The 461,373-nt window shown below is 47.0% G+C and carries 438 protein-coding genes, 17 tRNA genes, 3 rRNA genes, 8 pseudogenes and 3 riboswitches (1 of these 469 running past the window's edge); of the genes and pseudogenes, 150 read left to right on the top strand and 316 right to left on the bottom strand.

Features of this window, described 5'->3' with window-relative positions:
- A protein-coding gene (gene addB, locus J6600_RS05405; protein WP_209388076.1) for a helicase-exonuclease AddAB subunit AddB crosses the window boundary here: on the bottom strand, window positions 1-44 show its 5' end (the start). Its footprint begins 3,457 nt before the window's first position; 44 of the gene's 3,501 nt are visible here — the first part of the coding sequence; the start codon lies at window positions 42-44; its stop codon lies off the left edge, out of view.
- A 140-nt stretch (window positions 45-184) separates the two neighbouring features.
- Here addB and J6600_RS05400 point away from each other — a divergent pair, with 140 nt between their 5' ends.
- The 5 genes from J6600_RS05400 (at window position 185) to J6600_RS05380 (ending at window position 4,885) form a co-directional block, all read left to right on the top strand.
- Window positions 185-898, top strand: a complete 714-nt coding sequence (locus tag J6600_RS05400) for a DUF421 domain-containing protein (RefSeq protein ID WP_017417413.1) — start codon at window positions 185-187, stop codon at window positions 896-898.
- A 68-nt stretch (window positions 899-966) separates the two neighbouring features.
- On the top strand, window positions 967-1,476 hold the full coding sequence (locus tag J6600_RS05395) for a ferritin-like domain-containing protein (RefSeq protein WP_007610501.1): 510 nt from the start codon (window positions 967-969) through the stop codon (window positions 1,474-1,476).
- A 251-nt stretch (window positions 1,477-1,727) separates the two neighbouring features.
- A complete protein-coding gene (locus tag J6600_RS05390; RefSeq protein ID WP_209388075.1) occupies window positions 1,728-2,348 on the top strand; it encodes a TetR/AcrR family transcriptional regulator in 621 nt (206 codons plus the stop codon).
- A gap of 15 nt (window positions 2,349-2,363) precedes the next feature.
- Window positions 2,364-3,560, top strand: a complete 1,197-nt coding sequence (locus tag J6600_RS05385) for an MFS transporter (protein WP_014417364.1) — start codon at window positions 2,364-2,366, stop codon at window positions 3,558-3,560.
- Window positions 3,561-3,727: 167 nt separating this feature from the next.
- Complete coding sequence (locus J6600_RS05380; protein WP_022553582.1) at window positions 3,728-4,885, top strand: AbrB family transcriptional regulator; 1,158 nt, start codon at window positions 3,728-3,730, stop codon at window positions 4,883-4,885.
- A gap of 36 nt (window positions 4,886-4,921) precedes the next feature.
- Here the strand turns inward: J6600_RS05380 and J6600_RS05375 are convergent, their stop codons facing one another.
- The 4 genes from J6600_RS05375 to J6600_RS05360 all read right to left on the bottom strand — a co-directional run bounded on the left by J6600_RS05375 (window position 4,922) and on the right by J6600_RS05360 (window position 8,294).
- Window positions 4,922-5,443: a MarR family transcriptional regulator gene (locus J6600_RS05375; RefSeq protein ID WP_012117244.1), complete on the bottom strand. Its 522-nt coding sequence runs from the start codon at window positions 5,441-5,443 to the stop codon at window positions 4,922-4,924.
- 88 nt (window positions 5,444-5,531) lie between these two features.
- Window positions 5,532-7,010, bottom strand: a complete 1,479-nt coding sequence (locus J6600_RS05370; RefSeq protein ID WP_209388074.1) for a monooxygenase — start codon at window positions 7,008-7,010, stop codon at window positions 5,532-5,534.
- 145 nt (window positions 7,011-7,155) lie between these two features.
- Complete coding sequence (gene lepB, locus J6600_RS05365) at window positions 7,156-7,671, bottom strand: signal peptidase I (protein ID WP_003155158.1); 516 nt, start codon at window positions 7,669-7,671, stop codon at window positions 7,156-7,158.
- On the bottom strand, window positions 7,668-8,294 hold the full coding sequence (locus J6600_RS05360) for a TVP38/TMEM64 family protein (protein WP_209388073.1): 627 nt from the start codon (window positions 8,292-8,294) through the stop codon (window positions 7,668-7,670). The genes lepB and J6600_RS05360 overlap by 4 nt, the downstream gene beginning before the upstream one ends.
- 153 nt (window positions 8,295-8,447) lie before the next feature.
- Between J6600_RS05360 and J6600_RS05355 the strand changes: the two genes are divergently transcribed.
- The 4 genes from J6600_RS05355 to J6600_RS05340 all read left to right on the top strand — a co-directional run bounded on the left by J6600_RS05355 (window position 8,448) and on the right by J6600_RS05340 (window position 10,953).
- The gene (locus J6600_RS05355) at window positions 8,448-8,807 is read left to right on the top strand and encodes a YhjD family protein (protein WP_061862047.1); all 360 of its coding nucleotides are present in this window, start codon (window positions 8,448-8,450) and stop codon (window positions 8,805-8,807) included.
- A 120-nt stretch (window positions 8,808-8,927) separates the two neighbouring features.
- Window positions 8,928-9,128 carry a DUF3311 domain-containing protein gene (locus J6600_RS05350; protein WP_007409181.1) on the top strand — a complete coding sequence of 67 codons (201 nt, stop codon included), beginning with the start codon at window positions 8,928-8,930 and terminating at the stop codon, window positions 9,126-9,128.
- Entirely contained in the window at window positions 9,125-10,594 is a 1,470-nt protein-coding gene (locus J6600_RS05345) for a sodium:solute symporter family protein (protein WP_103527011.1), read from the top strand. Before J6600_RS05350 ends, J6600_RS05345 begins: the two co-directional genes overlap by 4 nt.
- Before the next feature lie 41 nt (window positions 10,595-10,635).
- Window positions 10,636-10,953, top strand: coding sequence for a YbjQ family protein (locus tag J6600_RS05340; protein WP_209388072.1), 318 nt, complete (start codon window positions 10,636-10,638; stop codon window positions 10,951-10,953).
- Between the two features lie 31 nt (window positions 10,954-10,984).
- Here the strand turns inward: J6600_RS05340 and J6600_RS05335 are convergent, their stop codons facing one another.
- Window positions 10,985-11,254, bottom strand: coding sequence for an excalibur calcium-binding domain-containing protein (locus tag J6600_RS05335; RefSeq protein ID WP_003155168.1), 270 nt, complete (start codon window positions 11,252-11,254; stop codon window positions 10,985-10,987).
- 195 nt (window positions 11,255-11,449) lie between these two features.
- Between J6600_RS05335 and J6600_RS05330 the strand changes: the two genes are divergently transcribed.
- The gene (locus tag J6600_RS05330) at window positions 11,450-12,160 is read left to right on the top strand and encodes a YrpD family protein (RefSeq protein WP_029973179.1); all 711 of its coding nucleotides are present in this window, start codon (window positions 11,450-11,452) and stop codon (window positions 12,158-12,160) included.
- A gap of 228 nt (window positions 12,161-12,388) precedes the next feature.
- On the opposite strand, the gene J6600_RS05325 is transcribed toward J6600_RS05330, so the two are convergent.
- The 4 genes from J6600_RS05325 to J6600_RS05310 all read right to left on the bottom strand — a co-directional run bounded on the left by J6600_RS05325 (window position 12,389) and on the right by J6600_RS05310 (window position 14,511).
- On the bottom strand, window positions 12,389-12,898 hold the full coding sequence (locus J6600_RS05325) for a MepB family protein (RefSeq protein ID WP_095273033.1): 510 nt from the start codon (window positions 12,896-12,898) through the stop codon (window positions 12,389-12,391).
- Between the two features lie 122 nt (window positions 12,899-13,020).
- On the bottom strand, window positions 13,021-13,392 hold the full coding sequence (locus J6600_RS05320) for an iron chaperone (RefSeq protein WP_209388071.1): 372 nt from the start codon (window positions 13,390-13,392) through the stop codon (window positions 13,021-13,023).
- A gap of 26 nt (window positions 13,393-13,418) precedes the next feature.
- On the bottom strand, window positions 13,419-13,787 hold the full coding sequence (locus tag J6600_RS05315) for an iron chaperone (RefSeq protein WP_012117235.1): 369 nt from the start codon (window positions 13,785-13,787) through the stop codon (window positions 13,419-13,421).
- Between the two features lie 145 nt (window positions 13,788-13,932).
- A complete protein-coding gene (locus J6600_RS05310; RefSeq protein WP_003155179.1) occupies window positions 13,933-14,511 on the bottom strand; it encodes a competence protein ComK in 579 nt (192 codons plus the stop codon).
- A 315-nt stretch (window positions 14,512-14,826) separates the two neighbouring features.
- Between J6600_RS05310 and J6600_RS05305 the strand changes: the two genes are divergently transcribed.
- Complete coding sequence (locus tag J6600_RS05305; protein ID WP_007610478.1) at window positions 14,827-15,060, top strand: IDEAL domain-containing protein; 234 nt, start codon at window positions 14,827-14,829, stop codon at window positions 15,058-15,060.
- A gap of 30 nt (window positions 15,061-15,090) precedes the next feature.
- Here the strand turns inward: J6600_RS05305 and J6600_RS05300 are convergent, their stop codons facing one another.
- Complete coding sequence (locus J6600_RS05300) at window positions 15,091-15,948, bottom strand: SDR family oxidoreductase (RefSeq protein ID WP_007610477.1); 858 nt, start codon at window positions 15,946-15,948, stop codon at window positions 15,091-15,093.
- Window positions 15,949-16,072: 124 nt separating this feature from the next.
- Here J6600_RS05300 and J6600_RS05295 point away from each other — a divergent pair, with 124 nt between their 5' ends.
- From J6600_RS05295 to J6600_RS05270, 7 genes and pseudogenes are all read left to right on the top strand, one after another.
- Window positions 16,073-17,596, top strand: a complete 1,524-nt coding sequence (locus J6600_RS05295; RefSeq protein ID WP_209388070.1) for an FAD-dependent oxidoreductase — start codon at window positions 16,073-16,075, stop codon at window positions 17,594-17,596.
- A pseudogene (locus J6600_RS19800) lies at window positions 17,593-18,252 on the top strand (protoglobin domain-containing protein); the annotation flags it as partial. The gene J6600_RS05295 and the pseudogene J6600_RS19800, both read left to right, overlap by 4 nt.
- 243 nt (window positions 18,253-18,495) lie before the next feature.
- The gene (locus J6600_RS19795; protein WP_369719112.1) at window positions 18,496-19,011 is read left to right on the top strand and encodes a methyl-accepting chemotaxis protein; all 516 of its coding nucleotides are present in this window, start codon (window positions 18,496-18,498) and stop codon (window positions 19,009-19,011) included.
- 130 nt (window positions 19,012-19,141) lie between these two features.
- The gene (locus J6600_RS05285; protein ID WP_014304743.1) at window positions 19,142-19,699 is read left to right on the top strand and encodes a biotin transporter BioY; all 558 of its coding nucleotides are present in this window, start codon (window positions 19,142-19,144) and stop codon (window positions 19,697-19,699) included.
- An 11-nt stretch (window positions 19,700-19,710) separates the two neighbouring features.
- A complete protein-coding gene (locus J6600_RS05280) occupies window positions 19,711-21,147 on the top strand; it encodes an acyl-CoA synthetase (protein WP_095273042.1) in 1,437 nt (478 codons plus the stop codon).
- On the top strand, window positions 21,135-22,226 hold the full coding sequence (locus tag J6600_RS05275; RefSeq protein WP_209388069.1) for an acetyl-CoA C-acyltransferase: 1,092 nt from the start codon (window positions 21,135-21,137) through the stop codon (window positions 22,224-22,226). The genes J6600_RS05280 and J6600_RS05275 overlap by 13 nt, the downstream gene beginning before the upstream one ends.
- A gap of 50 nt (window positions 22,227-22,276) precedes the next feature.
- Entirely contained in the window at window positions 22,277-22,852 is a 576-nt protein-coding gene (locus J6600_RS05270; RefSeq protein WP_017417397.1) for a histidine phosphatase family protein, read from the top strand.
- A 15-nt stretch (window positions 22,853-22,867) separates the two neighbouring features.
- Here the strand turns inward: J6600_RS05270 and J6600_RS05265 are convergent, their stop codons facing one another.
- Window positions 22,868-23,746, bottom strand: a complete 879-nt coding sequence (locus J6600_RS05265) for an ABC transporter substrate-binding protein (protein ID WP_209388068.1) — start codon at window positions 23,744-23,746, stop codon at window positions 22,868-22,870.
- A 489-nt stretch (window positions 23,747-24,235) separates the two neighbouring features.
- Here J6600_RS05265 and J6600_RS05260 point away from each other — a divergent pair, with 489 nt between their 5' ends.
- On the top strand, window positions 24,236-25,384 hold the full coding sequence (locus tag J6600_RS05260) for a S8 family peptidase (protein ID WP_014417349.1): 1,149 nt from the start codon (window positions 24,236-24,238) through the stop codon (window positions 25,382-25,384).
- A gap of 45 nt (window positions 25,385-25,429) precedes the next feature.
- Here J6600_RS05260 and J6600_RS05255 read toward each other — a convergent pair whose 3' ends face one another.
- On the bottom strand, window positions 25,430-26,680 hold the full coding sequence (locus J6600_RS05255) for a M48 family metallopeptidase (protein ID WP_003155197.1): 1,251 nt from the start codon (window positions 26,678-26,680) through the stop codon (window positions 25,430-25,432).
- A gap of 153 nt (window positions 26,681-26,833) precedes the next feature.
- On the opposite strand from J6600_RS05255, the gene J6600_RS05250 reads away from it, so the two are divergent.
- Window positions 26,834-27,229: a YhfM domain-containing protein gene (locus J6600_RS05250; RefSeq protein ID WP_007409201.1), complete on the top strand. Its 396-nt coding sequence runs from the start codon at window positions 26,834-26,836 to the stop codon at window positions 27,227-27,229.
- Window positions 27,230-27,276: 47 nt separating this feature from the next.
- Here the strand turns inward: J6600_RS05250 and J6600_RS05245 are convergent, their stop codons facing one another.
- The 4 genes from J6600_RS05245 to J6600_RS05230 form a co-directional block, all read right to left on the bottom strand.
- Window positions 27,277-28,818, bottom strand: a complete 1,542-nt coding sequence (locus J6600_RS05245) for a fatty acid--CoA ligase family protein (RefSeq protein WP_007409202.1) — start codon at window positions 28,816-28,818, stop codon at window positions 27,277-27,279.
- 131 nt (window positions 28,819-28,949) lie between these two features.
- The gene (locus J6600_RS05240) at window positions 28,950-29,594 is read right to left on the bottom strand and encodes an SDR family oxidoreductase (RefSeq protein WP_209388324.1); all 645 of its coding nucleotides are present in this window, start codon (window positions 29,592-29,594) and stop codon (window positions 28,950-28,952) included.
- 80 nt (window positions 29,595-29,674) lie between these two features.
- Entirely contained in the window at window positions 29,675-30,670 is a 996-nt protein-coding gene (lplA, locus tag J6600_RS05235) for a lipoate--protein ligase (RefSeq protein ID WP_003155205.1), read from the bottom strand.
- Window positions 30,671-30,682: 12 nt separating this feature from the next.
- Entirely contained in the window at window positions 30,683-31,417 is a 735-nt protein-coding gene (locus tag J6600_RS05230) for an MBL fold metallo-hydrolase (RefSeq protein WP_014417345.1), read from the bottom strand.
- 151 nt (window positions 31,418-31,568) lie between these two features.
- Here J6600_RS05230 and yhfH point away from each other — a divergent pair, with 151 nt between their 5' ends.
- Together yhfH and J6600_RS05220 are read left to right on the top strand one after the other, a co-directional pair.
- Window positions 31,569-31,709: a protein YhfH gene (gene yhfH / locus J6600_RS05225; protein WP_012117221.1), complete on the top strand. Its 141-nt coding sequence runs from the start codon at window positions 31,569-31,571 to the stop codon at window positions 31,707-31,709.
- Window positions 31,710-31,943: 234 nt separating this feature from the next.
- Window positions 31,944-33,233, top strand: coding sequence for a glutamate/proton symporter GltT (locus tag J6600_RS05220; RefSeq protein WP_003155211.1), 1,290 nt, complete (start codon window positions 31,944-31,946; stop codon window positions 33,231-33,233).
- A gap of 37 nt (window positions 33,234-33,270) precedes the next feature.
- On the opposite strand, the gene J6600_RS05215 is transcribed toward J6600_RS05220, so the two are convergent.
- Window positions 33,271-34,302 carry a M42 family metallopeptidase gene (locus J6600_RS05215; RefSeq protein WP_204283013.1) on the bottom strand — a complete coding sequence of 344 codons (1,032 nt, stop codon included), beginning with the start codon at window positions 34,300-34,302 and terminating at the stop codon, window positions 33,271-33,273.
- Window positions 34,303-34,433: 131 nt separating this feature from the next.
- Between J6600_RS05215 and J6600_RS05210 the strand changes: the two genes are divergently transcribed.
- Both J6600_RS05210 and fabHB read left to right on the top strand, forming a co-directional pair.
- Window positions 34,434-34,652, top strand: a complete 219-nt coding sequence (locus tag J6600_RS05210; protein WP_095273051.1) for a hypothetical protein — start codon at window positions 34,434-34,436, stop codon at window positions 34,650-34,652.
- A 137-nt stretch (window positions 34,653-34,789) separates the two neighbouring features.
- On the top strand, window positions 34,790-35,767 hold the full coding sequence (fabHB, locus tag J6600_RS05205) for a beta-ketoacyl-ACP synthase III FabHB (RefSeq protein WP_003155217.1): 978 nt from the start codon (window positions 34,790-34,792) through the stop codon (window positions 35,765-35,767).
- Between the two features lie 62 nt (window positions 35,768-35,829).
- Here the strand turns inward: fabHB and J6600_RS05200 are convergent, their stop codons facing one another.
- From J6600_RS05200 to J6600_RS05175, 6 genes are all read right to left on the bottom strand, one after another.
- Window positions 35,830-38,163 (bottom strand): YhgE/Pip domain-containing protein, encoded by a 2,334-nt coding sequence (locus tag J6600_RS05200; protein WP_021494936.1) that lies wholly within the window; start codon window positions 38,161-38,163, stop codon window positions 35,830-35,832.
- Window positions 38,164-38,237: 74 nt separating this feature from the next.
- Window positions 38,238-38,810 (bottom strand): TetR/AcrR family transcriptional regulator, encoded by a 573-nt coding sequence (locus J6600_RS05195; protein WP_003155219.1) that lies wholly within the window; start codon window positions 38,808-38,810, stop codon window positions 38,238-38,240.
- A 148-nt stretch (window positions 38,811-38,958) separates the two neighbouring features.
- Window positions 38,959-40,392: a protoporphyrinogen oxidase gene (gene hemY / locus J6600_RS05190; protein WP_014417341.1), complete on the bottom strand. Its 1,434-nt coding sequence runs from the start codon at window positions 40,390-40,392 to the stop codon at window positions 38,959-38,961.
- A 27-nt stretch (window positions 40,393-40,419) separates the two neighbouring features.
- Window positions 40,420-41,355 carry a ferrochelatase gene (gene hemH / locus J6600_RS05185; RefSeq protein ID WP_209388067.1) on the bottom strand — a complete coding sequence of 312 codons (936 nt, stop codon included), beginning with the start codon at window positions 41,353-41,355 and terminating at the stop codon, window positions 40,420-40,422.
- Window positions 41,356-41,430: 75 nt separating this feature from the next.
- Window positions 41,431-42,492 carry a uroporphyrinogen decarboxylase gene (gene hemE / locus J6600_RS05180; RefSeq protein WP_209388066.1) on the bottom strand — a complete coding sequence of 354 codons (1,062 nt, stop codon included), beginning with the start codon at window positions 42,490-42,492 and terminating at the stop codon, window positions 41,431-41,433.
- A gap of 123 nt (window positions 42,493-42,615) precedes the next feature.
- On the bottom strand, window positions 42,616-44,757 hold the full coding sequence (locus J6600_RS05175) for a transglycosylase domain-containing protein (RefSeq protein ID WP_021494934.1): 2,142 nt from the start codon (window positions 44,755-44,757) through the stop codon (window positions 42,616-42,618).
- 122 nt (window positions 44,758-44,879) lie between these two features.
- On the opposite strand from J6600_RS05175, the gene hmoB reads away from it, so the two are divergent.
- From hmoB to J6600_RS05160, 3 genes are all read left to right on the top strand, one after another.
- Window positions 44,880-45,380 (top strand): heme-degrading oxygenase HmoB, encoded by a 501-nt coding sequence (hmoB, locus tag J6600_RS05170; protein WP_017417382.1) that lies wholly within the window; start codon window positions 44,880-44,882, stop codon window positions 45,378-45,380.
- A 118-nt stretch (window positions 45,381-45,498) separates the two neighbouring features.
- A complete protein-coding gene (locus tag J6600_RS05165; protein WP_182072509.1) occupies window positions 45,499-46,884 on the top strand; it encodes a hypothetical protein in 1,386 nt (461 codons plus the stop codon).
- Window positions 46,885-46,953: 69 nt separating this feature from the next.
- Window positions 46,954-48,141 carry a M20 family metallopeptidase gene (locus J6600_RS05160; protein ID WP_209388065.1) on the top strand — a complete coding sequence of 396 codons (1,188 nt, stop codon included), beginning with the start codon at window positions 46,954-46,956 and terminating at the stop codon, window positions 48,139-48,141.
- 30 nt (window positions 48,142-48,171) lie between these two features.
- Here the strand turns inward: J6600_RS05160 and J6600_RS05155 are convergent, their stop codons facing one another.
- Genes J6600_RS05155 through ecsA form a run of 3 tightly spaced genes read right to left on the bottom strand, consistent with a single transcriptional unit; the run spans window position 48,172 to window position 50,881 of the window.
- Window positions 48,172-48,876: an EcsC family protein gene (locus tag J6600_RS05155; protein WP_209388064.1), complete on the bottom strand. Its 705-nt coding sequence runs from the start codon at window positions 48,874-48,876 to the stop codon at window positions 48,172-48,174.
- Window positions 48,877-48,918: 42 nt separating this feature from the next.
- Entirely contained in the window at window positions 48,919-50,145 is a 1,227-nt protein-coding gene (locus tag J6600_RS05150; RefSeq protein WP_209388063.1) for an ABC transporter permease, read from the bottom strand.
- On the bottom strand, window positions 50,138-50,881 hold the full coding sequence (ecsA, locus tag J6600_RS05145; RefSeq protein ID WP_003155231.1) for an ABC transporter ATP-binding protein EcsA: 744 nt from the start codon (window positions 50,879-50,881) through the stop codon (window positions 50,138-50,140). The genes J6600_RS05150 and ecsA overlap by 8 nt, the downstream gene beginning before the upstream one ends.
- Before the next feature lie 490 nt (window positions 50,882-51,371).
- Here ecsA and J6600_RS05140 point away from each other — a divergent pair, with 490 nt between their 5' ends.
- The 3 genes from J6600_RS05140 (at window position 51,372) to J6600_RS05130 (ending at window position 53,664) form a co-directional block, all read left to right on the top strand.
- Window positions 51,372-51,809 (top strand): HIT family protein, encoded by a 438-nt coding sequence (locus tag J6600_RS05140; RefSeq protein WP_021494930.1) that lies wholly within the window; start codon window positions 51,372-51,374, stop codon window positions 51,807-51,809.
- 136 nt (window positions 51,810-51,945) lie between these two features.
- On the top strand, window positions 51,946-53,025 hold the full coding sequence (gene serC, locus J6600_RS05135; RefSeq protein ID WP_088056541.1) for a 3-phosphoserine/phosphohydroxythreonine transaminase: 1,080 nt from the start codon (window positions 51,946-51,948) through the stop codon (window positions 53,023-53,025).
- Between the two features lie 120 nt (window positions 53,026-53,145).
- The gene (locus J6600_RS05130) at window positions 53,146-53,664 is read left to right on the top strand and encodes a tryptophan transporter (protein WP_003155234.1); all 519 of its coding nucleotides are present in this window, start codon (window positions 53,146-53,148) and stop codon (window positions 53,662-53,664) included.
- Between the two features lie 57 nt (window positions 53,665-53,721).
- Here J6600_RS05130 and yhzF read toward each other — a convergent pair whose 3' ends face one another.
- The gene (gene yhzF / locus J6600_RS05125) at window positions 53,722-53,913 is read right to left on the bottom strand and encodes a membrane protein YhzF (protein ID WP_007409223.1); all 192 of its coding nucleotides are present in this window, start codon (window positions 53,911-53,913) and stop codon (window positions 53,722-53,724) included.
- Window positions 53,914-54,030: 117 nt separating this feature from the next.
- On the opposite strand from yhzF, the gene J6600_RS05120 reads away from it, so the two are divergent.
- Window positions 54,031-54,387, top strand: a complete 357-nt coding sequence (locus J6600_RS05120) for a YtxH domain-containing protein (RefSeq protein WP_014417330.1) — start codon at window positions 54,031-54,033, stop codon at window positions 54,385-54,387.
- Between the two features lie 179 nt (window positions 54,388-54,566).
- Window positions 54,567-55,178 (top strand): HTH-type transcriptional regulator Hpr, encoded by a 612-nt coding sequence (locus J6600_RS05115; protein WP_014417329.1) that lies wholly within the window; start codon window positions 54,567-54,569, stop codon window positions 55,176-55,178.
- Here the strand turns inward: J6600_RS05115 and J6600_RS05110 are convergent.
- Window positions 55,175-55,516, bottom strand: a complete 342-nt coding sequence (locus J6600_RS05110) for a YhaI family protein (protein ID WP_003155243.1) — start codon at window positions 55,514-55,516, stop codon at window positions 55,175-55,177. The two genes, J6600_RS05115 and J6600_RS05110, sit on opposite strands and share 4 nt — an antisense overlap.
- Window positions 55,517-55,726: 210 nt before the next feature.
- Here J6600_RS05110 and J6600_RS05105 point away from each other — a divergent pair, with 210 nt between their 5' ends.
- Both J6600_RS05105 and J6600_RS05100 read left to right on the top strand, forming a co-directional pair.
- The gene (locus tag J6600_RS05105) at window positions 55,727-56,257 is read left to right on the top strand and encodes a DUF3267 domain-containing protein (protein ID WP_007409225.1); all 531 of its coding nucleotides are present in this window, start codon (window positions 55,727-55,729) and stop codon (window positions 56,255-56,257) included.
- 60 nt (window positions 56,258-56,317) lie between these two features.
- Window positions 56,318-56,536 carry a hypothetical protein gene (locus J6600_RS05100; protein ID WP_003155245.1) on the top strand — a complete coding sequence of 73 codons (219 nt, stop codon included), beginning with the start codon at window positions 56,318-56,320 and terminating at the stop codon, window positions 56,534-56,536.
- A 57-nt stretch (window positions 56,537-56,593) separates the two neighbouring features.
- Here J6600_RS05100 and yhzE2 read toward each other — a convergent pair whose 3' ends face one another.
- Window positions 56,594-56,680: a sporulation protein YhzE2 gene (yhzE2, locus tag J6600_RS05095; protein WP_003155248.1), complete on the bottom strand. Its 87-nt coding sequence runs from the start codon at window positions 56,678-56,680 to the stop codon at window positions 56,594-56,596.
- 124 nt (window positions 56,681-56,804) lie between these two features.
- Entirely contained in the window at window positions 56,805-56,891 is an 87-nt protein-coding gene (gene yhzE1, locus J6600_RS05090; protein WP_017417375.1) for a sporulation protein YhzE1, read from the bottom strand.
- A gap of 158 nt (window positions 56,892-57,049) precedes the next feature.
- Here yhzE1 and J6600_RS05085 point away from each other — a divergent pair, with 158 nt between their 5' ends.
- The gene (locus J6600_RS05085) at window positions 57,050-57,901 is read left to right on the top strand and encodes a peptidylprolyl isomerase (RefSeq protein WP_061862029.1); all 852 of its coding nucleotides are present in this window, start codon (window positions 57,050-57,052) and stop codon (window positions 57,899-57,901) included.
- 39 nt (window positions 57,902-57,940) lie between these two features.
- Here the strand turns inward: J6600_RS05085 and J6600_RS05080 are convergent, their stop codons facing one another.
- From J6600_RS05080 to J6600_RS05055, 6 genes are all read right to left on the bottom strand, one after another.
- Window positions 57,941-58,168: a sporulation YhaL family protein gene (locus J6600_RS05080; RefSeq protein WP_012117207.1), complete on the bottom strand. Its 228-nt coding sequence runs from the start codon at window positions 58,166-58,168 to the stop codon at window positions 57,941-57,943.
- Window positions 58,169-58,282: 114 nt separating this feature from the next.
- A complete protein-coding gene (gene yhaM / locus J6600_RS05075; protein ID WP_003155251.1) occupies window positions 58,283-59,227 on the bottom strand; it encodes a 3'-5' exoribonuclease YhaM in 945 nt (314 codons plus the stop codon).
- A 73-nt stretch (window positions 59,228-59,300) separates the two neighbouring features.
- On the bottom strand, window positions 59,301-62,183 hold the full coding sequence (locus J6600_RS05070) for an ATP-binding protein (RefSeq protein ID WP_209388062.1): 2,883 nt from the start codon (window positions 62,181-62,183) through the stop codon (window positions 59,301-59,303).
- Window positions 62,180-63,403, bottom strand: coding sequence for a metallophosphoesterase family protein (locus tag J6600_RS05065; RefSeq protein WP_159353970.1), 1,224 nt, complete (start codon window positions 63,401-63,403; stop codon window positions 62,180-62,182). Before J6600_RS05065 ends, J6600_RS05070 begins: the two co-directional genes overlap by 4 nt.
- A 110-nt stretch (window positions 63,404-63,513) precedes the next feature.
- Window positions 63,514-64,773 carry an ABC transporter permease gene (locus J6600_RS05060; RefSeq protein ID WP_209388061.1) on the bottom strand — a complete coding sequence of 420 codons (1,260 nt, stop codon included), beginning with the start codon at window positions 64,771-64,773 and terminating at the stop codon, window positions 63,514-63,516.
- Window positions 64,766-65,662, bottom strand: coding sequence for an ABC transporter ATP-binding protein (locus tag J6600_RS05055; RefSeq protein WP_007409231.1), 897 nt, complete (start codon window positions 65,660-65,662; stop codon window positions 64,766-64,768). Before J6600_RS05055 ends, J6600_RS05060 begins: the two co-directional genes overlap by 8 nt.
- Before the next feature lie 105 nt (window positions 65,663-65,767).
- Between J6600_RS05055 and J6600_RS05050 the strand changes: the two genes are divergently transcribed.
- The gene (locus J6600_RS05050) at window positions 65,768-65,953 is read left to right on the top strand and encodes a YhzD family protein (RefSeq protein ID WP_015239502.1); all 186 of its coding nucleotides are present in this window, start codon (window positions 65,768-65,770) and stop codon (window positions 65,951-65,953) included.
- A gap of 24 nt (window positions 65,954-65,977) precedes the next feature.
- Here J6600_RS05050 and J6600_RS05045 read toward each other — a convergent pair whose 3' ends face one another.
- Window positions 65,978-66,745 (bottom strand): enoyl-CoA hydratase, encoded by a 768-nt coding sequence (locus J6600_RS05045; protein ID WP_007409232.1) that lies wholly within the window; start codon window positions 66,743-66,745, stop codon window positions 65,978-65,980.
- Window positions 66,746-66,929: 184 nt separating this feature from the next.
- On the opposite strand from J6600_RS05045, the gene J6600_RS05040 reads away from it, so the two are divergent.
- Genes J6600_RS05040 through J6600_RS05030 form a run of 3 tightly spaced genes read left to right on the top strand, consistent with a single transcriptional unit; the run spans window position 66,930 to window position 69,030 of the window.
- Complete coding sequence (locus tag J6600_RS05040) at window positions 66,930-67,283, top strand: hypothetical protein (protein ID WP_014417322.1); 354 nt, start codon at window positions 66,930-66,932, stop codon at window positions 67,281-67,283.
- A 27-nt stretch (window positions 67,284-67,310) separates the two neighbouring features.
- Window positions 67,311-67,808 (top strand): cation:proton antiporter regulatory subunit, encoded by a 498-nt coding sequence (locus J6600_RS05035; protein WP_012117200.1) that lies wholly within the window; start codon window positions 67,311-67,313, stop codon window positions 67,806-67,808.
- Window positions 67,809-67,815: 7 nt separating this feature from the next.
- Window positions 67,816-69,030, top strand: coding sequence for a cation:proton antiporter (locus tag J6600_RS05030; protein ID WP_003155266.1), 1,215 nt, complete (start codon window positions 67,816-67,818; stop codon window positions 69,028-69,030).
- A gap of 25 nt (window positions 69,031-69,055) precedes the next feature.
- On the opposite strand, the gene J6600_RS05025 is transcribed toward J6600_RS05030, so the two are convergent.
- The 3 genes from J6600_RS05025 to J6600_RS05015 all read right to left on the bottom strand — a co-directional run bounded on the left by J6600_RS05025 (window position 69,056) and on the right by J6600_RS05015 (window position 72,927).
- Window positions 69,056-70,345, bottom strand: a complete 1,290-nt coding sequence (locus J6600_RS05025) for a lysine N(6)-hydroxylase/L-ornithine N(5)-oxygenase family protein (protein WP_209388060.1) — start codon at window positions 70,343-70,345, stop codon at window positions 69,056-69,058.
- A gap of 100 nt (window positions 70,346-70,445) precedes the next feature.
- Window positions 70,446-71,948 carry a coproporphyrinogen III oxidase gene (locus tag J6600_RS05020; RefSeq protein ID WP_209388059.1) on the bottom strand — a complete coding sequence of 501 codons (1,503 nt, stop codon included), beginning with the start codon at window positions 71,946-71,948 and terminating at the stop codon, window positions 70,446-70,448.
- Between the two features lie 112 nt (window positions 71,949-72,060).
- Window positions 72,061-72,927, bottom strand: coding sequence for a Cof-type HAD-IIB family hydrolase (locus J6600_RS05015; protein ID WP_007409237.1), 867 nt, complete (start codon window positions 72,925-72,927; stop codon window positions 72,061-72,063).
- Between the two features lie 448 nt (window positions 72,928-73,375).
- Between J6600_RS05015 and J6600_RS05010 the strand changes: the two genes are divergently transcribed.
- Window positions 73,376-74,449: a DNA alkylation repair protein gene (locus J6600_RS05010; RefSeq protein ID WP_209388058.1), complete on the top strand. Its 1,074-nt coding sequence runs from the start codon at window positions 73,376-73,378 to the stop codon at window positions 74,447-74,449.
- A 38-nt stretch (window positions 74,450-74,487) separates the two neighbouring features.
- On the opposite strand, the gene J6600_RS05005 is transcribed toward J6600_RS05010, so the two are convergent.
- Together J6600_RS05005 and J6600_RS05000 are read right to left on the bottom strand one after the other, a co-directional pair.
- The gene (locus J6600_RS05005) at window positions 74,488-74,838 is read right to left on the bottom strand and encodes a YlbF/YmcA family competence regulator (RefSeq protein WP_014720937.1); all 351 of its coding nucleotides are present in this window, start codon (window positions 74,836-74,838) and stop codon (window positions 74,488-74,490) included.
- An 85-nt stretch (window positions 74,839-74,923) separates the two neighbouring features.
- Window positions 74,924-76,057: a DUF445 domain-containing protein gene (locus J6600_RS05000; protein WP_014417318.1), complete on the bottom strand. Its 1,134-nt coding sequence runs from the start codon at window positions 76,055-76,057 to the stop codon at window positions 74,924-74,926.
- Window positions 76,058-76,294: 237 nt separating this feature from the next.
- On the opposite strand from J6600_RS05000, the gene J6600_RS04995 reads away from it, so the two are divergent.
- The 6 genes from J6600_RS04995 (at window position 76,295) to J6600_RS04975 (ending at window position 80,339) form a co-directional block, all read left to right on the top strand.
- A complete protein-coding gene (locus J6600_RS04995; protein ID WP_014417317.1) occupies window positions 76,295-77,386 on the top strand; it encodes a YheC/YheD family endospore coat-associated protein in 1,092 nt (363 codons plus the stop codon).
- The gene (locus J6600_RS04990) at window positions 77,376-78,734 is read left to right on the top strand and encodes a YheC/YheD family endospore coat-associated protein (protein WP_022553605.1); all 1,359 of its coding nucleotides are present in this window, start codon (window positions 77,376-77,378) and stop codon (window positions 78,732-78,734) included. Before J6600_RS04995 ends, J6600_RS04990 begins: the two co-directional genes overlap by 11 nt.
- 82 nt (window positions 78,735-78,816) lie before the next feature.
- Window positions 78,817-79,032: a YheE family protein gene (locus J6600_RS04985; RefSeq protein ID WP_012117190.1), complete on the top strand. Its 216-nt coding sequence runs from the start codon at window positions 78,817-78,819 to the stop codon at window positions 79,030-79,032.
- A 224-nt stretch (window positions 79,033-79,256) separates the two neighbouring features.
- Window positions 79,257-79,463 (top strand): alpha/beta-type small acid-soluble spore protein, encoded by a 207-nt coding sequence (locus J6600_RS04980; protein ID WP_007610368.1) that lies wholly within the window; start codon window positions 79,257-79,259, stop codon window positions 79,461-79,463.
- A 101-nt stretch (window positions 79,464-79,564) separates the two neighbouring features.
- Window positions 79,565-79,690: a hypothetical protein gene (locus tag J6600_RS19545; protein WP_007610363.1), complete on the top strand. Its 126-nt coding sequence runs from the start codon at window positions 79,565-79,567 to the stop codon at window positions 79,688-79,690.
- Between the two features lie 28 nt (window positions 79,691-79,718).
- Window positions 79,719-80,339: an NAD(P)-dependent oxidoreductase gene (locus J6600_RS04975; RefSeq protein ID WP_014417314.1), complete on the top strand. Its 621-nt coding sequence runs from the start codon at window positions 79,719-79,721 to the stop codon at window positions 80,337-80,339.
- Between the two features lie 39 nt (window positions 80,340-80,378).
- Here J6600_RS04975 and bmrD read toward each other — a convergent pair whose 3' ends face one another.
- The gene (bmrD, locus tag J6600_RS04970; RefSeq protein ID WP_106080393.1) at window positions 80,379-82,400 is read right to left on the bottom strand and encodes a multidrug resistance ABC transporter ATP-binding protein/permease BmrD; all 2,022 of its coding nucleotides are present in this window, start codon (window positions 82,398-82,400) and stop codon (window positions 80,379-80,381) included.
- Window positions 82,397-84,154, bottom strand: a complete 1,758-nt coding sequence (gene bmrC, locus J6600_RS04965) for a multidrug ABC transporter ATP-binding protein BmrC (protein WP_209388057.1) — start codon at window positions 84,152-84,154, stop codon at window positions 82,397-82,399. Before bmrC ends, bmrD begins: the two co-directional genes overlap by 4 nt.
- A gap of 421 nt (window positions 84,155-84,575) precedes the next feature.
- Between bmrC and J6600_RS04960 the strand changes: the two genes are divergently transcribed.
- Complete coding sequence (locus tag J6600_RS04960) at window positions 84,576-85,076, top strand: universal stress protein (RefSeq protein ID WP_003155289.1); 501 nt, start codon at window positions 84,576-84,578, stop codon at window positions 85,074-85,076.
- A 38-nt stretch (window positions 85,077-85,114) separates the two neighbouring features.
- Here the strand turns inward: J6600_RS04960 and J6600_RS04955 are convergent, their stop codons facing one another.
- Window positions 85,115-85,666, bottom strand: a complete 552-nt coding sequence (locus tag J6600_RS04955; RefSeq protein WP_014417310.1) for a hypothetical protein — start codon at window positions 85,664-85,666, stop codon at window positions 85,115-85,117.
- 108 nt (window positions 85,667-85,774) lie between these two features.
- Between J6600_RS04955 and J6600_RS04950 the strand changes: the two genes are divergently transcribed.
- A complete protein-coding gene (locus J6600_RS04950) occupies window positions 85,775-86,359 on the top strand; it encodes a TetR/AcrR family transcriptional regulator (RefSeq protein ID WP_014720932.1) in 585 nt (194 codons plus the stop codon).
- A 41-nt stretch (window positions 86,360-86,400) separates the two neighbouring features.
- Here J6600_RS04950 and dat read toward each other — a convergent pair whose 3' ends face one another.
- Window positions 86,401-87,252, bottom strand: coding sequence for a D-amino-acid transaminase (dat, locus tag J6600_RS04945; protein WP_014417308.1), 852 nt, complete (start codon window positions 87,250-87,252; stop codon window positions 86,401-86,403).
- Between the two features lie 256 nt (window positions 87,253-87,508).
- Here dat and J6600_RS04940 point away from each other — a divergent pair, with 256 nt between their 5' ends.
- Entirely contained in the window at window positions 87,509-88,357 is an 849-nt protein-coding gene (locus J6600_RS04940; RefSeq protein ID WP_014417307.1) for a polysaccharide deacetylase family protein, read from the top strand.
- 32 nt (window positions 88,358-88,389) lie between these two features.
- Here J6600_RS04940 and J6600_RS04935 read toward each other — a convergent pair whose 3' ends face one another.
- The 3 genes from J6600_RS04935 to J6600_RS04925 all read right to left on the bottom strand — a co-directional run bounded on the left by J6600_RS04935 (window position 88,390) and on the right by J6600_RS04925 (window position 90,565).
- A complete protein-coding gene (locus J6600_RS04935) occupies window positions 88,390-89,121 on the bottom strand; it encodes an NAD-dependent protein deacylase (RefSeq protein WP_481748177.1) in 732 nt (243 codons plus the stop codon).
- Window positions 89,122-89,184: 63 nt separating this feature from the next.
- Window positions 89,185-90,300: a mechanosensitive ion channel family protein gene (locus J6600_RS04930; RefSeq protein ID WP_209388055.1), complete on the bottom strand. Its 1,116-nt coding sequence runs from the start codon at window positions 90,298-90,300 to the stop codon at window positions 89,185-89,187.
- 160 nt (window positions 90,301-90,460) lie between these two features.
- Window positions 90,461-90,565: a YhdX family protein gene (locus J6600_RS04925; protein ID WP_003155299.1), complete on the bottom strand. Its 105-nt coding sequence runs from the start codon at window positions 90,563-90,565 to the stop codon at window positions 90,461-90,463.
- A 169-nt stretch (window positions 90,566-90,734) separates the two neighbouring features.
- On the opposite strand from J6600_RS04925, the gene J6600_RS04920 reads away from it, so the two are divergent.
- Genes J6600_RS04920 through crcB form a run of 3 tightly spaced genes read left to right on the top strand, consistent with a single transcriptional unit; the run spans window position 90,735 to window position 92,204 of the window.
- Window positions 90,735-91,451, top strand: a complete 717-nt coding sequence (locus tag J6600_RS04920) for a glycerophosphodiester phosphodiesterase (protein ID WP_014417304.1) — start codon at window positions 90,735-90,737, stop codon at window positions 91,449-91,451.
- 1 nt (window position 91,452) lies between these two features.
- On the top strand, window positions 91,453-91,848 hold the full coding sequence (locus J6600_RS04915; protein ID WP_014417303.1) for a fluoride efflux transporter FluC: 396 nt from the start codon (window positions 91,453-91,455) through the stop codon (window positions 91,846-91,848).
- The gene (gene crcB, locus J6600_RS04910) at window positions 91,845-92,204 is read left to right on the top strand and encodes a fluoride efflux transporter CrcB (RefSeq protein ID WP_061862020.1); all 360 of its coding nucleotides are present in this window, start codon (window positions 91,845-91,847) and stop codon (window positions 92,202-92,204) included. The genes J6600_RS04915 and crcB overlap by 4 nt, the downstream gene beginning before the upstream one ends.
- A gap of 13 nt (window positions 92,205-92,217) precedes the next feature.
- On the opposite strand, the gene J6600_RS04905 is transcribed toward crcB, so the two are convergent.
- The 3 genes from J6600_RS04905 to J6600_RS04895 form a co-directional block, all read right to left on the bottom strand.
- The gene (locus J6600_RS04905; RefSeq protein ID WP_209388054.1) at window positions 92,218-93,606 is read right to left on the bottom strand and encodes a hemolysin family protein; all 1,389 of its coding nucleotides are present in this window, start codon (window positions 93,604-93,606) and stop codon (window positions 92,218-92,220) included.
- Window positions 93,607-93,836: 230 nt separating this feature from the next.
- On the bottom strand, window positions 93,837-95,081 hold the full coding sequence (locus J6600_RS04900; RefSeq protein ID WP_209388053.1) for a beta-ketoacyl synthase N-terminal-like domain-containing protein: 1,245 nt from the start codon (window positions 95,079-95,081) through the stop codon (window positions 93,837-93,839).
- A gap of 32 nt (window positions 95,082-95,113) precedes the next feature.
- On the bottom strand, window positions 95,114-96,298 hold the full coding sequence (locus tag J6600_RS04895) for a pyridoxal phosphate-dependent aminotransferase (protein ID WP_209388052.1): 1,185 nt from the start codon (window positions 96,296-96,298) through the stop codon (window positions 95,114-95,116).
- 179 nt (window positions 96,299-96,477) lie between these two features.
- On the opposite strand from J6600_RS04895, the gene J6600_RS04890 reads away from it, so the two are divergent.
- Together J6600_RS04890 and J6600_RS04885 are read left to right on the top strand one after the other, a co-directional pair.
- Entirely contained in the window at window positions 96,478-96,903 is a 426-nt protein-coding gene (locus tag J6600_RS04890; RefSeq protein WP_007409263.1) for a Cu(I)-responsive transcriptional regulator, read from the top strand.
- Window positions 96,904-96,964: 61 nt separating this feature from the next.
- A complete protein-coding gene (locus J6600_RS04885; protein WP_007409264.1) occupies window positions 96,965-98,299 on the top strand; it encodes a hemolysin family protein in 1,335 nt (444 codons plus the stop codon).
- Between the two features lie 45 nt (window positions 98,300-98,344).
- Here the strand turns inward: J6600_RS04885 and J6600_RS04880 are convergent, their stop codons facing one another.
- On the bottom strand, window positions 98,345-98,944 hold the full coding sequence (locus tag J6600_RS04880; RefSeq protein WP_007409265.1) for a lysophospholipid acyltransferase family protein: 600 nt from the start codon (window positions 98,942-98,944) through the stop codon (window positions 98,345-98,347).
- 240 nt (window positions 98,945-99,184) lie between these two features.
- Here J6600_RS04880 and sigM point away from each other — a divergent pair, with 240 nt between their 5' ends.
- From sigM to J6600_RS04865, 3 genes are read left to right on the top strand one after another with little or no spacing between them, the layout of a single operon-like run.
- Entirely contained in the window at window positions 99,185-99,676 is a 492-nt protein-coding gene (sigM, locus tag J6600_RS04875) for an RNA polymerase sigma factor SigM (RefSeq protein ID WP_003155312.1), read from the top strand.
- Complete coding sequence (locus tag J6600_RS04870) at window positions 99,666-100,742, top strand: anti-sigma factor (protein WP_088005355.1); 1,077 nt, start codon at window positions 99,666-99,668, stop codon at window positions 100,740-100,742. Before sigM ends, J6600_RS04870 begins: the two co-directional genes overlap by 11 nt.
- The gene (locus J6600_RS04865; RefSeq protein ID WP_003155315.1) at window positions 100,730-101,020 is read left to right on the top strand and encodes an anti-sigma-M factor; all 291 of its coding nucleotides are present in this window, start codon (window positions 100,730-100,732) and stop codon (window positions 101,018-101,020) included. The genes J6600_RS04870 and J6600_RS04865 overlap by 13 nt, the downstream gene beginning before the upstream one ends.
- 35 nt (window positions 101,021-101,055) lie before the next feature.
- On the opposite strand, the gene J6600_RS04860 is transcribed toward J6600_RS04865, so the two are convergent.
- From J6600_RS04860 to J6600_RS04845, 4 genes are all read right to left on the bottom strand, one after another.
- Complete coding sequence (locus J6600_RS04860) at window positions 101,056-102,411, bottom strand: sodium-dependent transporter (RefSeq protein WP_209388051.1); 1,356 nt, start codon at window positions 102,409-102,411, stop codon at window positions 101,056-101,058.
- Between the two features lie 114 nt (window positions 102,412-102,525).
- Window positions 102,526-103,929, bottom strand: coding sequence for a branched-chain amino acid transporter BcaP (bcaP, locus tag J6600_RS04855; RefSeq protein WP_014417297.1), 1,404 nt, complete (start codon window positions 103,927-103,929; stop codon window positions 102,526-102,528).
- Window positions 103,930-104,263: 334 nt separating this feature from the next.
- Window positions 104,264-105,133 (bottom strand): SDR family oxidoreductase, encoded by an 870-nt coding sequence (locus J6600_RS04850; protein ID WP_014417296.1) that lies wholly within the window; start codon window positions 105,131-105,133, stop codon window positions 104,264-104,266.
- Window positions 105,134-105,212: 79 nt separating this feature from the next.
- Entirely contained in the window at window positions 105,213-106,316 is a 1,104-nt protein-coding gene (locus J6600_RS04845) for a citrate synthase/methylcitrate synthase (RefSeq protein ID WP_095273110.1), read from the bottom strand.
- A gap of 109 nt (window positions 106,317-106,425) precedes the next feature.
- On the opposite strand from J6600_RS04845, the gene J6600_RS04840 reads away from it, so the two are divergent.
- Window positions 106,426-107,301, top strand: coding sequence for a transcriptional regulator CitR (locus tag J6600_RS04840; protein ID WP_007409271.1), 876 nt, complete (start codon window positions 106,426-106,428; stop codon window positions 107,299-107,301).
- A 68-nt stretch (window positions 107,302-107,369) separates the two neighbouring features.
- Here the strand turns inward: J6600_RS04840 and J6600_RS04835 are convergent, their stop codons facing one another.
- Complete coding sequence (locus J6600_RS04835; protein ID WP_014417294.1) at window positions 107,370-108,194, bottom strand: C40 family peptidase; 825 nt, start codon at window positions 108,192-108,194, stop codon at window positions 107,370-107,372.
- Window positions 108,195-108,652: 458 nt separating this feature from the next.
- Between J6600_RS04835 and J6600_RS04830 the strand changes: the two genes are divergently transcribed.
- Window positions 108,653-110,032 (top strand): alkaline phosphatase PhoA, encoded by a 1,380-nt coding sequence (locus J6600_RS04830; protein ID WP_017417347.1) that lies wholly within the window; start codon window positions 108,653-108,655, stop codon window positions 110,030-110,032.
- Between the two features lie 38 nt (window positions 110,033-110,070).
- Here J6600_RS04830 and J6600_RS04825 read toward each other — a convergent pair whose 3' ends face one another.
- Window positions 110,071-111,477: a SpoVR family protein gene (locus tag J6600_RS04825; RefSeq protein WP_159353954.1), complete on the bottom strand. Its 1,407-nt coding sequence runs from the start codon at window positions 111,475-111,477 to the stop codon at window positions 110,071-110,073.
- 169 nt (window positions 111,478-111,646) lie between these two features.
- Between J6600_RS04825 and J6600_RS04820 the strand changes: the two genes are divergently transcribed.
- The 3 genes from J6600_RS04820 to lytF all read left to right on the top strand — a co-directional run bounded on the left by J6600_RS04820 (window position 111,647) and on the right by lytF (window position 115,361).
- The gene (locus tag J6600_RS04820) at window positions 111,647-113,161 is read left to right on the top strand and encodes a mechanosensitive ion channel (RefSeq protein ID WP_209388050.1); all 1,515 of its coding nucleotides are present in this window, start codon (window positions 111,647-111,649) and stop codon (window positions 113,159-113,161) included.
- Between the two features lie 132 nt (window positions 113,162-113,293).
- The gene (gene nsrR / locus J6600_RS04815; RefSeq protein WP_007610306.1) at window positions 113,294-113,728 is read left to right on the top strand and encodes a nitric oxide-sensing transcriptional repressor NsrR; all 435 of its coding nucleotides are present in this window, start codon (window positions 113,294-113,296) and stop codon (window positions 113,726-113,728) included.
- A 178-nt stretch (window positions 113,729-113,906) separates the two neighbouring features.
- The gene (gene lytF, locus J6600_RS04810) at window positions 113,907-115,361 is read left to right on the top strand and encodes a peptidoglycan endopeptidase LytF (RefSeq protein ID WP_014417290.1); all 1,455 of its coding nucleotides are present in this window, start codon (window positions 113,907-113,909) and stop codon (window positions 115,359-115,361) included.
- 44 nt (window positions 115,362-115,405) lie between these two features.
- Here lytF and J6600_RS04805 read toward each other — a convergent pair whose 3' ends face one another.
- Window positions 115,406-115,729, bottom strand: coding sequence for a DUF3889 domain-containing protein (locus J6600_RS04805; protein WP_003155332.1), 324 nt, complete (start codon window positions 115,727-115,729; stop codon window positions 115,406-115,408).
- A 191-nt stretch (window positions 115,730-115,920) separates the two neighbouring features.
- Between J6600_RS04805 and J6600_RS04800 the strand changes: the two genes are divergently transcribed.
- Window positions 115,921-116,163 carry a YhdB family protein gene (locus tag J6600_RS04800; protein WP_003155335.1) on the top strand — a complete coding sequence of 81 codons (243 nt, stop codon included), beginning with the start codon at window positions 115,921-115,923 and terminating at the stop codon, window positions 116,161-116,163.
- A 13-nt stretch (window positions 116,164-116,176) separates the two neighbouring features.
- Here the strand turns inward: J6600_RS04800 and J6600_RS04795 are convergent, their stop codons facing one another.
- The 13 genes from J6600_RS04795 to J6600_RS04735 all read right to left on the bottom strand — a co-directional run bounded on the left by J6600_RS04795 (window position 116,177) and on the right by J6600_RS04735 (window position 130,303).
- Window positions 116,177-116,701, bottom strand: a complete 525-nt coding sequence (locus tag J6600_RS04795) for an NADPH-dependent FMN reductase (protein WP_128496533.1) — start codon at window positions 116,699-116,701, stop codon at window positions 116,177-116,179.
- Window positions 116,698-117,345, bottom strand: a complete 648-nt coding sequence (locus J6600_RS04790; RefSeq protein WP_209388049.1) for a response regulator — start codon at window positions 117,343-117,345, stop codon at window positions 116,698-116,700. The genes J6600_RS04795 and J6600_RS04790 overlap by 4 nt, the downstream gene beginning before the upstream one ends.
- Window positions 117,345-118,481, bottom strand: coding sequence for a GAF domain-containing sensor histidine kinase (locus tag J6600_RS04785; protein WP_209388048.1), 1,137 nt, complete (start codon window positions 118,479-118,481; stop codon window positions 117,345-117,347). The genes J6600_RS04790 and J6600_RS04785 overlap by 1 nt, the downstream gene beginning before the upstream one ends.
- A 144-nt stretch (window positions 118,482-118,625) precedes the next feature.
- Entirely contained in the window at window positions 118,626-120,368 is a 1,743-nt protein-coding gene (locus tag J6600_RS04780) for a phospho-sugar mutase (protein WP_209388047.1), read from the bottom strand.
- Between the two features lie 139 nt (window positions 120,369-120,507).
- Window positions 120,508-122,175 (bottom strand): glycerol-3-phosphate dehydrogenase, encoded by a 1,668-nt coding sequence (gene glpD, locus J6600_RS04775; protein WP_014417285.1) that lies wholly within the window; start codon window positions 122,173-122,175, stop codon window positions 120,508-120,510.
- A 137-nt stretch (window positions 122,176-122,312) separates the two neighbouring features.
- On the bottom strand, window positions 122,313-123,803 hold the full coding sequence (gene glpK / locus J6600_RS04770) for a glycerol kinase GlpK (protein WP_007610291.1): 1,491 nt from the start codon (window positions 123,801-123,803) through the stop codon (window positions 122,313-122,315).
- Window positions 123,804-123,819: 16 nt separating this feature from the next.
- On the bottom strand, window positions 123,820-124,647 hold the full coding sequence (locus tag J6600_RS04765) for an MIP/aquaporin family protein (protein WP_021494903.1): 828 nt from the start codon (window positions 124,645-124,647) through the stop codon (window positions 123,820-123,822).
- A 172-nt stretch (window positions 124,648-124,819) separates the two neighbouring features.
- Window positions 124,820-125,395: a glycerol-3-phosphate responsive antiterminator gene (locus J6600_RS04760; RefSeq protein WP_007610287.1), complete on the bottom strand. Its 576-nt coding sequence runs from the start codon at window positions 125,393-125,395 to the stop codon at window positions 124,820-124,822.
- Window positions 125,396-125,411: 16 nt separating this feature from the next.
- The gene (locus J6600_RS04755) at window positions 125,412-126,764 is read right to left on the bottom strand and encodes an aspartate aminotransferase family protein (RefSeq protein WP_209388046.1); all 1,353 of its coding nucleotides are present in this window, start codon (window positions 126,762-126,764) and stop codon (window positions 125,412-125,414) included.
- 242 nt (window positions 126,765-127,006) lie between these two features.
- Entirely contained in the window at window positions 127,007-128,545 is a 1,539-nt protein-coding gene (locus J6600_RS04750) for a bifunctional GNAT family N-acetyltransferase/carbon-nitrogen hydrolase family protein (protein ID WP_003155346.1), read from the bottom strand.
- Window positions 128,538-129,227, bottom strand: coding sequence for an HAD family hydrolase (locus tag J6600_RS04745; protein WP_003155347.1), 690 nt, complete (start codon window positions 129,225-129,227; stop codon window positions 128,538-128,540). Before J6600_RS04745 ends, J6600_RS04750 begins: the two co-directional genes overlap by 8 nt.
- A gap of 127 nt (window positions 129,228-129,354) precedes the next feature.
- Window positions 129,355-129,777: a CBS domain-containing protein gene (locus J6600_RS04740; protein WP_007610283.1), complete on the bottom strand. Its 423-nt coding sequence runs from the start codon at window positions 129,775-129,777 to the stop codon at window positions 129,355-129,357.
- Window positions 129,778-129,907: 130 nt separating this feature from the next.
- Window positions 129,908-130,303 (bottom strand): DUF5365 family protein, encoded by a 396-nt coding sequence (locus tag J6600_RS04735; RefSeq protein WP_007408448.1) that lies wholly within the window; start codon window positions 130,301-130,303, stop codon window positions 129,908-129,910.
- 109 nt (window positions 130,304-130,412) lie between these two features.
- Here J6600_RS04735 and J6600_RS04730 point away from each other — a divergent pair, with 109 nt between their 5' ends.
- Window positions 130,413-131,321: an RluA family pseudouridine synthase gene (locus J6600_RS04730; RefSeq protein ID WP_209388045.1), complete on the top strand. Its 909-nt coding sequence runs from the start codon at window positions 130,413-130,415 to the stop codon at window positions 131,319-131,321.
- On the opposite strand, the gene J6600_RS04725 is transcribed toward J6600_RS04730, so the two are convergent.
- Both J6600_RS04725 and J6600_RS04720 read right to left on the bottom strand, forming a co-directional pair.
- Window positions 131,318-131,914 (bottom strand): class D sortase, encoded by a 597-nt coding sequence (locus tag J6600_RS04725; protein ID WP_032871062.1) that lies wholly within the window; start codon window positions 131,912-131,914, stop codon window positions 131,318-131,320. The two genes, J6600_RS04730 and J6600_RS04725, sit on opposite strands and share 4 nt — an antisense overlap.
- Window positions 131,911-133,965, bottom strand: a complete 2,055-nt coding sequence (locus tag J6600_RS04720) for a bifunctional metallophosphatase/5'-nucleotidase (RefSeq protein WP_209388044.1) — start codon at window positions 133,963-133,965, stop codon at window positions 131,911-131,913. The genes J6600_RS04725 and J6600_RS04720 overlap by 4 nt, the downstream gene beginning before the upstream one ends.
- Before the next feature lie 192 nt (window positions 133,966-134,157).
- On the opposite strand from J6600_RS04720, the gene J6600_RS04715 reads away from it, so the two are divergent.
- Window positions 134,158-134,823 carry a spore coat protein gene (locus J6600_RS04715; protein WP_209388043.1) on the top strand — a complete coding sequence of 222 codons (666 nt, stop codon included), beginning with the start codon at window positions 134,158-134,160 and terminating at the stop codon, window positions 134,821-134,823.
- Here the strand turns inward: J6600_RS04715 and J6600_RS04710 are convergent, their stop codons facing one another.
- Window positions 134,824-135,726, bottom strand: coding sequence for a hypothetical protein (locus J6600_RS04710; protein WP_014417278.1), 903 nt, complete (start codon window positions 135,724-135,726; stop codon window positions 134,824-134,826).
- Between the two features lie 120 nt (window positions 135,727-135,846).
- Complete coding sequence (locus J6600_RS04705; RefSeq protein WP_003155362.1) at window positions 135,847-136,386, bottom strand: YhcN/YlaJ family sporulation lipoprotein; 540 nt, start codon at window positions 136,384-136,386, stop codon at window positions 135,847-135,849.
- A gap of 144 nt (window positions 136,387-136,530) precedes the next feature.
- Between J6600_RS04705 and J6600_RS04700 the strand changes: the two genes are divergently transcribed.
- Window positions 136,531-137,103 carry a hypothetical protein gene (locus tag J6600_RS04700; RefSeq protein ID WP_104843205.1) on the top strand — a complete coding sequence of 191 codons (573 nt, stop codon included), beginning with the start codon at window positions 136,531-136,533 and terminating at the stop codon, window positions 137,101-137,103.
- Between the two features lie 98 nt (window positions 137,104-137,201).
- On the opposite strand, the gene J6600_RS04695 is transcribed toward J6600_RS04700, so the two are convergent.
- Window positions 137,202-138,593: an L-cystine transporter gene (locus J6600_RS04695; protein WP_014417276.1), complete on the bottom strand. Its 1,392-nt coding sequence runs from the start codon at window positions 138,591-138,593 to the stop codon at window positions 137,202-137,204.
- A gap of 151 nt (window positions 138,594-138,744) precedes the next feature.
- Between J6600_RS04695 and J6600_RS04690 the strand changes: the two genes are divergently transcribed.
- Window positions 138,745-139,824 carry a GGDEF domain-containing protein gene (locus J6600_RS04690; RefSeq protein WP_038461312.1) on the top strand — a complete coding sequence of 360 codons (1,080 nt, stop codon included), beginning with the start codon at window positions 138,745-138,747 and terminating at the stop codon, window positions 139,822-139,824.
- 16 nt (window positions 139,825-139,840) lie between these two features.
- Here the strand turns inward: J6600_RS04690 and J6600_RS04685 are convergent, their stop codons facing one another.
- Entirely contained in the window at window positions 139,841-140,671 is an 831-nt protein-coding gene (locus J6600_RS04685; protein ID WP_209388042.1) for a MetQ/NlpA family ABC transporter substrate-binding protein, read from the bottom strand.
- Between the two features lie 382 nt (window positions 140,672-141,053).
- Here J6600_RS04685 and cspB point away from each other — a divergent pair, with 382 nt between their 5' ends.
- A complete protein-coding gene (cspB, locus tag J6600_RS04680) occupies window positions 141,054-141,254 on the top strand; it encodes a cold shock-like protein CspB (protein ID WP_003155376.1) in 201 nt (66 codons plus the stop codon).
- Between the two features lie 90 nt (window positions 141,255-141,344).
- Here the strand turns inward: cspB and J6600_RS04675 are convergent, their stop codons facing one another.
- The 18 genes from J6600_RS04675 to queG all read right to left on the bottom strand — a co-directional run bounded on the left by J6600_RS04675 (window position 141,345) and on the right by queG (window position 157,593).
- Complete coding sequence (locus tag J6600_RS04675; protein WP_014417273.1) at window positions 141,345-142,292, bottom strand: ABC transporter permease; 948 nt, start codon at window positions 142,290-142,292, stop codon at window positions 141,345-141,347.
- Window positions 142,285-143,202 carry an ABC transporter ATP-binding protein gene (locus J6600_RS04670; RefSeq protein ID WP_012117151.1) on the bottom strand — a complete coding sequence of 306 codons (918 nt, stop codon included), beginning with the start codon at window positions 143,200-143,202 and terminating at the stop codon, window positions 142,285-142,287. Before J6600_RS04670 ends, J6600_RS04675 begins: the two co-directional genes overlap by 8 nt.
- Window positions 143,203-143,919, bottom strand: coding sequence for an ATP-binding cassette domain-containing protein (locus tag J6600_RS04665; protein ID WP_209388041.1), 717 nt, complete (start codon window positions 143,917-143,919; stop codon window positions 143,203-143,205). It lies immediately after the preceding gene.
- Window positions 143,909-144,286: a GntR family transcriptional regulator gene (locus J6600_RS04660; protein WP_025650314.1), complete on the bottom strand. Its 378-nt coding sequence runs from the start codon at window positions 144,284-144,286 to the stop codon at window positions 143,909-143,911. The genes J6600_RS04665 and J6600_RS04660 overlap by 11 nt, the downstream gene beginning before the upstream one ends.
- Window positions 144,287-144,288: 2 nt before the next feature.
- Window positions 144,289-145,056, bottom strand: coding sequence for a hypothetical protein (locus J6600_RS04655; protein WP_209388040.1), 768 nt, complete (start codon window positions 145,054-145,056; stop codon window positions 144,289-144,291).
- A gap of 118 nt (window positions 145,057-145,174) precedes the next feature.
- Window positions 145,175-145,546 (bottom strand): hypothetical protein, encoded by a 372-nt coding sequence (locus J6600_RS04650; protein WP_014417269.1) that lies wholly within the window; start codon window positions 145,544-145,546, stop codon window positions 145,175-145,177.
- Between the two features lie 12 nt (window positions 145,547-145,558).
- Entirely contained in the window at window positions 145,559-146,092 is a 534-nt protein-coding gene (locus J6600_RS04645) for an NAD(P)H-dependent oxidoreductase (protein WP_003155386.1), read from the bottom strand.
- A gap of 24 nt (window positions 146,093-146,116) precedes the next feature.
- Window positions 146,117-147,712, bottom strand: coding sequence for an MFS transporter (locus J6600_RS04640; protein WP_003155387.1), 1,596 nt, complete (start codon window positions 147,710-147,712; stop codon window positions 146,117-146,119).
- Between the two features lie 40 nt (window positions 147,713-147,752).
- Window positions 147,753-148,418 carry an HlyD family secretion protein gene (locus J6600_RS04635; protein WP_007610259.1) on the bottom strand — a complete coding sequence of 222 codons (666 nt, stop codon included), beginning with the start codon at window positions 148,416-148,418 and terminating at the stop codon, window positions 147,753-147,755.
- Between the two features lie 36 nt (window positions 148,419-148,454).
- Window positions 148,455-148,919 (bottom strand): MarR family transcriptional regulator, encoded by a 465-nt coding sequence (locus tag J6600_RS04630; protein ID WP_003155389.1) that lies wholly within the window; start codon window positions 148,917-148,919, stop codon window positions 148,455-148,457.
- 186 nt (window positions 148,920-149,105) lie between these two features.
- A complete protein-coding gene (yhbH, locus tag J6600_RS04625) occupies window positions 149,106-150,284 on the bottom strand; it encodes a sporulation protein YhbH (protein WP_017417325.1) in 1,179 nt (392 codons plus the stop codon).
- A 190-nt stretch (window positions 150,285-150,474) separates the two neighbouring features.
- Entirely contained in the window at window positions 150,475-152,370 is a 1,896-nt protein-coding gene (gene prkA / locus J6600_RS04620) for a serine/threonine protein kinase PrkA (RefSeq protein ID WP_003155391.1), read from the bottom strand.
- A 358-nt stretch (window positions 152,371-152,728) separates the two neighbouring features.
- On the bottom strand, window positions 152,729-153,439 hold the full coding sequence (locus tag J6600_RS04615) for a hypothetical protein (protein WP_031378424.1): 711 nt from the start codon (window positions 153,437-153,439) through the stop codon (window positions 152,729-152,731).
- An 11-nt stretch (window positions 153,440-153,450) separates the two neighbouring features.
- Entirely contained in the window at window positions 153,451-154,164 is a 714-nt protein-coding gene (locus tag J6600_RS04610) for a polymer-forming cytoskeletal protein (RefSeq protein ID WP_017417324.1), read from the bottom strand.
- Entirely contained in the window at window positions 154,155-154,787 is a 633-nt protein-coding gene (locus J6600_RS04605) for a YhbD family protein (protein ID WP_176464764.1), read from the bottom strand. The genes J6600_RS04610 and J6600_RS04605 overlap by 10 nt, the downstream gene beginning before the upstream one ends.
- A 138-nt stretch (window positions 154,788-154,925) precedes the next feature.
- Window positions 154,926-155,408 carry a tRNA (uridine(34)/cytosine(34)/5-carboxymethylaminomethyluridine(34)-2'-O)-methyltransferase TrmL gene (gene trmL, locus J6600_RS04600; protein WP_007610253.1) on the bottom strand — a complete coding sequence of 161 codons (483 nt, stop codon included), beginning with the start codon at window positions 155,406-155,408 and terminating at the stop codon, window positions 154,926-154,928.
- Between the two features lie 36 nt (window positions 155,409-155,444).
- Window positions 155,445-156,356, bottom strand: a complete 912-nt coding sequence (locus tag J6600_RS04595) for an amidase domain-containing protein (RefSeq protein WP_209388039.1) — start codon at window positions 156,354-156,356, stop codon at window positions 155,445-155,447.
- Window positions 156,357-156,432: 76 nt separating this feature from the next.
- Entirely contained in the window at window positions 156,433-157,593 is a 1,161-nt protein-coding gene (gene queG / locus J6600_RS04590; protein WP_209388038.1) for a tRNA epoxyqueuosine(34) reductase QueG, read from the bottom strand.
- Between the two features lie 84 nt (window positions 157,594-157,677).
- Between queG and J6600_RS04585 the strand changes: the two genes are divergently transcribed.
- Window positions 157,678-158,301, top strand: a complete 624-nt coding sequence (locus tag J6600_RS04585) for a hypothetical protein (protein ID WP_209388037.1) — start codon at window positions 157,678-157,680, stop codon at window positions 158,299-158,301.
- 90 nt (window positions 158,302-158,391) lie between these two features.
- Here J6600_RS04585 and J6600_RS04580 read toward each other — a convergent pair.
- Window positions 158,392-158,465 (bottom strand) — tRNA-Gly (locus J6600_RS04580).
- 190 nt (window positions 158,466-158,655) lie between these two features.
- Between J6600_RS04580 and J6600_RS04575 the strand changes: the two genes are divergently transcribed.
- Window positions 158,656-158,859, top strand: coding sequence for a helix-turn-helix transcriptional regulator (locus tag J6600_RS04575; RefSeq protein ID WP_003155407.1), 204 nt, complete (start codon window positions 158,656-158,658; stop codon window positions 158,857-158,859).
- On the top strand, window positions 158,856-159,323 hold the full coding sequence (locus J6600_RS04570; protein WP_017417317.1) for a hypothetical protein: 468 nt from the start codon (window positions 158,856-158,858) through the stop codon (window positions 159,321-159,323). The genes J6600_RS04575 and J6600_RS04570 overlap by 4 nt, the downstream gene beginning before the upstream one ends.
- Window positions 159,324-159,343: 20 nt before the next feature.
- Here J6600_RS04570 and rpsN read toward each other — a convergent pair whose 3' ends face one another.
- The 7 genes from rpsN to J6600_RS04535 form a co-directional block, all read right to left on the bottom strand.
- Window positions 159,344-159,613: a 30S ribosomal protein S14 gene (gene rpsN / locus J6600_RS04565; protein ID WP_209388036.1), complete on the bottom strand. Its 270-nt coding sequence runs from the start codon at window positions 159,611-159,613 to the stop codon at window positions 159,344-159,346.
- A gap of 91 nt (window positions 159,614-159,704) precedes the next feature.
- Entirely contained in the window at window positions 159,705-160,346 is a 642-nt protein-coding gene (locus J6600_RS04560; protein WP_209388035.1) for a sulfur oxidation protein, read from the bottom strand.
- A gap of 8 nt (window positions 160,347-160,354) precedes the next feature.
- A complete protein-coding gene (gene ssuD / locus J6600_RS04555) occupies window positions 160,355-161,491 on the bottom strand; it encodes an FMNH2-dependent alkanesulfonate monooxygenase (protein WP_209388034.1) in 1,137 nt (378 codons plus the stop codon).
- Window positions 161,492-161,515: 24 nt separating this feature from the next.
- Window positions 161,516-162,349, bottom strand: coding sequence for an ABC transporter permease (locus J6600_RS04550; protein WP_014417257.1), 834 nt, complete (start codon window positions 162,347-162,349; stop codon window positions 161,516-161,518).
- Window positions 162,349-163,338: an aliphatic sulfonate ABC transporter substrate-binding protein gene (locus J6600_RS04545; RefSeq protein ID WP_209388033.1), complete on the bottom strand. Its 990-nt coding sequence runs from the start codon at window positions 163,336-163,338 to the stop codon at window positions 162,349-162,351. The genes J6600_RS04550 and J6600_RS04545 overlap by 1 nt, the downstream gene beginning before the upstream one ends.
- Before the next feature lie 15 nt (window positions 163,339-163,353).
- Window positions 163,354-164,121, bottom strand: a complete 768-nt coding sequence (locus tag J6600_RS04540) for an ABC transporter ATP-binding protein (protein ID WP_014417255.1) — start codon at window positions 164,119-164,121, stop codon at window positions 163,354-163,356.
- Window positions 164,122-164,343: 222 nt separating this feature from the next.
- Window positions 164,344-165,279 (bottom strand): amidohydrolase family protein, encoded by a 936-nt coding sequence (locus J6600_RS04535; protein WP_209388032.1) that lies wholly within the window; start codon window positions 165,277-165,279, stop codon window positions 164,344-164,346.
- A gap of 256 nt (window positions 165,280-165,535) precedes the next feature.
- Here J6600_RS04535 and katA point away from each other — a divergent pair, with 256 nt between their 5' ends.
- Entirely contained in the window at window positions 165,536-166,981 is a 1,446-nt protein-coding gene (gene katA, locus J6600_RS04530) for a catalase KatA (RefSeq protein ID WP_209388031.1), read from the top strand.
- A 71-nt stretch (window positions 166,982-167,052) separates the two neighbouring features.
- On the opposite strand, the gene J6600_RS04525 is transcribed toward katA, so the two are convergent.
- From J6600_RS04525 to J6600_RS04500, 6 genes are all read right to left on the bottom strand, one after another.
- Window positions 167,053-168,018 carry an ABC transporter ATP-binding protein gene (locus J6600_RS04525; protein ID WP_021494882.1) on the bottom strand — a complete coding sequence of 322 codons (966 nt, stop codon included), beginning with the start codon at window positions 168,016-168,018 and terminating at the stop codon, window positions 167,053-167,055.
- Window positions 168,011-168,997, bottom strand: a complete 987-nt coding sequence (locus J6600_RS04520) for an ABC transporter ATP-binding protein (protein WP_021494881.1) — start codon at window positions 168,995-168,997, stop codon at window positions 168,011-168,013. The genes J6600_RS04525 and J6600_RS04520 overlap by 8 nt, the downstream gene beginning before the upstream one ends.
- On the bottom strand, window positions 168,994-169,899 hold the full coding sequence (gene opp4C / locus J6600_RS04515) for an oligopeptide ABC transporter permease (protein ID WP_014417251.1): 906 nt from the start codon (window positions 169,897-169,899) through the stop codon (window positions 168,994-168,996). Before opp4C ends, J6600_RS04520 begins: the two co-directional genes overlap by 4 nt.
- Before the next feature lie 12 nt (window positions 169,900-169,911).
- On the bottom strand, window positions 169,912-170,868 hold the full coding sequence (locus J6600_RS04510) for an ABC transporter permease (protein WP_014417250.1): 957 nt from the start codon (window positions 170,866-170,868) through the stop codon (window positions 169,912-169,914).
- A 68-nt stretch (window positions 170,869-170,936) separates the two neighbouring features.
- Window positions 170,937-172,658 (bottom strand): ABC transporter substrate-binding protein, encoded by a 1,722-nt coding sequence (locus J6600_RS04505; RefSeq protein ID WP_209388030.1) that lies wholly within the window; start codon window positions 172,656-172,658, stop codon window positions 170,937-170,939.
- A 2-nt stretch (window positions 172,659-172,660) separates the two neighbouring features.
- Window positions 172,661-172,840 (bottom strand): FbpB family small basic protein, encoded by a 180-nt coding sequence (locus J6600_RS04500; protein ID WP_003155431.1) that lies wholly within the window; start codon window positions 172,838-172,840, stop codon window positions 172,661-172,663.
- A 259-nt stretch (window positions 172,841-173,099) separates the two neighbouring features.
- Between J6600_RS04500 and J6600_RS04495 the strand changes: the two genes are divergently transcribed.
- Window positions 173,100-174,455 (top strand): FAD-binding oxidoreductase, encoded by a 1,356-nt coding sequence (locus J6600_RS04495; RefSeq protein ID WP_209388029.1) that lies wholly within the window; start codon window positions 173,100-173,102, stop codon window positions 174,453-174,455.
- 40 nt (window positions 174,456-174,495) lie between these two features.
- Here the strand turns inward: J6600_RS04495 and thiC are convergent, their stop codons facing one another.
- From thiC to J6600_RS04380, 23 genes are all read right to left on the bottom strand, one after another.
- Entirely contained in the window at window positions 174,496-176,268 is a 1,773-nt protein-coding gene (gene thiC, locus J6600_RS04490; RefSeq protein ID WP_209388028.1) for a phosphomethylpyrimidine synthase ThiC, read from the bottom strand.
- A gap of 121 nt (window positions 176,269-176,389) precedes the next feature.
- Window positions 176,390-176,500: riboswitch (TPP riboswitch) on the bottom strand.
- Between the two features lie 49 nt (window positions 176,501-176,549).
- The gene (locus tag J6600_RS04485) at window positions 176,550-177,260 is read right to left on the bottom strand and encodes a Type 1 glutamine amidotransferase-like domain-containing protein (RefSeq protein WP_209388027.1); all 711 of its coding nucleotides are present in this window, start codon (window positions 177,258-177,260) and stop codon (window positions 176,550-176,552) included.
- An 84-nt stretch (window positions 177,261-177,344) separates the two neighbouring features.
- A complete protein-coding gene (locus J6600_RS04480) occupies window positions 177,345-178,916 on the bottom strand; it encodes a Na+/H+ antiporter NhaC family protein (RefSeq protein ID WP_032863830.1) in 1,572 nt (523 codons plus the stop codon).
- Window positions 178,917-179,061: 145 nt separating this feature from the next.
- Window positions 179,062-179,143 (bottom strand) — tRNA-Leu (locus tag J6600_RS04475).
- A gap of 245 nt (window positions 179,144-179,388) precedes the next feature.
- Window positions 179,389-179,477 (bottom strand) — tRNA-Leu (locus tag J6600_RS04470).
- A gap of 7 nt (window positions 179,478-179,484) precedes the next feature.
- Window positions 179,485-179,555: transfer RNA gene (locus J6600_RS04465), tRNA-Cys, on the bottom strand.
- Between the two features lie 6 nt (window positions 179,556-179,561).
- A tRNA-Gly gene (locus J6600_RS04460) sits at window positions 179,562-179,636 on the bottom strand.
- A gap of 53 nt (window positions 179,637-179,689) precedes the next feature.
- A tRNA-Gln gene (locus J6600_RS04455) sits at window positions 179,690-179,761 on the bottom strand.
- Between the two features lie 9 nt (window positions 179,762-179,770).
- Window positions 179,771-179,846, bottom strand: a tRNA-His gene (locus J6600_RS04450).
- Between the two features lie 29 nt (window positions 179,847-179,875).
- Window positions 179,876-179,949, bottom strand: a tRNA-Trp gene (locus J6600_RS04445).
- 10 nt (window positions 179,950-179,959) lie between these two features.
- Window positions 179,960-180,044 (bottom strand) — tRNA-Tyr (locus J6600_RS04440).
- Window positions 180,045-180,055: 11 nt separating this feature from the next.
- A tRNA-Thr gene (locus tag J6600_RS04435) sits at window positions 180,056-180,128 on the bottom strand.
- Window positions 180,129-180,131: 3 nt separating this feature from the next.
- Window positions 180,132-180,207: transfer RNA gene (locus tag J6600_RS04430), tRNA-Phe, on the bottom strand.
- A gap of 10 nt (window positions 180,208-180,217) precedes the next feature.
- Window positions 180,218-180,294, bottom strand: a tRNA-Asp gene (locus J6600_RS04425).
- A gap of 10 nt (window positions 180,295-180,304) precedes the next feature.
- Window positions 180,305-180,381: transfer RNA gene (locus J6600_RS04420), tRNA-Met, on the bottom strand.
- Window positions 180,382-180,388: 7 nt separating this feature from the next.
- A tRNA-Val gene (locus J6600_RS04415) sits at window positions 180,389-180,464 on the bottom strand.
- A 10-nt stretch (window positions 180,465-180,474) separates the two neighbouring features.
- Window positions 180,475-180,546: transfer RNA gene (locus J6600_RS04410), tRNA-Glu, on the bottom strand.
- Between the two features lie 36 nt (window positions 180,547-180,582).
- A tRNA-Ser gene (locus J6600_RS04405) sits at window positions 180,583-180,673 on the bottom strand.
- 5 nt (window positions 180,674-180,678) lie between these two features.
- Window positions 180,679-180,753 (bottom strand) — tRNA-Asn (locus tag J6600_RS04400).
- Window positions 180,754-180,762: 9 nt separating this feature from the next.
- Window positions 180,763-180,878: ribosomal RNA gene (gene rrf, locus J6600_RS04395) — 5S ribosomal RNA — on the bottom strand.
- 103 nt (window positions 180,879-180,981) lie between these two features.
- Window positions 180,982-183,910 (bottom strand): 23S ribosomal RNA (locus tag J6600_RS04390).
- Window positions 183,911-184,156: 246 nt separating this feature from the next.
- A 16S ribosomal RNA gene (locus J6600_RS04385) occupies window positions 184,157-185,705 on the bottom strand.
- Together the 16S, 23S and 5S rRNA genes with 16 tRNA genes alongside form the textbook arrangement of a ribosomal RNA operon.
- Window positions 185,706-185,934: 229 nt before the next feature.
- A complete protein-coding gene (locus tag J6600_RS04380) occupies window positions 185,935-186,819 on the bottom strand; it encodes a nucleotidyltransferase-like protein (RefSeq protein WP_014417244.1) in 885 nt (294 codons plus the stop codon).
- Window positions 186,820-187,021: 202 nt separating this feature from the next.
- Between J6600_RS04380 and J6600_RS04375 the strand changes: the two genes are divergently transcribed.
- Window positions 187,022-187,375, top strand: a complete 354-nt coding sequence (locus J6600_RS04375; RefSeq protein ID WP_007408568.1) for a YgzB family protein — start codon at window positions 187,022-187,024, stop codon at window positions 187,373-187,375.
- Between the two features lie 34 nt (window positions 187,376-187,409).
- Here J6600_RS04375 and perR read toward each other — a convergent pair whose 3' ends face one another.
- Together perR and bcp are read right to left on the bottom strand one after the other, a co-directional pair.
- A complete protein-coding gene (gene perR, locus J6600_RS04370) occupies window positions 187,410-187,847 on the bottom strand; it encodes a peroxide-responsive transcriptional repressor PerR (RefSeq protein ID WP_003155465.1) in 438 nt (145 codons plus the stop codon).
- A gap of 124 nt (window positions 187,848-187,971) precedes the next feature.
- Window positions 187,972-188,445 carry a thioredoxin-dependent thiol peroxidase gene (bcp, locus tag J6600_RS04365; RefSeq protein ID WP_003155466.1) on the bottom strand — a complete coding sequence of 158 codons (474 nt, stop codon included), beginning with the start codon at window positions 188,443-188,445 and terminating at the stop codon, window positions 187,972-187,974.
- A 157-nt stretch (window positions 188,446-188,602) separates the two neighbouring features.
- On the opposite strand from bcp, the gene J6600_RS04360 reads away from it, so the two are divergent.
- Both J6600_RS04360 and J6600_RS04355 read left to right on the top strand, forming a co-directional pair.
- Window positions 188,603-189,892 carry a glutamate-1-semialdehyde 2,1-aminomutase gene (locus tag J6600_RS04360; protein WP_007408567.1) on the top strand — a complete coding sequence of 430 codons (1,290 nt, stop codon included), beginning with the start codon at window positions 188,603-188,605 and terminating at the stop codon, window positions 189,890-189,892.
- 209 nt (window positions 189,893-190,101) lie between these two features.
- Window positions 190,102-191,166 (top strand): aromatic acid exporter family protein, encoded by a 1,065-nt coding sequence (locus tag J6600_RS04355; protein WP_007610190.1) that lies wholly within the window; start codon window positions 190,102-190,104, stop codon window positions 191,164-191,166.
- Window positions 191,167-191,245: 79 nt separating this feature from the next.
- Here the strand turns inward: J6600_RS04355 and J6600_RS04350 are convergent, their stop codons facing one another.
- The 5 genes and pseudogenes from J6600_RS04350 to fabL all read right to left on the bottom strand — a co-directional run bounded on the left by J6600_RS04350 (window position 191,246) and on the right by fabL (window position 195,153).
- Window positions 191,246-192,988 carry an ABC transporter ATP-binding protein gene (locus J6600_RS04350; protein ID WP_014417243.1) on the bottom strand — a complete coding sequence of 581 codons (1,743 nt, stop codon included), beginning with the start codon at window positions 192,986-192,988 and terminating at the stop codon, window positions 191,246-191,248.
- Window positions 192,989-193,071: 83 nt separating this feature from the next.
- Complete coding sequence (gene ntdP, locus J6600_RS04345) at window positions 193,072-193,602, bottom strand: nucleoside tri-diphosphate phosphatase (RefSeq protein ID WP_003155475.1); 531 nt, start codon at window positions 193,600-193,602, stop codon at window positions 193,072-193,074.
- A 135-nt stretch (window positions 193,603-193,737) separates the two neighbouring features.
- A complete protein-coding gene (locus tag J6600_RS04340; RefSeq protein WP_003155476.1) occupies window positions 193,738-194,004 on the bottom strand; it encodes a YgaB family protein in 267 nt (88 codons plus the stop codon).
- Window positions 194,005-194,164: 160 nt separating this feature from the next.
- A pseudogene (locus J6600_RS04335) lies at window positions 194,165-194,317 on the bottom strand (gamma-type small acid-soluble spore protein); the annotation flags it as partial.
- An 83-nt stretch (window positions 194,318-194,400) separates the two neighbouring features.
- The gene (gene fabL, locus J6600_RS04330) at window positions 194,401-195,153 is read right to left on the bottom strand and encodes an enoyl-[acyl-carrier-protein] reductase FabL (RefSeq protein ID WP_003155478.1); all 753 of its coding nucleotides are present in this window, start codon (window positions 195,151-195,153) and stop codon (window positions 194,401-194,403) included.
- An 81-nt stretch (window positions 195,154-195,234) separates the two neighbouring features.
- Between fabL and J6600_RS04325 the strand changes: the two genes are divergently transcribed.
- A complete protein-coding gene (locus J6600_RS04325; RefSeq protein WP_017419157.1) occupies window positions 195,235-195,459 on the top strand; it encodes a hypothetical protein in 225 nt (74 codons plus the stop codon).
- A gap of 6 nt (window positions 195,460-195,465) precedes the next feature.
- On the opposite strand, the gene mutY is transcribed toward J6600_RS04325, so the two are convergent.
- Window positions 195,466-196,563, bottom strand: coding sequence for an A/G-specific adenine glycosylase (mutY, locus tag J6600_RS04320; RefSeq protein WP_022552792.1), 1,098 nt, complete (start codon window positions 196,561-196,563; stop codon window positions 195,466-195,468).
- 226 nt (window positions 196,564-196,789) lie between these two features.
- Here mutY and J6600_RS04315 point away from each other — a divergent pair, with 226 nt between their 5' ends.
- Window positions 196,790-197,773, top strand: a complete 984-nt coding sequence (locus J6600_RS04315; protein WP_209388025.1) for a metal-dependent hydrolase — start codon at window positions 196,790-196,792, stop codon at window positions 197,771-197,773.
- Here the strand turns inward: J6600_RS04315 and J6600_RS04310 are convergent.
- The 6 genes from J6600_RS04310 to J6600_RS04285 all read right to left on the bottom strand — a co-directional run bounded on the left by J6600_RS04310 (window position 197,770) and on the right by J6600_RS04285 (window position 203,785).
- On the bottom strand, window positions 197,770-200,355 hold the full coding sequence (locus J6600_RS04310; RefSeq protein WP_209388024.1) for a YfhO family protein: 2,586 nt from the start codon (window positions 200,353-200,355) through the stop codon (window positions 197,770-197,772). The genes J6600_RS04315 and J6600_RS04310 overlap by 4 nt on opposite strands.
- A gap of 36 nt (window positions 200,356-200,391) precedes the next feature.
- A complete protein-coding gene (locus J6600_RS04305) occupies window positions 200,392-201,372 on the bottom strand; it encodes a glycosyltransferase family 2 protein (protein ID WP_003155484.1) in 981 nt (326 codons plus the stop codon).
- Between the two features lie 210 nt (window positions 201,373-201,582).
- Window positions 201,583-202,443: an alpha/beta fold hydrolase gene (locus J6600_RS04300; RefSeq protein ID WP_022552789.1), complete on the bottom strand. Its 861-nt coding sequence runs from the start codon at window positions 202,441-202,443 to the stop codon at window positions 201,583-201,585.
- Window positions 202,436-202,771: an SdpI family protein gene (locus tag J6600_RS04295; protein WP_017419152.1), complete on the bottom strand. Its 336-nt coding sequence runs from the start codon at window positions 202,769-202,771 to the stop codon at window positions 202,436-202,438. The genes J6600_RS04300 and J6600_RS04295 overlap by 8 nt, the downstream gene beginning before the upstream one ends.
- A gap of 85 nt (window positions 202,772-202,856) precedes the next feature.
- A complete protein-coding gene (locus J6600_RS04290; RefSeq protein WP_015417063.1) occupies window positions 202,857-203,384 on the bottom strand; it encodes an SH3 domain-containing protein in 528 nt (175 codons plus the stop codon).
- A 131-nt stretch (window positions 203,385-203,515) separates the two neighbouring features.
- Window positions 203,516-203,785, bottom strand: a complete 270-nt coding sequence (locus J6600_RS04285) for a YfhJ family protein (RefSeq protein WP_095273206.1) — start codon at window positions 203,783-203,785, stop codon at window positions 203,516-203,518.
- Window positions 203,786-203,908: 123 nt separating this feature from the next.
- On the opposite strand from J6600_RS04285, the gene J6600_RS04280 reads away from it, so the two are divergent.
- The 3 genes from J6600_RS04280 (at window position 203,909) to J6600_RS04270 (ending at window position 205,469) form a co-directional block, all read left to right on the top strand.
- Entirely contained in the window at window positions 203,909-204,061 is a 153-nt protein-coding gene (locus J6600_RS04280) for a small, acid-soluble spore protein K (protein WP_003155495.1), read from the top strand.
- A 144-nt stretch (window positions 204,062-204,205) separates the two neighbouring features.
- Window positions 204,206-205,117 carry a trypsin-like serine peptidase gene (locus tag J6600_RS04275; RefSeq protein ID WP_029973980.1) on the top strand — a complete coding sequence of 304 codons (912 nt, stop codon included), beginning with the start codon at window positions 204,206-204,208 and terminating at the stop codon, window positions 205,115-205,117.
- Window positions 205,080-205,469 (top strand): DUF2606 family protein, encoded by a 390-nt coding sequence (locus J6600_RS04270; RefSeq protein ID WP_209388023.1) that lies wholly within the window; start codon window positions 205,080-205,082, stop codon window positions 205,467-205,469. The genes J6600_RS04275 and J6600_RS04270 overlap by 38 nt, the downstream gene beginning before the upstream one ends.
- 39 nt (window positions 205,470-205,508) lie before the next feature.
- Here J6600_RS04270 and J6600_RS04265 read toward each other — a convergent pair whose 3' ends face one another.
- The 3 genes from J6600_RS04265 to recX form a co-directional block, all read right to left on the bottom strand.
- Window positions 205,509-206,702 carry an MFS transporter gene (locus J6600_RS04265; RefSeq protein ID WP_209388323.1) on the bottom strand — a complete coding sequence of 398 codons (1,194 nt, stop codon included), beginning with the start codon at window positions 206,700-206,702 and terminating at the stop codon, window positions 205,509-205,511.
- Between the two features lie 145 nt (window positions 206,703-206,847).
- The gene (locus tag J6600_RS04260; protein ID WP_007408553.1) at window positions 206,848-207,162 is read right to left on the bottom strand and encodes a YfhH family protein; all 315 of its coding nucleotides are present in this window, start codon (window positions 207,160-207,162) and stop codon (window positions 206,848-206,850) included.
- A gap of 6 nt (window positions 207,163-207,168) precedes the next feature.
- Window positions 207,169-207,960, bottom strand: a complete 792-nt coding sequence (gene recX / locus J6600_RS04255; protein ID WP_003155502.1) for a recombination regulator RecX — start codon at window positions 207,958-207,960, stop codon at window positions 207,169-207,171.
- A gap of 91 nt (window positions 207,961-208,051) precedes the next feature.
- Between recX and J6600_RS04250 the strand changes: the two genes are divergently transcribed.
- From J6600_RS04250 to J6600_RS04240, 3 genes are all read left to right on the top strand, one after another.
- Complete coding sequence (locus tag J6600_RS04250; RefSeq protein ID WP_209388022.1) at window positions 208,052-208,951, top strand: TIGR01777 family oxidoreductase; 900 nt, start codon at window positions 208,052-208,054, stop codon at window positions 208,949-208,951.
- A 57-nt stretch (window positions 208,952-209,008) separates the two neighbouring features.
- The gene (locus J6600_RS04245; protein ID WP_003155504.1) at window positions 209,009-209,119 is read left to right on the top strand and encodes a YfhE family protein; all 111 of its coding nucleotides are present in this window, start codon (window positions 209,009-209,011) and stop codon (window positions 209,117-209,119) included.
- A 70-nt stretch (window positions 209,120-209,189) separates the two neighbouring features.
- Window positions 209,190-209,381 (top strand): YfhD family protein, encoded by a 192-nt coding sequence (locus J6600_RS04240; RefSeq protein WP_003155508.1) that lies wholly within the window; start codon window positions 209,190-209,192, stop codon window positions 209,379-209,381.
- A gap of 39 nt (window positions 209,382-209,420) precedes the next feature.
- Here J6600_RS04240 and J6600_RS04235 read toward each other — a convergent pair whose 3' ends face one another.
- From J6600_RS04235 to mprF, 3 genes are all read right to left on the bottom strand, one after another.
- Complete coding sequence (locus tag J6600_RS04235; protein ID WP_209388021.1) at window positions 209,421-210,005, bottom strand: nitroreductase family protein; 585 nt, start codon at window positions 210,003-210,005, stop codon at window positions 209,421-209,423.
- Window positions 210,006-210,081: 76 nt separating this feature from the next.
- The gene (locus J6600_RS04230) at window positions 210,082-210,966 is read right to left on the bottom strand and encodes a PhzF family phenazine biosynthesis isomerase (protein ID WP_022552781.1); all 885 of its coding nucleotides are present in this window, start codon (window positions 210,964-210,966) and stop codon (window positions 210,082-210,084) included.
- Between the two features lie 93 nt (window positions 210,967-211,059).
- Window positions 211,060-213,630 (bottom strand): bifunctional lysylphosphatidylglycerol flippase/synthetase MprF, encoded by a 2,571-nt coding sequence (gene mprF, locus J6600_RS04225; RefSeq protein WP_163094366.1) that lies wholly within the window; start codon window positions 213,628-213,630, stop codon window positions 211,060-211,062.
- Between the two features lie 168 nt (window positions 213,631-213,798).
- Here mprF and J6600_RS04220 point away from each other — a divergent pair, with 168 nt between their 5' ends.
- Together J6600_RS04220 and J6600_RS04215 are read left to right on the top strand one after the other, a co-directional pair.
- Window positions 213,799-214,281, top strand: a complete 483-nt coding sequence (locus J6600_RS04220; protein ID WP_014417231.1) for a MarR family transcriptional regulator — start codon at window positions 213,799-213,801, stop codon at window positions 214,279-214,281.
- 108 nt (window positions 214,282-214,389) lie between these two features.
- On the top strand, window positions 214,390-215,982 hold the full coding sequence (locus J6600_RS04215; protein WP_094296495.1) for an MFS transporter: 1,593 nt from the start codon (window positions 214,390-214,392) through the stop codon (window positions 215,980-215,982).
- Here the strand turns inward: J6600_RS04215 and bstA are convergent.
- The 5 genes from bstA to J6600_RS04190 all read right to left on the bottom strand — a co-directional run bounded on the left by bstA (window position 215,942) and on the right by J6600_RS04190 (window position 221,155).
- A complete protein-coding gene (gene bstA, locus J6600_RS04210) occupies window positions 215,942-216,484 on the bottom strand; it encodes a bacillithiol transferase BstA (protein WP_209388020.1) in 543 nt (180 codons plus the stop codon). The genes J6600_RS04215 and bstA overlap by 41 nt on opposite strands.
- A 25-nt stretch (window positions 216,485-216,509) precedes the next feature.
- Window positions 216,510-216,782 (bottom strand): ribonuclease inhibitor Barstar, encoded by a 273-nt coding sequence (locus J6600_RS04205; RefSeq protein ID WP_029973990.1) that lies wholly within the window; start codon window positions 216,780-216,782, stop codon window positions 216,510-216,512.
- A gap of 22 nt (window positions 216,783-216,804) precedes the next feature.
- Entirely contained in the window at window positions 216,805-219,216 is a 2,412-nt protein-coding gene (locus tag J6600_RS04200) for a PEP/pyruvate-binding domain-containing protein (RefSeq protein WP_209388019.1), read from the bottom strand.
- Window positions 219,217-219,473: 257 nt separating this feature from the next.
- Window positions 219,474-220,562, bottom strand: coding sequence for an acyltransferase family protein (locus tag J6600_RS04195; protein ID WP_063636903.1), 1,089 nt, complete (start codon window positions 220,560-220,562; stop codon window positions 219,474-219,476).
- Window positions 220,553-221,155, bottom strand: coding sequence for an NAD(P)H-dependent oxidoreductase (locus J6600_RS04190; RefSeq protein ID WP_007408540.1), 603 nt, complete (start codon window positions 221,153-221,155; stop codon window positions 220,553-220,555). The genes J6600_RS04195 and J6600_RS04190 overlap by 10 nt, the downstream gene beginning before the upstream one ends.
- Window positions 221,156-221,388: 233 nt before the next feature.
- Between J6600_RS04190 and J6600_RS04185 the strand changes: the two genes are divergently transcribed.
- Window positions 221,389-221,940 (top strand): PadR family transcriptional regulator, encoded by a 552-nt coding sequence (locus J6600_RS04185; protein ID WP_014304649.1) that lies wholly within the window; start codon window positions 221,389-221,391, stop codon window positions 221,938-221,940.
- A 37-nt stretch (window positions 221,941-221,977) separates the two neighbouring features.
- Here J6600_RS04185 and cyoE read toward each other — a convergent pair whose 3' ends face one another.
- From cyoE to J6600_RS04080, 21 genes are all read right to left on the bottom strand, one after another.
- On the bottom strand, window positions 221,978-222,925 hold the full coding sequence (gene cyoE, locus J6600_RS04180) for a heme o synthase (protein WP_209388018.1): 948 nt from the start codon (window positions 222,923-222,925) through the stop codon (window positions 221,978-221,980).
- 357 nt (window positions 222,926-223,282) lie between these two features.
- The gene (catE, locus tag J6600_RS04175; RefSeq protein WP_014417223.1) at window positions 223,283-224,140 is read right to left on the bottom strand and encodes a catechol 2,3-dioxygenase; all 858 of its coding nucleotides are present in this window, start codon (window positions 224,138-224,140) and stop codon (window positions 223,283-223,285) included.
- Between the two features lie 16 nt (window positions 224,141-224,156).
- Window positions 224,157-224,561, bottom strand: coding sequence for a DoxX family oxidoreductase CatD (locus tag J6600_RS04170; RefSeq protein ID WP_007408534.1), 405 nt, complete (start codon window positions 224,559-224,561; stop codon window positions 224,157-224,159).
- A gap of 167 nt (window positions 224,562-224,728) precedes the next feature.
- Entirely contained in the window at window positions 224,729-226,546 is a 1,818-nt protein-coding gene (locus tag J6600_RS04165; protein ID WP_129091739.1) for an ABC transporter ATP-binding protein, read from the bottom strand.
- Window positions 226,527-228,260 (bottom strand): ABC transporter ATP-binding protein, encoded by a 1,734-nt coding sequence (locus tag J6600_RS04160; RefSeq protein ID WP_209388017.1) that lies wholly within the window; start codon window positions 228,258-228,260, stop codon window positions 226,527-226,529. Before J6600_RS04160 ends, J6600_RS04165 begins: the two co-directional genes overlap by 20 nt.
- Window positions 228,261-228,552: 292 nt before the next feature.
- The gene (locus J6600_RS04155; protein WP_209388016.1) at window positions 228,553-230,877 is read right to left on the bottom strand and encodes a peptidase G2 autoproteolytic cleavage domain-containing protein; all 2,325 of its coding nucleotides are present in this window, start codon (window positions 230,875-230,877) and stop codon (window positions 228,553-228,555) included.
- Between the two features lie 171 nt (window positions 230,878-231,048).
- Window positions 231,049-232,635 (bottom strand): alpha-glucoside-specific PTS transporter subunit IIBC, encoded by a 1,587-nt coding sequence (locus J6600_RS04150; RefSeq protein ID WP_109566792.1) that lies wholly within the window; start codon window positions 232,633-232,635, stop codon window positions 231,049-231,051.
- 16 nt (window positions 232,636-232,651) lie between these two features.
- Window positions 232,652-233,413, bottom strand: a complete 762-nt coding sequence (locus J6600_RS04145) for a MurR/RpiR family transcriptional regulator (RefSeq protein WP_014417219.1) — start codon at window positions 233,411-233,413, stop codon at window positions 232,652-232,654.
- Window positions 233,414-233,481: 68 nt separating this feature from the next.
- Complete coding sequence (gene glvA, locus J6600_RS04140; protein WP_053285216.1) at window positions 233,482-234,831, bottom strand: maltose-6'-phosphate glucosidase; 1,350 nt, start codon at window positions 234,829-234,831, stop codon at window positions 233,482-233,484.
- A gap of 170 nt (window positions 234,832-235,001) precedes the next feature.
- Complete coding sequence (locus tag J6600_RS04135; protein ID WP_003155535.1) at window positions 235,002-235,184, bottom strand: H-type small acid-soluble spore protein; 183 nt, start codon at window positions 235,182-235,184, stop codon at window positions 235,002-235,004.
- 65 nt (window positions 235,185-235,249) lie between these two features.
- The gene (locus tag J6600_RS04130) at window positions 235,250-237,058 is read right to left on the bottom strand and encodes a sigma-54-dependent Fis family transcriptional regulator (protein WP_209388015.1); all 1,809 of its coding nucleotides are present in this window, start codon (window positions 237,056-237,058) and stop codon (window positions 235,250-235,252) included.
- 106 nt (window positions 237,059-237,164) lie between these two features.
- A complete protein-coding gene (gene lpdA, locus J6600_RS04125) occupies window positions 237,165-238,544 on the bottom strand; it encodes a dihydrolipoyl dehydrogenase (protein ID WP_209388014.1) in 1,380 nt (459 codons plus the stop codon).
- 14 nt (window positions 238,545-238,558) lie between these two features.
- The gene (locus J6600_RS04120) at window positions 238,559-239,752 is read right to left on the bottom strand and encodes a dihydrolipoamide acetyltransferase family protein (RefSeq protein WP_191389576.1); all 1,194 of its coding nucleotides are present in this window, start codon (window positions 239,750-239,752) and stop codon (window positions 238,559-238,561) included.
- Between the two features lie 14 nt (window positions 239,753-239,766).
- Entirely contained in the window at window positions 239,767-240,795 is a 1,029-nt protein-coding gene (gene acoB, locus J6600_RS04115) for an acetoin:2,6-dichlorophenolindophenol oxidoreductase subunit beta (RefSeq protein WP_209388013.1), read from the bottom strand.
- 1 nt (window position 240,796) lies between these two features.
- Window positions 240,797-241,798, bottom strand: coding sequence for an acetoin:2,6-dichlorophenolindophenol oxidoreductase subunit alpha (gene acoA, locus J6600_RS04110; RefSeq protein WP_003155540.1), 1,002 nt, complete (start codon window positions 241,796-241,798; stop codon window positions 240,797-240,799).
- A 276-nt stretch (window positions 241,799-242,074) separates the two neighbouring features.
- Window positions 242,075-242,554, bottom strand: a complete 480-nt coding sequence (locus tag J6600_RS04105) for a DUF6884 domain-containing protein (RefSeq protein WP_209388012.1) — start codon at window positions 242,552-242,554, stop codon at window positions 242,075-242,077.
- 157 nt (window positions 242,555-242,711) lie between these two features.
- Window positions 242,712-243,695 (bottom strand): tRNA dihydrouridine synthase, encoded by a 984-nt coding sequence (locus tag J6600_RS04100; RefSeq protein ID WP_115941307.1) that lies wholly within the window; start codon window positions 243,693-243,695, stop codon window positions 242,712-242,714.
- Window positions 243,696-244,573: 878 nt separating this feature from the next.
- Window positions 244,574-244,855, bottom strand: coding sequence for a YfzA family protein (locus J6600_RS04095; RefSeq protein WP_088056273.1), 282 nt, complete (start codon window positions 244,853-244,855; stop codon window positions 244,574-244,576).
- Between the two features lie 32 nt (window positions 244,856-244,887).
- Window positions 244,888-245,052 carry a class III lanthipeptide gene (locus J6600_RS19790; RefSeq protein WP_188322786.1) on the bottom strand — a complete coding sequence of 55 codons (165 nt, stop codon included), beginning with the start codon at window positions 245,050-245,052 and terminating at the stop codon, window positions 244,888-244,890.
- Window positions 245,053-245,498: 446 nt separating this feature from the next.
- Window positions 245,499-246,899, bottom strand: a complete 1,401-nt coding sequence (gene rlmD / locus J6600_RS04085) for a 23S rRNA (uracil(1939)-C(5))-methyltransferase RlmD (RefSeq protein WP_021493862.1) — start codon at window positions 246,897-246,899, stop codon at window positions 245,499-245,501.
- Between the two features lie 134 nt (window positions 246,900-247,033).
- Window positions 247,034-247,897 (bottom strand): DNA-3-methyladenine glycosylase family protein, encoded by an 864-nt coding sequence (locus tag J6600_RS04080; RefSeq protein ID WP_209388011.1) that lies wholly within the window; start codon window positions 247,895-247,897, stop codon window positions 247,034-247,036.
- A gap of 106 nt (window positions 247,898-248,003) precedes the next feature.
- Here J6600_RS04080 and corA point away from each other — a divergent pair, with 106 nt between their 5' ends.
- From corA to J6600_RS04065, 3 genes are all read left to right on the top strand, one after another.
- A complete protein-coding gene (gene corA, locus J6600_RS04075; protein ID WP_007408518.1) occupies window positions 248,004-248,963 on the top strand; it encodes a magnesium/cobalt transporter CorA in 960 nt (319 codons plus the stop codon).
- A gap of 63 nt (window positions 248,964-249,026) precedes the next feature.
- Entirely contained in the window at window positions 249,027-249,674 is a 648-nt protein-coding gene (locus tag J6600_RS04070; protein WP_209388010.1) for a hypothetical protein, read from the top strand.
- A 49-nt stretch (window positions 249,675-249,723) separates the two neighbouring features.
- The gene (locus J6600_RS04065) at window positions 249,724-250,584 is read left to right on the top strand and encodes an NAD(P)-dependent oxidoreductase (protein ID WP_209388009.1); all 861 of its coding nucleotides are present in this window, start codon (window positions 249,724-249,726) and stop codon (window positions 250,582-250,584) included.
- A 106-nt stretch (window positions 250,585-250,690) separates the two neighbouring features.
- On the opposite strand, the gene J6600_RS04060 is transcribed toward J6600_RS04065, so the two are convergent.
- The 7 genes from J6600_RS04060 to J6600_RS04030 all read right to left on the bottom strand — a co-directional run bounded on the left by J6600_RS04060 (window position 250,691) and on the right by J6600_RS04030 (window position 256,427).
- Entirely contained in the window at window positions 250,691-251,716 is a 1,026-nt protein-coding gene (locus J6600_RS04060; RefSeq protein WP_209388008.1) for a sensor histidine kinase, read from the bottom strand.
- On the bottom strand, window positions 251,706-252,419 hold the full coding sequence (locus tag J6600_RS04055) for a response regulator transcription factor (protein ID WP_014417206.1): 714 nt from the start codon (window positions 252,417-252,419) through the stop codon (window positions 251,706-251,708). The genes J6600_RS04060 and J6600_RS04055 overlap by 11 nt, the downstream gene beginning before the upstream one ends.
- A gap of 372 nt (window positions 252,420-252,791) precedes the next feature.
- Window positions 252,792-253,391 (bottom strand): undecaprenyl-diphosphatase, encoded by a 600-nt coding sequence (locus J6600_RS04050; protein ID WP_209388007.1) that lies wholly within the window; start codon window positions 253,389-253,391, stop codon window positions 252,792-252,794.
- A 97-nt stretch (window positions 253,392-253,488) separates the two neighbouring features.
- Window positions 253,489-254,226, bottom strand: coding sequence for an ABC transporter permease (locus tag J6600_RS04045; RefSeq protein ID WP_209388006.1), 738 nt, complete (start codon window positions 254,224-254,226; stop codon window positions 253,489-253,491).
- Window positions 254,219-255,139, bottom strand: a complete 921-nt coding sequence (locus tag J6600_RS04040) for an ABC transporter ATP-binding protein (RefSeq protein WP_209388005.1) — start codon at window positions 255,137-255,139, stop codon at window positions 254,219-254,221. The genes J6600_RS04045 and J6600_RS04040 overlap by 8 nt, the downstream gene beginning before the upstream one ends.
- Window positions 255,140-255,349: 210 nt before the next feature.
- Entirely contained in the window at window positions 255,350-256,141 is a 792-nt protein-coding gene (pdaA, locus tag J6600_RS04035; RefSeq protein ID WP_014417202.1) for a delta-lactam-biosynthetic de-N-acetylase, read from the bottom strand.
- Between the two features lie 100 nt (window positions 256,142-256,241).
- On the bottom strand, window positions 256,242-256,427 hold the full coding sequence (locus J6600_RS04030; protein WP_003155558.1) for an SE1561 family protein: 186 nt from the start codon (window positions 256,425-256,427) through the stop codon (window positions 256,242-256,244).
- A gap of 146 nt (window positions 256,428-256,573) precedes the next feature.
- On the opposite strand from J6600_RS04030, the gene yfkAB reads away from it, so the two are divergent.
- Both yfkAB and J6600_RS04020 read left to right on the top strand, forming a co-directional pair.
- Window positions 256,574-257,695 (top strand): radical SAM/CxCxxxxC motif protein YfkAB, encoded by a 1,122-nt coding sequence (gene yfkAB, locus J6600_RS04025; RefSeq protein WP_209388004.1) that lies wholly within the window; start codon window positions 256,574-256,576, stop codon window positions 257,693-257,695.
- A 6-nt stretch (window positions 257,696-257,701) separates the two neighbouring features.
- Complete coding sequence (locus J6600_RS04020; protein ID WP_209388003.1) at window positions 257,702-258,535, top strand: mechanosensitive ion channel family protein; 834 nt, start codon at window positions 257,702-257,704, stop codon at window positions 258,533-258,535.
- A gap of 28 nt (window positions 258,536-258,563) precedes the next feature.
- Here the strand turns inward: J6600_RS04020 and J6600_RS04015 are convergent, their stop codons facing one another.
- Both J6600_RS04015 and cax read right to left on the bottom strand, forming a co-directional pair.
- Entirely contained in the window at window positions 258,564-259,358 is a 795-nt protein-coding gene (locus J6600_RS04015; protein WP_094031586.1) for a YfkD famly protein, read from the bottom strand.
- 70 nt (window positions 259,359-259,428) lie between these two features.
- Window positions 259,429-260,484: a calcium/proton exchanger gene (gene cax / locus J6600_RS04010; RefSeq protein ID WP_007408511.1), complete on the bottom strand. Its 1,056-nt coding sequence runs from the start codon at window positions 260,482-260,484 to the stop codon at window positions 259,429-259,431.
- Window positions 260,485-260,642: 158 nt separating this feature from the next.
- Here cax and J6600_RS04005 point away from each other — a divergent pair, with 158 nt between their 5' ends.
- Window positions 260,643-261,821: an MFS transporter gene (locus J6600_RS04005; protein WP_209388002.1), complete on the top strand. Its 1,179-nt coding sequence runs from the start codon at window positions 260,643-260,645 to the stop codon at window positions 261,819-261,821.
- A gap of 185 nt (window positions 261,822-262,006) precedes the next feature.
- Here the strand turns inward: J6600_RS04005 and J6600_RS04000 are convergent, their stop codons facing one another.
- The 3 genes from J6600_RS04000 to J6600_RS03990 are packed head-to-tail and all read right to left on the bottom strand — an operon-like array spanning window position 262,007 to window position 263,671.
- Window positions 262,007-262,846, bottom strand: coding sequence for a YihY family inner membrane protein (locus J6600_RS04000; protein WP_007408509.1), 840 nt, complete (start codon window positions 262,844-262,846; stop codon window positions 262,007-262,009).
- An 11-nt stretch (window positions 262,847-262,857) separates the two neighbouring features.
- Window positions 262,858-263,184: a hypothetical protein gene (locus J6600_RS03995; RefSeq protein WP_100261651.1), complete on the bottom strand. Its 327-nt coding sequence runs from the start codon at window positions 263,182-263,184 to the stop codon at window positions 262,858-262,860.
- Between the two features lie 13 nt (window positions 263,185-263,197).
- Window positions 263,198-263,671 (bottom strand): low molecular weight protein-tyrosine-phosphatase, encoded by a 474-nt coding sequence (locus J6600_RS03990; RefSeq protein WP_012117078.1) that lies wholly within the window; start codon window positions 263,669-263,671, stop codon window positions 263,198-263,200.
- 155 nt (window positions 263,672-263,826) lie between these two features.
- On the opposite strand from J6600_RS03990, the gene J6600_RS03985 reads away from it, so the two are divergent.
- From J6600_RS03985 to J6600_RS03965, 5 genes are all read left to right on the top strand, one after another.
- Window positions 263,827-264,042 (top strand): DUF1128 domain-containing protein, encoded by a 216-nt coding sequence (locus J6600_RS03985; RefSeq protein WP_209388001.1) that lies wholly within the window; start codon window positions 263,827-263,829, stop codon window positions 264,040-264,042.
- A 330-nt stretch (window positions 264,043-264,372) separates the two neighbouring features.
- The gene (locus J6600_RS03980; protein WP_209388000.1) at window positions 264,373-265,566 is read left to right on the top strand and encodes an MFS transporter; all 1,194 of its coding nucleotides are present in this window, start codon (window positions 264,373-264,375) and stop codon (window positions 265,564-265,566) included.
- Window positions 265,567-265,592: 26 nt separating this feature from the next.
- Window positions 265,593-266,354 carry a type I 3-dehydroquinate dehydratase gene (gene aroD, locus J6600_RS03975; RefSeq protein WP_100261650.1) on the top strand — a complete coding sequence of 254 codons (762 nt, stop codon included), beginning with the start codon at window positions 265,593-265,595 and terminating at the stop codon, window positions 266,352-266,354.
- Between the two features lie 65 nt (window positions 266,355-266,419).
- On the top strand, window positions 266,420-267,304 hold the full coding sequence (locus J6600_RS03970; protein WP_014720860.1) for a shikimate dehydrogenase: 885 nt from the start codon (window positions 266,420-266,422) through the stop codon (window positions 267,302-267,304).
- 135 nt (window positions 267,305-267,439) lie between these two features.
- The gene (locus J6600_RS03965; RefSeq protein ID WP_017419112.1) at window positions 267,440-268,471 is read left to right on the top strand and encodes a LacI family DNA-binding transcriptional regulator; all 1,032 of its coding nucleotides are present in this window, start codon (window positions 267,440-267,442) and stop codon (window positions 268,469-268,471) included.
- Between the two features lie 20 nt (window positions 268,472-268,491).
- Here the strand turns inward: J6600_RS03965 and J6600_RS03960 are convergent, their stop codons facing one another.
- Window positions 268,492-269,007, bottom strand: coding sequence for a type 1 glutamine amidotransferase domain-containing protein (locus J6600_RS03960; protein WP_003155578.1), 516 nt, complete (start codon window positions 269,005-269,007; stop codon window positions 268,492-268,494).
- Between the two features lie 220 nt (window positions 269,008-269,227).
- On the opposite strand from J6600_RS03960, the gene J6600_RS03955 reads away from it, so the two are divergent.
- The 3 genes from J6600_RS03955 (at window position 269,228) to J6600_RS03945 (ending at window position 275,627) form a co-directional block, all read left to right on the top strand.
- Entirely contained in the window at window positions 269,228-273,520 is a 4,293-nt protein-coding gene (locus J6600_RS03955) for a multifunctional 2',3'-cyclic-nucleotide 2'-phosphodiesterase/3'-nucleotidase/5'-nucleotidase (RefSeq protein ID WP_209387999.1), read from the top strand.
- Between the two features lie 209 nt (window positions 273,521-273,729).
- Window positions 273,730-274,869, top strand: a complete 1,140-nt coding sequence (locus J6600_RS03950; RefSeq protein WP_209387998.1) for a YibE/F family protein — start codon at window positions 273,730-273,732, stop codon at window positions 274,867-274,869.
- On the top strand, window positions 274,866-275,627 hold the full coding sequence (locus J6600_RS03945; RefSeq protein ID WP_021493875.1) for a YibE/F family protein: 762 nt from the start codon (window positions 274,866-274,868) through the stop codon (window positions 275,625-275,627). Before J6600_RS03950 ends, J6600_RS03945 begins: the two co-directional genes overlap by 4 nt.
- 35 nt (window positions 275,628-275,662) lie before the next feature.
- On the opposite strand, the gene J6600_RS03940 is transcribed toward J6600_RS03945, so the two are convergent.
- From J6600_RS03940 to treP, 4 genes are all read right to left on the bottom strand, one after another.
- Window positions 275,663-276,328, bottom strand: a complete 666-nt coding sequence (locus J6600_RS03940) for an NAD(P)H-dependent oxidoreductase (RefSeq protein WP_003155588.1) — start codon at window positions 276,326-276,328, stop codon at window positions 275,663-275,665.
- A 132-nt stretch (window positions 276,329-276,460) separates the two neighbouring features.
- On the bottom strand, window positions 276,461-277,177 hold the full coding sequence (gene treR / locus J6600_RS03935) for a trehalose operon repressor (protein ID WP_209387997.1): 717 nt from the start codon (window positions 277,175-277,177) through the stop codon (window positions 276,461-276,463).
- A gap of 21 nt (window positions 277,178-277,198) precedes the next feature.
- On the bottom strand, window positions 277,199-278,884 hold the full coding sequence (gene treC / locus J6600_RS03930) for an alpha,alpha-phosphotrehalase (RefSeq protein WP_209387996.1): 1,686 nt from the start codon (window positions 278,882-278,884) through the stop codon (window positions 277,199-277,201).
- Window positions 278,885-278,959: 75 nt separating this feature from the next.
- Window positions 278,960-280,375, bottom strand: a complete 1,416-nt coding sequence (gene treP / locus J6600_RS03925; protein WP_021493878.1) for a PTS system trehalose-specific EIIBC component — start codon at window positions 280,373-280,375, stop codon at window positions 278,960-278,962.
- Window positions 280,376-280,645: 270 nt separating this feature from the next.
- Between treP and J6600_RS03920 the strand changes: the two genes are divergently transcribed.
- The 3 genes from J6600_RS03920 to J6600_RS03910 are packed head-to-tail and all read left to right on the top strand — an operon-like array spanning window position 280,646 to window position 281,610.
- Window positions 280,646-280,906 (top strand): spore germination protein, encoded by a 261-nt coding sequence (locus tag J6600_RS03920; RefSeq protein WP_007408496.1) that lies wholly within the window; start codon window positions 280,646-280,648, stop codon window positions 280,904-280,906.
- A 14-nt stretch (window positions 280,907-280,920) separates the two neighbouring features.
- Window positions 280,921-281,163, top strand: a complete 243-nt coding sequence (locus tag J6600_RS03915) for a spore germination protein (protein ID WP_003155595.1) — start codon at window positions 280,921-280,923, stop codon at window positions 281,161-281,163.
- 15 nt (window positions 281,164-281,178) lie between these two features.
- Entirely contained in the window at window positions 281,179-281,610 is a 432-nt protein-coding gene (locus tag J6600_RS03910) for an Hsp20/alpha crystallin family protein (protein WP_017419105.1), read from the top strand.
- Between the two features lie 9 nt (window positions 281,611-281,619).
- Here the strand turns inward: J6600_RS03910 and J6600_RS03905 are convergent, their stop codons facing one another.
- Window positions 281,620-281,997, bottom strand: coding sequence for a DnaJ family domain-containing protein (locus J6600_RS03905; RefSeq protein ID WP_021493879.1), 378 nt, complete (start codon window positions 281,995-281,997; stop codon window positions 281,620-281,622).
- 245 nt (window positions 281,998-282,242) lie between these two features.
- On the opposite strand from J6600_RS03905, the gene ltaS (J6600_RS03900) reads away from it, so the two are divergent.
- Window positions 282,243-284,180, top strand: a complete 1,938-nt coding sequence (ltaS, locus tag J6600_RS03900) for a lipoteichoic acid synthase (RefSeq protein ID WP_014417183.1) — start codon at window positions 282,243-282,245, stop codon at window positions 284,178-284,180.
- Between the two features lie 40 nt (window positions 284,181-284,220).
- Here ltaS (J6600_RS03900) and J6600_RS03895 read toward each other — a convergent pair whose 3' ends face one another.
- The gene (locus tag J6600_RS03895; RefSeq protein WP_061861961.1) at window positions 284,221-284,664 is read right to left on the bottom strand and encodes a YfmQ family protein; all 444 of its coding nucleotides are present in this window, start codon (window positions 284,662-284,664) and stop codon (window positions 284,221-284,223) included.
- A gap of 125 nt (window positions 284,665-284,789) precedes the next feature.
- Window positions 284,790-286,172, bottom strand: a complete 1,383-nt coding sequence (gene nagE / locus J6600_RS03890; RefSeq protein WP_017419100.1) for an N-acetylglucosamine-specific PTS transporter subunit IIBC — start codon at window positions 286,170-286,172, stop codon at window positions 284,790-284,792.
- Window positions 286,173-286,336: 164 nt separating this feature from the next.
- On the opposite strand from nagE, the gene map reads away from it, so the two are divergent.
- From map to J6600_RS03870, 4 genes are all read left to right on the top strand, one after another.
- Window positions 286,337-287,086: a type I methionyl aminopeptidase gene (gene map, locus J6600_RS03885; RefSeq protein WP_014417181.1), complete on the top strand. Its 750-nt coding sequence runs from the start codon at window positions 286,337-286,339 to the stop codon at window positions 287,084-287,086.
- A 56-nt stretch (window positions 287,087-287,142) separates the two neighbouring features.
- Window positions 287,143-287,454, top strand: coding sequence for a DUF3243 domain-containing protein (locus J6600_RS03880; RefSeq protein ID WP_209387995.1), 312 nt, complete (start codon window positions 287,143-287,145; stop codon window positions 287,452-287,454).
- Window positions 287,455-287,536: 82 nt separating this feature from the next.
- On the top strand, window positions 287,537-287,692 hold the full coding sequence (locus tag J6600_RS03875; RefSeq protein WP_003155608.1) for a hypothetical protein: 156 nt from the start codon (window positions 287,537-287,539) through the stop codon (window positions 287,690-287,692).
- 179 nt (window positions 287,693-287,871) lie between these two features.
- Window positions 287,872-288,006, top strand: coding sequence for a YflJ family protein (locus J6600_RS03870; RefSeq protein WP_003155609.1), 135 nt, complete (start codon window positions 287,872-287,874; stop codon window positions 288,004-288,006).
- 40 nt (window positions 288,007-288,046) lie between these two features.
- Here J6600_RS03870 and J6600_RS03865 read toward each other — a convergent pair whose 3' ends face one another.
- On the bottom strand, window positions 288,047-288,706 hold the full coding sequence (locus tag J6600_RS03865) for an MOSC domain-containing protein (RefSeq protein ID WP_061861959.1): 660 nt from the start codon (window positions 288,704-288,706) through the stop codon (window positions 288,047-288,049).
- Between the two features lie 67 nt (window positions 288,707-288,773).
- Here J6600_RS03865 and J6600_RS03860 point away from each other — a divergent pair, with 67 nt between their 5' ends.
- On the top strand, window positions 288,774-289,046 hold the full coding sequence (locus J6600_RS03860; protein WP_014417178.1) for an acylphosphatase: 273 nt from the start codon (window positions 288,774-288,776) through the stop codon (window positions 289,044-289,046).
- Here J6600_RS03860 and nosA read toward each other — a convergent pair.
- The 9 genes from nosA to J6600_RS03815 form a co-directional block, all read right to left on the bottom strand.
- Entirely contained in the window at window positions 289,040-290,131 is a 1,092-nt protein-coding gene (nosA, locus tag J6600_RS03855) for a nitric oxide synthase (protein WP_014417177.1), read from the bottom strand. The genes J6600_RS03860 and nosA overlap by 7 nt on opposite strands.
- Window positions 290,132-290,254: 123 nt before the next feature.
- A complete protein-coding gene (locus tag J6600_RS03850; protein ID WP_014417176.1) occupies window positions 290,255-291,049 on the bottom strand; it encodes an MBL fold metallo-hydrolase in 795 nt (264 codons plus the stop codon).
- A gap of 51 nt (window positions 291,050-291,100) precedes the next feature.
- The gene (gene citM / locus J6600_RS03845; protein WP_014417175.1) at window positions 291,101-292,399 is read right to left on the bottom strand and encodes an Mg(2+)/citrate complex secondary transporter CitM; all 1,299 of its coding nucleotides are present in this window, start codon (window positions 292,397-292,399) and stop codon (window positions 291,101-291,103) included.
- Between the two features lie 192 nt (window positions 292,400-292,591).
- On the bottom strand, window positions 292,592-293,554 hold the full coding sequence (locus tag J6600_RS03840; RefSeq protein WP_012117061.1) for a tripartite tricarboxylate transporter substrate binding protein: 963 nt from the start codon (window positions 293,552-293,554) through the stop codon (window positions 292,592-292,594).
- A 12-nt stretch (window positions 293,555-293,566) separates the two neighbouring features.
- Window positions 293,567-294,247, bottom strand: coding sequence for a response regulator (locus J6600_RS03835; protein WP_209387994.1), 681 nt, complete (start codon window positions 294,245-294,247; stop codon window positions 293,567-293,569).
- Window positions 294,244-295,848, bottom strand: a complete 1,605-nt coding sequence (locus J6600_RS03830; RefSeq protein ID WP_209387993.1) for a sensor histidine kinase — start codon at window positions 295,846-295,848, stop codon at window positions 294,244-294,246. The genes J6600_RS03835 and J6600_RS03830 overlap by 4 nt, the downstream gene beginning before the upstream one ends.
- A gap of 240 nt (window positions 295,849-296,088) precedes the next feature.
- Window positions 296,089-296,742 carry a class A sortase gene (locus tag J6600_RS03825; RefSeq protein WP_029974074.1) on the bottom strand — a complete coding sequence of 218 codons (654 nt, stop codon included), beginning with the start codon at window positions 296,740-296,742 and terminating at the stop codon, window positions 296,089-296,091.
- Window positions 296,743-296,848: 106 nt separating this feature from the next.
- Complete coding sequence (locus tag J6600_RS03820; protein ID WP_209387992.1) at window positions 296,849-302,758, bottom strand: SpaA isopeptide-forming pilin-related protein; 5,910 nt, start codon at window positions 302,756-302,758, stop codon at window positions 296,849-296,851.
- Between the two features lie 180 nt (window positions 302,759-302,938).
- Window positions 302,939-304,015, bottom strand: a complete 1,077-nt coding sequence (locus J6600_RS03815; protein ID WP_209387991.1) for a response regulator — start codon at window positions 304,013-304,015, stop codon at window positions 302,939-302,941.
- A gap of 232 nt (window positions 304,016-304,247) precedes the next feature.
- Between J6600_RS03815 and J6600_RS19535 the strand changes: the two are divergent.
- Together J6600_RS19535 and J6600_RS19530 are read left to right on the top strand one after the other, a co-directional pair.
- Window positions 304,248-306,131, top strand: a pseudogene (locus J6600_RS19535) (sensor histidine kinase); the annotation flags it as partial.
- Between the two features lie 72 nt (window positions 306,132-306,203).
- Complete coding sequence (locus J6600_RS19530) at window positions 306,204-307,283, top strand: response regulator (protein WP_280879556.1); 1,080 nt, start codon at window positions 306,204-306,206, stop codon at window positions 307,281-307,283.
- A gap of 154 nt (window positions 307,284-307,437) precedes the next feature.
- On the opposite strand, the gene J6600_RS03805 is transcribed toward J6600_RS19530, so the two are convergent.
- The 6 genes from J6600_RS03805 to J6600_RS03780 form a co-directional block, all read right to left on the bottom strand.
- Entirely contained in the window at window positions 307,438-309,672 is a 2,235-nt protein-coding gene (locus J6600_RS03805; protein ID WP_245207605.1) for an exosporium glycoprotein BclB-related protein, read from the bottom strand.
- A gap of 185 nt (window positions 309,673-309,857) precedes the next feature.
- Window positions 309,858-311,939 (bottom strand): NTTRR-F1 domain, encoded by a 2,082-nt coding sequence (locus tag J6600_RS19675; RefSeq protein WP_209387989.1) that lies wholly within the window; start codon window positions 311,937-311,939, stop codon window positions 309,858-309,860.
- Between the two features lie 113 nt (window positions 311,940-312,052).
- Window positions 312,053-312,751, bottom strand: coding sequence for a hypothetical protein (locus J6600_RS03795; RefSeq protein WP_209387988.1), 699 nt, complete (start codon window positions 312,749-312,751; stop codon window positions 312,053-312,055).
- 106 nt (window positions 312,752-312,857) lie between these two features.
- The gene (locus J6600_RS03790) at window positions 312,858-314,294 is read right to left on the bottom strand and encodes an anion permease (protein ID WP_007408966.1); all 1,437 of its coding nucleotides are present in this window, start codon (window positions 314,292-314,294) and stop codon (window positions 312,858-312,860) included.
- 124 nt (window positions 314,295-314,418) lie between these two features.
- Complete coding sequence (locus J6600_RS03785) at window positions 314,419-315,684, bottom strand: pectate lyase (RefSeq protein WP_094247166.1); 1,266 nt, start codon at window positions 315,682-315,684, stop codon at window positions 314,419-314,421.
- A 163-nt stretch (window positions 315,685-315,847) separates the two neighbouring features.
- The gene (locus tag J6600_RS03780; protein ID WP_003155650.1) at window positions 315,848-316,195 is read right to left on the bottom strand and encodes a YflT domain-containing protein; all 348 of its coding nucleotides are present in this window, start codon (window positions 316,193-316,195) and stop codon (window positions 315,848-315,850) included.
- Window positions 316,196-316,387: 192 nt separating this feature from the next.
- Here J6600_RS03780 and J6600_RS03775 point away from each other — a divergent pair, with 192 nt between their 5' ends.
- The gene (locus J6600_RS03775; protein ID WP_014720846.1) at window positions 316,388-316,738 is read left to right on the top strand and encodes a DUF3212 family protein; all 351 of its coding nucleotides are present in this window, start codon (window positions 316,388-316,390) and stop codon (window positions 316,736-316,738) included.
- 127 nt (window positions 316,739-316,865) lie between these two features.
- Complete coding sequence (locus tag J6600_RS03770) at window positions 316,866-317,885, top strand: NADP-dependent oxidoreductase (RefSeq protein ID WP_014417163.1); 1,020 nt, start codon at window positions 316,866-316,868, stop codon at window positions 317,883-317,885.
- Between the two features lie 54 nt (window positions 317,886-317,939).
- Here the strand turns inward: J6600_RS03770 and J6600_RS03765 are convergent.
- Both J6600_RS03765 and J6600_RS03760 read right to left on the bottom strand, forming a co-directional pair.
- A pseudogene (locus tag J6600_RS03765) lies at window positions 317,940-318,337 on the bottom strand (GNAT family N-acetyltransferase).
- A 71-nt stretch (window positions 318,338-318,408) separates the two neighbouring features.
- Window positions 318,409-319,539, bottom strand: coding sequence for a DEAD/DEAH box helicase (locus J6600_RS03760; protein ID WP_021495144.1), 1,131 nt, complete (start codon window positions 319,537-319,539; stop codon window positions 318,409-318,411).
- 171 nt (window positions 319,540-319,710) lie between these two features.
- On the opposite strand from J6600_RS03760, the gene J6600_RS03755 reads away from it, so the two are divergent.
- Window positions 319,711-321,267: an ABC-F family ATP-binding cassette domain-containing protein gene (locus tag J6600_RS03755; RefSeq protein ID WP_012117051.1), complete on the top strand. Its 1,557-nt coding sequence runs from the start codon at window positions 319,711-319,713 to the stop codon at window positions 321,265-321,267.
- A 43-nt stretch (window positions 321,268-321,310) separates the two neighbouring features.
- Here J6600_RS03755 and J6600_RS03750 read toward each other — a convergent pair whose 3' ends face one another.
- The 3 genes from J6600_RS03750 to J6600_RS03740 all read right to left on the bottom strand — a co-directional run bounded on the left by J6600_RS03750 (window position 321,311) and on the right by J6600_RS03740 (window position 325,061).
- Window positions 321,311-322,495, bottom strand: a complete 1,185-nt coding sequence (locus tag J6600_RS03750; protein ID WP_007408959.1) for an MFS transporter — start codon at window positions 322,493-322,495, stop codon at window positions 321,311-321,313.
- A 63-nt stretch (window positions 322,496-322,558) separates the two neighbouring features.
- Window positions 322,559-322,981, bottom strand: coding sequence for a MerR family transcriptional regulator (locus tag J6600_RS03745; RefSeq protein WP_003155658.1), 423 nt, complete (start codon window positions 322,979-322,981; stop codon window positions 322,559-322,561).
- Between the two features lie 190 nt (window positions 322,982-323,171).
- Window positions 323,172-325,061: an ABC-F family ATP-binding cassette domain-containing protein gene (locus J6600_RS03740; protein WP_031379284.1), complete on the bottom strand. Its 1,890-nt coding sequence runs from the start codon at window positions 325,059-325,061 to the stop codon at window positions 323,172-323,174.
- A gap of 158 nt (window positions 325,062-325,219) precedes the next feature.
- Here J6600_RS03740 and J6600_RS03735 point away from each other — a divergent pair, with 158 nt between their 5' ends.
- On the top strand, window positions 325,220-326,287 hold the full coding sequence (locus J6600_RS03735; protein ID WP_025649929.1) for a glycosyltransferase: 1,068 nt from the start codon (window positions 325,220-325,222) through the stop codon (window positions 326,285-326,287).
- Window positions 326,288-326,334: 47 nt separating this feature from the next.
- Here J6600_RS03735 and J6600_RS03730 read toward each other — a convergent pair whose 3' ends face one another.
- The 3 genes from J6600_RS03730 to yfmT form a co-directional block, all read right to left on the bottom strand.
- Entirely contained in the window at window positions 326,335-327,234 is a 900-nt protein-coding gene (locus J6600_RS03730) for an SDR family oxidoreductase (protein WP_209387987.1), read from the bottom strand.
- A 128-nt stretch (window positions 327,235-327,362) separates the two neighbouring features.
- The gene (locus J6600_RS19785) at window positions 327,363-327,767 is read right to left on the bottom strand and encodes a methyl-accepting chemotaxis protein (protein WP_370531149.1); all 405 of its coding nucleotides are present in this window, start codon (window positions 327,765-327,767) and stop codon (window positions 327,363-327,365) included.
- Between the two features lie 465 nt (window positions 327,768-328,232).
- Window positions 328,233-329,690, bottom strand: a complete 1,458-nt coding sequence (gene yfmT / locus J6600_RS03720) for a benzaldehyde dehydrogenase (RefSeq protein WP_209387986.1) — start codon at window positions 329,688-329,690, stop codon at window positions 328,233-328,235.
- Between the two features lie 244 nt (window positions 329,691-329,934).
- On the opposite strand from yfmT, the gene bcaP (J6600_RS03715) reads away from it, so the two are divergent.
- On the top strand, window positions 329,935-331,320 hold the full coding sequence (bcaP, locus tag J6600_RS03715) for a branched-chain amino acid transporter BcaP (RefSeq protein WP_181816441.1): 1,386 nt from the start codon (window positions 329,935-329,937) through the stop codon (window positions 331,318-331,320).
- A 117-nt stretch (window positions 331,321-331,437) separates the two neighbouring features.
- Window positions 331,438-332,667, top strand: a complete 1,230-nt coding sequence (locus J6600_RS03710) for an MFS transporter (protein WP_014417154.1) — start codon at window positions 331,438-331,440, stop codon at window positions 332,665-332,667.
- Window positions 332,668-332,695: 28 nt separating this feature from the next.
- Here the strand turns inward: J6600_RS03710 and J6600_RS03705 are convergent, their stop codons facing one another.
- The 7 genes from J6600_RS03705 to J6600_RS03675 all read right to left on the bottom strand — a co-directional run bounded on the left by J6600_RS03705 (window position 332,696) and on the right by J6600_RS03675 (window position 343,269).
- On the bottom strand, window positions 332,696-333,634 hold the full coding sequence (locus J6600_RS03705; protein ID WP_014417153.1) for a putative nucleotide-diphospho-sugar transferase: 939 nt from the start codon (window positions 333,632-333,634) through the stop codon (window positions 332,696-332,698).
- A 15-nt stretch (window positions 333,635-333,649) separates the two neighbouring features.
- A complete protein-coding gene (locus tag J6600_RS03700; protein ID WP_014417152.1) occupies window positions 333,650-334,810 on the bottom strand; it encodes a glycosyltransferase family 2 protein in 1,161 nt (386 codons plus the stop codon).
- A gap of 28 nt (window positions 334,811-334,838) precedes the next feature.
- Window positions 334,839-335,750: a putative nucleotide-diphospho-sugar transferase gene (locus J6600_RS03695; RefSeq protein WP_209387985.1), complete on the bottom strand. Its 912-nt coding sequence runs from the start codon at window positions 335,748-335,750 to the stop codon at window positions 334,839-334,841.
- A 24-nt stretch (window positions 335,751-335,774) separates the two neighbouring features.
- Complete coding sequence (locus J6600_RS03690; protein WP_012117042.1) at window positions 335,775-336,743, bottom strand: GDP-mannose 4,6-dehydratase; 969 nt, start codon at window positions 336,741-336,743, stop codon at window positions 335,775-335,777.
- Between the two features lie 6 nt (window positions 336,744-336,749).
- On the bottom strand, window positions 336,750-337,514 hold the full coding sequence (rfbF, locus tag J6600_RS03685) for a glucose-1-phosphate cytidylyltransferase (RefSeq protein ID WP_014417150.1): 765 nt from the start codon (window positions 337,512-337,514) through the stop codon (window positions 336,750-336,752).
- Window positions 337,515-337,730: 216 nt separating this feature from the next.
- Window positions 337,731-339,659 (bottom strand): lipoteichoic acid synthase, encoded by a 1,929-nt coding sequence (gene ltaS / locus J6600_RS03680; RefSeq protein ID WP_014417149.1) that lies wholly within the window; start codon window positions 339,657-339,659, stop codon window positions 337,731-337,733.
- A 427-nt stretch (window positions 339,660-340,086) separates the two neighbouring features.
- Entirely contained in the window at window positions 340,087-343,269 is a 3,183-nt protein-coding gene (locus J6600_RS03675; protein WP_209387984.1) for a bifunctional cytochrome P450/NADPH--P450 reductase, read from the bottom strand.
- A 164-nt stretch (window positions 343,270-343,433) separates the two neighbouring features.
- Between J6600_RS03675 and J6600_RS03670 the strand changes: the two genes are divergently transcribed.
- On the top strand, window positions 343,434-344,504 hold the full coding sequence (locus tag J6600_RS03670; protein WP_209387983.1) for a DUF3900 domain-containing protein: 1,071 nt from the start codon (window positions 343,434-343,436) through the stop codon (window positions 344,502-344,504).
- Between the two features lie 36 nt (window positions 344,505-344,540).
- Here J6600_RS03670 and J6600_RS03665 read toward each other — a convergent pair whose 3' ends face one another.
- Window positions 344,541-345,662: an FAD-dependent oxidoreductase gene (locus J6600_RS03665; protein ID WP_209387982.1), complete on the bottom strand. Its 1,122-nt coding sequence runs from the start codon at window positions 345,660-345,662 to the stop codon at window positions 344,541-344,543.
- Between the two features lie 150 nt (window positions 345,663-345,812).
- On the opposite strand from J6600_RS03665, the gene J6600_RS03660 reads away from it, so the two are divergent.
- Window positions 345,813-346,325, top strand: coding sequence for a MarR family winged helix-turn-helix transcriptional regulator (locus J6600_RS03660; protein ID WP_209387981.1), 513 nt, complete (start codon window positions 345,813-345,815; stop codon window positions 346,323-346,325).
- Window positions 346,326-346,363: 38 nt separating this feature from the next.
- On the opposite strand, the gene J6600_RS03655 is transcribed toward J6600_RS03660, so the two are convergent.
- From J6600_RS03655 to J6600_RS03620, 8 genes are all read right to left on the bottom strand, one after another.
- Window positions 346,364-347,008, bottom strand: coding sequence for a Bax inhibitor-1/YccA family protein (locus tag J6600_RS03655; RefSeq protein WP_012117028.1), 645 nt, complete (start codon window positions 347,006-347,008; stop codon window positions 346,364-346,366).
- A gap of 90 nt (window positions 347,009-347,098) precedes the next feature.
- Window positions 347,099-347,401, bottom strand: coding sequence for an FMN riboswitch-binding regulator RibR (ribR, locus tag J6600_RS03650; protein ID WP_015416995.1), 303 nt, complete (start codon window positions 347,399-347,401; stop codon window positions 347,099-347,101).
- A 29-nt stretch (window positions 347,402-347,430) separates the two neighbouring features.
- Entirely contained in the window at window positions 347,431-347,604 is a 174-nt protein-coding gene (locus J6600_RS03645; protein WP_209388321.1) for a YezD family protein, read from the bottom strand.
- Between the two features lie 118 nt (window positions 347,605-347,722).
- Window positions 347,723-348,793 (bottom strand): sulfate/molybdate ABC transporter ATP-binding protein, encoded by a 1,071-nt coding sequence (locus tag J6600_RS03640; RefSeq protein WP_209387980.1) that lies wholly within the window; start codon window positions 348,791-348,793, stop codon window positions 347,723-347,725.
- Between the two features lie 13 nt (window positions 348,794-348,806).
- A complete protein-coding gene (gene cysW / locus J6600_RS03635) occupies window positions 348,807-349,670 on the bottom strand; it encodes a sulfate ABC transporter permease subunit CysW (RefSeq protein WP_209387979.1) in 864 nt (287 codons plus the stop codon).
- A gap of 10 nt (window positions 349,671-349,680) precedes the next feature.
- Entirely contained in the window at window positions 349,681-350,517 is an 837-nt protein-coding gene (gene cysT / locus J6600_RS03630; RefSeq protein WP_209387978.1) for a sulfate ABC transporter permease subunit CysT, read from the bottom strand.
- 15 nt (window positions 350,518-350,532) lie between these two features.
- On the bottom strand, window positions 350,533-351,561 hold the full coding sequence (locus J6600_RS03625; protein WP_209387977.1) for a sulfate ABC transporter substrate-binding protein: 1,029 nt from the start codon (window positions 351,559-351,561) through the stop codon (window positions 350,533-350,535).
- Between the two features lie 281 nt (window positions 351,562-351,842).
- Entirely contained in the window at window positions 351,843-352,709 is an 867-nt protein-coding gene (locus tag J6600_RS03620; RefSeq protein WP_014417142.1) for an STAS domain-containing protein, read from the bottom strand.
- A gap of 160 nt (window positions 352,710-352,869) precedes the next feature.
- Between J6600_RS03620 and J6600_RS03615 the strand changes: the two genes are divergently transcribed.
- Both J6600_RS03615 and hmoA read left to right on the top strand, forming a co-directional pair.
- Complete coding sequence (locus J6600_RS03615; RefSeq protein ID WP_007408938.1) at window positions 352,870-353,232, top strand: VOC family protein; 363 nt, start codon at window positions 352,870-352,872, stop codon at window positions 353,230-353,232.
- A gap of 84 nt (window positions 353,233-353,316) precedes the next feature.
- Window positions 353,317-353,643 (top strand): heme-degrading oxygenase HmoA, encoded by a 327-nt coding sequence (gene hmoA, locus J6600_RS03610; RefSeq protein WP_003155696.1) that lies wholly within the window; start codon window positions 353,317-353,319, stop codon window positions 353,641-353,643.
- 32 nt (window positions 353,644-353,675) lie between these two features.
- Here the strand turns inward: hmoA and J6600_RS03605 are convergent, their stop codons facing one another.
- The 9 genes from J6600_RS03605 to J6600_RS03565 all read right to left on the bottom strand — a co-directional run bounded on the left by J6600_RS03605 (window position 353,676) and on the right by J6600_RS03565 (window position 358,891).
- Window positions 353,676-354,365: a YetF domain-containing protein gene (locus J6600_RS03605; protein ID WP_017419063.1), complete on the bottom strand. Its 690-nt coding sequence runs from the start codon at window positions 354,363-354,365 to the stop codon at window positions 353,676-353,678.
- Window positions 354,366-354,478: 113 nt separating this feature from the next.
- A complete protein-coding gene (locus J6600_RS03600; RefSeq protein ID WP_017419062.1) occupies window positions 354,479-354,757 on the bottom strand; it encodes a YesK-like family protein in 279 nt (92 codons plus the stop codon).
- A 30-nt stretch (window positions 354,758-354,787) separates the two neighbouring features.
- Window positions 354,788-355,321 carry a GNAT family N-acetyltransferase gene (locus J6600_RS03595; protein ID WP_095061184.1) on the bottom strand — a complete coding sequence of 178 codons (534 nt, stop codon included), beginning with the start codon at window positions 355,319-355,321 and terminating at the stop codon, window positions 354,788-354,790.
- A gap of 88 nt (window positions 355,322-355,409) precedes the next feature.
- A complete protein-coding gene (gene cotJC / locus J6600_RS03590) occupies window positions 355,410-355,979 on the bottom strand; it encodes a spore coat protein CotJC (RefSeq protein ID WP_003155700.1) in 570 nt (189 codons plus the stop codon).
- A gap of 14 nt (window positions 355,980-355,993) precedes the next feature.
- Window positions 355,994-356,257 (bottom strand): spore coat protein CotJB, encoded by a 264-nt coding sequence (cotJB, locus tag J6600_RS03585; protein ID WP_007408934.1) that lies wholly within the window; start codon window positions 356,255-356,257, stop codon window positions 355,994-355,996.
- Complete coding sequence (cotJA, locus tag J6600_RS03580; RefSeq protein ID WP_209387976.1) at window positions 356,241-356,489, bottom strand: spore coat-associated protein CotJA; 249 nt, start codon at window positions 356,487-356,489, stop codon at window positions 356,241-356,243. The genes cotJB and cotJA overlap by 17 nt, the downstream gene beginning before the upstream one ends.
- 133 nt (window positions 356,490-356,622) lie before the next feature.
- On the bottom strand, window positions 356,623-357,492 hold the full coding sequence (gene ant(6) / locus J6600_RS03575) for an aminoglycoside 6-adenylyltransferase (protein WP_209387975.1): 870 nt from the start codon (window positions 357,490-357,492) through the stop codon (window positions 356,623-356,625).
- Between the two features lie 197 nt (window positions 357,493-357,689).
- Window positions 357,690-357,992: a hypothetical protein gene (locus J6600_RS19780; RefSeq protein ID WP_209388371.1), complete on the bottom strand. Its 303-nt coding sequence runs from the start codon at window positions 357,990-357,992 to the stop codon at window positions 357,690-357,692.
- 179 nt (window positions 357,993-358,171) lie between these two features.
- Window positions 358,172-358,891, bottom strand: a complete 720-nt coding sequence (locus J6600_RS03565) for a YebC/PmpR family DNA-binding transcriptional regulator (RefSeq protein ID WP_003155709.1) — start codon at window positions 358,889-358,891, stop codon at window positions 358,172-358,174.
- Between the two features lie 298 nt (window positions 358,892-359,189).
- Between J6600_RS03565 and J6600_RS03560 the strand changes: the two genes are divergently transcribed.
- The 7 genes and pseudogenes from J6600_RS03560 to J6600_RS03530 form a co-directional block, all read left to right on the top strand.
- The gene (locus tag J6600_RS03560; protein WP_209387974.1) at window positions 359,190-361,196 is read left to right on the top strand and encodes a T7SS effector LXG polymorphic toxin; all 2,007 of its coding nucleotides are present in this window, start codon (window positions 359,190-359,192) and stop codon (window positions 361,194-361,196) included.
- 1 nt (window position 361,197) lies between these two features.
- On the top strand, window positions 361,198-361,674 hold the full coding sequence (locus tag J6600_RS03555; protein WP_032872498.1) for an antitoxin YezG family protein: 477 nt from the start codon (window positions 361,198-361,200) through the stop codon (window positions 361,672-361,674).
- An 84-nt stretch (window positions 361,675-361,758) separates the two neighbouring features.
- Window positions 361,759-362,247 (top strand): immunity protein YezG family protein, encoded by a 489-nt coding sequence (locus tag J6600_RS03550; protein ID WP_063637039.1) that lies wholly within the window; start codon window positions 361,759-361,761, stop codon window positions 362,245-362,247.
- A gap of 16 nt (window positions 362,248-362,263) precedes the next feature.
- Entirely contained in the window at window positions 362,264-362,725 is a 462-nt protein-coding gene (locus tag J6600_RS03545; protein ID WP_209388320.1) for an antitoxin YezG family protein, read from the top strand.
- Window positions 362,726-362,758: 33 nt separating this feature from the next.
- Window positions 362,759-363,230: pseudogene (locus J6600_RS03540) on the top strand (immunity protein YezG family protein).
- A 24-nt stretch (window positions 363,231-363,254) separates the two neighbouring features.
- Entirely contained in the window at window positions 363,255-363,725 is a 471-nt protein-coding gene (locus tag J6600_RS03535; protein WP_209387973.1) for an antitoxin YezG family protein, read from the top strand.
- A 76-nt stretch (window positions 363,726-363,801) separates the two neighbouring features.
- Window positions 363,802-364,080 (top strand): annotated as a pseudogene (locus J6600_RS03530) (TIGR01741 family protein); the annotation flags it as partial.
- A 67-nt stretch (window positions 364,081-364,147) separates the two neighbouring features.
- On the opposite strand, the gene J6600_RS03525 reads toward J6600_RS03530, so the two are convergent.
- Together J6600_RS03525 and J6600_RS03520 are read right to left on the bottom strand one after the other, a co-directional pair.
- Entirely contained in the window at window positions 364,148-365,023 is an 876-nt protein-coding gene (locus tag J6600_RS03525; RefSeq protein WP_007609910.1) for an ABC transporter permease, read from the bottom strand.
- Window positions 365,024-365,977, bottom strand: a complete 954-nt coding sequence (locus J6600_RS03520; RefSeq protein ID WP_129091706.1) for an ABC transporter ATP-binding protein — start codon at window positions 365,975-365,977, stop codon at window positions 365,024-365,026.
- A 352-nt stretch (window positions 365,978-366,329) separates the two neighbouring features.
- Here J6600_RS03520 and J6600_RS03515 point away from each other — a divergent pair, with 352 nt between their 5' ends.
- Complete coding sequence (locus J6600_RS03515) at window positions 366,330-366,770, top strand: hypothetical protein (protein ID WP_209387971.1); 441 nt, start codon at window positions 366,330-366,332, stop codon at window positions 366,768-366,770.
- A gap of 182 nt (window positions 366,771-366,952) precedes the next feature.
- Here the strand turns inward: J6600_RS03515 and rlmD (J6600_RS03510) are convergent, their stop codons facing one another.
- The 3 genes from rlmD (J6600_RS03510) to J6600_RS03500 all read right to left on the bottom strand — a co-directional run bounded on the left by rlmD (J6600_RS03510) (window position 366,953) and on the right by J6600_RS03500 (window position 372,693).
- On the bottom strand, window positions 366,953-368,338 hold the full coding sequence (gene rlmD / locus J6600_RS03510) for a 23S rRNA (uracil(1939)-C(5))-methyltransferase RlmD (protein WP_209387970.1): 1,386 nt from the start codon (window positions 368,336-368,338) through the stop codon (window positions 366,953-366,955).
- A 147-nt stretch (window positions 368,339-368,485) separates the two neighbouring features.
- Window positions 368,486-369,397, bottom strand: coding sequence for a diacylglycerol kinase (locus J6600_RS03505; protein ID WP_014417122.1), 912 nt, complete (start codon window positions 369,395-369,397; stop codon window positions 368,486-368,488).
- 152 nt (window positions 369,398-369,549) lie between these two features.
- Window positions 369,550-372,693 carry an efflux RND transporter permease subunit gene (locus tag J6600_RS03500; protein WP_209388319.1) on the bottom strand — a complete coding sequence of 1,048 codons (3,144 nt, stop codon included), beginning with the start codon at window positions 372,691-372,693 and terminating at the stop codon, window positions 369,550-369,552.
- 128 nt (window positions 372,694-372,821) lie between these two features.
- Here J6600_RS03500 and J6600_RS03495 point away from each other — a divergent pair, with 128 nt between their 5' ends.
- Entirely contained in the window at window positions 372,822-373,670 is an 849-nt protein-coding gene (locus J6600_RS03495; protein ID WP_209387969.1) for a TetR/AcrR family transcriptional regulator, read from the top strand.
- Window positions 373,671-373,732: 62 nt separating this feature from the next.
- Here the strand turns inward: J6600_RS03495 and gatB are convergent, their stop codons facing one another.
- Genes gatB through gatC form a run of 3 tightly spaced genes read right to left on the bottom strand, consistent with a single transcriptional unit; the run spans window position 373,733 to window position 376,939 of the window.
- Window positions 373,733-375,163 (bottom strand): Asp-tRNA(Asn)/Glu-tRNA(Gln) amidotransferase subunit GatB, encoded by a 1,431-nt coding sequence (gene gatB, locus J6600_RS03490; protein WP_003155730.1) that lies wholly within the window; start codon window positions 375,161-375,163, stop codon window positions 373,733-373,735.
- 13 nt (window positions 375,164-375,176) lie between these two features.
- Window positions 375,177-376,634 carry an Asp-tRNA(Asn)/Glu-tRNA(Gln) amidotransferase subunit GatA gene (gatA, locus tag J6600_RS03485; protein ID WP_014417119.1) on the bottom strand — a complete coding sequence of 486 codons (1,458 nt, stop codon included), beginning with the start codon at window positions 376,632-376,634 and terminating at the stop codon, window positions 375,177-375,179.
- A 14-nt stretch (window positions 376,635-376,648) separates the two neighbouring features.
- Window positions 376,649-376,939, bottom strand: coding sequence for an Asp-tRNA(Asn)/Glu-tRNA(Gln) amidotransferase subunit GatC (gatC, locus tag J6600_RS03480; RefSeq protein WP_003155732.1), 291 nt, complete (start codon window positions 376,937-376,939; stop codon window positions 376,649-376,651).
- 421 nt (window positions 376,940-377,360) lie between these two features.
- Between gatC and putP the strand changes: the two genes are divergently transcribed.
- Together putP and J6600_RS03470 are read left to right on the top strand one after the other, a co-directional pair.
- On the top strand, window positions 377,361-378,839 hold the full coding sequence (gene putP, locus J6600_RS03475) for a sodium/proline symporter PutP (protein WP_007408914.1): 1,479 nt from the start codon (window positions 377,361-377,363) through the stop codon (window positions 378,837-378,839).
- 120 nt (window positions 378,840-378,959) lie between these two features.
- Entirely contained in the window at window positions 378,960-379,652 is a 693-nt protein-coding gene (locus J6600_RS03470) for an MgtC/SapB family protein (RefSeq protein WP_014417117.1), read from the top strand.
- Window positions 379,653-379,689: 37 nt separating this feature from the next.
- Here the strand turns inward: J6600_RS03470 and J6600_RS03465 are convergent, their stop codons facing one another.
- From J6600_RS03465 to pcrB, 5 genes are all read right to left on the bottom strand, one after another.
- Window positions 379,690-380,685: a phosphotransferase enzyme family protein gene (locus tag J6600_RS03465; RefSeq protein ID WP_209387968.1), complete on the bottom strand. Its 996-nt coding sequence runs from the start codon at window positions 380,683-380,685 to the stop codon at window positions 379,690-379,692.
- A 236-nt stretch (window positions 380,686-380,921) separates the two neighbouring features.
- Window positions 380,922-382,118 carry a CamS family sex pheromone protein gene (locus J6600_RS03460; RefSeq protein WP_014417115.1) on the bottom strand — a complete coding sequence of 399 codons (1,197 nt, stop codon included), beginning with the start codon at window positions 382,116-382,118 and terminating at the stop codon, window positions 380,922-380,924.
- A 15-nt stretch (window positions 382,119-382,133) separates the two neighbouring features.
- Window positions 382,134-384,140, bottom strand: a complete 2,007-nt coding sequence (ligA, locus tag J6600_RS03455) for an NAD-dependent DNA ligase LigA (protein WP_209388318.1) — start codon at window positions 384,138-384,140, stop codon at window positions 382,134-382,136.
- A gap of 24 nt (window positions 384,141-384,164) precedes the next feature.
- A complete protein-coding gene (gene pcrA, locus J6600_RS03450; protein ID WP_209387967.1) occupies window positions 384,165-386,384 on the bottom strand; it encodes a DNA helicase PcrA in 2,220 nt (739 codons plus the stop codon).
- A gap of 57 nt (window positions 386,385-386,441) precedes the next feature.
- Window positions 386,442-387,131 (bottom strand): heptaprenylglyceryl phosphate synthase, encoded by a 690-nt coding sequence (gene pcrB / locus J6600_RS03445; protein ID WP_003155740.1) that lies wholly within the window; start codon window positions 387,129-387,131, stop codon window positions 386,442-386,444.
- A 195-nt stretch (window positions 387,132-387,326) separates the two neighbouring features.
- Here pcrB and J6600_RS03440 point away from each other — a divergent pair, with 195 nt between their 5' ends.
- Window positions 387,327-388,901 (top strand): FMN-binding glutamate synthase family protein, encoded by a 1,575-nt coding sequence (locus J6600_RS03440; protein ID WP_209387966.1) that lies wholly within the window; start codon window positions 387,327-387,329, stop codon window positions 388,899-388,901.
- Window positions 388,902-388,936: 35 nt separating this feature from the next.
- Here the strand turns inward: J6600_RS03440 and J6600_RS03435 are convergent, their stop codons facing one another.
- From J6600_RS03435 to J6600_RS03425, 3 genes are read right to left on the bottom strand one after another with little or no spacing between them, the layout of a single operon-like run.
- Window positions 388,937-389,248 carry a YerC/YecD family TrpR-related protein gene (locus J6600_RS03435; RefSeq protein ID WP_003155745.1) on the bottom strand — a complete coding sequence of 104 codons (312 nt, stop codon included), beginning with the start codon at window positions 389,246-389,248 and terminating at the stop codon, window positions 388,937-388,939.
- 2 nt (window positions 389,249-389,250) lie between these two features.
- The gene (locus J6600_RS03430) at window positions 389,251-390,246 is read right to left on the bottom strand and encodes a DUF3048 domain-containing protein (RefSeq protein WP_209387965.1); all 996 of its coding nucleotides are present in this window, start codon (window positions 390,244-390,246) and stop codon (window positions 389,251-389,253) included.
- A 24-nt stretch (window positions 390,247-390,270) separates the two neighbouring features.
- Window positions 390,271-392,013: an adenine deaminase gene (locus J6600_RS03425; RefSeq protein ID WP_053285247.1), complete on the bottom strand. Its 1,743-nt coding sequence runs from the start codon at window positions 392,011-392,013 to the stop codon at window positions 390,271-390,273.
- Window positions 392,014-392,134: 121 nt separating this feature from the next.
- On the opposite strand from J6600_RS03425, the gene J6600_RS03420 reads away from it, so the two are divergent.
- Window positions 392,135-392,365, top strand: coding sequence for a YgaP family membrane protein (locus J6600_RS03420; protein WP_017419030.1), 231 nt, complete (start codon window positions 392,135-392,137; stop codon window positions 392,363-392,365).
- A gap of 156 nt (window positions 392,366-392,521) precedes the next feature.
- On the opposite strand, the gene purD is transcribed toward J6600_RS03420, so the two are convergent.
- The 24 genes and pseudogenes from purD to J6600_RS03300 all read right to left on the bottom strand — a co-directional run bounded on the left by purD (window position 392,522) and on the right by J6600_RS03300 (window position 415,740).
- On the bottom strand, window positions 392,522-393,790 hold the full coding sequence (purD, locus tag J6600_RS03415; protein ID WP_094296461.1) for a phosphoribosylamine--glycine ligase: 1,269 nt from the start codon (window positions 393,788-393,790) through the stop codon (window positions 392,522-392,524).
- A gap of 15 nt (window positions 393,791-393,805) precedes the next feature.
- Window positions 393,806-395,344 carry a bifunctional phosphoribosylaminoimidazolecarboxamide formyltransferase/IMP cyclohydrolase gene (purH, locus tag J6600_RS03410; RefSeq protein ID WP_209387964.1) on the bottom strand — a complete coding sequence of 513 codons (1,539 nt, stop codon included), beginning with the start codon at window positions 395,342-395,344 and terminating at the stop codon, window positions 393,806-393,808.
- A complete protein-coding gene (purN, locus tag J6600_RS03405; protein ID WP_007408902.1) occupies window positions 395,341-395,928 on the bottom strand; it encodes a phosphoribosylglycinamide formyltransferase in 588 nt (195 codons plus the stop codon). Before purN ends, purH begins: the two co-directional genes overlap by 4 nt.
- Window positions 395,925-396,965 carry a phosphoribosylformylglycinamidine cyclo-ligase gene (gene purM / locus J6600_RS03400; protein WP_007609857.1) on the bottom strand — a complete coding sequence of 347 codons (1,041 nt, stop codon included), beginning with the start codon at window positions 396,963-396,965 and terminating at the stop codon, window positions 395,925-395,927. Before purM ends, purN begins: the two co-directional genes overlap by 4 nt.
- Before the next feature lie 91 nt (window positions 396,966-397,056).
- Complete coding sequence (gene purF / locus J6600_RS03395; RefSeq protein WP_209387963.1) at window positions 397,057-398,487, bottom strand: amidophosphoribosyltransferase; 1,431 nt, start codon at window positions 398,485-398,487, stop codon at window positions 397,057-397,059.
- Window positions 398,463-400,691: a phosphoribosylformylglycinamidine synthase subunit PurL gene (gene purL, locus J6600_RS03390; RefSeq protein ID WP_209387962.1), complete on the bottom strand. Its 2,229-nt coding sequence runs from the start codon at window positions 400,689-400,691 to the stop codon at window positions 398,463-398,465. The genes purF and purL overlap by 25 nt, the downstream gene beginning before the upstream one ends.
- The gene (purQ, locus tag J6600_RS03385) at window positions 400,675-401,358 is read right to left on the bottom strand and encodes a phosphoribosylformylglycinamidine synthase subunit PurQ (RefSeq protein WP_014417103.1); all 684 of its coding nucleotides are present in this window, start codon (window positions 401,356-401,358) and stop codon (window positions 400,675-400,677) included. The genes purL and purQ overlap by 17 nt, the downstream gene beginning before the upstream one ends.
- Window positions 401,355-401,609, bottom strand: coding sequence for a phosphoribosylformylglycinamidine synthase subunit PurS (gene purS, locus J6600_RS03380; protein ID WP_003155758.1), 255 nt, complete (start codon window positions 401,607-401,609; stop codon window positions 401,355-401,357). The genes purQ and purS overlap by 4 nt, the downstream gene beginning before the upstream one ends.
- A complete protein-coding gene (gene purC, locus J6600_RS03375; RefSeq protein WP_007609852.1) occupies window positions 401,609-402,328 on the bottom strand; it encodes a phosphoribosylaminoimidazolesuccinocarboxamide synthase in 720 nt (239 codons plus the stop codon). The genes purS and purC overlap by 1 nt, the downstream gene beginning before the upstream one ends.
- 75 nt (window positions 402,329-402,403) lie before the next feature.
- Window positions 402,404-403,696, bottom strand: a complete 1,293-nt coding sequence (gene purB, locus J6600_RS03370) for an adenylosuccinate lyase (RefSeq protein ID WP_014417100.1) — start codon at window positions 403,694-403,696, stop codon at window positions 402,404-402,406.
- The gene (purK, locus tag J6600_RS03365) at window positions 403,696-404,877 is read right to left on the bottom strand and encodes a 5-(carboxyamino)imidazole ribonucleotide synthase (protein WP_209387961.1); all 1,182 of its coding nucleotides are present in this window, start codon (window positions 404,875-404,877) and stop codon (window positions 403,696-403,698) included. The genes purB and purK overlap by 1 nt, the downstream gene beginning before the upstream one ends.
- Window positions 404,831-405,319, bottom strand: coding sequence for a 5-(carboxyamino)imidazole ribonucleotide mutase (gene purE, locus J6600_RS03360; protein WP_007609846.1), 489 nt, complete (start codon window positions 405,317-405,319; stop codon window positions 404,831-404,833). The genes purK and purE overlap by 47 nt, the downstream gene beginning before the upstream one ends.
- 132 nt (window positions 405,320-405,451) lie before the next feature.
- A riboswitch (purine riboswitch) is annotated at window positions 405,452-405,553 on the bottom strand.
- A gap of 78 nt (window positions 405,554-405,631) precedes the next feature.
- Window positions 405,632-405,829, bottom strand: a complete 198-nt coding sequence (locus J6600_RS03355) for an NETI motif-containing protein (RefSeq protein ID WP_007609843.1) — start codon at window positions 405,827-405,829, stop codon at window positions 405,632-405,634.
- Window positions 405,826-406,380 (bottom strand): DUF2179 domain-containing protein, encoded by a 555-nt coding sequence (locus J6600_RS03350; protein WP_014469850.1) that lies wholly within the window; start codon window positions 406,378-406,380, stop codon window positions 405,826-405,828. The genes J6600_RS03355 and J6600_RS03350 overlap by 4 nt, the downstream gene beginning before the upstream one ends.
- A gap of 123 nt (window positions 406,381-406,503) precedes the next feature.
- Window positions 406,504-406,677 carry a Fur-regulated basic protein FbpA gene (locus J6600_RS03345; protein ID WP_003155777.1) on the bottom strand — a complete coding sequence of 58 codons (174 nt, stop codon included), beginning with the start codon at window positions 406,675-406,677 and terminating at the stop codon, window positions 406,504-406,506.
- A gap of 138 nt (window positions 406,678-406,815) precedes the next feature.
- Complete coding sequence (locus J6600_RS03340; RefSeq protein ID WP_209387960.1) at window positions 406,816-407,598, bottom strand: hypothetical protein; 783 nt, start codon at window positions 407,596-407,598, stop codon at window positions 406,816-406,818.
- 197 nt (window positions 407,599-407,795) lie between these two features.
- Window positions 407,796-409,118 (bottom strand): NCS2 family permease, encoded by a 1,323-nt coding sequence (locus J6600_RS03335; RefSeq protein ID WP_007408891.1) that lies wholly within the window; start codon window positions 409,116-409,118, stop codon window positions 407,796-407,798.
- 131 nt (window positions 409,119-409,249) lie between these two features.
- A riboswitch (purine riboswitch) is annotated at window positions 409,250-409,351 on the bottom strand.
- Between the two features lie 123 nt (window positions 409,352-409,474).
- Window positions 409,475-410,917 carry a DUF4179 domain-containing protein gene (locus J6600_RS03330; RefSeq protein ID WP_209387959.1) on the bottom strand — a complete coding sequence of 481 codons (1,443 nt, stop codon included), beginning with the start codon at window positions 410,915-410,917 and terminating at the stop codon, window positions 409,475-409,477.
- Entirely contained in the window at window positions 410,899-411,432 is a 534-nt protein-coding gene (locus J6600_RS03325) for a sigma-70 family RNA polymerase sigma factor (RefSeq protein ID WP_007408889.1), read from the bottom strand. Before J6600_RS03325 ends, J6600_RS03330 begins: the two co-directional genes overlap by 19 nt.
- A 316-nt stretch (window positions 411,433-411,748) precedes the next feature.
- Window positions 411,749-412,980 (bottom strand): annotated as a pseudogene (locus J6600_RS19740) (MDR family MFS transporter).
- 45 nt (window positions 412,981-413,025) lie between these two features.
- Complete coding sequence (locus J6600_RS03315) at window positions 413,026-413,574, bottom strand: ATP-grasp domain-containing protein (protein WP_245207604.1); 549 nt, start codon at window positions 413,572-413,574, stop codon at window positions 413,026-413,028.
- A gap of 363 nt (window positions 413,575-413,937) precedes the next feature.
- Window positions 413,938-414,081, bottom strand: a pseudogene (locus tag J6600_RS03310) (GMP synthase (glutamine-hydrolyzing)); the annotation flags it as partial.
- Window positions 414,082-414,424: 343 nt separating this feature from the next.
- On the bottom strand, window positions 414,425-415,468 hold the full coding sequence (locus J6600_RS03305; protein ID WP_209387958.1) for a restriction endonuclease: 1,044 nt from the start codon (window positions 415,466-415,468) through the stop codon (window positions 414,425-414,427).
- 5 nt (window positions 415,469-415,473) lie between these two features.
- A complete protein-coding gene (locus tag J6600_RS03300) occupies window positions 415,474-415,740 on the bottom strand; it encodes a helix-turn-helix domain-containing protein (protein ID WP_209387957.1) in 267 nt (88 codons plus the stop codon).
- A gap of 160 nt (window positions 415,741-415,900) precedes the next feature.
- Between J6600_RS03300 and J6600_RS03295 the strand changes: the two genes are divergently transcribed.
- Together J6600_RS03295 and J6600_RS19510 are read left to right on the top strand one after the other, a co-directional pair.
- Window positions 415,901-417,637 (top strand): Eco57I restriction-modification methylase domain-containing protein, encoded by a 1,737-nt coding sequence (locus J6600_RS03295; protein WP_209387956.1) that lies wholly within the window; start codon window positions 415,901-415,903, stop codon window positions 417,635-417,637.
- A 409-nt stretch (window positions 417,638-418,046) separates the two neighbouring features.
- Entirely contained in the window at window positions 418,047-418,277 is a 231-nt protein-coding gene (locus tag J6600_RS19510) for a recombinase family protein (RefSeq protein ID WP_245207600.1), read from the top strand.
- Window positions 418,278-420,018: 1,741 nt separating this feature from the next.
- Here J6600_RS19510 and guaA read toward each other — a convergent pair.
- The 5 genes from guaA to J6600_RS03265 all read right to left on the bottom strand — a co-directional run bounded on the left by guaA (window position 420,019) and on the right by J6600_RS03265 (window position 427,106).
- Window positions 420,019-421,560 (bottom strand): glutamine-hydrolyzing GMP synthase, encoded by a 1,542-nt coding sequence (gene guaA / locus J6600_RS03285; RefSeq protein ID WP_014417088.1) that lies wholly within the window; start codon window positions 421,558-421,560, stop codon window positions 420,019-420,021.
- A 162-nt stretch (window positions 421,561-421,722) separates the two neighbouring features.
- Entirely contained in the window at window positions 421,723-423,930 is a 2,208-nt protein-coding gene (locus tag J6600_RS03280) for a DUF4129 domain-containing transglutaminase family protein (RefSeq protein ID WP_209387955.1), read from the bottom strand.
- Between the two features lie 18 nt (window positions 423,931-423,948).
- Window positions 423,949-425,133, bottom strand: coding sequence for a DUF58 domain-containing protein (locus tag J6600_RS03275; protein ID WP_209387954.1), 1,185 nt, complete (start codon window positions 425,131-425,133; stop codon window positions 423,949-423,951).
- Window positions 425,133-426,095, bottom strand: a complete 963-nt coding sequence (locus J6600_RS03270) for an AAA family ATPase (RefSeq protein ID WP_029973756.1) — start codon at window positions 426,093-426,095, stop codon at window positions 425,133-425,135. Before J6600_RS03270 ends, J6600_RS03275 begins: the two co-directional genes overlap by 1 nt.
- A gap of 138 nt (window positions 426,096-426,233) precedes the next feature.
- On the bottom strand, window positions 426,234-427,106 hold the full coding sequence (locus J6600_RS03265; RefSeq protein WP_014417084.1) for a cation diffusion facilitator family transporter: 873 nt from the start codon (window positions 427,104-427,106) through the stop codon (window positions 426,234-426,236).
- A 386-nt stretch (window positions 427,107-427,492) separates the two neighbouring features.
- On the opposite strand from J6600_RS03265, the gene gabP reads away from it, so the two are divergent.
- From gabP to J6600_RS03245, 4 genes are all read left to right on the top strand, one after another.
- Complete coding sequence (gabP, locus tag J6600_RS03260; RefSeq protein ID WP_014417083.1) at window positions 427,493-428,878, top strand: GABA permease; 1,386 nt, start codon at window positions 427,493-427,495, stop codon at window positions 428,876-428,878.
- 108 nt (window positions 428,879-428,986) lie between these two features.
- Window positions 428,987-430,525, top strand: coding sequence for an outer spore coat copper-dependent laccase CotA (gene cotA, locus J6600_RS03255; RefSeq protein WP_209387953.1), 1,539 nt, complete (start codon window positions 428,987-428,989; stop codon window positions 430,523-430,525).
- Window positions 430,526-430,730: 205 nt separating this feature from the next.
- Complete coding sequence (locus J6600_RS03250) at window positions 430,731-430,940, top strand: cold-shock protein (RefSeq protein ID WP_007408879.1); 210 nt, start codon at window positions 430,731-430,733, stop codon at window positions 430,938-430,940.
- 98 nt (window positions 430,941-431,038) lie between these two features.
- The gene (locus J6600_RS03245; protein WP_003155794.1) at window positions 431,039-431,197 is read left to right on the top strand and encodes a hypothetical protein; all 159 of its coding nucleotides are present in this window, start codon (window positions 431,039-431,041) and stop codon (window positions 431,195-431,197) included.
- A 30-nt stretch (window positions 431,198-431,227) separates the two neighbouring features.
- Here the strand turns inward: J6600_RS03245 and J6600_RS03240 are convergent, their stop codons facing one another.
- Entirely contained in the window at window positions 431,228-432,274 is a 1,047-nt protein-coding gene (locus tag J6600_RS03240) for a TolB family protein (protein ID WP_209387952.1), read from the bottom strand.
- Between the two features lie 65 nt (window positions 432,275-432,339).
- Window positions 432,340-432,708 (bottom strand): RlpA-like double-psi beta-barrel domain-containing protein, encoded by a 369-nt coding sequence (locus J6600_RS03235; RefSeq protein ID WP_007408877.1) that lies wholly within the window; start codon window positions 432,706-432,708, stop codon window positions 432,340-432,342.
- 363 nt (window positions 432,709-433,071) lie between these two features.
- Between J6600_RS03235 and J6600_RS03230 the strand changes: the two genes are divergently transcribed.
- The 4 genes from J6600_RS03230 (at window position 433,072) to J6600_RS03215 (ending at window position 437,861) form a co-directional block, all read left to right on the top strand.
- On the top strand, window positions 433,072-434,112 hold the full coding sequence (locus tag J6600_RS03230; RefSeq protein WP_007408876.1) for a 2,3-butanediol dehydrogenase: 1,041 nt from the start codon (window positions 433,072-433,074) through the stop codon (window positions 434,110-434,112).
- A gap of 188 nt (window positions 434,113-434,300) precedes the next feature.
- Complete coding sequence (locus J6600_RS03225; RefSeq protein WP_003155802.1) at window positions 434,301-434,798, top strand: RNA polymerase sigma factor SigV; 498 nt, start codon at window positions 434,301-434,303, stop codon at window positions 434,796-434,798.
- A complete protein-coding gene (gene rsiV / locus J6600_RS03220) occupies window positions 434,798-435,658 on the top strand; it encodes an anti-sigma-V factor RsiV (protein ID WP_014417080.1) in 861 nt (286 codons plus the stop codon). Before J6600_RS03225 ends, rsiV begins: the two co-directional genes overlap by 1 nt.
- A 271-nt stretch (window positions 435,659-435,929) precedes the next feature.
- Complete coding sequence (locus J6600_RS03215) at window positions 435,930-437,861, top strand: acyltransferase family protein (protein ID WP_209387951.1); 1,932 nt, start codon at window positions 435,930-435,932, stop codon at window positions 437,859-437,861.
- Between the two features lie 42 nt (window positions 437,862-437,903).
- On the opposite strand, the gene J6600_RS03210 is transcribed toward J6600_RS03215, so the two are convergent.
- The 8 genes from J6600_RS03210 to gutB all read right to left on the bottom strand — a co-directional run bounded on the left by J6600_RS03210 (window position 437,904) and on the right by gutB (window position 445,698).
- Window positions 437,904-438,908, bottom strand: a complete 1,005-nt coding sequence (locus J6600_RS03210; protein WP_029973761.1) for an SPFH domain-containing protein — start codon at window positions 438,906-438,908, stop codon at window positions 437,904-437,906.
- A gap of 26 nt (window positions 438,909-438,934) precedes the next feature.
- Window positions 438,935-439,696 carry a TPM domain-containing protein gene (locus tag J6600_RS03205; protein WP_014417077.1) on the bottom strand — a complete coding sequence of 254 codons (762 nt, stop codon included), beginning with the start codon at window positions 439,694-439,696 and terminating at the stop codon, window positions 438,935-438,937.
- Window positions 439,696-440,721: a TFIIB-type zinc ribbon-containing protein gene (locus J6600_RS03200; RefSeq protein ID WP_209387950.1), complete on the bottom strand. Its 1,026-nt coding sequence runs from the start codon at window positions 440,719-440,721 to the stop codon at window positions 439,696-439,698. The genes J6600_RS03205 and J6600_RS03200 overlap by 1 nt, the downstream gene beginning before the upstream one ends.
- Before the next feature lie 50 nt (window positions 440,722-440,771).
- A complete protein-coding gene (locus tag J6600_RS03195; RefSeq protein WP_021495204.1) occupies window positions 440,772-441,458 on the bottom strand; it encodes a PspA/IM30 family protein in 687 nt (228 codons plus the stop codon).
- Window positions 441,459-441,572: 114 nt separating this feature from the next.
- On the bottom strand, window positions 441,573-441,890 hold the full coding sequence (locus tag J6600_RS03190; RefSeq protein ID WP_014417074.1) for a YjdJ family protein: 318 nt from the start codon (window positions 441,888-441,890) through the stop codon (window positions 441,573-441,575).
- Window positions 441,891-442,122: 232 nt separating this feature from the next.
- A complete protein-coding gene (locus J6600_RS03185) occupies window positions 442,123-443,085 on the bottom strand; it encodes a carbohydrate kinase family protein (protein ID WP_209387949.1) in 963 nt (320 codons plus the stop codon).
- A gap of 101 nt (window positions 443,086-443,186) precedes the next feature.
- Window positions 443,187-444,563: an MFS transporter gene (locus J6600_RS03180; RefSeq protein WP_025284356.1), complete on the bottom strand. Its 1,377-nt coding sequence runs from the start codon at window positions 444,561-444,563 to the stop codon at window positions 443,187-443,189.
- A gap of 73 nt (window positions 444,564-444,636) precedes the next feature.
- Complete coding sequence (gene gutB, locus J6600_RS03175; protein ID WP_209387948.1) at window positions 444,637-445,698, bottom strand: sorbitol dehydrogenase; 1,062 nt, start codon at window positions 445,696-445,698, stop codon at window positions 444,637-444,639.
- A gap of 206 nt (window positions 445,699-445,904) precedes the next feature.
- On the opposite strand from gutB, the gene J6600_RS03170 reads away from it, so the two are divergent.
- Both J6600_RS03170 and J6600_RS03165 read left to right on the top strand, forming a co-directional pair.
- Complete coding sequence (locus tag J6600_RS03170) at window positions 445,905-448,406, top strand: tetratricopeptide repeat protein (protein ID WP_209387947.1); 2,502 nt, start codon at window positions 445,905-445,907, stop codon at window positions 448,404-448,406.
- A gap of 1,007 nt (window positions 448,407-449,413) precedes the next feature.
- Window positions 449,414-449,761, top strand: coding sequence for a DUF4064 domain-containing protein (locus J6600_RS03165; protein WP_014417068.1), 348 nt, complete (start codon window positions 449,414-449,416; stop codon window positions 449,759-449,761).
- Window positions 449,762-450,091: 330 nt separating this feature from the next.
- Here the strand turns inward: J6600_RS03165 and groL are convergent, their stop codons facing one another.
- Both groL and groES read right to left on the bottom strand, forming a co-directional pair.
- Window positions 450,092-451,726: a chaperonin GroEL gene (gene groL / locus J6600_RS03160; protein ID WP_003155941.1), complete on the bottom strand. Its 1,635-nt coding sequence runs from the start codon at window positions 451,724-451,726 to the stop codon at window positions 450,092-450,094.
- 41 nt (window positions 451,727-451,767) lie between these two features.
- The gene (gene groES / locus J6600_RS03155; protein WP_003155970.1) at window positions 451,768-452,052 is read right to left on the bottom strand and encodes a co-chaperone GroES; all 285 of its coding nucleotides are present in this window, start codon (window positions 452,050-452,052) and stop codon (window positions 451,768-451,770) included.
- Between the two features lie 236 nt (window positions 452,053-452,288).
- On the opposite strand from groES, the gene J6600_RS03150 reads away from it, so the two are divergent.
- Window positions 452,289-453,023, top strand: a complete 735-nt coding sequence (locus tag J6600_RS03150) for a CPBP family intramembrane glutamic endopeptidase (RefSeq protein ID WP_209387946.1) — start codon at window positions 452,289-452,291, stop codon at window positions 453,021-453,023.
- Window positions 453,020-453,211: a YdiK family protein gene (locus tag J6600_RS03145; RefSeq protein ID WP_003155975.1), complete on the top strand. Its 192-nt coding sequence runs from the start codon at window positions 453,020-453,022 to the stop codon at window positions 453,209-453,211. Before J6600_RS03150 ends, J6600_RS03145 begins: the two co-directional genes overlap by 4 nt.
- Window positions 453,212-453,249: 38 nt before the next feature.
- On the opposite strand, the gene tatC is transcribed toward J6600_RS03145, so the two are convergent.
- From tatC to moaC, 4 genes are read right to left on the bottom strand one after another with little or no spacing between them, the layout of a single operon-like run.
- The gene (tatC, locus tag J6600_RS03140; RefSeq protein ID WP_007609791.1) at window positions 453,250-454,008 is read right to left on the bottom strand and encodes a twin-arginine translocase subunit TatC; all 759 of its coding nucleotides are present in this window, start codon (window positions 454,006-454,008) and stop codon (window positions 453,250-453,252) included.
- Between the two features lie 6 nt (window positions 454,009-454,014).
- Entirely contained in the window at window positions 454,015-454,185 is a 171-nt protein-coding gene (locus tag J6600_RS03135) for a twin-arginine translocase TatA/TatE family subunit (RefSeq protein ID WP_003155981.1), read from the bottom strand.
- Between the two features lie 18 nt (window positions 454,186-454,203).
- Window positions 454,204-454,851: a redox-sensing transcriptional repressor Rex gene (locus J6600_RS03130; RefSeq protein ID WP_003155984.1), complete on the bottom strand. Its 648-nt coding sequence runs from the start codon at window positions 454,849-454,851 to the stop codon at window positions 454,204-454,206.
- Window positions 454,848-455,360 (bottom strand): cyclic pyranopterin monophosphate synthase MoaC, encoded by a 513-nt coding sequence (moaC, locus tag J6600_RS03125; RefSeq protein ID WP_003155986.1) that lies wholly within the window; start codon window positions 455,358-455,360, stop codon window positions 454,848-454,850. Before moaC ends, J6600_RS03130 begins: the two co-directional genes overlap by 4 nt.
- A 139-nt stretch (window positions 455,361-455,499) precedes the next feature.
- Between moaC and J6600_RS03120 the strand changes: the two genes are divergently transcribed.
- The gene (locus tag J6600_RS03120) at window positions 455,500-457,428 is read left to right on the top strand and encodes an ABC-F family ATP-binding cassette domain-containing protein (RefSeq protein WP_020953910.1); all 1,929 of its coding nucleotides are present in this window, start codon (window positions 455,500-455,502) and stop codon (window positions 457,426-457,428) included.
- Window positions 457,429-457,651: 223 nt separating this feature from the next.
- Here the strand turns inward: J6600_RS03120 and tsaD are convergent, their stop codons facing one another.
- From tsaD to thiL, 5 genes are read right to left on the bottom strand one after another with little or no spacing between them, the layout of a single operon-like run.
- A complete protein-coding gene (gene tsaD / locus J6600_RS03115) occupies window positions 457,652-458,692 on the bottom strand; it encodes a tRNA (adenosine(37)-N6)-threonylcarbamoyltransferase complex transferase subunit TsaD (RefSeq protein ID WP_206584050.1) in 1,041 nt (346 codons plus the stop codon).
- The gene (gene rimI / locus J6600_RS03110) at window positions 458,685-459,140 is read right to left on the bottom strand and encodes a ribosomal protein S18-alanine N-acetyltransferase (protein ID WP_209387945.1); all 456 of its coding nucleotides are present in this window, start codon (window positions 459,138-459,140) and stop codon (window positions 458,685-458,687) included. The genes tsaD and rimI overlap by 8 nt, the downstream gene beginning before the upstream one ends.
- Before the next feature lie 10 nt (window positions 459,141-459,150).
- A complete protein-coding gene (gene tsaB / locus J6600_RS03105) occupies window positions 459,151-459,840 on the bottom strand; it encodes a tRNA (adenosine(37)-N6)-threonylcarbamoyltransferase complex dimerization subunit type 1 TsaB (RefSeq protein ID WP_007408854.1) in 690 nt (229 codons plus the stop codon).
- Entirely contained in the window at window positions 459,821-460,297 is a 477-nt protein-coding gene (gene tsaE, locus J6600_RS03100) for a tRNA (adenosine(37)-N6)-threonylcarbamoyltransferase complex ATPase subunit type 1 TsaE (protein ID WP_014417064.1), read from the bottom strand. Before tsaE ends, tsaB begins: the two co-directional genes overlap by 20 nt.
- Window positions 460,298-460,312: 15 nt before the next feature.
- On the bottom strand, window positions 460,313-461,290 hold the full coding sequence (thiL, locus tag J6600_RS03095) for a thiamine-phosphate kinase (RefSeq protein ID WP_072177304.1): 978 nt from the start codon (window positions 461,288-461,290) through the stop codon (window positions 460,313-460,315).
- Between the last annotated feature and the right edge of the window lie 83 nt (window positions 461,291-461,373).

Genomic DNA, 461,373 nt, shown 5'->3' with positions numbered 1-461,373 from the left:
GTTTTCCCACTCCCCGATCTGCCTACTAAAAACTCAACACCCAAATTAGAAGACCCCTCTCTTTTTATCTTTCTACATTTTATCGAAAGTTGACGAAAATGACCAATCTCATCTGCTGGTAAAAACGGGATGACTATTTTAAAAAATATCGTTTTTGACCAAAATAAAGAAAAAAGGACTAATGATGATGTCAGAATATCCCGAAGTGATTGTACGGACGGCTCTGTCGTTCAGCATTCTGTTTATCGGCGCCCGGATACTCGGTAAACAAACCATTTCACAGATGACGCTTTTTGATTTCATTGCGGCCATCTCGCTCGGCGCCATCACGGCAAATCTGTCGTTTAATACAAAGCTGCCGATTCATTATAATGTCATTGCCTACATTATTTTCGTGGCAATCATTTACCTTGTCGCATATCTTTCTATGAAAAACAGGGCCCTTAGGGGTTTCTTTGCAGGCAAACCGACCATTATCATTCAAAACGGTAAAATACTTGAGCATAATATGAAAACGATGCGTTATACCATCGACTACTTGAACCAGCAGCTGCGTGTAAATGACGTATTTGACATTTCTCAGGTTCAGACTGCCATCATTGAAACAAACGGCAGCATGTCAGTGGAGGTCAAACCGGAATTTGCGCCCGTTACAAGACAGGATCTCGGCATCTTTGCCGGACATGAAAAGAACTTTGCCGTTGAGCTGATTATGGACGGCCGGCTGGTGATGAAGAATCTGGAAGAAAACCACGTATCGGAAAAATGGCTGAGAGAAGAATTGGACAAGAGAAACCTCAAACCGGAAGACGTCGTATACGCTGTGCGCGGAAGCAACGGCCGGCTTTTTGTCGACACATACGACGACCATATTACATCGCCGCTAGATCAAGAATAAAAATGACATCCGCACATGTCACGGGCTGCCGCCGTATAATACCCTATAAACATCCGGGGGTGAGTCCAATGCACGAGAATTTTTTTCATTATACAGCCATCTGCAGTGACGATTCTGTGCTTATCAAGGATCTGGTAAAATCCATAAACGGTGAATACAGCGCTGTGATTTGCTACTCAATATTAGCCGAAAAAGCGCCGACCGCAGAAATCAGAAGACGAATCGAACATATCAGAGAAGAAGAAGTGCGCCACCTGCACGCTTTCTCTTCACTGTATACGTCAATTACCGGAAAACAGTTGACGCCGAAACAGACGGAGCATTGTCCGCACACATACAGAGAAGGACTGAGGGCGGCGTTTTATGATGAGCAGAAAACGAATGATTTTTATTTGCAGGCATCCGATAGAGCGGTGCATCCGGAAGCGAAGCGGTTATTTGCCCGCACGGCATTTGACGAGCAGCGTCATGCCGTCTGGTTTTTATACGATATGGCCCACTCTCCTTTCCACCATACAGGGGGAACGGTATCAAACGCGCCGAACACAAGCTACACCGAGGTAAATACCGGAAAATAACGGTTCAGACAGATCACGCTCCCCCGCCGGGAGTCTTCAGACCGCAGACAAACCCCGTTCTTTCAACATGAGAGAATGGGGTTTACTTTTCGAACCGTTTTTATACTCCCTCTAAACAATGGATAACTTCTTCATTGTATAATCAGCAAAAACCCTTTATAATAAAATAAACCAACTGGTCGGTTTTAAACGAACCGAGTCCCGCTTTGCCGGGACAACGATATGAATGAGGCGGAAAGGATCTGTGTGAAGTGACAAATACAAAAGGCGGTGCCGGAAAGAGCGAAAAGACGAAGAACAGGCTCGTATCCGCTTCGCGTGACTTATTTGCAAAAAAAGGATATTCAGAAACATCGATTCGGGATATTTTAGAGGCGGCCGAAATCAGTAAAGGCAATCTATATCACCATTTTAAAGGAAAAGAGTTTCTGTTTCTTCATATTATGGAACAGGATCACCGCGTGATGATCGAGACGTGGAGGGAAATGGAAGCTGATCTGAAAGATGCTGCCGAAAAACTGGCGGGCTATGCGGAGCTGCTCAGCCGGATGAGCATCAATTACCCGCTTATGAGAGCAAGTGAAGAGTTTTATGCGAGTGCGTTTACGTCAGAGGAGGTCGTAAAGCGGCTCAACAAAATTGATATTGAATATGACGATGTGATGAGGGAGATCTTAGAAGAGGGAAATCAAGACGGCAGCTGGTCCATTCATCATGTCGAATCAAAAGTGAAAATCCTGCTATCCGTCTTCTACGGTTTAGATGTGTTATATAAAAACGATACCATTCAGCAAAGAATCGAATTGCAAAAAGAAGCCATCTCCGCGTTTATTCACGGGTCGATCAGCGCTGATAAACAGAATGACAGCTGACAAAGGAGAAACAACATGCAAAAACCGATCAGAGAACAAAAAGCTGTACTCATCATCTTATTAAGCAACATATTTATTGCTTTTTTAGGCATCGGATTGATCATTCCCGTTATGCCGCTGTTTATGAATGTGATGCACTTGACGGGCAGCACAATGGGATACCTTGTCGCTGCCTTCGCCGTCGCGCAATTAATTGCATCCCCCATTGCGGGGAGATGGGTTGACCGCTTCGGCAGAAAAATCATGATTCTCGCCGGACTGTTTTTGTTCGCACTATCCGAACTGACCTTCGGATTGGGCACACATGTCTCCATTTTATATTTCGCAAGGGTGCTGGGGGGCATCAGTGCCGCTTTTATCATGCCCGCTGTTACAGCGTATGTCGCAGATATTACGACGGTGCAGGAAAGATCGAAGGCGATGGGCTATGTATCTGCCGCCATCAGCACAGGGTTTATCATCGGGCCCGGCATAGGAGGATTTATTGCCGATCACGGCGTTCGAATGCCGTTTTTCTTTGCGGCGGGAATTGCATTTATCGCAGTGATTTCCTCTGTCTTTATGCTGAAAGAGCCGTTAACTAAAGAAGAACGCGCAAAGCAGATGGAAAGCGTCAAAGAATCAACCTTCTTAAAAGATTTGAAAAAGTCGATTCATCCAAGCTACTTGATCGCCTTCATCATCGTCTTTGTTTTGGCATTCGGACTGTCGGCGTACGAAACGGTATTCAGCTTATTTACAAACCATAAATTCGGCTTCACGCCAAAGGATATCGCCATTATTATTACGTTCAGCTCCATTGTGGCGGTCCTCATTCAAGTGCTCGCATTCGGCAGACTTGTCAACTTCCTCGGGGAGAAAAAAGTCATTCAGCTTTGTCTGATCATCGGCGCTGTGCTGGCTTTCGTTTCTACGGTGATGTCAGGATTTTTGCCCGTGCTCGCTGTCACCTGCATCATTTTCCTTGCGTTTGATTTACTGCGCCCGGCACTGACTACTTATTTATCGAAAATCGCAGGAAATCAGCAGGGGTTTGTTGCCGGTATGAACTCAACATACACGAGTTTGGGCACCATTTTCGGCCCGGCTCTGGGCGGTATTTTATTTGATATGAATATTCACTTCCCGTTTCTGTTCGCAGGTGTGGTTTTATTTCTCGGTCTGGGATTGACCTTTGTGTGGAAAGGAAAAGCGGGCGAGGTTTCGGAGTAGGGTGCACTCACCCATCTCCGGAGCTTTTTTTATGTTTGTGATAAGAAAAATGAATGGATTATGAGAAATAATTCATTATTTATTTATCTCAAAATCTATACTATAGTAATAGTAAGGTTAACGAGCTTAACAATTTAATATGAATGTTTCAGGAAGAAGGGTTTTCATTGAAGAAAGACAAACATCTCCTTACGGATATCTGGTTTATTCTCATCAGTGCGGCAGGGGGGTTTCTTCTTTCGCTTACAGGGATGTCGATCGCCTGGATGCTCGGAACGCTGGCAGCCGGCTGCATCCTCTCCATGACGAGGCCCCGCTGGCTGTTCATGGCGCCTGACAGAAGAGGGATTCACCGCAGATGGCTTGCGGCGGGACAAATGATCCTCGGCATCGAACTCGGCCAGAAACTGAACCTGTCCGTTCTGTCGGTTTTACGGGAGCATTGGCTTCCGGTAGGGTTCATGCTGATTTTCTCTATCGTGATGGCGCTTGTTTCCGGATATGTGCTCTTTCGGTTCAGCCGGACGGACATGATGACAAGCTTTGTAGGCACGGCGCCGGGCGGTTTATCCGCCATGCCCGGTATCGCCCAGGAAGTCGGCGCAAACACCGCGATTGTAAGCCTTATTCAGCTGACGCGCGTCCTTTTGGTCGTCATGACAATACCGTTTCTCGTCATTTTCTTATTTACCAAACAAAACGGTACGGCTCAGACATCAGCCGGAGCCGTTTCGGCAGGAGCTTCACATCCGGGCCTTATTCCCGTCTTGTTAACGGCCGGATTTATTTTGGCTGCCTGGCTTGCAAGCAAAGGCGCAAAACGGCTGAAATTTCCCGCCCCTTGGCTGCTCGGCAGCATGATCGGCGTTGCTGCTGCGGAAATCGGCGTGTCCGCCTTGGCAGGCAAAGACATGCTGGCCTGGTGGCCGCCGGAAGCGAACCAGCTGTCACAAATTTTTCTCGGCGCCACAATCGGATCAAAAATGTACAAAAGCATGTTCACCGGCGTGACGAGAGTGCTGACCGTCGGATTTATTTCTTCGGTCGGATTAATCGCCGCCATGATTCTGAGCGCGGTTGCGGTTTCTAAATTAACGGGCATCTCCATGATTACATCTGTTCTCGCCTTTTCTCCCGGCGGGATCGCCGAGATGGCGGCGACTTCGATCACCCTGCACGAAGACTCGACTTTCGTCGTCGCGGTTCAGGTCATCCGGATCGTTCTCGTCATCGCCATGCTTCCGCCCTTCTATCGGCTGCTGCACCACCTTTCTCAGCTGAAACGGGCACACGGCGAAAGAGGCCGGGCAGAAAGAGGAACATGATCCGAATAAAAAAACACGCATCCATATGCGTGTTTTTTATTTGAACAGCTCTCCGCCGCCATTTACAGACCGCCAGTTTGCTGAAAGATCACGGAACAGCCGTTCAGCAAATAACAGTTCTTCATCTGTATAGCGGTCTAAAAACGCCAAGAGCCGCTTTTTTATCAATTCATGATATTCATGATGAAGGGAATGCAGCTCTTTCCCGGCAGGAGTCAGCCGGAAATAGACTTCTTTTTTATTGTCGCTCAGCCGGGTTCTGCGCAGAAAGCCGGCTTCCAAAAACTTCGCGCAGCTTCTCGACACGGTCGGCTTTGTCGTCTTCATTTTTTCCGCTATTGACGTGACATTGATCGGTTCATGATCTCCGATACACGACAAAATGTGAATTTCCGTCAAGGTCAGCTGTAATTTTTTCCCGTTTTCTTCACGGAGTTCGTCCATCCGTCCGGCCAACGACGCCCTGATGTCCTCCTGACACCTCTCCTGCTCGTGAAAAATATCTGTCAGCCCTTCAAGAATCATGTGTTTTGCATGGTCTGGCTGTCTTCTGTCCAACTGCTGAGTCACCCTTCCGTATTGATTGTTTCTTTTACTATAACGTTTTGTTACACAAGAAACAATCACATAGGCGCATAAAAGGGTATCAGATGAATCCCCATCTCTCCAAACCGGCCAGAACGGCTTCTTCCGCTTCACGTCCCGAGCCGCCGGCTGCCCATGCCGCGTGGCCGTCCGGCCGGATTAAAACGGTGTGGACGTCATCCCAATCGGCACGTGTTTCAGCAAGCTCCGCCCTGACAGCTGCCACGCTGTCCGTATCAATACCGGCGGGAATGCTCCCTCTTAATGACAGAAGCACAAAGGCGCCCTTATGAAGAAAATCATACAGCCGGGCCGGCCGCCCGTCATGAAGGGTCAATTCGATATCCGGCAGGCGTTTTCCGTTCAGGGTATGCGGCGGCAGCTCCGCATCCGGTTCATAATGCAGATCAAGCGCGGATACTTTTCCCGCCAATAAACGGTTGGACTCCTGAAAATCCAGCAAAGCGGTCATCGTTTCTCTTAATGCCATACCCGACTCGGTAAAATCCATGAGCTTTATCTGGGTTTTTATATTGTGCAACACTTCTTTTCCTGTGCTGTGCCTTTCCTGATGATAGCTGTCCAGAAGATGAGGCGCCGCTTTTCCCTTCATTTGCGCCGCCAGCTTCCAGCCGAGGTTGAAGGCATCCTGAAGCCCCGTATTCAGGCCTTGGCCGCCTGCGGGAAAATGAATGTGCGCCGCATCCCCGGCCACAAAAATCCGGCCGGATCGGTACTGCTCAGCCTGACGCTCGGCATTGCCGAACCGCGACATCCATACCGGATCACTCAATCCGAAATCAGTGCCGCATATCCGCCGCAGGTCTTCTTTCAGCTCATTTTCGGTGACCGGCTCTTCCTTCCGCTTTTGCGGAGCGTGCGGAGAAACAATGAGGACGCGGAAAAGTCCGTCCGTAAGAGGGACAATCACAACCGATCCCTCCAGGCGGCACGTTGACAAAAAGGAAGATTCGGGCGGATGTTTCAAAGCGGCATCACAGAGGGTTCCTGTTAAGTCGGCATCAGTGCCCGAAAAAGCGATGCCCGCCTGTTTCCTGACAATGCTCCCCGCTCCGTCTGTACCCGCGGCATAAAAGCTGTGAAGAGTGCGGATACCGCTTTTGTCCCGGAACACCGTCTCCACTCCGTCATCCGTCTGGGTGACAGCCACCGCTTCCGCCCCGCGGATGATGTCTGCGCCGAGACTTGATGCATACTCCTCCAAAATCCGCTCCGTTTCTGCCTGAGGCAGCATTAACGAATAATTCTGCTTCGTATCCAGCCGAGAAAAATCCAGCCGTGTATCCAGCATGGAAAAATGGCCGGAAGACACCTTCGTCCCTTTTTCCAAAAAGCGTTCCAATATGCCTCTCATGGCAAAAAGCTCAAGTGTGCGCGGATGCATGATAAGCGCTTTGGAATATGGCACCGTCTTCTTCAATCGTTCAATGACAGTCGTTTTCACTCCGGCCAGCGCCAGTTCTGATGCAAGCATAAGCCCGACCGGACCTCCCCCGATAATGGCAGTCTGTGTTTTCATCTCATCAGTCCTCTTTCATATTTTTTGTTACACACGTAACAATATCACCAAAAATAAAACGCCTCTTTTTTGTTTCGTGCGTAACAATTTTCATTATAGTCTTTCCTCTGCTTTTTGACAATCATTTCCGAAAAAAAGACGCCGTTCACTTGGCGTCTGATTCACTGATGACTCCGACAATGTCTTTATCCTTAATCGGACCGAAATGACGGCTGTCGAGGCTGTATATGCGGTTGTCGCCAATAACAAAGTATTGTCCCTTCGGTATGCTTTTGCGCCCGGTCGTTTCCTTCAGCGTATAATCACCGGTCACATGGCTCCCGGCGGACAATGATGACTTTAACGGTTTTAAAAACGGTTCCGCCACCCGTTTTCCATTCACATACAACTGATCCTCCCTGTATGCGATTGACTCGCCGGGGAGCCCGATAACTCGTTTGATCAGCACTTTGCGGTGCGGGCCTTTAAACAGGACAATATCGAAACGGCGGATCGTTTTGTAACGATGGGAAAACTTGTTGACCATCAGCTCATTTCCTTGTTTAAAGGTCGGATTCATGCTGATTCCTTCGACTTTATAATCAATAAAAATGGCATTCTTTAATTGTATGGCCAAAACAACGATAAGCACGCCGGCTATAAACCAAAATCGTTTTTTCAAGATTCCTGTCTCCCTCCGTCTTTCTCATGCTGACTGATTCTCGTCTGTAAACGCCGTTCGATATGCTTTCCGGCATACCACAGCACCGCGATCACCGTTATGGCGCCCGCCATCCTGAAAGGCTGTGTCATGAGTGCGTGAAGATCATACCCGATAAAGCTGATCATAAAGATCATGACCATTTTCCCCATAGCGGCTGCTGATATAAACTGCAGCGCCCCCACCCGTGACAGACCGGCAACGATATGAACCGCAGCGGACGGCGTAAAGGGGAAGCAAAGTAAAATAAACAGCGGACCGAAACCGTGCCGCTCAACCCAGAGCATCATCCGCCTTATGGTCTGATGCCTGCGGATGATACCGAAAGCTCTTTTCTGTCCGAAACGGCGGACGGCATAAAACATTAGTATCGATCCTGCCGCAGACCCGAGCCACGACAGAAAAAAACCTTCCCACAAACCAAATGCATTCGTATTCGCCACCACAAACACAACGAGCGGCAAAAACGGAAGAAACGCTTCAATAAAAGGCAGTGCAGCCGCAGCCGCCGGGCCGAAAGCTCTATAGCTTTGGAACCATTCCGTCAGCTGTTCCTCAGTCAAATATGATAAAAAATGCTCCAACGTTTATACTCCTTAACGAGTTTGTCTATCCTTATTCTACACATTATCTCCAAAAAACGAAAATGTTTACGAGATTTTCCGACTTGAAATATCGTGTAAGCGAGTATAAAATAAGAACAAACGTTCTCTTTTTTTAAGAAAGAAGGAGTATTTATGCCTGACATCCGGAGCGGCACCCGCGATCTCATCGAAAAAGGGCTGTTTCTGCCCATGGCGGCTGCCATCCTGAACCGGGACCTCGAAGCGCTTGATTCGTGCCCGTTCAAATTAAAACAACCCTATAAACAGCTTATCGGCTGCTCTTTAAAATTAGCACAAAAGGATTTGAGTGATGTTCGAAAAGAGTTAAGAAAGCGTAAAATTAAAATATACGAAGCGGAAAGAGACGAAGCATTTACGCTTTATATATGCACCATTAACGGCTATGAAGAAAAACACCGTTATTTCAACCCGAGAATACGGGAACAGGTAACCGCCTTATTGGAATATTACCTGTCTATTGCGACCATTTAAAAAGCAGCCGGGACTGCTTTTCCTTTTCAGCTGATAAATTTCAGACTATTCACACTATACATTCGACATGATTTTCTTTATAATCGGGACACGCTGTTTTCAATGAAAAGGAGGAATGTTATGAAACTGATTCATGTTCTCGCCGCCCTGCCCTTTTTCGGAATTCTCGCCGGCATTCCATTTGCCAACCGGGTGACGCCTTATGTTTTCGGAATGCCTTTCATTCTTGCGTATGTCGTCATCTGGGCGGTGCTGACTTCCGTTCTGATGGCCGCCGTTTACAAATTGGACAAAGAAAACAAGGCGGGTGAGGCGGAATGAACGCAGCATTTCCCGTAATGGCCGCCGTGCTCCTGTTTTGTGTATATCTCGGAATCCGGGCCCGAAAAGGAAAAAATATGGACCTTGAACAATGGACGGTGGGCGGACGCGGCTTCGGCACGATGTTTGTCTTTTTATTAATGGCGGGAGAAATATACACGACCTTTACATTCCTCGGCGGAAGCGGATGGGCTTACGGAAAAGGAGGCCCCGCCTTTTATATTATCGCGTACGGCTGCCTTGCCTACATTTTGTCATATTGGCTTCTGCCAGCCGTGTGGACTTACGCAAAACAACACAAACTGATGTCGCAATCAGATTTTTTTATTTCAAAATACAACAGCCCGCTCCTCGGCATTCTCGTATCGCTCGTCGGCATCGCATCCCTCATCCCCTATCTCGTCCTGCAGCTGAAAGGGCTCGGATTAATTGTTTCAGCAACGTCATACGGACAGATTCCGCCCTCAGCCGCTGTCTGGATCGGCGCTGTCTCCATCACGATTTATGTGATGATATCAGGAATCCACGGTTCGGCGTGGATATCAGTCGTTAAAGATATCATGATTTTAGGCATCGTCCTGTATTTAGGCATTTATTTGCCCATTCATTACTATGGCGGGTTTACAGAGATGTTCAAACAAATTGACGCCGCAAAACCCGGTTTTCTCACGCTGCCGGAAACCGGACAGAGCGTTTCCTGGTTCAGCTCAACGGTTTTGCTGACCGCTCTCGGCTTTTATATGTGGCCCCATACATTTGCCGCTTCCTATTCGGCGGAGCATCCGCGGGTGTTTCGGAAAAACGCAATCATCATGCCTCTTTATCAGCTCGTCCTGCTGTTTGTCATCTTTACCGGATTTGCGGCGATTCTGCAGGTGCCCGGTTTAAAAGGGGCGGACACGGATCTCGCCTTATTAAAGCTGTCTGTGAAAACCTTTGATCCCTGGTTTGTCGGACTGATCGGATCGGCGGGCATTCTGACGGCGCTTGTACCCGGTTCAATGATATTAATGGCCTCAAGCACGCTGTTCGCCAAAAATGTGTACAAAGCCATTCTGCCCGGCACGACTGACGAAAAAGTCTCACGGCTCGCAAAATACGCCGTACCCGTCATCGCGCTGATATCCGTATATTTTACGCTGAAAGGCGGAAATACCATCGTCACCTTGCTTTTAATGGGCTACAGCCTTGTCACCCAGCTTTTCCCCGCCCTCTTATTCAGCCTGCCGAAGCGGCGTTTCATCACAAGCCACGGCGCTTTTGCCGGCATAACGGCCGGGGTCGGAACGGTGGCCTTCATTACGCTGACCGAATCAACCATCGGAACCCTCTTTCCGTTTCTTCCGCAGATCGTTAAGGATATGAATACAGGCATCATCGCACTGGTTCTGAACATTGCCGTCATGTTTGCAGTCAGCGCCGCAGTCAGAAAAAAACAAATCAGCGCAGCCGAAAAGGCGGCTTAAATGGTAAGATAGCGGTAAGATACACGAAAGGGGAAAAACGCATGATCATGACAACGACCGAAACCGTCGCCGGAAAACAGATTACGGAAGTGAAAGGCTTGGTGACAAGCAGTATCGTCCAGTCCAGACACATCGGCAAAGACTTGCTTGCAGGCTTAAAATCTGTCGTCGGCGGCGAATTGAAAAGCTGTACTGAAATGCTGGAAGACTCCAAAAAAGCGGTGAAAGAGCGGCTGATCAGAGAGGCGGAGCAGCTCGGAGCGAACACCATCGTCGGCCTGCGGTTCGAACTGACCGCAGGACAGAACACATCCGAATTAATCGGATACGGAACCGCCGTCACCGCCGAATCCATTTAAAAAACAAGCCTCTTTAAAGAGGCTTGTTTTTTTATTTCTCACATGCGATATAGTCTTTATCTCGGTCAAGTCTTTTATTTGCATTGTAAAGCGCTTTTGATACATACGGCTTGTACTTTGTTCTGCCGCCCTTGTTTTTCACTTTCGACGATTTGGCCACACCGCCCTTATACACCTTATTCAGCGCCTTGCAGTTTTGATACGTTTTTACCTTTGTTTTCGCTTCTGCCGTCTGCCCCGCTCCGTATGAACAACCGAACACCAGACCGAAAGACAAAAGCACAGCTGCCGTCTTTTTCATTTCTATCCTATCCCCTTTCCTGAATCATGCTGTATTGCTGAACATATCATAGTTCAAATAATCTCCATTTACAAGATAAATAGGAAAATAGTTTTAATTTACGTCCGCCCGTATATCTTTTATGGAATTTTTCCCAAAACCTTTTATAATATGAATTGATAGCGCTATCTGACTATGATGATAGGAGGAGAAATGATGATGAAAAAAGGGCTTCTTGCGGGTGTGCTCACTACAGCCGTTCTATTCGGCGCATGTACGGCGGATATCCCGGGGGTGATCAGTCCCAATACGGCGGAAGCAGCGTCCCAGCTCAGCAAAGGAATCGGCGGAAGGGCCTACCTGAACAGCACGGGCTCAGTTCTCGTCACGAAAATTCAGCTTCCAAGCTCGATTCAGGTGTCAAATGGGACAGCCTATATTTACTCAGGATTTACCGGAGGCACAGAGGCTGATATCGGGCTTCAGTACAGTGACACCTATCATGTATGGAAACCGATCATGAAAGTCGGTTCAAAGGGGCAAGGCCAGGTCCGGTATCTGGAAGGAGAAAGCCAATTCACCTATACGAAAGGCTTCCGGCCCGGCAGCACCGTACAGCTGACCATTTACAAAAATCTGAACGGCAATACCCGCGCCACATATTGGGGCACGAATAATGACGGATACACCGGCCGCATCATCTCAGAACTCGCCCAAACAAATGTAGGCTCTGTCTCAAAATGGAAAGCGCTCGCCACCGTCGCGGTCACATCAGAGGATCAGCGCCCTTACATCAAATCAAACTTCTCAACAGCCTTTACGAACATCACGATCGACAATAAAGCAGTCACCCCTGTGATTGATACACAGGATTTTGCCAAATTGACAGTGTCAGGCAGCAGCGTCAGCATGTCTGTCGTCAAATAAAGAATGTTGAACGCACGATTTCTGACATCGTGCGTTTCGTGTGGGTCTGCCGGATACGCAAATCCCTTATTTTTCGGATTACGTTTAATAAACAAACTCTGTTACATTCAAAATGTCGATTTCTATATAACAATTAGAGGAACCTCATTTGTTGAGGTTCCCCGTTATTCTCCAACTCACGCACCGGTTAACTTCACATACTGTCAGCCGGCTCAGGGCTGTCCAATTTTAGTTAGAATATAGCTTTAACAGGTCTTGTGCTGGAAAACGATCTGCATCGTTCGCCTCAACAAAATATGCCAACTGCCATTTTTGTGTTTCGATAGCTTGTTTGCTGGTGGGATTTTCCCATTTAGGGTAAACTCTAATTGCCATTTTTCCTTTTGCAGCGGCTGTTTTAAGGATATTTTGCTTTACAAGAACTTCTTTTGGAAAAACAAATTGTCCAAAATGATTATTACCGGCAAAAGTATTGATAACCAATAAATCAGCAGCTTTTTCATATGAAAAGGCTTGGTTTTTACCATCTCCATCTTTTTCCCAAAAAGCAACAAACTGTCCTATCTTGTTAGGCGTTATTTTTGCGACTCTGAATCGAACTGATTTTGAATGCAGTTGAAACATACCGGCCCCATACTCTGAATTTTGAGCTTCTTCTTGAATACCATGTATCGTTAAGTGATTTGGTTCATAAAAAATTTTATTTACATGTGTTAACGCCTTATAAAATTCATTCACTGCTTCGTACTCCTTATTTTTTATAGTACGTCATCCATTGCTTCTTGATTAAAATGGGCTGATCATGTGTTTCCAATAAAAAAACAGCCCTCCTCAGGGTTGTTTTTTTAACATTTCTTTCATTATTTCCGCCAAAATGCTGAGCAGTCCGCCTTATCCTGAATATTGAATTGAATCATGCGTTCAAGCAGCTCATAATGCACTGGTTCAGCCCATTGAATTCTGAACAAACGGGAAGTAGCGCTGTAGCCGGCACGGGCAATGTCGTCGGCAAAATGCGCAATTCCAGCTTCTTCGGGGGAAACACTTACATGATGCTTTGCTGCCGCAAAGCCGATAATAAAGGTGCCGTGATCCGTAAACATCGGCGTGTTCCACTTGATCTGCGCTTCTAAGTTCGGAAATCGGCCAGCCGTCCACGACAGGATTTCCTCCATTCGCAGACGATGATCAGGGCTGTCGATACTTGATAAATAGTCTTTGAAAACGTCCATGTCTTCCTCCTTCAACATCACGTCCGCTAGCGCCAAAACCCCGGATTTTCAGCTTTTTCCTTGATGTTAAATTCGATGATCTTCTTAAGCAGATCATAGTGCACCGGATCAGTCCATCGAATTCTGAACAGGCGCGAAGAAGCGCTGTACCCGGCCTGGGCGATGTCATCGGCAAAATGCTCCATCGTCTCTTTTTCAGGTAAAATGCTCAAATGATTTTTTGCCGCGGCAAACATAATGATATAGGTGCCGTGATCGGTAAATGTCGGTTTGTTCCACTTGATCTGCGCTTCTAAGTTCGGAAATTGGCCAGCCGTCCACGACAAAATTTCCTCTGCCTTGAGACGGTGATCCGGGTTATCGATTCCTGATACATATTTTGCGAACACATCCATGCCCATCTCTCCTAAAATGAAATATCCTTACTCTTTACATCATCATAGCCAACAGACGGACACGATACAACTCTATTCCGGCATGTAAATCGAAAAAAGCCCTCCCCAAAAGGAGAGGACCCGTCCCTTCACATCATAGCTTTCTCTAATATCTCTCCCCCAGCTCCCGCAAAATAAAGTCGTAGATCATTCTTGTCCGCTCTTCTTTCGGATACAGCATGAATTCCTGCCGCTTCGGGATATGACTGCCCATCCTGTCCTGAAAAGTGGTTCTGAGATAGGCGGTTCTGTAAACCTGATTTTCAAAAGAATGATAGGATACTTCCAGTTCCATCGTTTTGCCGTTTGAGAACGTGACCGCTGTGTCATCAAATGCCGTCGGTTGAAAATCTTTAACGTGCACATGCGATATCCAGCCGCATTGAGGCCTTGCAGAAGAAAGTGTAGGGAATAAAAAGATGTGATTTGAAGGGTCCACCATAATCGGCGGCTTGTGAGAAATTTTAATCGCTTCATATGTTCCCGCTTTTCTCCCGGCATAGCTGGAGCCAAAGTAGCGGCAGCTTCTGTCGATGATGTGAATCGGCTTCATGCTGACATACAGAATGCAGTCTTTTTCAATGACCTTCGACCCCATTTTACCGTCTATTTCCTCAGGCAAAACAGCGATGGTTGAACGATTTACTTCGTAGCTTTCTAAGGGTGCGTGTGTTTTCTGGCACATGATGTGCATCCTCCAATCCTTTTCTTGAAAATTTATACTAATAATCTATCATCTGTCATTGGAAAACGACAGGTTTTTTTCGAATATAGCTAAAAATCACCTTTTAAAGATGTAATTTAGTCTTAAATTACTATTTAAATATTATTTTTCTTTTTCGTTTCACCTCATTTATACAATGATCATTTACGTTTTTTCGTCAATTTGCAGGATATGTCGATATATTTCCAAGTATTAGTTGTCTAAAGATTATAAAAATTAATTGATTTTTCCGGCCGTTATCCATATACTATAAAAAAGGCATTGGGGGGATTCTTTATGAAAGAGAAAAAGTCGTACACTGAGCTCATGAAGTCCCGCAACACGCAAAAAGCAAACGAATTCGATGTGACAATGGCCGATATTTACATTCAAATGGTGCTTGATGAATCCTTGTATAAACGCCGGATCGCCATGCTGACAATGCAGATTAATAAGGCGCTTGATGATAAAAATAAAGAAGCGTTCCTCACGCTTTCAAAAGAATATGCCGCACTCAAACAGAGTGAATAAGCCAATCCATATGGATTGGCTTTTTTTACATTATCCGTTTACGATGGTGCCGCCGTTCACATGAATCGTCTGGCCCGTGACATATGAAGAATCATCGCTTGCTAGGTACAAATAGCTCGGCGCCACTTCAACAGGCTCTCCCGGGCGCTGCATAGGCACGTCTGATCCGAAGACTTCCACTTCCTTCGCCGAGAAGCTCGCCGGGATCAGCGGCGTCCAAATCGGCCCCGGCGCCACTGCGTTTACCCTGATGCCCTGAGTGACAAGAGATTGGGAAAGAGATCTTGTAAACGTGACGATCGCCCCTTTTGTCGCTGAATAGTCAATCAATGTTTTGTGGCCTTTATAGGCGGTAATGGAGGCCGTATTAATAATTGAACTTCCTTTTTTCAGGTGAGGGAGCGCGGCTTTCGTTAAGTAAAACATTGAAAAAATATTCGTCTGAAACGTTCTGATGAGCTGGTGGCTCGTGATTTTCTCAATCCCCGGCTGCACGTGCTGCTCCCCCGCGTTGTTGACCAGGATGTCAATGGAAGGAAAGGCTTGGCCCGCCTGGCGGATGACATCGTTGCAGAAGGCTTCGTCTCCGACATCCCCTGCGATCAGCAGACACTTCGCCCCCTCTTTTTCTACATATTGCTTCGTCTCTTCGGCATCCTGATGCTCATCAAAGTAAACGATGACCACATTAGCGCCTTCCTTCGCGAATAAAACGGATACGGCGCGGCCGATCCCGCTGTCTCCGCCCGTAATGATCGCCGTTTTCCCTTCAAGTTTTTTCGCCGCTTTCGGTTTGTCAAAAACGGGGCGCGGGTCCATTACATATTCAAAGCCCGGCTGCCGGTTTTGATGCTGCGGCGGCAAGGTTTTCTTCTTCTGATTAGCCATTTTGATCACTCCTTTACATTAATTACTATATTATGAGTAATTTGAGCAACTTATACGAATTTCATGTATGAACAGAGTCTTATTGGAAAAATTAAGAATATACAACAGAGGAGGTAAATCTGAATTGACTACTTTTTCAAACGAGGAACCGGCTTCCTATTGGAAAGCAACAGCTGACATTCCTTCCTTTCCCACCCTCACTGAAGATACGGAATGTGACGTTGCGGTTATCGGCGGAGGAATTACGGGCCTGACAACGGCATACGAACTGACGAAAAGAGGTTTCCGTGTCGCTGTCATTGAAGCAGACCGGATTTTAAACGGGACGACCGCGGGCACGACCGCAAAAATCACCGCCCAGCATGATTTCATCTATGCCGATCTTATTCAGCAGATCGGACAGACCAGCGCAAGGCTGTATTTCGAAGCCCATCTCCGCGCCATGGAAGACATGAAGCAGATCATCAAGGACCTTTCGATTGACTGCAGACTGATTGAACAAGACGCATATCTTTACACCAATACAGAATCAGGCGCCAAAAAAATCCGCAGTGAGCAGGAAGCTTATACCAAGCTCGGTATTGAACACGAACTTGTGAAAGAACTTCCCGTCCCCGTTGATTGCAGGCTCGGCCTCGCCATGAAGAATCAGGCGCAATTCCATCCGCTTTTATATGGCGCGGCGCTCGTCAAAGAGATCGTTAAAAACGGGGCGCGGATTTTTGAACAGACGGCTGCGATCGACATAAAAAAAGAACCGCAGCCGGAAGTGGTCACGAAAAACAGACACGGCATCAAGTGCAGCTACATTGTCTGCTCTTCCCACTTTCCTTTTTATGACGGAGGCGGGCTTTACGCCGCCAGAATGTATGCCAGCAGATCCTACGTACTCGCGGTAAAACCGAAACAAGCGTATCCGGACGGGATGTATCTCAGCATAGACAAGCCGTCCAGATCACTGCGATACACCGATTTGAACGGTGAAAAACTGGTTCTTGTCGGCGGCGAAAGCCACAAAACAGGCCAAGGAAAAGAAATGTCCGAACATTACGAAGCACTGAAACAATTTGCGGAAGACACAATCGGAGTTGAAAGCATCCCATATCATTGGTCTGCACAAGACCTTGTCACCATTGACAAAATTCCGTTCATCGGTCCCATCTCGGGCGATGAAGAACATATTTTGGCGGCGACCGGTTTTAAAAAATGGGGTATGACAAGCTCAGCGCTCGCCGCGAAGCTTTTGGCTGATCATATTCAAAACAAAAAGAACCCGTTTTCCGGCCTGTTTATTCCGTCACGCTTCCACGCAGATCCGGGACTGAAAAAACTGATTTCTTATAATGCCGACGTGGCCAAACACCTTATCTCGGGCAAACTTGAGAGGCCGGACGCTTCACCTGAGACTCTTCGGCCCGGGGAGGGAAAAATCGTAACGGTAAACGGCAAACGGGCCGGCGCCTATAAAGATGAAAAAGGCTGTCTGCATCTTGTCGATACGACATGCACCCATTTGGGCTGTGAGGTCGAATGGAATGACGGCGAACGGACGTGGGACTGTCCTTGTCACGGGTCCCGGTTCACACCTGACGGCGGGGTTGCCGAAGGTCCCGCCATCAAGCCGCTGAAGCGCCTCAGCCAAGATTGACTAAACCATTCTGTACGAATGGTTTTATTTTTTTCCGCATTAAAATATTTTTATCAGATTCCTTCATTCAAGTTCCTTCCATACCGATAAAAAGAAAAAGAGAATATCTGGGGGAACTTATATTGTTATTTAAAAAAGACCGCAAAAAAGAAACAGCTTATTTTTCAGAAGCCGATGGAAAAAAACGCATCGCGCTTTCAAATCAATATGCAGATGTCCAAAAACAGCTGAAAATGGTCAGGCTCGGAAACGAAGAACTTCATGTGCTTGAAGAGCTGCAGCCGTTAATTAAAGAACATATCTCAACAATCGTCGATTCCTTTTACCGAAACCTGGATCACGAAAAGTCATTAATGACGATCATTAACGACCACAGCACGGTGGAGCGCCTGAAAAAAACATTACGGCGTCATATCCATGAGATGTTCGCCGGCACGATTGATGATGAATTCATCGAAAAAAGACAGCGCATCGCTTCCATCCACTTGCGGATCGGCCTTGAACCGAAATGGTATATGGGAGCGTTTCAGGATCTGCTTCTGTCGATGATGAACATATATGAAGCAGCAATTCCGGATTTGCATGAGCTTTTAAAAGCGATCAAAGCGACGACGAAAATATTGAATCTTGAACAGCAGCTCGTCCTTGAAGCATTCCAGAGCGAATATAACTGCCAGCGTGACGAACAAGAGGAAAAGAAAGCCCGTCTTCATCAAAAAATCCAGGAAACATCCGGATCACTCGCTGATTTGTTTTCAGAAACGAGCAGAGCCGTGCAGGAGCTGGTCGATAAATCCGAGGGCATTTCCGAGGCGTCAAAAGCCGGCACCGTCACTTCCGTACATGTCGAAGAAAAATCAATCGGCGGGAAAAAAGAGCTTGAAAGCCAGCAGAAGCAGATGAATAAAATCGACGCCAGCCTTCTGCAGATTGAAGAAGAAATGGACAAGCTGAATGACATCGCCCAGCAGATCGAAAAAATCTTCGGCATCGTGACGGGGATCGCCGAGCAAACGAATCTCCTGTCACTCAACGCTTCAATAGAATCCGCGAGAGCCGGGGAGCACGGCAAAGGGTTCGCCGTTGTGGCGACGGAGGTAAGAAAGCTTTCAGAGGATACGAAAAAAACCGTTTCCACCGTATCAGAGCTCGTGAACAATACCAATACACAAATCAACATCGTGTCCAAACATATTAAAGATGTCAACGGACTTGTAAGTGAAACGAAAGAAAAAATGACGCAGATCAACCGTCTGTTTGATGACATTGTCCAAAGCATGAAAACGAGCAAAGACCAGACAGGCAAAATCGACGTTGATTTGCAGGCCTTTCTCGGCGGCCTTCAAGAAGTCAGCCGCGCCGTTTCCCACGTTGCATCATCCGTTGATTCACTTGTTATCCTTACAGAAGAATAAAGATAAACCGACCGGCCTTTTTCATAAAGGGCCGGTCTTTTTAATGTTAACTTAAAATATAATAGAGTTGACATATATAAAGACTCGCTTTATTGTATAAACATATTTTGATAAGCTGGAGGAATACATAATGAAATTGACAGAAATGATGCATATTGCCGTGTTTACCGCTATTATGGGACTTTTGGGGCTGCTCCCGCCGCTTTTCTTATCTTTTACGCCGGTTCCGATTACGCTCCAGACGATCGGTGTGCTCTTATCGGGAAGCATCCTAAAACCGAAAGCGGCGTTTTTAAGCCAATTGCTTTTTTTGCTGATTGTGGCATGCGGAGCGCCTCTCCTTTCAGGCGGCAGAGGCGGGTTCGGGGTTTTTTTCGGGCCGAGCGCCGGATATCTCATCGCATATCCGCTGGCGGCATTACTTCTGAGCCTCAGCATCCAAGGCCTTCGCTCAGCTGCTGTCCCCCATTTGTTTATCAGACAGTTCTTGTTCGGCGTGCTGTTTTTGTATGTCATCGGCATTCCCGTTCAGGCTTTTATAATGCACATTGATATCTTGACTGCCGTAAAGCTCAGCCTCATCTATGTGCCCGGAGATCTGCTTAAAGCGGCCGCAGCCTCATTCGCAGCCGTAAGAATCAGAAAAACTCTTCAAGCAAGCCGGCTTTTGCCGACGAAAGGAAGCTGATTTTAGTCATCATGATTACATCATCATATTCAGATACAGCCGGACAAGCGCCGGAACAGATCGCAATTCAGACAGAAACAGAACAGATCAACTATCAAACTTGGAACAGGCTGGTAAACCAAACCGCAAACTGGCTTGGCAGCCTTTCAGATAAGCCCGAAAACATTGCAATATTACTGCCGAACGGCATCCCATTTTTACAACTTTTCGCAGGGGCGGCGCATGCCGGCTGCACGGCGGTTCCGTTAGATCCCCGCTCGGCAGCGGCGGAACTCGCGGATCAGCTGCACATCAGCAAAACCGACCTCGTCATCTGTGACCGCCGGCTGAGCGGCAGACTGGACGGCGTCAAAACGCCTGTCATCCTGTGGGATGAATGCAGGCCTTTGATCGAGGCGGAAAAAACGGAAGGCGCTTTTATCGAAAACACCGGCCTGCCCTTTTATACCGGATTCACCTCGGGATCGACCGGTAAGCCGAAAGCCTTCACCCGCTCTCACCGTTCGTGGCTGGAGAGCTTTTCTTGTACGAAACGTGAATTCGGCATTTCCCCTGATGACAAAGTGCTGGTACCGGGCACGCTTCGCTCGTCACATTTTTTATACGGCGCCGTCAGCACTTTGTTTATCGGCGGAACCGTCATCCTTCAAAGAAAATTCAATCCGGCCGGAATGAAAGACCGGCTCAGACAAGCTGACGTTCTATATACCGTGCCGACAATGACGGACGCCCTGCTCTCACTAGAGGCGTTTCCGGATACACCGCTCAAGGTGATTTCTTCCGGTGCAGACTGGCCCGCTTCGTCAAAACAAGCGCTGTCAGAGCGCTATCCCCATTTGCGGTTGTACGATTTTTACGGAACGTCCGAGCTGAGTTTCGTGGCGTTCTTATCGCCTGAAGACAGCGCCCGAAAGCCTGACGCGGCGGGCCGCCCGTTTGAAAATGTTACAATCGAAATCCGCCGGTCCGGCGGAGAACGCTGCATGCCGGGCGAAACGGGGAAGATTTTTGTGAACAGCCCTATGAAATTTTCCGGATACATCAACGGCGCAAAATCTGATGATTCCGGCTGGATGACGGTTGATGACATGGGATATATCGATCGTGAAGGCTATCTTTATATCGAAGGACGTGAAAACGGGATGATCGTATCAGGCGGCCTGAATGTATTCCCTGAAGAGATAGAACGTGTGCTCAACCGCTGTCCGGGCGTCAGAAAAGCGGCAGTCATCGGCATTCCTGATGATTATTGGGGCAGCATCGCCGTTGCGGTGATCGACGGACATGCAAATGTAAAGGAACTGAAGAAACAGTGCCGCGAGCAGCTGGCGGCATATAAAATCCCGAAAAAATGGCTGTTTTCAGAAATACCGGAAACAGCCGGCGGAAAGATCGCCCGTGCCGCCGTACAAAAGCAGGCAAAGGACATGATGGAATGGAAGCTGTAATTACGGATGCGAAACGGACGATTTTCGCCCGGGAAAACGGCCTGTTAAAAGACTGTCTCCCAGAAGATTTGGCAGCTCCGCTGATTCGCCATTTGAGCCGGAACATGCCCGAAGACATTGATGAAGTCCTGATCGGAAACGCGACGGGCCGCGGCGGGAATCTCGCCCGGCTGTCAGCCTTGGCCGCCGGACTTCCTTTGAGCGTGTCCGGTACGACCATCGACAGACAGTGCGGCTCCGGACTGGACGCCGTGAGGGTCGCGTGCCACTTTGTTAAAGCCGGCGCGGGGAGCATGTACATCGCGGGAGGAGCGGAGAGCAGCAGCCGTTCCCCTTTCTCATCCCGGGCGCGCTTTTCTCCTGAACACATCGGCGATCCTGATATGGGCATAGCAGCCGAGTATACGGCACAGGCTTACGGCGTAACGAGAAAGATGCAGGACGAATATGCACTTCTCAGCTATGAACGGAGCGTCAAAGCGCACGAAGACGGCTTGTACCGCCGGGAAATTCTTCCCTGTCACGGATTCGCCGCTGACGAAAACATGCTGAAAAAGCGGAACATGGAGCCTCTCATCTCCCGTGCCAAACCCGTCTTTCAGTCCGGAGGCTCTGTCACCGCCGCCAACAGCTGCGGAATTTCTGACGGGGCGGCGGCAGTTTGTGTGATGGAAGAACAAAAAGCGCGGTCTCTCGGTTTAAAGCCGGGATTGCGTTTTATCAGAAGCGCGGTAAGCGGCGTCCATCCGCATTATCCGTCAGCAGCCCCGGTTTATGCCGTCAAAAAGCTTTTGAAGGAACGGAACCTGTCACCGGATGATATTGATATATACGAAATCAACGAGGCGTTTGCCGTCAAAATATGCGTTTTTTCACAGCAGCTTCAAGTGCCGTATTCTAAAATAAATGTCCGGGGCGGCGCTCTGGCCGTCGGGCATCCGTACGGGGCTTCCGGGGCGGCGCTTGTCACCCGTCTTTTTTATGAAGCAAAAAGACGCCCGGATGCCCGCTACGCAGCAGCAGCGATCGGCAGCGGAGGCGGAGTCGGACTGGCGCTTCTCTTTGAAGTGTTAACGTAACGGCAGTATAATAGATGATATCGATAAAAAATGATCGGAGTGGAGACTTTATGACTGCCGTTTGTTTAGTAAGACATGGAGAGACTGATTGGAATGCCCAAAAGAAGCTTCAAGGCAAATCGGATATTCCGTTAAATGCGACGGGAGAGCGTCAGGCGAAAGAAACAGGAGAGTACTTAAAGGGGTCCGAATGGGATGTCATCGTCTCAAGCCCGATGAAACGGGCCAGAAAAACAGCAGACATTATTAACGGGTTTTTGAATCTTCCCATTGTCGTCATGGAAGATTTCAGAGAACGGAGCTACGGTGATGCGGAAGGAATGTCTTTACCGGAACGGTCGAAGCGCTACCCGGATAAAAACTACCCGAACATGGAGACAGCAGAAGAGCTGACAGACAGAATGCTTGCCGGTTTAGTGAAAGTTCAGGAGCGGTTTCCTGAGCAAAAAGTACTGATCGTCGCTCACGGCGCAGCCATTCACGCCCTCTTGTCCGCCATTTCTGACGGTGATACCGACATACAAAACGCAAAGCTTGTCAATGCGTGCCTGAGCAATATCGAACGAATTGAAAATAAGTGGCGCGTCAAAGATTACAATATAAGCAGCCACCTATCAGAATCATAACAAAAAGGCCCGAATTCAGTTTTGGGCCTTTTTGGCGAGCATTTTTTTCTGAAGATCATGTAATATGGCGTCCGCACCGTCAATGCTCCGGCGCTCCGTCCATACCGCCCTGTCCGCGCGGTAAACGTGTCCGTTTTTTACGGCTGTCAGCTGTTTCCAAAGGTGATTTTTTTCGAGTTCTTTCTCACCGTCCAACAGTACGATGTAATCAGGATCGATATGCAAAAGCTGCCCGGGCGTCATTTTGATAGAGTCTGATTTCCCGCCGGAATCCGTCTGGACCGCATATGTAAACCCTGCAAGCGTCAAAAGCCGGGATGTGAAAAACCGGTCATCCTTTACGGAAATGCTGTCATTTGCAGCGTCAATTAATAAAATCGTGCCGCCTTCTGCATCCAGCTTTCTTTTGATGTCATTCAGCTTTTCTTCCTGGGCCGACAATTGTTTCTCTATGATGCCATCTTTACCGACCGCCTTTTCAATAGTAAGGGCAGCGTCAACCGCATCCTGATAATCCGCAGCTTCATTTTTTAAAGCGATTGTCGGAGCGATCTTTGTCAGCTCATGGTATATCCCCTTGTGAAGGCTTGAGTCTGCAATGATGAGATCGGGCTTTAACGAAGTGATCTTTTTCAAATCGGGATGTGACGGGAGCCCGACGGACGGACTGCCGTCGTTTCGCTCTTTCCGGTCATCCGCCGCGGCCGCCGGCTTTATGCCGAGATCATGGAGGGTATCAATAAAGCCATCATTCAATACGGCGACGCGATGTGGGTGCGCAGCCACATGCGCCGTCCCTAGATCATGCCTGACGGCGGTTTCATGTTCCTGTTCTGAGCATCCCGTTATGAAGAGAACGGATAAGATCATCAGCATACTGAAAATTGGTTTCATCTGTTCCCCCTCTTTCATTTTTCCGCAATTATATCATTGACAATATAAGTATCAATGATATTCATTATCATTATTTTTATAAAATGGTTTCACTGCTTTTCTCCGTCAAGAAAGCCGAAGACTGATTCATGCCGGCCGCTTTATTTCATTCCGCTTTCGTTTCCATCAGACTTCTGCATTCAACAAAAGGTGACATTTATCCTGTTTTTGCCGCAGCTTCCAAAAATGGAATCAAACCGTTCGACCCAGCAAACAAGAGAGCGATCGCGGCTGTGTACAAATACTCATGTCCTTCCATCGGTTTTTTCCATTAAAATTTAAATATTTCGGGTTCCTATTAAACGAAAGAGAGATGATATACCTAAATAGAAATAAAACAAACTGAAAAAAATTGGGTCTACTAAAATATTATTCCATGCTATACAATTAATCCACAGAATAATCTGTCTATTGGTTGTTCTGCAAATGAAAAAAAGGAGAGGATAAAGAGTGAGAGGCAAAAAGGTATGGATCAGTTTGCTGTTTGCTTTAGCGTTAATCTTTACGATGGCGTTCGGCAGCACGTCTCCTGCCCAGGCGGCAGGGAAATCAAACGGGGAAAAGAAATACATTGTCGGATTTAAACAGACAATGAGCACGATGAGCGCCGCTAAGAAAAAAGATGTCATTTCTGAAAAAGGCGGGAAAGTGCAAAAGCAATTCAAATATGTAGACGCAGCTTCAGCTACATTAAATGAAAAAGCCGTAAAAGAGCTGAAAAAAGACCCTAGCGTCGCTTACGTTGAAGAAGATCACGTTGCACAGGCGTACGCGCAGTCCGTGCCTTACGGCGTATCACAGATTAAAGCCCCTGCTCTGCACTCTCAAGGCTTCACCGGATCAAATGTTAAAGTAGCGGTTATCGACAGCGGTATCGATTCTTCTCATCCTGATTTAAAGGTAGCAGGCGGAGCCAGCATGGTTCCTTCTGAAACAAATCCTTTCCAAGACAACAACTCTCACGGAACTCACGTTGCCGGTACAGTTGCGGCTCTTAATAACTCAGTCGGTGTATTAGGCGTTGCGCCAAGCGCATCTCTTTACGCTGTAAAAGTTCTCGGCGCTGACGGTTCCGGCCAGTACAGCTGGATCATTAACGGAATTGAGTGGGCGATCGCAAACAATATGGACGTTATTAACATGAGCCTCGGCGGACCTTCTGGTTCTGCAGCGTTAAAAGCGGCAGTTGACAAAGCCGTTGCTTCCGGCATCGTAGTCGTTGCGGCAGCCGGTAACGAAGGCACTTCCGGCAGCTCAAGCACAGTGGGCTATCCTGGTAAATACCCTTCTGTCATTGCGGTAGGCGCTGTTAACAGCAGCAACCAACGAGCATCTTTCTCAAGCGTAGGTTCTGAGCTTGATGTCATGGCACCAGGCGTCTCTATCCAAAGCACGCTTCCTGGAAACAAATACGGCGCGTACAATGGTACGTCAATGGCATCTCCGCACGTTGCCGGAGCGGCTGCTTTGATTCTTTCTAAGCACCCGAACTGGACAAACACTCAAGTCCGCAGCAGTTTAGAAAACACCACTACAAAACTTGGTGATGCTTTCTACTACGGAAAAGGGCTGATCAACGTACAGGCGGCAGCTCAGTAAAACATAAAAAAACCGGCGTCGGCCATGGCCCCGCCGGTTTTTTTATTATTTTTCTTCCTCCGCATGTTCAATCCGCTCCATGATCGACGGGTGGCTCCCTCTGAAAATTTTGACGAGAAACGGCGGGTTGACCCGGCTCAGTCCCGTATCGGCCAAGTCCTGAAACGTCTCAATCGCCGCTTCCCGGTTTCCGGTCAGCTCGATGCCGTAGCGGTCGGCGGCGTTTTCCTGATACCGGGAGACGGCATTCGTAATCGGATCAGAAGCAAAACTGAGAACGGATATGAGCAGCAATAACAGCGGGAGGGCGGCCAGATCTTCAGGCCCCTTTATATGAAGCATTCGGCCGAAGAATTTGGACAGCCGCTTATAAAGCTTGTCAATGATATAGAACCCGGCTAATGACAGCAGGAGATACCCGGCCAGTCCGATGTACACGTGCTTCATCACATAGTGCCCCATCTCATGCCCCATAATGAACAAAATTTCCCGATCCTTCAGTTTGTTAAGCGTCGTATCCCACAAAACGATTCGCTTATTCGAACCGATCCCCGTCACATACGCATTCAGCGCATTCGTTTTCTCCGACATATTTACTTCATAAACATGGCTGGCCGGAATATCGGCCTTGTCGGCAAGCGACAAAATTTTGCTTTCCAGCTCCTTGTCTTTCAGCGGATAGAAATCATTGTATAAAGGATCAATCACGACCGGCTGCAGGAAAAACAAAAACAGGGTAAACGGCACAGTAAGACACCAAGCGTAAAACCACCATTTTTTTGTATGCTTTGTGATCAGCCAGTAAAACACAAGCACACACACGGCAAACAGCGGAAAGCTGATCCAGAAATCAATGACATGGTCTCTTATCCAGCTTGCTGCTGTCTGCGTCGAAATATGATACGCAAGCGAAACCCGATATCCGATCCACTCAAGCGGAAGCGAAGCCGCCGTAACGATGAGTGAAATCACAAATACGAAGCTTACGATTTGCAGCACCCGAAAGCGCACCGCTGCTTCCAGCCAATGCTTTATTTTTTTGGCAAGCCCCGTAATGAGCAGCAGAAAAAATAAAAACCAATCTAACGGCGCTCCGATGAAAAATAAAAAATCCTTTACATTTGAAAAGTTTTCAGCGGCTGCCAGGCGGCCCGGGTCCATAAACGAGGACGGATCGGCTTTCGTTCCCTTTACGGCCTCCGGGACGGCGGAGTCTCCTGTCATAAAGAAATACCAATAGAAAAAAAGGCCGTACAGCACATAGGCAAGCCCCGCTGCCGCTATCCATTTGCGCATGGAAGTCTCCCTCCTTAGCCTTATGACTTACTCCTATTGTAAGCATAAATGCAAATAAATAGAACCAAGCCTCCAAACGGATGTTAATCTTTTCACAACAGAAAAGAATGGAACAACAGGAAGCGGGAAAGACTAAAAGACGGAGTGATGAATATGAAAAAAATAATTGCGTTTATTGTAGTAATCGCCCTTTTGGTTATTGCTTTCTTCTATGTATACAGCCGGACCGGCGATGTGTTTCCATCAAGCAACGCAGATCTGATTATTCTGTCTGAGCACGGAAAAAAAGAAATCAAAATTAAAGACAGGCAGAATGTAAAAGATATGCTCGATATCTTGAACCAAGGAAAACAAGTCAAACTGACCAAAAGCGTGTCTCCCGATTACGACGGAACGGTCAAATATCATGAAGACCGTTTTGATTCATTCAGCATGTGGCTCGAAGGCGGCAATTATATGATGTACAAGTATAAAAACACGTATTACAAACTGACCCGGCATGATACGAAGCTTGTGCAAAGCATCATTAAGGAAGAATCGCAGAGCTGACCGGATCAGCATGTAAAAGCGAAGCCCCCGGCTTCGCTTTTCGTCCGTCATTTCGGAAGCATGTCCCGGACCGCCCGTCTCAGCAGCTTCCCGGTCGCATTCTTCGGAATCTCATCAAGAAAAACCACTTCCGCCGGCCGTTTATATTTTGCCAAATGTGTTTCACAGTAATCAAAAACCGCCTGCTCTGTCAGCTCACCGTCCCCAGGCACTATATAAGCATGCACCGCTTCCCCCGTTTTGGCGTCAGGAACGCCGATGACCACGGCTTCTTTAATGCCCTCATGGCTGTAGAGCACTTCTTCTACTTCGCGCGGATAGACGTTGTATCCGCCGACGAGAATCATATCTTTTTTTCTGTCGACGATATAAAAATAACCGTCTTCGTCGCGCTTCGCCAAATCACCCGTGTACAGCCAGCCGTCTTTCAGCGCGTGCTCCGTCTCCTCGGGCATCTTGTAATAGCCTTTCATCACATTCGGCCCTTTCACGATCAATTCTCCCACTTGATGGTCGGGCAATTCGCGTCCGAGTGTATCGACGACTTTATTTTCGACATGTAAAATATTCGTCCCGATCGAGCCGGGCTTTCTCCCCCGGTCAAACGGATTAAAACAAGTAACCGGAGACGCTTCAGAAAGTCCGTACCCCTCCAGAATGGTGACGTCAAAGGTTTGTTCAAACGTCTGCAACAGAGCGACCGGCATGGAGGCGCCGCCTGAAATGCACAGTCTGACGGACGCAAAATCCTCCGCCTTGCCGTGCTCGTATTGATACAGATAGTTATACATCGTCGGAACGCCGGCAAAAATGGTTGCCTGACGGCTTTTAATCAGTTTAAACACAGAAGCCGGGCTGAATTGCGGCTCGATTAAGACACACGCTCCGCTCATCAGAGGCGCATTCATACAAACGGTTAAACAAAAAACGTGAAACATCGGCAATGCCGCCACAATTTTGTCTTTCTCATTCATTCCTAAGTATCCGGCGACATCATTTGCATTGGAGAAAAGATTCTGATGGGTGAGCATGGCGCCTTTCGGTTTTCCGGTCGTCCCTGAGGTGTATAAAATGACGGCAGTATCATCTTTTGACAATGTCGGATAAGTTCTGCTGCGCTCCGCCGGGCGAAGCATTTTTGTAAACGTTGTCATTTTTAAGCGCAATTGAGGGTCTTCTGTCGATGGAGCGTTCTCTGCTGTCTGGCTGATAATGATATGCTCCAGCAGCGGCAGCGAGCCGTGCAGGCTTTCAAATACGGGAATTAATAGATCGATGCCGGCGATCGCTTTGACATCGCCGTTTTTCAGCATGTATGCGATTTCTGAAGGTGTATATGCCGGATTAACAGGTATGACGACAATTCCCGCTTTTAACGCGCCGAAAAACGCAATAACAAAGTCAGGCGTATTTCCGAGCAGCAGCGCGAGATGATCCCCTTTTTTCAGTCCCCTGTCCTCCAAGCCGTTTGCAAATGCTTTGATTTTACCTGCCAGCTCCTCATACGTCATGTACTGATCTTGAAACAGACAAGCTGGTTTTTCCGGTTTCTGCGATGCCGTTTCTTCCAATTTGGAAACCAGATTCATTTTCCCACCCCTTTAAAAATGTAATGAATGAATAGTCATTCATTTATCCGGAATAAACGTTCACTTTTATTATAGAAAAATATAGAAAAACACTCAAGGGCAAAAAGCCCCGAGTGCCGTAAAACCGGAAACTATAATTGTTTCAGCGCTTCACTGACCGGCGTGCCGCCCGCCGTCAGATCGAATGCTTTTTCATACGTATTCGGTTCATCAAGGGATGCGATAACGGTCTTGGCGACATCGTCTCTTGAAATGGAGCCTCTTTCTAAATCGGCCGCGGCTTTGATATTTCCCGTGCCGGGATCATTTAATAACCCGCCCGGCCGGATAATCGTATACGTCAGACCGCTCGCTTCAAGAATTTTATCCGCATAATGCTTTGCGGCGTAATACGGCTTCAGCGCTTCATTCCAATTGCCGCGGTTATGAGCCTGAAGGGCGCTTACCATAATGAACCGCTTGATGCCGGCTTTCTTTGCCGCTTCTATCGCTTTCGCGGCTCCGTCAAGATCAATCAAAAGCGTCTTATCGTATCCGGTGCTTCCTCCTGATCCGGCGGTAAACACAATCGCGTCACAGCCTTCGGCGGCTTTCGCGATGTCTTCCGGGCTTCCTTCCAAATCTGCAAGAACGGCTTCTGTTCCCACGGCTTGAAGCGCTTCTTTCTGCTCTTGTTTCCGGACCATCGCCCGCAGCGTATGCGTGCCGTCTTTTTGAAACAGCCCGGTCAGCCGCTGTCCGATCTGTCCGTTTGCTCCGATGAGAAATACTTTCATCATGATCCCTCCCCATTCATTATGGTTCTATCATTTCACAAAAACGGGCGCTGATTCAAATCATGCGTTCGGCAAATGTTCTAATAAATCAGCTCGAGGAAATCTTCCAGCTCTATTTTGCCGAAATACTGTTTCAGATCGATTCCGGCCAGCGCCTCCCTAATAGCGGTTCGGTCATACTGTTTTCCGGTCAGTGCCTGTTCGACTTCACTCACATCTTTCGCACCGAAGAAATCACCGAAAATTTTGCAGTCCTGAATGATTCCTTTTTTCACTTCAAGACGCAGATCAATCGATCCGACCGGATAACGTTTCGAATGCTGAAGATTAAATGCGGGCGACCTTCCGAAATTCCAGTCCCAGTTTTGATAGCGCTCTTCGGAAATCTTCCGGATCGCTTTCCAGTCTTCATCGGTCAGTTTATATTCCGGCACTTCGGAAAGATCATTTGTATTAAAAATATGGTGAAGCAGGTGCTTTTTGAATTCGTCCGCCGTCATTTTGTCATCAAGAAACTCGCTGATGTTGGCGACACGGCTTCTGATTGACTTAATGCCTTTTGATTCGATTTTGTCCTTTTTCACTTTCAAGGCTGATACAACATGATCAATGGCGGAATCCAGCATTAATGTTCCGTGGCTGAAAATACGCCCTTTCGTCGAAAATTGAGCGTTGCCGGAAATTTTTCTGCCGTCCGCGACGATGTCGTTTCGGCCGCTTAATTCAGCTTCCACACCGAGCTGGCGCAGCGCCTGAATAACGGGTTCGGTGAATTTTTTAAAATTGTGAAAGCTGTCCCCGTCATCCTTGGTGATAAAACTGAAATTCAGATTCCCGAGGTCATGGTAAACCGCACCGCCTCCTGACAGCCTGCGGACGACGATGATTCCGTTATCTTCTACGTATTTCGTATTGATTTCTTCTATTGTGTTTTGGTTCTTCCCGATGATAATCGACGGCTGATTGACATAAAACAGCAGGTATGTCTGTTCAGGGTCGAGATGCTTCACGCAATATTCCTCGATCGCGAGGTTGATCCTCGGGTCGGTTATGTTTTGATTGTCGATAAATAACATGGTGCTCCTCCTTTATTTCTCCCACTTCAATCCGGAAGCGGCGATTGTCACTTCGCCCCCGAACACGGATTCCGCTTCTTCTTTCAGCTTCCGGTGCTCGCCGAAATGAGGCAGATGCGTGAGAATCAGCTCCCCCGCTCCGGCCTCCTTCGCGATACGTCCGGCTTCCAAACTGTTCATATGGCCGGCTGACGTGCCGTCCTGGTCTGCGTAAAAATTGCACTCACAGATCAGCAGATCGGCATTTTCCGCAAACGGGATAAACGCGTCCTGGTAGCTTGAATCAGCCGTATACACAACAGAAGCTGAACCGTCAGTAATCCGCATCGCATAACAAGTGACCGGATGCACCGTTTTCAGAAAGGTAATGGTGAACGGCCCGGCAGAAAGCGGGCGGTCCGGCTGATAGGCCACTCCTTTTGTATGCGATTTATATGTAAGACGCTCAAACTGTTCTATATCAGCATCATGCCCGTAAATCGGCAGTGCATGCGTCCCTTTTCCGAGAAAGGAGCCGACCTGTTTGGCAAATTGAAGCGGCCCGATATCAGCGATGTGATCATGATGATAATGGGACAAAATGACGGCATCAAGCTCTTCTGCCGGAACATAGGCAAACAGCTTTGATAATACGGCGCTTCCGCAATCGACGAGCAGAGAATAGCCGCCGGACTGAAACAGATAGCCTGAAGTTGCTTCGTTTGCGGCCGGAAACCCGCCGCAGCATCCAATAACTGTAACTTTCATATAATCCTCCGAATGTTTATGATAAAAAGTTCCTTTCCTCCAATATACCTATTTTTCGTACAAATTGCATGTTTTAAACATTGTGCCAAAACAGCCGTTGATTTTCTCAAACTGTTATAATACAATGTAAAGACAAAACAATGAAAGAGGGATGGGTATGTTGGAAAAGATGTCGGATTTTTTCAGAAATTTACCCGGTAAGAAATGCGAAGAATGCGGAAATGAGATTGTTGAGCAGTATGAGTGTCACATTAATTTGTGTAATGACTGCTTGAAAATTAAGGATATGTGACAATAGGGCGCCGCACAATTCTAAGTTGTGCGGCGCCCGTTTTTTTCGTCCGTCATCATACTTTCTGAATAGGGCGTTATTCACCATTATTAGCAATTATCTGTACGTTTTAAAATATTCAGTATTTTCAATCTATATTTTTCTATAGACGGATTGTTTTCTTTTCTATTATAATTTGTTCTAATAGCTATCTTTTTAGATACTTATTGCACTTTTTTCTTCGGGAGGTAATCTATGAAAAAATTACGCTTTGGACTAGCGACGCAAATTTTCGTCGGACTCATACTAGGGGTTGTAGTCGGTGTCATCTGGTACGGCAATCCCGCCATTCCAACATATTTACAGCCTATCGGCGATTTGTTTTTACGCTTAATCAAAATGATAGTGATTCCAATTGTCGTCTCCAGCTTAATCATCGGCGTTGCCGGCGCGGGAAGCGGAAAACAAGTCGGAAAATTAGGCTTCAAAACGATTTTGTATTTTGAGATCATTACTACTTTTGCCATTATTCTCGGGCTGGCTTTGGCGAATCTGTTTCATCCGGGAACAGGCGTTAATATACATGAAGCTCAAAAGACAGATATCAGTCAATATGTTGAAACAGAAAAAGAACAAAATAACAAATCTATCGCAGACACATTCCTGCATATCGTACCGACAAACTTCTTCCAATCATTAGCCGAAGGAGATCTGCTTGCCATTATCTGCTTTACCGTGCTGTTTGCACTCGGCATCTCGGCAATCGGTGAAAAAGGAAAGCCTGTCTTGGCCTTCTTTGAAGGTGTTTCTCATGCGATGTTCCATGTTGTGAACCTGGTCATGAAAGTTGCGCCGTTTGGTGTTTTTGCGTTGATTGGTGTTACCGTTTCCAAATTTGGGCTCAGTTCCCTGCTTTCACTCGGTAAACTGGTCGGTTTAGTATATGTAGCTTTGGCTTTCTTTCTCATTGTTGTATTCGGAATCGTCGGAAAGCTTGCCGGAGTAAACATTTTCAAATTCCTCGCCTATATGAAGGATGAAATTTTATTAGCGTTCAGTACGTCAAGCTCCGAAACCGTACTCCCCCGCGTTATGGAAAAAATGGAGAAAATCGGCTGTCCGAAAGGTATTGTTTCCTTTGTTGTGCCGATCGGATATACCTTTAACTTAGACGGATCTGTGCTGTACCAATCTATCGCCGCTTTATTCCTCGCTCAGGTATACCACATTGACTTGTCCATTTGGCAGCAGATTACCCTTGTGCTTGTCTTGATGGTCACTTCCAAAGGAATGGCTGCCGTGCCCGGGACTTCTTTCGTCGTCCTGCTTGCGACATTAGGCGCATTCAACATTCCTGCAGAAGGCCTTGCATTCATCGCCGGGGTTGACCGGATTATGGACATGGCCCGTACGGTCGTCAATCTGACCGGAAACGCGCTGGCATCCGTTGTGATGTCAAAATGGGAAGGCCAGTATGATCCCGTTAAAGGCGCGAAGGTCATGAGCCTCGCCAAAACAGAACAAAACACAACCATCTCAGGTTAAAAAAACCCTGCACGGAATGATTTCCGCGCAGGGTTTTTTATGCCATCGGCGATAGAACGTACCGGTGCAAAAGCTTCGCCGTATTAAGAAGCGATAACTCATGCGTGCGTTCAAAAGCGTGTGAAGCGTCAATTCCCGGGCCGATCAGCCCGTGGACGATGTCATGGCCCGAACGGATGGCTGCTGAGGCATCAGAACCGTAATACGGATAAATATCAAGCTGATAATCAATGCCATAGCGCTCCGCAAGCCCGGCCAGATGTTTTCTGAGCTGATAATGGTACGGGCCGCTCGCATCCTTCACGCAAATGGAGACGGTATATTCATCCGTAGACTGGCCGTCGCCGATCGCTCCCATATCAACAGCCAAGTATTCGACGGTCTCAGGAGGAATGTTGGAATTGCCGCCGTAGCCGATTTCTTCATTATTAGAAATCAGAAAATGCGTCGTATACGGAAGTTCGATTTTCTCTTCCGTGATGCGGCGGATTAAATTCAAGAGCAGAGCCACGCTCGCTTTGTCATCAAGATGACGGGACTTAATAAAGCCGCTCGGCGTAATCTGCACACGCGGGTCAAATGAGATGAAATCGCCGACCCTGATGCCGAGATCGGACGTCTCTTCCTTCGTCCGGACAGGCTCATCAAGGCGGACTTCCATATTCTCCTGATTCCGCTCTGCCTTGCCGGCGTCCTTGTAGACGTGCACTGAAGTCTGATGCATTAAGATGGTGCCTGTATAGGTTTTGCCGGAAGAAGTTTGGATCTCGCAATATTCCCCTTCAATCGAGTTATATCGGAAGCCGCCGATCAAATCAATCTTCAGCCGGCCGTCCGCCTTTATCTCCTTTACCATCGCGCCGAGCGTATCGACATGCGCCGTCAGCAATCTGTGTTTCTTGTCATCACGGCCGGGAATTGTGACAAAAAGACCGCCTTTGCGGTTTCTGTAAGAGGAGACGCCCCATTCTTTTAAAAGACTTTCTGTATAGGCGATAACCTCGTATGTATTGCCCGTCGGACTCGGAATCGACACCAATTCTTTAATCAGTTCCATCGTATGTTTCATATTTTCCACAGGTCATTCCTCCTATCAATTTTATTCTTCTTAAAATATACTCTTTTGATCCATAACCCGTCCAATCTTTTCCTTCTCTTTTTTCATAGAATGAAGGGAGCATGAGCATAGGAGGGAAATGTATGATCAGCCGTAAACCGCACAAGCGGAAAAGATTTCATAATGATTGGTTTGAGGATTGGTTTGAGGATAATTGGTCTGGTGCAGCCTTCTGGGGCTGTAAAAAAGAAAAAGATCACTGTAAAAAGAAAAAAGAAGACCCTTGTAAAAAGAAGAAAGAAAAAAAGAAGAAAGATAAAAAGAAGCATCATCATTCATGTTGCCGCTGCCGTCATTGGTAATCGTTCACACAAGCCCGTTTTACAAATAGATTCTCATGCTCCCCAAACAGCGGATGCTGCTTGGGTTTTTTTTATTAAAATTAGTACCAAGTAATAATATCAGGTGTTATAATCTGATATAAAGGAGTGATTTTTTCATGTCAAAATCTAAAATTACAGCAATCGGTACATATGCTCCGGCACGCCGATTAACAAACGCGGATTTGGAGCGCATCGTCGATACATCTGATGAATGGATCGTCCAGCGCACCGGTATGAAGGAAAGACGCATTGCCGGCGAACATGAATTCACATCGGATTTGTGTGTGGAAGCGGTGAAAAATCTTGCAGAACGATACAGCGGAACTCTTGATGATGTCGATATGATCCTTGTCGCCACAACGACGGCGGACTATGCGTTTCCAAGCACCGCGGCACGCGTGCAGGCTTACTTCGGCTGGCCGCACACGGGGGCGCTTGATATTAATGCCACATGCGCCGGACTCACTTACGGCCTTCAGCTCGCAGACGCATTAATTACCGCCGGTTCCCATCAAAAAGTGATTGTCATTGCCGGTGAAACATTATCAAAGGTAACGGATTATACTGACCGGACGACCTGCGTTCTTTTCGGAGACGCTGCAGGCGCCCTATTGGTGGAACGCGATGAATCAGCGCCGGGCTTTTTGGCAGCCGTGCAAGGAACAGCGGGAGGAAGCGCGGACGTGCTGTATCGCACCGGACTGAGCGCAGAATTAAACGGCGAGCCGCTTAAAGGCGGAGGAAACATGGTGCAAAACGGGCGCGAAGTATATAAATGGGCGGCCAGAACCGTGCCTGAGGAATGCAATGCCCTTTTAGAAAAAGCCGGCTTTTCAAAAGACGATCTGGATTGGTTCGTTCCTCACAGCGCCAACATGCGGATGATCGAATCCATCTGTGAAAAACTGCCCTTCCCGCTTGAACGGACATTGACAAGCGTTGAATATTACGGCAACACTTCATCGGTTTCTATTATTCTCGCTTTGGATGAAGCTGTGAAAGCAAAAAAACTGTCGGAAGGCCAGACGCTGGTATTATTCGGGTTCGGCGGAGGATTGACGTATACCGGACTGTTGGTGAGATGGGGATTTTAATAGCACGACGATCGAAATCTAAAAAAAAGAGGCCCTGACCATCTGCTCAGAGCCTCTTTTTCTTATGCTGTTATTTCTTCTTCCGTTTTGTGTTCTTTTTTGCTTTGCACCGTAAAATACACGATGGTCAGCGCGATCATGACAACGGCGATGCCCAACAGAATGGATGCCTGCTGCCACATATAGCCGTAATCGCCATTTGAAATGACGGCGCGGAACCCGTTGATGCTGTAAGTCATCGGCAGTGCCCCGTGAATCACTTGATAGAATCCCGGCAGGAGTTCAAGCGGGAAGGTTCCTCCGCTTGCCCCGAGCTGGAGCACCAGAATGATGACAGCGATAAAACGTCCCGGATTCCCCATCGTTGTCGCCAATAATTGAATCATAGACAGGAACGCGATGCTGGTAATCATCGTAAAGAGATAGAATCTCCAAGTGCTCTCCACATCAAGCCCGATTCCTTTCAACAGAACCGTGGCGACAATAACGGATTGAATCAGTCCGACGAGCAGAATAACGCTGAATTTGCTGAGGAACCATTCAAAACCGTTTCTCGGACGCCCTGAAGCTTCACTCAGAGGGAACACGACCGTCAGCATCAATCCGCCGACATACAAGCCCATAGAGAGAATATAAGGCGTCAGTCCGGTACCGTAGTTAGGCACGGAATGAATCGCGTTATCGTCCGTTTTTACCGGATCGGCAAACATGCTGTACGTTTTGTCATCTGTCTTAATGTCCCCGGTTTGATCGGCCGCATCTTTCAGCTGGCTGGACAATTGTCCGGTGCCGTCTAAAAGCTTGCTTAAACCGGTGCCGAGAGACGCTTGACCCTGCTCAATTTTGGACGAGCCGTCATGGATTTTGTTTTGCGCGTCCAGCAGTTTCGTTAAGCCGCCTGATACTTGGCCGCTCCCTGACACTAACGCTTCTGATCCTGATTTGAGCTGTCCGAACTTGCTGTTGTATTCGCCGATGCCGGCCGTCAGTTTGTTTTGGCTTTCAAAGACGGTCTGCGCTCCGCTGTACAATTTATCAGTTCCCGCTGTCAGCTGGTTAATCGCGTCTTGTACCGCCGCTGCGCCGTTATACAGTTTCGATGTGGACTGAGGCAGTGCTTTCAGCTGATCAGCCTTCGCTTTTACATCTTTGAGCGCGCTTTTTATGACTGACATATCCGGAAGCTGAATATCTCCGCCGGACGGAAGCTGGCTGACGATATTGTCTAAATCCGGAAGGTCGGCCTTCGGAAGCTTCTCATTCAGTAGCTGAACAAGTTTCGCTTTTTGCTCATCCGTTAAGAAATCACTGTCCTTAATCACCTTTTTGACCGCGTCATCCCGGGCATCCAGGTTGTTTTTCAGATCAGAAAGCTTCTTCTTAAACTGCTGCAGGTCCTTTTCAGTCTGCTCGAGCTGCCCAACCGCGTTTTCAATGTCTGACAGGTTGACTGAATTGATCGCATCTTCAAATGCCGCCGCTTTTTGCGACACTTCCTGCGCCTTGCTGTTTAACGCGCTTAATCCATTCGTTAAATCCGGAAGCTTTTGCTGGAGCTGCTTTTGTGCGTCAAGGCTCGTTTTCAGCCCGCTGGCCACTTGGCCTCCTCCTGAAGCAATCTGTCCTGATTTATCTTGAATTTCGGCGCTTGCGCTCTGAAGTTTTGCGATAGAGCTGTCAAGCGTTTGAATTCCGCTTGTCACTTTCGCCGCTCCGTCTGCAAGCTGCTGTGTTTTATCGCTGATGGTGGCGGTGCTTTCAGTAAGCTTCGCTAAATTTTCCTTCAGCTTGGCGCTGCCGTCTTTCGCGTTTTTCGTGCCGTCGTCTATTTTCTTGGCTCCGCTGCTGGCTTTGCCGAGCCCTTTGGCAATATCTTTAAAGTTATCAAAAATGACTTTTGCGTATTGCTCTGTCACTTCTTTCGACACGGAGGCTTTCAGTTTGTCGATCGCCTTTTCCCCGATTGTCGCGCCGACATAGTTTGATCCGGCATTCGTATGATATTTCAGATCCAGCTTCTTCGGATTTTTATCCATTACCGTGCTGGCGTTTTTCGAAAAATCTTCAGGAATCTCGACCAATAAATAATATTTAGCATTTAATAAGTCCTTTAACGATTGATCAAGATCGCTTGAAAAATGCCAATCAAAATTATCATTTTTCTTTAACTCTTTCACAAGATCGTCACCGATCTGAAGATGTTTCCCTTCGTAGTCCGCCCCTTTATCCTGGTTGACAACGACAACCGGCAGCTGATCCACCGTGCCGTACGGGTCCCAGTACGCCTTCAAAAACACTCCGCTGTAGATCAGCGGAACGAATAATATGGCAATGATGGGGATTAACAGTTTCTTGTTCGTTACAATGTCTTTCCACTGGCTTTTTATTGTATTCAACCCTGTTGCCTCCTTCCGCAAACTGACTCATTTGACAAAACGGTCACGGCACCTAAAAAGTGAAGGATCATCTATTATTTAGATAATCCTTGACCAACATACATTTCCAGCAATTCGGCGATCGTCTCTTTTTCAAGAGGCGGATGGTTTTTTTCCCAGTCAAATATCAGGGCGATGTAGAGCTTGAGCATCACAAAAGCGGTCAGTTCCGGATCACACGGTTTAATGCTTCCGTTTTCAATGGCTGTTTCTATCTTTTCTTTAATGTATGACAGAATGGCCCGCTCCATTTTCGCAATGACATCCTGAACGGCTATTGTACCAATCTCGGCGTTCTCCTGAAAAATTTTAATAGTCAGCTGGTGTGTTTTTCTGAATTCCAAAATCGCGACAAGCGCCCGGTGGACATTTTCGTGAAATGAAAGCTCCGGTTTCATCGCTTCGTCTGCGTGTTCCTTCATTTCTCTTAAAATAGTGGTGAAAATATCATCAAACAGTTCTTCTTTGTTTTTGAAAAACGTGTAGATGGTTCCCTTCCCCACATTTGCAAGCTTTGCCACCAGATCCATTGTCGTTGCTTTGTAGCCGAATTGTGTAAAAGACTTCGTTGCCGCTTCCAGAATGAGCTTTTTCCGATCGACGGACATGTTTCCCACCTCGTTAAATTGACCGTTTGAACGTTTTAGTCATTTTGTACATAAGATAACTTATCACAGTCGCAAAGAAGATTCAAATGTTTTTTCTCTTTATTGGTGTTCCCTTTACAGAACGGGAACATGCAAAAAAACCTCCGTTTTACGATAACGGAGGCTGGTACGTTTCAAATAAATAAGCCAGTGAATCATATACGGCGGCTTTTCCCTGGTCGATACAGTCGGGGATGCCCACCCCTTCGAATGACGCGCCCGTCGCGTATACGCCCGGATAGGAAGCTTTCAGCGCATCTCTGAACTCTTTGATGCGCTCCTTATGGCCGACATGGTATTGCGGCATGCTTTCGTTCCAGCGGGTCACACAGGTCATTTCCGGTTCGCCATTCATTTTCATTACTTTTTTCAAATCTTCCATTACGATTTTAATGATCTCGTTATCTGAAAGATCTACGATGGATTCATCTCCGGCCTTTCCGACGTACGCCCTGAGAAGCGTTTTGCCCTCCGGCGCCGCGTGCGGCCATTTTTTATTCGTCCATGTGCAGGCCGTGATGGAGAAGTCGCTGTTTCTAGAGATAACGAAGCCCGTACCTTCATGCTCCATCTTGACGGCTCCCTCAGGAAAACCTAAGGCGACGTTGGCAACGGACGTAGAATGCATGTCTTTGAGACATGAAACCGCCGGCAGATCAGAAAGCATTTTCGCCGCGGCTTTATGCGGGGCTGTCACTATGCATCCTTCCGCATAGAGCACTTTGCCGTTATCAAGCGTCACGGAATATCCTTTCTCCTCGCGGCCGATATGGGTGACTTTCGTTCCTTTCATCACCTTTGTCAGCGTAAGCTGTTTTTCCAGCTCCTCCACCAACGTTTGAAGCCCTGTCGTCAGCGTTAAAAACTGGCCCTGCTTTTTGGCCGTCAGTTGCTGTCCCGAAGGCTGCGGACGTGATTTTTTCATGCCGAGAATCAGGCTTCTGTGCTTTTGCTCAGTCTGATAGAATTGCGGAAACGTGGACATGAGGCTCAGCTTATCAATATCTCCGGCATAAATCCCTGATAATAGCGGTTCTATTAAATTCTCAACGACTTCGTCACCGACGCGTCTGCGGAAAAATTCACCCAGAGACTGATCTTCCTTCGGTTTGCTCGCAGGCAGGACAAAGTCAAGCGCCGCCCGCGCTTTTCCGGGAACAGAAAATAAACCGGTGGAGATGAACGGAGCGATTTTGGTCGGAATGCCCATCACCGCGCCCTTCGGCATCGGATGAAGCGTCTCGTTGACGAGCACGTAAGACTGTCCGGTCGCATTGTTGACGAGCAGATGCTCAAGCCCCAAATCCTTGACGAGCTGCGGCGCGCTTTTTTTCCTTTCCAAAAAAGAATCCGGCCCCCGCTCAATGATGTAGCCGTCTTTATGCGCCGTCTGAATTTTGCCGCCGGCTCTCGGGCCCGCTTCGATCAGGGTGACCTCAAGCGGCAGCTGTTTTTCTTTGATTTCTTTTTCCATGTAGAAGGCGGCGGCTAATCCCGTTATGCCGCCGCCGATGATGACCAGATGTTTTTTATCGCCACTCATTTTTATCGCCTTCTTTACCGTTTAATTCTACTTGTCCAGCTCTTTCAGCACGACCGCTGCAAGCGCGTCGATAAATTCAGGCTGTGCGTTCGGCATGGCCGGACGATAGTAGCTTGTGCCGACTTCTTCAGTCACAGCTTTGCATTCATAATCATTATCGTAAAGCACCTCTAAATGATCGGCAACGAAGCCTGCGGGCACGTATACAAATGCTTTATAAGGATGCTTTTGATACAGCTCGCGCGTGAGATCCTGCACATCCGGCCCGAGCCACGGATCAGGGGTATTCCCTTCGCTTTGCCAGCCGACTGCGTATTCGGTAATTCCGGCGCCTTCGGCAATCAGTTTTGCGGATTCCTCCAGCTGGTCAGGATACGGATCGCCGTATTCTTTAATTTTTTCAGGAAGGCTGTGCGCTGAGACGATCAGCATCGCGTCATCCCGTTCTTCTTTCGGCATTGATTCATACGTTTTCTTCACCTGGCCGACCCAATAATCAACGAATTTCGGTTCATCATACCAGCTTTCAACGGACTTGATGGTCAAGCCGCCGAGCTTCTCCGCTTCTTCTTTCGCGCGTTTGTTGTATGACTGGACGCTGAATGTTGAAAAATGAGGGGCGAGCACAAGGCTGACAGCTTCTGTAATGCCGTCTTTATGCATGTCCGCCACCGCGTCTTCAATAAACGGTTCAATATGTTTTAATCCGATGTACACTTTGAATGTTACATCATCCTGGATTTCATTTAAACGCTGTGCGAGCTTCTCCGCCTGCTCCTGCGTAATTTTTGCCAGCGGCGAAATGCCTCCGATCGCTTCATATCTGTCTTTTAAATCTTGAAGCATATGAGGCTCCGGCTTTCTTCCGCGTCTGATATGCGTATAATAACGTTCTATGTCCTCTTCTTTGTAAGGCGTTCCGTAAGCCATGACAAGAAGCCCCATTTTCTTTTTGCTGCTCATTTTGTTAAACACCTCTTTTGATGGTCTGTCTACCTTGATTTTGACAGGAAAATCTACTTATAACCAACGATCTGCTCAGGAAGATTGTTCCGTTTTTTTGGCCGCGGAATATTCATGTACAAACGCCGTCAGCTTTTTCAGCGTTGCCGGAGTGACATCAGGGAATACGCCGTGCCCTAAATTGAAAATAAACCCGTCCGTTTTCATGCCTTGATCAAGTATCGCTTTCGCTTTTTTCTCGATGACTTCCCAAGGCGCAAGAAGAAGCGACGGATCAAGATTGCCCTGAACCGTTTTTGTAATGCCTTGTTTTCTGGCGTCATCTATGCCGAGTCTCCAATCAAGACCGACGACATCAAGAGGAAGGTCATGCCAATCCCCGGCCAGATGGCTTGCGCCTACGCCGAACATGATCAGCGGAACTTGTTCTGCAGAAAGCTCCCGGAAAATTCTGTCCATCACCGGTTTTATAAACTGCCGGTAATCTTCGCGGTTCAGCGCGCCGACCCATGAATCAAAAATCTGAATGGCTTTTGCGCCGGCGTTAATCTGCGCTTTCGCATAAACGATAATCATGTCCGCGAGCTTGTCCATCAGCATTTGCCACGCTTGCGGCATACTGTGCATAAACGCTTTTGTTTTGTTGTAATTTTTAGAAGGCCCGCCTTCAATCATATAACTGGCCAGCGTAAAAGGCGCTCCCGAAAAACCGATGAGCGGAACATTCAGCTGTTCGTTTACGAGTAATCGGATCGTTTCCAGCACGTAAGGAACATCCTGTTCGGGATTCAGTTCGCCGAGCTTTTCAATATCCGCAGCAGAGCGCACCGGCTGATCGATCACCGGGCCGATTCCGTTTTTAATTTCTACATCCACTCCGATATAAGGAAGCGGCGTCATAATGTCTTTATATAAAATGGCAGCGTCCACTCCGTACTGCTCGACCGGGAGCCTCGTCACATACGCGCACAGCTCGGGCTGATGCGTAATTTCGACTAAGCCGTACTTTTCCTTCAGCTTGCGGTATTCCGGCTGCGACCTCCCCGCCTGTCTCATGTACCAGACAGGGACGTGATTTGACTTTTCTCCCCGTGCCGCTTTTAAAAACGTATCATTAAACGCTTCTCGTTTACTCATCTGAATTTCCACCTTTCCTCCTGCAACCATACGTTCGTGTTCTTCGCCCATTACACTATACCTTGTTTTTTCAAAAGCGTATAGAATTGAGGCTTAATGTTCAAAAAATCGCCGAATTCATGATTAAGAAGAAAAAAGTTTCGGCTGAACGTATTCCGTTCCCTCTCCTTCTTGATCCGTCTGTGAATTATATGGAACGACTTTGTATGAAGCCCCTGAAAACAGATTGGCGTACGGTATGTCAAAGCTGCCTTTTCCTTTCACCGAATCCAGAAGCTTGTCTTTTCCGTCTTTCTTCTCATATATTCGGTAAACAACCCGATCATCCTTTTGAATATCCCATTTTAATTGAACCGTAATCAGTCCCATCGCCTTAAATGTATAACGGGCCGACAGGGACTTTACCGCCTCCAGCTCAATCGGGCTGCCCAGTTCCTTCACATTTTCAGGCTTTTTGAATGTCCGGCCGTTTTCCCCCGCTTTTGTAACGATATCTTTAAAGAGTCTGACCGGGTATTGGCTTCCGCCTTTCAGGTAATGGGTTTTATCCGTTTTGTCATAGCCCATCCAGACGGCTCCCGTCAGTCCGGGAGTGTATCCCGCAAACCAGGCGTCCTTTGTCGCGCCGGGGACGCCGGTAAATGTGGTCGTGCCGGTTTTCCCCGCCAGGTCACCTTGATAGCTGCCTTGTGAAGCGGTTCCTTCTTTTACGACCTGCTGAAGCATTCTCGTCATATTCCATGCCGTCTGTCCGCTGAAGACGCGCGTTTTGCCGTTTTTAGGCCCGGACAACGTTTCTCCGTCTTCGTCCGTGATTTTCTCTATAAAAAATGGCTTCGTATACATTCCGCTTGCCGCAAAGGTATGATAAGCTCCGGCAAGCTGAAGCGGGGTGACGCCTTCAGACAGACCGCCCAGCGCAATCGCGAGTCCGTTGTCAGAAATGTTCATACCGTTTTTCTCAAGATACGATTTTCCCGTATCTACGCCGATCTGCTTCAATGTCCAGACAGCGGGCGCATTTATGCTGTAAGTGATCGCATCCTGCATCGTCACTTCCCCCTTGTACTGTCCGTCATAATTTTTCGGTTCATACCCGTCGTAGGACGTGAGTTTGTCTTGGAGAAGCGAATACGGTTTGAACTTGTCTTCCTGCATGGCGGGCCCGTATACGGCAATCGGCTTAAACGTTGAGCCCGGCTGCCGCTTCGCCGTAACCCTGTTGTATCCTTTTGTCACGTAGTCGCGTCCGCCGACCGCCGCGCGCACGCCTCCGGTTTTATTATCAATAAAGACGGCGCTTCCCTCTGCCGCTTGATCCGTCCCCGGAAAATAGCCGCTTTCCTTCATGAGGGTGTATGCCGTTTTCTGCAGCTTGGAATCAAGTGACGTCCGGATCGTATAGCCGCCTTGAAGCAGCTGTTCACCCGACATCGAATAACGGGATTCCGCCTCCTTGATGACAAGATCGATATAACTGTCAAACCAAGGCGTTTCTGATGTTTTCTTGACATTAAGCCCCAATGTCCGGCCCTGGGCTCTGACGGCTTCCTTGGCGCTGATATAGCCTTGGTCGTTCATCATTGCAAGAATCGTATCGCGGCGTTCTTTATTTTTATCCGGATGCTGAATCGGCGAATAAAGAGATGGCGCCTTCGGAATCGCTGCCAGAACGGCTCCTTCCGCAACGGTTAAATCTTTTACTTCTTTATTAAAGTAGTAGTGGGACGCGGCTTGAATGCCGTAAACGCCATGGCCGAAATAAAGCTGGTTCAGGTACATTTCAAGCAGCTTGTCCTTGCTGTAATCACGCTCAAGATTGATGGCGATAATGACTTCCTTCGTCTTGCGCAAAAATGTTTTATCATGAGTCAGAAAAATGTTTTTCGCCAGCTGCTGGGTGATCGTGCTTCCGCCTTCCACCTTGCCGCCTGCTAAAACATCCCGGAACACCGCCCGGCCGACAGACTTCACATCAATGCCGTGATGTTCGTAAAACCGTTTATCTTCAACGGCGATAAAGGCATCTCTCACATCTTCCGGAACCTGCTGAATGGATACCGGCTCGCGATTTTCCGTATAGAGGCTCGCGATTTCATCACCGTTTTGATCGACGATTTTTGAAGATGCGTGCAGTATTAATTTCTTTTCATCGATGACATAATGGCCGAGAAATATAATGATAATGTATCCGATTAACGCGAGAAAAGCGGTTGCCGCCGCAATTACAGCCGGAATAAAGAATCTTTTTTTCTTTTTCAGCATAAGTCACCTCGCCTTTCTTAACTTGTAGTATGGGAAATATTGTTTCGAATTATGTCAGAATGAGTCGCCAATAGAAACTTATACCACTCTTTTGATATACTAGCAAGCAGGAGGTGGCTGATATGAAGGTTTATATTACATACGGGACAGCCGATTTTTTAAAGACGATTGCAAAGAAACACCCGAGTGAGAATATGGTGCTGATGCAAGGTGAGGATAATGCGGTTTTAATTCATGAAACAAATGGAGAAACCGTTTTTCAGGCGCCCCATTCCTATGAAAGCATCGACAGCGTCGGGGAAATCAAAAATCCGGGCTACGCCGTCCTCAACAACATCGCCGTTACCCAGGAAGGCCGTCCGTTGTTTGAAAACCGGTTTAAAAACCGCGCCGGCAAAGTGGAAAATGAACCCGGTTTTCAAGCCATCCGCGTATTAAGACCGCTCGAAGGCGATACGTATGTCATTTTGACCCTGTGGGAAGAGGAAAAAGCCTTTCAGGATTGGCAGCAGTCAAACTCTTATCAGGAAGCTCATAAAAAACGCGGAACATCTGCCGGCATCGACACGACGTCTATTTTTTCCCGTCCGTCTTATGTAACCGCTTATTACGCAATAGACTAAAAAACCGCCGGAGATTCTCCGGCTTTTTTAATGTCCCGATTTTACGCTTCGTTCTTTGCACCTTCCGCCCGCCTATGAATAACCTGTAGCAATCCTATTTATAAACGGAGTGGTTCAATTGGGGATCGGCGTCTACTCGGTACATCTGCTTTATGTTGCTTTTATCGCGGCCATTATCGTTTTTATGCTTCTCAGAAAAGATACAACCTTTATTTCACTTGCCGGCATTTTTGTGATTGCGCTATGGACGACGCATTCATTCTCCGCTTCGGTCAGCAGCCTGTTTCACAGCTTCACGTATGCCGCCGGAGAATTGCTGCCGACGATTTTTATCATTTGTTTTATCGTGGCGATGAGCGGCCTCTTGACCGAAACCGGTATTAATGAAGCGATGATTTCTCCGTTTGCAAAGCTGATGAAAGGGCCGGCTGTCGCGTATTGGGTTATCGGCTGTCTGATGTTTGCCATCTCTCTTTTTTTCTGGCCGTCACCCGGGGTGGCGCTGATCGGCGCTGTGCTGCTTCCCGCAGCGATCCGGGCGGGCCTTTCTCCGATCGCCGCGGCTATGGCGATGAACCTGTTCGGCCACGGATTCGCTTTATCTGGGGATTACGTCATTCAGGCGGCCCCGAAATTAACGGCCGATGCCGCGGGCATTCCCGTGAGCGATGTCATGCAGGCAAGTATTCCGCTCGTTTTGATCATGGGGTTAACGACGACAATCACCGCTTTCTTCCTCATCATGCGGGAACGAAAAAAAACGAAGGCCCCCCTCTCCTTGGACAGCTCCGGTTCTTTGGACACAAGTATGTATCTTCCAAAAAAACTCAGGGTGATCCTGGCGGTTTTCATTCCGCTTGTTTTTCTCGCCGATATTATCTGCATGATCGTATACCGTCTGCAGGGAAACGAGGCGACGGCACTCGTCGGAGGAACCGCGATCGGCATTCTCCTGATCATTCATTTCATTGTATATAAAGAGCGGCATTTAGAAAAGATCACCGAGTATTTTATCGGCGGTTTTCAATTCGGCTTTAAAGTATTCGGCCCCGTCATTCCGATCGCGGCCTTCTTTTATCTCGGTGACGCGGGGTTTAAAAGTATTTTGAACACCCCGCTGCCGAAAGGATCTGCGGGGATCGTCAATGACCTCGGATTGGCCCTGTCCCATTCTTTTCCGATGTCCGGAGAATTCGCCGGCATCGCCCTGGCCGCAGTCGGTGCGATTACCGGGCTCGACGGGTCAGGGTTTTCCGGTATATCTCTCGCAGGCTCGATGGCAAAGCTGTTTTCTGCCGCGCTTCATACGGACCCGGCCGTTTTAACGGCGCTGGGCCAGATTTCAGCGATCTGGGTCGGGGGCGGAACATTGGTCCCTTGGGCACTGATCCCCGCTGCGGCTATTTGTAAAGTTGATCCGTTTGAGCTTGCCAGGAAAAACTTTATCCCGGTTGCGGCCGGGCTAGTCGTCACAACGATCGCCGCCATCATCATTCTCCCGTAGCAAAAGGATTGAAATCTTCTGACATTTTCTATACAATCATGGGAAAAGCAGACGAGGGGGGCATCGCTTTTGACGTTAACGACACTTCAAAAAAGCTTAAACGCTCAGCTTGACGGGCTGTATGAGGAAATGGTTGAAATCAGGCGTCACCTTCACATGAATCCCGAGCCATCCTTTAAGGAGAAAAAAACACCGGCGTTCATCGCCTCATTTTATGAAAAGCTCGGCGTCCCCATCCGGACGAATGTCGGGGGCAACGGTGTCACAGCCTATATTGAAGGCGGTGAACCGGGACCGGCCGTGGCACTCAGAGCTGATTTTGACGCTTTGCCGATACAGGATGAAAAAGATGTGCCCTATGCTTCACAAATTCCCGGCGTCATGCACGCCTGCGGGCACGACGGCCATACGGCGGCTCTGCTTGCGGTCGGAAAAGTGCTGTACCGCAACCGGGAAAAACTGAAAGGGTCATTTGTGATGATCCACCAGCACGCTGAGGAATTATCTCCCGGCGGAGCACAAGCAATGATTGAGGATGGCTGCCTCGAACATGTCGATGCCATTTTCGGCACTCACCTTTGGGCGACTGAACCCGTCGGAACGGTCTTATGCCGCCCGGGCCCAGTGATGGCCGCCGCTGACGGCTTTACGATTAAAGTCATCGGCAAAGGCGGCCACGGCGCGATTCCTCACGATACGAAGGACGCCGTTTTAATCGGCTCACAAATCGTCACGGCTCTTCAGCATATCGTCAGCCGGCGGGTAAATCCGGTGCAGCCGGCCGTCATCTCAGCCGGCTCGTTCACCGCTGAAAATCCGTTTAATGCGATTGCCGATCAGGCAGTCATATCAGGCACCGTCCGCTCGTTTGACGAAAGTGTGCGCAGCCTGCTCGAAGCAGAAATAGAAGCCGTCGTAAAAGGAATCTGTTCCATGCACTCCGCTTCCTATGAATATCGTTTCAAGCGCGGTTATCCCGCCGTCGTTAATCATCCTGAGGAAGCGGCGCACGCGGCGGCAGCCGCAGCGGAAACAGACGGCGTCACGAAGGTCGTTGAAGGAGAGCCGCAGATGGCCGGAGAGGATTTTTCCTATTATCTGCAGCATACAAAAGGCGCTTTTTTCTTTACGGGCGCCGCTTTAGAAAATGCGGAAACCATTTATCCTCATCACCACCCGAAATTTGATTTTAATGAAAAAGCGATGCTGACGGCCGCCAAGGTGCTTATCGGCGCCGCGGTAAGCTACCCCCGCTGACATAAAAAACATAAAAAAACAGCCGGTACATTACGTACCGGCTGCTGTGATTCTTAAATGAAAAACGTGCCTTGCCGTCTCACCGAGCTGTGACAGCAGTTTATAATTGGCCGCTCCGCCCACGGCGGCTCCGACCACCGGCAAAAGCTGAAGCAATTTCACCACGTCCAGATAATCGCGGTATTCCTGCTGAAAAACTCTCCAATCGACATCATGCTTTTTCGAATCCCATTGTTCAATCATTGAGTATATGCGTTTCCGCTGTTCACCGCTTGAGAAAGCCAGCTGAAAAATAAACAGCAAAAACAATCGTTCATCCCTGTCTTTCACATCATAGCCGTAAATGGAGGCAAGATCGAACAGACATTTCATTTTAATGGATAGCAGCAAAGGAAAATCAGCCATCCCTAAAAAAATTCCGCCGGCCCCCGTACCGATACCTTCGGCTGCCGCGACCTTTTGGTACGATGCGATGGTTTGTCTGGCGAGGGCATCTTTTTCAGCAAGCGTCATACCGTTTGTATCCCGCTTGCTTTTCACCAGATTTGAACCAGCCATTGTTGCTTCGGTCATTTTTTTAATGCTTTCTGTGATGACGGCATGAATTTTATCGGGAATCCGCTCATTTATTTTCGCCTGCATTCCTTTAGAAAAGCGTTCAAGCATGGAATCTTTGCGCAAAAAACGCGCTTTCCATTGCAGTGCTTCCTGTATCAGCTGCTGATCGTCGGTCATCTGTGTCTCCTTCTTTCATTGAGGTTTCAAAAACCCGATTGATTACAGCTTGCCGTACTTTTTCAATCTTCCGCCCATATACGAAGGCATGATCACAAAAATCAGAACGGCTGAAGCAACAGCCGCATACAGCGCCCCGCTGACTCCCGCGGCATAAGCTGACGCTGCACAGAACAGCAGCGCCTGCACGGTTAACGCCGATTTCATCAGCGAAAAGAAACTTTGCAGCTTCGCTTTCTGGTTGACCGGGTAAAGCTCCTGTAACGACAGATGATGAAAATGCCCGAACAGCGGCAGAAGCTGTATCCCCGTAATAAAGACGGTAAATACGGTTAACGCCGCCGTTATCCACGGATTGGCGGAAACGAGCATAATAATCAGGATAAAAATAATCGTGAGCCTGACCTGAATGCCGAGATAATCATTTGAACGCAGAAAGGCCCGCGCATACATATAGGAGAACGTTTTCCGCTGTTCAAACGGAATCATTCTGAGCAAAAAGTCGAGATACGCCCGGCGTTTTGCCTGTTTCTTCAGGTGAGGCACATCGGTAAACAGATTGGCGATTCTGTAAAACCGCTGCTTCCTTCTTAATTCATATTCAATATGGGCTTCCCATTTTAATGATTTATGTTTTGCGGCCGATGTGAAATACACATAAAGGCCGGCCATCACAACATAGACGGCGGCAGCGTACACATAAAACGACTGTAAGACGAAGTATAAAAGCAGCATATTGCAGATAAAGCGTATAACCGCATCGATCATTTTCATGCTTCTGTCATTCATAAACGTCATCCGCCACTCCATGGCCTGATTCCACGCTTTTACCGCCAGCATCTGAATAAATACGGCGGCATACGACGCAAGCGACGCCCCCGGACTTACAGCGAAAAACAGAGGCATGCATACAAGCGACAGGGCAATAAGCGGAAACAGCTGTGACAGATAGCTGTACTTAAATGAATGCTTAAAGTATGTCCCCATTTTCGGTTCAAGCGGCAGCAGAAACACGAGGTCCGCTTCCTTTAACAGCGTCCGGACGTATGAACCGGTCAGCACAAATGAAAAGAGCACCGCCATCACCCAAAATGACGGAAAATGAACGGGAATGTCTTTGACCCACTTGCTGTACCAGCTTGCCGCGCCGGCAATAAAAAAGATCAGCACAATGACGAGATGATCATTGAGCATATATTTCATATACATTCTGGTTTCCTTTATATGCTCTTCAAGCCGGGACTGCCAAATAGTAGACATATTATTCATGGCCGGCGTCTTCCTTCGTCAGTTCGATATACAAGTCATCAAGAGCTGCGTCTTTCATGCCGAACTGCTCTCTCAGTTCTTCCAGTGTGCCGCTTGCCCGCACTTCGCCGTTATGTAAAATAATGAAAGCGTCACAGTAGCGCTCTGCCGTAGCCAGGATATGCGTTGACATCAGCACGCTTGATCCGGCTTTTTTCGCGGCGTCCATCCGCTCCAGCAATGCATTGATCGCAAGCGGGTCAAGGCCGAGAAACGGCTCGTCAATGATATAAAGCGAAGGCTCCGCGAGAAACGCGCACATGATCATGACCTTCTGCTTCATCCCTTTGGAAAAGTGAGCGGGAAACCATTTCAGCCTTTTTTCCATTCTGAATTCTTTCAGAAGCGGAGGAAGCCTTTTTTCAAGCGTTTCTTTGGAAAGGCCGTACGCCATGGCCGTCAGCTCCAGATGCTCTTTGAGCGTCAGTTCTTCATACAGCACCGGCGTTTCGGGGATGTACGTAAATTGCGAGCGGTAGCTTTCCTTATCCTCCGAAAACGTCTTGCCGTTCAGCTCGATCGAGCCTTTATGCGGGTCCATTAATCCGATAATATGCCGGATCGTCGTGCTTTTGCCCGCGCCGTTTAATCCGATGAGTCCGACAATCTGGTTCGGCTCAAGGGTGAATGAAACATTTTTTAAGACCGGGTTTCTCGTATAACCGCCGGTTAAGTCTTTTACCGATAGCAGAGACATAATTTCTCCCCTTCTGATTCGTTTTTCTTCATAGTACCAAAAATAAAGTCTGATTTGAAACGATTCCCTTTTTTTCTCACGTGAAAATCGTGCATAGTTATCGTTTTGGCGGACATCATAATGTATGTAGAAGGAAACAGCTTTAATCAACTGAAAATGAGGTGTTTATAAAAGACGTCTTAGAACAGTTGGATGAAAATCAACATGTCCTGTGCTTACAATTTCTTCACACACTGCTTTGATGATGTTCTTCATTCATGATGAAATAATCAAATGAGGTGTTTGTCCCAGGAATGATTAAGCAGACCCATAAGTCTTCATTTTAAAAACAAATGAGGTGCTTACAAAAGGCATATTCAATTTTCTGTGATAAAGCTCGTACTTCTGCATCAGGGTGAACGCGCAGCCGTTCATCCTGTTTTTTGTTTTGGCCGTTTTTGTGGTACGATGAGAATATACATATATTTCTTTTCAGGGAGGAAACCCATCTATGCACAAAGCGGACGATTGTATTTTCTGCAAAATCATTGCCGGTGACATTCCGTCTTCAAAAGTATACGAAAATGAACACGTCGCGGCGTTTCTTGATATCAGCCAGGTCACAAAAGGCCATACGCTCGTGATTCCGAAAACACATATCGAAAACGTGTACGAGTTTACGCCTGAGCTTTCTAAAGAATATTTTGAAGCGGTGCCGAAAATCGCACGCGCCATCCGCGATGAATTCGAGCCGATCGGGCTGAATATTCTCAATAACAACGGTGAAAAAGCGGGCCAATCGGTGTTCCATTTTCACATGCATATCATTCCGCGTTACGGAAAAGGCGACGGTTTCGGGGCTGTCTGGAAGCCCCACGCCGAAGACTATACGCCTGACGATCTTCAGGAGATCGCTTCAACCGTCAGAAAACGGCTTGCCTCATCTTAAAGATGAGGTTTTTTTGCGTCCGGAAACACAAAATACATAAAATTATATTTTTTCATATCAAAAAAATCAAAAAATTGTGATAGGATAATTGTATTATTTCTTACACTAAAGCGGAAAACAGGGAGAGATCGTAAACATGGAACGTACAACGAATTTCAATGCAGGACCCGCAGCCCTTCCACTGGATGTGCTGCAAAAAGCACAAAAAGAATTTGTCAACTTCAATGATACCGGCATGTCCGTCATGGAGCTGTCCCACCGGAGCACGGAATATGACGCGGTGCACCAAAAAGCCAAAAGCCTTCTGAAAGAACTGATGGATATTCCCGACGATTATGATATTTTATTTCTTCAAGGCGGCGCAAGCCTTCAATTCTCCATGCTGCCGATGAACTTTTTAACGCCGGAAAAAACGGCGCACTTCATCGTAACGGGCGCATGGTCTGAAAAAGCACTCGCCGAGGCGAAACTGTTCGGAAACACATCCGTCACGGCAACAAGCGCAGATTCAAACCACAACCGCATACCGGAAGCGGACCTCTCAGGAATCAAAGACGGCGCCTATCTGCATATTACGTCAAACAACACGATTTTCGGAACGCAGTGGAAAGAGTTCCCGAATTCACCGATCCCGCTCGTAGCCGACATGTCAAGCGACATCCTGAGCAGAAAAATTGATGTCAAAACGTTTGATGTCATCTATGGCGGAGCCCAGAAAAACCTCGGGCCGTCCGGCGTCACGGTCGTCATCATGAAAAAATCATGGCTTGAAAACGAAAACGCCAACGTCCCTAAAATTTTGAAATACTCCACTCACACAAAAGCCGATTCACTGTATAATACGCCGCCTACATTTGCGATTTATATGCTGAGCCTCGTCCTTGAATGGCTGGCTGAAAACGGCGGTGTCGAAGCGGCTGAACGGCGCAATCAGGAAAAGGCCGACGTCCTGTACGGCACAATCGACGCAAGCGGCGGGTTTTACGCGGGGCATGCCGCAAAAGACAGCCGTTCTCACATGAACGTCACGTTCACCCTCCGCGACAGCAGTCTCACGAAAAAATTCGTTGAAGAAGCGAAAGCGGCTAAAATGATCGGACTCGGAGGCCACCGCTCAGTCGGAGGCTGCAGGGCGTCTATCTACAACGCCGTCAGCCTGGCTGATTGTGAAAAACTGGCTCAGTTTATGAGAAAGTTCCAGCAGGAAAACGAATAAATTTCTTCTAACATAACGGTTCCTTTGATATACTGTTTGCATATCAATTTTTCCGGCCATCGCAATAAATGACGAGCATATTATTGGATGGCGAAAAAGCTTAGCAGAGGAGAGCTTAGTATGAAAACAAAAGAATTAGTCATTATGGCCCTGTTTGCGGCAATCGGAGCGGTGCTTCATTCCATTATGCCGCCGGTATTATTCGGAATGAAACCCGATATGATGCTTGTGATGATGTTTATGGGTATTCTGTTATTCCCCCGTGTGCAGAACGTACTGATGATCGGGATTGTAACGGGAATCATTTCCGCACTCACGACATCTTTTCCGGGCGGACAGCTTCCGAATATCATTGAAAAACCGGTAACGGCGTTTCTGTTTCTCGCGCTGGCGCTTTTGGTGAAAAAGAGCGTGAAAACAGCGGCCGCCGCCGTCATTACGATAGCCGGCACCTTCATCTCCGGTTTGCTCTTTTTGGCGCTGGCCCTTCTGATTGTCGGCCTGCCGGGCGGATTCACCGCATTGGTGCTCGCGGTCGTCCTTCCGGCGGCTGCGCTGAACGCGATCGCCATTATCATTATGCATCCGATTGTGCAAACGATCTTAAAACGGTCCAATATGATTGAAACGGTGAAATAACCGCATACCGAAACCTCTTCCGGCCGGAAGAGGTTTTTTAATGTGTTTCAGCATGTTTTATACGAGAAGTTTTGTGAAAAAGATAAGGAACAATGCGAGGGCGGTTCCTGCTGAGCAGACAATGGCCTTTTGGCGGACGACCCGCTTCGGCGGATAAGAAGCGGCCTGGCCGAGCAGTTTCAGGTAATAAACGGCGCCCGCCGCAAAGACAAGAGCCATACAAGATAAAACAATCATAAAGACAGACAACCTTCTCCCTCCTTTTCCCTTAAAAAATATGCTAAAATAAAGCAAGCTATGTATAGAAGTTTATTCTTCTGAACAAAAATGATAAAAGTTATGAGAAAAAAAACGGGGTGATTTCAAATGGCTGACGGACGTTCCCTTTTAACAGGCCTTTTCGTAGGCGGATTGATCGGAGGCGCAGCGGTGTTACTCTCGGCTCCTTCATCCGGAAAAGAGCTGCGGGGCAAAATCAAAGAGAATTGCAATTCAATTGAGGACACAATCAAACGGTTAAAAAAAGACGGAATGGCGCTTAAGGACCAGCTTGTCCAAACGGCGAAAGAAAGCGCAGAAGTCATTAAAGACGTAGGCGGAGAGCTTCAGACCAGCATTAAAAGGTGGCAGGAGGAAATCAAGCCGCACCAGCAGGATCTCCAAAAGGAAATCGCTGATATCGAAGAGAAAATCAGACAGCTGGAGAAAACCTTACAAAACTAATATCCTATACAACCAAAAAAAGTGCGGACCTATTGCGTTCCGCACTTTTTTTTTCGGTTTAAAGCCTTTCCCAGCAAAGGATTAAGAATTTATTATAAAATTCTTAAATTTTCATCTTTATTAATCTTTATTTTATTGGCATAATAGAGGAAAAGAAAATGTGAAGCAGGTGATCTGTATTGAATCGTGTTGAACCGCCTTACGATCTAAAAGAAGCTTTAATCTATACCCAAAAAATGGCGCAGCTGTCCAAAGCGCTCTGGAAATCTATCGAGAAAGACTGGCAGAATTGGCTGAAGCCGTACGACCTTAATATTAATGAGCATCATATATTATGGATTGCCTATCAGCTTAAAGGAGCTTCTATTTCAGAAATCGCCAAATTCGGCGTTATGCACGTATCAACTGCATTTAACTTTTCAAAAAAGCTTGAAGAACGGGGATATCTGAAATTTTCCAAGCGGCTGAATGATAAACGGAACACGTACATTCAGTTAACTGAAGAAGGGGAAAATGTATTCGAAAGCCTGCTTGAGGAGTTTGATCCGTCGAGGAACGCGGTGTTTAAAGGCTCACAGCCGATCTACCACTTATTCGGGAAGTTTCCTGAGGTTGAAGAATTAACCTGTGTCATCCGCCACATTTACGGCGAAGATTTTATGGAGATATTCGAGAAATCATTGACAAACATAAACAATGATTTTGAAAGTGAAGACGGAAGGCTGAAGAAAAAAACGGACGAATCGGCTGTCCATGAAACGGCTGAAGAGCTGGAACCGATCAACAGTTAATCAAAGTGCTTCATAATCTCAATAAACTCTTCCATCAGCGCTGTATAAAGCCCCTGCTCATACAGAGCAAAAATCGTTTCATGAACATCTAATTTTTCGTTCAGCTGTCCCGCAAAAAGCGCAAGGAGCTTGTCAAACGTCACAAAGCCTTGCGCTTTTTGCGACTCCAGCTCGTCCTCCAATTCGCGGCAGATCCGCCCGACCTCTTCTCCTTCTTCTTCGGTCAGCCCTTTTTCAATCATCATCGCATAAAAAGGGTACTTATCCATATCCACCGTTTTCACCAGCAATTGTATGTAATATTCTAAACGCCCGATACGCTGATCCATTGAATCCATCCGTTTCACTTCTTTCTATCTTTAATCTTATTTTAGCTGATAATGAATGGAGAAGAAAGGTTAAACCGTACATTTCCATGTTTCACCGAGCTCTTCTGTTCTTCTCTTTCCAGGTTTATTTTTTTCTTTAAAAAAGGATTGATTTTTTCTCCTGAAGAGAGTAAATTATTTTGAGATTGTATTCCATCTTTGTACGGAAGGATGACTCTGATGAATTGCTGGAAAACCATTAATCTGATCAAAGATTATGGTGCGGTTCGTTTATTATTGACTGCTGTAGGTTTTATGATCCTGTTTTTTATATGCAACTTCTTGGCATTCGGGCTGCTGCGTCCGAATATCAGTTTAAGTGACGGGCACGTGTTTGCTTTTTGTGTTCTGCTCGTTGTTACTTTATTTGTACATAAAGTCATACATGTCCTGCCGATGATCTGTAAAAAAAGAAAAAAGGAAATGAAAATGTACTTCTTGCGGATGCCGACATGGAAAGGCATACCGAAAACGACGATGCTGATTTCTACGATCAGCCCGTTTTTATTCATTACGCCGTTATTGTTTTATGCCGGACTGGCATTTCCGAGACACGCTCATTACTTTTATATGATTTCGAGCATTCATGCGGGGTATTGCCTGCCTGATCTTCTGTTTGCGCTCCATCTGGTCAAAGCGCCCAAATCATGTCTGATTGACCAGGAATCCGACGGTTTTGATATTTTAGTAAAAAAAGTGCCGGAGTCTTGATGTCCCGCTGATTTTTCAGGTTACATTCTATCTTTTTTAATAAATATTTGGTAATGTAATATGGGAGCAGTTCAGAGAGAGGGGGAATCTCCCATCATTTTATTCTATTTTATCGTGGCTGCCCTGTTTATTCTTTATTTCATAAACAGGCTCACAAATACATTATGCCTTGTCAGAGAGATTCCTGAAGACCGGCAGGATAAGGTATTCCGTTTTATTAATGTATCTATTTTAATTTTACTGATCTCTTCATTCGTCGAGATCTCCTTTACTGTGTAAACAGGCAAAAAAATATGGCTGACGGAGGTCTGACCCCCCGACAGCCATATTTTTTTCTTAATAAAGCCAAGAAGCGCCGATGATGATCAATAAGATGAACAGAACAACCAATAATGCAAAACCGCCTGCAAATACTTCACCCATCTCCAAAAGCACCTCCTACAAAACGTTTTATTTTTCCAATTACATCATATGCAATGTACTTCTGAAACGATTAGGCGCCCGGGTAAGAAAACGGACCGCTTTTAGAAAAAGCGATCCGTTTCGCTTAACAAATGTAAGCTGCACCTACGATGATAAGCAATATGAACAGTACTACGAGCAGTGCGAAACCGTTTGAATATCCTCCGCCCATGGTTCATTACCTCCTTTTCATGATCAATATATTTGTATGTATCAGGAAAAAGTTTGACTAGACGAATGCCCTTTATTTAAAATCTTTTTACAGAAAGCCACAATATGTTATGATACGCATATGCAATTTAATTTGGATGATTAGGAGTGTTTAAAGGAATGAAGAAAATCGCGATAGCAGCTATTACGGCAACGAGCGTCCTGGCTCTCAGCGCTTGCAGCAGCGGTGACAACGACGTGATCGCCAAGACGGATGCCGGAAATGTAACAAAAGGCGAGCTCTACACGAACATGAAAAAAACTGCGGGTGCAAGTGTGCTGACACAGCTCGTACAAGAAAAAGTATTAGCAAAAAAATACAAAGTAACGGATAAAGAAATCGATAACAAGCTGAAAGAGTACAAAACGCAGCTCGGCGATCAGTACAGCGCCCTTAAACAGCAGTACGGCGAAGATTACCTGAAAGATCAGGTGAAGTACGAACTGCTTGCACAAAAAGCGGCGAAAGACAACATCAAAGTGACTGACTCCGAAACGAAAGAATATTACGACGGCTTAAAAGGTAAAATCCGTGCGAGCCACATCCTTGTCGCTGACAAAAAGACAGCTGAAGAAGTGGAGAAAAAGCTGAAAAAAGGCGAGAAGTTTGAAACGCTTGCGAAAGAATATTCAACTGACAGCTCAAAAGACAGCGGCGGCGACCTTGGCTGGTTCGATAAAAAATCAATGGATGCAACATTCAGCAAAGCTGCATTCGGCCTGAAAGTCGGACAAGTCAGCGATCCGGTCAAAACAAAATTCGGTTATCATATCATCAAAAAGACGAAAGAACGCGGCAAATATGATGACATGAAAAAAGAACTGAAAGAAGAAGTTCTTAACCAGAAATTAAACGACAGCTCAGCTGTACAGGCGGCAATTCAAAAAGTCATGAAAAAAACTGACGTAAAAGTTGAAGACAAAGACTTAAAAGACACGTTTAACACTTCAACATCTTCTGAATCTAAATAAAAAAAACTGTGCGGGCTCTCGGCGAGCCGCACAGTTTTTTTATGCGATGGAATGATTGGAGTTTTCTTCCGCATCCCCGTTTTCACTTGCGGGCGCAGCCATACGGCGCTCGCGTTCTTGTTCCATCCGTTCAATATACACCCTTCCTTCTTTTTCAATAAACGACTGGTCAAGCTTTTCCTCTTCTTTAGCTGTTGTGAAAAGCTTATAAGCGCTGAAAATAATTCCGATAATGCAAAGGTATACCCACCAAGGAAAAAATAGCACGTCGGTTTCCTCCCTTTTTCACCCAGAGTCTTTATTCTAAGCTATGCTTGATAAAGACAAGTTATGAGAGCTGAACGTAAAAAAGACCGATCATAAAGAATCGGCCTTTTTATCTTATTGATGGAAAGTCGGTTTATAGAAAGAACGGTTTTCAAGCGCAAATACACGCTCTGTGTATTCGCCCGGCTTCACCCGTTCCAGCGCTCTGTCCATCATGATCATTTTTGCATCCAGATTATCAATGTAGTGCAGAATTTCCGCTTCTTTCACCATCGGCGGTTTCGGGCTTCCCCATTCCGCTTTTCCGTGATGGCTTAAAATCAAATGTTTCAGAATCAGCACTTCTTCAGCGTCAATCTGAAGCTCTTCGGCTGCTTTTGAAAGCTCTGTCACCATGATCGAAATGTGTCCGAGCAGATTCCCTTCCACGGTGTACGTTGTGGAGACGGGGCCTGAAAGCTCTTTTACTTTGCCGAGATCATGCAGAATGACTCCGGCATACAGTAAATCCCGGTCAAGAGACGGATACAGATCGGCAATCGCTTTTGCCAGGTTCAGCATGGACACTACATGATACGCGAGCCCGGAGACGAACTCATGGTGGTTTTTAGCCGCCGCCGGGTAATCCATAAACTCAGCCGCATATTTTTTGACCAGATGTCTTGTGATCCGCTGGATATTTGGATTTTTCATTTCAAAAATGTATTGAGTGACGGTTTCCATCATTTCATTTTTCGGAATCGGCGCCGTTTCCAGAAAATCATCAATGCTGACATTTTCGTTCTCGCCGGCCGGCCGGATGTTTCTCAGCTTAAGCTGGTTTCGTCCGCGATAGTGATGGACATCTCCGATCACCTTCACGATCGTCTGCGCCGCGTACGTTACTTCATCAGTCGGCTTGGCATCCCACAGCTTCGCTTCGATATCTCCCGATTGGTCCTGCAGCATTAACGTCAGGAATGGTTTTCCATTGCTTGCGATTCCTTTAGTCGAAGATTTAATCAGAAAGTATTGATCGACCTGCTCGCCGACCTCGTGCAGCATAATACCTTTTGCCATTCTATTAAAAGCTCCCTCCATATCTTACATAATACCAGTATAGCACATACCTCTTTTTTGAAAATAAACTCTTTTATGACAGGAGCCGCATGACTTGTCCGCTGTGAAAAGACCGGCTGACATGCTCATGGCAGGTGAAATAAAGTATCTGCCGCCCGCCTTCTGAAAGCTGATTCAGCACATCAAACAGCCGCTGCAGCCGCTGCCTGTCAAAATGGACAAAACTGTCATCAAGTAAAAACGGCAGTGATACCGCAGATTCCCTCTCTGACGCAAGGGCAAAACGAATCGCCGCATAAAGCTGCTCGCATGCCGCCTGTGAGAGTTCGCCTGCAGAAAACACCGTTCCGTCTTTCCGCATGACCATAATGGAATCATCAGCCTCGGAGAAATACAATTTGTGATAGCGTCCGTCCGTAAGCGGTCCGTATAATGCACCGGCGGTTTCTAACAGACGGGGAAGCGTCACTTTTTTATGCCGCTCCATTTTTTCCCTGATGATGTGTCTGACCGTCTGTAATGCGGCCCACTCTTTAGCGGTTTTTTTCACGCGCTCCTTCTGCATTTCTGTCTGCTGTTTTAAATCGGATACAAGCCCCGAGGACTCCAGCTGCTCTTGCTTCACCGTTAATAAAGCGGTTTGCTCACGGAGCTGGGCGCTTTTTTCCTCAAGCGTTTTTTTCTCTGTTTCCTTCTGAACGACTGTATGTTCAAGTTCGGACACTGTGCGGCTCATGTACGGCTCCAGCTGTTTTCCGCCTATGCCGGACAAGTGCGTTTTGATTTCGCGCAGCTGCCGCTCTGTTTCCCGGCGGCTTTCATTCAGCCTGGCGAGTTCACAAAAGTGTTCGCGGTTTTTTGCGCCTGCCGCCATGAAAAGCTGTTTGACCTGCTGTTCGTAGTAATGAACTTCTTCGTTTAATTCACGCATTTGCTCTTGTGCATGCAGCTGATCCGTTTCGAGCGCCTGTTTTCGTTTTGCTTCCTCACGGGCCCGTTCCGCCTGAGCCAGCAAAACGTGCAGTCTTTCTTTTACGGACAGCTCCCTTCCGTCTGAAGGACTCAGCTTTTTGACCCGGTCCTCAAATGCTCTTTGCAGCTTTTGCAGCCTGCCCGCTTCAATGGTCAGCTCATGCTTGTTAAGGATTTCTTTTTTGACATCTTTCATCACATGATATGCGTCCAGAAGATGGGAAGGACTTCCTGAAAACCCCAGTTCATTCATAAAAAGTTCCGCCTGTTTTTCAGACGGCGCCATTTCCGCCTCCCATTCTTCATATTGGCGGATGACCCTTTCATATGCCGATTCTTTCTGTTCAAGCACGGCTTGATCCGCAATCAGCTGCTGCCGGTGCCGGCCGTCACGCCAAAGCTCTTCCTGCAGAAGATCAGCCGCTTCTTTGGAGATCGCCGGCTTCTTTTTCTTGTGTCCGGGCCCTCCTCTTTCTGTCAGCAGCGGTTTTTGCATGCCGGACAGCATATACAGCAGCAGAGCACCGGTAAAAAGGGCGGCAGGCAGCCATTCCTTTAACATAGCGAAAATCGCAATGAACAGAATGCCCGCACCGAGAAAGAGCTTTTTTTGTTTGGCGCGCTGTTTTTCCAGATGCTGAACATGTGCCTGCCATTCGTTTCCTTCTGTATCAGCCGTTTGCTTATATGATTGTAAAGCGGCTTCTTTTTCTATCCTGACAGCGGGGTCCAAAATGTTTTCCGCCGTCACGGCATGTTTTCTTTCGGCTTCTTCCAGCTCCAGCCGCGCTTGTTCGAACATCGCATCAAGCTGTGCCTTTCTTTCTCTTGCCTGTCCGGCGCTCTGCACGGCTTCCTGCAGCCGCCATTCATATTCATAATCGGTGTTCAGTGAAAGAATGCCGTCTTCCTCATGTCTTCCGAGCTGCTGCAATCCTGACGAGACGCAGGCAGATGTCTGCCGGATCTGTGATTGGATGGCGGCAAGCTGTTCGCCGCGCGATTCGTACATATGCTGCTCGCCGGAAAGCTCCTGCAGCTGCCGCTCTTTTTGCAGCAAGTCCTCATTTGGAGCGAGCAGCTCAGCCTGCCGCCGGAGTTCATCCGCTTTTGCCCGAAGCCCCTCAAGACGGGCCGCTTTCGGATGGAGATGCGATTCGTATTTTTCAAGCTGATGCATTCCGTCCTTCGGGAATTGCTTCAATGCTTCCGGATAAGAAGAAAGTTCGCTTTCCAAGGCTGTTTTTTTGTCTGCGAGCGGCTTTGCTTCTATCGCTGATTTTACTGTTTTGATTTCTTCAGTTATGTCTTTCAATCGTGCTTCGGCATCCTGCAAACGGCCGCCGGCGCTTTTTTTCTCTTCCAGAAGGCTGTGATAACCCGCTTCCGCCGCTTCCGCCTGTTTCAGCTGGGCGCTGAGCCGCTTTAATGTATCCAACTCCTGATTTAAGCGGGGGTTCCGCCCGTTCGGCTTATACATCCTGTCAAGTTCTTTTGCCAGCCGCCCGTCAAGCTTTGCCGCCGCTTCCGACCCGAATAAGCTCGAATACAGGAGAAACTCGCCGATTTTGTCCCGGTTAAAAGCTTGAATCTCCTGCAGTCCGAATACATCGAACGAATAGATCGCTTCGTACAGCGCCCGGTCTGTATCGGAGAGAAGCTGTTTGAGCCATTCTCCGTCCTTGATTTCGCCTGAAGCCGTATACACTCTGACTTTTTCGGCAGCGCCTTTTGTCCGTTCGATTTTGACAGCGCCGTGATCGCCATGCTTCAATTCTACAGCGCCGCCGTAAACCCCGCCGTTTTTCGGTTCGTATTTTTTTGATTTCGGAAAACCGAACAGCACGCTTTTGATGAAGGACATCAATGTCGTTTTACCCGCTTCATTTAACCCGTAGATCACTTGCACGGGAGAATCTGACAGCTGAAAACTTCGGTCGGAAAATTTTCCATATTGGTAAATATGCATCGCCGTTATTTTCATCGCTGAAGCTCCTTCATCTGGCGTCTTAAAACGGCTTGAGCCTGCCGCTTAATATCCAGTATCTCTTCATCTGTAAATGAAGCCATCTGACGCCGGTATACGGGATGACGCTCAAGGGCTTCAAATACACCGCTCATGTCCGCGCATTGTTCTATGTCCTGAAGCAGCCCTTTAAAAAACGGATCGGGCGGCACGCTGTCTGTTTCGTCCGTCCGATCCTCAAGCGCAAGCGGCCAGATGAAACATTCCTCTTCGGCCTCTTCCTCCTGTAAAGCGGAAAGAAGCTCCTCCGCGATGCCTGCGGGCGCCTCCGTCCAAAAGCGGGGCGCCGCGCCGCGAAGCACCAGCCTGACACATGCCGGACGGCCCGCCGCGCGCAAGCCGGAGAATGTATCTGATGCGGCTTTCAGAAGTGAAGTCATATGTTCAGCTCCGGAGATATCCAGATCAATTTCCTCCCATAACACATCATGCGCTTCTTTGAATTCCCAAGACATCTCACCGTTTGCCGCCCGGACGAGATAATATCCCTTAGGCCCGGTTTCTTTTAAATGCCGGGCTTGAATATTCCCGGGGTAAATGGCGGCGGGATGCTGGGCGGACAGAACCTGCCGTTTATGAATGTGTCCGAGCGCCCAGTAATCCATGCCGCTTTTTTCAAGGTCTTCTTTCGTAAACGGGCAGTACGGGTCATGCCCTTCCGCTCCTGATAACATGCCGTGGAGCATGCCGATATGATAAGGCGCGCCGGTCATTTTCCGGTAACGGGCCGCCTGATTGACCGTTACGCTTCTTTCCTGATAGCTGCATCCGTATATGCTTGCCGCAAGCTCTCCGTTTTTAAAGAAAGATTTTTCCTCCGGTGTATCCGAGGTGAAGATATGTACATTTTCCGGCCATTCAATCGGCGTCCACTTACCGCCCAAATGATCATGGTTGCCGAATATGACGAACACTTGGATATCCGCTTCCTGTAATCTCGTAAACTGTTTTCTCAAAAACAGCTGGGCTTTTAAACTTCTGTTGGCTTCGTCAAACAGATCCCCCGAAAGCAGCACGAAATCTGCCTGCTCCCGGAGTGCCCCGTCCGTCAGTCGGCGGACGCTGTGAAATGTGCTTTCTTTAATACGCGCATATACCGGTTCAGGCAGATTCGAAATGCCGTAAAACGGGCTGTCCAGATGCAGGTCAGCGGCATGAATAAACGTCAGATCAGCCATCTCGCCCTCCCCTTTCTGCAAATTGAATTACCCTTATTTTAGCACCGTTTTTATACGAATGCACGTTCTGCAAAATAAAAAAACAGCCCGGCTGTTCCGGGCTGTTTCTCTTATTTTTTGGAGATGCGCAGCGCTTGTTTAATCGCTTTGAATCCGCTGGCGTTTCCGTAAATCAAAACCCCGCCTTTGTAAATTTTCGCGCCGACCGCTGCAAAGATCACGATAGTGAGCAGTGTCAGGGCGATTCCGGCCGCAGCCTGCCAAAACGGGATATCGAGCATCCCGACGCGTAAAAACATAATCATAGGCGTGAAAAACGGAATGTAAGATGTAACGGTAATAAAACCGGCGTCAGGATTGCCGAGGCCGAACATGGCGATCATAAAACCTGCCACGATTAAAAAAACCATCGGCTGAATCGTCTGCTGTACGTCCTCTATCCGGCTGACAACACTGCCGAGAAACGCGGCAAGCGTCGCGTAAAGAAAATAGCCGAGCAAATAGAAAATGACGGCATAGACTATCGTCGAGACGGGAACATCCGTAAAATTGAGAAATGCACTGATCGGCGACGACGCCTCATTATGAGGGTTCAGCTTCAGTGAGAGATAACCCGCCGCAATCAGCACCGCAAACTGTGTGATCCCCACGAGCGCGATACCGAACAGTTTGGCAAACATCTGCTGAATCGGCGGCATGCTTGAAATTAAAATTTCCATGACGCGGGACGATTTTTCCGTCGCCACTTCCATCGCAATCATGCTTGCGTACATGATAACTGAGAAGTAGATGACAAACAGCATGATGTATACAAGCCCCATTACCTGACCGAGCTCTTCCTCAGATTTCGCCCCTTTTTCCAGCGCGTCTTTGCTGACTTCCGGCGGAGTGTAGAGGCTGCTGACTTTTTCTGCCGAAATGCCGAGCTTGGCGGTTTCGACAGCGGTTTTTGTCTGGGTTAAAGCCTGCTTGAGCAGTTTATACGCTGATTCATCGGAAATGGTCAGTGCCTTGTATGCTCCTGTTATCGTTCCTTTTTGATCTTGTCTGATGATAAACAGTCCGTCCCATTCACCGTCTTTGACACGCTTTACGGCATCTTTTTCGGACTCCTTCGTCTCCATTGCCTGCAGATCATTGTCTGTATCCGCCGCTTTAAGCTGTTTTGCAAACGCCGGGTACAGCCCGCCCGTTTCATCAATCACCGCGATCTGCTGCTTGCCGTCATCCGATTGAAACACGGAAATAATCGATTGCAGGTTGGTCACCGCTAATACCAATAAAACGGTAATGGCAGTCGAAATAATGAATGACTTTGCCGCGATTTTGTTTTTGTATGTATGAAACAGCATAATCCAAAATTTATTCATAAACGGCCCCCACCTTTTCTATAAAAATATCATGCAGTGACGGCTCTTCCAATTCGAACTTCCGTATAAAACCTTTCCCTTGCAGCGCCCGGAAAATATCCTGAGAAACAGGTTCATTCGCGACCTGCAGTCTGATTCCGTCATTTGTTTCCTTCCATTTCACGACACCTTCATGCGTTTTTAAAAAGCTGAGGTCATCATCTGAATGAACGGTGACATTTTTTTTGCCGAAAGACCGCTTAATGTCTTTCAGATTGCCTTGAACGACGGGTTTTCCCTTCTGGAGAATGCACAAATTCTCACAAAGTTCTTCCACATGCTCCATTCGGTGGCTTGAAAAAACGATGGAAACGCCGCTGTTTTTCAAAGAAATGACCGCTTCTTTCAGCAGCTCGACATTCACCGGATCAAGACCGCTGAAAGGTTCATCGAGAATCAGCAGTTCAGGCTTATGCAGGACGGCCGAAATGAACTGGATTTTCTGCTGGTTTCCTTTCGACAGCTCTTCGACTTTCTTATTCTTGTAATCTGTAATGCCGAACCGCTCGAGCCATGTCATGAGCTCTTTTTCCGCCTCTTTTTTGCCCATTCCTTTTAATCTCGCCAGATAGACAAGCTGGTCACTCACCTTCACTTTCGGATACAGCCCCCGCTCTTCCGGGAGATAGCCGATTTTTTCACTGATGGAATAATTGACCGGCTGCCCTTTCCAGGTGATATGCCCGTCAGTCAGGCTTAAAAGACCTAAAATCATCCGAAAGGTCGTCGTTTTTCCCGCGCCGTTTGCGCCGAGCAGCCCGAACATTTCCCTTTCAGGTATTTGCAGGTTCAAATTGTCAACAGCGGTAAAGCTGCCGAATGTTTTCGTTACGTTTTCAATTGTAAGCACAAATCCAACTCCTTCCTTGACCCATTATATACTAATAATGGGTAAAAATTAATGGAGGATTTTAAATTCTTTATCAGAATATCATTCTATAAAGGGGGTGACATGATGGGACAATATGTATTGACCGCATTCCATGCGTCGGGAGAAACGCTGCTGAATGAACGGATCGAAGCGGATAATGAGGCGGAGGCGAAGGCCGCCGGAGAGGCTTTATTGAAGGAAAAAAAGCTTGAGAACAGTACTCATCGCTTGGTAAATGAAGCCGGAAAGCTGATTTTATTCCACAGATAACAGAAGCTTTCCGGCTTCTGTATTTTACCGGTTAAATTGCGGCGTCCGTTTTTCTAAAAAGGCGCGGATGCCCTCTTTATGATCATCCGTTTTTCTCATATTTTCCTGGGCCTTTCGTTCAAGAGACAAAACGTCTTTTAACCGGCTGATATGGAGGCTCTGATAAATAGCCTTCGTTTCAATCATCGCTGACAGCGGCGCATGCAGCAATCGGTCGATATACGGTTGTGCCCCCTCCGCAGGGCCGCCGCTGAACAGCCCGTCGGCAAGCTTGAGCCGCACCGCTTTTTCAGCAGGCAATTTTTCACCGCTCCAAATCAGTTTTTTCGCTTCGATCTCACCGACGCGTCTCATTAATAAATAATGGCCTCCTCCATCGGGAACCAATCCGATGCCGATGAAATTCATCGCGAGGCGGGCGTTTTCTTCGGCGAGCACCACATCGGCGCACAGCGCGAAACTCAGCCCGAGCCCCGCCGCGGCTCCGTGGATGGCGGCAATCACAATTTTTTTCATATCATAGAGGGTCAGCGTAATGGATTCGATCATTTTCATGAGCCGTTCATATTCTCCTGAATCATGATCAGACGTCATCATCTGAATATCACCGCCCGCGGAAAATCCCCGGCCTTCCCCCCGTAAAAGCACGATAAGCGCCTCACTGTCGGCTGCCATCACGCATGCATTTTCCAATTCCCGGAGCATTTGTTCATTCAGCGCATTGTAACTGTCAGGCCGGTTCAGCACAATCTCCGCGATCTTTCCCTTTTCTTCATAACGAATATACTGCATGTTTACATCCCCCTTGAATCCGCTTACATATTTTGTTCAAATGATATATTCCTTCCCCCGAAGCGAAACTCCTTTATTTTTCAAGGTCAACAGATACCGAAAAATGCATATCATTTGAAACTGAACATACATTTTTATATAGTGAAATTGATATACAAAACAAAAGGGGGGAAAAACGCCGATAATGAAATATGTGATACTCAGCTTGTTACTGAGCTTTTTTATGGTGCTGTTCCCCCCTTCGGATGTCGCTCTTCCTTCCCAATTGGTGACAGAAACAGACAGCCATGTACAAATTTCGGTTTACCCGCAGGAAACGGATTCGGCAAAGACGCCGGTTCAAACCAAAACCGCTCCGCAAGGCCTGTCAAAAGGATACGGTGCGTTATCCCGGATGATCTCCCTGTTATCTGTCAAACCTCTTGATCAATTCATTGATTCCACAATGGAAAGGACATGCGCCATTCCGATACAATACCAGTCAAATTACCTCCGGCATCAGACCATTTCTCATTGCCAATCTGTATTTACGGTGTAAAAACAGTATATTCCGGAGGGATTTTTTATGAATATTAAAGAAAACGATCTGCCCGGCATCGGGAAAAAATTCGAAATCGAAACGAGAAATCATGAAAAAATGACGATCATCATTCATGATGACGGCAGGCGGGAAATTTACAGATTTGATGACCGCGACCCTGATGAGCTTCTGGCAAGCATTTCACTTGATGATGCGGAAGCTAGACAAATTGCCGCGATTATCGGCGGGATGGTGTATAAACCGCAGGCGCTTGAATCGATTGAAATGGCGTTCAACGATCTGATTATCGAATGGTTTAAAGTTGAAAAAGGGGCAAAAGCGGCAGGGCGGACGCTCGGCGAACTGGATGTGCGGCAGAACTATGACGTGACGGTCATCGCCATCATTAAGCATAACCAGAAAAAGCTTTTAAACCCGGGCGCTGATTCGCTCCTTGAAGCAAACGATACACTCGTCCTCTCAGGTGAAAGAAAGCATCTGAAAAAGCTGATCCAAGACTTCCTCTCCAGAGACGGAGTGTGATCTGTTTATGGACCATCTCGTATTTGAAGTCGGTACGGCGTTAGTTCTTGTGGCCATTGCGAGTGTCATCGCCAATAAAATTAAATTCTCGATCATCCCCTTCCTGATCATTTTAGGAATGCTCGTCGGGCCGCACGCGCCCCAAGCGGGCATCATTGACCTGACGTTTATCGAAAGCCGGGAAGTGATTGAATTTTTCGGACGGATGGGCGTCCTGTTCCTCCTCTTTTACCTCGGGCTTGAATTCTCGGTCGGAAAATTAGTCAAATCCGGACGTTCAATCGCCGCCGGCGGAACGATTTATATTCTGATTAATTTCAGTTTAGGGCTGATCTACGGCTTTATCACGGGCTTTTCCTTTTTGGAAGTGCTTGTATTGGCGGGTGTCATCACGATATCATCAAGCGCCATTGTCGCAAAGGTGCTTGTCGACTTAAAACGCACGGCCAATCCGGAAACGGAACTGATTCTCGGCATCATTATGTTTGAGGATATCTTTCTGGCGGTTTACTTGTCCGTCGTCTCCGGGCTTGTTCTGGGAGACGCGACGTCTGTCGGAGGCGCGCTGATGTCAATCGTAATCGCTTTCGGATATATGCTGCTGTTTTTCATTGCCGCTCGAAAATTGCCGCCTCTGCTGAACAAGCTGCTTGATATCCGTTCAAACGAGGTATTTGTCATCGTTATTTTCGCAGCGCTCTTTTTCATTGCCGGCTTTTCCGAAACGATTCATGTCGCTGAAGCGATCGGCGCGCTCTTGCTCGGACTCGTGTTTTCGGAGACGGCCCATTCTGACAGGATTGAGCACCTTGTCGTGCCGTTCCGTGACTTTTTCGGGGCCATGTTTTTCTTCAGCTTCGGTCTCAGCATTGATCCGTTTTCACTCGGAGATGCGGTATGGCTTGCCCTCGGCGCCGTTCTGCTGACGATTGCCGGAAACTTTATCGCCGGCATGATCGCCGGACGCCGGGCGGGGCTTTCTCATAAAGCATCGTCCAATATCGGGCTGACCATTGTGTCACGCGGCGAATTCTCCATTATCGTCGCAAATCTCGGCATCGCCGGCGGCCTGTCCGCTTCACTTAAACCTTTCGCCGCCTTATATGTTTTGATACTGGCCATCTTCGGTCCTTTGCTCACGAAAGAATCGAAGCGGATATATCTCCTGTTGAACAGCGTGTTCAAATGGAAGACGCCTGAAAAGAAACCGCAGAAATCATAAAAAAAACTGACCTCTTCATAAGGGGTCAGTTTTTTTGAGCGGGAAGAAATTGCTGAAAAGCCGTTTTTTTATTAATGGAGAAATGCTCTTTCCCCAGAATGGTATTGATGATTTTTTGGTTTCTGTAAACAGACAGCTTCAAATTCGTAGCGCCTGTTCCGTGAGCATGATCAAGATTCGTTAATGTGAAAAAATGATGCCGCCTGTCGTCCTTAAAGATAAGACGGGAATCGGCCGTCACTTTAAACCGTTTCTCATCCTCCCATTCGATATCGGGGGCAATTGCCGTAAACCATTCCGGAATAAGAGGTTTAAAGCCGGTCGCCAATATCACTTTTTCTGAATCGGCCGTAAAGGTTTCATCCATCTGCCATTGATGAAAGCTCAGTACGCAGCGCCCGTTTTGCTTTTCAATTTTTTCAAGCTCCGCCATCGGCTGAATATACACGTCAGGCGAACCTCCGCTGATCGATCTGTGATACAGGGCATCGTAAATGGCGGCAAGTGTGTCAGAATCAATGCCGTGGCGCAGTCCGTCCAGCTCAGGGAGCGTGTTCAGCCGTTCTTTAAAAGGCAGGCGGTTAAAATATTCCACATAATCAGGTGTAAACATTTCCTGCCCGAGCTTGGCGGTTTCCAATTCTCGAAATCCGGCGGATCGTGTCACCCATTGCAGCCGGCTGCGGCGGTATTGTTCATCGTGCAATAAGTCAGAAAAGATCTCCGCGGCGCTCTGTCCGGAGCCGACCACCGTAATTGATTCGGCGCCGGCGAGCTCGTCTTTCCGAAACAAATATTCCGTGCTGACCATCGTGTCCTGACGCGCTTCGCCAGCAATCTCTGCGGGAATAAGCGGTTCAGACCCCGTCCCCATGACGAAATGCTTCGTTTGATAGACACTGATGCTTCCGTCCTCAATGTTCTTGACGCTGACGTCATAATGTCCGCCGGCATTTTTCACGCCGATTACCTCTGAGCCGAAACGGCATGATTTGATTTCTGAAGCCGCCCAGCTCAAATAGTCGTTAAATTCCCGTCTCGGAATATCAAATTCATTAAACGTATAAAACCGGTACAGCCGGTCATGTTCATGGAGAAAGTTTAAAAACGTGTAGCGGCTTTTCGGATCGGCGAGCGTGACCAGGTCCGCCAGAAACGCCACCTGTAAATCCGTCCCTTTAATTAATAGACCGGGATGCCACGCAAATTCTTTCTTTTTATCGAAAAAAAGAGCGTCTGTTCCGGGTATATCCTCTAATAATGCGGCAAGCCCTAAATTAAACGGCCCGATTCCCGCTCCAATGACATCATACATAATTACACCTCTTACGAATAACAGTCTGATGGTCTTTTCCCGTTTTTACAGACGGTTAAACATAAAAAAACGGCACGCTGATTCCGTGCCGTGTTTGATATTATAATGCAGATTTAACGAACATCTCATCTAAGTATTTGATTTTCTCTTCTGTATAATGCTCGAATCGGTCATTATATGATTTCGGATCTTTCGGATTGGCGAAGTGCGTGATTTTTCCGGTTTCCGGATGAATGAATTTGCTTGCCGCGCCGCAGCCGATACCGATAATCGTCTGCACTTCTTCCATAATCATAATGTTGTAGATGCTTTCCTGACCAGGGAAGGAGTAGCCGACATTTTCAAGGTTTCCGAGAATGTTTTTCTGCCGGTACAAGTAGTACGGCGTATACCCGTGCTCTTTTGTCCAGCGGACGGCGTCATCCATCATGCGGGACACTTCCTGTCTGTCGGCAACTTTATACTTATGCTTGTTTCTCGTCATTTCTGACGCCCGTTTAAAAGAAAGCGTATGAACGGTCAAAGATTCAGGCATCAGCTTTTCCGTTTCTTCAAGACTGTGTCTGAACTCAGCCGTCCCTTCTCCCGGCAGGCCGATGATCAGGTCCATGTTGATGTTATTCATGCCGTGTTTGCGGGAAAGATGGTATTTTTCGATGGTTTCTTCAACTGTATGATGTCTGCCGATGGCCTTAAGCGTTTCGTTTTCATAAGATTGCGGGTTGATGCTGATTCTGTCAATCTTATACTTATTTAAAACGGCCAGCTTCTCCTCCGTAATCGTGTCGGGTCGGCCCGCTTCAACGGTAATCTCCCTGATATTCGTGACATCCGGGAAAGAGCGGACCATCTCTTCATATAAAAGATCCATTTCTTCAGCGGTAATGCTTGTCGGCGTGCCGCCGCCGAAATAAATGGTCGTCACTTTGATATCATGCTGTTTCAGCCATTCTCCGATTTTCTGCATTTCATAGTGAAGCCCCCATAAAAAGGAGCCGACTCTTCCCGCCTGTCCTTGAATGGCATATGCCGGAAACGTGCAGTAGGCGCATTTCGTCGGGCAGAACGGGATGCCGATATATATGCTGACTTCATCTTTGACCCGGTACAGATCAGGAACCGCAGCGAGCTGGCGGTCGACAATCTCCTGCATCAGATTGATTTTTTCATCATGTATCAGATAATCTTTTTTCAGATCGGCGTGCGCCTCTTCTTTTGTCAGGCCGCTCTGCAGCTTTTTATGAAGAAGTTTAGTAGGCCTGATGCCGGTTAAGATTCCCCATTTTTGTGTCATGCCCGTATGCGATTGAAGAAGATTTAAGTAGACGTATGACAGCGTGTTTTTCACCTGTTTAAATACTTCTTTTTCGCTCCATCCGGCAAGAAGCGGTTTCGTATGATGTTCCTTTTCGCCGGTTCCTTTGATTTCTCCGGATACCGACACGCTGTCTGCATCTTGAGAAATGGCAAGTGAGATGACGAGATCAGAGGGTTCCTCCGTTTCGCCGTACGCAAGAACACACTCTTCAAAAAATAAATTCGCGATGTTTTGCAGCGGACGATGCAGCCTGTCATCCGTGATGCCGTCTATTTTTATTTGCAATGTGATCACCTTATTTTTCAGATTCAAAACTTTCTTTAGTGTACAGAAAGAACAGGCTAAAATCAATCCGCGAAAAAGCCGCAGACCGGCGTTTCGCGTCTGCGGCTCTTGATTACGGCCGTTTCATATGGAACTTATCGAGAAAGCCTTTGCGGTGCTGCATGCGGAAATATTCCTTAATCATATAGGCGACTCCCTGTTCATCATTTGACCTTGTCACCCAGTCCGCTTTTCTTTTTAATTCATTTGAAGCATTCCCCATCGCGACGCCGAGACCGGCCAGCTCGATCATCGGCAGATCATCTTCCTGATGGCCGATAGCCACAACCTCTTCCATTGAAAGCCCGAGATCAGCGGCGACCATCGAAAGTCCGCTTTCTTTTGAAACCCCTTTAGGCACGATGTTCAGTTTTTCTCCGTTGACGCGGATCACATCGACGGCCGGGAATGCTTTCATTATCGTATCCGTTATATCAGCCTGCAGACCATCTTCGGCATGCACTTCAATGACGGGCGCTGAAACCGGCTCATCAAGGAGCAGGTCACTTAATGATTCGACAAACTGCACCGGATAAAAAATCGGGTCAGACGGATGAATCATCGTTTTCCCGACCAGATTGGAGTTCACTTTCTTCTTGTTTCCGATCGAATATTTTTCGTGAAGAAGCCGGATATTGCATGGATAGCTTTCCAGCACCTGAACGATATTAAACGTGTGATCTTCTGATATTTTCTTTTCAAAAAACGGCTCATCTATTTTTTCAGAAATGTATGCGCCGCTGTGGGTAATCAATTTTGCATTCAGCTTTAATATTTTCGCCACTTTTTGAGCGGAGCGAAAATGGCGGTTTGTGACCAGTGTGACGTAAATTCCTTTTTTCTTGACGTATTCGATGGCATCCTTTGTCGTCTGATGAAGTTTGCCGTTGGAGCGAAGAAGCGCTCCGTCTATATTTAACGCCAGCATTTGTTTTGACACAGAGAAGTCCCCCTCCTTGATGACTGTACTTGTCATTAGGATATGACCCTGTCTCTTTGTTTAGAACAACCTTTTCTCCGCAGCAAAAAAGCCTGCCTCAAGCAGACTTTGAACTGTCGTTTTGTTGGGATACGATCGATTTGCTGCCTTCTCCCCAATGTGTATTTCTATTTACGAAATATATCAGGAACCCCTTATTTGACCGTTGATGCGCTCGTTTCACTTACTCTCTGTTGCTACCCCTTAACATACCAGGCAGTATAGGCGACCGTATCCTTAGATCATCTGTAAGTGTAGGCGCTTTCAGAGTTATTATCTCAATTATATTATTAAAAAACAAGGGTTTTTTTAACTAAAAAAATCAGAGGAAATATCTATGCTGAATGTATGATAAAGTTGAAAGGGAACATACATTCTCATATAATAAAAGAAAAAAGCGGTGACTGTCATGTCTCTATTAAAAGATATTTATAACGAAGAGTTTGCAGAAGCACTTCTGAACAGAATCAAATCGGCGTATCCGGCTTTTGAGCGGGATAAGTGCCGGGCGCTGATGTTTCAGGAAGATTGGCCCGGACTGACGTTAAAACAGCGGATGCGCCGGATCACAGACTCTTTATATGAAACACTGCCGAAGGATTACATACGGGCGCTTGACGTCTTATATGAGACAGCTCCCCGCTTCTCAGGGCTCGCCGGGATTATTTTTCCCGATTATGTCCAACAGTACGGAACGGAGCACTGGGACGAATCAATGAAGGCGCTTCAGTATTTCACTCGTTTTTCCACTTCCGAATTTGCGGTCCGCCCGTATATCAGGCTTGACCGGGAGCGGATGTTCAAAGAGTTCCTTTCCTGGACGGAGCATCCGGACGAACATGTCAGAAGGCTTGCCAGCGAAGGCTCAAGACCGCGCCTGCCATGGGGAATCTCCATTCCGGCTCTTCTTGACGATCCTTCCCCGATTCTCCCTGTTCTGGACCGCTTGATGCAGGATGACTCGTTATATGTCAGAAAAAGCGTGGCGAATAACCTGAATGACATCTCCAAAACACATCCGGATCTTCTGGTACAGATTGCAGCCGAGCGGTTCGGAAGCTGTCCGCACACGGACTGGATTTTGAAGCACGCCTGCAGGACACTGTTAAAAAGAGGAGACAAACAGGCGCTTGCGGTTTTCGGGTTTGAAGACGCCTCCCGGATTTCATTGGAACGTTTTACACTGAATTCGGAAACGGCCGCCATCGGAACATGCATACATTTTTCTTTTCAGATCCGCTCATCCGCCCGGCAAAAAGTCAGGGTTGAATACGCGATTGATTTTGTAAAGAAAAGGGGGCACCGCAGCCGCAAGGTGTTTAAGATGTCGGAGTCCGCCATGGACAACGGAGACGTAAAAGCCTTCAGCAAACATCATTCCCTTAAAGATTTAACCACCCGCAAGCATTATCGGGGAATTCACACTCTGTCTGTCATCATTAACGGAACGGTAAAAGGTTCGCTTGATTTTTCTGTTGAATAAAAAAACCCCTCCATTTCATAGATGGAGGGGTGTGGAGCTTATTCCGGGCTGCCGTAAAGCTCTTCAAGAGGTTTCATAATGATTTTGTTTAACTCGCCGATCAGCATGCTCATGCGCTGTTCCGCTTCCATCAGCTGAGAAATCAATTCATGCTGCTGTACGAGAGCAACCGTTTTTTGCGCCTGCTCTACCTCTTCCTGAGTGATTTCTTCACCTGACATCTGTTTCTGCTGCAGCTGCAGCTGTACATTGCGGAAGTTATCAAACATGCGTTTTGCCGATTCATCTGCGTTTACTTGATCATAAAGCCCTCTCAGACGGCTGTATTCATCACTGTTTCGCAAAGCTTTTTCAAGATCATATGCTGCATCATAAAAATGAACTGCCATAGTAACCGCTCCTTTCTTCCTTTCGGACATACCACTCCACTATAACAGACTGCGGAGCGACTTTCATCATCGGCGTATGTTTTCCTTAGAAAAGAATGACAAACAAAGCCTGAATTGCTCCGATTATCCCGCCGAGCAGACCGCCTAAATACGTTATCATCTTAAATTCTCTCTTGGAAATCGACAGCACCATTTCCTCCAGCCGTTCAACGGGAAACTGATCAACCTGCTCTTTGACCACTTCCTCAAGACGCAGCCGTTTCAGTACATCCTCCAAATGAGCGGCAATACTGCCGAGCGCCGCATCAAGCAGCTTCGGCGCGTACGTTCCCGTAATCTCCCCTTCATAACGGGAGATGATGTCACCGAGCCGGCATTCGAAAAAGGGCGCGGTTTGAAGTGCGGCCAAAGCCCGCTTTTTCATGCTGAACAGCAGATCTTTCGCATTCCACTTTTCATCGGCCTCATAAAGTGTATAAGATTTGAGCTTGCCCCATTCTTGAGAAAGCAGATCAGCCAGAAGCTTTTTCGTTTCCTCATTGCGCAAAAACTTTAACAGCTCAGGCAGCACACGGTCTGCCAAGCTTGAATTGCCGAGGAACATCTGCACCATGCTGCCGAGCATCCCCCGGGAGTTCAAAAAGTCGTCAATCATATTTCCGAGCCTGTCTTTCCCTTCTTCGCTCTCAAAATAATCAATGCTCCGCTTCAGGATATAATCTGCGGCCATCGGGACTTTTTCATCCAGCTTTTCCTGAAGCTCATCAGGAAGCCAGTCTTTTATGGCGCGGTGCTCATATTTCCGGTACAGTTCCGAAAGCTTTTCATCGGTAAAACGGTCAATCCAGGCATCCGTTTTTTCCTGCGGATTCCGGATGCCCGCGGCGGCCAAAGCTTCGTGCACCGTCATCTCGGAAGCGGCCATTTTTTGTGTGAATTGTTCGGCGAAAAGAAGCGCCTGGTTTTTAACGGTATCTGATAAAAGCCGTTTTTTTATTCCTTCCGGGGTTAAAAGGTGGTTCGTCACCATGAGCCCCATTTGTTTTGCCAATTCATCCCGCCTTTTCGGGATCAGCCCCGGCGTAAACGGAACCCGTTTTCCGAACAGGTAATACGGCCGGTACGGACGAAATAACATCTGAATGGCAAGATGATTCGTCACCGCGCCGATCGCGGCTCCGATCACAATCATAAATAGAAACGTTCCTGCTATGCCCATTCCTCTTCTTCTGCCTCCATCTAATGTTCTATTTTCTTGATGATATATCTATTCGTATTATAGAGGCTGGCGTGCATGCGGGCAAATGAAGAACCTGAATTGTTGTTTGTGAGGAATAAGGCAAGATGCTGTTTCGTACTCTTTACAGTAGATCATCTTTTATGATGCGCTTAGCATATTTATTGGATGGAAGGGCCGTTCCATCAGCGGCTTTTTGAATAAAGGGGGAGTAATAATATGACAACACTCGGTTTTATGTCTGTATCCCGCCGGCACGAAGAAGATTACGCCGGGGAATTGGCTGAAAGAGCGCCTCAATATAATGTGCGCTTAGCCCGCTTTACACCGTTTGATATATTTCCGGATTCTTTGCGCGTAAAAGCGCTCGTCTATCACCCGCAAAGCGGAAAGTGGAACGAAACGGAAATCGATATTCCCGAATATATTTACGACCGCTGTTTTTACGGAAAATCCGCTGAAGCGCAAAAAGCCAAACCGATCGTCGAATGGCTGAAAAAATATCGGAAAACGGAATTTATCGGCCGGGGGCTTCCTGATAAATGGACGGTCACGGATGCGCTCCAAAAGCATCATCTGATCAGTCCCTATATTCCTGAAACGGCCGAAGTCAGCCGCTATGAACAGGTGCAATCATACTTAGCCAAGGAAAAAGCATGTATACTTAAGCCCGCTTTCGGCGCGGGAGGCAGAGGCATCATCCTGCTTGAAACAGGCAAAAAATCAATTACGGCCACTTACTATATCGGAAAAAACAAACAAACAAAATCATTTTCCAATCACGTGTCTTTTAAGTCTTGGTGCAAAAAAGTGCTGCAGCACCGCTATTTGCTTCAATCCTACTTAAATATCCAGGATAAAGAGCGGCATCCGTGCGACATCCGCATTTTCATGCGCAAAACTGAGTCAGGCGTTTGGGAAACGGTCGGAAAAGCGGTCAGAAGGGGTTATCAGAACGGTCTTTTATCTCATTTCCCCGGAGGATCTGAACCGATTAAGTTTGACACATGGTTTGAGGAAATTCCGAGAAAGCAGCAGGCCGTTTTATTGGATGATGTCTTTTCGATCACCCAATCCGTCCCTTATTTCCTTGACGAACGGTTCGGGCCGCTGTTTGAGCTGGGGCTCGATATTTGTTATGCCAAAGACGGACGCATCTGGCTTTTGGATGTCAATTCAAAGCCGGGACGGAAAGCCATTTTAAGCGTGGCTCCGGAGGCGAAAGAGGATTTGTATACGAGTCCGCTGAGACGCTTCCGCGAACTTCAGTCACAGGAAAGCCGGAAAGGAGTATTACCGCGTGAATCATAAAGGGATGATTGTCGGCATCGATAAAAAAAGCAAAAATACGCTGTTTCTCCCCTCCTCCATGAAACGGGAAGGGCTTTTATCCGCTGCCTTCGGGACCAAGGTTGTCAAATGCCGTGTAGCCTTTTCTCAATCACTTGAAAAAAGCGCGCTCCTTTCTGAAGATTTGTTTGAGGAGCTGTTGATACCGCATAAAAGCCGGGCTGACTTTCTCATACACGGCCAGACGGTGCACATCGGTCCGCTGATCGGCGTTTTCACAGCCGGGTTCACATCATCGCCGACCCGCCCGTTAAGAGACCGCACAGACTTCTTTTCCAAGATGCTCTCTCTTCATGAACAGGCGAACGGATATTGTTTCGTTTTCGGTGCTCATCAAATCAACTGGGAAGAAGGCACCGTCCAAGCGCTGATTTATAAAGAAAACAGCTGGAAACGGACGGCCGTCCCGCTTCCGAATGTCGTATATGACAGGCTCCCGAGCCGAAAAACGGAAGAAGTTCCGCTTTTACAGCAGACAAAACAAAGGCTGATGAATGACTATCAGATTCCGTGGTTTAATCCGCAATTCTTTAATAAATGGGACATTCATAAGCTTCTGGAAAAAAACAGTCTCACCGCTTCACTTCTGCCAAAATCTGTCCTGCACCCGAATGCAGAAGCGTTAGAGACGTTATGCAGCACGTTTGACACCGTCTATATCAAACCTGCAGACGGCGCACTCGGAACGGGGATTTACAAGGTGGAAAAAACAGATGCCGGCTTATCTGTCAAACACACGAATGAGGAAAAAACGGTGGTGACGGCAGAGTATTCAGATGCGGCATCCTTCATGACATCATTTAAAGAAAACAATGACCCGTCCGCATTTTTAATTCAGCAAGGCATTGACCTGATCCGGCTGGATGGGCGCCCCGTCGATTTCAGGGTGCACACGAATAAAAACGCCGAGGGGAAGTGGACAGTGACGGCCATTGCGGCAAAAATTTCCGGTGAAAACAGCATCACGACGCATCTGGCAACCGGCGGAGAAGTCAGGACGTTAGCTGAATTATACGGCGATCCGCGCGAGAGAGTCGGCATGATGCGGAAACTTTCAAAAGCCGCCTTGGCGGTCAGCCGCGTGTTAAATGAGCACATTGAAGGTTTTATCGGCGAAATCGGTTTTGACCTCGGCGTCGATCATTCAGGGAAAGTTTGGATGTTTGAAGCCAATTCCCGCCCCGGGCGCAGCATTTTTTCCCATCCGAAGCTGAGATCGGTCGATTACCTGACAAAACGGAGAAATTTTGAATATGCGTCGTATTTATCAGAACGGTCCATCACCGCCCCGGAAAAACTTTGGCGGTGAGGCTGTCTTTTTTTTGGTTTACCCGGGACAGGCAATGAACGATGAGCTACAATGAACAAGATCAACATTTCCCATAAGGAGCGTGAACGTCATGATTTCGCACTTCAGCTGGAAACCGTTATTCAAAAAAGAGAAACTGCCCGGATGGCGGATTTCATTTTACTGGCAGGGTACGCATTACGAAGGGATTTACCATAAGTCCGGAGACATTGAATGGGGACACACACATCCGGGAAAAGAAGAGCCGGCTCTCGTAAAAGAGCTGCATGAATTAATGCTTTATCACATATATGACTGAAAGCTAAAAGCTCAGCCGCACCAGGCTGGGCTTTTCTTTTTCCTTCCGCTATTTACCACACCGTTTTCCGAATGAGATGCCGTTTGATTCACCATAATACGTAGTACAAAGCGGCAAACAGCATTGGGTGAAGCCGAGCTGGCAATGGTTTTCATTCCGAAAATCATCGGCTGGTGCAATTCCAGCAAACCCAACCATACTACTTTATAAAGGAGATCATACAAATGGCAAACAACAACTCTTCAAACCAACTAGTAGTACCCGGCGCTGCTCAAGCAATCGACCAAATGAAATACGAAATTGCTTCTGAGTTCGGCGTAAACCTTGGCGGAGAAACAACTTCTCGTGCAAACGGTTCTGTCGGAGGAGAAATCACGAAACGTTTAGTATCTTTCGCACAGCAGAACATGGGCGGCCAAGGCGTACAATAACTCAATAAATGGCTTACAGAAGGCGCGGGATACCGCGTCTTCTTTTATGCCGTCACCCTTTTTTCCTATTCCACATACCCTAGGAAAAAAGGAGGGAAAACATGTCATTCATTGCCTCAGTCAATTGGGAGCTGTTTCAGTTCGTAAGTGTTTCTTTGGTCAATGAATATGTTGCCCACCATTTCCCGTTTATTCACAGGTATTCTTTTCCCCGCTGCTTTGAATGATATAATGAGCGGCGAGGAGGTTTTTTACATGAACATCGCTTTACTCGGAGCAACGGGAAGAGTCGGACAGGCTTTTATAAAAGAAGCGCAGAAACATGGACACATGGAGATATTCGCTCTTGTCAGATCAGCCGGAACAGTCCTTCCCATTCCTGAAAAACATATCATAACAGGGAATGCGAGGCGGCGGGAAGATGTAAGCCGATTGATTTCCAAAGCGGACACAGTCGTGAGCTGTCTCGGCACGGACGGTGACGATACCCTTTCAGCCGCTATGACCCATATCATAGACGGCATGAAACGGCATCATGTTCAGCGTCTGATTACGATCGGCACCGCGGGTATCCTTCAATCACGGCTTATGCCTGATCAATACCGTTTTGAATCGGCAGAATCAAAACGAAAATCAACAAGAGCCGCAAAAGAACACGCCCGCGTATACGAGATGCTGCTGGCAGAGGATCTTGACTGGACGATCATCTGTCCCACCTACCTTCCTGACGGAGATGCTGCCGGAGTTTACCGGTTCGAACAGGATCGCCTTCCTGAAGACGGCGCTGAAATCACCGTCGGAGACACGGCGCATTTTCTGTACCGTGAGCTGATCAGCCCGCAGTTTGTCAGAAAACGGGTGGGACTGGCTTACTGAATGAAAAAAAGGGCGAATCTTTAGATTCACCCTTTCCGATTACACCGCGGACTTCGCCGTTCCTTTCTGCAATTCATACATTTGATGGTACTGCCCCTTTTGCGCCATTAATTCGTCATGGCTTCCCTTTTCAATGATGCGGCCCTTTTCCAGCACGAGAATCTGGTCCGCGTGTCTGATCGTGGAAAGCCGATGGGCGATAATAAATGTCGTGCGCCCTTCTTGAACGACTTGCAGCGCTTTTTGAATGACTGCTTCTGTTTCGGTGTCAATGTGCGCCGTCGCCTCATCCAAAATTAAAATGGCCGGATCAAACACAAGCGCTCTTGCAAAAGAAATCAGCTGACGCTGGCCTGAGGACAGTGTGCCGCCTTTTTCAGTGACGGGCTCTCTGATGCCCTTCGGCAGGGATTGCAGAAGACTTGCGGCGCCGACTTGGCGAAGCGCTTCTTCCGCCTGCTCCAAAGAAATACGCTGATCATCGAGTGTCACATTGGAGCCGATCGTGCCCGAGAAAAGATACGGGTCTTGCAGCACAATGCCCATATGCGACCTCAGCTCCTGCCTCGACATGCCGTATATGCTTTTATCGTCCAGCAGAATATCCCCTTTTTGAGCATCATAAAAACGGAACAGAAGATTCAGGATGGAGCTTTTGCCGGACCCCGTATGGCCGACGAGGGCGACCGTCTCCCCTTTTTCAGCTGTAAAGCTGATGTGTTTCAGCACCTCTTCCCCCTTTCGATATCCAAAAGAAACATCACGGAATTCCACTGTCCCTTCCGCCTTTCTGTCTGCGGGAGCGCCTTCTTCTTCCGTTTCCTCCTCCTGTAAAAGCTCGAATACCCTGGCGGCAGAGACACGGGCCAATTCAAGCTTCGAAAATTGGTTGACAATCCCCGTAACCGGCTGGAACAAACGGTTTAAATAATCAACAAATGCATATAAAACGCCGATCGAAACAATTCCGGCCGCACTCAGACTCGCGCCTCCGAAATACCATATCAGCCCGACAAACGCCAGATTGCGCAACACATTGACAAGACTGTGGGACATGAGGGAATTTAAGGACAGCATTTTGTTTTTGTAGCGGAAATGAGCTTCATTCAATTCTTCAAATTCCTTCATCGTTTCCTTCTCTCGGCGGAACGCCTGAATAATCGGCATCCCTTGAATGGACTCGTTCATTTTCGCATTGATGTCACTGTTAATGGAACGGATTTTTTGGTTGAAGACGGATGCGTATTTGCGATACACAACCGACCAGATCATTAAAATCGGGATAATCAGCAGGCAAACGGCGGCCAGCCTGACGTCAAGCATAAACAGCGCCGTAAAAATGCCGAGCATATAAACGCCGCTTGTGATAAATGTCGACAGCACCGTTACATATAAATCCCTCACCGCTTCTGTGTCATTCGTAATGCGGGCCACGACTTTTCCGGCAGGCAGATTATCAAAGTAGCGGATCGGCATTTTCTGAATGTGTGAAAATACATCCTGCCTCATGCGCTGTATGATCCGATTCGCTCCCATCTGCAGCAGATAATGCTGGCCGTAATGAAAACATACGGAAAACATGAGCAGTCCCGCGTAAATGGCGGTCAGCGTCAGCAATCCTTTTATTTCGGGACGGTAAAATTGAAAAATCTCCTGTCTTGATAACGTAATGGCGGGATATGACCTGCTTTCTTTACCGTTTGATATTGTCAGCCGGCCGTCAGACACCGAACGGTTTCCGTCAAAACTGACGGGACGGTCAACAAAATAGTAGCCCGCACCGACTTGATAAATGTGCGCCTCTCCGGTTTTGTCCGCCCCCGGTTTGAGCCGGTCCTCCCTGACATAATCATGCCCCCGGAACCTGACGGCGCCCGGATCGTCCGCAGAGGCTTTAACCCATGTTTTTTCAATGCCGAGAATGTGGTCGTCAATCATTTTTTTTCCGATAAACGGGCCGGTCAGCTCAGTGCCGACCGCAATAATGAGCAGGACGACCGCCCATATCAGCAGCTTCTTATATTGAAGCGCGTAATTCCATAATCTTCTCCCGGTCTTCATGCGCCCGTCCCCCCTTCTTCAAGAGAGGACAGCTGCTGCCTCTCATATTGTTTTCGATACCAGCCGTTCTGCGCCAATAGCTCCTGGTGCGTGCCTCTTTCAGATACCCGGCCTTCATCCATGACGAGAATGAGATCTGCGTGTTCAACTGCCGAGAGCCGGTGGGTGGTGATAATCGTTGTTTTATGCCGCCGTTTTTTACGGATGCTGTCAATGATGGCGGCTTCCGTTTTCGCGTCTACGGCAGAAAGCGAATCATCTAATATGAGAATGTCCGGATCGGTCAAAAGCGCTCTCGCAATTGAGATGCGCTGCTTTTGTCCGCCAGAGAGCGCTACGCCCTTCTCGCCGACAAGCGTCTCAAGCCCGTCGGAAAGCATGCCGATATCGTTTTCAAAATGCGCATCTTTCAGCGCGCTGCCGATTTCCTCTTCGTTTGCATCCTGCCGTCCGTAAAGCAGATTCTCTTTTACAGTCTTTGAAAATAAAATATGATCCTGCGGCACATAGCCGATCCACCCGCGGAGCTCCTCAAGCGGAATCTCCTGAATCGGAACGCCTGTAAACGTGATTGCTCCCTCACCGGGCGGATATTCACGCAACAGCTGCTTAATGATCGTCGTCTTTCCGCTTCCCGTCTTCCCGACGATGCCGAGTGTCTGCCCTTTCTCTACGGAAAAAGATACATCGGAAACCGCCGGTCCAGCTCCGATCGGATATGTGAAAGTCACATGTTCAAAAGCAAGACGCCCGGGCTCCTTGATTTGGGCGGGGTGCTTGGGTCCTGTCACGTCAGGCTCATAGGAAAGCGTCTCATTGACACGATCCAAGGAGGCATTTCCGCGCTGCATGATATTGATTAATTCTCCGATCGCAAACATCGGCCAGATCATCATTCCGAGGTACACGTTAAACGATACCAGCTCTCCCAGCGTCAGCCGGTTTTGAAAAACGAGATAAGCGCCGTAGCCGAGACCGATAAGATAGCTGAGGCCGACGAGAAGCTTCACAGTCGGTTCAAAAAGTGAATCGATAAACGCCACTTTCATATTTTTCTCATATACATCCGCCGTCATATCACCGAACCGGCTGACATCATTTTTTTCCTGCACGAATGCCCGGATGACCCGGACGCCGGATACTGACTCCAGCACCTTGTCATTTAATGATCCGAAAGCATCCTGCGCTTCCGTAAACCGCTCATGGATCTTTTTTCCGTACAGGCTGACCGCAGCCGCCATTATCGGCAGCGGAATAATCGCGGCAAATGTCAGCTTCCAGCTGATGAGAAGCCCCATTGTCAAAAATATCGTCAGCATATACATCGTCGAATCAACGAGCGTTAAGACCCCGAAGCCCGTCGTCATACTGACGGCCTGCAAGTCATTTGTCCCCCGCGCCATTAAATCGCCCGTTCTGTATTTCTCGTAAAACGGCGGTGACATTTGAAGAAGCCTTCCCATCAGCTTTGAACGGAGAATCTTCTCCATGACATTCGCCCCGCCGAAAAGCTGATACATCCAAAAATAAGACAGTAAATAGACGGCTGCCGTTAATGCGAGAAAAACACATATGTAAAACAGCATCCCGCTTTTTGTAAACACACCCGCCTTCATATCGTCTATCGCGTTACCGAGAAGTTTAGGCGGAAACATTTCAATGACATTCACAATCAATAACAGAACAATCGCTGTCGTATAACGCAGCCAATAGGCTTTAAAAAACCACGCGAGCTTTTTTAATACAGTAAACAAATACCGTCATCCCCTTTCATCAATCAGCCGCCCTCAAGCTTTTCCGGATTGTTTTTCATTGTTTTCGCTAATACCGCCACATGCATCACACCTGTCTTTCTTTCATTTTTTTGTATAAAAAAAGACATGAAGCCTCAGCTCCATGCCTCTTATTATTATAAATAAGGTACAGACCCGCCGTTTATGCGCGACTGCCCCGTTTTTAAGCAAATGTTCAGAAAACGGAAGCTGTATGGGAGTCACGCCGGTATTCAGCTGAAGATGAGTTGACAAGCTTTAGTTTTGACATGATCCATACCTCCTTTTTCCCTATATTGTTCCTTCATCATATAAACAAATCCTTTTTTTGTCAATGCAGGTTTTACATTTCTGCCATTCGGGTATTGTAAAACAAACCTTTTTTACTGAAAGGATGAGGCCGATGTTTCACGCGGACCGGTTGATAGCAGCTTTTGACGGAAGTGATGATAGTAAAAAAGCGCTCCAAAAAGCCATAGACCTTTCAAAAACGTTTCACGCGGATTTAACGGTCGTACATTCCCACAATGCAAAAGATACCCAGACGATTGTTGATCCCCCGAGGCCGGGAGCCGGGGCAACGTATATCGGCGGCGGGATTGCAAGCGTTCCTGACCCGCTCCAGGCGGAAAGAATCTCCCCTGATCCGATGATTTATGAAGACCGTACGGAAGAAATCGTTGCGGAAGCGAGAATGCTGATGAACGACAGCCAGATTGACGGGGATATCGACATTTTAGAAGGTGATCCCGCTGATGCCATTATCGAGCATGCCGACCGTATATCGGCGGATTTGATCGTCATGGGGAGCCGGGACCAGAACAGGCTGAAAAAACTTTTATTCGGAAGCGTCAGTGAAAAACTGTCATCGAAATCCGATATTCCCGTGCTGATCGTAAAATAATTCTTTCTGTAAAGCAGCTTAATCAAAAGCTGCTTTTTTTACAGCTCCCGGCTGTTTCTTCTTTTTTTCGGCATCACAAAAAAACTCGCCATGATCAAAAAATCGATGCACAATACGACAGACCAGCCCTTTAACAGTACGCTGAGCGCTTCGGTGCGGGAAGCGTCCTGAATGAGAAATACCGTTCCAGCTAAAAGAACGCCGCCGATGACAAACGCTAATACATGTCTCCCCCACCCTTTTGCATAATGTTTGGCATAATCCAGCCCGTACCGCTTGACCGGTTTTGCCCCTTCCTTGACCACATAATAGCGGAACCGCTCATCCGCCCATTGAATCATGCTTTTCCCGAAGGCGACAGACACTCCGATATAAATGGCCGCCACCGCATGCGCCATAGTCGCCGCCGCCCCTCTGTATAAATCAGCTGCGGCCGCCAGAAACAGTACGGCATCCAATAAAGGAATGAGAGCGAAAAAAAACATTCCGAGCTTTTGCCGCCTGAATATATAGCGCGCCGCCAATCCGAAGATGACAGCCGCCCAAAAAGCAGCCTCACAAATGACAATCAACCAAGCAATCGCGTTCAATCCGGTTCCCCCTTATCGTTTTCTAAAATGCATTGTATCACTGCTTTTTATTTAATACAACTGTATTACAAAATTGCAAGAAAAAATATTTCCTGTTACACTGGAACCATGCCTAAAATAATCGATCATGAAAAAAGAAGAAAACAAATAGCCGAAGCCACTTGGCGGACGATTTTGGAGCGGGGAATGGAAGGAGCGACAGTGAGAAACATCGCCCAGGAAGCGGGTCTTTCTTTAGGCGCGCTGAGGCACTATTTCACCACCCAGGATGAGCTTTTAGGGTATGCGATGACACTCGTAAAAGAAAAAGCGGCCGCCAGAATTAACGAAGTTGCCATGAAAGATCTGCCGCCGAAAGAAAAAGCGGTGCGTCTGATGCTTGAAATCATCCCGACAGATGAAGAAACGATGGCTGAAATGGAGGTATGGTTCGCTTTCACAGCTTATGCCAGACATAAGGGAGAAGAGTTTCATCCCCAGCAGGACGGGATCTTGGCATATATCCGCGGCCTGATTGACTGGCTGGATGAAAACAAGCTTCTGAAACCGAATCTTGATAAAGAGATCGAAGCGGAGAAAATGTACGCCATCGCCGACGGATTGGCGCTGCATGCCATGCTTGAACCTGATCGTCTTTCAAAAGAGAAGATCTCCCGTGTGCTCGTTCAGCATATCGAATCTCTTTTTATCTGACTGAAGCAAAAAGGCCGGATGTGTTCCGGCCTTTTTTCAGCTTATGACTGAACGCCGAGCTCCTGCTGAATGTGCGACTGAAAAGCCTCCTGAATCGTTTTGGCTACAGGTCCCGGCGCTCCGCTTCCGACCGGTTTTCCGTCAAGGGTTACGATCGGGATTAATTCAGCCGTCGTTGACGAGATGAAAATTTCATCCGCATCCCTGAGTTCGTCTTCGGTAAGGGCCTTCTCCCGCACCTCAATCCCGTTTTCTTTCATCAGCTCTAACAGTTTCATCCGCGTAATGCCGTTTAAAATCAGCTCATTTGCAGGATGCGTCCGGACAGTGCCGTTTATGACGGCGTATACATTGGAAGAGGTTCCTTCCGTGACCGCTCCGTCCCTTATCAGCACCGCTTCATAAGCGCCTGCTTCATAGGCTTTTTGTTTAATCATCACATTATACAGTAAATTCAGACTCTTAATGTCACACCTCAGCCAGCGTTTGTCTTCCGCCGTTATGGCCTGCGCTCCGGCTTTTTGTTCATTTTCCGGTTTTTTCACTGAAAAGGTGTATGCCGTCGTCTGCGGTTCCAATCCTTCGTCATACTGGTGCTTCCGCGGCGCCTTCCCTCTCGTCGTCTGTATATAGACCCCGCCGTCAATGAGTTTGTTTTCCTGTACGAGCTTTTGCAGATCCCATTCTATGTCCTCTGCGGAGAACGGCAGGGTGATGCCGATTTCTGCGGCGCTTCTGAAAAGACGGACGATATGCTCACGCAAACCGAATAAGGCGCCGTTATACACTCTGATGACCTCATACACACCGTCACCGAATTGATATCCGCGGTCCTCAATATCAACTGCCGCTTCTTCACGATCAATCAACTGGCCGTTTACTAATGTCTTCATGTAAACCCTCCTAATCGTTATCTGCCGTGATGTACATTCTCAGCTGTTATTGTCAACTATTCTATCATACTGAACGAGCCGGCTGCGGAGTTTATTTTTTTCTTAAAATCTTATTATTCGACATCTTTTCTATGTCTTTTCCAGTTTTGTTCCTGTATACTTGATTCGACATACATATGCTGTTAACTTATGGCACTTCGCAAGCCTCCGCTGTTATCGGCATTATGCAGAAACTTATGCTACTGGAGAGATTGTTATGCGCAACACAAAAGAAGGTGCTTCCCCTTCTCTGTTTTCATTGGCTTTTAAACTTACGAGTTTAGCAGTTTTGTGCGGACTGCTTCTGGTAATCGTCATAATGGGATATTCCGCTTCCGCCGCAAAAAACAAACAGGTCACCGTGACCGCAAACGGGCAGCTTCGGGATGAAGCAGAAAGCCTGCGGCTGAAAAATGATTCTCCCGACGTCTTAATGAAACATTTGCAGAAAGAGCGTGACCCAGGGAAAAAAACGGTATATTTAACCTTCGACGACGGGCCGTCTCCATATACTGAACAGCTGTTGAATGTATTGAAGGCAAATGGCGCAAAGGCCACTTTTTTTATGCTTGAACCGCGGATGAAAGCCTATAAGCATTCCGTGCAAAGAGCGAAGCAGGAAGGAATCGCGCTCGGCCTGCACGGCGTGACGCACGATAATCACCTGTTTTATCAAACACCGACATCACCGCTGAACGAAATGCAGCAGGGACGCGATACGCTCGAGGCAATCACCGGAGTAAAAACGGATCTTGTCCGCACGCCTTACGGCAGTAAACCGTCATTGACGGCTGCCCAGATTAAGAATCTCGAAAAAGGCGGATTCGTGTACTGGGACTGGACGATAGACAGTGAAGACTGGAAGTACAAAAACGCACGGTACGTGCCGGAAGTATTGAATCAGCTCGCATATTTGGAAAGCGTTCATACGAGCAGGCCGCATGTCATTTTAATGCACGATCTGCCTGCGACGGTGCACGCTTTGCCTAGCCTGATCCAAAAACTGAAAGCCCAGGGCTACTCCTTTGATGTTCTGACGGATCAAATGATTCCCGTCCATGAATAAGAAAAGCCGGATCTGTATATGATCCGGCTTTTTTATGTCGCGGCGCTGATCCGTTTTGCAAATTCACCGATCTTCTCATGGATGACAAGATCAAATAAATAGTCGCAATATGTCGGCTCAAGGTTAATGATCACCTGCTTCAAACCGGGAATGCGGCCCGCATCCTCAGGGACAAACCTTGCCGGCGCCACTTCAAGCGAAGTGCCGATCACAAGAAGAAGATCAGCTTTATCAAGCTTTTCATAAAGGGTTTCAAAATGCTGAACGAGATCGCCGAACAGCACGACATCCGTTTTTAATACGGTGCCGCATACCGCATGATCACCGATTTCCGCCGTACATTCCGGCACTTCGTCCTTCAGCAGATGAGAAAGCCCGTAGCGCGCTCCGCAGCGGGGGCATGCGGCGGTCTGAATTGAACCGTGAAGCTCATAGACACTGCTGCTTCCCGCTTTCTTATGCAGCCCGTCAATATTTTGCGTGAAAATGTCTACCTGCTTTCCCCGCTTTTCAAGATCCGCCAAATACGTATGGCCGGCATTCGGCTCATAGCTTCCGCTCATTTTCATCTGAAAGAGCTGTTTGAATTTAGGCCAGAATTCACGCGGACGGCGTTCAAAGTATTCCCTGCTCATCGCTTCCATTCTGGAGGTGTCTTCGGTCCATATACCGCCCGCCGAACGAAAATCAGGAATGCCGGATTCCGTGCTCATTCCCGCTCCCGTCAGCACCACGATACGTTCCGCCTGATTGATCAATGTCATAAACGCTTCCACTCTTCCACCGCCTTTTCTTTTTATCATATCATGAAAAAAGAACGGCGCCTGTTATGCCCGTTCTTTTTCTCCGGAATGATCCTTCACATGAACCGGATCATCGTGGCTCTTCTGTTTTACGAATACATTCTGGCCCGGATAGGCGAACTCCACGCCTTCCTCAGCAAAAATATCAATAATCCGGCGGTTGATATCCTGCCGCACGTCCAAGCTTTCCGCCCAGACGATGGTCTTTGTGTAAAAGTTGAAAAACAGATTATAATAGCTGTCCGCAAACACGTCAAAGTTAACCATAATCGTATCATCATGCACGCCTTCATGTTCACGAAGCATTTCTCTGAGCCTTGTGATGCACCGCTCTAAACGATCAATCGGCGTCGCATAAGAAACACGAACAGAAAACGTGACCTGGCGCTTCGTCATCCTCGTCCAGTTTGTGATGGCTTCCATGGACAGCGTTGAATTGGGCACGGTAACAAGCGCCCCCTGCGCCGTCCGGAACCTTGTGCTTCGGAATGTGATATCTTCAACGCCCCCCGTTACAGATGACGTCTCGACCCAGTCGCCGATCGTAAACGGCTTTTCCGTAATGATGATAATGCCGCCGAAAAAATTGCTGATCGTATCTTTAGCCGCAAGCGCGAAGGCCAATCCGCCAAGTCCGAGTCCGGCCACGAACCCGTTTACATCATAATTGAATTCCTGCGCGATCACACTGACGCTGAGCGCGAGAATGACAAAGCGCAGCACCTTGGATAAAAACGGCGCCAAAATGTCATCCATATCAAGCTCAAAACGCTGATTGACTTTATGAAATAAAAACGAAGACGCCGATGTCAGATTGCAAAGCCCCCAGGCGATCAGCGCAACGATCAGTGAGCGGTACAATTTTTTGACAATGTCCATCTGCCCGTCTAAAAACGGCGAATACTCAATCGCCAAAAACAGACCCAGCGCCACGAAAAACCATCTGGCCGGCTTGTCAAACGCTACGGCAATCTGTTTGAATATGTCGGTTTTCGGCTTGTTCGCCAATTTGTAAACGAGCTGAAAAAAGTATTTGACAAACAGTTTTCTCAAAACGAGAAAAGCCGCTAAAATTCCGATGCTGATACTGATCTGCGACATATGGTCAAGAGTAAAAAATCTCTGAAATTGTGTCATCATGGCATGCTCCTTTGTCTTGTCGAAAATCTATTATACTAAAACATTCGGACATCAGCTTCTTTTAATGTCTTTAGGCAGCCTGAAAAACCCCGGCATCAGAGTACAGCCGGGGTTTTCACACATTCGTTCATCTTTCAGCCAGATACAACAGGGTCAGGCACTATTTCTTCTTTGATTGTGTCTGTTTCAGGAGAGTCGCTTTTTGGATTTCAGCATCGGTTTCGGCCTTAATTCTTTCTTCCACTTTCAATCTCCCTTTTCCCATGATCTCGCCTCCTTTTTGCCATTATAAATCATCACTGCGGATTGTAAACCGAAAAAAGCACTATCTTTATTCCAAAAAAATACTGTTTCGCACATTCACCAGTTTGAATCGCTGTGCATATACGAATCTGATATAATAACAGAAATGCCCATGAGGGGAGCTGACAAGCTTGTATACCATCGCTCATCGCGGCGCATCCGGTTACGCGCCCGAAAATACATTTGCGGCATTTGATATCGCTGCCGAAATGAACGCTGATTTCATTGAGCTTGACGTCCAGCTCACAAAAGACGGCCAGATTGTCGTCATCCATGATGACAAAGTCGACCGGACGACGGACGGCTCCGGTTTTGTAAAAGATTTTACGCTGAAGAAGCTGCAGTCTCTGGACGCCGGCAGCTGGTATGGGGCTGAGTTTAAAGGAGAGCGGATTCCCCTGCTCGAAGAGGTCTTGAAGCGTTATCATTCTAAAATCGGATTTTTAATTGAACTGAAAGGGCACGTTTCTCAAGTCGGTCTTGAAAAAGCAGTCGGCCAGCTGTTAAGCAGGTTTTCCTTTTCCATCCACCCTATCGTTCAATCATTCAGCCTCAAGTCGATTCAGACCTTTCACGACATGTATCCGTCCGTTCCGACTGCAATTATTGCAAGACCCAGCTTTGGGATGTTTTCCAAAAGCCAGCTGGCCGCCTACAAATCAGCCGTACATTATGTCAATATTAAATATACCCGCCTGAATCGGTTCTTGATTTCCACCGCTCACAGACACGGCCTGAAAGTGTTTGCCTGGACGGTCAGAAATCAAAAGACGGCCCAAAAGCTGCAAATGATGGCAGTTGACGGCATTGTAACTGATTTTCCGGATTTTATTTCTAAGGATGGCTGATATGAAACAATACATCGCAATTTTTATCGGAGGCGCGCTTGGCGCTTTGCTTCGCTTTGAAATGAGCGCGCACATTCACAGCGGTTCTTTCCCGGCGGCCACTTTCCTCGAAAACGCGGCGGGAAGCCTTTTACTCGGTCTTATTACGGGTTATTTCATCATTCGGGCTAAACGCCCTCTTTTGACCGCCTTTTTAGGAACCGGTTTTTGCGGAGGTTTCACGACGATGTCAACCTTCGCAAAAGAAACCATTTTTCTGCTGCAATCGTCTCCCGCAGCGGCTTTTTGTTATGCTGCCGCGACATTAATCTCTGGCATTGCCCTTGCATACGCCGGCATTTTCTGGGGACGGCGGATTGCCCTTCACGCAGCGGGAAGGGGGCATGATACGCCATGACGATTGTCCTGATGCTTATCGCAGCGGGTATCGGAGCGGTATTACGGTCTCTGCTGGGTAAAGCAATTTCAGAAAGAACAAAAGGTTTTCCGATTCCGCTTGGAATGGCTGCGGTCAACCTGCTCGGCTCCTTCGGCCTCGGCATGTTCACCGGCCTGGGCCTGGATAATCCTTCTGCCGGCATCATCATCGCGACGGGCTTTTTCGGTGCGTTTACGACTTTTTCCACGTTCAGTATTGAAGCCGTGCAGCTGATGATGAACAACCGCATAAAGGAAAGCCTGCTCTACATCGCTGTTTCAGCAGCCGGAAGCCTTTTGGCGTTCTGGTGCGGCTTCATTATCATTTCCATTTAAAAAAACCTTGAGCTTATTTTTCGCTCAAGGTTGCGTTATGAAGCATGACCGTTTCAGGCACGGGCAGCTGGCGGTTTATTGTTCCCTGACCGCCCGGGCGGCCCTGTTCTTCTTTGAGTTCAAGCTGTTTAATAAACCGGCCGTCCATTTCTAATATGAGGGCAGTGTATCCCCCGATTTGTATCGACTCACCCGCACAGATGTCAATATTCCGTTTCAGCACAAGACCGCCGATCGTGTCGACTTCCTCTTCAATCCCTGCGCCGAGAAGATGATTCACCTGATCAATCCGAACCTTTCCGTCCAGCACATAATGGCGTTCGGACAGCTTTTGAATCTGCGGCTGTTCGTCTTCATCAAATTCGTCTCTGATATCGCCGACGATTTCTTCAAGGATGTCTTCGGTCGTCACAAGACCGGACGTTCCGCCGTATTCATCAGACAATATCGCCAAATGAATCCGTTCTCTCTGCATTTTTATCAGCAGGTCGTGTATCGGGATCGTCTCGATGACTTCAATCACCGGGCGGACGTAAGACGTGATGGATACTTCCGCTTTTTCATCTTCTGTCATAAACAGCAGATCTGAAAAGAGATGCTTCGTATTGATCATGCCGATGACACTGTCTTTGTCCCCGTCCGTTACGGGCCAGCGCGTATATTTGTCTTTCAGCATCATATCAAGCATTTCCGGCACGTCCATATCAGTGGAAACAGCCGCGATTTCTTTTCTCGGGATCATGATTTCCTTGGCGATCCGATTATCAAAATCAAAAATTTTATTCACAAATGTATATTCAGACGGATTGATTTCTCCGTTTTTTAAACTTTCTGACAGCAGGATCCGCAGCTCTTCTTCAGAGTGGGAGCCTTCGTGCTCAGATGCCGGCTTTAATCCGGCCAAACCGGTCAGAATTCTCGCAGAGCCGTTCAGCACCCAAATAAACGGGAACATGATCACGTAAAATAACCGAAGCGGTCCGGCAATCCATAACGTCAGCTTTTCCGCTTTTTGAATCGCAACCGTTTTAGGCGCAAGCTCACCGACGACGACATGTAAAAACGTAATCAGCCCGTACGCCGCAGCAAAAGCAATCACATGCTCAGCAGAATCCGGCAGCCCCATGCCCTGAAACACAGGATGAAGCATCCGTTCAAATGCAGGCTCTCCCAGTACGCCGAGCCCGATGGATGTGAGTGTAATGCCAAGCTGCGAGGCGGATAAATACTCATCAAGATCCGTAATGATACGCTTTGCGAGCACCGCCCGTCTGTTCCCTTCTGAGATGAGCTGATCGATTCTGGATCTTCTCACTCTGACGATCGCAAATTCACTCGCCACGAAAAATGCCGTTAACGCAATGAGCACACCGATTAAAATCAAACTGTCAATATCGTCCATTTCACCTTATCCCGAATTGAAGGATAAGGACGTCACCTCCTGATTTCATCGTTTTTTCTTAAGCGAGAGGAACGAAATGGGTGATTGACTACACAGAGGGCCCCATCCTGCCACCTCCTAAGTCAAAGCATGATTGTAATTTGTATAGTTTATTGTATCACAACTCCATTCTTTCATCATTTTCAGATTTTTTATCATATAAAAAACAGCCTTCAAAAAGAAGGCTGCCGTTATCTGCTTCGGAAATGATTTTCTAAACAAAGCGCCGTATTAATCCCCCCGAATCCCATGCTTAAGCTTAACGCATGGTGTACGGTATGGATGCTCGGCCCGTCGGTCACCCACTGAAAAGAATCATCAATCGGCTCCGTTAAGTTTCGGATCGGATGAAGCTTGTTTTCCCGCATTTGCAAGAGAGCAGCAATGATTTCCACCGTTCCGGCCGCACTCAGACCGTGTCCGGTAATCGATTTTGTCGCATTAATCCGCGCGTGCGACAGGCCGCTTTCAGAAAGCGCCCGGCATTCAGTCTTATCACCGATCGGCGAACCGGTGCCGTGCGGGTTGATGTAATCGATCTCTTTTGCTGAAAGACCGGCCCGCTCCAGCGCCTGGCGGATCACCGTCATTTCGCCCTCTGCTGAAGGATTCGGGTTGCGGTTCGCATCGGAAGCCATCCCCCAGCCCTTTAAGCCGGCCCACGATCGTGCGCCCCTCTCTTCGGCAGATTCAGCGCGTTCCAGCACAATCGCCCCGCACGCCTCTCCGAATATAAACCCGTCCGTATGCCGGTCAAACGGGCGGCAGGCGGCTTCAGGCCGTTCAGCGTATGTATCAGTGCCCATCGCTCCCAAAGAACGGAGAGCATGACACTCCATGTACGACAGATCGGCCAGCGCCCCGATCACGATGCACCGGTCAAACAGGCCTCCTTTGATTCCTTGAGCAGCCTGGATAACCGCCGCCTGGCCGCTTGCCGACGCGCCGCCGACCGTAAAGGCCGGCCCTTTTATCCCGAATTGCTCCGTACAAAGCCCCGACAAATCACTATCCATAAAAGAAAGCCCGTATGTCGGATTTACAAATTGCGGCGTTTCACCGTTTTTCTCAAAGGCCTGCAGCAATTCGCGCTGCGTCATATTCGAGCCGCCGATGATCAGACCGGTGCGGCTGTGGTCAGCGCCGTCTAATTGAGCGTCATGCCACGCTTCATATAAAGCGATAAGCGCCGTCTTTCCTGATAATGCGGCCCTTCGGTACAAGCGCTTGGACAGCGCGTCCGGCGGCGTTAATTCGCTAAGCTCCGCGCCGATAAACGAACTGCCTTTCTGCCGGCCGGGCCGTTTCATCACATCAAAGGCGTGCCGCCCCTCCATGAGCGCATCGAGAAACGCCTCCTTGCCTTGTCCGACCGCGGTTAAGACTCCGATTCCTGTAATGCTGATGTCTGACGTGCCATTATTTCTCCTCGACATTTGTCCGTTCTCCCATCTTTATGTATTGGAAGCTATGAAGAAAAATCTTGATACAGTGCTTTGAAAATATCGCGCGACTGTCTGATCTGTTCTGAAGGCACGCTGAAAGATAATCGGAAATAGCCGCTTTTTCCAAATCCGCTGCCGGGTACGATCAATAGTTTGTATTTCTGTGCGGCATGCATGCAGAACGCCACCTCGTCTTCAATCGGTGATTTCGGAAAGACGAAAAAGCCTCCTTTCGGCATTTCAAATTCGAAGCCGGCTTCTGTGAGGATGTCCACCATAAGGTCTCTCCGCTTTCTGTAAGGTTCAGCGTCAATCGAAAGATCATCCATTTTCGCCACGGCGCGCTGCATCATGACCGGAGCGTTCACAAAGCCGAGCGTCCGGTTGCAGAAAACGAACGCATCCGTCAGAAGATCGCCCTCAGGCATTTGGGCGTCTGCCGCGATATACCCGAGCCTTTCCCCCGCAATGCCGAGATCTTTACTGAACGAACTGACTAAAATCACGCGGTGATACGCCTTAAACGGATTCGCCTGCTCTTCTCCGTAGATCAGCTGGCTGTACGGTTCATCAAATAAAATAAATATGCTTTGGCCGTTCCGCTCTTCGGTTTCTTTTAATAAGGCGCCTAATTCGTTAAGGTTTTTCTGGCTGAGCACAGTCCCCGTCGGATTATGCGGCGTATTAACGATCAGTCCTTTCGTACGGGGGGTGATCGCACCTTTAACCGCTTCAATATCAATCTCAAATGAGTCAGTCAGCGGGCAGATGACGGGTCTGCCGCGGTAATTTTCAACATACGCTTTATATTCCGCAAAATAAGGCGAAAGAAGGATGACTTCTTCCTCCGGGTTTAAAATGCTCTTCAGCGCGACATTCAGCGCCCCGCCGGCTCCGACCGTCATGACTGTATGCCTGGCGGAAATTTCTGTCTGAAACCGCTCTGACAAAAAGCGCGCAACCTTTTCTCTCGCCTCGGGAAGCCCCTGGTTTTGTATGTATCCGTGCCGTCCTGTTTCAGCCGCTTCGCAAAGCGCCTTCTTAAATGTTTCAGGCGGCTCCGCAACCGGATTTCCTATTGAAAAGTCAAACACCTTATCGGCGCCGAACTCTTTTTTCAGCCGCGCGCCTTCATCAAACAGTTTGCGTATCCATGAACCTTTCTCCAGATTCTGTGTCACTTCCCTTGATAAACCGGCCACTGTCATCTGTCCCTTCTGTCTTTTTCTTCCGTTTCTATTTACAATGATTATGAAAGATTTACCTGGCGCAGTCAACGCTTTTTCAGACAGCCTGCCGCGCCGTTTCAGGAGAAAGACGGAAAACAATAAACTTGTGCAAACTCCCCTTCATATATTAAACTATTCTCATAACTATAACGTGATGGTTGGGGAGGGATTTAGATGGGGCTGAGACTTATCGCATCAGTGAATTAGCAGAGCTTGCCGGTGTAACGAAACGCACGGTGGATTACTACACAAACCTCGGGCTTTTAAAGCCTGACAGGTCTTGTTCGAACTATCGTTACTACGATACACTTGCACTTAATCGGTTAAAGTTTATAGTCGCTTGTAAAAAGCAGCGATTGGCCCTGTCTGATATAAAAGATCGACTGGAGAACCAGTTTCCCTCTTCAGCCCTGCCTGACGATATTGGAAATCTGGCATCGGAAATTGATCACATGAATCAAAACATCTCCGTGATCTTGAATCGGTTTGAAAAGCTTGAACCAGAGGAGCGCGCCCAGCTGAAAAAAAGGCTGGCTCCTGAAAAGCTTGCAGTGCTTCAATCATTTATGCTGCTGTTAAGTTAAACCATTATCTTACTAACAGGAGGTGTTACCTTCATCTTCCCAAAAGGAGTGAAGGTTCTAATTGGACATTGTGAATTTGATTTTAGTCGCGGTTTTAATCGCGCTGACGGCATTTTTCGTAGCATCTGAGTTTGCGATAATCAGAATCAGAGGCTCACGGGTTGACCAGCTTATAGCAGAAGGAAATAAAGCCGCAATCGGTGTCAAAAAAGTGACCACGCATTTAGATGAGTATTTATCGGCGTGCCAGCTCGGCATAACATTGACTTCCATCGGTCTTGGTGTCTTAGGCGAATCAACGATTGAACGCTTGCTTCATCCGCTTTTCACAAAGATAAACGTACCAAGCTCATTATCGCATATTATTTCATTTATTCTCGCCTATGCGATCATTACATTCTTACACGTGGTCGTGGGAGAATTGGCGCCGAAAACAGTCGCCATCCAGAAAGCGGAAGCCGTTTCAATGCTGTTTTCGAAACCGCTCATTTGGTTTTACCGCATCATGTTCCCGTTTATCTGGCTTCTGAACAACTCCGCCCGTCTTTTAACGAAGGCGTTCGGTCTGGAGACGGTGTCTGAAAATGAGCTTGCCCACTCTGAAGAAGAGCTGCGCATTATTTTATCGGAAAGCTATAAAAGCGGTGAAATCAACCAGTCTGAATTTAAATACGTGAACAAAATCTTTGAATTTGACGACAGACTTGCAAAAGAAATCATGATTCCGCGTACGGAAATCGTCAGTCTGCCGCATGATATCAAAATCTCTGAAATGATGGACATCATTCAGATTGAAAAATATACCCGGTACCCTGTCGAAGAGGGTGACAAAGATAATATTATCGGCGTTATTAACATTAAAGAAGTGCTGACCGCCTGCATAAGCGGCGAAGTATCAGTCGACTCGCCGATTACCGATTTTGTCAATCCAATCATCCATGTGATTGAGTCGGCACCGATTCACGATCTGCTTGTGAAAATGCAGAAGGAACGGGTTCATATGGCGATTCTGTCGGATGAATACGGCGGAACCGCGGGGCTTGTCACCGTTGAAGACATTATTGAAGAAATCGTCGGGGAAATCCGTGATGAATTTGATATCGATGAAATCAACGAAATCCGCAAACTCGGCGACGGCCATTACATGCTTGACGGCAAGGTCCTGATTGATCAAGTGAACGAACTCCTCGGCATCCATTTGGAAAATGACGAGGTCGACACCATCGGCGGCTGGTTCCTTACCCAGAAATACGACGTCGAACAATACGACTCGATTATCGAAGAAGGCTGTGAATTTATCATTAATGAAATTGACGGCCACCACGTCGCATATATCGAAGTGAAAAAACTGGCGTTTGATGAACTGCTGGAAACCGCCGAACAAAAAGAAGCATAACAAAAAAGCTTGCGCGTCTGATACAGACGGCAAGCTTTTTTTCATTTACAATTGTTCAAGTTTTTTCTCAAGCTCTTTAATTCTGGCATTCAGCTCTTCTGTCATGGCCGCAAGCCTCTCCTTCGGCGCAAGATCGGAAAAGTCCTCCAAAAAAATCGGCTCTCCGATGATAAGCCGCATTTTTCCCTTTTTAAACAGCGCTTTTCCCGTAGACGGCCCTTTATATGCGGCCGGAACGAGCGGCGCTTTTCCCATTTGGGCGATGGTCACGGCCCCTCTTTTCAGCGGGACGTCTTCTGATGTTCTCGTACCGCTCGGAAAAATCCCGACAATCTTTCCTTCCTTCAGAAGCTTAATCGGCGTTTTAATGCTGCTCGGGCCCGGATTTTCACGGTCAACCGGGAACGCGTGAATCTTCTTCAAAAAACGTCCGATCCACTTTTTCTGAAACAGCTCTTTTTTCGCCATATAATGAATCTGATGGGGCAATATCCCGACACCGAGCGTGAGGACGTCCACCCAGCCCGCATGCGTGCACGCGATAACGAATCCTTTATCAGACGGAAGATTCTCTTTATTGTACACTTTCACTCCTCCGCGCAGGGATAGAATGCATTTGATGGCATTTGCACAAAACTTATACATAACGCACTTCCTTTGTTGTAATGATCAAAAGTGTTCTCTCTCTCTATTATAACAATATTTTTTATTACCTGGTACTAATAATTATATTTTTCCTCCGCCGATCTCTATCTTTTATGACGGATTTTGGGTACTATAGAGAAATGGTGTTTGATGAGGTGAAAATGAATTTAAGCCGTTTGCATGGAACGTGCAACTTTAAACCTTTCTTATGCGTGTATAACATAGAGGGGAGAAAAGGCAGTGACGATCGATGAAATTTACCAAATGTATATGAATGATGTTTACCGGTTCCTGCTCTCCATGACAAAAGACAAGCATCTCGCTGAAGATTTGCTGCAGGAAACCTTTATGAGGGCATACATACACATTCACTCCTACGACCACAGCAAAGTAAAGCCATGGCTTTTTCAAGTGGCGAGAAATGCGTTTATAGATTATGTCAGAAAACATAAAAAGGAAGTGACCATTTCCGATGACTTAATTGGGAGCCTTTTTCAGACGGCTGTTCAAAGCCCGGCTCATCAGATTGAAATCAAGGAAGTGCTGACAGGGTATATGTCCGAACTTCCCGACAATTATCGGGAGGCCTTAACACTGTATTATTTAAAAGAACTGAATTACAAAGAAGCATCCCATATTATGAATATTTCAGAGGCTAATTTTAAAAGTGTTTTATTTCGTGCCAGACAGCGGCTGAAAGCACTTTATAATAGAGGTGTTAATGATGAATGAAGAATTTAAAAAGCGTTTTTACCAATACAAAAATGGAGAAATGAGCGACCGGGAAATGGCCGCCTTTGAAGAAGAGCTGGAAAAGCTGGAAGTCTATCAGGAGTTGATTGAAAGCGAAATGCAGGACGACCGGGAATGGGACGTCGGCATCAGCCCGGAAAAACAGAAGGCCATTTTATCATACGGAAAACGCAAATCGTATTTGCGGATTTCAGTTCTCGCCGTCATCTCCACTTTGATGATTTTGCCGCTTTGCACTTTGGGAAGCTACCTCTATTACGGTCTGGGAGGAAAGGAAAGCACAGGCAATCAATTAATGGAGACCGCGGCAGTGACGGTGGCGACCACGATGCCGAACGTCCTCGTCGATACCTCCGGACTGAAAAGCCAGGTGAAGCTGTTTGGAATGAATACGGAATTTCCGCTGCAAAAGCAGATCGGCACAAAAACGAAATCCGTCGGCGGAGAACGGATTGAAATGTTTTTAGATACGGTCAAGTCGCCTGCCGTTAACTACTATGATCTAGACGCGGCACAGGCAAAGCATTATTTCGCCCATCCTTCCGGCTTAAAGGAACGAACGATTGACAAAGCCGGACAGACATTAAAAAAATTGCCTGAAGGAAGCGTGGCGGAGGTCTATCTTTCTTATGACAGGGCCTACCCTTCTTCTCAAGTATATTCAACTTTTAAAAAATACGATGTGAAGTTTTTATGGAACGCGGTCGAAACGGAGAAAAATCTGAAAGACAGTCCTTATGCCGAGCCGTTAGGATTTCCCGGGAAAGATTCCAAGATGGTGTCCTCTTTCGAAACGCAAGGACAGACAGACCGTGAACAATTTATCAATGCCCTTGAATTTATGTCCCGCCATAAAAAATGGGCGCATGCAATATCGAAACGAAAAGACATGAATCTTGGCAGCCGAATCGACTATGTTGAACATCACGGAATGAACGTATACGGCTCTGTCGTGACGGGGCCGACAAAAGAAATCGAACGTCTGCTGAAAAACAAAACAGTAAAAGCAGCAAACATCGGTGAGGTGGAATTATGGAATTGGTAAGAATTTTTAAAGAGCATAATGTTTTCGGCTGGATATCAGTCGGTACCGCGATTTTGTCGCTGCTGCTTTTGAACGTGGCAATCATCAGCAATGTGACTTTCTATTCTTATCAGATGCTGCCGTTTGCGATGGCCGCCGTGCCGTTCGGCATCATTGAGCTGTTTATTAAAAAAGGACGGACGGGCCCGGGACTGCTCGGTGTCATTCTCAATCTGTTCGTCATTGTCTGTGTATATACGATCGTTGCGGTTGATACGAATCTGCAATTCGGTTTTTAAACATAAAAACAGGCCCTTTTACGGGGCCTGTTTTTTTAAAATGAAAGAACGCCGATTAAATGCAGCAATACGACGATGATAGCCAGCGGCACGAGATATTTCAGAAGGAAATACCACACCTGAAAGAAACGATAGCCGATGGCGGAACCGCTTTTCATCTCGGCAAACAGCTCCTGCTTCGGTATTTTCAGCGGGACGAAGATTGATATTAATAAAGCGCCGAGCGGAATCAGCACATTGCTGACGGTGAAATCCGCAAGATCAAAAAACGTTTTTCCGAACAAATGAACATCACCGAGAACACCGTATGATAAACAGGACGGAATTCCGACTAAGAAAATGAGCAGACCGCTTGTCCACGACAGCTTCTTTCTTTTCGTTTCATCACCTTTCCCCACAGTCGCCACGATAATTTCCACCATCGAAAAGGCCGAAGTCAGCGCGGCGAAGAAAAAGACCGCCAGAAAGCTGATAAAAAACAGCGAGCCGAACGGCAGCCGATCAAACACAGCCGGCAGCACGGTAAACAGCAGTGTAGGCCCTTCATCCGGTTTAAAGCCGAACGAAAAAACCGCCGGGAAAATGGCCAGTCCCGCAAACAGCGTAACGAGCACATTCATCATAACAATGGAACCCGCCGGACCCGGAAGATTTTGGGTTTTCGGCAGATACGAACTGTATGTCACCATGACCGAAACACCGAGCGTTAATGTAAAAAACGCCTGTCCTAAAGCATATAGGATGGATTCCGGCGTCAAATCCTCAAAGTGCGGAACCAATAAAAATTTAATCCCCTCAACGGCATGATCGAGCGTGACTGATCGCAGCACAAGCAATAGAAACAGCACGAATAAAATCGGCATCAGCACCGCACTGACACGTTCAATCCCTTTCTGCACGCCTTTTGCGACGACCGATACCGTCATGATCATAAATACAAGCTGCGCGGCGAGAGTCTGGATCGGATTTTCAATGACTGTCCCGAACACCGTGCCGTACTGCTCCTGAGTGAGCCCGGATAAAGAACCGGTAACGGCTTTTAACACATAAAGCAAAATCCACCCGCCGACAACACTGTAAAAAGACAAAACTAAAAAACAGGCCGCCACACCCACATAACCCGTAAGGTGCCATACCGACTTCGGCGCGGCTTGTTTGTAGGCATCAATCGCATTTGTCTGGCTCCGTCTTCCGAAAATAAATTCACCGAGCAAAAGCGGATAGCCTAAAAGCACGGTAAAGAGGACGAATACAAGAAAAAAAGCTCCTCCCCCGTTCGTACCCGCTACGTAAGGGAACTTCCAAATGGCTCCCAGGCCGATCGCCGAACCGGCAGCGGCCATAATAAATCCTATTTTTGAGGCCCATTGAACCCTTTTTTGGTCAGACACGACTTTCCACTTCCCTTCCGCCCTATATTATCCCTTATTCACTGCGATAACTTAAGCCCATTTCAATATGTTTCATTATTCCGAAAAATAAAAAGGAGCGGCGGGTGCCGCTCCTTACAAATCCCCGTTTAATTTCGAATGCTTTCTCGAATATAAGAAATAAATCACCAGACCGATGATCAGCCAGATAAAGAAACGGAATATGGTGGTAGCGCCGAGGTTAATAATCAAAAACACGCAGAACAGAATGGACAATATCGGAATAAAGGGAACCCCCGGACATTTAAAAGCCCTCGGCAGATCAGGCTGTTTCTTTCTCAATACGATAACCGCCACGGAAATCAGGACAAACGCGGCAAGCGTGCCGATGTTCACCAGCTTCGCCAGTTCATCAAGCGGGACGAGCGAGCCGAGTAATGCCGACAGGATGCCGAACACCCACGTCACCACGTGCGGCGTTTTATGCTTCGGATGGACTTTTGAAAGCGCCCCCGGCACCAAACCGTCACGGGACATGGCAAACATCACCCTCGTCTGGCCGTACAGCATGACGAGCATCACCGTTGTCATTCCCAACACTGCGCCGATATCAATAATCCCGGCCACCCAATTCTGTCCGGCCATCTGCAGGACGAGAGACACGGGATGGTCAACGCCTTCAAAGCGGGCAAACGGAACGACGCCCGTCATAATCGCCGATACGGTCACATACAGCACGGTGCAGACGATTAATGAAAAGATAATTCCTTTCGGCAGATCCTTCGCCGGATTTTTCGTTTCTTCAGCGGCGGAAGAGACGGCGTCAAAACCGATAAAAGAGAAGAAAACGAGCGCCGCGGCACTGAAAACACCGCCGAACCCCATCGGTATAAACGGCTGCCAGTTGTGAGGTTTGACATATACGGCCGCAACGGCGATAAACAATAGAACAACCAGAACCTTCAAAATGACCATAATATTATTGACCCGCTTCGATTCCCTAATGCCTAAGTAGAGGAGGAATGTAATCGCAAGCACGATAACAAATGCGGGGAGATTAAAGAATGTGACCGTGCCTTTTATTGACCCCGGCGCGGCCGTTAATGCGGTCGGAAGATGAATGCCGAAGCCCGCCAAGAATGATTGAAAATAGCCGGACCATCCGACCGAAACCGCGCTGACGGCGAGCATATATTCCAAGATTAAATCCCATCCGATAATAAACGCGAGAAGTTCACCCAGTGTCGCATAAGTAAACGTGTAGACGGAACCGGAAACCGGGACGCTTGAAGCAAATTCGGCATATGACAGAGCCGCAAATAAACACGCAAGAGCGGCGATGACAAATGAAACGGTCAGCCCCGGCCCCGCCGTGACAGCGCCTGTTCCGGTTAATACAAAAATCCCCGTTCCGATGATGGCCCCTATCCCCAGAAGGGTCAAATCAAAGGCCCCTAACTCTCTTTTTAGCGACTTTTCCCCGCCCGTTGCGGCAAGCAGGTCCTGAATGCTTTTCTTTCTGAATACGCTCCCCTTCATCTGCTTCACTCCTTGTAAACCAATATATGTTAGAATATTCAGATAACAATAGCAATAATGACTAAATTCTTATTTTTCGCATGAAATGTTTCAGCACATCATTCCTTTCTCCTACATCATATTATAGCGAAAAATATAAAAATGAAAATAACTTTTTTGAAAATTCTATATATTATTTTTAGTTTTCATGAAACAGAACTCAGCGGATTTTCCACTGTTAAATATTAACATTAGTGATTCAGCTAGCGACTTTTATTTTTTTTAAAATCGTATTCATATGTACGTTCAAATAAAAATCCCGCCCTTTTTAAAAGCGCGGGATAAGACTTGCGTATTATGTTGAAATAAATCTGCCGCCATTTACGTGAATGGTTTGCCCCGTCATATAGGAAGATTCGTCTGAAGCCAGAAGCACGTAAGCTCCGGCGTGTTCCGCAGGCTGTCCCGGTCTTCCCATCGGAGTGTCCAGACCATGCTTTTCCACCTTTTCTTCAGTAAACGTTGCCGGAATCAGGGCGGTCCAGATCGGGCCAGGGGCCACCGCATTTACTCTGATCCCCTGATCGGCCAATGACATCGCCATTGAACGAGTAAAGGAAACGATGCCGCCTTTCGTGCACGAATAGTCGATCAATGATGTGTCTCCCTGATAAGCGGTAATCGACGTTGTATTAATGATGGCGCTCCCTCTTTTGAGATGAGGCAGCACGGCTTTTGTCATATGAAACATAGAAAACATGTTTGTACGGAATGTCTTCTCCAGCTGTTCAGCTGTAATATCAAGAATCCCGTTTTGCGGATGCTGCTCAGCCGCATTATTAACGAGAATATCTATTTTTCCGTAGTGATCTAAGACTTGCCGGACCGCCTTCTGACAATGCGCCTCATCACCGACGTCTCCCGGAATTAACAGGCATTCGGCCTGGTATTCTTCCGCACGCTTTTTCGTTCTCTCAGCATCGGCATGTTCGTCTAGGTACAGGATGGCAAGATCCGCCCCTTCCTTCGCGTAAGCGATCGCCGCCGCTGCGCCGATGCCGCTGTCTCCGCCCGTGATGACGGCGACTTTTCCTTTTAATCTGCCCGACCCTTTTACATCCGGGTCCTCCAAGAGCGGCTTCGGCTCCATGTCTGACTCAATGCCGGGCTGGCGGTTTTGCACCTGCGGCTTTTGTCCTTCCGTCTGTCTGTCCATCGGATTCATATTCTCACACTCCTGCAATTGGTATTACTGAGACGATACCACGCAGTGCGGGGAGTTAAACGGACAAATATGCCGGTGATTAAAGCTGCTGAGCCGTTTCGGGAAAAGCGCCGGTGTATTTCGCAGACGGCCTGTAAATCATGTTGTCAGCGGACTGTTCAAGCACGTGTGCGCACCAGCCTGCCATTCTGCTTGCTGAAAAGGTCGGCGTAAACAAATCATTGTCGACATCAATGGCCTGCATCACAGCCGCTGCGTAAAACTCCACATTCGTATACAGCTTCCGTCCGGGCTTATATTGCTCTAACAAGCGGATGGCTTCCTTCTCCACATAAAGCGCCAAGTCAAGCGACGGATCATTTCCCGCCACTTCTTCAGCCTTTATGCGCAGCGCTTCCGCCCGCGGGTCTTTTGTTTTGTACACCCTGTGCCCGAAGCCCATCAGGCGTTCTCCCCTCATAAGCTTCGCTGCCAAATACGCTTCTGCATTTTCTTTTTCTCCGATGTCTTCAAGCATTTTCGTGACGCCTGAAGGCGCGCCTCCGTGCAGCGGCCCTTTCATCGTACCCAGTGCGGCAGTGACGGCAGACACTAAGTCCGATTCAGTCGAAACGGTGACTCTCGCTGAAAAAGTCGATGCATTCATCCCGTGCTCCATCGCCAGAATCATATACGTCTCAAGCGCTTTCTTTTGGGCTGCGGACGGCTGCCTGCCTGTCAGCATATACAAATAGTTTTCAACGTGTCCGTATCGCGCCTCAGGTGACAACGCTTCCTTCCCTTGTTTACGGCGGTATCTGTACGCAATAATCGTCGGTGTGACGGCAATCAGTTTAATCGCTTCTTCCGGCTTGGGCGGATATGTAAATGAATCTGTGCCCAAACCTGAAACAGCCGTTCTCAGCACCGCCATGTCGTCCATTTCATCCGGAAGCGTTTCCAGTAAGTCGATCAAATGTTTCGGAAGCCCGCGCTCGGCTGCAAGTTCTTCCTGAAACGCAAGCAATTGCCGCTCATCAGGAAGCGCCCCGTTCAAAATGAGATACGCCGCTTCTTCAAAACTGGATTGCAGTGCGATATCCTTCGCATCATAGCCGCGATATATTAAATGCCCCTTTTCTCCGTCAATGTGGCTGATCGCCGTTTCTGCACAAGTAATCCCTTTCAATCCACGATAAATCAATTTCATTCCCCCTTATCCTCTTTCTGTTATTATAGTAAATATAATATTTAAAAAATAATGAATATTTTTAAGGGAATTAATTAAAACTTTTAATCAGAGGAGTGCATCTATGGATTTTAAATGGCTTCACACCTTCGTCACCGCGGCAAAATATGAGAATTTCAGAAAAACGGCGGAAACGCTTTTTTTATCTCAGCCGACCGTCACCGTTCATATAAAATTATTAGAGAAAGAAATCAGCTGCAAGCTGTTTCAGCGAAGCGGCCGGAAAATACAATTGACGGAAGAAGGAAAAGCATACGTGCCGTTTGCCATGAGGCTTTTGGAAGACTATGAAAACAGCATGGCGGAGCTGCACAGGGTGCGCCAGGGCTACTCGCACACGCTGACACTCGCTGTTTCGCCGCTTATCGCCGACACCGTTCTCCCGTCTGTCATGAAGCGTTATACAGAGGACAATAAAGAAACCGAAATGACGGTCACCATTTTCGAATCGGAAGAAATCGCCTCTCAAATCAGAAATGGCTCAGCCGATATCGGACTGAGCTGCTTAAAGGTGCAATCATCTTCCCTCACTTGCCGCCCCCTGTACAATGACCCCGTGGTCCTCGTCGCGCCGCCCGGCCGAAAACCCGGAACAGGGAAGGCGGATGAAGTGAAAGACCTGTTCGGACAATATCTGCTTTTGACCCATAACCACCCTGACTATTGGGATGATTTGCTCCGCCAGGTCAGAATACAGTTCCCTTTCGTCAGGACAATGAAGGTGACACAGACGCATATTACGAAACGATTTATTAAAGAGGGGCTGGGTGTCTCATTTCTGCCGCTGTCAGCGGTACGGGCCGAACTCGCCGCAGGCAGCATGATTGAAATTCCGTGCGAATTCGCCCAGATGCCGAGCGCGGGCGCGTACGCCATCGCCCTCTATGAAAATGAAAAAAAGAAAACCTTTTTAGATTTTTTATCACATTTTCATTTTTAGGTGAAACAAATGGAGCTCTGTCCCGTCTAAATAAAAAACCCGTTCTGATGAACGGGTTTCTATCGCTGCTAGAATCTTTTCGCGCCAAGGTAGCGAGGTTTCCAGTAGCTGTTATTCAGATCACTTGTTGTGACGCCGTCAGAACCGGCATGGATGAACTTGTTGTTTCCGATGTACACACCCATGTGTGAAGGGCCGGCCTGATATGTTGTAAAGAAGACGAAGTCTCCTCTTGACGGGCTGGACACGCTCTTCATTGAGCTCCAGTATCCCGCAGTGCTTGTTCTGCCGACACTCGTCTGTTTGTTTAACAGGTACCAGATAAATCCGCTGCAGTCAAAGCCGGAAGTCGTTGTTCCGCCCCATACATACGGCGTGCCGATTAAAGATTGCGCATCAGAAATCAGCTTGTTTACATTCAGGCTCGTCTGTGCAGCATTATGGCTGGATGAAGGCTGCTTTGATGACGAAGACCCTGAAGACGTTGAACCGGAAGTTGATCCCTTTACTTTAAGAACTTGTCCGATGCGGATCAGGTCCGTTTTTAAACCGTTTAAACTTTTTAATTGGTTTACCGTCATTTTATATTTATTCGCAATTTTCCAAAGGCTGTCGCCTTTTACGACTTTATATGTAGACGATGATGACTTGCTGCCCGAATTTGAACCTGAAGATGATTTACCGTTGATCGAAAGCGTCTGGCCGATGTAAATGATATCCGATTTTAATTTGTTCTCAGATTTAATGGAATTAATTGACGTTCCGTACCGATTTGAAAGTCCCCATAATGTATCGCCTTTTTTTACCTTAATCGTTTGCGCAGATGCCGCGCCCGCAAACAAAGTCGTCCCCAAAACCACTGCCGTTGTTGCTGTAACAAGTTGCTTTTTCATGTTTTCCTCCCCGAATGATTCTATCTATTTTATGTGTCTCTTTTTTAAAGTTTTTATCTGTTTCCTATTATAAGGTTCAATTTCCACTAGAAATAGACTTGACTTCCCGTGACAAATTTCTTACTAATTCGTTTTTAAAAAAAGTTTTTAAGGGTATTAAATATTTCAATTTGATTTCAAACGTGACGAAAAATGAGTCAATTTGTCATGTTTTTTTCCTGTGATCCTCGTATTTTGGAAAAACAAAGCAGTTTATTTTCCAAATAACCCCTTGTTAAAAAAATCCTCGTCTTTTTCAAAAAAGTGAATGGTTTTCACTCTTTCTTGAAAACATAAGTTACACCGGAATTTACATTTCTAACAATGTTTCACCTGAAATTTACAGGAGGAACAGGCGCTCTTTACAAACATCCCCTACCATTAGACATGCAGACAAGATTAAAGGAGGACGAGTGAGAATGAGTCTATTTAAACAGGTTCGATCAAAACTTCTGCCGGCGGCAGCTGTATCCGTGCTGACAGCCGGTCTGATTGCGGGCGCGGGGCTTCAGCACTCCGAACAGGCTGCGGCAAAAAAACAGCCTGACAAAAACGAGATCAGAAACGTCATCTTCATGGTCGGCGACGGAATGGGCGCTCCCTATATGAACGCCTACCGTTCGGTCATTAACAAAGGAAAGCCTTCGGATGGCATGAAACTGACGGCATTCGACCCCAATCTCACCGGTATGATGATGACTTACCCTGACGATCCTGATTCCAATATTACCGATTCCGCGGCGGCAGGCACGGCAATGGCCACAGGCGTGAAAACGTATAACGCGGCGATCGGAGTCGATAAAAAAGGAAAGCGGGTAAAATCCGTCCTCGAAGAAGCGAAACAAAGAGGCAAATCCACCGGACTTGTCGCAACTTCGGAGATTGCCCACGCCACTCCTGCGGCATTCGGAGCCCATAACAAATCCAGAAAAAATATGGATGACATCGCAAGCAGCTACTTTGATGACCGCATCAACGGAAAACAGAAAGTCGATGTGCTCCTCGGAGGCGGCAAATCAAACTTTATCCGTAAAGACCGCAATGTAACAAAGGATTTCAAAAAAGCGGGATACAGCTACGTTACATCAAAACAGGAGCTCAAAAAGGATCGTAACAAGAAGATTCTCGGCCTGTTTGCCGATGGCGGACTCGACAAAGCAATCGACCGCTCAAACGCCGTCCCTTCATTAGAAGACATGACAACGGCAGCGATCGACAGGCTGAACAAGAATAAAAAAGGGTTTTTCTTAATGGTCGAAGGCAGCCAAATTGACTGGGCGGGACATGACAATGATATAGTCGGCGCAATGAGCGAAATGAAGGATTTTGAAAAAGCGTATAAAGCAGCGATCGCATTTGCCAAAAAGGACAAACATACGCTTGTCGTTGCCACGGCCGATCATACCACCGGCGGATTGACGATCGGCGCGAATGACGATAAAAACTGGCATGTTGAACCGATTCTTGCCGCCAAAAAAACCCCGGCATTTATGGCTGACCAAATCAAAGCGGGCAAATCCGTATCTTCCGTGCTTGCGCGTTATACAGACCTGAAATGGTCAAAAGCTGAAATCAAACAGATCGAAACGGCCGCAAAACAGGATGCTGACAAGAGCGTCTACAAAGCGATCATTAAGCTCTTTAATGCGAAAACCAACAGCGGCTGGACAACCGGCGATCATACGGGCGAAGAAGTTCCCGTTTACGCGTACGGTCCGGGAAGAGAGTCATTTACGGGGCTTTTAAACAACACGGACCAGGCCAAAAAGATCTTTCACATCCTGAAACACGGAAAATAAAAAAAGGATGCGGGGGTTTCCCCGCATCCTTTCTTCTTTTACAGATATCTCCGGTGCACTCCTTTGCCGTCATAAGAAAACATCACTTCTCTGTCTTCAAGAACAGATTCGATGTGCACGCTCCTGCCCCACAGCTGGTACAGATACGGCAGCACTTTCTCCAAATATTTCAGATCAAGCTCAATTCCCTCATACCAATGTTTAATATAAAGCTCATTATTCTTCAGGTAATCCCCGTCATTGACGGTCAGATAAGGAAATCCTCCGTTGACCCGCATGTTCACGAGCTGGTCGCGCACGGCCTTCCATTCTTTGTCGATCACTTTATAGTCCCTGCCCTGCTTTTGGAATAAATACAAATCCTCACGCATCACGAGATCTTTCGTCAAATAATTGCGGATAAATGATATATCCGATTCAATTTCCCTGACCTCAAACATTTTCTCGCGGCCGGAACCGGGCTTTACTCCTGTTTTTTTCATTTCATCTGTCGGGTTGTCATAACGCTCTTCGATGTCTTCAAAAATTTTCAGCCCTAAATAATACGGGTTGATTCCCGTTTTTGACGGCTGAACGACGCCTGCGTTCAGCTTCGCAAATTCGATGGCTTCATCTGAAGTCAGGTCAAGCTCGCGGATAATCCGCTGATGCCAATAGGATGCCCAGCCTTCGTTCATGATTTTCGTTTCCAGCTGCGGCCAGAAATACAGCATTTCTTCTCTCATCATGGTTAAAATGTCACGCTGCCACGGTTCAAGCTCCCGCGAATGTTCTTCGATAAACAGCAGAATATCTTTTTCCGGCCGGGGCGGAAACGGTTTTTTCCCTTTTTTCTTTTTCACCTGCTTCGGCTTATCCATTCCCCATAAATCATCGTAAGGCGATGGCGCGGTTTCTTCTTCGTCCTCCTCTTCGTCATCGACGCTCCACAGCAGCTTCGGCCTGACGAGCGACGGATCGATATGCTCCTGAATCGCCAGAATGGCATCTAAAAAGGACTCCACCTCTTTTATCCCGTGCATTCTTTCATAATGCTTAATCCGCTCCGCCGCAGCCGCCATACTCTCAACCATGTCCCGGTTCGTATTTTGAAAGCGGCAGTTATTTTTGAAAAAATCACAATGGGCAAGAACATGGGCTACAATTAATTTATTTTGGATCAGCGAATTGCTGTCCAGCAAAAAAGCGTAGCAAGGGTTGGAATTAATGACAAGTTCATAAATTTTGCTCAAACCGAGATCATAATGGAGTTTCATCTTATGAAATTGTTTACCGAAACTCCAGTGGCTGAATCTCGTCGGCATGCCGTACGCGCCGAATGTATAAATAATCTCAGCCGGACAAATTTCATATCTCATCGGGTAGAAATCAAGGCCGAAACCCTTGGCAATGTCGGTTATTTCCTCAATTGCCCGCTGTAAACCTTTTGTCTCCTCCGCGTTCAACCGAATCCCCCCTACTTGGACTTATTTATAATGTATGACCCCTCCTCTCAAAAGATGAAATAACAGACCGGTTTCCGGCTGAAAACTTTCGGCACATCCGCCCCGTTTGCTTTATATGTAAGTGGGTAAAACACACACCATACCCCAAAAAGAAAAGGAGCGATTCTACTTGAATACAGCAGACATGCTTACGACGTATCTCAGCAAACTCCCGAATCTGATCATTGCACTGCTCGTCCTGCTTATCGGCTGGGGCATTGCCAAAATCATTGAAAAAGCCGTATACAAAGGCCTGCAAAAAACAAAAATCGACGACAGGCTGTTCGCCGAAAAAAAGCCGGCGCGCTATTCCTCAGAAAAAGTCATCAGTAAAGTCATTTATTTTATCGCATTAATCATCGTTTTTATTCTATTCTTTAACATTCTGCATCTGACAACCGTGGCTTCGCCTTTTGTCAGCATGCTGTCAGCGATAACGGCGGCTGTGCCGAGCATTTTAAAAGCCGGCCTGATTCTGCTGTTGGGCTGGGCGGCCGCTTCGCTTTTCAGCTATCTCGTCAAAAAAGCGGGCATGAAACTTGCTGAAAACGGCCGGCTCAGAAAATGGACAATGGTGTCTGAAGAAGCGGAGATGGGCAGATCTGTTACGGCCGCTTCACGAATCGTTTTTTACTTCGTCTTGCTCTTGTTCCTGCCCGGCGTCTTGGCCGCTCTCCAAATCAGCGGAGTATCAGGGCCGTTTACAAATATGATCCAAAGCGTTTTGTCCTTTATACCGAAATTATTCGCCGCGGCGCTGATTGTTTTAATCGGCTGGCTTGTTGCCCGTCTCGTCCGTGATATCGTCACAAACTTTCTGGCGAGTATCGGCACGGAAAGGCTTGCCGCACGTATGGGGCTTTCTATTTATCTGAAGGATACAAGCCTGTCGGCAATCATCGGAACGATTGTCTACGTGCTGATTTTCATTCCGGTGATCATCTCTGCGCTTGACCGGCTTGATGTGGCGGGTATTTCTGAACCGGCGTCAGCCATGCTGCACACGATCTTCACAATGCTCCCTAGTATCATCATCGGTATTGTGCTGATCATCGCCGGCATCTGGATCGGAAAATGGGTCAACAGCATTGTATCCGGGCTCTTGCACCGGGGCGGTTTCGACTCTCTTCTCGGTAAAATGGGCTTTGAACAGGCGGGTACCCCGAAGCTGACGCTTTCTCAGACGGTCGGCATGATTGTTCAGATCATCATCGTCCTGCTCTTTACCGCAGAGGCGCTGCAGCTTGTCCATCTCGAATTTCTCGTCGTTATCGCAACCGGTATTATCGCTTACCTGCCTAATGTTCTGGCCGCTGTATTTATTCTCGGAATCGGGCTTTTGGCCGGACAGCTCGTCAGCAGGCTGCTTGCCGGCATGCTGAGCGGAAAGGAATTCAGATTCCTGGCGCCGCTTGCGAAATATACCATTATCACTCTCTCAATCTTTATGGCGCTTGATCAGCTCGGTGTCGCCGACACGATCGTAAATGCCGCGTTTATTCTGATTCTGGGCGGTTTCGCGCTTGCCTTCGGACTTTCATTCGGTCTTGGCGGAAAAGAATTCGCCTCCCGTTATCTCGCAAAATTGGATCGCAAAATTGAAAAACATCAATCGGCTGACGATCGTAATCCGCCGATGTCTTAACGAGAAAAACGTGTGCTCAGAAGGAGCGCACGTTTTTTTTTGAGTTAAAGGGGCAAATTCCTTTTTTTTCATTTTAAATTCATATATGATAGACTGTAACAGAAGCAAAATCTCTTTTTTCGAGGTCATTCTATGAAATTAACGAACTATACCGATTATTCTTTACGCGTTTTGATTTTTTTGGCTTCCAGACATTCCGACGAACTTTCCAACATAAAAGAAATCGCAGATACTTATTCCATCTCTAAAAACCACCTCATGAAAGTCATTTACCGCCTCGGACAGCTCGGATATGTCGAAACGATCCGGGGCCGGGGAGGCGGAATTCGATTAGGAATGACACCGGAAGACATAAACATTGGAGAAGTCGTTCGAAATACAGAAGACGACTTTAACATCGTAGAATGCTTTGACTCCAAAAAAAATCTCTGTATCATATCTCCCGCCTGCAACTTAAAGAACCTTCTGAATGAAGCCCTGCAAGCTTACCTGGCCGTTTTAGACAAATATACGTTAAGGGATCTGGTCAAAAACAAAGAGGAGATTATGAGACTGCTCAGAAGCTGAAGGAATGTCCGCATTCCTTCTTTTTTTATGCCGGCATAAGAAAAAAGGACTATTTCTATTAATATGATAAACGATTGCAGACAAGTGCCGATATAAAGATTATCATTACTGATATCCTCACCTTGCGGCTGCAACGAATGGGGATAGTAAAATCATCGCAGGAAAAGGGAGATTCACTATGAAAAAAAAGGTAGCGGTCGGTTTGACTGCATCTGCGATCGTCGGGTCTGCGTTAGCTGTAACACCGGCAGAAGCACAAACGATTAAGGTTAAAAGCGGAGATTCATTATGGAAGCTTGCCCAAAACTACAATACAAGCGTGGATGCCATTACATCAGCCAATCATCTAAAATCCACCGTTCTTTCTATCGGGCAGACGCTCAACATTCCTAACGGCAAATCAGATTCCGGCAGCAAAAAGCCATCTTCAAAGAACAGCGGCACGACTAAAAGCGTTTATACAGTGAAAAGCGGCGACTCGCTGTGGCTGATCGCATCTGATTTTAAAATGTCCGTACAGGAACTGAAAAAATTGAACGGTTTGACAAGCGACTTAATCCGCGCCGGACAGAAGCTGCAAGTGACGGGGAAAGTTTCCTCAAGCACCGATCAGAAAAAAACCGCTCCTGGCAGCAGCTCAAACAGCAGCAAAAATCAGTCATCATCTTCCGGGACGTATAAAGTAAAACTCGGCGATTCCCTATGGAAGATCGCAAACAGCGTCAATATGACCATTGCGGAACTCAAAGTATTAAACAACTTAAAAACGGATACGATCTACGTAAACCAAGTCCTGAAAACAAAAGGAACGTCTTCTTCGGGAAACACGCCGTCAAAAGACAATTCAAACCAAAATAAAAACCAGACGCAAACGTCCTCTTATACAGTAAAAAGCGGAGACTCACTCTGGAAAATCGCAAACGCATACAATATGACGGTTCAGCAAATCAGAAGCATCAACAAACTGACGTCAGACATGCTGCGGGTCGGACAAGTGCTTAAGCTGACCAAAACGTCATCTTCCGGCTCTTCGACTTCACCGTCAACTCCGAACCAGTCCGGAGATACAGGGAAAACCACTACATATACCGTGAAAAGCGGGGATTCTTTATGGGTGATCGCCCAAAAGTTCAATGTGACCGCCCAGCAGATCCGCGAGAAAAACAATCTGAAAACAGATGTTCTTCAAATCGGACAAAAGCTGACGATTACCGGGCAGCAGACAAACACGACACCGAATCAGTCCGGCAACACAGGCGGCACAGGTTCAACAAGCGCGAAGATTAATGTAATGATCGATGCCGCAAAAGCTCAGCTGGGCGTACCGTATGTATGGGGCGGGACAACGCCGAGAGGCTTTGACTGCAGCGGTTTCATTTATTACGTTCTCAATAAGGTCACTTCTGTATCCAGACTTTCAGCCGCAGGCTACTGGAATACGATGACATCAGTCAGCCAGCCGGCGGTCGGTGACTTTGTCTTTTTCTCAACTTATAAAGCCGGACCTTCCCACGTCGGTATTTATCTCGGGAACGGCCAGTTTATTAATGCCAACGATTCGGGTGTCGTTATTTCCAGCATGAACAATTCCTATTGGAAACAGCGCTACCTCGGCGCAAAACGCTTCTTCTGATATCTGACAAGCTGTACGGCCTCAATTAGGCTGTGCAGCTTTTTTTACAGTCTGAAAATATTAATGCTGATCACGTGTTTTGTTACGGGATGGAAATACACTTCAGCACGGGATGAAAACGTTTCTTTTGCTGTTTGCACCGTTACGCGAAACACATCTTTCGTTTGTTCCCGGTTCACTTTTGTACGGCCCATGTACGAATAATCGGTAAGCTCGGCCCCCTTGTATTCACGTTCAAGCTGGTTCCATGCGAGCTGCTCCCATTTTTCAACTGATGGATCAAGGTGTTCTGTATGCCCTTTTTCAGCGATCGAGGCAATGAGAATGCCGCAAAACAAGAGGGCAAGCGCAAATGGAAGAGATTTCATCTTTATGTTCTCCTGAGTCGTTTTTTGTCAATCTTAGCGTGTCCAAAGAAGAGACGGATATGCGGTTTTATTTTATGTCTCCCTCATATTGCTATGCCGCAGTGATAAGGACACCAACTTTTCCCCCGTTGCATCCGGGCTTCGACGGCATAAACTAACGGAGAACTTCTCATTGAAAGGAGAAGCGTAAGATGGATCATGCCGATTATGACAAAGCCTTGTATTACACACACCGGTCTCAATGGGACAATTTATTAATTTTGATGGTTCGTACAAAAGATGATTTATTATCAAAGCGTATTGAGCACTTTCTGCACGCGTATCATTTCGAATATGATCATGCGGTGCTTGAAAAAGAGCTGTATTCTCTTCTCGGGTATATTGATCATGCGACAGAGCTCGCTTATGAAGATCAATTAGCCATGCTGACATAAAACAATCCCGGCGTCAGACGCCGGGATTTCCTGTGTTTGTGAACATATTCAGCTCTTCAATCATGTCTTTCAGGCTGACCGCCATATCCTCAGATACGGTCCGGCGCTCCATGTCGATGTGAATCGGGTCTAAGACCAGCTGTTTCGGGATGACATTTGCATAGACGCCCCGCATGACCGTCCGCATATTCGCCAGCGCGTTCATGCCTCCTTTTCCTCCGCCCGCCGCGGCAATGATTGCCACCGGTTTGTATGCCCAGTGATCGCTGCTTAAAAAATCGATGGCGTTTTTTAAAGCGCCGCTCATGCCGCTGTGATACTCGGGAGATAATAAGACGACGGCCGCCGACTTTTTCACCTGCCGCCTTAACGCTTGCACTGAAGGCAGCTCGTTCTGTTCTTCTTCACCGTTATAAAGCGGCAGTTCACTTTCGCTCAAATCAATAAAATCGGTATGAAACCGATCTCTGATATAAGATGCGGCAATTCTAGTCCGCCCGTTTTTTCTCGGTGTTCCGCTGATCACTAATATGCTCATAATTTTACCGCCTTTCCAAAAACATTATATTTTACCGCATACAATGCCGCCTGCGTCCGATCGGAAAGATTCAGCTTTGACAGCAGGTTGGATACGTGGGTCTTCACTGTTTTTTCAGAAATACACAGTGCCGCCGCAATTTCCTTATTGCTTTTTCCTTTGGCTATTTCTTGAAGAACATCTTTTTCACGGGGGGTCAGCTGATAATATTTTTCCTTATCCTGATCATCCTGAACCATATGGGTCAGCACGTGAGGCACAATATCCGCCGACAGCCGGTAACGTCCGGAATACACTTCCCGGAGCGTTTTCACTATATCATCGGGCTGGGCGTCTTTCAGCTGATACGCTTTTGCGCCGGCTTTAAGAGCGGGAATGACATGCTCCTGATCAGAATAGCTCGTCAAAACGACGATACTGATGTCCGGAAATCGTTCAGCCGCAATTTTTGCCGCTTCTATGCCGTCCATATCAGGCATTGATAAATCCATCAGAATGATGTCCGGCTCCGTCTTTTCAGCTTGCTGAAGCGCTTCAGCACCGGTGGATGCCTCACCGACAACTTCAATGTCTTCCTGAGTGGCGAAGAAATAGCGCAGTCCTTTGCGGACAACGTGATGATCATCAGCAATCACAATTTTCATCAATCAGACCTCCTGTCCCGAAACGGAAGCCGAACGGAGACAATCGTTCCGGCGCCAAGCTCGGATTGCAGTGTAAAGCGGCCTCCGATCGCTTCAGCCCGCGCTTTCATGCCGGCCACGCCGAGCGATGGGAGCACAGCGTGCGCATCAGCGCTGAAGCCCGCTCCACGGTCGCTGATGTGAAGCTCAGCGCAATCCGGCTTTTTAACGGCGGAAATGATAACCCGGTCCGTTCCCGCATGCTTTTTACAGTTATTCAAGGCTTCCTGGGCGATCCGCCAAAGCGCGTGTTCCTGTTCATCCGTAAGCTCCAGATCATCCTCCATTTCACAAACGGCTTCCAGGCCGATGAGAGCGGCATAGCTTTTGATCGACGCATACAGCCCTTTCGTCAAACTTTCCGGCTTCAGCTGCCAAATAAGCGCCCTCATTTCTGTTAGCGCATCCTGAGACAGCTCTTGAATAAACGTAATCATCTGCCGGAGCCGATCATCATCTGTAAAGCTCTTTGCGGCTTTTGCCGTTAAGCTGACAGAAAACAGCATCTGATTGACGGAATCATGCAGCTCTTGCGCAAGTCTGCTTCGTTCCATCAACAGGGCGTTCTGCTGCTCAAATTCGGCCAATTTCATCCGCTGAATCGCCGTTCCGATTTGAAATGCAACCGCTTCAAGCAGATGCAGTTCTTCTTCGTTGAAAAATGTCTTTTCGCTTGCGGCGACGTTTAATAAACCGAACTTCCGGCCGCCGTCCTCAAGCGGTACGGTCGCATGATGGGTAATGCCCTCCGTATCGCGGCAGTTCGTCGTCTGTTCCGCAAATTCAATCCGTTTACAATTCATTATGTTTACGGCTTTTGTCAATCCGCCATTGCTGAATTTGGTCAGACAATAGCATTCCCCGCTGCACATGAGTGCATTTTCCCGCTGACCGAGAGCCGGCGGTAAATAAGCGGATGCGGCGAGCGTATAAGACCCGTCCGGCTCAATCAGAAAAATCCACCCTGTCTGCAGCCCGGTCAGGCTGAGCAGTTCGCGGAGCACTTTATCAAGCGCTTCCTTTAAATCGTGGCTTTGGTTTAAGGTTTCCGCAATCGCTTTTAACGTTTTTAACGTTTCTACCGTCGTTTTCGTCAATTTCCCTCACTCCGGCCAATCAGAATTATCCATATTATATCAATTCTTTTCTGTATATTCCTTTGTTTTCAGCATGAATTTTCCTCATACTTTCGGATGAGACGTAAAAAAAACCGCCGGATGTCGCTTCCGGCGGTTTGTTGTTTATTTCGTATTTTCCACTATGCCATCCACCGTTTTCATGACGGCTTCAGATAATGCGGCAAGACGCTGTTCGCTGTCTTGTAAAGAAGTTCCCTTCACGGCGAAATAGAACTTCACTTTCGGCTCCGTTCCCGATGGACGAAGGCAGAACCAAGAGCCGTCTTCAAGGAAATATTTCAGGACATTTGACTTCGGAAGATCAATATCTTCTTCACGATGATCGGCAAATACAGTCCGTTTTCCCGTTGAATAGTCTTCAGCCTGCGTGATTTGTTTTCCGGCCATCTGCTTCGGCGGATCGTTTCGGAAGGAAGTCAGGATAGCGGAAATCTGCTCTGCTCCCTGTTTTCCTTTTAACGTCAATGACTTCAAGCCTTCACGGTAATAACCGTATTCTTTAAAAATGGACAGCAGCGCGTCATAAAGCGACATGCCCTGCTTTTTATAAAAGGCGCATACCTCGACGGCTAACAGCGCAGCCTGGATCGCGTCTTTGTCACGCGCGAAATCGCCGATTAAGTAGCCGTAGCTTTCTTCATAGCCGAACTGGAACGTGTATTGGCCTGATTTTTCATATTCTTTGATCTTTTCACCGATAAATTTGAAGCCTGTCAGCGTGTCAATCGTATCTAACCCGAACGATGAAGCGACAGCGCGGCCCAATTCGCTCGTGACAATCGTTTTCATGACGACACCGTTTTCAGGAAGGGTGCCCTGTTTTTTCTTCTCGGAAAGCAGGTAATGCAATAAAAGCGCGCCTGTCTGATTTCCCGTCAGCACTGTGTACTTGCCTTCGCTGTTTTTTACGGCAATGCCGAGACGGTCGGCATCCGGGTCCGTAGCGACGAGAATATCGGCATTTTGTTCTTCTCCGAGTTTAATGGCATATTCGAATGCCGCGTGCTCTTCCGGATTCGGCGATTTGACGGTTGAAAAATCCGGGTCCGGCAGCTCTTGCTCCTTTACGACGGTGACGTTTTTGTAACCGAGTGCTTCAAGACCGCGGCGCACCGGTTTATTTGCCGTTCCGTGCAGCGGAGTGAACACGACGCTGACATCCACTTCATCCGAAAGCTCGGGATGTACGGAGATGGAAGTCAGTTTTTCAGTATACGGTTTATCAATTTCTTCACCGATTATTTTAATCAAACCTTTTTCTTTCAGCGACTGTTCATCTTCAACTTGAATCGTTAATTCATTTTCTATGGCATTCACTTCCGCAATGACGATGTCCGCTTCTTTCGGCGGCAGCTGTGCGCCGTCATCGCCATACACTTTATATCCGTTATATTCAGGCGGGTTATGGCTGGCCGTCACGACGATACCGGCATAAGCGTTCAGCTTTCTCACCGCAAAAGACAGCTCAGGCGTCGGGCGGAGCTCATCAAATACGTATGTTTGAATGCCTTGGGAAGCAAGGGTTTTTGCAGCTTCCATCGCAAACTCAGGAGATTTATGACGGGAGTCGTATGCGATCGCAACCCCTCTTTTTTTCGCGTCTTCTCCCTGTTTTTCGATATACGCCGCAAGTCCGGCGGATGCTTTGCGGACCGTGTAAATATTCATCCTGTTCGTACCCGGCCCGATTTCTCCTCTCATGCCTCCTGTTCCGAACTCAAGATTTTTGTAGAAAAAATCTTCCAGCAGCTGCTCGTTTCCTTCTGCGTCCGCCAATAATTTTTTCAATTCTGAATCTAATTGTTCGGCCTGATTCCAGCGTTCGTAGCTCTTACTCCAACTCATGTTCGTCCTCCTATAATTTCAGCTTATGACCATATTTTAATATGAATCGGCTGCCCGTGTCACTTGATAACCTAACCAAATGCTTTATGTAAGAAGATAAAAGAAGGGCTCATGCCTTTTCGGCACAGCCCTCCGGTTATTATTGTTCGAGCGGAACAACCGCGTCGTGCAGCAGCGTATTTAACCACTCAGTGTGTTTTTCTTTCGTTGCGTCATTCCATTGGAATCGGTCGCTCATGTAATCAATCACGGCCGTTTTATACGTTTGCACCCATTTGATGTCGAAGAACAGTCTTCCCGTTCTGCGGACGAAGAAATCGGCAGGTGTCGCAGCCATTTCTTCTTCGATGCTGTAAGCCGCTTCAGCCAGAATGTGAACCGGAATCTGGCGTTTTTCCGCTTCGTCTTTCAGACCTTCAATCCGGCTGAATACATTTTCAACGTTAGAGCCGTATCTGATGGCTAACTGCTTAGCGGTTTCCTGTGATAAACCGATTTTCAAGCCGTCTTTTGTCTTTGCTTCCACAAATGACTCGAAGTTTTTAGAGCCGCCGACATGTCCGCCGGAAATCGGCATCGTCTTCGTTTTGCAGCCGCCGAAGTCCTGGCCGCCCTCTTCTTTCAAGCGGTCGCGGACAAGATCGACAATGTGCTCAGCCATTTTACGGTAGCCCGTCAGTTTTCCTCCGGCGATCGTAATCAGGCCTGATTGAGATGTCCAGATTTCATCTTTACGGGAGATCTCAGACGGGTCTTTCCCTTCTTCGTGAATAAGCGGTCTGAGGCCGGCCCAGCTTGATTCAATATCGTCCGCCGTAATGTTCAGTTCCGGGAACATATAATTGATGGAGCTGACGACATAATCGCGATCCTGCACCGTCATGCGCGGATGCTCAAGTTTTTGTTTGTAAACCGTATCGGTCGTACCCACGTATGTTTTTCCTTCACGCGGAATGGCGAACACCATCCGGCCGTCCGGCGTATCAAAGTACACCGCCTGTTTAAGCGGGAATACGGATTGGTCGAATACAAGATGGACCCCTTTTGTGTGCTGAAGATGTTTTCCGCTTTTACTGTGGTCTTTTTCTCTCAGCTCGTCGACCCACGGACCTGTCGCATTGACGATTTTTTTGGCGTAAACTTTGTATTCCTTGCCTGACAGCAGATCTTCAATTAAAACGCCGACAACTTTTCCTTTTTCATAAAGCAGTTCTTTCACTTTAGAGTAGTTGACAGGCTCCGCACCGAATTTAACGGCTTCTTTCATGACTTCAATCGTCAGTCTCGCATCGTCCGTCCGGTACTCTACATAATAGCCTCCGCCTTTTAAGCCGTCTTTTTTGACGAGCGGCTCTTTTTGCAGCGTTTCTTTAGCAGACAGCATGCTTCTGCGCTCTGATTTTTTTACTCCCGCTAAATAGTCATACACACGCAGGCCGATGGAAGTAGAGAATGAACCGAACGTGCCGCCTTTATGAAACGGCAGCAGCATCCATTCCGGCGTCGTGACGTGCGGGCCGTTTTCGTACACGATGGCACGTTCCTTACCGACTTCTGCAACCATTTTGACTTCAAATTGCTTCAGATAACGCAAACCGCCGTGGACAAGCTTTGTGGATCGGCTTGATGTGCCGGCCGCGAAATCCTGCATTTCGCTCAAAGCGACTTTCATTCCCCTTGAAGCTGCGTCAAGCGCCGTACCGGCACCCGTAATACCTCCGCCTATAATAAACAGATCGTATGTTTTTTTAGTCATGTCTTCCAGCATATGATCCCGTTCCAAACTTGAAAATTGGTGATTCATCATTACGTTTCCTCCTTGTTGTCACGGTATAGAAAAAGAGACCACAACAGCCAAAGCGCAGTTATCACTTTGGTGCTGTGGTCTCTCCTCATCTCAGGACCGTTCCTATTAACTTGTTTTCAGTATACCACATTTTTATCTTATTTAAAAGCCATAGCTGCATTTACTGCTTTTTTCCATCCGCCGTACAATTCATCGCGTTTTTCATCTTCCATTTCCGGTTTGAATTGCTTATCAAGGTTCCACTGATCGGCGATTTCAGTGCTGTCCTTCCAGTAGCCGACAGCGATTCCGGCCAAATATGCGGCACCGAGCGCCGTCGTTTCATTAATTTCCGGACGTTCGACCGGCACATCAAGCAAGTCGCTTTGGAACTGCATGAGGAAGTTATTTTTTACCGCTCCGCCGTCTACACGCAATGTTTTTAAAGAGATGCCTGAATCAGCCTCCATGGCATCAAGTACATCTTTCGCCTGATAAGCGAGAGATTCAAGCGTAGCCCGGATAAAATGCTCCTTCGTCGTTCCGCGTGTCAGGCCGAAAACTGAGCCGCGCACGTCACTGTCCCAGTACGGTGTGCCTAATCCGACGAAAGCGGGCACGACATAAACACCGTCAGCGGAATCCACACGCTCTGCGTATGTCTCGCTTTCTTTTGAATCCTGGAACATCCGCATGCCGTCTCTCAGCCATTGGATGGCAGAACCTGCGACAAAGATGCTTCCTTCCAGTGCATACTCGACTTTTCCGTCTAATCCCCAGGCGATTGTCGTCAGAAGGCCGTGATCAGAAGTGATGGCTTTTTCTCCGGTATTCATCAGCATAAAGCAGCCTGTGCCGTATGTGTTTTTCCCCATGCCTTCTTCAAAGCACGCCTGGCCGAACAGCGCTGACTGCTGGTCTCCCGCCGCTCCCGCAATCGGAATGTTTTTACCGAAGAAATGATAATCAACCGTTTTCGCGTACACATGAGAAGACGGTTTCACTTCCGGCAGCATTGATTTCGGCACGCCTAAAATATCAAGCAGCTCGTCATCCCATTTTAATTCATGAATATTAAACATCAGCGTTCTTGAAGCGTTGGAATAATCCGTTACGTGCGCCGCCCCTCCGGACATTTTCCAGATGAGCCATGAATCAATCGTTCCGAACAGAAGATTTCCGTTTTCCGCTTTTTCCCGCGCGCCTTCTACATTGTCAAGAATCCATTTGACTTTCGTTCCTGAGAAATAAGGGTCGATCAAAAGTCCCGTTTTTTCTCTGAATGTATCATTATATCCTTTTTCACGAAGCTCTTCGCAAATGCCGGATGTTTGTCTCGATTGCCACACAATCGCATTGTATACCGGCTTTCCGGTATCTTTATCCCATACGACCGTCGTTTCCCTTTGATTCGTGATGCCGATGCCGGCAATTTGATCAGCGCTGATTCCGGACTCGGAGATCACAGTCGCGATAACGGCGAGCACCGATCCCCAGATTTCGTTCGCATTGTGCTCCACCCAGCCCGGCTGAGGGAAATGCTGTGTGAATTCCTTTTGAGCGGAATGCACGATTTTCCCTTCTTTATTAAAAAGAATCGCTCTTGAACTTGTTGTGCCTTGGTCAATTGATAAAATATAGGTCTCCATGATGCCGCTCTCCTTTTTAAATATATTCAGAATTTGATAATATTTTCCGTGATTGAGATTTCTTGGTATAAATATAGAGTATGAAAAGCACTACAACCATTATAACGCTTACAAACCAAAAGCTAGGTGTCACATTTCCTTTAAACGCGGCATTGTAAAATACGCCGCCGAACGCACCGCCCATGATCGGACCGACTACGGGAATCCAGGCATATTTCCAATTTGACGGCCCTTTTTTCGGAATCGGCAGAAAGGCGTGAGCGATTCTCGGCCCCAAATCCCGCGCAGGGTTGATCGCATATCCGGTCGTCCCTCCAAGAGAAATCCCGATGGCAACGATGAGGAATCCGACAATCAGCGGGTTCAGCCCTTTTGTAAATTCATTCGCTCCGATTGCCAAAATGCCGAGCACAAGCACAAACGTACCAATGACTTCACTTATCATATTCCCAAATGTATGAGGAATACTCGGGCCGGTCGAGAAAACGCCCAGTTTAGCGGCCGGATCATCCGTCGCCTTCCAATGCGGCAGATAATGAAGGTACACAACAACCGCACCGATCATTGCTCCGATCATCTGTCCCGCAATATAAACAGGGACCTCTTTCCAAGGAAAGCTGCCTTCAAGCGCAAGGCCTATCGTTAAAGCCGGATTCAAGTGGGCGCCGCTGATGCTGCCGACGGCATATGCCGCCATGGCTACTCCCAATCCCCAGCCGAATACAATAACAATCCATCCGGATTGGTATGAAAGCGATTTCTTTAAATTGACTCCCGCACAAACGCCGCCGCCGAAAATAACAAGCAGCATTGTACCGATTACTTCTCCCCAAAATGCTGTCATCATCATTCCTCCTAAATGACAAAATAGCAGGTTTGACAGAGTTATAGAGAATAAAAAACCCACAACAAACCGCTTTACGCTTTATTGCTTCCGTAAAGAGCTGTTGTGGGTCTCCGGGTCTCCATCACATAGTATTAACCTAGGTCTATTGTAACAATGGGTGTAAGCGGTGTCAATCTTTTTTTGTCATAGAATGTTCATATTTAGCCCATAGTTCGGTGTCTGAAGTCGTCACGGCCGTGGCTCCTGCCTGCAAGGCGTTTTCAACGTCCTGCTCCGTGCGGATGAAGCCGCCGGCAAAAATCGGAATCCCCGTCATTTCTTTAATTTCTCTGATTAAAGTCGGAACGATGCCCGGGAGAACCTCGATAAAGTCAGGCTTATGCTTTCCGACGAATTCCATGCTTTTCTCCATGGCGCTCGTATCCAAGAGAAACAGACGCTGGATCGCGTATATTTTCTTTTGTTTCGCTTTGACGATGACTGATGATCTCGTCGAAATGATACCCGCGGGCCGGATATCCTGACAAATAAACTCCGCACCGTATTCGTCATGCTTAATGCCGTGAATTAAATCGACGTGAACCATCAGAAGTTTTCCGTGTTTTTTCGCTTCATTCACGACACCTTTTAATTGACCGAGGTGGATATCTAAAATGACGCCGTATAAGAACGGACTTTCTAAAAATGCATCGAATTGCTTCATGTTCCGGATTGCCGGTAGAATCTGCTGGTTGTGAAAACTCATGTTTTACTCCTTTACATTAAAAATCAATGCTCAGCACGCTTTCCTTGACGGTCGAAATGATGAAAGAGAGCTCCTCGTCCGACAGGCAAAAAGGCGGAGACAGCTGAATGACATTATTATATCCCGCTACAGTATCGCCATTTTTCCCGACAAGCAGGCCTTTTTCTCTGCAGGCGGTGATGACGTGCTGCACAAGGGCGGCATCAGCGGGTTCCTTCGTGACTTTGTCCTTGACGAGCTCAATGCCGGCAAGAAGGCCCTTGCCCCGTACATCTCCGACCGCCGGATGTTCTCTGAGCGGCTCAAGCTCACGGAGCAGCCTTTCTCCAAGCTCCCGGGAGCGGGCGATCAGATTTTCGTCCTCCATCAATTGCAGGTTTTTCAAGGCCAGGGCGCAGGCTGCCGGATTGCCTCCGAATGTATTCACGTGCCGGAAGCGGCCGTACGGCTCACCGCCCGAATACGCCTCAAAAATCTCCCGTTTTACTGCCGTTGCCGACAGCGGCAGATAAGCGCTCGTAATGCCTTTTGCCATTGTGACGATGTCCGGTGAAACGCCGTAATGCTGAAATCCGAACGGCTCTCCCGTGCGGCCGAAACCGCAAATGACTTCATCACTGATCAGAAGCGCGCCGTGGCGGCGGCAAATGTCCTCTACCTTTGCCATATACCCGTCCGGAGGCATCAGTATCCCTCCGCCTGTAATAATCGGTTCCATAATAACGCCGGCAATCGTTTCGCTTAACTCCCACGTCATGATCCGGTCGATGTCATGCGCGCTTTCCAATGTGACGGCATCTCCGGGATTCCGATAAAGATCAGGCGGCGCCGCATGCAAAAATCCTTGTGAGAGCGGCTCATATTTATATTTTCTCTGCGCCTGGCCGGTAGCGGCGAGCGCCCCCATCGTATTGCCGTGATAGCCTCTGTACCGGGAGATGAATTTGAAGCGGCTGTGATCGCCGTTTTCAATGTGGTATTGGCGGGCAATTTTGAACGCGGTTTCATTTGCTTCCGATCCGCTGTTGGAAAAGAAGATTACATAATCGCCGCCGAGCCATTCATTCAGTTTTTCCGCAAGCTCAATCGCGGGTTGATGGCTTTGGGTCAGCGGATAATAAGGAAGCTCCTTCAATTGGCTGTAAGCCGCATCGGCAAGCTCCTTTCTCCCGTATCCGATATTGACGCACCACAGGCCTGACATGCCGTCCAAATACCGTCTGCCGTCAATATCCGTAACCCAGGCGCCTTCCCCTTTTTGAACGATTATGCTGTCATCCGGCTCCGCCCCTTTCATCGCGTGCCAAATCAGCTCTTTATCCTTTTGTTTGAGTGACTGATTTTTTTGTATATGTTCCACACCGCTCATCTCCCTTTCAATATCATTGCACTGTATCGAAAGCTGCCCGGCTTCTGACGCCGATTCTCTTGGTGAAGTTTTCCTCTTAATAAGAATATAAAGGCGCGGCATGGGCGAGTCAATAAAGCGGCGGCAATTAAAAAAACGCTTTCTCCCAGAAAGCGAAAGAGCTACAAGAGCATATCCCGAAACCGGGGCCGGCGCAAGTGTTTTTATAAAAAAACCCGCCCCTTAAGCGGAGCGGGCGTTTTTTATTTAAGATGCGTAATCCGGTAAATGTCTTTGCGCCGGTCTTTCAGCTGGCGCACGGTTCCGTTTTCACGCTGCCTTCTTAAGATTTCAAGGTCCACGTCCCCGATCACGACCATTTCGATATTCGGATTCGTTTCACCGACGATTCCGTCTCTGGCAAATTCAAAATCCGACGGAGCAAAAATGGCTGACTGCGCGTATTGAATATCCATATTTTCTGTTTGCGGCAGGTTTCCGACCGTACCTGAGATGACGGTGTAAATTTGGTTTTCAACCGCTCTCGCCTGAGAGCAGTACCTTACGCGCAAGTAGCCTTGGCGGTCTTCAGTGCAGAACGGCGTAAAGATAATTTTCGCTCCTTGATCCGCGGCAATTCTCGCAAGCTCCGGAAATTCGATATCGTAACAGATCTGAATGGCGATCTTTCCGCAGTCCGTATCAAATACGCGCACCCTGTCTCCGGCGCTGATGCCCCACCATTTCCGCTCATTCGGCGTAATGTGAAGCTTATATTGTTTTTCAATCGTGCCGTCACGTCTGAATAAGTAGGCGATGTTATAAATTTTCCCCTCTTCTTCAACGAAGTGGGAGCCGCCGATGATGTTGACATTATATTTCACCGCGAGATCTGTAAAGAGGCTGATATAGTCCTCGGTATATTCGGTAATCCTCTGAATGGCCAGACTCGGAGAACGCTCCTCGAGAAATGACATGAGCTGCGTCGTGAAAATCTCCGGGAACACCGCGAAATCAGATCTCGCATCGGAAGCCACATCGACATAATATTCAACCTGATTGGCAAATTCCTCGAAGGAGTAAATCTTTTTCATTTCATATTGAATGACGCAGATGCGCACCGGAAATGCCGATTTGTAATAGCGCTTCGACTGCGGCAGGTAATCGACATTGTTCCATTCCATTAATGTCGCATATTTAATGGACGCGGTGTCATCCGGGAGATAATTCGGATTGATCCGCATGAGCGTAAATCCGTTCATCAGCTGGAAAGAAAGCACCGGATCATAAATCTGATGGCGCGTCACCTGTTCGACATAGGCTCTCGCCGTCATTTCTTCCGCATACTTATGATAATTCGGAATCCGCCCGCCGATAATGATGCTTTTCAGATTCAATCGTCTCGCCAAGTCTTTTCTCGCCTCATACAGCCGGTGTCCGATTTTCATCCGTCTGTATTCCGGGTGAACCATTACCTCAATCCCGTACAGATTCAATCCGTCCGGGTTGTGGTTCGTGATATAACCGTCGTCTGTAATGTCCTGCCACGTGTGGCGGTCATCATATTCATCGAAATTGATGATCAGGCTTGAGCATGAACCGATAATTTCCCCTTCATACTCGGCGCAAAACTGACCTTCCGGAAAGTGCGCGAGATGGCTGATTAAATGCTCAGGCTCCCACGGCTCCATCCCCGGAAAACAATCCTTTTGCAGCTCAATAATTTTGTTGATATCTTTCTCTTCCATATTCCGTATGACCATTTTCTTTTCAAAACGGGTCAGATCAAGTTTCTCAGACAATGCTGCTTCCCCCTGCCGGTTCGTTTTGATCGTTCAATCGCTGTAAGAGTAATTCAAGTTCCATTTCCGCCATCGATTCCAGTCTGTGATCGTATTCTTCAAATAACAGGGCGCTTGTTACCTTATTCGGGACGATGACACATTTCATGCCGGCACGTTTGGCTGCGATTGAGCCGTTGACCGAATCCTCAAAAGCCAGACATTCAGATGGTTCAACGCCTAAATGTTCCGCAGCTTTCAGATAGAGCTCCGGATTCGGCTTCACTTCTTCTACGTCGTCAGCCGTCTGAATCACTTCAAATTCATCAAACAGGCCTAATTCCTTCAGATGGCCCGATACCCATTTAAAATCTGAGCTGGACGCGAGCCCCACTTTCAATCCTAATTCTTTTGCCGCGGCTAAATAAGCCTCCACCCCGGGGCGCGCCGTTTCCGTCTTCATCCGCTGTTCGAAGCGCCCGCGCCTGATCGCCGTCAGTTCATCATGATCGAGCTTTCTTCCCAGCTGCTCCTCTAAATATGCGAATGGCTTAAACCCCGCGGCCGTTCCGATCACCTTTCCCCAGACGGATAAAGGCAATGTTGAACCGTGTTCTTCAAACATTTCCTGCAGCACTTCATATTCATGGGTTTCTGTATCTAAAATTAACCCGTCAAAATCAAAGATTAATGCTTTTATCAATGGTTACAGCTCCTTTAGCTAAACGTACTGACCTATGTATACACTATACCGTGAATTTCTTTCGCGTTCAAAATGTAACATTCTGACGGAAAGAAGAGCCTGCATGAGTGCAAGCTCTCTTCATCCGTTACTGTGTGTTTTGACTGGAAATATTGGAAAGAGCTGCTCCCGCAGACTCATTTGAACGCTGATCGACCGCTAAGTCTCCAAGCGCAACGATCCCGACCAGATGATTTTGATCGACAATGGGAAGGCGGCGGATTTGGTGTTGGGCCATCAGATGTGACGCCTCTTCAAGACTCATTTCCGGGTTTCCGGATACAACTGTAGAAGACATCACGTGTGAAACAGGTGTTTGGCCGTCGCGGCCTTGAGCCGTTGTTCTCAATGCGATATCACGGTCTGTCAGCATTCCTTTTAATTCCCCTCCGTCAACGACGGGAATTGCTCCGACATTATGCTGGTGCATCAGCGCAGCCGCTTCCTGAATCGTTTGATTGGGAGAAACGGTAGCCACGTGGGTAGTCATTGATTGTTTGATTGAACTCATTGTAAAGCACCCCTTTCGACATTTATTATGCTCGGGGATTTGTCTCATTATAAAGGGAGTTAGAGGAAAGAAATTGTGGTATCATGTCAAGGAAGCAAAAAAGAGCCTGTTAAAAGGCTCTTTATACCCGTCAGATCAGCCTTCTGTGACCGCAGGCTTCTGATCCGGCCCCTGTCTCGAAATCATCATAGGTAAAGGGAAAATTCATTCCGCATTCATTCAGCAAAGCGCAATTTTTATCAAACAGCGCCCGCTCTTTGACGTCATATACCGGGTGCGGCTTTGACAGCATGATATGTACCGTTTGCAGACAAGCCATAATTTGAAACGCTTCTTTTAAAGTTCCTTGGTAACGTTGGTTTTGTAATGATAATACGCCCCTTTTTTTAAAGCGCTGAATTTCCAGTTCGGAGAAATAAAGAGGAAAGACATTTTGAAACAATTCAGAGGAAAGCTCTTGTATCGCGCTTTCTTGTCCGTCAGTCGCTGCGTTCACAATTCTCACATCAATCACCTTTCTTGCCATGTGAATATCCTTAATCTTTATCAAGAATAGCATAGAAAAAAACGCGAAAGCTAAGGTAAGTGTTTCCTATTGAAACAGCCGCTTTCCGCTTGAAAAGGAGCTTTATGATATGAAACAAAATGACCGCGGTCTGGAACTCCTGATTACGGAAAAGCACGCCGGACAATGGCTGTTTTCAGTCCTGAAATCTGAATTCCAGGCGTCAAAACCCGTAATTACGGAATGGATGAACCAAGAAAGCATTCAGGTGAATCGGACATCCCCGAAAAACAACATCATACTGAAAACCGGAGATCGCTTATTCATTGATCTTCAGGAAAAAACGGGTTCTTCGGTGACTCCGGAATACGGAGAGCCGGACATTTTATTTGAGGACAATCATATGCTGATTGCAAATAAGCCGGCGGGAATGCCGACTCATCCAAATGAAGAGGGTCAGACCGGCACCCTCAGCAACCTGATCGCTTACCATTTTCAAATCAACGGCGAGCAGGCGAAAGTGCGCCACGTTCACCGTCTTGACCGTGACACGTCAGGCGCGGTCGTTTTCGCGAAACACCGCCTGGCCCATGCAATCCTTGACCGTCAGCTCGAAACCAAAACATTAAAACGCACCTATATCGCCGCGGCGGAAGGAAAAATCACGTCGAAAAAAGGCACGGTTGACTCGCCGATCGGCCGCGACAGGTCACATTCCGTCAGACGGCGCGTCTCACCCGGCGGACAAGCCGCCGTCACCCATTACAAAGTGAAAGGCTATCATCCCGGTGCGCAGCTTACATTGGCAGAGCTTGAACTGGAAACCGGGAGAACACATCAAATCAGGGTGCATATGGCAAGCATCGGCCATCCGTTAGCGGGCGATGACCTGTACGGCGGAAGCAGGACGCTGTTTCACAGGCAGGCGCTTCACGCCAAAAAAGTCAGTGTCGTCCATCCGATCTCAGGAGAAGAAATCGTTGCCGAGGCGCCGATGCCGGCTGATCTGGCTCATTTTACCGAAACGTATTTTTCTTAAACCGGGTCGGCATATATAATATATCGTTTCGGCGCATTTCCAATGTAAGAAAACGGATAGCAAGTGGTCAGGATCAGTTCCTCCCGCTTGTGCTGAAGGGTGATGACAGATGTATCATCCCGGCTGACGATTTTTGTACGGCTGATTTTATAAGAAAACGTGCCGTAAGACAAAATCACGTTCAGTCTGTCTCCTTTTTTCAGTTCGCCGGTCCGGCGGAACACCGTGTCCCTGTGGCCGGATAACACAATTTGGCCGTGATCGCCCGGATAATAGCTGTCCTTATAATGTCCGACGCCTTTTGCTAAATCATCTGCGTCAGTCCCTTCGACGATCGGGAGCTCAGCGTCGATTTCAGGGATTTCTAAAATGCCGCTTGCCTCACCCGTTTCGGGGTGAAATTCTTTTTTGCGCTGTGCCAGCACGGCGCTTTTTGTTTCGTTCTTTTCCAAGACAGGTTCTGTTGCTTTTTTTGCTTCTTCAAGCGATTGGTTCGTTTTCATATGTGAATCAATGATCTTCCAGCTTCCGTAACATGTGATGATGATACCGGCGATGATGACGAGAAGCGGAATATGTTTCAGTTTGTTCATCGTGTGCGGGTTCCCCTTTTCTTTCTGAAAAGCCAATATACGCCGGCACCCGTGATCACCAGGCCGGCCAATGCCGTCTGATGGCTGCCCGCTGAAGTATCAGGCAATGGGCGGCCTTTTTGTGTGCCGCTTTCAGTCTGTTTTGTGCTTTGTTCCGAATTTGCGGCAGACGCCGGACGGGATTCGGGAATTGACTGCACTGTATCAGATGCTGTTTCTTTTACGACAGGACGTTTAGGTTTTTTGGTTTGATCAGGCTGTTCTGCTGCATCCGGTTTTTTAGCGGGTTTTTCCGCTTGAGGTTTTTCTCCTTTATCAGGCCTGGTGCCGCCCGGTGTTTCCCCGCTTCCCGGCTGATTGCCGGTGTCATCAGGTGTTTTGGCGGCTGATGCCGTGCGGATGCGGCCGTCGGTTTGATAAGAAATCGGTGCGGAAAAGCTTTTGACATAGTCTACTGTCGCTTCCAAATCCTCAGGCCCCGTCACCGGATTCTTGCCGAGTTTCCCGATCGGACCGTATTTTGCCCCCGCTGCCGTCGCCATAAATTGATTGACTGTTACTGTATATCCTTTTTCGGGCTGTATGTCTGTCCCGTCCGCCATTTTCATATCAACCGCTTGTCCGGTTTCCGGGTTCCATGTATAGGAAAATCCGCTGATGCTGTAATCCGGTCCGTACACCGGAGAAATTTGCGCATTAATAATCTCCCGCAAATCTTTTCCTTTGATTTCAAGCTTCGTCAGCACATTGCCGAACGGCTGTACATTATAAAGGTCTCCCCATGTGATCGGCCCTTTTTTTATGCCGTCCCGGATGCCTCCCCCATTCATAAGCGCAAAATCGGATTTCATCTTCGCTTTCATACCGTCGGCAATCAGATTTCCGAGCGCCGTGTCGCCGTCATTTGAATACCCGCCCGTTATATCATGGGCCGCTTCCCCGACCGTTTCGCTGATAATCGGTTTCACTTTCTCTTCATATTTGCTTAATATGCCTGCCGCAGCCGGGTCAGGCTTGATTTTACTTTGATCGATATATTGGATTTCCGCTGACTTTTTCACGATATCCTTCGACTCTTTATCAAGTTCAAGATCGGCGATTCCGATTGCTTTTCCGTATTCAAATGCTTGCACGATCAGCTTGCCGTTGATTTCTCCGTTTACGACTTTATGATTGTGCGCGGCGAAAATCACATCAATCTCTGAGTCTGTTCCGCTTGCAAGCTTTGCGGATTCTCCCGTGATGGCTGAGCCATTTTGTTCAGCAGACATATGGGCGAGTACGGCGATTGCTTTAATTCCTTTTTTCTTCAGGTCAGCGGCGGCGTCATTGACGGCCTTTACCTCATCCGTAAACGTAATATTTTTAATTCCGTCCGGGATGACCATGCCTGCCGCCGATCTGGTTACAACCCCGATAAATGCGACCGGAATTCCGGAAACGTATTTAATTTCATACGGCGGCAGAAAGGACTCCCCTGACTTCAGTTTACAGTTGGCGCAGACGAGCGGGAAATTTTGGCCGTCATAACCGCTTGTCCCCTTACCGTCCGGATGATCTCCTCCATTGATGATCCGTTTAAGCTCATCCGTTCCTTCATCGAATTCGTGATTGCCGACAGTTCCGACATCAAAACCGATGTCTTCCATCAATTCTACTGTCGGTTCATCCTGAAAAAGGGCTGACACGGGAGAGCTGCCCCCGATCATATCGCCCGCATGCACGACAAAGGCGTGTTCTTTCTCGGCTTTCGCCTTTTTAATGTACGCGGCGGCGTAGTCCATCCGCCCGAAAGTGCCATCCGGTTTACCGTCTCCGTTAAGGTCAAGCTCATATTGCTGATCAATTTTTCCGTGCAGATCATTCATGCTGATGATTCTGAGCGGGACACGGCCCGAGTCTTCAGTCTGCCGTTCTTTATACGCTTTATCCGTTCCGGCTTCATTCAGTGATCCTGCTTGTCCGATTGCTTCCGCATCTTTCACGCTGAACATCATAAAACAAACCGTCAGCAAACAGCACGAAAGACGCATACCCCTTTTTTTCTTCATTCATTTCCCCCCTGTCTTCTAAGAAATACGTTAGCTTATTTTCTTAAAAATCACATCACTTTTTTGTAAAGATTGTCTTCACTGGCGCAAAATAGTAAATAATCCCCACGTAACGAAATAGGGCTTGATGTATAACGGATCGGCTTTTTTCACATCTTAATGATGATTTGACATGAAGGAGGAAAACAACCAGTGGAACAGCAGCAGAATCAGCAGCAGCCGCCAGTAAATCAGGGGATCCCGGATTCACCGCAAGTGAATCACGGAGGACATGAGCTTTTCGATATGCATGAAGTGCTGGCCGGAACAGTCGGCGTTTTAGATCAATTTATGATGCTCAGACAGTTTATACAGGATCAGCAGCTGGCCGACATCCTTGACCGCCAGTATCAATTCATTCTCGGACTCTATAATCTGACGGCAGAATGCTTTAAGAACGGCCAAAAGCCTTCTCAGGAAACGTCGACATATATGATGAAGGAACAGAACCAGGCCGTCTACGGTATAAAACCGACTCAGCCGAAAAAACCGAATCAATCATTAAATGATGTCAAAGATCTCGGGATCAGCGGCCATATGCTCGGCCTGATTAAAGCTCAAGCTTCTCTCTTGACGATGAGCTCGCTTGAAATGACCAATCCCGTCACAAGAAGAGTGCTCTCCGCCCAAATTCAGCAATATGTCGAAATGGCGTTTGAAATCTTCTTATACCAAAACAAACACGGTTATTATCAGGTTCCTCAGCTCAATGCACAAGATATGCAGACCATGCTGAATTCATTTGCGCCGGCGCAGGGACAGCCGCAAATGCCTCCGATTAAAGGACAAATGGGACAGCAGCAGCAAAACCTCCATTGATTAAAAAACGGCGTTGGAAACCTGACTCTCCAATGCCGTTTTCTTTTTTTCATATGCTTTTATGAAATCATGTTCAAATTGTTTCAGGCTTTCTTTCGTAGCCGCTTCAAAGCCTTTTTCAAAATCCTGTGTTTCGGCGGTTTTGTTGATAATGGTTAAGATAATGCCTTCTCCGAATGTTTCGGTTAAGTCCTTTATCATATAGAAGCTTTGCAAATAGACATCTGTTTCATATTCCATACGCGATTTTTGCCATTTTCGGTCGGTCGTTAATTGATCAAACGGCACGACGGAAAATGCAATCGGATCAATGACTACATCATAATGCGCGACCCACTCGCTCAGCCCCTCATGAAACCAAAGCGGAAATACAGACGTATCCGTCCCCAATTGCCGCGTTTTTTGATGAAACGCGTAGTGTGTATATTCATGTATAATTAATTGCTTATACATGAAAACGGCCAGCTCATCTTTTTTCAAAAGCTGTTTTTTCTCTTCAGGCAAAAGCCCCATCATCTGCTCCTGTTCTGAATAAAAACCGACTACATTTTTCAATCCTGAATATTGCTCCATTTCAGCTTCATCCGAAAAGAAAATGAGTTCAAGCGGCGCTGCACCTTTATAGCCGACAATGATTTGATTGATACGCTTTGCGTGGTCCAGCGTAAGCTTGGTCAGATCCAAGAGCGGCTTTTCATCCGCCGTATAGTAAATCGCTGTATGTTTGTAAATTTCTTTATTCATGTGTTCAGTCACTTGTTCCTTCGTCGGAACAGAGCGGCTGTTTTGGCCTGACAGGACGTACATCATACTTACTGAAACGGCTGAACTGACAGCCAATATGACAAGGACTCCGCACAGGATCAGAGTGAATGCCGCCCGTTTCCCCATGCCGTCACGCAAACAAGCTCCCCTCCCCGATCCTTTAATTTTCATCTCATTCTTTACTTTATGCTCAGGAGCGCTGGGTCGTGACGGCAGATAAAATAAAAAAGCCGCAGCAAATGCGGCTTTTCCATTCATTTATTTATTGGGGTTTGGGAATACACGCTGCACCATTTGGCCGAATTCATCAAACAGACCGGATACAGGGTGTCCGTTTTGGATTCGTTTTCCGTAGCCTTGCATACGTTCAACGAAGTCCGGGTTCGCTGATACATATACAGTCCGGACATGTTTATCGGCTGATTTCACCTTATCGGTAATCTTATTTTTTAAATGGTTGGCGATGGCGCCTTTTTGCCCGTTTGTCAGAACAACGGCAACATATGCGCTGTTTCCGGCAACGATCACAGTCGCATTTTTAACTTCTTTTAAATCAGTCACCTTGTCAGCGGCTTTATCAGCCACTCTCAGGTTACGATTGTCATTGTGATCGGTGTTTTGGTTATGACGGTTCACTGTATTCATATTTGTCGCACCGTCGTTAGGCGTGTTGCGGTAATTTACATTCTGGGTGCGGTTGTCATTTCGTTTTCCTTCCCCCTGGTTCCCCATACTGCACCCTGCGGTAATCAGCATCGGCAGAAGAAGGGCAGAGATAACTGCTTGCTTTTTTATCATGTGAATTCCTCCTTTCTCACTTTACGTATAGGTTTTTCTATTCGGCGGGATTTATGCACGCCGTTTGCATTCTGAGCGGTTTGGATAAATATCAGAAGGAAAGGGAAAGGTAAGCGTAATCAATTGAATGAGGAGGGATTTAACTTGTTCAGAAAAAAAAGCGGCGTCAGCCCGACAGCGCTGCTGATCGGATCATCGATTCTGATTGCAGCTTTATCACCCGAAATCCGCCGGAAAATCTCCGGAATGGTTTCAGGCAGTATGCAGCATAAAGATGGCACACATTCCATGCAGCCTGCTGACCTGATTCAACAGGCGTTCGGCGGGGAATCCGGCGGACAGCAGCACACGGACAAAGCCCGGCATTCACAAAACGGCTCCACGCAGCCTGCCGAGCTGATCAAACAGGCGTTCGGCGGGGAATCCGGCGGACAGCAGCACACGGACAAAGCCCGGCATTCACAAAACGGCTCATTGCAGCCTGCCGAGCTGATCAAACAGGCATTCGGCGGGGATTCCGGCGGAAGGCAGCATGAGCAGACTTCCCGCAATCACTCCGGCTCATCCCATACGGACGGACAGGCAGACCGCAGTAAAGAAACTTCGCCGAAGCCTCACTATACCGAGCCGATTCACTTCGAAGAAAGCGCGGTAAATGTTTTAAATGACAGCACCGTGATGAATATGCTGGAAGAAATTGAACCCGGAAATCATTAGAAACGAAAAAATCCTTCATTCGTTCAACGATGAAGGATTTTTCGTTTTAGCGCTCTATCTATTATTTTTCTATAAGAGAATGAACTATCGATCTGCTGTTAAGCTTCTTCAGCTTCAATGACGATTGAGGAATCATTGTACACCGCGGTATCGGTTTCCTTCGTCATTTTACTTGTTAACAGCCCTGCGGTCATACTGCCGCTGACATTTAAGGCGGTGCGCCCCATGTCAATTAACGGCTCAATTGAAATGAGCAGCCCGGCAAGCGCGACAGGCATGTTCAAAGCGGATAGGACGAGCAGAGCCGCAAATGTCGCGCCGCCTCCCACGCCTGCTACACCGAATGAACTGATTGCCACGATGGCGATGACGGAAATGATAAATCCCGGTTCAAACGGGTTTTGCCCCACTGTCGGCGCAATCATCATCGCGAGCATCGCCGGGTAAATGCCGGCACAGCCGTTTTGACCGATCGATAAGCCGAATGAACCGGCGAAGTTCGCAATTCCTTCCGGGACGCCCATGCTTTTTTGCGTTTTAATATTAAGCGGCAAAGCCCCTGCGCTTGAACGGGACGTAAACGCAAACACCATGACAGGAAATGCTTTTTTCACGTATGTGATCGGATTTAAACCGCTGAACGTAATCAGCAGCAAGTGAATGATAAACATGACGATAAGCGCGGCGTATGAAGCGATCACAAACATCCCCAGTTTCGCAATGCTGTCGATGTCGCTTGTCGCGATCGTCTTTGTCATAATCGCCAATACCCCGTAAGGCGTCAGTCTTAAAATTAATGTCACGACGCGCATAATAATCGCGTATACCGCATCGACAATTCCGCTGAAAGTCGCAGCGTGCTCCGGCTGCTTCCGTTTCACGCCCAGAAAAGCGATGCCGAGGAAAGCGGCGAAAATAACGACTCCGATGGTGGAAGTCGGTCTGGCCCCCGTGAAATCAAGAAACGGATTTCCCGGCAGAAGCTCAACGATTTGCTGAGGCAGCGTTTTGGCCGTCATATCCTCAGATTTTTGCTGCAGCTCCTGGCCTCTTGATAACTCGGTGCTTCCCTGGTCGATATGAACGGCTTTCAGATCAAAGGAAAGCGCCGAAACAATTCCGACTGCCGCAGCAATTGCTGTTGTAGCGATCAAAATCCCGATGATCAGTCCGCTGATTTTCCCGATGTTATGGGTCAGTTTCAGCTTCGTAAATGCGCCGAGAATAGAAATAAAGACTAGCGGCATGACGATCATCTGAAGCAATTTGACATAACCGCCGCCGGCAATATTAAACCAATCGGCCGTTTGTGTCACGATATGTGAAGCCGGCCCGTAAATCAATTGCAGTGCAAAACCGAATACAATGCCTAGTCCGAGCGCGGTAAAGACACGTTTAGAAAAGGAAACGTGTTTTTTTTGCATGACAAACAGACCTGCTATAAGCAAAAGCATAATAAAAACATGTAAGACTATAAATAAATTCTCCAAAACAGGTAAACACTCCCTTGCTCATTATCCTTTAACACTATATTATATGAATTCCGATCGGTCAAGTAAGAATTGACAAAATATGTATTTTTATAGACTTTTCTCTTTTCTTTCCACCCTTTCTCTAGTAACTTATATAAGGGTGATTGTTATGCTGAAGGAACTGTTTCTTAATTTGACAATTTTAATTACATTTAATTATCTGTTCACCCTTCTTTTTAAAGAGTCGCTTTCGTATAAAGAAGACCGTCTGATGTTTCAATTACTGAAGGGGACGGTCTGCGGGCTTTTAGGGGTTTTTCTGATTGCTTTCGGCTTTTCTTACTCCGATTCCATCATTGATCTCAGAAATATCCCCATTATCATCGCCGCTCTTTACGGAGGCTGGGTGTCTACGGCAGCCGCCTTTGCGATTATCGTCGCAGGCCGTATCCTGATCAATTTCAATGCCAGCGCCATTTTTTCCATCGCCGCCGTCGGGGTTATTGCGATACTTTCTGCGGCCGTCCTCAGAGGAAAAAAGCCGGATCACAAAATGGCGTTCGTTATGCTGCTTTTTTCAAATGTTATTTTCACCCTGACGCTGCTGTTTCTTATGCCCGAACAGCCTGCCGGGGCCCTCGTTTATTATTGGCTCATTTCCGTCTTGGGCGGAATGCTGTCGCTGTATATTATTAAACACGAAGCCGATGCCCGCCTTTTGTTCAAGCAATACAAGTTTCAAGCGAATTATGATTTTCTGACGGGGATTTTTAATAAGAGAAAATTCGAGGAAGTCTCGCGCGTTCTGTACGATCGGGCGTCTCAATCCCCCTCGTCTCAGCTCGCGCTTATTTATTTGGATATTGATCACTTTAAGCAGATCAATGATCAATACGGCCATTATGAAGGGGATCAAGTGCTGAAGGAACTGGGGGCGCGCCTGAGGTTCTTACTCAGCAGTTCTGATCCGTCAGCCCGCATCGGCGGGGAAGAATTTGCCGTGCTTATGCCCAATTGCACGTATACGAAAGGGCTTCACCTCGCAGAGGAAATCAGGCACACGATTGACGCGAACCCGATTCTGCTTACGAGCGGAGATACAATTCCCGTGACCGTTTCCCTCGGCATCGCGCATTATCCGACAAATACATCGGATCCTCGGACATTGCCCCTGATCGCGGACCGGATGCTGTACAAAGCGAAAACATCAGGGCGCAATCAAGTGTGCAGCACTGAAAAAAAAGAATGATCGCCCGAAGCGGAAATCATTCTTTCTTTTCAGTGAGAAAGCCGCCCCTCAGGAAAACAGGAATCAGGCTGCCCTCATATTCTTTTTCAATAAACGCCGCGGTATCATCTGATTGATACAAAGACAGGAGTTTTTGCATCCGTTCATCATCTTTATCCTCAGCTCTGACGGCGATCAGATGAATATACGCTTCCTTCATTTGCGCCGATCGGATCAGCGCGTCCTTCTCCGCATGAAATCCTGCTCTTTTCGCCTCGCTTTGACTGAGAACTGCTGCGTCAGCATGTTCCGCCGCCTGATATGCGTTCTTTTTTGTTTCCGTTTTTAAGGTCAGATGATTCGGGTTGTCCTTGATCATATCAGTTGAACCCGTGCCGGTGAATCCCTTTTTCAATGTCATCAGTCCGGCCTCCTGCATGAGAAAAAGCGCCCTGCCGAAGGCCGCCGCTTCACCAGGCACGGCAATGACTGCTCCGTCCGGTATATCCTTCAGCCGTTTATGCTGCTTGGAATACACCCCAAGCGATACCGCATATGTCGTTCCTAAAGGAGCCAGCTTCTTTTTCACATAAGGCGGCAAAGATTGAAAATAAGAAACGGATTGAAACGCATTGGCGTCGAGATCCCCGCCGGCAAGTGCCAAATCGGCCTCGGCATAATCCGAAAACGTTACCAAAGAAAGCTGCAATCCTTCCTCACCGGCTTTTTTCGCGACAAACTCCCAGATCGATTGATCAGATTCATTGATTCCGATAGTAATTGTCCGGTTCCCGTCAGGATAATGGCATGAAGTAAGTAACATGATCAAAATGAAAAGAAACAGACTGTTTATAAGCCGCAGGTTCAAGTTGACCTACTCCCTATCTATTTTTATGTACAGAGGCTGCACCATGGTATTCGGGCTCATGATTACATACAATACCGATTAAAAAAAGGGTTGTCAATTGCTTCCTTAAGAGGCTGCAAAGCGGTTTTTATCAGCTGAAAATGGGCTGTTCTAGTCTCAAATCAGATTTCCGTATCAGAGCGTTCCCCTCTTAAAACATGTTATTTCGAAAAAAGTTACATTTAGCAGTTGTTTTTTCTTCGAATTACTGGTAGAGTAAAGGTAATTATTTTTGTTCGAACTATCTTTAAGAAGAAAGTTTTGTAAGAGTTTTCGTCTTGGAAGTTTGTTTTAGAGCAAGAATAGTGAATTTAAGCGTTATGTCGCTTTAGGAGGAAATTTCATGTTAGAAGGTAAAGTAAAATGGTTCAACTCTGAAAAAGGATTCGGATTCATCGAAGTAGAAGGTCAAGACGATGTATTCGTTCACTTCTCTGCTATTCAAGGCGAAGGCTTCAAAACTTTAGAAGAAGGCCAATCTGTTTCTTTCGAAATCGTTGAAGGAAACCGCGGACCACAAGCTGCTAACGTAACAAAAGCATAAATTGTTTAAAAAACCTGCCGGTGTACGCCGGCAGGTTTTTTTCATCTAAAACGAAAAGCTGTTTTGCAAAGGCAAAACAGCTTTTTTATATCAGGTGGCAATATCGCGTTTTAAGAAGACGCCGAATGCGAGCGCCAGAAAAATAACGAAGTAAATCACAAGCATCACAACCGAAAATGTCATCGTCATCCCCTCTACTAAAGGAGTCCCGTTCATATATTGCGACAAATCTGTGTTCGCAAATAAAATATATTTGGTCCATTCAAATTTCGCAGCAAGAAATACCGTCGCCGTGTTCCCCATAACCAATAGAAAAATAGAAAATCCGACCGCTAATGAGCTGTTCCGGAATACCGCAGACAGCATAAACGCCATCGTCGCAAGCATAAAAGCGGAGACAGATTCATAGACATATGTTTTAGCGAGGAAAGCGATGATATTTTGCTCAAAAACATGGCCGTCTTTGTATACGAGATGAACATCAGCCGCAGTATCTCCGCCTGTACCGAAAAAGACCAATCCCAACAGAGCGGAGCCGGCAAATAAAATCACAAGCATCAGCAGTCCGAACAGCAGCACCGTCATATATTTAGATAGCAAAATCTGAAAACGGCTGAGCGGACGGATAGCCAGCAGCTTGATCGTCCCCCAGTTGAACTCATTCGCCACGATGCCTGCGGCTATGATAATCGTAAACAGCCCGGTCAAAACAGTCATCATCGAAGAATCAGCTACGTATGACCACACTGTGTACCCTGTATCCTCGGGGATGTTATGATCCATACGGTATTGATTTATCGCGACATTCTGTTTCAGGTTATCAATGAGCGTCTGATTTCCGGTTTCCTTCATCTGCTGTTTCATTTCTTTGTTTTCAGCTTGGAGCTCCTGTTTCCAATTCGGATTGGCTTCGTTCGAGGTGAAATGGTTTGACAGAAGCGCAAAACCGATCATCGAAACGCCTAAAATTACAATCATAGCCCACGTGCCGACGCGGCTGAAAATTTTTATCCATTCATTATAGATCAGCTTAAACATATTGGACCTCCTCTTTCGTCCCGCCGGTAATCTCCAAGAAACGGTCTTCCAAAGATTTTGTCATGATTTTCACTTCATATAAGCGGATGTTTTCACGGACGAGCAGTGATATCACATCAGGCACTTCCTGTTTTGACAGCTTGATCTCAATACCGTTTGTCTTCTTCACACAGTCAAACTGACTCAGAACGGCAAGAGCCTCTTCTCTTTGTTCAATATGGAAGAAGTATGTATCTTTATCCTCTTTTCCTTCATCCCTTACTTTTTGAATATCGACAAGCTCCCCTTTTTGCAGAATGCCGATTCGGTCGCACATTAACTCCATTTCTGACAGCAGATGGCTAGAGACGATGACAGCCATTCCTTTTTCACGTGTCAGCTTTTTCAGATGGTCCCTGATTTCCCTGATGCCCGCGGGATCAAGGCCGTTTGTCGGTTCATCCAGAATCAGCACCTTAGGATTATGCAGCAGGCTTTGGGCGAGGCCGAGACGCTGTCTCATTCCGAGAGAGTAGGTTTTTACTTTGTCATGTATTCTGTCCTGCAACCCGACGAGCTCGATGACCTCATCTATTTTTTCTTTCGTAACGCCTTTTACCATCCTTGCGTACTGCTGTAAATTTTTATAACCGCTCAGGAATTTGTACAGCTCCGGGTTTTCCACGATGGCTCCGACGTGCCTGACCGCTTTTGCATAGTTTTTCGTAATGGATTCCCCGCAGATTACGATGTCTCCCTGAGACAGTTTCATTAATCCGACCATCATTCTGATCGTAGTGGTTTTCCCCGCTCCGTTCGGCCCTAAAAATCCAAACACTTCGCCCGCCCGGACGGAGAAGCTCAGATCATGAATAATCGTTCGTCCTTTTATCGTTTTCTTTACCTGTTGCAGTTCTAATACCGTTTCCAATTAGAATCCCCCTTCTATTTCGTGCGCCTGCATGACGCTTCTGTACCATTGCAGCACGGACATTCCTTCCTGTTCCCGGATTTCTTCGACCTCGCGCCGTTCAGCGATTTTCCCTTTTATGAAAACCATCACTTCGTCTAACAGCGTCTCAATCTCGCCGATCTCATGCGTGGCAATGACGACGATCTGGCTGTCAAAATCAATATAAGATACGAGACTGTTGACAATCGACTCTCTGACCGCCGGATCAAGACCTGAAAACGGCTCATCCAGCAGAATGACGGATGCTTTTCTCGACAGGGCCAAAACGATTTTCAGCCTGCCCCGGCTGCCTTTGGACAGCTCTTTTATCTTCTGCTTCGCTGAAAGATTCATTTCCGTTAATAGGTTATGTGCTTTTTCCAGCTGAAAATCCGGGAATTGCGTATGATAAAATGTGAGCATATCACCGACGGTCGTCCGGGCGGAAAACATATCATGTTCGGTTAAATAAGCCGTACGAAACAGCATGTTCCTGCTTACTGCGCAATCTCCCATCCGGACGGCGCCCGATGTCGGGAACGCAAGCCCGGCAAGCATTTTAAGCGTTGTTGATTTCCCGCTTCCGTTCGGCCCTAAAATTCCGTAGATTTTACCCGGAGACAATGAAAATGATACATCGCTGACCGCGAGCCTGCGGCCGTATTTTTTTGTTACGCGTTCAAAATCAAGATTCATCGTTTGCTTCCTCCGCATATTGTTTGATCCCGTCGAGCATTTCCTCAGGAGATAACCCCAGCTCCGCCATTTCCTGAATAAAGCGTTTGAAAACGTCTTTTGTCAGCCTGTCTTTCAGCTCTGCTTTCAGATCGGATCTTTCCGCTATAAAGGTTCCCTGTCCTCTTCTCGTCTCCACGATCCCCAGCCTTTCCATTTCACTGTACGTTCTTTGTATCGTGTTCGGATTCACTTTCATCTGTACGGCCATCTCCCTTACGGACGGCAGTTTGTCCCCCGGTGAAAGCTCACTTCGGATCAGCCGGTAATATACACGATCGGCAATCTGCAGATAAATCGGCTTGGATGACTGAAATTCATTCTCCATCATTACACCTCAACCTTTCGATTCAGCAGCATAGAGGCCAGCGCAAGACAGAGCGCCGTAAGCACGATCACTGCCAGGAAGCTGAAAAGCGAAATGTGGACGGTTTTCAGCTCCATCGTCCATCCGGTCAATTTTGTATAATGAAAATGAAAATTCGCATACACTTTTACCGGCCATAAATCATGTTGAGATGAAGTGAAAGGCGTAATGATTTTATCGTCAATATAGGTCCAGACAAACGCAAGCACGATGCAGATCACCCAACGGAGGACGGGAACATGTTTTAATGAGTGAAAAACAGTCCAAAATACGGCCACGATCACAGATAAGTACGCTGAACTGATCAGCAGGTAAGCATTCAGTCCAGTTAATGTGCCGGCCAGGGGAATGGTGTGTTCCAGCGCTCCTTTTGCAGAAAGCATCCGGTACATCCAAATGCCGTAACCGGTCAGCGCCAGCTGCCCGATCAACTGATACAGCAGTGAGGCCGTCAGCTTGGAAGCCAGCAGATAAAATCCTCCATTCGGATTGTAAAGCCACAGCTGGTTTTTTCCTTCTTTATGAAGGTGATAGTACATAAAAAGCGGCGCTACAAGAAATTGAAAAAACCCCATTGCCGCAAAAAAGCCGAAAATGACGAGCGGTTCTTTCTGACGGGCAGCGATGACGTGGGCTGCAAACGCCAAGCAAATCATGCCGAAAAGCCACACCGCGAGCCAAATCCATGAAACCTTCGCATCTTTTTTCAGCAAACCTAAAAACGATGTCATTCTTGCTCTCTCCATTCGGATCAAGTGTATGAGTAACATAGTACACTAGATCATCACGTATTACAATATCTTCAATAAAAAAAGACAAATCCGCTCTTACGCAGATTTGCCTTTTCAATTACTTCTTTTTGTTTTTTAAGGAGAGCAGCGCATCACGATAGCTGCTATCCTGCATTTTGCCGCCGCTATCAGGATCGTTTGTTTCCCGATCCGTCTCAGAAGTCTTAAACTTCTGAAGCGCCTGACGGTACACATCATCGCCCATTGTATTCTTTTTCTCACGGGGAGATTCAGATTTCACAACGACGGGAGCATGCTCGGCTGAGCGCTCCTCGGCCGGATCATGCTTTTCCGGCTGTTCGGCTGTAGTGCCGATCGCTTCTCTCTTTTCTTCTTTGACATCCTGTCCTGCAGAAGTGCTGCGGACATTGAATGTGATAAGAAGTGCAATCACAATGACAGCAGCAATAACCGCTATAATAATGGCCATATAACCCTCTCCTTACTGTCGTCCGGCAGTTAGATTACCTGTGACTTGGCTGACACGTCTGCCAAGCGCACGGCCTAATTGAAGGCCTTCTTCCGTCATCAGCACATCGCTGTCAACCGGGCATGTGACGCCTGCGCCGTAGTAAGAGCCGTACAGCGCGTTTTCAGGAACGTTGCCGGGAAGTCCGACAACAATCATGCCTTGGTGAAACATAGGAGTGATCAGATTGTGCATTGTCATTTCTAATCCGCCATGTGTTGTCGCCGTCGTACAGAATACGGCGCCGACTTTATCAATCAGCTCGCCTTCAGCCCACAGATAGCCGAGTCTGTCGATCCACGCTTTTAAGCCTGAACTGATGGTGCCAAAGTGTCCTGGGCATCCCCAGATAATGGCATCCATGTCTTTCAGCTTGCGGATGTCTGCTTGATCGACATGGTCGATCAGGACTTCAGCCTCAGCGTTTTCTCGTGCTCCTTCGGCAATGGCTTCAGCAAGGTGTTTTGTATGTTCGCCTTCACTATCGTACACTACGTAAATTTTCATTCAGGAAACCTCCCATTCAGATGATTAAGATTCCTTCACTTCTTTAGGGGCCGGAAGCAATGACAGCTCCTCTTTTTTCTTCGCCCGCTGTTTGTCTTTCCGTACGTCACGCAAGAACAGGCTCAGGACTACGCCGATAACCGCAAAGATCGTCGCCCACATAAACGCGTCATTAATCCCCATAACGTTGGAATTAAGTGAAGCTGTTTTGTAGAGATATGAATAAACGGTTTGTTTCGCCGCATCAAGCGACATGTTCATGTTGACCATTAAATTCGAAACCGCGCTTTGGAACGACTGCATGAAGCTTGGATCAGCCGTGCTCGTTTTATCCGCAATCTGCGAATAGTGCATTGTCGTACGGTTCGTATAAATCGTTGTGATCAAACTTGTTCCGATTGAACCGCTGATCTGGCGGAGCGTGTTGCTCATCGCCGTGCCGTGGCTGTTCAACCGTGCCGGAAGCTGGTTCATTCCGGCTGTCATAACAGGCATCATTAACAGTGACATACCGAATGCGCGGATGGCATAGACAAGCATAATGTGCGTGTAAGGTGTGTCAATTGTCAATTTTGTGTACTGGAATGTCGTTGCGACCGTGATGACCAGCCCGATAATCGCAAGCGGTCTCGGACCGATTTTGTCAAACAGAATACCGGAAATCGGCGACATGATCAGCATGACAATCGCGCCCGGCAATAGCAAGAGACCCGATTGCAGGGCCGTAAAGCCGACTAAGTTCTGCAGGTAAATCGGAAGCAGGAACATTCCTGTGTAAAGCGCAACGGTAATAATGATGTTAATCACACTGGAAAGTGAGAAAATATCATATTTAAATACCCGGAAGTCGAGCATCGGTTTTTCAGAGCGCAATTGCTGAATGACAAACGCGGCAATCGCGATGACACCGACAATGACGGTAGAAAGCACGATCGGATCTCCCCAGCCGTCGCTGCCCGCTTCACTGACTCCGTAAAGCAATGAGGCAAATCCGACAATGGATAGAATCGCACCCAAGCTGTCGAGTTTGATTTTTTGCGGTTCCACCAAGTTCTTAAAGAGGAAAAACGCTATGATAATAACGATTGCCCCGATCGGAACAAGGCCGTAGAACATAATGCGCCATGTGTAATGCTCGATGATCCAGCCGGAAAGAGTCGGTCCGACCGCCGGAGCAAACATCATCGCAAGACCGAAAATCCCCATTCCTTTCCCCCTGCTTTCAGGCGGGAAGATAAGCAGAATGGTTGTCATGACCAGCGGCTGCAGGATACCGCCGCCGACCGCCTGAATTAACCGGCCGATCAGCATGGTTGAGAAGTTAGGCGCGATTCCGCAGACTAACGTTCCCGCTGTAAAACAGAACATGGCTACGAGAAAGAGGCTTCTCTGTCCGAACCGGGTAATTAAGAACGCAGATAACGGAATCAAAACACCGTTGACCAGCATGTATCCGGTCGTAAGCCACTGAATCGTCGTCGCACTCACACCGAACTCGGTCATTAAGTGCGGCATCGCCACGTTAAGAAGCGTTTGGTTCAAGATCGCCAGGAATAACCCGGCCATAAGCACAATAAGCAATGTTTTAGGACTTTTTACTTGATTATCTGATTTAGCCACCTAAGACAACCTCCCTTCATGGTTTGATGACTGATCTGTATTATTCAGAGATTTTTACAGATGCGTTCATACCAGGAAGCACCTTGTCAGATGGGTTGCTGAGTGAAATTTTAACAGGAACTTTTTGCGTTACTTTTGTGTAGTTGCCGCTTGAGTTTGAAGAAGGCAGCATATCAAATGTTGAATTTGTCGCATAACCGATTTCTTCTACTGTTCCGTCAAATGTTGTATTAGGATCGCCGTCAACAATTACGTCTACTTTGTTTCCTACTTCAATGTCTCTGATGTCTGTTTCTTTAATATTTGCAGTGATGTAAAGGTGTTTCATGTCAATTTCCTGGGCAATTGTCGTACCGGCTTGCACCATTTGGCCGTTTTTCACTTCGTTTTTCACGATTGTTCCATCCATGATGGCTTTTACGTCAGCATTTTGCTGTCCTTTGATTTTTGCAACAACGTCGTTTTTGCTTACTTCTTTCCCCTCATCAAGGTTCCAGTCAGTTACTTTACCCGCAGCAGGAGCTGTGATAGCAGCCATGTCGCCGGCAACTTTTGCTTCATCGGTTTTTACATAGTGTGTGCTTTGATAATAGTAGTAAGCACCTCCGCCTATAATTGCAAGAACAACAATCAAACCGATAATGTTGGTCAGAATTAAACGTCCTCTGTTCATTTTGTTTTCTCCTTTCGTTTCTTCCTCTATCATTTTGTGGAATGATGATAAAAATATGTGGGGATTTTTTTATTTTCCGTTTTTCACTGCACAGCCGTTTGCAAGCTTCGTTAAACTTTCCGCAAGCTTGCGCAGGTACTGCAGTTCAGCGGTATTGAGCTGCCGGTATAAGACCGCCGCTTTTTCGGCATATTGAACAGCAGCTTTCTTTAGAAGTTCTTCCCCCTCTTCGGTTAACTGAATCATAACAACACGCCGGTCGTCGTGATAGTCGCTCCGAACCATTAGGCGGCGCTTATACAGAATATCGGTCATTCTCGTGACAGACGCCGGTTTCAGATCAAGCGACAAAGCCAGCCTTGAAAGCTGCGTGCTTTTGCTCTTATGTATTTTGAACATCAGCAGATACTGCAGTACTGTAATATCAAAAGGTTCAAGAACTGTCTCCAGAATCATTTTCTGCTTTTTGTAAATCGATCTGGAAGTATCAAACAGTTGTTCAAAACTGAGCAAAGCGAGCTCTGATTCAATCACCGTATTTTCACCTCATTCCCTTAATAATAGTTCACAAGATAAAATATTAATAAATGAAAGAAGGTTTGTAAAGAGAAAAGTTTCATTTTTTAAGGATTTTTTTTATGCCGTTTTTTCTCTTTATTTTTAATTTAAAAAAGCCGGGTGAAGAACCGCGGCCCCACGATTCTTCACTCGGCTTTATATTTAATACGATGCTTTGCTTACACCGGCTTCCTCATTTTTAAAAAAGCTTTTCAGCGCTTGAAATACGTCTGATTTCTGTTTCAGGATGTAGTATTTAAATTTATCATCTTTGACATTTTTATAGGCGGACATGAGGGTGGAATGCCTGTTATATTGATTGACCTCCCCGTAACAGAACAGATTCGATTTTTTCATGATGTCATTGACGAGCTTTACGCACCGGGCGTTATCCGAAGTCAGGTTATCTCCGTCTGAAAAATGAAACGGATAGATGTTGTAGCGGGCGGGGTCATATTTTTCATCAATTAATTCAAGAGACTTCCGATAAACGGAGGAACAGATGGTGCCCCCGCTCTCGCCTTTCGAGAAAAAATCTTCTTCCGACACAACCTTCGCTTCCGTATGGTGGGCGATAAATTCGATATCAACCGTTTCATACTTTGTCCGTAAAAATCGTGTCATCCAAAAAAAGAAGCTCCTCGCCATATACTTTTCCCATACGCCCATCGAACCGCTTGTATCCATCATGGCTAAAACGACAGCTTTCGATTCCGGCTTCGTCACATCATTCCATGTTTTGTATTTCAGATCTTCCGGATAAATAGGGTAAAACGACGGCTTGCCTGTCATGGCGTTTCGTTTATAGGCCGACAGCATCGTCCTTTTCTTATCGATATTCCCTGTCAGCCCGGTTTTCCGGATATCATTGAACTCGATATCGGTATGGACGATATTGTCCCTTTCCTTTTGCTGCAGATTCGGCAGTTCTAATTCCTGAAACAGCGCTTCTTCCAGATCCATCAATGAAACTTCCGCTTCATAATAATCCTCGCCTGCCTGATCGCCGGCTCCCTGGCCTTTTCCGGCACCCTGCTTTTTATCTGCGCCGTCTCTTGCGACGACATCGCCGACTTCGCTGTCGCCGTCGCCTTGGCCGACATGTTTATTTTTATCATAGTTATAACGGATTTTATATTCATCAAGCGAACGAATCGGGATTTTCACGACATCTTTTCCGTTGGACATAATAATGCTTTCCTCAGTGACAAGGTCCGGAAGGTTGTTTTTTATCGCTTCCTGTACTTTCTTTTGGTGGCGCTGCTGGTCGTCAAAGCCTTTGCGATGGAGGGACCAGTCTTCCTCTGAAATCAAAAAATTTCCGCTGTCATTACGGGACATGAATTCCCCTCCTTAACCGTTATGGTCGTTTTACATGTGTATTCCGGCTTGGTCTTGTTTATGAAACAAGTCCGGCGAAAAGATTTATTTTTATCTTATGCCGGCCGGACTCTCCAATTGACAAACAATTGCGAAAAACAGACAAAAGAACCCGTCCTTTTACAGACGGGCCTCTCAATGAAATCAAACATCAGCGGTTTAACAAGCTTCCGACATACTTCAGCAGTTCATTAGCGCTAGTCGAATTATAGCCGTGTTCATCTATTAACCTTGCCACTACCTCATTGACCTTTTTAAGCTGCTGCTCATCCGGCGTTTTGGTGGAGGTCGTAATTTTCACCACATCTTTTAAGTCTGCGAACAGCTTTTTCTGAATCGCTTCGCGGAGTCTTTCGTGCGAATTATAGTCAAAGCGTTTTCCTTTTCTTGCATATGCGGATATGCGGATTAAGATTTCTTCGCGGAACGCTTTTTTCGCGTTTTCTGAAATGCCGATCTGCTCTTCAATGGATCTCATCAGTTTTTCGTCAGGATTCATTTCTTCTCCCGTCAGCGGGTCGCGGAGCTTATTTTTATTGCAGTACGCTTCCACATTATCTAAATAATTGTCCATGAGAGTTTTCGCGGATTCTTCATATGAATAGACGAACGCCTTCTGCACTTCCTTTTTGGCGATGTCATCGTACTCTTTTCTGGCGGCGGAAATAAAATTCATATACCGCTCTTTGTCCTCGGCGGAGATGGACGGATGCTGGTCGAGTCCTTCTTTTAAGGAACGCAGCACATCAAGCGAATTGATCGATTCCATATTTTTTCTGATAATCGTTGAGGAAATGCGGTTGATGACATAACGCGGGTCAATTCCGCTCATTCCTTCATCATGGAATTCCTTCTTCATATCCTCAAGATCAACGGAATTGTAACCTTCAACGCTTTCTCCGTCATAGAGCCTCATTTTTTTGACGAGATCAATATCAGAGCGGTTCGGTTCCTTCAGCCTGGTCAAAATAGAAAACATCGCGGCCACTTTTAATGTATGGGGGGCGATGTGTACGTCAGAAACATCACTTTCAGAAATCATTTTTTCATAAATCCGTTCTTCCTCTGACACCTTTAAATTATAAGGAACAGGCATCACGATGATCCTGGAGTGAAGGGCTTCATTTTTCTTATTGGCAATAAACGAGCGGTACTCCGTTTCGTTCGTATGCGCAACAACCAATTCGTCGGCTGAGATGAGCGCAAACCGTCCGGCTTTGAAATTGCCTTCCTGCGTGAGTGACAGAAGGTGCCACAGAAATTTTTCATCGCATTTCAGCATTTCCTGAAACTCCATCATTCCGCGGTTCGCTTTATTTAATTCACCGTCAAACCGATAAGCGCGCGGATCTGATTCCGAGCCGTATTCGGCAATCGTTGAAAAATCAATACTCCCCGTCAAGTCGGCGATATCCTGTGATTTCGGGTCAGACGGGCTGAAGGTTCCGATTCCGGTACGTTTATCCTCCGAGAAGAATATACGTTCAACCTTTACATCCTCAATTCTGCCGCCGTATTCTTCTTCAAGCCGCATGACATTAAGCGGAGAAAGGCTGCCCTCAATTCTGATGCCGTATTCTCTGTAGAAGTCGTCGCGCAGATGATGGGGAATGAGATGGAGAGGATCTTCATGCATCGGGCAGCCTTTAATGGCGTAAACAGCGCCGTTGTCTGTCAATGAGTAGGCTTCAAGCCCTTTTTTCAGCATGGTGACAAGAGTTGACTTTCCGCCGCTGACGGGTCCCATCAATAGTAAAATCCGTTTTCTTACATCGAGCCGCTTGGCAGCCGGGTGAAAGTATTCCTCCACGAGCCGTTCCAGAGATTCCTCAAGGCCGAACAGCTCCCGCGAGAAAAAGCTGTATGTCTTTTTACCGTCATCCTCCTCGATTCCGCTGTCTTTTATCATATTAAAAACGCGAGAATGAGCAGACTGCGCGACCAATGGATTTTCTTTTATGATCTCCAAATAATCAGCGAACGTCCCTTCCCATTTGAGACGCTGCTCTTCCTCTCTGTACTTTTCAATTTTCTTTAATATATCCATAAGAACCTCCTCTATCATGGTTAATGCACTAGAAATAAGGTACTTTGTTACAATCTATGCGGTGACGTGATAATACATGCTTTTCGTTTCTTAAAAATAAAGACGTTATAAGGCCGTCATTGACAAGGGTCCGTTGCACCGTTCATAATGAAAGAAATACAGTTTCATCCAGACTCGGACATCAAATGGAAAAGCAAAGAGGAGGAGAAATGATGAAAACGATCATTTTACTTGGGGTCATTCTCACTTTTTTAGTATCCATTTTTACGGCGGGTTACGACAGCAAACCTGAAAACAAATAACGGCAAAAGGGTGCTCTTCATAAAGAGCACCCTTTCCTGTACAACATAACAATGTTTCATATTTGAATATGTTCTTGGACAGTCGATTTTTCATGAGATTTGCAGCTGGTTTGATACTCGATTTTTCCGATTTTGCAGCCCGGGCCGATTTCCACATGCTTTCCTCTGACGATGTCCGCTTCCGTGTATTCGAGGTAAATTGCGTCTCCTTCGATCAATTCAGCAGAAAGCGTGCCGGCTTTCCGTTTAAGAAAACCGGGTTTCCGTCTGACGGTGATCGATGTGCCGCCGATTTCTTTCACGCGGCTTCGGTCATAACGCAAATGAATGTTTACGTCCCCCGCGTTTAACAATCCCGCCACATTGATACATCCTGTTACATGAAGCAGCTCCGTCTCGCAATCGCCGCCGACTGTGAGGCTGCCTTTTATATGACACTGCTCTCCCGCGGCCCCGCCGCCAATTTCAGCAAGTCCTTTCAGCCTCATCGTGGCGAAACGCATGGAGCCGCCGACTTTCAATGTGCCCATCACATTTGCTGAACGTGCTGATAAATCTCCTGCAACTTCATGCTCTCCGAAAATTTTCAGCCTGTTGATCTCGGCATCTCCGAGAAAAAGTCCCGTACCGAATATCCGGCAGCGTTCGCTTTGAAGCCCTTCGCCGACAGTTCCTTCCCCTTTAATGCTTACATTTTGGTAGGAGCCGCCGGAGGCGTGTCCGGCTCCGTACATTTTTAAATGACTCAATTTTTTTGTCGTTTCCATCGCAGTTCCTCCTATCGTTTCACGACTTTGTTAACCAAAGCGGAAGGATCACATGTAAAATCGCCGCTGTATTCCACAGTCCCAATGGTGCAGCCTGCGCCGATCCGCACATGATTTCCGCGGACTGTCTTCGCGTTCGTGTCCGCCAATTCAATGATGTCGCCTTCAATCAGCTCCGCTGTCAGCACCGGGGCCGGCATCAGCTTAAAACGCGTAAGCACGCTCTTTCTGCTCATCACTTTCAAATGGCGGCAGCCGATCTCTTTCACATGGCTTTCTCCCGCCGCCAGCTTAATACTGACTTCATCGGCATTCAGCAGGCCGCCGATCTTGCATTTGCCTTCCGAACGGAACGTCTCTGTCTCGCAATCGCCTTCAATCCCGGCTTTCCCGGATATGAAAATATCATCAGCTTTCACACCGCCGCCGAAAGATGAAAATCCCGCGACGTTCAGCCGCTCCGTTTTGACATCACCTTTAATGACACCCGTTCCGTTGATACGGATGGATTCAGCTTCGGCACTGCCGGAAATTTTCCCCGAACCGCTGATCGTCAGCGTTTGCGTCTTGACATGTCCGTCTGTTTTTCCGCTGCCGTTAAACAAAAAGCTCGCGCACTCCACATCACCTGACACCGTGCCGCTTCCGTTGATCTCCACTGTATGAAAACGGCCTCCTTTTGAACTTCCTGAACCGTTGATGATTAATTTATCTGTTACTTCCATTGATGGTCCTCCTGCATCCATTTCGTTTTTAATTCTTCCGATGCCGCAGCAAGCGCCACCCGTTCAACCACTTTGACAGTCGGTTCAAATAAAATATGTTCCGCGTCTGCGATGAAGCACGTCGTTACGCCTAGCTTTCGGAGTATGACAAGCTCCGTATTCGCTTTCAGCTCGGAAGCCTCATACGTTTTCAGCACCCCTGCCGCCAATTTTCCTTCCTCAAGGCTGATATTGCCCGATCGCAAAAGCCCTTCAAGCACATATAAAGACAGCAGCGCGCGGGACGTGAATGTCACGCCGTCTTCGCCATAAACTTGCAGCGCGGCCTTTGAAATCAGCCCCTTTTGAAGCAGCTCCGCAGACGTTATATTGACATCAGTCATTTGCGGAGACAGCATTTCTCTCATTTCATCCAGAGACAGATTTTCTTTCATTTTCTGTATTTTTGAGATACGTTTTAATATTTCCGCTCTCGGAAAAAATGTTTCCTGGCCTGTAAATGTTGATTTTCGGATAAACCATTCTTCAGGAATTAAATTTTTCCGTTTCCAGCGGTACAGCTGCCCGTATGAAATTGATGTTTCTTCCAGCAATTCTTTTTTAGAAATCAGTTGTTCCTCCATGAATCCAGCTCCTTCGATGAATGTATTGTAACATAACACTGTTACGTTGTTAAGCCTGGAATTATAAAAATGCCGTGAACCGCTGCTGTCCGTCTTTTTTATTCAATAAAAAAACGCCCGGATGCGGGCGTTTTTTTCTCACGTCAAATCTCTGTAATTTTGCTGGCGCAGCGCTTCATATACAAGAATCGCGGCCGTGTTGGACAGGTTTAGCGATCTCACATGCTCGGTCATCGGCAGACGCAGGCAGCGGTCCATATTGTTTTCGATCAATTCTTTCGGAAGTCCGCTCGTTTCTCTGCCGAATACGAAGAAAAAGTCTTCCTCCGTATTTGAGTAATCAAATGATGTGTGCGGCTTTTGGCCGAATTTTGTAATGAAGAAAAACTTTCCGTTCTCATATGCCTCAAATAACTCTTCCAATGAATCATGATATACGACGTTGACGAACTCCCAATAATCGAGTCCGGCGCGCTTCAGCATTTTATCATCGGTTGAGAATCCGAGCGGGCGGATCAAATGAAGCGTTGTGTCTGTTGCCGCACAAGTACGTGCGATATTTCCCGTATTGGCCGGGATTTCGGGTTGATATAAAACGACATGTAATGCCACGATGTTCACCTCTGTTTTTTATTCCGCCCACCATTATATCATTAATTACTCTTTTGTCGTATCATCCGTAATATGAAAAAACGCATATCTGATGGAAGGAGTATACGCCGTTGAATCCTCATATGACCAATATCTCATTCTGCTGTCATACGTTTGGGCATTGACAAGCGGCATATTGCTTTTATCTTTCGCGACCACGATCGCCGTATGATTAAAACGGCCGTCTCCTTCAAAATCATAGCAAATAATATCTCCGGGCATCAGTTCGTCAGCTCTTGATACTTGCACCGCGCGAAGCCCTGCCTTGGATTGGGCCAGATACATCTTCATCGAATGCGCGACCGTCCAGCTGTAGCTCCACGAGCTTGCCTTCATCCACCAGCCTGAGCCTCTGTTCGGATGCCCCCGCATCGGTGCTTTTCCGGCATGTAAACATTGGGAAATAAAATTGGTGCAGTTGTCGCTGAAATTTTTATAAGCGGGATTTCGTTTATTCCAAAACTTCTCCGCGTACTGCACGGCAGCCAGACGGTCATATTGAAACGCCCGCCCGAAATCCTCCCGTTCACTCCGCTCATATTCAATTACGCTGTTTCCGTCAGAAAATCCCGCCGGTTTTTTCTTTACTTCCCGGTCTTTAATCAAAAGCTGATCATAGAGAAATGCAATCCGTTCCTCAATCTGCTCTTCTAAGTAAAGGTGTCCGTCATGCTCCTTGCACAAATATTCGAAATGAATCGTGTACATGACGCATAACGTGCCGTCGTCCTCAAGGCTGCTTTTGACAATGATTGCTTTTGCCTTCGCTTTCACGATGTCAACTTTCCGTTTTTCAAACAGTTCTTTTTTTCTCGTCAGGACCTCAAGATCGCCAGCCTGCCCATTCTGCCTCATCTCGGTTCCGTTGATTAAATAATGAAGCCGGGCCTCCGCTAAATCTTCAATAATATGCTTCAAGCGCTCCACCCACCATACTGTTTTATAAAGAAAAAACACTTGAACTCCGGCCAAGTGCTTTTTCTCTATACATATGTCAGGACCGGCCGGTTTTAGTCTTATCAGAAACCGATAACAGCTCCAGTCCCTTTTCAATTTCCCGTACGGCTTCCTCATCCTGCTCCTTTTGAAGCGCTTTTTCTAATTCCCCCGCATAATCAGGGTCACCGATTTTCCCGATGGCCCAGGCGGCCGTCCCTCTGATGACGGGGCGCGGATCTTGGTGCATCAAGGCCGTTAATTCCGGAAGAGACGAGGCATCTTTAAAATGAGCCAAAGCTAAAATCGCATTCCGCTGTATCGGCTTCTTGCCGCGCCATGATCCCGATACATGTCCGAATTTTTCTTTGAATTCGCGATTGCTTATGGTCAAAAGCGGCTTTAACAGCGGCTTTGCGATTTCCGGATCAGGCTCCATCTGCGGATGAAGATGAAAATCTTTCCCCTTATTAATCGGACAGACCGTCTGGCACGTGTCACAGCCATACAGACGGTTTCCGATTTTCGTGCGGAACTCATCCGGCAAAAATCCCTTTGTCTGGGTCAGGAACGAAATACAGCGCTGGGCGTTAAGCTGTCCGGGATTGACGAGCGCGCCAGTCGGACACGCGTCTAAACATTTTGTGCACGTACCGCACATATCTTCAATCGGCACATCCGGTTCAAAGGGCAGATTGGTGATCATTTCAGCCAGATAGACGTAAGAGCCGTATTCAGGCGTGGTGATCATGCAGTTTTTGGCGCTGAAGCCGATTCCCGCCCGTTCAGCCACGGCCCTGTCGGACAATTCCCCTGTATCCACCATTGACTTCGTGCGGATATCCTCATGTTTGCTTTGGAGAAAATTCTCCAGCAGATCAAGCTTTTCGCGCAGCACGTCATGATAATCCTTCCCCCAGGAAGCTCTGCAAAAAATGCCGCGCCGCCCGTCCCTCGTGCTCCTCGGCGCATCTTTCATTTTGGAAGGATAAGCAAGGGCGATGGCGACGATTGATTTGGCTTTCGGCAGAAGCAAAGACGGAGTGACCCGTTTTTCAATATCCGGCTCTTCAAAACCGGATAAATAGCCGAGTGATTCCTGAAGAATCAGCCGGTCCCGCAGACTGTCGAACGTATCAGCCGTCGTAAACCCGATTTTGTCAACTCCGATGCTTTTGGCGTATTCGATTAACTCCTCTTTCAGTTTATGAATATTCATTTTTTGCACAGCCTCCTTTCTTTGTGATCAGGCTCCCGCACAGGTATAATAGAGTTTTATCATCCCGAAATGGAGTGAACACACTTGAACATCAGTTTAGATCCACTTATTGCTGAACGGGTGCCGGGGATCAAAGCGGCAGCCGTCTTATATGAACAGATCGAAGTCGGGCCTGCTCCGCAAATGCTGAAAGGCCGCCTCCGTTTATTTCAAGAATCTCTTTACTTTGATTATGCTGACGGCGGTATAGAAGAGCAGCCTTTTGTACAAGAATGGGCGCGTTTGATGGAACAGCTCAGTCCCGCCTTTTCAGGACAAAAAACGCCGATGGAGCTTATGCTCGGCGATATTTCCCGGGAACGATTCATTGAAAGTGTGAATTCAGCCCATGATACCATACTTTTTTTCTCCTTGAAATATTCATTGCCCATCATGGCGTATGACGCCGCAGAAATAGATGAACCAATTTCAATTACGATCGGAGAAAAAGAAAGTGTACTGTCCTTTTCCGGCCCGGCCGGCGTTTTCGGCGACTTCACCGGACATATCAATACCCGACCGGTCACGCCCGGCACAAAGAAAATGCTGCAGCTGATCTTTTTCCCGCCTTCATTTCATGCCGACGCGGCGGATGAGCTGCTATCATCCTTAACCAAAATGTTTGAACAAATTCACGGAGGCACGCATACCGTCTCTTGGCTTTCATAAAAAGACACGCCTTTCGTGTCTTTTTTCACATAAAAAAACGCAATACTTCGTTTATCAGAGAAACGAAACACTGCGTTAATAACGTATGTATGGAGCGGGTGATGAGAATCGAACTCACGACATCAGCTTGGAAGGCTGAGGTTTTACCACTAAACTACACCCGCATCAAAATTCTTTTTTGTCAGTACCGCTTTGACGTTTCTAATATTACATGTTTATTTTTTTTTCGTCAAGGGAATGTTAAAAAATTTGTCGAAAAAAATTCTTTTTTTGTCCACATGTTAAGTTGGGTTTACATTTTGTTAAGAATCTCATACAATATGAAAAAGAAGAAAACTTGAGGTATGCGTGATGATGAAAAATAAAGTAAAAGAGCTGAGAGCCAGATTCGGCTATTCTCAGGAAACGCTCGGAAAAGAAGCCGGAGCCACCAGACAGACGATTGCAGCGATTGAAAAAGGAGATTATGTGCCTTCACTTTTATTGGCGCTTAACATCTGCCGGGCTTTCTCCCTGCCGATGGAGGAAGTTTTCTGGCTGGAGGAGGAGAAAAAATGAGTTTGAAAAGAAAAGCGTGTTTTCACCTTGCACTCTACGGATTGGCCTGCTGGACGCTTATTTCCTTTATGGAAGCGGCGCCGCGGATCGCTCAGTTTTTCCAGACGGAGGGGAGCGGTTCATTCGAGCTGAATATCACTCCGTTTCTGCTGTTTACCGTTTGTGCCGTATTGTATATCTATGCCGAAAAGAAAAAACGAAACGGCAAAAAGCACAGGCTTGTGCCCGATGAATTTGAGGAACAGGATGAAAGAGAACGAATGATGACGGCTAAAGCTTGCCGTTCCTCGTATATCGCCGTTTACTTCTCATTGCCGGCCGCAGCCGTTCTGCTTTTGTTTTATCCGCTGATTCAGCCGCATCTTCCCTTTTTTCCGATTCTTTTAATTTTCATTCTGATGATGATTCAGCATTTGGCTTATGTTTTCACTTTTCATAAGCACGGCAAAAACTCCGGTTCATGACAGATCCGGAGTTTTTTACATTACCAGCTCGCTTTTTTCACCCCGGGAATCCGGCCTTTATGGGCCAGCTCCCTGAATGCGATTCTGGACAGTTTAAATTTTCTCATATATCCGCGGGGCCGCCCCGTCACCGTACAGCGGTTATGAAGCCTGGCCGGAGCAGAATCACGCGGCAGTTTGCTCAGCACTTCCCAGTCTCCTTTTGCCTTTAATTCTTTTCGGATGTCCGCATATTGTTCAACAAGCTTCTGCCGCTTGAGCTCTTTGATCACTTTTGATTTTTTTGCCATTTCAGCACTCCTCACAAATCGTAATTGTTACGTTTTGTATCATATCATCCATATGAGTATCGTGCAAGCTAAGCGCTTAAAAAGGCGGGTATCACCCGCCCTGCTTGTTCACCTTCACATAATAGAGCAATGCGTCAGAATGGCTGATCAGCATCTTTTTATCCCGTGACATATTGACGGGCTCCCCTGAATTCTTCACACTCGCACCGATCAATACAGGTTTCCCATAAGTCACTGGCTCGGCAGAGGAGATAAACACGGACGCTCTGTCATCTCCCTGATACCGGGTAAAAACAGCGTCTGCCGAGACTTTCCCGCTGTCATCGACGATACCGAAACGAACCTTGACTTTTTCCTTTTTCCCTTTGTCTTCTCGGTCTGTGTAAAAGATGAATTGCAATGCTTTTGGTTTATTTACATCGCCGCCGTAATCTGATTCAAGCGGCCCTGCCTTATCCGCCAGTTTTCCGTTTTGATAATGCTCAATATACATCTGTGCGGCCGCCAAGTCTTTTGTGACACCGGTTACTACTGCCGCTCCGCTTTCTGAAGAGGCAATTTCCATTCTGTATTTCTCTGTCTTTGATAAATCAGCTTCTTTTATCTGTATGCCGTTGGAATGTCCGCATGCCGTTAATCCTGCCAGCAGACAGCATGCTGCCGTCCATTTGAATACCTTCAGAAAAAACAGCCCCTTTTTGATGATTGTATCATTATTGAAAAAAAGAGGCATTTATTTATTCAGACTGTCGCTTTATTTCCTCTTGCAAAATGGTCGTTGCCCATTGCTTCACCCAGTCTGCGCTCAAGCTTTTTAGTCCGTTCATTCTGAAACGGCAGAAGCGGAAACACGAGTTCAGCCAGATAATAAGCTTCTTCCAGATGCGGATAGCCTGAAAAGATAAACGACTCAATGCCGAGTGCCTGATACTCTAAAATTCGAGCAGCGACAGTCTGCGGATCACCGACAAGCGCCGTGCCCGCTCCGCCTCTGACCAGTCCGATGCCAGCCCAGAGATTCGGACTGATCTCAAGCTTCGAGCGGTCACCGTTATGGAGATCGGCCATCCGTTTTTGTCCCGAAGAATCAGCGCGCCGGAGCGCAGCCTGCGCTTTCGCAATCGTCTCTTCGTCTAAATGGCTGATTAATCGTTCAGCCGCTTCCCATGCCTCTTCCTCAGTCTCCCGGACAATCACGTGAAGTCTGATGCCAAAACGCATTGTCCTTCCTTCCTTGGCAGCCTGTTTTTTAACGGTTTCAATCTTTTCTTTTACCTGCTCCGGCGGCTCTCCCCATGTTAAATAGACATCTGTATGTTTCGCCGCAGCCTCAATTCCCGCCTGTGATGAACCGCCGAAATATAATGGCGGATGCGGAGACTGTTTTGGCGCAAACAGCAGATTGCTGTTTTCCACTTTGATATGGTCCCCTTCATATGTCACCGTTTCGCCCCGCATGAGTCCGCGCCAGACGGTTAAAAATTCTTCAGTCGCCTTATAACGTTCATCGTGGCTGATAAACATGCCGTCTCCCGCCAGTTCATAAGGATCTCCGCCCGCTACGACATTTACGAGCAAACGGCCGTCTGACAGCCGGTCCATTGTCGACGCCATTCTCGCGGCGACAGACGGCTGCATCAGTCCCGGACGGACCGCCACTAAAAATTTCAAGTCACTCGTTTCCCCCGCTAAAGCGGCTGCCGTCAGCCACGGGTCTTCACATGATCTCCCCGTCGGCAGCAGAACCCCCGTATACCCGAGTCTGTCCGCCGCCTGTGCCACTTGCTTAAAATAAAGATGATCCGCCGTTCTCCCTCCCGTTTGCGTCCCTAAATACCGGCCGTCACCATGCGTCGGAATAAACCAAAGAATCTCCATATGAATCTCTCCTTTTTTAATAGGTTACCCTTCATAACTGTTCCGCCATTTTAATAGTTTCCGTTCGAGCATTCTGACCAATGCATCTGTCAGCTTGCCGACAGCCGCAAAAATGATAATGCCGACAAACACCTTATTTGTCTGTGAAAATTGTCTGGCATCCATAATCATATAACCGACGCCTTCGCTCGAGCCCATCAGTTCCGCCACCACAAGACCGAGCCACGCAATGCCCAGAGAGAGCCTGATGCCGAGCAGGATATTCGGCAGAGATGCCGGAAGAATTAATTTCGCCATCTGCTGATACCAGCTAAATTCCAGCACCCGCGCGACGTCAAACAGCTTCGCGTCCACACTGCGGATTCCGAGAAACGTATTAATGTACACGGGGAAAAAAGCCCCCAATGCGATCAGCAGAATTTTTGATGTCTCATCAAATCCGAACCACAAAATGAACAGAGGAGTCACGGCCAAGTGCGGAACCGTTCTGAGCATTTGCAGAGACGGATCAAGATATGCTTCCGTCCGCTTTGAGAAACCGACCAGCAGCCCGAAAACAAGTCCAAGGCCCGCGCCAAGCAGAAATCCGGCAGCCGCCCGGTATAAGCTGATCTCTAAATGACCCCAAAGCTCACCTGAAAGAAGAAGTTCCTGAAACGTCTGCAAGATGACGACAGGCGACGGGAGCACCGTGGCCGAGACGATGCCCAGACTTGCGATAAACTGCCATACTGCGATGACCGCAGCCGGGAGTACAACCCCCTTCATCCATTGGTATGAATACTTCCGGGATCTTGCCAGAGCTTTCTTTTCTGATTGGCTTATTGCGCCGGCAGCCGTTGATGCTTCTGCTTTCATTACTTGCCATCCCCCGTTTCAAGCGCTTTTTTAATAAATGAATTGTCGACAACGTCTTTTACATGAATTTTCTTATGAATCGCTTTTGTTTGATATTGAAAATCAGCGGTTTCCTGCTGGGCTTTGACAATATCATCATTGATCGGTTCATTGAGAGGCTCAGTATTGTTAAGCACGTTTCTGACGACTTTCGGATCAAGATGTTTGATTTTTGCATATAAGGAGACAGCTTCATCTTTGTGTTCCTTTTGCCATGTAACTGCCTTATTGAACACTTTCAGAAAACGGACAACCTCATCCGGGTGTTCTTTGGAAAATCCCGTTCTGACTAACGTGAAACCGGGAGAATATAAATCTGTGCTTTCTCCGTTCGCCAATATTTCCGCCCCGTGCCGCAGCGTTTCAATCGACAAATACGGCTCCCAAATGGACCATGCGTCAACTGATTTGTTTTCAAAAGCGGAAACCGCCTCATCAGGCTGAAGCTGGATGATGGTGACGTCATCGGCGGAAAGCCCCGCTTTATCTAAAGCTTTATAGAGAAAATCAAAGCCGCTGCTGCCTTTGGCTACGGCGATTTTTTTACCTTTCAATTCTTTCAGGCGCTGAATGCCGCTGCCCTTGTTTACGAGAATGCCGTTTGCCTTTAACCCGTCCTGAGACAGCCCGATCTCTTTAAAATCAATTCCTGCCGCCTGACCGGAAATGACCGGTGAATTGCCGACCTGGGAAAAATCAAGCTTATCGGCGGCAAGACCTTCAAATTGCGGAGGACCGCTTTGGAATTCGACCCATTTTACTTTTATTCCGTCTTTTTTGAAGGCCTCTTCAAACCAGCCTTTTTCCTTGGCAATGAGAAGCGGGCTTAAACTCTGCTGGATGCCGATCCGGATTTCTTTCACCGTTTTCCCGCTCCCTCCTGTCCCGTCTGCACTGCATCCGGCTGACATCATGACTGCTGCGGCTAAAAGAATGATAATTTTTTTCACTTCGCTTCGTCCCTTCTATATCCCGGACCCATCCGCAAACCGGAGGTCTTCCGTTTTCTCAAACTCAGAAAGCACCTTCTGCCGGACGGCCTGAAAATCCGCTGACGTCCGATTGCGCGGATGCGGAAGCTGAATCGGCATCAGACTGTGCAGCCGGCCGGGCTTTGCCCTGAGGATCGCCAGCTTATCGCCTAAATAGACGGATTCATCAATATCATGCGTGACCAGAATCATCGTCGTTTTTTTCTCGCGCCATATATCAAGCAGCACATCCTGCAAATGTTTTCTCGTAAAAGCGTCAAGCGCCCCGAACGGTTCATCTAAAAGCAGCACCTCCGGCTCGCGCAAAAGGGCTCTGGCGATGGCAACCCGCTGCGACATGCCGCCGGATAATTCGCGCGGATAAGCGTTCTCCGCTCCCTGCAGCCTGACAACCTCAATCAGATCATCCACTTTTTTCCGAACGGCCGGGTCGTTCATATTGAGATCGGCAGCGATGTTTTGTTTTACCGTCAGCCAGGGAAACAGCCGGTGCTCCTGAAAGATAAATCCCTGCCGGATGCCCGGTCCCGACACATTGCGGCCGTTTATTGTGACAGAGCCTTTATAATCGGTATCAAGACCGGCAATCAATTTTAAAAGCGTGCTTTTGCCGCAGCCGCTCGGCCCGATGACAGTCAAAAATTCTCCCGATGCAATTGACAGCTCAATATCATTCAGCACCGGTGTTTTCCGGCCTTCATGCTCAAAAGCTTTTTCTTGTATGCTGATGGTTACAGCCATCTGTCTTCCCCTCTCTTTCTGCCGCGTGCGATCGAAAAACAAAAAGGCCCCCATCTCCGATTGCTTACAGAGATGGGAGCCTTCGGCGGTCCGATCGGCAACCCGTTTGTTTTTAAATTTGAATATCATGTTAATTCAAATTATTCCGACTTGTCAACTATTTTTTATAAGGATTAAAATACGCTCTCCGGCATAATCCTGCCAGAGAGCGCATCGGCTGTATCACGTGTTTACTTCCTTTTCTTGCCGGGCGATTTTCAATAATGTTCGCGCATTGTTGCCGAATATGTTTTCTATATCTTCTTCCCGCATATTGATTTCCCGGCAGGTCCTCACCTGCTCCTGAAGATATCTGTATACATATCCTCTCGGAAATCCGTTCGAATCCGTCCCGAAGATGATCCGTTCAGCACCGATTAATTCAGATGTCTTTCGAAACAGAATTTCCAAATCAAGCGGATACGGCATCCACCTCATCCACTGATTTGAGCCGGACGTGTCAATATACACATTCGGGCAGCTCCAGCACAGCTGCAGCAGTTCCTGATAATATCCGGCGCCGAAATGCGGAATGATGAACGGGATATCAGCATACTCTCTCGCGACGCGATAGATGGAGAGCGGGTTGATGTTGCGATGGCTGACAATACCCCCCGCTCTCCCTAAAAGCCCGAAGTGAATTAATACAGGCAGCTTTTTGTCAGCCAGATACGTCCACAGCTTTTTCAGCGACGGATCATGAAAATCGATGTCTGTCAGCGGTCCGAACAGTTTATATCCTTTCAGACCGAGCTCTTCTACCGCTCTTTTCAGCTCTTCATACGCATTCTCCCGCTCCAAAGGATGATATGCAAATCCGGTAAATCTCGCGGGATTTGCTTGAATAAACGCCGCCATCCGGTCATTGCTCTCTGCTGTTAAAAAATTCAGCACGTCAATGCCGTACTTATCTAATTCTTTCTCCCATCTTGTCATCAAAGCGATTTCGCCGTCATCGTCATCAACATCATGCGGATCAGGAAAATCCCAAGTCAGATTCATTCTTTCTGACCGCTCCCGGTTATAATCGGAAAATGTCTTATCGTTTTTGCCGAAATAAAGGCTGTACGGCAGATGACCGTGAATATCGACAGGTTTAAAATGCTGCCGGAAAAGCATACAATCGCCGCCTCCCTTACCGCCTGACAATAAAAAAAGGCCCTTATCCAGTGAAGAATAAGAGCCTCTTGTGTCCAAGTCAGCGGTTTCTATTTTTTCTCACCTTAAACCCATTATTCCCGTCAGTCAAGTAGGCTTTCAAACCCAAACCCTTTTTTCGATAATAAAAATAATTATTTTATAATCATTATAAAATAATATTGACTTTTTACTGATAGGTGATATTATGTTTTTATAAATCTAAAGAGGTGATCACATGAGTTCAAATAAATTGACAACCAGCTGGGGCGCTCCTGTCGGAGATAACCAAAACTCAATGACGGCCGGCGATCGCGGTCCTGCTTTAATACAAGACGTCCATCTGCTTGAGAAATTGGCGCACTTTAACAGAGAACGCGTTCCGGAGCGTGTCGTTCACGCAAAAGGCGCGGGCGCACACGGTTATTTTGAAGTCACAAATGACGTTACAAAATATACGAAAGCCGCATTTCTGTCAGAAGTCGGTAAACGCACGCCGCTCTTCATCCGTTTCTCAACCGTCGCGGGCGAACTTGGCTCTAGTGACACAGTGCGCGATCCGCGCGGATTTGCCGTTAAGTTTTATACAGAAGAAGGAAACTACGACATCGTCGGAAACAATACACCCGTGTTCTTCATCCGCGATGCCATCAAGTTCCCTGACTTTATTCATACACAAAAAAGAGATCCGAGAACACATCTGAAAAATCCGACGGCCGTTTGGGATTTCTGGTCTCTGTCACCGGAATCCCTGCACCAGGTAACCATTCTGATGTCAGACCGGGGCATTCCGGCGACTCTTCGCCATATGCACGGATTCGGAAGCCATACATTTAAATGGACAAATGATAAAGGCGAAGGCGTCTGGATCAAATATCACTTTAAAACAGAGCAAGGCGTGAAAAACCTTGATGTTAATACAGCCGCAAAAATCGCGGGCGAAAATCCCGATTACCATACGGAAGATTTGTTCAATGCGATTGAAAACGGCGATTTCCCCGCATGGAAATTATATGTTCAAATCATGCCGTTAGAAGACGCAAACACATATCGCTTTGATCCGTTTGATGTCACAAAAGTATGGTCTCAAAAAGACTATCCGCTCATTGAAGTCGGCCGCATGGTTCTGAACCGCAATCCGGAAAATTACTTTGCGGAAGTAGAACAGGCGACGTTCTCTCCCGGCACATTAGTCCCCGGCGTCGACGTCTCACCTGACAAAATGCTTCAAGGCCGGTTGTTCGCTTACCATGACGCGCACCGCTACCGTGTCGGCGCGAACCATCAGGCGCTGCCGATCAACCGTTCCCGCAATGAAGTGAAAAACTATCAGCGTGACGGACAAATGCGTTTTGATGATAACGGCGGCCGCTCCGTCTATTACGAGCCTAACAGCTTCGGCGGCCCGAAAGAGTCACCTGAAGATAAACAGGCGGCATATCCTGTATCAGGTTTCGCTGACAGTGTAAGCTATAACCATCATGATCATTACACACAAGCCGGCGACCTATACCGCCTGATGAGCGAGGAAGAGCGCGCGCGCCTTGTCGCCAATATCGTCAGTGCGATGAAACCTGTGGAAAAAGAAGAAATTAAGCTGCGCCAGATCGGCCACTTCTACAAGGCTGATCCTGAATACGGCAGACGCGTTGCCGAAGGACTCGGACTGCCATTACCAAAATAGCATCAAAAAACCTGCCGGTCTGCCCGGCAGGTTTTTCCTGTTTATTATCAATAAAATCGTTTTTTTCTCAATTACACGAAGTGGCATGCCGCAAAATGATGAAGCCCTTTTTCTGACAGCGCCGGACTTTTCTCAGCACATATCTTCTTGGCTGCCGGGCATCTCGTTCGGAATTTACAGCCTGAAGGCGGATCAGAGGGGCTCGGTATATCACCCTTTAAAATTATCCGCTCCCTTTTCGCTCCGGGATCAGGAACAGGCACGGCTGATAACAGCGCTTTCGTATAAGGGTGAAGCGGCCGTGAAAAGAGCTCCTCCTTTGACGCGTATTCCACAATCGTCCCTAAATACATAATGGCGACCTTCGTACATAAGTGCTCCACCACGCTTAAATCATGAGAAATGAACAAATATGACAGCCCGTGCTGTTTTTGAAGGCTGCTGAACAAATTGATCATCTGCGCCTGGATGGAGACATCTAACGCCGCCACGGGTTCATCCATAATGATAAATTGCGGCTTGAGCGCCATCGCTCTTGCAATCACGATCCGCTGCCGCTGCCCTCCGGAAAATTCATGCGGATATCGGTCGATAAAGTTTGCGGAAAGTCCGCAGGCTTCAAGAACCTCCGCCGCTTTATCACGCGCATTCCGCTTCACCGCCAATTGATGCTCGATCATCGCTTCACCGATGGCTTCTCCGATCCGGCGCCGGGGATTTAAAGAACTGAACGGATCTTGAAAGATGAGCTGCGCTTCTGATCTGAAAGTTTTGAGCTCGCGCCGGCTCATCCGAAACACATCACGCCCCTGAAAAAACACCTCTCCCCCTGTTTTCTCATGAAGCCTCAAAATGGTCTTGCCGATTGATGACTTTCCGCTGCCCGATTCTCCCGCTAAGCCGAACACTTCTCCCTTTTCTATCGTAAAACTGACACCGTCGACCGCTTTTACGGGATTTTTGCGGGTCTTTCTCATCCCCCCATGTTCCTCGTAATATTTTTTCAGCCCCTTGACCTCCAGCAACGCATCACTCATCTGCTTTCTCCTCTCTGTAAAGCCAGCACGCCGCCTGATGTCCCTTCCCGAATTCAGTAAAATGCGGGCTCGATCTCCGGCATATTTCCGTGCTGTGTTCACATCGCTCCGCAAAATAACAAGACGATCCCGACAGGTCCGCAAGCTCGGGGACCTGCCCCGGAATGGTGTACAGCATCTCCCTTCTTTGACCGATAACCGGCTTGGCCGCGAGCAGCCCTTTCGTATACGGATGCTTCGGATCAGAAAACAGCTTTGCAACCGGTCCTTCCTCCACAATTTTTCCCGCATACATGACAATCACATAATCAGCCATTTCAGCAACCACGCCAAGGTCATGTGTAATGAATAAAATAGACGTGCGAAATTGCTTTTTCATATCCCGCAATAAATCCAATATCTGCGCCTGAATGGTTACGTCAAGCGCTGTCGTCGGCTCGTCGGCAATGATCAATTTCGGTTCGCAGCTTAGCGCGACAGCCGTCATGATGCGCTGCAGCATGCCGCCGCTCAGCTCATGAGGATATCGGTGCATAACCTGCTCGGCATGCGGGATCTCCACTAACGTGATCAGTTCAACGGCCTTCCGCCATGCTTCTTTCTTACTTAGCAACAAATGTTCGCGAATCGGTTCGGTCAGCTGCTCACCGATTGTAAACACCGGATTCAAAGATGTCATCGGTTCCTGAAATATCATCCCGATTTCGCTGCCGCGGATTTTCTGCATGTCTTTTGGTTTCAATTCCAACAGGTTCCGTCCGGAAAAATGCACCGCTCCCCGTTCGATTCTCCCCGTCTCGGGAATAAGCTGCATAATGGACAATGACGCCATGCTTTTCCCGCAGCCGGACTCCCCTACAATACAAACCGTTTCCTCCTCATGTATCGTAAAGCTGACATCGTCCACGGCCTTTACCGCCCCCTCCTCTGTATAAAAAGCCGTTTCCAAATGCCTCACTTCTAAAAGCGGTTTTTTCATTTCATTTTCACCTGCCGTTTTACCTTAGGATCAAAAGCGTCTCTTAAACCGTCTCCAAGCAGATGAATCGCCACAACGGTCAGAAAAATGGCCGTTCCCGGCGGAATCCACAGCCACGGGCGGAGTGTAAAATCCATAAAATGATTCGCCGCTTCCATCATGTTTCCCCAAGAAGGTGTGGGCGGAGCAACGCCAAGTCCGAGAAAACTCAGCGCCGATTCACTCAGCATCGCTCCCGCCACATGCAAAGTAGCCGCTACCAGTAATAACGGCAATGTATTGGGAAGCAAATGATAGAGGATTTTCCGTTTATCACTAAGCCCCAAAACTTCCGCGGCCATCATAAACGGCTGCTCCTTCAGCGACAAAATCTGTCCGCGTACAAGCCGCGCCAAACCGGGCCATCCGATCAGGCTTAACATCATCATAATCAGGTACATTCTGTATTCAGAAGGCACTTTCCACTCCGACATCACCGCAGCCAAAATCAAAAGCAGCGGCAGTCCCGGGATAGACATGAGCATATCAGCAATTCGCATAATGATCATATCTGCGGCTCCCCGATAAAATCCGGCCGCAGCCCCGAGTAAAGAACCGATGACAAGCGACAGCACCATTGAAGCAAGCCCCACAGTCAGAGAAATCTGCCCCGCCAGCATCAGCCTCGTCAGCACATCTCTCCCGTACTGGTCGGTTCCCAGCCAATGATGGATTCCCGGCTGCTGATTGGCATTTGAAATATCCGTCCGATCTGTTATGTACGGAGAAAAAGACGGCCCGATAAAGCACAATAAAAACATAAAACATAAGAAAAGAAGACTGATGACCGTCAGCTTATGCTGCAGCAGGCGGCGGTACGTCTGCTTCCAAAGAGAAGGCGGCACCCCTTTTTGTTTTTTCATTCCGAACACCCCCTATTTCAGCCTGACCCGCGGATCAACCGCGGCATAAGCGATATCCGCCAAGAAGTTCCCCACAATCGTTAAACAAGACAAAAACAAGGTAAACGCCATCAAAACCGGATAATCACGATAATGCACAGATTCCAGCTGAATACGTCCGACACCCGGCCACCCGAAAATCTGTTCAATAATGATAGCTCCGGAAAACAGTCCCGGCAGTTCAAAAGCAAGCAGGGTGATGGCCGGAATGAGTGCGTTTTTCAACGCATGTTTCCAGATGACGGTGCGCTCTTTCAATCCCTTCGCTCTCGCCGTTCTGATATAATCCTGTCTGATCACGTCCAGCATGCCGGAGCGGAAATACCTTGTCAGCGAGCCGATGCCGAGCATAGATAAAATCACGACCGGAAGAATCATATGTCTGGCGGCTTCAAGCACGTACGAAAAACCTGTACTCGTGCTTCCGGTATCAATCATCCCGCCGACGGGCAATAATTTCAAATCCACCCCAAACCACTTAATAAACAGAAGGCTGATAAAAAAAGACGGGAACGCCATGGAAGCAAACACAAGAAACGTCACGATCCCGTCAAACCATGAGTATTTCCTGACAGCGGATATGACACCCGTTATCATCGCGGCTGACCATGTGACAAGCAACGCCAAAAACGCGACAAAAAACGAATTCCAGACATATTTCCGAAGCAGTGACAGGACGTTCTCCTGATATTTCAAAGAAAACCCAAAATCTCCGCTGAGCACATTACCGAGCCACGTCACATAGCGCTGCCAAATCGGCTGATCCAGCCCGTAAAGCGCTTTTAACTCCTTCGCTCTTTCAGGAGTCAGGTTTACATTGGAATCAATATAGTCGCCCGGCAGCATGGCGAATAAGAAAAAAATAATAAAGGACGTACCGAATAAGATCACAAGCATTTGAATGAATCGTTCTGCGGCATACCGTTTCACAAAAAGCCCCTCCTTTCCGCTGAAAGGGCAAAATCCCCAGGATGCACCGGGTATTTTGCCCAACCGTTCTATTGAATTGAGACATTTGAGAGACTTGAACTGATTCCAGAATAATTGTCAGGCTCAAGCCCTTTTATTTTTCCGCTGACCGCCCTTGCGCTCTGACGGTAATGAATCAGAATGTAAGGCGGGTTTTCCCCGAGCTCCCGGTACAGCTTGTGATAAATCTCTTTTCTTTTGCTGATATCAAGCGTGCCGGCTCCTTTCTCTATCAGCCGGTCCGCTTTCGGATTGGAATATCCCGTTACATTATTGGGATGGCCGGAAGCCAGCTTTTCCACCGTGTCATTCGGATCAAGAATCTGCGAGGTGGAAACGGCGGCAAGGTCGTATTGTTTGTCATTTATTTTCGCTACTTCTGTATTAAAATCCATGACTTCCGGTTTTAATGAGATTCCGATGTCCGCGTAATTTTCTTTCGCGATCGGGATGAAATCATCATCCGCTTTAGACGTGTAATAGCTGATTTCAAGCTTTTTGCCGTTTTTTTCACGTACACCGTCTTTGCCCGTTTTCCAGCCTGCATCATCGAGAAGCTTTTTGGCTTTTTCAGGGTTAAACGCGTACCGATTGACACCTTTGTCATCATAAGCCCACGAAACCGGAGACACCGGAACATTCGCGACCTCTCCGTAGCGTTTAAAGCGGACATCGACGATTTTTTGACGGTCAAGTCCGTAAATAAGCGCCTGGGACACTTTCTTATCTTGAAAAGGCGGACGCTTGTGATTGACGTACACAAGCCCGTAATCATTCACGACAGATACGCTTATATTGGCAAAACCGAGACTTTTTAAATGCTGAACCGTATCATCATCAGGTGAGAAAGAAGCGTAATCAAGGTCACCCGTTTCAAACAGCTGAAGAGAAGTTGACGGATCGATAATTTTATAAATCAGCTTTTCGGTTTTCGGTTTTCCGGCATAATAGTGTTCATTAGCCTGATAGCGTATTTCCTGTCCCGGAAGGTATTCTGTAAATTGATAAGGTCCCGCTCCGAGCGGTTTGGCATAAAGCTCTTTTAAATAGTCCAGTTTGCCGAATTGATATTTCTTCCCGTAGTAGGCTTCTGACAGCACCTGCCCGCCTAAAAGAAGCAGCGACTTCGCACTGACTTTCTCAGTCGTAATTTGAATGGTTCTGTCATCAAGGACGCGTATGCCCTCTATCGTCTTTGCCTTTCCTTCTTTGTAAGCCTTACCGCCTTTAATATAGGCCGTGGTGATATCTTCATAGCCCGCGTATGCAGGATCATGCAGCAGTGTTAAAGTGAATGCGGCATCCTTTGCGGTCAGCGGTGAACCGTCGCTGAAAACGAGATTTTTTCTTAAATGGAACGTGTATGTAAGCTGATCTTTGGAAATTTTCCAGCTTTCCGCAAGAGCCGGGGCAGGCTTCCCCGTTTTATCCAGTTTGACTAACGGTTCAAAAATAGGATCTGTCGCATTTCCGTCCCAGCCGTTTTCGTAAAAGTACGGCAGAAACACGCCGCCCGGCGCGGAAATCCCAGCAACAAAAGTGTCAGTTCTGGCTTTCGATTTAGCGGGAATCGCCGCCGGATGAGAAGCTTTAAATTCCTTTGTCTCGACATGGGCGATACGTGTTTCTTCCTTTTTATCAGCCGCAGATGACGGTTCTTCTCCGGCACTCCCTAACGCGCACCCTGATAACATGATGGATACCGACAGCGCGAGTACCGTTGTTTTTATCCTCCATTTTCTCTCCTTCATCTTTATCGAACCCCCGCATGCTTTTCATCTATCTTTATATAAATCTGCTCCATCTGTTCCTCATTTCTCATAATCTCCCGTTTGTTTTTCTCTACAAGCAGTTCGAAATTCAATGTGTGTTTTCTGTACTTTTTTCGTTTTTTGCTCTTTTTGCGCACATGTGATACCTTTTTTAACGCCACTTTTCATCCCTCCGCTTTTCATTTCATTCAATGACTTTCACGCAAAAAAGGCCCTTATCTGTTTAAAAGATAAGAGCCTTCGGTGATCCGATCAGCCATCATTTGGAAATATGTAATGATTATGTTAATTCATACAATCCCTACCTGTCAACTATAATTTAAAATATCGTTTCCTTCCGGGGGTTTTCCTCATACACTCTCTCATTTTTCCGCATATGCTAGAAAACATAGCAGAGTACAAGTGAAAGTGAGTGAGAATGTGGAAAAGACAACATTGACCGGTCGCATCGTCAAAAAAGATGACCCGGACTATAATGCTGCAAGAACCAATATCAATTTAAGCCTGCAAAGATATCCAGACATCATTGTGTTTTGTCAAAATAAACATGACGCCCTCAATGCGCTGAGATGGGCGCGTGAGAACAATGTGCCTTTCCGTATCAGAGGCGGAAGACACAGCTACGAAAATTTTTCCCTGTTAAATAACGGACTAGTCATTGATCTCAATGAAATGAAGAAAATAAGAGTAAATGAGGATACACGGCTGGTCTCGATTGAAGCGGGAGCCGAATTGGGAGAAGTCTACCGGACACTCTGGCGGTACGGCTTGACCCTTCCTGCGGGGACCATTGCGAATGTGGGAATCACGGGGCTGACGCTCGGGGGAGGAATCGGATATTTAACAAGGACTGCCGGACTTACTTGCGATCGTCTCCTCCAGCTCGAAATGATCATAGCGGACGAAAAAGCGGGTGCTGACTTGATCACAGCCAACCGCTCAAAGCACTCTGATCTATTTTGGGCGTCTCAGGGCGGAGGGGGAGGCAACTTCGGCATTGTCACATCCATGATGTTTAAAGCCGTGCCGATCTCGTGCGTGTCTGTTTTTTCTGTCACTTGGGGCTGGGATGATTTTGAGGAAGTATTTAACACGTGGCAGCGCTGGGCTCCATTTACAGACAACCGGCTTACCTCATCAATTCAGTTTTGGCCTAAGGAAGTAAACCGCATAGAAGCGCTCGGTCAATTTACCGGGACAAAGGATGAGCTGAAAGAACTGCTGGCTCCGTTAATGAAAGCGGGAAAACCGGCAAGCGGCATGGTCAAGACAGTGCCATTTATTAAAGCGGCAGCCTTTTTTAACAGCCCGGGAGGCAATCAGCCGCAAAAGATGAAGCGGTCAGGATCCTTTATTGAAAAACCATTATCTTCACGCGCGATTTCCACTTTAAAGCGCTATTTAGAGCACGCTCCGAACGAAAACGCCAGTGTCTGGCAGCAGTCTCTCGGCGGGGCGGCCGGACGGATCGCTCCGGACCAAACGGCATTCTACTATCGCAACGCAATCATTGCCCAAGAATATATTACAACTTGGACATCTGCTGAAGAAGAAAGACAAAATGTCCGCTGGATCGAAGGACTGAGAACGTCCCTATCAAGAGAAACGATGGGAGATTACGTGAATTGGCCTGATAGAGAAATCAGAAACTGGCTGCAAACATATTACGGAGAAAATGTTCACCGCCTCCGTCAAGTCAAAACGAAATACGATCCGGAAAATATATTCCGATTTGAACAGAGCATTCCGCCGCTTCGCCGTTCACCGTTTTTCTAAAAAAGATGAAGATGGGCAAACTCCATCTTCATCTTTTCTTTTATTGATATAAGCGGCTTCCCTTCTCCGCAAACTCTTTTGCTTTTTCTTTCAGCCCTTCATTGACGGCCTCGTCTTCAGTAAGTCCGTTTTCCTTCGCATAATCACGAATATCCTGAGAAATTCTCATGCTGCAGAACTTCGGACCGCACATCGAACAGAAGTGAGCCGTTTTTGCGCCTTCAGCCGGCAGCGTTTCATCATGATATTCGATTGCTCTTTCAGGATCAAGCGACAAATGAAATTGATCACGCCACCGGAATTCAAACCGCGCCTTAGACAGAGCATCGTCACGGATCTGTGCACCCGGATGCCCTTTAGCAAGGTCTGCGGCATGTGCTGCGATTTTGTACGTAATGACGCCTTCTCTTACATCATCACGATTCGGCAGCCCCAAATGCTCCTTCGGCGTGACATAGCAAAGCATCGCCGTCCCGTACCAGCCGATCATCGCCGCGCCGATTGCTGAAGTAATGTGGTCATAACCCGGAGCGATATCCGTCGTTAATGGCCCGAGCGTGTAAAAAGGCGCCTCTTTACAAATTTCCAGCTGCTTGTCCATGTTTTCCTTAATTTTATGCATCGGCACATGACCCGGTCCTTCGATCATCACTTGCACATCGTGCTTCCACGCGATCTCCGTCAATTCTCCGAGAGTCTCCAATTCCGCAAACTGCGCTTCATCATTGGCATCCGCAATCGAACCGGGGCGAAGCCCGTCACCAAGTGAAAAAGCGATATCATAGGTCTTCATGATTTCACAAATTTCTTCAAAATGCGTGTACAGAAAGCTTTCCTGATGATGAGCCAGGCACCATTGCGCCATAATCGCCCCGCCGCGGGATACGATTCCCGTCGTGCGTTTGGCCGTTAACGGGACGTAACGAAGCAGTACGCCGGCATGGATGGTGAAATAATCCACGCCCTGCTCCGCCTGCTCAATCAATGTGTCACGATAAATGTCCCACGTTAAATCCTCGGCAATGCCATTTACTTTTTCAAGCGCCTGATAAATCGGCACCGTCCCCACAGGCACGGGACAGTTGCGGATAATCCATTCACGCGTCGTATGAATGTCTTTTCCCGTGGATAAGTCCATCATCGTATCGGCGCCCCAGCGAATCGCCCACGTCATTTTTTCGACTTCTTCTTCGATAGAAGATGTAACAGCCGAGTTGCCGATATTTGCATTAATTTTCACATGAAAATTCCGGCCGATAATCATCGGCTCGCTTTCCGGGTGGTTGACGTTAGAAGGAATAATCGCCCGTCCGCTCGCCACCTCTTCCCTGACAAATTCGGGAGACACATGCTCGCGAATTGCGATAAACTCCATTTCCGGCGTAATGATGCCTTTTCTCGCATAATGCAATTGTGTTACATTTTTCCCCGGCTTGGCCCGAAGCGGTTTCCGCTGTAGGCCGGGGTATTCGGCGGCACGGCCCTCTTTTTTATAGCCGTTGTCTTCAGGTCTCACGGTCCGGCCGTTATATTCCTCTACATCTCCGCGCCCGGTAATCCACTTTGTGCGGAGCGCCCCCAGCCCTTCATGAATATCAATTTGTACATCCGGGTCTGTATACGGCCCGCTCGTATCATAAACACGGACCGGCGCATTCTCCTCTTCCCCGAATGCCCCCGTAGTCGCACTCAGGCTGATTTCCCGCATCGGCACTCGTATATCGGGCGAAGAACCTTCTGCATAAACCTTTTTACTGTCGGAAAAACTCGACATAATGGAAATGTTCGCTTGCTGTACTGATTGATTTTGCATACAAATCTCTCCTTTATCATTTGAATAACAGAACCAAGCTCAGCACCAGCACAAAAAAACCGGGTTCAAAGAAGAACCCGGTTTTGCAGTCAGAAAGAAACTATTATTGTTTTCTTCAACAATAATAAAACCTTTACTTCCCCACGCTGGTACGAACCAGATCAGGTCCAAAGGGTTAAGAAGCCGCCGCTTCTCTCTCAGCCCGCTCAGACGGGCACCCCCAGTAACTATTGATTTCGCTCTCATCGTAACATAAGTTGTGTACAAAAAAAAGCATATTATCAAAATTCAGATAACGGGACAGTCATAAGCTCTGCTTCCCGAACGCCTTCTTCGGTATTAAAAACCCGATAACCCTTTGCGGTTTCCCGGGAAGAGACAGCCCGGATCAGCTGACCGTCTTTATAATGAAGCGCAGCGCCGTCATCAGCGGCATAGCCCTCCCTGAGTTTCTTTTCTGAAATCAGACGGTGATACACCGGCCGGCGCCCCGCTTCTCCGTCATAGTGCGGACAAAAGCTGCCCGGCAAAAATCCTAAAGCTCTTAACTCTCTCAAATCTCCAGCTGAATCCGTCAATCCTTCTTCATACCAGCAAATCGCCCCGGCGCTGAGACCCGCCAACCGACCCGCCAACATGATGCCGTTTTCCCAAGCCTCACGAAGAATACGGTCAAGCCCCCATTCTTTCCATAAGACAAGCATATTGCGCGTATTTCCGCCGCCGACATATATAATATCTTTCTTCATGAGAAAGGATCTGAGATCAGAACCCGGCGGTTTAAACAGCGACAAGTGATCCGGCTCACACCGCAGCTTTTGAAAGGCCTGATAAAACCTGCCGATATAATTCTCCGAATCTCCGCTTGCCGTCGGCAAAAAACAAACTTTCGGCTTTGACCGCGCCGACTGCTCTAAAATATACTGATCCAGCACAAGATGATCCGGCTCCATGGAAAAGCCTCCGCCGCCCATTGCAATAATCTGCTTCACGTCATCACCTCTTTTTTTCTCTAGTATAACAGCTCATAAAAAGGCGTTATCCCATTTTCGGATAACGCCTTCAAAAAGTATTTGTTATCTGAAAAATGAAAACGCACCGTATAACACAACGGAGATCCCTGCGGCGATAAGCGCCGGAACAAGCTTCGAACGGGCATACTTCACAACATCGATCCCCAACACCGTACAGGTTGTCACCGTATTATCACTGAGAGGAGAAGCAAACGCTCCAAATGTTCCGCTCGCAAACACGGCCCCGATCGCTAATAATAAGCTGGTATGTGACTGAACCGCCAGCGTTACGCCGAGCGGCATTAATAGCCCCCAAGTCCCCCAGGATGACCCGATAAAATAGGATATAACAGCCCCCAGTATAAAAAGAGACGGCGCAATAAACATATGAGGGATCCATGACGTTAAATGAGAAGTAACATATTTCGAGAATCCCAGATCTTCAGATACTGCTGTTACGGCCCAAATCAGCGATAACATAATAATAACGTTGACCAATTCGTTTCCGCCCTTAATAAAATGGGTAACAAGCTCGCCTGCATGAAAACGCTGAAACATAAAAAGAGCAAATGCTGCAATAACCGCTGCCAATAATGCGGTTAACATGACGCCAAGCATATCACTTTTGATAAAAGCATTCAAAAACCCTTGTGCTTTTGAATGACCGTCCCACCAGCTGAGAAAGAGTGTTAATAGCAAAAACAGCCCGATCGGAATGATTAAATTCCAAGGCCGAATCGGTGTTTCCTTAATATAAGCACGGTGCGCCGAATCCAGCTCCTCCTGCTGGTCAGCATGCTCATCACTTTCGAACATTCCCGTATGTTCACCGTGAATATCTGAGATCGTCCCTGTTTCCATGTTGAATGAACCTGAGCCTTTTGAAAGCAACACACCGCTGTTCCGCGGAATCGGTTCCGTATTTTTGTTATGTTTGCGAGCAGAAGTTTGTCCGCTCTTTTCTGTTTTTTCTAAGCTTTCGTCCGCTTTTTGTTTCTTAAAAAAGCAGTAATAAATTCCGACTAATATAATCACAATGGAGAAAAAATTGAAAGGAATACTTTTCACATATACCGTGTAAGCCGGCTGATCTATTCCTGACGTTTTAAGGGCCTGTCCGATAATGGAAACCATGTAGCCGACAAATGCCGTTGCTATCGGAATCAAGGCAATGACAGGGTTTGCCGTAAACTCAATGGCATACGCAATTTTCTGTTTCGACAGGTCCAGACGCTTGCTTAACGCTTTCATGATCGGTGCAATTGTGACGATGCGAAAGTCCGGTTCACTGAACGTGCCAAATGTCGACAGCCATGCAAGCAGCATCGCACCTTTTTTGGTTTTAACTTTTTTACTGATCAAATGGACGAATCCTTTTATCCCGCCGGTCAGCTTTATAATCCCTACAAGGCCGGCAAATGAATATAGAAACACAATGATTCTAATATTATTGGTGACGACAATATTGCTGATTACATATTGAACCATATGTTCAATCCCGCCAAGCAAGCTGGGATGCAAAAGATAGCTTCCGACCAGCAAACCCACAAACAGACCGGACTGCACTTGCTTTGTAATGATTGAAATGGGAATGACCAGAATAAATGGGATAAGACAAGCCCAAGTCCCTTCCACTAAAAACACCTCTTTCAAAGAACTTCTTGTTAGTATCTTTGAAAAAAGCGGATTTATACAATCAGCAGGTATCATGTTTTCACAAGCCTTGGAGGATATTTTCATACAACAAAAAAGGCTTCTACATATTGTAGAAGCCTTTTTATACCGGTGGCCGGGGTCGAACCGGCACTCCAGAAGGAACACGATTTTGAGTCGTGCGCGTCTGCCAATTCCGCCACACCGGCATGTAATGCGTCGTGTTCAACCGACGTATATAAATATAACATGTATTTTATAAACCGTCAACGGTTTTAGCAAAGTTTTTTAAATGGTAATGCAGTATATCCGATACAAACAAGAAACTTATATTGATAGTCATTACGTTTTTATTATATAAAAAAAGTGATCTGCAATATGCAAATCACTCTCATATATGTTTTATAATGTGAAAACTGATGACCAATTTAACATAGTTCGTTCAAAGTTAAATTGGTGCCGAGGGCCGGACTTGAACCGGCACGGTAGTCACCTACCGCAGGATTTTAAGTCCTGTGTGTCTGCCAATTCCACCACCCCGGCAATAGAAAGGCGACACCCGGATTCGAACCGGGGATAAAGGTTTTGCAGACCTCTGCCTTACCACTTGGCTATGCCGCCGTAATTTGGAGCGGAAGACGGGATTCGAACCCGCGACCCCCACCTTGGCAAGGTGATGTTCTACCACTGAACTACTTCCGCAACATGTAAAAGAACTTAATACATCTTATGCTGTTGTTTTTTAAAAAATGCAACTGGGCTAGCTGGATTCGAACCAACGCATGACGGAGTCAAAGTCCGTTGCCTTACCGCTTGGCTATAGCCCAATGATAATATGGGGCGATTGATGGGAATCGAACCCACGAGTGCCAGAGCCACAATCTGGTGCGTTAACCACTTCGCCACAACCGCCATAATCTGAAGATGAATAAATAATATAATGGCAGGGGCAGTAGGAATCGAACCCACACCGGAGGTTTTGGAGACCTCTGTTCTACCGTTAAACTATGCCCCTATTTATAAAATGGTGGAGGGGGGCAGATTCGAACTGCCGAACCCTGAGGGAGCGGATTTACAGTCCGCCGCGTTTAGCCACTTCGCTACCCCTCCATCATTTAGAGTGCCGGCCAGAGGACTTGAACCCCCAACCTACTGATTACAAGTCAGTTGCTCTACCAATTGAGCTAGACCGGCAAATGGTGGCTCGGGACGGAATCGAACCGCCGACACACGGATTTTCAGTCCGTTGCTCTACCAACTGAGCTACCGAGCCTTTTTATAAATGGCGGTCCGGACGGGACTCGAACCCGCGACCTCCTGCGTGACAGGCAGGCATTCTAACCAACTGAACTACCGGACCATTTAATTTTTGGTTGCGGGGGCAGGATTTGAACCTGCGACCTTCGGGTTATGAGCCCGACGAGCTACCGAACTGCTCCACCCCGCGATAATAATGGTGGAGGATGACGGGCTCGAACCGCCGACCCTCTGCTTGTAAGGCAGATGCTCTCCCAGCTGAGCTAATCCTCCATCATATAAGTGACCCGTACGGGATTCGAACCCGTGTTACCGCCGTGAAAGGGCGGTGTCTTAACCGCTTGACCAACGGGCCCTGGTATTTTTTCGTTTGTTATGTATTAATAATTAGTGGCGGAGAGCAAGGGATTCGAACCCTTGAGACGGGGTTACCGCCTACACGATTTCCAATCGTGCTCCTTCGGCCACTCGGACAGCTCTCCATAAATGGCTCCGCAGGTAGGATTCGAACCTACGACCGATCGGTTAACAGCCGATAGCTCTACCACTGAGCTACTGCGGAATGAAGTCTGCCTGGCGATGTCCTACTCTCACAGGGGGAAACCCCCGACTACCATCGGCGCTGAAGAGCTTAACTTCCGTGTTCGGCATGGGAACGGGTGTGACCTCTTCGCCATCATCACCAGACGTTTTAGTGACATGTATTATTATACTATGTATTTCAGAAAAAGCAAGAGTTTTTTTGAAAAAAATTCTCTCAAAACTAGATAACAGTAAGCATACATTCAAATTGGTTAAGTCCTCGATCGATTAGTATCTGTCAGCTCCATGTGTCGCCACACTTCCACCTCAGACCTATCAACCTGATCATCTTTCAGGGATCTTACTTCCTTGCGGAATGGGAAATCTCATCTTGAGGGGGGCTTCATGCTTAGATGCTTTCAGCACTTATCCCGTCCGCACATAGCTACCCAGCGATGCCCTTGGCAGAACAACTGGTACACCAGCGGTGCGTCCATCCCGGTCCTCTCGTACTAAGGACAGCTCCTCTCAAATTTCCTGCGCCCGCGACGGATAGGGACCGAACTGTCTCACGACGTTCTGAACCCAGCTCGCGTACCGCTTTAATGGGCGAACAGCCCAACCCTTGGGACCGACTACAGCCCCAGGATGCGATGAGCCGACATCGAGGTGCCAAACCTCCCCGTCGATGTGGACTCTTGGGGGAGATAAGCCTGTTATCCCCGGGGTAGCTTTTATCCGTTGAGCGATGGCCCTTCCATGCGGAACCACCGGATCACTAAGCCCGACTTTCGTCCCTGCTCGACTTGTAGGTCTCGCAGTCAAGCTCCCTTGTGCCTTTACACTCTGCGAATGATTTCCAACCATTCTGAGGGAACCTTTGGGCGCCTCCGTTACCTTTTAGGAGGCGACCGCCCCAGTCAAACTGCCCACCTGACACTGTCTCCCCGCCCGATAAGGGCGGCGGGTTAGAAGGTCAATACAGCCAGGGTAGTATCCCACCGATGCCTCCACCGAAGCTGGCGCTCCGGTTTCCAAGGCTCCTACCTATCCTGTACAAGCTGTACCAACATTCAATATCAGGCTGCAGTAAAGCTCCACGGGGTCTTTCCGTCCTGTCGCGGGTAACCTGCATCTTCACAGGTACTATAATTTCACCGAGTCTCTCGTTGAGACAGTGCCCAGATCGTTGCGCCTTTCGTGCGGGTCGGAACTTACCCGACAAGGAATTTCGCTACCTTAGGACCGTTATAGTTACGGCCGCCGTTTACTGGGGCTTCAATTCGCACCTTCGCTTACGCTAAGCGCTCCTCTTAACCTTCCAGCACCGGGCAGGCGTCAGCCCCTATACTTCGCCTTACGGCTTCGCAGAGACCTGTGTTTTTGCTAAACAGTCGCCTGGGCCTATTCACTGCGGCTCTCTCGGGCTTGCACCCTAACAGAGCACCCCTTCTCCCGAAGTTACGGGGTCATTTTGCCGAGTTCCTTAACGAGAGTTCTCTCGATCACCTTAGGATTCTCTCCTCGCCTACCTGTGTCGGTTTGCGGTACGGGCACCTCTCACCTCGCTAGAGGCTTTTCTTGGCAGTGTGGAATCAGGAACTTCGCTACTATAATTCGCTCGCCATCACAGCTCAGCCTTCACGGGAAACGGATTTGCCTATTTCCCAGCCTAACTGCTTGGACGCGGATATCCAATACCGCGCTTACCCTATCCTCCTGCGTCCCCCCATTGCTCAAATGGTGAGGAGGTGGTACAGGAATATCAACCTGTTATCCATCGCCTACGCCTTTCGGCCTCGGCTTAGGTCCCGACTAACCCTGAGCGGACGAGCCTTCCTCAGGAAACCTTAGGCATTCGGTGGAGGGGATTCTCACCCCTCTTTCGCTACTCATACCGGCATTCTCACTTCTAAGCGCTCCACAAGTCCTTCCGGTCTTGCTTCACAGCCCTTAGAACGCTCTCCTACCACTGTTCGAAGAACAGTCCGCAGCTTCGGTGATACGTTTAGCCCCGGTACATTTTCGGCGCAGAGTCACTCGACCAGTGAGCTATTACGCACTCTTTAAATGGTGGCTGCTTCTAAGCCAACATCCTGGTTGTCTAAGCAACTCCACATCCTTTTCCACTTAACGTATACTTTGGGACCTTAGCTGGCGGTCTGGGCTGTTTCCCTTTCGACTACGGATCTTATCACTCGCAGTCTGACTCCCAAGGATAAGTCATCGGCATTCGGAGTTTGACTGAATTCGGTAACCCGGTAGGGGCCCCTAGTCCAATCAGTGCTCTACCTCCGAGACTCTTACCTTGAGGCTAGCCCTAAAGCTATTTCGGAGAGAACCAGCTATCTCCAGGTTCGATTGGCATTTCACCCCTACCCACACCTCATCCCCGCACTTTTCAACGTGCGTGGGTTCGGGCCTCCATTCAGTGTTACCTGAACTTCACCCTGGACATGGGTAGATCACCTGGTTTCGGGTCTACGACCACGTACTCAATTCGCCCTATTCAGACTCGCTTTCGCGCGGCTCCGCATCTTCTGCTTAACCTTGCACGGGATCGTAACTCGCCGGTTCATTCTACAAAAGGCACGCCATCACCCGTTAACGGGCTCTGACTACTTGTAGGCACACGGTTTCAGGATCTCTTTCACTCCCCTTCCGGGGTGCTTTTCACCTTTCCCTCACGGTACTGGTTCACTATCGGTCACTAGGGAGTATTTAGCCTTGGGAGATGGTCCTCCCGGATTCCGACGGAATTTCACGTGTTCCGCCGTACTCAGGATCCACTCAGGAGAGAACGAAGTTTTGACTACAGGGCTGTTACCTCCTATGGCGGGCCTTTCCAGACCTCTTCATCTACCTCGTTCCTTTGTAACTCCGTACAGAGTGTCCTACAACCCCAAGAGGCAAGCCTCTTGGTTTGGGCTGGTCCCGTTTCGCTCGCCGCTACTCAGGGAATCGCATTTGCTTTCTCTTCCTCCGGGTACTTAGATGTTTCAGTTCCCCGGGTCTGCCTTCTCATATCCTATGTATTCAGATATGGATACCACTCCATTACGAGTGGTGGGTTTCCCCATTCGGAAATCTCCGGATCAAAGCTTGCTTACAGCTCCCCGAAGCATATCGGTGTTCGTCCCGTCCTTCATCGGCTCCTAGTGCCAAGGCATCCACCGTGCGCCCTTTCTAACTTAACCGTTAAAAAGAATCACTACGTGATATCTTGACGTGATATCTTGCATTACTAATTGAATGTGAATTACTTCTGTTATCTAGTTTTCAAAGAACAACGCATAGGACATGCTAACACATGCGTTGCCACAGGAAGTGGCGCATTTAGCAGGTGTTCCTATGTTTTGAAGGAATGATCCTTCAAAACTAAACAAGACAGGGAACGTTCTGTTTATAAGACCCAAGGTCTTATATTCCGTTAAAATCCTTAGAAAGGAGGTGATCCAGCCGCACCTTCCGATACGGCTACCTTGTTACGACTTCACCCCAATCATCTGTCCCACCTTCGGCGGCTGGCTCCTAAAAGGTTACCTCACCGACTTCGGGTGTTACAAACTCTCGTGGTGTGACGGGCGGTGTGTACAAGGCCCGGGAACGTATTCACCGCGGCATGCTGATCCGCGATTACTAGCGATTCCAGCTTCACGCAGTCGAGTTGCAGACTGCGATCCGAACTGAGAACAGATTTGTGGGATTGGCTTAACCTCGCGGTTTCGCGCCCTTTGTTCTGTCCATTGTAGCACGTGTGTAGCCCAGGTCATAAGGGGCATGATGATTTGACGTCATCCCCACCTTCCTCCGGTTTGTCACCGGCAGTCACCTTAGAGTGCCCAACTGAATGCTGGCAACTAAGATCAAGGGTTGCGCTCGTTGCGGGACTTAACCCAACATCTCACGACACGAGCTGACGACAACCATGCACCACCTGTCACTCTGCCCCCGAAGGGGACGTCCTATCTCTAGGATTGTCAGAGGATGTCAAGACCTGGTAAGGTTCTTCGCGTTGCTTCGAATTAAACCACATGCTCCACCGCTTGTGCGGGCCCCCGTCAATTCCTTTGAGTTTCAGTCTTGCGACCGTACTCCCCAGGCGGAGTGCTTAATGCGTTAGTCTGCAGCACTAAGGGGCGGAAACCCCTAACACTTAGCACTCATCGTTTACGGCGTGGACTACCAGGGTATCTAATCCTGTTCGCTCCCCACGCTTTCGCTCCTCAGCGTCAGTTACAGACCAGAGAGTCGCCTTCGCCACTGGTGTTCCTCCACATCTCTACGCATTTCACCGCTACACGTGGAATTCCACTCTCCTCTTCTGCACTCAAGTTCCCCAGTTTCCAATGACCCTCCCCGGTTGAGCCGGGGGCTTTCACATCAGACTTAAGAAACCGCCTGCGAGCCCTTTACGCCCAATAATTCCGGACAACGCTTGCCACCTACGTATTACCGCGGCTGCTGGCACGTAGTTAGCCGTGGCTTTCTGGTTAGGTACCGTCAAGGTGCCGCCCTATTTGAACGGCACTTGTTCTTCCCTAACAACAGAGCTTTACGATCCGAAAACCTTCATCACTCACGCGGCGTTGCTCCGTCAGACTTTCGTCCATTGCGGAAGATTCCCTACTGCTGCCTCCCGTAGGAGTCTGGGCCGTGTCTCAGTCCCAGTGTGGCCGATCACCCTCTCAGGTCGGCTACGCATCGTCGCCTTGGTGAGCCGTTACCTCACCAACTAGCTAATGCGCCGCGGGTCCATCTGTAAGTGGTAGCCGAAGCCACCTTTTATGTCTGAACCATGCGGTTCAAACAACCATCCGGTATTAGCCCCGGTTTCCCGGAGTTATCCCAGTCTTACAGGCAGGTTACCCACGTGTTACTCACCCGTCCGCCGCTAACATCAGGGAGCAAGCTCCCATCTGTCCGCTCGACTTGCATGTATTAGGCACGCCGCCAGCGTTCGTCCTGAGCCAGGATCAAACTCTCCGATAAAGTAGTTTGACTGACTACGCACATCGCTGTGCGATTTATTTAAAACTTTGAATTAACAGGTACGTTTTGTCTTGTTTAGTTTTCAAAGATCATCTCAACCTCATCTTGAGGCGACTTTTTCAGTATAACATTTCAGCAAGTTGCTGTCAAATGTTTTTTTGTTTTTATTTCTCCGCCGCTGTGAGCTTTTTGTTGAAGCGCATCAGCGACGTTTAATAATATACCATGCCTATGATTCAGCGTCAACACTTTTTTTGAAAGAATATCCTCGATGATATACTTCCTGCCCTTTGGTCTCTATTTGAGATACTTCAACAAAGCCTTTTTCCGTCAGGTAATCAAGCATGACACCAAGATCTTGGGTGAAGTGCAGCAGTTCAGGGTGCTGAAGCAATTCTCCAAACTGCCACATTTCTTTTTCTTTCATCACTTGAAAAAGGTGCGCAGAACCGATTTCAGCTTTTGAATGGATGAGAAAATCATTTGCTAAGAATAATAATTCGAGCCTTTTCTCCAAACTTTCGTGACTCTCGACAAGTTCGGAATATAGCTTATATACCTGCGGCTCAATGTGACGGACCTGGTTCCAGACTGTCGTTTCGGGATAAAACCCCCGGTCAATCACTTCTATGCGGGCCAAGTGGTGAAGAGCATGCACTACCGCATAATATGCATCCAGAAAATGATCAGCTTCAAAAAACGCTTTTCCTTCTACAAATCTTCTGATCAGCTTGCCGTATTCCATTCCGATCTTTAATTTCCGCTCGGCGAAAGGAAAAGTGCTGAGCCGGTCATTGAGTTCAGATATATATTCATTGCGGTCAAACAGCACTTTGCCGTTGATGATCCAATCTATGACTCTTCTATTTGTCCCAAGCAGAATCCATTCCTGAAGCAGAGCATCCGTTACAATATGTAAAGAGGCGGTTTTTTGTTCGAATTCATAATGCTTTATAAAAAGAGGTTCATCAGCCTGTTTGACAATGACAAGCATGACCGCATCAAAGTTATCCGTGATGGATGATGCTTTACTCCTTCTCTCAATCATAAGGACGGCCAGCGTATCGGGATGACTTGCTCTTTCTTGGTAAATTGGACGGAGAAGATTGTCCATTACGATTCCTCCAATGCGATTGTTTCACTAGCTATTGTTTCTACATTTCTATGATAAAACATGAAAGTCCTTTTTTCTAAACACATTGCACTATTATAACAAATTTCCTTTCAGGTGCCATATTTATTCTTCCCTTTTCTTACGAAAACATGAAGAATATGCCATCTGTTTTGTGCTATAGTTAAACGAGAGGGGGATGGACATGGCGAAATACTCAAGCAAAATTAATAAGATCAGAACGTTTGCGTTAAGTTTGGTTTTCGTTGGGTTTATCATTATGTACATCGGGCTGTTCTTTAAGCAGTCTGTTTTGCTTGCCAGCTTGTTTATGATTCTCGGCCTGCTGTCGATCGGGCTCAGCACCGCCGTTTATTTTTGGATCGGCATGCTGTCCACAAAAGCGGTCCGGGTGATGTGCCCCGCTTGCGAGAAAGAAACGAAGATTCTGGGCAGAGTGGATATGTGCATGCATTGCAGAGAGCCGCTTACATTGGATAAAGGATTGGAAGGCAAAGCGTTCGATGAGTCTTATAACAGAAAAAACAGTGTAAAATAAACGAAGCTGACCGTATCAAAGCGGTCAGCTTCGTTTAGTGGTTTTCTTTTTTGGAACATTCTTGGCAGACGCCGTAAATCTCCAAACGGTGGTGGCTTACCTTAAACCCCGTGACGTGAGCCGCAAGCTGTTCCACTTCGTCAAGCCCGGGATAATGGAAGTCTACGATTTTTCCGCAGCTTTCACAAATGGCGTGATAATGGTCAGAGGTGACAAAATCAAATCTGCTGGACGCATCTCCGTACGTCAGTTCCTTTACAAGCCCCGCTTCCCGGAATACACGCAAATTGTTATACACTGTCGCAACACTCATATTAGGGAATTTCCCTTCCAAGGCTTTATATATATCGTCCGCTGTCGGATGTGCCATAGAATCCACGAGATATTCCAGAATGGCATGACGTTGAGGAGTAATCCGGACTCCCGTATCCTTCAACGTGTCTAAGGCTTCTTTTAATTCATGTGCAGCCATCCGTCATGCACCTCTCTTCTAAAAAAGATTCTTACTTTATAATGTTTATAATTAGTGTACATCTTTTTCCGGTCTCCTGTCAAATGTAATCTGAAGAAAACCCCGTGAGTTCAGCATTTGTCCATTAATTAGACGCAATTTGTTCCAATTCGCGAAGCGCCTCGGCAACGTGATCTTTCACTTTTACCTTTCTCCACTCCTTCACAAGACGGCCTTCTTTATCTAACAAAAAAGTAGATCGCTCGATACCCATATATTCTTTCCCAAAATTCTTCTTCAGCTTCCACACATCAAAAGCTTCCGCCAGTTTGTGCTCATCGTCAACGAGGAGCTGGAAAGGAAGATCGTGTTTTTGCTTAAATTTTTCATGTTTATCACGGCTGTCAGGGCTTACTCCGATGATAACCGCATCAAGTCCCGCGAAACTTTCGTGCTGATCACGGAAATCACATGCTTCCGTTGTGCATCCGGGTGTCATGTCTTTCGGATAAAAATAGAGAACGACGTACTTCCCTTTAAAATCCGTCAATGCTACTTCTTCCCCGCTGTCATTCACTAATTTCATATCCGGTGCTGTTTGTCCGATTTCAATCGTCATTTCTTATACCTCCGGGTTTTTTATTAAGCGTATCCAATTCACGTTAAGATTACAACCGTTATCCTCCCGCTCTTTTCTGGAAGCATGAACCGTTGTGCTTGCAATGAAGCATGCTACAATAGAACATGATGTAAGGAGATATTAGGAGGGTCATTTTTTGTATACAAAATCAGTTGAACTTCATAAGGAAGCGTTAGAGCATATCGTCGGAGGCGTGAACAGCCCGTCCAGATCCTATAAAGCGGTAGGCGGCGGTTCACCCGTTGCGATGGAAAAAGCGAACGGCGCTTATTTCTGGGATGTAGACGGGAATCAGTATATCGATTATTTAGCGGCTTACGGCCCGATTATTACCGGACATGCCCATCCGCATATTACTGAAGCGATTAAAACAGCGGCTGAAAACGGCGTGCTGTACGGGACGCCGACCAAACATGAGGTCACTTTCGCCAAAATGCTGAAGGAGGCCATTCCTTCACTTGATAAAGTACGATTCGTAAACTCAGGCACTGAAGCGGTGATGACAACGATCCGGGTTGCACGCGCTTATACAGGCCGGACAAAAATCATTAAATTCGCCGGCTGCTATCACGGCCACTCTGATCTCGTGCTTGTCGCTGCGGGTTCCGGCCCGTCTACGCTCGGCACCCCCGATTCCGCCGGCGTGCCGAAAAGCATCGCCAATGAGGTGATTACCGTTCCTTTCAATGACATTGAAAGCTACAAAGCCGCGCTGGATAAATGGGGTTCGGAAATTGCAGCGGTTCTCGTCGAGCCGATCGTCGGCAACTTCGGCATCGTTGAACCTGAAGAAGGATTTTTAGAACAGGTAAATGAATTGACCCATAAAGCGGGCGCGCTCGTCATTTATGATGAAGTGATCACGGCGTTCCGTTTTATGTACGGAGGCGCGCAGGATCTTCTTCAAGTGAAGCCTGATTTAACGGCGCTCGGTAAAATTATCGGGGGCGGCTTGCCGATCGGCGCTTACGGAGGCAAAAAAGAGATCATGGAGCAGGTTGCTCCGCTCGGCCCGGCATATCAAGCCGGTACGATGGCCGGAAACCCGGCATCTATCCTATCAGGCATCGCCTGCCTGGAAGTGCTGAAAGAAGAAGGCGTTTATGAGCGGCTTGATGAGCTCGGCGCCAGACTTGAGCAAGGCATTCTCGCCCATGCGGAGACACATGGCATTACCATCACCGTCAACCGTTTAAAAGGCGCGCTCACGGTTTACTTCACTGATGAAAAGATCGTCAATTACGAGCAGGCGGAAAATACGGACGGAGAAGCATTCGCCAAGTTCTTCAAGCTGATGCTTGAGCGCGGCATCAATCTCGCTCCATCGAAGTATGAAGCTTGGTTTATCACAACCGCACATACTGAAGAGGATATCGACGCCACTTTACAAGCCGTTGAAGATGCGTTCAGACATATGAAAAAATAACTGCTGAAACAAGCGGGAGCCCGGGGCTTCCGCTTGTTTCTTTTGTCCGATTTGTGAGATAATGGTTTTTTCAAAAAAAGACCTTGAATAATTGGTATGATCCCTGTATATTACTTTATTGTTTAGCAAATCAGCCGACAGGGAAATGTAAGTGTCAGCCGTTCGTTCGGCACATAATTTATTAGAGAAAGGAATGCACGCACAAACCAATGAAACTTGGTGCCCGCATTTTTAAAACAGGGATTGCGATTACGCTCGCGCTCTACTTAGCATCATGGATCGGACTTCCGTCGCCGATCTTTGCCGGGATTGCAGCTATATTTGCCATACAGCCCTCTATTTACAGGTCTTTTCTTATCATTATTGATCAGGTTCAGGCAAATATCATCGGCGCTGTCATCGCTACGGCATTCGGACTGATTTTCGGACCGAGTCCGATTATGATCGGATTGACCGCAGTGATTGTCATCACGATCATGTTAAAACTGAAAATTGAACACACCATTTCGATTGCGCTCGTGACGGTTATCGCGATTTTAGAAACACCGGGAAACAGCTTCCTGACGTTCGCTCTGATACGAACAAGCACCGTTATTTTAGGCGTGCTGTCTTCTTTTATTGTGAACCTTGTGTTTCTTCCGCCGAAATACGAAACGAAGCTGACTCATCATACGGTTGAATATACCGATGAGATCATGAAATGGATCAGGCTGACGATGCGCCAGTCCACGGAACACTCGATATTGAAAGAGGATATTGAGAAGCTGAAGGAAAAGATGATGAAGCTTGATCATACGTACCTTCTTTATAAAGAGGAGAGAAGCTACTTTAAGAAAACGACGTATGTAAAGTCGCGCAAACTTGTATTGTTCAGACAGGCGATTATTACGGCGAATCGGGCGCTTGATACGCTGAAAAAGCTGCACCGCTATGAAAACGAGATTTATCATATGCCGGAGGAATTTCAGGAGACGCTGACAGAAGAAATTGATTATCTGCTTCATTGGCACGAAAGGATTCTGATGCGGACGGTCGGCAAGATCAAACCGCATGATGACGATGCTGAAGAAAGCATAAGATATAAACAGCTTTTGACGAAGTCTTTCTTGAAAAATCAGCAGAACTGCGAGGATGAACTGCTTGATTACAATATGCTCAGCATTATGGCTGCGGTTGCGGAATACCGCGAGCAGCTGGAGCATCTCGATACATTAATTACGAGTTTTCAGACATACCACCCGAAAGACAGCGAATTAGAAACAGACGAAGAGTAACCCGGTGCTTCCGTAAAACCGGGTTTTTTTGCATTCAAAAAAACTTATGCCGCCCATTCGGACGGCATAAGTTTTTGTATCAGTTCAAATTCTGAATCGTAAATAAGTGTCTGTACTGGCCGCCTTGGGCCATTAATTCCTCGTGCGTGCCGGTTTCGACGACGGCGCCGTTTTCCATGACGACAATTTTATCCGCATGCGTAATCGTGGACAGCCTGTGGGCGACGATAAAAGTCGTCCGGTTTTTCGCAAGCTTTTCCATCGCTTCCTGAATGTAGTGTTCACTTTCAAGATCAAGAGCCGATGTCGCTTCATCCAAGATTAACAGCGGCGGATTTTTTAAGAATACACGCGCGATGGAAATCCGCTGTTTCTGCCCGCCTGACAATTTGACGCCCCGTTCGCCGACTTTGGTTTCGTAGCCTTCGGGGAAATTCATAATAAATTCATGGGCATTTGCCGCTTTCGCTGCCGCAACCACCTCATCCAGAGACGCTCCCGGTTTACCGATGGCGATATTTTCACGAATCGTCTCACTGAACAGAAACGTATCCTGAAGCACCATACCGACTTGATTGCGGAGGCTTCTCGCTTCATAATCGCGAATATCTGTGCCGTCAATCAGCAGGCTGCCGCCGGATACATCATAAAAACGCGGTATGAGGCTGACAAGCGTCGATTTTCCGCCGCCGCTCATCCCGACGAGCGCGACGGTTTCCCCTTTTGTCACCTTTAAGGAAACGTCCTGCAAAATCGTTTCTTTTCCTTCCTCATAACGGAACGAGACATTTCGGAATTCAACTTCGCCCTTAATGCCGTCAGCTTTTACTGCATTCGGTTTATCAGTCAGTTCATACGGCTCGTCGATAAATTCAAATATGCGGTCCATCGAAGCGATCGACTGGGTCAGCGTCGTCGATGAGTTGATCAATCTTCTGACCGGATTGTACATTCTGTCAATGTAGCCGACGAACGCAACCATCGTCCCTACCGTCAGGGGACCGTTTATGACAAAATAACCCGCAAACGCGATAACAAGCAGCGGCGCCAAATCCGTAATGGTATTCACGACTGCAAACGTTTTTGCGTTCCAATTCGTATGACGGATCGCTCTGTCCAGAAAATGTCCGTTTTTTTCATCAAAATTGGCTTGTTCATAATCTTCAATGGCAAAACTTCTGATGACGGGCATCCCCTGAACTCTTTCGTGCAAATGTCCCTGAACTTGGGCGAGTGCCTGAGAACGCTCACGTGTCAGTTTTCGGAGGCGGCCGTAAAAGTATTTCACTGAAATTCCGTATAACGGAAACAAAATGACAGATATCAATGTCAGCTTGACATCGAGTGTAAACATAATACAGATGACGATCAGCACCGTCATCATATCAAGCCAGATATTCATCAGTCCCGTTATGACAAAGTCTTTTGTCTGTTCGACATCATTTATCACCCGGGAAATGACTTCGCCCGTTCTCGTGTTGGCATAAAACCTCAGGCTCAATTTTTGAATATGATCAAACAATACCCCCCTGATATCGTAGAGCACCCGGCTGCCCGTCCATTGCGCGAAGTATTGCCGATAGTACTCTACCGGGGGGCGCAGAATTAAAAACAGCACGAACATGATGCCCATTATCGTGAATAGCGATGATGTTTTAGCGCTTGCCGTTCCGCTCCCTTGAATAATGTCATCGACCACGTATTTTAACAGAAGCGGGAGAGCCAGCGGGATGGAGAATTTTATAATGCCGATTAACACTGTGATAAAAATTTGTTTTTTATAAGGTTTTACAAATTGCATATAGCGTCTGATTACGCCCACACTTTATCCCCCTCTCTCTTTAAGGCGTGTGAGCCCATGTGAAAAACCTGTTGACACCCCAACAGGTTTTTTTATTGTATTCTTTATTTTGTATAGCGCAGATACCGTTCATACCACATATCAACAAATTCCGGAGCAAACGGTCCTTTCCGCTGATGAATCCAGTGCAGCAGCGTATTCAGATACTCCTTCAGAATGCTGTCGATCTCTTTAGGGTAATTCATTGATTTGCGGTGGTCATCGTATTCATCCTCGTCAAGAATGTTATACGTCATATCCGGAAACACCTTGACATCCAAATCGTAATCAATATATTTGATGGCCTCTCCGTCATAAGCGAACGGCGAGCTGATGTTGCAATAATAGTGTACCCCGTCATCTCTCAGCATTCCGATGACGTTAAACCACTGACGGGCATGAAAGTAGCAGATCGCCGGCTCTCTCGTCACCCACGTCCGTCCGTCGGATTCCGTCACCATTGTCCGGTCGTTGGCTCCGATGATACACAATTCCGTACTTTTTAAAATCGTCGTTTCATTCCAAATTCGATGAAGCAGCCCGTTATGCTTATAGCTGTGAATTTGAATGGTTTCTCCTTCCTTGGGATATCCCATATTTCTCCCCTACTTTCTGTAAAGCCCTGCAGTCAATGCAGCCGCAATTGCTTTCCGACAAGTCTTTTCACTATTATAACGTTACGAATTAAAAAATGAAAATAAAAGAACCACTCCGCTTCCGGAATGGCACATTCATTTCTGCACATAGGAAGACGGCTTTTCCGTGCTGCGATAAGACTGGATGACTTGCTCTGTCTGCCTTTGGAATAACTCCTGTATGCCGGCCAGGTCTTTTCGCTTTGTCGCAATTTCGTCCTGTACATTGTCCAGCTTTGCATCTCTTTCAAGACTGATGAGTTCCGCTTCCACCTGGCGGCAGCGGTCAAGTTCTGACTGCAGCTCGAGAAGCTGATCCATGATTTTCATCTGTTCACTTACAAGCTTTTCAAACTCTGACATCGGGTTCCTCCTTAGGCTTTTAGGTTGATACTCCTTACCATTTCGATTTTCCGCGGGAAAACCCTTTGACTCATTCTGTAGAGGAATCACAAGTTTTGTCGTTTCGGCAACAGAAAAAAGCACTTCCATCCGAAGATGAAGTGCTTTTTCGTTTCAGTGATTAGCTGTTTTGCTGTTTGTTTTGTTCAGCAGATTGGTTTTGCTTTCTAACCTGCTGCGCATCAGTTTCACTGCCGAATTCAGTGCCGAATTGACCCTGACCGGGAGCTGATTGCTGGTTTTGTCTTTTCACCTGCTGAACGTCTGTTTTGCTGAATTTTGAGTTTGCCATTGTTATCACCTCCACGCACTATAGAATGCGCAGGAGACGATAAGGCTATTCATCTTTTTTAAAACTTATACGAGCAGAGAGCGTCCGCCGTCAATTATGATGGTCTGGCCGCGGATCATGTCCGCTTTTGAAGAAACTAAAAACTCCACCGTATCAATCATATCTTTAATTTCGACCATTCTGCCGGCCGGCGTATTTTGGCGGGCATCTTCCAGCAGTTCATCTCTGTTAGGGAAATGCTTCAGCGCGTCCGTATCAATCGCTCCGCCTGACACCGCGTTTACGATGATATTTTTCGGAGACAGCTCAACCGCCAGATAACGGGTTAACGATTCTAAAGCGGCTTTTGAGACACCGACCGTCGTATAGTTTTCAAGATAGCGGATGCTGCCGAGCGAGCTGATGCTGACGATGTGGCCGCCTCCGTTTTTCTCCATCATCTTTGCCGCTTCCTGGGCGCAGAAAAGCAATGCTTTGGCATTGATATTCATCGTCCAGTCCCAGTGTGTTTCTTCGAGTTCCATAACCGGTCTCAGCACGCCTGAAGCCGCATTATTGACGAACACGTCCAGTCTGCCGAATGTTTCGTCAATCTGGCGGAACATGTCTTTGATTTTTGCCGGCTGGCCGACATTGGCTTTAATGACGAGCGTTTTAACGCCGAGTTTTTCAATTTCTTCGGCGGTTTCTAATGCCGCTTTTTTACTGCGGGCGTAATTGATGACGATGTTGTATCCTTTTTCCGCGAGTCTGATGGCGGCTGCTTTCCCGACGCCGCGGCTGCTTCCCGTGATCAGTGCGCATTTATTTTGTTCCATTTTTCCTCAGCTCCTTGCTGTGTATAGTTCTTTTCATTCAACAAACAATAAAAGCAATATGTGTTGAAAGGGGTCTTTTATATGTATGTCGGACGTGATATGGGCGAATTGGCCATGATGCCCAAAAAAGATTGGAGAGATTCAGAGCTCGCCTATTTCCATCATGCCTTCCAGCAAATTATGCCGTATTTAAACGAAGAAGGCCAGTCCAAATACCGGGAACTGATTCAGGAAATCGAATCCCGCGGCGGACTGAAACGGAATGAAGCGGATTACGGCCACGGCACTCGCGTCAGCTATGACTGACGCTTTTTACAGGCGGCCGCTTTCTTCCGCCATTTTCCATATCTTTTGATGGGAAACGGGAAATGCGTATTCCTCGAGCTCCTCTTTTGTGACCCGTATGAATTCCGTTGTATCCGACACTTGTTTTACTTTACCGAAAAAGACCGAAATATTCCAGACGAGATGGGTGAAAACATGCTCTACGATGCCTTCCAGCTCCCCGATTTCAGCGGTTGTTCCCATCTCTTTTTCTAAATAGGTTTCAAGCTGCTCTCTCTCGGTTTTGATTCCTTTCTGGGTTTCGGTATTCGGAAACTCCCACAAGTTGGCGAGCAAGCCTTTTGGCGGCCGTTTATGAATATAGACATCGCCTTGATCGTCTGTCAGCACAACGGCTGCCATTGTTTTTATTCCGGGCTTTTTCTTTTTGCTTTTAACGGGCAGCTCCCGCTCTGTCCCTTCCGCAAATGCCGAACAGTGCTTTTGTACGGGGCAAAGCAGGCAGGACGGCGATTTCGGGGTGCAGATGATCGCGCCGAGCTCCATTAAACCCTGATTGAATTCAGATGGTTTTTCATGAGAAATGAAAGCGGATACCGCCTGTTCGAAAATGGTTCTCGTTTTAGGTTTTGCGATATCGTCCCATATGGAAAGAATTCTCGACATGACACGCATCACATTGCCGTCTACGGCGGGAATCGGTTTGTTGTATGCGATGCTGAGCACGGCGCCTTTTGTATAAGGGCCGACGCCTTTCAGTCCGCCAAATTCCTTTTCCTCGGCAGGGACGACTCCCCCGTACCGCTCATGCACTTCTTTTACGGCACTTTGCAGATTTCTTACACGGGAGTAATAACCTAGCCCTTCCCAGGCTTTGAGCACTTTTTCCTCATCGGCTTCAGCGAGCGCCGAAACGGTCGGAAATTGCTCAACAAACCGCCGGAAATAAGGAATGACGGTTTCTACGCGCGTCTGCTGCAGCATCACCTCTGATACCCACACCCGATACGGGTCCTGATTTTCTCTCCACGGCAGAATTCTCTGTTCTCTTTCGAACCATGTAATTAAGTCCTCGCGAAATTTGTCTATATCTTTTTGTTTCATTTTTTCTTCAAGTGCGTTCATATCTTCTCCTCAGATGTTTCGGGTTCCGCTTTTCTTGACACCGTATTTTGGTGTAAACTTAGGGCACGTTACGATAATATGTTACATTAAATAGTGATAAAGAAAAAGCGGAAACATATGAGAACGGCGGATAAACGCCATGATTGGGCAAACAGAAAATGGGGAATATCTTATAATGCGAAATATGCGGGCGACTGATTTTTTAACGCCTGCTAGGAGGTCAACAATGGATACTGGCACTCACGTTGTCATGGGTATCGCGCTTGGCGGAATCGCAACTCTTGATCCTGCCGTCGGCATGCACACCCCCATGTCTCAGGCAGTTATGATCGCCGCTCTTGCCGGCTCTCAGGCACCTGATATTGATACCATATTGAAGCTGAAAAATAATGCCGTTTATATTCGAAATCATAGAGGATTCACGCACTCCATTCCCGCCGTTTTATTTTGGTCCGTTCTGATTCCGGGTATTTTGTATATGTTTTATCCGGAAGCGAACTTTTTGCACCTGTGGCTGTGGACGCTTCTGGCTGTCGTTTTGCATGTGTTTGTTGACATTTTTAACGCGTACGGCACGCAGGCCATCCGCCCGTTTTCGAAAAAATGGATCGCGCTCGGTTTAATCAATACCTTTGATCCGTTTATTTTCGTCAGCCATTTGGCCGCGATTGCCGTGTGGTATATCGGAGGTCACCCGGGCGTGACATTTCTGATGCTTTATATCATCCTCGCAGGATATTACGCCGTCCGGTTTTTGATGCAGCTGCGGATAAAGCGAAGGCTGCGCGAGATGATTGAAGAGGAGATTGAAACCATCATTATTTCGCCGACGATGAAATTCAGGCAGTGGCGTATCGCCGTGACGACGGCGCATGCCTTTTATGTCGGCAGAAGCCTTGACGGCCATGTCGTGATATTGGATACATTCAACCGCGTGCCCGTTCCGGAAACCGATGTGATGAAGGCCGCGAAACAGGACGAAAATATTGCAGCCTTTCTTTCATTTTCCCCCGTTTACAGGTGGGAGGTCGATACCTTTAAAGATCATTATGAGGTGCGCTTTATTGATTTGCGCTACCGGAGCAAAGGCCACTATCCTTTTGTCGCCATCGTCCACCTCAGTCATGATTTAGAGCTTCTCTCTTCTTACACGGGCTGGATTTTCAGCGAGGAAAAACTGCAGAAAAAATTAAAGCTCGGCTCTGTTTAAGAGCCGGGCTTTTTTTGTCTTCTCACATATATAGCGGCAAACACGATGCTGATCACCGATAGAGCGGCCGCGGGTTTAAAAAACGGCGGGTAATACGTTAATTGAATATCGTTTTTTCCTTTTTGCGCTTTAAATCCGATAAAGGAATAATCCGCTTTTTCAATCTGCTCTTTTCTGCCGTTTATCTTCAGCTCCCAGCCTTTTTCATATGGAATCGGAAGCATGATATACGGCGCGCGGGTTTTGTTATCATACGAGATATGAAGCGTATTTCCGCGCCAGCTGAGATCGGCCGGCGGTTCTTTTTCCGCTTTTCGGTATGCGCTTTTCAGCGTATCGTACCGTTCTTCATAAAGCGCCAGTCTGTCAAGCTGATACGATCCTTTCGGCAGACGGATTTGGATGTTTTTTGTTTTCGGCACTCTCACAGTAAGATCGTTGACACCTGTTTTGTAAATGGATTGATTCGATTTTCTCGTTGTCGTGTAATCGTTCACTTTTAATGTAAAGCCCTGGTCCTTCGCTTTATTCTTCAAATAAAAGCTGACGTAATAATCGCCGCCGTCCATCTTAGCGGCTTGCGGCTTAATGATCAGGCCGCCGCCGTCTTCGTTTACCGTCAGGATGCCGTTATGATAATCGCCATGTTCGGCCGCTACCTCTGCATGGCGGATTATATTTTTCGCCTCGGGCGCTTTTTTCGTGTTGGTTGTGCTTGATTCCGTGACGATCCCGTCAAGCATTGCCCGTTCCCTGGCAAGGGCGGGCGCTTTTTTCAGGCCGCCCTCGTTATATACGCGATCGGCTGTCCGTACGAACGGAAGCATATATTGATTTTGATAAACCGCATAATGGGATGATTCCATGATTTTTTTGAACCCGTACGGCACGCCGGCCTCGTTTGCTTTTTCCGTCATATAATATTTTCCGTAAAGCAGGCTGTATAAATTAGCCCTGTTTCCTAATGTCGCATAGCGGCTGACGCTTTCTCTGCCCATATCAATCCGGAGGTCGTTCCAGTAAAAGGACAGCAGATTGCGGTTCAGTATGCTTGAGTATACGCTGAATCCGTTGAACCCGTATATGATCGGGGTGTTATTGAAAACACCGTTCATCCAATCTAAACGGGCAAAAGGATCAGGGTCTTTTTCTTTCAGACGCTGAATGAGCTCTGATTGCTCTTTGCCTTTATAGTCAGCACCCGTCATAAATGTATGCGATACCGTATAAATCTTCCCGCCTTCTGATAAAGCATATTTTTCATATGTATTAGCCGTAAGCACCGCCGTAAGCAAAATGACGGCATAGACGGCGGGCACCGCGCCTTTCAGTCTTGTCTTTGCTGCGAAGAAAGCGGCTATGGTCAGCACCAGAAGAAGAATGACGGGCAGATTGGCGTGATCAGAAATATCCAGACTGTACCGCCTCACCTGGCTCCAATAGAGCAGAACGACGAGTACGGCGGACATCAGCATACTCTTCATGCTGATGCCTGAAAGCCTAGAAAGCCCGGCTGAAACCGTTCCGGCAATCGTGAAGCACAGGACGTATTCAAACCTGTTCTGCGGAGCTGAAAAGCCGTTAAAGGCACTTGCCGCGAACGGGCTGAAGTGAAACAGAATATACAGCAGACTGATTCCCGCAAACAGCCGGAACAAGCGGTTTTTGTATAAAGAAAATGTAAATAGAAAGAGCAAAAAAGCCGCCGGCAGGATGATAATCCGGCTTGAAAATAAAATGTTGTCGGAAAAATCAAGCCATGCAATATGCTCTGAATACGGCGGCCGCAGATTATGAAGGTATCCGTATACGACAGGAATAAAGGAAACTGCGCTTATGCCGAACCCGAGAAGGCCCGACAGAATAAATATCCTGCATTGAGTGAGCCTTTTCGCCTCATTGCCTTCAAGAGGAATCATCCACCTGAATAAGATATAAATGCCGATGAAAATCAGATTAATATACGCAAAATAAAAGTTGTTGATCAATGTCAGCGCACAGGCGAAGATAAACCACGCCGGCTTTTTTTCCCTGATGATTTTTTCCGCGCCCAACACGAGCAGCGGCAGCCACACCATACTGTCAGTGAAAAAGTCCCAATATACCTCATGCCGGAAGTAGATAATCGAGACCCCGTACAACACGGCGCCGGCAAAAGCAGGCACCGTCCGTTTGACGAAATAACGGAACACACACGCCGCCGTGAATATGATAAAACTCTGCTTGGCAATGCTGATAAAAACGGAGGCCTGCGCCCAGAACAGCGCATCAGCCTCGCCCGTCAGCTGAATAAGCTGCAAAAAGCGGACAGCGGCGGAGATAAACAGGAATAGAAAAGAAGTAGAGAAATAATAGCCGAGCTGACTGTACACTCCCCCGCCCAGTCCGAACGAATAGCTGTAAAACAGCCTGCCGTTCATATATTGATCAAACAGCAGCTTTTTGAAGACCGCCATTTGGGCGATCCCGTCTCCAGACCCCGTCATATAGCGGCCTGCCGACCACTCTTTTAAGAAAAAAATATGAGCGGCTGCCGCAGCCAGCACACAGACTGCCGGCAAGATCCATTTACTTTTTTTCATACAACGTCCCCAGACCCTGCGCACAGCGGCGATTGTTTAATGGTTCCACTTGCGCTTTTTTGTATAATTCGTTTCATTTTGTTCTCCATACGTTATATTCGCTTCTTTAATTAAATAGTGCGGGCGTTTTTTTGTTTCATAGTAAATCCGGCCGATGTATTCTCCGATGATGCCGAGACTCAAAAGCTGGATGCCCCCTAAAAACAGCACGGCGGAAATAATGGTGAAGTATCCGGGTACGGACACGCCGTGTGTCAGAATATGAACAAAGGTCGTTACAATATAAACCATCGACAGAAGCAATATCAGAATACCGGTGAAAAAGCATACCCTCAGGGGCTTGTTGTTGAAGGAGACGACCCCGTCCATTCCGTAGTTGAACAGATTGCTGAATGACCATTTGGACGTGCCGTTCTTCCTTTCGACATTTTCATAAAATACGATTTTCTGGTCAAACCCGATCCAGCAAAACAGCCCTTTCGAAAAACGGTTCCCTTCACTCAGCTTCAAAAGGGCATCAACGGCCTGCCGGCTCAGCAGGCGGAAATCTCCGACCCCGTCACGCAGGTCCACTTCGACGGCTTTGTTGATAAATTTATAATACAGGGAAGAAAGCACGGAACGCACGGGGCTGTCCCCTTTTCGGTTGCGCTGCGCGATGACTTGGTCATACCCTTCTTCATAGCCTTGAATGAAGTCTTTCAGCAGATGGGTCGGATGCTGCAGATCGGCGTCCATCACGATTACCGCTTCGCCCTGCACGTGTTCAAATCCTGCCAAAATGGCCGCTTCTTTCCCGAAGTTGCGGGAAAAAGATATGTATTTGACGCGATGGTTTCTGGCGGCCAGTTCTTTAATCTGCTGAAGGGTGTCATCCGCGCTTCCGTCATTGATGTAGAAAATTTCATAGTCATAATGAATCGTCTGAAACTCTTTTTTTAAAGATTCATGGATGAGCTTGACATTGTTCCCTTCATTGTAAGACGGAATAATAATTGAGATTAACCTTTGTTTCATGAAGGCACCTTCTTTGTATTATTCTTTTTTTAGGACGTCCTTAAAGGAATTGTCCGCAAAACTTCAGTAAGGCTTTTCCTTTTTTTAATGACGTTTAAACCCTTTTTTTGTTACAGGGAAAGAAATTTTTTTCTGCATATGGTTTATATTTTGTCATGTTTTTCGGCAGATATGAGAAAAAAAAGAAAAAGTCTGTACGCGGGACAGACTTTATTGCTGAAGGTATTCATGAATCAAATGGCTGACGATGCGCGGTTTTTCGTGAATGACCCAATGTGAGGCATCGTCTATAAAGATTAAGTCGCCGTTTGGAATCATCCGTTTTGTTTCCTTGGCAAGCTTTTTGCTCAGCGCGCGGTCATTGACGCCCCATATTAATCGGTACGGAACGGGCATTTTAAGCGGAACGGCAGGGCCTAAACCGCCGGCTCTGATCGCCCGGTACCAGTTCAGCATCGCCGTGAGCGCTCCTTTTCTGCCCCATGCTTCTTTGTAGCTGCCGATATCTTCCCGTGAAAAAAGCGCCGGGCGTTCGGATAAGCCGATCGCGTGATCCAATACGCGGTAATCGTCTTCAGACAATCTCCGTTCCGGTTTTTCCGGAAGCTGAAAGAACGCGATATAAGAGCTTTTCTTCCACTGCGGCGGGTAGAACGGTGTGACCTTCCGCATAACAGCCGGGTGCGGGATATTGACCGTAATCAATTTTTCAACGTATTGCGGCCGCGTGGATGCCAAATGCCAGGCCACGGCTCCTCCCCAATCGTGGCCGATGACGACGGCTTTGTCATCTGTAAAATGAGTGATCAGCCCGATAATGTCGTCTCTGAGCGTATCAATGGTATAGTTTTCAATGCCCTCCGGTTTGTCACTGAGATTATAGCCGCGCTGATCAGGCACGACAACATGGTATCCGGCATCCGCCAGCGGTTTGATCTGACTCTTCCAGCCGTACCAGAATTCCGGAAACCCGTGCAGCAGCACCGCCAAAGGACCGTCTTTCGGACCGGCTGAAGCCGTGTGCAGCGTCACTCCGTTTGTTTCGATCATGTGAAACGTAATGTCATTCATCGATTCTCCTCCCCGTTTGTTTCAATCTTCTTTCTGTTAAGACGATGATCAGTACGCTGATCGCAATCAACAATACGGCCTGAACGATCAGGGCGAACGGCTGAGTCAGCCGGATAAGCAGGCTGCCCGCAAATCCAGCTGCCGCCGAAATAAGGCCGAACAAAATCATGAGGAGCGCACTGAATCGATTTCCTTCTCTCCACTGCGACTCATCCGCCATAGAGCGCTTCGTCCGATATCCGTACAGGCTGTTGATCGACTTCGGCGGAAAAAATGTGACTAAAATGCCGGCCGCAGCCATCAGAAGGCCGCCGATCACCATTATCATATCCCTCACTCTCCTTTTCATCTTTTACGAAAGGAAAGGCGGAAAGTTTCAGAAAAAAAGCAGGCTCATTCGCCTGCCTGAATCTTTATTTTTGAGTTAAGTCGGCCGTTTTCACATAACCTGCTTTCCCGCCGTATGTGACGTACGCCCATTTACGGTCAAACCCTCCGTCATGGCTGAACCCCCAGCCGAGCACATTGACGGTTTCACCCGCTTTAACGGACCCTTTTTTGCCGGTTTCCAAAGTCGGCGTATAAAAAGCGGTTTGTTTCGCCGTCACCGCCTTCACCGGCTGCTTCATCAGAAAATGCGTGGAAATATAGGCTTTGTGACCTTTGTAGTCAATCTCAGCCCAATCTGCTCCTTGAAGCCGTTTAACCTTTACAGAATCCTCTGAACGAAGCGTGCCGATAATCGACCCTTGTTTATTTGGTTCTTTGCGGACGTTAAGTTCTCCTGCTTTCACGATATATGTATCTGCTGCGGTGTCTATTTTTGTCTGGTGAACTGCTGCGGCATTCGCTGCCGGATCGAAAAAAACGGTGCCTGCGGCTAAAAATAAGCAAAGTCCTGCGGCCGGAATAAATGCGGTTAACCCCTTTTTCATGTTCATTGTGGTTCCTCCCCGCTATTTTATAAGTTATTACACATTTCCACATTCCGCGGGTCGTCAAACATGATTTTCCCATTTCTTTTATAAAAAGAAAAAACCGCCGGACGATATCCGGCGGGCGCACTGCTATGTTAATGCAGGAGACCCCTGCTTTGATCCAAATAATGAGAAACGTCTTCCCGAACGTTCTGGAACATATGGAGCTTGCTGCCGTATGATTCGATCCATTCCTTGACAACGCGTTCCGTCATTTGCTCTCCTTGATACGGGCGGCCGGCTTTTGCGTAAGTCGCTTCGAAATCTCCCCATAAAAGCTCAACCCAAGTTCGCGCTTGCAAATAGCTGAGCATGTCATTTTTCTCGAGCAGCAAATTCGTCAGTTTGTCGATATATGTATTCATGTCTCTGTCTCCTTTCCTTGGGAAAACCTGCTGCTTTTACGCAGCTTGTCACAGGCATATACTAACTTTACGTCTTCAGTCCAGAAGGCGCAACCTTTTGATATTGGCCGAGGGGGAAAACAAATGGTCCGGAACAAGGCAAAAGGATTTCCTAATCAGAACAATAATAAGTTTGAAGGCGAACCGCGGGCAAAGGATGACTACGCTTCTAAACGGGCGGACGGTTCAATTAATTCGCACCCGCAAGAGCGCATGAGAGCTTCAGGCAGACGATAACACACACCGTAAGAGACCGGGAATGATCCGGTCTCTTTTTTGCGGAGAAAAACATTCTTTTGCGGTCATAACGCTAAATAAATTCCATAATATGTTAAATGTTCAACCGAAAGCCGGTAGACAAAAAAGGAGGGGTTTTATAAAATGAAGACAGTTTCCAAACGATTGCTGAGCCTTACCGCATTCTTACTGTCAGTTTCATTATTTGCTGTTTCAGCAGAAGCAGAGGGCAGCCCGCAGACATCTGTATCAAACAGCGGTGAGGAGTTTGACGCACATCTGAATCAGCCTGTACAAACAACACAGACATCCCCCGCTTATGAAGGAACGGGTCTCACCAAAAGACAGCTTGCACAAAACAGCAAAGCTGACATCAAGTCATTAAAGCCTTCCAGTATTATTGGGACAGACGAACGAATCAGAATTTCTCCTACAACATCATTTCCATATCGCGCGACAGCACAGCTGACCGTTACATACAGCGGCAGCACAAGCACTTACGGATGCACCGGTTTTTTTGTCAATGCCGACACGATCGTTACGGCGGGACATTGCGTGTATGATCAGAAAAACGGCTGGGCATCGAAAATTACGGCAGCTCCCGGCCGCAACGGATCATCGTACCCGTACGGCTCTTATTCAGGCAAGACATTCTACAGTGTCAAAGGGTGGACAGAAAACGGTGACACAAACTATGACTACGGCGCAATCAAAGTAAACGGGTCGCCCGGGAATACTGTCGGCTGGTACGGCTACCGGACGACCAACAGTTCCAGTCCGGCCGGGCTTTCCTCAACCGTGACAGGGTATCCGTGCGACAAAGTGTCCGGTTCCATGTGGTCGGACAGCAAGCCGATACGTTCTGCCGAGACATATAAACTCACTTACACGACAGATACGTTCGGCTGCCAGAGCGGATCGCCCGTTTACCGCAATTACAGCGACACCGGCCAGACCGCCATTGCCATTCATACAAACGGCGGGTCGTCTTACAATCTGGGAACAAGGGTGACAAACAGTGTATTCGACAACATTCAATATTGGTCAAATCAATAAAGCTTTTGTTTTCTTGCTCGCCGCGGCCGTTTTATGCGGATGCGGCAAAGCGGATGATTCCGCCGCCAAAAAAGCACTGCCCGTTACGCTCCATGTTGAGGATGCAGACGGTTCACCGGCGGCCGGTGTGACGGTCACCGTGATGAAAGCGGCGGAGTCAGATCATCAGCCGAATATAGACCGCGGAGAGATAATAGGCAAGACTGATCACCACGGCGAGATTGCATGGAAAAGCGGCGCGAAAGGAACCTATGCCGTGGTTTTTGAAAAAGACGGGGTACCGGAAACCCGGAATATTTCCTTAGCTGAGAGTGATAAACATACGGTGATCAGCATTACATTGAAACACTGAAAAAAGCTTGCAGGCGGAATATCCCCTGCAAGCTTTTTGTTATCCTTTATGCACTTGGTATTCATAGACATCTTTCTTCTCAGACAGATGAGCGAACGTGGAAAGCACAAGGCCGAGAGCCGTCATCAGCGCACCGCCGGCAAACAGCCATGAGTAAGATCCCGTTCCCCCGAGAATCAACCCGCCGATCCAGGCGCCGAGCGCGTTTGCCAGGTTAAAGGCGGAAACGCTCACCGCAGCGGCGATTGTCGTGCCGTTTTCAGAGGAAGAAATAACCTTGGTCTGCAAAAGCGGCGGCGTGCCGAACGCACATGCGCCGAATAAAAATGTCGCTGAAACGGCAGCGGCTGGAAAAACGGCGATATAAGGAAAAATCGCCAAGACGCCGATCAAGCCGATCATCACACCGATCATCGTGCGCGTCAGCAGTTTGAGCGGCACTTTCCCCGCGAAGAAATTCCCCGCCACTCCGCCGAGACCGTAGGCAAATAATGCGCCTGTAATGCCGACTGTGCCGAACCCCGCTGAATCTCTTAAAATCGGCTCAATAAACGTGTAAGCGATAAATACGCCTGAGTAGCCGAGAATGGTGATCGCAAAGGAAAAAATCACTTGTTTATGCTTAAAGACACTCCATTCATTCATCAGCATCGGAATCACTTTCGGTTTCCGGTTCGGTACGACCAGCATCAGTCCGACCAGCCCGCTCATGCCTAAAACGGAAATAATGAAAAAGACGGCCCTCCAGTTAAGGGCATCCCCTAAATAAGAGCCGAACGGGACACCGAGCATAAGCGCCACGGTTAATCCGCCGTTCATGGAAGCCGCGGCGGCGGAACGTTTTTCAGGCGGCACCATTTCACTCGCAAACACCATGGCGATCGCAAAAAAAGCTCCGTGGATGGATGCGGATAAAATTCTGGAAATCGCCAGCACGGCGAAGTTCGGCGCAAAGACGCTCATCAGGTTGGCAAGGACGAAGATGCCCATCAACCCTAGCAGAACCGGCTTTCTCGGCAGCTTAACCGCGATAATGGTTACGATCGGGCCCGTCAGGCAGACGCTTGCCGCGTACGCTGTAACAAGCATGCCCGCTGAAGATACATGTATATGAAAGTCATCGGCAATCGACGTCAGAATACCCATGACAGCATATTCCGTATACCCGATGGAAAATGTGCAAATCATTAAAACAAAAATCATTAATTTCACAGATGGCTGTTTCATTTTGATATTCAACGCAAATCGCCTCCTTTTTATTTAAAAAAACAACGAATTCCATCTTAAAAGATATCAAAAATGAATTCAATCATTTTTTACTGAAAGGTTGAAACGAATGTGCCCGAAAAGAAAAAGAGGCCGGAACCGGCCTCTTTTGTTATTTTTTTTCTTTTAAAACGGAAATCGGCAGCGCTTCTTCCCCGTCAGACGGGGAAGATCTGTGTCCCCAGGCGAATACGCCGTTGATGTAATCAATGCGGAAAGTGTCATCAGAACCTTCTATCTGATACACCCCGCCGGGCCGAAAGTCTTCCGGGTTGAGCATGTAAGCTTTGGCCATCGTAATTTTCCGTTCAAGCACGGCCAGTTCATTTACAATGCCCATCTGTTCCGCCTTTCGCGCTTTTTCCGTCAGTCCCGCAATTTCGGTCTGTAGTTCATGAGGCGTCATTTGACTGTATCGTTTGTCCATTTCAGTTTACTCCTCTTCCTGCAAGAATTGATCAATATCGTCAATCGAGAATCCTTTTCTGAATAAGTACTGTTTGACCTTCATTCCGCTTTCATAACTGCCGTCATAGCGGTATTTCCTGATCGCTTTTTCCGCATGAGCCTTCAGAGCTTCCATCTCGGCTTCATCATCATTTTCATACTCCGTCTGCTCCAGAGCGGCATTGATGACGTCGAAAGGGAAACCTTTTCGCTGAAGCTGCATCTGCGCCCGCTGTCTGATCTCTTTTGTGGACAGCTTTTTGTCTTTTTTGAGGATTTTGCCGATATGTTTCAGCGCTTCTTGTATTTGCTCATCAAATGTAAACGCACTGAGCGTCTCCTTGATGGTATCGTCGTCTATTCCTTTCGCTTTCAGCTCGCGGAACAGGACGTCAGGGCCTTTGCCGTTTGTTTTTTTATGGGTGCTCGCATAAGCTTCGGCAAATTCTTTGTCATTTAAGTAGCGGTAATCGTACAGTTTATGGATGACTTCAGAAATGACCATATCCGGTGTTTCTTTTTTCTTCAGATGATCCCGGACTTCTTTTTCAGAGCGCATCCGGTATGATAAAAATTCTACGGCGCGGTTAAAGGCTTTTTTCACGTCATCGCCGTGCTGGATTTCAAGAATGTCAAGCTCGTCCAGTTCTTTCCCTTTCTTCAGGTCAAAACGCACAAGCACGTCGGCGTCGACGCTGAATGCATATTTCTCATCAAGAAAGATGTTGAAGCGCTCGGTATTTTTCTTTTGGGTCGATATTTTTGTAATAAACGGCATCCCGGTCTCCTTTCCCGCCCCGATGTTCAGGCGTTTTTCTTTTTGGCAAATGAGGTACAGTATATATATCAACGTGTAAGGAGAGATGGATATGAATATCGCGATGACAGGCGGCACCGGTTTTCTGGGCCGGCATCTGACAGGTGTGTTTACCCGCCGGGGACATCATGTCTATATTTTATCAAGAAAACAGAGAGAAACCGAACAAAAAAATGTGACATATGTTCAATGGCTGGCCGAAAACGCGGCGCCTGAGCGCGAGCTTCCCCCTATTGATGTATGGGTCAACCTCGCCGGCAAATCCATCTTTGACCGCTGGACGGACACAACGAAAGAACAAATCATCTCAAGCAGAATAGAAGCGACGAGAGAAGTCAGACGGATTATGAAGCAGCAGCCGAAAAAACCCCGGGCTTTGATTCAGGCCAGCGCCGTCGGCATTTACGGCACAAGCACAGAGAAAACGTTCACCGAACAGTCAGATACGTCAAATGAAGATTTTCTCAGTCATACGGCTCATATGTGGGAACGTGAAGGCCAGAAAATTGAAGCGCTCGGCATCCGGACGGTATATGCCAGATTCGGGGTGATGCTCGGTGAAAAAGGCGCCCTGCCGCTCATGGTTCTCCCTTATAAGCTGTTAGCCGGCGGCACCATCGGCTCTGGACGGCAGTGGCTGTCATGGGTTCATGTGGATGACGCCGCGGAACTTATTGCTTTTGCGGCAGAGCATGATGACTTGTCCGGTCCCATGAATGTGACATCGCCGAACCCCGTAGAAATGAAGCAATTCGGAAAGACGATCGCAGGCGTCCTGCACCGCCCCCATTGGATTCCCGTACCGGAACTTTTTCTGGAGAAGGCCTTGGGAGAAATGAGCCTGCTGATCGTAAAAGGCCAGCGCGCCCTGCCTAAGCAGGCGCTGACATCCGGTTTTCAATTTACGTATGAAGAGCTTGATTTCGCTTTAAAGGATCTCTTATCTGCATAAAAACGGAAATAAAAGCCAATCCTATTGGTATTCTGTTTTGAAGGAGGGTCTTCTTTTATGGAAAAGAAGCGCGAAAAACATCAACAGGGAGCCAATCTGAAAAAAATGCAGGAAGTCCTTTATTCCGGTGAATTCAAAAAAGCGGAAAGAGCAGCCAAACGGAAATAAACTGAATAAAGATCGGGACCGGGCAGATACTATGTTTGTTTGATATCACTTTTTTCAGGGGGCGATTGATATGGGCAGAAATCATACTCACAAAAACCGTGATAAAAACAAACAAAAACTTCCTCAAGTTCCGGATGCTTTGAAACGCGAAACAGACGGCACATATGAGGAATATTCAAGCGAGCTTGCTGATTCCGCTGACCGTGAAGCGCAGGCGCGGATGAAAGCCGCTGACAACAGAGCTAAAAGCAAAACCCGCTAATACGAAATCCCCGCCTCTGTATAGAGACGGGGATTTTTTTTACAATTCGGTAAACAGGCTTTTTGCCGGCGTCCGTTCTTTCGCCTTAGGCTTTTCATCCGGATAGCCCGTTTGAATGATGGCGGCAAAGCGCTCATTGTCAGCAAGGCCGAAGTCTTGGTGCACCTGTTTGTCATACATAATGCGGCCGCTTTTCCAGACCATGCCGATGCCGTTTTCATGTGCGAGAAGCTGAAGGTTTTGAATCATGCCGCTCAGCGCCGCGAAATCATCGTTTCTCGTAAATTCATTTTCATCTTCTTTTAAGACGACCAGCAAAAATCCCGGAACGGCGCTGAGGTTTTTTCTCATGTTCCGCTCTTTTTCCTCGTTGAAATCATCTTTTATCTTTTTGAAAAATGAGACGTAGCTGTCCGCAAGCTTTGCTTTTCCCGCTTCGCTTGCTGCGTAGATAAAACGCCACGGCTCCGTCAGTCTGTGGTTCGGTGCGTAAACGGCCGTTTCAAGCATATCTAATATGACTTCAGAAGGTACGGTTTCCGGTTTAAACGACCGGATGGATCTTCTGTTTCTGATTGTATGTGCAAGACTTTCGTTTTGCTGTAATTGTTCGGTTTTCGGCATGCCGATTCACCTTCCTATCCAAATGAAAATGATTATCATTTATAATATAACGGATACGACCGGCTTTTGTAAACCGTTACGGAAGCTGAAAATTAATTGTTTCGGCATACACGGCCGTTCCCGTCATCTTGATGTTCATCTTTTCGTTATCTTCTGTAATCCTGATTTCCACTTTTCCGTCTTTCCCGATTTCCTGGCCTTGTTCAATCGTGAGGCATTCGGCTTCGGAGCCTCCGTATTGCCGCATATAGGCTGCCATGACGCCTGAAGCGGTTCCCGTGACGGGATCTTCGGTCGTACCGGAGAAAGGGGAAGAAAAATGGCGCCCGTGCAGATCACTTTCCGGATGAACGGTTTCCAGAGAAAACGGATGAACGCTCGCTTTCGGAAGATCGCGCAAAATAGCGGGGAATTGTGCGTTGTCCGGCACCATATTCCGTGATGCTTTAAGTGATCTCAGCGGAACAATCAGTGTCCAGATCCCCGTTGATCCGTAAACAATCGGCAGCCCGCTGTGAAAATCCTCAGCCGTAATCCCGAGCGAGGCCGCAAGCTTTTCTTTGTCGCCCGTAAACGGCAGAAATTGCGGGGGAGCCTGTTCGAGCGTGATGTATACCCGGCCGTTTCGTTCAGCGGCTTTTGCGGGAAGAATGCCGGCTTTTGTTTCAATTTGATATGTCTGATCAGCCTGAAGCCTTCCCTTTTCAATTAATGCGTAAAGAGAGGCGACGGTAGCATGTCCGCATAAATTCATTTCATGGCCGGGTGTAAAATAGCGGATGCGCAGATCGGCTTCTCCGCTTTTACAGAGAAATGAGGTTTCATTGTACCCTGCCATTTCGGCGATCATCTGCATCTCTTCATCTGAATAATCATCTCCGTTAAAGACGATTCCCGCGGGATTTCCCAAATCCGGAATATCGGAAAACGCTTCATATTTAAACACGGTTGCCTGTTTCATTCATCAGCCTTCCTTTCACCTTATGATCATGTTATTCAGTATAACAGAGTGAAATTAGAATTTTTAGTCAATTATTCAAAAAAAAAGACGCCTTTAACGGCGTCTTTTTTTGGTTTTTCCGATCAGGCGGGTGACGAGGATCATCGTGACGGACAGCGATCTGTTTTTGCGGTACGCCAAGTATTTCCCGCGCCACTCCGGTTTGTATTTTTCTTTAAAGGCCCGCAGCCCGCTGAAGCTGTACATATACCGGACGTTGTTGAAGATGACGGCCGCGATTCTTTCCGACCAGAAAGATGTAAAAGCCGTTCCTACGTTTGACAAAGGCGCCATGCCCATATTAAAGGTGGTATAGCCTTTTTCCTGCGCCCAGAGAAACAGACGGATGAAAAGCGCGTCCATAATACCGTTCGGCGCGCTTTTCCGATAACGCATCAAGTCGACGGATATCTCGCCTTCCTGATACATCGGCATCAGGTTGGCAAAAGCGATGATCTCCCCTTCCGCGTCTTTCACGTAAACAATCGGCGCCTGTTCCAGATAATCCCTGTCGAAGAAACCGAGGGAAAAACCTTTCTCTTTTTTCGGACCGAGCCATTCGTCCGAAATGCCTTTCAGCTTGGCGATAAACTCGGAGGAAAACGGCGGTTCCCCGACATGGAACGTGTAGCCTTCGCGGTCAAATTTGTTGTTAATCGCCCGCAGCCCCGCTTTTTTCTTACCTGACAGCGTAAATGCCTCCATATCCACGAACGCTTCTTCTCCAAGCTTGAAGAAGTTATAGCCGAAGTCATGGTACAGCGCCAGATCTTCACGTTCGATCTGATAAAACATGACACTCAGCCCCTGCTTATGCGCTTCATTCAGAAATTCCTCAATCACAAGCGGAAAAGAGTCTCTCTGTCCTGACGGATCACCGAGCACGACAAGCCTTCTGGAAATCTGGCTGAACAATAAAAGCGCTTTTCCGTCGCTTGAGAAATAAAACCGCTTATCCCCGAGAAAGCCGAGATGGCTGAGGGCATTTCCGCCTTCTTCCGCCAAAAAGGACTTCAGCCGTTCAGGATCGGCCTCTTCTCCGATCGGCTTCGATCTTTTATGATAAAAGAACGTAAACACAAGGAAAAACAGCGGCACAACAATAATGGCCGTCATCGTGGCATATGTAATGTGCGAATTGTTATGGACGAAATAGTCGTGGCGAAGGAGCCGATTCATTTTATCCCAAATAAAGCCGGCAATGAGATTGTAGTTAAACAAGGCGATAATAAACAGAGCGGCCGCAAAAATCATCTGGCCGAGCGTATACGATGCCTGCTCTCTGATAAACTGCCGCTTTAACAGCACAAGCAATACGATGACGACAGGCAGAATAAAGATCGCGCTGATATTCATTCCTTTTAAGAAACTGAACACAAAACCGCCGACCAGCGCGGCAACCGCCATTGAATAAGAACGTTTCGTCCGTTTGTATAATTCAATCGGCAAAATTAATAGAATCAAAGCCGCGCTTAGCGATAACCCGTTAAACGCAAGGAGCGCCGGGCGCGGAATGTGCGGAATGACCGTCTCCCTGTCGATCGGCAGGGCGACGGACGCAAGCACGACGACTCCCGACACGAAAACCAAAAGCGACAGCGAACCGTAAAGCACCCTGATCAAGATAGCGCGCTGGAATACGAGAAGCACGTTCGTCGTTTCCACGGCAGGCGCCATCTTCGGATTTGATTCCAGCCGTTTCAGCGTATTTTCCGTTAAGTCGCCGGCCGCAAAGAACAGCCCGAACACAAACGGAATAAATGAATACACAATCCGGTAGATGACGATGGATGTCACGACCGCCTCCTGCGGAAAGCCCATATTCTGCATGCCGAGCAGAAACAGAAGGTCAAACGAACCGAATCCTCCCGGCACAAGGCTGATGATTCCCCCGATAGCGGCAATGGCAAATACCCCGAATACATGGCGGACATCCGCGTGAATTCCCATGACATACAGAGAATAATACATGACGACAGCCGCCGCGAACCATTCGGCAAACGATGCCCCGATGTAAGAAAAAACCGGATGCCTCGGTTTTGCTTCACCGTCTTCTGCGCCAGCTTTTTTATTGTTGATCCCAGCGGCGATTAAGGCTGCCGGCACAATAAGCGCCACTCCCGCGATAACAGCCCACAACCACGGTTTCTCACCTGTAATCTCTCCAACCGGCAGAACCCGGGCGATGGTCAGAATACTGAAGACGGACAGCCCGAGCAGCGCTGAGGACGTAAGCCAGGCGATGCCTGCGACGAGGCGTTTTACGTCATTCGTATGTTCTTTGTAAAGCATCGTCCGCAGCCCGACGCCCGCCAGACCGCCGAATCCAAGGACATTGTTAAAGGAATTGGCGATAAAGGAGACCCTGAATACTTTCCAATTCGGAATGTTGAGGCGAAGCGTCCGTTTCAGCACAAAGTCATAAAAGGACATCGCGCTGACGGCAAGAAGGCCGAGCAGAACGAGAATAAATAAATCGTAACGCTCAATCCCGTTAATAATGTACAGCGTTCGTTTAAAAGAAAGGTCTGTCAATTCCTTTTTGGACTGATAAATGACTAAAAGCAAAACTGCAATAGGAAATAATACTTTTAATATCGATAAGGCATTCTTTTTAGTCAGCAATGTTCTCTCCAATCATCATAAAATAGCTTATTTATTATAATTCCCCCAATAATCTCCAACATATTATACACTACCACCTCACATTCAAACAAAACTCGCCTGCAACTTTCTTTCTCTGATTAAAATCAGTAATATGGTATGCAGGAGTATGAATGAGGAAGTGAGACGATGGATTATAATCTGCATGATACAACAGTATTAGGCGGCGATATTTTTTCTCCTGAGGAACGGGATATTTGGGTGCTGTACATGAAAGTGATGACATCGGCGGGACTCGGCGATGTGTCGGAGTGGATGAAGCTTGATATGAGCATGCCGCAAATGAAGGTGCTGATGCTTCTGAACAACCACGGGACGCTTAAGGTGAGTGACATAGCGGAGAAAATGGGCGCTTCCCTTTCAAATACGACGGGGCTGCTTGACCGTTTAGAAAAATCATGTTTCATTACACGCGCTCCGTCAGAAGAAGACCGCCGTTCAGTCGTCGTTCAATTAACGGAAAACGCGAAAGATATTTTCCGCAGCCTTTATCAAAAAGGACATGTAAAATTGAAGCGTTCATTGGAAACGCTGACCGCTGAAGAAAAACAAACGGTCAATCAAGGGCTTGCCATTTTGGCAAGAGCGCTTGATTCTTCCAAACAGGGATAGAGATGAAAAAGGCCTGCCGGTATCGGCGGCCTTTTTTTGTTTGACATTTAATTCACTCAAAGTGAATAATATATTTGAAGTGAATTAAAAACGGAAGGATTGATCAGTATGCCGGAGCCTTTGCAAACAGAAAAAAACCAGCGCCGGGCCATCACTCTCTTTACGATCGGTGTGTTCATGGCGGCGCTGGACAACGGAATTATTTCCGCTGCTCTGACGACGATTAACAGCTCTTTTGATGTTTCTCCTTCATGGGGATCGTGGGGAGTGACCCTTTACACATTGGGACTCAGTGTCAGTGTGCCGATTGTCGGCAAGCTGTCGGACCGATACGGGCGGAAAAAGCTGTTTATGATTGAAGTCGGGCTGTTCGGACTCGGCTCTTTGCTTGTCGCACTCAGTCAGAGCTTCCCGATGTTTTTGGCGGCACGGCTCATTCAGGCGCTTGGCGGCGGCGGAATTTTTATAATCGGGAGTTCGCATGTGCTGGCCGTGCTTCCGAAGGAGAAACAGGGGAAAGCTCTCGGGCTTTTAGGGGCGATGAACGGTATGGCGGCCGTCCTCGGACCGAATATCGGGAGCTTTTTGCTTGATGTAACCGGGTCGTGGCATTGGCTGTTCTTAATTAACCTGCCGATTGCCGCCGCTTTGGTTGTGTGCGGCGGTTTGTTTATCGCTGAAACGAAAGAGCCTGGGGCGAAACGGCTTGACCTCGCCGGCACAATGCTGCTGTCTCTTGCGATCTTATCTTGCATGATCGGTATTACGAATCTCAATGGGGCGAAGCTGTCAGAAAGCATAATGGACGTAAAGGTGTACGGGTATCTTTTGGGATCGGCACTTCTCTTTCTGGTGCTGCTTAAGGTCGAAAAGCGGGTTGAAAACCGAGGGGGCGATCCGATTCTCGCCTACTCGCTGCTGCAAAATAAAGTGTTTCAATGGACACTCGTCATCGGATTTTTATCGGGAGGGCTGCTCGCTGCGGTCATTTTTATTCCTTCTTATGCGGAGCAATATTTGCACGTATCGGCGGAGAAAGCGGGTTATTGGATGACGCCGCTCGCGTTGGCGTCAGGCATCGGAGCGTGGCTCGGCGGGGCGATCACGGATAAAAAAGGGCCGGTCTTTTCCGCGGTTGTATCAGGCGCCATCGCATTTGTCGGCTTCAGCCTGTTTCCGTTATGGGTGACGGATAAATGGGAATTTGTCATAGCGAGTGTCATTGCGGGGATCGGTTTCGGATTTCTGCTCGGGGCTCCGCTGAATGTGCTTGTATCAGAAACGGCGGGCCAAAACAAAGGAACAGCGCTCGGCACGCTGTCACTCGTAAGGCAGGTCGGGCTGACGCTCGCTCCGGCTTTATATGCCGGCTTCATTACAGCGGGCTTTGACCGGATCGGAGATGACATCAAAAACCGTTTAGCGAAAAGCGGCATTCCCGCTGATCAGGCGCAAACGCCCGATATCGGCGGCGGACTTTCTTCGTTGCAGGAGCAGGTAAGCCGAATCCCCGTTCCCGCCGTCAAAAAAGCGGTTTCTGATGCGATTGAAGCGGGCATTTCCAGCGGCTACCACCATCTTTATACGGCAGCCGCCGTCATTTCATTATGCACGATTGTGTCTGCGGCTGTTTTGGCGTTTTTCCGGAAGCCGGCATCCTCTAAGACAGATGCCAGCCCATCCGCCGGGAAAGCTCAGTAATATGGGCGATGTGATGTTCAGAGTGCCAGACATATAGTCCGAGCGCTTGTTCCAGCGTAACCGTCTCTTTAGATACAGGATGGAAGTATGTCCGTTTGAATTGGGCTTCCGTCATGGAGCGCAAAAGAGCGGCCCATCTTCTGTGCAGGATCGTTAACAGCTCAAGCGCATCCCCGCAAGCGGCGGTTTTGGAATCATGAAGATCGGCCCAGCCTTTTTCATCATAAGGGCGGATTTCCGGTTCATTCTCCGTTATGCTCAATTTAAACCGGCTATAGCCGTTCATGTGGCTGTCCGCCAGATGGTGAACCACTTGGCGGACAGTCCATCCCCCTTCGCGGTACGGCGTATCAAGCTGACTGTCCGACATCGCTCTGACAGCTTGTTTCAGTTTGGCCGGAGCGTGCTCCAGCGCATTGATCCATTCTTGTTTCTGCCGGGCCGAAATCGATTCAGCCGGCTGATATTCTCCAATCGGATAGTTGAGGGTTTGTTTTTCCATATCTGTCTCTCTCCCGCTGATCGTATTATGAAAGTATGATGGTGATGTCGCAGCCTTCCGCTTTCGCTTCACGAAAGACCTGAAGCACACTCTCGGCGCCATTTTCTGTAAGCTGCTTGCTTTGTTCAAACTGGCTCCATTCTAAAACGAGGGGGTATTCCACCCAGCCGGTCAGACAATCCCATAAAGCGTCAAGGTTTTCACCGTAGTATTCAGGAAGAGCAAGTTCCTTTTTCAATGTCTGATGCAGGTCGCTCATACTTCTGATTTGCTCCCCGTTAATAACTGCTTTATTCATGCGCGGCTCCTTTCCCATGATTTTATTCTATCAGTTTACCATTTTCCTCTTCAGAAGTGGCCGGAGTCTGCCGCGGTTCCAGCTGGACGATGCCTTGCCCGCCGTCAACGGCCACCCTGTCCCCCGTTTTCAGTTTTGACGTTGCATTTCCGCACCCTACAACGGCAGGAATCCCAAGTTCCCGGGCGACGATCGCCGCGTGGGACAAAGGGGCGCCGACGTCCGTTATGATGGCAGCCGCTCTTGGAAAAAGCGGGGTCCAGCCTACATTGGTTGTCGAAGTCACTAAAATTTCCCCCGCCGCAAAAGAATCCCCGTCTTCCGGAGCATCAAGGACACGGACAATGCCCTCCACTCTCCCGGCCGCTCCCGCGAAACCTTTTAAAGTATGCGCATCATCAGTTTCCGCAGGCATAAAAGCATCGTAATAATCCGCTCTTCTGTCAGGCTCCTCAGCCCATTTAAACGGATTGAATCTTCCGTTAATAACGGATGGGAACGGCGGCAGTTTTTTATAGGTTTCATAGTTTTGCTTTCTCGCTTGAATCGACGCAACCGCCGGCTCTTTCCCCGCGAGCAGATCGGTTATTTCATGCAGATACAAGAAGAAAATATCGTCCTTCATGCCGGTCATTTCCGCCGCTCTGAGCACGAATGCTCTGGCTGTCCGGTACACCCTGACAAATTCGGATCTGGTTGTTTCTCTAATATTCGCGTATTCTGACGCTTTTTCCATTTTGGCTTTGAGCCATTTGACCTTATGAGGAAACTTTTCTTCAAATCTTCGGAAGGCCTGTTCATGCGCCCGCTGCTGTTTCAAAAGCAGTTGTTCGGCATCAATACCCGACTCCTTGTGTTCTTTGATCTGCTTCGTCAGCCAATCCCGGTTTTCTCCCGGATGCGGTATGGAAAGTTCGTATTCATGCGGGCCTCGGTGGCCTTGGTTCCTGAGATATTCTTCCTCGCTCATACGGCCTTTTATGACTTGATCAATGCCGATAATCGGCTCCAGGCTGGCCAGTCCGCCTTTTCCCCTCAGATTGGAAAGCAGGAGATTCGCATCTTCTATTCCTGCGAGTTTTGTTAATTGAGAGGTTAACGACGAAGAGGATTGCGCAGAATCACGCCCGCCGTATATTAACGCAAACCACGCGTTGCATAAATACGGATAGATCTCATTGTTCCATATCGCTAATAATGCCCGCTCCGTTTCGGCACGTTTCAGCTTTTCCTCAATATTCCGGCACCACTCCGGCGATTCGTCCAAATAGGAGGACATGTTTTTTTTCGCGTGCTTCATTTTCGACAGATACGGTTTCAGTTTTTTCGAGATGATCTTCAAAAGTTCATACTTTGAGAACGGATATAAAGGAATCTTCATTTCCGCCGGGATTTCTCCCAATGTATCGCTCATCATTTTTCCTATTTTTCCGCCTTTCGGATTCAGACCGAAAGCGGCGAGAACGGAAAGAGGCTGGCTCATATTGTTATAGGCTCTGCCGCAAATATTGCCGGACCAGACATAATAGCCCGGAATGATGCCCGACTCTTCATCCAGATTCCGGAGGAGCGACCATGTCAGCGGCGTCATCACATCGGGAATCGCTTCTCCTATATTTGTGTTTGTCCATAAAAAATCACCGCTGAAAGAATCATTCCATTCATAGGTTTCCAGATTTCCGGCTTGTAAGGTCGTAATCGGGCGGGATTGAAGAATATACAATGTCCCGCCCGCGGCGGCCCATTCAATATCCTGCGGCCCTCCGAGATCTTTTTCCAGCTTTTTCGCCAGTTTATAGAGCGTTGACGCATATTTGCGAAATTCTGCGGGGCCGTCATATTTTTTCTTAGGCCGTGCCAGTTTAAAAGAATAGGCATCAGCTTCCCCGGAAACGAGCTGATCCCCGAGACCGTAGACGTAATTGCCTGTCATCTCCCGCCTGCTCCCCGTAATCGGATCTGCGGTAAACAGCACTCCGGATATCTCAGACGGTATCATCAGCTGGATGACGATTGCGATTTCATGCTCATCTTCCATTCCCTGAACGGCGCTGTACGCTTTTACCCTTTCTGACTGTACCGATCGGCGGACTTCATCAATCGCCCTGGACATGTCTTGATCTGTTTTGACATTCAACACCGTATCGAATTCTCCGGCAAAGGAAGCCTGAGCGGAATCCTCGCTCAGCGCGGATGAGCGTACGGCAAACAACGCAGATGCATGGCGGCTGCGGATGGAATTCACATATTGATCAATAGCCTCTCTCGCCTGATGACGGAGCTGTCCGTCCTGAAAGGCTGACGGCAAAATCACAAACCCTTCAGGCACAGGATACCCGCTTTGATACATTTTAGAGAGAATGCTTCCTTTTCCCCCCGCAAAGGAATAAAGTTCGGCCGGAAGTTCTCCGAATGTTTTGACACAGTCATTCATAATGTCCCCGCTCCTTTTTAGTCGTTCATCCAAGCTCACAGTTTTTCTCTTTTTCACTTTTTTTGAAAGTATTTCCTATAAGTATACATTATATCGGTCTTCACAAGGGAGAAAATCGATGGCGTTATTTTGTCATAAATGCATCCGTCAAAACGGCCGCAGGCGGGGGTCTGTGTTTGCAGGATGTACAACTATCCGTCCTCGTGCCTGATAAATCGGACCCGTATCAAAAAGGCGGCCGAAACGCCGCCTTTTTTTCAGACTGTGCGGCCTTGATGCGCCGCCGTATTTCTTTTGGTCTGCTTCGGCTGATACACTTTCCCGACAAACAGGTATCCGTATCTGAAATGGTTGCACACCCAAGATACGAAAATGGGACCGAGCGTGCAGATCAAAAATAAAAGAAGGATGGCAGCCGGCAAAGGCATTGACCGCAAATAGCCTTCCAGAAGATATCCGCTGATTAAAAAGTAGGAGTGCAGCAGATAGATTGAAAACGAATAGTTGCTGATCATCATCACAATCGCGGGCACTTTTTTGAGCTTTGAAAACAGATGAAAACACAGAAAGATCATACTGACCGCGTAAATCATAATATCCGGACGCTTAGAGGAAATGGAGCCGCCGCTGATATATGAAACGGCCACAATCAATATTGCCGATACGGCCGCACTGAAGTAAACCGCATAACGGTACTGATTGATGAGCGCTAAAAAACGCGGATATTCCTTTCCGCAATAAAATGCCAGACAGAAATAAAACACCCAGCCCGGAAACGGAACCCAAAAGAACGGAAAAATAGAATCAAGCCCCGATGATGCCGGCGGATGAAAGATGGAAAAGTAAGCCAGATAGACGGCGTTGATGATAAACGAAACAGACAGCACCCACACGGGAGATGTGTTGTTCAGCCAGCGGTGCAGCAGCATATGGAGAATGTAAAATTGAAAGATCACAAGAATGAAGTAGCCGATGAAGTTTCCTAAAAACACATTTTCTAAAAATTTACCGATCACTGAAACGAATCCGGCTCCTTCTTCCGCCACGCTTTTCATTAAAATGGCATCCACCGCGGCAATAAACAGAAACGGCACGAAAATGACTTTGCCCCTTTTCTTTAAAAAACCAGCGGGAACGCCTCCCGGGTATGACCTGGCAAGCAGAAATTCCGAAATAAAGATAAACGCCGGCGTGCTGAACATCAACAGGGTCCGAAAAGCATCAACCGTATGGGCGGCACTGGCTAAGGACTCTTCCTGAATCATCAGCACCATTGAAACAACGTGAAGCAGAACGACACTTAAACAGGACAGGCAGCGAATCACGAAAATTTCTTTTATCTGCATGCGGCCGCTCCTTTTTCACAAGCGCGCCGGACTTTGGCGTATGCTTGGCGCAGCCATTTTTCCCGCAGCTCGGGTGTGCTCGTTTTGACGACAGAAAAAAGGTTCCGCTCGGCTTTTTGAATGCCGCAAAATTGCAGAATGCCTTTTTTCAGCGTAATCCAGTCCGAGTTTTTCCGGAACCACTTTAAGTACCAGCCCGGGGAATCCGCCGTATAAAAGACCTGTGCCGTCTCTGCCCGGAGCAGTCCTTTTACGCGGCCGTTTTCATATGTGTAGGCTTCTCCGGCGACAAGCACTCTGTCAAAAAAGCCTTTCATAATCGCCGGAACGCCTCCCCACCACAGCGGGTAGATGAAAATGAGATGATCCGCTTCTTTCATCAGTTTCCGGTATTTCTTCGTTTCAGCGTCCCGGTTCATGTCAGAGCGCTTTTTTTCGCCGCCGTACTTCAGCACGGGATCAAATTGGTCGGCGTATAAGTCAATGACCGTATAGCTTTGGCCGCTGTCCTTTAAAGCCATGACGACGTATTTTACGAGAGCCGCATTGAAACTGTTCTCATCCGGGTTTGCATACACAATCACCGTCTTCATATGTCCCTCCCAATATTTATTAATTTTTACAATGATTATATCATGATGTCATATGAATGAGGCAAAGACATGAGAAAGGCTTTTTCCGGTACTGCTGCCGTTTCGATAACCCCTTTCTGCATATTTTCGCTGATTTTGCCGCCGCAGATTCAATGACAAGCATCCGGCACTTCTGCGTTTTTGAGCGGCGGTATGGTATACTAGCTGTCAAATGAATGGGCTTGGAGGACAACATGAGAATTTTAAAGTACGCGATTTTAGGGCTTTTGCGAAAAGGCGAATTGAGCGGATATGATATATCGAGCTATTTTAAGGAAGAGCTCGGCCAGTTTTGGAGCGCAAAGCACAGCCAGATTTATCCGGAATTAAAAAAACTGACGGCTGAGGGATTTATTACGTTTCGCACTGCGATTCAAGGAACGAAGCTTGAGAAAAAAATGTACACACTGACTGACAAGGGAGAGCTGGAGCTTGCTGCCTGGCTGACGAAAAAAGACCCGATTCCGGAAACGGTGAAGGATGAATTTATGCTGAAGGCTTATTTCATCTCAGCTTTGACGCAGGAAGAAGCGGATGAGCTATTCACCGACCAGCTCGTAAAGCGGCAGGAGAAATTGTCCGATCTGGAAAACAGTTATCAAGAACTGATGACATCGTCCGCGGAGGCGGATTCATTTTCTTCTCCTGATTTCGGCCATTATCTCGTGCTGACAAAAGCGCTTGAGCGGGAACGGAATTATATTTCCTGGCTTGAAGATATTTTGGCTCTCATCAAAAAAGCATAAACAAAACGGGGCGGCTCTGTATCTGCAGGCCGCCTGTTTACGTTCTGAGAACCGCATTGATAAACGAATCAGCCATTAAAATAAGAAAAAGCAGACTGAAATACACAATCGAATAAAAAAACATCCCCTTCGACCATTGCGTGTCATCCGCCGCCTGAAAGCCTTTGACGCTCCGGTACAGCCAGATGGCCCCGAGCAGGAGAGCGGACGCGGTATAAAACGGGCTGACGTCTATATAAAGAGGAACGAGCAGCGAAACCGCAGTCAGAACGGCGATATAGCGCAGCATTTTTATTTTTGTGACGCGATTGCCTTTTATGATCGGCAAAAGCGGAATGCCGGCGGCACGATACTCTTCCTTTCGCCTGATTCCGATCGCCCAGAAATGCGGCGGCTGCCACAAAAACATAATCGCGTATAACAAAATTGCGGGCATATCAATGTACCCGGTGAGCGCGCAATAACCGATTAAAGGCGGAGCCGCCCCCGGAAAGCTGCCGACAAATGTGCTCCAGACGGATTGTCTTTTAAACCAAAGCGTATAAACGACGGCATACAGCAAAAATGCAAGCAGCCCAAGAACGGCGGTCAGTACATTTAGCGAAGCAAGCATGATGAATCCGCATGCGCCGAGACATGTGCCGTACAGGATCATGGCCGGCGGCGGTATTCTCCCCGTGACGCTTGCGCGGGTGCGGGTTCGCGCCATTTTTGCGTCCATGCCGCGGTCAAAGAAGTTATTAAAAACAGTGCTTGATGCCATGACTAACGCCGTTCCGATCATAGCAACCGCCATGGCGGCAAATATACCGGACCCTCCGCCCGTCCTTTCCGACTGAAGCCACGCGATCCAAAATCCGCCCAATGCGGCGAGTGAATTTGAGATGATAATCCCCGGTTTGGCAAGAATGATAAAGTCCTTGACCGTCACCCGGTTTCCGTTATGCTTCATAGACTGTTCCGTCTGTGCTGCATTTGAGTTCATTTGTTCAGGTTCTCCTTTTTCGGCTTATCATATCAGGAAGAATCAGGAAGCGCAATTGTTTTGGACATTTTTCACACAATTGTAAATTGTGTGAAAAGCCGCATCTTGTGTCCGGATGCGGCTTTTCCCTTTTTCTATTCAAAGTCTGCCCATACAGCACCCCGATCTGCTGAACGGATACAGTTTTCAATCCAGCGGATGCCCTGAGCTCGAGCCGGCGATGGCGGGCTCTCCGCGTCATTTTTGCGCCTCACTGAGATGTTCGCTCTCTTCAGTCACAGACGTTCTTTCCCGAGCCTTTTCAAGAAAACTTCAGAAAAATAAAAACCCTTGCCGGTTAGACGGCAAGGGTGTTTCTTACAGTGTAAATGCGATATCCGCCCCTGATACAGGGTCTTTGACGAATACGCCCTCTTCTTTTTCTTCGATCTCAAAGCCGGCATCGGTCAGCGCTTTTGTCACACGTGACAGCTCTTTTTGATGCGGCAGCGCGATGGTGTAATAATCCAGCCCGCTTGCATTTCCCGGTTTCGGCGGCGCATGTTTTCCGGCCCATATATTCAGACCGATGTGATGGTGATACCCTCCCGCCGAAACAAACAGAGCGGACATGCCCGCGTAATTGCCGACAATGTCAAAACCGAGAATATCGGTGTAAAACGCTTTGGCTTCCTGTAAGTCCGTCACATGAAGATGGATGTGGCCGATAACAGTTCCTTCTGGGAGACGGCTTTTCCGTTCAGCTCCGGCTTCTTCCAAAAGCCCGTCCACATCGACGGGCGCCGTTTGCATGACATAATTGCCCTCTGCATCCCGGCGCCACGTGCTGCGGGGACGATCGGCGTATATTTCAATACCGTTGCCGTCCGGATCAGACAGGTAAAGAGCCTCACTGACCGCGTGATCCCCCTGACCGAGCGCGATGCCGTTTTCAATCAGCCTGGCCAATGCGATGCCGAGTTCTTTCCGGTCAGGCAGAAGGATCGCGAAATGGTACAGGCCGGTGACAGACCGCTCCGGCAGAACGACGGCGCTTGGATTTTCTTCAAGCACCAGCAGGACGCGTTTTCCGTCTGCTGACAGTCTTGCTGAACGATCTGTCTGCGAGATGACTTGAAAGCCGATTACATTCCGGTAAAAGTCGAGCGAGCGTTCCATATTTTTAATGGTCAATTTGACATAACCGATTGCCGTATCTTGATGAATGCCGGTCATTTGAACGCCTTCTTTCTTATGCTGAAAAAGTTTCTCCCTTTTTTGATTTGAAAAGGAGCTGATCCAATGAAAGCAGACGGCTTCCTGAAAGCGCTAAGTGAATTGACGCAACCAGTAAGATGAAATCAAATTCCGATCCGCCCATAAATGGTGAGGAAAGCTTCGCCGTGAAGATGGCGCCCACTAATGTGACGGCAAACAGAACGCCGATAATGCGCGTTGCCAAGCCGAAAAAGATCAGAACCCCGCCGACAAGCTCAATCGTCGCGATGACATAGACCATAAAGGCCGGAATCCCGATGCTCTGGAAAAATTGCGTAGTTCCTTCCAACCCTTGAAACTTGGATAAACCGTGAACAAAAAAGATAATACCTGTTACAACCCTTAAAAGCAGTGTTCCTGTTTCGAATGATTTATTCATAAAATCCTCCTTGAAAATTATTATCACTTACTTTATGTAAGCTAGTATATATACATAACTTATTTACGTCAAGTAATTTTGTTACATTTAACGAAAATAACTTAAAAGTACTATTTGCCTTCGCGAAAAAAAGACCTCCGCACTCTGTCGGAGGTCTTTTTCCCTATCTATGATTCCCGGAACTGGCTTTCATATAATTCTTGGTAAAACCCGTTCTGGCTGAGAAGTTCGGCATGGGTTCCTTTTTCAGCCATTTCGCCGTCTTTCAGTACAAGAATCTGATCGGCTTTTTGAATCGTGTTCAGCCTGTGAGCGATGATGACGCTTGTTCTGCCCGCCATTAAACGGCCGAGCGCTTCTTGTATTTTCACTTCCGTCACCGTATCAATGTTGCTCGTCGCTTCATCCAAAATGAGCAGCACCGGGTCCGCCAGCACAGCTCTCGCGATGGAAATAAGCTGTTTTTGTCCTTGGCTGATGCCCGCGCCGTTTTGGGTAAGGACGGTATCGTAGCCTTTCGGGAGCCGTTCGATGAATCCGTGGGCATTGGCGGCTTTTGCGGCTGCCTCCACCTCTTGATCAGATGCGTCCAGACGGCCGTAACGGATATTTTCCCTGATGGTGCCCTGAAAGAGAAAGGAATCCTGCAGGACAAACCCCATGTTTTTTCTCAGACTGGATCTCGTCAGTTTTTTGATGTCCGTTCCGTCAATGAGAATTTTCCCGTTATTCGGCTCGTAAAAACGGGCGATCAGACTCGTAACGGTTGTTTTACCCGCTCCGGTCGGTCCGACGAAGGCGATTGACTGTCCTTTCGGAACACTGAAGGACAGGTGTTTTAAGATCAGGCTGTCTTCCTGATAGCCGAAGGAGACACCTCGGAATTCAATTTCTCCCGTTTTGATCGGCTGGTACAGCGCATGCTCTTCATCTTCCCGCTCCTCTTTTTCATCCAGCACGTCAAACACCCGTTCAGCCCCGGCGATGGCCGATAACATCGTATTGAACTGATTGGCTAAATCATTTAAAGGGCGCGTGAACTGCCGCGAGTATTCGGCGAATACGACGATGGCACCGATCGAGATCCATCCCTTCAGCGCAAACAGCCCGCCGACCGCCGCTATAATCGTAAAGCTTAAATTGTTTAAAGAGTTCATGACTTTCGGAATGAATCCCGAAATTGTCTGCGCCCAAAAACCCGATGATTGTAACGCCGCGTTTTTTTCTAAAAATTGTTCCATGACGCGGTCTTCCCTCGAATAGGCTTTAATGACTTTCGCCCCTGATATCGACTCTTCAATAAAACCGTTCAGCTCGCCGAGGTTTTTCTGCTGCTGTTTAAACAGCAGTCCCGTCCGGTTGGTAATCCATTTAATGCTCAAAAGCATGATCGGAATAATCAAAAGCGTGATCAATGTTAAAAGCGGACTCATGTACAGCATGACGGCGATTGTGCCGACGAATGTAATGACGCTCGACAGTACTTGAATGACGGATGTATTTAAAGTGGAGCTGACATTTTCGATATCATTGGTGACCCGGCTCATCAAGTCCCCGAGCCGCTGTTTATCAAAAAACGGAATCGGCAGCTCATGCAGATGGGTAAACAGCTCGCTCCGCATTTTAAACACGGTGCTTTGCGAGATATTGATCATCCAATAGTTTTGAAACCATAAGGACAATGATTGCACGAGGTAAATCCCAAACAGGATGAACAGCACCCCCGCCAATCCGTCTGTCGTCTGTCCGACGATAAAATGATCAATCGCTTTCCCGATGACGAACGGTCCGAGCAGGCCGAATATGGCGCTTATGACTACCATGATGATCACAAGGGTTAAAAGCCCTTTTTTCTCGGCTACATAAGACCAGATTCTGCGCAGCGTGCCTTTTGTATCTTTTGCTTTCGCGCGTTTTCTGCCGCCTTCATTTGATTTGAGCGGTATTTTCGGATATCGGAAAGGTTTACGAATGTCTTTTTGCATTGTCAGCTCCCTCCTTTCCGAATTGTGATTCATAAATCTGCCGGTACAGATGAGACTGTGCCATCAGCTCTTTGTGCGTGCCTTTGGCCAGCAGTTCGCCGTCTTCAAGCAATAAGATGGTGTCAGCCTTCATCGCAGTCGTTATTTTCTGCGTAATAATCAGTGTCGTGCATTCATAGGATCTGATCGCTTGTAAAAGCTTCGCTTCCGTCTGAAGATCGAGCGCGCTCGTACTGTCATCTAACAGCAGGAGGGACGGCTTTCTGATAAAAGCGCGCGCGATGGAAATCCGCTGCTTCTGCCCGCCTGACAAATTGACGCCCCGCTGCCCCAGCACCGTGTCGTATCCGTTTGACAGCTTCATAATCGTTTCATGGATTTGCGCGTCTTTGGCCGCTTCCATTACTTCATCTAGTGAAGCATCCTCCCGCCCCCAGGCGATATTTTCACGGATTGTGCCCGAAAACAGAAGCACTTCCTGCGGAACATAGCCGATTTCCCTGCGCAGGCCGCAAGCGGAGAATTCACCGATCGGTTTGCCGTCTATGAAAATACTGCCCGAATCAGCCGTGTACAGGCGCGGAATCAGCTGAAAAAGCGTTGATTTCCCTGAACCTGTCGCGCCCATAATGGCAATCGTTTCTTTCGGGCTGGCAGAAAAGGACACGTGATGCAGCGCGTCTTTTTCCATGCCCGGATAGCGGAAGGACACTTCGCGAAACTCAATCGCGCCTGCAAGCGCCCGTGCCGGGTCCTGCCCCGTTCCCTCGCCGCCTTCTGTTTCCAGCACCTCGCCGATTCTTTCCCCGGAAGCCTTCGCCCGGGAAAATACCATGATGAGAAAAGGAAGGACGGACAGCGCGCCTGTAATCCGCGTCGCATAGTTAATGACGGAAACGACATCGCCGACCTGCGCTCCGCCCTGAGCAATGCTTTTGGCGCCGAACCATAAGATAAACAAAATGCAAATGTTCATCAGCAGCATTAAAATCGGCATCGCCGCTTCCACGAGACGAAAAGCGGAGACCGTTTTTTCCATCAGCTTCGTATTCGATTTCAAAAAACGTTTCACTTCGTGGTTTGCACGGAGGAGCGCTTTAATCAGTTTGATCGCCGTCAGGTTTTCCTGCATGATCGTGTTGACCTGATCAAGCCGCTTTTGCACAGACCGAAACAGCGCGCCGCCTCTTTTCAGCACCCACAGCAAAAACAAAAGCAAAATCGGCACCGTGATCAGCAGAAAAAACCCGAGTTTCGCATTGACGGTCAGCGAGAGAATAATGCCGCCCGCGATCATTAACGGCGCACGAAGCATAAACCGGAGACTCATGAAAAGCATATTTTGGACCTGTGTCACATCGTTTGTCAGCCGGGTGATAAACGATGTGGATGAGAATTGCGCAAACGTCGAATAAGAGAAGGATTGAATTTTTTGAAAAATCCCTTTTCGCGTATCATACGCATAGCTCTGGCTGATGTGGGCGGAGTAGAATGAATTTAAAATGCCCGATGCGAATGAAACAGCGGTCAGTCCGATCATCACGCCGCCCCACAGCCAAACCGTACCGAGATCCTGCTTTAAAATTCCTTCGTCAATGATTTTCCCGATCAGCAGGGGCTGTATCAGCTCTACCGCAAGCTCGATGAGCATGAAAAACAGAGCGATTCCCGCCAAAAGAGAATACGGTTTTACATATGATAAAGCCTTTGACATGTGTAAGCCTCCAAATCCTTTGTTCAATATGTATGTATATTTATTTTATTTGTTTGTCTTAAATGAATAAAGGATTAACCCTTGAAACCGCACTTTTATTATGTACTTTGTGTAAAAAAACGGAAATCATTGAGGATAAAAATTGAGGGAATGAGGGGTGCAGATATATGGAGGCTGTCTTACCTTTTCTTTTTACCAGCTCCTGAACCGGAGCCTTTTATTTTAAAATGACTAGCGGAGCCTTTAAAAGACGTCCGCTAGTCAGATGATCATTCATACCGTGTCATTTCATTTAACGAATAAAAACGAGAGCGACCCCGAATCCTTTATCAGCATCAAACTCATTGATCACTTTCATGACCTGCCAACGCTGTTTTGGAGCATCAGATTTTGTTGCAATCCCGTTATGAGCGTGAATAAAATCTCCCGCTTTCACAGTCTCATCGCATCTGACATATACCTGGCCGATGAGTCCGACAATGTTCCACTCGTCTCTCTCTTCTCTTGAAGCGTAGTCTTCTTCAGGCCGAAAGTCCGGATTTTCCTTTGGCGCCATGACCGTATGGCCGTTCGCATCTTTCTGTTCTTCATAAACATAGCCGCCAAATTCATTCTTTACGTATCGTCCCGACCAGTGAAAACTCGACTCACCAAGAATCACTCCGGCGGTCTCGGAAATGACCCCAAGCATGAGGTCACCTTTTTCAGCCTGCCTGATCTTATCACCTTCAAGTGTGACAAGTGTTCCCGTCGGAATCTTTTCCCCTCTCAGGCTTTCAAAATACTCGGCGTAGTCAGAGAATGTCGAGGAACCTGTTACGCCTCCCGCAGCCTTAATTGTTCCTTCTTTTGCGTGAAGCTCAATCTTTCTGTTGGCTGATGACGGAGTGCTGCCGGAACCCCAGCCCCATACAGTTGAGTTCGCATTTGGGTTAATCGTATTATATGAACCGATTACTCCAGATTGAGAACCTCCTGCAGCCTGTCCCCGGACAGAACCGACGACAAAGCCATTAGTTCCTGTAACATGGGAATCTTTAGATGCCATAACAGAAGATCCTTTATGTTTAAACAACTCATACGGTGTTTTTTTACCGCCTACATGAAATGTTGTTTCATATCCTTGAAAATCAATATTTGATATATTCAGATCCGGACCCGAAGAATAGAGTCCGACCGTTCCGCTGCCGGCTCCCAATCTATGCCCGTATACATTGCTCACTGTACAATTATCAACGCCTCCGCCAAAAGCAAGCCCCGTCGTGCCGCCGTCAACTAGAAAAACGCCGTCAATCATGCACTTTCCTACCGCATTTTCTCCGCCAAGAACATACAGATCATGAGCAGCGGAGCGGAACCCGCGGATCGTGATATTCTTCAGATTGACATACCGCCCTTTGTAATAAATCATAATGATCGTGTCATTGCTGTAATCGTATGAACGATCTTCACAAATAGCTTGGAAATTCACTATATTAACTGAATCATAGCCCGAAACAACCAACGCACTCGCTCCGACGCCTTTATATATAGAATTTTGTTTAGGATTTGTTGCCTGACAATTTACTAATTGAACATCATGGGCAGTTTTTGATGTCGGCTCAGCCGATAAATGATGGCCAATATGTCTAATGCAAAAACCGATCGCATTTTCGTAAGCACGGCAATTAGCCAGTTGAACTCGTTTAGCCGCCGGTGCATAGTCATGCGCCTTAATTTCAAAGCCGCGTGCACCGCCAATTGCAACACAGCTATCTACAAATACATCTTGAGAACCATCATCAATCTCAAAGCAATTTGAATTTGACGTGCCATTCCCATTTCCCATCGGGTGATAGGAAACACAGTGGCTGAAAGTAGTGTGGAATCCAAAATGACAAGTAAAGTTATCATCCCCGGACCCTGTTGCTTCACAATGTGAAAACGTTACAAAGTTACAGCCGTTGGGCTGATAATAAGTTGGATCATCTTTTTCTCCATGTCTGTTATAGTTCGGGCTCGTGGAATCAAAGCCGTGCAGGCCGGCGTTCTTCGCAAACACATGCTCGACAAAAGAATAGTCAACATTCGCAAAAAGCAAACAGCTTGAAGTGGGACCTTTCGGAATCTTCCAGCCGGCAGGACGCGTATCTTTGTTCCAGTCAAGCGTGAGATGGCCGACGTAAATATTTTCATTACCGTTCGTATAATCACTGTTGGTCAGAACAGAATGGCCGACCGGTGTTTCGTCTAATAATTTAATGACCGTTCTTTTCTTGCCTGCTCCGACAAGCATTGTATTTGACGGAACGAACAATCCCGATGTTCTGAATACACCCGCGGGAACTGTTACGACATAACCTCCGTCGGCCATGGCATCATGAAATGCCTGCGTATCATCTGTTACGCCGTCACCTTTAGCTCCAAAGTCCATAACGTTCCGCTCTGTAACATGTTCAAACCTGTTTTCATACATGTTAAGTCTTTCGTTTAAATTTTCATAAGTTGACGTGCCATCACTAAGGGCTGCACCGATTTTGCTGTCAATCGCTTCAAAGTTTTGAGCAATGCTTTCAACTTCAATCCCTTCAGCTTTATCGGGTTTGTAAAGTCCTAAGAAAGTCGTATAGTTTGTCATTGTCTTGCCTCCTATTTTTGAATTGCTATTTTAAATACCGCAGAAGTCATTTCGTTTTCACTCCTGCATGTACAGGTGGCAAAGGTATGACAAACTCAGACATTTTTTCAAAACAGAAAAAAGAGCGCTGGATAAACAAGCGCTCTGCACATAGTCTGCTGCTGCAGTATTTTAACCGTTCAATATTTTCTCGACACGCTCCCGCATTTGCGGAACGCCTAATCCGACAATGACCTGAAGCGCCCTGCCTTTTCTGACGACTCCGTGGGCTCCCAGCTCTCTGAAATCGGCGTCACTTTTGACCTTTGATTCATCAGCGACAGTGACACGGAGACGGGTGGCGCAATTGGTGACCTCCGTAATATTGTCCTTTCCGCCCAGCGCTTCAATATACAAAGCGGCTGTATCCCGCTGTGTTTCGTCTGCCGCCGCTGTTTCTTTTGAAGCCTGCTTCCGTTCTCTGTACTCCTTTTTCGAATAGAGCTTTGTTTCCTGCCCTTCCTCTTTTTCTCTGCCCGGTGTGGCGATGTTGAATTTGAGAATGAGGAAACGGAAGACGAAAAAGTAAATAGCGGTAAAACACAACCCGATGATGATCTGGTATACATACGTCAAGCCGTGGCTTGACGCCAGCGGGATCCAGTTCAAGGTCGCAGCTTCGATCAAACCGCCTCCCATATTTCCGACTACGCCGGCCATATACATGACGGTTGCCATGGAAGCGGCAAGCAAAGCATGAACTGCAAATAAAAACGGCGAGATAAAAAGGAATGTAAATTCAATCGGCTCTGTAATTCCCGCGACAATGGACGTTAAGGTGACCGGAATCAAAAGGCCGGCGACGATTTTTTTCTTTTCCTTTGAAGCCGTGACGTAAAAAGCGAGCGCGATTCCCGGAATGCCGAAGATTTTCGAGTTGCCGTGAAGCGCGAATCCCCCCTGCGGGAACAATTCTTTCAGCGGTTTGACGCTTTGAGAGTATTCCCCGAGATGCTGGGCCCAATAGGTAACGATACCGCCTTCAGCCACAGCCGGGCCGTAAACAAACGGTGAGTAAATAAAATGATGCAGGCCGGTCGGAATTAAAATCCGCTCCAGGAATGTGTAAATCCACACGCCGATCGCCCCGGAAGAAACGAGAAAACTTTGCAGCGATCCGATTCCGGACTGAACCATCGGCCATACGTATGCCACCGCAAGTGAAATCGGTATCATAATGAAGAAAGAAATGATAACGATGTATGAAGATCCTTGAAAAATCCCCAGAAAATCCGGCAGTTTTTTATCAAAATAACGATTGTGCAAATACACGACAATAGATGAAATAAAGATGGCGCCGATAATATTCGTATCAAGCGTTTTGATGCCGGCGATCATCGTCAGCCCGCTCGTTCCGCCGGCTTCCTGAGTCATATCGACATGAAAAGCCCCGCCCCAAACCGTCAGAATCGCATTGATAAAGTAATTGAATGTCAGATAAACTGTAAGCGCTTCCAAGCAGGCCCGTGCCTGCGCTTTTTTCGCTAAAGCGACAGGTATGCCGATCGCAAACAGGAGCGGCATTTGATTAAAGACGGTCCAGCCGCCCTGTTCAATGACGTACCAGCATTGATACCAAAGCCCGTCAGGATCAGCCAGCGGCCCCATCAGCGTTTTATTTTTAAACAGCGTACTCAGACCGACAATAATACCGGAAAATGCAAATAATAAAACAGGCACAAACATCGCGCTGCCGAAGCGCTGGACTTTTTGCATCATTTCACGTGACCTCCCGCTATTTATCAAAATTTTCGAGCTCTTTATAATCAACATATGCACGGAATAACGCTTCGCCCACCAGAAAAAACGGGGCAAATGCGACGATTTCCGTTTTATCGCTTAACGTCACCGGCTTGCTGGTCGCATAAAGATTATACGGCGTCGTTTGCGCCAGTACGTTGTTTTTCAGATTGGTGATTGAAATAAACGGAACTCCCTTTGCGGACAGGGTCCTTACCTGCGGAATTAATTCGGGTGTTTCACCGGATAAAGAAATAATGATGAATACGTCATCAACCTTAAAATCATCACACATGATATCAAACTCTATAATGTCCTGAATTAAAATCAGATACTTCCGCCGGGATACAAACATCCGCTGCAGCTCACGGGCGCACACCCTCTGAGCCGTCCCCGATCCGTAAACGAAAATCCGTTTTGCTTCATCTATCAGCCGGCACATCTCCGTCATATCTTTTGACTTCACGTATTTTACATTGGCTTCAATATCATCCAGCAGCTTTTCAAACGTCATATTCTCGCCCTCTTCAGGCTGATCCTCCCATTTCAGAAAAACCCGGAATTCACTATAGCCGCTGAAGCCCAGTTTTTGGGCGAGCCGCAGGATGGAAGACCGAGAAACATTGCAGGCTTTCGCCATGTCATTGATACCGAGATGGTAGCACGTATGTTTATGATTCAATATATATTTTAAAATATAAAAATCGTTGTCATTTAATTTCGCGTAATGCTGGTTAACCAGTTCTTCAAGACTCATCCCAAAAATCCCCCCGTTTTCTTTCTATTATATAGAATAACAGATAAAGAAAACGGGGACGATTGTCATCAAGAAATATGAGACGGACTTACATCAAGTTCAGGCCAGTAGTCCTTATTAGCCTCCATCAGGTCTTCAAGAATCAGTTTTGCCACACGGGCGTTCGGCACTGTTTTTGACAGAATCAGCGCCTGCCACAGCTTTTGAAATGACCGCTCTTCCCACGCTTCAGCCGTCAGTTTTTCGACAGACACCTGCTGTTCCATCAGGCCTTTTTGAAATTGCGGTATGTTCCCGATTGAGAGCGGTTCAGGTCCGTTTGAACCTACGAGACAAGGAATCTCAACCATGGCTGACGGATCAAAGTTTGCGATCGCGCCGTTATTTTCAACGATTAACAGCATTCTCTCCCCTGTGTTGTAAGCGATGGCCCGGGCAAGGTCGACGATATAGGAAGCATGATCATCAATTTTAATTTCACTGTTCTCCGATGATTGTTCACGCGTAATCATATCGCATTGGCTGAAAATGAAAGCTTCGCGCCCTTCCATGACTTCGTTGGCTCTCGTATGGTTCGGGTTTGATTTTTTCACCATATCATCCGGGAATAAGTAATATTGCAGATATGTGTTCGGAAGCGTATCCGGATCAGCCGCCTGAACGTCGCGCGCTTTTTTGAATGTGTCATTCCAGCTTGCTTCAGTCTGTTCGACCTCCGTCTTCGGAACGTAGCCGTATTCACGGACATGCTCTTTCAGCTTCGGCATTAAATCATTGCCATGCCGGTCTGTGATGGACGTCCACCAGCCAAAGTGGTTCAAACCGTAGTAACGGACGTTCATTTCTTTCCGTGAAGATAATCCGAGGATGTTCGCCATGCGATCCTCAATTCCGACCGGCATGTCGCAGATGTTCAATATTTTTGAATTCGGTCTGAGGCGCCGTGTAGCTTCGGCCACAATCGCCGCCGGATTGGAGTAATTCAGCATCCATGCGTCAGGCGAGTACGTTTCCATATAATCAAGAATCTCCAGAACACCGCCGATAGAGCGCATGCCGTATGCGATTCCGCCCGGCCCGCATGTTTCCTGGCCGACCACGCCGTACTTCAGCGGGATTTGTTCATCGAGCGCGCGCATCGCATATTTTCCGACGCGGATATGCGCCATGACGAAGTCAACATCCGTAAAAGCCGTCTCTGGGTCATCAGTCGCCAGAAATTCAATGTCCGGCGCTTTTTCTTTTATGAATACCTCACACGCACCCGCAATCCGCTCCTGCCTTTCTTTATCATTGTCATAAAGTTTCAGCTTTCTGATCGGAAACTCTTCCAGGTGATTCAAAAGCATTAATACAATTCCGGGGGTAAATGTGCTGCCGCCGCCTGCAATAACGATTGAGAATGATTTGTCTGTCATGTGAAGCCCTCCTCTGATAACGTTTACATTTTATTTATATCATGAGAAGGTCCGATCTGTACCGGGTTTGGAGGAGTTAGATCATTTAATCATTTTTAGTTATTTTTCTCAAAAAGCGGGAAAGTTCCCACAGGTACGAAAGAGGCCTGCTGTCATCAGCAGACCCATTCTCAAAAATGCTCTTGTAAATCAGAAAGCAGCACTTCCTGCTCAAATTGCGGATTTCCGATCGGAAAAATTCTGGCTGTTTCCTTGTCTTCGTTGACATGCTGAATATAAATCGGGACTCCTTCATATGTCACATACGCCATGGCGGCGGATTCCGAAATGTCTTTCGCACGCTGTGTATTCACGTTTCAAACCTCCTTTAGGCCTCACACATAACGTGTCCGGCAGCCAAGAGAAGTATGCTTGTTTCTTACAATTGTCCGGCGGTGAGTTTGAATTTTTTGAGGCGTTTGTAAAACGTGCTCCGCGGGATTCCGGCCATTTTGGCGGCCAGCGTGACATTCCCCTTCGCCGATTCAAGCGCGTTTACGATGATGTTTTTCTGAATGTGCTCCCGGATGGAGACGGGGGACGCTTCTTCCTGTTCATAAGACTCGGCCGCCTCTTTAAGACCTGACGCTTCAAGCAGGGCTGCGATGGGGCGCCCTGACAGCCGCCCGTCCGGGAACATGACGGAAAGACGTTCAAATACATTAAACAATTCCCTGATATTCCCCGGCCATTTCCGGCTCTTTAATAGGTCTAAAAAGTCATCAGGAAGCTCCCCCCGCCAGCCGCGATTTCGCTGAAATTCAAGGAAGAGTCCGGGAATGTCTTCGGTGCGTTCTCTTAATGGAGGGAGATGGATCGGACAGACGTGAAGCCGGTAAAATAAATCTTCTCTCAGCTTTTTGCATTCGACAAGCTGTCTCAGATCAGTGTGGGTGGCAGTGATGATTCTGATGTCGACGGGAATCTCTTTTGTCCCGCCGACCGGGGTGACTTTCCGTTCCTGCAGCACCCGTAACAGAGCGACCTGCATGGAGTGTGATATTTCTCCGATTTCATCGAGGAAAAGCGTGCCTTTATCGGCTTTTTGCAAAGCGCCGTTATGTCCTTTCCGTTTGGCCCCGGTGAAGGCGCCTTCCGAGTAGCCGAACAGTTCGCTTTCAATCAGCTTTTCGGGGACCGCTCCGCAATTGACGGCTATAAACGGGCCGTTTTTCCTGGAGCTGTTGTTATGAATCGCCCGGGCGGCAACCTCCTTTCCCGTCCCGGTTTCTCCCGTAAGACAAACGGTTGCGTCCGTTCGGGCGACAAGCTCCAGCTGCTGAAGCATATGTCGGGATGACGGGCTTTTGCCTGCCGCACCATGGAATATAAAAGACGGATTTTCTTCTCGTTTGGATAAGTAAATGCACGAGAAGCCGTTCTCCTCCCGCTTCGCCTGCTTGATGTGAAAGCCCTGTTCCTCAAGCTCGCGCAGCGTATGTCCGGTAAAATGCTGAACGGGACGGCTTGCGGCGATAACCCGGCTCATTTCATTGCAAAGCACGATCGGATCGTGAGACCGGGTAAGCCCGGCGAATTTGCTGATCATGTCAAGTTCTGTCATTTTGATCTTTAGGGCAAGCTCCCGTTCCGCCGTATAAGCGATGGAGGAGGCAATTCCGAGCATAAAAGGCTGAGCGCGGGCGGCGGGGCAGGAAATATCAATGACACCCGCCAGCCGTCCGTCTTCATAACGGATCGGCGCGGCGGAACAGCTCCATTGATGAGAAGCGAGCGAATAATGTTCAGAGCCGTGTATCATGACCGGCTCATTTGTATAAAGAGCCGTCCCGATCGCATTCGTGCCGACGGCCGTTTCCGTCCAGCGGGCGCCTTTTAAGAAATTGATGCGGTTCGCTTCATGAATGGTGCGCGGGTGGCCGTCAACTGAATGCACAACGCCGTCTGAATCAATCAGGAGAACCATCATTTCCATTTCCCGCATTGCCGTTTTCATTCTTTCTGCATACGGCGTTGAGGCCGCTAAAAATAACGCATGCTTTTCGGCCTGCCTTTCTAAATGATCTGCCGGCATTACATTCGGCCCCTTTTCGAGATAAGGATTGACGTCGGCTTTTTTGCAGCGGTGCCATGAGGCCGCCACCCGCTTCTGAATACGGGATTCATCAAGCACGCCTTCTTTCACAAAGCGCTTCCAGGTTTTAAAATCATTCCGAATGACATTCATTGTATTCGCTCCCCCCTGTTCAGACCATCTTTTCATATATTGTAGGGGAAAAATAAAGCGCTTTCAACGAAAAATACCCCTTCTCATCTGAGAAAGGGTATTCCGGTTATACAGAATGCACCGCAAGTCCGGTGACATTCAGCAGGGCTTCCTGAAGCGTTTCTGACAGAGTCGGATGCGCCGCGATAAAGTGCTCCGACATATCCGCCGTCATTTCACCGTTCATCATCATGACCGCCTGACCGATCAATTCCGTCACGTCCGGCCCGATCATTGACACGCCGACGATTTCTCCGAATTCCGGTTCGGCAATGATTTTCATTTTGCCGCCATGCTGATGTTTAATTAACGCTTTTCCGTTAGCAGAAAATGAACATTCTCCGATTTTCACATCTCCGTATGTTTCTCTCGCCTGTGTTTCCGTCAGCCCGACAGCGGCCATTTCCGGCGATGTATAAATACAGCGGGGCACCGCCCGCATATCGACTTTGCTGTCCTTTCCCGTGGCATGCGCGGCGGCTGTGATTCCTTCATGAATGGCGGCATGCGCGAGCTGCATTCCTCCGGCCGCATCGCCGCATGCGTATATATGAGGCACATTGGTCTGCATATGGTCATTGACTTCAATGCCGCGCGGAGAATACCGGATGCCGGCCTGCTCCAGATTCAGCTCTTGCAAACGCGGTTTTCTCCCGATTGCAACCAAAACGTGATCAGCCTGCGCCTCAATTTCTTTGCCGTCTTTTGTCCACACGGCGGTTTTCCTTTCTTTATCAATCCGTTGAAGGGCGGCTTTTGTCTGAATATCAGCCCCGCTGTCTCTTAAAGAGTCTTCGAAAACGGCGGCGATTTCCCCGTCTTCTGCCGGGAGCAGCCGGTCAGCCGATTCAATCACCGTCACTTTCGTTTTAAACCGGCTGAATAAAGAGGCAAATTCACAGCCGATCACACCTCCCCCGACAATAAGCAGAGAAGAAGGGATTTTCTGTAAAGAAAGCGCATCTTTGCTGTCGATCACCCAATCGCCGTCAAATGGGGCAAACGGCAGCTCCGCCGGTTCAGATCCGGATGCAATCAATATCCGATCCGCTTCCAGAATGTCTTTTGCGCCTCCTTCTCCTTCAACAAGCAATGTCTGCTCTGTGAGAAATGAAGCTGCCCCGCTGATGACTTTAATCTGATTTGCTTTCATTAAGTATTGAATTCCCTGCACGAGCCGGCTGACGATTTGCCGTTTGCGCCCCTGCATGCGGGCCCAATTGAGTGTAATGTTTTGCGGCAGTTCGATGCCGAATGTATTTGCATGCCTGATTTTATCGAGCACATTCGCGCTTTCCAAAAGCGACTTTGTCGGGATGCATCCCTCATTGAGACAAGTGCCTCCAAGCGGCCCTTTGTCGATCAGAACGACTTCTTCTCCCCTCCGCGCGGCAGTCACGGCAGCTGCATATCCGGCAGGCCCGCCGCCGATAATGGCTAGTGTCAATCTCTTCACCCTCTCTATAAAATCAATCCGGCCGGCTCTTCAAGCAGCGCTTTGACCGTTTTCAGGAAGTCCGCAGCCGGTGCGCCGTCACATACTCTGTGATCAAAGGTAAGGCTCAGCGGCAGCATGGTGCTTTTGACAAGCTCATCTCCTTTAAACGCCGGCGTTTCATAGCTTGCGCCCACTCCGAGAATACCGGCTTCAGGCGGATTAAGAATCGGGGTGAAATGCTCAATTCCGTAACCCCCGAGATTTGTAATAGAAAATGTCGATCCGCGCAGGTCATCTCCGGAAGCATTGCCTTCCCGCGCCCGTTGTGCCGATGTGCTGATGTGATCCGCAAGCTCAAGGAATGAAAGCTTTTCCGCATCCCGGATCACCGGCACGACGAGACCGTTTTCAAGAGAAACCGCCATCCCGAGGTGGACATATGGATAGGTGATGATCCGCTCCTCTTGATAAGAGCTGTTCAGCTCAGGATGCTGTTTCAGCGCAAGCACCGCGGCCCGGGATACGAAATGTGTGACCGTCAGTTTAACACCGCTCCGCTTTTTCGCGCTGTCGGCGAGCTGCCGCTGCCATTTTACAAGCTCCGTAATGTCCGCTTTCATAGTCAGCGTCAGCTGGGCGCTGTTTTGCAGGCTTTTGTGCATTCGGTCTGCAATCACTTTTCTCATCGCTGAAGCCGGTTTTCCCTCCGGCTGTGCCGTCTGAACCGAAGACTGCGGTTCAGATTCCGTCTTCATGGCCTTGATGACGTCAGCTTTTACGATTCTGCCTCCGGGCCCCGTCCCGTTCAGCGTATCAACTTTCAACCCGGCTTTCTCCGCCATTTTTCGGGCAACGGGAGATATTTTCACGCGGTGTTTACGCTTTTGCCCGGCTTTGGGAGCGGGCATATGTTCAGGTTCAGATTGCGGTTTCCCTGCATTTTCAGGAGCCGGCGCCTCCTTCTCCCGCACTTCTTCGCCGTTTTCCCCGATATAACAGATGGGCGTTCCCGGCGGGACTCCTTCTCCCTCTTTGACTTTAATATGAAGAAGCGTGCCGCTTTCAGGCGCTTCTATTTCCATTTCTATTTTTTCCGAGTTGATGCTGGCGATGCTTTCTCCCTTTTCAACCGGGTCGCCGACTTTTTTATTCCAGACGGATACTTCACCTTTCTTCATCGCCATTCCCAGCTTCGGCATTACTACTTTTACAGCCATTCTATATCCCTCCTTTAATTCATTGCCGGCTCGCCAAGCAATTCAAGCGTGACGCTGACAATTTGGTCTGGTGTCGGCAAATATTGATCTTCAAGCACCGGCGAAAACGGCACCGGTGTATGCGGCGCTGTAATCCGCTTAATCGGCGCATCAAGCAAATCAAAGCCCTTATCGGCGACAATCGCAGCAATATCCGCGGCGATGCTGCAGCGCGGATTGGCTTCGTCTATGATGATCAGCCGGTTTGTTTTTTCTAACGATGTGAAAATCGCTTCCTCATCTAAAGGAGACAGACTCCGGGGATCAAGCACCTCGGCGTCGATGCCTTTCTCAGAAAGCTGCGCAGCCGCTTCAAGCGCGGTATTGACCTGCTTGCCGACCGCAAACAGCGTGATGTCGCTGCCTTCGCGTTTGATATCCGCTTTTCCGAGCGGAATTGTATAATAATCTTCCGGCACCTCGCCCTTCATGTTGTAGGACGTTTTATCTTCAAAAAAGAATACCGGATCATTGTCTTCTATTGCCGAAAGCAGCAAACCTTTGGCGTCATATGGATTGGACGGCACAACCGTCTTCAGACCCGGGATGCTGGTGAACAGGCCATACAGCGCCTGCGAATGCTGAGCGGCTGCCCGGAACCCGGCTCCGTATGTGGTGCGGACGGTGATCGGCACTTGCGCTTTACCGCCGAACATATAGCGGAATTTCGCCCCTTGGTTGATCACTTGGTCAAAGCACGTCCCGATAAAATCGTTAAACATCAGTTCCGCAATCGGTCTCAGCCCCGTGGATGCCGCAGCCATGGCCGCACCCATGTAGCCCGCCTCAGAAATCGGTGTGTCCAGCACCCTGCTTCTGCCGAATTCCTGTACGAGCCCCTTTGTGACCCCCAGTACACCGCCCCATGCTTCATCATCTTGCAAATGATCGACCGCCGCTCCCCCGGCGACATCTTCACCGATTACAAGCACATTGTCGTCTTTTCTCATCGCAAGCTTCATTGCTTCATTGATCGCGTCCGACATGCTTATGACTCTCGCCATCTCACATTCCCCCTTTTTCATATGACACGTAGACGTCTGTCAACAGCTCTGACTCTTTCGGATATGGACTCTTTTCGCTGAACGAGACGGCTTTTTCAATCGATTCGCTGACACGCTGTTCGATGTCTGACAGTTTATTTGCATCTGTTTCTTTTAGAAGATAGTTTTTAAAGCCTTGAATGGCATCCTTTTCTTCAAGATGCTCAGTCTTTTCATCCTTTGTTTTATAAGTTTGGGCATCTCCTTCGAAATGTCCGTAGTTTCTGTAAGTCATACATTCAATCAAAGACGGGCCTCCGCCGTTTCTTGCTCTTTCTATCGCTTCCCCGGCTGCCTGATAAACCGCTAAAATATCTTTTCCGTCCACCGTGACCCCCGGCATGTTGTAGGCAGCCGCCCGATCGGCGATTGAATCACAGGCTGACGCGTACTCAAATGTCGTGGCTTCGCCGTAGCCGTTGTTTTCGGCGATGAACACGACAGGAAGGTTCCATACGGCCGCTAAGTTCAGCCCTTCATGGAAGGTCCCTTGGTTATTGGCTCCGTCCCCAAAAAAGCAAACGCTTACATTTTTAGTTTGTTTATATTTAGCCGTGAGCGCTGATCCGCATGCGAGCGTGAATCCGCCCCCGACGATTCCATTTGCGCCTAACATGCCTTTATCAAGATCCGCAATGTGCATAGAACCGCCTTTGCCTTTACACAGTCCGGTCGCTTTTCCGAATATTTCCGCCATCATGCCGTCCAGATCACAGCCTTTGGCGATACAGTGGCCATGTCCCCTGTGTGTGCTTGTAATGCTGTCGCCATCATCTAAATGAGCGCACACCCCCGCAGCTACCGCTTCTTCACCGGCATACAAATGGACGAATCCGGGAAGCACTCCTTGCGCGAAAAGTTCATGCACTTTGTCTTCAAAGCCCCTGATTTCCAGCATCTTTTGGTACATCCACAGCGCTTTCTCCTCAGTTAATGACAAGCCTTCTCGTTTTAACAATTCCATTTTGTGCGCCTCCTTCTATTTAGGGTTCACACTTATAAATGCAAGAAGCATGCCAGCCTTTGAAGCCCGTAAAATGAATGTTTTTATTTTTACAATGGAGACAGTTTGAGACAGGTGTCTCATTTTGTCTCGATCTGTTCCCTTTGTCTCGTTTTAAGGCATACAAAAAAGACCGGGCATCACCCTGTCTTTGACAATGATCGACGTATTTATTTCCTCGGAAATCTTTTAACTGCTTCATTCTTCTGCATACAGTCTAACGTGGCGTTTGAGTGGTTACACTCTTTTTTTCATATCCACTTGCTGCAGTTCATGCTTTTCTTCAACAGCCCGATTCAGCGCTTGAAGCATGTAGCCAATGCCTTTATACGATGACAAAGGCCAGGTGATATGCTGATGCTCTCCGATGACGGCGTTTAGGACGCTTCGGTATTTTTTCCCGCCAAGCATGACAAGCTCCTCGATGTCGGAGAAGCCTTTTTCATGAAATTGACGGCGCAGCTCGTCCGCTGCCATGATCTCCGGATGACCGGTTCCAAAAGTGACATCGTAATTTCCGGGAACAATATCATCCGGACGAAGGAATCCGTGCTTCGCCGACAAAATCACCCACTCATCGAAAAATGCTTTCGCATATCGCTCGCACGCCTGATGAAACGGGCTGAGATAAGCGTCTTCCGCCCTTACCGGACCTATATCTGAATGGACATCCCAAATTTTTTTCTTGCCGCAGGGGATGATGCACAGTCGTTTCATTTTTCTCTCCCCCTTTATGATGTATCTCCTATCAATGTACCATTATTCGTTTATTTCTGCATGACGAAACTGGCCATGGATCTGTCTGGGTAAAAACTGCACACAAAAAGACCCGGAATTCAAATCGAAATCCGGGCCGGATGAAGAGTTGTTTATGTCACTCTTGCTCCATCCCATCAAGATACTTTTTCTCAAAGTCATCGAGCAATGCACGCACTTCATCTGTTGACTTTGTATTCATGCATTGATTTCTTAATTCACTTGCTCCCCGGAATCCGCGGAGATATATCTTGAAAAAGCGGGGGAGCGGTTTATATGCTCGAGCTTCTGCTTTTGAATATTCATCATGAAGATCCAGATGCAATCTCAAAAGATCAAGCAATTCCTTACTGCTATGCTCTCTCGGCTCCTTTTCAAAGGCGAATGGATTGGTAAAAATGCCTCGTCCAATCATAATCCCGTCAACACCGTATTGTTCAGCGAGTTTCAAGCCGGTCTCACGGTCAGGAATATCCCCATTGATCGTCAAAAGGGTATCCGGCGCTATCTCATCACGAAGTTTCTTGATTTCCGGGATGAGCTCCCAATGCGCATCTACTTTACTCATTTCCGCTCTTGTACGCAGATGAATGGAAAGATTCGCAATGTCTTGTTTCAGTATGTGTGTCAGCCAGCCGCGCCATTCGTCTATATCCGTGTAGCCAAGTCTGGTCTTCACACTTACCGGCAGACCTCCTGCTTTCGCCGCCTGTATTAATTCGGCTGCAACTTCAGGACGGCAAATCAGGCCGCTTCCCTTTCCATTCCCCGCCACATTAGGTACAGGACAGCCCATATTGATATCCAGGCCCTTAAACCCTAATTCCGCCATCCCAATACTCATTTGGCGAAAGTTTTCAGGCTTATCTCCCCATATGTGGGCAACCATCGGCTGTTCATCCTCCGTGAAAGTCAAACGGCCGCGCACACTATCCTTCCCATCCGGGTGACAATAGCTTTCTGAGTTTGTAAACTCTGTGAAAAACACATCAGGTCTGCCTGCTTCACTCACAACATGGCGAAAAACGACATCCGTCACATCTTCCATGGGTGCCAGTACAAAAAAAGGCCGCGGTAATTCACGCCAGAAATTATCTGTCATAACAAATCCAAATCCTTTCATGATGGGATACAGCCAAACCTTTATCCCAAAATTAAAAACTGACCATGCTTCTTTTACACTTATAGCATGTGTCAGCACTTCTTATCAAACGATAGTAAATTTTGAACATTTCACTTTTTACTCGTTAAAAAGTGAAATGCAAACTGAAGTAGAACACCTTAATTGAGTTAACGTAATAGACTATCGCTATAGTTATCCCCATTTCTGATCAACTCAGTCAACTCCTTAACCTTTAATAGGTTCTGAGAGAGAAAAAAGTGTGATGATTATCTACACCTATTTTTTTTATATTGTGGTTTATTAGTAGTAGCGCTGACCTTCATCTTTCTTAGGGCCTTACTTTTGCTCTTTTTGGACAAAAAGGATTCCAACCTAAATAGAATATCATATGAGTTCTCCCTATTACCAATGCAAAATATTTGTCCTGTTATCGAAGATAAAATATTTAACGCTGCACCATATCCGTATCTCAATATCATTTGCGGAAAACGAATTTCAAGAAATAATATGATTAAGCAAAATGAGTTGGGGATGGTATGGAGTAAGAGGATGGGAAGAGAAAATAAACTCGAACTTAAAAGAATTCAAAACTTCAATCTGGACCATTTGAGATTTGCTCATGGTTAGAAATAACCAACGCAACAAGTGGCTTCTGGCTCTATACAGTATATGTACTAAGGGTCGATTGGCTTTCAAACCCTTATGTTAATATCTTTATCCAATCACCTATATATGTTTGTATAAGGTTACGATTCGGTAATCCTGATCCAGAACCAATAAAATAGACTGCTGACTAAGTGCCGCAGTCTTCATTCATAAGATTAATAAGAAAGTTTCTTTCATCATTAAATAAGGCATCAGAAGTTATTGCTTTCATTTCGAATATCCTTTGTTATACCTGTGATTATTTGTATAACAGTGAAAACCCCCAAGAAAACAGTGACAATATTAAACCATGGATTATCATAGAATGAAAGATATGTTTGAAAGAAATCCAGTTCAGCTATGTTTGCTGGGAATCCATTCATTTCTCTATAATTAGGACCCCATCCCGTTAATTCTGCAAAATTAAAATAAAGCTGTGAAACTAAAAATGCCAAAACCGTGAGAAACCAACTTTTTTTATATACTTTACCCATTTCATTATCCATTTCCTTTTCTGCAATACTTTTTAGCCAAGTGTCAATCTAACATCATTATATGATGAAGCATGATTGTCGCGATAATTACTTATTAAGGATATAACCATCGCAGGTATTACTGTAATAGTTGTTATCACTTGCGTTTCCGCCTCGGCGCTATTATTTAATTGTTGTAATGCTAATATGTTATACATTAAAGTAAGCCACCTTTGCCTTTTGCAGCTTCTACATCAGAACCTTCAAACAGTTGTTGAAGTTCCAATACATCTCTTATTCGATTCCACCTCCTTTTTATCATTTATTACAACTATTGCTAATAGTATTCTTTAAGAAAGGAGTTTACAAAATATTAACGGAAATTACAAGTATTCACGGAACTTGAACGACTTGTTATTGCTTCTGGTTCACAACAAGATCTTCATATTTTGTCTGTAATGCCGTTTCCAAACGGAAAAAAGAAAGTGTTAATAGAAAGCAGCCTGCTTGGCTGTTTTTCACTTGCTTTTCCATACGTTTTTTCAACTCTTTTTATCAGTTAAATAAAGACAAAAAACAGGTAGGACAAGGGCAAAACATGAAAAAAACCTGGAAATCGGAAATGTTTATACCGAAATCCAGGTCTGATTACGAATTGTTTATTTTAGTTAGACGATTTTAATACAAGCTTCGCCACGGCTTCCACATGAGCCGTCTGCGGAAACATATCAACAGGCTGAATATATTCGACGCGATAGTCCTTCGACAGCGTCTGCAAGTCTTTCGCCAGTGTGGAAGGATTGCAGGATACGTAGACGAAGCGTTTCGGTTTTACTTTTTTGATGGTATCTAAAAATGTTCTGTCACAGCCGGTTCTCGGCGGGTCGACGATGACCACGTCAGGGCGGAAGCCTTCTTTCGTCCATTTCGGGAGCCAGTGTTCGGCTGTTCCTGTGACATATGCCGCGTTTTTGATGCCGTGTTTTTTGGCGTTTTTCTTCGCATCGTCAATTGATTCTTTAATGACGTCCATGCCGCGGATCTCTTTTGCGCCGTTTGAAACCCACATGCCGATCGTACCGACGCCGCAATACGCGTCTACGACTTTTTCTTTTCCTGTCAGCTGAGCCGCTTGTTTCACTTCGTCATACAGCTTGACCGTCTGCTCAGGGTTGAGCTGGAAGAAGGCGCGGGCGCTCAGTTCAAAGGACACGTCACCGAGCACTTCTTGAATGGCATGGCTTCCGGCCAGCGCTTTTGTTTTGTCACCGAAAATGACGGATGTGCGCGCGCCGTTGACGTTTTGAATAATCGATTTCACTTCCGGCAGACGGTTCTGAATGGCTTTGACGATCTCGTCTTTATTCGGCAGTGTCTCTTTCGCGGTGACAAGCACGACCTGCACTTCGCCTGTTTCAAAACCGACTCTCGTCACGATGGTGCGGACATCGCCTTTTTTGGTCCGTTCGTTATAAACGGACACGTTGTGTTTTTCTAAAATACGGCGGACGATACCCGTTGTTTTGTTTGTTGCCGGATGCTGGACAATGCATTCCTTAATCGGGACGATTTTATGGGAATCAAGTCCGTATAAGCCGGCAATGATGCTGCCGCTTTGCGAGCGTCCGACTTGGAACTGGCTTTTGTTCCGGTAATTCCAAGGGTTGTCCATTCCGATCGTATCTTTAATGTTCATTTCTTCGACATTGAATCTCGTATGACGTTCCAGAGACTGAATGACGATGTCGCGTTTTTCGCGAAGCTGCTGGGTGTATGCCAGATGCTGAAGCTGACAGCCGCCGCACTGGTCGTAGACCGGGCATGGCGGCGTGACACGGTGTTCAGACGGCTTGCGGATTTTTTTGACGCGTGCTTCTGAAAATTTCGGCTGCACATTTGTCGCTTCGGCAACGACTTCTTCACCGGGCAGAGCGCCGGGAACGAAGACAACTTTTTTCTTAAAATAGCCGACGCCCTCTCCGTTAATGCCGAGACGTTTGATGGTCAGCGGAAATGTCTGTCCGATTTTCAATTCGGCAGGCGCCTTTTTTTGATGTTGATTCACGTTTTTTTCTCTCCGTTTCTATATAAAGCCTTTCTCATGGGAAAGCGGCTGATTTGAAATATCACATCTGTTCAGTATAACATGCAGCCGGCGGTTCCTTCATGTTTTTCACTGGAAGTTTCCAAAAATCCTCATCATTCAATGCTTCTCCACAAGTACAAGGACGCATAGCTTAAATACGGCGCCCATTCGCTGCTTACCTGAAGCATCAAGTCTTTTGACGGTTTATCCTCTAGGGCGAAGCGGCGTTTGACGGCGTTTTGCAGGCCGATGTCCGCCAAAGGAAACAGATTCGGGCGGCCGAGACCGAACATGAGGACGTTTTGGACGGTCCACGGGCCGATGCCTCTGATGGCGATCAGCTTTTTCATAATGTCTTCATCCGATAAATGGGTAAGTTCCGCCAGATTGAGCGCTCCTTCTGCAATCATCCGTGAAATGTCAATCGCATATTCCGCTTTTCTCATGCTGAACTGGAGCTCCCGCAAGTCCTGATACTCAAGCGCCGCGATCGTTTTCGGCTCGGGGTAGCACCAGACGCCGTTTTTTTGTTCACCGAAGGCATGGACGAACCGTTCCGTTAAGGTAAATGCGAAAGACAGGTTGAGCTGCTGGTGGATGATGCATTTCATGAGACAGTTGTAGACGTCATACTCCAAGACGAGCGGGGTTCCCGCATGCTCCTCAAAAAGCGCCGACAGATTTGTTTTTGAGAAATGATCAAGCACAGGCTGAAGCGGCTGCTCCCACTGAAAAATGTGTTTGATCCGTTCAATCATCTCCTCGCGGTCCGTTTCTCCGCTGACGAGGAAGACCGGGTCTGCGGCGGTGCCTTCCGCTTGAACCGTGATGACGGACAGTTTGCCGTCCCGTGTTCTGAGCGGCACTTTGATTGATCTTGCATGAAGATCGACCGCATTCAGCGGATCGAGCGACAGCCTTTCAAGGACTTTATCAAAATGATACGGCGGCGTGACCGAAACCGTTTCCTTCCACATATGCTCCACCCCTTTTTGTCCAAGTATATCATGAAGCGGCCGGGCGGCAATTCGTATACTTTTCTTCATAACGCCGCATGATATAATGGCAGGCGGAGGGTTGTTTATGATACATATAACCGCAATCACAACACATAATGAGATATTAGATAATATCCCCCTATCACGTACAGAACAACCGGACATCGCATGGTACTGGATTGATTTTTTCGGCGCCGAGATGCATGAAACCGAGCTGCTGCGGGATTATTTTCACTTTCATCCGCTTGCGATCGAGGATTGCTTTCAGCATATGCAGCGGCCGAAAATCGACCATTATGACGGCTACCGTTTTTATGTGCTCCACGCCTTGAACCCGGACACACTGGAAATGGAAGAGGTGGACATTTTTCAGTCCGACCGTTTCATCGTCAGCTTCCATTTGCACGAATCGCCCGGCGTCTCAAAGGTGAGAGAACGGTTTTTCGCTTCTCCGGGATTAGCCAAAAAAGGGCCCGGGCACATCACTTATATGATTATGGATCAGCTTGTCGATGAATATTTCCCCGTGCTGTACAAAATTGAAGACCGGCTGAATGAAATTGAAGACAGCAGAACCCATAAATCTTACGGCACTTTAATGAATGAAGTGTTTGAATTGCGGACTGATCTTTTGAACCTGAGACGGACGATCATTCCGATGCGCGATTTAATGTACCGGATTTTGAGCCTTGACCATGTAAAAGAAAGCCGTGAAACGAAAGCGTATTTCAGCGATATTTATGACCACCTGTTAAAACTGGCTGAGCTGATCGAGTCAAACCGTGATATGACGTCAGATTTGCGGGACAGCTATGTGACGCTGAATTCAAACCGGATGAACGCCATTATGATGACATTAACCATCGTCTCGACCATTTTTATCCCGCTGACGTTCATCGCGGGGGTTTACGGCATGAATTTCGATAACATGCCTGAGCTTCATTGGAAATACGGGTATTTTATCGTTTTGGGCGTAATGGCCGTCCTTGTGGCCGCCATGTTGTTTTGGTTCGCCCGCAAAGGCTGGTTTAATATTTTCAAGTAAGAACGGCTGCCGGCTGTTCTTTTTTTTGAGAAAACATGATAGTCTGGAAAAAAACGTAAAGAGGTGTGCGCCGTTACCATCTTTTCTCACAAAATCATTTCTTCTGTCCTTCTGGCTTTCAGTGTCATGTCCATTGCCCCGCTGTATAACGGCCGTACGGTGTCTGATTACATCTTTGAGTCGCTCGGCTATTCCTCTTGGCCGGAAGATGGAGCCCATATCTCCGTCATCCCCGGGGTCGTGCTTTACTTTGCGGCGTTAATCTGGTGTGCCGCCGCGTTCAGGCGGACGCTTCCCGCAGCGGGGCTGTTTCTGATCTTTCTCAGTATGGGGGCCGCTTCCGGTATCAGTCCCGCCACTGAATATGCCGCTTTTTCCTTAAAACAGTTCGCGCCCGAAAAAGGGGCTGTCGAATATTTGAAGCACCGCAGCGAATGCAGTCATCTGGTTGAGCGAAAAAGAGCGGGCATGAGCTGCACGCTTTATATCAATCATTACGGAAAAGGGGAACAAACCATTTCTGTCACCCCGGATTTATCAGAAAACATAAAGGACGTCACATTCAAATCAAAAACATTCACTGTAAAACCCCGTTCAAAAACAATCATTAAAACGCGGTTTACCGGATTTTATAAGGGGAAAGCCGCCTCAGACTCCGGATGGTCTTCCGAACCTGAACTGAAAGTGGCAATCCTGTACACAGCAGATTAACCATTTGCATGTATAATGGTGGAAAACTTTTCATTGGAGGGACTGTGAAATGAAGATCGCCATCGTCGGACTCGGCAATATGGGCCGCCCCATCGCCGAAAATATCATGAAAGCCGGATACAGTCTGACTGTATATAACCGGACGAAAGAAAAAGCGGCTGACCTGCTGGATAAAGGGGCCGAATATGCCGAAACGCCCCGCCAGGCAGCTGAACATGCGGATATCGTGCTGTCAATGCTGTCAGACGATGAAGCCGTAACAGACGTGACTTTCGGAGCTTGCGGCATTATTGCCGGGTTATCTGAAAACGGCATTCATATTTCAATGAGCACGATCAGTACGGCGCTGTCAGAACAGCTTTCCGCCGCACATTCGGGCAGAGGGCAGTCCTTTATTGCCGCTCCCGTCCTCGGCCGTCCCGATGCCGCTGAGAAGGCCGAACTCCGCATCATCACAGCCGGACCGGCAGAAGCGAAGAAAAAGGCCGAACCGCTGCTTAACATCCTGAGTCAGCAAGTATTTGACACTGGTGAAGAAACAAAAACGTCCAATGCCGCGAAAATCAGCGTCAATTTCTTGCTCGTGTCCATGCTGGAGGCGTTATCTGAATCATTCTTAATGATGGAGAAGTACGGGTTAGAACAAAAACAATTTTTAGAAATCGCCGGCGCGCTCTTTGGCTCTCCCGTCTATCAAAATTACGGCACGATCATGGCTGAGGAGAAATTTGAGCCGGCCGGTTTCAAAATGTCTTTAGGGCTGAAGGATACCAATCTGGCGCTCGCCGCCGCTGAACAGGTTTCCGCAAAACTCCCTCTTGCCGAGCTGGCCAAGAGCCATTTTGAAAGCGGGATCGCACAAGGCTTCGGGGATCTGGATTGGGCTGCACTGATTAAATGTATCAAATAAGCAGTGAAAACCTCTCCCGTTTAGAAAAAAATGAAACCAATGTGTTCTCTTACACATTGGTTTCTTGGCTATTATAAGCGTCTGTTTCTCTTTGTAATCATTCCATTCATGTCCGTATTAATTTTATTTTTCCAAATGCAATGCCGAATGTTGTTTTTATATAAGGGGTGCTGTCAACCCATATTTTCCCTTGATTCTTCTCAATTAATGCTTTGGCAATTGAGAGTCCTAAACCGCTTCCCGAGTATCCTGAGCTTCTGGACTGGTCTCCCCTGTACATCCTCTCAAATACCTTCTCTGATTCTGTTTTTGGTATCCCCGGCCCCCTATCCCAGATCAGTAGTTTACATTCTTTATCATTCTCTATAATTTCTATGCCAAGAACTTTTCCTTCTTTTCCGTAAAGGATGGCATTCTTCAATATATTACCAATGATTCTGATGATACTCAAGCGATCCGCCATAATAAGACACTTTCTTTCCGGGATATTTATTTTAAGCTCTAATTCATTTCTTTTTATCTCCGGCAAGTATTCAATCAATAACTCTCTGGTTATTTCAGAAAGGTCAATAATATCCGGCTGCATCGGCATTTCATCTGCATCCAGTTTAGCCATGTTAAATATTTCATCAATTAACTGCTTTAAATGATTCGACTTCTTTGAAACAATGTTTACGTATTCCTTCTTTTCTTCTTCCGAGGCTGCAATATCATCTTTCAACGCATCTAAATACCCTATAATCGATGTAAGCGGTGTACGAATATCGTGTGATATGCTTGATAACAGACTTTTTCTGGCTGCATGCGTTTGAATCGTTTCAACCTGTATTTTCTCTAACTTCTCGATCAATTCGTTTATTGAAAAAACCATTTCATTAAATATCGGAGCCCCATTAGCAAATATTCTTGTCGTTAAGTTCCCATTTAATGTCCGCTTAACCGCATGGATCATTTGAATGAGCTCATTGTTGAATTTACAGTAAATTGTAATAAGGATTACAGACAAACCGATCAGCAGACCATAGACAACCAATTTAACAGTGTTAAGCTCTTGGTGCTGCCAGTCATATAAACAATTGAGGCAAATCAGTGTAATCTGCAGAAACATAAGATATATGATTTTACGACTCATCTTTCTCACCTGCAAATTTGTATCCTATTCCCCAAACTGTTTGTATAAATTGAGGATTAGATGGGTCTTTTTCTATTTTTTTTCTCAGCTTTCTTATGTGAACCATCACGGTATTGTCATCTTCTAAGTAATGATTGCCCCAAACATTCCGAAACAACTGAGCCTTCGTAAATACCTGTTCCGGATTGGAAGCCATAAATTTCAGCAGCTCTAGCTCTTTTGCGGTTAATGATATTTCTTCACCTGCGACGCATACGATATATCTTTTCACATCAATTGATAAACCTTTATATTTCAGCAGCGGCTTCTCTTCTGTTCCGCTGCCGCTCCCTAAAATGAAAAACCTTCTCATCAGAGCCTTAATTCTGGCCACAACCTCGTTTACGCTAAAAGGTTTTGTAATATAATCATCTGCTCCTATACTCAACCCTACAATTTTGTCAGCTTCATGGTCCTTTGCAGTAAGCATAAGTATTGGCACATTGGTTTTTTCTCTTAGTTTTCTGCATACTTCAATCCCATCCATTTTTGGCATCATGAGATCCAATATTACGAGGTGATAAGTATTTTGTTCAAATAATGCCAAAGCTTCCTGTCCATCCTTTGCAACATCTGCTAAATAAAGTTCCCGTTCAATGTATTTTTTTAATAAATCTCTGATCACTTTTTCATCATCAGCGATAAGGACACGAATTTCTTTCACTTCATGACACCTGCCTTCATATTTTTTGTATTTATGTAAGTAACAGTGGGTATTCATTATTACATGATATGCAATCTATCATATAATCTTTTAGCCAATTTTCAGTATTTTATATAAACACAGGTGTATTCAAATTGTCGGCTTATGAAAATTGTAATGCTCAGCTTCCAAATATAACTTTGACACAAACGTCATGATATTTAAAGAGTAAGCCCTAATTCCAACAAGATCAGTATTTCGATTATGTTTTTATGTCGGGAATTTGTCCCCTATCCGCTAAATTATTGCCTGTTGATCAATCATCAATATGAGTTTTTTGTTTGTGCTCGAACGAACAAAAACACCTGGTTCATACAGGTGTTTCTCATCTGCCTAAAAATCTTTAGACCTCTCTTTTCGAGGTAAAATATACCCTTCGCCCTTTTCATAAATAGTTAGAACTTTTTTAGTCAATGCAAGCCTTGGTACAATCCAATACGATAACACAGCTGATATAATTCCAAAAAGAGCTCCTGCAGCAACATCGAAAGGATAGTGTACACCTACCCATATGCGTGAAACAGCTACACTAAGCGCAAGTATGATCCAGATCCAGCCTGTTTTTTTATATACAAGCCAAAAAGAAAATGAGATAGAAAAGAATAGGATGGTGTGATCGCTTGGAAATGAATTATCCACCGCATGATCTACCAGTTTGTTAACATTTGAAAGAACTGCAAATGGTTGATTATTGGAATAGAGTTGACCGGCAATTTTCCCGATCATCTCTGCTATAATGAATGCCACTCCCGCCTGTATGACCATCATCCTGTTTTTGTCATTTCGGGTAAACCAGAAAACAAGCATAACGAGTGCTAAAATAAACACTGCATATTCAGCAAGTATGATCATTGCCGGATTTAGAAATGGAAATTCTTTACCCAAATCGTTCACAGCACGAAAAGCGGCAATATTCTGCTCTGATAAAGACATTTATATCATCCTCCTATTTAAAAATCTCATTTATACATGTAAGTGATTTGTGCGAACCGCAAACAATCTGCTTTTCACTTGAAAGCATTTATAAAAATTAATGTATATCCACCTTGTTAAAATAGATTATTAAGGAAACAAATCCTACTATTGAGACTAAAGCAATTCCCAAATAGGAGTATTCCGGAGGATAAGTAGAGAGAAGCGTATTCATTGAAATATCTCCGGCCGCTGCCCATGGGAACAATCCTCTGTGTTCTGAGTTAGCTGTCATAATATTGATCAAAGTAATTAGGATTGTAAAAATAATGGTGGGTACGTAATTTTTTAGAACAACTGTGATCAGAACAATAGGTGTTGATAAAACAAATAGTAAAACTCCCCCAATTACAAAGTGCAAAAATGATTTGAGTATGAGTGATTGGCTGAGACCCAGGAATTGCAAGATCACACCCAGTAATAAAGTAAGCCCCCACGCGACTAAAGTTAAAAAGAATATCCAGATAAATAGCAGCAATAGTTTACTAAGTATTAGATTGATTCTGGAAACGGGTATGGTTAACAGATTTTTCAGCGTATCATCCATATATTCACGGTTAAAAATATAAGCGGCAACAACTCCATACAGCGGAACTCCTACTACCAAGACTGTATATAAATTAGCGTTACTGAAAAGTTCATGAAATTTTATGACAGGAGCGGGATTCTCAGTCTTTATCTGTACATAGGATGCAACGACAACCATAAATGGGACGACCGAAGCTCCTATCGTACTTATTAGAAGCATCGCAGACCTTCTGAGTTTTAGTAACTCTGCATATAACAGATTAACCAATGGTTCCACCCCCAACCAATTTTGTGAAATAATCCTCCAGACGGTCTTCACTCATCAAAATTTTAAACACCTCAATATCGTTCTGAACAAGTAATTTATTAATCGCTCCCTGTTGTCCAATATGCGAGAAAATGCGGATTATTCCGTCACCATGTACTTCGTAGTCAAAGATCTGAAAATGTTTCTCTAAAAGCATCGCAGCTATATTATCATTCGAAACTTGAAACTCAAGAAACTTTCGATTTCTCTTCCGGAGAGTATCAAATTCGGTTTCCTCTAACAGTTTTCCCTCGTGAATAATTCCCAAATGATCAACTAATTGTTCAATCTCAGACAGGATATGGCTCGATATCAGCAGAGTAATTTTTCTTTCTTCAGCTAATGTTTTAATGAGCCTTCTCATCTCTTTAATCCCAATCGGATCTAAACCATTCGTCGGTTCGTCTAATATTAGTAATTCCGGATAGTGAAGAAGAGATCGGGCGATGCCAAGTCTTTGCTTCATTCCTAAAGAGTATTTGCCTACAAGCTTTTTGGTTTCATTCTCTAATCCCACAATTTCTAATGCTTCTTCAATTGCATTTTTTTTGTGAATTCCAACGATCCTGGCATTTATTTCAAGGTTCTCTTTAGCCGTGAGGTTTCCATAGAATCCAGGTACTTCTACAATTGAACCAATTCTTTTTAGAATGTCTTTCTTATTCGTATGTAAATCCTCACCGAATATCTCAATCTTTCCATGAGTAGGCTTTATCAGCCCCAGCAGCATTCTTATAGTCGTTGTTTTACCTGCCCCATTTCTCCCAAGAAACCCGTAAATATCACCTTCATTAACTGTTATGTTGAGGTTATCCACTGACTTTTGTTTTCCGTACACTTTTGATAAATTCGTCGTTTTAATTATTTCCTGCATTGATCCAGACCTACTTTCCTAATGCTTATGTACAATAGTATAGGAATGCGTTTTTAACTGGGGATTAACTATTTCTTAACTATCTCTTAATTAGAGGGGCAAAAAAAACTGCCCCCTTTAACTGGGAGCAGGTTTCATCTCAGTGATGTTTATGGCGTAAGGGTTTTGACGCCTGCATCAAGATAAGACTATATGAAGAGGCGCTTCTCGTTACAAAGACGGCAGCTTCATTTCTTTCTCAAACATCAGGTCATCAATGCTTTTAAACGTGTAGCCTTCTTTTTTCAAATCGGTAATGGCATCGTCCAAAGCTTCTGAATTGTCCTTTGAAACGGTGTGAAGAAGGTAGATCGCGCCGGGATGCGCCTGCTTTATCATGTGATCATAGGCGTATTGTTTCCCTTTTTGCTCGTTAACCTTCCAGTCGACAAATGCGACGGACCAGAAAACGGTTTGGTAGCCGAGGCGCTTCGTTTCTTTGAGGACATATTCGCTGAACACGCCGCGCGGCGGACGGAGATACAGATTGTCCCGCTTTCCGGTAATGTTGTACACAGCTTCCGTGACGGAATCGAGTTCGTCTTGAATCTGATCGCCCGTTTTTGTCGTCAGATCAGGATGATGAAAAGAATGATTGCCGATGATATGGCCTTCCTTTGACATCCGTTTAATCAAATCAGGCTGCTCTTTCACAAAATGACCCGTGACAAAAAAAGTGCCCGTGACGTGATGTTTTTTTAACACATCAAGCACTTTCGGGGTGTACCCATTTTCATATCCGTTATCAAACGTTAAATAGATGGTCTTTTCTTTCGTATTGCCTAAATAAAAGGCATCATATTTTTTGACCAGATTGTCCAGCTGTCTGCCGGCATCCGGCGGCTGATGATTGACGCTGCGTTTAAAGCCCCAGTTTATCCGTTCATTCGGCACGGCCTCTGCGCTGTTGATGCCTCCCGCAAGTAAAACGGCCATGCAGCAAATTGAACAAAACCATTTCATGACCAGCACTCCTTCTGCATTTTTCCTTATTTTGCAGTAGGCCCTGCCCTTTTATACAGCCGCATTATGGAAAAAGAAAAACCCCGGCATCCGCCGGGGTTTATTCCCAATCCTTTTTAAAGCGTTCGTATTTTGCTTCCAGATCATCAAGCATGCCGATGAGCCGGTCTATATCTTCAACGTCCGTTGATTCAGGGTCTAATGAATCAATGACATTCATAAACATATCGAGTCTGTTCTTTAAGTAATCGAGCTGCTGATCTTTGCTGTTTACCGCATTCCCCATACTTCCACTCCATTCATTTTTTATAATGGTAGCGTATTTTTTGCCGTTTTTCAATGGTTCCGCTACTTGCGATCTTGGCAGATCAGGTCTAAAATTAACAGTTGGCAGACGTTAGTATGCCCCATTTATAAAGGAGTTAGATAGTCATGACACAAAACACAACACTGCGTCCGATCACACCGGAGTACGATCCTTGGGAAGCGTACATGGATGTCGACCAGTATGGAGATATGAAACTGACGAACGTTGAATTCACAACGACGACTTTGTGCAATATGAGATGCGAGCACTGCGCCGTCGGGTACACGCTCCAGCCGAAAGACCCGAATGCGCTGCCGATCGACCTTTTATTAAAGCGGCTTGATGAAATTCCTCTGTTACGCTCTATCAGCATTACGGGCGGCGAACCGATGCTTTCGCTGAAATCGGTAAAGGAATACGTCGTCCCGCTTTTAAAATATGCGCATGAACGCGGCGTGCGCACACAGATCAATTCAAACCTGACGCTTGATATCGGGCGCTACGAACGGATTATTCCTTATTTGGACGTTCTTCACATTTCTCACAACTGGGGAACGGTCGAGGACTTTGCCGACATCGGATTTGCGATGATGGAGAAGAAACCGACATTTGAACAGCGGGCGCGCTATTTTGACAAAATGATTGAAAACAGCCGCACGCTGGTCGAAGCAGGCGTAATGGTTTCAGCGGAAACGATGCTGAACAAACGGACGCTGCCGCATATTGAACATATTCACCGGCAGATTACGGAAGATATGAAATGCCAGCGGCACGAAGTCCATCCGATGTATCCGAGTGATTTCGCCAGCGCGCTTGAATCACTCAGCCTGACGGACATGAGACAGGCTATTCATCATCTGCTCGACATTCGCGATGAAGAGACATGGATGCTGTTCGGTACGCTTCCGTTTTACGCATGCAGCCCTGATGAAGAAGACCAGAAGCTCCTCCGCCGCCTGCGGGAAGCGAAAAACGTTACGGTGCGAAACGACCCTGATGGCCGCTCCCGCCTGAATGTCAACATTTTTGACGGAAATATCATTGTCACGGATTTCGGCGATACACCGCCGCTCGGCAATATTAAAACAGACAGCCTTCCCGAAGCATATGACAAGTGGAGACAGACGAAGCTGAGCAAAGAGCTGAACTGCCGCTGCACAAACGTCCGGTGCCTCGGCCCGAACGTCCTTGTCAAAAACAGTTATTATCAGGAGACAGATTTTTCATTACGAAAAGCCAGAGGTTAACAAAAGATGGAAACGACAATTACGGACATTTTGAAAAGCAAAGTGTTTGAGATCATCATCGTCGCTCTCGTGCTTTACGCCGGTGTATATCTGATCAACCGCTTTGTACAGGTGTTATTTAAACGCACAGATTTCTTAGAGGAACGGAAAGGGAAGACGATTGAGAGCCTCGTCCGGTCCATCACCCAGTATACGGCGACGATCGGTTTTATCTTTTACGTCATTTCTTTATTCGTTCATGATTTCGGCCGGATTTTAGCCGGGGCGGGTGTTGCCGGTATCGTCATCGGTTTCGGCGCCCAGTCGTTAATCAAGGACATATTGGCCGGTGTCTTTTTGATATATGAACGCCAGCTTCATAAAGGCGATTACGTGACGATTAACAATCTGTTCAACGGCACAGTCGAAGAAATCGGACTCCGTTCCCTCCAGATCCGTGAGTGGACCGGCAAGCTGCTTACCATATCTAACGGTGAGGTCAGACAGCTTCAAAACTATAACATTGATTTTATGCGGATTACCGAGTCCGTCGTGATCAGTTACAAGGAAGATCCCGAGCGGGTATATGCCGTCTTAGAAAAAGCCTGTGACATGCTCAATGATGAACTTCGCGATTCACTGAAGCGGGATGAATTTCTCAATGCGGCGGAGCCGTTTCAAGTGCATGGAATCATGAGTCTGAACAAATTGACGAGAGGCATAGAATTTACCGTTAAAGGCATGGTTCAAGACACAGAATACTTCTCGGCGAGCCTTGCGGTGAGACGCGTTCTTGCCCGGGAGCTGTACAACAACAATGTGCAATTGCTTGAGGAAATGTATCACACACAAAAAAGCTGATTCCCGAACCGGAATCAGCTTTTTTTATTTATCTCGGCTGCGCTGTCATTTGAAAACCGAATGTGACGTGATCCTGCACCGGAATCCAAGCCCCGATTCCTTGCGAAGTCACATTTTTGACGACAAGTTTCCGCTTGCTGCCTTTCAGCACCAAATACACTTCACCGTATGTTACTTTTCCTTTTTCATTAACGGCCGGTGCGTAGGCGTGCAGGTAGCCGAGCCGCTGCGGAGAAATTTTGTAGGTTTGATCCCGTTTTGTGCCTGCGCCGATAACCGTTTCAAACGCGAGCGGCAGTTTTGTTTTCTTCATCGCTTTTTGCATCATCATGCTTTTTACGTCTTCTGCGTTCGGCACCTTCGCTGTAAGCCCGCCTTTGATTTTGTATTGCTGTTCTTGGGCGTATGAGATAACCGCGGTTTGCTGTCCGCCCCGGTTATCCGCTCTGTTTGTGTTGATTTTTTTATATTCCCAGTTGGCGACCGTTTCGTTCGATTGATAGCCGAGCGCCCATTTCCCGAGAAATATTGTCGCCCGGTATCCGATGGCAAGCGGTGAACCCGAAACCGAGGATTCATTCAGCATCTTTATCAGATGCGGATTTTCGATATTGATCTCTGATGTATCTAACAATTCCTTTGCCAGTTTGCTCGGCTGAAGCATCGGCTGGTCCTGTGAGGCATTCGGATACGTATTTTCCTTTGAAATGCTTACGACAGAGTTGGGAACTTTAAACGGTTTTTTTGCACCGGCAGACGGCGTTGCGAAAAAACTAAAGGATAACAGCAGAATCAGTGTGGCATGAAACAGCTTTCTCATCATATCACTCTTTCTATAGCATTTTCCTTTAGTCTTTTCCTCCGCAATCGTTGTTATCCGCATTTTTTACAGGTTAAAGCAGGAAAAAACCGATCGCCATGATGACATAAGCGGCAAGGAGAGTAGCCCCCTCAAACCAGTTCGAATCACCGTCATTTGAAATCATCGTCATCAAAAGGACGGATGATATCATCGCGACAAGCTCGGGCAATGTGAATACAAGCGGCATATTGACCGGAAAAAAGATGGAACAGATCACAAGAACCGGGGCCACAAACATGGCGATCTGCAAAGTCGAGCCTACCGCGATTTCAACGGCGACATCCATTTTGTCTTTGTATGCCATAATAATCGCCGACGCATGCTCTGCGGCATTTCCGACGATTGCGACGATAATCACTCCGATAAACAGCTCGCTCCAGCCGAACTGTTCAGCCACCGCATGAAACGTATGGACAAGGTTTTCAGATATGTAGGCGACGATAATGGTTGAAATAAATAAGACGGCTGTCGCTCTTTTCCCCGACCACTCAGGCTGCTCCTCTTCTTCCTTTGCCTCCGGCTGATTCGGCTGATAAACACCGCGGTGGGTGACGAGCTTGAAATAAAGAGCTGCCACGTACAAAAGGATCATGATGATGCTGATGCCGACACTCAAATCAAGCTTGTTTTTTTCCCCCATATCCATGGAAAACACTTCGGGAATGACAAAAGCTACGATAATGGCAAAAATCAGCAGGCCAGAATTATGCCGGGCATCATGAATATTGAATTCCTGCCGCTTGTATTTCAAACCGCCGATAAAAAACGACAGTCCCGCGACGAGCAGAAGATTGCCGAGCACCGAACCGGTCAGTGAAGCAAGCACGATGCCCGTCAGCCCTTCTTTTAAGGCAAAAAGCGATATAATCAGCTCTACCGCATTGCCGAACGTGGCATTCAGCAGACCGCCGATCCGCGGTCCCGCGATAATAGCAAGAGATTCGGTCGCTCTCCCCATATAACTTGCAAGCGCAATAATCGTCAAGCAATAAATAATAAACAAAACCGCTGACGGCCAGTGCATCAGGCCGCCGATGACTGAAAGCGGCACTCCCGCCGCAGCCGTAAAGAAAAAAATCCGATTCATATCTGCCTGGCTCCTTTTTTCGAATGAGTCTTTTTATATCCTTCTCAAAAACTCCCTCAATTACACTTCCGCGGCAGCCCGAATTGGCATTTTCAGGTTGCCGGACGCAGCAAATCCGTGTACGATCAAGAAAGATACTGAAGAAGGAGAAATACGCGATGTCACGACTGTACTTCTTTATTTTGGTTCTGCTTGTTTCCATCTCCGGATTTTCCCAAGGCATGCTTCTGCCGGTGATCTCCGTCATTTTTGAAACGAACGGAGAATCAGCAGCCATAAACGGACTTCACGCAACCGGCCTTTATATCGGCGTGCTTCTGGCGTCACCGTTTATGGAGGCCCCGCTGCGCAAGCTCGGATTCAAACCTCTGATGGTCATGGGCGGATTTCTTGTTATCATCAGCTTATTCAGTTTTATTTGGCTTCAATCCATATGGTTATGGTTTTTTCTGCGGCTGCTTATCGGAATCGGGGATCATATGCTGCATTTTTCAACCCAAACGTGGGTGACGTCGAAGTCAACGCCCCGAAACAGAGGAAGAAACATTTCGCTGTACGGACTGTCCTTCGGGCTTGGATTCGCTGTCGGCCCGTTCATGGTCCCTCTTGTGAAAACAAGTCCTTCCCTTCCGTTTATCGTATCCGGCTGTATCAGTCTTGCCGCCTGGCTGTTTGTGTTTGTCTTACGTAACGAGTACCCGGCGCAAGGTCCGGATGAAACATCCGGGGATAACAGCGCAAAACGGTTTTACCGCGCTCTTCTTTTCGGCTGGGTCGCTTTTCTCCCGGCTTTCGGGTACGGTTTTTTAGAAACGGCGCTGAACGGAAGCTTTCCCGTGTACGCCCTGCGTTTAGGCATATCCGTTGATGCCGTCGCGCTGATATTGCCCGCTTTTGCTATCGGAAGTATTGTATTCCAGTTCCCTCTCGGTTTATTAAGCGATCGATTCGGGAGAAAACGTGTCCTGCTCGTCATCTTATTAACGGGTGCCCTTTGCTTTTTGACGGCCGGACTGTTTCCGTCGCCTTCTGTCATCGGCTGCTGCTTTTTCACGGCGGGAATGGCGGTCGGCAGTATGTTTTCCCTCGGCATCAGCTATATGAGCGACCTGCTGCCGTCCCATCTGCTGCCGGCGGGCAATCTGCTTTGCGGCATTTCCTTCAGCCTCGGCAGCATGATCGGCCCGGTGGCGGGCGGCTGGTATATGCAGCGGTTTGAAAGCGCCAACTTGTTTTTCTTTATTACGGTGATTCTGGTCTGTATTTGGCTTGCGCTCGTCTTCGGGAAAACAAAGCACAGTCCCGCATCCGAATCCCATTCTTTTCCGGCCTCATAAAAAAGCCGCCTGATCTGAGTCAGGCGGCTTCTTTCTAGTGGTATCCGTTCTGCCCGTTAGCGCTTCCGCTTGTTTTATTCTTCGGGCCGTTTTTGGAGTTTTGTTTATTATGGCTTCCGCCTTTTTTCGTATGCTTGGTCATAATTGATTCCCCTCCGTTTTTCAGCTTGAACGTCTCCGTTCCTCTATAGCTTGCTCCCGCGGTACGGATTTTCATCAGGAAGCTTTTTACGTTTATGTAAAAGCGCGTTGATTTCTCCTCCTAAAATCAGCAGTGTTCCCGTAAGATAAAACCAGATCATAAGGACGATAATTCCCCCGATGCTCCCGTATGTGGCGCTGTAGTTGGCAAAGGTGCCGACGTAAAATGAGAACAGCATACTGACGATAATCCAGCCGGCTGCCGCGAATACGGCTCCCGGCAGCACAAAACGGAGGGAAAGCCTTTTATTCGGCGCGAAAATGTAAAGCGCGGTAAACACGATTAAAAGGATAAGCGGACTGATACCCCAGCGGACAACCGACCATACCTGTAAAAACAGGCCGGAGGCGCCGATAAAATCTGCGGCCAGCATTCCGATTTCTCTGCCGAACACCGGCAGAAGCAATGCGATTAAAATCGTAACCACCATCGCGATGGTTAAAAAAATTGAGGTCAGGCGAATGATGATAAATGAGCGGTTTTCCTCGACTTCGTAGGCATGGTTAAATGCTCTGACAATCGCGTTCATACCATTCGAAGCCGACCAGATGACGGCTATAATCCCGAATGACAAAAGCCCGCCGCTGCGCTTGTTCAGCGTTTGCTCCGTAATGGATTTCACCATGGACATGGCGCTGTCGGGCGCGTATTGATCGACCGCCCCGAGCACGTCTTCTGCAGATATGGGAAGATAGGCGGTGAGCGTCAGCATGAAAATCATCAACGGAAACAATGACAGCAGGAAAAAATACGCCAGCTCCGCCGATTTACTTTGTCCTTCATGCAGAGAAAACCTTGCAAACAGCTCCTTTATAAAACTCATGACATCCCACCTCAATGATCGTTTTTCGAAAAATGCTCCTTCGTTTCTTTTAACAGGTCAATGACCTGCGGCGTCGTCTGCTTCAGCTTGGTGATCTGCCCGTTTAAAAAACTCAGATCTTCCGATACGTTATTGGCGATGATTTTCACTTGATCCAGTTTTGCAGAAGCCTGCTGTTTCAGGGCTTCAGGATGTTTTCGGTAAAATGCCGCACGCTGCCTGCACGCGTCCATGTTCCGGAAACATGCCTCTCTTGTCGGCTTATGTAATAAGGACAGTGCTCCGCCGGCGGCAGCGCCGATCAGAATCGCTTTTGCCATGATGCGTGCCTGCTTCATCGGTCAATCCCCCTTATAAATGATGGTCTTTCTTTATTGTCTCCAGCAAATGACGGCACCCGGATTCGACCAAAGCGTACACCTCGCTGAAATTCCCGGTATAATACGGATCGGGCACGTCCGCAAGGTCCGACTCCGGTACATAATCAAGCAGCCTTGCAATACGCGGCGCCGCTTTTTTATAACCGGCCATGCTGCGCAGATGACCGATATTTTCTGCATCCATCGCAATGACGTAATCAAAATCGGTCAGGTCAGACTCACGCACCTGCCTCGCCGTGATGCCGCTTGCGCTGATCCCTTTCTTCTTCAGGATCTCCTTTGTCCCTTCATGCGGCGGATTTCCCGCATGCCAGGCGCCGATTCCCGCTGAATCAATGTTAATCTGCCCGTTCAGCCCGTTTTTCTTCACCATATCAGAAAATACCGCCTCTGCCATAGGCGACCGGCAAATATTTCCCAGACAGACAAACAGAACATGTATCATATCGATAACCTCCCTATTCTTTCCCCGCATTTTGAGGATCAAAAACCTTATCATCATCTTAGCAACTTTTCTGCGGCTGTGGAAATAAGCTTTTATTCTAAATGAATTCTGTTAGAATAAAGGATACGAAAACGGTCATGAAAGGATGCATGAATTTGCCGAGCCAACAAACAGAAACGTTAAACAAAATGATTGAAGACATTTCGCAAAAGCTCAACATGCTCAATGTCGGCGTCATCAGAGCGGAAGATTTCAGTGATGAAAAAATAGAAGATCTTACATACCTTCATCAAATGGTCATGAAAAAAATATCATTCAGCCCGAGTGAAATGCAGGCCATTGCCGAGGAGCTCGCCTCTCTCAGAAAATAAACCCATGTCAGACCTGCCGAAAAACGGCAGGTCTTTTTTTGATTTAAAAAAGTAAAAAAAGTTCATCGGTTTGACACATATAAAAAGAAGGAGTATAGTAACTGTGAACTTGGTAGAACGATATACTAAATGAGCGGGCCGCTTATCTTTTTTTATTTAGTAGAACGATATACTCGTTGTGATATCAGCGTTATTCAAGTTTGTTTTGCAACCGTTTCATCAAACAGTTTTCAAAGAAAGGCAGTGGTTCAATAAAGGGGAATCGTGCTGTTCTTTTATCAATTTAAAAAATAATTTAATTCTTTATTAACCGCATTAGGGGATGTCATCATGAAAAACATATACACCAAAATGGCAGCGGGTCTTTATATTAACTATTTCCTGCTGGGCATGATCAATATTATTATCGCATCCAATATGGAGGCATTATCAAAACAGCTTCATACATCCGCAGCCGGGGTCAGCTATTTGGTCTCCGCCATCGGGATCGGGAAGCTGATTTCGCTTCTGTTTGCCGGGAAGCTTTCGGATACATTCGGGAGACGGCCGTTTATCGTATCGGGCGCCTTTCTGTATCTGATTTTCCTAATCGGAATTCCGCTTTCGACAAACTATACAGCCGCGTTTATCTTCGCCATTTTCGCCGGTATCGCCAATTCCTTTTTGGATTCCGGGACATATCCGGCGCTTATTGAAGGATTTCCGAAAAACGCAAGCTCTGCAACCGTGTTAATCAAAGCGTTTGTATCCATCGGCGCGACGGTGCTTCCGTTTTTTATCGCGTTTATTGCGGACAGGCATTTGTTTTACGGCTGGACGTTTTTCGTACCGGGCATTATTTTCTTCCTGAACGGCTTTTTCCTGTTAAAAGTTCCGTTTCCGAATCATAAGCAAAAAGAAGACGGCGGCCGGACGGAAGCCTCTCCGTCTGATGGCGCGTTCACATCACAGCCGTCGATATGGCGCGAAGGCCTTGCGATCATTCTGTTAGGCTTTTCATCTACGGCGCTGTTTATGCTCGTTCAAGTATGGCTTCCTAAGTTCGGGCAATCCGTTTTGGGCATGCCTGAGGTGCAGGCCGTCAAATTGTTGAGCTATTACAGCATCGGGGCGCTTGTATCCGTATTATTGCTGGCTGTGCTGTTAAACAGAGTGATTCAGCCGATTACGGTAATGGTGCTGTACCCTGTGATCGCGGCAATCGCGCTGCTTGCTCTGATTTTCATTCATCAGCCGGCCGTATCAGTCATCAGCTCCTTTGTCATCGGACTTTCAACTGCGGGCATTCTGCAATTGGCGATGACGGTTATGGCTGTTTTATTCCCTAAAAATAAAGGTACGATCACATCTTTTGTTAATATAGCATCAAGCTTATCTTTTATTGTCATTCCGCTTGTAACGGGAGCGATATCCAAAGCGGCCGGCCTGACGCCTGTTTTTCTGCTTGATATCGGAATTGCGGCCGTCAGCGCCCTTCTCGCATTGTTTATCGGAATCCGCTTTAAGCAAGTGATGAAAGCCTGACTATTTTTTAAGGGAGAGGATTTATCATGCAATCTATCACGATCAGAAACACGGTCATCGGCGAAGGGCTTCCGAAGATCATTGTGCCGCTGATGGCGGCCGGAGAGAAAGAACTGCTCGAAGAAATGGAAGCCGTCAACAGGCTTCGCCCGGATATCATTGAGTGGCGGGCGGATGTGTACGAGCATGTTGACAGCCTGGACGCCGTAAAAGGCATGCTTGAAAAGCTGCGGAAAGCCGCAGGCGCAACACCGCTGCTTTTCACATTCAGAACCCATAAAGAAGGCGGAAATAAAGTTATTGATGACCGCTTTTACATTGAATTGCTTAAAACCGCCATCGAAACAAAACACATTGACCTTGCAGACGTTGAGTTGTTTACGGGAGAAGCGGAAGTCAAATCAATTGTGAAAACCGCTGAAGACAACGGCGTATATGTCGTCATGTCCAATCACGATTTTCATCAGACACCGAAAAAAGAAGAAATCATTTCCCGGCTGCGGAACATGCAGGCGTACGGCGCGCACATTCCGAAAATCGCGGTGATGCCGCAAAGCACTGAAGATGTTTTCGTCTTATTGGATGCCACTCACACGATGAAAACACAATACGCAGACCGGCCGATCATCACGATGTCAATGGCGGGAACAGGCCTGATCAGCCGCCTGGCCGGCGAAGTCTTCGGCTCAGCGTGCACGTTCGGAGCGGGCAAAGAAGCATCAGCGCCCGGACAGATTCCCGTTGAAGAATTGCGCAGCGTACTCAGCATTTTAAATAAACATATGTAATCAGCGTTTTTCTGCCCTCAAAGCGGGATGAAAAACAAATGAATGGACTAACGGAGGAATACATCATGAAGAAAGATTTAGGACGGATTAACGGAAAAACTCAGCTTATCGGATTATTCGCGACACCGATCGGACACTCTTTATCTCCGGCGATGCACAACCTGGCGTTTAAAAAATTAGGATTGAACTACGCTTACCTCGCGTTTGAAGTCGGCAATGAACAGCTGGAAGATGTGGTAACGGGAATGCGCGCCTTAAACGTCAGAGGATTCAATGTCTCGATGCCGAACAAGATGAACATTCTCCCTTACCTCGATGAACTCGCGGATTCAGCGAAATTCACCGGCGCGGTGAATACAGTCGTTAATGAAAACGGCAGACTGATCGGACACTCGACTGACGGTATGGGATACGTCCGCAACTTAAAAGAACACGGCATCGATATCACAGGCAAAAAAATGACGCTGGTCGGTTCCGGCGGGGCCGCCACTCCGATAGCGATTCAATCCGCATTGGAAGGCCTCGGAGAAATCTCTATTTTCGCCCGTAATGACGCGTTTTTCGAAAAAGCGGAAGAAAACGTCCGCATCATCAATGAAGAAATGAAGGGATCTTCTTGCAAAGCGAAAGTTTTCCCGCTCGAAGATCAAGATGCGCTGCGTGCTGAAATCGCTTCAAGCGATATTTTCACAAACGGAACAGGTGTCGGCATGAAACCGCTTGAAGGCTTGAGCGTCATTGAAGATACATCCATGCTCCGTCCTGATTTGATTGTGACAGACGTCGTTTACAACCCCGTTACGTCGAAATTGCTTGAACAAGCTCAAGCGGCCGGCTGCAGCACCATTAACGGCCTCGGCATGATGCTTTGGCAGGGCGCCATGGCGTTTGAATATTGGACAGGCCGTGAAATGCCGGTTCAGTATATTAAAGAGCAAATGTTTGAATAACCTATTGTAATAGAAGCGCCGAAGGACACTCCGTCTTCCGGCGCTTTGTCATTTTCTCCCCTCTCTCTTTCTTCTCATGCGCCAAAACGCTTATAATGGATGTAACGAATAAAAACCAAGTGAGGAATGCGACGTATGAAACAGCAAAAAAAACGCCGGGTGACATTGCAGCAGGTCGCTGAGCATGCCGGCGTCTCAACATCCACCGCTTCATTAATCGTCCGCAACAATCCGCGAATTTCCGAAGCGACCCGTGAGAAAGTGCTGCAATCCATGCGGGAGCTGGGGTACGTATATGATCGGGTCGCCGCGAATTTACGATCACAGACGTCCACAACGGTAGGATTGATTATTACTGACATTTCCAATACGTTTTTCTCAGAGTTTCTGATCGGCGTTCAGAATACGCTTGAGGAAGTCGGATTAACGGTGCTGTTAGGCACGACATTTGATTCCGTCGCCAAGCAGGAACAGCTGATCTCGACCATGCTGGAACACAGGGTCGGCGGATTGATTTTGTGTCCGGTTTCAGGTACAGCTGAGGAAACCCTTTCCCGCCTTGAGCAGCTTGACATTCCGGTCGTGCTCGCCGTCAGGGAGATTGCCGATGCAGATTGTGATTTTGTCGGAGCCGATTATGAGGAAGGCACCTATAAGGCAGTGCGTCATTTCATTGAGAAAGGCCATCAGGAGATTGCTTTTCTGGGCGGCGTGAAGCACTCATCAACATGGACGAAGCGTATGAAAGGGTTTAAAAAAGCGCTCCGTGAAGCGGATCTGGAAGTGAAAAATGAATATGTCATTGACAGCGCGCCGACCCGCGAAGCAGGCTGTGAAGCCGTGACGGAGCTCCTCCGCCGGTCTGAGCGCCCGACCGCAATTTTCTGCTTCAGTGATTTGGTCGCGTTCGGCGTCATGCAAGGGATCAGAAAAGCCGGGCTCGTTCCGGGCGAAGATATTGACATTATCGGCTTTGATAACGTGCCGGAAGCTGAAATTTCTTATCCCCCGCTTACAACCGTTTCTTCCTTTCCGCGGCAGTCGGGAAAAGAAGCGGCTCAATTGCTGCATCATAAAATCACCAGTTCCCAGCACAAAAAACAACGCATTATTCTGGCGCCTGAGCTGGTCATCCGGGAATCTTCACAAAAAAAGCGGAACGCCTGATACGGCGCTCCGCTTTTATATTACGCAAGCAGTTTTAATGATTCGCGGTTGAATGCCGGAATGTCATCCGGTGTGCGGCTTGTAACCAGCTGGTTCTGGCAGACGACGACTTCTTCATCCACAACATTCGCGCCCGCGTTTTCCATGTCGATTCGGATTGAAGTAAACCCTGTCGCTTTGCGCCCGTCCAATGCTTTCGCGTTGATGAGAAGCTGAGGTCCGTGGCAGATGGCGAACACCGGTTTTTTATCATCCATGAACGCTTTGGCAAATTGGACGAAACGGTCATCCGCACGCAGCATGTCAGGAGAGAATCCGCCCGGGATCAGCAATGCGTCAAAGTCTTTCGGATTCACATCATCGATGGATGCGTCCACTTTCACTTCCGCTTCCCCTTGTTTGCCTTTGACTGTCTTTCCTTTTTCCTGTTCAATTACGGTTAATTCATGACCCGCATCTTTAAAAGCTTTCGCAGGTTCAGTATACTCGACATCCTCAAAATAATCCGTTAATACAACTGCAATTTTTTTACCCATAGTTACTACCTCCTGCTTGATGAAGTCTACATAAATCCATGTACCCCAGCCACACTAACATCAAACATAGGTAACGCGTTTGCCGCTCATCCGTTTTACATAGGTCATTATCCTCATTTTTCATCTTTTTACAAGAATCATCATGAAATCTATATGAACTTTCACAAAATATTCTTACAATGGTACTGCATGACAAAATTTGTTGAAAGGTGGAGAACAGGTGAGAATACAGAAAAGACGATGCAGCGTCAATATGACACTCCGTATTCTGCTGCCCCTAGTTATGATACTTAGTCTAATCCTCCCAACATCACCCATTAAAGCAGAAGAAAACAAATCCTCCAGTGTGAATCTCAGCATTTTAGCCACAACTGACGTTCACGCTAACATGATGGACTACGATTACTACAGCGACAAACCGACAACGGAATTCGGGCTGGCCAGAACGGCTCAGCTTATTGAGAAGCACAGGCGCGAAAACCCGAATACGCTGCTTGTCGATAACGGAGACCTGATTCAGGGGAATCCCCTCGGAGAATACGCCGTAAAATATGAGAAAAATGATATCATTTCAGGCGCAAAGACCCATCCGATCATTGAAGTGATGAACAGTCTGCATTATGACGCAGGAACACTCGGCAATCATGAATTTAATTACGGGCTTGAATTTCTGGACGGGACAATCAAAGGCGCTGATTATCCGATCGTTAACGCCAATGTGAAAACATTAAGCGGCGAAAACCGTTATACGCCTTATGTCATAAAAGACAAAACCGTCACGGATCAAAACGGCGGCAAGCATCAGATAAAAGTCGGCTACATCGGCTTTGTTCCTCCCCAAATCATGACGTGGGATAAGAAAAATCTCGAAGGCCGCGTTCAGGTCGAGGACATTGTGGAATCCGCAAAGAAAACCGTTCCGAAAATGAAAGCTGAAGGAGCCGATATCGTCATCGCCCTCGCCCACAGCGGCATCGAAAAAAAAGCGCAGTCTTCCGGAGCGGAAAACGCCGTTTTTGACCTGGCAACGAAAGTCGGCGGAATTGACGCGATCGTATCCGGCCATCAGCACGGGCTTTTCCCTGATGCCGAATACAAAGGCGCTGATCAATTCGACGTCGATAAAGGCACGATTAACGGCATCCCCGTTGTCATGTCAAGCAGCTGGGGCAAATATGCGGGCGTCATCGACCTCCGGCTTGAAAAAACAGACAGCGCGTGGCATGTGGAAGATGCAAAAGGCAGCATCGAGCCGATTGCCGGCAATGTGACGTCGGAAAACGAAACCGTCGTCAATACCGTCAAAAAAGCGCACGAAGGCACTTTGAAATACATCAGAGAACCCGTCGGCCAGACAAAAGCCGATATCAACAGTTTCTTCGCCCAAGTCAAAGATGATCCGTCCATTCAAATCGTAACGGATGCGCAAAAATGGTACGCCGAAAATAAGATGAAGGATACGGAATACAAAGATCTGCCTATCCTCTCGGCGGGCGCTCCGTTTAAAGCCGGCGGGCGGAACGGCTCAAATTACTATACAAACATTTCCGCTGGCAACCTCGCCATCAAAAACATCGGCGATTTGTACCTGTATGACAACACGGTTCAGATCGTCAAGCTGAACGGAAGCGAAGTGAAAGACTGGCTCGAAATGTCCGCGGGGCAATTTAATCAGATCGATCAGGCAAAAGGCGGCAGCCAAGCGCTTTTAAATGACGCCTACCGCTCATACAATTTTGATGTCATTGACGGTGTCACCTATCAGGTCGATGTCACAAAACCGGCGAAATACAACGAAAACGGAACAGTCATTCATCCCGATGCAAGCCGGATCGTCAACCTTTCTTATCAAGGAAAGCCCGTCAGCGCCAAGCAGGAATTTCTGATCGTCACAAATAATTACCGCGCTTCAGGCGGCGGAGGATTCCCTCACTTAAGCAATGATAAAATCGTATACTCTTCTGCCGATGAGAACAGGCAGGTCTTAATGGATTACATCATCCAGCAGAAAACGATTAATCCGCAGGCTGATCATAACTGGTCCATCCTTCCGGTCAAAGGGACAAACCTGACATTTGAATCTTCCTTGGCCGCAAAGCCGTTTGCCGACCGCGCAGATGACGTCGCCTATATCGGTGAATCACAAAACTCGGGCTACGGACAGTACAAGCTCCAATTCAAAGATGATGAACCGGGCACAGAGCCGCCGAAAGATGATGCATGGAAACTCACCGTTATGCATACAAACGACACGCACGCCCACCTTGATAACGCGGCGAGGCGGATGACGAAAATCAAAGAAATCAGAAGCGAAACCGACCGCAGCATTTTACTGGATGCGGGAGACGTTTTCTCAGGCGATCTCTATTTCACAAAGTGGCAGGGGCTGGCTGATTTAAAATTGATGAACAGCATGGGCTACGACGCAATGACCTTCGGAAATCATGAGTTTGATAAAGGTCCGGGTGCTCTCGCCAGCTTCCTGAGCGGTAACGGGAGCGCGGCTGATCCGTCCGGAAAATACAATTTTCAAGCGCCTGACTTTCCGCTCGTCAGCTCAAATGTCGATGTGTCCAAAGAGTCAAAACTCAGACCATTCATGAAAAAAGCAGGCACATTTACGGCAGGGAAAAAGAAAAAAGCAGGCATCTATCCATACATTCTGCTTGATGTAAACGGAGAAAAAGTCGCCGTATTCGGCTTAACGACAGAAGATACGTCCGTCACATCAAGCCCGGGAAAAAGCATTGTCTTTCATGATGCCTTCCAATCCGCACAAGATACAGTAAAAGAAATACAGAACAAGGAACATGTCAATAAAATTATCGCCCTGACCCATATCGGGCATCAGCGTGATCTCGATCTCGCAAAAAAGGTAAAAGGCATCGACTTGATCGTCGGCGGACATACGCATACGCTTGTAGATAAAATGGAAGTTGTCAAAAACGAAGAGCCGACCATCGTCGCCCAGGCAAAAGAATACGGCGAATATTTAGGCCGTGTCGATGTCGCATTTGACAAAAACGGCGTCGTTCTGCCGGAACAATCCTCTCTTCAGGCGCTGCCGGTGAACGAGCAGACGAAAGAAGACCCGGATCTGAAAAAAGAGCTTGATCCGTTTAAAAAAGAGCTCGTCTCAGTTAAAAATGAAAAAGTCGGTTCAACGAAGGTCGCACTTGACGGCCAGCGCGAGCATGTCCGCTCCAAAGAAACCAATCTCGGAAACTTCATCGCAGACGGCATGCTGCAAAAAGCGAAGGAAGCGGCCGGCGCCCAAATCGCGATCACAAACGGGGGCGGCATCCGCGCAGGCATTGATAAAGGAGACATCACACTCGGCGATGTGCTGAATGTGATGCCGTTCGGCAACACGCTTTACGTCGCGGATTTAACCGGAAAACAGATCAAACAAGCCTTGGAACAAGGGTTAAGCGGAATTGAGGCTCAAGGCGGCGCCTTCCCTCAAGTTGCCGGTTTAACATACACGTTTACACTGAATAAAAAGCCGGGACACCGCGTTCTTCAAGCTGCGGCCGTACAGGATGACGGCAGCGTAAAGCCGATTTCTGATAAGAAGACATACAGAGTCGCCACCAGTAACTTTGTCGGTGAAGGCGGAGACGGATATTCCGTCTTTAACGAAGCGTCCCATAAAGAAGACCTTGGCTTTGTCGACTATGAGGTCTTCACCGAGCAGCTTGAAAAAGCGGGAAAAGCGGTGGAACCGAAAGTTGACGGCCGCGCGCAGGAAGTGTACCTGCCGACGAAACAAAAAAACGGCTCGTGGACGCTTGAAGATGACAGCGCATTTGCCGTCTATGCCAAAAACGCCAATACGCCGATCGTGTATTACGATAAGAATGACGGCGCCAAAAAGCCGATTGATCTCAGCGTGACAAAAAAACAAATCGGCCTGTTAAAGGACAGAACATCGGATTCTTCCCTTACGATCCTGCATGACAAGTTCAGCATGAAAATGCCGATGGCAAACGCTGCTTCAGCTGATACACGATTCGGCGTGACGCCGAAAGGAAAAGTAAGCGGGGCGCTTTCAAATGTTTACGACTTTACAATGAAGCAGAAAAACAAAGACATCAAAACATTCAAAGCGCCGGTAAAGCTCACCCTGCGCATTGAGAATACGAAAAAGGCGAAACAGCCGGGCATTTACCATGTAGACCGGAAAAAGAACGTCTATACAAAAACAGACAACGGTTCGGTTTCACACGATCTCGTCACGGGCTATACAAATCATTTCAGTGAATACACCATATTAAACGCAAACACGAAGAGCGCGCCGCCGACAAGCGGAGATCACGGCTCCGGAAAGCAGCCAAGCGGACAAAAACCGTCATCCGGCCCTGCGCAGGACGGGGTATCGACGGGCGGCCTGCTTCCTGATACGGCCACGACGACGTATTCCATCCTTCTTGCCGGGTTACTCATCAGCGCGCTCGGAACGGCACTGTATCTGTATCAAAGAAGAAAAGCAAAAAAAGTGAACGAAGCATAAAAAGACCGCTTCCATCGGGCGGTTCATCCCAAGAGCTCTCCTGATCTGATTTCAGGGGAGCTTTTTCTCTCGGTCCCCCTCTGAGTCGACAGCCGTACGGCCGAGTGATAAAATATGAACGTTATTCGCGAAAGACTGCATCCGCATCGTTTAACACTTCACGGCAGGGCCTCTCTTTCACACGGCGCCGCCTGTTTGGAGGACTTTTTTTGAAGATAACAGGAAACAAACGAAACCGCATGTCTTACAAGAAAAAGCTGTTTTACGTGATAACAGCGCTCTGTTTTATCAGCTCGCTCATTTTCGTCACTCACAACGCTTCTTTTTATGAGCGCCCGATTGCCAAAGTGACGAAAACAACATTGGAACATCAGTCTGACGTACAAGACATGCATAAAAACAAAGATAAGATTTTCAATCAGACGATCACTGCCAGACTTGAAAACGGCAGTCAGAAAGGACAGCTCATTCATTTGTCCAATCAGTATTCATCATCCGGAGCGAACGATCAGAAATATTCGATTGGCGATGAAGTATTCGTTTCTATTGATAAAGGGAAACCATCAAACAAAGATATATCGGGAAGCATTATAGATAAAAAACGGGATAAACAGCTTTTGCTGATCGCTTGGGTTTTCATCTTCACCTTGCTTATCGTCGGCAAAAAACAAGGCTTCTTTTCGATCGTCAGCCTGATGTTCAACGCCGTTTTACTGTCGTTTGCATTAGATTTGTACAGGAAGCATCCTAATATAGGGTTAATTTTCATCTGCGGTATCTGTATTCTCATCTTTACTGTCATCTCATTGCTGCTTGTCAGCGGTTTTCACGCGAAAACATACGCCGCCATTGCCGCGACACTCGCAGGCACTTTCGTTTCCCTGCTGATTACGTATCTGGTAATGCTGGCAACCGGAGAGAAAGGTCTCAGATATGAGGAAATGCAGTATTTAACCCGCCCTTATCACACGGTGTTTATGGCCGGGGTATTTATCGGATCACTGGGAGCGGTCATGGATGTAGCCATTACCATGACGTCATCTGTCTTCGGATTATATGAAGAAAACAAGGATATCTCATTACAAGCTCTCAGACGTTCCGGGATGGAGATCGGAAAAGACATCATGGGGGCGATGACCAACATTCTGTTTTTTGCTTATATAAGCGGCTCTATTCCGATGATGCTGTTGTATTTGAAAAATGATTCCCCGATAGGATTCACTCTTTCTATGAACATTTCCTTGGAAATAGCCAGAGCATTGGCCGGAGGGATCGGAATCGTATTAGCCATACCCGCCAGTCTGTATGCTTCTATCTTTTTTATTAAACGAAAGAAGGCAAGCTCATGAATGTCATCGTAATTCTCGCGGCGATTTTATTTCTATTAATGGTCATCATCGGCGGAAAAAAAGGAGCGAGGTCTTTTATTGCGTTATTCTTAAATTTCGGTGTTCTCTTTCTCACCATTATTTTCATGACAGACCCGCATATCAATCCGATTGTTTTAACATTGCTCTCTTCCGCCGTGATTTGCAGCATTACTCTTTTTTATATTAATGGAGGAAACGTCAAAACCGTAACCGCCTTTATTTCTGCAATGCTGACGATTGCATTGCTGCTGTTTTTTATTATGTCTGTAACAAAACATACTTCGATTCAGGGATTCGGTGAAGAAGAATTGGGTGATATCGGCATATTCACACTGTTTGTCGGGGTGGATTTTGTGAAGGTTACCGCAGCCATGATCATCATGGGCACGATAGGGGCGATTACCGATGTCGCGATTTCCATTACTTCACCCATGCGGGAAATTTACAGTCATAATCCGTCCATGAGCAGAAAAGATCTGTACACATTCGGATTAAGCATCGGGAGAGATATTTTAGGAACGAATACGAATACGTTATTCTTTGCTTTTTTCGGCAGCTATTTGGCTTTAATTATCTGGTTTAAAGACTTATCATACTCAGCTGAAAAAATTGTGAACTCAAAAGTATTCAGTGCGGAAGCCGTCACCATTCTTTGTGCCGGAATCGGGATCGGCATCATCATTCCCGTTACATCCTGGATCACCGCCTGTTTTTTAGCAAAACCAAATAAACGTTAAAAGCTGCCGGGACACGCCCGGCAGCTTTTTTTATCTTATACCCACTTTACTACGTCTTTTGAGGCAGATCTTGTTTTCGGGCGCGGTTCTCTGACACGGTAGCCGAATGCGGCCATGACAGAGATGTCGAAACTTCCGTTTTCCAGAAGCCCTTCTTCTTCAAGAATCCGGTGAATTTCTTTGTAGTTGAAGCCTTCTACAGGGCAGGAGTCGATTCCGATCTGCGCAGCGGCTGTCATCATATTGCCGAGGGCGATGTAAGTCTGTTTGGATGCCCAGTCAAACAGCGCGCGATCTGATTCAAGCAGATTGAAATCATTTTTCTGGAAGTCTTCCGTTTTGCTGATATAGCCTTCATACATATCTTCCGGCATTTTTTTGACTTCCCGCAAGTGATTTTTGACATAGTCGGCGTCAAAACGGATATCCTTTGCCGTCCGGGCAAGCAGAAGTACGAAATGACTTGCGGTCGGCAGCTGCTTTTGCGCGCCCCATGTGAACTCGCGGAGTTTTTCACGAAGCTCCGGATTTTGAACGACGACAAATTTCCAAGGCTCCAAACCGAGTGAGCTTGGGGATAATCTTCCCGTTTCTAAAATAAATTCAAAATCGCTTTCTGAAATTTTTTTCTCAGGATCAAATTCCTTTGTGGCGTGTCTGAATTGATACGCTTCGATGATCTGCTGTTTTTTATCTGACATTCATGATCTCTCCTTTTCAATCGTTATGTACTATTGTAGCCATTATTTTTGAAAGTACCAGTACGCACATTTTTGTTGGATAGTATTCATTTTGATACTGACAAAAAAACGGGCTGCCGCGGCAGTCCGTTTTTATTTTTCTCTTCTCGCAAAGTCGACGAAACGGAATTTATCGAGCCTGTGCCGGCTTTCCGTGTACTGAAAGAGGCTGGTATCCTCCAAAAAGACGCGGTTTTTCACGACCGCCATATGGCTGAATCCGCCGAGATCTAAATACTTCCGATCCTCTTCCCCCGCCGGCTCCACGACAATTTCCTTTTGCGCGTAGCTGATGGACAAGCCGAGCTCTCCTTCGAGATACTCATAGATCGAATCTTCACAAATCGCCTTCGTCAATAGAGGCACGTGTTTTTTTACAAAGTAATCCTTGTCCAAAATAATATGTTCTCCGTCAATCCGTCTTGATCTGACGACTTCCCACACCTTTTCATCCGCTTCTGTACCAAGCTCTTTTGCGGCTTCTGAGGGAGGCAGGATCAGCCCGAGACGGTGAACCGCCGTTCTCGTCTCTTTTCCGAGCGTTTTCGAAAGCTCTTTGAAGCTGATCAGGCCTGAGACGGGAAAACGCATTTTTTCTCTGTCTAATATGACGGAGCCTTTGCCTTTGATTTTCTGGATGTAGCCGTTTTGCGCCAGCATATTGAGCGCTTTGCGGACGGTTTCTCGTGATGTGCCGTATTGATCGCACAAATCATTTTCAGACGGAAGAACGTCTTCAGCCTTCCGCTGGCCGCTTTCGATCTGCCGCACCATATCTTTATAGATTGTGATGTATTTATTCACTTTCATTTGACCACCCAGATTAGTGTATCACGCTTTTGTCAGATGATAAACGATCGATTCATACGGACGGAGCGTCAATCGTTCCGGCCGCCCTTCCCTCGGTTCATCATTCGTCAGCAGCACCGTAAACCGCCAGCCGTCCGTGTCTTTAAGCGGAACCGTAAAGTCCGCTTCTTTCCCGTAGAAATTGTTGATGCACAGCAGTTTTTCATCCTTGCCGTGTCTGACGTACGCCAGAACCGCCGGATCGTCTTCAGCAAGCAGCTCAAACGTTCCTTCAGTCACGATGTCATATTCCTTTCTGAGCTTGATGAGCTTCTGATAATGGTAGAAAATTGAATCCGGGTCCCGCAAAGCCGCTTCCGCGTTAATGTCCCAATAATCATCCGCCGCCGGAATCCAAGGCGTTCCCGTCGTGAAACCGCCGTGCGGCCCGCTGTTCCACTGAATGGGGGTTCTTGCATTGTCTCTTGATTTCTCTTTTAAAATGGCGATAATGTCATTTTCGGGCACGCCTTCTTCCTTCATCTTTGTGTAAATGTTCAATGATTCGACATCGCGGTATGAGCCGATGTCATCGAATTTCGGATTGCCCATGCCGATCTCCTCACCTTGATAAATGTAAGGCGTGCCCTGCATCATATGAATGGCCGACGCCAGCATTTTGGCTGATTTCGTCCGGTATACGCCGTCGTCTCCGTATCTGGATACGGCCCGCGGCTGGTCATGGTTGCACCAGAATAATGCATTCCAGCCTCCGCCTTTTTGCATCTCCGTCTGCCAAAACGCTAAAATCCGTTTCAGCTTCAGAAAATCAAACGGAGCGAGCGCCCATTTTTCACCATTCGGATAATCGACTTTTAAATGATGAAAGTTAAAGGTCATATCGAGTTCTTTATTCTCAGGGTTTGTGTACCGGATGCAGTGATCTGCCGTTGTCGAGGACATTTCACCGACCGTCATGCTGTCATATTTCGAAAACACTTCCCGGTTCATCTCATGGAGAAATTCGTGCACGCGCGGCCCGTCCGTATAATAAGGGCGCCCGTCACGCCCATCCTCGGCATCAGGAAACGATTGGTCTTTAGAAATGAGGTTGATCACATCCAGCCGGAAGCCGTCGATCCCTTTTCGGAACCAAAAATGCATCATGTCGTAAACCTGTTTTCTCATCTCTTCATTTTCCCAGTTCAAATCGGCCTGCGACACATCAAATAAATGCAGATAGTGCTGGCCTGACGCCGGGTCGAGCTCCCAAGCGGAACCGCCGAATTTTGATTCCCAGTTGTTCGGCGCCCGGCCGTCTTCCTTTCCGTCTTTCCAAATGTAAAAATCCCGATACGGACTGTCGGGTGACGAGACCGCTTCTTTGAACCACCGATGCTCGACTGATGTATGGTTTACGACAAGATCCATGACGACCTTGATTCCTCTTTTGTGCGCTTCATCGAGAAGCCGTTCAAAATCCTCCATCGTTCCGTATTCTTCATAAATGGTGCAATAATCGCGAATGTCATAACCGTTGTCATTCTGCGGCGAATCGTAAATCGGCGTAAGCCAAATGACATCAATCAAAAGCTTCTGCAAATAATCAAGCTTCTCGATAATACCGTTCAGATCACCGATCCCGTTTCCCGTCGTATCATTAAAGCTCTTCGGATAAATTTGATATACCGCTGCCTTTTTCCACCATGGTGTGCTGTCTGTTTTCATTTTTCTTCACCGCCTGTAATGTTTTGAATTGAAAGGGAAAAGGGACAGCCTGATAGAAGGCGCCCCGCAGGTTTTCTATTTTTGCCGTTTCAGCCGCGCATACCCGTATGTGCCCGCAAACGGGAGAATCAGCACGATCAGCATTCCGATCGCAAACGGACCCCAGTACTGACTCATAATGGAGAAGATCCCCGGCACGCCGCCGACTCCGACCGAGCTTGCAAGAACGCCTTTGACGGAGATGAACATCCCCGCGATTCCCGAACTGATCATGGCGATCACAAACGGAAATTTGTAACGCAGATTCACTCCGAAAATCGCCGGTTCGGTAATGCCCAAATATGCGGAAATGCCGGCCGTCAGTGAAAGCCCCCGCTGTTTTTTATCTTTTGTAATCAGCATCATGGCCAAAGCCGCCGATCCTTGAGCGATATTTGACAATGCGAGCATCGGCCATAAAAATGTGCCGCCGAGCTTTGAGCCGATTAATTGAAGATCGACCGCGAGAAACGTATGGTGCATCCCCGTGATCACAAGCGCCGAATACAGCCCTCCGTACAGCAGGCCTCCGATGGCGGAGAATTGGCCGAAAACGGCAATCAATCCCGCCGTCAGCGCGTTACCGATCGCAAAGGTGATCGGACCGATGATAACAAAGGATAGAAAACCGATGACCAAAAGCGTCACCGGCGCGACGACTAACAGCTGAATGCCCTCCGGCGTCCGTTTCGTCAAAAAGAGCTCAAGCCTGGCAAGTAAATAAGACGCCAGCAGAATCGGGAGCACCTGACCTTGATACCCGACTTTCTGCACCTCAAGGCCGAACAGGTTCCACACCGGAATATCGCCGCTCTGCTCGGCAGCCCCGTAGCCCCATGCGTTTAACAGATCAGGATGCACCAGCATCAGCCCGAGCACGATGCCCAAAAGGGGGCTTCCTCCGAACCGCTTCACTGCCGACCAGCCGATTAAAGCCGGCAGAAAAGCGAAAGCCGTCCCCGCGATCAGATTAATCATATTGGCGAGATCCGCCCATTGCGGATATACTTGGACAATCGATTTGGCGCTGTAGAAAATGCCTTCCGCCGTTAAAATGTTGTTCAGACCCATTAACAGCCCGGCCGTGACGATCGCCGGCAAGATCGGAATAAAGATGTCCGCAAGCGTTTTCACAGCACGCTGTAAAGGATTCATTTTTTGCGCTGCCGCCTTCTTCACGTCATCCTTGGACGCTTCACCCATCCCCGTTTCCTTCACTAATTCCGCATATACTTTGTTGACCGTCCCCTGCCCGATCACGACTTGAAACTGCCCGTTTACCGCAAAAGATCCTTTGACAATGTCTATTGCATCAAGCATTTTTTGGTTTACTTTGGTTTCATCTATTAACGCAAACCGCAAACGCGTCACACAATGAGTCGCCGCCTCAATATTTTCGATTCCGCCGACAGCTTCAGCGATCTGCCGCGCAGCCCGGTTAAACTCACCCATGCCAACCCCTCCGTAACCGTTTTCATTTTGTCTTGCAAACTTGTATATACATGTTTATGACTCTATTGTAATGATGTATATACATGTCGTCAATCTATTTTTATAGCGCTTTCATCACAAATATACTGCGAAAGACCCTGAAACAAAAAAAGCCCCGCCGGAACCGGGCCTTGACTTCTTGTTTTATCGGGAACATGTCCGGGCGGAATTCACAACAGGAGCACAAAAAGCATACAGTACTGTACAACTAAGTTAAAGAGGTGTGAAGAGATGCCATCCACTGTTATCAACCTGTACTATTTGAAGATTAACAGTATTTCTGGCAACGGATCTATTACGATTGGGGAAGCGGCATACAACAGTCCCACCACAAATAACAAATCACAAGGACTGAACTCTTCATTCGGCGATACGTCACCTATAGAATCGATGATGGAGAACTTGTTAAATGATCCTGATGTCAACGACCAGACAGCCATCGGAACCGCAGATACCGCAAATATTACGCCGGTGCCGCCCATTATAGATTAAAGGGGTTTTTATGAATGCCTTACCAAATTAACGTCGTCAATATAAAAGTAAACGGAGCAACGCAAAACGGAAACGTCGATATCGGTCAGACCGTACAAAACAGCCACACCGCCAACAGCAAATTTGTCGGCGCGAACTTTTCTTTAGGGGATTTTTCTCCGGCCGCCGGATGTTTGAATTCGGGCCATCTTGACCCTGACGTGAGCGATCAGGATCAGATCGCCAACCCGTCAATGCCGATCGCAAATCAAATATAGGGAGGTTCTGCCGAAGTGGATATCGAAAAAATGAGAAAGTGGCTTGAGATTACGAACGAGCACAAGCCCAGCGACTTTTGGACCAATGTCCTGAAACGGAAATCTCCCGAAGATTTTTTCTCCTTACAAAAAAACACCCTGACTTATGATATTTATCAGGATGAACAGCACACATTTGTCATTGTGGAAATGCCCGGCGTTTACGAAGAAGAATTGACATTGAGGCTGCTGTCAAGAACACGGCTGCATATAAGAGGAAACATCACACCCCTTTTTCCAAAGAACATGGGCGTCTGCCAAAACCGGTATTACGGAGAAATCGATGAGACGATTGAGCTTCCTGAACCGGCTGAGCCCCGCCTGTTACAGGCGCAGTGCGTAAACGGCCTGCTCCACATTTCCTACCCGCGCCTTATGGAGCACATTCCTTTTCAGAAAAAAATCTAAAGAGCCGGCTTACGGGCGGCCCAGCCGTCTGTACACTTTCTCCTTATAATGAGAAGATGCGGGTTTTGAGAACATGGCTTTCTCCTCCGTCAGTTTATCGAGTCTGACTTGTTTTTCCGTCCGTTTGTTCTGCAGGTGATCCCGCTCCTGTTCATTGCGGCACTTGGCGATCAAATAATCGAGCGTCATCAGCTCTTTCTTCAGCGCGCCCTCATCCTCGGCGATCCCGGCGTTTTTTAATATGCGGTAGCCCATTCTGAGCGATTCCGGAAGATGTGCGGCATCGTCTTTGGGCAGGGGCTTTCCCATTCCTTTGATGCCGGCGAACTCTCCATCCTTAATGGCGCGCTTGATTTTATCTTCAGCCACGATATGGGCAATATCCATCACTGTTCACCTCTTTTTTCAATAGAACCGGGTGTGATCATGCGGAAACACAAATCCCAGTTTGTGCCATTTGTGTTTTTTAAAGCTGTCATTCAACAGATCAACCCCCGTTGCGACAGCGTTTTTCGCCCTTTTTCCGATGAGCCTTTTCCACCTTTTCTATTTGCTGGTTTCATGGTATATTGATTACGTTCGTTTTTTCTATCGTTCCGTGTAAACCGTGATCGGAAAAAAGGAGTGTAACAATGAAAACATTTATAAAAGAAAGAGGACTTGCCTTCTTCTTGATAGCGGTCGTGTTATTGTGGGTGAAAACATATGTCGCTTATATTTTAAACTTTAACCTCGGCATAGACAACACGATCCAGAAAATATTGCTTTTTGTGAATCCGCTGAGCTCCAGCTTGTTCTTTCTTGGATTTGGGCTTCTTTTCAAGAAAAAATTACAGCAGACAGCCATTATTGTGATTCATTTTTTATTGTCTTTTTTGCTTTTTGCAAACATCGTCTATTATAGATTCTTTAATGATTTCATTACCATCCCGGTCATGATGCAGGCAAAGACAAACGGCGGCCAGCTCGGAGACAGCGCGTTCTCGTTAATGAGATGGACAGACGCCTTCTACTTCCTGGATACCGTCATTTTGATTATTTTGGCCCTTAAGATGAAAAAAACGGCTGAAAAACCGGCGAAGAAATCATTCAGAATCGTTTTGGCTTCCGCCGTGCTTGTGTTCCTGATCAACCTCGCCGTCGCGGAATCCGATCGTCCTGAGCTTTTGACACGCTCATTTGACCGAAACTATCTGGTGAAATACTTGGGCACGTACAACTTTACGATTTACGATGCCGTGCAGAATGTGAAATCAAACAGCCAGCGCGCGCTTGCCGATTCAAGCGATGTAACGGATGTGGAAAACTATATGAAGGCCAACTATGACGTGCCGAACAACGTCTACTTCGGAAAAGCCGAAGGAAAAAACGTCATCTACGTCTCATTAGAGTCTCTGCAATCCTTTATCATTGACTATAAAATTAACGGCAAGGAAGTGACGCCGTTTTTAAACAAACTGGCGCACGATAATCAAACATTCTACTTTGATAACTTTTTCCACCAAACGGGACAAGGTAAAACATCTGATGCGGAATTTATGATGGAGAACTCTCTGTACCCGCTTTCGCAAGGTTCGGTTTTCGTCAATAAAGCGCAAAACACGCTGCAGTCCGTTCCTGCGATCTTAAAAGGCAAAAAGTACACGTCTGCCGCTTTCCACGGAAATACGCAGACTTTCTGGAACCGTAACGAAATGTACAAAGCGGAAGGCATCGATAAGTTTTTCGATTCCGCTTATTATGACATGAGCGAAGAAAACACGAAAAACTACGGCATGAAAGACAAACCGTATTTCAAAGAATCCATGCCGCTCTTAAAGAGCCTGCCGCAGCCGTTCTATACGAAGTTCATTACGCTGTCCAACCACTTCCCGTTCGGAATGGATAAAGAAGACACGGACTTCCCGGCGGGAGACTTTGGCGATTCAGTCGTCAATAATTACTTCCAGTCCGCGAACTATCTGGATGAATCAATCGAACAGTTCTTTAATGACCTGAAAAAAGACGGCCTGTACGATAAGTCGATTATCGTGATGTACGGAGACCACTACGGCATCTCCGAAAACCATAATAAAGCGATGGCGAAAGTGCTCGGCAAAGATGAGATCACTGAATACGACAATGCCCAGCTTCAGCGGGTGCCGCTCTTTATCCACGCTCCCGGCGTGAAAGGCGGCCGCAATCATAAATTTGCCGGTGAAGTCGATGTTGCGCCGACCGTTCTTCATCTGCTCGGCGTCGATACGAAAGATTATCTCATGTCAGGTTCAGATATCTTATCGAAAGAGCACAGAGAAGTCATTCCGTTCCGTAACGGAGACTTCATCTCACCGAACTATACGAAAGTGTCCGGCAAGTATTACGATACGAAAACCGGAAGACTTTTAGATGATTCAGAAGTCGACAAAAAAGAAGACTCTCTCGTCAAGACTGAGCTTGAAATGTCTGATAAGATCATCAACGGCGATCTGCTTCGTTTCTATCAGCCGAAAGGCTTTAAGAAAGTGGACCCTTCACAATTCGATTATACGAAGCGTGAAGATTCCTCAGCAGATGATCAAAAAGAATAAACAAAAGCCAGATCATATCAATGATCTGGCTTTTTTATGTTCAGCTCCCGGCGGCGGCCATAGAGCGCTTTTGCAGGCTGTCGGAAAGAACTGAATAAGCGACGACTTTCTTTTTCTGCTGTTTGACGACATCTACATGATCTTCGTAGCTGTATACAAACACCGTCACATCTTTTTTTCCTTTTCTCGTCTTAATGACAAGCGGATCGGCTCCGTTTTGCGGATGAAGATAACGCTCTTCATCCCCTGGGTATATATAATGCCGTTCGATAAACACGGCTTCGTTAAAATCATCAATCACCCGGCGTTTGTCTTCGCCTTCCAGACGTTTTCCGCCGAGGGAAACGGCAGCGGACGCGTCACTGAGCTTTGAATGGGTTTCAAACTTGCGGAGAATCCATTCCACCGCTCCGGTAGGAAGGCATGTCAGCAAAATCTTAATCAGGCTTATGACAACAATTGAAACAACTGCAATCCATGTCACCTTACATCATCTCCATACTTGTTCTACATGAATCTTAACATAGAAGAAAACGTTGTTTTTTGTACATTATGTGAAACTTGTTATATGTTCAAAAAAATCCGGATCACATAGGTGATCCGGATTTTTCAAGTCTGCTTCTGGTCGTCACGGCTGACGGCTTCTCTCAGCTCTTCCGCGACAAATTCGACGTTCGGCCCGATAATGACCTGCGCCGTTTTATTCCCCGTTTTGATAACCCCTTTTGCTCCCGCTTTTTTAAGCGCCGCCTCATTAATGAGAGACGTATCCTGCACGGTCAGCCTGAGGCGGGTCGCACAGTGATCAATCGTTTCGAGGTTTTGCCTGCCGCCGAGCCCCTTGAGCATGGCATGTTCTTCGACGGAACCGGCCGTATCTTCACTAAGCACTTCTTCCTCTTCCTCATCATCTTCCCGTCCCGGCGTTTTCAAGTTTAACGTTTTGATGAGCATATAGAATACGACAAAATAGATCACCGCATAACAAAGCCCGACAACGAGCAGCAAAAGCGGTTTTTCGGCAATGCCGTAGCTGAGGAGATAATCGATCGCCCCCGCCGAGAATGAAAAACCTGACCTGATTCCGAGAACATTTACGATAAATAAAGAGAACCCGGTTAATATAGCATGAACCCCGTACAAAAGCGGTGATAAAAACATAAATGCAAATTCAATCGGCTCTGTAATTCCGGTAATAAATGCCGTCAGCGCGAGACCGATCATCATTCCGGCCGTCGCTTTGCGCTTACTTGGCTTAGCCGCGGCAATCATTGCCAGACATGCGGCCGGAAGCCCGAACATCATAATCGGGAAGAATCCCGTCATATAAGTTCCCGCCGTCGGATCCTTCGCAAAGAAGCGGGCCAGATCTCCCGTTTTTCCGTGAAAATCGCCAAACTGGAACCAAAAAATATTATTCAGCACATGATGAAGACCGAATGGAATCAAAAGCCGGTTAAAAATCCCGTAAATCCCGGCGCCGATCCCGCCAAGCCCGATCATCCATTCCCCGAAGGATGTAATCACCGACTGAATCGGCGGCCACACAAATCCGAAGATCCCCGCCAAAATAATGGTAATCAGCGCCGTTACAATCGGAACGAGCCTGCGCCCGCTGAAAAATCCGAGATATTCGGGCAGCTTCGTATCCTTAAAGCGATTATACGTGTATCCCGCAATTAACCCCGCGATAATCCCTCCGAAAACGGCCATATTATTTGTCGAATTGATTGATTTTACAGCCGCGTCCAGCATGATATAAGAAATTGCTCCCGACAGAGCGGCGGCCCCGTTGCTGTCTTTGGAAATCCCGATCGCGATTCCGATCGCGAAAATCAGCGGCAGATGATCAAATACCGCGGTCCCCGCCGCGTAAATGAACGGAATATTTAATAAGTCCTCTCTGCCGATGGCCAAAATAATACCAACGGCGGGCAGAACGGCAATCGGAAGCATAAATGATTTTCCGAGTTTTTGCAAAAATTGAAGCATTTTACCCATCCCCCTTCTTTTTTCTTAAATATACCACATAAGTTATCTAGTGATCTATACCAATTTTCCTTCATTTATTCACATAAGGCTTGTTGGTTTTCTATTTATAAACCAGTTGTGGTAAGCTTGAATCAGATGATTAAAAATAGAAAGCGGGAATGACAATGATTGTAACGAACGATCAAGAATTAGAAGGCCTTAAAAAAATCGGCAGAATCGTCGCGCTGGCGCGTGAAGAAATGAAGAAAAAAGCCGAGCCCGGCATGAGCACGAAAGATCTTGACCTGATCGGAAAGGCTGTGCTTGACGAGCACGGAGCCGCTTCCGCTCCGGAGAAGGAATACGATTTCCCGGGCGTGACATGCATCAGCGTAAATGACGAAGTCGCTCACGGCATTCCGAGCGCCTCTAAAATCTTAAAAGCCGGAGATCTTGTAAATATCGATATTTCGGCGGAGTTCGGCGGTTTTTATTCCGATACGGGCATTTCATTTGTGCTCGGAGAAGGCGATGAACGTCTGCAAAAGCTTTGTAACTGCGCAGCATCCGCATTTCAGAAAGGATTGGATCAGGCAAAAGCCGGCAAACGCCAAAACCAGATCGGCAGAGCCGTCTACCATGAAGCCCGCTCCAACGGATTTACCGTCATTAAAACGCTGACGGGCCACGGAATCGGCAGAAACCTCCATGAAGCGCCGAACCACATCATGAATTACTACGATCCGTTTGATAACGCGCTTCTTAAAAACGGAACCGTGATCGCGCTTGAGCCGTTTATTTCCACGAAAGCGGAAACGATTGTTGAAACGGGAGACGGCTGGACGTATAAAACGCCGGATAAAAGCCTTGTCGCCCAAGTGGAACACACCATCGTGATCACAAAAGACAAACCGATTATTTTAACTGCACTGTAATGTTTCATCTCCCTCCCAAACAGGTATACAACAACTAACCCGAAGGAGGGAGACGCATGAAAAAAGATAAAGAAAAAATCAAAATCGAAAACGAAATACACGCCATGCACGGCGTAACGAAACAGCAGATTTTAGAGGATTTCGAGGAATTTAAGGCGTACCTTCATCAGAAAATTTCCGCCGGAAAAAAACTGGGTCTGGATGACAGCAAAATCATCAAAAGCACCGCCATCCTCGGGGACTATCTCGCCAAACACGAGGAGCCCCGCAATGCGGAAGAAAAACTCTTACAAGAACTGTGGGACATTGCGGATGACAATGAAAAACAGCATTTGGCCCAGCTTCTCGTCAAACTTGCCGGACACTGATACAGTGCCCGGCTTTTTTATGCCCCGTTATAAGAGTTGTGCTACACTGGACTTATGTCTGTGAAAGGAGCCATTTTTCAACATGTGGTTTATTATCTTCGGGTTTATTTTCTTTATTGAAAGCATCATTCTCACCGTTTACGGAGTGAAGAAAAAGAAGGGGATGCTGATTTATTTCGGCGTCGTTTTCGGAATCATGACACTCGGAACGGTGCTGTTAAAATTAACCGGCCATTAAGCATGAAAAGACCGCCCTTTACATATATATGTAAGAAAGCTTTACATCTCTGAATCGAAAGTCTCAGTTTTTGTGTTATCCCTTTTCAGCGTCTTTTTATAGATGTTACAATGCCAAAAGTTTGGCAAAAACTGAAGAAACTCTCCCCAGCGGGAGAACGGAGAAAGGAGTTTTCTGACATGCATTATGGCAGTAAAGGCTGGTATGTAGAAGAGTTAAAGAAAAAAGGAATTACCCACTATGAAGGAAGAAAGCTTCAAAGCTTCAAAAAGTACTTCCTTGCCAATCTGCTGGAAACAAAGAAACAAGCATAACGTAAATCAGCCGTGCTGTCAGTGCAGCACGGCTTTTTTTCTATTCATTAGTGAGCCTGTCCCTTTTTTTAAGGAAGGACTCCCTCCAGCTTTCTGACAGCGCTTCTTCCCGCAGTATTTCTTCAATCGCTGACAGATTGCCGGAATCACGGTATTTCACTTCATTCGCATACCAGACGGAAATGCTTTCTTTGCCTCTCGACAGACGCTTGAGGACGGGACGCGGATCGACATATCCTTCTTCAAGCACCCTGAAATAAAAGCCGGTAAATCCCGTCTGCTGTACACGGAGCACCATATCTTTGATGCCATATTTGAGCGCGAGTTTGACGCAGGGCTGGCGCGGCTGGCTTACTTGAACGACGGCTTCCCCCAGCTGAAAGACGTCTCCGATCCATACGTCTTGTTCGGCCAGTCCTTTGACCGTTACATTCTCTCCGAACGCGGCGGCGGGAAGTTTTCTCGCGAGCGTTGTTTCCCAATATGAATAATGCTCGGCGGGATACACGCACACCGCTTTATCGGGGCCTCCGTGATTCTTCAGATCAGCCTGCCCGTCCCCGTCAAAATGGGTTTTATACAGCATGACGGGAGAATCTGCGGGCCGCTTTATGATGCCGGAATTGATTTGTCTGCCGGCAAATTCATGAATTGCGGGCTTTCCGAGATTGATAGATAAGACAGAATAGTCTTGCGTCACCTCGTTCACATCCTTTGCGAAATCTCATATCTTTCCTTTATCATAGTAAGAAAAAGGTGGTTTTTCCATGCTTCAATATCATATGATGGCAGACGGCCGGGTTCAGGGCGTAGGTTTTCGCTACTTCGTCCAGATGGAAGCCGACAGACATAAGATAGCCGGCTGGGTAAAAAACCGTGATGACGGCCGGGTGGAAATCCTTGCCGAAGGCCCTGAAGAGTCGTTAAAACAATTTGCCGAAGCAGTCAGAAAAGGCAGCCCCTTCTCAAATGTCACAGGCGTAACCATCGAAGAATCACACCGTCTGAAAGGATACCGCACTTTTTCCATCAGTTACTGATAAGGCTTGTCCTGATAATAATAATTCGGCTTCACAATCGTATTGTCATATGATTTATGGAAAATGTGGGTGGAAGCCGGCGAGATCGGCGGAATCAGCCAAGTCCAGTCGCCCGTCAGCTTTCTGCCCGCGTCTTGTTCCTGTTCTTCAAAGCGTTTAAATTGATTCGCCGCCGTATGGTGATCGACAATGCTGACACCGTGTTTTTTGTATGAATAGAGCACTGCCTTATTCAGTTCCACCAGCACCTGATCTTTCCACAGGTCGGTATTCAGGCTGGCGGAAATCCCCATGACCGCAGCGGCTTTTTTGAGCATATCATACCGTTTTTCGTCTGCAAGGTTCCTTGCGCCGATTTCGGTTCCCATATACCATCCGTTAAAAGGCGCCGCGTTGTACGACAGTCCGCCGATTTCAAGCCTCATATCGGCGATAATCGGAACCCCGTACCATCTGAGATTTAAATCGGCAAACTCTTCAATATCCGGATGGGTGATCGGCACTTCTTTCACGAGCGCCTGAGGCAGGTCATACCAGACCGGCTGCCCGTCCCCTTTCATCCGAAAAAGCAGCGGCAGAATATCAAAATCGGTCCGCTTCCCGCGCCAGCCGAGTTTTTCGCAGACAGCCGTCAGCTCATATGATGCCGGATCACCGACTCTTCCTTTTTCAGTCTCATATCCCGCATAGCGGATGAGCTGGTGATTCCAGATCTCCACTTGTTTCTCCCCATTCTGCTCAGGAGGGAAAATCGTAATTGTCGGTTTAATTTTTCCGCCGTTCGTGGCGATTTCAATATGTTCAAATAATGCGTCGCGCACCTCTTCTTTCGTGTTCACACCGCGCCGGTCAATGACGTTCAGCGATTGCCAGAACAGACGCCCGATACAGCGGTTGCTGTTGCGCCACGCCATTTTCGCCCCGTGTTCAAGCTCTTCCGCCGTATGGACGTAACTTCCCGTCCGCTCTATCTCATCTTTTATCGCGTGTAGTCGCGCGTTGATTTGCGATTCCATTCCGAGTTCCTGATAGCAGACATCAATAAAATCCTTCGCCTCATCCCAAAGTATTTCCGTATGTTTCAAAAAACTCTCTCCTTCAATTTACATCTGTTTCCCATTGTATCGTTTTTAGGAGTGAACACAATGGTTTTTTTGTATCATACTGGAAACTGCAAAGAAAAAACACCTGTGATTTTCGCAGGTGTTTTACAAAACGGAATGCAATTTTTCAGCCAGTGTAAGCAAATCCTCACGGTAGTTTTTTCCCGTCATAGGAATTCCGTGACCCGTCAAAAGCGCTTCCGGCTCCAGTTCGGCCAGTTTCTGAACGGATGCGGCCGCCGTCTGCGTATCCGCTGTAAAATAGGCGGGCGGCCCGTGAAGCTCTTGCTTTTGAATGACAACGTCCGCAAGCGATTCCTGTTCAACAGTGATCACGGCATCACCGGCAAGCAGAACGCGGTCTTTATCCCGGAATAATGAAATATGGCCGGGTGTGTGGCCGGGCGTATGCACCCATTTCCATTCTTCAAGAAACGGAACGGTACCGTCTGAAGGCAGTGCCTGAACGGACGGAATGCGGATCGTATGGCGCGGAAACAGCGGTGACAGCTTTGCGACAAGCCCTTTTTTCGCATCGGGCCTGGCAGGCGGATAATCCGCTTTCCCCGTGACGTACGGGAGCTCCTTTTCATGAATGTAAACCGGCACATTCCAAAGCTCAAGCAGCTCTTCAATCGCACCGACATGATCAAAATGGCCGTGTGTCAAAATGACCGCCTTCAGCTGATACCCCTCTTTGAATCGGCGTTTCATTTCTTCTGTTATCATCTCCGCCGATTGCGGCATTCCCGCGTCAACCAGAATGATTTCCCGCGGAGCTGAGGGATTTTCGATAAAATAAACATTCGCAATCTGCACGGTCAGTCCGTAAACGCCGTCCGCCGCTTTAAAACCGGCACCGCTTCTCACTGAAAAAAGCGGCATAAACGGATCACTCATCATGGCACCTCCTCTGATGCCTTTAGTGTGCGACGAACCGGGTGTTTCATGTTAAAAAATCGTGATTGCGCCGATGATGAGCGCAAAGGCCGTCATGACGATAACGGCAAGAACCGCCCATTTCATCGCAAATTTCTGGTGTTCATCAATGGTGACCCCGGCAAGCCCGACTAATAAATGCGTCGACGGCACGAGCGGGCTTAACATATGAATCGGCTGGCCGATAATCGAAGCGCGGGCGATTTCCACCTTATCTACACCGTACGCCACGGCGGTCTCGGATAAAATGGGCAGCACGCCGTAAAAATAGGCGTCATTAGGCATCAGAAACGTAAAGATACCGCTCGTTAAGGCAACAATCGCCGGAATAAATCCCCCCATCTGTTCCGGAATAAGCGATACGAGGGAAATGGCCATCTCATCGACCATCTTCGTCCCCGTTAGAATTCCGGTAAACACGCCTGCGGCAAAAATCATCGAACCGATCGCAAGCACATTGCTCGAATGGGCTGAAATACGCTCCCTTTGATCGTTAAGCTTCGGATAGTTGACAATCAGCGCGATACAAAACGCAATGATGAACAGCACGGTTAAATTCACTTTTCCTGACACTAAAAATCCCACTAAAGAAAGCGTTAACATTAAATTGAACCACCACAGTTTCGGCCGCTTCCATTCATCTTCCGCAGCCGCAGCCGTTTCATTTGTATGGGACGGCTGCTTTAATTCGATCACCCCGAGCCGTTTCCTTTCCATCCTTCCGAGTACATAAGCGACCACAATCATACACACCATTCCGCTCGCAATGACAGGCAGCATCGGCCCCGTCAGCTCTGCCGGGTCAACGCCGAGCGCACTCGCCGCACGCGGCGTCGCGCCGCCCCATGGTATCGTGTTCATGATACCCATGCCGACACCGGCGATTCCCGCTAAAATAATCGGACGGATTCCGAGCATGATATACAAAGGCAGCATTGCGCTTGTCGTAATCATATACGTCGTCGAGCCGTCTCCGTCCAGTGCGACAAGCATGGTCAAAACGGCTGTTCCGACTACAATTTTGAGCGGATCGCCTTTAACCAGCTTTAAAATACGCGACACCATCGGATCAAATAAACCGGTATCAATCATAATGCCGAAATAAAGAATCGCAAACATAATCATGACTGCGATCGGCGCCACCTGTTCAATACCGGAGATCATCATCTCGCCGACCCGGTTAAAAGAAAACCCGGCAAACAGCGCAAACACGATCGGCGTTAATACGAGCGCCGTTAACACTGAAAGCCGTTTTGTCATAATCAGCACCATAAAAACAAGCATCATAAGAAAGCCTAAGATTGCTAACACAGTATGTCCCCCTTATCATGAATACGCTTACATTTTAAAGGCCCGATCCCCTTTATCCGCCTTTTTGCTATCTTATGAGAATTGGATATTGAAGTAAATATTTTGGATTTTAAAGATTTTTAATTTTTTATAACCTTTTCGTTCATTTTGTTCATTTATAAATAAAAAGCCTCCCGCAAATATGCGGAAGGCTTATTTTTCGCTGCTCATCATCTCTTTATAAAACTCGGTCTGCTCTTCTAAAAAGCGTTTTGCGCCGCTGCTGTTTTTATAAAAGCTCTCCCAATCCCGTTTTTTCAGCATTTGCTTCCACTCCGCGGATGAGGTAATCTGTTTCAAAGCCTGATCCCAATAGGCGATCTCGCCTTCGGTCATGTCTTTCGGCCCCATGATGCCTCTCCAGTGCGCAAAGACAAACGGCACCCCCTGCTCTTTCCATGTCGGCACATCGCTGAAGCCGGAGAGCCTTTTGTCCGACGTAACGGCCGCCAATGTGATTTTCCCTTTCCGATAGGCGTCTCTCGCTTCTGAAATGGTCATTGAGGCGGCGTCTATCTCGTGGCTGATAAGAGCTTCAATGACTTCATTGCTGCTCCCGTATTGAAAAAAGCGGATATCAAACGGAGAAATTCCGGCCATTTCCGCCGCTCTCGCAAAGGAGAGCTGGTCATCATTTCCGAGGCCGGGCGCAAATCCGATTTTTATGCCGCCCGGATGTGCTTTAATATCGCCGAGCAGCCGCTTTCCGCTTTTTATCTTTGAATCCTTCGGAAGAGCGACGGTCTGCCACTCTTTTGCGATAATGGCCAAAGGCGTAAAATCAGCTGCCTTCAGCCGGCTTTGTCCCAAAATTTCATTGCTTAACAGCAGGCTTGAATTCATACTGATGACATCCGTTTTTCGTTCGTTTACATATTTCCAGCCGCTGTCTCCGCCTCCGCCGGGTTTATAGACGATCTTTACGGGCCGGCCTAATATTTGCTTCCGCTCTATTACCGATTGCAACGCTTTTGCCGTTACGTCCCAGCCCCCTTGAGGCGCCGCCGGGACGACAATTTCAACCGGCCCTTCAGCTGAACGGATGCCCGCCATCTGCCGTCCGTCAAAAGAAACCAGCGCCGCCAGCATGACAAGAAGCACTCCCAACCGCTTCATTTCTCCCATCCCTTATTCATGTGCTAAATAATATTTCCGTTCCGGCCTGCCGATAATGCCGTACTCTAATTCAGCGAGCGCTTCTTCCCGAGAAACGAGAAACTCGGCGTAGCGCCGCGCCGTTGTTCTGGAGGCGCCCATTTTTTCGCCCAGTTCTTCAGCCGTCATCCCTTTTTGAGCTGCCCTGAGCGCGTTTTTGATTTTTTGAAGTGTAATCGAATTAATCCCGGTCGGCAGATCATTGTGCTGTTTTTGTTCTTTCTGACCGCTTCCGAAAAACATGTCGATAACGGACTGGCTCAGCTCCGGCTGTGAGCGCAGCCATTCTCTTTTTTCACGGTACTGCAAAAGCACTTCTGTAAATTTATGTGCCGACACCGGCTTTATGACATAGTGAGAAACGCCTGATCTGAGCGCTTCCTGCAGCAGTCTTGTTTCGGCAGAAGCTGTAATAATGATGATATCAACGGAAGGAAAACGGCCGCGGATAAGGGGAAGCAGATCTGTCCCCAGCTCATCCGGCATATAAATATCCAAAAGCAGCAGATCAGGCTGCCGTTTCTCAAGCAGCGATATGGTGTCTTTGGCATTGATTGCTTTGCCGATGACATTGAATCCATCTAGATGTTCGATAAATTTTTCGTGAATTTGCGCTATTCGAAAGTCGTCCTCTGCAATCGCGATGTTAATCACACCGATTCCCCCTTTGACCTTTCTTTCGGTATAAACACCGTAAATACGGCACCGCCGCTCTTTTGCTGCGATATCTCTATCGATCCCTGCAATTCACTGACGGCTTCTTTCAGATTGGCTAAGCCGTATCCTCTCCTCGTCCCCTTTGAAGAGTAGCCCTTCTCAAATATGGTTTCTGTTTTTTCCTGAGGCACGCCGTCTCCTGAATCCGCCACTTCGATGACAATATCTCTGCCGATATCGGTCATAAAAAAGGCGACCTCTTTTTTCTCTTTTTCGGCGACAGCTTCGAAAGCGTTATCAATAAGATTTCCGATGATCGTAATGAGCTGGGATGAGCCCACATGCTCCGGCAGCGATTCTAAAAAGCTGTTTTCATCTATTGAAAGCTTCACTTTCTTCTCAGACGCCTTTCCCATTTTTCCTAATAGTATGGCCTGAACCCGCTGTGAATGAATGTTTTGAAAGAGGATTTCGTGCTGTTCATTCTGGATGGCGTACTCTTCTTTTATCAGTTCAATGGCTTCATTATATTCTCCCAGCTCTAACAGACCGAGGATCGCGTAAAGCTTATTCGAGAATTCATGCGTTTGCGCCCGAAGATCCTCCGAGTATTTTTTCATTTCAGTCAGCTTGTTAATGAGTTTCTTGAGCTCCGTTTTTTCGCGGAAGCTGATCACCGCTCCGTATACTTGTCCGGTCTGCTTCATTTCTTTCACGTTTAAGATAAACACTTTATCTCCGGCATGCACCTCCACGTTCGGCGGTAATTCTCCCCCTGCCAAAACCGGCATAAGATTTGCGCCCGGCATGATTTCTTTTATATGCCTTCCGATCATCGGTTCCGGAAGATTCAGCATATCAGCCGCAGATAAATTCATCATGGTTACCGCGCCTTCTTTGTTTACGGCGATAATCCCTTCTTTCATCGCAAGGAGCATCGCATTGCGCTCCCGGTACAGCGCTGCAATTTCATGCGGTTCAAGGCCGAGTGTATCTTTACGGATGCTTTTTGCGAGCGCCGCCGCTCCCCCGATGCCGATAAGAAACACCAAACATGCAAAATAGCCTAAATGCCGCAGATGCGCTTTCATATCTTTTTCTATCTCATCTTGTAAAAACTCGACTGTCACCGTTCCGACAACTTCGTTATGATTTTTTTCCTCCAGAATAACCGGGGCGCTTCCCCGGACGGCCGTCATTCCGTCGGAAACCGGAGACCCGCCGAACATGACGGTTTTGTTTTGCAGATTTTGATTTTCTTTCGGAATGCTGCTGCGGGCCGAATGAAATGCAACATGCCCTTTTTGATCAGTAATGTAGACGGCGTGCGCGCCTGCCTGTTCTTTCATTTGTTCAATGACGTCTAACTTTGTAAAAGCTTCTTGATCCGCAAGCCGGAATGCCTCTTTTACAGGAGGCATGTATGAAATGGTTTTTGCCGTTTGCACCGCCAGCTGTTCAGCCTGCTTCTGGCCTTCCTTTAATTGCTGAAAGGCAAATATAACAGTGAGCGTTCCGATGACAAGTATTAATAAAGCCGTGATTAATCCGGCGATTTTCATTTGCAGAGAGACATAAAACCGCTTCGCTTCCAACACAGCACCAGCCGTCCTTTCCTCCTAAAATCATACCACTTTTTAAATCTTTGTTTCTCATTTTTGAGAATTTTCGTGATCTTTTTCTCTTGTCATTTCTTTCAAAAAGTGCAGTCTGGTATAATTTTCCTCAAGAGAGATAAGAAGGATGAACTTTTTATAATCGCTGCGCAAAAAAGACTGACAGAAGCCAGTCTCGGGATGTTTAACAACGGACGTATATTCAGTTGACAAAGTGTTTCTCTATGATGGCCGAGATACATTTGAATGACCGGAAATATCAATCAATTTTCCTTTGACGGCCAGGCGCCCTTCGGTTCTTACCGCTTTGTCGCATGTGATTAATGTAATCTCTTTATCTTTTGTCTCCTGAATTGTGTTTGCTTCTATTTCTGAAATCATGGTTTTTGATGTTACAGAATAAATATAGTCTTTTCTAAAGTCGGTCATCACGATTTGCGCGCCTTTTTTTATGTGTAAAAGAGGGCCGAACAATAGGTTCTTCTGCTTCAGATGGTGGCCTGCCAACGGGTAGTTTCCCTCGCCCATTTTCTGATCCGGACGCATAGTTGCCGCGCCGATCAGCAGGTTTTCATTGGTTGTGCCTTTTAAAATCGGAAGGTCTAAATCGATGCTGCTGATGGTTATCCGTCCGATTATCGGTTTCGGTTTGCGATTAAAACTTGACTGAACTGTTTCACTGAAACCGGGCGGATGAATGGATTCAAAATCATAGTCCGCTTTTTTCATGTTATTTTTCCGCGCTTGTTCTGCGGTCAATTCCGTTTCAATTTGGCTTTTACTGAGGTACGCGATCAAACAGCCTTTCATGAGAGGAGAGGAAATGAGAAGCAGCCCGGACAAAATAAGAACGGCAATGATCATTTTTTTAACCATGAAGAAAATTCCTTTCTTGTACGCCATGCGGTGAGTATTTGGTGAGAAATGATCTCTTTTAAAAAAAGCACCTGATCGATTCTTACATGATCAGGTGCGATAACGTCTATCTATTCCTTGCTTTCTTCTTTCTTGATACAACAGCCGCGGCTCCGCCGGCTAATAGCAGCAGAATACCGGCCGTGACCGGCATCATACCGTCCGTATCACCGGTTTTCGGCAGGTTTTTGCCTGTATCCGAGTGATTGGTTTTACCATTGGTATCAGGGTGATGCCCGCCTTGATTCGTTTGATGATTCGGTGTATCTTTTCCAGGTGCGGGATTTTTTAATTTCTTATTAGAAACGACGACCTCAACGGCTTTTGACTGTCCTTTTTCAATTGTGAATTCAATTGGTTTTTCGTTCAGCTGATAACCGTCAGGCGCTTTTGTTTCGATAAATTGATACTGCCCGGGCGCTAATCCTTTCACCGTAAACCGGCCCTTTTGATCCGTCTTCCATACCGCCGGCCGTTCTTTGCTGCCGCCGGTGTTTACCGGATGTCCGGAAGAATCCGTGATCTTGAATTCAGCACCTTCCAGCACCTTATTTTTATCGTCATGATCCACTTTTGTCAGTGTGACATCACCAGGCGTCAGTGTATTCTCCGCACTGATTTCGACTGGTTTTATGTCGGTATTTGTGATCTTGAATGATATTGGCGTTTGATCCAAACTGTAAAGTTCAGGCGCTTTTGTTTCGATAAATTGATATTCGCCCGCTTTCAGTCCCCGTACAATAATTTGTCCGTGCTCATCTGTCGTCAGACCCTCTGTCAGTACTTTGCCGTTTGCATCTGTCAGATTAAACTTCGCACCTTGCAGGACTTTCCGTTTGTCACCTTGATCCAATTTTGTGAGAACAACGCTGTTCTTGATGTTAACTGCAGTCAGGGCAGCCTGATTCGGTTTTCCGCTGTTCTCAGCCTTAATCGTAAACGGCACAGGGGTTGTTGACAGCAGATAACCATCCGGCGCTATTGTTTCAACAAATTGATAGTTTCCGGGCGCCAAACCGCCGGCGTCAATTTTGCCGCCTTCTTTTGTCATCAGATCGTCTCTTACGGTTTTTCCATCACTGTCAATGATTTTAAATACTGCACCGTCTAAAACGTTTCCGTCTTGATCCTTCTTGATCAGCTGGACAGAGCCTTTATAGTTGACAAAGGTGCCGGCCTCAGACGGCTTCGGCTTTCCTTCCGCTGTTTCTGAGATGGTAAACTCTTTTTTCTCCGTATTTACCACATAACCGTCGGGCGCTTTTGTTTCGATGAAGGCGTAATGACCCGGTGCAAGGCCGGATGTTTCTACTTTTCCGTCCTTATCTGAAACCAGATCTTCTTTAACCGTTTTTCCATCACTGCCGACGATTTTGAAGACTGCACCTTCAAGTTTCTTGCCTTCCGCATCTTCCTTCGTCAGCCGGACAGAGCCTTTATAGTTGACGGCCGTTCCTGCGTCAGACGGATTCGGCTTTCCTTCCGCTGTTTCTGAGATGGTAAACTCTTTTTTCTCCGTATTTAACACATAGCCGTCGGGTGCTTTCGTCTCAATGAAGGCGTAATGACCCGGTGCAAGGCCGGATGTTTCTACTTTTCCGTCTTTATCTGAAACCAGATCTTCCTGAACCGTGTTTCCATCACTGTCGACGATTTTGAAAACTGCGCCTTCTAGGTTCCGGCCTTCCGCATCTTCCTTCGTCAGCTGGACAGAGCCTTTATAGTTAACGGCCGTTCCTGCGTCAGTTGACTCCGGCTTTCCTTCCGCCGATTCTGAGATGGTAAACTCTATTTTCTCCGTATTTACCACATAACCGTCAGGCGCTTTCGTTTCGATGAAGGCGTAATGACCGGGTGCAAGGCCGGATGTTTCTATTTTTCCGTCCTTATCTGAAATCAGATCTTCTTTAACCGTTTTTCCATCACTGTCGATGATTTTGAAAACTGCGCCTTCAAGATTCCGGCCGTCTGCATCTTTCTTCGTTAAAGCGGCTTTTCCTTTATAATTCACCATTGATCCCAATTCAACATCAGGTACTTGATTCTTTTCGTTCTTTGCGATTGAGAAGTGAATGGCTTTTGTGTTTACGATAAACCCTGACGGGGCTTTCGTCTCCATCAGCCGATAGTATCCGGCGGGCAAACCGTTGATCTCAACTTTCCCATTTTTATCGCTTTCAATATTATTTTTTATCAGAGTATAGGTGCCGTCGCTTGATTTTTTCTCAAGCTTAAATACAGCACCGGCCAAAGGCTTGTTGTTTTCGTCTTTTTTGATAAGCGTCACCTTATTTTTTTGATTTATGACTTTATAGAGTGCTCCTGCTGCGGAGGATTTGCCGTCAATCGTAACGGAGACCCCGTTTACATAAGCGTCGCTGATGGTGTAGCCGTCCGGAGCTTTTATTTCTTTCAGTACATAGGTTCCGTAACGGATATTCCCAAACGCAAGTTTACCGGCATCGTCTGTTGTGCCCGTACGCAGCAGCTGCTTGCCGTCTTTAGACCATAATTGAAAGCCGGCTCCTGAAAGAGATGTTCCGTCTGATCCTGTTTTAGATATCGTCAGGCTTCCCTTCTCTCCTGATCCTGAGCCGCCGCCGCTTGAAATGGCGACAAACACTGAGCTGTTGTTCTCTTGGGTCTGCTCCTCAACATTTGTCCCTGATATCGACACTTTGTTGCTGACCTGACCGCTGTTGCCAGAAATATTAATGAGAGAACGATATTGTATGACATACGCGCGGTCGATTTGTTTATAGCCGCCTGTAAAGGTGAGGACAAATGATTGTTCACCGGTGGCATTGTCAGTTTTTATATCTAGTTTATAGTCCTTATCTTTTTCAAGCTTCACATCACCCGGAATAAGATTTCCGCTGCTGTCTTTCATAACGCCGTTCTCATTATATTTTGCTTGATATACTTTAAAAGAATCCTCATCTATTATTTGATTCTCATCCGGGGTGTCTTTGACTTTTACGTCATCCAGTGTCGATTGGCTGGCATTGACATTAATGTTCCAATCGATATTGTTTCCGTTCTGCTTGCCGCCTTTAGAAATCAGGTTTCCTCCGTTTGCGATGGAAACTGAACCCGTCAGCGTTCGGTCTGCATGGTCATTATTAAAGTACTCTGCTTTGTTTGTGTATTGATTCTGTTTGATGGCCTGGCCTTTTAATGACGTTTTAAATTCAATCAGGTATGGTAAAGCGTCATCAGTTTTGAGACGTACGATTAACGTATTTTTGTTGCCGTCTGACGGCTCTTCTATTTCATATTTTGAAGAATCCAGCGACTCTCCTTCAGTGATGGAGCCGTTTTTGCTGATGGTATACGTTTTAACAGCAACCGACCCATGCAAATATTGCTGACCATCTGTGATCGTATCTTTTATATAAGGATTTTTTGAAGGTTCGCCATTGTAATTGATGCCGACTTTCCATGTGATTTCTTTTGAAACGGCATTGTATGAGCCGTTTTTGAATCCGTTATGGGACGTCTGATTGTTCGGTGTGAAGCCGCTCGATTCCTTATTTGTGCGTTTGCCGCCGTTTTTATCCGTCCATGTCGACTCCGCCGTATTCTTAATGGGTTCGTTTGAAAAGTCAGCGTTGAATTTTGTCGTATACGTGATCTTAAACTGACTGTTTGTTTCTGCGTAGTCCCCGATCAATGCTATTGTAAAGCCTTGATTTCCGGGTTTTTTTGTTAATGTATAGTCTGTTCCTTCTTTCAGCGTTTTGTTATCAGTCGTGTCTTGCATGTGAAATGAATCGTCAATGAGCGTCAGGCCTCCGCTGGTGAATTGATCATCCAGCGTCCAGTCTTTCATTGTGTAACCGTTTTTGTTAACTGTGATTGTCCAATCAACCGTCTTCTTCTCATAGTCTGCATTTGAATAATTTTTGATCAGATTCTGCTGAATGGCGGTTCCCGGAGTTTCCTTCGAGTCCCCCGTATCTGTCACTACTGTGTTGGTGTATTTGACAGGACTGTCAATAATGACCCCATCGTTGACTTGAGATTGATAAATGATCTTATATGCTCCTGTGACACTTTGCTTGAATTTTATGTCAAAACCGTTCCCGTTATCAGTCAGCGTATAATCCTCACCCTCTTTTAATGGGGCGCCCTCTTGTTCGCTGCCGTTCTGGCTGAATGTAATCGGAAGGACTTTCAATGAACCGGGAACAAGATGCAGATCGTCTGATCCGAACGTATCCTTGATGCCGGCTTTGGATTGATCAATCTTTTTCTCACCGTAGTTGTACATAACAGCCCAGCTGAACGTTTGGGATTCTCCTTTATAACCTGTCGAAGATTTTTCTATCATTTTTCCGTAACCCGCTGTTACGGAAGCTTCCGCAGAAATCGGCTCCGCATTGTCTCCGCTGAATGCCGCCTTGTTTGTCAGCGTGATCTTTCCGCCTTTACCCGGCTTTGCCGCATCTTTAATTTCCGTGTCATATATGAGCCGGCAGGCTGAATCGATCGTTCCGGCGAAGGTGACACTACCGTTTTCGCCAACGGTATAACCTGAAGTTATCTCATTTCCCTGACTCACCGAGCCGTCAATATTCACATCAAGTTCATACACTTTCACAGAGCGGAAAGTCAATTCGTCCGGAAGGCTTTCAGTCAATTTCGCATGTTTAACTTCTTCTTCCTTTTTATTAAGATCAACCGTCCACGTTACCTTTCCGGGATTAATACCTTTATCCAATGCCCCTGATTTCTCAATGGTTTTATTGACATTCGGTTTAAAATAAACCGTTACGTCCGGCGTATCAGAGTTAACCGGAAACTTAATCTTTTGTGTGGTTGATCCTTTTATTTCTTTCTGATTGAATTGGGTGTTTACATACAATGACCCCTTGACGTTAGAATCTTCTTTTACCTCGCCGTTAAACGTCATGATGACATGGCCGCTCGTATTAATGGAAAAAGTTCCGTACGTACTATCGCCGTCGGTCAATGGCTGGTTCGTAATGTCATTATGCATGATAAATTCTTTAGGCAGATCAAATTCATATCGATCACCGTCGTTTATTGTTTTTCCCAGCTCATTCGGAATCGCCCATTGAATGGTGATATTTGCCGGAGAGTTCGTATTCGCAGGGTTGTTTTTGTCATATGGTTTTCCTTTTTCATCCGTCAATTTCACATCAGTTAAAATATTTTGCGTAATCCGGCTTCCGCCTGATTGAAGGCTTTTAGCGGCAGATTTGCTTGTAATCACCATTTTTGATTGACTGCGTTTAGCAGAAGGTTTTGATTTCGTTGTCTGTTCTGCTTTCTCCCCGCCGTCCGCAGGTGCTGACTTTTTCTCTGTCTTTTCCTGAGGTTCAGCAGGTGTTGAAGAAGTGTTTTTTTCTGTATCAGAAACCGTTGTTTCGTCTTTCTTCACAGGGATTAACACCTGCTGGGTCTTGCCGGCATCCAGTTGAAAAAGAGCTTTTGCCATTTTCGTCTCATCTGTTATGTCGGGAGTAAACTTCGCCGACAGTGTAATGACGCCTTTGGCATTCCCGGCATCCGCTTCAGCATCGTTCACTTTCACTTCCAGCGTGCTGCTTTTTGCTTCAGCTTTATATATACCGATCACCCGATCAGCTGATGTCAGCTCACCTTCGGCATCGTTATCTAATGTAAAACTTTCCGGAATCTTTAAGGTGATATTCCGGTCACTTGCATCTTCCTTGTGTTTTAGTGACCATTCGTATGTCAGTGTCACTTTATCTCCCGGTGCTAAAGCCGGTTCACTGGCTTTTGACCCGTCAACAGTCTGCTGTCTGCCGTCTTTGACTGTAACTGAATCAAAGAACCCGCTCTCGCTTTGTTGTGATCCGGAAGCGGCTGCGATCGGAGTAAAGCTGACAACTTGGCTGAAGATGAAAAACAGCGTGAAGCATGAAATCAATGCCGCCCTCAGCCTTTTGCTTTTTTTCTGGCTGAACGAAAAGTTCCTCACTCCCAATGTCTTATTCCTCCCCTTTTATATAGACTTACGTTCGAACAAGCCGGTAAGCATGGGATTCTCCTTATCCGAACCAAACTACATTGTATGAAATCGGCCTATACAAATTCTGTACATGGGATCATTTCAGAAATAACGCACAAAAAAAGACCGGCATCAGCCGGTCCGGTCATTCAATCGTCAATTGATTTTATCCTTCAATTGTTTATAGCGTTCGTATTCCTTTATCGCCTCTTCTACCTTTCCCAGTTTATTAAATAACTGCAGTTTGTATTGTATAATTTTATCGTCACCGGGCTCTATTTTCTCAACCTGCAGGCAAATGTCCATCGCTTGATGATCATTCTTCTCTTGGATGAGAAAACCAATCAGTTCGTACGCTTTGCTGAGCCACAGATGGGCCAGACGCGCTTTTTCCGGCTCTGCCCACAGATAGCCATTCTCCATGAGATAATGGTTCTCATATGACATGACAATGTCCATATGCCGGGTTAGTGCAGCTGCGCTGAGCGGAGGAGCCTCTTTTAATGTTTTTTCCCATTCTACTGTATCAACCTTTACCCCGGAAAGCCGGAGAATGTATCCTATATCGGTATTTTCTATTGATTGGCTGAAGGGCAGCTGACCGATTAATTTCCGTATCTGATATATTGTCGAGTAGAGCTGGGTGCTTGCTTTTGATACATCATAAGCAGGCCAAAACATTTCCATCAGCATGTCTTTACTGACCGTGCGCCCTTGATTAAGAAGTAAAAATGCATACAGTTCACGGGCTTTGGATGTTCTCCACTTGACTGTTATGTATGTTTTGACACCATTTACCGATTGATAAAAGTCCAGGTTGCCAAAACATTGTATAACATAATCCGTCCCGGTATTCTCGTCTGCCGTCCTGAGTTTTTTATTCATTCGGATTCGCTCAACAGTTGTCAGCAGCCGGGCATTGTCAACCGGTTTTAAAAGATAATCGACAGCATTTAATTCAAACGCTTTGATCGCGAATTCATTATAAGCGGTGATAAAAATAACTTGAATATTTTCATTGAGCTCCTGAATCGATTCAGCAAGCTCAATACCGTTTATCCCGGGCATTTCAATGTCAAGAAACACCGCATCAGCTGCTGAAAGCTCCGAATGCTCCAGAACTTCCGCCGGATCTTGAAACGTTATAATAGATTGAAAGGCGGTTGTCCGCTCAAGCATACGATTAAAATGAAGCAATGCCAGTTCCTCATCATCCACAATTAACGCTTTCAAACCGCATCCCACCCGTCAATATAGATATCTGAAAATAATTTCAATTATACCATGTCCAACGCCCTATATAGTTGGATTCTTTTTCTTTCTCTTGTTGTATTATAAAGTTTGTGATTACAATATTTGTACATTAAATAGGATAATAGAATGCCCCTGAATGGGATAAAGGAGTAATGATGTGAAAGAAAAATTCATTTCGATTTCGATTATTTGCGGCTATGCTGCCTTCTTTATGATTTTTATGGCCATGGATCATTTTTCAGGATCATCCCTCCCTCAAGCGGAACAGGGAGTGATCAATCTGGAAAAGTGGGATTTTCAAAAGGATGGAAATGTCCAGCTGAACGGGAAATGGATTCTATATCCAAATCAGATGCTGTCACCGCAGGCGCTTCATTCAGCAAAAGGAAAAAATCCCGTACTCGTTGATGTCCCTGTCAATGTGAAGCTGTTCGGAAAAACGGCCGATGTGGATTATGGGACGTACAAACTGACAATCCGATCAAATGAAGACAATCAGGTTTTGGGGATCAGCACATCTTTTATCTACAGTTCAAACCGTCTTTACCTTAATGGAAAAGTAATCGGACAGAGCGGCAATCCTTCAGAAAAAGCTGATTTTAAGGCGCAGAACAAACCGTACAGCAGCTTTTTCACGCTTCGCAAGGGTGACAATGAACTTGTCCTGCATTTTTCGAATTTCGGAAAAGTTCCCGGCTGGGGGATCGCAAAACCGATAACGTTTGGGACTCAAGAACAAATTATACGCGAGAATCAAATTTCCTTTTTCAATGATTCCATTATGATTACGGCTTTTTTCATTACCGGTTTATATTTTCTCGGCTTTTTTCTCCAACGGACAAAGGATAAACATTTATTGTTCTTTTCCGTGATGTGTCTGCTTTTTTCAGCCATTATTCTTATGATCGGGAAAGAACGAATTATCTTTCTCCTCTTTCCGTCTATTTCATTTTCATTGCTGAATTCCTTGCGTATCATCTCAACCGTGCTTGTCAGCATGGCGGTTTTTCTTTATCTCTTTTATGCATACAGAGAAATTGTTTCAAAAACGACGATCACCTTTTTAACCGCTTTATCCGGGATTATCTTGATCACTGATTTTATGTCCGGAAGTTTCATTGACCACCTCTCATACATTTTACATTCTGTGCTTGCCGTTACGACCCTGTTTTATATTACATATATTTTTACGATTGCCGCCATAAGAAAAATAAAAGGAAGCACGTACCTTACACTCGCATCCGTTTCGATGAGCGCTTTTGTGATTCTTACGACCATTTCAGCTTACAGCGGCAAAACGGCTTTTTCTTTTAATTCGATCTATTCATTGCCGACAGTCATTGCTTTATTGGCGGTGGTTCTTCTGATGGCGCAGCAATTCGCCGGAGCTTTCCGGGACAATGAAGTCCTCTCACGGAAATTAGTCAAAATCGACCAACTGAAAGATGAATTTATCGCCAAAACTTCACACGAATTCAAGACGCCGCTGAACAGCATTATTAATATATGCCAAACCCTTGTAGCCGGCAGAAAAAAGAAGACGATAGAGGAAGAGAAAGAAAATATGCAGCTGATCATCCGTATGGGCTACAGACTTTCTGATCTCGTAAATGATATTCTTGATTTGGAAAAAATGAAGCAGGGTATGCTGCAGATTCGTCCGGTTCCCGTCGATGTGCATGCCGTCATATGCAGTGAGATGAACTTCTACCGGCTTTTATCCAAACATAAAAAACTTGCCATTCTTAATCATGTGCCGGACGATCTCCCTTTGGTGCTTGCAGATGAAAACCGTTTCCGGCAAATCTTAACCAATCTTGTTGAAAACGCAATCAAGTACACATCCGAGGGGAACATTATTCTTTCTGCTGAAAGCCTGAATGACAAAATGATTCAAATCACGGTGGCCGATACCGGCAGCGGCATTCCTGAGGCTGATCTTGAAACCATTTTTGATTCTTTTCAGCAAGCTGAAGGGACGGAAGAAGATGGAACGGGTTTAGGTTTAAGTATTGTGAAACAGCTCGTCAAGCTCCAAAACGGGGACATCTGGGCGGAGTCAGCGGCGGCGCAAGGATCAGCCTTTCATTTTACGTTACCCGCCGCTCAAATTGATTCTTTACCGGAAGCAAAGACCGAGCTTCCTAAATCACAGCCCGGACAGAGAATGCCGGATATTTCGCTGGTCACGCCTTATCACTCAGAAAAAATCGAGGCTCCGACGATTCTGATCGTCGACGATAACATCGAGAGTTTGAAAATTTTAACTGATATGCTGGAAGGTGTTCCTTATAACGTAATCGCAGTAAAAAGCGGAAAAGAGGCGCTTCAAGCTGTCTCTTCCTCGAAGCTTGACTTGGTCATATTAGACTTGATGATGCCCGACATGACGGGTTTTGAAGTCTGCACAAACATCCGCGAAAGATTCAGCATGGTCGATCTGCCGGTTCTTATCGTTACGGCAGCCATTATCAGCCATGACAAATACAAGGCGTTTCATGCCGGAGCAAACGACATTTTACAAAAGCCTTATCATTACTCTGAATTCACCGCGCGTATTAAAAATTTAATTTTGATGAAGCATACGGCTCACCAAGCCACAAATTTGGAAATGGCTTTTCTTCAGTCGCAAATTAAGCCTCATTTTCTTTACAATGTATTAAATACGATCATCGCGCTCAGCCATTTGGATATTGAAAAAGCACGGGAAACGACTGCTGCATTTACAAACTATTTAAGGATGAGTTTTGATTTTCAAAACACTTCGGACATCAGCTCATTCAGAAACGAACTTTCTATCATTACGTCATATCTTTCTATAGAAAAAACACGCTTCGGCAAACGGCTTGATATCCTTTTTGATATTGAACAGGACATTGACTTCCCCCTTCCGCCTTTAATGATACAGCCATTGGTGGAAAACGCCGTTCATCACGGGATCAGTAAGAAAAGAGGCGGCGGACGGATAAAGCTGACAGCGAAAAAACAAGGCGAAAACACGTATTTTATCAAAGTGGAGGATAATGGAACCGGCATCATGCCGGACATACAGAAAGATATTTTGTCTTCTGATGTTAATCGCCGTGTCGGCCTGAAAAATATCAATCGGCGGCTGAAGCATTTTTGCGGAAGCGAATTGACGATCACCAGCACCCCGGATGAGGGCACCGCTGTTTCGATGATGATTCACACTCCCGGCACAACGGATGACTCGAACTCACTAAAAACGTCTTCATTAAGATACTGATTAACTTCAGAAGGCTTGTAAATACTTCTGCCGGCTGTCGGGGAATTCCTGTCAGCCTTTATTTACCCAGAAAGACGTAAAAACAAAAAAGCTTGAAGAAAAAGTGATATCATCTCCAAGCTTAGATAATCCGCACCAGTCTGGCCGTTTTCACTTAAGAAATCGTAACTCCCGCGCTTGCATATCCCGCGACTGTATTAATAAGCGAAAGGCCGGTCGCAGTGGCGGAGAATACCATTAACAGCCGGGTTTGAGGAGTTACCGCAATGTTCAGCCCTGTCGTGATTCCGTTGCTGATGCTGCCGATTGACAATATGCCGGTGAGGGGAGGAGCTAAAGTGACGGATGCTCCGGGGATCGGCGTGAACGTATTGTTCGGCACTGTGGAACTGTATAATTGTGCGGTTATCGTAACCGTCGAGCCGACAAGCGACAATGCTGCGGTTGTACTGAAATAGGCGGCAATTGATGTAATGGTTCCGCTTCTCGGAACAGAAAAAGCAAAGTTCAGCAGAGTTCCTCCGGCCCCGGTAAGATCAATTGCGCCTCCCCCTCCGACATTGACGCCCGTCACAGAATTGCCGAAGCCGACAAGGCTCACCGTTCCGATTAATCCGCCGGCAATGGTCGTCACGGCAGTTGGAAGACCTGAAGCATAGGGAATGATCGCGCCTGCTCCGGTTGCTCCGGTTATCCCAGTTGCACCGGTTACTCCGGTTACTCCGGTTACCCCGGTTGTTCCAGTTGATCCCGTTACCCCGGTTGCTCCAGTGGCGCCGGTTACTCCGGTGGCTCCCGTTATCCCGGTTGCTCCTGTTATTCCTGTCGCTCCAGTATCCCCGGTTGCTCCAGTGGCTCCCGTTATTCCGGTGGCTCCCGTTATTCCGGTCGCTCCAGTATCTCCGGTTACTCCCGTTACCCCGGTTGCTCCAGTACCTCCGGTAGCACCTGTTACTCCGGTGGCGCCTGTTACTCCGGTGGCTCCCGTTGCCCCAGTCGCTCCAGTATCTCCGGTTACTCCCGTTACCCCGGTTGCTCCAGTTGATCCCGTTATTCCGGTCGCTCCAGTATCTCCGGTTACCCCGGTTGCTCCGGTTACTCCCGTTACTCCGGTCGCCCCAGTATCTCCGGTTACCCCGGTTGCTCCGGTTACTCCTGTTACTCCGGTCGCCCCAGTATCTCCGGTTACCCCGGTTGCTCCGGTTACTCCTGTTACTCCGGTCGCCCCAGTTGCTCCGGTTACTCCTGTTACTCCGGTCGCCCCAGTATCTCCGGTTACCCCGGTTGCTCCGGTTACTCCCGTTACTCCGGTCGCTCCAGTAGCTCCGGTTACCCCGGTTGCTCCGGTTACTCCTGTTACTCCGGTCGCCCCGGTTACACCGGTCGAGCCCGTTACTCCTGTTGCTCCCGTTACTCCTGTTGCTCCTGTTACCCCAGTTGCCCCCATTACCCCGGTGGCGCCGGTTAATCCAGTTGCTCCGGTTATCCCCGTGGCTCCCGTTACTCCGGTGACACCTGTTACTCCCGTTACTCCGGTGGCGCCGGTTTCTCCGGTCGAGCCTGTTACTCCGGTTGCGCCTGTTATTCCTGTCGCTCCTGTATCTCCGGTTACTCCCGTTACTCCGGTTTCTCCAGTGGCTCCGGTGGCCCCTGTTACTCCGGTGGCCCCTGTTACTCCGGTTACCCCGGTTACTCCAGTTGATCCCGTTACTCCGGTGGCTCCAGTAGCTCCGGTTACCCCGGTTGCTCCAGTAGCTCCGGTGGCTCCTGTTATTCCGGTCGCTCCAGTAGCTCCGGTTACTCCCGTTACCCCGGTTGCTCCAGTAGCTCCGGTTACCCCGGTTGATCCCGTTACCCCGGTGGCACCGGTTATTCCAGTCGCGCCGGGATCTCCAGTCGCGCCGGGATCTCCAGTGACGCCGGTTGCTCCGGTTAGTCCAGTAGCTCCGGTGGCTCCCGTTACTCCCGTGGCGCCTGTTACCCCAGTTGCCCCCGTTACCCCGGTGGCGCCTGTTACCCCAGTCGCTCCGGTATTCCCGGTCGAGCCCGTTGCTCCGGTGAATCCCGTTGCTCCGGTAAACCCCGTTGCTCCAGTGAACCCCGTTGCTCCAGTCAGCCCTGTTGCTCCGGTCAGCCCCGTTGCTCCGGTGCACCCCGTTGCTCCGGTGAATCCTCTTACATGAAAATGATTTGGATGACAGCATGGACACCATCTTTCATGACAGCAAGAGTTTTCGCAACAGAATCCTTCACAGCAATGTGCTCGATTTTGATAACTGCGCCTTTGATTTCTTCTTTTATGTTGAAAATGACAGCAACAATCATTGCAATTCCGGCAGTCGTAATCCCAAGAGTCGTATCTGTTATACCAAGTATCTCCTTTTCTCATTACACCACCTCTATTTGCATAATATTTCCACGAAGAAAAAAGGTGTGGCAAAACCCCGCTTCTATTGGGCAAATTTTCAAATGGTCTTTAAGGCTGCATCATGCACAGCTTTTTTCACAGAAAAAAAGACCTAACTGTGCATAAGTCAGGTCTTTCATCTTTAAAATATCAGTCTGCTGTTATCATTAGGTTGTCGGGAAACTTATGCTGTTAAAATCGATATTGAGAGCAGTTGCTGCCGTTAAATTATTAGCAGTTGTTAAAATAATCCTTAGCTGGTACGTGTTTGTTCCTGCGGTCGGCGCAGTATCCACTGTTGTGTCCGCAATCGAAAAACTTTCCGTAGCTGCGGTAGTATTAGTTCGCGACAGAGTTCTTGTATGAATTTGTACTGTTCCCCTATATAATCTCACCTCAAAAACAAAGTTTGAATTGGCTGCAGATGTTATCGCGACACTGAGGGCATAATCAAGCTTTACATTCTGCAAAGCATTAACTGGGATTGCCAGCGTAGCAACGGGAACTTCTGTATTTAACGGCGGATAAACAGTGAGCGGCCCGTTGGTTCTTGTGAATAGCAAGGCCGGTGTACTGCCTGTGGCGCCGGTTACTCCTGTTGATCCTGTTATTCCGGTCGCTCCTGTTACTCCCGTTGCCCCAGTTACTCCTGTTGACCCTGTTACTCCCGTTGCTCCAGTTACTCCTGTTGACCCTGTTACTCCCGTTGCCCCTGTTACTCCCGTTGCCCCTGTTACTCCTGTTACTCCCGTTGACCCTGTTACTCCTGTTGACCCTGTTACTCCCGTTGACCCTGTTACTCCTGTTGACCCTGTTACTCCCGTTGCTCCAGTTGCCCCAGTTGGGCCGGTTGTTCCCGTTACTCCAGTTGATCCTGTTATTCCCGTTACGCCGGTTACTCCTGTTGAGCCTGTTACACCAGTCGAGCCGGTTGTCCCCGTTACACCAGTCGCTCCTGTACCCCCGGTTGAGCCTGTTATTCCGGTTGAACCAGTTGGTCCTGTCGATCCCGTTGCGCCGATTTCTCCAGTTACCCCCGTTGCCCCTGTTGCGCCGGTTTCTCCAGTAGCTCCAGTAGCTCCGGTATCCCCGGTCGAGCCAGTTTCTCCGGTTGCGCCAGTAACTCCAGTTGCACCGGTTTCACCTGTTGAGCCAGTAATCCCTGTTGCACCGGTTTCTCCGGTTGAGCCAGTAATCCCTGTTGCACCGGTTGATCCTGTTACCCCAGTTGGGCCTGTTGAACCAGTCGAGCCGGTTGGGCCTGTTGCTCCTGTTATCCCCGTTGCCCCAGTCACTCCCATTGATCCCGTTGCTCCGGTTATTCCTGTTGGGCCTGTTGAACCGCTTGATCCGGTTGCACCAGTTGTTCCAGTTGCTCCAGTTATTCCAGTGGCGCCCGTTGCTCCGGTTGTTCCTGTTGACCCGGTTGCTCCTGTTGCTCCTGTTATCCCCGTGGCTCCGGTTATTCCTGTCGACCCGGTTACTCCGGTTGGGCCTGTTACTCCAGTAGCCCCGGTATCCCCGGTCGAACCAGTTTCTCCGGTTGAACCAGTTACACCAGTTGGGCCGGTTGGACCTGTCACTCCGATTGATCCTGTTACTCCCGTTGCCCCTGTTACACCGGTTGGGCCTGTTACTCCGGTCACTCCAGTTGAACCGATTGCTCCTGTCGACCCCGTCGCTCCTGTTGGGCCTGTTGCCCCGGTTGAACCTGTTGCTCCCGTTACACCAGTTGCTCCGGTCACTCCTGTGGGGCCCGTCACTCCTGTGGGACCTGTAATTCCTGTTACGCCAGGTTCACCCCCGGTTTGCGCCAATGAAACATCGTCTATTAAAACCGTGCCGGAAGAAACTTTACTTAATACAATGACGGCAGAGGCCGCGCCAGAAGGCACACTGCTTGTTTTATAGATTTCAGACCATGTGTGAAAGAGCACGTTCGGCAAATTTCCGGGTGTAATATTTTCTTGAATGGAACTGATTTGTTCACCTGCTGTGCTGATATAGATGATCTGGAGAGTTACTTGGGGACTTGGCTCATTTCCGAGCGTTGCGAGTGATACGAATAGAGTCAGTGACTTGGCTGAAATGGGAACGATTTGACTGAGGTAAGCATATGGCTGAGCTCCAATAAATTGCGCGGAATATCTCCCTGAATGTGCAAACAAACTGTTAATCTGGGTATTGGCCGAACTCCACCCCGCTAATGTGCCGGTTTCAAAGCTCCCGTTTATAATCGGATTATTCATTCAATCTTTTTCCCTCTCCTTCCCGTTGTTGACCGTCTTACCTATTAAGACAGCATATTAATACGGGCTGTGTTTTGACAACCTAAATAAAAAGGTGATTTCTATTCATCACCTTAGTCCGATCCTTGAATGGGGAATCCCGTCGCAATGAGGGAGCGGTTTGCCGCTGCAACTTGTGTTACGAGATTCGAAGAAAGGACGGATAAATAGAGCTGGTACGCGGCTGTTTCATCCGCCTTCATTTCGTCGATGTACGTAAAAGGAATTCCTATGATTTGTCCGCCTGAAGAAAAGAGGTTCCGCTCTTGTCTCTGTGTTTGTATCGATACGCCATTTCTTTGCAGATCGACAGCTAAGACCAATGAGAAATGAGACGCGAGCGGGTCTAATTCCACATTTACTTGTATGACGGCATCCGTTTTCACCAATTGATCTGTCGGCGCGGCTATCACTGTGCTTAACACGTTTATCGGTGTTCCTTCTAACGGAATCATCATCTGGTCTGCTGTATTTTGAAAAGCTACCGCAGGAACCGCTCCCGGCGGCCCCTCAGGCCCCGGGGGACCGGGCGGACCCGCCTCCCCTTGCGGACCGCGGGAGCCGGCGGGTCCTCTTTTGCCTTCGGGACCTCGCAGCCCGGGTACGCACAAGGCAGATCGATTTTCATCTGAAGATGGAAACCGTTTTTCCGTCCCTGTTTCCGGTCTTTCAAGTTCACATGGTAATTGTTCATACCGGCGTTTCATATGTCTGCTCATATATTTGTAAGGTTTCTGTTTCAATATCATGTATTGATCACGGCCGCTGCTCATATTATCACCCCGGCCATATTCTATTCGCACTGAAGTCATCATGTGCAGGCCCTTCCCATTCCCTACAGAAATAAAAAAAGGCAGACCTGAGTCTGCCTTTTTTCTTCTACCATAACCCTAATACTTTCCACCATAATCCGCCGATCACAAGCCATGTCACAATATGGACGATTGACAGGATAAAGCCGATGGACCACCATTTGCTTTGCGATATATAACCCGCTCCGAAAAAGACCGGAGCCGCTCCCGAGCCGTAATGCGTCGTAGAACCGAAAAGGTTGCTGAAAAACGCCAGGCTGAGCGCCGCCAACAGCGGCGGAGCGCCTGCCGCCACGATGACGGCGAGAAATGCCGCATACATGGCGCTGATATGCGCGGTTGCGCTCGCAAAGAAGTAATGCGTGTAATAATACACGACAATCAGAATCATAAATGCCACAATCCATGAAAAACCGGAAACAGAAGATTTCATCATATTGCTGAACCAAGACACCATACCGAGCTCATTCAGGAAATTCGCCAGCATCACAAGCGCCGCGAACCAAGTCAGCGTATCCCATGCACCTTGTTCTTTTTTGATGTCCTCCCATGTTAATACCTGTGACAAAAGCAAAACGGATAATCCGATCAGGGCCGTCGTCGTTGCGTCAATATTTAAGCTTCCTCCGAAAATCCACAGCGCAAGCACCAATAAAAAGACGATGACCATGGAGAGTTCGGATTTTTTAAACGGACCCATTTCTTTCAATTTTTCCGTTGCGATTTTAGCCGCATCCGGTGTTTCTTTAATTTCCGGCGGATACAGCTTATAAATGACGAGCGGCGTAATGATTAAGCTCGCCAATCCCGGTACAATGGCCGCGATTGCCCAGCTTGTCCATGTGATGTCCACCCCTGCGACATCGTGGGCCAGCTTGGCGATCAGCGGGTTCGCCGCCATTGCCGTCAAAAACATCGCAGACGTAATCAAGTTTCCTTGAAAACCGGTTTTTAATAAGAAAGCGCCGATTTTCCGCTCTGTTCCGTCTGCCGGCGTTGATCCGAAAGTTTCGGATAATGATCTGATAATAGGAAAAATAATGCCGCCCGCCCGTGCCGTGTTGCTCGGAATGGCAGGTGATAAAATTAAATCACTGAAAAGCAGTGAATAAGAAAGGCCGAGTGTTTTCTTCCCGAACCGTTGTACGAATACGTAAGAAATCCTGGCGCCGAGCCCGGTTTTGATAAATCCCCGGGAAATAAAAAAGGCGATGACAATCAGCCAGATTGTCTTGTTTCCAAATCCGCTTAACGTATTTTCAATAGATAGCGTTCCCGTTAACGCGGTGACTGCCAATGCAAAAATTGCAATTGCGCCCATTGGCAAGGGCTTGGAGATAAAGCCGATAATTGTTGCGACAAAAATAGCGAACAAATGCCATGCTTTAGGTTCAAGTCCGGACGGCGCGGGAATAAACCAAATGATTAATCCCACAGCAACAGTAATAAGCAAAGGAATGATTTTTACTGCCTGCTGTTTTTTTGCGTCTTTTTCTGAAGCCATTACAGGTCTCCTCCTATTTTGTTGTCTTCCATCCCCTATCCCATTTTACTACTTAACTAAGTTAATAAACGTTTTTGTTAATTAAAAAACACAAAGGAATATTTTCCTTTGTGTTTCTTGTTTCTTATTTTAATATGCCCGACCCGGCTTTAGATATAACATCTGATTTTACATTTGATGATGAGCCGATGGAACCGTGCAATGACGGTGTCCAGCCGACGGACTGACTTAATCCGTTGGCGGCTGACGCGTTAATGGAGGCGCCGTTTAAAAGAGTGCCGTCTTCATGAAGCGCTTTTCCGCCGCTGAAGACGCTGATGACTTTATCAGCAGCCAGTCCCGGCACTTCAAAGACATTATTCTGGGCATATATTTTTGACGCGTGGCCCGCGCCCCACGCATAGCTGAACGGGTATGCGGCGCTTTTCGAGCCTGCGTAAAAATTATTATAAATATGAACCTGCCCGTACCGGACCCGCGGTGCGCGCTGGACGATGTTCTGGTAATAGTTATGGTGAATGGTCACCTTCAGTTTTCCTTCATCCGACGTCTTGCTGTCGCTGTTTCCGATGACGGAGCCTTTGTCATGGTCATGATATTTATTATAGGACAATGTAATATAATTCGCCCCGTTGGCTATATCCGTCTGGCCGTCATGGTGCTGAAATTTTCTCCCGTAATAGTAGGGAAAACCGCTGTCGGGATTCGATCCGTCATTAAAGGTGCAATGATCGATCCAGATGTGCGTCGCGCCGTTAATGGTGATATTGTCATATTCCGAGTTCCAGTTGCCGCTGCTGCCGTCCGTCGGGTCCCATTGCGGAAAATAGTCGTAAGCGTCTTGAAATTCAATGTTGCGGATGATGACATTGTCGACGCCGTTCTTTATATTAAAACTTCCGCCTGTCACTTTGGCATTTGAACCCGAGCCGATGATCGTCGTATTTGAAGGAATGTCAACCACGACCCGTGCCTTCTGGTTTTTTTGCGATCGCTGTCTGGCGTCTTCCTGGGTGCCTGACGGCGCTTTTTTCCCCCATTTGTCCGGGTCGTACGCCTTCAGATAGGCGTTGAGATCATATGCCGGATCTTTATAATCATTAAAGCCGAGCGTTTTATTGCGGTCGTCCGTATTCATATTGATTGTGCCTTGTATGTAAATAATCTTCGGCGTGCTGTTGGCGCTTCCCCCTAATGCAGAAACGAGCTGCTGTCTGTTTGATACGGTGTATACATTCGATGAAGAGGCTTTCGCGCCGCCGGTTGTCCCGCCGGAAGCGGCTCCCCAGCCGTCATTTGTTCCTAACGTCTGCCGTCCCAGATCAGCGGCATAGACGTCCGCAGGGATCATACATAAACAAACCGCCAGCATAAGTAACATTTTTTTCATGAATTGTGCTCCTCCTGATTCCGTATTCCAATTTATTACAATTGAATTGTATCAAATCAGTTGAGAGACAGCACCGAAAATGTACAGAATGTGCCTTTCGGTTTTATTGCGGAAACCGCAAAAAAATCCCAAGGGACCGAAAACCCCTTGGGATCTGTTCAGCTTACGCCCATGATTTCACTTTTTCGTTATCCGTGACAAACAGAAGAACTTTTCCTTCATCTAAGCGCTTTTCAAATTGTGATGCTTCCTCTTCTGAAAAGCCGATTTCGTGAATTTTGTTGCGGAGCTCGTCGCCTTTTTTATTAAACATATTGCCGACTGCGTGTTTAATGCCCGTTTCTTTCGCTCCGATGGTATTGACATCAGTATTATCTGCCAGTCGGTCCGTTCTGTCGTCATCATGAGAAAGCACATATACATCTTCTTTTGCGACACCCAATTGCTGAAGCTCTTTTACGTCCTGCATCAGTTTTTGATCATTTGTATATTCTCTTACTACCGGTTTCATTGATAAGTCCTCCCTTTTGTTTTTGTATATTGGATGTTTACCCGCTCAACCAAAGGTCAAACAATAGAAAGAGAGTTCCGTGAGTAAAACGGGCAGATTGTCGGTGGATATTTTCTGGCGGGACATGTTACAGTAGGGAAAGCTACTTTTATCAGAAAAATAAAAATCTTCATGAGCCGATTAAGCAGGGAGGTGGTTCCTATTCATTACTTTTCACCGGAACAGCGATTTAACGCTTGGGTTGTCAGTGATTTAGTGAAGCAGGTATTCCGCCGGCATACCCGCTGCCCGGATGGAATAAAAGAGCTTACGGCCTTTGCTGAAGATACTTTTCATATTAATATCGATTTCGTTTTCTCTATCATTATCAATATCGGTGATATCGAATCCGTTCTGCCGACAGAAATTGAAAATAGGCTGGGTTCTTATCTGACCGCGCTTCAGCCCGTCGTTACCGCTGACATGCTTCATTCTTCAAAAACGAATGCCTATGAATATTTGGAACATGAGAAAAACACCGATGTGTACCGGTTATTCTATTAAATATGCATATAAGGAAAGAAGGGCCCTGGCCCTTCTTTTTTTATGACCGCTGACGGTTTGATTTTGTAATCGGGAAATGGTTCGTGTTACATTTGGAACAACCACTTATCTTGAAGGAGGATTCAGTATGCCGAATAATCAGCAGCAAATTCAATTGGCAAGACGCCCCAAAGGCGTTCCCGCCCATGACGATTTCCGCTTTGAAACGATTGCCGTACCCGAACCGAAAGACGGCGAAGTGCTTGTGAAAACGAGTTATGTGTCCGTTGATCCGTACATGCGCGGACGGATGCAGGATACAAAATCATATGTAGAGCCGTTCGCTTTAGATGAAGCCATAACAGGCGGAGTGATTGCCGAGGTTCTGACAGACGGCGACCAGCTGAAAAAAGGAGATGTTGTGATCGGAAATCTCGCGTGGCAGGAATATTCAGCCGTCAATGAGTCCGCCCTCCGCAAGTTGGATACGGATATCGCACCCGCCCAGGCGTATCTCGGCATTTTAGGGATGACCGGACTGACCGCTTACTTCGGGCTGCTCGATATCGGCCGTCCGAAAAAAGGCGAAACCGTCGTCGTTTCAGGCGCGGCGGGCGCCGTCGGCTCAACAGTCGGACAGATTGCCAAAATCAAAGGCGCGCGGGTTGTCGGCATCGCCGGATCTGATGAAAAAATCGCGTATTTGAAAGAGGAGCTTCAATTTGATGAAGCCATTAATTACAAAACGGCGGATGATATTCAAAAAGCGCTGGAACAGGCATGTCCTGACGGCGTCGATGTCTATTTTGACAATGTCGGCGGACCGATTTCAGATGCGGTGATAAACCTGCTGAATGAATTCGCCCGCATTCCGGTATGCGGAGCGATCTCATCGTACAATACCGAAAGTGAAGAAGAAGACATGGGCCCCCGCGTCCAGCCGAAGCTGATCAAAACAAAAGCGCTGATGCAGGGATTCATCGTCAGTGATTATGCTGACCGCTTTTCCGAAGGTGCGAAACAATTGGCCGAATGGCTTAAGGACGGAAAGCTTCATTATGAAGAAACGATTACGGAAGGATTCAGCAATATTCCTGACGCGTTCCTCGGCCTGTTTAAAGGAGAAAATAAAGGCAAACAGATCATCAAAGTCAGTGATCTAAGTTAACATGATGATGAAAAAAAGGAGGGCTTTGTCCCCTCCTTTTCTGTTTATTTGGGATCAGCCGCGAAGAATCAAAGTAAGAAAGCCGTCTTCATCCGGCTCCGTATCTTCCAAAGTGAATCCCGCTGCTTGAAAGCAGGCTAAACTGATTTGATTGTCTTTTTCGATGCTTGCCGCCCATTCCCGCACGCTGGTAAACCCAGGGTCAGTCAGCAGTTTTTGCAAGATCTGTTTTCCGTACCCTTGAAGCTGGTATAAAGGATTGACGATCAACCCGATATACGCCCGCTCATCCACAAACTCTATAGAGTCCATGCCTGCCGGACACTCCCCGTCATATGCCATAATGGCAGCATCGCATCCATTCTCCGTTTGATATTATCGTTCTTAAACCAGTGTTCAAGTATTTTCAGCTCGGGTTCCTTCAATATTTGACATCTGTCTATTGAAACCATCTTCCCGCCCCCGCCTGAACCTTTTCTATTATTTTACAACAAAAAAAGAAGGGCTTCCCGCCCTCCGTTTCTTATTTCTCAGATAGTTTTCCGCCTGAATAAACGGCCTCTTTCAGCTCAATTCCGAGTGATTTGGCCATTTTTTTCAGTTTGGATTCTTCCATCGGCGTGACAAGGCTGAGTACGGTTCCTTCTTTACCGGCCCGCCCCGTCCGGCCGGATCTGTGGATATATCCGTCTTCATTCGGTATGTCCGCGTGAATGACGTACGGAAGATCATCGATATCGAGTCCGCGCGCCGCTATGTCAGTCGCCAGAAGCAGCGGAAATTCTCCCCGTTCAAACGCTGATAATATCTTTGCCCGCTCCATTTTTTTCGCTTCTCCGTGCAGGATGCCGAGATCCACGTGGTGATAGGCGAGTTTTTCCGCATAGACGCTTAAATTTCCGATATCTCTGACGAACACGAGCGCCTGCATGCCGTTCAGCCGTGACAGCTTTTGCAATAGCTTTACTTTATCCCGCTGATCGCAGACGAGATATTGATGCGTGACCCGTGCTTTTTCCGCCGTATTCCGCTCCACTTTCAAAACGGCCGGTTCGTGTGCGATGGTATTCAGCACCTGTTCTGTTTCCGGCTGCAGCGTAGCGGAAAAGCTTAAAAGCTGTCGGTCTTTCAGCGTCGTTTTAATGATTTTTTTCATCGTTTCGCGGTGTTCCTGTGTCACGAGCTGATCCGCTTCATCAAGAACGATCGTCTTGACTTCATGCATTTTCAGCTTTTTCGCCTGAATCAATTCGAGCACCCTGCCCGGTGTGCCCGCAATGATATGCGGTTTATTTTTGAGCTTTTCCACCTGCTTTTTCACGTTTGCTCCGCCGATCAAAGACAAAGCGCGAAGATCAGAGCCTTTTTTCCACTCCTGAATCACTTGGAAAATCTGCATCACCAGCTCGCGGGACGGCGCTAAAATGATCACTTGCGGATGTTTCTGTTCCGGGTTGATCCGCTCCAGAACCGGAAGCGTGTACGCCAATGTTTTTCCCGTTCCCGTCGGGGATTCGGCGATGACGTCTTTCCCTTCCATGATCACCTGAGCGGCTTTTTCCTGAATGACGGTCGGCTCCTGAAAACCTGAGGCCTCCCAGTTTTCGGCGATAAATGGTTGTGTATGCTGTAAAAATGGCCATGTTTGGGTCATGTCGTTCTCCTCAATTCTTAAAATCTACTCCATAGTATCTCAAATGCACGCGCTAAACGCAATTTTCTTTTTCCTTCCAAGCCTTTTAACAAACGGTCTCCTCCTTTATAATCATAAATGAGAAAGACACATGATAAATAAAGCGTGTCTGATAACGATAGAGGTGTAATGATGAGTATTTTATCCGTAAAAGATTTAAGCCACGGCTTTGGTGACCGTGCGCTTTTTAACAATGTATCGTTCCGTCTTTTAAAAGGGGAACACGTCGGCTTAATCGGAGCAAACGGCGAAGGTAAATCAACGTTTATGAATATTATTACCGGAAAACTTGAGCCTGATGAGGGTAAGGTTGAATGGGCGAAAAATGTGCGCGTCGGCTACCTCGATCAGCATACCGTGCTTGAAAAAGGAAAAACGATCCGCGACGTGCTGAAAGATGCGTTCCATTACTTATTTGCAATGGAAGAGGAAATGAATGAGATTTACAACAAAATGGGCGAAGCGGACCCTGATGAGCTTGAGCAGCTGCTTGAAGATGTCGGTGTCATTCAAGACGCCCTGACAAACAATGATTTCTACGTGATTGACAGCAAAGTTGAAGAAATCGCCCGCGGCCTCGGCCTGCAGGATGTCGGCCTTGACCGCGACGTCACAGATTTAAGCGGCGGACAGCGGACGAAAGTGCTGCTCGCCAAACTGCTTTTGGAAAAACCGGAAATCCTCCTGTTGGACGAACCGACGAACTACCTTGATGAGCAGCATATTGAATGGCTGAAACGCTATTTGCAGGAATATGAAAATGCGTTCATCTTGATTTCTCACGACATTCCGTTTTTAAACAGCGTGATCAATTTGATTTATCATGTAGAAAATCAAGAGCTGACGCGTTATGTCGGTGATTATCATCAGTTCATGGAAGTATACGAGGTGAAAAAACAGCAGCTCGAAGCGGCCTATAAAAAGCAGCAGCAGGAAGTCGCAGAGCTGAAAGATTTCGTCGCCCGCAACAAAGCGCGGGTCAGCACGAGAAATATGGCGATGTCCCGCCAGAAAAAGCTTGATAAGATGGATATGATCGAACTGGCGGCTGAAAAACCGAAACCGGAATTCCATTTCAAGCCTGCGAGAACGTCAGGCAAGCTCATTTTTGAAACGAAGGACTTAGTCATCGGCTACGATACTCCGCTGTCACGCCCGCTCAATCTCAGAATGGAGCGCGGACAGAAAGTCGCCCTGTACGGCGCAAACGGCATCGGGAAAACGACGCTGTTAAAAAGCCTGCTCGGTGAAATCCAGCCGCTGGAAGGCACGGTGGAACGGGGCGAGCATCAATACACGGGCTATTTCGAGCAGGAAGTGAAAGAAACCAATAACAATACGTGCATCGAAGAAGTGTGGAGCGAATTTCCTTCCTTTACCCAGTACGAAATCCGCGCCGCCCTCGCCAAATGCGGCCTGACGACCAAACACATTGAAAGCCGCGTCTCCGTTCTCAGCGGAGGAGAAAAAGCGAAGGTCAGATTGTGCAAGCTGATCAATTCAGAAACAAACCTGCTCGTGCTTGACGAACCGACAAACCACCTGGATGTCGATGCGAAAGAAGAGCTGAAACGCGCGCTGAAAGAATACAAAGGCTCCATTCTGCTGATTTCCCACGAACCCGAGTTCTACATGGATATCGCGACGGAAACATGGAATTGTGAATCTTGGACGACGAAAGTGCTGTAAACACAAAAAGGAACTCCCGCCTGTGCGGAAGTTCCTTTTTTTCTTAATGTCCGGCTTTTATTCCGGCGAGATGTTTGCGTCCCATGAGAAGGACAAGCATGCCGACAAAAACGACGATCCCGCCTACTGTATATGGTGTGCTTGCGGTGAAGTGTTCTGACAGCATTCCCGCAATCCACGGAGCGAGCGCACCGCCGATAAAACGGACTGAGCTGTAGGCTGAAGACGCGATTGAACGTTCAACCGGTGCAGAACCCATTACAGCGGTTGTCATGATCGTATTCACCATACCGAGAACAGCACCGGCGACAACGATACACGTAATGATCAACGTCTGATGGTCAGTCCAGATCCCCATGACGATGAGAATGACCGCAAAGGCGATAAAGAGAACGACGAGCGAACCCACTGTTCCCAGCGCTTTGTGCACGAGCGGCGCCGTAAAGACTGACGTAATTGCCAGCAATAACCCCCAGCCGAAGAAGACGTATCCAAGGCCGTGTTCATCTAAATCCAGCACGAACGGAGAATAAGCAAGCAAAATAAAAAATCCAAAGTTGTATAAGAATGCAGATACTGCCATTGTCAAAAGGCCTTTATATTTGAGCGCCTTCATCGCATCAAACACACCGACGCGTTTCGCCGGTTTCGGCAGCTTCGGCAGCATGAGTGAAATCGCGCAAAGCGCTATGAACATGAGGACAGACACTCCGAAGAACGGAGCGCGCCATGAAATGCTGCCAAGCTCTCCGCCTGCAAGCGGCCCGACGGAAATCCCCAAGCCGAGTGCAGCCTCATACAGAATAATGGCTTTGGCGCTGCCGCCGACAGATACCCCGACAATGACGGCAAGCGCGGTTGAAATAAAGAGAGCATTCCCAAGCCCCCAGCCGCCGCGATAGCCGACAAGCTGAGCGATTGAACTTGAGCTTCCGCCGAGAGCGGCAAACACGATGATAAAAATAAGTCCGAGAAGCAGCGTCCATTTTGCGCCGATCCGGCTTGAAATCGCGCCGGAGAAAAACATCATAAAACCGGTAACGAGCAAATAACTTGTAAATAGCAGAGATACTTCACTAGGTGAAGCATGTAATTGTGCGGCGATCGCCGGAAGAATCGGATCGACAAGACCGATTCCCATAAAGGAAATCACACAGGCAAACGCAACCGCCCAAACGGCTTTCGGCTGGCTGAATAAGCCTGTTTTCTGTTGTGATGATGTATCCATTTGACCAAACCTCCTGTTTCATCCATTAAAAGAAACGCTATATCCATAGCGTTTACAGCAAAATCATTCGATTGATTGAATGGCGCGGTCAGCTTTTTCTTTCATTCCGTTAAGGCGCGTTTTAAAATGCTGAAATGTGCTGATCTTCTCATCAATCATCTCAAGCTGGTGGTTCAAAGCGTGCTGAATCTCTTCCAGCTTTTCTTTCCGTTCCTTCGGATCCAGTGACAACAAGTACCCCTCTTTGTTTAATTCCAGCTGACGGCTCATCTCCATAAACTGCTGAAGCTCCTGAAGGGAAAAACCGAGCACTTCTTTTGTGCTGGTGACTTTTTCGAGCTCCTCCATATCATCTTCAGAGTAAAGCCGGACGCCGCCTTCTGTCCGTTTAGGAGCAGGAATCAAACCAATCTCCTCGTAAAAACGAATGGTTCGTTTTGTCAATCCGCTTCGCTTGGCAACTTGATCAATCTTCATCCATTCCAAGGTGAATCCCCCTCTTGTCGTATCTGTTTCTATTATACACCATTTGAACCTTAACGTAAACGTAAACTTTTTTACGCCTGATAAACTTTGCTTGGACAAAACGTTTGTCTTTAAAGCGCCGGGAGACATCTGTGCAAGATAAAAAAAGCCGGTATGACCCGCCATCTTTCGGGGGCCGTACCGGCTTTTCTTAATTCTCAAGTTCTTCAATCATCAGTGACAATTCGGTCCAGCGCTCCATCGCCGCTTCAAGCTCTTCAGCCGTTTTTGCCTGTTCGGCCATCAATTCTTGGATCTTTCCGAAATCGCTTCCCGCTTCAGCGATTTCCGCTTCCAGACGCTGATGCTTTTCTTCAAGGCCGGCGATTTTGTCTTCGATGCCGTCCCATTCGATCTGATCCTTATATGAAAGCTTTTTGCGCTTTTTCTTCGGCTCTTCTTCCGCCTTTTTCTCTTCGGCCGGCTGTTTTACCGCCGTCTTCTTCGCTTTTGCGTGTTCCATGTATTCACTGTACGAACCTTGGAAACGGGAAATGACACCTTGTCCTTCAAATACGATCAGGCGGTCAATGACGCGGTCAAGGAAATAGCGGTCATGGGATACGGTGATGACGACGCCTGGGAACTGTTCGATATAATCTTCGAGCACGCTTAATGTTTCCGTGTCCAGATCATTGGTCGGCTCATCTAAAAACAGCACATTCGGTTCCTGCATCAGTACATTCAGCAAGTACAGACGGCGCTTTTCCCCGCCCGACAGCTTTCTGATATACGTCTGCTGCATCGGACGCGGGAACAGAAAACGCTCAAGCATTTGTTCCGCGGTGATGACATCGCCTTCCGCCGTTTTGACGATTTCAGCCGTCTCTTTTATATATTCAATGACTTTCATATCACCGTTCATTTCGCTGTGATCCTGGGTGTAGTAGCCGATCCGGACCGTCTGCCCGATGGTGATATTGCCGCTGTCAGGCTGAATTCTGCCGGCGAGGCTGTTTAAAAGTGTCGTTTTCCCGATTCCGTTCGGCCCGATGATGCCGATTCGTTCCCCCGGGATGACAAGCTCATTAAACTGGCTGATCAGCGCTTGGCCGTTATAGGTAACGGAGACGTTATCGGCTTCGATTACTTGTTTTCCGAGACGGTGGGAGCCGATCGCGAAATCGAGTGATCCGGATACTGCCGGCCCTTTTTGCTCTTTGAGCGCCTCCGCTCTGTCCACTCTCGCTTTTTGTTTCGTCGAGCGCGCTTTCGCCCCTCTTCTGAGCCACGCCAATTCGCGGCGCAGGAGGTTTTGACGTTTTGTTTCTTTCTGCTCCGCCAGCGCTTCCCGTTCGGCCCGTTTTTCCAGGAATACTTCATAGTTTCCTTTATACGTATAAAGGCTGCCTCTCTCAAGCTCGTAAATTCTGTTCGTTACCCTGTTCAGAAAATATCTGTCGTGCGTGACAAGCATAACGGCGCCCGGATATTGCGATAAGTAGCCTTCCAGCCATTCAATCGTTTCATTGTCCAAGTGGTTTGTCGGTTCATCCAAAATGAGCAGGTCAGCCGGCTGGATGACGTTTTTCGCAATCGCGACGCGCTTTCTCTGGCCGCCGGACAGCTCGCTGACATCCTTCATCAGATCGGTGACGCCAAGTTTGGTTAAAACCGTTTTGGCTAACGTATTCGCCTCCCACGCATCATTCGCGTCCATTCGGGCCTGCGCATCAAGCAGCTGTTTCTGGCGCTGGTCATTTTCCGGTTCTTCATTCAGCGCCTGAAGCGCTTTTTCGTATTCTCTCATCGTTCTCATGACGGCTGATCCGCCGGAATAAATATGCTCAAGTACGGTTTGTCCGGCCGGAAGCTCAGGGTCCTGATGCAAAAACTCAATATGCACGTTTCCTGAGGCCGTAATCTCGCCTTCCTCCGTTGATTCAAGGCCGGCAATGGTTTTCAGAAGCGTAGACTTCCCCGTTCCGTTCGGGCCGATTAAACCGATTCTTTCATTCTCTTCAATATGAAAGGAGATATGGTCGAATAATGTCTTATCTCCGTATGTTTTATAAAGGTTTTCCGCTTTTATGATGCTCATGGTCCCTATCAATCCTCACGTAAGTTCATGTGTTCATTTTAAATCAGGCGCTGGAATAAAACTAGTAAAAGGACAGACAATTTTCTTGGAAGAGATCATTTTGTCCGAAGAATGTTTCCGCCTCTCCTTTTATACACTGGAGGGGAAGAGGTGATGACATGATCAGCGTCAGTTTGTGCGTTATCGTGAAAAATGAAGAGGAAGTGCTTGCGGGCTGTCTTGATTCCGTCAAAGACATTGCGGATGAAATTGTGATTGCTGATACGGGCTCGACCGACCGGACGAAAGAAATCGCGGCCCGTTATACGGATAAGATTTATGATTTTGAATGGATCGATCACTTTGCGGCCGCCCGTAATTTTGTGTTTTCGAAAGCGGAAATGGATTATATTCTGTGGCTGGACGCCGACGATATGCTGACGGAGAAGGACCGTGAAAAGCTGATTGAACTGAAGGCGTCGCTTTCAAAAGAGGTGGACGCGGTATCCATGTATTATCACGTCGGCTTTGATGATCGGGGAGAGGTCAGCTTCAGATACCGCCGCAACCGACTCGTCAAGCGTGAAAAAGGGTTCCGCTGGATCGGAGCCGTGCATGAGTATCTTGAAGTATACGGAAACATCATAGAAACCGATATTGCCGTCACACACCGGAAATCCGAGAAAAAGCACTCGCCTCCCTCAGACCGCAACTTGAAGATTTATGAGAAAATGGCCGAAAACAGTGAAACGATGACACCGCGCGATTTGTTTTACTTCGCGAATGAATTAAAAGATCACGGCCAGTATCAGCGCGCCATCACGTATTATCACCATTTTCTTTCCACAAAACAGTGCTGGATCGAAGACGAGATCAGAACGTGCCAATATCTATCCGATTGCTACAGGGCGGTCGGCCATGAAGAGGCCGCCATGACATCTCTCTTAAAATCATTTCTGATCGATTGTCCGCGGCCGGAGTTCTGCTGCAGGCTCGGCGACTATTTTGCGGAGAAACGGCAATACCGGCAGGGCGTGTTTTGGTATGAGCTCGCCCTATCCGCCAAAAGCAGTGATGCAGGCTTTACCCAGCTCGAATATTCCACCTGGTATCCCCATCTGCAGCTCTGCGTCTGCCACTGGCAGCTCGGCGACAGAGAAAAAGCGAAGATTCATAACGATAAAGCCGCCTCCTATCATCCGTCACATCCGAGTGTCCTGTATAATCAAAACGTGCTCGGCACATAACATCGAAAAAAAGAGCTGCCCCCGTATGAAGGGCAGCTCCTTATTGATTACGCTGTCGGAATTCCTCCGCTTACACTGTAAATTTGGGATGTCACATAGCTCGATTCTTCTGAGGCCAAAAAGACATAAATCCCTGCTAGCTCCGCCGGCTGTCCGGCACGCTTTAATGGGACGGCCGGTGTTTCCTTGCCGAATTTCGGAATGTTTTCACCGGGCTGTCCTCCCGAAATCTGCAGCGGCGTCCAGATCGGCCCCGGCGCTACCGAGTTGACTCTGATTCCTTTATTCGCCAGCTGCTTTCCTAAGCCGACGGTAAAACCGATAATGGCATGTTTTGTCGCGGCATAATCCAACAGCATCGGGCTTGGATTATACCCTTCTACGGACGTTGTCGTGATAATAGACGCGCCTTCCGGCAGATACGGAAGCGCGGCTTTGACAAGCCAATACAGCGAGAATACGTTGACTTCAAATGTTTGATAGATTTGTTCTGTGGCAAGATCGCTGATATCATCCACTGCCTGCTGTTTGCCGGCGACAAGAGCGAGCGTGTCAAGACCGCCAAGCTCTTGATACGCTTTTTCCGCCAATTCTCCGCAAAACGCTTCATCGCTTAAATCTCCCGGCAGCAGAACGGCTTTTCTTCCCTCTTTTTCAATTAACGCTTTCACTTCTTCGGCATCCGGCTGTTCCTCAGGCAGATAGTTAATCGCCACATCCGCCCCTTCCCGGGCATAAGCAATCGCGGCGGCCCGGCCGATACCTGAATCGCCGCCGGTGACGAGGGCTTTTCTTCCCTTCAGCTTGCCGGCTCCTGTATAGCTTGTTTCACCGCAGTCCGGCACAGGCTTCATCTCTTTTTGCAAACCGGGCGGTTCTTGATATTGTTTTGGAAATTCATCATGATCATATTTCGTCAGCGGGTTGTGCAGATTTGCATCAGACATACAAGACTCTCCTTTATCATTGGTGATGTATTCGTATGTGTACCCCTGAGCATGACGGATCAAACGTGTAAGTGCAGTTTCCGATTGATAAAGGGAAAACAAAAAAGGAGCCCGTAAGCTCCCTTTTTTTATGACTCTCCGAGTACGTTTTCAGCCATTTTCGCTAAATGCTGGGCGCTTCCCGAAATTTCCTGCATCGTGGCAGAAATTTGTTCAACCGCCGCCGCTTGGCCGTCCGTGTTCTGGTTGATGGATTCAATTGAGTCCTCCAGCCCTTTCAGCAGGCTGTGGATTTTTTTCGTAATTTGGTCAATTTGGCCGACATTGTCTTTTGAATGAGTGGCAAGCTTGCGGATCTCATCCGCCACCACGGAAAAGCCCTTGCCGGATTCTCCTGCTCTCGCGGCTTCAATGGCCGCATTCAAACCGAGCAGATTGCTTTGATCCGAGATGCCCTTGACAGTGACGGAAATGTCGGCGATTTCTCCCGCGCTTTCACTGACTTGTTTCGCCTGAGTGGAAATCCCGTTCATCTGTGCTGAGAAACCGCTGATGGATTCTGAGATATCCGCGATGGCCGAAGCGGTCTGCTCCACGACGGCGGACAGGCTTTCAGCGACATCATGAAGCTTGGCTGATTTTTCAAGGCTGGTGCCGAGACCGACGCCGCCGATGACTTTTCCGTTTTCATCGTGAAGCGGAATCGCTCTGGCGATCAGCGGAAATCCGAACAGCTCTTTCGGCACCATGCTTGTCTTCTTCTGATTCATGCGGATCGCGTCTGTAATGATGTCCCCTTTTTGCAGCGGGTCCCCCGGCTTTACGTTAAGAGAAAACGTTTTAGCCGGAATATTCACGATTAATTTTTCTGTATCATAAATTCCGATGGTGATGTCATCTTGGATCAGGCTGTTTAAAAAAGGCGCAACTTTGACAAAAGCGTCAAGCAGGCTGTGCGTTTGCTGCTCCGTCTGTATACTCATTTCTTTCACTCCTTCTTAATATGGGAATTGCCGTTTTTCATGCTGAACCGAAATCCATTTCAGCGTGGTGAATTCTTCAAGGCTCCATTCGCCGTTCAGCCTGCCGAGACCTGATTGCTTCTCGCCGCCGAACGCGACGTTCGGTTCATCATTAATGGTCGTATCGTTGACGTGAATCATGCCTGTTTCAATCCGCTTAGCAAACTCAACGCCGCGCTCAACGTTTGCCGTATGCACGGCTCCGCTTAAACCGAACGGTGTCGCGTTTGCGATGCTTACCGCTTCATCCTCCGTTTCAAACGGCATGATGCAGACGGCCGGTCCGAACAGCTCCTCCTTCGCGATGCTCATCTCAGGTTTCACATCTTTTAAAATGACGGGCTCAGCGACCGGTCCGCTGAATCGGCCGGACAGTACCGGAACCGCTCCCTCTTCTATCGCTTTTTCGACAGACCGTCTCAGACCTTCCGCCTGTCTCTCATTGATTAAAGGACCGATAACCGTATCAGGGTCCATCGGATCGCCGACTTTCAGCGATGACACTTTCGCTTCGTAAAGCTCTGTAAATTTGTCATATACAGATGTGTGAACGAGCACGCGGTTCGCCGACATACAGATCTGGCCTTGATGCGTAAACCGGCTGAATACGGCCGCATTGACGGCGTATTCAAGATCAGCATCCTCAAGCACGATCAGCGCGCTGTTTCCGCCAAGCTCCAACAGCGGTTTTTTAAAGTGTTTGACCGCAAGCTGTCCGATATAGCTGCCCACTCCGGTTGAGCCTGTAAATGAGATAATCCGCGGCACGGGATGCTCAACAAAGCTGTCGCCGATCTCCCCGATATCCGTCACGATAACATTCAGCAGCCCGTCCGGTACGCCGGCCGCTTCAAAAATTTTCGCGATAAGCGTTCCGCCGCAGATCGGTGTTTCTTCATGAGGCTTCAGCACGACGCCGTTCCCCGCGCCGAGTGCCGGCGCAACAGATTTCATCGAAAGGAAAAACGGGAAATTAAACGGGCTGATCACCCCCACGACTCCGGCGGGCATTCTGTACAGCCTGTTTTCTTTTCCGTCAATCGTGGACGGGAGAATTTTTCCTTCCATCCGAACCGGAAATGTTGCGGCTTCTTTTATCATATTTTTGACAAGTCCGATTTCAAACTCAGCCTTCAGCCGTGTTCCGCCAAGCTCCTCCATGATTAAGTAAATAATCGCTTCTTCGTGCTCTTCGATGAAAGAAACGGCTTTATCCAAAATGGCCCGCTTTTTAAAAGGGTTTACTTTGTCCCATTCTTGTTTCGCAAGAGCCGCGGCACGATATGCCGCATCCACGTCATCAGACGTCGCTTTTTGGAATGAGGTGATGACTTTTTGAGTATAAGGATTTCTGTTTTCCAATACGTTCCGGCTGCTCCCATCCCTCCATCGGCCGCCGATAAACTGCTTATTTAGTTCTTCATATTGAAACATGTAAACATCTCCCTTTCACCGAAACTTGAAATTAGTTGATGAGTCATCTTTTGTATCGGTCTTAAGGTGAGAAAATTGAACTATTTCACAATAAAATTCCCGTTCCTTCCGTGCATCGACGCTTTTTAGCTTTGTCCTTTTAAAGTGGAAAATTCTTTAATTGACTGCGAGAAATTTCGACAATATAATACAAACGTCAGTGTATATAATGATGAGAATATTATGAATTTTCAGGAGGACCCATATGTCTTTACTATTTCGGAAAAAGCCGCTGGCCGACTTAAAGGCCCAGAGCAAACAGACCAGCCTGTCCCGCTCGTTAAGCGCTTTTGACTTGGTTTTGCTCGGAATCGGCTGTGTTGTCGGCACGGGGATTTTTGTGATTACCGGGACTGTGGCCGCGACAGGCGCAGGACCGGCTTTGATTCTGTCGTTTGTGCTCGCGGGTCTTGCCTGCGCGCTCGCCGCGTTTTGTTATGCGGAATTTTCTTCATCCATTCCGATTTCAGGCAGCGTATATACGTATTCATATGTCACTCTCGGGGAGTGTCTCGCGTTTTTAATCGGATGGGACTTAATGCTTGAATATGTCATCGCGCTCGCCGCCGTCGCAACCGGCTGGTCATCCTATTTCCAGTCGCTTCTTGCAGGCTTCGGGCTGCATCTTCCGGAGGCGCTGACCGCCGCACCCGGCAGCAAAACGGGTGCCGTGTTCAACCTGCCGGCCGTTATCATTATTTTGGTCATTACCGCGATTGTTTCAAGGGGCGTGAAAGAAAGCACCCGCTTTAACAATGTCATTGTATTGATGAAAATTGCGATCATTCTGCTGTTTATCATCGTCGGTTTCGGCTACGTGAAACCGGAAAACTGGTCGCCGTTTATGCCGTTCGGAATGAAAGGCGTCATCACGAGCGCCGCGACCGTTTTCTTCGCGTATCTCGGATTTGATGCCGTGTCTAACGCGTCGGAAGAAGTGAAAAACCCGCAGAAATCAATGCCGGTCGGAATCATCGGCGCGCTCGCCATCTGCACCATCCTTTATATTACGGTATCGCTCGTCCTGACGGGAATGCTTTCGTACACCAAGCTGAATGTCGGAGATCCGGTATCTTTCGCGCTTCAATTTGTCGGCCAGAACAAGATAGCAGGCATTATTTCTGTCGGCGCGATTATCGGGATTACAACGGTCATGCTCGCTCTGCTTTACGCTCAGGTGCGCCTTACATTTGCGATGAGCAGAGACGGCCTTTTGCCACGCATGTTTTCCAAGGTTCACCCGCGTTTTAAAACACCGTTTCAAAACACATGGGTGACGGGGATCGCTGCCGCCGGGATCGCGGGTTTTATTGATCTGGGAACCTTGGCGCATCTCGTCAATATGGGAACCTTGGCGGCCTTTACGGTCATTGCGATCGCCGTCATCGTTTTAAGAAAGAAACATCCGGAGATCAAATCTTCCTTCCGTGTTCCTTTCGTGCCTTTTGTGCCGATCATCAGCGCATGCTTATGCCTGTATCTCGCAAGCAGCCTGCCGGGCGTGACATGGATCGCCTTTGTCATCTGGATCGCCGCCGGGATCGTCGTTTATATGATGTATTCGAGAAAACACAGTTTGTTAAATAAATAAAAAGGGAGGCTCTTTTTTCTTTTTGAGAAAGAAGAGCCTTTTTTGCACTTGATAATTCATTCACCTTATGAATAATATGGTGTATGCTTCGTTTACATAAAAAGGAGGAGAATCACTTTGGCAATTGCCGCCCCGCTTAAAGAAAAACCTGTCCATCGTCCCGAGACAACCATGTATTCTATTTTGTTCATTATCGGGATTTGTCATCTGCTGAACGATTCACTGCAAGCGGTGATTCCGGCGATGTTTCCGATTTTGGAACGTTCCATGAATCTTACATTTACGCAGCTCGGAATGATCGCCTTTACGCTGAATATGGTGTCTTCCGTGATGCAGCCCGTCATCGGCTGGTATACGGATAAACGCCCGATGCCGTATGCTTTGCCGCTCGGACTCACCGCAAGCATGCTCGGCATTTTAGGTCTCGCGTTCGCCCCGTCTTTTCTGACGATTTTATGCTGTGTCTTTTTTATCGGCCTTGGCTCCGCCGTCTTTCATCCTGAAGGATCGCGTGTCGCCTACATGGCCGCCGGCGAAAAGCGCGGCTTGGCGCAATCGATTTACCAAGTCGGAGGGAATACCGGCCAGGCGATGGCGCCCTTGATTACCGCGCTGATTCTCGTTCCGCTCGGTCAATTCGGCTCTGTCTGGTTTACGCTTGTCGCCGCAATCGCTGTGCTGTTTCTCATTTATATCGCCAAATGGTATAAAGGCCGCCTTATTCATTTGCGCGCCGTAAGTAAAAAATCACCGGCCGCCGCTGTGCAGACCGTGATTACAAAACCGATTATTCTCGCCCTTATCATGATTATCTTCTTAATTTTCGCGCGCTCCTGGTATGTGAGCGCGATCGGCAACTTTTATACGTTCTATGCGATGAATGCCTATCATGTCAGCATTCAGCAGGCACAGAGCTACATCTTCGTCTTTTTATTTTTCGGAGCTGTCGGAACGTTTCTCGGCGGGCCGCTTGCAGACCGTTTCGGAAAGCGGAACGTCATCATCGTTTCGATGATAGCGTCGGCTCCATTGACGATTTTCCTTCCGTTTGCGGGGCCTGTCATCGCCTATGGCGTACTGGCACTGATCGGTGTTGTTTTGATGTCCAGCTTCTCCGTGACGGTTGTCTACGCGCAGGAGCTTGTTCCAGGCAAAATCGGAACGATGTCAGGGCTTACGGTCGGGCTCGCCTTCGGAATGGGCGCGATCGGAGCCGTTGCGCTCGGAGCTCTTATTGATTCAGCAGGATTGACGCCGACCATGACAGCCGTCGCCTTTCTGCCCGTTTTAGGTCTGCTCGCCTTTGTCCTGCCGAGCGACAAAACATTAAAAGAATGGCATTCATAAAAACATCCCTGCCGAAAAGGCAGGGATTTTATGTTTCAACCGTATAAAAATGAGTGTCAGGAACCGCATATTTCGGAATAAACCCGTCTCTGAAATCGGGAAATGCTTTTTGAATTTCATCAATCCATTTTTTCACGTTTTTGATGTACGGCACGTAAATCATATTGACTGTCGCCTCGTCATCAATGTGATAGTACCAGCACAGATTGAATTCGTTCTCCGTGACGAGCGTAAAGCCTGAAAAATGATAAAAAATCAGCGGGGTGTCATTGACATATACAGCCCCGTCGCGCAGGCTGACGTCATATTGCTCAATATTCCAAAGCGCCGCATTCGCGCCGATCGACTCCGTGACATGAACGTGTTCAAACTGCGCGGGCCACTTTTCAACATACCTTTGGTCACCGTATGTCTTTTTTTCTTCATTCATCTCCACCGTACAATAGGAGATGCAATCCTGTCTCCACTGCCAGACCGCCCGATACGCTTCCCCGGTATTCCGCGCGCCGACAAACCCGGTGTTGTACTGCCCTGTCAGCTTGTAATAAGACGCAAACCGTTCTGAATTGCGGTGATCCGTCAGAAAAAGGGAAGCATCCGGCTTTTCCGCAAACAGCTCGCCCGCATCTGAGAAGAAAAAAAGATCGGTGTCCAAGTGGGCAAAATATTCGGCTTCATCATACTCTGTCATCACATGGAACAGAAATGCCGGCTTCAGCGTCCAGCAATATTCATGAAACGTCCGGCCGCCCTTTGCTTCAAGCAGCTCCGGGTCCTCCATTTCATGGAGCTGAACCGCCGTGACATGTTCCCACGGCACCTGCTGAAGCAGTTCGTACGCTTTCTGGTCGACACACAGCACATACAGATGAAAATCCCGGCAATGCTCATGGAGAGAATGAATCATCGGCATCAGTTTAAAGATATGCGTTCTGGAAACAATGGTTGAAAAATGATATTTACTCACCATATCACATCCAATTTATTTAAGATCCACATGCAGTAAATCAGCAGCCAGCGCTTTGAACGCCCTTGCAAAGTGCGTGACGCCCAGCTTTTTTTCCGCTTTTGCCAAAAGCTTTCCGACCTCCGGCAGATTGAAGCTGTTCGCCGTGATCCGCGGGCTTTTCGTCTTCCAGTCCGGGTCGAGGTTGCGGTCTTTAACCGCGTGCAGCAGTTCGAGAAAAATGTGCAGCAGGCTTTCATATTTCTCATAATCAAGCAGCACTTCGATGTCTGCCATCATGCTGTTGGTTAACTCCGCGTCAAACGGGCCGTTAAACGCGAGGTGCACGTCAAGCGAATGAATGTCATTGTACTTGTCGCACATGTACGCGATGTTCGCCCTGATGTCATCAACGGAAGCGCAGTTGCTCGGATGCTCCTGATGGACGCTCATGATATCGCGCCGCAGCTGAAATCTCATTCCCGACTGATGAAGCCTGATGCCGAGATCATAATCTTCAAAGCCGTATCTGACAATGCCTTCATCAAACAGGCCGAGATCTGCCACGTGCTGTCTCTTGACTGACGAATTGTTCGTAATGAAAAAACGCCACGGCAGACGGTAGCCGTTCAAATCATCTCCGTATTTTTCCAAAATGCTTTTCAGCACACGGATAAAGTCGGTATCTAAATCAAAGCATTGGTCAAGAAAACTTCCGTCTCTGATGTCACCTTCTTCAAGGAGCGGCTCTTTATCGCCCGGCAGCTCTTCATACAGTTCGGCGAGTTTTTCCTTATGCTCTTTTTCAAAACGGTCATAATAAAAGCTGTAAATCCGCTTCCAGAACATACCGCATACGACAAGATCGTCCCGGTTCTCATGAGCCTTGATATGCTTCGCCACCAAATCCTTTTCGGCAAGCATGTCGCTGTCATGGAAGATCAAAATATCGCCTCTGGCATTGCGGACCGCCTGATTCCGGCCGTAAGCGATCCCTCTGTTTTCTTTAATTCTCACAAAAATCAGCGGGAAATTCGCGCTGAATGATTCAAGCATGGATAAGGTTCCGTCTTCCGAACCGTTGTCAGCCACAATCACTTCGAACGGCTCTGTGCATTCCTGTTCATTCAGGGACAGCAGGCTGTTATAAAGCCTCTCCTTGGAATTATATGCGGGAACAATGACGCTTGCCTTCACTTTTCGTTCACTTCCTGTATATGATCATTTATTTGTTATCATCCTCAGATGCAAAGCCGCTGAACTCCGGGCAGACGGCGCTGACCGTCCCGATCACCCGCTTCAGAATGTCCTGGTAAAGCTGATGGACAAACGGCAGGTCGGTCCGGTCCGTCTCATGAATCTGCCGAATGTCGCCGGCTGTAACGATCCGGTATCCGCTGAAATGATAGAAAATCAGCGGACTTCCGTCTTCGAGCACAAGACGCCCGTCCTTCCATGAAAACGTGTGGCGGCCGTAATTCCAATGGCCGATATTCACGCCGGGCGTGGTGATGTCACACACGTTCGGGAACAGGCCGGACATGTAATCCAAGTAGCCTTGATCTCCGAATTTTCCTTCGCCCGGCGCATTTTTGCATTCCTCAAGGCAGCGTTCTTTCCACCATCTGAGACAATCTGTGCCGGCACTGTCGGTTTTGAAGCTGAGAAAACCGGAATTATACCGGCCTAAAAGACGCTGCAGTATGTCGATTTCCTGTTTTTCAAATGAGGGAATGACGATATCGCCCCGTGACAGAAGCACCGAACAATCCGGCTGATTGTCAAAAATCGCGCGCGGATCAGCGAAGAAAAACAAATCGGCATCAATGTACGTGACACGCTCTAATTCCGGATGTCCGTCCAGCACGAATTCGAGAAATACCGGCTTCACCGTCCAGCAGTATTCGCTCTGATCCCTCGTCCGCTTCAGTTCAAGGAGCTCCTCATTTTCCAGTGCGGACACCTGAATCAAGGTGACATTATCCGGCCGCATTGCCTGAAGCACGTCATAGGTGTCTTGATCCATACACAAAGTAAAAATGGGGGCGTCCGCCTGAACCGCTTTCAATGAGCCGAACAAAGCGATGGCCTGATACAGCCTTCCTTTTGATAAAACTGTGCAATATGCGCTTGTCACGTCTTTCTCTCACCTCTGTTTCTGTTACTTTTGAAAAAAGGCTTTATACCATTCGATCGTTTTTTCCAATCCTTCATCAATGGTATGCGCGGGCGTCCAATTCAGAAGCTTCCTCGCCTTTTCCGCCGATAAATATTGGTGCTTGATTTCATGGCTTCCCTGGTTGAGCACTTTCGGCTTGAGGTCACTGTCCATGGCCTTAAGAATTTTTTCTACAAGCTCCAGCACCGTCAGCTGAATCTCATTGCTGAAGTTGAACGCTTCTCCCGCAAGATTGAGCTCCTCCATCTTTTCCGCCAGCAAAAGGTATGCCTCGACCGCATCCTCGATGTAAAAATAATCACGGATAAATGTGCCGTCGCTGCGGATTTCCGGCGCTTCACCGTTCAGCACGAGCTGAATCGTCTGCGGAATAATCCGGTTGAAGTTCAAATCCCCGCCGCCGTACAAGTTGCCGCAGCGCGTAATACAGACCGGAAGTCCGTACGTATTAAAATATGTGTGGCTTAACAAATCGGCACAGCTTTTTGATACGTCATACGGATGTTTGCCCTGAAGAGGCATGTTTTCATCGTACGGCAGTGTCGGCTGGTCGCCGTACGCTTTATCACTGGACGCGACGATCACCCGCTTGATGAGCGGATGCCTGCGGCACGCTTCAAGGATGTTCCATGTGCCGAGAATATTGGCTTCAAATGTGGAAATCGGATTGCGGTTTGCGACGCCGACGATCGCCTGAGCGGCTAAATGAAAGACCGTGTCAATTTCATATTCGCCCAGCGCCCGCTCAATCACATCCAGATCCTCAAGCGCGCCCTGCACGATATTCATTTGCTTCACTTGTTCTCCCTGATACAGGTTCGATTTAGGCACAGTGTCTCGGACAAGTCCCGTCACATTGGCCCCCTGATCGATCAGTTCCTTCACCAAGCAGCTTCCTAAAAGACCTGTACATCCCGTCACAAACACATTTTTATTTTTCCAGAAACTCAAACTTGATCACCATACCTTCCATACATGTTGTCCCCGGTCCCACATCTTGTTGATTTCCAGCAGGTTTTTATACGTATCGATCGCCGTCCAGAAACCGTAATGCCGGTATACCGCCAATTCGCCGTCCTTCGCCAGCTCCTTCAGCGGTTCTTCTTCAAACATGACGTCCCTGTCTTTCGGCAGATAATCAAATACCTTCGGGCTGAGCACGAAAAATCCGCCGTTGATGATGCCTTCACTTGAGGTTTTTTCAGAAAAGCTTTTCGCCATACCGTCTTCAACCGTCAGCGTTCCGAATTGCGAGGTCTTTTCTATACCGGTGACGGTTGCCGCAGCCCCTTTTGATTGATGATAGCTGATCAGATGAAACAGGTTGATGTTGGCCAGTCCGTCCCCGTACGTCATAAGAAAGGTTTCATCACCGATGATGTCCTTCGCCTGTAAAAGCCGCCCCGCTGTCTGCGTGTGTTCCCCCGTGTCTAAAAAAGTGATTTTCCACGGCTCGGATTTTCCCAATATCCGCACTTCTCCGGTAGAGCTGTCCAGCGTCATGCTGTGATTCTTCCAGTCATAATCTAAGAAATATTCCTTAATCATCTCTCCTTTGAAACCAAGAAGCAGGATAAATTCGTTCACGCCATAGTATTGATAGAGTTTCATAATATGCCATAGAATCGGTTTGCCGCCTATCATGGCGAGCGGTTTGGGACGTTCATTGGTGATTTCGCTCATTCTCGTTCCTTTTCCGCCGCAGAGAATGACTGCTTTCATCTCTACCCCTCTTCTCTGTGAATATTGGATTCGAAACCGCCCGTATAAGAGAAACCAACCCGATAATTTGTCCGATTCTCTATCACCGGTTTCAAAATCTACTGTAAGATATGAGAGATTGGCGCCCTTTGTGACCAAAAGCTCTCTCTTTTTTCAGATTGGTGAAGATACACACAAAAAAAGAGCCTCACGGAAATTTCCGTAAGGCTCTTTCTATTATTTATTATCCTGATTCAGCTTTTCTTTGCCGTAATGATATTTAGACGGATCAACCGGCGTAAAGTCGCTCAATTTGTGGAATCTGAGCAAGTCTTTGTACATCACGCTGTCAGACAGCTTCAGCTGCTCTGTGACTCTGGCTTTCAGGTTTTTCGTTTCCTGATTGCCTTTCAGTTCTTTTCCTGTCTTCGTATCGTATACGACATTGGAGATGGAAGTATATTTCGGCGTGACGTAATCTCCGTTACGGAACGCCACCGTATCATCATGGTCTTTCGAGAAGAGATCGGTGCCGAAATTAATATATTTCCTAGAATCGATGCCTTCCAAGTGAAGGATCGTCGGCACAACGTCCATTTCACCGCCGTACGTATGGTTCACCCCGCCTTTTTTGCCGGGGATGCGAATCATAAGCGGCACACGCTGATTCTGCGCGTTTTGATAAGGCGTAATTTCTTTGCCGAGAATTTCTTTCATCGCGCGGTTATGGTTTTCAGAGATTCCGTAGTGGTCTCCGTAAAGCATAATCACCGAGTTGTCATATAAACCGGATGACTTCAGATCTTTAAAGAACTGTTCAAGCGCCTCGTCGAGATAACGCGCCGTCTGGAAATAGTCATCCACAGTCGCGTCGCCCGTTTTCGCTTTTTCGATCGTTGCGTCTTTTTCATCAAGCGTAAACGGATAATGGTTCGTCAGCGTGAGCAAATGCGCATAGAACGGCTGTTTCAGCGATTGAAGCTTCGGAATGGATTCTTTGAAGAATGGTTTATCCTTCAGTCCCAAATTGACAAGGTTGTCATCAGACATATCGTATGTGCTGGCGTCAAAGAATTTATCGTAGCCGATATGTTTGTAAATCTGGTCACGGTTCCAGAATGATTTGTAGTCACCGTGTAAAACGGCGCTTGTATAGCCCTCACTTTGGTTAAGGATGGCAGGAAGCGATTGATACGTGTTTTCCCCTTTTGTCACGAAGGCTGACCCTTCAGGCAGTCCGAACAGGCTGTTATCCATCATCAGCTCGGCGTCAGATGTTTTACCTTGGCCTGTTTGGTGGAAAAAGTTATCAAAGTACGTCATGTCCTCTCCGCCGCGGGCGAGTTTATTCAGGAACGGCGTGACTTCTTTTCCGTCAAGTTTGTAGTTGATCAAAAACGTTTGGAAACTTTCCAAGTGAATCTTAATAATGTTTTTGCCTTTGGCCTTGCCGAAATACTCGGCGTTCGGCTTCGCATAATGCGAGGATGTGTAGTTTTCAACGCTCGTCAGGTCATCGCTGCTGGCATATGCCCGCTGTGATTCCGTCTGCGCCGTCTGTACGCCGTCATAAATCGTGTAATTATAAAGACCTAAGTATTTTACAATGTAATTGCGGTCAAACGTTCTTGTCAGCAGCTCCGGGCGGTCCTCTTCGGCAATCGCCAGGTTCACGAAGAACAAAACAATACCCGTCACGATAATTAATGACGTATACCGTTTTTTCAGCTTGAATTCCTTCAGCTCACGTCTCCACACCAGAAGCGCGATTAAAATAATAATATCAACAAAGTATAAAATATCATGGCCGGACATAATGCTGAAGATGCCGTCTCCCATATTTCCGACATTACCGGATTGCTTTAAGTTCGGGAATGTCAAGAAATCATCGAAGAATCGATAGAATAGGATATTTGCATACAAAATAAACGTCATGATGAAATCAATAATCACCATGATAATCGCTGATTTGCGGCCTTTCGCAAACAATGCCAGTCCTAAAAAGAAAATGGCGCTTGAGAACGGATTGATCACAAGCAGAAACTGCTGCGTCGGACCCTTCACCCCAAGGTTGAATTCAGCATGATAGGCTAAATACGTTTTGGCCCAAAACAAAATAATAGCCAGTACAAAAAAACTAAGTCTGTAAGAAAATAATTTCTTCATGGCAACCTCTACTTTCCTAAACACTTTAAATCTGTATTCTTACTTTTTGCTTCAATTCCTGCTTTCCGAGCAAAACGAAAGCATCACACAGCCCCATAAACACACCATTTTAAAAAACGATATATTTATCATTCGTGTCATGCCCATTGAACATCTTATCCCGCCAGCCATTAGACGCAGGATATCCGTTCTTCGTTTCACATTTTTTTCTGGCATTAAAAGGTACCGTATCAGACCCGGTCTGAAAAATAGGAGATACCAAATATAAGAATAACACAAACTTCTAAAAACGAAAAATGAATATCAAAGACAGCCGCCCAACAGGCGGGCTGAAGTTATTGTATGCAAAGGGGGAGAAAAACTTGAAGATTTTTTTGGCTGATGTAAAAAAAGGACTGGAGTCATCCAGTCCTTTTCATCAAATCGGTCAAATCCCCGCCCAAACATCTTTTGCGTAAATACCTTTTGTCTGGAGGTCCAAAAGCCATTCTTGCGCTTGCCGTTCGTCTGTTTCGTGGACCGACTGATACGCTTTTTGCAGCGTTGCCTCTACATCGGGAGCCATTTTGCTGCCGTCGCCGCATACGTAGAGGTGCCCTCCCCGGCCGAGGATGGAAATTAAAGCGCCGGCGTCTTTCGCCATTAAGTGCTGCACATACGTTTTCGGTACGCCTTCTTTGCGGGAGAAAGCCGTATGAAGCGTCACGATTCCGTCTTTTTCATAAGCTTCAAGCTCGTCACGGTAAATAAAATCATGATCGTTTCTGCATCCGAAATACAGATGAGCCTCCCCCAGCTCTTTTCCTTCTTTTTTTAACGCCGCCCGGGCCTGCAGAAATCCGCGGAACGGGGCGACTCCTGTGCCGGGACCGACCATAATAATCGGTTTTTCCGGATCTTCCGGCAGCCGGAATCGTGTTTCCGGAGTGCGGACAAACATCACGATACCATCCTCAGGGCCGCGATCCGCTAAATAATTCGAAGCGACTCCGCGATACTCACCCAAACCGCTCCGGGCGGGGCCGCGAACGACGCCGACGGTAATTGAGGCCTGCCCGGGATGTTTCCGAGGCGAACTTGAAATCGAATAATACCGCGGCTTCAGCGGGCGCAAAAGCTCCAGAAATCGCTCAAACGGAAGTTCACACGCTTCATATTTTTCAAGGAGATCGAGCATCGAGACGCGCAATGTTAAGATTTTCTCCTGATAGACGCCCTCCTCAAGAAAATCTTCCAATTCCCGTTTGTGCGGCGGGCAGACCGTATAAGCGGCCATTTCCCGGATTTGAGCCCTTGATGCCGCTTCCTGCAATTCGACACAGCTGCTCAGAAGATCATGCAGCCTGACCGGCCGATCGAGCGGGAGATGAGCCGCGCTCTGTCCGCTGGCCGTCAGCAGCACTTGATCATTCCCATTCAGATTGAACCGGCGGAGAACACGGCTGACCTGCTCTTTGCTGTTTACCGGCAGCACGCCGAGATGATCCCCTTCATGATAGGCAGCCTCTTTCGGCAGAGTGATTTCGATATGCCTTGTGCTCCGGCCGCTTTCCGGCGCCTGAAGTTCCCTGTTTTCCGCAACGGATACGTAAACCGCTTCATACGTCTGTGCCAAAGGAGACCCGCCAAGCCCGCTGACAAATTGAAGGCCCAGCGCACTCCGCTCTTTTTCAGCATTTTCATTCAGCTTGAGACCGAATGCCTTCATGGCGTCCGTCCACATGCTTTTTTTCCACTCATCAAGCTTTCCTTCAAAATCGCCGCTGACGTCCCCTTCGCCTCGGGAGGAAAAGCGTTCCGCCCCTTTTTCGGCAAGCTTCTCATCAATAAGCCTCGGCACGGCCTGATATGTCGCCGCCCAGTTATGATCACCGCAGCCGAAGACGGCATATCGGACGCCTTCCAGTTCCCCGGGTTTGACTTCTTCAAGCCATTGAACGAATTGTCCCGCGTTGCTCGGAGGCTTTCCGTTATAAGAGGACGTAATGATCAAGAGAGCTCCTTCTTTCGGCAGTTTTCCGATCCGGTCATTTAAAGGCGCCGTTTCAGTCCGGACGCCGTGCATCCCGGCAGTATCAGCAAGCTCCCGCGCCACGCCTTCTGCGGTTCCCGTATCTGAGCCGTACAGAATCAGAAGCGGTCGGTTATCAAGCCCGATAATGGATGCGCCTTTTGTTTCCCGTTTTTCTTTTTCGACGTCTTCCGCCGCTTTTTCAGCCGCCGGGAGGGCTGCCGCAACGGCTCCTTTGTTTCTCGGCCGCACCCGGATATGAAAGTCGCCGGGCTTGATCGTTAGTGTCTGTTTAATATCGAGCTCATAATCGGTGTGATCGATAAAGGTAAAATGCTGCAGAATCATCCCCAGAACAAGGGTTGCTTCATGCAGGGCGAACTGCATACCGATACACGCCCTCTGACCGTTTCCGAACGGCTTATACGCATGTTGAGGCACTTGATCAGGATGTTCAAACCGCTCCGGATAAAATTCCTCCGCATTGTCTCCCCACGCGTCTTTATCACGGTGAAGCTGGGGAATTAAGACGGAAATTCTGTCTTTCGGCGTGATCGGATATTTCCCGCCGATCACCGTATCCTCTTTCGCATAAAGGCTGAACGCAGGCGCGGTCGGCCATAAGCGCAATGACTCCTGCAAAATCATTCGGATATAAGTAAGATCCAACACTTGTTTATATGAAGGAACGGGATCGGTCAATACCCGATCGGCTTCCTCATAGGCTTTTTCCAAAACACGGGGATGTTTCAGCAGAAAATAGATGGCAAAGGAAAGCAGGCCGCTGGTCGTTTCGTGGCCGGCAATTAAAAACGTAATGATTTGAAACCGGATATTTTCATCATCAAGTTTTTCGCCCGTTTCCGGGTCTTCCACATTCAGCATTCTGGCCAGCAGATCCTTTTCATCCCGGCCGCCTGACCGGCGCTCTGCGATAATACTGTCTACTAACGAAAACATCGCCTGAATGTCATGATGAAATTGGCGCTTCGTCCTGATCATGAGCTTATCCTGAACATCAAGGCGCTGCATTTGGTGCATCGCTTCATCAAGGGCGCGCACCATGCTGTTGATAAACGGATGAGGCGTTTCCCTGTAATAGCTGTTAAACCGATAGTTAAAGCCGCAAAGCCCGATCGTATCGAGCGTCAGGCGGGTCATATCAGCAGGCACATCAACGGCCTCATCCGGGTTCAGCCTAGCCCATTTTTGAATCAGCTGCACCGCGATATCAGTCATCATCGAATGATAATCTTTCATCGCGCGCTGGCTGAAGGTCGGCATCAGAATATTATGCGCCTTTCGCCAGTTAGGCTCATGCGTCCAGCTTGTAAACAGCCCGTCACCGGAAAACGCCCGGACTTTCTCTAAAGCCCCTTCAATGCTTTTATCGAACCGCTCTTCATCACAAACCTCTTTCACCAGTTTATGGCCGGACACGACGATAATGGCGCCCGCCGGCGTATGCAGCTGAAAAATAGGCCCCTGCTCGTTTGCCAGTTTGATAAGCGACATTGTAGGCTTGTCTTTATCAAGCAAAGGAAGATTGCCGAGCGGGCCGAATGTCTTCGGCTGCGGAATCGGACCTGTTTCCTTCATGAATAACACCCTTTCTAACACGTTGATGCGTTCCTTCCAACTACATTGCCCTTTTCACCGGCCGATTATCCGCCGTCACGGATCAATCATCGGATTGACGATCGATAACGGTTTTTTCTATACTGGAGAGGCTTGTTAAATACAGAAATAAGGTGAGTTCACATATGGATTTTGAAATCAAGTTTTTATCGTTTTATGTCATTCAAGTGGAAGGAAAAGACGAACAGGCAAACAAACAGTTCAAACATTTCCAGACCCTTGACACGGAAGAATTTGAAGAAAGCGAGCTGAAGGATTTTCTTGACGGGGAATTGAAGAAAATCGTCAAACGGAAAGCCGAACGGCATCCGCAATCCGAGCAGGTCCCCACAAAAATCGGCCATTTTATCACGGAGCCGGGCCATGAGCTTGATTCAAATCCGAATTACAACCTTTTCAACCGCGCCAGACTTGCGGATACGAAGGAAGCATTTATCGAAGCAAGCGAGCAGTTCGTCCGCACTTACCTTGACACGAGCGCCGTGCGCGGCGGTGTTTTTATCGTGGCATCGGCCGTTCCACGCAAGTATTTTGAAGACAAATTCGTCTTTATGATGAAATGCGATTTCGAGCCGAAGGTCGCCCGCATCTCAGACGCCTCGTCTCTCATTAAAAAGGTCGAAATGGCCATCACGACAAAAAACATGAAAAGCATTCAATATCCGTATATGCCGGAAGAAGGCATGACGGAAGAGCATGAGCTGAAAATCCACCAGGCCTCGCACGCCCGTTATTTCGAAGATTTTCTCAAATTTGTCGAATACGGCGAATCGATGCCGGAAATCATGAAAAGCCAAGTCATGAACATGGTGCAGGAGCACGTGTATGAAACTTTTGAAGAAAACAGCGAAGAGCTTCAGCAGTTTGAGCACGACATTGAAATTTGGGAAGCGAGTGAAAAGCGGGAAATTCAGGAGCGCCTCGACACCCATCAAGTCATCGAGGCATCCGCGCAGATCATTGAACACACGCCGGAAGCCGAGCTGAAAATGAAAGTCGGAGAAACAGAGATTAAAGGATTACTGGCTGATTTCGGCGAATCCATCCATCTCGCAAAAGTGAACGGGCGCTATGTCGCGCTCATTGAGGCGGAGACGATCTCGTTTGAAAAAGGCAGTTCGCCGGTGGAGTTTCACAGGCCTGAGGGGCTGCATGAGGTGATTGAGCGGATACGGAATAAATCTGAACAAGACTGACAAAAGTCCAGACGCCATGTTCTGGACTTTCTTTATTTAATAAGGCTCTTTGAGCAATCGATAGCATTCACTGATGATGTCTTGGACGCCGGGCGTTCCCTTTATCTCGCGGCGGACGATTTCAGATGAGAGATTCTGCACCTGTAATGCCCGCTCCGCCCGTCTTTCGAAGTATGCTTGACATGCAGTTTCATGGTTTTCGTGTTTTTGCAGTTCTTCACTAAGCACAATCGCGTCTTCAATCGCCATCGCCGCTCCCTGCGCCAATGTCGGCGCTCCTGCATGGACGGCATCCCCGCCCAGAACGACGCGGCCTCTGTGCCACGGTTCTTTAACCGCCATCTGCTCAATCTTATGAAACAAAACGGGATATTCCTTTGACATATTCTCTGTCACAAACTTTACTCCCGGAAATCCGTGCAGCAAGTCTTTCACCCGTTCAAAACGCGTGTCCTCGTCATCCCTGAAGTCAGCGTCATACGGCCGGATGATAAATATGTATCCTGTTTTTTCAGAGAGCGGCACGACCCCGACCTGCGTCTGCCCCTTTTTATACATCAGTGTTGAATCATGAAAAACCGGTTCGGGAAAAGAAATGTAAAATCTGTGCGCTCCCATGCCGAGATACTCTGTTTTCACTTCTCTTTGCAGCATTTGATTGCGGACAGCGGAGCGGATGCCGTCAAAGCCGGCGAGGATGTCAGCCGTCATCGCGGTTCCGTCTGCACAATGCACCGTTATGTCATCTGCTGTTTCTTCGTAAGACACGACTTTTTTACCGAGAAGAATCGTGACCCCCGCCGCTTCAGCATGCTTTTTGAGGATATCGTTTAACGTTTGCCGCAATATATTATTCCGCCCCGGCAGTGAATCATCTAAAAACGCCTCACTCACTTTAAACTGCAGCGTTCCGTTTTCATCATGCTGCTTCAGCCATTCCGTTTGAAAGCCGTGTTGGCAGCATTCATCATACACACCGATTTCCCGCAGTACCCGCAGCGCATTTTGAGGCTGGAGAATGCCCGCTCCGCTTTTTCGCATGCCGGACGCCGCCTCGCAAAGGGTCACTTCAAAACCCGCTCTGCCGAGAGAAATCGCTGCGGACAGGCCGCCGATCCCTCCTCCCGCTATGATGATCTTTTTCACTTCATGGTTCATCCCGATACCGCCTTCTCTATTTATTTATCATTCATTAACTATTAGCCACCTTACTATATAGGCTGAAAAACTGTCAATCTTTATAGGTTGCCTTTTGAATCCGGCAAGCTTATACTTTGAATCACTAAAATGGTACGGAGGCTTACAAAAATGGAGTTGAGACATTTGCCGGATTACTCGCAGATTGCCGGACGCGCTGAGATTTACGCCGATATGGATGCTGAATCATTGAAAACATTTTTGACGTTATTTGATATGTCTAAAAAAATGAATCAGGTCATGGAGCATTATTTCTCAAGTCACGGATTGTCCGAAGGGAAATTCAAAATTTTAATGTTTCTGTTTGACGTACCCGGCCACAGCCTGAGTCCGACGGAGCTGGCGAAAAAATCCAATGTCACCAAAGCGACCATCACCGGTTTGATCGACGGACTCGCACGGGACGGCTTTGTAAACCGCAGCCGGCATACCGGCGACAGACGAAAAATCAGCATCGAACTCACAAAAGAAGGAAAAGAAAAGCTGATGCTGTTTCTTCCCGGCCACTTCTCCAATATTTCAGGAGTCATGGAAAGCTTCACCGCTGAACAAAAAGCGGAATTGACAAAAATGCTTGAAGTATTATTTGATAAGCTTCTGCTGTTTTCCGGCGGCAGAATATAAAAAGGCGCCCCTCTCAGCAGGGCGCCTTTTTCGTGCGGTTAATCATCACTGTTTAAAATCCCGAAAAACCGGAGCAGGTTGATAAACAGGTTAATAAAGTCGATATAAAGCGTCAATGCCATCAAAGGAATCAAATCAGCCGTGATGTCCCGGTGCTTGATCTGGTTCAGATCGTATAAGATGTACATTGAAAACACAATCGTTCCGATGACGGAATACGCCATCATGGCGGCGGAATTCAGCGGGCTGAAAATATTAAAGATCCCCACTGCGAGAAGCGCGATAACAGCGACAAGCAAGAAGGACCATAAAAACGACAAGTCCTTTTTCGTCTTAGCGCCAATCGTGCCGAGCACCGCAAAAATCACAAACGAAGAACCGAATGCCTCCAATACGACATAGGCCCCCGCTGCGGACGCATAATGGCTGATAATCGGAAACAGCGTCATTCCGGAAATGAAAGCGAATGAAAACACAAACACATATCCGACGGCTTTTTTTCGGCGCAGCCAAAACGCGGCGATGATCATGACGACCTCTAAGATCGACAGCGGCAGCATCAATGCCGGCGGAATGAACTGGCCCGTATACAGGCCGATTGTCGCAACTAACAGTGTAAACACAAATACCGTTATAATGCGCTGCATAATAGATTGTTTGCTCTCATAAGCAGCAGTTTGCATGTCAAAAGTCCTCCCAAAAAATGATCGTGATAGGTCTATTATAAATAAAATGGGAGAAATTTGCATGATTTTAAGAAGATTTTAAGGATATCAGGCCTGACGTTTTGCTGCGCACTCCTGCATATCCATGAAATCATGCAGTTTTTTCGTCAAGCCGCCGTGCCCGAATCGGATTTTCCCCTTCTGCCCCGGCGTTTTCGCGAAATCGAGGAATGCCAGCACATAAAGACGCCTGACGGGAATCGGAATGACGCCCGCATCATAAAACCAGCCGTCAATTGTATTGAGCACGCCTTTGTTAATGCCGTATTGCTTCGTGCACCAATGCAGAAAGCGCACTTCGGGCAGGTGCAGATACCGGCTCTCCCGGAAAGGAACAGTTGAATGCTTCATATGTACCGCCTCCTGTCATTGGCTGTTTTTTAAGATTGTTTTACTTCTTTGCTCTTCAGGGAAAATCGATATTTCTCCACCTTATCAATTTGTGTCACTTGGGAATTATGAACCGTAATCTGAACTGTCCCGAAATCGAGCGTTTCCAGCGCGCTGATAATCTTTTCGATCACAAGCGGATCTACGTTTCCTTTGGACGTCATCATGCTCCCCCTTTATGTCTGGCCGTTCGTCTTTTGACAATGAGCGTTTTAATTCATACTATTCTGATAAGAAATATATAATTATACTATTATGTTTTCATTCAGAAATCAATAACATTTACACAATTTTTGGATATGTTTTCTTTGCAAAAACTTTCACTTCCTTCGCTTTGACATAAACCGTGTCGCCGACGCCCGCCCCCAAGGCGTCATATTGCTCTTTTGAGAGCTCAATCTCCAAGTGCTGGCCTGTGTCGGTACGGACGGCTTCCAATCTGACGGACGGTCCGATGGCGCGAATATGAGCCGCCCTTGCTTCAAATGAATGCAGACCGGACGGTTTTTTTTCTACGGTAAAATGGTGTGGCCTCACATAAGCGATCCCCTTATCCTGATCAGCATGCCCGACAGGTATTGCCGCGTTTCCGGTGATCAGCTTTCCTTCCTCCACTCTTCCTTCAAATACGTTGACACTGCCGAGAAAGTCGTACACAAACGGATTTGCGGGGTGATCATACACCTCCTGCGACGTTCCGATCTGTTCAATCGCACCTTCATTCATAATGACGATGCGGTCGGCCACATCAAGCGCTTCTTCCTGATCGTGAGTGACGAAAATACTTGTCATGCCGAATTCATCATGAAGCCGTCTGAGCCATTGTCTTAACTCTTTTCTTACTTTGGCGTCAAGCGCGCCGAACGGTTCATCCAACAGCAGAATGTTCGGTTCTACGGCCAAGGCGCGTGCGAGGGCGGCTCTTTGTCTTTGTCCGCCTGACAGCTGCGAGGGATAGCGCTTTTCATAAGGTTCCAGTTTCACAAGCGCCAGGAGCTCTCTCACCTTTTCGGCAATTTCCTTTTTGGCGGGACGCTGCTTTCGCGGACGGACTTTTAATCCGTAGGCGACATTTTCAAAAATCGTCATCTTGCTGAATAACGCATAGTGCTGAAACACAAAACCGACATGTCTGCTTTTCACATGCGTATCCGTCACATCTTGTTTTCCGAACAGGACACGTCCCCCATCCGCCTGCTCAAGACCGGCAATGACTCTCAATAATGATGTTTTGCCTGAGCCTGACGGACCGAGAAGCGCAACCAGCTCGCCATTATTGACGTGAAGATTAATATCCCGCAATGCCTGATAGTTTCCGTAATGCTTAGAAATACTGTCGATCGTAATCTCCATAATGACTCCTTCCTCATCCGGCTTTGACAGAACGATAACCGGCTTTCCATTCAATGATGTTTTTCAAAAACAGTGTCGCAATCGCAAAAACCGACATGACGGAGGCCGCCGCAAAAGCGGCCGTAAACTGATATTCGTTGTACAAAATTTCGATATGAAGCGGGAGCGTGTTGGTAACACCCCTGATATGACCGGAAACGACTGATACGGCGCCGAATTCGCCGATTGTCCGGGCCGCGTTCAAAATCACCCCGTAGATCAGCCCCCATTTGATATTAGGAAGCGTGACATGCCAAAACGTTCTCCAGCCTCCCGCGCCTAGCGTGACGGAGGCTTCTTCTTCAGCATTTCCTAAGCTTTGCATAAGCGGTATTAATTCCCGGGCGATGAAAGGGAGCGTCACAAACAAGGATGCAAGCACGATTCCCGGGACGGCGAATACGATTTTTATCTGGTGATCAAGTAAAAATGGGCCAAGCCAGCCGTGAAGCCCGAACAAAAGGACAAAGATTAAGCCCGCGATTACCGGAGATACGGCAAACGGCAGATCAATCAGTGTCATAAACAGACTTTTGCCCCTGAATTCATATTTGGTCACAGCCCACGCCGCGGCGACGCCGAACAGCGTATTCAGCGGAACCGTGATGAAAACGACGAGGAGCGTTAATTTCATCGCGGCAAGGGAATCCGGATGCGTGACAAAGAGGATATATGCTTCCGCTCCCTTTTTAAAAGCTTCAATAAATATGAATGCAAGCGGCATGATTAAAAATATGGACAAAAAGAGCAGGACCGCTGAGATCAGCACCCATTTCACAACGGGTGATTCCCGCATCTCCCGCTTTGGCACGGCTGTTTTCGCTGTTTCCAGCTGCATGGCATATCCCCTACCTTCCTGCGTATTTTCTCGCGGTGAGCCATTGCAATCCATTGATGACGAATAAAATAAAGAATGTGATGACAAGCATGACTGCCGCAACAGCCGTTGCCCCGGCATAATCGTATTGCTCTAATTTCGTCATAATGATCAGCGGGGAAATCTCGGTTTTAAACGGCATATTGCCCGCGATAAAAACGACAGAACCATACTCCCCAAGGGCGCGGGCAAAAGATAATGCGAAACCCGATATAATAGAAGGAAAAAGCTCCGGCAGAATGACTTTTTGGAAGGTTTTCCATTTCGAAGCTCCAAGTGAAGCAGATGCTTCTTCCGTTTCCTTTTGGAGATTTTCTAAGACGGGCTGAACCATCCTGACGACAAAAGGCAGCCCGATAAATGTCAATGCGATGATAATGCCGATCGGCGTAAAGGAAATACGGAAAGGAAACAGCTGTCCGATCCAGCCGTCCGGTGAATACATTGCCGTTAATGTAATGCCTGCGACGGCGGTCGGCAGCGCAAACGGCAGATCAACCAGGCCGTCAGCCAGCCTTTTCCCCGGAAAGTCATATCTCGTCAGCACCCAGGCGATGACAACGCCGAAAACCGCATTGATCAAAGCGGCACAGCCCGCCGTCAAGAAGCTCAGCCGATAGGAAGCCGCGGCCCTCGGCTCAGAAATGATATGCCAGATGTCCCCTGGCTCCATTGACATCGTATGAAAAAACACCATGGACAGCGGCACGATAACCAAAACGGCCATATATAAAAATGTAAATCCCATCGTTAATCCGAAACCCGGAATCACGGACGGTTTTGTTTTTTTGAAAAGTAACGTTCTCATACTCGTTTCCTCTTTCTATTTCTCATAGATGCTGTCAAAGGTTCCGCCGTCATTGAAATGAGTTACCTGCGCTTTTTTCCAGCCGCCGAATTCCTTTTCGACCGTCACCGTTTTAATCTTCGGGAATTGTTTTTCATACGTTTTCAGAACCTCTTTATCGCGGGGCCGGTAAAAATTCTTCGCGGCGATCTCCTGCCCTTTTTTGCTGTAGAGATAGGATAAATATGCTTCAGCCGCTTTTTTTGTTCCTTTTTTATCCGCGGTTTTGTCGACGACAGAGACAGGAGGCTCAGCCAGGATACTGATTGAAGGATTGACAATCTCAAATTTCTCCTTGCCGAATTCCTTCAGTGTGAGATAGGCCTCATTTTCCCAGGCGATCAGCACATCCCCCATCCCTCTTTCTGTAAAACTGGTCGTGGCTCCGCGCGCCCCTGAATCAAGCACTTCCACATTGCCGTAGAGGTCTTTCATAAACTGTTTGATTTTCGTGTCGTCATGATGATACGTTTTATCCGCATATGCCCATGCTGCTAAATAGTTCCATCTGGCTCCGCCCGATGTTTTCGGATTGGGCGTAATGACCGAAACGTCCTTTTTCACCAAGTCAGCCCAATCAGTAATGTGTTTCGGATTCCCTTTTCTGACTAAGAATACGATGGTTGACGTGTAAGGAGTTGATTGATCCGGCAGACGTGACTGCCAGTTTTGATCAATGAGTCGCGCTTTTTCTGCTATCGAATCAATGTCATAACCTAAAGCAAGCGTTACGACATCAGCGTCAAGTCCGTCTATTACGGATCTGGCCTGCTTCCCCGAACCTCCGTGCGACTGCTGAACGGTTACATCTTGACCCGTTTTCTTTTTCCAATAGGAAGAAAAGGCCTGATTATACTCTTTATACAGCTCCCGTGTCGGATCATACGATACATTCAGCAGCTGAACGGTCTTTCCGTCTGCTGACGCGCTGCCGGACTCAGATTGACAGGCTGACAGCGCCCCCGCCAATAAGATCAATACTAAAAATGCCGCTGTTTTTTTCATGTGCCTGATTTCTCCTCTCTTTTTCCGCATAAAAAAAGGCATATTATCCCCTTTCAAAAAAGGGAAATAATATGCCTTCAGTTGACTGATGGGCAATTATACCGGTATCAGATTTGGGCAGAACGGCCAGCTTTCGTTTGTGTACGATCAGCTATTTGTGCCGGTTCGATGTGTATAAGAATAATTCAAACTATCCCTAGCTGTCAACTAAGTTTTAGACTATTTAAATTGTTTTCCGCTGACAAAAAAAGCGCCCCGCCTCTGGACGGAGCACCTTTTTTCTATGCTTTTGCTTCCTCGATCACACATGTGACACCCATGCTGGCGAGCGCCTGCTCCAGGGAGCCGTAAGTTTGATACTCTGAAAAATCAAGCCCTAATTGGATAGAAGTCTGTGCCACATCAGGCCGAATGCCGGAAAACACGGTTCTGATGCCGAGGAGAAATAACGTTTTCGACAGCATATACAATTGCTGCGCCACCATCGTATCGACAATGGGCACACCGGACAGATCAATCACAAGGTTTGTGATCCGTTTGGCGACACAGTTTTCCGGCACCGTCTCCAAAATCACGCGCGCCCGTCTCGTATCAATCGATCCGATGAGCGGCAGAGTGCCGATCGTATCCGCGATCAAAATAACCGGACAGCTCAATTCGGAAATAAGCTCCTGCTGAGATGACAGCCTTGCGATCATTAATGTCTGAAACTGTTCAGTAAAATCCGTCATCAGCTGATCAAACGAGCTGTTGACAAGGTGATTCCAGCGGCGGGCATCCTCGTTTGTTACGATGTCCTGATGCTCATCCATAAAACGGGTGACCGCCTCCCAAAAGACGGTTCTTGAATTGCCGATCGCCTCAACGACCTCATGAACCTCCGCGTCCTGCTCCACTCTGCTTTTCGCTACCTGTGCGGCCCATTTTTCTTTGTTATGCTGAAAAACGGCCGGGTCTTCCAAAAAAGCGCTTGCGATGACCGTGTTTGTAAAGGTATGCTGCTCGATCAGCAGCCGTTTCATTTCCTCACTTAATTGATCCGCAGAATAAAAACGCCCTCTCAGCTTCCGTCTCAGCTTGAGCCATTTTTCCGTCAGCTCTGCCGAATGTGTAATAATATAATCATGAAGTAACTGGTCTTTGTTCACTGCCGTCTCCTCTTTCAAGAATATGTACTTTTGTCTAAATTATAAATCGGAATCGCCGATCGCACTAGAGAAATTAAAAAAACCTGCACATTAAAGCTTTTGATTGCTTTTTTCGGCAGGAGGATACACTATAAAAGAAATGAAACAGGAGGTCAGTATGATGATCAAAAAAATCGCGACAGTCGCCGTATACACTGATGATCAGCAAAAAGCGAAAACATTCTGGACGGAAAAAGCGGGGTTTGAAACCGTCGCCGAGCATCCGATGGGCCCGGGCGCCTTCTGGCTTGAGGTAGCGCCCAAAGGAGCCGCCACTCATTTGGTTATTTATCCGAAATCGATGATGAAAGGCGCCGAGCATATGAAGGCTTCTATCGTATTTGAGTGTGAAGATGTCTTTGCCGCATACGAACAGATGAAAAAGAACGGCATCACCTTTTTAGATGAACCGAAACAAATGGAATGGGGCAGCTTCGTGCAATTTAAAGATGAGGATGGTCATGTCTTTCTCCTGAAATCGTAATCCGTCAGGCATCTTAATTGACTTTGAGAATCATTTTCATTTAAAATGTTGGATAAAGCGTAGAAATGATTGGAGAGATGCCAGATGTTCGTGCAAATCAGAAAAATGACCGTAAAAGAAGGACATGCCGACAAAGTAATCGAACGCTTCAGTTCAGAAGGCGTGATTGAAAAGCAGGAAGGTTTGATAGACGTAACGGTCCTGGAAAAAAAAGTCCGCCGCGGTGATGAAGAAGTCGTCGTATTAATCCGCTGGGAGTCAGAAGACCATTGGAAACAATGGGAAAAAAGCGAAGACCACATCGCGGCCCATAAAGCAAACCAAGGCAAGCCGAAACCTGATTATATGCTTGGGACGGATGTCGGTATGTATCATGTCAGAGCCGTTAAAACAGGCGTACACGAAAAATAATAAAGAGCATTTGCCCCAGGGCAATGCTCTTTTTATTTTTTCTCCTCATACGGCAGGACAAACAGCGGTTTATCGGGCTTCCATTCCGCATACAGCACGTCCTCCGTTTTTTTGATGTTCAGCTTTTTCAGCTCCTGATTCAGCTGCTTTTCTTCCAGCCCGGCTTCTTTCAGATTTTCATACAGCACTTCTCCGTCAATAATCAGCGTGACCGGCAAAGAGACCTGCTTCGGCTTTATTTGCATGTCGCCGTTTTTCGTCGTATCATATTGAAATTTCGGCAGGACGCTGACCATCCCGTTTGTTTCTAAAATCGCGTACTCCGCTTCCTGTATGGAAAAGCAATTCGCCTGTCTGAGAAGGCTTTGCAATTGATTAATGTCCAGCTTATTCTTTTTCAGCACATCATATTTCAGTTTTCCTTTATGTATGATAATACTCGGCTCGCCTTCCAACAGCTTTCTGGTGCTTTTTACTTTCTGCGTAATCAGTTCGATGAGATAAATTAAAACCCCCCATAACAGGGAAGCAAAAATGATTTCAATAATCCTGACGTTTTTATCATACACCGCATTTCCGACCAGTTCGCCGAGGATGAGCGCAGAAATAAAATCAAACGGCGTAATTTGCGAGAATTGAGTTTTTCCAAGCAATTTTAAAATCACAAATAAAATACCCAAACCGCATACTAACTCCCAAGCCACTGTAAGTAAATGTCCCATATTCGCACCTTCTTCTTAAAAGTCATTACCATTATGGACATTCGCCTGTTTTCTATACAGCTGCCGGCAACACACAAAAAAACGCAGCCGAGGCCGCGTTTTTTCACTTCTGCTTACTGTTTTTGATTCGATCTGACGACCCGTAAACACACCTCAGCGGCATAACCGGCGGCCGCTCCGGAACCCGCAAACATCGCGGCAAGCCCCAAGCCCATTCCTTCCCAGCCGCCGACACCGAAAATGCTGTAAACAACCGTACCGAAAGCAGTCAGGCCCAGCACCGCCAAAAGGCACTCAGGCCACATCTTTTTCGGCCATTTCTTACGGAGCACAGCCGATACGGCAAAGTTAAGACAAAATGCGGCCAGACAGATCAGATAAAAAAACCCCATGTCTTTTGCACCTCCGTCATGAGGAGCTTTTTATTTGCTCATCTTTTTTTCAAACAAATGATAACCCGGCGCGAGTCCTTTTGATTCGTACCCCATTCCGCTGTAAAACGACTGAAGCGCCTTGTTTTCGGACACGCAATCGAGCCGGATTTTCGTTTTTCCCGGACAAGACACACCCGTCTCCGCCCAAGTCATGATTGTCCGGCCGAGCCCCGCCCCTGCAAACTGCCTTTTAATCGCCAGCCGGTGGAGATATACGGACTCCTCATGTCCTTCATCGCCCCAAAGACGTCTGTCCCACCCGCTTGCTTCGGGAAGCAGCATGACGACGCCGGCCAGCTCTTCATTCTGCCTGAATAAAAAAACATACCCTTTGGCGATCGCCTCCCGCATATTGTGGGTATCTTCCCCTTGCAGAAGGCCGCTCCACTGGTTCGACCCTTTATCGCGAAGCCATTCTGCCGCTTGCACGAGCAGATCCATGACCTCTTTTTCATCATCCTTCCGGGCGGGGGTGACCCGGAATGCCCCCGCCTTCTCCTCCGTGATCGTAAATGGTGTCATAAAAGCCTCCTGTAATCAGAATATTCGACACCTTTATTATAGACCAAACGCTGAAAGGAAAAAAACAGCCGTCATGTTTGAGGGCCGTTTAAAAAATTTTCTTCTTATCACGTTCTTCTTTTAAAATCTCAACCGCTTCCCTGAAACGCATAGAGTGGACGATTTCACGCTCACGCAGAAAACGGAGTGAATCATTCAGGTCAGGGTCATCGGAAATATCAATAATCCATTGATACGTCGCTCTCGCCTTTTCTTCAGCCGCAATATCCTCATATAAATCAGCGATCGGATCTCCCTTCGCCTGTATGTAAGACGCTGTGAACGGAACTCCGGCCGCATTGTGATAAAACAGCGCGCTGTCATGGTTGACGTAATGATCACTGAGCCCTGCATCACGCAGCTGCTCCGGGGTCGCGTCTTTTGTCAGCTTATAAATCATCGTCGCAATCATTTCTAAATGCGCAAACTCCTCCGTGCCGATATCCGTCAGCAGGCCGATCACCTTGTCAGGAATCGTGTAGCGCTGGTTTAAGTACCGGAGCGCTGCGGCCAATTCGCCGTCCGCCCCGCCGTATTGTTCAATGAGAAACTTAGCCAGCATCGGGTTGCATGTACTCACTTTAACCGGATACTGCAGCTTTTTTTCATATACCCACATTTACAGATCCCTCCTTATACTTGCCATGGCCAAGGACCGCGGCCCCAGTCCCATTGAGCGCCGACCTGACTCACGCCGAATTGCAGAAGCGGTCCGTACTCAGGTTCAAACCGCTTTCTCAGCTGTCTTGAGTACCGGGAATATTCATGAAACTGCTGAAGCGCGAGACGGTCATGGGGATGCGTATCCAGATAAAGCGTCAGCTCCACCAAGACAAAGTCCGCCGCCTGGATTTGTTCCAGCAGCCGATAATATTCATCATCAATCTTTTTCGCCATATTCGATTCCCCCCCGATAAGGATTATCATAGAAATCGTAAAGATCCTTCCAAAGGGTCCCTTTTCTCAATGCCTCCATCGGAGAAAACTGCTCCAAGTGATACGGCTGAAACCGCATATAAAGATGCGGCGGCGTTCTGTAGTATTTTCTCCCGATCGGCGGGCAGGGATCAAACCGGCTGTGGAAGGGTTTATAGGATTTGACCGGTGTAAACGGATGATTTTCTTTCATTACGATCCTCCTTTCCTAAACACATGACCTTAATAGGTATGAATCCGTATCGGCATTTATGCCCTGTAAGAAAATAAAAAAGCCCGTTAAAAACGGACTCAATGTAACTCATCTGGAATTTGAAGTAAAAAAATCATAATGAAAAATCTGATTGAAAGCGCTGATAATGTTTCAATGTATATTCCGTAATTTGTTGATCATATTCAGGATATTCATATCTCAATAAAACAGCCACTGACTTTGAATATGCTCTGAAGAGACCCTGGCAGTCAAACAATGCCTTCCACACGCTTTCATAAGTATTGCCGACATAAGTATTCAGCAGGATTTCCCAATCTTTCGCATTCATGTAATGTTGAATATACTTATAATTCTTCCCTACACTTAATGAAAACTGATTCTCTATCCCGATATTCCACGCAATCATACGCAAAACATTAGGCCTTAGAATGTCATTCATATGATCCAGCGCAAACAGTATTTCTTTACGCATTAATCCTTTAATCACATAGGTTGAAACCATCCAAAATTCATTACAGCAATCATCAAACTCTCTGGGGGTCGGTTTCTTTATATGATATTGTTCATCACTCGCAATAATCTTACGGTTGATTCGGTCATCCTTGTCTAATACTATTTCCGCCAAACCATCACTCTGTGTAAAATAATCCTCTGTTTGACTCAGAGGGATCAAAGTTAAGTCGATTTTATGATGATCTTTAAATAGCATTAGATAGGAGAACCAGTCTCCGAGTTCCGGAGGGAAAAGTTCCATATCTTCAGGTTTTTGCATCATCATTCTTTCGCCAAACTGATCCAGCCAGCTGTCGTCAGATGTGAAGGAGTCCATATCGGTCACAAAATAAGAAATATCATAGTCTTGAAATTTGTCTCTCGGTACATTTTTATTGGTTCTTGATCCCTCTAAAGTGACAAGACGGATTCTCTCGTCCTTCATCGCAATATCAAGAATCAATTTCATCATTTCGTCTTCACTTCTCACATGTAAAACCTCCCGATAAAGAGATTTTTACAGATCATGCTTTTCAGTTTATAAACAACAGAAAGAAAAGGTTTGTGAGCTTGCTCATGATTTACAGAAAGCCTTATGTACTTGATGATTTTGCTCCAATCGTAACACAGCTGCAAGAACATGAGAAGAGCACTCCTGCTGTTCCAAGAGTGCTTTTTCCCGAATGGTCAGATATATTGGCTGTCCCGATGATGATGATGGAACGGGTAGCCGCCGTAGCCTCCGCCATAGCCGCCAAAACCGTACCCCGGATATCCCCCGAAGCCTCCGTAGCCGCCGTAGCCGCCAAAACCGCCGTAACCGCCAAAACCGTATCCCGGGTATCCTCCGAAGCCTCCGTGGCCGCCAAAACCGTATCCCGGATATCCACCGAAGCCTCCGTGGCCGCCAAAACCGTACCCCGGGTAGCCTCCGAAGCCTCCATAGCCGCCGCCAAAGCCTCCGCCGTAAATCGGTCTTCTTTCATTCATGATTTATCGCTCCTTCACATAGGTTACAGTCCAGTTTATGACATCCGGAAGGAAACGTATGGGCATCCGCCCAGTTTTGGCGAAATAATCAATAATTGCTTACGGAGATATACGATACAGGCCGACCGCATAAGCAAAATAAAAAGGCCGGAACTTATGCCGCCCCGGCCTGTTTGTCTTTATTCGCCTAAATCTACATTGTGATAAACCTGCTGTACGTCTTCCAGATCTTCCAGCACATCGATCAGCTTTTCAAATTGAGCTTTCGCATCTTCCGGAAGCTCGACTTCATTTTGCGCAAGCATCGTCAGCTCGGCAACCGTGAACTCTTCAACGCCGGCATTTTTGAATGCCTCCTGCACGGCATGGAATTGGTCAGGCTCGGCATACACGATAACACTGTCATCCTCTTCTAAAATATCGCGCACGTCCACATCAGCTTCCATCAGCAATTCCAGCGCTTCATCCGCCGTCTTGCCTTCAACGCCGATAACGGCGGTCGCATCGAACATGTAAGCGACAGACCCGCTCACACCCATATTTCCGCCGTTTTTCCCGAATGCGGCGCGCACTTCAGGCGCCGTGCGGTTTACATTATTCGTTAACGCATCAACGATGATCATTGAACCGTTCGGCCCGAAACCTTCGTAACGCAGCTCGTCAAAGTTCTCCTCCGCGCCGCCTTTCGCCTTTTCAATCGCACGCTCAATAATATTTTTCGGCACACTGTACGTCTTCGCGCGCTCAAGCACCACTTTTAACGCCTGGTTCGATTCCGGATCTGGCTCGCCCTGTTTTGCCGCCACATAAATCTCACGGCCGAACTTCGCGTAAATCCGGCTCGTATTTGCGTCCTTCGATGCTTTCTTTTCTTTAATATTGTTCCACTTACGGCCCATTTTGTTCCACTCTCTTTCACGAATTGAATCTGTATGATAAATACTCTGCTTCTATTATACCTCAGCGGTTGGGTTGTTTCGAGTGTAAGACATTAGAAAAAACAGGCACGCTTAAAATCACCGGAGCGCAGTAAGCCGAATTTGAGGGTTATTATACAAAACATAAAAAGCCTCCCTTCATACAGGAAGGAAGTCGCAAGCCAAAAGATTCATTTTATTCTTATTACCTATTTCCTACACTGTATATCCTGACTCACGTGGTAAAATTTTGATATCGAACAAAAGAAAGGATATGGTCATGAAAGTTTTCGAAGCAACCACCCTCCTCGCCGCTGCCAAACAGCGCGCGGGTGAATACAAAAAACTGCGCGGCCAGATGGTCAATCTGAAAAAAGCGTTTCAAGGTATGGCTGACCTTGGTGACAATGATTTCTCAGGCCGGGGCGCAAATAACATTAAAGCTTTTTTCAAGGACCACGCCGGCGTCACAGACAGCTGGCTTGATCTGATCGACATGAAAATCGCATTTCTCACAAGCCTTCCCGGTAAGGTCGAAGACGCCGGACTTTCCAATTCGCATGTGGAGGAATCATTTCTGGAGCACGAGCTCACCCATGCCCTCAGTAAATCAAAGGCGATTATGGAAGCGCAGAAAAAAGACATGCACTCCATCCTCGGTGAGATCGAAGACATCATCTCGCTCGAATTGTTTTCAACCGAAAGCACAGATCAAAAGCTTTCTTCAGCTGACAAAAAAAGAAGCGCAACAATACATAAGCTCGGCAAGCTTGACCACGATCTAACGAAAGAATACGCAGAAACCGAAGCAAACGAACAGTTCATCCAGGCCGACTTTCAGCAGCTCCAAAACGCCACAGGCAAAGGAAAAAGCGCCACGCCGCTTCACTACAACGCCAAAGCGTACCGTGAAAGCGACATCCATAAGAAGAAAGGCGAGATTGCAAGACATTCGGATGCTTATTTGACGATTAAAAAGGAAGAAGCGAAAGAACGAGAGATTGAAAAACTGAAAGAAAGACTGAAAAACTACGATTATGCGAATGCCGATGAATTCTACTCAATGGCCAAAACGATCGGCTATAAAAACCTGACAAAAGAACAGCAGCGCTACTTCACTCAAATTGAAAACACGCGTGAACTTACAGACGGTTTCAAAGGCGTTGCCGTCGGCCTTTATGATTCCGGAAAAGACGCGGTCACAGGCCTGTGGGATATGGTCACAGATCCGGGCGGAACGGTTGAAGCCATTACAGGAGCGGTGGCTCACCCGATCAAAACGTATGAAGCCATTTCAGCGGCAATCGAAGAATCGTACCAAAAAGACATGGTGAATGGCGACACCTACTCCAGAGCAAGATGGGTGTCATATGCAGTGGGCACCGTTGTGACATCAGTCGTCGGCACAAAAGGCGTCGGCGCCGTCTCAAAAACAGGCACAGCCGCCAAAGTGACAACCAAAGTCAAAACAGCAGCAAGCAAAACAGCAACAGCCCAAAAAGCCATAACGGTCTCAAAACAAACCGTTGATCACATCAAACAAAAAGTAAACACAAGCATGGAAGTATCAAAAAAACACGTCAAAACCAAGTTAAATCAAATCGGAGATCTCACACTTGCGGATATTCTCCCCTATCATCCCCGTCACGATTTAGTGCCGGCAGGCGTTCCTTACAACGCAGTCAACGGGGTCACACTTAAAGAGGGACTACAAAAATTCGCCAAGGTCATCCTTCCGAAACCATACGGAACGTCATCAAGCGGAAGACGAACTCCGGCACCGCATGTACCGCCGGTAACCGTCAAATACGGCGAGCACTACGCAAAATGGACCAGGAAGAAAGTATTGAAGCCGAATGTCATCTATAAAACAAAAGAAGGCTACACGTACACCACTGACAACTATGGTAGAATTACAAGTGTCAAAGCAGACTTACAGCTGGGAGAAGCAAAACGAAACCAATATGCACAATCAAAAGCAGGTAAACCAGACCGTCTGACAGATGACGACGGAGGCCACCTAATCGCCACTCAATTCAAAGGCTCAGGCCAATTCGACAACATCGTGCCGATGAATTCTCAGATTAATAGGAGCGGCGGGAAATGGTATAAAATGGAGCAGGATTGGGCAGCGGCTTTACAAGCAGACCCTCCTCAAAAAGTATCAGTTGAAATCAACGCATTGTATAAAGGAGATTCATTAAGACCCACTGCTTTTAGGGTGAAATATAAAATTGGTGATCAAGAACCTAAACTTATGAGAATTAAAAACCAGGTCGGAGGTTAATATGGAGACAAAAAAAATGGGTGATCTATATCAACAGATAGCAGAAGGCATTAACGAAATCATTCCTTCTGAATGGAAAAAAGTTATTCTTTATGCTGAAATTCTCGACGATTCATCTGAGGTTTTCTTTTATTTCAATACTCCACATAGTGAAGATTTTATCTATTCTCATAACATTCCTGAGCATTTCCATGTCAGTGAGGAGATTTATGAGGGGCTGTTATTTGACTTGCATGACTTATTCGAGGAATTACGAGATGAATTTAAAGAAAACAATCAAGATATATGGACTAATTTAACACTTAATCTGGCGATAAGCGGAGAATTCTCGATAGATTATAATTATGAAGACGTTATTCAATCTCCATATACCATCTCTCAAAGACAAACAATCTGGACTTATAAAAATGTAGGAATTTATCCTAAGAGTAAACCTTTAAAATCCTTTTTAGAACAGTATCTAAATTCTCAAAATTAAAATTCCCCCTCCTTTATTGGGGGGTTTTTTTGATACAAATGATCCTTACAAATTACCAATTATAATGCTGGAGGCTGATTCTTGTTGGAAAATGAATTAAATGCATTATATAGAAGCATAGCTGAAACCGTTAACGAAATGATACCAGAACCATGGGAGAAATTTTTGTTCTATGCTCAGGTTTCAGAGACAGGCGGAGGCACTTACTTTTTTTATAATTCTCAAAATGAACCTATTCATTTTAAGTACAGTCTTGAAATTCCTTTTGAATTTGATATTGACGAAAATGAATTCGATCAGAATGAGATGGAATTATTTAAACTAAGCGAAAAAATGAGAGATGTTTTCAAAGATCATGATCAAGAATTCTTTTACTCCTTCACTCTTAGCCTAGAACGATCAGGAAAATTAACTGTCAACTTTGATTATACAGATTGGTTTAAGACAGATTATAGTTTCAGTGATCAGCTTATCATCTGGAAATTTAAATATTTAGGGGAAGAACCTATGGATCCATCATTACAAAAATTAATAAAAAAATATTCAGAAGAATATCCTGAAAATCCAATTTAATAAAGTTGGGATAATGATGTTAGGAAAAGCTTATCTAAAAATAACTGATGCCATAGGAAAAATAATTCCTTCCGAATGGAGCAAAGTTGTTCTTTATGCAGAAATATTAGACGGCTCCAGAGAAGTGTATTTTTTCTTTCAAACACCAGAAAACGATGAATATATATACTCTCACGACATTCCAGAACAATTTCAGGTCAGTAAAAAAATTTATACAGAACTATTATTAGATCTTCAAGAGTTATTTAAACAGTTACACAATGAATTTAAAGAAAATAATCCCGAAGCATGGACAAATTTGACCCTGAAGCTTGAAAGCACTGGAACGTTCTCAATTAATTATGATTATGAAGATGTTATTGAATCTGATTTGGACGAATACGAAAGACAAATGATTTGGGAGTTCAATAACTTGGGGATTTTCCCTGAAGACGAAGAGGACAAAGAATTTGTTAAGGATTATCTAAATATTAAATAATGCCATCAACAATTCAAAGGTAGAGGATCATCAATGGAAACTCAAAAAATGGGTGAACTATATCAAAAGATTGCTGAACATCTAAATGAAATGATTCCATCTCAATTGGGAAAAGATCGTTTTATATGCTGAAATACTTGAGGACTCAGCGGATATATACTTTTATTTTACAACACCAAATAACAGTGATTATTCATTTTCTCATTATATACCTGAACACTTTGATGTGAGTGAAGAGATTTACGATCAACTGCTAATTGAACTTCAAGAGCTTTTTGAAGAACTAAAAGAAGAATTTAAACTAGGCAATCAAGATATTTGGACAAATCTCACTTTAAAATTAGAAAACACCGGAAAGTTTTCAATTGATTATAATTATGATGATGTTTTATCCTCTGAACTTGATGACCTTCAAAGACGAGATGTTTGGAAATATCAAAATCTCGGCATACTGCCAGCTGATGAGGAAGATAGAAAATTCATAGAAGAGTATCTAAACATATAAAAAATTAAAAAGGATTCTGATATTGTGGAAACTGAAAAGATGGGAGTACTATATCAAAAAATCGCTGAGCAAATAAATGATATTATCCCCTCTGAGTGGGAGAAGGTTGCTCTTTATGCCGAAATTTTAGATGATTCTTCAGAAGTTTACTTCTTCTTTACTACTCCACAAAATCAGGAATATATATATTCACACGATATTCCTGAACATTTTAATGTTGATGAAGATATATATGACGAACTTCTATATGAGTTGCATGATTACCTTGAAGAGTTACGGGATGAATTTAAAACAAACAATGAAGACTTATGGACAAACCTCACTTTACATCTCGAACGAAGCGGTAAATTCTCAATTGACTACGATTACACCGATGTCATCGCCTCAGACTTAAACGGAACACAACGGCAAGTGGTATGGGAATATCAAAACTTGGGGATTTTGCCTGAAGATGAGGACGACAAAGAATTTATAATAAACTACTTCGGTCTATAAATCAATAATGGCCCAGCCCTTCTTTGCTGGGCTATTTTTTATAACTAGGATTTCTCGACAATTGAAGGTGAAAAAGTTGGAAACTAAGCAAATGCAAGATTTGTACCACATTATTGGTGAAAAATTAAATGACATCATACCTTGTGAATGGACAAAAATATATCTTTATGCAGAAGTATTAGATGACTCTACCATGGTTCTCTTTCACTTCAAGACACCAGAAAAACATCAGCTGATTTATTCGCAAAATATACCAGTCCGATACAGTGTAAGTAAAGATATCTTCAACACTTTTTTAAGAGAAATCCGTGAACTTTTTGAGGAATTACGAGCTGAGCACAAAAAGAATAATGATAAACAAAACAGACAGCATCCAGTAAACGGATGCTGCCTGTTACATCGTTATGTATCGTCTGAAGAAGTCATTTATTTTGTTTTTTAAATATGAAAATAGATATGACGGTAAATATGATGGCTGTAATGACAATGATCCACAAGCTTGCTGCCGTACTGATAAAATGGCCGTTTAACTTGTAGACGATCCCGTAATGCTTTTCATATTCCTGTATTTGGTCCGCAGAGGCATGTTTAAATACTTTATCAACTGAGTCTGTCATAAACGCTTTTCTGAACAGAACGGCGGTATGGCTGATAGGGAAGTACATAATAATCTTCTGCACAAACACCGGTACGCCGCCGATCGGCACATATACTCCGCATAAAAAACCGATGGCTGTTCCGACAATCGTACTTAACGTCGAAAATGCATTTTGTGTGTGAATAAACAGCGTTAAAAATAAATTTATGGAACTTGAGAGTGCAACTGAAAGAATAATGATCCCCAATACTTCAAGTATATCTGTACCGCTTAAAAGCTTGCTGCCTGTTGAAACGAGAAAAATTTCACAGCCTAAAAAGGCGATGAAAGAAAAGATCAAGCCGATGACAAATGAATGAATGACATAGCTCAATTGGATGGTCGCCCTTGATAAAGGAGCTGTTAAAAAGTCATACGTTCTCTTGCTTTCTTTATCTTTCACCATAATTCCGAAAGCGCCTAAAGTCGTTGTCACAGCTGTAATGGACAGCAATCCCGCCACCATCCATTCGTTCACCATTGCTTTGGAATCATCTGTCGAACCGACCAGGGCCTTAATGGCGTCCAGCTGTGTCTGCTGTAAGAACACGGCATATAACAGAATGACGATAAATACTGACAGCAAAGAAAGAAGCAAAAGCGTTCGATCACGGAAGTATATTTTTATATTTCTGCTGATTAAACTGGATAAAGACTTCATTTATGCAATGCTCCCCTTTACTGGCAAACTGCTTCCTTGTTCTTCGATAATATGGATAAACACATCATCCATATTCCCTTTAATCACCTCGAAAGATTCGATTTTTCCTTCAAGACCTTTCAAAATGTCATACGCTTGGAGAGTGGACTCTACACGAAGGGAATAAATAGAGTTTTTAACCGTAAAATCCAGTTGTTTATTTTCAAACCATGCCGTCGGATCAACGCCTTGCTTAAACATCATATGCAGACTGTCAAACGCATATTGATCTTTCAGCTGACTCGGTGTACCCTCTGCGATCAGACGTCCTTCTTTGATGACCACAACGTTATCAGCCACAGCGGCCTCCTCCATGTAATGGGTCGTTAAAAAGATCGTCATGTTTGTTTCTTCCTGCAGCCTTTTAATCGCATTCCAAACAAATACTCTCGTTTGCGGATCAAGACCTGTAGTAGGCTCATCTAAAAATAATATAGTCGGTTTATGGATGATGGCACGGGCAATATCAGCTCTTCTTCTTTGTCCGCCTGACAAATCGCTGTATTTTTTCTCCTTAATATCATCCAATTTTAAATAGTCTGTTACAAACTGATAGTTCTCTTGCACTTGTGCCTTGCTTAAATGATAATATTGTCCGCGGTTCATGATATTTTCATAAACGGTCAATCGTTCATCCAAAATGCTCTCTTGGAAGACAACTCCGATCTTTTTGCGGATATGATTATTCTCTTTTCCTTCACCCAGCGTATAACCGTCTATTACCACTTTTCCGGATGTCTTTTTAATCAGCGTACAGAGAATATCGATAGTGGTCGATTTCCCTGCACCGTTCGTTCCCAGAAATGCAAACAGCTCGCCGCGTTTGACAGAAAAGGATACCCCTTTCACTGCTTCAAATGATCCATATTTTTTACGCAGATCCGTTACTGTTATAATGTCTTGTTCTTCTCCCATTCTGTTCACCTCGAAAAGTAAAATTCTATACCGTTGTTCACTAACTTTATATCGTCATTCCCGCCAGGATTTTCCTCATTTTTATCCAACTTTATTATCTTTTTAAAAATAATTATCTTGATTATAACGATATAATTTGTTATTTTCGCGTTTTGTTATTGGGTTTAGGATCGGTGGATTTTCTATAGATGGGGATCACTATTGATTTTGCATGAAATTTATACATGCTGTAATCAATAAACCCTTTATCATAAAAAGGGTTTTTATTGGTTAAGAATCTCTAATACTATTTAAAATTCCTGTTTGTAACCGAAATACATATTATCTTAGAACATTCAGAAAGGAGAACGTAATGGAAACATGCCCTTATTGTGCAACTTCAATTCAAAAGGATAATCAGTATTACTGTAGTTTTTGCTTAATGTACATACATAATGTTCAGAGAGATGGCAAACGTGAAATCATAGAATATCGTGAGCATACTTCTGAATTAGATTTGGATAAGTCTACACCAGAACTAATGACTCTGCCAACAATTGAATTATTTCATTTACTGCGGCTCTCAAGAAAAATACGCAAACAGAAGTATGATCAGCTATATAAATCTCGACTTGAATCAGAAAAAGGAAATGAATCAGAAAGTGTTCAAATCGCAACGGAGAATTACCAATATTACACAAAGAAAATGTATATCATAGAGAATATATTAAATAAACGTCTGGGTTACATTCCAGATAGGATAGATAATGTATTTCTTAAGAGTTATTTAGAAAAAGTAATGATTAGTAAGTAGAAAAAACAAGATATGAAAGTGTATTAAAAAAGCTGCCCCTCTAGAGTGAATATTAATAAAGAAATGTATAGAAAGCTATATTATAGGCGTTAACCAAACATCTTCTGGTACTCTTCTCATGTCAAGAGTTCGTCCTGAATGCAAAAAAGTTTGGATTAAAAAAAGGCAACCATCCCTAAGGGTTAGTTGCCTTCTCTTAATTCCAGCACAGCCACACACTCCACATGATTCGTATGCGGGAACATATCCACTGGCTGCACTTCCAGCGTCTGATACCCGCCATCCTCAAGCACCCGCAGGTCTCTTGCAAGCGTTCCTGGATTGCAGGATACGTACACCACCCGCTTCGGTTTCATGTCGATGATTGTCCGCAGGAGGGCTTCGTCACAGCCTTTTCTTGGCGGGTCGACGACGAGGGTGTCGGCCGTGATGCCTTCTTCATACCATTTCGGAATGACTGTTTCCGCTTCTCCGACTGCGAATTCCGCGTTTGTGATGCCGTTCAGCTCAGCGTTGCGTTTCGCATCCTCAATTGCTTCCGGCACGATTTCAACGCCGTACACTTTTTTCGCCTGCTTTGCCAGAAATAGAGAAATCGTTCCGATGCCGCAGTAGGCGTCGATGACGGTTTCTTCCCCTTGCAGCTCCGCGTACTCAAGCGCTTTGTCGTAGAGCACTTTTGTCTGTTCCGGGTTGACCTGATAGAACGATCTGGCGGAGATGGCGAATTTGACGTCTCCGATGAGGTCGTAGATGTATTCTTCGCCCCAGATGACGTTTGTTTCGTTCCCAAAGATGACGTTTGTTTTGTTTGGATTGATGTTCTGCACGATGGATTTCACGTGCGGGAATTGCGCCGTAATGTCTTCGATGATCTTCGCTTTGTGCGGGAAGTCGTTTGTTCTTGTGATGAAGACGATCATCATTTCGCCTGTGACGACGCCGTATCTGACCATAATGTGGCGGAGCCAGCCTTTATGGCGTTCTTCGTTATAGGCTTTGACACCGTATGCTGCGCAGATGTCTTTGACGGCTTGGACGGCTTCGTCATTTTTGGATTGCTGGATCAGGCAGGCGCTCATGTCGATGATGTCATGGCTTCTTTGCTGATAAAATCCGGCGACGAGTCCGCCTTCTCTTTCTCCTACCGGCACCTGCGCTTTGTTTCTGTAGTTCCACGGGTCTTCCATGCCGAGCGTCGGGTGCACGGTGACTTTTGAGAGGTCCAGCTTGCCGATTCGTTCTAAGACGTCTTTGACTTGTTTCTGTTTAAACAAAAGCTGGCCTTCATAGGTCATGTGCTGAAGCTGGCAGCCGCCGCATTGTTTGTAGATTGGGCACGGGGCATCCGTTCTGTGCGGGCTTTCTTCCTTCAGCTCGATTAAGCGGCCGAAAGCGAAGCCTTTTTTGACGCGTGTCACTTTGATTTGCGCTTTTTCCTCAGGCAGGGCGTTCGGCACGAAGATCGGGAAGCCCTGAACCTTTGCGACGCCCGCTCCTTCGTGCGTCAAATCCTCAAATGTCACATCATAGTATTCATTTTTTTCTATCGGGGGTTTCATTTTCATCTATAATCACCTCTAGTTTTACCAATAACCTTGTTTCAGCGTGCTGGCAAACCTTCAAATTCAATGTCAGCCTTCAAAGGTTTCCGATCACGCTGAAAAGATGACAAAATCCTAAAACGAATACTGTTTTAGGATTTTGTCCGCGTATTAATCATCCAGCTGTTCCGCTTTCTCCTTCGGCATGATAACGTGAATATGCCGGTACAGGTTCACGAATTCGCCCGGCAGCATGCCGCCGTACTCGCCGTCCAGGTTCAGCTGCATCTTTTCTGATACATTGACTTTCACACGGTTCGCTTTTGTGTAAATAATGTGCTGATCGTTAATATGATCGCCTCTGAGCGCCATGCTCGCGACTCTGATAAACTCCGCGAGATTGGCTTTTTTCAAAATAATCAAATCAAACATGCCGTCATTCAGGCTGGAATCAGGGGCCAGTTTCTCGAATCCGCCGACCGAGTTGGTCAGCGTCACTAAAAACAGCATAATTTCGCCTTGAAACAGCTTGCCGTCATATTCAATCTCGACTTCTGTCGGTCGAAGTGAAGGCAGCATTTCCATTCCCTTTAAATAATAAGCAAGCTGGCCGAGCATCGTTTTCAGTTTGCTCGGCACATCATACGTCAGCTCCGTCAGACGGCCTCCGCCGGCGATGTTGATAAAATACTGACCGTTCACCTGTCCGATGTCGATCGGGCGGGCCACGCCGTTAATGACGGTATCAGCGGCATTCAGTATATTCTCTCTCGGAATGCCCAGCGCTCTGGCGAAGTCATTTGTCGTGCCGACCGGAATGATGCCGAGTGTCGGGCGTGTGTCTAACGGCGCAAGGCCGTTGACGACTTCATTAATCGTTCCGTCTCCGCCGGCAGCGATAATCAGGTCAAACTCCCGCAAAGCGGCTTCTTTTGCAGCGTGGGTGGCATCCCCCGCGCATGTGGTGGCATGGGTGGAGGTTTCATAACCGGCTTGTTCAAATTTTTGCAGGACCTGGGCAAGATTTTTCTTAAAAAGCTCCCGTCCTGAAGTCGGATTGTATATTATGCGTGCACGTTTCATTATCTCATCATCCTACTTAAGAGTATCCGATCCATTATTAACACTAACAACCTTTAATTATACTATGACTTGAGAAAATCGCAACAATATGTACAGGAATTCCCAGAAGAAAAAAGGCCCCGGCTCCGTTTAAGGAGCCAAGGCCCGCTGTCTTACTCTTCTTCCGTTCCAGGTTTTTTCTTACGGAATTTCGCCAATACTTCATATACGATCGGCACAATCAGAAGGGTAAGCAGAGTCGAACTGATTAAACCGCCGATAACGGTGACACCGAGTCCTTTAGAAATGACCTGGCTTCCGCCTTCGAAGCCCAATGCCAATGGAAGCAGGGCGCCGATTGTCGCGATCGCCGTCATCAGAATCGGACGCAATCTCGTAGAGCCGGCTTCCAGGAGCGCTTCTCTCGTCGATAAGCCTTCCGCTTCTTTATGGATGACGCGGTCAATTAAGACAATCGCGTTTGTGACGACGATTCCGATCAGCATCAGCATACCGATCATGGCATTCAGACTGATCGTCTCTCCGGATACATACAGGCCGGCTAATGCGCCGATGACTGTAAACGGAAGCGAGAACAGAATCGCAAACGGCGCTAATGCTCCGCCGAACGTGATCACAAGAACGAGGTATACGATGGCGATTGCGGCAAGCATCGCTAACCCGAGTTTCGTAAAGGAATCAGCAATATCCGCTGATACACCGCCGGTATCAATGGATACATTGTCCGGCTTATCCAGTTTGTCAACTTTCTTTTGAACGGCTGATGACACCTTCGTGACGTTGTCAGAAGTGACGGTTGCCGTTACGTCAGCGTACACTTTGCCGTCGCGTTTGGAAATGGTATCGGATGTCGTGCCATTTTTCACTTTCGCCACATCGCCGATTTTTACTTCTTGGCCTGCAGGCGATGTGATGGTTTTATCCTCTAATTCTTTTACACTCTTATACTGGTCTTTTTCTGTTTTGATGTTGACGTCAAGCTCTTTGCCGTCCTTTTTCACCGTTGTCAAAGGAGACTGTGACGTTTGGGACATCAGGGCTTGGGAGATTTGCGAAGCCGTCAGGCCCTGCTTGCTGAGTTTCTCCTGGTCAGCGGTGAACGTGTACTCATCATATGTGCTGGAAAGGCCTGAGTTGACGTCTTTCAGATCCTTCTGCTTTTTCATGATGCTTTCGATGTCTTTGACCGTGCCTTTAATATCAGACTCTGAATCTCCGTACACATAGTACGTTAATTCGTTGTTGTTGCCTGACGAACTGAAATTTTGTGATTTCCATTCGCCGCGGCTGGATGTTTTTTTGATTTCTTTTAAGACATTGTCTTTTTCTTTGTCAAAATCAGGCGTGTCATCCTCGTATTTCACGTAGAACAATGCGCCGTTTGAGCTTCCGCCGAGCGGACTTTGCGAGCCTAATGAATACTGAACGGTATCGACATGTTTGCGTTTAAGCAGCATGTCTTCCGCTTTTTGCGCAGCTTTTTCAGCTTCGCTTTTCGTTTCGCCCGGTTCAGGAGTGTATGTGAGCTGTATCGTTTTGTCCGCTTGCTCAGGCAGGTAGCTCGCGCCGATCAGAGGTACGAGGAACAAACTGCCGACAAGCATCAGAACCGCGATGATAGATGTAATCCATTTATGTCTTAATGACCAATTCAGCACTTTTTTATAGAAATTGGCCAATCTGCCCGGCTTATGCTCTTTCGCTTTAACAGGCGCGCCTGTGAGCGATTTTTTGAATAAGCTGTGCGCAAGCATCGGCACCAGTGTGATCGAAATCACCAGCGATGCGGCAAGCGCGAAGACGATTGTTAATGCAAACGGCATAAACAGTTCGCCGATCTGTCCGCCGACCATGGCAAGCGGCAGGAATACGGCAATGGTTACGATCGTTGATGACATGATCGGTTTAAACATTTCTTTCGTCGCTTCACGGACCAATTGCTTCCCGCGTAAAGGTTCATCTTTCAGCCTCATGCGGCGGTAAATGTTTTCGATCACGACAATCGAGTCGTCGACTACCCGTCCGATAGCGACCGTCATCGCACCGAGCGTCATTATGTTTAATGTGACATCAAGCTGATTCAGCACAAGAAGCGCAATCAGCAGTGACAGCGGGATGGAAATGATAGAAATCATCGTTGATTTAATATCTCTTAAGAATAAGAGAATGATCACGACCGCAAAGATCGCGCCGAAAATCGCTTTGCTTAACATCGTATCCACCGACTCTGTAATCGGCTCTGCCATATCAAGAGTCGAGCTGTACTTGAACCCTTTGTGGTCTTTTTTGTATTGATTCAGTTCATCTTTAATCGCATCGGCCACTTCTACCGTGTTGGCGTCATTGGCTTTTACGATATTAATTCCGATGCTGTCCTTTCCGTTCGTGCGGGAAATGGATTCAGCTTTTTTCACATCTTTAATGTCGGCAATGTCAGAAAGCTTGACTGTCGGCACCCCTGCTGCCGCGCTTTGCTGTGCCTGCTGCATAGCCTGAGCGTCCGCCGCAGATGCCGCACTTGCTCCGCCCGCTTGACCTTGAGCGGCAGAAGAAGATGTAACCGGAATTCTCATATCTTTCAGATCTTTAATTGACGTAATATTTCCGTTAACCACAACTGATTTTTCTTTGTTGCCGAACGTGTACAATCCAAGCGGCGTATTGACGTCAGAGCCTTGGATCACTTTCTTGACGGTATCTTCATCAAGTCCGTACTCTTTCATTTTTTTGTCTTTGAAAGAAAATTCCACTTGCTCTTCCTGCTGTCCGGAAACTTGCACGGACGCAACGCCCTGGATGCCTTCAAGCTTAGGAACGAGATTGTTTTCCACATTTTTGGTCAGGTCTTCAAGCGAGCTTTTGCCGCTTGTCACACTGAGCGTCAAAATCGGGAAAGAGTTGAGGCTGTAACGGGAAATGTCAGGTTTTTTCGCGTCGTCAGGAAGACTGACACTGTCCAGCGCTTCAGAGACTTCGGTTTTCGCCTTGTCCATATCCTTGTTGTAATCATATTCAATCATAACCGATGAGACATTTTCAGAGGATGTGGACGTTACGACGTTCACTCCTTCTAAATTCTGCACCGCCTGCTCGATCGGTTTTGTCACGTCATCCGCAACTTGACTCGGAGCAGCTCCGGGATAAGTCGTATTTACTGAAAGGTAAGGCATGTTGACGTCCGGTATGGATTCCTGCTTCATATTCAGACCGGCATACAGCCCTGCTACAGTAACGATAATCGTCATCAGCCAAACTGCGAATTTGTTTTTCAGTACAAAGTTAATAATGTGGTTCATCATGTCCTCCGTTAATTTTTATTGACTGACTGGTCATTCTATATAATACTAAACGGTATAACTCAACATCGTCAACTAATAAAGCAGTAAATTTTTCTAAATTTTTCAGGATTAAGGGGAAGCACGTCATGAACGAAAAAAAAGAGAAAATCATAAAAACAGGCATCCATTTATTTGCCAAAAAAGGGTTTTCTTCAACAACCATTCAGGAAATCGCCGGTGAATGCGAAATTTCAAAAGGAGCCTTCTATCTCCATTTCAAATCAAAAGAAGACCTTTTGCTCTCAGCATGTGAGTATTACATCGGCATGTCTATGGAAGAAATAAAGAAAATCAAAACAGAACATCAGCATAAACCGCCTAAGGACGTATTCCGAAAACAAATCGCTTATCAATTCCAGGAATTTATGGAGCACAAAGACTTTATCATTCTCTTGCTGAGCGAAAAGGTCATTCCTGAAAATCAAAAGGTCAAACAGTATTTTCATGAGGCCAATATTCAAACTAACATGCTGTATCGGGATGCGTTGCTCTCCGTTTACGGAGATGCCGTCACACCGTTTTTAGCGGATGCGTCCATTATGGCGCAAGGAATTGTGAGCTCCTATATTCATTTCTTGATTTTTAATGAACATACGGCATTCCGGACGGAAAACGTGGCGGCCTTTCTGATTGCCAGAATAGATGATCTGATTACGGGACTGATAAAAGACAATCCCGATCCGCTGCTGCCTGAGGATATCTTCACTCAGCCCGCGGCGGACAGAGAAAGGCTGCTTGCGGATATTCAAAAGATAAAAGCACAGCAGGGGCTGCCTGAGGACGTCCTCGTATCGCTTGAAGTCATTGAAGAGGAATGTGCAAAGGAAGAGCCGCGGAAACCGATTATTAAAGGAATGCTGTCCAACCTGGCAGGCAGCGGAAATGAGCAGATTGAAACGCTGCGGGCTTCCATTGAAACCTATTTCAGCTTATAAAAAAAGAGACCGGCGCTTACCGGTCTCCGCGTCAGCAGCGCCCTTAGAGGCGGCTGCTTTTTTTATCGTTTTTTGATTTCTTCAAGTAAGATCTTGTTGACCATCGGCGGGTTGGCTTGTCCTTTTGAGGCTTTCATAATCTGCCCGACAAGGAAGCCGATCGCGCGGTCTTTTCCGTTTTTGAAGTCTTCAATTGACTGCGGGTTGCTGTCAAGCGCATCTGTAACCAGCTTCAGAAGCACGCTTTCGTCAGAAATCTGCACGAGGCCTTTTTCTTTGACGATTTTTTCTGCGTCGCCGCCTTTTTCAATTAATTCTTTAAAGACTTTCTTCGCGATTTTGGACGAGATGGTTCCTTTTTCAATCAGCTTAATCATGCCGGCAAGGCCTTCAGGAGTCAGTGCGACATCCTCAAGCTCTTTTTGTTCGGCGTTCAGGTAAGCTGAGACTTCACCCATCAGCCAGTTTGATGCCTGCTTGGCTTCTGCGCCTTTATTGACCGTTTCTTCGAAGAAATCAGCCATTTCTTTCGTCAGCGTCAGAACCATTGCGTCATAAGCAGGCAGACCGAGCTCTTCGATATAACGCTTGCGGCGCTCGTCCGGAAGCTCAGGAATGGTTGCTCTTACGCGTTCTTTCCATTCGTCATCAATGTAGAGCTCGACAAGGTCAGGCTCAGGGAAATAGCGATAGTCGTCTGAACCTTCTTTGACACGCATCAAAATGGTTTTTTTCGTCGCTTCATCGTAGCGGCGCGTCTCCTGCTGAATGACTCCGCCTGACAGAAGCACCTGCTCTTGGCGTTTTTCTTCATGCTCAAGTCCTTTTTGGACGAACGCGAAGGAGTTCAGGTTTTTCAGCTCCGTTTTTGTGCCGAATTTCTCCTGGCCGATCGGACGGAGGGAAATGTTGGCGTCACAACGCAGTGAACCTTCTTCCATTTTACAGTCGGAAACGCCTGTGTATTGGATAATTGATTTCAGCTTTTCGAGATATGCGTAAGCTTCCTCCGGTGTGCGGATATCCGGCTCAGATACAATCTCGACAAGCGGCGTGCCTTGGCGGTTGAAGTCAACGAGGGAATAGCCGTCGCCCGTATGCGTCAGTTTTCCCGCATCTTCTTCAAGGTGAAGACGGGTAATGCCGATTTTTTTCGTTTTTCCGCCGACTTCGATTTCGATCCAGCCGTTTTCGCCGATCGGCTTGTCAAATTGAGAAATTTGATATGCCTTCGGGTTGTCCGGATAGAAATAGTTTTTCCGGTCAAACTTCGTATCCGTTGCGATTTCGCAGTTCAAAGCCATTGCGGCTTTCATCGCGAATTCGACCGCTTCTTTGTTCAAAACGGGCAGCACGCCGGGATAGCCGAGGTCGATGACGCTCGTTTGGGTATTCGCTTCCGCGCCGAATGGCGTCGGTGAGCTTGAGAAAATTTTAGATTTTGTTTTTAATTCCACATGGACTTCAAGTCCGATTACCGTTTCAAAGTTCACTTCATTTCACCCCTTACAGTTCAGGTTTCGCTTTATGATGATCTGTTGCCTGCTCAAAAGCATGAGCGACGCGGTATACAGTGCCTTCATCGAAGTGTTTTCCGATGATTTGCAATCCGAGCGGCAGTCCGTCCGCAAATCCGCACGGCACGCTGATTCCCGGCACTCCCGCGAGGTTGACAGGAATCGTTAAAATATCGTTGGCGTACATTGTGAGCGGATCGCTGGTTTTTTCGCCGATTTTGAATGCCGGTGTCGGCGTTGTCGGTCCGACGATGACATCGTATTTCTCAAATACGTCTTCAAAATCTTTCTTAATAAGCGTGCGCACTTTTTGCGCTTTTTTGTAATATGCATCATAGTAGCCGGAGCTGAGCGCGAAGGTGCCGAGCATGATGCGGCGCTTCACTTCATTACCGAATCCTTCAGAGCGTGTCTGTTTATAAAGGTCGATCAGGTTGTCCGCATTGTCTGAGCGGTAGCCGTAGCGGATGCCGTCAAAGCGCGCAAGGTTTGCAGACGCTTCGGAAGAAGACAGCAGATAATACGTCGCAAGCGCGTATTTGCTGTGCGGCAGAGATACTTCTTCCCATGTCGCTCCGAGGTCTTCAAGCACTTTTAAAGCGGCTAAAACCGATTCTTTCGCTTCTTTGCCGACGCCTTCTCCGAGATATTCTTTCGGTACGGCGATTTTTAAGCCTTTAATATCGCCAGTTAATGAAGAAAGAAAATCCGGCACTTCGACATTGGCGCTCGTAGAGTCCATTTTGTCCGGGCCTGAAATCGCCTGAAGCAGGAATGCGTTATCTTCTACGGTTCTTGTGATCGGCCCGATCTGGTCCAGTGAAGACGCAAAAGCGACCAAACCGTAACGCGACACGCGTCCGTATGTAGGCTTTAATCCGACGACGCCGCAGAAAGAAGCCGGCTGGCGGATGGAGCCGCCCGTATCAGATCCGAGTGAAAACGGCACTTCGCCCGCGGCAACCGCAGCTGCGGAACCGCCGCTTGATCCGCCGGGAACCGTATTGAGATTCCAAGGGTTTTTCGTCGCTTTGTACGCGGAGTTTTCAGTAGAAGAACCCATTGCGAACTCGTCCATATTCAGCTTTCCGATCGTGACGGCTTCAGCGGCTTGAAGGCGCTCCACGACCGTCGCATCGTAAATCGGATCGAAGTTTTCGAGGATTTTGCTTGAGCATGTTGTGCGAAGCCCTTTGGTCACGATGTTGTCTTTGACGCCGATCGGCATTCCGAAGAGAAGACCGTGTTCAGACCGTCCGTCAACCGCTTCGTCAAGTTCTTTCGCGTAAGCGCGGGCTCTTTCTTCATCAAGCTGTAAAAACGCCTGCACCTTATCATCCACGGATGCGATCCGTTTGTAAGATTCATCAACAAGATCGGAAATCTTGATTTCTTTTTTATGTATCATTTGTTTCAGTTCTGTGATTTTGTGATCAAATAATGACATACTGTCTCCCTCCTTTAATCCAGAATAGATGGCACACGGACATAGCCGTCTTTATGATCGGGAGCATTTTTCATGACATCCTCGACCGGAAGGCCTTTACCCGCTTCATCTTCTCTCATTACGTTTTTCATTTTCAGCACGTGTGTTGTCGGTTCCACGTTATCCGTGTCCACTTCATTAAGCTCCTCGGCAAACGAGATGATGCTGTCAAGCTGTTCTGTGAACATTTCAGCTTCTTCATCCGTAATGGCGAGTCTCGCCAAATGAGCGACATGCTTTACTTCTTCTATAGAAATTCGTGACATAAGATCCACCTCCGCATAATTCTCCGTTTCGTCATATAATACTGATCATATCAAAAATGAGCCCTCTAAAGCAACAAAACGCCGCCTTCTGAGGCATGATGAAACCCTCTCTATTTTATCCTAAATCGGGGAGAAAGAGAAACGAATTATATGTCAGAAAATTTTTACTTTTATAATTTATTGGTAGCGTTTTCATCTCTAAGCTGTTCTATGTTGGCGGGGATTTTTTCCTTGAGCGGGCCAGGTTTCGAGAGTTGATTGATCGGGGATACTTTGTTAGGTTTAGTAACCATAGCCAGCACTAAATCATGCGATCCGCATGGAATGATGACTAAAGGCTGGATCGCCGGCGCATATTCCGGCACTACTAATCTACAGAGGTGATGCAACATTTACATGAAAGAAGAGAGGGTCCAAAAACGTGAGTATTGAATTAATTATATCTCTTGGCATTTACTTTGCTGCCATGCTGTTAATCGGCTGGTACGCATTCAGGAAGACAACGAATATTAATGATTACATGCTGGGCGGAAGAGGACTAGGCCCGTTCGTAACGGCGCTGTCCGCAGGTGCGGCCGATATGAGCGCATGGATGCTGATGGGAGTTCCCGGCGCAATGTTCGCAACGGGGTTATCGACCTTATGGCTGGCGCTCGGTTTGACGATCGGCGCGTATTCAAATTATCTGCTGCTTGCTCCGAGGCTGCGCGCTTACACGGAAGTTGCGGATGATGCGATTACGATTCCCGATTTTTTCGATAAACGGTTCCGCCACTCGTCATCATTGCTGAAAATTGTTTCCGCCGTGATTATTATGATCTTTTTCACACTGTACACATCGTCCGGGATGGTATCCGGAGGCAGGTTATTTGAATCGGCATTCGGCGCCGACTACAAATTCGGTTTGTTTTTAACGGCCGGTGTTGTTGTGCTTTACACGCTGTTTGGCGGTTTCCTCGCTGTCAGTCTGACTGACTTTGTACAGGGAGCGATCATGTTTGCGGCATTAGTGCTTGTGCCGATCGTTGCTTTTACCCAGCTCGGGAGCGTTTCAACGACGATTGATTCGATCAACGCCGTTAACCCGAAACTATTGGATATCTTTAAAGGCGCGAGCGTCATTAGCATTATTTCTTATTTGGCATGGGGACTCGGCTATTACGGCCAGCCTCATATCATCGTACGATTTATGGCGATTAAAGAAGTGAAAGATTTAAAACCCGCCCGCAGAATCGGGATGAGCTGGATGGTTATTTCAGTTGTCGGTTCATTGCTTACCGGGATTATCGGGGTTGCGTATTCTCATCACTTCGGGGTCTCCGTAAAAGATCCGGAAACGATTTTCATTATTTTTTCTAAAATCTTGTTCCATCCGCTGATTACGGGCTTCTTGCTGTCCGCAATTTTAGCGGCGATCATGAGTTCCATTTCCTCACAGCTTCTCGTAACGGCAAGCGCCATTACGGAAGATTTATACCGCGCCTTTTTCAGACGGGAAGCGAGCGATAAAGAATTGGTCATGACCGGACGCCTGTCGGTATTGATCGTGGCCGTTATCGCCATCCTGCTTTCCATGAATCCGAACAGCACCATTCTTGATCTGGTCGGATATGCGTGGGCAGGCTTCGGTTCGGCTATCGGCCCGGCGCTCTTGCTCAGTCTGTACTGGAAACGGATGAATGAATGGGGAGCGCTTGCGGCGATGATTACAGGGGCCGCGGCCGTTTTAATCTGGATCACGACAGGGCTTGCCGCTTCAACCGGCGTATACGAAATCATTCCGGGGTTCTTCCTCAGTCTGATTGCCGGTATTGCCGTCAGCCTGCTGACCAAAAAACCGGCCGATGCTTCTTATCAGCTGTTCAGCCGGATGGAAGCTCTTTTGAAAAACAAGAAATAGACAAAAAGCCGTCAGATTTTATCCCTGACGGCTTTTTTCTTCCGCACTTGTCCTGCTATAAATACTGTGAGAAAATCATATCAATTTATTATAAGAAAAATTGCGGAGGTGCTGTGCAAATTGAGCTGGCCTATCGAACCAGACATTTTATTAAAGCTGGGCATTGCCACGCTGATCGGCATGATCATCGGTCTTGAACGCGAGCTGAAAAACAAACCGCTCGGACTGAAAACCTGTATCGTCATCGCCGTCAGCTCCTGTATGCTGACGATCGTCAGCATTAATGCGGCATATCATTTCCCAAAATATTACCGTATCATGATGGATCCGCTCCGCCTTCCCGCCCAAATCATTTCCGGCGTCGGTTTTATCGGTGCGGGCGTGATCCTGCGCAAAAGCAATGACGTCATTTCCGGCCTGACGACATCGGCTATCATCTGGGGCGCAGCCGGGCTCGGTCTGGCTACAGGCGCCGGCTTTTATAAAGAGGCGTTCGCAAGCCTCTTGTTTATCCTGATCAGTGTCGAATTTCTTCCGTGGCTGATCAGAAAAATCGGTCCCAACCGCTTGAAGGAAAAGGATATCCGCGTGAGAATGTCTCTTTCCGATAAAGACAAAATGACCGAGATTTTAAAGGAAATGAAAAGCAAACAGCTCCGCATTCACTCCGTCCGGATTGATGATCTGCACGAAAAAGAATTTCCGATTATGGAAGTGAAAGTCAGTGTTCACAAAAACCGCTACACCACTGACGTCTATTATGATATTAAAGAAATTCAAGGTGTCGTCGGAGTGAAGTGTGATACGCTATAAAAAAACGCCGGGCTGGATTCAGCCGGCGTTTTTCTATTTATACGAATGCAGAAAAGTTATACTCCGTAATCGGGGTTTCGTTTTCGATATCGCGCCTGAAGGCTTTCAGCATCTCAAGTTCCTCGTCCCCGAGTGCATTGAGGTCAAACGCCTGATGCAATAATCCGTAGATCAGCATATGGCGCAGCCGGAGAAAATCCGGGATGTGTTCAAGCCAGGCGGGGTCAAGGTCATTTTCTTCCCTGTAGCCTTTCATAAAGTGAGTCATGAATTCACCCGTAAACGCGGCCTTGTCTTCATACGGGATGACCGGATACCACAACATGTTGTACAGCAGAATACTGATATCATTCACAAACCAATTGTAGCCGGTATCATCAAAATCAAATGCAGTGATTTTTCCGTTGTCCCAATTGAAATTGCCGTGGTGCAGATCGGCGTGCACAAGGCCGTAGTTTTCAGGGTTCTTCGGCAAACGGCGCAGTTTTTCCATTAGAGCATCCGCCCGCTCAAATACGAGATACTGATCTGCGGGCACGTATTTTCTCAGCTTCAGCTGCTCCTCTTCATCCCATTCCTGCCTTTTGTATGCCGGATCGCTCAGACGGTAGCTTTTCGTCAGCCGGTGCATGTTCCCCGTGTACTTCCCAAGCTCGTAAAACAGAGTCCCGTTCCAGTCTGATTGCTCCACTTTGCGTCCGGGCGCTTTTTCATAGACTCTTACTAAAAATGCTCCGCCTTTTCCATCCGGCACTTCTTCGACATCTTTGCCATTTAATGAAGGAATCGGTTTCGCTGCTGAAAGCCCGCCCTTTGCCAGATGATGAAGCCATTCCATTTCTCCGAGAATATATTCCGGTGTTCTTCTGATCGTATGCGTAATTTTTAAGATATAAGGTTCGTTATCTTTCACAATTTCATATACGTAGTTTTCTGCGTCCGCGATAAATTGAAACTTGGTAAAGCCGTATATTTCACCTGCTTCAGCGAGCACCTTATCTTCCTCAAAAATCGCTTTAATATCTTTATGCATGCTGATTCACCCTTTTCATAACGTTTGTAGGCGGTGTGTGTACTCAGCAAATGTCATTCATCAACATTCCTGCCCTTCTTTTCTCACAGCAGATTCGTAACATCCGCTTAGAATGAAATGTGTTTTCCTGTTAATTCCTAATTATACAAATATCTTAACATACCTCATTCCTCGCTCCAACGATATTCACAATAAAAAAACCCTTGCTCATACAGAAATGAACAAGGGCATCTTGATTAATCGTAAATATGGACGGTCGGTTCTTTGTCACCCGCATTGCGGACGATCAGCGCTTCCTGTCCGTCAGACGAGGTAATGTTAATTTCGACATCAACTGAGCTTTTTGAATAATAATCCATCAGCTCACCTGTTAAGTATTGGGTAAAGGCGATAACTTCGCTTTTCCCGTAAAATTGCATCGGGATTTCAATCTTCATTTTTCTCATTTCATCGTTTTCGTACATTGCCGTTCCGACGACTCCGGTGTAATTCGGGAAGTAGCTGTCGATGGCGTTTTTGAAGCGTTTAAACACTTCGGAATCATCAGGGTATTTCTTTGCCGTGTCTGTATCCGCCGGATAGAAGACGTACTTTTCTTTGACATCATCCCAGTTTGAAATGGTGGATGAGCCGGCCTTGACTTCTGTTTTCGCAATGTAATTCCCCGGTACGATTGATGTTTTCGGCGCTTGTTTATAAAGGGCGACGGTAATCGGCACATTTTTCAGGTTATCCATTTTCCGAAGGCGGTTAACGACTTCCTGGGCGATTTCTTCACCGTGGCTGCGGATCGTTTTGTCGCTGAGCTCAACTTCCTGCTGCGGATCACCTGTGTTTTCGCGGTAATAGTAAACAGAGTTGAGAGCGAGACCGATCATGACACCGCCAAGCTGGATGGAATTTTTATCTTTTCTTACTAAGTAATCCTGTTCAAGCATAGACGCTAAGTAAATCGGGCTGTTTTCATTTTTCTCTTTTGCCGATCCCGAGCTTGGCAGCACCGGGTTTAAGCCGAGATTCTGAAAATTGGCATCTGCCTTTTTCGCCTTTTTCAGATCACTGCCCTCTTTTTTGCGGTCAAGCCAGCTGAGTACCGTGTCCTCATCTAAATACTGGCCTTCCTGATACAAATAGTCATCCGTCGGGAACGTGTCTTGAGCGAGCCGCATCAGACCCGTCTCGAATTCATCGATGTCCAGCCTCGTGTTCAGCCGGTCCGCGGTCAGGCCGCGCGCTTTTCCGGCCTTAAACGGAAGCACCATTTTATAGTAGGAATCAGAGATATTATATTTCGGTATGATCGCTTTTTCAGAAGACTTTGCCGTTTTCTGCGTGATCTCTTCCTCTTTGTTCCCCCCGAAACTCGGCGAACAGGCCGACAGCATGAGTACTGCCGCCGTTGCCGTCGCCGCCAATGCCAACATCTTTTTCAATAGAAAACACTCCTCTTATTTCTTTAGCTCTCCCAATAGCTGTGCTTCATTCCATACTTCAATGTTTAATTCCTTCGCTTTTGTCAGCTTGCTTCCGGCCGCTTCTCCGGCAATCAGCAAGTCTGTTTTTTTGCTGACAGATCCCGTCAGCTTTCCGCCGAGCGCTTCAATCTGCGCCTTGGCTTCATTTCTGGACAGCTCTTCAAGCTTTCCGGTTAACACGATGGTTTTGCCGGCAAAATAAGAGTCGCTGTCCTCCGCTTTTACTTTTTTCGGGCCTTTGTAGAGTGTGTTCACACCGAGTTCCTCAAGTTCATTCAATAGCTCAAGCATTTCTTCTTTACAGAAATAGGTGACAACGGCATCGGCCATCTTTTCGCCGATTTCATCTACCGCAAGCAGCTCTTCTTCCGTGGCTTGTTTCAGATTTTCCAGGCTTTCAAAATGCATGGCGAGTGTTTTGGCCGCTTTTGAGCCGATAAAACGGATGCCGAGACCGAACAGCAGGCGTTCCAGCGAATTCTCTTTAGACTTTTGGATGGAGCTGATCAGATTGTCAGTTGATTTTTCCCCCATCCGCTCAAGCCGGATGACCTGCTCTTTCGTCAGCTTATACAAATCAGCGACATTACGGACGAGATGTTCACGGAAAAGCTGTGTGATGACACGTTCTCCGAGTCCGTCAATATTCATCGCGTTGCGTGAGACAAAGTGAATCAGGCCTTCTCTGATCTGCGCCGGACATTCCGGATTGATGCAGCGCAGCGCGACTTCTCCTTCGATGCGCACTAGCTCGCTTTCGCACTCAGGACAGCTGGTCGGCATATTGAATTCTTTTTCTTCCCCGGTCCGCTGTTCGATTAAGACATTGACGACCTCAGGGATGATGTCGCCCGCTTTTTTGACGACCACTTTATCGAGAATGCGGATATCCTTCTCTTTAATTAAATCTTCGTTATGAAGGGATGCTCTTGAGACCGTCGTTCCCGCGACTTTTACCGGTTCCAGAACGGCGGTCGGCGTAATGACGCCCGTTCTTCCGACATTCAGTTCGATATCGAGAAGTTTTGTTACGACCTCTTCCGCCGGGAATTTATAAGCAATCGCCCAGCGCGGGCTTTTTGCCGTATACCCGAGCTCTTCCTGCTGGTCGAGCGAATCGACTTTGATGACGATTCCGTCAATTTCATACGGGAGATCGGCCCGCTTCGCCTGCAGCTCTTCGATCATTTCAATGACTTCATCTATCGTGGCGCATTTTTTCCGTTCCTGGTTTGTTTTAAAACCGAGCTCATCCAGAAAATCCAGGCCCTGACTCTGTGTTTCCACACCCATTTCGTCAAGCTCCGCTATACTGTAGACGAAGATGTCAAGATTTCGTTTCGCTGCAATTTTCGGATCGAGCTGTCTGAGTGAGCCCGCAGCCGCGTTCCGGGGATTGGCGAACGGCTCCTCTTCATGTTTCAGCCTTTCTTCATTGAGGGCTTCAAATGACTGTTTCGGCATGTACGCCTCTCCGCGCACTTCTATGGAAAGATTCCGTTTCATTTTCAGCGGAATGTTGCGGATCGTTTTTAAGTTTTCCGTGATATCTTCGCCCGTCGTTCCGTCTCCTCTTGTCGCGCCTCTGACGAAATAGCCGTCTTCATAACGGAGAGAAACAGCAAGACCGTCTATTTTCAGCTCCACATTATAAGCGACGCCGTCACCGACAGCCTGACGGACGCGGCGGTCAAAATCGCGGAGATCATCATCGTTAAATGCGTTGCCGAGACTGAGCATCGGCGTGCCGTGCTGCACCTTTTGAAACGATTCAAGCACCGCTCCCCCGACCCGCTGTGTGGGCGAATCAGGCGTTCTGAGCTCCGGGTGCTCTTCCTCTATGGCAATCAGCTCCTGCATCAGTCTGTCGTACTCGGAATCCGGCACGCTCGGTTCATCTAAGGTGTAATATTCATAACTGTACTGATCGATGGTGCGGCGCAATTCTTCTGCCCGGTGTTTCGCTGTTTCTTTGTCCATCATGTTCTTCCTTTCCTCTTCAGGTTACTGCTTTTCAATCGGCGCAAAAGCGGCAAGCAGACGCTTCACGCCGACTGGGCTCGGGAATGCGATATCAAGCTCGGTGCTTTCGCCTTCTCCTTTTACGCTGACAACCGTTCCGGTGCCCCATTTTTTATGGCCCGCTTTATCGCCGACCGCCCAGCTGAGCGAGTCGCCGCCTGTTTTGTTCGCATAGGAAACGGGACGGGATACGGGCCCGCGTTTTGGCTGCACTTTTCTTCCCGGCTGCATGCGCGGGGTTTTCTTCTCATTTAGGTTCTCCAATAAATCGCCAGGTATTTCCCTGATAAAGCGGGATTCCGGATTCATATTGGTGCGGCCGAATAAGGTGCGCATTTTGGCATTTGTTAAATACAGTTCTTCTTCCGCCCTCGTAATGCCTACATATGCGAGCCTGCGTTCTTCTTCCATCTCGGCTTCTTCCATCAGGGAGCGGCTGTGCGGGAACACGCCTTCTTCCATGCCCATTAAGAACACGACAGGAAATTCAAGCCCCTTAGCGGCGTGCAGTGTCATTAAAGTGACAGCATCCTTTCCGCCTGATTCCTCTTCCTTCTCGTCGAGCTGGTCAATATCCGCGATCAGCGCCAGATCAGTCAGAAACGCGACGAGAGACTTGTCTTCGCTTTTTTGTTCGAAGTTTTTCGTCACGGAAAGAAACTCGTCGATATTTTCAAGGCGGCTTTGGGCTTCGATGGATTTTTCGGCCTTCAGCATTTCTCTGTATTCCGTTTTCTCGAGAATTTCTTCCGTGAGATCCGTAATGGACAGGTAATCCTGCATATTCGTCAGATTTTCAATCATCGCGCCAAAGCCGTCAAGCGCGTTTGCCGCTTTCGCGCTGACGCCGATGAAATCAACCTGTTTGATCGCTTGGAACATTGACATTCCGTTCATCGCCGCATATGAAGCGATTTTTTCTAGTGAAGTTGCGCCGACGCCCCGCTTCGGCACATTGACGATCCGCGTAAAACTGATGTCGTCGTCCGGGTTTGACACAAGTCGCAGGTATGCGAGAATGTCTTTAATTTCTTTCCTGTCGTAGAACTTGGTTCCGCCGACGATATTGTAGTTCAGACCGGATTTTAAAAGGGTTTCCTCAATGACGCGCGACTGGGCGTTTGTCCGGTATAAAATCGCGATATCGGAAAGCTTCCGCCGGCCCGAGCTGTGCAGCTCATAAATTTTGCCTGCGACGAATTGGCCTTCGCCGAATTCATTGTCTCCGCTGTAATAAGAAAGCTTGATGCCTTCGTCATTTTCCGTCCACAGGTTTTTCGGCTTGCGGTTTGAGTTGTTTTTGATCACTTCGTTAGCCGCTTGCAGAATACGCTTTGTTGAGCGGTAGTTTTGCTCGAGCAGAATCACGTTTGCGCTCGGGTAATCTTTTTCAAAGGAAAGGATATTCGCGATATCCGCCCCGCGCCATCTGTAAATGGACTGGTCGGAGTCACCGACGACGCAGATATTTTCAAGACGGGCCGCAAGCTGCTTCACAAGCAGGTATTGCGCCCTGTTCGTATCCTGATACTCGTCTACGTGAATGTACTGGAATTTGCGCTGATAAAACTCAAGCACTTCCGGCACACGCTCGAAAAGCTTAATCGTCGTCATGATTAAATCATCAAAATCGAGCGATTGGTTTTTCAGCAGTTTTTTCTGATAATCGGTATACACGTCACTCGTGACCTGATCGTAGTAGCCGCCGGCCGTTTTTGCGAATTCCTCAGGTTCGATCAGCTCGTTTTTTGCGCTGCTGATGGAGCCTAAAATACTTCTCGGATCAAACTTTTTCGGATCGATATTCCGCTCTTTCAGAATCCCTTTAATAACGGAAAGCTGATCAGCCGTATCAAGAATGGAGAAATTTCGGTTGATGCCGATTCTGTCAATATCCCTGCGCAGAATCCGCACGCACATGCTGTGGAAAGTGGATATCCAGATTTCATCCGCGCCGGGTCCGAGAATGCTCTCCACCCGCTCCTTCATTTCTCTGGCGGCTTTATTTGTAAATGTAATCGCCAGAATGTTCCATGGCGCCACGTGTTTTTCCGCCATTAAGTATGCGATTCTGTGCGTCAGCACACGTGTTTTTCCGCTTCCCGCGCCCGCCATCAGAAGCAGCGGACCGTCCGTCGTCTTGACCGCTTCCTGCTGAACGGGATTTAATCCGCTTAATAATTGATTGCTAATGTAATTCATATCCGTTCACCGCCTATCAAACATATGTTCTATCATAAATCAATTTCGTCCGCTTGGCTACTTTGTCTTTACAGCCGCCACTGTTTTAAGCGCCTGATCAAAATCTTCATATACGGCATTTCCGACAACGATGACATCGGCATGACGGCCGAACCGTTCCGCCGTTTCCGCGTCTTTAATGCCGCCTCCGTAAAACAGGACGGACTTGTCCAGCACAGCCTTCGTTTTCTCCACCGTTTCTATGTCCGCCAGCATCCCGCTGTATTCCAGATAAAAAATCGGGAGATGAAGCAAATGTTCCGCGACCCGCGCATAGGCGAGAATATCTTCTGTTTCTATATGTGTATCCGCCTCCGTCAAAGCGGCCGCCTTACAATCAGGGTTGACGATGCAGTAGCCCTCCGTCACGATTTCCTCCATTGACATGAGCTCTCCGTATTCTTTCATCGCCTGATGATGCATGCCGACAATCCAGTCCGCCTTTTTGCTGTTGAGCACACTCGGAATGAAATAAAGATCAAACCCGGGCACAATGGAATCAATCGTCGACACCTCAAGTACGCACGGCACTAAAAACCGCCGCACCTTTGACATCAGTCTCAGCACATTGTCCTCGGTGATATTGTCGCTTCCTCCGATCACAATGGCGTCAGTCCCTGATTCACAAAGCCGTTCCAGCTGTTCATCCGGTAAATCTTTATTCGGATCGAGTTTAAAAACATGCTTCCACTCGTTAACATCGTACATGCGTTTTCGTTCCTCCATTCGTTTCTTGCCATTTAAACATTATAACAAATTCGTTTGGCCCGGAAAAACGGAAAAAGACGTCATTCACCTGATTCACAAAAAAAGATTGCGCTCCGCCGGACGGGAAACGGCTATGTTTGAAAACAGACAATATGTGGAATGTCAAAGAGAAAAAAGACAAGGAGTCTGATCTCAATGGAACAAGCCATTATCGTACTGATTTGTATATTGATCTTTATTATTTTAGTTCCCGCCGCATTGTTTTTCTGGATATACATAAGAGACGAAAAGCAGGAAGAACATTCAGTGCTGCGCAATTATCCCGTAGCGGGAAAACTGCGCTATATATTTGAAAAAATCGGACCTGAGCTGCGGCAGTATTTATTCAGCAATGATAACGAAGAACAGCCGTTTTCCCGGAGAGAATATGAACAGACGGTCATGTCGGGAAAGTATAAAAGCAGAATGATGGGCTTCGGCTCAGAACGGGATTTCGATCAGCCGGGCTATTATATCCGTAACGCTCTCTTCCCGAAACAAAGGGAGGAGCTGCGCGCAGATCAGACGCCGAAGATCGACACGATGGTATACAAGATTGACAAAGACAACCTGCTGAAACGCAGCGAACACCGCGAAAAAGCAAAGGCGGACCCTTATTACCTGCATCCGGACGATGTGCAAGTGATCGGCCGCGATACATGCAAGAAGCCGTTTTATGTGAAAGGGTTAATCGGACAATCAGCGATGAGCTACGGCTCACTTGGCGACCGGGCAATTACCGCCCTGTCAAAAGGGCTGCACCAGGCCGGCGGCACATGGATGAATACAGGCGAAGGCGGCCTGTCTGAGTATCACCTGAAAGGCGGCGCGGATATTATCTGCCAAATCGGTCCCGGGCTGTTCGGCGTCCGCACCGAAGAAGGAGAATTTTCGTGGGAAGAATTTAAGAAAAAAAGCCGCCTCGAGCAGATTAAAGCCTTTGAATTAAAGCTTGCGCAAGGGGCGAAAGCAAGAGGCGGGCATATTGACGGTTCAAAGGTGACCGAAGAAATTGCCGCCATCAGAAATGTACAGCCCGGTCAATCCATTGACAGCCCAAACCGCTTCAACGAGTTCTCAAATGTTCCGGACATGCTTGATTTCATTGAGAAATTAAGGACTGTCGGTGAAAAACCGGTCGGCATCAAAATTGTCCCGGGCAGCCGCAAAGACCTTGAAGACCTTATTTCCTGTATGAGTTCATCAGGCAAACTTCCCGACTTTATTACGATTGACGGCAGTGAAGGGGGAACGGGAGCTTCTTTCCATGAGCTGGCGGATTCCGTCGGCCTGCCGATTCTGACCGGCCTTCCCCTTGTTGACGGCCTTTTGAAGACATACGGGATAAGAGATAAGCTGAAAATTTTCGCATCCGGAAAGCTGCTCACTCCGGATAAGATTGCCGTTGCCCTCGCGTTAGGCGCGGATTTTGTCAATATTGCCCGGGGAATGATGTTTTCAGTCGGCTGTATCCGCGCTCAAGTATGCCACACCAATCATTGTCCTGTCGGAGTGGCGACAACCGATCCAAAACTTCAGCGCGCGCTCAGTATCGAGGATAAACAGCACCGCGTCTGCAACTACGTGCTCTCGTTGCGTGAAGGGCTGTTTCACCTAGCCGCCGCGGCGGGCATCAGCTCGCCGGTTCATTTCTCAGCTGAACACATCGTATACCGGGAGGAAGACGGAAGCCTGAGGGAACTTCCCGGCCTTTTGAATCCGCACGCATAAAAAAAACCGCCTGCCGTCATCGGCAGAGCGGTTTTTTACGTAGCTGAGGAGGATTCTCCTTTGTTTACGCGGTCAAGCGCCATTTCATAGGCGTCGTTACCGTAATTTAAGCAGCGCTTCACCCGGGAAATCGTCGCTGTGGAAGCACCCGTTTCGCTTTCAATTTTGTGATACGTATTTCCTTCGCGGAGCATTCTCGCCACTTCCAAACGCTGCGCCAGCGATTGGATTTCATTAATCGTACAAAGATCGTCAAAGAAACGATAGCATTCCTCCAGATCTTTCAGCGATAAAATAGATAAAAATAACTGGTCCAGTTCTTTTCCGCGTAATTTATCGATTTGCATCGTCAAACACCTTCTCCTTTACTAATGGAAGCTGCATCGAGATCAGGCACGATATTAATCCATGTCTTTCCTGGCACAAACGGAAGAATCTCACCGCCTTTTACGGGCAGAATACGGCCGTCTTTATATTCCCAGTCTGACTCCATAACATCGCCGTGCTGAAGCAGGAGGCCCTTCCCCCCTGACTTAATATCGATGGCCCGCCTTCCATCTTTGTCTGTCATGCGATGGCCGGCTTCAACAATAAAAATGTTGTGCATGGCTAAAGGCTTTCCGGTCTCCCGGTCTGTCGCTTTCACACCATCAGAGCTTCTTGTATAAGCATCAGCTTTTTTATCATAATCGTATTCGACAAGATTTGTAATGTTTTGTGTTCCATAATCTATCCGAATATTGTAGGTTTCGTTTCCGGGTTTTGCATCTGATGTCTGAAATGGGAGCGGTTCTGTTTTTCCGTTCAGCTTGTATCCTTTTTGTTCCGCCGCCTTCCTGATATTGTCATACGACGTATAGGAATTGTGGGGCGGCTTGCTGAAATCGGCTCTCCAAAACAGGCTTCCGTCAAAATCCAAACCGTTTATATAATCGTAAGCTCCGGACTCCAGCTGCTTTTTTGCGCCGGGACTCCAGCCATGATGGACAAATATGCTGTTAAACCCGCTGCTGAGCGTGACAAAATATTCCCTCGCGCTCCGCACAGGCCCGACCGTTTCCGGCATCTCACTTTGAAAAATCGCGAGAAACCGCGTAATCCGGCCCTCCGCAAGCGCTTCGATGACAACATCCGCCTTTGACAGCCCGGATTGGGGCCTCGCCTTCGGATGATTGTTCACTGCGACTGCAATCGGACGGCGTTCTGCAAGCTTCTGCTCAGTTTTCAGCCCCGTTAAAGGAGCTTCCGCTTCTTTCGGCTGCACCTGATCGGCATTGTTCTGCCGGCAGGCGGCAAGCAGCAAAAACGCAAAACAAAGCATACAAACGGTTTTACATCTTTTCATATGTCGGCTCCCTGCTTTTATATTTTAACGCATTATCGATGGAAAGAGTACAGTTTTTTTCATCACGTCGAATATTCCTCTCGGCGTAATGCGGATATAAGGCAGGTGTGTGCTCTGCAAAAAGAGCAGCGTATAGATCGGATCGCAGAATCGGTAGCCCCGCTCCTCCAGCAGCGTCCTCAGTTTTTGCTCTTTCTCAAGCACTTCTTCATAATTCTCCGCAGATGCAGAACCGTTTAAGGCGAGGGGAATCTCGTGCAGAATCTTCCCGTTTTCGGCAAGCACGATTCCGCCGCCGATTTCTTTCATCCGTGAGAAAGCGAGCAGGATATCTTCCTTATTTTTTCCGGCAGCGATAATATCTCCTGTTGTCGTGTAGGAACTGACAAAGCCCTGCACCCGATCGGCAAAACCTTTCAGCATTGTATTAACCCGCCATTTTCCATGCTTATCGAGAAGCGTGAGATAGCATTCATCATGATCAAAAGAAAGCTGGTCAACAGAATTATCAATCGCAATCATATACGGCTCCATAATGACCGCGTTGCGCATGGACACACCCATCGGCATTGAAAACTGTAAATCATCCATCGTCATATCATATGAAAGCTCAAGAGGGACAAGACCGCCCTTTTTCCAATCCGTTTCTGTAAACGCATTCATATTTCGGCCGTCTTCCCTCACCAGGATACCTTTGGAGATCACCGTGACCGGGTCAGGATTCATCGGGTCATCGAGAATGTTCAATGAAGCAAGCCGGCCCGGACCGATCACACCGAGAAAGTCGTCCATCTGATAATACTTCGCGATATTAAAGGAGGCCATATTGTAGGCGTCAATCGCCGGAACTCCTTCCTCCAAAGCGATTTTGATTAATTCATTCGTCATGCCGCCTTTATAAAAATGCGGCGTCGCTCCATCCGTCGTGTAAAAGAAATGATCATAATGCCGGAAGCCTTTTTGATGGAGATCCTGCAAAATCGTTCTCAAATCAGGGCGGATGGATGAATGTCTGAGCGAAACATAGTAGCCCAATTCAAGCCGTCTCATCACCTCGCCGCCATTCATCGCCTCGTGGTCGGAATCAGCTCCGAACAGTTTCATCTTCGTCAGTGTTTTTTCAGAGGCTCCGGGAAAATGCCCTTCTATCCGCTTGCGCAGTTTCTTTGTCGCCTGCATGCAATGAAGCATCAGGTCATCGCCGTCCATGAGGCGCGGCCATCCGGTCAATTCTCCGCCTTGAATGACATCCGGGTGCTCAATCCATTGCTTTCGGACATCAAAAGAAAGAAGCTGATCCTCATTCAGCACTTCAGTCTGCAGATCATATCTGGACCACCAGAAATATTGCACCGGCTGTTTTTTCAGTTCTTCCAATATAGTAAGCGCTTTCTTTTTACCGCTGTGCAAAAGAAAAAACAAGTTATCATTAACAAACGTCGTTGTTCCGAATTGAGACACATATTCGGCGAGCGTTTGGGGATTATATATTTGAAAAGGATGTGTATGCGGTTCAATGTAACCTGGCACAATGTATTTTCCTTCACAATTTATGGTATGAATGTGCTCTGCTGCATCAGGAAGCTCATCACCAACATATACAATTCGGTCTCCGTAAATCCAGACGTTCTTTTTCAGCCATTGTTTTAAAAAAGGATTTAATACGAGAGCATCCCGTAAAAGTAGCGTTGGAAGCAGCTTTGAGTCTACAACATCCGCCTGTGATCTGATGTCTTTATTTTTCCAGTTAAAGGTACGTTCGGACATTCACATACTCTCCTTCGCTTATATTAGACCCATCGTATCACATCCGCACAATTATCGCACGGCTAAAACGTTACAAATTATTGAAGATGAATGAAAAACTTTTTCTAAGGGAGCTGAAATGATGAAACCGAATATCAGTTTATTAAATGCCGTTATGCGCATCACTTGCGGCCTCACCATTTTGTCTGCTGCTTCAGCGAAATACACGAGAAAACCTTGGTGCAAGATGCATCTCTTCTGTATGATGATGGGCGCGATGAAAGCGGCGTCCGGCATCCTCCGCTTCTGCCCGGTGACATATATGTTCCAAACCGGAATGAATCAGGATGACAGCCATCAGCAAGAAAAATAACAAGCCGTTTCGGCTTGTTATTTAATTTCTCCTGTCCCGCGAGTCTGAGAAGAATCCGTCTATACGCCTTCATCGATGACCGGCAGGCCGACAACCTAGGCCGTCCTCAGCTTACGTAAAAAACCCCGCAGCTCGGGTGCTGCGGGGTTCTGCTTTCTATCGTTGAGAAGCTTTCAGCGCACGGGCGCCGATGTCGCTTCTGTAAAACAGCCCGGGTTTTGTCAGCCCTGAAACGGCGCTGTACACTTTATCTCTCGCCGCTTCAAATGTCTCAGCAAATGCGGTGACATTGGCGACCCGGCCGCCGTTTGTGACAAATTGACCGCCTTCTTTTTTCGTTCCGGCATGAAAAACGGCGATCCCGTCTTCAGCGGATGCCAAACTGCCGATCGGCGTGCCTTTCGCATAGCCTTCCGGATAGCCCTCGGAAGCCAGTACGACGCTGACGGCGGCGGTATCCTTCCACCTTAGGTCAACATCCTTCTCATGCAGAAGATCTAAGAGCACCTGAATGAGGTCAGATTCCATTCTCGGCACGACAACCTGTGTTTCCGGATCTCCGAAGCGCGCGTTGAATTCAATGACTTTTGATCCGTTTTCCGTCAAAATCAGCCCCGCGTACAGCACGCCCGTGAAGGAGCGTCCCTCTTTCACCATTGCTTTTGCCGCCGGCTTCACAATCGTTTCGACTGCGCTTCTGACGATATCATCGGAAATGTGCGGCACCGGTGAGTAGGCGCCCATTCCGCCCGTATTCGGCCCTTTGTCTCCATCGAAGGCGCGTTTATGATCTTGAGCGATTACCATCGGATAGACGGTCTCCCCTTTTACAAACGCCATTAAAGAAAATTCTTCGCCGGCGAGGAACTCTTCAATGACAACAGATGCGCTCGCCTCGCCGAATTTCTCATCTTCAAGAAAATCGTGCAGGCATTCAATCGCTTCTTCTTCCGTCATCGCGACCGTGACACCTTTTCCGGCGGCAAGCCCGTCTGCTTTAATGACAATCGGCGCGCCTTTTTGCTGCACATATGCTTTCGCCTCTTCAAATGAAGTAAACGTCTCATATTCCGCCGTCGGAATGCCGTATTTTTTCATTAAATCCTTGGCAAACTGTTTGCTTCCTTCAATGATTGCCGCTTTTTCAGACGGTCCGAAAACAAGCAGTCCGGCTTTTTCAAACTCGTCCGCTATTCCTTCAATCAGAGGAACTTCAGGGCCGATAATCGTCAGCCCGACATGATGTTCTTTCGCAAACGCAATGAGTGCGGCATGATCGCTTTCTTCAATGTTGGCCAGCGTCGCGCAGTCTGCCATACCGTCATTTCCGGGCGCGGCGTACACCGTGTCAACAAGCGGGCTTTGCGCCGCTTTCCAAGCCAATGTATGCTCTCTGCCGCCTTTTCCGATAATCAATACATTCACGCTTCGTTCCCCCTCTTAATGTTTGAAATGTCTGATGCCGGTGAATACCATGGCGATCCCGTATTCATCCGCTTTTTTAATCGAATCTTCATCGCGGACCGATCCGCCTGGCTGGATAATCGCCGTGACACCGGCTTTTGCGGCTTCTTCGACTGTATCCGGCATCGGGAAAAACGCGTCTGATCCGAGCGCGCTGCCTTTTGCTTTTTCTCCGGCCTGCTCAATGGCGATTTTAGCTGAACCGACGCGATTCATCTGTCCTGCGCCCACACCGACCGTCATATGGTCTTTTGCAAGAACGATAGCGTTGGATTTCACGTGTTTGACGACTTTCCAGGCGAGCTTCAGATCTTCCCATTCCTGCTCGTTCGGCTCTCTTTTTGTCGGGATGCTGATGTTGGCGTCATCAAATCCATGGACGTCTAAATCTTGAATCAAAAGGCCGCCCTGTACGGATGTCAGCTGTTTTTCTTTCTTCCCTGATGCGGTCACGTCAAGCGTGAGCAGACGAAGGTTTTTCTTCGCCGTCAGCACGTTCAGCGCTTCTTCACTGAAAGAAGGGGCGATAATGATTTCTAAAAAGATGCCGTGAAGGGCTTCAGCCGTTGCCTGATCAACTTCACGGTTCAGCGCGATGATGCCGCCGAAAATGGAGGTTTTATCAGCTTCATACGCTTTATTGAATGCTTCCTCAATTGAAGCTCCCGTACCGACTCCGCACGGATTCATATGTTTAACGGCAACAGCTGCGGGTTCTGTAAACTCCCGGACGATTTGAACGGCCGCATCCGCGTCCTTAATATTGTTGTAAGAAAGCTCTTTGCCGTGAAGCTGTTTTGCCGCCGCGATGGAACCGGAGACAGGAAGTGCGCTTTGATAGAAAACAGCCTCTTGGTGAGGGTTTTCGCCGTAGCGGAGCGATTGTTTTTTCTCAAATGTAACGGTGAATTGCTCAGGGTCTTTCTCACCGGCCTCGCGTGTTAAGTAATCAGCGATTAATGCGTCGTATGCCGCGGTATGGCGGAATACTTTGGCCGCAAGCTCGCGTTTTCTTTTAAGCGAAACGCCGCCGTGTTCTTTAATCTCATTGAGCACAGAGCTGTAATCGGCCGGATCTGTGATGACCGTCACATCCTGATGGTTTTTCGATGCGGCGCGCAGCATGCCGGGGCCGCCGATATCAATGTTTTCTATCGCTTCATCGTATGTTACATCTTCTTTTGAAATCGTTTCTTTAAACGGATAAAGGTTGACAACCACAAGGTCAATCGGTGCAATGCCGTGCTCATTGATCTGCGCCATATGCTCTTCATTGTCTCTTACGGCAAGCAGGCCGCCGTGAATATTAGGATGGAGCGTTTTTAACCGTCCGTCCATAATTTCAGGAAATCCGGTGACTTCTGAAATGCCGATGACATCCACACCGTTTTCCTGGAGAAGTTTTTTTGTTCCTCCGGTCGAAATGACTTCGACGCCGAGCTCTGTCAGTTCCTTTACGAAAGGTACGAGATTTGTTTTATCAGAAACACTGATTAGTGCGCGTTTGATTGTCATGCCTTTTCACCTCTGTTATTTAGTCCCAGCAGCTGTTTCACAACGCTCGGATACCATTTGTGCTCAAGCTCGTGTATTGTATGCTCTATGTCTTCAAGCGTATCGTTTTCCTGTATTTCGAATGCTTTTTGCGCGATAATCGGTCCTGTGTCCATGCCTTCGTCGACGTAATGAACGGTAATGCCCGCCACTTTCACACCGGCCCGATACGCCTGTCCGACAGCGTCAATCCCGGGGAATGCCGGAAGAAGCGAGGGATGTATATTAATAATGCGGCCCCCGTATGCTTCAAGCAGCGTATCTCCAATCAGTCTCATATAGCCGGCGAGAACGATTAATTCCGCCCCGTGCAGGCGCAGCTGTTCAATAACGGCCCGTTCAAAGGCCGCTTTGTTTTCAAAAGATGACGGTTCAAAGGCAAATGACGGAATGTGTAAAGCCTCCGCCCTTTCCACCGCCTTTGCCTGAGGCTTATCCGTCACGAGAAGCGAGAGCTCCGCATCCCACTTCTCTTCTCTCATGCGTTTGGCAATGGCCTCGAAGTTCGATCCGTTTCCTGAAGCAAATACCGCAAACTTTTTCATGAAAGAGCCGCACCGCCGAAAGAAATGCCTTCGCCCCGCTTGACCCGGCCGATCAGATAAGCCTTCTCGCCCTGAGCTTCAAGCGTGTCGATGACGTCTGTCAGGTTTTCTTCTTTAACGGCAAGGACAAAACCGATGCCCATATTAAAAACATTGAACATTTCTTCTTCTTTCAGCTTGCCGTGCTCCTGCAGAAACGGAAAAATCGGCGGGATCGGCCATGATCCGTGATCAATTTCCGCACTCAATCCGTCCGGCAGCATCCGCGGGATGTTCTCGATGAATCCTCCGCCTGTCACATGCGCCATGCCGTCCACCTTACCGCTTTTCACCGCCTTGAGCACCGGCTTCACATATATTCTCGTCGGTTCCAGCAATTCTTCTCCGAGAGGACGCGCAAACGGTTCATAGACAGTATCCAAATCAAGTCCGCCGTCATCAAGAAGCACTTTTCTCACAAGGGAAAATCCGTTGCTGTGAAGGCCGCTTGAAGTAAGTCCGATTAAGAGATGCCCCTCTTCGATATGTTCACCGGTGACGATTTCGTCTTTTTCCGCGACGCCGACTGAAAAGCCCGCAATATCGTATTCATCAGCCGTATACAGCCCCGGCATTTCCGCCGTCTCACCGCCGATAAGCGCTGATCCTGACTGCTCGCATCCGTCCGCCACGCCCTGAACGATCTGCTCAATTTTTACCGGATCAGCCTTGCCGACCGCCAAATAATCAAGGAAAAACAGCGGCTCCGCTCCTTGGGCAAGCACATCATTTACACACATCGCGACCGCATCGACGCCGATCGTGTCATGTTTATCCATTGAAAATGCGAGTTTCAGCTTGGTGCCGACACCGTCTGTTCCGGAAATTAAAACAGGCTTTTGATACGGAAGCTCTGACAGATCAAACATTCCGCCAAAACCGCCCAGGCTTCCCATAACGCCGAGCCTTTTCGTGCGCTCCACGTGTTTTTTCATTCGTTTGACGGCTTCGTATCCGGCTTCGATGTCAACTCCGGCATTTTTATAAGCATCAGACATCCCTATCACTCCTTGTCAATTCGTTTCTCCTTAAAAGGCAGAAAGAGAAAGGCAGCCTGAATTCCCGCTGCCTTTATGTCATTTTCACATTTTATTTTGTCAGCACCGCTTCTTTTACGTGAGGAAGCACTGTATCCTGATAAATTTCCGTCGGATATTTGCCCGTAAAACAAGCGAGGCATTGTCCGCAGTTGGTGTCTTCAAATGTTCGGCCGACTCCTTTTAACAATCCGTCTACACTTAAGAAAGAAAGCGTGTCAGCACCGATGATCTGGCGGATTTCTTCCACGGAATGAGAAGAAGCGATCAGCTCCTCATGGGTTGATGTGTCGATGCCGTAGAAGCACGGATGAGCGATCGGCGGTGAACTGATCTTGACGTGCACCTCTGTCGCTCCCGCTTCTCTGAGCATTGTGACAATCCGGCGGCTTGTCGTCCCGCGCACGATGGAATCATCAACCATGACGACCCGTTTTCCTTCAACAACACCGCGGACGGCGGACAGCTTCATTCTGACGCCTTGCTCGCGCAGAGCCTGTGACGGCTGGATAAACGTTCTGCCGACATAACGGTTTTTAATGAGACCGAGTTCGTACGGAATGCCCGTTGCCTCGGCATAGCCGATAGCCGCAGAAATACTGGAATCAGGCACGCCTGTGACGACATCCGCTTCAATCGCGGACTCCTGGGCAAGCATTTTTCCGAGGTTTTTCCGGGCGCTGTGCACGTTAATGCCGTCGATATTGCTGTCAGGTCTTGAGAAATAAATGTACTCCATGCTGCAGATGGAACGGTTGATATTCATGGAGAAACGCTCTGATTTCATGCCTTCATCATTGATGATCAGCATTTCGCCCGGCTCTACCTCGCGAAGGTATGTCGCGCCGACCACATCGAATGCGCACGTTTCTGATGCCACGACGTAAGCATCGCCCATCATGCCGATTGACAGCGGTCTGAGTCCGTTCGGGTCAAGCGCTACGATCATTTCTGTTTCAGTCATGATTAAAAAGGCATAAGCGCCTTTCAGCATAGACAGCGAATTTTTGATCTGATCCTTCAGCGAAAAGTGTCCGCTGCGTTTAATCAGATGAGCCAGCACTTCCGTATCGGAGGAAGTCTGAAAGATGCTCCCTTGGTTTTCAAGCTGCTGCTTCAACTGTGTGGCGTTGACCAAGTTGCCGTTATGAGCAAGCGCGAGGCTGCCGTTGTTTTGCGAACGGAACAGGAGCGGCTGGACATTTTCATATCCGCCTCCGCCTGCCGTCGCATAACGGACGTGCCCGATCGCGCCTTTTCCCTTCACTTTGCTCAGTTCGCCGTTTTGAAAAACCTCGGTAATAAGCCCCTGTCCTTTATGCGCCGTCAGTTTTTCACCGTCAGTTGCGACAATTCCCGCGCCTTCCTGTCCTCTGTGCTGGAGGCTGTGCAGGCCGTAATATGTGATCTGCGAAGCTTCTTCATGTCCCCAGATGCCAAACACACCGCATTCTTCATTCAGGCCTTTGATTTCAGCAAGCATGGAATAGCTCCTTTCCACGCGCGCTCAAGTTCTTTCGTTTGCGCGTGAACCAATTGTTGTCCGTCCTGGTTTTGAATCGCCAGAAGTCCGTCAGCCGTTACCTCACCGATATGAACCGCATCAGCCGCAGCCGCTTCAAACGCCGCTTGGTGTTCTTTTTTCACCGAAACGACGAAGCGTGATTGAGATTCAGAGAATAATAATGCCGCTTCCCCTTCTACAGTCACGTTGGCGCCAAGGTTTTCCGTCGTCATGACGCTTTCTGCAACCGCCACGCCTAAGCCGCCTTCAGACACATCATGCGCTGATTGAACGAAGCCTTTTTTAATCGCGTCAAGCAATGTTTTTTGGCGTGACAGCTCTATATCAAGATCGATTTGCGGCGCTTTGCCGTAAATGCGGCCTTCTGTCATTTTTTGCAGTTCGCTTCCGGCAAACTCAGGTTTTGTTTCGCCGATCACGTATACAAGATCCCCCGCTTGTTTGAAATGCTGTGTCGTAATATGAGCGGTATCTTCAATTAAGCCGACCATGCCGATCACAGGCGTCGGGTAGATCGCCGTTCCGTTCGATTCATTATAAAGTGATACGTTACCGCCGATGACGGGAGTGCTGAGAACATTACACGCCTCGCTGATGCCGTCGGCCGCTTTTTCGATCTGCCAGAAAATTTCAGGTTTTTCCGGGTTTCCGAAATTCAGATTATCCGTGACCGCAAGCGGTTCGGCGCCTGAGCATACGATGTTGCGCGCCGCTTCGGCAACGGCGATTTTCCCGCCTTCTTCTGGATCAAGATATAAATAACGCGCGTTGCAATCCGTCGTCATCGCCAGCGCTTTTTTCGTGCCGCGAATTCTGAGCACACCGGCGTCAGAGCCCGGAGCGACCACCGTATTTGTGCGCACCATGTAGTCATATTGATCGTACACCCACTCTTTGCTGGCGATTGTCGGCTGCTGCAGCAGGGCAAAAAGCGTCTCTGTCGCATCTTTTACTTCAGGCGCGGGAACTTCCGTTTCCTGAAACTCGCGGTAGTACGCGGGTTCTGCTGACGGCTTGTGGTATACAGGCGCTTCTTCCGCCAGCGCGTCGACCGGAAGCTCGCAAACAACCTCTCCGTTATGGCGGAGGCGGAGCATTTTATCATCCGTAACATGACCTACGGAAACCGCTTCAAGATCATATTTATCAAAAATATCGACAATTTCCTGTTCACGTCCGCGTTCAATGACGAGAAGCATGCGTTCCTGAGACTCGGAAAGCATCATTTCGTAAGCGGTCATACCTGTTTCCCGCTGCGGAATGAGATCAAGGTTCATTTCAATGCCTGAGCCGGCTTTGCTTGCCATTTCAGCACTCGAACTTGTCAGACCGGCCGCCCCCATATCCTGAATGCCGACTAAGGCGTCGCATTGGATGACTTCAAGGCATGCTTCCAGGAGAAGTTTTTCCATGAAAGGATCGCCGACCTGCACCGCGGAACGTTTTTCTTCAGATGAATCTGACATTTCTTCTGATGCGAAAGTAGCGCCGTGTATGCCGTCGCGGCCCGTTTTAGCGCCGACGTACATGACCGTGTTGCCGACACCTTTCGCCTGGCCCTTTTTAATATCTTTATGATCAATTAAGCCGACGCACATTGCATTGACAAGCGGATTGCCCTCATAGCTTGCGTCAAACTGCACTTCTCCGCCGACCGTCGGAATGCCGATACAGTTTCCGTATCCCGCGATTCCCGCCACTACTTCTTCAAACAAGTACTTCACACGAGGTGAAGTGAGCTCACCAAATCGAAGAGAGTTTAATACAGCTATCGGACGGGCTCCCATTGAGAAAACATCACGGATGATGCCGCCCACTCCCGTCGCAGCACCTTGGTATGGCTCAATCGCTGACGGGTGGTTATGAGATTCAATTTTGAACACGACCGCCTGATTGTCACCGATGTCAACGATTCCCGCGCCTTCTCCGGGACCCTGCAGCACGCGTTCGCCGCTAGTCGGGAATTTGCGTAAAACCGGTTTTGAGTTTTTATAGCTGCAGTGCTCTGACCACATGACGGAAAAAATCCCGATTTCCGTGTAGTTCGGCAATCTTCCGATAATAGATTCAATGAGTGCGAACTCGTCATCACTGACACCCATTTGCTGATAGAGTTTCTCTTCTTTTATTTGTTCTTTACTTGGTTCAAGCAGTAGCGACATGAGTTTCCCTCCAATTTTTCACGATAGACCGGAACAATGTAAGACCGTCTGCGCTGCCGAGCAGTTCATCGACTGCGCGCTCAGGGTGAGGCATCATGCCTAATACGTTGCCTTTCTCATTCACGACGCCGGCAATGCCGCTGACGCTTCCGTTAATATCGCCGCCGTATGTGAAGGCGATTTGATCGTTTTCTTTTAATCTTTCAAGCGTTTCGTCATCACAGTAGAAATTGCCTTCGCCGTGGGCAACCGGAATCGTAATCGATTGTCCTTTTTCATAGGAAGATGTGAATAACGTGCCGCTGTTCTGCACGATTAATTCAACCGGGCGGCAGATGAACTTTAAATCTTTATTGCGTCTCATCGCGCCGGGCAGAAGTCCGAGCTCCTGCAGAATCTGGAATCCGTTGCAGACGCCAAGAACCGGTTTTCCTTCGGCAGCCGCTTTTTTCACGGCCGGCATGATGTTTGCGAATCTGGCGATGGCGCCGCATCTCAAGTAGTCGCCGTATGAAAACCCGCCGGGGATGAGCACGCCGTCAAATCCGTCAAGGCTTGTTTCCTCGTGCCAGACATACTCGACTTCTTCGCCGAGTTCATCCTTTACGGCGTGGAACATATCAATATCACAGTTGGAGCCGGGTAACACAATCACCGCAAATTTCACTGTGCGACAACCTCCTCAACTTCATATCGGTAGTCTTCAATGACTGTATTGGCAAGGAGCTTTTCACACATTTCTTTCACGAGCGCGTCAAGATCGCGGTCAGATTTTTCAATCGTCAGCTCCATGTATTTTCCGATGCGCACATCCTGCACTTCATTGTAGGTCATGCTGTGCAATGCATGCTGCACCGCGCTTCCTTGAGGATCGAGCACACTTTCTTTTAAGCTGACATAAACTTTCACTTTATACATTATGAAATGCCTCCCAGTCTTTTGAAAATCTCTTCATATGCGTCGGTTAAGCTTCCCAGGTTCCGTCTGAACAAATCTTTATCGAGCTTTTCGTTTGTGTCTTTGTCCCACAGACGGCACGTGTCAGGAGAGATTTCATCCGCTAAAAGCACCCGTCCCTCTGCGTCTAAGCCGAATTCCAGCTTAAAATCTATTAATCTGACGCCGCAGTCTTCAAAAATATGCTGCAGCTCTTGATTGACCTGTTTTGTAATCGATTTGATCGTTTTGACCTGCTCAGGAGCAGCTGCTTTTAAGAGCCAGATATGATCTTCTGTGATGAGCGGATCGCCCAGCGCGTCATCCTTGTAGTAAAATTCGATAATCGGCTGCGGAAGCTCTGTTCCTTCCGGGATGCCGAGACGTTTCGACATGCTTCCGGCGGCAATGTTTCTGACCACGACTTCAAGCGGAATGATGCTCACTTTTTTGATAAGCTGCTCTGATTCTGAAACACGCTCCACAAAGTGGTTGTCAATTCCTTTGGCGTGCAGATGTTTGAAAATCAGGCTTGAAATTTCATTGTTCAGACGGCCCTTTCCGCTGATCTCCGCTTTTTTCTCACCGTTAAAGGCTGTTGCGGAATCCTTGTAGACCACGCGGAGAATCTGTTCGTCTTCAGTTTGATAAATCCGTTTCGCTTTTCCTTCATAAAGAAGATTATTGTTCACAATATTCACGGAAGGCCTCCTAACCCGAATGTTGGGAATATTCAATCTATGGCGGCTGAAGAAGCCGCCTCCGGCTGGCTTCTTCTATAAACCTAAACGATCAAAGATCAAGTCGACGTTTTTCAGATGATAATTGTAGTCAAAGCAATCGGCAATCTGTTCCGGTGTGAGACGGGACGTGATTTTTTCCTCCGCTTCGACAAGCTGGCGGAACGGCACTTGTTTTTCCCACGCTTCCATCGCTTTCGGCTGAACCGTGTCATATGCTTCTTCACGAGGCAGACCCGTGTCGATTAAAGCGAGCAGCACGCGCTGAGAGTAGATTAAACCGAGTGTGCGGTCCATGTTGCGTTTCATATTTTCCGGGAATACCGTTAAGTTTTTGACGATATTGCTGAATCGGTTCAGCATGTAATTCAGCGCGATTGTCGCGTCAGGAAGAATGATGCGCTCAGCTGATGAATGAGAAATATCACGCTCATGCCATAACGGTACATTTTCGTATGCCGTCAGCATGTACCCGCGGATCACGCGCGCCATGCCCGTCATATTTTCCGACCCGATCGGATTCCGTTTATGAGGCATAGCCGATGAACCTTTTTGTCCTTTCGCAAAAAACTCTTCCACTTCACGTGTTTCACTCTTTTGCAGACCGCGGATTTCCACTGCGAATTTTTCAATGCTCGTCGCGATCAAAGCCAGTGCCGCCATGTAATCCGCATGACGGTCGCGCTGTAATGTCTGAGTGGAAATCGGCGCCGCTTTCAGGCCGAGTTTTTCACAGACATACTGCTCTACGAACGGATCAATATTTGCATATGTGCCGACCGCGCCGGAAAGCTTCCCGACTTCGATCCCTTCTTTTGCCTGCTTGAAACGTTCAAGGTTGCGTTTCATTTCTTCGTGCCAAAGCGCGAGTTTCAGGCCGAATGTCGTCGGTTCCGCGTGTACGCCGTGCGTGCGGCCCATCATGACCGTGTATTTATGTTCTTTCGCTTTTTCTTTTATAATGTCAACAAATCTCTCAATGTCCTTGAGCAAGATCTCATTCGCCTGTTTTAATAGATAGGAAAGAGCGGTATCCACGACATCTGTTGACGTCAGGCCGTAGTGAACCCATTTTCTTTCTTCGCCTAATGATTCTGAAACCGCGCGGGTGAATGCAACGACGTCATGGCGCGTATCCTGCTCGATTTCCAAAATGCGGTTGATGTCGAAAGACGCGTTTTCGCGCATGACCTTGACGTCTTCTTTCGGAATGACGCCAAGCTCAGCCCAGGCTTCACAGGCTAAAATCTCGACTTCCAGCCATGCCTGGTATCTGTTTTCGTCCGTCCAGATCGCGGACATTTCAGGTCTTGAATAACGTTCGATCATTATGCTCGTCCTCCGTCTCTATTCATCCATATGTTCGTGATGTCCTGAATCCATGTTTCATCAGGCTTCCGCAAAAATGTCATATGCCCCATTTTGCGGCCTTTTTTAATCTCATGTTTTCCGTACAGGTACAGTTTGGCTTCCTTTAAAAGCTCCGTATGCTCCTCCGCAAGCTTCACTTCATCACCGAGCAGATTCACCATCATTCCCGGTTTGAGAAGATCGGTTCTGCCGAGAGGAAGTCCGCAGACCGCTCTGATGTGCTGTTCGAATTGGCTCGTTTCACAAAGGTCGAGCGTATAATGCCCTGAATTGTGAGGACGCGGCGCCAGTTCATTAATCAAGAGGCCTCCGTCTTCCGTGACAAACATTTCCACCGCAAGCGGCCCGACAAGCTCCAATTTCTCCGCGAGCTGAACGGCAAGCGCCTCTGCCCGCTTCTGAACCGTTTCCTCCGCTCTCGCGGGCACGATGCTTTGGAACAGAATATTATTTTTGTGGATATTTTCAGCAGCCGGAAAGGTTGAAATCTCACCGTGCACCGATCTCGTCACGATAACGGAAAGCTCCATCCGGAACGATACCCAGCTTTCAAGTATGCACGTGCCGTTTTCTAACAGCGCACCCGCTTCATCTGTCTGTCCTTCTTCCTTAATGACAAATTGGCCTTTGCCGTCATATCCGCCGCGGCATGTTTTCAGCACCGCCGGGAGTCCCAGTGCCTGAACGGCTTCCTCAAGCTCCCGTCCGCTGTTTACGATCCGATAAGGAGCGACTTGACAGCCTGCTGACTGGATCGCCTTTTTTTCCGTTTCCCTGTTTTGGGTGATGAGCAGCAGCTCGCTTCCCTGTGGAAGATATGCATGTTCTTTGAGCCAGTTGAGCGCCTCGTAATCGATATTTTCAAATTCGTAGGTAATGATGTCACTGACTCCGGCCAATTTTTGAATCGCTTCACGGTCATTGTACTGGGCGGTAATTTCAATATCGGCGATCTGTCCGCATGGCGAGTCTTTCACGGGATCGACGACAGCGACTTTATAGCCCATCTGTTTTGCGGCGACAGCCATCATTTTTCCGAGCTGTCCGCCTCCGATAATGCCGATGACGGCGCCGGGAAAAATCGTTTTTTTATCAGACAAGCTGATCACTGCTTTCCAGCACCGTTTGTTTTGTCGCATTTCTTCTCGCCTCTAGTTTATCCGCAATGTCATCGTCAAATGCCGACAAAATTTGCGCGGCTAACAGACCCGCGTTCACTGCGCCCGCTTTCCCGATCGCCGTCGTCGCGACCGGCACGCCGCCGGGCATCTGTACGATAGACAGAAGAGAATCAAGCCCGTTAAGCGATTTCGTCTGAACCGGTACGCCGATCACCGGCAGCGTCGTTTTGGCCGCCGTCATTCCCGGCAGATGCGCCGCTCCCCCGGCTCCGGCAATAATGACTTTTAAGCCCCTGTCTCTTGCGCTTTCTGCATATTCAAACATCAAATCAGGCGTCCGGTGCGCGGATACCACCTGTTTTTCATAAGGAATGTGAAGTTCGTCAAGTATGTCGCATGCATGTTTCATTGTCTCCCAATCGGAGGTGCTTCCCATGATGATTCCTGCTAGCGGCTGCATTCTGTTCCCACCTTCTCATGCTTTGTTTTTCAGAAAAAAAAGCCCGGCTTATATTGCAACTATGAGGAAGCAATACAAACCGGGCATGGCGCGCGTATCGTCAGTCGTTCGCTTCTGCGATATCCATGTCAGCTGTTTATCACTTTCCTGCATAGTCCGGCCGTTTACGGCAGCCGGGTAGAAACTTATGGGCCATATTCCCAAGATTATATGAGGTCGTGTTTTGATTTCATGTTTATCTTAACAACGGACTTGGATAATGTCAACGACATTATCGAACGATATAAAAATTCTTTCTTTTAATGTTCGTGTTTAGATCAATTTCCCTTCAAATACGATTTTTTTCCCGCAAGGAACGACTTGAATTGATCCATTTTCTTTCTTTTCTGTAAAGATCGGCTCTTCCATCCGCCGGACGGGCATATAACCCTCTTCCTTCATTAAAGTGAGAATGGTGTCAATCGTTTCATCTTCCGTTACTTCAAACCGTTTCTTTTTTGGCTTTGTCATTCCTTAATTCTCCTCTTCTTCACTGCTTTCACCCAGAATCCGCCGTGGATCGTTTTCGGCTCAAAGGCGATAATAAACGCTTTTTCATCAAGCGTTTTAATCGTATCATAAAGCTGAAGCTCATATTTGCGCGGCGTCAGAATCTGCATGGCGGTCCGGTCTCCTTCAAGTCCGCCCGCAACCCAGCTTGTAACCCCGTATCCTTTTTCCCGGAGCTGTTTCGGCAGGTCCAGATCGAGCTCCTTCGTAATGACGTTGACTGTAATATAGCCGAGCGCCAGTTTTTCTTCAATTTTCATTCCCACTATGACGCCGAGGCCGTAGCCGAGCGCATAGGCAATGACGTTTTGAATTTGATTCAGATTGCCGAGCACGAGACTCAGGCCGGTCACATACACAAGGATTTCAATCGTACTGATGCCTGCGGCGAAATAGCGCTGTCCCTTTAATGTCAGAATCATCCTGATCGTAAAGAAAGAGACATATATAATGTTAATGATGAGAATAATGAGAACCATACCTATACTGTTGGATAAAATCGTCTGCATCACTGATTCCCCTCCTCTGATACTTTGAAAAGCATCAATCCTTCAATTAAGGATAGTTTACCCTCTTTTCATCATTTTCAAAAGAAAAAAAAGCCCGCCCCGCAAGGCAGACTGTTAAGCCTCTTATCAGTGAAGCTCGGCTTTTTTCAATCGTTTGACGGCTTCATATTCCTTCTCAAGTTCACTCAGCGTGTACCCGGACAGTTCCTGAACATGGTCTTGATAAAACCCTGAGCGGATCAGTTTTGTCCTCAGGTGCTGTTTTTTCCGATTAATGGCTTCTCGCAACAACGGGGCCATCTTCATCATCCCTTTCCGAATCATAAAGAGTAGTGCCGCTTTCGAATTGCTGTTGCTCTCATCATATCTCGGCCGGGTCCTCAAAACAATACGCTTTATTAGAAAAATTTGTAAACATTGTGAAAGACAAATTTCGACTTATAAAGGGATCAGCGAAGCAGTAAAGTACTCTGAAATGAGCGGCCATGTCACAGCCGTAAAAACGAGCATGATGATGACCGCCGCGGAAATACAGTACATCACGTCAGCCGCAGGCTTTTCAGCCGATTTGTATAGAATCTGCACAAACTGCACCATCGCCGAGGCGGCCATAAACAAGGTCAGCGCCGTAAACACCACGGTGACGACCGGCAGATTCAATATCGCGAAAATCATCCACACGATAGAGCAGGCGACAGCCGGAACCAAAAGCGATCCGACCCCCGCGGCCGCATCCCGCATCGTAATTTTCTGTTTCATCATATAACGTGATACAAGCCAGACCGCGCCGGCCGCAGCGGCAAAAAAGACGAGCGTATACACGAGAACGACAGTAAAGCCGTCAAAAAACGTATGATGCCGCTCCCCGTATCCGAGAGGCCTTTGCTGGCTTGCCCTCAGCTGAAACCAATTTCCGATTGAGAAAAAGATACTGAATACAAGCATTGAAATAAGAGCATATTTAAAGCGGGAAAAGCCGTCTTCCCCAACGACCTTCACCGGTGATGTCAAAATGCGCAGCGCGAAACGGCAATAACGTTTGACCGCGGCCCATGCAGAAGCGAGTTTTTCCGTAAAAGCCGGAGCCGGGCGCCGTTCCTTTACTTTTTTCTTTTGCTTTTGATAACGTCCCGCATTTCTGGACATTCTCGAGAGCGGTTCTTCATCAGTCCCCTGATGCTGTTTTTCTTCTTCCAACGTTTCTTTTCTTTCTTCCGTCATGTCAGCAACTCCTATCAAAAAAATACGGCGGAATTTGTTAAACAAGAAAATAAAACACTTATATAAGGTACCGAAGCGTCCTTAAACAGTCAAGCGGTTTTCTTCACCCGGACACCCACATGACGTTTTATAGTATGTATTGGTTTTACGGAATAGGACAAAAACAAAAAACCGGCTTAACTCAGCCGGTTTTTCCGTTATTTTAAGAAGATGAAATACAGGATAAAGATGACAAACAGCCCGTACATAATCGGGTGAACGCTTTTTCCTTTTCCTTTGCAGATCATTGTAATCGGGTAGAATATAAAACCGATCGCAATCCCCGTCGCAATGCTGTACGTCAGCGGCATCATAATCATCGTTAAGAATGCCGGCACAGCCACCTCGAATTTATCCCAGGCGATCTTACCGAGCGGCGCCACCATCAGCGCGCCGACAATAATTAAAGCCGGAGCCGTCACATTCGTGGTGACAACTGACAGAAGCGGCGAGAAAAACATCGCCAGCAAAAAGAGAATGCCCGTCACAACAGCCGCGAAGCCGGAGCGCGCCCCCGCCGCAACGCCTGAGCTGGATTCAACATAAGAAGTCGTTGTAGACGTACCGAGTACGGCTCCGATAACGATTGATGTTGAATCTGCCAGAAGCGCTCTTCCCGCACGCGGAAGTTTGTTTTCCTTCATCAGCCCGGCCTGTGTCGCTACAGCCACCAGCGTTCCGGCCGTATCGAAAAACCCGACGAACAAGAAAGTTAAAATGACAATCAGCATTTGGACGGAGAAGATATCCGGAAGATGCATCCACGCCTGTCCGAAAGTCGGCGCAAGACTCGGCACGCTGCCGACAATGTGCGTCGGAACCGGAATCAGTCCGCAGACCATGCCGGCAACCGCCGTCAGAAGCATTCCGATAAATACGCCGCCGTTTACGCGAAGCACCATCAGAATGACAGTCACAATAACACCGAAAACCGTCAGCAGCACAGGGCCGCTGTGAATATTGCCGATAGACACCAAAGTCGATGAGTTCGCTTCAATAATGCCCGAACCCTGCAAACCGACAAATGTGATAAACAAACCGATACCCGCGCCGACCGCCAATTTCAGCTCAGGCGGAATCGCATTAATGATTTTTTCCCGCAGTCCCGTCAGCGAAAGCGCCACGAAGATAATTCCGGAAATCAAGACGCCGGAAAGCGCAGCCTGCCATGAAATCCCCATGCCGAGGACGACAGAGAAAGCAAAAAACGCATTTAATCCCATACCCGGCGCAATCGCGATCGGATACTTTGCAATGAGCCCCATTAAAATACAGCCGGCCGCAGACGCCAAGGCTGTAGCGGTGAACACCGCGCCCTGATCAATTTTTAATGCTTCCGGAAATCCCTTCACACCGTTTAAAGACAATGTCAGCGGATTGACGAACAGAATGTACGCCATTGACAAAAAGGTCGTTAAACCGCCGATGATTTCATTACGATAGCTTGTCCCCAGCTCATCAAACTGAAAAAATTGCTTCAAGCCAATTGCCTCCTTCATTCTCTCCCATTTATTCTGCCCGTTATCCGCCAAATAAAAAACGCCCCAAATACATTTGGGACGCTTGACTACATACGTTCAGTCTGAATAAATAAGAATGGATTATTTATATCAAACGATTGAGATTGATCCGTAGTCAAGCCATTTACGGTAGCTTGGTAGAAACTTGCGGGCCATATCCCCGCCATTATACGATATCTGCATATTTGATTTCTGAGTCTATTGTATCAATTCAATTTTGAAAACTCAATAAAAAAAACGAACAATCCCGGTAAAAAAATTTGGTTTATTCGTTAATTGACCAAAAATGGAAGACGGCAAAAGCCGCCTTCCAGACATCAATTTCCGTCCGCAGGCCGAACCGGCACCGCGAATGTGATCCCCTTATCATCCGCCAGCAAGTTCATAACCGTTTGATTGACGTACAAAGCGTATGAATCGAATGAGAAATCGCGCAACGAATAGTCTTTATTGGATGAATCATCCAATTCAAAAACGGATTCCATTTCACCCGTTTTAAGGTTCGTGACTTTCGCCTTATTTCCTTTCAGATAATAGCCTTTTTCATACTCATTAAGCGATGGCCAGGTTTTCATTTTTTTCGTATTGCCGAGACCGATTGACTCACCGACATTGATCAGCTGATCTTCATCCGCCTTGCTGTAATTGATTCCGGTGAATTGATAATCGACGATTACCCGTCTGCCTTGCTGTTTGATCTTTTTGATGGTGATGCCGACATGATGATGTTTCGTTTTATAACTGACGGGCAGTTTTGTTTTCAGAGGCATGATTTCTCCCGGCTCTGGTTCTGTTTTTATATCGCCCGTTATGAAAAGTGTTTTCGCTTTCGGGTCTATCGGTTTGCTGAATTGAGTTTGGCCGCGTATTCTTTTCCCGCCGCCCGGAAGATTCTTTCTGCCGCCAAGTTCAATATTCGACGCCGTCATTTCATAATGGTTTCCGGCATCATCCGTTGCCTCGTAAATCGAGATGGCATCATTTTTGGCTGCATCATAGAAGTCGATAGAATACAGGAGAGCCGATCCCGTCGTTCCGTTTTCCGCCCGGATATCGAAAAAGCGGTATAATCCGTGATTTACATTCACAGCTTTCGTTCCTTCAAGAGAAACGGACTTTTGTTTTTTAATAGGGAGTGTAAAGCGCCAGTTTCCCGGGATGTCCTTGATTTTTGTAATGACAAGCGGAAGCTTATCACCGTCTTTCAGCTTTGAGCCGTCCGTGAACAGGCGAAGCTGCCCCGCGTACCGTCCGTCTTTCATTTTTTTCATATCACTGTTGTCATAATCCTCTGCTAACATATTCCATGGATCTTTATAATCAACTTGAAAAGAGATGCTCTCCTCATCTGATTTCAAATTGTCAACGGTAAAATTGTAAACGAGCTGTCCGCTGTCGTAATACACACTTTTCACTGTCACCGTGATTCCGCGTGATTCCGCTTTCTCATTCAGTTTTGTCACCAAATTGCTTTTAAACAGCGCAGAACCTGCCTTATCCTGAAACAGACTGTAAATTTGTCCGGCAACAGGAATGTTTCCCATAGCCGTATTAACGGAGGGCATGAATAAGCCTGAGGACAAATACAGAATAAACAAAGCAGCAGCAACCGCGAGTCCGTTTATCAGTTTTCTTCCCCATCTCCGTCTGACGGCGCCTTCTTTTCCGGCACGGACAGCGGCGCTGTGTATCACATTTTTCAATTCAGCTTTCGGCACGTCAATGTCCTGATACAATTGCTTCATTTGATGCTTTTCCATATATGTTTATCCTCCTTTTCCAGCTCCTGCTTCAATGCTTTTCTCGCCCTGTGCAGATGCGTTTTTACAGTGCCTTCCGCCATACCGGTCTGTTCAGCGATCATAGCAATCGAGAAATCTTGAAAATAATAAAGCTGAATGGTCAGCTGTATATGTTCGTCAAGCGTTTCCAGGGCATTCCGAAGATCTATGTATTCTTCAATGTTCTTATTCTCCGCGCGCGTATCATGTTGCGGCTCAAACGGGATGACGTCACCGTGCTTTTTCCTCATCGCAAAAATCGTATGAAGCAAAATCCGGATCAGCCACGTTTTAAAATATTTCGGCTCCTTCAGCTGCGCGATATGAAGAAAAGCCTTGTAAGCCGTTTCCTGAACAGCGTCCAGCGTATCTTCCTTGTGATGCAAATAGAGATAAGCTGTTTTATATAAAGTCTCCTGATGAGCTGTGATCAGTTTTTCAAAGGCTGCGGCATCACCTTTTTTCGCCTTTTTAATCAATCGTTCTTCCTTCACCTTATCCACCTCCTATGCTGTTAGATATGAATCAGGGCAAAACGGTTTCAAAAAGATGAAAAAAACGCCTCAAAGTCTAATTTCGGATAACAACGATCCGTTTTCAAACTTGAAGGTGTTTTTTATTTGTCTCATCTTATGGTGTCAGTCCCTTAGATTAATACCTTCTTTGTTCGCCGTTCACTCTGTATTCCTCTCCCCAAAAATATAAACACTCTTGTTTCCCATTCTGATGGGTCGCTGCTGAAAAGAAAAAAGCCTTTAAACCTTTGAGGTTCAAAGACTTTGCCATTAATTCTTCATTGTGTTAAAACATTTAACTCCTATGAGATTCTGTTACATCAACTTTTGAACGTCCGCTCTTATCAAGATGTTTTTTTGCCAAAAATAAAACCGGAATTCCCGAGGCTGTCGTTATAAAAATGATCAAAAACATATAGAAGGACCCGTTTACACCAAAAAAGGAAAGAAGAATCCCTCCCAGCCAAGGACCGATTACATTTCCTAAACGGTTAAAGCCTGCTGCTCCAAAGTATGTCCCTTTGAAGCCTGGTTTTGCAATTTCATCCACCAGCATATCAACCATCGAAAAAATCAAAACTTCCCCTATTGTGAAAAACACGACGATAGAGCCCCATATGAATGGGTTGGACGATAGCGAAAAAAATAATAAACTGAAACTAATTAAAGCATTTCCCAGAATGATTGAATGAATCGGCGGGAACTTTTTCATGATATTCACAATAGGGTATTGAACGATTAAGACGACAATTGCATTCAAAGCTAAAAGCCATGAAAATATGGTCACCCCGTCCTCTATTTTGGCGGCAAAATATTGGGGCAATGTTGTAGAAAAGTGCGCATATCCGGATATTGATAATATCACTCCAAGTAATGTGATAAGAAAAACCTTGTCTTTCCTTGTCACATTAAAAGCCGTAGCAATAGTCGTTTTATTTTCTTTTCGATTGTTCTCGTCTAATTTAAATTTTCGGAATGAAAATACGAGAGATAGACCATAAAGAAAATATGTAAAACCTGGAACAGAAATGGGAGAGCCGTCTTGGCAGCTCCCAATCTAAGGCCTAAAAGAGGACCGAAAACTACGCCGATATTGATCGCAGTATATCGCAAATTAAACATCTTCAAACGATTTTCTTCTTTGCTTATATCGGATAATAATGCTCTTGACGCCGGTTCAAAGATAGATTGACACAGCCCGTTAAGCGCATTGATGACAAAAAATGCGAGTACACTATCTGCAAACATAAAACTTACAAAAACAAGCGCCCAACAAAATACAGACGTTATCATCACAATTTTCCTGCCAAAAAGATCAGACAAATACCCTCCGTAAAAGCTCATTACAATCCCAGCCAGCGAACTTACTGACACAATGATGCCGGTTAAAGCAGGAGAAACACCTTTTACTTGTGTTAGGTAAATAGAAAGGAAGGGAATGCTCATCGAGACTGACATTCTGCTAAACAAGGTGCCTAAAATGATATTCCAGCCCACAGGGTGAATTCTTAATCGTATGCCTTTCAAAAAACCACCTGCCTAAACATTAGATGCAGATATAAAGAGGCTCGTTTAAGCTTTCAGCGCTCTGTTATACCTTAACTGCCAGTTGGCGCGATTTAAATCTTCAGGCTTTGATATTCGGAATACGCCTTTACTGGCAGAAGCACCCACAGGTTTAACGATCAATGGGTATTCCATATCAATGCTTGCATGATATAATTCGATCCAATTTGTAAATTTGAAATATTTTGGATGAGGAACTTGTGCGCGGTTCAAACATTGACGCATCTTCCATTTGTTTCGAGCCCGTTCTGCCGCTTCCACCGGACTGCCCTTTAAGTTAAGTTCCCGGGCAGTTACCGCCACCGGAACCACATCTCTATCCCAGAATGTAATGACTCCATCAAAAGGATTTTCTTTGGCAGTTTCCTTCAGAACAGCTATAGTCTCATCAATCTGATAAGTATTTGCGGAAATGTAATGGTCAACGAATGGCCGCGACCATTCAGGCAGTTCAGGGCCGACAACAGAAACCGTCAAGCCCAAATTTTTAGCAGTCTCCAAAGTAGAAATTTTTTTAATATAAGTAGCATTAAAAAATAAAATATGTTTTTCCATCCTTCCGAGCCTCTTTCAACATTTTTTTCTGCAAATTAGAAACCTTCTGCGTTTCTAAAGAACTGAATGCAGAAGATAAAAAAACCCCTTGGAAAACACAAACCATCATATGTTTTATTTGTATATATTCATAATAACATACATTATTTGTTATTAAATGAATATTTTATGAATTCAGTTTTATTAGAAAAATTGAAATTATAGGGAGAATATTAGGAATACAACTGATTAAAAAACTCGAATATATAAAAAACTGCTGCACATCTTCTCCGGTGTTAATGATAAAAGGCCCATTATTCCTAGAACCATGTAAATTAAAAAAGCCTCAAATCTTTATAAATAAAAGATTTGAGGCTTTTCTCATTATTCCCACTCAATAGTTGCAGGCGGCTTGCTCGTAATGTCATACACGACGCGGTTGATGTGTTTCACTTCATTGACGATCTGTGTCGAAATCACTTCAAGCACATCCCAAGGGATACGCGCCCAGTCAGATGTCATGCCGTCGTAGATAACAAAACAAAGCTATCACATCAAATGGTTATAATAAACAAAGTGGAGGTATTGATTAACCTTGCTTTTCCTTTTTTTGTACCTACTCAAAGTCCTCAGGACATGAAGCCTTGTGGCGTTCCTTGTCTATTGCCTCATTAGGTGGTCTATTGTCAAAGTGCTTTTTATACAGTTCACTTAATAGCTTTATACGTTCTCCATTCTCCATTTCTTCATGGTTTTTAATGCCTCTATTTCTGTCATATTTGTCATTGCAGTGACACGCCCAAAAAGTAACAGTTGATAGCTTGTAATTCCGTAAAAAAACACCACCAATTTAACTGGGGTTTTGTTGGTTTTATAAAAAATTTGCTGGTAAAGGAATCTGTAATTTTTTGTTTACTTTCATTCCACCGAATTGTGTAAAGTATGTAAAGAAATTCTTTCCTGTTACAAGATAAAATTTTGTTATGACTACTTCATCCTGTTCTACTTCTCCATAAAAAATGGCGTAACGAACATCACACATACGAACATTTTGGGCATCAATTTGTGGAATATCCAATACTCCCTCATTACTAGGTAAAAATAAACCTAAGTCGATTGTAGGTGATGTTTGTAATTTCACTTCTAATAACTGGTGCTTTACATCAGGAAACTTGCCATCATCTTTAAAGGAAGAATACCCTAATGCTTCACATACAAGTCCATGGAGAACACCGCCACGATTTCTTTCTTGTAAGGCACCCATATATAGGAAACTTCTTCCTACTAATGTTTGCAAACGTAGATAAATTTCATTTATAGGCATTAATTCTCCTAAAGCTGGGTATTCAGTAGGCCGGGTATGGCGGTCAAAACCTCTGTAAGTAGAGGTAATTCCCTGTAGTTCATACGTATCTGTTTCAGATAAAAGTTTAACATTATCAGGTATTCCCACTAATCTAGCCTGGTATTTCTGAGTTAGTTTCCTTGTTTTATCTAATTCTGATATTATATCACCTGTCACAACCTTAATTTTTGTTATAATATCTTCCTCAGATATTCTTATTAGTACATAGCGACGGGAAGGAGAAACTTCTTCATTCCATATTTGCAGATTATTAGATTTCTGAGTATAAACGTCAAAGTTTTGACACAAAAAGCGAGGCTGTGTTTTCTTGAATGATTTTGGTGGTATATATCCTAAGGCTTTACAAACCTCTTCTTTTACGATTTTAGAACGTGTTCGTAATGGTAGTCCTTCTAAGTTTAGTCCTACTAAATGATAACTTAATAATTCCTCTAATTCACTGGAAGGTATCCAATAATTCGTGTCGCCTATTGGAACTGCGTCATAAATGTTTAAGTCACTTGATAAAATATTGTCTTTAATTTTTTGGGCTAATGGTGATAAAAACATAAAAATCACTCCTTATTATTCGATTCTTCCACCAAAATATCGCTTACAGATACCTCTAATGCGTCAGCGATTTTTTTTAGATTTAAAACTGTAAGATTTCTTTCTCCCCTCTCTATTCCACCGATATAAGTACGGTCTAAATTAGATTTGAAGCCTAACCTTTCTTGTGACCAGTCTTTTTCAACTCGAAGCTGTTTGATTTTCCTTCCTAAAGCATTGAGAAATTGCTGTTCTTCTTTCTTGTCAATTGGAGAGAAATATTTTTTATCCATACCTTAATTATCCAACCTCCACTCCACAAAATCGACGGACTATACGTATCATTAGGATTATAATAAGTATCATCCTGGTGTTAATACGTATTATTTCTTTTATGGAGAAATTTTATGAGATAGTGTAAAATCAAATGTAGGTTTATTGGAGAGGTGTAAAATGACAAAAAGTTTAGCTGAAAGAAAAGAAACAGGTTCTCATTATACGTCCAGTGATTTATCAAAATATATGGCTAAAAAGCTTCTAAAATATGCTGAATTTGATGGTTCTGGAGAAAAGCAATCCATATTAGACCCTTCTTGCGGTGACGGTGAGTTACTTAAAGCAATATGTAATGAAATTGGCACTGAAAATTTAGATGTGATTGGAATGGATACCGATAATGAGGCTATTCATAAAGCAAGCAATTATTTAAGTGCCTCGAATAACAATAATATTCATCTTTTCAACAGTGATTATTTAGAACTGTTTGAAGGTAACATAGAGTTTGATTTATTCTCGGATATTAAAACGAGAGAGGGGTTCTGGTGTTCCGACGAGGAAGAGGACGGCTTAAAGAAAGTCGATATGATTATTGCAAACCCTCCTTATGTTAGGACACAGGTTTTAGGGGCAGACAAGGCACAAGGTTTAGGAAATAAGTTCAACCTAAAAGGAAGAGTTGATTTATACCATGTTTTCTTAGTGGCTATGACAAAACATTTAAAAGAAAATGGCTTAATCTGTGTCATTACATCTAATCGTTATTTAACCACCACTGGTGGAAAAGACATCAGAAAGTTTTTAGATGAAAATTATGAAATTCTTGAAGTAATTGATTTAGGAGATACAAAATTATTTGAAGCTGCGGTATTACCAGCAATCTTTATAGGTCGAAAAAAGGAAAAAGATAAAAAAAAGAATAATGAAAAAGTAAAGTTTTTCCGAATTTACGAAAACTCAACTATTGACACATCAGAAGAATGTAGTTCTATATTTGAAATACTATTAAAAGAAGGGTCTGGCTTTTTTCAAGTCGAAAAAAAGAAATATGAGGTTACAGTAGGATTTTTAAAGGTGCCTGAAGATCCTAAGGAACTTTGGGTAATGGCTTCTAAAGAAGATAACGAGTGGTCTGATAAGGTAAAATCCTATGCCAAATATTTTTTTGGTGATGTATTCCATGTAAGAGTTGGGATTAAAACAACAGCTGATAAGGTTTTCATTAAGAGGAATTGGGGAAATTTAGAGGATCCCATACAGCCAGAAAATGAAGTGCTAAAACCTTTAATATCCTCAGAAAATACAAGTAAGTGGAATTTGCCAAATGAAGTGGAAGATTTAAAGGTACTCTATACACATGAAGTGAAGAATGGCAAAAGACAAGCTATTGATATTGAAAAATACCCAAAAGCTAAAGCGTATTTAGAAAGTCATAAAGAAGTATTAGCTGGAAGGAATTATGTTATAAAGGCAAAGAGAAACTGGTATGAAATATGGGTTCCTCAAAATCCCGAAGCATGGTCAGCACCAAAAGTAGTATTTCCTGATATTAGTTCCGAACCTAAATTCGCTGTTGATACTAATGGATATTTAGTTAATGGGAATTGTTACTGGCTGTCCTTGAAGAATGAAACAAATACAGATTTATTATACTTAGCAGTGGCGATAGCCAATTCAAAATTCATGACAAGATTTCATGAAATCGAATTTCAGAACAAATTATATGCGGGGAGAAAAAGATATTTAACTCAGTATGTAAAAAATTATCCACTACCAGACCCAAATACAGATCACTCACAACGGTTAATAGAATTAGGAAAAATATTAAGCGCTAATGAATTAAGTGAAGAAGAAGTAAAGACATGTGAAATGCAGATTGAAAACGAGATTCAACAAGCTTTTGGGTTTTCATAGAAACATTCCTTTTCTAAAGGGGTGTTCTTTTTTGAGGATAAATACATCCACTATTAATACATTTAAGGAAAAGTCTCTTAAAAGAATAGTCTAAAAAGGTACACCATATTAGACGGTTATAAAGAAATCTAAACAACGTCTATTTATATAAAAAATAAACCTTTATAAAGTCTAAAAATAAATTTAGCTTTATGTACAATCACTGTATATTATGTCTATCGAGAAAATAACAAATAAAAGAACGCTGGTTTAAATAATGACAGGCACTTCATTCACTATGTACGTGTATCTTCTATAGAACAGAATTTGGATAGACATATGAAGCATTAAAAGGCTATATAACGGACGAGAAATATATTTACAGTGATAAAGCTAATGGTAAGGTATGAAACGTGAGGGGTTTCAGAACTTGCTTAAAGTTATGAGAAAAGACGACATTTCGTTTATCAAGTCTATTGACCGTTTAGGACGTAATAAGGAACTCATTAAACAATATTTGGAACATTTTAAAAGAGAAGGTATTAGAGTTAAAATAATTAACCTTCCCACCACTATACAAGACGTTCCTGAGTGTAACGAGTGTGTTATAGATATGATTAACAATATTATTATCAAGGTTTATACTTCATTCAATGGCTGATAAGGAACGTGTGGGTATTAAACAGCGACAAAAAGAGGGGATTGCTGTTGCTAAATCTAAAGGCAAGCATCTAGATAGACCAGTGCTAGAACTCCCTAAAAAGTGGAAGAAACTATATAAACAGCGGAAAGTTGACAAAATTACATATATGAAATTTTATGTAAACTATAATCATGAAAAAGGCAACCTTCTATCAAAAAATATGAGGCTACACTGTAACAGGTGTTAGCCCTTTTTATTTGTGCGAAAAAAATATTCCTAAGGCTGGTGTGTAAACAAGGAATACAAGCGTTATTTTGCACAGAATTGCACAACAAGAAAAAGACAAACAATTCCAAAAAAACCATTCATATCAAGGGTTCTAAGTTAGCTAAAATCATTTTCAAAAAGTCCCTGTAGTCGGTGGCTGATCTTATTCAGTTTATTTAGCGTGAAATCGAAGTTCGATTTACTTATTAGTACCTAATGAGAGTAGGTGGCTTTTTAATTTCATGATTTAATACTTAATTGAATGGAACAGATTTAACAATGCTAATGGCTAATCGCTCTCCTTCTTCAACTCTAAAGGTAACGGCTGAAAGTATTTCTGTATGGTCATTTTTTGCAATTAGTAATGAATCATCATTTTTATTTCTTGATGTTTTTGAATCTTTATATGCTTGTTTAGCATCATTACATTTAGAATAATGACTTTCTATGTTACAAATAAATCTTTGTCTTGCACATCAAAATTTCTATATTCTTTTTCCACTAGTACAACACCTCTTTAACTTTTTAATCATACAAGCACCTTAGTTCAAAGGTGATTCTATTCTTCCTGGTTCTAGAATTGTCTCTGTTAAAGACCTCTCAAATAATTAGAAGTGATTTGCGTATAATAATGCCCCACCAAACGACTTAAAATGTAGATGTTTAACCCATTCTTTAATTACCTTGTGGGCAAAATAGTGTCTATAATCATGTGGCGAACACCTTACTTCTTTTCCTACACCAGCATTTCTACACTGTTCTTTTAAAATCTTACTAATATAAGAACCTGAAATCTCAACTTATTTAAAGCTTCATATTTCGTCATATATCTTCATATTAACTTCGAAATATAGATTAATCGCTGCTTTGAACCTTTACCGTGAATAACAATATGACGTACTGAAACATCACACACCTTAATGCTGCAAAGTTCACTTACGCGTATGTCAGTATCAAAGAAAATTAAAATCAGTTTGTCCCTGACATTCGAATACGTTTCTTCTTGAACATTGCGGAAATCCTTTTTACTTCTCATCTGTAAACGTATGAATAATACGCTTCTCCCTTTTTAGGTATTTAATCCTTTCGCATTGGGTTCGCCATTTCACCTAACCAACCAACATCAACTAGTTCATTAAAAATAAAAGCAGTGTTGCGATAATTGCGTTAATTGTAATTGCTTTTTCAATACCTGCTTGCTGACAATGGCGAATATACTGTTTTAGTGTATTGGCCCTACTTGTTCTAGTTCTGTCGCTTGATATTCAGATTCCACGAACTTTCTCCAGCGTATATAAATCATCAATCATTTCAAATAATTTAGTCAAATAAAAAAACTCCCTTCTACTTAGTTTTTGAAACTAAATAAAAGAGAGTTTAAATTAACATATAGTTAGTTGCACGTTAGAAGTGATTTCACTATCTAAGAACACACAATAAACGTTGATACATCAACATTCAAAGCGTATCAGCAACCTTATTTTTCACAAGGTTATTCCCACTCAATCGTTGCAGGCGGCTTGCTCGTAATATCGTACACAACTCTGTTGATGTGTTTCACTTCATTGACGATCCGTGTCGAAATCACTTCAAGCACATCCCAAGGGATACGCGCCCAGTCAGATGTCATGCCGTCAATTGATGTTACGGCACGGATACCGATTGTGTAATCATACGTTCTCGCATCTCCCATGACGCCGACGCTGCGGATGTCAGGAAGAACCGTGAAGTACTGCCAGATGTCGCGCTCAAGACCGTGGTTCGCCACTTCTTCACGCAGAATCGCGTCTGATTCACGAACGATCTCAAGTTTTTCTTCCGTTACTTCGCCGAGTACGCGGATGCCAAGTCCAGGACCCGGGAACGGCTGACGCCATACGATATCATCCGGGATGCCGAGCTCTGTGCCGAGCGCGCGCACTTCATCTTTGAAAAGAGTGTTCAGCGGTTCGATCAGTTCAAATTGCATATCTTCAGGAAGTCCGCCGACATTGTGGTGCGATTTGATCGTTTGCGCAGTTGCCGTTCCGCTTTCAATAATGTCTGTGTAAAGCGTTCCTTGCGCAAGGTAGTCGATTCCTTTCAGCCTGTCCGCTTCATCATCAAATACGTAAATGAATTCGTTGCCGATGATTTTGCGTTTTTGCTCAGGATCAGAAACACCTTTCAGCTTGTTTAAGAATCTGTCTTTCGCATCAACTTTAATGACATTCATATTAAAGCCTTCGCTGAACGTTTTCATGACGCCTTCCGCTTCGCCTTTGCGGAGAAGGCCGTGATCTACGAAAATACAAGTCAGCTGGTCGCCGATCGCTTTATGAATCAAAACGGCTACGACAGAAGAATCGACTCCGCCGCTCAAAGCGCAAAGCACTTGTTTGTCTCCGACGGTTTCGCGGATTTTTTGCATTTCGATTTCGATAAAGTTTTCCATTGACCATTCGCCTTTACATTCACAAGGCCCGAAGACAAAGTTTTTCAGAAGGTCATTTCCGTATTCTGAATGACGGACTTCCGGATGGAACTGAACACCGTACCATTTTTTGTCTTTTTTGCTCATCGCCGAGTTCGGGCAGTGATGGCTTGTCGCGTCTACCGTAAACCCTTCCGGCACTTGTACGACTAAGTCGCCGTGGCTCATCCAGACAACTTGTTCTTCCGGAAGATCTTTGAACAAGTCAGGAGTTCCTTGAATCTGAATGTTCGCTTTTCCGTATTCGCGCTGGCTTGCCGCCTCGACTTTCCCTCCGAGGTAATGAGTCATCAGCTGCATGCCGTAGCAGATGCCCAATACAGGAATATCAAGTTCAAAGATTTTTTCATCACAGCGGAAAGACCCTTCATCATATACACTGTTTGGTCCGCCTGAAAGGATAATTCCTTTTGGATTCATTTCTTTGATTTCCTCAGCTGTCAACGTATGGGGATGCAGCTCGCTATATACGCCAAATTCACGGATCCGGCGGGTAATCAGCTGGTTATACTGACTGCCGAAATCAAGAACAAGAATCATTTCATTCACTAACTTCGTCATGGTTGTCACCTAATCTCCTCTAAGTTTTTGACACAGAAAAAACGGAGGACACACGTTCAGCCCTCTGTCGGCAAGACTTGTCCGGAAGCCCGGCTTTTTAACGCTCCCGGGCTCCCATTTAACATTCATTTATTCTAACAACAGGACGATATGCGGTCAAGACTATCTTCTTTTAATTATATTTTCCCACAACTGTCCCGATTCATTCCAAAGCTTTGCGGCATTATCGCTGCGGTATAACGCACGCTCATAGCGCAGCGTCAGCTCGGACATGTCGTTTGTATGGTGCGCCTCGTCAACCCTCGCGGCAAAATCACGGAGCGTTTCTCCGTCTCCCCTGCTGAACCCTTTTCGTTTCAGCTGTCGGAGCAGTGCGGCATATGCGTCGAAAAAGACGTCTTCATCCGTTCGCCGCTTCAATCTGGCTGCTGTAACGTGCGGAATCCAGCGCGCCCGGAGCAGCCAGGCGAGTGCCGCCGCGGCTGAAATCAAAATGACGATGGCTGCATACGGCCATAGCTGTGCCGCGGTTTTGTTGCGGATCACAGGCTGCGGTGCCGCGCTGTGATCCCGCTTTTTCGGCTTTTCCTCTTTTTCCGGCTTTGATTCCTGACGCTGCTTGTCAGACGGTTCATCCGAGTTCCCCGCTGAGCCTCCGCTGTCTTTTGCCGCGGTATGATTTTGCTCTGACGTAAACTCCGTCGGATTGGTGAAGCCTTTCGTCGGCTCAAACGTCACCCAGCCCTGATCCGGAAAATACACTTCTACCCACGAATGGGCGTTGTTGTTCGTGACTTCATAAATGTGGCCGTTATGGTCGCCTGCCCCTTTATACTCGCCGGATGTATAACCCTTCACCCAACGGGCGGGAATACCCGCAGATCGGAGCAGCACGGCCATTGCCGATGAAAAGTTATCACAATATCCTCTTTTCGTTTCAAACAGAAATTGATCGACATAATCCTGATTGTGCTCCGGAACCGCGACATCCTGTGTATGATACGAAAATGCGGAAGATCCGAGATAATCCTCGATCGCCTTCGCTTTATCGAACATATTATGATGATCCCGCGTCAGTCTGTCCGCAAGCTGTCTCACTCTTTTCGGAAGGCTGTCGGGGACCTGTAAATACCGGTCATTGAATTGATTCTGCTCACGGTATCGTTTTACTTTCACTTTTCTGAGATCATTCAGCTTAAAGACGGGCGCCTGAAAAGTCACCGTGTACCGTCCCATATTGCGGATGTTGCCCACTTGTTCACTGACCGGCGTAATTTGCTCGGTGTTTCCGTTCATTTCAAGCTGAATCGAGTGCTTCGGTTTAATATTGGAGACGCCGATCGGATACATGACGTGATTATAGAGATAATTCTCATCAATGGACACCTGTGCCGTATATCGTCTCGTCTGCACACTCCGGTCAAACCATATATCTTCCACGTTGCCGCCGTTCAGTTTATAGGACATGCCCTGATCGGTCTCCACCCAGCCTTTCCCCGTGTATGTATCCTTCGTTTCCACCCGGAAGTACGCCCGTTCTTTTCCCTTCCATGTGAAAACCGGCGTATCATCCTCCTGAAAAGGGCCGCCCAATGTTTCATCATGATTGCCGTAGCCGATTTTGCTTTCGGCGGCGGGCACTTCTTTGTGGTTTGTTATTTTTTTAAGAAACGGCACGGGGTCCGGCCAGTTCGGGTCTGATTTCGGAGCCGCCAGACCGAACACGACGGAAGCGCAGATAAACAGCATCAGCGGCAGAAACCATTTGAGTATCAATCTTTTTTTAAACGCTATGTGTTCCGTAAGCCGGATGCGCTCCATATACAAAAGCCCCATCATCAAAAAGCCGATAAAGACGATCCGGATGACGGCGTACGCGGCATCATAAGGAGTAAACGTATCAAGCACGGTGATATACGCCACCGTCATGATAAAAAAGAATAATATTTTCCGCTGATAGATCACCCAGTAATGCAGCAAATACACGAGCAGCCATAAAAGCACAAAAAACAGCAACGTGCGGAATGACGGATTCATTTCATTCCATCTTCCTGTCCCGATGTGGCGGGCATTTTGCATCACGTCCCGCAAAAAAGAAACGAGCCATTCCGGCTGAAAAACCGAACCTTTATAAAACAGGATGTGAATACTGATCAACGTAAACAGAATGCAGGACGGCACGGTTACGTACCACCTCATCCGGAAGAATGACAGCAGAAATGCCAAACCGATAAAAACGATGAAAAAACCGGTATGTTTTGTATCCGTAAAATTGTGCAGCGGCCTGAGCCATTCCCATAACAATAAAAAAGCGAGAAAATAAAACAGCAGCAGACTCAGCCTGCTTCCCTGGTTCTCGTCATGCGGCATGGCGCGCCACCTCTCTTTCTAAACAACATGGGACACCCGTTTGTCCCTGATCATTTGCACCTTAATATTTTTTTGAGCGAAGATGAGAGCGAGTTTCCGTTCTTTGTCCGAAAGCGCGGCATTCGTTTCTTTCGCCAAAAACACCGTCATGTCAGCACGGCCGGGCTCAGCCTGTTTGAGAAGGTCTTCTGTAAGACTGCCCGTCACGACGGCAATGGAAGCTTTGCGGACGCGCGGATCCGCCAGCTCTTTTCCTAAACGCCCGCCTGCATCGGCTTCTTCCGATTCTGAAGCTGATGCCAGGTAACGCAGCATCTTTCTGAAATGCCGGTCTCCCTCCCCGACGGGAAATACGGTCCGGTCGCTCCCCAATGAAATAAACCCCGCGGGAGAGCCCTTCATAAGCGCCGTGTAAAGCAGGGATGCCGAAGCTGACACCGCGGCTTCAAACGAAGGGGACGGCCTGCAGTCCAAAAGGAGAATCATATTCATACTCTGCAGCGGGTCAAATTCCTTCGTCATCAGCTCATTTCGCCGCGCCGATGTTTTCCAGTCAAGTGCGGAAAACCGGTCGCCCGGCTGATAATTTCTGACGCTCGCAGCCATTGCGGAACGGTGTACCTGAAACGGAGCGCCGGCACCCGCACCCTCTTCTCCGGATGCGGCCTGCGGCTTATAGTGAACAGACCCGTACGCCGGGAAAACCAGAACCGTATCCGTTACGGAAAACGACGCCGTCTTGTCCAAAAGCCCGAGAACATCTCCCGTCCGCACTCTTAGCGTATGTAAATGATGCTCTCCGCGCGGCACCTGCGGCAGCTCATATTGTAACGTCAGCTTCCTTTGAAACCACGGAAACACGAGCTGTTTCGCACTGCGCCTCTCGCCAAGCGTTTCCGGCATCACATCTTCAATGACCATATATGTCAACGGAAACGGCAGGCGCCTCGTCAGCCTGATGGTGACAGACAGCCTGTCGCCTGAGGTTAACTGGGCAGAGGACACGTCACGCGTCACCTGAAACGCCCGCAGCGGGTACACAGCGACCAGCCCGGCGTAAACGGTAAACGGCAAAAACGCATAAAATAAAAACCAGCTCACAAATCCGCCCTGAAACATGGCATAAGAAAAGACAGCCGCCGTCAGTACGGCCAACATAAGCAGCTTCCAGCCATATAGAAGCCAATGCATCTTCTTTCTCATTAGCGGACCGACATCCTTTGGACGGGCACTTTTTCCGTTTGCATGATGTCTTCTATAATCGCTTCCGGCGTCACATCGTTAAATTTCGCCTCGGCGGTCAGGATCATTCTGTGCGGCAGCGTATACGGAGCCAAATACTGGACGTCATCAGGAATGACGTAATCGCGGTCATGAAGCAGCGCGTACGCCTGCGCGGCTTTCATTAATGAGATTGAACCGCGCGGACTTACGCCCAGATGTACGGACGAATGCCGGCGGGTATGCTGAGTAATGCCGACGATATACGCTTTAATTCCCTCATCCACCCGCACCTGCTCCAGTTTTTGCTGAAGGCTGATAAACTGTTCTTTAGAAATGACGGGCTCGATTGTTTCAAGCGGATTGCGCCCTTCCTGCAAAGACAGAACTTGAAGCTCTTCCTCGGCAGTCGGGTAGCCCATGCGCAGCTTAAATAAAAACCGGTCAAGCTGGGCTTCGGGAAGCGGATACGTTCCTTCATATTCAACCGGGTTTTGTGTGGCCATGACGAAAAACGGCTCAGCCAGCCGCATTGTCTTTCCGTCAATCGTGACATTCCCTTCCTCCATCGCCTCAAGCAGGGAAGACTGCGTTTTCGGAGAGGTTCTGTTAATTTCATCAGCCAGCACGATATTCCCCATGATCGGTCCAGGGCGGTATTCAAATTCCATCGTTTTCGTATTATAAATAGAGACACCCGTCACGTCTGACGGCAGAAGATCCGGCGTGAACTGAATCCTCTTAAAGTCAGCTCCGATCAGCTTGGCCAAAGCGCGGACCATCATCGTTTTTCCGACTCCCGGCACGTCTTCCAGCAGCACATGCCCTTTTGCGAGAATGGCGGCCAGACTGAGTATGGCGATATCCCGTTTTCCTATGATGATGTTTTCAATATGCTCAACGGCTTTCTCCAGCAGCGGATGCAGCTCTTCTTTATAAGCCATTCTTCTCCTCCTAGTCATCTCTCAAATTTCAATTATCGTAACCTAACTTTACCACAAAATATAAACAGTATAAAAAAACGTTTCCAGCGAATTGTTTCCAGTCTGAAAAAGGAAAAAGCTCCCTTTAGAAAGGAAGCTTTATTTCAGTTGGAGAGGCTCCATATGAACGTGTGAATGGTCAATGGCATGTTCCTCTTTCATCTTGCGTTCTACCTCATTTGCGATCTCATGACTCTCTTTAATGTTCAGATCAGACGGCACTTCAATGACGACATCAATATGAACGGAGCTGCCCAGATATCTCGCTTTAATATCTTTTAAACGGCTGACGCCCGCAATCTGTTCAATCGTCTTTTTATAATCAGAAATATGTTTGACATCAAAACCGTCAGTCAGCGAATGAGAGGATTCCTTAAAAATATCCCACGCGGTTTTGCAGATGATCAATCCGATGATAAACGCGGTAACCGTATCCACCCAAGCCAAATGGAACTGTGAAGCAAAAATTCCGATAAACGTGCCGATACTGACGAGCGCATCTGATTTATTATCAGCGGCCGCAGCTGAAAGGGCCTGGCTGTTTACCTTTTTGGCAAGCCCTTTCGTATAGCGGTAGACCATCAGCATCACGACGGCGCTCCCCGCGGCCGTCCAGGCGGCTATCATATCTGGTGTTTCCTCTTTAACGGAAAAAATAGATTGCGCGGCGCTGAACAGCACTTGCATTCCGACAAGCATCATAATAATGGAAGCGATGAGTGACGCGACGGTCTCCGCCCGAAAATGGCCGTAAGGATGATCTTCGTCAGGAGGTTTCTGAGAGATGCGCAAACCGATGAAAACAGCCGCAGATGCCACGATATCAGTCGTATTATTTAAACCGTCGGCCTGAAGCGCTTCTGAGTGAAACAAATAACCGATCACAAGCTTCACAGCCGACAATGCCGCATATGCGCCAATACTGACAATCGCTCCGGTTTCGCCTTTTTTCAATTCATGATATCTCTCCACTGAAAATCCTCCTTCCCGTTCAATTTTTCCTTCATTATCATACAAAGCGAAGACACAGTGGGTCTATAGAAACATGATTCACTTTCCACAGAAAAATAGTAAGCATAGAACATTTATGCGCTCAGGAAACTTATTTTTATTCACGAAACCCCTCTCATCCCAATCGTATCAAGGATTCTCGCCACCCTATGTTCATGGAATTATTTTCAAACCCATTAAAACGCAAAAATAACAGAAAATTATTTCTTTTCCTTCCGGCACCTTCTGCTGTACGGACGAGAAAAAATGTCATATTTTCTTACATCACTTTCAACTGTCTGTGGCATTTATGATAGAATAATACTTGTCGGAATATTCAGCATAAACAAGCCAAAAGGAGGCAAAGAATGAATCAGCCTAACTCTTTATCAAAGGGATTAAAAACCCGGCATATGACTATGATTTCAATTGCCGGCGTGATCGGCGCCGGATTATTTGTCGGAAGCGGATCCGTCATTCATTCCACCGGACCCGGAGCGATTGTCTCCTACGCTTTAGCAGGATTATTAGTGATTTTTATTATGAGAATGCTGGGGGAAATGTCCTCCGTCAACCCGACAAGCGGTTCGTTTTCACAGTACGCGCATGACGCCATCGGTCCTTGGGCCGGTTTTACGATCGGATGGCTGTATTGGTTTTTCTGGGTCATCGTCATTGCCATTGAAGCCATTGCAGGCGCCGGAATCATACAGTACTGGTTCCCGGGCATTCCGTTATGGCTGACGAGTCTGCTTCTGACCGTGCTGTTAACACTGACGAATATTTATTCAGTTAAATCGTTCGGCGAATTTGAATACTGGCTTTCCTTAGTGAAGGTAGCGACGATCGTTGTCTTCTTAATCGCGGGATTTGCGTTCATTTTCGGAATCGTCCCCGGCAGCAAGCCGATCGGGCTGGAAAATCTGGCGGGCAGCGGCGGATTTTTCCCTAAAGGTCCAAGTTCCGTTCTGCTCGGCATCGTCGTTGTCATTTTTTCTTTCATGGGATCTGAAATTGTCGCAATCGCAGCGGGAGAAACGTCAAATCCGGTCGAATCCGTCACAAAGGCGACCCGCTCAGTCGTTTGGCGGATCATTATTTTTTACGTCGGCTCCATTGCGGTTGTGGTCACACTGCTGCCGTGGGATTCAGCCAATATTTTGGAAAGCCCCTTCGTTGCCGTTTTGAGCCATATCGGGGTTCCCGCAGCCGCTCAAATCATGAATTTCATCGTCCTGACAGCCGTTCTGTCCTGCCTGAACTCCGGGCTTTATACGACGTCACGGATGCTGTATTCACTGGCAGAGCGAAATGAAGCGCCGCGGCGTTTTATGAAACTGAGTAAAAGAGGCGTACCGGTTCAAGCCATTATCGCCGGCACCTTTTTCTCCTATATTGCCGTTGTTATGAACTACTTTTCACCCGACTCCGTATTCTTATTTCTGGTCAATTCATCAGGGGCGATCGCACTGCTCGTTTATCTCGTCATCGCCGTCTCACATCTGAGAATGAGAAAGAAAATCGAACGGACAAACCCTGAATCTCTTAAAATCAAAATGTGGTTCTATCCGTACTTAACCTACCTGACGATCATCGCCATTTGCGCCATCTTGTTATCTATGCTGTTTATCAGTTCAATGCGGTCTGAATTTCTGCTGACAGGATTTATTACTCTGCTGGTGCTTGCCTCATATGTATTCCGCAAAAAACAAAAACCGAAAGAGAGCGCTTCCGAAAGCCGGGTTGCGCAATAACCGCAAACACCCCCCTCAAAAAAGGGCGGGTGTTTTTTTAACCAACCTGTTCCAGGCAGCATTAACTGTAGTACAGGATTTCAATAAATGATAAGGACAGGATGAAAAATGGCACTAGAAAAATTTGCAGATGAACTGCCGATTATCGAAACACTCCAGCCGCAGAAGAAATCAGACGGCAGCACGTATTATGAAGTCACCATGAAGGAATGCTTTCACAAGCTGCACCGCGATCTCCCGCCGACCCGGCTGTGGGGGTATAACGGTTTATTTCCCGGCCCGACGATCGACGTGAACCAAGATGAGAACGTCTATATTAAATGGATGAATGACCTTCCGGATAAGCATTTTCTGCCCGTGGATCATACCATTCACCATTCAGAAAGCGGCCATCAGGAACCCGATGTCAAAACCGTCGTCCATTTACACGGAGGAGCAACCCCGCCGGACAGCGACGGCTACCCGGAAGCCTGGTTCACAAAGGATTTTAAGGAAACGGGTCCTTATTTTGAGAAAGAGGTATACCATTATCCAAACAAACAGCGCGGGGCTCTGTTATGGTATCACGATCACGCCATGGCGATTACGAGGCTCAATGTGTACGCGGGGCTTGCCGGGATGTATATCATCCGCGAGCGAAAAGAAAAGCAGCTGAAGCTTCCCTCCGGAGAGTACGACGTACCGCTTATGATTTTGGACCGCACGTTAAATGACGACGGTTCCTTGTCTTATCCGAGCGGACCTGCTAACCCTTCCGAAACGCTGCCCGACCCTTCCATCGTCCCGTTTTTTTGCGGAAATACCATTCTCGTCAATGGTAAAGCGTGGCCGTATATGGAAGTTGAACCGCGGACATATCGTTTCCGCATCCTTAATGCCTCCAATACAAGAACATTTTCTCTCTCGCTCAATAACGGCGGGAAGTTTATCCAAATCGGTTCTGACGGCGGACTGCTTCCCCGCTCTGTCAAAACACAATCTATCAGCTTAGCCCCGGCAGAGCGGTATGATGTGCTCATCGATTTCTCCGCCTTTGACGGAGAACATATCATTTTAACGAACGGCACCGGCTGCGGGGGCGACGCCGATCCGGATACAGACGCCAATGTGATGCAATTCCGCGTCACAAAACCGCTGAAGGGAGCAGACACAAGCCGGAAGCCTAAATATCTTTCAACAATGCCTAATGTGACATCAAAGAGAATACACAATATCAGGACGCTTAAACTCACAAGTACGCAAGACAGATACGGCCGGCCCGTTTTGACGCTGAATAACAAGCGATGGCATGATCCTGTGACAGAAGCGCCGAAGCTCGGCACAACGGAAATCTGGTCGATTATCAATCCGATGGGGGGAACCCATCCGATACACCTGCACCTTGTTTCCTTCCAAATCCTTGACCGGCGTCCTTTTGACTTAGAGCGTTATAACAAATTCGGCGACATTGTGTATACAGGCCCCGCCGTCCCGCCTCCTCCAAGTGAGAAAGGCTGGAAAGATACCGTGCAGGCGCACTCGGGAGAGGTCATCAGAATCGCGGCGACTTTCGCTCCTTACAGCGGACGCTACGTATGGCACTGTCATATTTTAGAGCACGAAGATTACGACATGATGAGACCGATGGACGTCACGGATAAGCAGTAAACAAACATCCCCCTTTTTTCTGAGAGGGGCTTTTTTATTTATCCAAAAAGAAAAAATAAGAAGACACTTATTTGCATATACTGTAATAACAGGAAGACGGTGCACCCTCATTGGAAATCTGGATAGAAAAAGGAATTAGGAGATTAGGGAAAAGTATGAGACAATGAAGGAGTGCACGAAAATTCATAAGGGAAGAAGTGACTTTATGTCTTACTACAACAAACGTAATCAGGAACCGCTGCCTAAAGAAGATGTCAGTACGTGGGAATGCACAAAAGAGGACTGTATCGGCTGGAGCAGAAAGAATTTTGCCGGCAGTGATACCCCGACTTGCCCCCTTTGCGGCAGTAAAATGATCGACGGCGTCCGTTCGTTGGTAAATCTCCAAAACAATAATCAAACGGCATCAAGTTAGACCTCCCTTTTACGAGTCTCAACATAGAGAAGGCCTCCATGTCTCATGAGAGGCCTTTGCGTTATCATGTCCTTTTATGATGCAAAGGAGTAATGAACATGAAAAACGATCGGCAGCAGAAAGATCTGAAGGAAATGGCAAAACGGCGGAAAATGAACCTTGCCGCACAGTCATTCATCGAAACGCTCCATTTTGCCGTTCCGATTCTCCGTTTTTTCAAATGGCTCGCCTCAGCCGCAGCCAGCTTTGTTCATTAAAAAACACCCAGCGGGCGCTGAGTGTTTTTTTCATGATTGGATGACGGAAAAACTGTTGATAATGCCGTTGTCATTTTCCCAGACTTTTTCGCATTTTTTCGTATCCAAATGATAAGCATAAATAGTCCGGACCTTCGCATTCCGCCCCGTTTCATCCTTCAGACGCTTAGCGCCTTTTGCTTCCGCCATGAAATAAATGATGCTGCCGTCTTTAGAAAACTGAGGCTGGGCATCAATCAGCGGAGCGAAGTCCTTCCCGTTTGAGATAATCGTTTCATCTTTTTTCGTTTTGACATTCATCAGACGGATGGACGCTTTTTGTTCCGTCCCTTTTTGTGTATAAGATGTAAAGACAAAGTTCTTTCCGTCCGGTGACACCGCCACGTCGCTGATAAACTGTTCAAGGTTTGTCAGATCCTGAAGGTGTTCGCCCGCTCCTGCTGCAAACCGGATATTCGTCGGTTCAGGGTCAATCCCCTTCTCATTTGCCTCATCCGTTTTTTGATAATCCTCTTTTACGGAATAATGCAGAAGCGCAAAATCGTTTTGGCTGCGATTATAAAAGAAGCTGCTCACACTGTCGTCTTTCTCATCGGCGGCGGGATACAGATTTTCATAACGTTTCGTTTTCAAATCAAAAGATGCGAGACGAAAAATATCTTCATCTGCTTTTCCGAGACGGAAATAAATGTGCGACAGATCCTTTGATAAAAACAGACTGTCAGCGCTTGCCGTTCCTTTATAAAGCACCGTCTTCTTTTTCGTCTTCAGATCAAGCTTATACAGACGCATCTCATTTTGGTCATTATTCCCGACAAAATAGAGCACCTGATGGGCGTCATCCAGCGCAAACGCCGGATATGCCGAAAGCTTTTCCTCGTACAGCACGCGGCCGTCCTCGTAATATTTCGTCATCAGATCTTTGTCTGTAATGGAAACAAGCAGCTTGTCATGACCGCCGGAGACAACGGCTTTTCCGCCGCCGTCGCTTTTTCCTTTAATCAGTAAAACGGCCGCGATGACCGCCGCCGCCAAAACGGCGGCCAGCAACATCCAGATCCATCGTTTCTTCTTCATTATCAATCTCTCCGTCAATCAGAAAAAGCAAGAATCAGTGTCCTTGCTTTTTAAGATGGTCTATTTTAATAGCTGTAGTGTCCGGATACTCTTCCTTTGCTTAATGGATATCCGAGCGCTTTGAACGCTTTCGGGCTGACATCCAATACGGCATTCGGCAGACGGCCTACATCATTTTTGTATACGGTGATAACCTTTTTCGGTTTTGCTTTCGCATAGGCTCTGATTTTCGTTCCGTTTCTCGGAACGTCAAATCCTAATTTTGTCGCGCAATCCCAGTGTCCCAGTTTTTTACCGGACGATCCTTTTTTACCGACTCCATTATACCATGTAATATTTCCGTTCACTTTTTTAGCACTTGCATCAGAAGAGTAACTGATCGCTCCCAGCGTGCTTCCTGCTAAAATCAATAAGGCTAAGAATAACTTCTTCAAGCTTTCGTCCTCCTGATTCTTTATTCTAGGCAAAATTATACACCAAGAAGACGATTATAATATTTCAATCACTTTACATGTTCATTACAACGTGATGAGACATGCACATAACGACGGCACAATTTCCTGTTCTATATAATTCCATGGTAAATTATACTACAAAATTTAATTCATTAGCGTTATAATATTCATAGAGTATTTCTGCATTCAATATGGACTTTTTATAAGGCCTATTGATAGTTGCATAATATGATATATTTTGAGAAATCAGGCTTTAGGAAGCAGGCACTTTATTCCTTTTAACCGTGGTTCATATTGATCATGTACCTATACTCGTTTCAATCAGACTAGGAGTGATAATCAATGAAAGCGGCAAGATGGCACAATCAAAAAGACATTCGAATCGAAAACATTGATGAACCTAAAGCAGAACCGGGTAAAGTCAAAATTAAAGTCAAATGGTGCGGGATTTGCGGAAGCGACCTTCATGAATATTTGGGAGGCCCGATCTTTATTCCGGTCGGCAAACCTCATCCGTTAACAAACGAAATGGCGCCCGTCACGATGGGTCACGAATTCTCAGGAGAAGTCGTTGAAGTGGGCGAAGGCGTCAAAAATTACAGCGTCGGCGACCGTGTCGTCGTGGAACCGATTTTTGCCACACACGGACATCAGGGAGCCTATAACCTTGATGAACAAATGGGATTCTTAGGCTTAGCCGGAGGCGGCGGCGGATTTTCTGAATATGTATCCGTTGACGAAGAATTGCTGTTTAAGCTTCCTGAAGAGCTTTCTTACGAACAGGGCGCGCTTGTTGAGCCGTCAGCGGTAGCGCTTTACGCCGTCCGTCAAAGCAAATTAAAAGCGGGCGACAAGGCGGCAGTTTTTGGCTGCGGACCGATCGGGCTGCTTGTGATTGAAGCCCTGAAAGCGGCCGGCGCCACAGATATTTACGCGGTTGAACTTTCACCGGAACGTCAGGAAAAAGCGAAAGAACTCGGCGCTATCATCATTGATCCGTCAAAAACGGACGATGTCGTTGAAGAAATCGCTAAACGCACAAACGGCGGCGTTGATGTTTCTTATGAAGTAACAGGCGTTCCTGTCGTTCTCCGCCAGGCGATCCAGTCAACAAACATTGCCGGTGAAACGGTTATCGTCAGCATCTGGGAAAAAGGAGCGGAAATTCATCCGAACGATATCGTCATCAAAGAACGGACCGTAAAAGGCATTATCGGATACCGTGACATCTTCCCTTCCGTTCTTGCACTGATGAAAGAGGGCTACTTCTCAGCAGATAAGCTCGTCACGAAAAAAATCGTGCTCGACGACCTGATTGAAGAAGGCTTCGGCGCTTTAATCAAAGAGAAAAACCAAGTGAAAATCTTAGTCAAACCGAACTAAACCGTTCAGCTGAATATCAGACACATCCGAAAAAGAGCCGTTCCGGCTCTTTTTTTCATCTCATCGTCTTTCCTTCCTTTTCCTTTTAAAAATGATCCCCTCTGCGCAAACTATTTTTTACCCTGTCCCGTCTATCCTTAGGCAGCAGCCTATGATACGTATTTTTAAAAAAGGAGCCCTTTGAAGCAATGAAGAACGAAACAGCCAAAGCGTCGCTTGTGACGTGCATAACTGAGCGCAAGGAAGACTTTTACCGGCTTGCGTACAGTTACGTAAAGAACAAGGATGACGCGTTAGATATTGTTCAGGAATCAATTCAAAAAGCGCTGACATCGGTCGAATCCGTCAAAAACCCCGATGTGATCAAAAGCTGGTTTTATAAAATTTTAGTGCGCACGGCCATTGATTTTCTCCGCAAACAGAAAAAACTGAAAGTGATGGACGATGAAACGATCGAGTTTTTAAGCCGCGGAAAGGAAGATCACTACAAAGACACAGACCTTCACGAAGCGCTCGATGACCTGCCGCATCAATATAAAACCATTATCATTCTGCGTTTCTTTGAAGACCTGAAATTAGAAGAAATCGCGGACATCACGGGGGAAAACATCAACACCGTCAAAACACGCCTTTACAGGGGGCTGAAGCTCATGCGCATTCAGCTGACGAAGGAGGATCTTTCTTAATGGAAAAGAGATTAGAACAATTAAGAGAAGAGTATAAAAGTGTGCCCATTCCTAAGGAACTGGACAGCATTGTCGAAAAAGCCCTTCGGCAGAAACCGAAGAAAAAACGAATCGTGATGTGGCCGACATCCGCGGCAGTCGCTGCGGCCGTCTTATTTACCGCCGTTGTCAATATCAATCCGGATGCCGCACAAGCCATGTCTAAAATCCCCGTCATCGGCAAAGTCGTCCAAGCCATCACATTCACGGAGATGAAGGAAGAAAAGAACCAATCAAGCATTGATGTGAAAACGCCCGCTCTGTCCGGACTTTCCGATCATAAACTCGAAGACAGCATCAACCGGCATTACATGAAAGAAAGCAAAAAGCTGTATCAGGAATTTATGAAGGCGACCTCAAAAAGCAAAAAAGGCCACCTCAGTATTTACAGCGATTATGAAACCGTTACTGACACAGCGGATCTGATCTCAATCCGACGTGATATCGAAAAAACGCAAGCTTCCTCTTATACACAAAGCCGTTACATCACGATCGATAAAAAGAATGAGGCCGTGCTTACGTTAAAGAGCTTATTTAAAGATGACCGTTATATTAAAGTCATCAGCCAAAATATTAAAGAACAAATGAAAAAACAGATGAAAGAAGATCCGAATAAAATATACTGGGTCGAAGATGATGATATGACGGAACCTTTTAAAGCCATCCGCGCCGACCAGAATTTTTATATTACAGATAAGCACAAACTTGTTATTTCATTTGACGAATATGAAGCGGCACCCGGATATATGGGCGTTACAGAGTTTACAATACCGACCTCCGTCATCTCCAAGCTGCTTGTCGGAGACCGCTACATCAGATAAAGAAAGAAAAAAATCCATGATATCCGCAGATCATGGATTTTTTCTTTCGTCCCGCAACAGCCAAGATGCACAAGGGACCCTTTTCATATAACAGACGCCGGACGGGGGCTGAAAAGTTTAAGAAAATCACAGCATTTCATTCATTTTTTCTGAAACAAAATCCCCTTCCGAATGCGTCTAATTAACGGAACAAATGGAAGACTGTACAGAAATCTGCCATAGCCATCCGCAAAACAGCGAGAATTTCCGCGCACATTATTGGAGGAATACCATGTCAGACAAGTCACTGCATCACCGCTATATTCCCGGACTGGATGGACTTCGCGCCTTTGCCGTCCTCGCAGTTATCGCATATCATCTGAATTTTAACTGGGCCGACGGCGGTTTCATCGGTGTTGATATCTTTTTTGTTTTATCGGGGTATTTAATTACATCTATTATATTGCCTGCCCAAGGCAATGCCATCACCCTTGATTTGCGTGATTTTTGGGTGCGCCGGATCAGGCGGCTTCTGCCGGCGGCTTATCTCATGATTATCACGACGGTCATTTGGGTCGTATTGTTTAACAGCGAGCTCCTGCATACCGTACGCGGAGATGCGGTCTCCTCACTTTTTTACATAAGCAATTGGTGGTTTATCTTTCATCAACTTTCTTATTTCGACAGCTTCGGCTCCCCTTCGCCATTAAAAAACCTTTGGTCGCTGGCGATTGAAGAACAGTTTTATATCATATGGCCCTTCCTGCTGCTTGCGGGGATGTACATATGTAAAACACGGGCCCGGCTTGCGGCCGCGGTCATGTTCCTCGCGTTATGTTCAGCAGTCGTGATGAGTATGATGTATGTGCCCGGCGGAGATCCGAGCCGCGTTTATTACGGGACGGATACCCGCTCATTTGAATTGCTGATCGGCTGCGCTTTAGCTTTAGTGTGGCCGATGAAACGATTATCTTCCAAACGGCTGCCGAGCAGCATGAAACACCTGCTTCACGGGACGGAGCTTGCCGCTTTTGCCGCGCTGCTGCTTTGCGTCTTTTACACGGATGAATATGAACCCTTCCTGTACAAGGGCGGCATGCTTTTGATCAGCATCACCGCAGCGGTTCTTGTCGCATGTTTATGCCATCCGAGCAGCTTTTTGGGACATGTTCTTTCATGGAAGCCGCTTCGCTGGATCGGAACGAGATCATACGGAATCTATCTTTGGCATTACCCGGTTATCGTACTGAGCACACCCGTACAGGAAATCGGAAATCCGGTTTATTGGCACTGCGCCGTCAGAATCGGCGCCACTTTCATTCTTGCCGAGCTATCTTACCATTTCATTGAACAGCCGATCCGCACTGCGGGCTTCCGGCCATTTTTACGCCGCGTGTTTCTGAACCGCTTTCTGGAATGGAAGACATCCTCTGTCATCAGCAGAATGTCGCTCGGCCTCATTCTTGCCGCCATTCTCGTATTTGCGGGCGGGCTGTCAGGGATAGCCGAAGAGAAAAAACAGCCGCAATGGACGTACGCGCAAAATGATCAGCAAGAAACCGCCGCCTCTTCGCACAAAACGGCCGATCACGATCAGCCTGCAAAAGAAGAAGACAGCAAGAAAAAACACGGCGGCGAAAAAACGGACACCGCGTCAGACACAAACAAGAAAGAACCAGCAGACAAATCAAATACAAAGAAAACCGACAAGAAAAAGGAACGGTCATCTCAAAAAACGGCTGATTCAAAACAAACACAGCCTCAGCAAGACGTGCTGGCCATCGGTGACTCGGTGATGCTGGACATTGCGTCATACCTGCGGCAGTCCCTCCCTCATGTCACCATCGACGGAAAGGTAGGAAGACAAGTCTCTCAAGCACTCCGGCTCACTTCGGAATATGCGTCATTTAATCAGCCGAACAAAGCGGTCATCATCGAGTTAGGGACGAATGGCTATTTCACAAACAGCCAAATTGAATCACTGATCAGCTCCTTTTCAAAAGCCGATATCTATCTTGTCAACACACGTGTGCCGCGGCAGTGGGAAAGCAAAGTAAACGAATCATTGCGCCGGCAGGCCGAGTCACGGAAAAATGTGACGCTTGTCGATTGGCACGCAAAAGCATTGCAGCACCCTGAATACTTCACACCGGACGGCGTCCATCTCATACCTAAGGGTTCTAAAGCTCTGACATCCCTCATCGTTCAAACAATGAAATCATGACAAAAAAAAGAGGCCCCAAAAAGGCCTCTTTTTCGTATATCGTCAGGCAAGCTTCTGTCCGCAATTCGGGCAAAAATTCGCGCCTTCCGTTTTCGTTCCGCAGTTCGGACAGAATTTCGGCTTAGCCGCTCCTTCCGAGCCGTTCGCCGGTGCCGTCCCCTGATTCTGCTGACTTTGATCTTGCTGCGGCTGGTTCTGCTGATTTTGATTCATTTGGTTCATCATTTGATTTGCCACATTCATTCCCATCATCATGCCCGCCATGTCGGAGGCGGCGCCGCTTCCGTTCATTTTGCCGGATGACATTCCGTCCGTCATGGAAATCTGCTGATAGCGGTTCACATCCCCCACCATTCCGTAAGAAGCGTTTTTCGTAATCATATCCTGAACTTCCTGCGGATAGTTAAAGCTCATAATATTGAAGCCCGTAATCGACATGCCGTCTCCGATCAGCTGCATATCAAGATCTTCTTGAATCCCTTTTCCGATTTCAAAGGAATTCGACTGCAGATTGAACATGTCTTTTCCTTCTCTGGTGATCCATTTCATCAAAAGCTGATCGAGAATAGACGTAATCCGGATTTTAATGTCCTCCACTAAATAGCTGTCTTTGACACCCGCAATCTTATCAATCAATCCGATGTAGTCAATGACCTTGAAGTTAAATGTGCCGTTTGCGCGGATCGGCATACCGCCCGGCATACCTGCCGCCGGAATGTTGATGGCGTTTTTTGTGCCCCACTTCACGGTGAACTCCTTCGTATTCACAAACAGCACTTCAGCCCGCATGCCGCTGTTAAAACCAAACTTAAACCCTTTTAGTGTAGATAGAAACGGAATGATTTCTGATTCGATATCATAATCGCCGTCATCACGGAAAATCCCTTCAATCTTCCCATTGTATAAAAAGATGGCATCCTGTCCCGGCCGGATGATCAGACGGCTGCCTTTTTTAATTTCACGGTTATTCCATTTATAGAAAACCATGTCGTCTCTGAATTCTTCCCATTCCACCACATTTGCTAACTGATTTCTGAAAAAACCCATGTATGCTCAAATCCTTTACATATAATTTAAAAACTTCCCTTGCTTCCGCTGTAACTCGTGCCGCCCCTCGTGACTCCGCCGTCATTGTCATTATCTTTATCAGGCTTTTTTTCTCTTGTAACGTCGGTTCGGATATATGTGTCGTGCTGGCTCAGCACTTCAGACGTATCGTGATCCATATACGTGCTGCCGGTGACGGTGACCTTGCCGCCGGAATTGTACACCATCACAGTGACGGCGATTCCGGCCGCGGCTGCGGCAATAATGAGCTGAAACCACCATGTGAGCAGCAGATTGTCAGACTTGTCGTCCGGGCTTTTCCCCATATCTTTATAAGCCATCTTGATGTAGGTCTGAAACGCCTTTTCATAATGGCCTGCGGAAATATCTGACGAGATCGTATTCCTGATCGTATTCAGCCGGCTGTTATTCAAATACGTCTCCGCCTTTTTATATCCCGAGATAAATACTTCCCGATTTTTCATATCAATGGTCAATATCGCCGTACTTCCGCTAAAATGACTGTCATAAAAATCACCGGCGTACTGCTCGATGTCCTTACCGCCCGTTCCGTTTGCGGTAAGAATGATAAAATCGGTATGGCGCTTTGCCCCCAGCTTCCCGGCCAATTCCTCAAGTTTCTTCGTTTCATCCTTCGTTAATAAATGAGCATTGTCGTAAACATATTGCTTCTGTTCCGCGGCAGACGCCGATGTATGTAAAGAAAAAGACAGCATCAGAAAAAGGACGAAGCAGAAGAGACACGCTTTTTTTATCGATACTTTCATCAAAAACCGCCTCCTATCATAAGTGAGACGAGTCTTAATGCTACAAACGCACCGGCGGTTATGCCGCCGAACCACGCGGCCACTTTTCCGGCACTGATCGGCGGTTTGCCGACAACCTTGCCCGTCTGCCCGTTCATCGCAAAAATGTGCTCAGCCCGCTCATAGTCGTAGCTGACCATCCAGACCGGAAGCAGTACGTAAAAGCTGCTGATTTTATCGGTCTGAATCTGCTCATCCGTAATGTCAGCCGTCGTATATCCGGAGAAGGTGGATCTGATATAAGAATCAATATAATGGCTGATTTTATCCTTCGCCCGAGGAAAGAGATCGTCATCGGTATAATTGTACTTTTCCGCTATATATCCCGCTAAATAGGCCGTATTAAACTCCTTCAGCTCACTGTATGAGTAAGGTTCCAATTTGTCCATTAATTCATCATTCATTTTTTCTGAAGCGTCGACCGGAATTTTGAGATAATCAAGATTGATATCGCGGTACGCGTTGTAATACTCGGTCTCCGTCACCCGGTATTCTCCATCATCATAGTGATGCACTCTCGTACAAACGGCATTGACCTGAACCTTGCTGTTTAAATCAAACATCCAAAACGGCACGTACATGCCGGTTATGCTCTTCACCCGATCGGCAGACATAAATCCTTTCGGTGTCAGACGGCCGTTTCGGCACCACTTTTTAAAAGCGCTCATGGCCTCTTCTTTACTGATCGTAAAAGGGATCACCATCGAAGGCGCGAGATTTCCCGATAATCGGTCGGCGAGAACGGCGGCTCCTCCGCAAAACCCGCACGTCGTGGCCGTCGTTTCCGCCTCAGTCATTAATACCGCGCCGCAATTCTCACAGCGGTACTCGTTCGCCTCATTTTCGGAAAATCTCGTCGTTATATACTCTTTTGGCAGGATCTCAATCTGATCCTGCCGCCCGCAGCTGTGACATGTCAGCATGCCGGATGAACTGTCAAAGACCATATCATCGCCGCAGTTCGGGCATTTATAAGAAATGATCATTCTGTTTCTCTCACTTTCTCTTTATATCGGACAAAGCTGCAGCCCGCTGTCTATTGATCTTTACTGAAAAGCATTTTCTGCTTGAGCGCCGCCAATTCATCATCGACACTGCTTTGATTGCTGTCATATTTAGCCGTCAGCTCGTCAATATCGTCTTTCGGAGACGCGTTCAGCTCAGCCATCGCATTGGCGTGATCAAGCGCTTGGTTGACCTTGTCTTCCATTCTGCCGAAAGCTGTCAGCGATTGGCCCGCATTTGACACAGAGGACCCCAATTTGTTCATTCTCTCCTGCGTTTTTGCCACAGACCACTTCGCTTTGATGGCATTTCGGCGCGACTCAAGCTCTCCGATATCAGCGACAAGCTTGTCATGCATTTTGCGCATTTGAGACGCGTTGGATGAAGCGAGCTGATAAGCCGTTTGCAGCTCGGTCAGTCTTGATTCAACAGCCGCTTTCCTTTCCAAAAATGTCCGCGCATCAGCTTCATTGCCGGCCTGCAACGCTTTCATCGCATAACTTTCCATCTTTTCGGCATCAGCCTGGCATTCAGTTAGCGCTCTTTTCGCCCGCTGTTCCTCAGCCATGACAGAAGCCGTCTCCGCTTTCACTTTTCCTAAATCACTGTTCAGATTCCGCAAATATTGATCAACCATTTTTTCAGGGTTTTCAGCTTTATCCAGCAACGCATTGATATTACTTGACATGATGTCTTTAAATCTTCCTAAAATACTCATTTTTCATTTTCCTCCCAAAATTAAATAGTAACAAGTTCACAGTTATATATACTGTTTTTTTCAAAAAAAGTTTCATTTTCTCTTGAATTTATGTATTTTTATATGAAAATAGTCTCATTCAGCCCATTTGTGCCGGCGGAAATTCTTTATGACCAGATACAGTGAGAACAAAAAATAAACAAACAGCCCGATCATTAACCCGCTCACTAACGGATAATGCTTCGCCGCATACACAAAGAAATCCAGCTGCGAAATCTGTTCCGGACTTGTAATCGTATCCGTCCCATTCAAAAGCTTTGAGAATTTAGCCGTATAATTCCAATCAAACGAATCAGAAACAAGCTCACTCCCCTGATACCAATTGACAGCGGCGAGACAAAGAAAACAAAAAACAGAAAACGCGCATTGCACAATAAGAAAAACATGTTTCATGAAAAACATTCCTCCGCGGTTCAATATCATAGGCCGTCATACTATACATGACGGCAGCAGCAGAAACTTGGTTTTACTTAGAACTGATAAAAACGTGATTGTATGTACTTCACAGCGGTTCAATTTACTGGATGCCTTTCTAAAGTATACCGTATATCGTAATGGGTTTCAGACCTAAATAAAGAGGATGCTTCCCGAAGTCCGATGACTTTCAAGAAACATCCTCCATACTTTACAGTGATACTTCAACCTCTTTTAAGCTCGGCAAAGCATCGATCGCACCGATTTTGGTGCACACGAGCGCCCCCACCTTATTGGCAAATGAGACAATATCACGCAGCTTCGCAAAATCATCGGCTGCCGTCTGAATCTCATCGGTGCGCGCCAGCTGATACAGCGCCGCGCCGACAAACGCATCTCCCGCTCCCGTTGAGTCTATTGATGTCACCGGAATGCTCGGAATGATGTCAATATCCTTCCCATTTGATAGAAGGGTTCCGCTTTTCCCGAGTGTCACCGCCACAATGCCGGCTCCGATCTCATGAAGAACCGCAACACCTTCTTTATGATCCTTCGCACCGCTGATGATCTCAAGCTCTTCGTCACTGACTTTCACAAAATCACTTACGGCAACGGCTTTTTTTGCGGTGTTTATAAACTCTGAAACTCTTCCTTTCCATAAATCCTCACGGTAGTTAGGATCGAAGGAAATAAACTGTCCATTGTCTTTCGCAATCGACATCAGCCGTAAATAGGCTGAGCAAAACGGATCAGATAACAATGCTGTCGCTGATCCGAAATGAAGGATTTTCGCATCGTTTACCTTTTCCAGATCAATATCATCCAGCGTAAACAAAGCGTCCGCTCCTCTGTTAAACACAAAGTCGCGCTCCCCATTTTGTTTTAATGAAACAAACGCAAGCGTTGTAGGCGCTTTCTCATCCATGACGAGCATAGAGGTATCGACGTGTACGGCGTCCAATGTCTGCTTCAGAAAATACCCGAACGGATCTTTGCCTGTTTTTCCGCTGAAAGCCGCGTCTCCGCCCAGCTTAGCAATGGCTGCCGACACATTCGCCGGTGCCCCGCCGGCACTTTTTAAGAAATTACGTCCTTCCGTCAAATCAACATCCACATCGGTACAAAAGAAATCAATTAACAATTCTCCAATACAAATAACAGATCGGCTTCCCACATTATCACACTCATTTATCAATTCTCGATTATAGTTTCAGTATAGTGCTTTCTGTCATAAATACAACCGTTTACATAGAATATTTTAAATTTTACGTATACTCATCTTGCAGCTCTTTGCTCCAGATCAGACATCATCTGCTGATATTTTTTTTCAGTTAAAGGATAAAAAGAAATAAGAATAATAGACAGCAGAATGAACAATCCCGGGATGAGCGCATTCATATTTTTAATCGCATTCAATGACGAGGCCGTCTGATCGGTATTCGCGGCATATCCGGCGATTCCGAGATAAACGGCCGAAAATGACCCGGCTAGCGCAACTCCGAGCTTATTGATGAAACTCATGCTCGAAATCACCACGCCATCAGCCCGGACTCCGGTTTTCCATTCTGCATAATCGACACAATCGGCAACCATTCCCCAAGCAAGCGTATTTAAAGGCGTCGTAAAAAATCCCGAAACGAAAAGCCAAAAGAAGATAAGCGGCAGCGAAGAATACGATGTAAACTGAAGGCCCGCATAAGAAATCAGCGATAGCGCCGCCGTGATGATCATAACCTGCTTCCGGCCCCGCTTCTCAGAAAAGAAAGGAATAAACAGATTGCTGATCAGCGCTGCGCCGAAAAACAACACGGTTCCTAAAAACACAAATTCCTTATGGCTGACGTTATACGTAAAATAGTACACCATCGTGCTGAGCTTAATGTTAAACCCAATCGCAAACGCCAAAAATGCAGAAACCAAAATGAGCAAAGGCTTGTTTCGGAACAAAACAGACAACGTCTTTTTCATTCCTTGTTTTTTTCTTTTTTCAGGCTGAATCCGTTCCCGCACAGTAAAGAAGCTGAACAGATTCAATGCGATGCTCACCGCCGCATAGATAAGCGCCGTCATCTGGAATCCAAACGCCTGATCTTTCCCGCCGATGGCGTCCGCAAGCGGTGTCGCACAGGAAATGGATAACAGAATACCGATATAAACCAAAATCATCCGGGTCGTCGTCAGAACCGTCCGTTCCTCCACGGAATTCGTCATCCGTCCCGTTAAGCTGTTGACCGGAATCGTCTGCATGCTGAAGGACATCCCAAGCAGAATATAAGTGATGTACGCATAAACCATGTTCCCCGTCTCGCCGAAATGAGGGGTCGTGAAGCATAAGAACGTAAATAGCGCAAAAGGAAACGCCACCCACAAAAGATACGGCCTTGCCTTTCCCCATCTTGTATTCGTCTTGTCTAAAATCACGCCCATAATCGGGTCAAAAATAGCGTCCAGCACCCTTACGATAAGAAACAAAGCTGCAATGACCGCAGGCTTAATGCCGCCGACGTCTGTATAGTAGAATAATAAGTATGCGTTTACAAACTGAAAGATAATATTGTACGACATATCGCCGAATCCGTAGCCGATCCGTTCCATCCAGGACAGGCCGCGATATTTCGTCTTTACTGCCGCTGCTTTTTCTGTTTCAATCATCATTTCCCACCCCAAGAATCCGTTTTCATTTTTGATAAGCAAGAGGGAGAATGCAAAGATCCTCCCCGTTCACTCAGCGATTTGGATACACCATCACTTTTAAGCATTCATTTTTGTATTGAAAGGCCCGTTCCACCGCCTCTTGCGTCTGCTCCAGCGGATATTGGTCCGTTATAAGGTGCTTCGTGTCCACTATGCCGGAAGCGAGAAATTCAATTCCCTTCGGATACGTATTCGCATAACGGAAGATTCCGTATATATCAATCTCGTTATCTGCAATAAACGGCACATTGAGCGGAATCTCGTTCTGAGAAGGCAAACCGACAATCGCCAGTTTTCCGCCCCGGCGCACGGAAGCCAGTGCGGATTGCAATGCCGCCGGATTCCCCGCTGTTTCCCAAGCAGCATCAACACCTCTGCCATTCGTGATCGTTGTGATTTCTTCACCGGCATCCTGTTCCCGGACATTGATGACATGCGTCGCTCCCATTTTTTTCGCAGCTTCTAACCGCAGCGGCTCCAAGTCGGTCACAATAATTGTGCCTGCCCCGTATGCTTTCGCTGCCGCAACGGCCATCAGCCCCACAGGGCCCATTCCCATGATCGCAACCGTTGAACCGGGCTGAAGCTTCGTTCTCGAGGCCGCATGAATGCCGACAGAAAACGGCTCGATCAAAGCCGCATCTTCATAGGATAGTGAATCCGGAATCGAAAAAACAAAGTCCTGGCGCATTTTGATATATTGGACAAACGCGCCGTCAACCGGCGGTGTCGCCAAAAACTGTACATGCGGGCAAAGGTTATAACGCCCCTCCTTACACGCCTCACAGCGTCCGCATGTGACACCGGGTTCGACAGCGACCCGGTCTCCTATTTTAAATTGATCGACAGACGATCCGATGGCGGCAATTTCTCCCGCGCATTCATGACCGAGGATAAATGGTTTTTCCACTACATAATTGCCTATTCTGCCATTTGTATAGTAATGCAGATCAGATCCGCAAATTCCGACAGCCATCACCTTAATCAACACTTCATCATGATTGATGTCAGGCACGGGCAATGTTTCGATTTTGATTTCTCTCGTGTTGTGCATAACCGCCGCTTTCATGTTTTGAGGCACTGTGTGAGTCATTTGGCAAAATCCTTTCTCTGCTCTGAAATGTAAGTGCATATGCATACATTTTTGTTTTCTCTATTACTGCCCCTATTTTATCTGCTTTTCCATACGTTCAACAGCCTTTCCTGCTGTATAAAAGGACAGCCGCACTGTACTTTTTATTTTTTCATATACAAAAAACACTGAATTGATAAAATAGTACTAATAGGAGGTGCAGGCTAATGGCTGAACTTGAAAACCGGACACAATTTGCAGAACTGCTGGCACCTGCCGTCAAATCGCTGAAACATCATCCTGATTACAAAATCAAAAGGACAAAGAATGTAAAAGCCGGACAGTCTTATATAGATCAAATCGCACTCCGATTAGGCGTTTCCTCTAACACGATCAAAAGCTGGATCGGACAGATGGGCGCAAACTACATTCCCGGACGAATTGACGACGGAAAGCTGTTCGGCATGATCTGGATCATTATAGAAAAGACTGACATGGATCCTGAATGGCTGACCGGCCTTCTGGAAACCACCACCATTCCCGTCATCAAACCCGCATTGCCCGTTTGGACGGCGTCTTGTCTAAAAAAAGCAAAAATACTCCGGAAAGACGGATCATTCGGAGCGCCGAGTGATGAAGATATTGAAAAAGCAGTAAAGCGGCTGTTTCATGACAGACCAAGCCACGAAACGAATGCGCTTACAAGAAAGTCCGTTACGCATAACTTACCGTCACGCCGGACCGGGAACTTTATCGGACGCGGCTTTGATATGGAAGCAATCCGGCAATGGATGCTGTCTCCGTCACCGGTCTGTTTAATCACGGGCTGGGCCGGCATGGGAAAAACAACAATCGCTCTTGAAGCAGCCTACCTTTGTGCCGGCAGTTCACCAGATTGGCCGGCATTCAACAGCATCATCTGGATCAGTGCGGATTGGAAAGGATTGAGCTTCAGCGATTTTTTAAACACGATCGCCTATCAGCTCGGACGCACAGAACAAATCGACAAATCAATCAACGAAAAACGGTTCGTCGTCCGCAATGCATTAGCCGCTCATTCAAACGAAAAACCAGTATTGCTGATCGTTGACAGCATTGATACAGCGGAACGTGACATTCACGAATTTATCATCGGCCTTCCGCAAGGCGTAAAAGTCCTCCTTACGGCACGGGAAAACGTAAAACAGACATACCGGGACGGCCTCGGGGAACTGGCGGCCATCCAGCTGAGCGGCCTTGAACAAACGGATGCCCTTGAATTTTTCCATCAAGAAGTGCACCGCTGTCTGCAAACATGCAACCTCCCGCATAAACGGGAAAAGCTGGAGCAGCTGCTGCGGCTATCGCCTGACCTTAAGAATGAATTCATCTCGGCAGCCGCCGGCAATCCGAAGGCGATGGCACTCAGCATCGCTTACATGTCAGACGACGACATCCCCGCTCCCCAGCTCATACAAGAGCTTAAACAAGCAGGTTACTCATTATTGGAATTGTTTGAGGTTCTCTTTGGCCGCACATGGGACAGATGTCATGATGACACACGAAAACTATGGCAGACGCTTTGCTTTTTCGCTAAGCCCCCTGATGAAAAAAGCTTGGCTCAAGCGGCCGGATTAGACGTCCGGCGGTTTCATTACGCGATTGAGCAAATGCGGTCATATGCTTTAATACAGCCGGAACGAGGCGAAGGAAGAATTCAATACGCTGCCCATCAAACCGTTGTCGCTTACGGAGAACAGCACTTATCCGAAAATCACGAATTTGAAAAAGAAGCCCGCAGCCGCTGGGCGCATTATTATATTGATTATGCGGAAACCCATATAAAGCGGGAACAGCCCAATTCTGTCTATTGGAGCTACTTGCTGGGACGGAATTTAGAGCAAATGAAAAAGGAATGGCCGAACATCCTAAAGGTCATCGAATGGTCGAGCGAAAACGGACAACATGACATCCTGATCAAACTCATCATCCGTATCAGCCACTTTCTAAGCAGAATCAACCTGCCCCTGCGAATCGAATACGGATTAAAAGCCGCCGATGCCGCCCATCAATCAGGCGAACACACGCGGGAAGCTTACTTTCGGATCGACACGGCAGGCTGGGCGCTGATGGAAGTCAACGATTCAGACGGAGCTCTCAGGCAAATAGAAGCCGGCCTGAAGATACTCGAACAATCAGGCGCGCCGGATCACGACGACTTGAAAGTATGGGGAACCGCCCTGCAATCGAGGCTGCTGTTAAAAACCGGAGAACCGGACAAAGCGGCAGCAATGCTGGACGGCATCAAAGATCAGCCCGTCTCGCCCATTATCCGGCACAGGGTTCTTCTGGTCCGCGGCGACCTGAGTTTCGCCCGCTCTCACTACGAAGAAGCCATCACATTATACGAAGCGGCAAACACAACCAGCGCCGCATACGGCGGCGAAAAAACAATAGAAGCCTATTTCAACCTGGGCATGGCTTACGTGAAGTGTGATCAGCTCAAAAAAGCGGAAAAAGCCTTTGAACAAATGCTCTATGACAAACACAACGCCAATCAAGTTGAACTGATCTACTATTATTACGGGATGGCGCAGCTGTTGTATCGTAAAGGAGAAAATAAGAAAGCGATGGAATCGAATCAGAAGGCAATTCGTCTGATTGATTCGTGGGAGCCTGGGATTGGGATTCGGGGTGAGGTTGAGCAGCTGAGAATGGTGCTTGAAGGAAATGGTGAAGTCACATTGTAGTTAGGAAAGTGTGAATTCCATCTAAGATAAACCCCTCACACCTTATTTATAAATAAATCAGGCCTTATCAGTTGAGTTAACTGATAAGGTCTTTTTTGCTAGAATGCATGAGCAATTCAGATGAAATCAAATATCCACCCTTGATATAACAAGGGTTTTTGCTGTTTATTTGCATTATTCCTCCTAACATCATGAAAAATTAGTTTTTAATAAATATTTTTGAATCAATGTTTAGCAGTGATGGGATACCAAATCTGTCAAAATGATAAAACCAGTACTAGGGCTACACTAGAACTTAATAGGATGTCAAACTGTATGTGGCCTTTAATGTTTAAAGCTAGCAGTAAGTTGAATGATTTCCAACTTTGATATTTCAAGTGATATTTTATAGCTTATTCTCTTCCGCTAAGAATTTTTTAGAAAAAGTGGTAATTTCCCCTTGAAATTTAATTGATTATAGTCGATTATATATAGGTATTATATTATATAAACTGGGGGTTTTAGGTGAAGAAGTAACTCTTTTTATTCATGTCTTTAGTACTATCATTAGTTTTTAGCGGCTTGTAGTAGCTCGACAAATGATGTCTCACAGGGATAGTGATTCAAAAAATAAAAAAGCTTGAAAGACTAAAGATGACTGTTCTAAAAAAGTCGTTGCAATATGCTGAAGCACTGGGCATGAGTTAATCTGGGCGATATAAAGATCATGAGAGACAAGATAAACGTCGTAATAAACATCAAAAATACAACTGACAAAAACCTGACCTTTTATTCTGACCAAAGAATGTCGTTATTGGCAATTAGCTGCAAACATGTTCTTAACTGATGGAGAAGTCCAAGGCGGAATAAAACAAAAAGGCGTATTTGAATTCTCTGCTCCAGATGAAAAAATAATGTTGATAAAGTCAAAGAAATGAAATTAAACCTTGGAGATGTTGTCACATAGACTTCATGAAAAATAAAGCTGTATCAATTACAGTACCAGTTAAGTAAGGGAGAGTTTAACAATGAAAAGAACAACTGAATTTGTTTTAGGATTATTGGGTGGAATTTTTGGTTTTATTGGGGCGATCATGGCATTGATTATTGGTGGACTTGATGCCTCTTTTAATTCAAGCGGTACAAGCGAAATCATTGGTTTAGGCTGGGGAGCTGTTGTCCTATCAATTTTGGGTATTGTCGCTTCAGTAGTAGTTAAGAAGAAACCTAAAGTCGGAGGAGTATTGCTTCTTATCTCAGGAATTGGCGGAGTAATTTGTATATCAATGTTCTATTTACTGCCTGCTGTTCTTCTTATTATTCCAGGGATCATGGGACTTGTCAGAAAAGATAAAACGACAACAACAGCAGCTTAAAGAAAGGCCCTTAGCAGGGCCTTTCTTTTTTAGCCAATAAAAAGTAAAAGTTCTCGATATGTTAAATTTATACACATTTTAAAAATCCACCATTGTCAGAATTATATAAGCAAATTGCAGATTTACTTGCCGTAATGTAAAAGCATAACAATACTAAAAGTTTATCCTTCAAAATGAAAGAGGATGCTTCGCAAAAGTCCATTAGACTTTCGGAAACATCCTCAATTTCAGAATTTCATGAAGAAATGTTATCAAAATGTTATTTTTTTGAGCATTTCAGATGATATCAACGGTCAAACCCTTGGTATATCAAAGGTTTTCTCCGTTTGATTACATCATTCCGCCCATACCGCCCATGCCGCCCATGTCAGGCATTCCTGCGCCGCCGGCGTTTTCTTCCGGTTTGTCAGCGACAACGGCTTCAGTTGTTAAGAGCATTGCTGCTACAGAAGCTGCGTTTTGCAGAGCAGAACGTGTAACTTTTGTCGGGTCAACGATACCTTTTTCGATCATGTTTACCCATTCGCCGGTTGCAGCGTTGAAGCCTACGCCGATTTTTTCGTTTTTCAGGCGCTCAACGATGACAGATCCTTCAAGACCTGCATTGTGCGCGATTTGACGGATCGGCTCTTCAAGCGCGCGAAGCACGATGTTGATACCTGTTTGCGCATCGCCTTCAGCTTCCACTGCAGCGACTTTGTTGTATACGTTGACAAGCGCTGTACCACCGCCGGATACGATGCCTTCTTCAACAGCTGCGCGAGTTGAGTTGAGGGCGTCTTCAATGCGAAGTTTACGCTCTTTCAGCTCAGTTTCAGTCGCAGCGCCGACTTTGATGACAGCTACGCCGCCGGCAAGTTTCGCAAGACGCTCTTGTAATTTTTCTCTGTCGAATTCAGAAGTTGTTTCTTCCACTTGAGCGCGGATTTGGTTGACGCGTGCAGCGATTTTTTCAGTATCGCCGGCGCCTTCTACGATTGTTGTGTTTTCTTTCGTTACCACAACTTTAGAAGCGCGTCCCAATTGTCCTATTTCAGTAGATTTCAGGTCAAGGCCTAAGTCTTCTGTGATTACTTCTCCGCCTGTAAGAACAGAGATGTCTTCAAGCATTGCTTTACGGCGGTCACCGAAGCCAGGAGCTTTAACGGCAACAGCGTTGAATGTGCCGCGAAGTTTGTTGACAACGAGTGTAGCAAGAGCTTCCCCTTCAACATCTTCAGCGATCAGAAGCAATGGTTTGCCTTGCTGTACAACTTGCTCAAGCACAGGAAGGATTTCTTGAATGTTTGTGATTTTTTTGTCTGTGATTAAGATGTAAGGATTGTCAAGAACCGCTTCCATCTTATCAGAGTCAGTCACCATGTAAGGAGACGCATATCCGCGGTCGAATTGCATACCTTCCACAACTTCAAGCTCAGTTGTGAAACCTTTAGACTCTTCGATTGTGATGACGCCGTCGTTTCCTACGCGTTCCATTGCTTCAGCGATAAGGCTTCCGACTTCCTCATCAGCAGCAGAGATCGCAGCAACCTGAGCAATAGACTCTTTGCCTTCGATCGGCTTAGAAATTTCTTTTAAGTTTTCGATTGCTACAGTCACGGCTTGTTCCATACCTTTACGCACGCCGACAGGGTTAGCCCCCGCAGTTACGTTTTTAAGGCCTTCGCGGATCATAGCCTGCGCAAGTACAGTCGCAGTCGTCGTACCGTCACCGGCAACGTCGTTTGTTTTGCTGGCTACTTCAGCTACAAGCTTCGCACCCATGTTTTCAAACGCATCTTCAAGTTCAATTTCTTTTGCGATTGTCACACCGTCATTTGTAATTAACGGAGAACCGAATTTTTTCTCCAGAACCACGTTGCGTCCTTTTGGCCCTAAAGTTACTTTTACAGCGTCAGCAAGCGCATCGACACCGCGAAGCATAGCGCGGCGTGCTTCTTCACTAAACTTAATATCTTTTGCCATGTTAACGAAACCTCCTCGAATTTTTAAAAATATTTATTTGCTTAGCCGATAACAGCTAAAATGTCGCTTTCACGTAAGATTAAGTATTCAGTACCTTCATATTTCACTTCAGTACCGGCGTATTTTGAGAAGATAATGCGGTCGCCCTCTTTTACTTCTAAAGCAACGCGCTCTCCGCTTTCCAACACGCGACCTGAACCGGCTGCCACGATTTTGCCTTCTTGCGGCTTTTCTTTTGCAGAATCCGGTAATACGATTCCGCTGGCAGTTTTTTCTTCAGATTCTACGAGTTCAATGACAACGCGATCACCTAATGGCTTTAACAATGTAATAACCTCCTCAATAGTATGAATATGTAATTTTAGCACTCAGCTCTAAAGAGTGCTAACACAGTTATTATAATAAAGAATCTCACTTCCAATTTCAAGTCATAAGAATAAAAAATTTTCACGCTTACATGATTCTCTCTCACACTGATTTTCTCCTTTTTTCACGTCAAGTTCACTTGTGTTACAATAAGAACAAATAAGTTGATTTTATAGGATAAAGGAGTACATATCATTTGAGAAAACAGTATTGGTATATCATTTTGACATATGTTATCATGCAGCTTTCCGTATTGGTCGGCATTCCTTTAATGTACAAATTCGGCTATGCGGGCGGGCACCCTACGAATGCGAATCTCACCATGGCTCAGGGGATTTATTCCGTCGTAAGCTTTTTTATCTGCCTGATTATCGTTCTCTTGATTTTGAGAACCGCGCCGAAGCAGACATTAAGAAATGGGAAGAAAGCATCCGCCGGCATGTCCGTTCTCTGGGCGGTCGCGGGAATATGGCTCGCTTTATTTTCTCAGGGAATCGCCGGGATGATTGAGCAGTATGTCTTTCATGTGGGCAGCGGTTCCGAAAACACGAAAGCCATTCTCAACATTATTAAAGCCATGCCGCTCATGATTATCGTTTCTTCTATCGTCGGGCCGATTCTTGAAGAAATCATTTTCCGGAAGATCATCTTCGGTGTATTATATGAAAAAACGAATTTCTTTATCGCCGGACTGATCAGTTCCGTCATTTTCGGCATTGTGCATCAAGACCTCACGCACCTGCTGCTGTATACGGCCATGGGCTTTACCTTTGCGTTCTTGTATGTGCAGACGAAACGGATTATTGTGCCGATATTCGCCCATGTCATGATGAATACCATTGTCGTGGTCATGCAGCTCGGCCCCGCCCAAAAATATATTGAACAGCATAGTGAGCAAATGCAATTAATTATTGGAGGATTGTTTGTATGAGGAACCCAATGACTTGGGGATTGATTTATTTCGCAGTCGGCTGTATCTTTACGTATTTGGCCGCAAGCTCTCCGGGAAGCATGTGGTCTTTTTATTCCATACTGCTGATGGTTTTCGCCGCTTATAATATCAGCATCTCGTTTAAAATGTTCGCCTTCTCATTTAAAGTGAAAAAAAATCAAAAATAAAAGAAAAGCCATTTCTCATCATGGAGAAATGGCTTTTTTTATGCTGATACGTCCTGGTCAGATTCACTGCCGGTCTGCCTTTTCCGGTACGCCGCTTTTGAGATCAGAATGCTGATCTCGTATAAAATGCAAAGCGGAATGGTAATCATCAAGTGAGACAGCAGCTCAGGCGGCGCAATCATCGCGGCGATCACAAGCAGCACAAAATACGCATACTTCCTGATCTTCGATAAAAACCTCGGCGTGATAACACCGAGTCTCGTTAAAAACATGATCAGCACCGGCATCTGAAACAGCAGTCCGAACGGAATCGTCAGCTGCAGCAGAAAATGAAAGTACTCGGTGATCCCGATCACCTGGTTGACATCCAGGTCATTCGAAACCCGCTTCATAAAATCAACGACCAGCGGAAATAGAATATAATAAGAAAACGACACACCGCCGACAAACAGCACGATCGAAATCGGAATATAGCTGAGTGTTACTTTGCGCTCCTTCTCATACAGACCCGGGCTGACAAACGCCCAAATCTGATAGAGAATAATCGGCGAAGTCAAAATGATGCCGATAATAAACGCGAACTGCAAAAAGATAAACAGCGGATCCGTCAGGTTAAAAGCATTAAGGGTGAGCTCTTTTACTTCATCGGCTTTTTGAAGATACACAATGATAGGTTTTGCCAGAAAAAAGCCGGCAATAAAGAAAACCGTAAAGGATAACGCCACAATCAGCAATCGTTTCCGAAGTTCGGCAATATGCTCCACAAGCGTCATTTGATTCACTCTCATACGCGTCATCCTATCTTACTGTTCTTCTTTCTTTTTTTCCTCTTCTTCACCGGCTAATCCCTTAGTAGCATTCTTAAATTCACGAAGCGTGTCTCCCGCCGCTTTTCCTAATTCGGGAAGCTTCTTCGGACCGAAAATAATCACCGCCACCACACCGATAACCGCCAGGCTTCCAGGACCGATCATGTGCAGCTCCTCCTTTCGCTATTCAATTTCTTCCAAAACAGAATAATGCTTTAAGAAATAAACCAATGATTGAAGTTCTACAGCTAAATCTATATGATGAATTCGAATGTGATCCGGCACATTCAAACGGGCCGGCGTAAAGTTAAGGATTCCCTTGATTCCGAGCGACACGAGCCGGTCGGTGATTGACTGCGCGGCAACCGCCGGAACGGTAAGAATCGCCACGGGTTCATCCTTAATGTGAAGCTCTAAATCATTAAGATCAAAGACAGGCACACCGCCTACCTCAGTTCCTATTTTACTCTGATTCACATCAAAAGCCATAGATATTTTGGTGTTATTATTTTTTGTGAAATTATAGTGAAGAAACGCCGTCCCTAAATTCCCGACACCGATCAAAATGACATTCGTCGTTTCATCCTGATCCAGTGTTTTTCTGAAAAATGACAGCAGGTAATCCACATTATAGCCGTATCCTTTTTTGCCGAGCGCCCCGAAATAGGAAAAATCCCGGCGGATCGTGGCCGAATCGACTTTTACCGCGTCGCTCAGTTCAGCTGATGAAACGCGCTGCTTTCCTGACGCGTGTAAATTCTTTAAAAAGCGATAATAAAGCGGCAGCCGTTTTGCCGTCGCCTGTGGAATTTTTGATTGATCCTTGTTCATGATTGGTCCTCCACTTTATACTCAGATGCATCTCTTTTAAAATCACCGTTTTTGCCTCCTGTTTTTTCCATGAGGCAGGTCGGGCCGATGACCATTCCTTTATCCAGCGCCTTGCACATGTCATAAACGGTCAAAGCGCAGACTGAAGCGGAAGTTAGCGCTTCCATTTCCACACCTGTACTCCCTTTCGTTTTTACGCTTGCCTGTATATGAAGAACGGCTTCTGAATCCTTTTCCTCCCAGCCGAATGAAATGTCGACGCTGCTTAAAGAAAGCGGGTGGCACATCGGGATAATCGCTGACGTCTGCTTTGCGGCCATAATTCCTGCCACCTGTGCGACAGCCAGCACGTCTCCTTTTCCGATCTCGCGGTTTTTGATTCTGCTGTACACGTCATGCTTCATGTGTACGCTGGATATCGCAGCGGCAGTACGAACTGTTGAAGATTTATCGCTTATATCCACCATGCGGGCACGGCCTTCTTCATTAAAATGAGAAAATCCATTCATATTTAAACTCTCCTTACTTCTGATCATACACTATTTTCTCCCTGATGTCTTATCCTATAATGTTCCAATTCTGATGTATTGTTTGCTGACAGCAGGTTGATAAGCTACACTTAACTTATTATAACAGAGGTGAAATAATATGATGATCTTACAAATTAATCAGCTATCCAAATCTTTTGGCGCTGATCCTATTTTAAACAATATAAAGCTTGAAGTCAGATCTCGGGATCGCATCGCCATAGTAGGCAGAAACGGAGCCGGCAAATCAACTCTCCTTAAAATTATCGCAGGTCACCTTTCATATGAAAAGGGTGAATTAATCAAACCGAAAGAATTAACGATGGGATATCTTGCCCAGCACACAGGCTTGGAATCCCAGCTTACCATAAAAGAAGAACTGCTGAGCGTTTTTGATTTCCTGAAAGCAATGGAAAAAGAGATGCGCTCTATTGAAGAAAAGATGGCCACGGCCGCCCCGGCGGAGCTTGAGACGCTGATGAAAACCTATGACAGGCTTCAGCAGGATTTCAAGGATAAAGGCGGCTATCAATATGAAGCGGACGTCCGCTCTATCCTTCACGGCCTCGGCTTCGGAAAATTTGACGATTCCGTGAAAGTGCAAAGCCTGAGCGGCGGTCAGAAAACAAGACTTGCGCTCGGAAAGCTGCTGCTGACCCAGCCTGATCTGCTTATTCTGGATGAACCGACGAACCATCTCGACATCGATACGCTTACATGGCTTGAGCATTATTTACAGGGATATTCAGGCGCCATTCTGATCGTTTCCCACGACAGATACTTTCTTGATAAAGTCGTCAGCCAAGTGTACGAGGTCTCACGGACAGAAAGCAAAAAATACCTCGGCAACTACAGCGCCTATTTAGAACAAAAAGCTGAGCAGTATGAGAAAGACCTGAAGCTGTATGAAAAACAGCAGGACGAAATCGCCAAGCTTCAAGATTTTGTCGACCGCAATCTGGCCAGAGCTTCTACAACGAAAAGAGCCCAAAGCAGACGAAAACAGCTTGAACGGATGGACGTCATGGCAAAGCCGCTCGGGGATGAAAAATCAGCCGCCTTCCGTTTTGACATTACAAAACAGAGCGGAAACGACGTCCTGCGCGTACAGGATGTTTCCATCAGCTATGACGGCCAGCCTCCGCTCTTGAAAAACCTGACCTTCGGCATTACAAGAGGCGAAAGCGCCGCCCTCGTCGGACCGAACGGAATCGGCAAATCAACTTTGCTGAAAACCATTATGAATACAATCAGTCCGGAATCCGGGTCGATCACGTACGGTTCCAACGTCACAATCGGCTATTATGATCAGGAGCAGGCTGAACTGACCTCGTCCAAACGCGTGCTGGACGAGCTGTGGGATGAATATCCGGACATGCCGGAAAAAGAGATCAGGACATGCCTCGGCAACTTTCTGTTCAGCGGAGACGATGTCCTGAAACCGGTCCGTTCGTTAAGCGGCGGGGAGAAAGCAAGAGTCGCGCTTGCCAAGCTGATGCTTCAAAAAGCAAACTTTCTCATCCTAGATGAACCGACAAACCACCTTGACCTGGACAGTAAAGAGGTGCTGGAAAACGCCCTGATCGACTACCCGGGAACACTGTTATTTGTCTCGCATGACCGTTACTTTATTAACAGAATCGCCACAAGAGTGCTGGAGCTGTCACCTGATCATGCAGAAGAATATTTGGGAGACTATGACTATTACACCGAGAAAAAAGCCCAGCAGCTGGAACTGGAAGAAATGAAGCGGCAGGAAAAGGAGCAGGCTCAGCCTGCCGGCAAGGTCAAACAGGATACGAAAAGAACTTACGAGGAAGAAAAAGAATGGAAGAAGAAAGAACGGCAGCGCCTGAGACGCATTGAAGAAATCGAAGCGGCCGTCTCATCCGCCGAAGAGAAAATCAGCGCCAATGAGGAGCTGCTGTGCGATCCTGACGTGTATCAGGATCATGAAAAGGTACAGACCATTCACGCGGAGAATGAAGCTCTGAATCAAGAGCTCGAAAACTTATTAGCAGAATGGGAGGAACTCTCCTCAGAAGAATAGAAAACGTCAAGCACCTCTTTAAGGGGTGCTTTTTTATCCACAGCTATCCTCCTTGTCAGCCATGTAAGTAAGCGTTTTATACACACTATCCACAAAATTTTCTGACTTTATCCACTTTACTAACAACTTACAGCCCCTTATCCAGCCTGGATTTCTGAATATATTCACAATCCTGTGGATATGTTAGAATTATCTGTTAATAAGTAAAAAAAAGCCTCACGTTTTACAACGTGAGACGATCAAAAGATGTTAATTCCAAACCGGGCTGTCCGTTCATATCATATGAACCCCGGATCCCCTTTTCAAAAGCAACGGTTCCGGCAGCCGCAATCATCGCTGCATTGTCCGTGCATAAAGAAAGCGGCGGGATGACAAGCTCGGGATCTCCCGAATGACTGAATTCCTGCTGCAGTGCGGCTCTCAGCCCTTTGTTAGCGGCTACGCCCCCTGCCAGCAGCACTTGTTTAACCCCGTATTGTTTCGCGGCCTTTGAGGTTTTTGCCGTCAGTACATCAATGACACTCTGCTGAAAGCTTGCGGCAAGATCCTCCGGAGGAATCACCTCATTTTTTTGCGAGGCGTTATGAAGCGTGTTAATCACGGCTGATTTTAGGCCGCTGAAGCTGAAATTGTAAGACCCTTCTTCCAGCCATGCACGCGGAAGCGGAATGGAATCCGTTCCCACGGCAGCCAGCTTATCAATCTGCGGCCCTCCCGGATAAGGAAGCCCCATCGTTCTTGCCACTTTGTCGTAAGCTTCGCCTGCGGCATCATCCAGCGTTTCACCGATAACCTCAAATGAACCGTGCTCTTTCATATAAACCAATTCCGTATGTCCGCCTGACACAACCAAAGCAAGCGCCGGGAACTGAAGCTCTCCTATCAGCCTGTTTGCATAAATATGACCCGCAATGTGATGGACACCGACTAGCGGTATTTGATGGGCAAAGCTTAACGCCTTTGCCGCATTGACTCCGATTAACAGGGCTCCGACAAGTCCGGGTCCTTCCGTTACGGCAATCGCATCAAGATCATCAAAGCCCATCTCCGCTTTTGAGAGAGCTTCCTCAATCACAAGGGTAATCTGCTCCACATGATGTCTGGACGCTATTTCAGGCACGACCCCGCCGAAACGTTTATGGCTTTCAATTTGAGAAGCGACGACGTTTGAAATAATTTCATTCCCGTTTTTTACGACTGAGGCCGCTGTCTCATCACAGCTTGTTTCGATTCCTAATACATAAATATCTTGTTTTTCACTCATGTAATGTCACCCACATTAATAACGCATCTTCCCCGTTATCTGTATAGTATTGTTTTCTGATTCCTCCGGCCTGAAGACCTAATTTTTTATATAAGGATTGGGCGGGATGATTTGAGACCCTGACTTCGAGAGAGAGCCTTCTTGCCTTTTTTTCTCTGCACAATTCTATCGCAGAGCGAAACAGCGCTTCTCCCAATGATTGGCCCCGATATTCCGGCTTAATGGCTATGTTCGTAATCTGCGCGTCATCTATAATAATCCAGATTCCGCAATACCCCGCCAGACAGCCGTCCTTTTCAATGACAAGGTAGTGGGCATACGGATTTTCCAAAAGCTCATGATAAAATGAATCCTTCGTCCACGGAGAAGTAAAGGATGCTGTTTCAATTTCATAAATTTGATCAATATCTTCCGGCCGCATGCTTCGAATCGCCGTTTTCGTTTTCATCCCTATCACCCTATTTTTGAGATTCCATCCATTTCGCTTCAGCCTCTGCCAGACGCAAATAATCCGGAACAAGGCTGTGTACATCCGCTTCTTCTTTTTCCAAGCCTAAAAACGCCAGCTCTGACGGCCGCGGATTATGCTGTGCAGCCGTTCCTATCACTGCTTGTGATGTCAGCTCATGCAGAATGGTTTCTTCATGAATGGCTGTATCGTGCCCTAAAAATAAAACCGGAGACGCTTTTTCTTTCAGCATGCCGAGCCAATCAGTCAAAAGGACATTCTGATCAGGAAGAACGGATTGTAATCGGCCGTCCTGATATTCATAAAGTCCCGTATATACCTGTCCGCGCCGGGCATCAAATAACGGGCAGATCAGTCCTTGAAAGTGCCGTCCGTTAGCCGCCAGCACCTCCAGACTCGAGACAGCGGAAACCGGAAGCTTCAGCGACCATGCCAATGTTTTTGCCAGCGTCACACCGATTCTGACACCTGTATACGATCCCGGTCCTTTTGCCACCGCTATTTTTGTAAGATCCTGCGGTGTTAGGCCGCAATCCTTCAGCAATGAATTGACAGCAGGCATGGCCCGCACGGAATGATTCTTTTTTAAATATGTAATATACTCCGCCATCACCGTTTTGTCACGAACGAGCGCGGCACCCAGCGTGTAATTTGACGTATCAATTGCCAGTATTGTCATGTTTATTTATCTCCTCACAAAGCGTTTCATACCGTGTTCCGCAAGCCGTAAAGGTAATGTCCCTTGCCTCATCACCGGCTCTCTTGATGACGATCTGCAGCCGTTCAGCAGGCAGCTGATCCTGAATTAAATGAGCCCATTCAATTAAACAGACGCCTTGTCCCTCAAAATATTCTTCAAGCCCTAAGTCTTCGCTTTCATCCTCCATACGATACACATCCATATGATATAGAGGAAGCGAACCGTCATGGTATTCTTTTATAATTGTAAAAGTCGGGCTGTTTACCACTCTCGTGATTCCCAGTCCTTCGGCAAAACCCTTTGTAAAAGTCGTTTTTCCCGCGCCTAAGTCGCCTTCCAGTGTCAAAATGTCTCCCGGCTTTGCCAAAGAAGCGGCAAGCTTGGCTACGGCTTTCGTTTCTTCGGGGTTTTTCGTTCTCCATTGTAATGTCTTCAAAGTGAGTCACCCGTCTTATTTAAAATGATTGTATCCTTTTTTCTCAAGGACGATTTGTCTCTGATCATTGGCTGTCAAAAGAACACATGCTTCCTTCCGTTCAGACACCGCTCCTATCTTCGCAATCGGAATGCCCGATTGAGTGCAGTAATCAAGCAAAGAAATCCACTCTTGCTGAGAAACCGTTCCAACCAATTCAAAATCTTCACCGCCGAATAACACCCATTTCTTCCACTCAGAATCTGCCTCAGGCAAATCCGGATGCACCGGCAGAAGTTGTTCTTCAATTTCTATCGTAACTGAACTTGCCGCAGCTATTTCATGCAGCTCACTGGCCAATCCGTCACTGATATCATTCAGAGCCGCGCGCTGAAGCTGAGAGCAGAAGCGGCCGACCTGAACTCTCGGAACGGGCCGTTTATGTTTGCGGATAAAATAATCACTCGTATGAAAAGCAGAAGGGAGTGTTTCTCCCAACAAAAGAGACAGTCCTGCTGCGGAAGAGCCGATATCCCCCGTAACAAACACAACATCCCCGGGTCTTGCCGAGCTTCGCAGACAAGCGCAATCCTTCTCAACTTCTCCGATGACAGTAACGGTAATTACGGCTTGACCGGAAGCGGAGACGGTATCTCCCCCGATCAAATCCATTTGATATAGTTTCGCCAGTTCCGCCATTCCTTCATACATTGCCTGGACGTCAGCTTTCTGCCAGCAAGAAGGAACCGCTAGAGACACCAAATAAAACTTCGGAATGCCTCCCATCGCCGCCACGTCACTAATGTTAACAGCAAGCGCCTTATAACCGATATCATGAGGAGAGGAATACTCTAATTTAAAATGGACATTCTCCACCATTGTATCAAGGCAGACAATTTGCTGCATATGGGGTGACGCTGTATAAACCGCACCATCATCACCGATCCCTACATCGACGGAAGGATGATAATGCGAATGCGGCGTAATACTGTGAATCAAATCAAACTCATCCATATATCTCCCGTCTCCCTTTCTGACGCTCTTGTGAAATACAGCTCTTTCTAGTGTATCGGATTATGTTTCAATATCCAAGACTT

It is taken from the genome of Bacillus sp. LJBV19 (genome assembly GCF_017797845.1).
Lineage (GTDB): Bacteria > Bacillota > Bacilli > Bacillales > Bacillaceae > Bacillus > Bacillus velezensis.
The sequence above is the reverse complement of the archived record's forward strand: the minus strand, read 5'-3'. Positions and strand labels throughout refer to the sequence as shown.

Bases quoted from the DNA above. Each gene is read 5' to 3' on its own strand.
- J6600_RS04735 (WP_007408448.1), bottom strand. From the start codon at position 130,303: ATGGCAAGAAAGGTGATTGATGTGAGAATTGTGAACGCAGCGACTGAC.
- J6600_RS03915 (WP_003155595.1), top strand. From the start codon at position 280,921: ATGCCTTACCAAATTAACGTCGTCAATATAAAAGTAAACGGAGCAACG.
- J6600_RS03225 (WP_003155802.1), top strand. From the start codon at position 434,301: ATGAAGAACGAAACAGCCAAAGCGTCGCTTGTGACGTGCATAACTGAG.
- J6600_RS04645 (WP_003155386.1), bottom strand. From the start codon at position 146,092: ATGAAAATTTACGTAGTGTACGATAGTGAAGGCGAACATACAAAACAC.
- J6600_RS04355 (WP_007610190.1), top strand. From the start codon at position 190,102: ATGAAACTTGGTGCCCGCATTTTTAAAACAGGGATTGCGATTACGCTC.
- J6600_RS05345 (WP_103527011.1), top strand. From the start codon at position 9,125: ATGAACGCAGCATTTCCCGTAATGGCCGCCGTGCTCCTGTTTTGTGTA.
- J6600_RS05275 (WP_209388069.1), top strand. From the start codon at position 21,135: ATGGAAGCTGTAATTACGGATGCGAAACGGACGATTTTCGCCCGGGAA.
- cysW (WP_209387979.1), bottom strand. From the start codon at position 349,670: ATGCAGCTGGAAACAGCGAAAACAGCCGTGCCAAAGCGGGAGATGCGG.
- treC (WP_209387996.1), bottom strand. From the start codon at position 278,884: ATGAAAACAGACAGCACACCATGGTGGAAAAAGGCAGCGGTATATCAA.
- ligA (WP_209388318.1), bottom strand. From the start codon at position 384,140: ATGGACAAAGAAACAGCGAAACACCGGGCAGAAGAATTGCGCCGCACC.
- J6600_RS04220 (WP_014417231.1), top strand. From the start codon at position 213,799: ATGGATTATAATCTGCATGATACAACAGTATTAGGCGGCGATATTTTT.
- cspB (WP_003155376.1), top strand. From the start codon at position 141,054: ATGTTAGAAGGTAAAGTAAAATGGTTCAACTCTGAAAAAGGATTCGGA.
- J6600_RS03245 (WP_003155794.1), top strand. From the start codon at position 431,039: ATGAAAAACGATCGGCAGCAGAAAGATCTGAAGGAAATGGCAAAACGG.
- J6600_RS04375 (WP_007408568.1), top strand. From the start codon at position 187,022: ATGGCGAAATACTCAAGCAAAATTAATAAGATCAGAACGTTTGCGTTA.
- J6600_RS05250 (WP_007409201.1), top strand. From the start codon at position 26,834: ATGAAAAAAATAATTGCGTTTATTGTAGTAATCGCCCTTTTGGTTATT.
- J6600_RS04525 (WP_021494882.1), bottom strand. From the start codon at position 168,018: ATGAGTGATGCGTTGCTGGAGGTCAAGGGGCTGAAAAAATATTACGAG.
- J6600_RS04905 (WP_209388054.1), bottom strand. From the start codon at position 93,606: ATGGACGATATTGACAGTTTGATTTTAATCGGTGTGCTCATTGCGTTA.
- J6600_RS04295 (WP_017419152.1), bottom strand. From the start codon at position 202,771: ATGATAATGGTGATCGGCGGCCTTCTGATGGCTGCGGCCGGCATTTTA.
- acoA (WP_003155540.1), bottom strand. From the start codon at position 241,798: ATGGAATTGTTAAAACGAGAAGGCTTGTCATTAACTGAGGAGAAAGCG.
- J6600_RS05230 (WP_014417345.1), bottom strand. From the start codon at position 31,417: ATGAAAGTTACAGTTATTGGATGCTGCGGCGGGTTTCCGGCCGCAAAC.
- J6600_RS05315 (WP_012117235.1), bottom strand. From the start codon at position 13,787: ATGGATGTGTTCGCAAAATATGTATCAGGAATCGATAACCCGGATCAC.
- J6600_RS03120 (WP_020953910.1), top strand. From the start codon at position 455,500: ATGATGATCTTACAAATTAATCAGCTATCCAAATCTTTTGGCGCTGAT.
- J6600_RS03660 (WP_209387981.1), top strand. From the start codon at position 345,813: ATGGAGTTGAGACATTTGCCGGATTACTCGCAGATTGCCGGACGCGCT.
- J6600_RS05335 (WP_003155168.1), bottom strand. From the start codon at position 11,254: ATGAAAAAGACGGCAGCTGTGCTTTTGTCTTTCGGTCTGGTGTTCGGT.
- J6600_RS04915 (WP_014417303.1), top strand. From the start codon at position 91,453: ATGAAACAATACATCGCAATTTTTATCGGAGGCGCGCTTGGCGCTTTG.
- hemH (WP_209388067.1), bottom strand. From the start codon at position 41,355: ATGAGCAGCAAAAAGAAAATGGGGCTTCTTGTCATGGCTTACGGAACG.
- yhfH (WP_012117221.1), top strand. From the start codon at position 31,569: ATGGGTATGTTGGAAAAGATGTCGGATTTTTTCAGAAATTTACCCGGT.
- J6600_RS04150 (WP_109566792.1), bottom strand. From the start codon at position 232,635: ATGATGCAAAAAGTCCAGCGCTTCGGCAGCGCGATGTTTGTGCCTGTT.
- J6600_RS04000 (WP_007408509.1), bottom strand. From the start codon at position 262,846: ATGAGTTTTATAAAGGAGCTGTTTGCAAGGTTTTCTCTGCATGAAGGA.
- J6600_RS05395 (WP_007610501.1), top strand. From the start codon at position 967: ATGCACGAGAATTTTTTTCATTATACAGCCATCTGCAGTGACGATTCT.
- J6600_RS04285 (WP_095273206.1), bottom strand. From the start codon at position 203,785: ATGAATACATATATCGACAAACTGACGAATTTGCTGCTCGAGAAAAAT.
- J6600_RS05085 (WP_061862029.1), top strand. From the start codon at position 57,050: ATGAAGAAAATCGCGATAGCAGCTATTACGGCAACGAGCGTCCTGGCT.
- J6600_RS04080 (WP_209388011.1), bottom strand. From the start codon at position 247,897: ATGTGGAAGGAAACGGTTTCGGTCACGCCGCCGTATCATTTTGATAAA.
- J6600_RS05025 (WP_209388060.1), bottom strand. From the start codon at position 70,345: ATGTATGATGTCATTGGAGCGGGAATCGGGCCGTTTAATTTAGGGCTT.
- J6600_RS05065 (WP_159353970.1), bottom strand. From the start codon at position 63,403: ATGGCTGATCTGACGTTTATTCATGCCGCTGACCTGCATCTGGACAGC.
- J6600_RS03315 (WP_245207604.1), bottom strand. From the start codon at position 413,574: ATGGAAAAACATATTTTATTTTTTAATGCTACTTATATTAAAAAAATT.
- J6600_RS03340 (WP_209387960.1), bottom strand. From the start codon at position 407,598: ATGACGGAAGAAAGAAAAGAAACGTTGGAAGAAGAAAAACAGCATCAG.
- J6600_RS03740 (WP_031379284.1), bottom strand. From the start codon at position 325,061: ATGAGCATCATAAAAGCGGAAAACCTTTATAAAACATACGGAGATAAG.
- J6600_RS04865 (WP_003155315.1), top strand. From the start codon at position 100,730: ATGGAATTGGTAAGAATTTTTAAAGAGCATAATGTTTTCGGCTGGATA.
- hmoA (WP_003155696.1), top strand. From the start codon at position 353,317: ATGTTCGTGCAAATCAGAAAAATGACCGTAAAAGAAGGACATGCCGAC.
- J6600_RS05280 (WP_095273042.1), top strand. From the start codon at position 19,711: ATGATTACATCATCATATTCAGATACAGCCGGACAAGCGCCGGAACAG.
- J6600_RS03355 (WP_007609843.1), bottom strand. From the start codon at position 405,829: ATGACAAAGCCAAAAAAGAAACGGTTTGAAGTAACGGAAGATGAAACG.
- queG (WP_209388038.1), bottom strand. From the start codon at position 157,593: ATGAATATTCATAAACTGAAAGAGGAGTTAATCGAATACGCCAAAAGC.
- J6600_RS19795 (WP_369719112.1), top strand. From the start codon at position 18,496: ATGAATAAAATCGACGCCAGCCTTCTGCAGATTGAAGAAGAAATGGAC.
- J6600_RS04380 (WP_014417244.1), bottom strand. From the start codon at position 186,819: ATGGACAATCTTCTCCGTCCAATTTACCAAGAAAGAGCAAGTCATCCC.
- J6600_RS03730 (WP_209387987.1), bottom strand. From the start codon at position 327,234: ATGTCTGATGCAAATCTGCACAACCCGCTGACGAAATATGATCATGAT.
- lplA (WP_003155205.1), bottom strand. From the start codon at position 30,670: ATGTTATTTATCGACAATCAAAACATAACCGACCCGAGGATCAACCTC.
- ltaS (WP_014417183.1), top strand. From the start codon at position 282,243: ATGAAAACATTTATAAAAGAAAGAGGACTTGCCTTCTTCTTGATAGCG.
- J6600_RS05300 (WP_007610477.1), bottom strand. From the start codon at position 15,948: ATGGCTAATCAGAAGAAGAAAACCTTGCCGCCGCAGCATCAAAACCGG.
- bcaP (WP_181816441.1), top strand. From the start codon at position 329,935: ATGTCTTTACTATTTCGGAAAAAGCCGCTGGCCGACTTAAAGGCCCAG.
- J6600_RS04145 (WP_014417219.1), bottom strand. From the start codon at position 233,413: ATGAGTCTTGAAGAACTGGTTAACCAGCATTACGCGAAATTAAATGAC.
- ltaS (WP_014417149.1), bottom strand. From the start codon at position 339,659: ATGAAGAAATTATTTTCTTACAGACTTAGTTTTTTTGTACTGGCTATT.
- J6600_RS03770 (WP_014417163.1), top strand. From the start codon at position 316,866: ATGCCGAATAATCAGCAGCAAATTCAATTGGCAAGACGCCCCAAAGGC.
- J6600_RS03180 (WP_025284356.1), bottom strand. From the start codon at position 444,563: ATGATTGAAACAGAAAAAGCAGCGGCAGTAAAGACGAAATATCGCGGC.
- J6600_RS04310 (WP_209388024.1), bottom strand. From the start codon at position 200,355: ATGAAAAAAAGTAAATGGATCTTGCCGGCAGTCTGTGTGCTGGCTGCG.
- map (WP_014417181.1), top strand. From the start codon at position 286,337: ATGATTGTAACGAACGATCAAGAATTAGAAGGCCTTAAAAAAATCGGC.
- glvA (WP_053285216.1), bottom strand. From the start codon at position 234,831: ATGACAGACAAATCATTCTCAATCGTTATTGCAGGCGGCGGCAGCACA.
- cotJB (WP_007408934.1), bottom strand. From the start codon at position 356,257: ATGGCGAAAAAGATTGATGATGAATATTATCGGCTGCTGGAACAAATC.
- guaA (WP_014417088.1), bottom strand. From the start codon at position 421,560: ATGACGAAGTTAGTGAATGAAATGATTCTTGTTCTTGATTTCGGCAGT.
- J6600_RS03295 (WP_209387956.1), top strand. From the start codon at position 415,901: ATGACAAAAAGTTTAGCTGAAAGAAAAGAAACAGGTTCTCATTATACG.
- J6600_RS05340 (WP_209388072.1), top strand. From the start codon at position 10,636: ATGATCATGACAACGACCGAAACCGTCGCCGGAAAACAGATTACGGAA.
- cyoE (WP_209388018.1), bottom strand. From the start codon at position 222,925: ATGAACTCAAATGCAGCACAGACGGAACAGTCTATGAAGCATAACGGA.
- J6600_RS04755 (WP_209388046.1), bottom strand. From the start codon at position 126,764: ATGAGCGGTGTGGAACATATACAAAAAAATCAGTCACTCAAACAAAAG.
- J6600_RS04635 (WP_007610259.1), bottom strand. From the start codon at position 148,418: ATGATAGAGGAAGAAACGAAAGGAGAAAACAAAATGAACAGAGGACGT.
- J6600_RS04105 (WP_209388012.1), bottom strand. From the start codon at position 242,554: ATGAAACGACTGTGCATCATCCCCTGCGGCAAGAAAAAAATTTGGGAT.
- J6600_RS04160 (WP_209388017.1), bottom strand. From the start codon at position 228,260: ATGTCAAAGGCTTTATCATATGTAAAACCGTATTCTCTTTTGGCGGGA.
- J6600_RS04705 (WP_003155362.1), bottom strand. From the start codon at position 136,386: ATGATAAAAAAGCAAGCAGTTATCTCTGCCCTTCTTCTGCCGATGCTG.
- J6600_RS05370 (WP_209388074.1), bottom strand. From the start codon at position 7,010: ATGAAAACACAGACTGCCATTATCGGGGGAGGTCCGGTCGGGCTTATG.
- J6600_RS03430 (WP_209387965.1), bottom strand. From the start codon at position 390,246: ATGAAAAGATGTAAAACCGTTTGTATGCTTTGTTTTGCGTTTTTGCTG.
- J6600_RS19780 (WP_209388371.1), bottom strand. From the start codon at position 357,992: ATGAATGAAAGAAGACCGATTTACGGCGGAGGCTTTGGCGGCGGCTAT.
- groL (WP_003155941.1), bottom strand. From the start codon at position 451,726: ATGGCAAAAGATATTAAGTTTAGTGAAGAAGCACGCCGCGCTATGCTT.
- J6600_RS04805 (WP_003155332.1), bottom strand. From the start codon at position 115,729: ATGAAATCTCTTCCATTTGCGCTTGCCCTCTTGTTTTGCGGCATTCTC.
- J6600_RS03190 (WP_014417074.1), bottom strand. From the start codon at position 441,890: ATGAAACATGTTTTTCTTATTGTGCAATGCGCGTTTTCTGTTTTTTGT.
- J6600_RS04040 (WP_209388005.1), bottom strand. From the start codon at position 255,139: ATGCAGGAAATAATTAAAACGACGAATTTATCAAAAGTGTACGGAAAA.
- J6600_RS04550 (WP_014417257.1), bottom strand. From the start codon at position 162,349: ATGAAAGCAGAAGCATCAACGGCTGCCGGCGCAATAAGCCAATCAGAA.
- J6600_RS03560 (WP_209387974.1), top strand. From the start codon at position 359,190: ATGAAAGTTTTCGAAGCAACCACCCTCCTCGCCGCTGCCAAACAGCGC.
- J6600_RS03170 (WP_209387947.1), top strand. From the start codon at position 445,905: ATGGCTGAACTTGAAAACCGGACACAATTTGCAGAACTGCTGGCACCT.
- J6600_RS04155 (WP_209388016.1), bottom strand. From the start codon at position 230,877: ATGACAAACTATACGACTTTCTTAGGACTTTACAAACCCGATAAAGCT.
- J6600_RS03760 (WP_021495144.1), bottom strand. From the start codon at position 319,539: ATGACCCAAACATGGCCATTTTTACAGCATACACAACCATTTATCGCC.
- J6600_RS05400 (WP_017417413.1), top strand. From the start codon at position 185: ATGATGTCAGAATATCCCGAAGTGATTGTACGGACGGCTCTGTCGTTC.
- J6600_RS04960 (WP_003155289.1), top strand. From the start codon at position 84,576: ATGTTTCACGCGGACCGGTTGATAGCAGCTTTTGACGGAAGTGATGAT.
- J6600_RS04280 (WP_003155495.1), top strand. From the start codon at position 203,909: ATGGTCCGGAACAAGGCAAAAGGATTTCCTAATCAGAACAATAATAAG.
- J6600_RS05005 (WP_014720937.1), bottom strand. From the start codon at position 74,838: ATGGCAGTTCATTTTTATGATGCAGCATATGATCTTGAAAAAGCTTTG.
- J6600_RS03195 (WP_021495204.1), bottom strand. From the start codon at position 441,458: ATGAGTATTTTAGGAAGATTTAAAGACATCATGTCAAGTAATATCAAT.
- J6600_RS04720 (WP_209388044.1), bottom strand. From the start codon at position 133,965: ATGAAGAAAAAAAGGGGTATGCGTCTTTCGTGCTGTTTGCTGACGGTT.
- glpK (WP_007610291.1), bottom strand. From the start codon at position 123,803: ATGGAGACCTATATTTTATCAATTGACCAAGGCACAACAAGTTCAAGA.
- J6600_RS04740 (WP_007610283.1), bottom strand. From the start codon at position 129,777: ATGAGTTCAATCAAACAATCAATGACTACCCACGTGGCTACCGTTTCT.
- pdaA (WP_014417202.1), bottom strand. From the start codon at position 256,141: ATGAAATGGTTTTGTTCAATTTGCTGCATGGCCGTTTTACTTGCGGGA.
- J6600_RS04615 (WP_031378424.1), bottom strand. From the start codon at position 153,439: ATGGAAACGACAAAAAAATTGAGTCATTTAAAAATGTACGGAGCCGGA.
- J6600_RS05100 (WP_003155245.1), top strand. From the start codon at position 56,318: ATGGGAGCAGTTCAGAGAGAGGGGGAATCTCCCATCATTTTATTCTAT.
- J6600_RS04060 (WP_209388008.1), bottom strand. From the start codon at position 251,716: ATGAGTCGTAAAATCATATATCTTATGTTTCTGCAGATTACACTGATT.
- J6600_RS19545 (WP_007610363.1), top strand. From the start codon at position 79,565: ATGTCATTCATTGCCTCAGTCAATTGGGAGCTGTTTCAGTTCGTAAGT.
- J6600_RS03795 (WP_209387988.1), bottom strand. From the start codon at position 312,751: ATGAGCAGCGGCCGTGATCAATACATGATATTGAAACAGAAACCTTAC.
- J6600_RS03500 (WP_209388319.1), bottom strand. From the start codon at position 372,693: ATGAACCACATTATTAACTTTGTACTGAAAAACAAATTCGCAGTTTGG.
- purM (WP_007609857.1), bottom strand. From the start codon at position 396,965: ATGTCTGATGCTTATAAAAATGCCGGAGTTGACATCGAAGCCGGATAC.
- J6600_RS03210 (WP_029973761.1), bottom strand. From the start codon at position 438,908: ATGGGTTTTTTCAGAAATCAGTTAGCAAATGTGGTGGAATGGGAAGAA.
- pcrA (WP_209387967.1), bottom strand. From the start codon at position 386,384: ATGAATTACATTAGCAATCAATTATTAAGCGGATTAAATCCCGTTCAG.
- cotJA (WP_209387976.1), bottom strand. From the start codon at position 356,489: ATGAAAGAAAATCATCCGTTTACACCGGTCAAATCCTATAAACCCTTC.
- J6600_RS05050 (WP_015239502.1), top strand. From the start codon at position 65,768: ATGGGACAATATGTATTGACCGCATTCCATGCGTCGGGAGAAACGCTG.
- J6600_RS04795 (WP_128496533.1), bottom strand. From the start codon at position 116,701: ATGAGCATATTAGTGATCAGCGGAACACCGAGAAAAAACGGGCGGACT.
- opp4C (WP_014417251.1), bottom strand. From the start codon at position 169,899: ATGAAAAAACAAAAAGGGGTGCCGCCTTCTCTTTGGAAGCAGACGTAC.
- J6600_RS03615 (WP_007408938.1), top strand. From the start codon at position 352,870: ATGATCAAAAAAATCGCGACAGTCGCCGTATACACTGATGATCAGCAA.
- J6600_RS03600 (WP_017419062.1), bottom strand. From the start codon at position 354,757: ATGGGGTTTTTTTATCTGATCTGTCTGGCCGCATTTTGTCTTAACTTT.
- J6600_RS03495 (WP_209387969.1), top strand. From the start codon at position 372,822: ATGAACGAAAAAAAAGAGAAAATCATAAAAACAGGCATCCATTTATTT.
- J6600_RS04725 (WP_032871062.1), bottom strand. From the start codon at position 131,914: ATGAACAAACTGAAACATATTCCGCTTCTCGTCATCATCGCCGGTATC.
- J6600_RS04690 (WP_038461312.1), top strand. From the start codon at position 138,745: ATGCTGAAGGAACTGTTTCTTAATTTGACAATTTTAATTACATTTAAT.
- corA (WP_007408518.1), top strand. From the start codon at position 248,004: ATGATACATATAACCGCAATCACAACACATAATGAGATATTAGATAAT.
- J6600_RS03785 (WP_094247166.1), bottom strand. From the start codon at position 315,684: ATGAAAAAAATGTTACTTATGCTGGCGGTTTGTTTATGTATGATCCCT.
- treR (WP_209387997.1), bottom strand. From the start codon at position 277,177: ATGAAAGTGAATAAATACATCACAATCTATAAAGATATGGTGCGGCAG.
- J6600_RS05385 (WP_014417364.1), top strand. From the start codon at position 2,364: ATGCAAAAACCGATCAGAGAACAAAAAGCTGTACTCATCATCTTATTA.
- lytF (WP_014417290.1), top strand. From the start codon at position 113,907: ATGAAAAAAAAGGTAGCGGTCGGTTTGACTGCATCTGCGATCGTCGGG.
- J6600_RS04975 (WP_014417314.1), top strand. From the start codon at position 79,719: ATGAACATCGCTTTACTCGGAGCAACGGGAAGAGTCGGACAGGCTTTT.
- J6600_RS05195 (WP_003155219.1), bottom strand. From the start codon at position 38,810: ATGTCCGTCGATCGGAAAAAGCTCATTCTGGAAGCGGCAACGAAGTCT.
- J6600_RS03860 (WP_014417178.1), top strand. From the start codon at position 288,774: ATGCTTCAATATCATATGATGGCAGACGGCCGGGTTCAGGGCGTAGGT.
- J6600_RS04050 (WP_209388007.1), bottom strand. From the start codon at position 253,391: ATGTCTTTATCAGAGCAGAATATTGCCGCTTTTCGTGCTGTGAACGAT.
- J6600_RS03425 (WP_053285247.1), bottom strand. From the start codon at position 392,013: ATGTCCGAACGTACCTTTAACTGGAAAAATAAAGACATCAGATCACAG.
- gutB (WP_209387948.1), bottom strand. From the start codon at position 445,698: ATGACTCACACAGTGCCTCAAAACATGAAAGCGGCGGTTATGCACAAC.
- J6600_RS03305 (WP_209387958.1), bottom strand. From the start codon at position 415,468: ATGTTTTTATCACCATTAGCCCAAAAAATTAAAGACAATATTTTATCA.
- J6600_RS04250 (WP_209388022.1), top strand. From the start codon at position 208,052: ATGAATATCGCGATGACAGGCGGCACCGGTTTTCTGGGCCGGCATCTG.
- J6600_RS04895 (WP_209388052.1), bottom strand. From the start codon at position 96,298: ATGACAGTGGCCGGTTTATCAAGGGAAGTGACACAGAATCTGGAGAAA.
- J6600_RS04870 (WP_088005355.1), top strand. From the start codon at position 99,666: ATGATGAATGAAGAATTTAAAAAGCGTTTTTACCAATACAAAAATGGA.
- J6600_RS03275 (WP_209387954.1), bottom strand. From the start codon at position 425,133: ATGAGAAAGAAGATGCATTGGCTTCTATATGGCTGGAAGCTGCTTATG.
- purF (WP_209387963.1), bottom strand. From the start codon at position 398,487: ATGCTTGCTGAAATCAAAGGCCTGAATGAAGAATGCGGTGTGTTTGGC.
- ssuD (WP_209388034.1), bottom strand. From the start codon at position 161,491: ATGGAGATTCTTTGGTTTATTCCGACGCATGGTGACGGCCGGTATTTA.
- J6600_RS05150 (WP_209388063.1), bottom strand. From the start codon at position 50,145: ATGAATAATATGTCTACTATTTGGCAGTCCCGGCTTGAAGAGCATATA.
- J6600_RS04765 (WP_021494903.1), bottom strand. From the start codon at position 124,647: ATGACAGCATTTTGGGGAGAAGTAATCGGTACAATGCTGCTTGTTATT.
- J6600_RS03145 (WP_003155975.1), top strand. From the start codon at position 453,020: ATGAGGAACCCAATGACTTGGGGATTGATTTATTTCGCAGTCGGCTGT.
- J6600_RS03330 (WP_209387959.1), bottom strand. From the start codon at position 410,917: ATGGAAAAGCATCAAATGAAGCAATTGTATCAGGACATTGACGTGCCG.
- J6600_RS03645 (WP_209388321.1), bottom strand. From the start codon at position 347,604: ATGACGTCCAAAGGAAACGTAGATCCGCTTGTGATCGAAAAGATTATC.
- yhzE1 (WP_017417375.1), bottom strand. From the start codon at position 56,891: ATGGGCGGAGGATATTCAAACGGTTTCGCACTGCTCGTAGTACTGTTC.
- J6600_RS03675 (WP_209387984.1), bottom strand. From the start codon at position 343,269: ATGAAGGAAACAGGTCCGATTCCGCAGCCGAAGACATTCGGCCCGCTC.
- J6600_RS03960 (WP_003155578.1), bottom strand. From the start codon at position 269,007: ATGGGTAAAAAAATTGCAGTTGTATTAACGGATTATTTTGAGGATGTC.
- J6600_RS03805 (WP_245207605.1), bottom strand. From the start codon at position 309,672: ATGAGAAAAGGAGATACTTGGTATAACAGATACGACTCTTGGGATTAC.
- hemY (WP_014417341.1), bottom strand. From the start codon at position 40,392: ATGAGTGGCGATAAAAAACATCTGGTCATCATCGGCGGCGGCATAACG.
- J6600_RS04245 (WP_003155504.1), top strand. From the start codon at position 209,009: ATGGAAAAGAAGCGCGAAAAACATCAACAGGGAGCCAATCTGAAAAAA.
- J6600_RS03995 (WP_100261651.1), bottom strand. From the start codon at position 263,184: ATGAAGCAGGCACGCATCATGGCAAAAGCGATTCTGATCGGCGCTGCC.
- ntdP (WP_003155475.1), bottom strand. From the start codon at position 193,602: ATGGGATATCCCAAGGAAGGAGAAACCATTCAAATTCACAGCTATAAG.
- J6600_RS03520 (WP_129091706.1), bottom strand. From the start codon at position 365,977: ATGGGAGAAGAACAAGACATTATAACAGTAACGGATCTGCGTAAAAAA.
- J6600_RS04065 (WP_209388009.1), top strand. From the start codon at position 249,724: ATGAAGATCGCCATCGTCGGACTCGGCAATATGGGCCGCCCCATCGCC.
- J6600_RS03880 (WP_209387995.1), top strand. From the start codon at position 287,143: ATGAAAAAAGATAAAGAAAAAATCAAAATCGAAAACGAAATACACGCC.
- aroD (WP_100261650.1), top strand. From the start codon at position 265,593: ATGCAATCTATCACGATCAGAAACACGGTCATCGGCGAAGGGCTTCCG.
- J6600_RS05255 (WP_003155197.1), bottom strand. From the start codon at position 26,680: ATGCGCAAATGGATAGCGGCAGCGGGGCTTGCCTATGTGCTGTACGGC.
- hemE (WP_209388066.1), bottom strand. From the start codon at position 42,492: ATGAGTAAACGAGAAGCGTTTAATGATACGTTTTTAAAAGCGGCACGG.
- J6600_RS05030 (WP_003155266.1), top strand. From the start codon at position 67,816: ATGGACCATCTCGTATTTGAAGTCGGTACGGCGTTAGTTCTTGTGGCC.
- J6600_RS04170 (WP_007408534.1), bottom strand. From the start codon at position 224,561: ATGAATAAATCATTCGAAACAGGAACACTGCTTTTAAGGGTTGTAACA.
- J6600_RS03870 (WP_003155609.1), top strand. From the start codon at position 287,872: ATGCATTATGGCAGTAAAGGCTGGTATGTAGAAGAGTTAAAGAAAAAA.
- thiL (WP_072177304.1), bottom strand. From the start codon at position 461,290: ATGGATGAGTTTGATTTGATTCACAGTATTACGCCGCATTCGCATTAT.
- J6600_RS03555 (WP_032872498.1), top strand. From the start codon at position 361,198: ATGGAGACAAAAAAAATGGGTGATCTATATCAACAGATAGCAGAAGGC.
- J6600_RS03780 (WP_003155650.1), bottom strand. From the start codon at position 316,195: ATGAAACCGGTAGTAAGAGAATATACAAATGATCAAAAACTGATGCAG.
- J6600_RS04935 (WP_481748177.1), bottom strand. From the start codon at position 89,121: ATGACATTGATCAATCAGGCGGAACGTATCGTGGTGCTGACGGGAGCG.
- ribR (WP_015416995.1), bottom strand. From the start codon at position 347,401: ATGAAGCATTCAACTGTTCCTTTCCGGGAGAGCCGGTATCTGCACCTG.
- J6600_RS05040 (WP_014417322.1), top strand. From the start codon at position 66,930: ATGAAATATGTGATACTCAGCTTGTTACTGAGCTTTTTTATGGTGCTG.
- purS (WP_003155758.1), bottom strand. From the start codon at position 401,609: ATGTATAAAGTGAAAGTTTATGTCAGCTTAAAAGAAAGTGTGCTCGAT.
- rpsN (WP_209388036.1), bottom strand. From the start codon at position 159,613: ATGGCAAAAAAATCAAAAGTGATCAAAGAGCTCAAGCGGCAGAAGCTT.
- glpD (WP_014417285.1), bottom strand. From the start codon at position 122,175: ATGATGAATCACCAATTTTCAAGTTTGGAACGGGATCATATGCTGGAA.
- katA (WP_209388031.1), top strand. From the start codon at position 165,536: ATGAGTTCAAATAAATTGACAACCAGCTGGGGCGCTCCTGTCGGAGAT.
- yhbH (WP_017417325.1), bottom strand. From the start codon at position 150,284: ATGTCCCGTAATGACAGCGGAAATTTTTTGATTTCAGAGGAAGACTGG.
- rsiV (WP_014417080.1), top strand. From the start codon at position 434,798: ATGGAAAAGAGATTAGAACAATTAAGAGAAGAGTATAAAAGTGTGCCC.
- J6600_RS05045 (WP_007409232.1), bottom strand. From the start codon at position 66,745: ATGCAGTATATTCGTTATGAAGAAAAGGGAAAGATCGCGGAGATTGTG.
- J6600_RS05355 (WP_061862047.1), top strand. From the start codon at position 8,448: ATGCCTGACATCCGGAGCGGCACCCGCGATCTCATCGAAAAAGGGCTG.
- J6600_RS03625 (WP_209387977.1), bottom strand. From the start codon at position 351,561: ATGAAAAAAACAGCGGCATTTTTAGTATTGATCTTATTGGCGGGGGCG.
- J6600_RS04015 (WP_094031586.1), bottom strand. From the start codon at position 259,358: ATGATGAGAAAGCTGTTTCATGCCACACTGATTCTGCTGTTATCCTTT.
- bcp (WP_003155466.1), bottom strand. From the start codon at position 188,445: ATGACGATTGAAATCGGACAAACAGCACCGGATATGAAATTAGTGAAT.
- J6600_RS04665 (WP_209388041.1), bottom strand. From the start codon at position 143,919: ATGAATCTTGATTTTGAACGCGTAACAAAAAAATACGGCCGCAGGCTC.
- J6600_RS19790 (WP_188322786.1), bottom strand. From the start codon at position 245,052: ATGTATAACATATTAGCATTACAACAATTAAATAATAGCGCCGAGGCG.
- hmoB (WP_017417382.1), top strand. From the start codon at position 44,880: ATGAAGGTTTATATTACATACGGGACAGCCGATTTTTTAAAGACGATT.
- J6600_RS04650 (WP_014417269.1), bottom strand. From the start codon at position 145,546: ATGGCCATTATTATAGCGGTTATTGCTGCTGTCATTGTGATTGCACTT.
- J6600_RS03135 (WP_003155981.1), bottom strand. From the start codon at position 454,185: ATGATCGGTCCTGGAAGCCTGGCGGTTATCGGTGTGGTGGCGGTGATT.
- purK (WP_209387961.1), bottom strand. From the start codon at position 404,877: ATGCGACAAAACAAACGGTGCTGGAAAGCAGTGATCAGCTTGTCTGAT.
- J6600_RS04240 (WP_003155508.1), top strand. From the start codon at position 209,190: ATGGGCAGAAATCATACTCACAAAAACCGTGATAAAAACAAACAAAAA.
- J6600_RS04800 (WP_003155335.1), top strand. From the start codon at position 115,921: ATGGATCATGCCGATTATGACAAAGCCTTGTATTACACACACCGGTCT.
- J6600_RS04880 (WP_007409265.1), bottom strand. From the start codon at position 98,944: ATGTATAAGTTTTGTGCAAATGCCATCAAATGCATTCTATCCCTGCGC.
- J6600_RS03670 (WP_209387983.1), top strand. From the start codon at position 343,434: ATGGATTTTGAAATCAAGTTTTTATCGTTTTATGTCATTCAAGTGGAA.
- J6600_RS03665 (WP_209387982.1), bottom strand. From the start codon at position 345,662: ATGAACCATGAAGTGAAAAAGATCATCATAGCGGGAGGAGGGATCGGC.
- prkA (WP_003155391.1), bottom strand. From the start codon at position 152,370: ATGGATATATTAAAGAAAATTGAAAAGTACAGAGAGGAAGAGCAGCGT.
- J6600_RS04575 (WP_003155407.1), top strand. From the start codon at position 158,656: ATGAAAAATAAAGTAAAAGAGCTGAGAGCCAGATTCGGCTATTCTCAG.
- J6600_RS05330 (WP_029973179.1), top strand. From the start codon at position 11,450: ATGATGAAAAAAGGGCTTCTTGCGGGTGTGCTCACTACAGCCGTTCTA.
- J6600_RS04980 (WP_007610368.1), top strand. From the start codon at position 79,257: ATGGCAAACAACAACTCTTCAAACCAACTAGTAGTACCCGGCGCTGCT.
- J6600_RS03270 (WP_029973756.1), bottom strand. From the start codon at position 426,095: ATGGCTTATAAAGAAGAGCTGCATCCGCTGCTGGAGAAAGCCGTTGAG.
- J6600_RS03465 (WP_209387968.1), bottom strand. From the start codon at position 380,685: ATGCATAAAGATATTAAAGCGATTTTTGAGGAAGATAAGGTGCTCGCT.
- J6600_RS05070 (WP_209388062.1), bottom strand. From the start codon at position 62,183: ATGAAAATAACGGCGATGCATATTTACCAATATGGAAAATTTTCCGAC.
- J6600_RS04100 (WP_115941307.1), bottom strand. From the start codon at position 243,695: ATGACAGATAATTTCTGGCGTGAATTACCGCGGCCTTTTTTTGTACTG.
- J6600_RS19675 (WP_209387989.1), bottom strand. From the start codon at position 311,939: ATGAATAATCCGATTATAAACGGGAGCTTTGAAACCGGCACATTAGCG.
- J6600_RS03655 (WP_012117028.1), bottom strand. From the start codon at position 347,008: ATGCAAACTGCTGCTTATGAGAGCAAACAATCTATTATGCAGCGCATT.
- J6600_RS03750 (WP_007408959.1), bottom strand. From the start codon at position 322,495: ATGGATACATCATCACAACAGAAAACAGGCTTATTCAGCCAGCCGAAA.
- J6600_RS03515 (WP_209387971.1), top strand. From the start codon at position 366,330: ATGGAAACATGCCCTTATTGTGCAACTTCAATTCAAAAGGATAATCAG.
- J6600_RS04570 (WP_017417317.1), top strand. From the start codon at position 158,856: ATGAGTTTGAAAAGAAAAGCGTGTTTTCACCTTGCACTCTACGGATTG.
- J6600_RS03300 (WP_209387957.1), bottom strand. From the start codon at position 415,740: ATGGATAAAAAATATTTCTCTCCAATTGACAAGAAAGAAGAACAGCAA.
- J6600_RS04190 (WP_007408540.1), bottom strand. From the start codon at position 221,155: ATGAAGACGGTGATTGTGTATGCAAACCCGGATGAGAACAGTTTCAAT.
- J6600_RS05110 (WP_003155243.1), bottom strand. From the start codon at position 55,516: ATGGATTCAATGGATCAGCGTATCGGGCGTTTAGAATATTACATACAA.
- J6600_RS03640 (WP_209387980.1), bottom strand. From the start codon at position 348,793: ATGGAGATTACGATCGACAGTATTTCTAAGCATTACGGAAACTATCAG.
- catE (WP_014417223.1), bottom strand. From the start codon at position 224,140: ATGACCGGCATTCATCAAGATACGGCAATCGGTTATGTCAAATTGACC.
- J6600_RS05010 (WP_209388058.1), top strand. From the start codon at position 73,376: ATGTCTCTATTAAAAGATATTTATAACGAAGAGTTTGCAGAAGCACTT.
- J6600_RS05220 (WP_003155211.1), top strand. From the start codon at position 31,944: ATGAAAAAATTACGCTTTGGACTAGCGACGCAAATTTTCGTCGGACTC.
- J6600_RS04120 (WP_191389576.1), bottom strand. From the start codon at position 239,752: ATGGCTGTAAAAGTAGTAATGCCGAAGCTGGGAATGGCGATGAAGAAA.
- J6600_RS05155 (WP_209388064.1), bottom strand. From the start codon at position 48,876: ATGACCGACGATCAGCAGCTGATACAGGAAGCACTGCAATGGAAAGCG.
- J6600_RS03440 (WP_209387966.1), top strand. From the start codon at position 387,327: ATGGAACAAGCCATTATCGTACTGATTTGTATATTGATCTTTATTATT.
- J6600_RS04995 (WP_014417317.1), top strand. From the start codon at position 76,295: ATGACAACACTCGGTTTTATGTCTGTATCCCGCCGGCACGAAGAAGAT.
- J6600_RS04275 (WP_029973980.1), top strand. From the start codon at position 204,206: ATGAAGACAGTTTCCAAACGATTGCTGAGCCTTACCGCATTCTTACTG.
- J6600_RS04200 (WP_209388019.1), bottom strand. From the start codon at position 219,216: ATGAATGACTGTGTCAAAACATTCGGAGAACTTCCGGCCGAACTTTAT.
- J6600_RS03945 (WP_021493875.1), top strand. From the start codon at position 274,866: ATGAATGTCATCGTAATTCTCGCGGCGATTTTATTTCTATTAATGGTC.
- J6600_RS04165 (WP_129091739.1), bottom strand. From the start codon at position 226,546: ATGCAAAAAGACATTCGTAAACCTTTCCGATATCCGAAAATACCGCTC.
- yfmT (WP_209387986.1), bottom strand. From the start codon at position 329,690: ATGTTTCAATATGAAGAACTAAATAAGCAGTTTATCGGCGGCCGATGG.
- J6600_RS04730 (WP_209388045.1), top strand. From the start codon at position 130,413: ATGAAACAAAATGACCGCGGTCTGGAACTCCTGATTACGGAAAAGCAC.
- J6600_RS05060 (WP_209388061.1), bottom strand. From the start codon at position 64,773: ATGAATAAATTTTGGATTATGCTGTTTCATACATACAAAAACAAAATC.
- J6600_RS05130 (WP_003155234.1), top strand. From the start codon at position 53,146: ATGAAAACAAAAGAATTAGTCATTATGGCCCTGTTTGCGGCAATCGGA.
- J6600_RS03965 (WP_017419112.1), top strand. From the start codon at position 267,440: ATGAAACAGCAAAAAAAACGCCGGGTGACATTGCAGCAGGTCGCTGAG.
- J6600_RS03905 (WP_021493879.1), bottom strand. From the start codon at position 281,997: ATGGATATTGCCCATATCGTGGCTGAAGATAAAATCAAGCGCGCCATT.
- J6600_RS05285 (WP_014304743.1), top strand. From the start codon at position 19,142: ATGAAATTGACAGAAATGATGCATATTGCCGTGTTTACCGCTATTATG.
- J6600_RS04325 (WP_017419157.1), top strand. From the start codon at position 195,235: ATGTATGTCGGACGTGATATGGGCGAATTGGCCATGATGCCCAAAAAA.
- J6600_RS04195 (WP_063636903.1), bottom strand. From the start codon at position 220,562: ATGCAGATAAAAGAAATTTTCGTGATTCGCTGCCTGTCCTGTTTAAGT.
- bmrD (WP_106080393.1), bottom strand. From the start codon at position 82,400: ATGAAGACCGGGAGAAGATTATGGAATTACGCGCTTCAATATAAGAAG.
- J6600_RS03850 (WP_014417176.1), bottom strand. From the start codon at position 291,049: ATGAGTGATCCGTTTATGCCGCTTTTTTCAGTGAGAAGCGGTGCCGGT.
- J6600_RS05035 (WP_012117200.1), top strand. From the start codon at position 67,311: ATGAATATTAAAGAAAACGATCTGCCCGGCATCGGGAAAAAATTCGAA.
- J6600_RS03920 (WP_007408496.1), top strand. From the start codon at position 280,646: ATGCCATCCACTGTTATCAACCTGTACTATTTGAAGATTAACAGTATT.
- J6600_RS05270 (WP_017417397.1), top strand. From the start codon at position 22,277: ATGACTGCCGTTTGTTTAGTAAGACATGGAGAGACTGATTGGAATGCC.
- serC (WP_088056541.1), top strand. From the start codon at position 51,946: ATGGAACGTACAACGAATTTCAATGCAGGACCCGCAGCCCTTCCACTG.
- J6600_RS03280 (WP_209387955.1), bottom strand. From the start codon at position 423,930: ATGCCGCATGACGAGAACCAGGGAAGCAGGCTGAGTCTGCTGCTGTTT.
- J6600_RS04130 (WP_209388015.1), bottom strand. From the start codon at position 237,058: ATGAATGTCATTCGGAATGATTTTAAAACCTGGAAGCGCTTTGTGAAA.
- J6600_RS05245 (WP_007409202.1), bottom strand. From the start codon at position 28,818: ATGAATCTGGTTTCCAAATTGGAAGAAACGGCATCGCAGAAACCGGAA.
- J6600_RS04675 (WP_014417273.1), bottom strand. From the start codon at position 142,292: ATGTTTAAGCTGATCTATAATGAATGGATAAAAATTTTCAGCCGCGTC.
- J6600_RS03755 (WP_012117051.1), top strand. From the start codon at position 319,711: ATGAGTATTTTATCCGTAAAAGATTTAAGCCACGGCTTTGGTGACCGT.
- tsaD (WP_206584050.1), bottom strand. From the start codon at position 458,692: ATGAGTGAAAAACAAGATATTTATGTATTAGGAATCGAAACAAGCTGT.
- J6600_RS04780 (WP_209388047.1), bottom strand. From the start codon at position 120,368: ATGAGTTGGAGTAAGAGCTACGAACGCTGGAATCAGGCCGAACAATTA.
- J6600_RS04760 (WP_007610287.1), bottom strand. From the start codon at position 125,395: ATGAGTTTTCACAACCAGCAGATTCTACCGGCAATCCGGAACATGAAG.
- J6600_RS03130 (WP_003155984.1), bottom strand. From the start codon at position 454,851: ATGAACAAGGATCAATCAAAAATTCCACAGGCGACGGCAAAACGGCTG.
- tatC (WP_007609791.1), bottom strand. From the start codon at position 454,008: ATGACGCGTATGAGAGTGAATCAAATGACGCTTGTGGAGCATATTGCC.
- purH (WP_209387964.1), bottom strand. From the start codon at position 395,344: ATGACAATCAAACGCGCACTAATCAGTGTTTCTGATAAAACAAATCTC.
- J6600_RS04300 (WP_022552789.1), bottom strand. From the start codon at position 202,443: ATGAATGACATTACGTTTCACATGATCGAAACAAACGGAGTGACGCTG.
- J6600_RS03240 (WP_209387952.1), bottom strand. From the start codon at position 432,274: ATGAAGAAGAAACGATGGATCTGGATGTTGCTGGCCGCCGTTTTGGCG.
- recX (WP_003155502.1), bottom strand. From the start codon at position 207,960: ATGCCGTTTATTACAAAAATATCGACCCAAAAGAAAAATACCGAGCGC.
- J6600_RS04840 (WP_007409271.1), top strand. From the start codon at position 106,426: ATGGATTTTAAATGGCTTCACACCTTCGTCACCGCGGCAAAATATGAG.
- J6600_RS04610 (WP_017417324.1), bottom strand. From the start codon at position 154,164: ATGGAAGTAACAGATAAATTAATCATCAACGGTTCAGGAAGTTCAAAA.
- J6600_RS05120 (WP_014417330.1), top strand. From the start codon at position 54,031: ATGGCTGACGGACGTTCCCTTTTAACAGGCCTTTTCGTAGGCGGATTG.
- J6600_RS04535 (WP_209388032.1), bottom strand. From the start codon at position 165,279: ATGCTTTTCCGGCAGCATTTTAAACCTGTCGATATTCACGGTCATCTG.
- yhzE2 (WP_003155248.1), bottom strand. From the start codon at position 56,680: ATGGGTGAAGTATTTGCAGGCGGTTTTGCATTATTGGTTGTTCTGTTC.
- J6600_RS05240 (WP_209388324.1), bottom strand. From the start codon at position 29,594: ATGAAAGTATTTCTCATCGGAGCAAACGGACAGATCGGACAGCGGCTG.
- J6600_RS03200 (WP_209387950.1), bottom strand. From the start codon at position 440,721: ATGATCATTTCTTATAAATGCCCGAACTGCGGCGATGATATGGTCTTT.
- J6600_RS03525 (WP_007609910.1), bottom strand. From the start codon at position 365,023: ATGAAGTCTTTATCCAGTTTAATCAGCAGAAATATAAAAATATACTTC.
- dat (WP_014417308.1), bottom strand. From the start codon at position 87,252: ATGAAGACATTAGTAAACGGCCAGTTGATTGATCGTGAAGAAGCGGCA.
- J6600_RS03250 (WP_007408879.1), top strand. From the start codon at position 430,731: ATGTCTTACTACAACAAACGTAATCAGGAACCGCTGCCTAAAGAAGAT.
- bcaP (WP_014417297.1), bottom strand. From the start codon at position 103,929: ATGAAGGGGAGCGTATTCAGAAAGAAAAGCATTCAGGACCTGCTTGCC.
- pcrB (WP_003155740.1), bottom strand. From the start codon at position 387,131: ATGTACGATGTTAACGAGTGGAAGCATGTTTTTAAACTCGATCCGAAT.
- J6600_RS04260 (WP_007408553.1), bottom strand. From the start codon at position 207,162: ATGGACAAACGATACAGTCAAATGACGCCTCATGAACTACAGACCGAA.
- fabL (WP_003155478.1), bottom strand. From the start codon at position 195,153: ATGGAACAAAATAAATGCGCACTGATCACGGGAAGCAGCCGCGGCGTC.
- J6600_RS04605 (WP_176464764.1), bottom strand. From the start codon at position 154,787: ATGGAGGAACAACTGATTTCTAAAAAAGAATTGCTGGAAGAAACATCA.
- purN (WP_007408902.1), bottom strand. From the start codon at position 395,928: ATGAAAAAGTTTGCGGTATTTGCTTCAGGAAACGGATCGAACTTCGAG.
- J6600_RS03565 (WP_003155709.1), bottom strand. From the start codon at position 358,891: ATGGGCCGTAAGTGGAACAATATTAAAGAAAAGAAAGCATCGAAGGAC.
- J6600_RS04315 (WP_209388025.1), top strand. From the start codon at position 196,790: ATGGATACTGGCACTCACGTTGTCATGGGTATCGCGCTTGGCGGAATC.
- J6600_RS03980 (WP_209388000.1), top strand. From the start codon at position 264,373: ATGAAAAACATATACACCAAAATGGCAGCGGGTCTTTATATTAACTAT.
- J6600_RS03990 (WP_012117078.1), bottom strand. From the start codon at position 263,671: ATGATACATGTTCTGTTTGTCTGTCTGGGAAATATTTGCCGGTCGCCT.
- J6600_RS03790 (WP_007408966.1), bottom strand. From the start codon at position 314,294: ATGGCTTCAGAAAAAGACGCAAAAAAACAGCAGGCAGTAAAAATCATT.
- purE (WP_007609846.1), bottom strand. From the start codon at position 405,319: ATGCAGCCGCTAGCAGGAATCATCATGGGAAGCACCTCCGATTGGGAG.
- J6600_RS04340 (WP_003155476.1), bottom strand. From the start codon at position 194,004: ATGTCAGAGTTTGAAAAGCTTGTAAGTGAACAGATGAAAATCATGGAT.
- J6600_RS04205 (WP_029973990.1), bottom strand. From the start codon at position 216,782: ATGAATAAAGCAGTTATTAACGGGGAGCAAATCAGAAGTATGAGCGAC.
- J6600_RS03970 (WP_014720860.1), top strand. From the start codon at position 266,420: ATGAAGAAAGATTTAGGACGGATTAACGGAAAAACTCAGCTTATCGGA.
- J6600_RS05215 (WP_204283013.1), bottom strand. From the start codon at position 34,302: ATGAAACATACGATGGAACTGATTAAAGAATTGGTGTCGATTCCGAGT.
- J6600_RS04835 (WP_014417294.1), bottom strand. From the start codon at position 108,194: ATGAAAAAGCAACTTGTTACAGCAACAACGGCAGTGGTTTTGGGGACG.
- purL (WP_209387962.1), bottom strand. From the start codon at position 400,691: ATGTCGCTACTGCTTGAACCAAGTAAAGAACAAATAAAAGAAGAGAAA.
- J6600_RS05305 (WP_007610478.1), top strand. From the start codon at position 14,827: ATGAAAGAGAAAAAGTCGTACACTGAGCTCATGAAGTCCCGCAACACG.
- J6600_RS05140 (WP_021494930.1), top strand. From the start codon at position 51,372: ATGCACAAAGCGGACGATTGTATTTTCTGCAAAATCATTGCCGGTGAC.
- J6600_RS03840 (WP_012117061.1), bottom strand. From the start codon at position 293,554: ATGAAGCGGTTGGGAGTGCTTCTTGTCATGCTGGCGGCGCTGGTTTCT.
- J6600_RS03875 (WP_003155608.1), top strand. From the start codon at position 287,537: ATGTGGTTTATTATCTTCGGGTTTATTTTCTTTATTGAAAGCATCATT.
- J6600_RS04305 (WP_003155484.1), bottom strand. From the start codon at position 201,372: ATGAAACAAAGGTTAATCTCAATTATTATTCCGTCTTACAATGAAGGG.
- gatA (WP_014417119.1), bottom strand. From the start codon at position 376,634: ATGTCATTATTTGATCACAAAATCACAGAACTGAAACAAATGATACAT.
- J6600_RS04030 (WP_003155558.1), bottom strand. From the start codon at position 256,427: ATGGGGAATGCGGTAAACAGCAAAGATCAGCAGCTCGATTACTTAAAG.
- perR (WP_003155465.1), bottom strand. From the start codon at position 187,847: ATGGCTGCACATGAATTAAAAGAAGCCTTAGACACGTTGAAGGATACG.
- J6600_RS04940 (WP_014417307.1), top strand. From the start codon at position 87,509: ATGCGCAACACAAAAGAAGGTGCTTCCCCTTCTCTGTTTTCATTGGCT.
- J6600_RS03595 (WP_095061184.1), bottom strand. From the start codon at position 355,321: ATGACACCATTTACGATCACGGAGGAGAAGGCGGGGGCATTCCGGGTC.
- J6600_RS04005 (WP_209388002.1), top strand. From the start codon at position 260,643: ATGTCACGACTGTACTTCTTTATTTTGGTTCTGCTTGTTTCCATCTCC.
- rimI (WP_209387945.1), bottom strand. From the start codon at position 459,140: ATGAAAACGAAAACGGCGATTCGAAGCATGCGGCCGGAAGATATTGAT.
- J6600_RS05350 (WP_007409181.1), top strand. From the start codon at position 8,928: ATGAAACTGATTCATGTTCTCGCCGCCCTGCCCTTTTTCGGAATTCTC.
- J6600_RS04290 (WP_015417063.1), bottom strand. From the start codon at position 203,384: ATGAACATGAAAAAGGGGTTAACCGCATTTATTCCGGCCGCAGGACTT.
- J6600_RS05105 (WP_007409225.1), top strand. From the start codon at position 55,727: ATGAATTGCTGGAAAACCATTAATCTGATCAAAGATTATGGTGCGGTT.
- purB (WP_014417100.1), bottom strand. From the start codon at position 403,696: ATGATCGAACGTTATTCAAGACCTGAAATGTCCGCGATCTGGACGGAC.
- yhaM (WP_003155251.1), bottom strand. From the start codon at position 59,227: ATGGCAAAAGGTATTATGCTGCACGAGGTCGGCGAGCAGGTCGATCAA.
- J6600_RS03420 (WP_017419030.1), top strand. From the start codon at position 392,135: ATGAAACCGAATATCAGTTTATTAAATGCCGTTATGCGCATCACTTGC.
- J6600_RS03230 (WP_007408876.1), top strand. From the start codon at position 433,072: ATGAAAGCGGCAAGATGGCACAATCAAAAAGACATTCGAATCGAAAAC.
- J6600_RS04505 (WP_209388030.1), bottom strand. From the start codon at position 172,658: ATGAAGGAGAGAAAATGGAGGATAAAAACAACGGTACTCGCGCTGTCG.
- cax (WP_007408511.1), bottom strand. From the start codon at position 260,484: ATGAATCGGATTTTTTTCTTTACGGCTGCGGCGGGAGTGCCGCTTTCA.
- gatC (WP_003155732.1), bottom strand. From the start codon at position 376,939: ATGTCACGAATTTCTATAGAAGAAGTAAAGCATGTCGCTCATTTGGCG.
- yfkAB (WP_209388004.1), top strand. From the start codon at position 256,574: ATGACACAAAACACAACACTGCGTCCGATCACACCGGAGTACGATCCT.
- nsrR (WP_007610306.1), top strand. From the start codon at position 113,294: ATGAAATTAACGAACTATACCGATTATTCTTTACGCGTTTTGATTTTT.
- J6600_RS03505 (WP_014417122.1), bottom strand. From the start codon at position 369,397: ATGAAACGTGCACGCATAATATACAATCCGACTTCAGGACGGGAGCTT.
- J6600_RS03605 (WP_017419063.1), bottom strand. From the start codon at position 354,365: ATGGGACATTTACTTACAGTGGCTTGGGAGTTAGTATGCGGTTTGGGT.
- bstA (WP_209388020.1), bottom strand. From the start codon at position 216,484: ATGGAAAAACAAACCCTCAACTATCCGATTGGAGAATATCAGCCGGCT.
- rlmD (WP_209387970.1), bottom strand. From the start codon at position 368,338: ATGAAAATGAAACCCCCGATAGAAAAAAATGAATACTATGATGTGACA.
- moaC (WP_003155986.1), bottom strand. From the start codon at position 455,360: ATGAATGGATTTTCTCATTTTAATGAAGAAGGCCGTGCCCGCATGGTG.
- J6600_RS04215 (WP_094296495.1), top strand. From the start codon at position 214,390: ATGCCGGAGCCTTTGCAAACAGAAAAAAACCAGCGCCGGGCCATCACT.
- J6600_RS04235 (WP_209388021.1), bottom strand. From the start codon at position 210,005: ATGCCGAAAACCGAACAATTACAGCAAAACGAAAGTCTTGCACATACA.
- J6600_RS04020 (WP_209388003.1), top strand. From the start codon at position 257,702: ATGGAAACGACAATTACGGACATTTTGAAAAGCAAAGTGTTTGAGATC.
- tsaB (WP_007408854.1), bottom strand. From the start codon at position 459,840: ATGACAATACTGGCAATTGATACGTCAAATTACACGCTGGGTGCCGCG.
- ecsA (WP_003155231.1), bottom strand. From the start codon at position 50,881: ATGTCTCTGCTATCGGTAAAAGACTTAACCGGCGGTTATACGAGAAAC.
- J6600_RS04520 (WP_021494881.1), bottom strand. From the start codon at position 168,997: ATGAAAAAACCGCTTTTAGAAGTGAGGCATTTGGAAACGGCTTTTTAT.
- fabHB (WP_003155217.1), top strand. From the start codon at position 34,790: ATGTCAAAATCTAAAATTACAGCAATCGGTACATATGCTCCGGCACGC.
- J6600_RS03435 (WP_003155745.1), bottom strand. From the start codon at position 389,248: ATGCAAATCGATAAATTACGCGGAAAAGAACTGGACCAGTTATTTTTA.
- J6600_RS19530 (WP_280879556.1), top strand. From the start codon at position 306,204: ATGCCGGATATTTCGCTGGTCACGCCTTATCACTCAGAAAAAATCGAG.
- J6600_RS04850 (WP_014417296.1), bottom strand. From the start codon at position 105,133: ATGAATCCGATGGACAGACAGACGGAAGGACAAAAGCCGCAGGTGCAA.
- J6600_RS04655 (WP_209388040.1), bottom strand. From the start codon at position 145,056: ATGACATCGTTTTTAGGTTTGCTGAAAAAAGATGCGAAGGTTTCATGG.
- J6600_RS04660 (WP_025650314.1), bottom strand. From the start codon at position 144,286: ATGGAGAATGAATTTCAGTCATCCAAGCCGATTTATCTGCAGATTGCC.
- rfbF (WP_014417150.1), bottom strand. From the start codon at position 337,514: ATGAAAGCAGTCATTCTCTGCGGCGGAAAAGGAACGAGAATGAGCGAA.
- acoB (WP_209388013.1), bottom strand. From the start codon at position 240,795: ATGGCGAGAGTCATAAGCATGTCGGACGCGATCAATGAAGCAATGAAG.
- J6600_RS05210 (WP_095273051.1), top strand. From the start codon at position 34,434: ATGATCAGCCGTAAACCGCACAAGCGGAAAAGATTTCATAATGATTGG.
- J6600_RS03825 (WP_029974074.1), bottom strand. From the start codon at position 296,742: ATGGTTAAAAAAATGATCATTGCCGTTCTTATTTTGTCCGGGCTGCTT.
- J6600_RS19785 (WP_370531149.1), bottom strand. From the start codon at position 327,767: ATGAACGGGATTTCCACTCAGGCGAAACAAGTCAGTGAAAGCGCGGGA.
- J6600_RS05175 (WP_021494934.1), bottom strand. From the start codon at position 44,757: ATGCTGAAAAAGAAAAAAAGATTCTTTATTCCGGCTGTAATTGCGGCG.
- J6600_RS03735 (WP_025649929.1), top strand. From the start codon at position 325,220: ATGATCAGCGTCAGTTTGTGCGTTATCGTGAAAAATGAAGAGGAAGTG.
- J6600_RS04930 (WP_209388055.1), bottom strand. From the start codon at position 90,300: ATGATGACACAATTTCAGAGATTTTTTACTCTTGACCATATGTCGCAG.
- cysT (WP_209387978.1), bottom strand. From the start codon at position 350,517: ATGAGAACGTTACTTTTCAAAAAAACAAAACCGTCCGTGATTCCGGGT.
- thiC (WP_209388028.1), bottom strand. From the start codon at position 176,268: ATGCAAAATCAATCAGTACAGCAAGCGAACATTTCCATTATGTCGAGT.
- cotJC (WP_003155700.1), bottom strand. From the start codon at position 355,979: ATGTGGGTATATGAAAAAAAGCTGCAGTATCCGGTTAAAGTGAGTACA.
- J6600_RS03165 (WP_014417068.1), top strand. From the start codon at position 449,414: ATGAAAAGAACAACTGAATTTGTTTTAGGATTATTGGGTGGAATTTTT.
- J6600_RS04925 (WP_003155299.1), bottom strand. From the start codon at position 90,565: ATGGGAAAAGGGAGATTGAAAGTGGAAGAAAGAATTAAGGCCGAAACC.
- J6600_RS04540 (WP_014417255.1), bottom strand. From the start codon at position 164,121: ATGGCTGTAACCATCAGCATACAAGAAAAAGCTTTTGAGCATGAAGGC.
- J6600_RS05265 (WP_209388068.1), bottom strand. From the start codon at position 23,746: ATGAAACCAATTTTCAGTATGCTGATGATCTTATCCGTTCTCTTCATA.
- J6600_RS03545 (WP_209388320.1), top strand. From the start codon at position 362,264: ATGTTAGGAAAAGCTTATCTAAAAATAACTGATGCCATAGGAAAAATA.
- J6600_RS04900 (WP_209388053.1), bottom strand. From the start codon at position 95,081: ATGTCGAGGAGAAATAATGGCACGTCAGACATCAGCATTACAGGAATC.
- nagE (WP_017419100.1), bottom strand. From the start codon at position 286,172: ATGCTTCAATTTTTGCAAAAACTCGGAAAATCATTTATGCTTCCGATT.
- J6600_RS04185 (WP_014304649.1), top strand. From the start codon at position 221,389: ATGAGAATTTTAAAGTACGCGATTTTAGGGCTTTTGCGAAAAGGCGAA.
- J6600_RS05310 (WP_003155179.1), bottom strand. From the start codon at position 14,511: ATGTGCCAGAAAACACACGCACCCTTAGAAAGCTACGAAGTAAATCGT.
- J6600_RS05320 (WP_209388071.1), bottom strand. From the start codon at position 13,392: ATGGACGTTTTCAAAGACTATTTATCAAGTATCGACAGCCCTGATCAT.
- gabP (WP_014417083.1), top strand. From the start codon at position 427,493: ATGAATCAGCCTAACTCTTTATCAAAGGGATTAAAAACCCGGCATATG.
- treP (WP_021493878.1), bottom strand. From the start codon at position 280,375: ATGGGTGAGTTTAACCGGGCTGCGCGGCAGATCGCTGAAGCTGTCGGC.
- J6600_RS04095 (WP_088056273.1), bottom strand. From the start codon at position 244,855: ATGGGTAAAGTATATAAAAAAAGTTGGTTTCTCACGGTTTTGGCATTT.
- J6600_RS04560 (WP_209388035.1), bottom strand. From the start codon at position 160,346: ATGCCTCTTTTTTTCAATAATGATACAATCATCAAAAAGGGGCTGTTT.
- J6600_RS04230 (WP_022552781.1), bottom strand. From the start codon at position 210,966: ATGAAACAGGCAACCGTGTTTAAATATGAAGCGTTTTCCGATATTCCG.
- J6600_RS04950 (WP_014720932.1), top strand. From the start codon at position 85,775: ATGCCTAAAATAATCGATCATGAAAAAAGAAGAAAACAAATAGCCGAA.
- J6600_RS04790 (WP_209388049.1), bottom strand. From the start codon at position 117,345: ATGAAAATTGTGATTGCTGATGATCATCACGTTGTCCGCAAAGGACTG.
- J6600_RS05000 (WP_014417318.1), bottom strand. From the start codon at position 76,057: ATGGGCATAGCAGGAACGTTTCTATTTATGATTGTGATCGGAGCCGCG.
- crcB (WP_061862020.1), top strand. From the start codon at position 91,845: ATGACGATTGTCCTGATGCTTATCGCAGCGGGTATCGGAGCGGTATTA.
- J6600_RS03345 (WP_003155777.1), bottom strand. From the start codon at position 406,677: ATGGCCCCGTTGTTGCGAGAAGCCATTAATCGGAAAAAACAGCACCTG.
- J6600_RS03215 (WP_209387951.1), top strand. From the start codon at position 435,930: ATGTCAGACAAGTCACTGCATCACCGCTATATTCCCGGACTGGATGGA.
- cotA (WP_209387953.1), top strand. From the start codon at position 428,987: ATGGCACTAGAAAAATTTGCAGATGAACTGCCGATTATCGAAACACTC.
- J6600_RS04830 (WP_017417347.1), top strand. From the start codon at position 108,653: ATGAGTCTATTTAAACAGGTTCGATCAAAACTTCTGCCGGCGGCAGCT.
- J6600_RS03940 (WP_003155588.1), bottom strand. From the start codon at position 276,328: ATGTCAGATAAAAAACAGCAGATCATCGAAGCGTATCAATTCAGACAC.
- mutY (WP_022552792.1), bottom strand. From the start codon at position 196,563: ATGAACGCACTTGAAGAAAAAATGAAACAAAAAGATATAGACAAATTT.
- J6600_RS03205 (WP_014417077.1), bottom strand. From the start codon at position 439,696: ATGAAAGTATCGATAAAAAAAGCGTGTCTCTTCTGCTTCGTCCTTTTT.